427 protein-coding genes, 6 tRNA genes, 1 other RNA gene, 3 pseudogenes and 1 other annotated feature (1 of these 438 only partly in view) are annotated in these 458,253 nt (G+C 55.9%); of the genes and pseudogenes, 211 read left to right on the plus strand and 226 right to left on the minus strand.

Features of this window, described 5'->3' with window-relative positions; genetic code table 11:
- The 3 genes from AC2CF9_RS02380 to AC2CF9_RS02390 form a co-directional block, all read left to right on the plus strand.
- Positions 1-1,155, plus strand: the 3' portion of a protein-coding gene (locus AC2CF9_RS02380; RefSeq protein ID WP_150016163.1) for a sugar transporter. It extends 30 nt beyond the left edge of the window; the window shows 1,155 of its 1,185 coding nt (coding positions 31-1,185); the start codon falls outside the window, past its left edge; the stop codon is at positions 1,153-1,155.
- A 117-nt stretch (positions 1,156-1,272) separates the two neighbouring features.
- Positions 1,273-1,596, plus strand: a complete 324-nt coding sequence (locus tag AC2CF9_RS02385) for a hypothetical protein (protein ID WP_039384405.1) — start codon at positions 1,273-1,275, stop codon at positions 1,594-1,596.
- 11 nt (positions 1,597-1,607) lie between these two features.
- Entirely contained in the window at positions 1,608-1,706 is a 99-nt protein-coding gene (locus AC2CF9_RS02390) for a YoaK family small membrane protein (RefSeq protein ID WP_139239671.1), read from the plus strand.
- Positions 1,707-1,745: 39 nt separating this feature from the next.
- On the opposite strand, the gene AC2CF9_RS02395 is transcribed toward AC2CF9_RS02390, so the two are convergent.
- On the minus strand, positions 1,746-3,020 hold the full coding sequence (locus AC2CF9_RS02395) for an MFS transporter (protein ID WP_484556179.1): 1,275 nt from the start codon (positions 3,018-3,020) through the stop codon (positions 1,746-1,748).
- Positions 3,017-4,438 (minus strand): M20 family metallopeptidase, encoded by a 1,422-nt coding sequence (locus tag AC2CF9_RS02400; protein ID WP_484556180.1) that lies wholly within the window; start codon positions 4,436-4,438, stop codon positions 3,017-3,019. Before AC2CF9_RS02400 ends, AC2CF9_RS02395 begins: the two co-directional genes overlap by 4 nt.
- A gap of 145 nt (positions 4,439-4,583) precedes the next feature.
- Between AC2CF9_RS02400 and AC2CF9_RS02405 the strand changes: the two genes are divergently transcribed.
- Complete coding sequence (locus tag AC2CF9_RS02405) at positions 4,584-5,498, plus strand: LysR family transcriptional regulator (protein WP_484556181.1); 915 nt, start codon at positions 4,584-4,586, stop codon at positions 5,496-5,498.
- On the opposite strand, the gene AC2CF9_RS02410 is transcribed toward AC2CF9_RS02405, so the two are convergent.
- Complete coding sequence (locus AC2CF9_RS02410; protein ID WP_484556437.1) at positions 5,488-7,074, minus strand: ABC transporter substrate-binding protein; 1,587 nt, start codon at positions 7,072-7,074, stop codon at positions 5,488-5,490. The genes AC2CF9_RS02405 and AC2CF9_RS02410 overlap by 11 nt on opposite strands.
- Positions 7,075-7,198: 124 nt before the next feature.
- Here AC2CF9_RS02410 and pepT point away from each other — a divergent pair, with 124 nt between their 5' ends.
- Positions 7,199-8,431, plus strand: coding sequence for a peptidase T (pepT, locus tag AC2CF9_RS02415; protein ID WP_484556182.1), 1,233 nt, complete (start codon positions 7,199-7,201; stop codon positions 8,429-8,431).
- 33 nt (positions 8,432-8,464) lie between these two features.
- Here the strand turns inward: pepT and AC2CF9_RS02420 are convergent, their stop codons facing one another.
- Both AC2CF9_RS02420 and AC2CF9_RS02425 read right to left on the minus strand, forming a co-directional pair.
- Positions 8,465-9,250 carry a transporter substrate-binding domain-containing protein gene (locus AC2CF9_RS02420; RefSeq protein ID WP_484556183.1) on the minus strand — a complete coding sequence of 262 codons (786 nt, stop codon included), beginning with the start codon at positions 9,248-9,250 and terminating at the stop codon, positions 8,465-8,467.
- 13 nt (positions 9,251-9,263) lie between these two features.
- On the minus strand, positions 9,264-10,430 hold the full coding sequence (locus AC2CF9_RS02425) for a methionine aminotransferase (protein ID WP_484556184.1): 1,167 nt from the start codon (positions 10,428-10,430) through the stop codon (positions 9,264-9,266).
- Between the two features lie 128 nt (positions 10,431-10,558).
- Here AC2CF9_RS02425 and AC2CF9_RS02430 point away from each other — a divergent pair, with 128 nt between their 5' ends.
- On the plus strand, positions 10,559-11,401 hold the full coding sequence (locus tag AC2CF9_RS02430) for a LysR substrate-binding domain-containing protein (protein ID WP_150016170.1): 843 nt from the start codon (positions 10,559-10,561) through the stop codon (positions 11,399-11,401).
- Here the strand turns inward: AC2CF9_RS02430 and AC2CF9_RS02435 are convergent.
- From AC2CF9_RS02435 to AC2CF9_RS02450, 4 genes are all read right to left on the minus strand, one after another.
- The gene (locus tag AC2CF9_RS02435; protein WP_484556185.1) at positions 11,398-13,068 is read right to left on the minus strand and encodes a methyl-accepting chemotaxis protein; all 1,671 of its coding nucleotides are present in this window, start codon (positions 13,066-13,068) and stop codon (positions 11,398-11,400) included. The genes AC2CF9_RS02430 and AC2CF9_RS02435 overlap by 4 nt on opposite strands.
- Before the next feature lie 156 nt (positions 13,069-13,224).
- Positions 13,225-14,748: a carboxylesterase/lipase family protein gene (locus AC2CF9_RS02440; protein ID WP_484556186.1), complete on the minus strand. Its 1,524-nt coding sequence runs from the start codon at positions 14,746-14,748 to the stop codon at positions 13,225-13,227.
- Positions 14,749-15,111: 363 nt separating this feature from the next.
- On the minus strand, positions 15,112-16,455 hold the full coding sequence (gene hglS, locus AC2CF9_RS02445) for a 2-oxoadipate dioxygenase/decarboxylase HglS (RefSeq protein ID WP_484556187.1): 1,344 nt from the start codon (positions 16,453-16,455) through the stop codon (positions 15,112-15,114).
- Between the two features lie 88 nt (positions 16,456-16,543).
- Positions 16,544-17,878 carry an MFS transporter gene (locus AC2CF9_RS02450; RefSeq protein WP_484556188.1) on the minus strand — a complete coding sequence of 445 codons (1,335 nt, stop codon included), beginning with the start codon at positions 17,876-17,878 and terminating at the stop codon, positions 16,544-16,546.
- A gap of 320 nt (positions 17,879-18,198) precedes the next feature.
- Here AC2CF9_RS02450 and AC2CF9_RS02455 point away from each other — a divergent pair, with 320 nt between their 5' ends.
- A complete protein-coding gene (locus AC2CF9_RS02455) occupies positions 18,199-19,119 on the plus strand; it encodes a LysR substrate-binding domain-containing protein (protein ID WP_484556189.1) in 921 nt (306 codons plus the stop codon).
- On the opposite strand, the gene smrA is transcribed toward AC2CF9_RS02455, so the two are convergent.
- A complete protein-coding gene (smrA, locus tag AC2CF9_RS02460; protein WP_150016620.1) occupies positions 19,116-19,679 on the minus strand; it encodes a DNA endonuclease SmrA in 564 nt (187 codons plus the stop codon). The genes AC2CF9_RS02455 and smrA overlap by 4 nt on opposite strands.
- 251 nt (positions 19,680-19,930) lie before the next feature.
- Between smrA and fnr the strand changes: the two genes are divergently transcribed.
- The 4 genes from fnr to AC2CF9_RS02480 all read left to right on the plus strand — a co-directional run bounded on the left by fnr (position 19,931) and on the right by AC2CF9_RS02480 (position 24,613).
- The gene (gene fnr / locus AC2CF9_RS02465; RefSeq protein ID WP_484556190.1) at positions 19,931-20,683 is read left to right on the plus strand and encodes a fumarate/nitrate reduction transcriptional regulator Fnr; all 753 of its coding nucleotides are present in this window, start codon (positions 19,931-19,933) and stop codon (positions 20,681-20,683) included.
- Positions 20,684-20,801: 118 nt separating this feature from the next.
- Positions 20,802-21,758 (plus strand): universal stress protein UspE, encoded by a 957-nt coding sequence (gene uspE / locus AC2CF9_RS02470; protein ID WP_071668843.1) that lies wholly within the window; start codon positions 20,802-20,804, stop codon positions 21,756-21,758.
- 301 nt (positions 21,759-22,059) lie between these two features.
- Positions 22,060-23,016, plus strand: coding sequence for a DUF1471 family protein YdgH (gene ydgH, locus AC2CF9_RS02475; protein ID WP_484556191.1), 957 nt, complete (start codon positions 22,060-22,062; stop codon positions 23,014-23,016).
- A 205-nt stretch (positions 23,017-23,221) separates the two neighbouring features.
- On the plus strand, positions 23,222-24,613 hold the full coding sequence (locus AC2CF9_RS02480; protein WP_150016178.1) for a basic amino acid/polyamine antiporter: 1,392 nt from the start codon (positions 23,222-23,224) through the stop codon (positions 24,611-24,613).
- Here AC2CF9_RS02480 and AC2CF9_RS02485 read toward each other — a convergent pair whose 3' ends face one another.
- Positions 24,614-25,027, minus strand: a complete 414-nt coding sequence (locus AC2CF9_RS02485) for a hypothetical protein (protein ID WP_065649316.1) — start codon at positions 25,025-25,027, stop codon at positions 24,614-24,616. It lies immediately after the preceding gene.
- 176 nt (positions 25,028-25,203) lie between these two features.
- On the opposite strand from AC2CF9_RS02485, the gene rstA reads away from it, so the two are divergent.
- The 6 genes from rstA (at position 25,204) to AC2CF9_RS02515 (ending at position 30,391) form a co-directional block, all read left to right on the plus strand.
- Positions 25,204-25,926 (plus strand): two-component system response regulator RstA, encoded by a 723-nt coding sequence (gene rstA / locus AC2CF9_RS02490; protein WP_039384454.1) that lies wholly within the window; start codon positions 25,204-25,206, stop codon positions 25,924-25,926.
- Complete coding sequence (rstB, locus tag AC2CF9_RS02495; RefSeq protein WP_484556192.1) at positions 25,926-27,236, plus strand: two-component system sensor histidine kinase RstB; 1,311 nt, start codon at positions 25,926-25,928, stop codon at positions 27,234-27,236. The genes rstA and rstB overlap by 1 nt, the downstream gene beginning before the upstream one ends.
- Before the next feature lie 12 nt (positions 27,237-27,248).
- On the plus strand, positions 27,249-28,733 hold the full coding sequence (locus AC2CF9_RS02500) for a carboxypeptidase M32 (RefSeq protein WP_484556193.1): 1,485 nt from the start codon (positions 27,249-27,251) through the stop codon (positions 28,731-28,733).
- A 158-nt stretch (positions 28,734-28,891) separates the two neighbouring features.
- Positions 28,892-29,314, plus strand: coding sequence for an acid resistance repetitive basic protein Asr (gene asr / locus AC2CF9_RS02505; RefSeq protein ID WP_039384462.1), 423 nt, complete (start codon positions 28,892-28,894; stop codon positions 29,312-29,314).
- A gap of 73 nt (positions 29,315-29,387) precedes the next feature.
- The gene (gene ydgU / locus AC2CF9_RS02510) at positions 29,388-29,468 is read left to right on the plus strand and encodes a small membrane protein YdgU (RefSeq protein ID WP_459213502.1); all 81 of its coding nucleotides are present in this window, start codon (positions 29,388-29,390) and stop codon (positions 29,466-29,468) included.
- 116 nt (positions 29,469-29,584) lie between these two features.
- Positions 29,585-30,391, plus strand: coding sequence for a trypsin-like serine peptidase (locus tag AC2CF9_RS02515; RefSeq protein ID WP_484556194.1), 807 nt, complete (start codon positions 29,585-29,587; stop codon positions 30,389-30,391).
- A gap of 43 nt (positions 30,392-30,434) precedes the next feature.
- On the opposite strand, the gene hrpA is transcribed toward AC2CF9_RS02515, so the two are convergent.
- A complete protein-coding gene (gene hrpA / locus AC2CF9_RS02520) occupies positions 30,435-34,331 on the minus strand; it encodes an ATP-dependent RNA helicase HrpA (protein ID WP_484556195.1) in 3,897 nt (1,298 codons plus the stop codon).
- On the opposite strand from hrpA, the gene AC2CF9_RS02525 reads away from it, so the two are divergent.
- The 3 genes from AC2CF9_RS02525 (at position 34,318) to AC2CF9_RS02535 (ending at position 36,668) form a co-directional block, all read left to right on the plus strand.
- Complete coding sequence (locus tag AC2CF9_RS02525) at positions 34,318-34,566, plus strand: hypothetical protein (protein WP_484556196.1); 249 nt, start codon at positions 34,318-34,320, stop codon at positions 34,564-34,566. The two genes, hrpA and AC2CF9_RS02525, sit on opposite strands and share 14 nt — an antisense overlap.
- Before the next feature lie 16 nt (positions 34,567-34,582).
- A complete protein-coding gene (azoR, locus tag AC2CF9_RS02530; RefSeq protein WP_094110923.1) occupies positions 34,583-35,182 on the plus strand; it encodes an FMN-dependent NADH-azoreductase in 600 nt (199 codons plus the stop codon).
- A gap of 343 nt (positions 35,183-35,525) precedes the next feature.
- Positions 35,526-36,668, plus strand: coding sequence for a hypothetical protein (locus tag AC2CF9_RS02535; protein WP_484556197.1), 1,143 nt, complete (start codon positions 35,526-35,528; stop codon positions 36,666-36,668).
- Positions 36,669-36,738: 70 nt separating this feature from the next.
- On the opposite strand, the gene AC2CF9_RS02540 is transcribed toward AC2CF9_RS02535, so the two are convergent.
- Genes AC2CF9_RS02540 through AC2CF9_RS02550 form a run of 3 tightly spaced genes read right to left on the minus strand, consistent with a single transcriptional unit; the run spans position 36,739 to position 39,865 of the window.
- Positions 36,739-37,065: a YdbL family probable chaperone protein gene (locus AC2CF9_RS02540; RefSeq protein WP_150016186.1), complete on the minus strand. Its 327-nt coding sequence runs from the start codon at positions 37,063-37,065 to the stop codon at positions 36,739-36,741.
- Positions 37,065-37,250, minus strand: a complete 186-nt coding sequence (locus AC2CF9_RS02545; RefSeq protein ID WP_094110958.1) for a YnbE family lipoprotein — start codon at positions 37,248-37,250, stop codon at positions 37,065-37,067. Before AC2CF9_RS02545 ends, AC2CF9_RS02540 begins: the two co-directional genes overlap by 1 nt.
- A 2-nt stretch (positions 37,251-37,252) precedes the next feature.
- A complete protein-coding gene (locus AC2CF9_RS02550; protein ID WP_484556198.1) occupies positions 37,253-39,865 on the minus strand; it encodes a YdbH family protein in 2,613 nt (870 codons plus the stop codon).
- A gap of 164 nt (positions 39,866-40,029) precedes the next feature.
- On the opposite strand from AC2CF9_RS02550, the gene AC2CF9_RS02555 reads away from it, so the two are divergent.
- Complete coding sequence (locus tag AC2CF9_RS02555; RefSeq protein ID WP_150016189.1) at positions 40,030-41,022, plus strand: 2-hydroxyacid dehydrogenase; 993 nt, start codon at positions 40,030-40,032, stop codon at positions 41,020-41,022.
- 15 nt (positions 41,023-41,037) lie between these two features.
- On the opposite strand, the gene AC2CF9_RS02560 is transcribed toward AC2CF9_RS02555, so the two are convergent.
- A complete protein-coding gene (locus AC2CF9_RS02560; RefSeq protein WP_039384475.1) occupies positions 41,038-41,310 on the minus strand; it encodes a putative hemolysin in 273 nt (90 codons plus the stop codon).
- 189 nt (positions 41,311-41,499) lie between these two features.
- On the opposite strand from AC2CF9_RS02560, the gene AC2CF9_RS02565 reads away from it, so the two are divergent.
- Together AC2CF9_RS02565 and ttcA are read left to right on the plus strand one after the other, a co-directional pair.
- On the plus strand, positions 41,500-42,156 hold the full coding sequence (locus tag AC2CF9_RS02565) for an MgtC/SapB family protein (protein WP_150016190.1): 657 nt from the start codon (positions 41,500-41,502) through the stop codon (positions 42,154-42,156).
- Positions 42,157-42,335: 179 nt separating this feature from the next.
- Positions 42,336-43,271 (plus strand): tRNA 2-thiocytidine(32) synthetase TtcA, encoded by a 936-nt coding sequence (ttcA, locus tag AC2CF9_RS02570; protein WP_150016191.1) that lies wholly within the window; start codon positions 42,336-42,338, stop codon positions 43,269-43,271.
- 47 nt (positions 43,272-43,318) lie between these two features.
- On the opposite strand, the gene ynaL is transcribed toward ttcA, so the two are convergent.
- The 3 genes from ynaL to AC2CF9_RS02585 form a co-directional block, all read right to left on the minus strand.
- The gene (gene ynaL, locus AC2CF9_RS02575) at positions 43,319-43,465 is read right to left on the minus strand and encodes a proline-rich small protein YnaL (RefSeq protein WP_166713867.1); all 147 of its coding nucleotides are present in this window, start codon (positions 43,463-43,465) and stop codon (positions 43,319-43,321) included.
- 247 nt (positions 43,466-43,712) lie between these two features.
- Positions 43,713-44,696, minus strand: a complete 984-nt coding sequence (zntB, locus tag AC2CF9_RS02580) for a zinc transporter ZntB (RefSeq protein WP_039384477.1) — start codon at positions 44,694-44,696, stop codon at positions 43,713-43,715.
- 95 nt (positions 44,697-44,791) lie between these two features.
- Entirely contained in the window at positions 44,792-46,411 is a 1,620-nt protein-coding gene (locus AC2CF9_RS02585) for a peptide ABC transporter substrate-binding protein (RefSeq protein WP_484556438.1), read from the minus strand.
- A 183-nt stretch (positions 46,412-46,594) separates the two neighbouring features.
- Between AC2CF9_RS02585 and mpaA the strand changes: the two genes are divergently transcribed.
- Positions 46,595-47,308, plus strand: a complete 714-nt coding sequence (gene mpaA / locus AC2CF9_RS02590; protein ID WP_150016193.1) for a murein tripeptide amidase MpaA — start codon at positions 46,595-46,597, stop codon at positions 47,306-47,308.
- On the opposite strand, the gene ycjG is transcribed toward mpaA, so the two are convergent.
- A complete protein-coding gene (gene ycjG, locus AC2CF9_RS02595; protein WP_484556199.1) occupies positions 47,277-48,263 on the minus strand; it encodes an L-Ala-D/L-Glu epimerase in 987 nt (328 codons plus the stop codon). The genes mpaA and ycjG overlap by 32 nt on opposite strands.
- Before the next feature lie 149 nt (positions 48,264-48,412).
- On the opposite strand from ycjG, the gene tpx reads away from it, so the two are divergent.
- Positions 48,413-48,916, plus strand: a complete 504-nt coding sequence (gene tpx, locus AC2CF9_RS02600) for a thiol peroxidase (protein ID WP_039384481.1) — start codon at positions 48,413-48,415, stop codon at positions 48,914-48,916.
- A 61-nt stretch (positions 48,917-48,977) separates the two neighbouring features.
- On the opposite strand, the gene tyrR is transcribed toward tpx, so the two are convergent.
- From tyrR to pspA, 7 genes are all read right to left on the minus strand, one after another.
- A complete protein-coding gene (tyrR, locus tag AC2CF9_RS02605; RefSeq protein ID WP_484556200.1) occupies positions 48,978-50,543 on the minus strand; it encodes a transcriptional regulator TyrR in 1,566 nt (521 codons plus the stop codon).
- Between the two features lie 211 nt (positions 50,544-50,754).
- Positions 50,755-51,825: a YcjF family protein gene (locus tag AC2CF9_RS02610; RefSeq protein WP_484556201.1), complete on the minus strand. Its 1,071-nt coding sequence runs from the start codon at positions 51,823-51,825 to the stop codon at positions 50,755-50,757.
- Positions 51,822-53,219, minus strand: a complete 1,398-nt coding sequence (locus tag AC2CF9_RS02615) for a YcjX family GTP-binding protein (RefSeq protein ID WP_484556202.1) — start codon at positions 53,217-53,219, stop codon at positions 51,822-51,824. The genes AC2CF9_RS02610 and AC2CF9_RS02615 overlap by 4 nt, the downstream gene beginning before the upstream one ends.
- Entirely contained in the window at positions 53,200-53,448 is a 249-nt protein-coding gene (pspD, locus tag AC2CF9_RS02620; protein ID WP_039384485.1) for a phage shock protein PspD, read from the minus strand. Before pspD ends, AC2CF9_RS02615 begins: the two co-directional genes overlap by 20 nt.
- A 46-nt stretch (positions 53,449-53,494) precedes the next feature.
- Entirely contained in the window at positions 53,495-53,842 is a 348-nt protein-coding gene (pspC, locus tag AC2CF9_RS02625; RefSeq protein ID WP_484556203.1) for an envelope stress response membrane protein PspC, read from the minus strand.
- Positions 53,839-54,063 (minus strand): envelope stress response membrane protein PspB, encoded by a 225-nt coding sequence (gene pspB, locus AC2CF9_RS02630; RefSeq protein WP_039384488.1) that lies wholly within the window; start codon positions 54,061-54,063, stop codon positions 53,839-53,841. Before pspB ends, pspC begins: the two co-directional genes overlap by 4 nt.
- A 59-nt stretch (positions 54,064-54,122) precedes the next feature.
- Positions 54,123-54,788, minus strand: coding sequence for a phage shock protein PspA (pspA, locus tag AC2CF9_RS02635; RefSeq protein ID WP_071668851.1), 666 nt, complete (start codon positions 54,786-54,788; stop codon positions 54,123-54,125).
- Positions 54,789-54,952: 164 nt separating this feature from the next.
- Between pspA and pspF the strand changes: the two genes are divergently transcribed.
- On the plus strand, positions 54,953-55,954 hold the full coding sequence (gene pspF, locus AC2CF9_RS02640; protein WP_484556204.1) for a phage shock protein operon transcriptional activator: 1,002 nt from the start codon (positions 54,953-54,955) through the stop codon (positions 55,952-55,954).
- Between the two features lie 17 nt (positions 55,955-55,971).
- Here the strand turns inward: pspF and AC2CF9_RS02645 are convergent, their stop codons facing one another.
- Positions 55,972-56,358: a hypothetical protein gene (locus tag AC2CF9_RS02645; RefSeq protein WP_484556205.1), complete on the minus strand. Its 387-nt coding sequence runs from the start codon at positions 56,356-56,358 to the stop codon at positions 55,972-55,974.
- A gap of 266 nt (positions 56,359-56,624) precedes the next feature.
- Between AC2CF9_RS02645 and AC2CF9_RS02650 the strand changes: the two genes are divergently transcribed.
- From AC2CF9_RS02650 to AC2CF9_RS02695, 10 genes are all read left to right on the plus strand, one after another.
- Positions 56,625-57,356: a winged helix-turn-helix domain-containing protein gene (locus AC2CF9_RS02650; protein ID WP_484556206.1), complete on the plus strand. Its 732-nt coding sequence runs from the start codon at positions 56,625-56,627 to the stop codon at positions 57,354-57,356.
- Positions 57,332-57,838 (plus strand): hypothetical protein, encoded by a 507-nt coding sequence (locus AC2CF9_RS02655; RefSeq protein ID WP_150016202.1) that lies wholly within the window; start codon positions 57,332-57,334, stop codon positions 57,836-57,838. Before AC2CF9_RS02650 ends, AC2CF9_RS02655 begins: the two co-directional genes overlap by 25 nt.
- A gap of 232 nt (positions 57,839-58,070) precedes the next feature.
- Positions 58,071-58,658 carry a hypothetical protein gene (locus tag AC2CF9_RS02660; protein ID WP_484556207.1) on the plus strand — a complete coding sequence of 196 codons (588 nt, stop codon included), beginning with the start codon at positions 58,071-58,073 and terminating at the stop codon, positions 58,656-58,658.
- Between the two features lie 589 nt (positions 58,659-59,247).
- On the plus strand, positions 59,248-60,864 hold the full coding sequence (gene sapA, locus AC2CF9_RS02665; protein WP_150016205.1) for an ABC transporter substrate-binding protein SapA: 1,617 nt from the start codon (positions 59,248-59,250) through the stop codon (positions 60,862-60,864).
- A gap of 3 nt (positions 60,865-60,867) precedes the next feature.
- Positions 60,868-61,833 carry a putrescine export ABC transporter permease SapB gene (sapB, locus tag AC2CF9_RS02670; RefSeq protein ID WP_150016206.1) on the plus strand — a complete coding sequence of 322 codons (966 nt, stop codon included), beginning with the start codon at positions 60,868-60,870 and terminating at the stop codon, positions 61,831-61,833.
- Complete coding sequence (gene sapC, locus AC2CF9_RS02675) at positions 61,820-62,710, plus strand: putrescine export ABC transporter permease SapC (RefSeq protein WP_150016207.1); 891 nt, start codon at positions 61,820-61,822, stop codon at positions 62,708-62,710. The genes sapB and sapC overlap by 14 nt, the downstream gene beginning before the upstream one ends.
- Positions 62,710-63,705, plus strand: coding sequence for a putrescine export ABC transporter ATP-binding protein SapD (gene sapD, locus AC2CF9_RS02680; RefSeq protein WP_039384513.1), 996 nt, complete (start codon positions 62,710-62,712; stop codon positions 63,703-63,705). Before sapC ends, sapD begins: the two co-directional genes overlap by 1 nt.
- A complete protein-coding gene (sapF, locus tag AC2CF9_RS02685) occupies positions 63,705-64,508 on the plus strand; it encodes a putrescine export ABC transporter ATP-binding protein SapF (RefSeq protein ID WP_039384515.1) in 804 nt (267 codons plus the stop codon). Before sapD ends, sapF begins: the two co-directional genes overlap by 1 nt.
- A gap of 141 nt (positions 64,509-64,649) precedes the next feature.
- Complete coding sequence (gene fabI / locus AC2CF9_RS02690; protein ID WP_039384517.1) at positions 64,650-65,438, plus strand: enoyl-ACP reductase FabI; 789 nt, start codon at positions 64,650-64,652, stop codon at positions 65,436-65,438.
- Positions 65,439-65,632: 194 nt separating this feature from the next.
- Positions 65,633-66,754, plus strand: a complete 1,122-nt coding sequence (locus AC2CF9_RS02695) for a CMD domain-containing protein (RefSeq protein ID WP_150016209.1) — start codon at positions 65,633-65,635, stop codon at positions 66,752-66,754.
- Here AC2CF9_RS02695 and AC2CF9_RS02700 read toward each other — a convergent pair.
- The 3 genes from AC2CF9_RS02700 to AC2CF9_RS02710 all read right to left on the minus strand — a co-directional run bounded on the left by AC2CF9_RS02700 (position 66,745) and on the right by AC2CF9_RS02710 (position 70,196).
- The gene (locus AC2CF9_RS02700) at positions 66,745-67,641 is read right to left on the minus strand and encodes a LysR family transcriptional regulator (protein WP_150016210.1); all 897 of its coding nucleotides are present in this window, start codon (positions 67,639-67,641) and stop codon (positions 66,745-66,747) included. The two genes, AC2CF9_RS02695 and AC2CF9_RS02700, sit on opposite strands and share 10 nt — an antisense overlap.
- 168 nt (positions 67,642-67,809) lie before the next feature.
- Positions 67,810-67,884: transfer RNA gene (locus AC2CF9_RS02705), tRNA-Lys, on the minus strand.
- A 722-nt stretch (positions 67,885-68,606) separates the two neighbouring features.
- Positions 68,607-70,196: a PTS transporter subunit EIIC gene (locus tag AC2CF9_RS02710; RefSeq protein ID WP_150016217.1), complete on the minus strand. Its 1,590-nt coding sequence runs from the start codon at positions 70,194-70,196 to the stop codon at positions 68,607-68,609.
- A gap of 242 nt (positions 70,197-70,438) precedes the next feature.
- Here AC2CF9_RS02710 and AC2CF9_RS02715 point away from each other — a divergent pair, with 242 nt between their 5' ends.
- The 5 genes from AC2CF9_RS02715 to pdeR all read left to right on the plus strand — a co-directional run bounded on the left by AC2CF9_RS02715 (position 70,439) and on the right by pdeR (position 79,479).
- The gene (locus AC2CF9_RS02715) at positions 70,439-72,748 is read left to right on the plus strand and encodes an FdhF/YdeP family oxidoreductase (protein WP_484556208.1); all 2,310 of its coding nucleotides are present in this window, start codon (positions 70,439-70,441) and stop codon (positions 72,746-72,748) included.
- A 124-nt stretch (positions 72,749-72,872) separates the two neighbouring features.
- Complete coding sequence (locus AC2CF9_RS02720) at positions 72,873-74,807, plus strand: exoribonuclease II (RefSeq protein ID WP_484556209.1); 1,935 nt, start codon at positions 72,873-72,875, stop codon at positions 74,805-74,807.
- A 180-nt stretch (positions 74,808-74,987) separates the two neighbouring features.
- Entirely contained in the window at positions 74,988-77,054 is a 2,067-nt protein-coding gene (locus AC2CF9_RS02725; protein ID WP_484556210.1) for a carbon starvation CstA family protein, read from the plus strand.
- On the plus strand, positions 77,047-77,343 hold the full coding sequence (locus tag AC2CF9_RS02730; protein WP_039384547.1) for a YbdD/YjiX family protein: 297 nt from the start codon (positions 77,047-77,049) through the stop codon (positions 77,341-77,343). Before AC2CF9_RS02725 ends, AC2CF9_RS02730 begins: the two co-directional genes overlap by 8 nt.
- A 153-nt stretch (positions 77,344-77,496) precedes the next feature.
- Entirely contained in the window at positions 77,497-79,479 is a 1,983-nt protein-coding gene (gene pdeR, locus AC2CF9_RS02735) for a cyclic di-GMP phosphodiesterase (protein WP_150016221.1), read from the plus strand.
- Between the two features lie 15 nt (positions 79,480-79,494).
- Here the strand turns inward: pdeR and AC2CF9_RS02740 are convergent, their stop codons facing one another.
- Together AC2CF9_RS02740 and araD are read right to left on the minus strand one after the other, a co-directional pair.
- Positions 79,495-80,361 (minus strand): crotonase/enoyl-CoA hydratase family protein, encoded by an 867-nt coding sequence (locus AC2CF9_RS02740; RefSeq protein ID WP_039384553.1) that lies wholly within the window; start codon positions 80,359-80,361, stop codon positions 79,495-79,497.
- 315 nt (positions 80,362-80,676) lie between these two features.
- Entirely contained in the window at positions 80,677-81,372 is a 696-nt protein-coding gene (gene araD / locus AC2CF9_RS02745; protein ID WP_150016621.1) for an L-ribulose-5-phosphate 4-epimerase, read from the minus strand.
- A gap of 316 nt (positions 81,373-81,688) precedes the next feature.
- Between araD and osmB the strand changes: the two genes are divergently transcribed.
- The gene (gene osmB, locus AC2CF9_RS02750; RefSeq protein ID WP_039384556.1) at positions 81,689-81,907 is read left to right on the plus strand and encodes an osmotically-inducible lipoprotein OsmB; all 219 of its coding nucleotides are present in this window, start codon (positions 81,689-81,691) and stop codon (positions 81,905-81,907) included.
- Between the two features lie 62 nt (positions 81,908-81,969).
- Here the strand turns inward: osmB and yciH are convergent, their stop codons facing one another.
- From yciH to pgpB, 5 genes are all read right to left on the minus strand, one after another.
- Positions 81,970-82,293 (minus strand): stress response translation initiation inhibitor YciH, encoded by a 324-nt coding sequence (gene yciH, locus AC2CF9_RS02755; RefSeq protein WP_484556211.1) that lies wholly within the window; start codon positions 82,291-82,293, stop codon positions 81,970-81,972.
- Complete coding sequence (gene pyrF / locus AC2CF9_RS02760) at positions 82,293-83,000, minus strand: orotidine-5'-phosphate decarboxylase (protein ID WP_145339046.1); 708 nt, start codon at positions 82,998-83,000, stop codon at positions 82,293-82,295. The genes yciH and pyrF overlap by 1 nt, the downstream gene beginning before the upstream one ends.
- 185 nt (positions 83,001-83,185) lie before the next feature.
- Positions 83,186-84,355: a lipopolysaccharide assembly protein LapB gene (gene lapB, locus AC2CF9_RS02765; RefSeq protein ID WP_484556212.1), complete on the minus strand. Its 1,170-nt coding sequence runs from the start codon at positions 84,353-84,355 to the stop codon at positions 83,186-83,188.
- A 6-nt stretch (positions 84,356-84,361) separates the two neighbouring features.
- Complete coding sequence (locus AC2CF9_RS02770) at positions 84,362-84,667, minus strand: LapA family protein (RefSeq protein WP_039384565.1); 306 nt, start codon at positions 84,665-84,667, stop codon at positions 84,362-84,364.
- A 124-nt stretch (positions 84,668-84,791) separates the two neighbouring features.
- The gene (pgpB, locus tag AC2CF9_RS02775; protein WP_150016225.1) at positions 84,792-85,556 is read right to left on the minus strand and encodes a phosphatidylglycerophosphatase B; all 765 of its coding nucleotides are present in this window, start codon (positions 85,554-85,556) and stop codon (positions 84,792-84,794) included.
- Positions 85,557-85,781: 225 nt separating this feature from the next.
- On the opposite strand from pgpB, the gene ribA reads away from it, so the two are divergent.
- Entirely contained in the window at positions 85,782-86,375 is a 594-nt protein-coding gene (gene ribA / locus AC2CF9_RS02780) for a GTP cyclohydrolase II (protein ID WP_150016226.1), read from the plus strand.
- 31 nt (positions 86,376-86,406) lie between these two features.
- Here ribA and acnA read toward each other — a convergent pair whose 3' ends face one another.
- From acnA to sohB, 6 genes are all read right to left on the minus strand, one after another.
- Entirely contained in the window at positions 86,407-89,088 is a 2,682-nt protein-coding gene (gene acnA / locus AC2CF9_RS02785; RefSeq protein ID WP_150016227.1) for an aconitate hydratase AcnA, read from the minus strand.
- 422 nt (positions 89,089-89,510) lie between these two features.
- Positions 89,511-89,690, minus strand: a complete 180-nt coding sequence (locus AC2CF9_RS02790) for a hypothetical protein (protein ID WP_039384574.1) — start codon at positions 89,688-89,690, stop codon at positions 89,511-89,513.
- 3 nt (positions 89,691-89,693) lie between these two features.
- Positions 89,694-89,852: a YmiA family putative membrane protein gene (locus AC2CF9_RS02795; protein ID WP_071668859.1), complete on the minus strand. Its 159-nt coding sequence runs from the start codon at positions 89,850-89,852 to the stop codon at positions 89,694-89,696.
- 492 nt (positions 89,853-90,344) lie between these two features.
- Positions 90,345-91,319, minus strand: coding sequence for an HTH-type transcriptional regulator CysB (gene cysB / locus AC2CF9_RS02800; protein ID WP_039384577.1), 975 nt, complete (start codon positions 91,317-91,319; stop codon positions 90,345-90,347).
- Positions 91,320-91,503: 184 nt separating this feature from the next.
- Positions 91,504-94,101 (minus strand): type I DNA topoisomerase, encoded by a 2,598-nt coding sequence (gene topA / locus AC2CF9_RS02805; RefSeq protein ID WP_150016228.1) that lies wholly within the window; start codon positions 94,099-94,101, stop codon positions 91,504-91,506.
- 462 nt (positions 94,102-94,563) lie between these two features.
- Complete coding sequence (gene sohB, locus AC2CF9_RS02810; protein ID WP_150016229.1) at positions 94,564-95,610, minus strand: protease SohB; 1,047 nt, start codon at positions 95,608-95,610, stop codon at positions 94,564-94,566.
- A gap of 175 nt (positions 95,611-95,785) precedes the next feature.
- Between sohB and AC2CF9_RS02815 the strand changes: the two genes are divergently transcribed.
- Both AC2CF9_RS02815 and cobO read left to right on the plus strand, forming a co-directional pair.
- The gene (locus AC2CF9_RS02815) at positions 95,786-96,550 is read left to right on the plus strand and encodes a YciK family oxidoreductase (protein WP_150016230.1); all 765 of its coding nucleotides are present in this window, start codon (positions 95,786-95,788) and stop codon (positions 96,548-96,550) included.
- Complete coding sequence (gene cobO / locus AC2CF9_RS02820; protein WP_484556213.1) at positions 96,547-97,134, plus strand: cob(I)yrinic acid a,c-diamide adenosyltransferase; 588 nt, start codon at positions 96,547-96,549, stop codon at positions 97,132-97,134. The genes AC2CF9_RS02815 and cobO overlap by 4 nt, the downstream gene beginning before the upstream one ends.
- 27 nt (positions 97,135-97,161) lie before the next feature.
- On the opposite strand, the gene rluB is transcribed toward cobO, so the two are convergent.
- Positions 97,162-98,037: a 23S rRNA pseudouridine(2605) synthase RluB gene (gene rluB / locus AC2CF9_RS02825; RefSeq protein ID WP_484556214.1), complete on the minus strand. Its 876-nt coding sequence runs from the start codon at positions 98,035-98,037 to the stop codon at positions 97,162-97,164.
- Between the two features lie 774 nt (positions 98,038-98,811).
- On the opposite strand from rluB, the gene AC2CF9_RS02830 reads away from it, so the two are divergent.
- Positions 98,812-99,453, plus strand: coding sequence for a serine protease (locus tag AC2CF9_RS02830; protein WP_150016233.1), 642 nt, complete (start codon positions 98,812-98,814; stop codon positions 99,451-99,453).
- A 22-nt stretch (positions 99,454-99,475) separates the two neighbouring features.
- Here AC2CF9_RS02830 and AC2CF9_RS02835 read toward each other — a convergent pair whose 3' ends face one another.
- Both AC2CF9_RS02835 and rnm read right to left on the minus strand, forming a co-directional pair.
- Positions 99,476-100,096 (minus strand): L-threonylcarbamoyladenylate synthase, encoded by a 621-nt coding sequence (locus AC2CF9_RS02835; RefSeq protein WP_039384591.1) that lies wholly within the window; start codon positions 100,094-100,096, stop codon positions 99,476-99,478.
- Positions 100,097-100,117: 21 nt separating this feature from the next.
- Positions 100,118-100,993: an RNase RNM gene (gene rnm, locus AC2CF9_RS02840; protein ID WP_150016234.1), complete on the minus strand. Its 876-nt coding sequence runs from the start codon at positions 100,991-100,993 to the stop codon at positions 100,118-100,120.
- Positions 100,994-101,273: 280 nt separating this feature from the next.
- Between rnm and AC2CF9_RS02845 the strand changes: the two genes are divergently transcribed.
- The 6 genes and pseudogenes from AC2CF9_RS02845 to AC2CF9_RS02870 all read left to right on the plus strand — a co-directional run bounded on the left by AC2CF9_RS02845 (position 101,274) and on the right by AC2CF9_RS02870 (position 108,339).
- On the plus strand, positions 101,274-102,836 hold the full coding sequence (locus AC2CF9_RS02845) for an anthranilate synthase component 1 (RefSeq protein ID WP_484556215.1): 1,563 nt from the start codon (positions 101,274-101,276) through the stop codon (positions 102,834-102,836).
- Positions 102,836-104,429: pseudogene (gene trpD / locus AC2CF9_RS02850) on the plus strand (bifunctional anthranilate synthase glutamate amidotransferase component TrpG/anthranilate phosphoribosyltransferase TrpD). The gene AC2CF9_RS02845 and the pseudogene trpD overlap by 1 nt, the downstream one beginning before the upstream one ends.
- 7 nt (positions 104,430-104,436) lie before the next feature.
- Positions 104,437-105,798, plus strand: a complete 1,362-nt coding sequence (gene trpCF / locus AC2CF9_RS02855; RefSeq protein ID WP_190289142.1) for a bifunctional indole-3-glycerol-phosphate synthase TrpC/phosphoribosylanthranilate isomerase TrpF — start codon at positions 104,437-104,439, stop codon at positions 105,796-105,798.
- A gap of 43 nt (positions 105,799-105,841) precedes the next feature.
- Positions 105,842-107,035: a tryptophan synthase subunit beta gene (gene trpB / locus AC2CF9_RS02860; protein WP_039384608.1), complete on the plus strand. Its 1,194-nt coding sequence runs from the start codon at positions 105,842-105,844 to the stop codon at positions 107,033-107,035.
- Positions 107,035-107,838 (plus strand): tryptophan synthase subunit alpha, encoded by an 804-nt coding sequence (gene trpA, locus AC2CF9_RS02865; protein WP_039384612.1) that lies wholly within the window; start codon positions 107,035-107,037, stop codon positions 107,836-107,838. Before trpB ends, trpA begins: the two co-directional genes overlap by 1 nt.
- A gap of 186 nt (positions 107,839-108,024) precedes the next feature.
- Positions 108,025-108,339 (plus strand): BON domain-containing protein, encoded by a 315-nt coding sequence (locus AC2CF9_RS02870; RefSeq protein ID WP_039384615.1) that lies wholly within the window; start codon positions 108,025-108,027, stop codon positions 108,337-108,339.
- A gap of 38 nt (positions 108,340-108,377) precedes the next feature.
- On the opposite strand, the gene ompW is transcribed toward AC2CF9_RS02870, so the two are convergent.
- Positions 108,378-109,010 (minus strand): outer membrane protein OmpW, encoded by a 633-nt coding sequence (ompW, locus tag AC2CF9_RS02875; RefSeq protein ID WP_484556216.1) that lies wholly within the window; start codon positions 109,008-109,010, stop codon positions 108,378-108,380.
- Positions 109,011-109,241: 231 nt separating this feature from the next.
- Here ompW and AC2CF9_RS02880 point away from each other — a divergent pair, with 231 nt between their 5' ends.
- From AC2CF9_RS02880 to yciA, 4 genes are read left to right on the plus strand one after another with little or no spacing between them, the layout of a single operon-like run.
- On the plus strand, positions 109,242-109,637 hold the full coding sequence (locus AC2CF9_RS02880) for a YkgJ family cysteine cluster protein (RefSeq protein WP_150016237.1): 396 nt from the start codon (positions 109,242-109,244) through the stop codon (positions 109,635-109,637).
- Positions 109,638-109,686: 49 nt separating this feature from the next.
- A complete protein-coding gene (locus AC2CF9_RS02885) occupies positions 109,687-110,421 on the plus strand; it encodes a YciC family protein (RefSeq protein ID WP_484556217.1) in 735 nt (244 codons plus the stop codon).
- Between the two features lie 59 nt (positions 110,422-110,480).
- On the plus strand, positions 110,481-111,020 hold the full coding sequence (locus AC2CF9_RS02890; protein ID WP_150016239.1) for a septation protein A: 540 nt from the start codon (positions 110,481-110,483) through the stop codon (positions 111,018-111,020).
- A gap of 54 nt (positions 111,021-111,074) precedes the next feature.
- Entirely contained in the window at positions 111,075-111,491 is a 417-nt protein-coding gene (gene yciA / locus AC2CF9_RS02895; protein WP_150016240.1) for an acyl-CoA thioester hydrolase YciA, read from the plus strand.
- A gap of 45 nt (positions 111,492-111,536) precedes the next feature.
- Here yciA and AC2CF9_RS02900 read toward each other — a convergent pair whose 3' ends face one another.
- Positions 111,537-112,268: an energy transducer TonB gene (locus AC2CF9_RS02900; protein ID WP_150016241.1), complete on the minus strand. Its 732-nt coding sequence runs from the start codon at positions 112,266-112,268 to the stop codon at positions 111,537-111,539.
- A gap of 204 nt (positions 112,269-112,472) precedes the next feature.
- Here AC2CF9_RS02900 and AC2CF9_RS02905 point away from each other — a divergent pair, with 204 nt between their 5' ends.
- Positions 112,473-112,769: a YciI family protein gene (locus tag AC2CF9_RS02905; protein ID WP_039384635.1), complete on the plus strand. Its 297-nt coding sequence runs from the start codon at positions 112,473-112,475 to the stop codon at positions 112,767-112,769.
- A 3-nt stretch (positions 112,770-112,772) separates the two neighbouring features.
- Positions 112,773-112,943, plus strand: a complete 171-nt coding sequence (locus AC2CF9_RS02910; protein WP_190314905.1) for a hypothetical protein — start codon at positions 112,773-112,775, stop codon at positions 112,941-112,943.
- 20 nt (positions 112,944-112,963) lie between these two features.
- On the opposite strand, the gene AC2CF9_RS02915 is transcribed toward AC2CF9_RS02910, so the two are convergent.
- The gene (locus AC2CF9_RS02915; RefSeq protein WP_128083772.1) at positions 112,964-113,137 is read right to left on the minus strand and encodes a YciY family protein; all 174 of its coding nucleotides are present in this window, start codon (positions 113,135-113,137) and stop codon (positions 112,964-112,966) included.
- 163 nt (positions 113,138-113,300) lie between these two features.
- Here AC2CF9_RS02915 and cls point away from each other — a divergent pair, with 163 nt between their 5' ends.
- Both cls and AC2CF9_RS02925 read left to right on the plus strand, forming a co-directional pair.
- On the plus strand, positions 113,301-114,761 hold the full coding sequence (cls, locus tag AC2CF9_RS02920; protein ID WP_039384637.1) for a cardiolipin synthase: 1,461 nt from the start codon (positions 113,301-113,303) through the stop codon (positions 114,759-114,761).
- A gap of 35 nt (positions 114,762-114,796) precedes the next feature.
- Positions 114,797-115,126, plus strand: a complete 330-nt coding sequence (locus AC2CF9_RS02925) for an HI1450 family dsDNA-mimic protein (RefSeq protein WP_199181676.1) — start codon at positions 114,797-114,799, stop codon at positions 115,124-115,126.
- A 63-nt stretch (positions 115,127-115,189) separates the two neighbouring features.
- On the opposite strand, the gene oppF is transcribed toward AC2CF9_RS02925, so the two are convergent.
- The 6 genes from oppF to AC2CF9_RS02955 all read right to left on the minus strand — a co-directional run bounded on the left by oppF (position 115,190) and on the right by AC2CF9_RS02955 (position 122,204).
- Positions 115,190-116,194, minus strand: coding sequence for a murein tripeptide/oligopeptide ABC transporter ATP binding protein OppF (oppF, locus tag AC2CF9_RS02930; protein ID WP_150016242.1), 1,005 nt, complete (start codon positions 116,192-116,194; stop codon positions 115,190-115,192).
- Positions 116,191-117,207 (minus strand): ABC transporter ATP-binding protein, encoded by a 1,017-nt coding sequence (gene oppD, locus AC2CF9_RS02935; protein ID WP_150016243.1) that lies wholly within the window; start codon positions 117,205-117,207, stop codon positions 116,191-116,193. The genes oppF and oppD overlap by 4 nt, the downstream gene beginning before the upstream one ends.
- Positions 117,208-117,218: 11 nt before the next feature.
- Entirely contained in the window at positions 117,219-118,127 is a 909-nt protein-coding gene (oppC, locus tag AC2CF9_RS02940) for an oligopeptide ABC transporter permease OppC (protein WP_150016244.1), read from the minus strand.
- Positions 118,128-118,142: 15 nt separating this feature from the next.
- On the minus strand, positions 118,143-119,063 hold the full coding sequence (oppB, locus tag AC2CF9_RS02945; protein WP_150016245.1) for an oligopeptide ABC transporter permease OppB: 921 nt from the start codon (positions 119,061-119,063) through the stop codon (positions 118,143-118,145).
- An 81-nt stretch (positions 119,064-119,144) separates the two neighbouring features.
- Complete coding sequence (gene oppA, locus AC2CF9_RS02950; protein ID WP_484556218.1) at positions 119,145-120,785, minus strand: oligopeptide ABC transporter substrate-binding protein OppA; 1,641 nt, start codon at positions 120,783-120,785, stop codon at positions 119,145-119,147.
- A 771-nt stretch (positions 120,786-121,556) separates the two neighbouring features.
- The gene (locus tag AC2CF9_RS02955) at positions 121,557-122,204 is read right to left on the minus strand and encodes a YchE family NAAT transporter (RefSeq protein ID WP_039384649.1); all 648 of its coding nucleotides are present in this window, start codon (positions 122,202-122,204) and stop codon (positions 121,557-121,559) included.
- Positions 122,205-122,590: 386 nt separating this feature from the next.
- On the opposite strand from AC2CF9_RS02955, the gene adhE reads away from it, so the two are divergent.
- Complete coding sequence (gene adhE / locus AC2CF9_RS02960; protein WP_484556219.1) at positions 122,591-125,269, plus strand: bifunctional acetaldehyde-CoA/alcohol dehydrogenase; 2,679 nt, start codon at positions 122,591-122,593, stop codon at positions 125,267-125,269.
- A 51-nt stretch (positions 125,270-125,320) separates the two neighbouring features.
- Here adhE and tdk read toward each other — a convergent pair whose 3' ends face one another.
- Positions 125,321-125,941, minus strand: coding sequence for a thymidine kinase (gene tdk, locus AC2CF9_RS02965; RefSeq protein WP_039384655.1), 621 nt, complete (start codon positions 125,939-125,941; stop codon positions 125,321-125,323).
- Positions 125,942-126,313: 372 nt separating this feature from the next.
- Between tdk and hns the strand changes: the two genes are divergently transcribed.
- A complete protein-coding gene (hns, locus tag AC2CF9_RS02970; protein WP_150016248.1) occupies positions 126,314-126,721 on the plus strand; it encodes a histone-like nucleoid-structuring protein H-NS in 408 nt (135 codons plus the stop codon).
- 97 nt (positions 126,722-126,818) lie between these two features.
- Here hns and AC2CF9_RS02975 read toward each other — a convergent pair whose 3' ends face one another.
- From AC2CF9_RS02975 to rssA, 5 genes are all read right to left on the minus strand, one after another.
- Positions 126,819-127,826: an NAD-dependent epimerase gene (locus AC2CF9_RS02975; protein WP_150016249.1), complete on the minus strand. Its 1,008-nt coding sequence runs from the start codon at positions 127,824-127,826 to the stop codon at positions 126,819-126,821.
- A gap of 14 nt (positions 127,827-127,840) precedes the next feature.
- The gene (locus AC2CF9_RS02980; protein WP_150016250.1) at positions 127,841-129,181 is read right to left on the minus strand and encodes a UDP-glucose dehydrogenase family protein; all 1,341 of its coding nucleotides are present in this window, start codon (positions 129,179-129,181) and stop codon (positions 127,841-127,843) included.
- Between the two features lie 23 nt (positions 129,182-129,204).
- Positions 129,205-130,113 carry a UTP--glucose-1-phosphate uridylyltransferase GalU gene (galU, locus tag AC2CF9_RS02985; protein ID WP_150016251.1) on the minus strand — a complete coding sequence of 303 codons (909 nt, stop codon included), beginning with the start codon at positions 130,111-130,113 and terminating at the stop codon, positions 129,205-129,207.
- Positions 130,114-130,306: 193 nt separating this feature from the next.
- A complete protein-coding gene (gene rssB, locus AC2CF9_RS02990; protein WP_484556220.1) occupies positions 130,307-131,323 on the minus strand; it encodes a two-component system response regulator RssB in 1,017 nt (338 codons plus the stop codon).
- A gap of 101 nt (positions 131,324-131,424) precedes the next feature.
- Positions 131,425-132,324 carry a patatin-like phospholipase RssA gene (gene rssA, locus AC2CF9_RS02995; RefSeq protein ID WP_150016253.1) on the minus strand — a complete coding sequence of 300 codons (900 nt, stop codon included), beginning with the start codon at positions 132,322-132,324 and terminating at the stop codon, positions 131,425-131,427.
- Between the two features lie 96 nt (positions 132,325-132,420).
- On the opposite strand from rssA, the gene AC2CF9_RS03000 reads away from it, so the two are divergent.
- From AC2CF9_RS03000 to xthA, 4 genes are all read left to right on the plus strand, one after another.
- Entirely contained in the window at positions 132,421-132,876 is a 456-nt protein-coding gene (locus AC2CF9_RS03000; RefSeq protein ID WP_484556221.1) for a YchJ family protein, read from the plus strand.
- A gap of 56 nt (positions 132,877-132,932) precedes the next feature.
- The gene (purU, locus tag AC2CF9_RS03005) at positions 132,933-133,781 is read left to right on the plus strand and encodes a formyltetrahydrofolate deformylase (protein WP_065649176.1); all 849 of its coding nucleotides are present in this window, start codon (positions 132,933-132,935) and stop codon (positions 133,779-133,781) included.
- A 154-nt stretch (positions 133,782-133,935) separates the two neighbouring features.
- A tRNA-Tyr gene (locus AC2CF9_RS03010) sits at positions 133,936-134,020 on the plus strand.
- A gap of 145 nt (positions 134,021-134,165) precedes the next feature.
- Positions 134,166-134,972 carry an exodeoxyribonuclease III gene (gene xthA, locus AC2CF9_RS03015; RefSeq protein WP_484556222.1) on the plus strand — a complete coding sequence of 269 codons (807 nt, stop codon included), beginning with the start codon at positions 134,166-134,168 and terminating at the stop codon, positions 134,970-134,972.
- A gap of 33 nt (positions 134,973-135,005) precedes the next feature.
- Here the strand turns inward: xthA and AC2CF9_RS03020 are convergent, their stop codons facing one another.
- The 3 genes from AC2CF9_RS03020 to AC2CF9_RS03030 form a co-directional block, all read right to left on the minus strand.
- Complete coding sequence (locus AC2CF9_RS03020) at positions 135,006-135,305, minus strand: YnjH family protein (protein ID WP_150016256.1); 300 nt, start codon at positions 135,303-135,305, stop codon at positions 135,006-135,008.
- A complete protein-coding gene (locus AC2CF9_RS03025) occupies positions 135,302-137,221 on the minus strand; it encodes a DNA topoisomerase III (protein WP_484556223.1) in 1,920 nt (639 codons plus the stop codon). The genes AC2CF9_RS03020 and AC2CF9_RS03025 overlap by 4 nt, the downstream gene beginning before the upstream one ends.
- 146 nt (positions 137,222-137,367) lie before the next feature.
- Entirely contained in the window at positions 137,368-137,919 is a 552-nt protein-coding gene (locus AC2CF9_RS03030; protein ID WP_039384682.1) for an NAD(P)H nitroreductase, read from the minus strand.
- Positions 137,920-138,090: 171 nt separating this feature from the next.
- Between AC2CF9_RS03030 and sppA the strand changes: the two genes are divergently transcribed.
- The 3 genes from sppA (at position 138,091) to pncA (ending at position 141,669) form a co-directional block, all read left to right on the plus strand.
- Positions 138,091-139,947 (plus strand): signal peptide peptidase SppA, encoded by a 1,857-nt coding sequence (gene sppA / locus AC2CF9_RS03035; protein WP_484556224.1) that lies wholly within the window; start codon positions 138,091-138,093, stop codon positions 139,945-139,947.
- An 84-nt stretch (positions 139,948-140,031) separates the two neighbouring features.
- The gene (gene ansA / locus AC2CF9_RS03040; protein ID WP_484556225.1) at positions 140,032-141,045 is read left to right on the plus strand and encodes an asparaginase; all 1,014 of its coding nucleotides are present in this window, start codon (positions 140,032-140,034) and stop codon (positions 141,043-141,045) included.
- 15 nt (positions 141,046-141,060) lie between these two features.
- The gene (gene pncA, locus AC2CF9_RS03045) at positions 141,061-141,669 is read left to right on the plus strand and encodes a bifunctional nicotinamidase/pyrazinamidase (protein WP_150016260.1); all 609 of its coding nucleotides are present in this window, start codon (positions 141,061-141,063) and stop codon (positions 141,667-141,669) included.
- Positions 141,670-141,699: 30 nt separating this feature from the next.
- On the opposite strand, the gene AC2CF9_RS03050 is transcribed toward pncA, so the two are convergent.
- Entirely contained in the window at positions 141,700-141,981 is a 282-nt protein-coding gene (locus AC2CF9_RS03050; RefSeq protein WP_150016261.1) for a YeaC family protein, read from the minus strand.
- 1 nt (position 141,982) lies between these two features.
- Complete coding sequence (gene msrB, locus AC2CF9_RS03055) at positions 141,983-142,393, minus strand: peptide-methionine (R)-S-oxide reductase MsrB (protein ID WP_039384692.1); 411 nt, start codon at positions 142,391-142,393, stop codon at positions 141,983-141,985.
- 338 nt (positions 142,394-142,731) lie between these two features.
- On the opposite strand from msrB, the gene gapA reads away from it, so the two are divergent.
- Together gapA and AC2CF9_RS03065 are read left to right on the plus strand one after the other, a co-directional pair.
- The gene (gene gapA / locus AC2CF9_RS03060; RefSeq protein WP_039384694.1) at positions 142,732-143,730 is read left to right on the plus strand and encodes a glyceraldehyde-3-phosphate dehydrogenase; all 999 of its coding nucleotides are present in this window, start codon (positions 142,732-142,734) and stop codon (positions 143,728-143,730) included.
- Positions 143,731-143,802: 72 nt separating this feature from the next.
- On the plus strand, positions 143,803-144,687 hold the full coding sequence (locus AC2CF9_RS03065; RefSeq protein ID WP_150016262.1) for a D-hexose-6-phosphate mutarotase: 885 nt from the start codon (positions 143,803-143,805) through the stop codon (positions 144,685-144,687).
- Here AC2CF9_RS03065 and AC2CF9_RS03070 read toward each other — a convergent pair.
- A complete protein-coding gene (locus AC2CF9_RS03070) occupies positions 144,684-145,532 on the minus strand; it encodes an aldo/keto reductase (protein ID WP_484556226.1) in 849 nt (282 codons plus the stop codon). The two genes, AC2CF9_RS03065 and AC2CF9_RS03070, sit on opposite strands and share 4 nt — an antisense overlap.
- 61 nt (positions 145,533-145,593) lie before the next feature.
- Complete coding sequence (locus tag AC2CF9_RS03075) at positions 145,594-146,343, minus strand: MipA/OmpV family protein (RefSeq protein ID WP_370513321.1); 750 nt, start codon at positions 146,341-146,343, stop codon at positions 145,594-145,596.
- Positions 146,344-146,755: 412 nt separating this feature from the next.
- Between AC2CF9_RS03075 and yeaG the strand changes: the two genes are divergently transcribed.
- The 6 genes from yeaG to AC2CF9_RS03105 all read left to right on the plus strand — a co-directional run bounded on the left by yeaG (position 146,756) and on the right by AC2CF9_RS03105 (position 155,478).
- A complete protein-coding gene (gene yeaG, locus AC2CF9_RS03080; protein WP_065649162.1) occupies positions 146,756-148,690 on the plus strand; it encodes a protein kinase YeaG in 1,935 nt (644 codons plus the stop codon).
- An 88-nt stretch (positions 148,691-148,778) separates the two neighbouring features.
- Positions 148,779-150,056, plus strand: a complete 1,278-nt coding sequence (locus tag AC2CF9_RS03085) for a YeaH/YhbH family protein (RefSeq protein ID WP_039384703.1) — start codon at positions 148,779-148,781, stop codon at positions 150,054-150,056.
- 227 nt (positions 150,057-150,283) lie between these two features.
- Positions 150,284-152,011, plus strand: coding sequence for a potassium/proton antiporter (locus tag AC2CF9_RS03090; protein ID WP_484556227.1), 1,728 nt, complete (start codon positions 150,284-150,286; stop codon positions 152,009-152,011).
- 76 nt (positions 152,012-152,087) lie between these two features.
- Positions 152,088-152,321 carry a DUF1480 family protein gene (locus AC2CF9_RS03095; protein ID WP_039384706.1) on the plus strand — a complete coding sequence of 78 codons (234 nt, stop codon included), beginning with the start codon at positions 152,088-152,090 and terminating at the stop codon, positions 152,319-152,321.
- A 375-nt stretch (positions 152,322-152,696) separates the two neighbouring features.
- Entirely contained in the window at positions 152,697-154,163 is a 1,467-nt protein-coding gene (wbaP, locus tag AC2CF9_RS03100) for an undecaprenyl-phosphate galactose phosphotransferase WbaP (RefSeq protein WP_484556228.1), read from the plus strand.
- A gap of 121 nt (positions 154,164-154,284) precedes the next feature.
- Complete coding sequence (locus tag AC2CF9_RS03105) at positions 154,285-155,478, plus strand: multidrug effflux MFS transporter (protein ID WP_484556229.1); 1,194 nt, start codon at positions 154,285-154,287, stop codon at positions 155,476-155,478.
- Here the strand turns inward: AC2CF9_RS03105 and dadX are convergent.
- Together dadX and AC2CF9_RS03115 are read right to left on the minus strand one after the other, a co-directional pair.
- The gene (gene dadX, locus AC2CF9_RS03110; RefSeq protein WP_150016266.1) at positions 155,471-156,541 is read right to left on the minus strand and encodes a catabolic alanine racemase DadX; all 1,071 of its coding nucleotides are present in this window, start codon (positions 156,539-156,541) and stop codon (positions 155,471-155,473) included. The two genes, AC2CF9_RS03105 and dadX, sit on opposite strands and share 8 nt — an antisense overlap.
- Before the next feature lie 21 nt (positions 156,542-156,562).
- A complete protein-coding gene (locus AC2CF9_RS03115; protein ID WP_484556230.1) occupies positions 156,563-157,864 on the minus strand; it encodes a D-amino acid dehydrogenase in 1,302 nt (433 codons plus the stop codon).
- Between the two features lie 488 nt (positions 157,865-158,352).
- On the opposite strand from AC2CF9_RS03115, the gene AC2CF9_RS03120 reads away from it, so the two are divergent.
- Positions 158,353-159,888, plus strand: a complete 1,536-nt coding sequence (locus tag AC2CF9_RS03120) for a SpoVR family protein (RefSeq protein WP_065649154.1) — start codon at positions 158,353-158,355, stop codon at positions 159,886-159,888.
- A 34-nt stretch (positions 159,889-159,922) separates the two neighbouring features.
- On the opposite strand, the gene fadR is transcribed toward AC2CF9_RS03120, so the two are convergent.
- Positions 159,923-160,642, minus strand: a complete 720-nt coding sequence (fadR, locus tag AC2CF9_RS03125; RefSeq protein ID WP_108569375.1) for a fatty acid metabolism transcriptional regulator FadR — start codon at positions 160,640-160,642, stop codon at positions 159,923-159,925.
- 285 nt (positions 160,643-160,927) lie between these two features.
- Between fadR and dsbB the strand changes: the two genes are divergently transcribed.
- A complete protein-coding gene (gene dsbB, locus AC2CF9_RS03130; protein WP_484556231.1) occupies positions 160,928-161,458 on the plus strand; it encodes a disulfide bond formation protein DsbB in 531 nt (176 codons plus the stop codon).
- 11 nt (positions 161,459-161,469) lie between these two features.
- Here the strand turns inward: dsbB and AC2CF9_RS03135 are convergent, their stop codons facing one another.
- The 3 genes from AC2CF9_RS03135 to AC2CF9_RS03145 all read right to left on the minus strand — a co-directional run bounded on the left by AC2CF9_RS03135 (position 161,470) and on the right by AC2CF9_RS03145 (position 163,178).
- Positions 161,470-161,916 carry a YcgN family cysteine cluster protein gene (locus tag AC2CF9_RS03135; protein ID WP_039384718.1) on the minus strand — a complete coding sequence of 149 codons (447 nt, stop codon included), beginning with the start codon at positions 161,914-161,916 and terminating at the stop codon, positions 161,470-161,472.
- Between the two features lie 65 nt (positions 161,917-161,981).
- Positions 161,982-162,641 carry a fumarylacetoacetate hydrolase family protein gene (locus tag AC2CF9_RS03140; RefSeq protein ID WP_150016270.1) on the minus strand — a complete coding sequence of 220 codons (660 nt, stop codon included), beginning with the start codon at positions 162,639-162,641 and terminating at the stop codon, positions 161,982-161,984.
- A gap of 261 nt (positions 162,642-162,902) precedes the next feature.
- Positions 162,903-163,178, minus strand: coding sequence for a YcgL domain-containing protein (locus AC2CF9_RS03145; protein ID WP_039384721.1), 276 nt, complete (start codon positions 163,176-163,178; stop codon positions 162,903-162,905).
- Positions 163,179-163,333: 155 nt separating this feature from the next.
- Between AC2CF9_RS03145 and minC the strand changes: the two genes are divergently transcribed.
- Genes minC through minE form a run of 3 tightly spaced genes read left to right on the plus strand, consistent with a single transcriptional unit; the run spans position 163,334 to position 165,160 of the window.
- Entirely contained in the window at positions 163,334-164,041 is a 708-nt protein-coding gene (gene minC, locus AC2CF9_RS03150) for a septum site-determining protein MinC (protein ID WP_484556232.1), read from the plus strand.
- 33 nt (positions 164,042-164,074) lie between these two features.
- Entirely contained in the window at positions 164,075-164,887 is an 813-nt protein-coding gene (minD, locus tag AC2CF9_RS03155) for a septum site-determining protein MinD (protein WP_039384727.1), read from the plus strand.
- A 3-nt stretch (positions 164,888-164,890) separates the two neighbouring features.
- Positions 164,891-165,160 carry a cell division topological specificity factor MinE gene (gene minE, locus AC2CF9_RS03160; protein WP_039384731.1) on the plus strand — a complete coding sequence of 90 codons (270 nt, stop codon included), beginning with the start codon at positions 164,891-164,893 and terminating at the stop codon, positions 165,158-165,160.
- Positions 165,161-165,215: 55 nt separating this feature from the next.
- On the opposite strand, the gene rnd is transcribed toward minE, so the two are convergent.
- The 5 genes from rnd to yoaA all read right to left on the minus strand — a co-directional run bounded on the left by rnd (position 165,216) and on the right by yoaA (position 171,635).
- Positions 165,216-166,337: a ribonuclease D gene (rnd, locus tag AC2CF9_RS03165; protein ID WP_484556233.1), complete on the minus strand. Its 1,122-nt coding sequence runs from the start codon at positions 166,335-166,337 to the stop codon at positions 165,216-165,218.
- 99 nt (positions 166,338-166,436) lie between these two features.
- Positions 166,437-168,113: a long-chain-fatty-acid--CoA ligase FadD gene (fadD, locus tag AC2CF9_RS03170; RefSeq protein WP_484556234.1), complete on the minus strand. Its 1,677-nt coding sequence runs from the start codon at positions 168,111-168,113 to the stop codon at positions 166,437-166,439.
- A 205-nt stretch (positions 168,114-168,318) separates the two neighbouring features.
- A complete protein-coding gene (locus AC2CF9_RS03175; protein ID WP_150016274.1) occupies positions 168,319-168,912 on the minus strand; it encodes a Slp family lipoprotein in 594 nt (197 codons plus the stop codon).
- Between the two features lie 61 nt (positions 168,913-168,973).
- On the minus strand, positions 168,974-169,672 hold the full coding sequence (tsaB, locus tag AC2CF9_RS03180; protein ID WP_484556235.1) for a tRNA (adenosine(37)-N6)-threonylcarbamoyltransferase complex dimerization subunit type 1 TsaB: 699 nt from the start codon (positions 169,670-169,672) through the stop codon (positions 168,974-168,976).
- Between the two features lie 52 nt (positions 169,673-169,724).
- Positions 169,725-171,635: a DNA repair helicase YoaA gene (yoaA, locus tag AC2CF9_RS03185; protein ID WP_484556236.1), complete on the minus strand. Its 1,911-nt coding sequence runs from the start codon at positions 171,633-171,635 to the stop codon at positions 169,725-169,727.
- Between the two features lie 124 nt (positions 171,636-171,759).
- Here yoaA and AC2CF9_RS03190 point away from each other — a divergent pair, with 124 nt between their 5' ends.
- On the plus strand, positions 171,760-172,104 hold the full coding sequence (locus AC2CF9_RS03190) for a RidA family protein (RefSeq protein WP_150016277.1): 345 nt from the start codon (positions 171,760-171,762) through the stop codon (positions 172,102-172,104).
- A gap of 12 nt (positions 172,105-172,116) precedes the next feature.
- On the opposite strand, the gene AC2CF9_RS03195 is transcribed toward AC2CF9_RS03190, so the two are convergent.
- Complete coding sequence (locus AC2CF9_RS03195) at positions 172,117-172,302, minus strand: YoaH family protein (RefSeq protein WP_039384746.1); 186 nt, start codon at positions 172,300-172,302, stop codon at positions 172,117-172,119.
- Between the two features lie 111 nt (positions 172,303-172,413).
- Here AC2CF9_RS03195 and pabB point away from each other — a divergent pair, with 111 nt between their 5' ends.
- The 4 genes from pabB to AC2CF9_RS03215 all read left to right on the plus strand — a co-directional run bounded on the left by pabB (position 172,414) and on the right by AC2CF9_RS03215 (position 177,683).
- The gene (gene pabB, locus AC2CF9_RS03200; RefSeq protein ID WP_484556237.1) at positions 172,414-173,772 is read left to right on the plus strand and encodes an aminodeoxychorismate synthase component 1; all 1,359 of its coding nucleotides are present in this window, start codon (positions 172,414-172,416) and stop codon (positions 173,770-173,772) included.
- A 1-nt stretch (position 173,773) separates the two neighbouring features.
- Positions 173,774-174,340: a CoA pyrophosphatase gene (locus tag AC2CF9_RS03205; protein WP_150016278.1), complete on the plus strand. Its 567-nt coding sequence runs from the start codon at positions 173,774-173,776 to the stop codon at positions 174,338-174,340.
- A 188-nt stretch (positions 174,341-174,528) separates the two neighbouring features.
- On the plus strand, positions 174,529-175,893 hold the full coding sequence (locus tag AC2CF9_RS03210) for an L-serine ammonia-lyase (protein WP_039384754.1): 1,365 nt from the start codon (positions 174,529-174,531) through the stop codon (positions 175,891-175,893).
- Positions 175,894-176,123: 230 nt separating this feature from the next.
- A complete protein-coding gene (locus AC2CF9_RS03215) occupies positions 176,124-177,683 on the plus strand; it encodes an EAL domain-containing protein (protein WP_484556238.1) in 1,560 nt (519 codons plus the stop codon).
- A gap of 47 nt (positions 177,684-177,730) precedes the next feature.
- Here AC2CF9_RS03215 and AC2CF9_RS03220 read toward each other — a convergent pair whose 3' ends face one another.
- Complete coding sequence (locus tag AC2CF9_RS03220) at positions 177,731-179,296, minus strand: TerC family protein (protein WP_484556239.1); 1,566 nt, start codon at positions 179,294-179,296, stop codon at positions 177,731-177,733.
- 493 nt (positions 179,297-179,789) lie between these two features.
- On the opposite strand from AC2CF9_RS03220, the gene manX reads away from it, so the two are divergent.
- The 4 genes from manX to AC2CF9_RS03240 are packed head-to-tail and all read left to right on the plus strand — an operon-like array spanning position 179,790 to position 182,956.
- A complete protein-coding gene (gene manX / locus AC2CF9_RS03225; RefSeq protein ID WP_108569379.1) occupies positions 179,790-180,737 on the plus strand; it encodes a PTS mannose transporter subunit IIAB in 948 nt (315 codons plus the stop codon).
- 47 nt (positions 180,738-180,784) lie between these two features.
- Positions 180,785-181,585, plus strand: a complete 801-nt coding sequence (locus AC2CF9_RS03230; protein WP_108569380.1) for a PTS mannose/fructose/sorbose transporter subunit IIC — start codon at positions 180,785-180,787, stop codon at positions 181,583-181,585.
- A 14-nt stretch (positions 181,586-181,599) separates the two neighbouring features.
- Entirely contained in the window at positions 181,600-182,445 is an 846-nt protein-coding gene (locus AC2CF9_RS03235) for a PTS mannose transporter subunit IID (protein WP_150016282.1), read from the plus strand.
- 52 nt (positions 182,446-182,497) lie between these two features.
- A complete protein-coding gene (locus AC2CF9_RS03240) occupies positions 182,498-182,956 on the plus strand; it encodes a DUF986 family protein (RefSeq protein WP_484556240.1) in 459 nt (152 codons plus the stop codon).
- Here the strand turns inward: AC2CF9_RS03240 and rlmA are convergent.
- The 5 genes and pseudogenes from rlmA to AC2CF9_RS03265 form a co-directional block, all read right to left on the minus strand.
- Positions 182,953-183,759, minus strand: coding sequence for a 23S rRNA (guanine(745)-N(1))-methyltransferase (rlmA, locus tag AC2CF9_RS03245; RefSeq protein WP_484556241.1), 807 nt, complete (start codon positions 183,757-183,759; stop codon positions 182,953-182,955). The genes AC2CF9_RS03240 and rlmA overlap by 4 nt on opposite strands.
- Before the next feature lie 138 nt (positions 183,760-183,897).
- Positions 183,898-184,107, minus strand: coding sequence for a transcription antiterminator/RNA stability regulator CspE (cspE, locus tag AC2CF9_RS03250; RefSeq protein ID WP_021510024.1), 210 nt, complete (start codon positions 184,105-184,107; stop codon positions 183,898-183,900).
- 84 nt (positions 184,108-184,191) lie between these two features.
- Positions 184,192-184,263, minus strand: a pseudogene (locus AC2CF9_RS03255) (DUF2627 domain-containing protein); the annotation flags it as partial.
- Between the two features lie 514 nt (positions 184,264-184,777).
- Complete coding sequence (locus AC2CF9_RS03260) at positions 184,778-185,779, minus strand: MBL fold metallo-hydrolase (protein WP_484556242.1); 1,002 nt, start codon at positions 185,777-185,779, stop codon at positions 184,778-184,780.
- A 19-nt stretch (positions 185,780-185,798) separates the two neighbouring features.
- Positions 185,799-186,074, minus strand: a complete 276-nt coding sequence (locus AC2CF9_RS03265) for a YebO family protein (RefSeq protein WP_094111077.1) — start codon at positions 186,072-186,074, stop codon at positions 185,799-185,801.
- A 208-nt stretch (positions 186,075-186,282) separates the two neighbouring features.
- On the opposite strand from AC2CF9_RS03265, the gene AC2CF9_RS03270 reads away from it, so the two are divergent.
- Both AC2CF9_RS03270 and AC2CF9_RS03275 read left to right on the plus strand, forming a co-directional pair.
- Positions 186,283-186,522 (plus strand): YobH family protein, encoded by a 240-nt coding sequence (locus AC2CF9_RS03270; protein WP_150016287.1) that lies wholly within the window; start codon positions 186,283-186,285, stop codon positions 186,520-186,522.
- Positions 186,523-186,664: 142 nt separating this feature from the next.
- Positions 186,665-188,041 carry an MFS transporter gene (locus AC2CF9_RS03275; RefSeq protein ID WP_150016288.1) on the plus strand — a complete coding sequence of 459 codons (1,377 nt, stop codon included), beginning with the start codon at positions 186,665-186,667 and terminating at the stop codon, positions 188,039-188,041.
- Between the two features lie 68 nt (positions 188,042-188,109).
- On the opposite strand, the gene htpX is transcribed toward AC2CF9_RS03275, so the two are convergent.
- The 4 genes from htpX to AC2CF9_RS03295 form a co-directional block, all read right to left on the minus strand.
- Positions 188,110-188,991 (minus strand): protease HtpX, encoded by an 882-nt coding sequence (htpX, locus tag AC2CF9_RS03280; protein WP_065649128.1) that lies wholly within the window; start codon positions 188,989-188,991, stop codon positions 188,110-188,112.
- A gap of 220 nt (positions 188,992-189,211) precedes the next feature.
- On the minus strand, positions 189,212-191,251 hold the full coding sequence (gene prc / locus AC2CF9_RS03285; RefSeq protein ID WP_039384838.1) for a carboxy terminal-processing peptidase: 2,040 nt from the start codon (positions 191,249-191,251) through the stop codon (positions 189,212-189,214).
- 20 nt (positions 191,252-191,271) lie between these two features.
- Positions 191,272-191,952, minus strand: coding sequence for an RNA chaperone ProQ (gene proQ / locus AC2CF9_RS03290; RefSeq protein WP_150016290.1), 681 nt, complete (start codon positions 191,950-191,952; stop codon positions 191,272-191,274).
- A gap of 96 nt (positions 191,953-192,048) precedes the next feature.
- Positions 192,049-192,549 (minus strand): GAF domain-containing protein, encoded by a 501-nt coding sequence (locus AC2CF9_RS03295; protein ID WP_150016291.1) that lies wholly within the window; start codon positions 192,547-192,549, stop codon positions 192,049-192,051.
- 217 nt (positions 192,550-192,766) lie between these two features.
- Between AC2CF9_RS03295 and yebS the strand changes: the two genes are divergently transcribed.
- The 3 genes from yebS (at position 192,767) to rsmF (ending at position 198,113) form a co-directional block, all read left to right on the plus strand.
- Positions 192,767-194,011 carry a membrane integrity lipid transport subunit YebS gene (gene yebS / locus AC2CF9_RS03300; protein ID WP_484556243.1) on the plus strand — a complete coding sequence of 415 codons (1,245 nt, stop codon included), beginning with the start codon at positions 192,767-192,769 and terminating at the stop codon, positions 194,009-194,011.
- Positions 193,980-196,613, plus strand: coding sequence for a PqiB family protein (locus AC2CF9_RS03305; protein WP_484556244.1), 2,634 nt, complete (start codon positions 193,980-193,982; stop codon positions 196,611-196,613). The genes yebS and AC2CF9_RS03305 overlap by 32 nt, the downstream gene beginning before the upstream one ends.
- A gap of 75 nt (positions 196,614-196,688) precedes the next feature.
- Entirely contained in the window at positions 196,689-198,113 is a 1,425-nt protein-coding gene (gene rsmF / locus AC2CF9_RS03310; RefSeq protein ID WP_484556439.1) for a 16S rRNA (cytosine(1407)-C(5))-methyltransferase RsmF, read from the plus strand.
- A gap of 197 nt (positions 198,114-198,310) precedes the next feature.
- On the opposite strand, the gene AC2CF9_RS03315 is transcribed toward rsmF, so the two are convergent.
- The 3 genes from AC2CF9_RS03315 to AC2CF9_RS03325 all read right to left on the minus strand — a co-directional run bounded on the left by AC2CF9_RS03315 (position 198,311) and on the right by AC2CF9_RS03325 (position 199,126).
- A complete protein-coding gene (locus AC2CF9_RS03315) occupies positions 198,311-198,478 on the minus strand; it encodes a hypothetical protein (protein ID WP_484556245.1) in 168 nt (55 codons plus the stop codon).
- 166 nt (positions 198,479-198,644) lie between these two features.
- Positions 198,645-198,782 carry a hypothetical protein gene (locus tag AC2CF9_RS03320; protein WP_190314871.1) on the minus strand — a complete coding sequence of 46 codons (138 nt, stop codon included), beginning with the start codon at positions 198,780-198,782 and terminating at the stop codon, positions 198,645-198,647.
- Between the two features lie 137 nt (positions 198,783-198,919).
- Complete coding sequence (locus AC2CF9_RS03325) at positions 198,920-199,126, minus strand: hypothetical protein (protein ID WP_150016295.1); 207 nt, start codon at positions 199,124-199,126, stop codon at positions 198,920-198,922.
- Positions 199,127-199,328: 202 nt separating this feature from the next.
- Between AC2CF9_RS03325 and AC2CF9_RS03330 the strand changes: the two genes are divergently transcribed.
- Positions 199,329-199,499 (plus strand): hypothetical protein, encoded by a 171-nt coding sequence (locus tag AC2CF9_RS03330; protein WP_039384855.1) that lies wholly within the window; start codon positions 199,329-199,331, stop codon positions 199,497-199,499.
- 106 nt (positions 199,500-199,605) lie between these two features.
- Here AC2CF9_RS03330 and ymcF read toward each other — a convergent pair whose 3' ends face one another.
- From ymcF to AC2CF9_RS03345, 3 genes are all read right to left on the minus strand, one after another.
- Positions 199,606-199,782, minus strand: coding sequence for a cold shock small protein YmcF (gene ymcF, locus AC2CF9_RS03335; protein ID WP_150016296.1), 177 nt, complete (start codon positions 199,780-199,782; stop codon positions 199,606-199,608).
- Between the two features lie 669 nt (positions 199,783-200,451).
- On the minus strand, positions 200,452-201,306 hold the full coding sequence (locus AC2CF9_RS03340; protein ID WP_484556246.1) for a glycosyltransferase family 17 protein: 855 nt from the start codon (positions 201,304-201,306) through the stop codon (positions 200,452-200,454).
- A 701-nt stretch (positions 201,307-202,007) separates the two neighbouring features.
- Positions 202,008-202,355: a YebY family protein gene (locus AC2CF9_RS03345; protein ID WP_039384858.1), complete on the minus strand. Its 348-nt coding sequence runs from the start codon at positions 202,353-202,355 to the stop codon at positions 202,008-202,010.
- Positions 202,356-202,546: 191 nt separating this feature from the next.
- Here AC2CF9_RS03345 and AC2CF9_RS03350 point away from each other — a divergent pair, with 191 nt between their 5' ends.
- Together AC2CF9_RS03350 and exoX are read left to right on the plus strand one after the other, a co-directional pair.
- Positions 202,547-202,777 carry a DNA polymerase III subunit theta gene (locus AC2CF9_RS03350; RefSeq protein ID WP_150016298.1) on the plus strand — a complete coding sequence of 77 codons (231 nt, stop codon included), beginning with the start codon at positions 202,547-202,549 and terminating at the stop codon, positions 202,775-202,777.
- Positions 202,778-202,780: 3 nt separating this feature from the next.
- Positions 202,781-203,449: an exodeoxyribonuclease X gene (exoX, locus tag AC2CF9_RS03355; RefSeq protein ID WP_484556247.1), complete on the plus strand. Its 669-nt coding sequence runs from the start codon at positions 202,781-202,783 to the stop codon at positions 203,447-203,449.
- On the opposite strand, the gene AC2CF9_RS03360 is transcribed toward exoX, so the two are convergent.
- Both AC2CF9_RS03360 and AC2CF9_RS03365 read right to left on the minus strand, forming a co-directional pair.
- Positions 203,443-205,506, minus strand: a complete 2,064-nt coding sequence (locus AC2CF9_RS03360; RefSeq protein ID WP_484556248.1) for a prolyl oligopeptidase family serine peptidase — start codon at positions 205,504-205,506, stop codon at positions 203,443-203,445. The genes exoX and AC2CF9_RS03360 overlap by 7 nt on opposite strands.
- 95 nt (positions 205,507-205,601) lie before the next feature.
- The gene (locus AC2CF9_RS03365) at positions 205,602-206,237 is read right to left on the minus strand and encodes a tellurite resistance TerB family protein (protein WP_484556249.1); all 636 of its coding nucleotides are present in this window, start codon (positions 206,235-206,237) and stop codon (positions 205,602-205,604) included.
- Between the two features lie 162 nt (positions 206,238-206,399).
- Here AC2CF9_RS03365 and purT point away from each other — a divergent pair, with 162 nt between their 5' ends.
- Entirely contained in the window at positions 206,400-207,578 is a 1,179-nt protein-coding gene (gene purT, locus AC2CF9_RS03370; protein WP_150016302.1) for a formate-dependent phosphoribosylglycinamide formyltransferase, read from the plus strand.
- 50 nt (positions 207,579-207,628) lie between these two features.
- Here purT and AC2CF9_RS03375 read toward each other — a convergent pair whose 3' ends face one another.
- Positions 207,629-208,267, minus strand: a complete 639-nt coding sequence (locus AC2CF9_RS03375; RefSeq protein ID WP_484556250.1) for a bifunctional 4-hydroxy-2-oxoglutarate aldolase/2-dehydro-3-deoxy-phosphogluconate aldolase — start codon at positions 208,265-208,267, stop codon at positions 207,629-207,631.
- Between the two features lie 215 nt (positions 208,268-208,482).
- Complete coding sequence (zwf, locus tag AC2CF9_RS03380; RefSeq protein WP_150016304.1) at positions 208,483-209,961, minus strand: glucose-6-phosphate dehydrogenase; 1,479 nt, start codon at positions 209,959-209,961, stop codon at positions 208,483-208,485.
- Between the two features lie 610 nt (positions 209,962-210,571).
- Here zwf and pyk point away from each other — a divergent pair.
- Entirely contained in the window at positions 210,572-212,047 is a 1,476-nt protein-coding gene (gene pyk / locus AC2CF9_RS03385; RefSeq protein WP_052246499.1) for a pyruvate kinase, read from the plus strand.
- A gap of 90 nt (positions 212,048-212,137) precedes the next feature.
- Positions 212,138-213,373, plus strand: a complete 1,236-nt coding sequence (locus tag AC2CF9_RS03390) for an MFS transporter (RefSeq protein WP_150016305.1) — start codon at positions 212,138-212,140, stop codon at positions 213,371-213,373.
- A gap of 45 nt (positions 213,374-213,418) precedes the next feature.
- On the opposite strand, the gene lpxM is transcribed toward AC2CF9_RS03390, so the two are convergent.
- The 3 genes from lpxM to znuA all read right to left on the minus strand — a co-directional run bounded on the left by lpxM (position 213,419) and on the right by znuA (position 216,818).
- A complete protein-coding gene (gene lpxM / locus AC2CF9_RS03395) occupies positions 213,419-214,393 on the minus strand; it encodes a lauroyl-Kdo(2)-lipid IV(A) myristoyltransferase (protein ID WP_150016306.1) in 975 nt (324 codons plus the stop codon).
- Positions 214,394-214,518: 125 nt separating this feature from the next.
- Positions 214,519-215,844 carry a murein DD-endopeptidase MepM gene (gene mepM / locus AC2CF9_RS03400; RefSeq protein WP_150016307.1) on the minus strand — a complete coding sequence of 442 codons (1,326 nt, stop codon included), beginning with the start codon at positions 215,842-215,844 and terminating at the stop codon, positions 214,519-214,521.
- A 14-nt stretch (positions 215,845-215,858) separates the two neighbouring features.
- Positions 215,859-216,818, minus strand: a complete 960-nt coding sequence (znuA, locus tag AC2CF9_RS03405) for a zinc ABC transporter substrate-binding protein ZnuA (RefSeq protein ID WP_484556251.1) — start codon at positions 216,816-216,818, stop codon at positions 215,859-215,861.
- 77 nt (positions 216,819-216,895) lie between these two features.
- Between znuA and znuC the strand changes: the two genes are divergently transcribed.
- Positions 216,896-217,651, plus strand: coding sequence for a zinc ABC transporter ATP-binding protein ZnuC (gene znuC / locus AC2CF9_RS03410; RefSeq protein ID WP_039385977.1), 756 nt, complete (start codon positions 216,896-216,898; stop codon positions 217,649-217,651).
- On the plus strand, positions 217,648-218,433 hold the full coding sequence (gene znuB, locus AC2CF9_RS03415; protein WP_094111065.1) for a zinc ABC transporter permease subunit ZnuB: 786 nt from the start codon (positions 217,648-217,650) through the stop codon (positions 218,431-218,433). The genes znuC and znuB overlap by 4 nt, the downstream gene beginning before the upstream one ends.
- A gap of 68 nt (positions 218,434-218,501) precedes the next feature.
- Here znuB and ruvB read toward each other — a convergent pair whose 3' ends face one another.
- The 6 genes from ruvB to aspS all read right to left on the minus strand — a co-directional run bounded on the left by ruvB (position 218,502) and on the right by aspS (position 224,060).
- Positions 218,502-219,506 (minus strand): Holliday junction branch migration DNA helicase RuvB, encoded by a 1,005-nt coding sequence (gene ruvB, locus AC2CF9_RS03420; RefSeq protein WP_065649104.1) that lies wholly within the window; start codon positions 219,504-219,506, stop codon positions 218,502-218,504.
- Between the two features lie 8 nt (positions 219,507-219,514).
- On the minus strand, positions 219,515-220,129 hold the full coding sequence (gene ruvA, locus AC2CF9_RS03425) for a Holliday junction branch migration protein RuvA (RefSeq protein WP_071668889.1): 615 nt from the start codon (positions 220,127-220,129) through the stop codon (positions 219,515-219,517).
- Between the two features lie 141 nt (positions 220,130-220,270).
- The gene (gene ruvC, locus AC2CF9_RS03430; RefSeq protein ID WP_039384890.1) at positions 220,271-220,798 is read right to left on the minus strand and encodes a crossover junction endodeoxyribonuclease RuvC; all 528 of its coding nucleotides are present in this window, start codon (positions 220,796-220,798) and stop codon (positions 220,271-220,273) included.
- A gap of 36 nt (positions 220,799-220,834) precedes the next feature.
- The gene (locus tag AC2CF9_RS03435) at positions 220,835-221,578 is read right to left on the minus strand and encodes a YebC/PmpR family DNA-binding transcriptional regulator (RefSeq protein ID WP_039384891.1); all 744 of its coding nucleotides are present in this window, start codon (positions 221,576-221,578) and stop codon (positions 220,835-220,837) included.
- Between the two features lie 269 nt (positions 221,579-221,847).
- The gene (gene nudB / locus AC2CF9_RS03440) at positions 221,848-222,279 is read right to left on the minus strand and encodes a dihydroneopterin triphosphate diphosphatase (RefSeq protein WP_484556252.1); all 432 of its coding nucleotides are present in this window, start codon (positions 222,277-222,279) and stop codon (positions 221,848-221,850) included.
- Complete coding sequence (aspS, locus tag AC2CF9_RS03445; protein ID WP_150016311.1) at positions 222,279-224,060, minus strand: aspartate--tRNA ligase; 1,782 nt, start codon at positions 224,058-224,060, stop codon at positions 222,279-222,281. The genes nudB and aspS overlap by 1 nt, the downstream gene beginning before the upstream one ends.
- Before the next feature lie 201 nt (positions 224,061-224,261).
- Between aspS and AC2CF9_RS03450 the strand changes: the two genes are divergently transcribed.
- The 3 genes from AC2CF9_RS03450 to cmoB all read left to right on the plus strand — a co-directional run bounded on the left by AC2CF9_RS03450 (position 224,262) and on the right by cmoB (position 226,854).
- Positions 224,262-225,083, plus strand: coding sequence for a DUF72 domain-containing protein (locus AC2CF9_RS03450; RefSeq protein WP_150016312.1), 822 nt, complete (start codon positions 224,262-224,264; stop codon positions 225,081-225,083).
- Positions 225,084-225,160: 77 nt separating this feature from the next.
- Positions 225,161-225,889: a carboxy-S-adenosyl-L-methionine synthase CmoA gene (gene cmoA, locus AC2CF9_RS03455; protein ID WP_039385978.1), complete on the plus strand. Its 729-nt coding sequence runs from the start codon at positions 225,161-225,163 to the stop codon at positions 225,887-225,889.
- Entirely contained in the window at positions 225,886-226,854 is a 969-nt protein-coding gene (cmoB, locus tag AC2CF9_RS03460) for a tRNA 5-methoxyuridine(34)/uridine 5-oxyacetic acid(34) synthase CmoB (protein WP_484556253.1), read from the plus strand. Before cmoA ends, cmoB begins: the two co-directional genes overlap by 4 nt.
- A gap of 194 nt (positions 226,855-227,048) precedes the next feature.
- Here the strand turns inward: cmoB and AC2CF9_RS03465 are convergent, their stop codons facing one another.
- Positions 227,049-227,897, minus strand: coding sequence for a hypothetical protein (locus tag AC2CF9_RS03465; RefSeq protein WP_484556254.1), 849 nt, complete (start codon positions 227,895-227,897; stop codon positions 227,049-227,051).
- Between the two features lie 267 nt (positions 227,898-228,164).
- Positions 228,165-228,917: a copper homeostasis protein CutC gene (gene cutC / locus AC2CF9_RS03470; protein ID WP_150016315.1), complete on the minus strand. Its 753-nt coding sequence runs from the start codon at positions 228,915-228,917 to the stop codon at positions 228,165-228,167.
- An 85-nt stretch (positions 228,918-229,002) separates the two neighbouring features.
- Between cutC and AC2CF9_RS03475 the strand changes: the two genes are divergently transcribed.
- Positions 229,003-230,142: a MalY/PatB family protein gene (locus AC2CF9_RS03475; protein ID WP_484556255.1), complete on the plus strand. Its 1,140-nt coding sequence runs from the start codon at positions 229,003-229,005 to the stop codon at positions 230,140-230,142.
- Here the strand turns inward: AC2CF9_RS03475 and AC2CF9_RS03480 are convergent.
- A complete protein-coding gene (locus tag AC2CF9_RS03480) occupies positions 230,139-230,699 on the minus strand; it encodes a VOC family protein (protein ID WP_484556256.1) in 561 nt (186 codons plus the stop codon). The two genes, AC2CF9_RS03475 and AC2CF9_RS03480, sit on opposite strands and share 4 nt — an antisense overlap.
- Before the next feature lie 310 nt (positions 230,700-231,009).
- On the opposite strand from AC2CF9_RS03480, the gene AC2CF9_RS03485 reads away from it, so the two are divergent.
- Positions 231,010-231,132, plus strand: coding sequence for a hypothetical protein (locus AC2CF9_RS03485; RefSeq protein WP_255402039.1), 123 nt, complete (start codon positions 231,010-231,012; stop codon positions 231,130-231,132).
- A gap of 174 nt (positions 231,133-231,306) precedes the next feature.
- A complete protein-coding gene (argS, locus tag AC2CF9_RS03490; RefSeq protein ID WP_484556257.1) occupies positions 231,307-233,037 on the plus strand; it encodes an arginine--tRNA ligase in 1,731 nt (576 codons plus the stop codon).
- A gap of 45 nt (positions 233,038-233,082) precedes the next feature.
- On the opposite strand, the gene flhE is transcribed toward argS, so the two are convergent.
- The 3 genes from flhE to flhB are packed head-to-tail and all read right to left on the minus strand — an operon-like array spanning position 233,083 to position 236,724.
- Entirely contained in the window at positions 233,083-233,490 is a 408-nt protein-coding gene (flhE, locus tag AC2CF9_RS03495) for a flagellar protein FlhE (protein ID WP_484556258.1), read from the minus strand.
- The gene (gene flhA, locus AC2CF9_RS03500) at positions 233,490-235,577 is read right to left on the minus strand and encodes a flagellar biosynthesis protein FlhA (RefSeq protein ID WP_039384912.1); all 2,088 of its coding nucleotides are present in this window, start codon (positions 235,575-235,577) and stop codon (positions 233,490-233,492) included. The genes flhE and flhA overlap by 1 nt, the downstream gene beginning before the upstream one ends.
- The gene (gene flhB, locus AC2CF9_RS03505; protein ID WP_039384913.1) at positions 235,570-236,724 is read right to left on the minus strand and encodes a flagellar biosynthesis protein FlhB; all 1,155 of its coding nucleotides are present in this window, start codon (positions 236,722-236,724) and stop codon (positions 235,570-235,572) included. Before flhB ends, flhA begins: the two co-directional genes overlap by 8 nt.
- A gap of 594 nt (positions 236,725-237,318) precedes the next feature.
- Here flhB and AC2CF9_RS03510 point away from each other — a divergent pair.
- The 8 genes from AC2CF9_RS03510 (at position 237,319) to AC2CF9_RS03545 (ending at position 246,314) form a co-directional block, all read left to right on the plus strand.
- Positions 237,319-237,807 carry an SH3 domain-containing protein gene (locus AC2CF9_RS03510; protein WP_484556440.1) on the plus strand — a complete coding sequence of 163 codons (489 nt, stop codon included), beginning with the start codon at positions 237,319-237,321 and terminating at the stop codon, positions 237,805-237,807.
- Positions 237,808-237,892: 85 nt separating this feature from the next.
- On the plus strand, positions 237,893-239,107 hold the full coding sequence (icmH, locus tag AC2CF9_RS03515) for a type IVB secretion system protein IcmH/DotU (protein ID WP_150016320.1): 1,215 nt from the start codon (positions 237,893-237,895) through the stop codon (positions 239,105-239,107).
- Entirely contained in the window at positions 239,107-241,212 is a 2,106-nt protein-coding gene (tssM, locus tag AC2CF9_RS03520) for a type VI secretion system membrane subunit TssM (protein ID WP_484556259.1), read from the plus strand. Before icmH ends, tssM begins: the two co-directional genes overlap by 1 nt.
- A gap of 20 nt (positions 241,213-241,232) precedes the next feature.
- Complete coding sequence (tagF, locus tag AC2CF9_RS03525; RefSeq protein ID WP_150016322.1) at positions 241,233-241,931, plus strand: type VI secretion system-associated protein TagF; 699 nt, start codon at positions 241,233-241,235, stop codon at positions 241,929-241,931.
- Positions 241,932-241,964: 33 nt separating this feature from the next.
- Positions 241,965-243,095: a type VI secretion system-associated FHA domain protein TagH gene (tagH, locus tag AC2CF9_RS03530; protein WP_484556260.1), complete on the plus strand. Its 1,131-nt coding sequence runs from the start codon at positions 241,965-241,967 to the stop codon at positions 243,093-243,095.
- Positions 243,092-243,868, plus strand: a complete 777-nt coding sequence (locus tag AC2CF9_RS03535; RefSeq protein ID WP_150016324.1) for a PP2C family protein-serine/threonine phosphatase — start codon at positions 243,092-243,094, stop codon at positions 243,866-243,868. Before tagH ends, AC2CF9_RS03535 begins: the two co-directional genes overlap by 4 nt.
- Positions 243,869-243,883: 15 nt before the next feature.
- Complete coding sequence (locus AC2CF9_RS03540; RefSeq protein ID WP_150016325.1) at positions 243,884-244,834, plus strand: hypothetical protein; 951 nt, start codon at positions 243,884-243,886, stop codon at positions 244,832-244,834.
- Positions 244,835-244,898: 64 nt separating this feature from the next.
- On the plus strand, positions 244,899-246,314 hold the full coding sequence (locus AC2CF9_RS03545; protein ID WP_484556261.1) for a serine/threonine protein kinase: 1,416 nt from the start codon (positions 244,899-244,901) through the stop codon (positions 246,312-246,314).
- On the opposite strand, the gene AC2CF9_RS03550 is transcribed toward AC2CF9_RS03545, so the two are convergent.
- Both AC2CF9_RS03550 and chaB read right to left on the minus strand, forming a co-directional pair.
- Positions 246,311-246,985, minus strand: a complete 675-nt coding sequence (locus AC2CF9_RS03550) for a gamma-glutamylcyclotransferase (RefSeq protein ID WP_484556262.1) — start codon at positions 246,983-246,985, stop codon at positions 246,311-246,313. The two genes, AC2CF9_RS03545 and AC2CF9_RS03550, sit on opposite strands and share 4 nt — an antisense overlap.
- Positions 246,986-247,216: 231 nt before the next feature.
- The gene (gene chaB / locus AC2CF9_RS03555) at positions 247,217-247,447 is read right to left on the minus strand and encodes a putative cation transport regulator ChaB (protein ID WP_039384929.1); all 231 of its coding nucleotides are present in this window, start codon (positions 247,445-247,447) and stop codon (positions 247,217-247,219) included.
- 366 nt (positions 247,448-247,813) lie between these two features.
- Here chaB and chaA point away from each other — a divergent pair, with 366 nt between their 5' ends.
- Positions 247,814-248,899 (plus strand): sodium-potassium/proton antiporter ChaA, encoded by a 1,086-nt coding sequence (gene chaA, locus AC2CF9_RS03560; RefSeq protein WP_484556263.1) that lies wholly within the window; start codon positions 247,814-247,816, stop codon positions 248,897-248,899.
- A gap of 63 nt (positions 248,900-248,962) precedes the next feature.
- On the opposite strand, the gene kdsA is transcribed toward chaA, so the two are convergent.
- Genes kdsA through hemA form a run of 6 tightly spaced genes read right to left on the minus strand, consistent with a single transcriptional unit; the run spans position 248,963 to position 254,271 of the window.
- The gene (gene kdsA / locus AC2CF9_RS03565) at positions 248,963-249,817 is read right to left on the minus strand and encodes a 3-deoxy-8-phosphooctulonate synthase (RefSeq protein ID WP_150016328.1); all 855 of its coding nucleotides are present in this window, start codon (positions 249,815-249,817) and stop codon (positions 248,963-248,965) included.
- A gap of 24 nt (positions 249,818-249,841) precedes the next feature.
- Complete coding sequence (sirB1, locus tag AC2CF9_RS03570; protein ID WP_484556264.1) at positions 249,842-250,651, minus strand: invasion regulator SirB1; 810 nt, start codon at positions 250,649-250,651, stop codon at positions 249,842-249,844.
- Positions 250,648-251,046, minus strand: a complete 399-nt coding sequence (locus AC2CF9_RS03575; protein WP_039384943.1) for a SirB2 family protein — start codon at positions 251,044-251,046, stop codon at positions 250,648-250,650. Before AC2CF9_RS03575 ends, sirB1 begins: the two co-directional genes overlap by 4 nt.
- Positions 251,047-251,060: 14 nt before the next feature.
- Positions 251,061-251,891, minus strand: a complete 831-nt coding sequence (prmC, locus tag AC2CF9_RS03580) for a peptide chain release factor N(5)-glutamine methyltransferase (RefSeq protein WP_484556265.1) — start codon at positions 251,889-251,891, stop codon at positions 251,061-251,063.
- On the minus strand, positions 251,891-252,973 hold the full coding sequence (gene prfA / locus AC2CF9_RS03585; protein ID WP_094111054.1) for a peptide chain release factor 1: 1,083 nt from the start codon (positions 252,971-252,973) through the stop codon (positions 251,891-251,893). The genes prmC and prfA overlap by 1 nt, the downstream gene beginning before the upstream one ends.
- 41 nt (positions 252,974-253,014) lie before the next feature.
- Positions 253,015-254,271: a glutamyl-tRNA reductase gene (gene hemA / locus AC2CF9_RS03590; RefSeq protein ID WP_484556266.1), complete on the minus strand. Its 1,257-nt coding sequence runs from the start codon at positions 254,269-254,271 to the stop codon at positions 253,015-253,017.
- 215 nt (positions 254,272-254,486) lie between these two features.
- Between hemA and lolB the strand changes: the two genes are divergently transcribed.
- The 4 genes from lolB (at position 254,487) to AC2CF9_RS03610 (ending at position 258,449) form a co-directional block, all read left to right on the plus strand.
- Complete coding sequence (lolB, locus tag AC2CF9_RS03595) at positions 254,487-255,113, plus strand: lipoprotein insertase outer membrane protein LolB (RefSeq protein WP_150016628.1); 627 nt, start codon at positions 254,487-254,489, stop codon at positions 255,111-255,113.
- Positions 255,110-255,967 (plus strand): 4-(cytidine 5'-diphospho)-2-C-methyl-D-erythritol kinase, encoded by an 858-nt coding sequence (gene ispE, locus AC2CF9_RS03600; RefSeq protein WP_484556267.1) that lies wholly within the window; start codon positions 255,110-255,112, stop codon positions 255,965-255,967. Before lolB ends, ispE begins: the two co-directional genes overlap by 4 nt.
- Positions 255,968-256,103: 136 nt before the next feature.
- The gene (gene prs / locus AC2CF9_RS03605; protein WP_150016333.1) at positions 256,104-257,051 is read left to right on the plus strand and encodes a ribose-phosphate diphosphokinase; all 948 of its coding nucleotides are present in this window, start codon (positions 256,104-256,106) and stop codon (positions 257,049-257,051) included.
- 225 nt (positions 257,052-257,276) lie between these two features.
- Positions 257,277-258,449, plus strand: coding sequence for a GGDEF domain-containing protein (locus AC2CF9_RS03610; protein ID WP_484556268.1), 1,173 nt, complete (start codon positions 257,277-257,279; stop codon positions 258,447-258,449).
- Here AC2CF9_RS03610 and ychH read toward each other — a convergent pair.
- Positions 258,446-258,721 (minus strand): stress-induced protein YchH, encoded by a 276-nt coding sequence (ychH, locus tag AC2CF9_RS03615; RefSeq protein WP_484556269.1) that lies wholly within the window; start codon positions 258,719-258,721, stop codon positions 258,446-258,448. The genes AC2CF9_RS03610 and ychH overlap by 4 nt on opposite strands.
- A 261-nt stretch (positions 258,722-258,982) precedes the next feature.
- Here ychH and pth point away from each other — a divergent pair, with 261 nt between their 5' ends.
- From pth to AC2CF9_RS03660, 9 genes are all read left to right on the plus strand, one after another.
- Entirely contained in the window at positions 258,983-259,570 is a 588-nt protein-coding gene (gene pth, locus AC2CF9_RS03620; RefSeq protein WP_039384967.1) for an aminoacyl-tRNA hydrolase, read from the plus strand.
- A 109-nt stretch (positions 259,571-259,679) separates the two neighbouring features.
- Positions 259,680-260,771, plus strand: coding sequence for a redox-regulated ATPase YchF (gene ychF / locus AC2CF9_RS03625; protein WP_039384969.1), 1,092 nt, complete (start codon positions 259,680-259,682; stop codon positions 260,769-260,771).
- Between the two features lie 218 nt (positions 260,772-260,989).
- A complete protein-coding gene (gene eitA / locus AC2CF9_RS03630; protein ID WP_484556270.1) occupies positions 260,990-261,988 on the plus strand; it encodes a siderophore ABC transporter substrate-binding protein EitA in 999 nt (332 codons plus the stop codon).
- A gap of 35 nt (positions 261,989-262,023) precedes the next feature.
- Positions 262,024-263,028, plus strand: a complete 1,005-nt coding sequence (locus tag AC2CF9_RS03635) for a FecCD family ABC transporter permease (protein ID WP_484556441.1) — start codon at positions 262,024-262,026, stop codon at positions 263,026-263,028.
- A complete protein-coding gene (eitC, locus tag AC2CF9_RS03640; RefSeq protein ID WP_484556271.1) occupies positions 263,025-263,786 on the plus strand; it encodes a siderophore ABC transporter ATP-binding protein EitC in 762 nt (253 codons plus the stop codon). The genes AC2CF9_RS03635 and eitC overlap by 4 nt, the downstream gene beginning before the upstream one ends.
- Positions 263,787-263,797: 11 nt before the next feature.
- Positions 263,798-265,024, plus strand: a complete 1,227-nt coding sequence (locus tag AC2CF9_RS03645; RefSeq protein WP_484556272.1) for an MDR family MFS transporter — start codon at positions 263,798-263,800, stop codon at positions 265,022-265,024.
- Between the two features lie 189 nt (positions 265,025-265,213).
- Positions 265,214-265,975, plus strand: coding sequence for a basic amino acid ABC transporter substrate-binding protein (locus AC2CF9_RS03650; protein ID WP_150016339.1), 762 nt, complete (start codon positions 265,214-265,216; stop codon positions 265,973-265,975).
- 45 nt (positions 265,976-266,020) lie between these two features.
- Positions 266,021-266,785, plus strand: a complete 765-nt coding sequence (locus AC2CF9_RS03655; RefSeq protein WP_150016340.1) for an amino acid ABC transporter permease — start codon at positions 266,021-266,023, stop codon at positions 266,783-266,785.
- On the plus strand, positions 266,772-267,497 hold the full coding sequence (locus AC2CF9_RS03660) for an amino acid ABC transporter ATP-binding protein (protein WP_484556442.1): 726 nt from the start codon (positions 266,772-266,774) through the stop codon (positions 267,495-267,497). Before AC2CF9_RS03655 ends, AC2CF9_RS03660 begins: the two co-directional genes overlap by 14 nt.
- A 62-nt stretch (positions 267,498-267,559) precedes the next feature.
- Here AC2CF9_RS03660 and phoA read toward each other — a convergent pair whose 3' ends face one another.
- Positions 267,560-268,966 (minus strand): alkaline phosphatase, encoded by a 1,407-nt coding sequence (phoA, locus tag AC2CF9_RS03665; RefSeq protein ID WP_484556273.1) that lies wholly within the window; start codon positions 268,964-268,966, stop codon positions 267,560-267,562.
- Positions 268,967-269,213: 247 nt separating this feature from the next.
- On the opposite strand from phoA, the gene AC2CF9_RS03670 reads away from it, so the two are divergent.
- The 3 genes from AC2CF9_RS03670 (at position 269,214) to AC2CF9_RS03680 (ending at position 270,426) form a co-directional block, all read left to right on the plus strand.
- Positions 269,214-269,301 (plus strand) — tRNA-Ser (locus AC2CF9_RS03670).
- Between the two features lie 45 nt (positions 269,302-269,346).
- Positions 269,347-269,475, plus strand: a non-coding RNA gene (locus AC2CF9_RS03675) — RtT sRNA.
- Between the two features lie 738 nt (positions 269,476-270,213).
- Positions 270,214-270,426: a hypothetical protein gene (locus AC2CF9_RS03680; protein WP_150016342.1), complete on the plus strand. Its 213-nt coding sequence runs from the start codon at positions 270,214-270,216 to the stop codon at positions 270,424-270,426.
- Positions 270,427-270,505: 79 nt separating this feature from the next.
- Here the strand turns inward: AC2CF9_RS03680 and iraP are convergent, their stop codons facing one another.
- The 6 genes from iraP to putP form a co-directional block, all read right to left on the minus strand.
- Positions 270,506-270,868, minus strand: a complete 363-nt coding sequence (iraP, locus tag AC2CF9_RS03685; protein WP_150016343.1) for an anti-adapter protein IraP — start codon at positions 270,866-270,868, stop codon at positions 270,506-270,508.
- A gap of 151 nt (positions 270,869-271,019) precedes the next feature.
- Positions 271,020-271,808 carry a phosphate starvation-inducible protein PhoH gene (gene phoH, locus AC2CF9_RS03690; RefSeq protein WP_065649060.1) on the minus strand — a complete coding sequence of 263 codons (789 nt, stop codon included), beginning with the start codon at positions 271,806-271,808 and terminating at the stop codon, positions 271,020-271,022.
- A gap of 527 nt (positions 271,809-272,335) precedes the next feature.
- Positions 272,336-273,616, minus strand: coding sequence for an iron uptake transporter deferrochelatase/peroxidase subunit (gene efeB / locus AC2CF9_RS03695; protein ID WP_484556274.1), 1,281 nt, complete (start codon positions 273,614-273,616; stop codon positions 272,336-272,338).
- 2 nt (positions 273,617-273,618) lie between these two features.
- Complete coding sequence (gene efeO, locus AC2CF9_RS03700; protein WP_484556275.1) at positions 273,619-274,734, minus strand: iron uptake system protein EfeO; 1,116 nt, start codon at positions 274,732-274,734, stop codon at positions 273,619-273,621.
- A gap of 41 nt (positions 274,735-274,775) precedes the next feature.
- Positions 274,776-275,609: an iron uptake transporter permease EfeU gene (gene efeU / locus AC2CF9_RS03705; protein ID WP_150016346.1), complete on the minus strand. Its 834-nt coding sequence runs from the start codon at positions 275,607-275,609 to the stop codon at positions 274,776-274,778.
- Between the two features lie 255 nt (positions 275,610-275,864).
- Positions 275,865-277,349, minus strand: a complete 1,485-nt coding sequence (gene putP / locus AC2CF9_RS03710; RefSeq protein WP_150016347.1) for a sodium/proline symporter PutP — start codon at positions 277,347-277,349, stop codon at positions 275,865-275,867.
- A 525-nt stretch (positions 277,350-277,874) separates the two neighbouring features.
- Between putP and putA the strand changes: the two genes are divergently transcribed.
- Positions 277,875-281,819, plus strand: a complete 3,945-nt coding sequence (putA, locus tag AC2CF9_RS03715; RefSeq protein WP_484556276.1) for a trifunctional transcriptional regulator/proline dehydrogenase/L-glutamate gamma-semialdehyde dehydrogenase — start codon at positions 277,875-277,877, stop codon at positions 281,817-281,819.
- 480 nt (positions 281,820-282,299) lie between these two features.
- Here the strand turns inward: putA and AC2CF9_RS03720 are convergent, their stop codons facing one another.
- From AC2CF9_RS03720 to AC2CF9_RS03760, 9 genes are all read right to left on the minus strand, one after another.
- Positions 282,300-283,379 carry an acyltransferase family protein gene (locus AC2CF9_RS03720; RefSeq protein WP_071667939.1) on the minus strand — a complete coding sequence of 360 codons (1,080 nt, stop codon included), beginning with the start codon at positions 283,377-283,379 and terminating at the stop codon, positions 282,300-282,302.
- A 399-nt stretch (positions 283,380-283,778) separates the two neighbouring features.
- On the minus strand, positions 283,779-284,531 hold the full coding sequence (tcyN, locus tag AC2CF9_RS03725) for an L-cystine ABC transporter ATP-binding protein TcyN (RefSeq protein WP_484556277.1): 753 nt from the start codon (positions 284,529-284,531) through the stop codon (positions 283,779-283,781).
- Positions 284,528-285,196 carry a cystine ABC transporter permease gene (tcyL, locus tag AC2CF9_RS03730; protein ID WP_150016351.1) on the minus strand — a complete coding sequence of 223 codons (669 nt, stop codon included), beginning with the start codon at positions 285,194-285,196 and terminating at the stop codon, positions 284,528-284,530. The genes tcyN and tcyL overlap by 4 nt, the downstream gene beginning before the upstream one ends.
- Positions 285,196-285,996: a cystine ABC transporter substrate-binding protein gene (gene tcyJ, locus AC2CF9_RS03735; RefSeq protein WP_288656688.1), complete on the minus strand. Its 801-nt coding sequence runs from the start codon at positions 285,994-285,996 to the stop codon at positions 285,196-285,198. The genes tcyL and tcyJ overlap by 1 nt, the downstream gene beginning before the upstream one ends.
- Before the next feature lie 164 nt (positions 285,997-286,160).
- A complete protein-coding gene (locus AC2CF9_RS03740; protein WP_484556278.1) occupies positions 286,161-287,147 on the minus strand; it encodes a D-cysteine desulfhydrase in 987 nt (328 codons plus the stop codon).
- Between the two features lie 129 nt (positions 287,148-287,276).
- On the minus strand, positions 287,277-287,780 hold the full coding sequence (gene fliZ, locus AC2CF9_RS03745) for a flagella biosynthesis regulatory protein FliZ (protein ID WP_065649049.1): 504 nt from the start codon (positions 287,778-287,780) through the stop codon (positions 287,277-287,279).
- Positions 287,781-287,828: 48 nt separating this feature from the next.
- A complete protein-coding gene (locus AC2CF9_RS03750; RefSeq protein WP_039385048.1) occupies positions 287,829-288,551 on the minus strand; it encodes an RNA polymerase sigma factor FliA in 723 nt (240 codons plus the stop codon).
- Positions 288,552-288,691: 140 nt separating this feature from the next.
- The gene (locus AC2CF9_RS03755; RefSeq protein ID WP_484556279.1) at positions 288,692-289,663 is read right to left on the minus strand and encodes an HNH endonuclease signature motif containing protein; all 972 of its coding nucleotides are present in this window, start codon (positions 289,661-289,663) and stop codon (positions 288,692-288,694) included.
- Positions 289,664-289,815: 152 nt separating this feature from the next.
- Positions 289,816-291,141, minus strand: coding sequence for a FliC/FljB family flagellin (locus AC2CF9_RS03760; RefSeq protein ID WP_484556280.1), 1,326 nt, complete (start codon positions 291,139-291,141; stop codon positions 289,816-289,818).
- 334 nt (positions 291,142-291,475) lie between these two features.
- On the opposite strand from AC2CF9_RS03760, the gene fliD reads away from it, so the two are divergent.
- The 3 genes from fliD to fliT are packed head-to-tail and all read left to right on the plus strand — an operon-like array spanning position 291,476 to position 293,665.
- On the plus strand, positions 291,476-292,897 hold the full coding sequence (gene fliD, locus AC2CF9_RS03765; protein WP_484556281.1) for a flagellar filament capping protein FliD: 1,422 nt from the start codon (positions 291,476-291,478) through the stop codon (positions 292,895-292,897).
- Positions 292,898-292,906: 9 nt separating this feature from the next.
- Positions 292,907-293,287 (plus strand): flagellar export chaperone FliS, encoded by a 381-nt coding sequence (gene fliS, locus AC2CF9_RS03770; protein WP_484556282.1) that lies wholly within the window; start codon positions 292,907-292,909, stop codon positions 293,285-293,287.
- Between the two features lie 24 nt (positions 293,288-293,311).
- Positions 293,312-293,665 carry a flagella biosynthesis regulatory protein FliT gene (gene fliT, locus AC2CF9_RS03775; protein ID WP_484556283.1) on the plus strand — a complete coding sequence of 118 codons (354 nt, stop codon included), beginning with the start codon at positions 293,312-293,314 and terminating at the stop codon, positions 293,663-293,665.
- 40 nt (positions 293,666-293,705) lie between these two features.
- Here the strand turns inward: fliT and yedD are convergent, their stop codons facing one another.
- Positions 293,706-294,173 carry a lipoprotein YedD gene (gene yedD / locus AC2CF9_RS03780; RefSeq protein WP_484556284.1) on the minus strand — a complete coding sequence of 156 codons (468 nt, stop codon included), beginning with the start codon at positions 294,171-294,173 and terminating at the stop codon, positions 293,706-293,708.
- A gap of 147 nt (positions 294,174-294,320) precedes the next feature.
- Here yedD and AC2CF9_RS03785 point away from each other — a divergent pair, with 147 nt between their 5' ends.
- Both AC2CF9_RS03785 and AC2CF9_RS03790 read left to right on the plus strand, forming a co-directional pair.
- Entirely contained in the window at positions 294,321-294,644 is a 324-nt protein-coding gene (locus tag AC2CF9_RS03785) for a DUF6388 family protein (RefSeq protein ID WP_039385062.1), read from the plus strand.
- A 308-nt stretch (positions 294,645-294,952) separates the two neighbouring features.
- The gene (locus AC2CF9_RS03790) at positions 294,953-295,192 is read left to right on the plus strand and encodes a DinI-like family protein (RefSeq protein ID WP_039385064.1); all 240 of its coding nucleotides are present in this window, start codon (positions 294,953-294,955) and stop codon (positions 295,190-295,192) included.
- A gap of 19 nt (positions 295,193-295,211) precedes the next feature.
- On the opposite strand, the gene AC2CF9_RS03795 is transcribed toward AC2CF9_RS03790, so the two are convergent.
- The 4 genes from AC2CF9_RS03795 to AC2CF9_RS03810 form a co-directional block, all read right to left on the minus strand.
- A complete protein-coding gene (locus tag AC2CF9_RS03795; RefSeq protein ID WP_039385065.1) occupies positions 295,212-295,478 on the minus strand; it encodes a hypothetical protein in 267 nt (88 codons plus the stop codon).
- A gap of 145 nt (positions 295,479-295,623) precedes the next feature.
- On the minus strand, positions 295,624-296,028 hold the full coding sequence (locus tag AC2CF9_RS03800) for a hypothetical protein (RefSeq protein ID WP_484556285.1): 405 nt from the start codon (positions 296,026-296,028) through the stop codon (positions 295,624-295,626).
- An 88-nt stretch (positions 296,029-296,116) separates the two neighbouring features.
- On the minus strand, positions 296,117-296,407 hold the full coding sequence (locus AC2CF9_RS03805) for a hypothetical protein (RefSeq protein WP_150016361.1): 291 nt from the start codon (positions 296,405-296,407) through the stop codon (positions 296,117-296,119).
- A complete protein-coding gene (locus AC2CF9_RS03810) occupies positions 296,388-296,777 on the minus strand; it encodes a hypothetical protein (protein ID WP_039385067.1) in 390 nt (129 codons plus the stop codon). The genes AC2CF9_RS03805 and AC2CF9_RS03810 overlap by 20 nt, the downstream gene beginning before the upstream one ends.
- Positions 296,778-296,917: 140 nt before the next feature.
- Here AC2CF9_RS03810 and AC2CF9_RS03815 point away from each other — a divergent pair, with 140 nt between their 5' ends.
- The gene (locus AC2CF9_RS03815; protein WP_484556286.1) at positions 296,918-297,574 is read left to right on the plus strand and encodes a helix-turn-helix domain-containing protein; all 657 of its coding nucleotides are present in this window, start codon (positions 296,918-296,920) and stop codon (positions 297,572-297,574) included.
- Positions 297,575-297,591: 17 nt separating this feature from the next.
- Here the strand turns inward: AC2CF9_RS03815 and AC2CF9_RS03820 are convergent, their stop codons facing one another.
- On the minus strand, positions 297,592-297,837 hold the full coding sequence (locus AC2CF9_RS03820; protein ID WP_484556287.1) for a hypothetical protein: 246 nt from the start codon (positions 297,835-297,837) through the stop codon (positions 297,592-297,594).
- Between the two features lie 242 nt (positions 297,838-298,079).
- On the opposite strand from AC2CF9_RS03820, the gene AC2CF9_RS03825 reads away from it, so the two are divergent.
- Entirely contained in the window at positions 298,080-299,291 is a 1,212-nt protein-coding gene (locus AC2CF9_RS03825; RefSeq protein WP_484556288.1) for a diguanylate phosphodiesterase, read from the plus strand.
- A 31-nt stretch (positions 299,292-299,322) separates the two neighbouring features.
- Here AC2CF9_RS03825 and AC2CF9_RS03830 read toward each other — a convergent pair whose 3' ends face one another.
- Positions 299,323-299,511: a hypothetical protein gene (locus tag AC2CF9_RS03830; RefSeq protein WP_065649034.1), complete on the minus strand. Its 189-nt coding sequence runs from the start codon at positions 299,509-299,511 to the stop codon at positions 299,323-299,325.
- A 978-nt stretch (positions 299,512-300,489) separates the two neighbouring features.
- On the opposite strand from AC2CF9_RS03830, the gene AC2CF9_RS03835 reads away from it, so the two are divergent.
- The 3 genes from AC2CF9_RS03835 to AC2CF9_RS03845 all read left to right on the plus strand — a co-directional run bounded on the left by AC2CF9_RS03835 (position 300,490) and on the right by AC2CF9_RS03845 (position 301,527).
- Complete coding sequence (locus AC2CF9_RS03835; protein ID WP_158086436.1) at positions 300,490-300,666, plus strand: hypothetical protein; 177 nt, start codon at positions 300,490-300,492, stop codon at positions 300,664-300,666.
- An 84-nt stretch (positions 300,667-300,750) separates the two neighbouring features.
- On the plus strand, positions 300,751-300,924 hold the full coding sequence (locus tag AC2CF9_RS03840) for a hypothetical protein (protein WP_190314876.1): 174 nt from the start codon (positions 300,751-300,753) through the stop codon (positions 300,922-300,924).
- Between the two features lie 210 nt (positions 300,925-301,134).
- Complete coding sequence (locus AC2CF9_RS03845) at positions 301,135-301,527, plus strand: YgiW/YdeI family stress tolerance OB fold protein (protein WP_094111339.1); 393 nt, start codon at positions 301,135-301,137, stop codon at positions 301,525-301,527.
- Between the two features lie 48 nt (positions 301,528-301,575).
- Here AC2CF9_RS03845 and AC2CF9_RS03850 read toward each other — a convergent pair whose 3' ends face one another.
- Positions 301,576-301,887 carry a hypothetical protein gene (locus tag AC2CF9_RS03850; protein WP_039385086.1) on the minus strand — a complete coding sequence of 104 codons (312 nt, stop codon included), beginning with the start codon at positions 301,885-301,887 and terminating at the stop codon, positions 301,576-301,578.
- 394 nt (positions 301,888-302,281) lie between these two features.
- Between AC2CF9_RS03850 and AC2CF9_RS03855 the strand changes: the two genes are divergently transcribed.
- Positions 302,282-302,539, plus strand: coding sequence for a biofilm development regulator YmgB/AriR family protein (locus tag AC2CF9_RS03855; protein ID WP_065649031.1), 258 nt, complete (start codon positions 302,282-302,284; stop codon positions 302,537-302,539).
- Positions 302,540-302,569: 30 nt separating this feature from the next.
- On the opposite strand, the gene umuC is transcribed toward AC2CF9_RS03855, so the two are convergent.
- Together umuC and umuD are read right to left on the minus strand one after the other, a co-directional pair.
- Positions 302,570-303,832, minus strand: coding sequence for a translesion error-prone DNA polymerase V subunit UmuC (umuC, locus tag AC2CF9_RS03860; RefSeq protein ID WP_150016365.1), 1,263 nt, complete (start codon positions 303,830-303,832; stop codon positions 302,570-302,572).
- Positions 303,833-304,255 (minus strand): translesion error-prone DNA polymerase V autoproteolytic subunit, encoded by a 423-nt coding sequence (gene umuD / locus AC2CF9_RS03865; RefSeq protein ID WP_292970862.1) that lies wholly within the window; start codon positions 304,253-304,255, stop codon positions 303,833-303,835. It abuts the gene before it with no gap.
- A 280-nt stretch (positions 304,256-304,535) separates the two neighbouring features.
- Between umuD and AC2CF9_RS03870 the strand changes: the two genes are divergently transcribed.
- The 5 genes from AC2CF9_RS03870 (at position 304,536) to AC2CF9_RS03890 (ending at position 309,863) form a co-directional block, all read left to right on the plus strand.
- A complete protein-coding gene (locus AC2CF9_RS03870) occupies positions 304,536-304,862 on the plus strand; it encodes a four-helix bundle copper-binding protein (protein WP_484556289.1) in 327 nt (108 codons plus the stop codon).
- Between the two features lie 589 nt (positions 304,863-305,451).
- On the plus strand, positions 305,452-305,814 hold the full coding sequence (locus tag AC2CF9_RS03875; RefSeq protein WP_150016368.1) for a GtrA family protein: 363 nt from the start codon (positions 305,452-305,454) through the stop codon (positions 305,812-305,814).
- A complete protein-coding gene (locus AC2CF9_RS03880; protein WP_484556290.1) occupies positions 305,811-306,731 on the plus strand; it encodes a glycosyltransferase family 2 protein in 921 nt (306 codons plus the stop codon). The genes AC2CF9_RS03875 and AC2CF9_RS03880 overlap by 4 nt, the downstream gene beginning before the upstream one ends.
- The gene (locus AC2CF9_RS03885; protein WP_484556291.1) at positions 306,728-308,062 is read left to right on the plus strand and encodes a hypothetical protein; all 1,335 of its coding nucleotides are present in this window, start codon (positions 306,728-306,730) and stop codon (positions 308,060-308,062) included. Before AC2CF9_RS03880 ends, AC2CF9_RS03885 begins: the two co-directional genes overlap by 4 nt.
- A 379-nt stretch (positions 308,063-308,441) precedes the next feature.
- The gene (locus tag AC2CF9_RS03890; RefSeq protein ID WP_349917934.1) at positions 308,442-309,863 is read left to right on the plus strand and encodes a glucosyltransferase domain-containing protein; all 1,422 of its coding nucleotides are present in this window, start codon (positions 308,442-308,444) and stop codon (positions 309,861-309,863) included.
- A 359-nt stretch (positions 309,864-310,222) separates the two neighbouring features.
- Here the strand turns inward: AC2CF9_RS03890 and glpQ are convergent, their stop codons facing one another.
- Both glpQ and AC2CF9_RS03900 read right to left on the minus strand, forming a co-directional pair.
- Positions 310,223-311,242, minus strand: a complete 1,020-nt coding sequence (gene glpQ / locus AC2CF9_RS03895; RefSeq protein ID WP_484556443.1) for a glycerophosphodiester phosphodiesterase — start codon at positions 311,240-311,242, stop codon at positions 310,223-310,225.
- Positions 311,243-312,400: 1,158 nt separating this feature from the next.
- The gene (locus AC2CF9_RS03900; protein WP_484556292.1) at positions 312,401-313,528 is read right to left on the minus strand and encodes an acyltransferase family protein; all 1,128 of its coding nucleotides are present in this window, start codon (positions 313,526-313,528) and stop codon (positions 312,401-312,403) included.
- Positions 313,529-314,446: 918 nt separating this feature from the next.
- Between AC2CF9_RS03900 and AC2CF9_RS03905 the strand changes: the two are divergent.
- Positions 314,447-314,686 (plus strand): annotated as a pseudogene (locus AC2CF9_RS03905) (hypothetical protein); the annotation flags it as partial.
- A 35-nt stretch (positions 314,687-314,721) separates the two neighbouring features.
- On the opposite strand, the gene fliE reads toward AC2CF9_RS03905, so the two are convergent.
- On the minus strand, positions 314,722-315,033 hold the full coding sequence (gene fliE, locus AC2CF9_RS03910) for a flagellar hook-basal body complex protein FliE (RefSeq protein ID WP_039385118.1): 312 nt from the start codon (positions 315,031-315,033) through the stop codon (positions 314,722-314,724).
- 338 nt (positions 315,034-315,371) lie between these two features.
- Between fliE and fliF the strand changes: the two genes are divergently transcribed.
- The 15 genes from fliF to AC2CF9_RS03985 all read left to right on the plus strand — a co-directional run bounded on the left by fliF (position 315,372) and on the right by AC2CF9_RS03985 (position 329,252).
- Positions 315,372-317,084 (plus strand): flagellar basal-body MS-ring/collar protein FliF, encoded by a 1,713-nt coding sequence (gene fliF, locus AC2CF9_RS03915; protein ID WP_484556293.1) that lies wholly within the window; start codon positions 315,372-315,374, stop codon positions 317,082-317,084.
- Complete coding sequence (gene fliG / locus AC2CF9_RS03920) at positions 317,081-318,073, plus strand: flagellar motor switch protein FliG (protein ID WP_108569578.1); 993 nt, start codon at positions 317,081-317,083, stop codon at positions 318,071-318,073. Before fliF ends, fliG begins: the two co-directional genes overlap by 4 nt.
- Entirely contained in the window at positions 318,066-318,770 is a 705-nt protein-coding gene (fliH, locus tag AC2CF9_RS03925) for a flagellar assembly protein FliH (RefSeq protein WP_150016374.1), read from the plus strand. The genes fliG and fliH overlap by 8 nt, the downstream gene beginning before the upstream one ends.
- Positions 318,770-320,125, plus strand: a complete 1,356-nt coding sequence (fliI, locus tag AC2CF9_RS03930; RefSeq protein ID WP_039385131.1) for a flagellar protein export ATPase FliI — start codon at positions 318,770-318,772, stop codon at positions 320,123-320,125. Before fliH ends, fliI begins: the two co-directional genes overlap by 1 nt.
- A gap of 25 nt (positions 320,126-320,150) precedes the next feature.
- Positions 320,151-320,594 (plus strand): flagellar export protein FliJ, encoded by a 444-nt coding sequence (gene fliJ, locus AC2CF9_RS03935; protein WP_039385135.1) that lies wholly within the window; start codon positions 320,151-320,153, stop codon positions 320,592-320,594.
- On the plus strand, positions 320,591-321,865 hold the full coding sequence (locus AC2CF9_RS03940) for a flagellar hook-length control protein FliK (protein ID WP_484556294.1): 1,275 nt from the start codon (positions 320,591-320,593) through the stop codon (positions 321,863-321,865). The genes fliJ and AC2CF9_RS03940 overlap by 4 nt, the downstream gene beginning before the upstream one ends.
- Before the next feature lie 129 nt (positions 321,866-321,994).
- Positions 321,995-322,480, plus strand: a complete 486-nt coding sequence (gene fliL, locus AC2CF9_RS03945; protein WP_039385141.1) for a flagellar basal body-associated protein FliL — start codon at positions 321,995-321,997, stop codon at positions 322,478-322,480.
- A 4-nt stretch (positions 322,481-322,484) separates the two neighbouring features.
- Positions 322,485-323,492 (plus strand): flagellar motor switch protein FliM, encoded by a 1,008-nt coding sequence (gene fliM / locus AC2CF9_RS03950; RefSeq protein WP_039385143.1) that lies wholly within the window; start codon positions 322,485-322,487, stop codon positions 323,490-323,492.
- Positions 323,485-323,895, plus strand: coding sequence for a flagellar motor switch protein FliN (fliN, locus tag AC2CF9_RS03955; RefSeq protein WP_039385146.1), 411 nt, complete (start codon positions 323,485-323,487; stop codon positions 323,893-323,895). The genes fliM and fliN overlap by 8 nt, the downstream gene beginning before the upstream one ends.
- Before the next feature lie 2 nt (positions 323,896-323,897).
- Entirely contained in the window at positions 323,898-324,290 is a 393-nt protein-coding gene (fliO, locus tag AC2CF9_RS03960) for a flagellar biosynthetic protein FliO (RefSeq protein ID WP_150016376.1), read from the plus strand.
- A gap of 2 nt (positions 324,291-324,292) precedes the next feature.
- Positions 324,293-325,027: a flagellar type III secretion system pore protein FliP gene (fliP, locus tag AC2CF9_RS03965; RefSeq protein WP_039385989.1), complete on the plus strand. Its 735-nt coding sequence runs from the start codon at positions 324,293-324,295 to the stop codon at positions 325,025-325,027.
- Positions 325,028-325,062: 35 nt separating this feature from the next.
- Complete coding sequence (gene fliQ / locus AC2CF9_RS03970) at positions 325,063-325,332, plus strand: flagellar biosynthesis protein FliQ (RefSeq protein WP_039385151.1); 270 nt, start codon at positions 325,063-325,065, stop codon at positions 325,330-325,332.
- Positions 325,332-326,120, plus strand: coding sequence for a flagellar biosynthetic protein FliR (fliR, locus tag AC2CF9_RS03975; RefSeq protein ID WP_484556295.1), 789 nt, complete (start codon positions 325,332-325,334; stop codon positions 326,118-326,120). Before fliQ ends, fliR begins: the two co-directional genes overlap by 1 nt.
- Before the next feature lie 628 nt (positions 326,121-326,748).
- Complete coding sequence (gene rcsA / locus AC2CF9_RS03980) at positions 326,749-327,384, plus strand: transcriptional regulator RcsA (protein WP_039385157.1); 636 nt, start codon at positions 326,749-326,751, stop codon at positions 327,382-327,384.
- 161 nt (positions 327,385-327,545) lie between these two features.
- A complete protein-coding gene (locus AC2CF9_RS03985; RefSeq protein WP_484556296.1) occupies positions 327,546-329,252 on the plus strand; it encodes a methyl-accepting chemotaxis protein in 1,707 nt (568 codons plus the stop codon).
- A 49-nt stretch (positions 329,253-329,301) separates the two neighbouring features.
- Here AC2CF9_RS03985 and dsrB read toward each other — a convergent pair whose 3' ends face one another.
- Both dsrB and AC2CF9_RS03995 read right to left on the minus strand, forming a co-directional pair.
- Positions 329,302-329,496 carry a protein DsrB gene (dsrB, locus tag AC2CF9_RS03990; RefSeq protein ID WP_150016379.1) on the minus strand — a complete coding sequence of 65 codons (195 nt, stop codon included), beginning with the start codon at positions 329,494-329,496 and terminating at the stop codon, positions 329,302-329,304.
- A 65-nt stretch (positions 329,497-329,561) separates the two neighbouring features.
- Positions 329,562-329,720 carry a YqaE/Pmp3 family membrane protein gene (locus AC2CF9_RS03995; RefSeq protein WP_039385165.1) on the minus strand — a complete coding sequence of 53 codons (159 nt, stop codon included), beginning with the start codon at positions 329,718-329,720 and terminating at the stop codon, positions 329,562-329,564.
- A gap of 309 nt (positions 329,721-330,029) precedes the next feature.
- On the opposite strand from AC2CF9_RS03995, the gene AC2CF9_RS04000 reads away from it, so the two are divergent.
- From AC2CF9_RS04000 to AC2CF9_RS04010, 3 genes are all read left to right on the plus strand, one after another.
- Entirely contained in the window at positions 330,030-330,206 is a 177-nt protein-coding gene (locus AC2CF9_RS04000) for a hypothetical protein (RefSeq protein WP_484556297.1), read from the plus strand.
- A gap of 352 nt (positions 330,207-330,558) precedes the next feature.
- A complete protein-coding gene (locus AC2CF9_RS04005; RefSeq protein ID WP_150016380.1) occupies positions 330,559-331,359 on the plus strand; it encodes a mannosyl-3-phosphoglycerate phosphatase-related protein in 801 nt (266 codons plus the stop codon).
- A gap of 15 nt (positions 331,360-331,374) precedes the next feature.
- Positions 331,375-332,595: a glycosyltransferase family protein gene (locus tag AC2CF9_RS04010; protein WP_108569573.1), complete on the plus strand. Its 1,221-nt coding sequence runs from the start codon at positions 331,375-331,377 to the stop codon at positions 332,593-332,595.
- A gap of 35 nt (positions 332,596-332,630) precedes the next feature.
- Here AC2CF9_RS04010 and AC2CF9_RS04015 read toward each other — a convergent pair whose 3' ends face one another.
- The 5 genes from AC2CF9_RS04015 to AC2CF9_RS04035 all read right to left on the minus strand — a co-directional run bounded on the left by AC2CF9_RS04015 (position 332,631) and on the right by AC2CF9_RS04035 (position 334,959).
- Positions 332,631-332,810 (minus strand): YodC family protein, encoded by a 180-nt coding sequence (locus tag AC2CF9_RS04015; RefSeq protein WP_039385173.1) that lies wholly within the window; start codon positions 332,808-332,810, stop codon positions 332,631-332,633.
- Between the two features lie 177 nt (positions 332,811-332,987).
- Positions 332,988-333,122 (minus strand): hypothetical protein, encoded by a 135-nt coding sequence (locus AC2CF9_RS04020; protein ID WP_255402073.1) that lies wholly within the window; start codon positions 333,120-333,122, stop codon positions 332,988-332,990.
- 91 nt (positions 333,123-333,213) lie between these two features.
- Positions 333,214-334,125: a DUF808 domain-containing protein gene (locus AC2CF9_RS04025; protein WP_150016381.1), complete on the minus strand. Its 912-nt coding sequence runs from the start codon at positions 334,123-334,125 to the stop codon at positions 333,214-333,216.
- A 20-nt stretch (positions 334,126-334,145) separates the two neighbouring features.
- Entirely contained in the window at positions 334,146-334,412 is a 267-nt protein-coding gene (locus AC2CF9_RS04030; RefSeq protein ID WP_039385177.1) for a hypothetical protein, read from the minus strand.
- Positions 334,413-334,482: 70 nt separating this feature from the next.
- On the minus strand, positions 334,483-334,959 hold the full coding sequence (locus AC2CF9_RS04035) for a very short patch repair endonuclease (RefSeq protein ID WP_150016382.1): 477 nt from the start codon (positions 334,957-334,959) through the stop codon (positions 334,483-334,485).
- A 165-nt stretch (positions 334,960-335,124) separates the two neighbouring features.
- On the opposite strand from AC2CF9_RS04035, the gene dcm reads away from it, so the two are divergent.
- Positions 335,125-336,537, plus strand: a complete 1,413-nt coding sequence (dcm, locus tag AC2CF9_RS04040) for a DNA (cytosine-5-)-methyltransferase (protein WP_484556298.1) — start codon at positions 335,125-335,127, stop codon at positions 336,535-336,537.
- 46 nt (positions 336,538-336,583) lie between these two features.
- Here the strand turns inward: dcm and AC2CF9_RS04045 are convergent, their stop codons facing one another.
- Both AC2CF9_RS04045 and AC2CF9_RS04050 read right to left on the minus strand, forming a co-directional pair.
- Positions 336,584-336,838, minus strand: coding sequence for a hypothetical protein (locus AC2CF9_RS04045; RefSeq protein ID WP_094111324.1), 255 nt, complete (start codon positions 336,836-336,838; stop codon positions 336,584-336,586).
- 72 nt (positions 336,839-336,910) lie between these two features.
- Complete coding sequence (locus AC2CF9_RS04050) at positions 336,911-337,615, minus strand: phosphohydrolase (protein ID WP_484556299.1); 705 nt, start codon at positions 337,613-337,615, stop codon at positions 336,911-336,913.
- 584 nt (positions 337,616-338,199) lie between these two features.
- On the opposite strand from AC2CF9_RS04050, the gene AC2CF9_RS04055 reads away from it, so the two are divergent.
- From AC2CF9_RS04055 to AC2CF9_RS04065, 3 genes are all read left to right on the plus strand, one after another.
- Positions 338,200-338,889, plus strand: a complete 690-nt coding sequence (locus AC2CF9_RS04055) for an ASCH domain-containing protein (protein ID WP_150016385.1) — start codon at positions 338,200-338,202, stop codon at positions 338,887-338,889.
- Between the two features lie 183 nt (positions 338,890-339,072).
- A complete protein-coding gene (gene mtfA, locus AC2CF9_RS04060) occupies positions 339,073-339,849 on the plus strand; it encodes a DgsA anti-repressor MtfA (protein ID WP_039385190.1) in 777 nt (258 codons plus the stop codon).
- Positions 339,850-339,952: 103 nt separating this feature from the next.
- Positions 339,953-340,028, plus strand: a tRNA-Asn gene (locus AC2CF9_RS04065).
- 58 nt (positions 340,029-340,086) lie between these two features.
- On the opposite strand, the gene AC2CF9_RS04070 is transcribed toward AC2CF9_RS04065, so the two are convergent.
- Positions 340,087-340,944, minus strand: coding sequence for a glucose 1-dehydrogenase (locus tag AC2CF9_RS04070; RefSeq protein ID WP_484556300.1), 858 nt, complete (start codon positions 340,942-340,944; stop codon positions 340,087-340,089).
- Between the two features lie 276 nt (positions 340,945-341,220).
- Here AC2CF9_RS04070 and AC2CF9_RS04075 point away from each other — a divergent pair.
- A tRNA-Asn gene (locus AC2CF9_RS04075) sits at positions 341,221-341,296 on the plus strand.
- Positions 341,297-341,358: 62 nt separating this feature from the next.
- Here the strand turns inward: AC2CF9_RS04075 and AC2CF9_RS04080 are convergent.
- Positions 341,359-342,486, minus strand: coding sequence for an FAD-binding oxidoreductase (locus tag AC2CF9_RS04080; protein WP_484556301.1), 1,128 nt, complete (start codon positions 342,484-342,486; stop codon positions 341,359-341,361).
- Between the two features lie 366 nt (positions 342,487-342,852).
- On the opposite strand from AC2CF9_RS04080, the gene AC2CF9_RS04085 reads away from it, so the two are divergent.
- Positions 342,853-344,118, plus strand: a complete 1,266-nt coding sequence (locus AC2CF9_RS04085) for an aromatic ring-hydroxylating oxygenase subunit alpha (RefSeq protein WP_150016387.1) — start codon at positions 342,853-342,855, stop codon at positions 344,116-344,118.
- Positions 344,119-344,186: 68 nt separating this feature from the next.
- Here AC2CF9_RS04085 and etfB read toward each other — a convergent pair whose 3' ends face one another.
- From etfB to AC2CF9_RS04125, 8 genes are all read right to left on the minus strand, one after another.
- Positions 344,187-344,978, minus strand: a complete 792-nt coding sequence (etfB, locus tag AC2CF9_RS04090) for an electron transfer flavoprotein subunit beta (protein ID WP_484556302.1) — start codon at positions 344,976-344,978, stop codon at positions 344,187-344,189.
- Positions 344,968-346,206 carry an electron transfer flavoprotein subunit alpha gene (gene etfA, locus AC2CF9_RS04095; protein WP_484556303.1) on the minus strand — a complete coding sequence of 413 codons (1,239 nt, stop codon included), beginning with the start codon at positions 346,204-346,206 and terminating at the stop codon, positions 344,968-344,970. Before etfA ends, etfB begins: the two co-directional genes overlap by 11 nt.
- Positions 346,206-348,164: a (Fe-S)-binding protein gene (locus AC2CF9_RS04100; protein ID WP_484556304.1), complete on the minus strand. Its 1,959-nt coding sequence runs from the start codon at positions 348,162-348,164 to the stop codon at positions 346,206-346,208. Before AC2CF9_RS04100 ends, etfA begins: the two co-directional genes overlap by 1 nt.
- An 87-nt stretch (positions 348,165-348,251) precedes the next feature.
- Complete coding sequence (gene dgcA / locus AC2CF9_RS04105; protein ID WP_484556305.1) at positions 348,252-350,315, minus strand: dimethylglycine demethylation protein DgcA; 2,064 nt, start codon at positions 350,313-350,315, stop codon at positions 348,252-348,254.
- Between the two features lie 91 nt (positions 350,316-350,406).
- Entirely contained in the window at positions 350,407-350,934 is a 528-nt protein-coding gene (locus tag AC2CF9_RS04110) for a DUF5943 domain-containing protein (protein WP_039385210.1), read from the minus strand.
- 37 nt (positions 350,935-350,971) lie between these two features.
- Positions 350,972-351,949 carry a dipeptidase gene (locus tag AC2CF9_RS04115; protein ID WP_065648990.1) on the minus strand — a complete coding sequence of 326 codons (978 nt, stop codon included), beginning with the start codon at positions 351,947-351,949 and terminating at the stop codon, positions 350,972-350,974.
- A 214-nt stretch (positions 351,950-352,163) separates the two neighbouring features.
- Positions 352,164-353,312 carry a choline metabolism transcriptional regulator GbdR gene (gene gbdR / locus AC2CF9_RS04120; RefSeq protein ID WP_484556306.1) on the minus strand — a complete coding sequence of 383 codons (1,149 nt, stop codon included), beginning with the start codon at positions 353,310-353,312 and terminating at the stop codon, positions 352,164-352,166.
- A 335-nt stretch (positions 353,313-353,647) separates the two neighbouring features.
- Entirely contained in the window at positions 353,648-355,024 is a 1,377-nt protein-coding gene (locus AC2CF9_RS04125; protein ID WP_150016393.1) for an L-serine ammonia-lyase, read from the minus strand.
- Positions 355,025-355,332: 308 nt separating this feature from the next.
- Here AC2CF9_RS04125 and glyA point away from each other — a divergent pair, with 308 nt between their 5' ends.
- The 9 genes from glyA to AC2CF9_RS04170 all read left to right on the plus strand — a co-directional run bounded on the left by glyA (position 355,333) and on the right by AC2CF9_RS04170 (position 367,407).
- On the plus strand, positions 355,333-356,598 hold the full coding sequence (gene glyA, locus AC2CF9_RS04130; protein ID WP_150016394.1) for a serine hydroxymethyltransferase: 1,266 nt from the start codon (positions 355,333-355,335) through the stop codon (positions 356,596-356,598).
- Between the two features lie 85 nt (positions 356,599-356,683).
- Positions 356,684-357,937, plus strand: a complete 1,254-nt coding sequence (locus tag AC2CF9_RS04135) for a sarcosine oxidase subunit beta family protein (RefSeq protein ID WP_039385222.1) — start codon at positions 356,684-356,686, stop codon at positions 357,935-357,937.
- Positions 357,938-357,948: 11 nt separating this feature from the next.
- A complete protein-coding gene (locus AC2CF9_RS04140) occupies positions 357,949-358,236 on the plus strand; it encodes a sarcosine oxidase subunit delta (protein WP_071667969.1) in 288 nt (95 codons plus the stop codon).
- Positions 358,237-358,248: 12 nt separating this feature from the next.
- Entirely contained in the window at positions 358,249-361,269 is a 3,021-nt protein-coding gene (locus tag AC2CF9_RS04145; RefSeq protein ID WP_484556307.1) for a sarcosine oxidase subunit alpha, read from the plus strand.
- Entirely contained in the window at positions 361,262-361,933 is a 672-nt protein-coding gene (locus AC2CF9_RS04150) for a sarcosine oxidase subunit gamma (protein WP_484556308.1), read from the plus strand. The genes AC2CF9_RS04145 and AC2CF9_RS04150 overlap by 8 nt, the downstream gene beginning before the upstream one ends.
- A gap of 65 nt (positions 361,934-361,998) precedes the next feature.
- Entirely contained in the window at positions 361,999-362,859 is an 861-nt protein-coding gene (gene purU / locus AC2CF9_RS04155) for a formyltetrahydrofolate deformylase (protein WP_150016398.1), read from the plus strand.
- Between the two features lie 181 nt (positions 362,860-363,040).
- The gene (locus tag AC2CF9_RS04160) at positions 363,041-364,699 is read left to right on the plus strand and encodes a BCCT family transporter (protein WP_150016399.1); all 1,659 of its coding nucleotides are present in this window, start codon (positions 363,041-363,043) and stop codon (positions 364,697-364,699) included.
- Positions 364,700-364,763: 64 nt separating this feature from the next.
- A complete protein-coding gene (locus AC2CF9_RS04165; protein ID WP_484556309.1) occupies positions 364,764-366,641 on the plus strand; it encodes a DUF294 nucleotidyltransferase-like domain-containing protein in 1,878 nt (625 codons plus the stop codon).
- Positions 366,642-366,648: 7 nt separating this feature from the next.
- Complete coding sequence (locus AC2CF9_RS04170) at positions 366,649-367,407, plus strand: 3'-5' exonuclease (RefSeq protein WP_150016401.1); 759 nt, start codon at positions 366,649-366,651, stop codon at positions 367,405-367,407.
- Here AC2CF9_RS04170 and AC2CF9_RS04175 read toward each other — a convergent pair.
- Positions 367,396-368,817, minus strand: a complete 1,422-nt coding sequence (locus tag AC2CF9_RS04175) for an EmmdR/YeeO family multidrug/toxin efflux MATE transporter (RefSeq protein WP_484556310.1) — start codon at positions 368,815-368,817, stop codon at positions 367,396-367,398. The two genes, AC2CF9_RS04170 and AC2CF9_RS04175, sit on opposite strands and share 12 nt — an antisense overlap.
- 272 nt (positions 368,818-369,089) lie before the next feature.
- Between AC2CF9_RS04175 and AC2CF9_RS04180 the strand changes: the two genes are divergently transcribed.
- Positions 369,090-370,544: an AMP nucleosidase gene (locus tag AC2CF9_RS04180; protein ID WP_150016403.1), complete on the plus strand. Its 1,455-nt coding sequence runs from the start codon at positions 369,090-369,092 to the stop codon at positions 370,542-370,544.
- A gap of 55 nt (positions 370,545-370,599) precedes the next feature.
- Here AC2CF9_RS04180 and AC2CF9_RS04185 read toward each other — a convergent pair whose 3' ends face one another.
- Complete coding sequence (locus AC2CF9_RS04185) at positions 370,600-371,898, minus strand: NCS2 family permease (protein ID WP_217647492.1); 1,299 nt, start codon at positions 371,896-371,898, stop codon at positions 370,600-370,602.
- A 405-nt stretch (positions 371,899-372,303) separates the two neighbouring features.
- Here AC2CF9_RS04185 and AC2CF9_RS04190 point away from each other — a divergent pair, with 405 nt between their 5' ends.
- Positions 372,304-373,044, plus strand: a complete 741-nt coding sequence (locus tag AC2CF9_RS04190) for a response regulator (protein WP_484556311.1) — start codon at positions 372,304-372,306, stop codon at positions 373,042-373,044.
- On the opposite strand, the gene AC2CF9_RS04195 is transcribed toward AC2CF9_RS04190, so the two are convergent.
- From AC2CF9_RS04195 to AC2CF9_RS04215, 5 genes are all read right to left on the minus strand, one after another.
- Positions 372,987-374,033 carry a carbohydrate kinase family protein gene (locus AC2CF9_RS04195; RefSeq protein ID WP_484556312.1) on the minus strand — a complete coding sequence of 349 codons (1,047 nt, stop codon included), beginning with the start codon at positions 374,031-374,033 and terminating at the stop codon, positions 372,987-372,989. The genes AC2CF9_RS04190 and AC2CF9_RS04195 overlap by 58 nt on opposite strands.
- A 1-nt stretch (position 374,034) precedes the next feature.
- Positions 374,035-374,895, minus strand: a complete 861-nt coding sequence (locus AC2CF9_RS04200; protein WP_150016406.1) for a ketose 1,6-bisphosphate aldolase — start codon at positions 374,893-374,895, stop codon at positions 374,035-374,037.
- A 116-nt stretch (positions 374,896-375,011) separates the two neighbouring features.
- Positions 375,012-375,950 carry an ABC transporter substrate-binding protein gene (locus AC2CF9_RS04205; RefSeq protein ID WP_484556313.1) on the minus strand — a complete coding sequence of 313 codons (939 nt, stop codon included), beginning with the start codon at positions 375,948-375,950 and terminating at the stop codon, positions 375,012-375,014.
- Positions 375,951-376,022: 72 nt separating this feature from the next.
- Positions 376,023-377,006 (minus strand): ABC transporter permease subunit, encoded by a 984-nt coding sequence (locus tag AC2CF9_RS04210; protein ID WP_150016408.1) that lies wholly within the window; start codon positions 377,004-377,006, stop codon positions 376,023-376,025.
- Positions 377,007-377,016: 10 nt separating this feature from the next.
- Positions 377,017-378,519, minus strand: coding sequence for a sugar ABC transporter ATP-binding protein (locus AC2CF9_RS04215; protein WP_484556314.1), 1,503 nt, complete (start codon positions 378,517-378,519; stop codon positions 377,017-377,019).
- Positions 378,520-378,664: 145 nt separating this feature from the next.
- On the opposite strand from AC2CF9_RS04215, the gene AC2CF9_RS04220 reads away from it, so the two are divergent.
- A complete protein-coding gene (locus tag AC2CF9_RS04220; RefSeq protein WP_484556315.1) occupies positions 378,665-381,247 on the plus strand; it encodes an ATP-binding protein in 2,583 nt (860 codons plus the stop codon).
- A 10-nt stretch (positions 381,248-381,257) separates the two neighbouring features.
- On the opposite strand, the gene AC2CF9_RS04225 is transcribed toward AC2CF9_RS04220, so the two are convergent.
- Positions 381,258-381,830: a phosphonate C-P lyase system protein PhnH gene (locus AC2CF9_RS04225; RefSeq protein ID WP_484556316.1), complete on the minus strand. Its 573-nt coding sequence runs from the start codon at positions 381,828-381,830 to the stop codon at positions 381,258-381,260.
- 280 nt (positions 381,831-382,110) lie between these two features.
- Between AC2CF9_RS04225 and AC2CF9_RS04230 the strand changes: the two genes are divergently transcribed.
- Positions 382,111-384,264, plus strand: coding sequence for a putative bifunctional diguanylate cyclase/phosphodiesterase (locus AC2CF9_RS04230; RefSeq protein ID WP_484556317.1), 2,154 nt, complete (start codon positions 382,111-382,113; stop codon positions 384,262-384,264).
- A gap of 872 nt (positions 384,265-385,136) precedes the next feature.
- Here the strand turns inward: AC2CF9_RS04230 and AC2CF9_RS04235 are convergent.
- The 7 genes from AC2CF9_RS04235 to AC2CF9_RS04265 form a co-directional block, all read right to left on the minus strand.
- Positions 385,137-386,918 (minus strand): thiamine pyrophosphate-requiring protein, encoded by a 1,782-nt coding sequence (locus tag AC2CF9_RS04235; RefSeq protein ID WP_484556318.1) that lies wholly within the window; start codon positions 386,916-386,918, stop codon positions 385,137-385,139.
- Positions 386,919-387,022: 104 nt separating this feature from the next.
- Positions 387,023-387,856, minus strand: coding sequence for a GNAT family N-acetyltransferase (locus AC2CF9_RS04240; protein ID WP_484556319.1), 834 nt, complete (start codon positions 387,854-387,856; stop codon positions 387,023-387,025).
- Positions 387,857-387,916: 60 nt separating this feature from the next.
- Positions 387,917-388,876, minus strand: coding sequence for an HTH-type transcriptional regulator Cbl (gene cbl / locus AC2CF9_RS04245; RefSeq protein WP_484556320.1), 960 nt, complete (start codon positions 388,874-388,876; stop codon positions 387,917-387,919).
- Positions 388,877-388,999: 123 nt separating this feature from the next.
- On the minus strand, positions 389,000-389,917 hold the full coding sequence (gene nac / locus AC2CF9_RS04250) for a nitrogen assimilation transcriptional regulator NAC (protein ID WP_150016414.1): 918 nt from the start codon (positions 389,915-389,917) through the stop codon (positions 389,000-389,002).
- 341 nt (positions 389,918-390,258) lie between these two features.
- Positions 390,259-391,290 (minus strand): ABC transporter permease, encoded by a 1,032-nt coding sequence (locus tag AC2CF9_RS04255; RefSeq protein ID WP_065648961.1) that lies wholly within the window; start codon positions 391,288-391,290, stop codon positions 390,259-390,261.
- Between the two features lie 14 nt (positions 391,291-391,304).
- On the minus strand, positions 391,305-392,789 hold the full coding sequence (locus tag AC2CF9_RS04260; RefSeq protein WP_150016415.1) for a sugar ABC transporter ATP-binding protein: 1,485 nt from the start codon (positions 392,787-392,789) through the stop codon (positions 391,305-391,307).
- A 33-nt stretch (positions 392,790-392,822) separates the two neighbouring features.
- Positions 392,823-393,746: a sugar ABC transporter substrate-binding protein gene (locus AC2CF9_RS04265; RefSeq protein ID WP_039385265.1), complete on the minus strand. Its 924-nt coding sequence runs from the start codon at positions 393,744-393,746 to the stop codon at positions 392,823-392,825.
- 518 nt (positions 393,747-394,264) lie between these two features.
- Here AC2CF9_RS04265 and AC2CF9_RS04270 point away from each other — a divergent pair.
- Positions 394,265-394,340 (plus strand) — tRNA-Asn (locus AC2CF9_RS04270).
- Positions 394,341-394,456: 116 nt separating this feature from the next.
- Here the strand turns inward: AC2CF9_RS04270 and AC2CF9_RS04275 are convergent.
- On the minus strand, positions 394,457-395,350 hold the full coding sequence (locus tag AC2CF9_RS04275) for a hypothetical protein (RefSeq protein ID WP_484556321.1): 894 nt from the start codon (positions 395,348-395,350) through the stop codon (positions 394,457-394,459).
- Between the two features lie 182 nt (positions 395,351-395,532).
- Here AC2CF9_RS04275 and AC2CF9_RS04280 point away from each other — a divergent pair, with 182 nt between their 5' ends.
- From AC2CF9_RS04280 to AC2CF9_RS04290, 3 genes are read left to right on the plus strand one after another with little or no spacing between them, the layout of a single operon-like run.
- On the plus strand, positions 395,533-396,192 hold the full coding sequence (locus tag AC2CF9_RS04280; protein ID WP_104085360.1) for a TetR/AcrR family transcriptional regulator: 660 nt from the start codon (positions 395,533-395,535) through the stop codon (positions 396,190-396,192).
- A gap of 60 nt (positions 396,193-396,252) precedes the next feature.
- Entirely contained in the window at positions 396,253-397,635 is a 1,383-nt protein-coding gene (locus AC2CF9_RS04285) for a D-arabinono-1,4-lactone oxidase (RefSeq protein WP_484556322.1), read from the plus strand.
- 20 nt (positions 397,636-397,655) lie between these two features.
- Positions 397,656-398,483 carry a glycosyltransferase family 8 protein gene (locus AC2CF9_RS04290; RefSeq protein ID WP_150016419.1) on the plus strand — a complete coding sequence of 276 codons (828 nt, stop codon included), beginning with the start codon at positions 397,656-397,658 and terminating at the stop codon, positions 398,481-398,483.
- A gap of 843 nt (positions 398,484-399,326) precedes the next feature.
- On the opposite strand, the gene AC2CF9_RS04295 is transcribed toward AC2CF9_RS04290, so the two are convergent.
- Positions 399,327-400,349, minus strand: a complete 1,023-nt coding sequence (locus tag AC2CF9_RS04295) for an LLM class flavin-dependent oxidoreductase (RefSeq protein ID WP_150016420.1) — start codon at positions 400,347-400,349, stop codon at positions 399,327-399,329.
- 217 nt (positions 400,350-400,566) lie between these two features.
- Here AC2CF9_RS04295 and AC2CF9_RS04300 point away from each other — a divergent pair, with 217 nt between their 5' ends.
- On the plus strand, positions 400,567-401,352 hold the full coding sequence (locus AC2CF9_RS04300) for a phosphate/phosphite/phosphonate ABC transporter substrate-binding protein (protein ID WP_484556323.1): 786 nt from the start codon (positions 400,567-400,569) through the stop codon (positions 401,350-401,352).
- Positions 401,353-401,420: 68 nt separating this feature from the next.
- Positions 401,421-402,488 carry a LacI family DNA-binding transcriptional regulator gene (locus AC2CF9_RS04305; protein ID WP_150016422.1) on the plus strand — a complete coding sequence of 356 codons (1,068 nt, stop codon included), beginning with the start codon at positions 401,421-401,423 and terminating at the stop codon, positions 402,486-402,488.
- A gap of 36 nt (positions 402,489-402,524) precedes the next feature.
- Here the strand turns inward: AC2CF9_RS04305 and AC2CF9_RS04310 are convergent, their stop codons facing one another.
- The 3 genes from AC2CF9_RS04310 to dacD form a co-directional block, all read right to left on the minus strand.
- Positions 402,525-402,845, minus strand: a complete 321-nt coding sequence (locus AC2CF9_RS04310) for a DUF496 family protein (protein WP_150016423.1) — start codon at positions 402,843-402,845, stop codon at positions 402,525-402,527.
- Positions 402,846-403,016: 171 nt separating this feature from the next.
- A complete protein-coding gene (locus tag AC2CF9_RS04315) occupies positions 403,017-404,075 on the minus strand; it encodes an FUSC family protein (protein ID WP_039385281.1) in 1,059 nt (352 codons plus the stop codon).
- Between the two features lie 174 nt (positions 404,076-404,249).
- Positions 404,250-405,419, minus strand: a complete 1,170-nt coding sequence (dacD, locus tag AC2CF9_RS04320) for a serine-type D-Ala-D-Ala carboxypeptidase DacD (RefSeq protein ID WP_484556324.1) — start codon at positions 405,417-405,419, stop codon at positions 404,250-404,252.
- Between the two features lie 195 nt (positions 405,420-405,614).
- Here dacD and sbcB point away from each other — a divergent pair, with 195 nt between their 5' ends.
- Positions 405,615-407,036: an exodeoxyribonuclease I gene (gene sbcB, locus AC2CF9_RS04325; RefSeq protein ID WP_484556325.1), complete on the plus strand. Its 1,422-nt coding sequence runs from the start codon at positions 405,615-405,617 to the stop codon at positions 407,034-407,036.
- 46 nt (positions 407,037-407,082) lie between these two features.
- On the opposite strand, the gene AC2CF9_RS04330 is transcribed toward sbcB, so the two are convergent.
- The 5 genes from AC2CF9_RS04330 to ltnD are packed head-to-tail and all read right to left on the minus strand — an operon-like array spanning position 407,083 to position 412,068.
- Complete coding sequence (locus AC2CF9_RS04330; protein WP_150016427.1) at positions 407,083-408,435, minus strand: GntP family transporter; 1,353 nt, start codon at positions 408,433-408,435, stop codon at positions 407,083-407,085.
- 58 nt (positions 408,436-408,493) lie between these two features.
- Positions 408,494-409,276 carry a 2-oxo-tetronate isomerase gene (otnI, locus tag AC2CF9_RS04335; RefSeq protein ID WP_150016428.1) on the minus strand — a complete coding sequence of 261 codons (783 nt, stop codon included), beginning with the start codon at positions 409,274-409,276 and terminating at the stop codon, positions 408,494-408,496.
- Positions 409,276-409,902 (minus strand): 3-oxo-tetronate 4-phosphate decarboxylase, encoded by a 627-nt coding sequence (gene otnC, locus AC2CF9_RS04340; protein ID WP_150016429.1) that lies wholly within the window; start codon positions 409,900-409,902, stop codon positions 409,276-409,278. Before otnC ends, otnI begins: the two co-directional genes overlap by 1 nt.
- Positions 409,895-411,157: a 3-oxo-tetronate kinase gene (gene otnK, locus AC2CF9_RS04345; protein WP_150016430.1), complete on the minus strand. Its 1,263-nt coding sequence runs from the start codon at positions 411,155-411,157 to the stop codon at positions 409,895-409,897. The genes otnC and otnK overlap by 8 nt, the downstream gene beginning before the upstream one ends.
- Positions 411,157-412,068 (minus strand): L-threonate dehydrogenase, encoded by a 912-nt coding sequence (gene ltnD, locus AC2CF9_RS04350; RefSeq protein WP_484556326.1) that lies wholly within the window; start codon positions 412,066-412,068, stop codon positions 411,157-411,159. Before ltnD ends, otnK begins: the two co-directional genes overlap by 1 nt.
- Positions 412,069-412,292: 224 nt before the next feature.
- On the opposite strand from ltnD, the gene ygbI reads away from it, so the two are divergent.
- Entirely contained in the window at positions 412,293-413,060 is a 768-nt protein-coding gene (ygbI, locus tag AC2CF9_RS04355; RefSeq protein ID WP_484556327.1) for a DNA-binding transcriptional repressor YgbI, read from the plus strand.
- Positions 413,061-413,106: 46 nt separating this feature from the next.
- Here ygbI and AC2CF9_RS04360 read toward each other — a convergent pair whose 3' ends face one another.
- Positions 413,107-414,465, minus strand: a complete 1,359-nt coding sequence (locus AC2CF9_RS04360; protein ID WP_484556328.1) for an APC family permease — start codon at positions 414,463-414,465, stop codon at positions 413,107-413,109.
- Positions 414,466-414,835: 370 nt separating this feature from the next.
- Positions 414,836-416,251 carry a glutamine synthetase family protein gene (locus AC2CF9_RS04365; RefSeq protein WP_484556329.1) on the minus strand — a complete coding sequence of 472 codons (1,416 nt, stop codon included), beginning with the start codon at positions 416,249-416,251 and terminating at the stop codon, positions 414,836-414,838.
- Positions 416,252-416,460: 209 nt separating this feature from the next.
- Here AC2CF9_RS04365 and puuD point away from each other — a divergent pair, with 209 nt between their 5' ends.
- Complete coding sequence (gene puuD, locus AC2CF9_RS04370; RefSeq protein ID WP_484556330.1) at positions 416,461-417,222, plus strand: gamma-glutamyl-gamma-aminobutyrate hydrolase; 762 nt, start codon at positions 416,461-416,463, stop codon at positions 417,220-417,222.
- Between the two features lie 10 nt (positions 417,223-417,232).
- Entirely contained in the window at positions 417,233-418,510 is a 1,278-nt protein-coding gene (locus tag AC2CF9_RS04375; protein WP_484556331.1) for an NAD(P)/FAD-dependent oxidoreductase, read from the plus strand.
- Between the two features lie 33 nt (positions 418,511-418,543).
- Here the strand turns inward: AC2CF9_RS04375 and AC2CF9_RS04380 are convergent, their stop codons facing one another.
- The gene (locus tag AC2CF9_RS04380; protein ID WP_484556332.1) at positions 418,544-419,371 is read right to left on the minus strand and encodes an SDR family oxidoreductase; all 828 of its coding nucleotides are present in this window, start codon (positions 419,369-419,371) and stop codon (positions 418,544-418,546) included.
- A 181-nt stretch (positions 419,372-419,552) separates the two neighbouring features.
- Between AC2CF9_RS04380 and hisL the strand changes: the two genes are divergently transcribed.
- The 11 genes from hisL to AC2CF9_RS04435 all read left to right on the plus strand — a co-directional run bounded on the left by hisL (position 419,553) and on the right by AC2CF9_RS04435 (position 428,979).
- Positions 419,553-419,600: a his operon leader peptide gene (gene hisL, locus AC2CF9_RS04385; RefSeq protein WP_100396937.1), complete on the plus strand. Its 48-nt coding sequence runs from the start codon at positions 419,553-419,555 to the stop codon at positions 419,598-419,600.
- Positions 419,576-419,697, plus strand: a sequence feature (His leader region). (Overlaps the previous gene by 25 nt.)
- Before the next feature lie 54 nt (positions 419,698-419,751).
- On the plus strand, positions 419,752-420,651 hold the full coding sequence (hisG, locus tag AC2CF9_RS04390) for an ATP phosphoribosyltransferase (protein WP_039385304.1): 900 nt from the start codon (positions 419,752-419,754) through the stop codon (positions 420,649-420,651).
- Positions 420,652-420,654: 3 nt separating this feature from the next.
- A complete protein-coding gene (gene hisD / locus AC2CF9_RS04395; protein ID WP_104085173.1) occupies positions 420,655-421,962 on the plus strand; it encodes a histidinol dehydrogenase in 1,308 nt (435 codons plus the stop codon).
- A complete protein-coding gene (hisC, locus tag AC2CF9_RS04400) occupies positions 421,959-423,035 on the plus strand; it encodes a histidinol-phosphate transaminase (protein WP_150016438.1) in 1,077 nt (358 codons plus the stop codon). Before hisD ends, hisC begins: the two co-directional genes overlap by 4 nt.
- Complete coding sequence (gene hisB / locus AC2CF9_RS04405) at positions 423,032-424,099, plus strand: bifunctional histidinol-phosphatase/imidazoleglycerol-phosphate dehydratase HisB (protein ID WP_484556333.1); 1,068 nt, start codon at positions 423,032-423,034, stop codon at positions 424,097-424,099. The genes hisC and hisB overlap by 4 nt, the downstream gene beginning before the upstream one ends.
- Positions 424,099-424,689 (plus strand): imidazole glycerol phosphate synthase subunit HisH, encoded by a 591-nt coding sequence (gene hisH, locus AC2CF9_RS04410; protein ID WP_039385312.1) that lies wholly within the window; start codon positions 424,099-424,101, stop codon positions 424,687-424,689. Before hisB ends, hisH begins: the two co-directional genes overlap by 1 nt.
- Positions 424,689-425,426, plus strand: coding sequence for a 1-(5-phosphoribosyl)-5-[(5-phosphoribosylamino)methylideneamino]imidazole-4-carboxamide isomerase (gene hisA, locus AC2CF9_RS04415; RefSeq protein ID WP_484556334.1), 738 nt, complete (start codon positions 424,689-424,691; stop codon positions 425,424-425,426). The genes hisH and hisA overlap by 1 nt, the downstream gene beginning before the upstream one ends.
- Complete coding sequence (gene hisF / locus AC2CF9_RS04420) at positions 425,408-426,184, plus strand: imidazole glycerol phosphate synthase subunit HisF (protein WP_039385316.1); 777 nt, start codon at positions 425,408-425,410, stop codon at positions 426,182-426,184. The genes hisA and hisF overlap by 19 nt, the downstream gene beginning before the upstream one ends.
- Positions 426,178-426,789: a bifunctional phosphoribosyl-AMP cyclohydrolase/phosphoribosyl-ATP diphosphatase HisIE gene (hisIE, locus tag AC2CF9_RS04425; RefSeq protein ID WP_484556335.1), complete on the plus strand. Its 612-nt coding sequence runs from the start codon at positions 426,178-426,180 to the stop codon at positions 426,787-426,789. Before hisF ends, hisIE begins: the two co-directional genes overlap by 7 nt.
- 165 nt (positions 426,790-426,954) lie before the next feature.
- Entirely contained in the window at positions 426,955-427,752 is a 798-nt protein-coding gene (locus AC2CF9_RS04430; protein WP_484556336.1) for an ABC transporter substrate-binding protein, read from the plus strand.
- Positions 427,753-427,863: 111 nt separating this feature from the next.
- Complete coding sequence (locus AC2CF9_RS04435) at positions 427,864-428,979, plus strand: succinylglutamate desuccinylase/aspartoacylase family protein (protein ID WP_150016444.1); 1,116 nt, start codon at positions 427,864-427,866, stop codon at positions 428,977-428,979.
- A 39-nt stretch (positions 428,980-429,018) separates the two neighbouring features.
- Here the strand turns inward: AC2CF9_RS04435 and wzzB are convergent, their stop codons facing one another.
- The 25 genes from wzzB to AC2CF9_RS04560 all read right to left on the minus strand — a co-directional run bounded on the left by wzzB (position 429,019) and on the right by AC2CF9_RS04560 (position 458,151).
- A complete protein-coding gene (gene wzzB / locus AC2CF9_RS04440; protein ID WP_484556337.1) occupies positions 429,019-430,026 on the minus strand; it encodes an LPS O-antigen chain length determinant protein WzzB in 1,008 nt (335 codons plus the stop codon).
- Between the two features lie 68 nt (positions 430,027-430,094).
- Positions 430,095-431,504, minus strand: coding sequence for an NADP-dependent phosphogluconate dehydrogenase (gndA, locus tag AC2CF9_RS04445; protein WP_039385340.1), 1,410 nt, complete (start codon positions 431,502-431,504; stop codon positions 430,095-430,097).
- 162 nt (positions 431,505-431,666) lie between these two features.
- Positions 431,667-432,080, minus strand: a complete 414-nt coding sequence (locus tag AC2CF9_RS04450; protein WP_150016447.1) for a WbuC family cupin fold metalloprotein — start codon at positions 432,078-432,080, stop codon at positions 431,667-431,669.
- On the minus strand, positions 432,067-433,281 hold the full coding sequence (locus tag AC2CF9_RS04455; protein WP_484556338.1) for a glycosyltransferase family 4 protein: 1,215 nt from the start codon (positions 433,279-433,281) through the stop codon (positions 432,067-432,069). Before AC2CF9_RS04455 ends, AC2CF9_RS04450 begins: the two co-directional genes overlap by 14 nt.
- Complete coding sequence (gene wecB, locus AC2CF9_RS04460) at positions 433,281-434,411, minus strand: non-hydrolyzing UDP-N-acetylglucosamine 2-epimerase (RefSeq protein WP_150016449.1); 1,131 nt, start codon at positions 434,409-434,411, stop codon at positions 433,281-433,283. The genes AC2CF9_RS04455 and wecB overlap by 1 nt, the downstream gene beginning before the upstream one ends.
- Positions 434,412-434,414: 3 nt before the next feature.
- Complete coding sequence (gene wbjC / locus AC2CF9_RS04465; RefSeq protein WP_150016450.1) at positions 434,415-435,548, minus strand: UDP-2-acetamido-2,6-beta-L-arabino-hexul-4-ose reductase; 1,134 nt, start codon at positions 435,546-435,548, stop codon at positions 434,415-434,417.
- Between the two features lie 3 nt (positions 435,549-435,551).
- Positions 435,552-436,595 carry a polysaccharide biosynthesis protein gene (locus AC2CF9_RS04470; protein ID WP_065648930.1) on the minus strand — a complete coding sequence of 348 codons (1,044 nt, stop codon included), beginning with the start codon at positions 436,593-436,595 and terminating at the stop codon, positions 435,552-435,554.
- Between the two features lie 34 nt (positions 436,596-436,629).
- Positions 436,630-437,733, minus strand: a complete 1,104-nt coding sequence (locus AC2CF9_RS04475) for a glycosyltransferase (protein ID WP_484556339.1) — start codon at positions 437,731-437,733, stop codon at positions 436,630-436,632.
- A complete protein-coding gene (locus AC2CF9_RS04480; RefSeq protein WP_484556340.1) occupies positions 437,730-438,878 on the minus strand; it encodes an EpsG family protein in 1,149 nt (382 codons plus the stop codon). Before AC2CF9_RS04480 ends, AC2CF9_RS04475 begins: the two co-directional genes overlap by 4 nt.
- A gap of 1 nt (position 438,879) precedes the next feature.
- The gene (locus AC2CF9_RS04485; RefSeq protein ID WP_484556341.1) at positions 438,880-440,277 is read right to left on the minus strand and encodes a lipopolysaccharide biosynthesis protein; all 1,398 of its coding nucleotides are present in this window, start codon (positions 440,275-440,277) and stop codon (positions 438,880-438,882) included.
- Positions 440,278-440,279: 2 nt separating this feature from the next.
- Positions 440,280-441,326 (minus strand): glycosyltransferase, encoded by a 1,047-nt coding sequence (locus tag AC2CF9_RS04490; RefSeq protein WP_484556342.1) that lies wholly within the window; start codon positions 441,324-441,326, stop codon positions 440,280-440,282.
- A complete protein-coding gene (locus tag AC2CF9_RS04495; RefSeq protein WP_484556343.1) occupies positions 441,313-442,446 on the minus strand; it encodes a glycosyltransferase family 4 protein in 1,134 nt (377 codons plus the stop codon). The genes AC2CF9_RS04490 and AC2CF9_RS04495 overlap by 14 nt, the downstream gene beginning before the upstream one ends.
- Positions 442,415-443,563, minus strand: a complete 1,149-nt coding sequence (locus AC2CF9_RS04500) for a CDP-glycerol glycerophosphotransferase family protein (protein WP_113655026.1) — start codon at positions 443,561-443,563, stop codon at positions 442,415-442,417. Before AC2CF9_RS04500 ends, AC2CF9_RS04495 begins: the two co-directional genes overlap by 32 nt.
- Positions 443,560-443,958: an FAD synthase family protein gene (locus AC2CF9_RS04505; protein WP_104085187.1), complete on the minus strand. Its 399-nt coding sequence runs from the start codon at positions 443,956-443,958 to the stop codon at positions 443,560-443,562. The genes AC2CF9_RS04500 and AC2CF9_RS04505 overlap by 4 nt, the downstream gene beginning before the upstream one ends.
- Before the next feature lie 333 nt (positions 443,959-444,291).
- Complete coding sequence (gene galE, locus AC2CF9_RS04510; protein WP_150016457.1) at positions 444,292-445,305, minus strand: UDP-glucose 4-epimerase GalE; 1,014 nt, start codon at positions 445,303-445,305, stop codon at positions 444,292-444,294.
- 44 nt (positions 445,306-445,349) lie between these two features.
- Positions 445,350-446,246, minus strand: coding sequence for a UTP--glucose-1-phosphate uridylyltransferase GalF (galF, locus tag AC2CF9_RS04515; protein ID WP_065648921.1), 897 nt, complete (start codon positions 446,244-446,246; stop codon positions 445,350-445,352).
- A 380-nt stretch (positions 446,247-446,626) separates the two neighbouring features.
- The gene (locus AC2CF9_RS04520; RefSeq protein WP_484556344.1) at positions 446,627-447,850 is read right to left on the minus strand and encodes a glycosyltransferase; all 1,224 of its coding nucleotides are present in this window, start codon (positions 447,848-447,850) and stop codon (positions 446,627-446,629) included.
- A gap of 3 nt (positions 447,851-447,853) precedes the next feature.
- A complete protein-coding gene (locus AC2CF9_RS04525) occupies positions 447,854-448,144 on the minus strand; it encodes a hypothetical protein (protein WP_484556345.1) in 291 nt (96 codons plus the stop codon).
- An 854-nt stretch (positions 448,145-448,998) separates the two neighbouring features.
- Positions 448,999-451,209, minus strand: a complete 2,211-nt coding sequence (locus tag AC2CF9_RS04530) for a phage tailspike protein (RefSeq protein WP_484556346.1) — start codon at positions 451,207-451,209, stop codon at positions 448,999-449,001.
- 58 nt (positions 451,210-451,267) lie between these two features.
- Positions 451,268-452,302, minus strand: a complete 1,035-nt coding sequence (locus tag AC2CF9_RS04535) for a glycosyltransferase (RefSeq protein WP_484556347.1) — start codon at positions 452,300-452,302, stop codon at positions 451,268-451,270.
- A 75-nt stretch (positions 452,303-452,377) separates the two neighbouring features.
- Complete coding sequence (locus AC2CF9_RS04540; RefSeq protein ID WP_094111750.1) at positions 452,378-453,130, minus strand: glycosyltransferase family 2 protein; 753 nt, start codon at positions 453,128-453,130, stop codon at positions 452,378-452,380.
- A 64-nt stretch (positions 453,131-453,194) separates the two neighbouring features.
- Positions 453,195-454,112, minus strand: a complete 918-nt coding sequence (locus AC2CF9_RS04545; RefSeq protein WP_484556348.1) for a glycosyltransferase family 2 protein — start codon at positions 454,110-454,112, stop codon at positions 453,195-453,197.
- Positions 454,113-454,386: 274 nt separating this feature from the next.
- Entirely contained in the window at positions 454,387-456,564 is a 2,178-nt protein-coding gene (gene wzc / locus AC2CF9_RS04550; RefSeq protein WP_039385383.1) for a tyrosine-protein kinase Wzc, read from the minus strand.
- A 12-nt stretch (positions 456,565-456,576) separates the two neighbouring features.
- The gene (locus AC2CF9_RS04555; protein WP_039385385.1) at positions 456,577-457,011 is read right to left on the minus strand and encodes an arsenate reductase/protein-tyrosine-phosphatase family protein; all 435 of its coding nucleotides are present in this window, start codon (positions 457,009-457,011) and stop codon (positions 456,577-456,579) included.
- A gap of 9 nt (positions 457,012-457,020) precedes the next feature.
- Positions 457,021-458,151, minus strand: coding sequence for a polysaccharide export protein (locus AC2CF9_RS04560; RefSeq protein ID WP_175540437.1), 1,131 nt, complete (start codon positions 458,149-458,151; stop codon positions 457,021-457,023).
- Between the last annotated feature and the right edge of the window lie 102 nt (positions 458,152-458,253).

Here is a 458,253-nt window from a genome sequence, read left to right on the forward strand (position 1 = left end):
GCCTGGCTACGCGTTGTCCTGCTGGCCATTGCGGCGTTTGTCTTTAATACCACTGAATTTGTCCCGGTCGGCCTGCTTTCTGATATTGCAGCAAGCTTTACGATGAAAACGGCAGATGTGGGGATCATGCTCACTATTTATGCCTGGGTGGTGGCGCTGCTGTCGCTGCCGCTGATGCTGCTGACGCGCAACGTTGAGCGGCGTCTGCTGCTGGCGGTGCTGTTTATTCTCTTTACCGGCAGCCACGTGCTCTCAGCGTTTGCCTGGGACTTCCGCTCACTGGTGGTGTCGCGTATCGGGATTGCACTCTCACACGCCGTGTTCTGGTCGATTACTGCCTCGCTGGCTATTCGCGTGGCACCGGCGGGTAAGAAAACGCAGGCGCTGAGTATGCTTGCCACCGGAACCGCACTGGCCATGGTTCTGGGGGTGCCTATCGGGCGCGTAATCGGGCAGTATCTCGGCTGGCGCACCACGTTTGGTATGATTGGCCTCTCGGCGCTGGTGCTGATGATCCTGCTGGTGCGCGTATTACCGCGTCTGCCAAGCGAGCATACCGGCTCACTCAGCAGCGTGCCGATGCTGTTCCGCCGTCCGGCGCTGGTGACGATGTATCTGCTGGTGACGCTGGTGGTCACGGCGCACTACACCGCTTATAGCTATATTGAGCCCTTTATGCAGGTGGTGGCGAACGCGGATGCCAATTTTACCACCCTGCTGCTGCTACTGTTCGGCTCTGCGGGCATTCTCGGCAGCATTCTGTTCAGTACGCTGGGTAACCGTTTCCCGTCTGCGCTGTTAATCGCTGCTATTGCGCTGATTACGCTCTGTATGGGACTGCTGATTTTTGCAGCGGTGCGCCCGACCGCCATTATCACCCTCTGTATTATCTGGGGCATGGCGATGATGATGATTGGCCTGGCGATGCAGGTTCGCGTGCTGTCACTGGCTCCGGATGCCACCGATGTGGCGATGTCGCTCTTCTCCGGTATTTATAATATCGGTATCGGAGCGGGCGCACTGCTCGGCAGCCAGGTCAGCCAGCATCTGCAGCTCTCAGACGTGGGCAACGTCGGGGCGCTGATAGGGCTTTTCTCGCTGTTCTGGTGCGTGGCGATTTTCCGCCGCTATCCGCAGTTACGCTCTAATGGCTGACTGACCGACCGGCAGCTGCAGGGATGCACGCTGCCGGATCCCGCTTTTTGTATTACGCCTCGCATCCTCTCCGTTTTGCCCTTTATAATCGCACAGACTCTCTCCGCAGGGACCGTTATGAACAGTAAACGAGTAACGCTGATTCTGTCGCGCGCCGTCAGCCACGTCATGCTTGAGGATATCCGGGCGATTGTGCCAGCCGCTGCGCTGAGCGTTTTTATCAATACGCTGGATGAAACCCGCTACGCAACGGTTGAGTGCCTGCAGAGCGAAGAGAACTGTGCGCTGCTCGCCTCCGCTATTGTGGTGTGGCGTCAGCTCGGGCAGATTCAGCACATCGACTACCATAAAGGCGATCGCCTGCGGCAGATCGCGGATGCCACGCAGTTTGAACTGTTCAGCATGATGAAAACGCATCGCGCGCTGCTCAGGCTCGCTTAATAAGGATTGCTATGAAGATTGGTTTGCTGTTTCCCATTGCCATTATTGTTGCCGGCGTAACGTTTCTGGCCTGGTTCATCGCCAGCGGCGCAGCGGTGCCGGGGTCGTAAAGCGGCACCGCTGCGGCTGCAGCAGCCGGCGTCAGCGCCTTAACGGATATGCTTCTGGCTAAAGAGCAACGCCGCACCGCTCAGCAGCGACATCGCCATCAGATAATAGCCCGGTGCCAGGCTGCTTCCCGTCCAGCTAATCAGCAGCGTGCAAATCAGGGGCGCGAAGCCGCCAAAGAGGGTAACGGCGACGTTATAGCTGATCGCCATGCCGCTGGCGCGCGTGCCCATCGGAAAGAGATCGGCCATCACTGATGGCACCACGGAGAAGTAGACCGACTTCAGCAGCGCCATCCAGCAGACCAGCAGAATCAGCGTCACCGGCGTGGTATGGTTCGCTAACAGCCGGAACGCCGGCCAGATGGTAACCATTAACAGTATCAGCGATCCCCACATCAGCGGTGCGCGGCCAACGCGCTCCGCCCACAGGCCCATCAGCGGCGTCACCAGCGTCAGGATCACCCCGCCCAGCAGCGTAGCGGTAAAGGCCGCGCTGCCTGAAAGGTGCAGATTTTTGGTCGCCCAGGTTGGCACATAGTTCAGCATGTAGTTAACCGCCGTCGAGATCACCATCAGGCCAATCGCCAGCAGCATCAGCTGCTTCTGGCGCCCGAACAGGCGCTTCAGCGGCGCGGGCTCCGGCGGGCGGTCGGCAAAGCTTGCGGGTTCGTGCACATGGCGGCGGATATAGAGACCCAGCGGACCAATCAGCAGCCCAAAGGCAAACGGAATGCGCCAGCCCCACGCCTGCATTTCACTTTCGCTCAGCAGCTGCGTCAGCCCCAGTCCAAACGCAGAGGCCATCAGCGTACTGGCTCCCTGGGTCGCGAACTGCCAGCTGGCGATAAAGGCTTTGCGCTCGGGATAGTGCTCCACCAGAAAGGCCGTCGAGCTGCCAAACTCGCCGCCGGCTGAAAATCCCTGAATCAGCCGCGCCACCAGAATCAGCAGCGGCGCCAGCAGCCCGATGTGCGCATAGCCCGGCATAAAAGTGATGATCGCCCCGCCCAGCATCATCAGATTGATTGAGAGCAGCAGCGCCCGCTTGCGTCCGTGGCGATCGGCGTAGTTACCCAGCACGATTGCCCCCAGCGGGCGGATCAGAAACGAGACGCCAAAACTGCCAAAGGTCAGCAGCAGCGAGACTGCCGGATCGCTGACCGGGAAAAACGCGTGGGCAATATAGCTGGCAAAAAAGCCATATACCGCAATATCAAACCACTCCAGGGCGTTGCCGATGCAGGTGGCAAACAGCGTTTTATGCAGCGAAGGTTTACTCCCCGCGAGCGTGACGGTCGGGTTCAGGCTGCTCATTGTGCACCTCCTGCTCTGGCACGATGCTGTGCAATAAGCGCGTCACCCCGCTCGCCCAGATCCCACAGCAGCGCGGTCATGATCTGCAGCCCTTCGCGCGCCACCGGCGTCAGCAGATGCTCATTGACGCCATGCTGCCCGCAGGCCGGATAGGAGTGCGGCACCCAGAGCGTCGGTAATCCCAGAATGTCCGCAAACACATCATTTGGCAGCGATCCGCCCAGGTTCGGCAGCAGCGCCGGAGGCTGCTCACACAGCGCCGTCATGGTATGCATGACCCACTCCACCAGCGGATCGGTCGGATCAAAACGCGTCGCCGGCGATCCGTGCAGCACCTCAACCTCAACGTCGGTAAAGCCTGCGGCGGCAAGGTGAGCGGCGACGTGCTCGCCCAGCCGCTGCCAGTCGGTTCCCACTACGAAGCGCAGCTGACATACCGCCGTGGCGCTGGCGGGGATAGCATTCATCGGGCGAGCCGGGTTACCGGTGGTAAAGGTCAGCACTTCCAGCGTGTTCCAGCCATAAAGGCGCTCGGCAGGCGTCAGCCCCGGCTCCCCCCAGTCGCAGGCAAGCGCAGGATCGCCCGGCATGCCGCCCACACGGATGCTGCTCAGGATCGCACGCACTTCTGGTGTCAGCGAATCAGGCTTCAGCGCGGTGACCTGTAGCTCACCGCGGGCGCTTATCAGGGCTGCGATGGCATGGGCCAGCCGGGTACCGGGATTACTCAACAGGCCGCCCCAGTTACCGGAGTGACAGGCGTTGTCGCGCGCGTTGATGGTAAGACGAAAATTCACCGCGCCGCGTGAGCCGAGAAACAGCGTCGGACGGGGGGCGCTGACGCGCGGTCCGTCTGACGCGATAAAGAGATCCGCTTTCAGCAGCGCCGCCTGTTCCCGGCAGAGTTCCGCCAAGCCCGGCGAGCTGATCTCCTCACCCATTTCAAACAGCAGCTTGCAGTTAAAGCCGAGCCGGCCGCCCCGCGCGTGCCAGACCTGCTCCAGCGCCGCCAGATTAATGCAGTGCTGGCCTTTATTATCCGCGCTGCCGCGCGCATACCAGCGATCGCCCTCTGCCGTCAGCTGCCACGGATCCAGATCGGCGCGCCAGTTTTCATCGTCACCAAAGACCACATCGCCGTGACCATAGCTCAGCAGCGTGGGCAGCGTCGCCGCCTCCATACGGATGGCAACCAGGAACGGCGGCTTATCCGCCAGCGGGTTGGCAATAAAGTGCAGCTCAAAACCGAGCGCGCTCAGCTGCGGGCCAATCTCCTCGCGCAGGTAATGCGCCAGCTGCGGCGCACGATCCGGCCGCTGACTCTCCGTGCGCAGCGCCACGCGTCTCGCCAGCAGCTGCTGAAACTCACCGCTGTCGAAGTAGCGCAGCGCGGCTGATATCGCCCGATCTCGTGTCATGTTTGCATCTCTTTTTGCGTTATTGTGCTGACATAGTTACGAAATCACTGCTTTGCCACAATGATCAATTTATCGAGTATGCTTTGCTTTTACAGCAAAGCTTCCCTGCCCGTTTCTGAGGCATGCACTATCATGAGGCACGTCGATGTTAAGCACTGAACTTCGCTATTTTCTGGTAGTTGCCCGGGAAGGTTCGCTCAGCGCGGCCAGCGCGCAGCTCTACGTGGCCGTTTCCGCTATCAGTCGTCAGATACAGCGGCTGGAGACGCAGGTTGGCACGCCGCTGTTTCAGCGCCACGCGCGCGGGATGGTGCTGACGGAGGCGGGGGAAATCTTTGCGCATCACGCGCGAAAAACGCAGCTCGATATGGCGTATGCACTGGCGGAAATCAACGGATTACGTGCGATGCGCCGCACGCTGATCCGCGTGGCGTGCACCGATGGTCTGGCGTTCAGCCTGCTGCCAGCGCTGATCGCCGCTTTTCGCGCTGACCACCCGGCCACGCTGTTTGAGGTACAGGTGGCAGACGCACAGGGTGTGGCAGAGCAGCTGCGTCAGGGCGCGTGCGATATTGCGCTGCAGTTCAGCCTGCGTGCTGAACAGGGAGTGGAGGTTATCGGCTCCTGGCCTGCGCCGGTGTTGCTCCTGATGCAGCAGCAGCACCCGCTGGCCGCAGCGTCCGCTATTACGCTGGCGCAGCTCAGCCACTATCCGCTGGCGCTGCCGCAGCAAAATACGACCGTGCGCCAGCTGTTTGAACTGGCGAGCCACATGAGCGGCCAGCTGATTGAGCCGGTGTTAACCTGCGACAACTTCTCGGCGCTGTTTAACTTTCTGCTGCAGACGCCGCAGGCGGTGACCATCTGCAGCGCCTTTACCGTACGCGGCCAGACCGGACGGCATCAGCTTGCCCTGCGGAGCATTAATATCGAACAGCTCAGTCAGCGTACGCTCCAGCTGCAGGCGCAGTCAGGGCGGCCCCGCAGCGCCGCCCTGACCTTGTTCCTCGCGTTCCTGCAGCAGCAGCTGAGCGCAGACGATCCTGCGCTTACTGCTTAATATCGACCGGATAGAAGTTGTGCTTGCCAAACGGATCGACCTGATAGCCGCTGACCGACTTGCGCACCGGTTCAAAAATAGTGGAGTGTGCAATCATGACCGCTGGCATCTGGTCATGCATCATCTGCTGCGCTTCCTGATAGAGCGCAACGCGCCGATCATGATCCTGCTCGGCGCGCGCGGCGGTAATGATTTTCTCAAACGGCTGATAGCACCACTTTGACGAGTTGGAGCCACCATTCGCTGACGTGCAGCTGTAGAGCGGACCAAAGAAGTTATCCGGATCGCCGGTGGCGGTGGTCCAGCCCATCAGCGCCGCCTGATGTTCGCCGGCCTTGACCCGCTTAAGGTATTCGCCCCACTCATAGCTGACGATGCTGGCTTTAATGCCCACCTGCGCCCAGTCCGCCTGAATCATCTCAGCCATCCGGCGCGCGTTGGGATTATAGGGGCGCTGCACCGGCATCGCCCAGAGTGCAATTTCGGTACCGGGTTTAATGCCCGCCTCCTGCAGCAGCGCTTTGGCCTGTTGCGGATCCCAGGCGTAATCTTTCAGCTGCTGATCTGCGCTCCAGACGCCCGGCGGCAGAATGTTTTTCGCTACCGTGCCGGTGCCTTTGAAGATGGCGTCAATAATCGCCTGTTTATTGATGGCCATCGCCAGCGCCTGGCGCACCTTCACATTATCCAGCGGCGCTTTGGTGGTGTTAAACGAGAGAAAACCAGTGTTCAGGCCCGACTTCTGCTCCAGCGTCAGATCGGGATTGTTGCGCATCTTGTCGAGATCGGCCGGATTCGGGAATGGCATAACCTGGCACTCATTTTTCTCCAGCTTCGCCAGTCGCACCGAGGCGTCCGGCGTGATTGAGAATATCAGCCGATCCAGTTTTGCTTTGCCCTGCCAGTAAGCCGGGAACGCCTTATACAGAATGCGCGAGTCTTTCTGATACTGCACCAGCTCAAACGGGCCGGTGCCAATCGGCTGCATATCAACCTTTTCCGGCGTGCCCGCCTTCAGCATTTTGTCCGCATATTCGGCGGAATGAATGGAGGCGAAATACCACGCCAGATCGGCGAGAAAAGGCGCTTCCGGGTGCGCCAGCGTGATACGCACGGTGTAATCGTCTACCCGGTCAATAGCGGTGATAAGTTTTGCCAGCTCCAGGCTCTCAAAGTTCGCGTAGTTGCCGCCGGATACAGTGTGATAGGGATTTTTTGCATCCATCTGCCGCATAAAAGAAAAAATCACGTCATCCGCATTGAAGTCGCGTCCCGGCGTGAAGAGTTTATTGCTGTGGAATTTCACGCCTTTGCGCAGATGGAAGGTGTAAACCCTGCCATCGGGGCTGATCTCCCAGCGTTCTGCCAGCGCAGGCTGTAAATCGGTCGTGCCGGGACGGAAATCCACCAGCCGGTCAAACAGCGGTACGGCGCTGGCATCCACGCTGGTGCCGGAGGTGTAAAGCTGCGGGTTAAAGTTTTCCGGGGAGCCTTCGGAACAGTAAACCAGCGTCTTCGCGGATACGCTGCCCGCCACAGCCACGCCCAGCAGGCTTAGCGCCAGTTTGCTCATCATCATTTTCATACTGTTTCTCGCTTTTTATTGACTTATGTTGGTCTGCATCGCTATTTATTTCATTGATAACATGTTTTCACCGCCAGGCGTATCACCTGCGGCCCCTTACTGATAAGGAATTGTGATGACAGACCAGCTTGCCCGGGAACTGACCCGGCGGTTTTATCGTTATCTGGCGGTCTCCAGCCAGAGTGATGCAAAGTCCACCACCCTGCCCAGTACGCCCTCTCAGCATGAGATGGCTGCGCTGCTGGCACAGGAGCTGCGCGACCTGGGGCTGCAGCAGGTCGAGATTGACCAGCACGCTACCGTAACCGCCGTTAAGCCCGGCAACACGCCTGGCGCACCCCGTATCGGTTTTATTACCCATATCGATACCGTGGACGTTGGCCTCTCGCCCGATATCCATCCGCAGACGCTGACCTTTACCGGCGACGACCTCTGTCTTAATGCTGAGCAGCAAATCTGGCTGCGCGTGGCGGAACATCCGGAGATCCTGCCTTACCGCGGTCAGGAGATTATTTTCAGCGACGGCACCAGCGTGCTGGGTGCGGATAACAAAGCTGCGGTCAGCGTAGTAATGACGCTCATGGCGAATCTGCAGGGTGCGCATGGCGACGTCGTGGTCGCGTTTGTGCCGGACGAAGAGATTGGGCTGCGCGGTGCCAAAGCGCTGGATCTTGAGCGGCGCTTTAACGTCGATTTCGCCTGGACCATCGACTGCTGTGAGCTGGGAGAGGTGGTCTATGAATGCTTTAACGGCGCCAGCGCTGAGCTGGTGTTTAGCGGCGTGCCGGCGCATCCGATGTCAGGGAAAGGGGTGCTGGTCAATCCGCTGCTGATGGCGCATGATTTTATCAGCAGTTTTGACCGTCAGGCGACGCCGGAACAGACCGAGGGCCGCGAAGGCTATATCTGGTTTAACGAGATGCAGGCGAACGCCAGTCAGGCGGTGCTGAAAGCCTCCATTCGTGATTTCGATCTGCAGGGTTTTGCCGCGAAGAAACAGCAACTGGCAACGGTTGCCGAACAGATTGCCGCCCGCTATCCCACCGGCAAGGTGGCGCTGACAATCGGCGACGTTTACAGCAATATCAGCAATGCGATTGGTGAAGATCGCCGCGCCATTGATCTGCTGTTTGCCGCGCTGGCGCAGGCTGGCGTGACGCCGAAAGTAATCCCGATGCGCGGTGGCACCGATGGTTCTGCGTTGTCAGCGAAAGGTCTGCTGACGCCTAACTTTTTTACCGGCGCGCACAATTTTCATTCGCGCTTTGAGTTTCTGCCGATCCCGTCGTTTGTGAAGTCGTATCAGGTTGCTGAAGCGCTCTGCGCGCTGGCTGCCAGACCGGCCTGACAGAGGGCAGGCATTGCGCCTGCCCGCTCTTTATCAGGGCTGTTTGCTGGCGGTCACGTCGATGCCCGGAAAATATTTGGCTGCCAGCCGGGTCACGGTGCCGTCCGCCTGAACCTTGCTGATAGCTTCATCCAGCGCCGTTTTCAGCTGGCTGTCGCCCTTGCGCAGTCCATAACCGATACCGGTGCCCAGGATGGCGTCATCCTCAACCGGCCCGCCGGCAAAGGCAAAACCTTTCCCCTGCGGCTTGTCCAGGAAGCCGGACTGCCCGGCCGCCGACATCACCAGCGTGCCGTCCAGACGACCGGCGACCATATCGTTATAGACCTGATTCTGATCCTGATAGGACGTTACCGTCACGCCCTGAGGCTCCCAGTGTTTCTTCGCAAAGGTCTCCTGAATAGAGCCCTGCAGCACGCCGACCGATTTGCCTTTCAGCGCGTCTGCTGAAGGCTGCAGCTTCTCGCCCGCTTTCACAATCAGCATGCTGGGAATACGGTAAATCGGCTTGGTGAAATCGATGCTTTTTGCCCGCGCCTCGGTGATGTTCATCGCGGAGTTAATCGCATCAAACTTTTTCGCCTGCAGCGCCGGGATCAGCGCATCGAAGCTGCTCTCCACCCAGCTGCAAGTAAAGTTGCCGGTTTTACAGATGGCGTTACCCAGCTCAATATCAAAGCCTTCCAGCTCGCCGTGCGCGTTGCGGCTCTCAAACGGCGGGTATTGTGACTCCACGCCATAGCGCAGGCTGGTCTGCGCCAGCGTCTGTGCCGATGCGATCATGCCCAGTGCAATAAACAGCGCGTTCAGTTTTTTCATTATATGTCCTCTTTTACCCTGTAACCCGGCAGAGCGCAGCTGCGCCCGCCTTAAGTGTGGCGTCATCTTTTGCAAACGAAAGACGGATTAATCGGTTATCGGTGCCATCTGAATAAAACGCTGAGAGCGGAATGGTCGCCACGCCGTAATCAACGATAAGACGTTTTACCATTTCGCTGTCGCTCTCGTCACTGAAATCGCGAAAGCTCGCCAGCATAAAAAAGGAGCCACTGGCGGGCAGCAGCCTGAACGGTGACGCCTGCAGCAGCGTGGCCAGCCGGTCGCGCTTTGCCTGATAGAGCGCAGCGAGCTGCAGATAGTGCTCCGGCTGCGCAAGATAGCGGGCAAACCCCGCCTGCATCGGCGTGTCTGCCGCGTACATCATGAACTGATGGATCTTGACGATTTCTGCCATGATCGCAGCCGGTGCCAGCGCGTAGCCAACCCGCCAGCCGGTGACGTGAAAGGTTTTGCCAAACGACGAGACGATAACGCTGCGCTGCGCCAGTTCCGGATGGATCGCCATACCGCAATGCTGACGGCCATCAAACAGAATATGCTCATACACCTCATCTGACAGCACAATAATATCGGTGTTGCGCGTCAGCTGCGCCAGCGCGCTCAGGTCTGCCGGCGTCAGCACCTGTCCGGTCGGGTTATGCGGCGTGTTAATGATGATCATGCGGGTACGCGGTGAGAGACGGGCGCGCACCTCATCCCAGTTAATGGCAAAATCGGGCTGCTGCAGCTTGATCCCTACCGGCGTGGCGCCCTGCAGGCGCACCACCGGCGCATAGCTGTCGAAGGCTGGCTCAAAAAAAATCACTTCATCGCCTGCATGCACCAGAGCTGAAATCGCCATATAGAGTCCCTGGCTGGCGCTGCCGGTGATCAGCACTTCGCTGTCAGCATCATAATGCTGGCCATAAAGCGTGTGCACTTTTTCCGCCAGCGCGTTTTTCAGCGCCGGCAGGCCGGTCATCGGCGCGTACTGATTCTGGCCATCGCGCATCGCCTGCGCCACCAGCTCCACCAGCAGCGGATCGCAGGGAAAATTGGGCGCGCCCTGCGACAGGTTAATCGCCTGATGGCGGGCCGAGAGCTGACCGATCACGCTGAAGATCGTGGTGCCCACATCGGGCTGTTTTGAACAGAGAGAAACTGGCGTGGTGATGCTCATTGCTGCGGCCTCGCTGACTGGCAGAGTAAGATTGAGGGATCAGAACGCTATTCAACGCATAGCGCCTTGAGACGACAAGCGAATTGTCGTCATAATAGCCATGAGAAAATTGCATAGCTGAGGATGTTATGGCCTGTTCTGCCCCTCCCCTGGCGGCGATTAACGCGTTTCTGGTAACGGCGCGCTGTCTTAATCTGACGCATGCGGCGCGCGAGCTGTGCCTGACGCAGAGTGCGGTAAGCCGCAAAATTGCCACGCTGGAAAACTGGCTGGGCTTTGCGCTGTTTCAGCGCCATGCGCGTGGCCTGCGGCTGACTGAACGCGGCGCGGCGCTGCTGCCGGAGCTGCAGCAGAGCTATCAGCAGCTGCTGGCGGTAACGGAACGGGCGCGCCAGCCGTCGCAGACGCTGCGGCTGAAAGCGCCCAGCTGTATTATGCGCTGGCTGCTCCCGCGCCTGATTGCGTTTGAACAGCGCTACCCGGCAACGCATGTCGCGCTGACCACGACCCAGGAGCATCTCTCGCAGCTGGAGGAGTTTGATGCGGCGATTGTTTATGGTCTGCCGCCACCCGATGCGCTGCGGCTGTTTGATGAGCGTCTGACGCCGGTGCTGGCCGCCGGGATGGCGATCCCGCAGCGAATTGAAGAGATGAGCGCGCTGACGTTTCTGCATCCGACGCCAGACCGGCGTGACTGGCAGCACTGGCTGCAGCAGCAGCGGATTGAGCTGGTGATGCAGCGTAATCAGCATTTTGCCACGATGGATCTCGCGATCAGTGCGGCAATACAGGGGTTTGGTATTACGGTGGCGGATATCACGCTGATTGAAAACGATCTGCGGGCGCAGCGTCTGGTGACGCCGTTCCCCGGCAGCGTGGCAACCGGGGCGGCGTACAGTTTACTGCAGCGTCAGGATACGCGCGCCCCGCCGCTGCTCGCTGAGCTGGTGTCGTGGCTCAGCAGCTCTTAAAAAGCGACCCACTCCTCACTGGCTGCGGGTTTCCCCGCCGGGGCAGCGCCAGCCAGCGCCGGACGACGCAGCGGAGCAGCGGAAACCGGCGGCGCATGATGAACCGGCGCGGTGGCAGAGAGGCGGAAACGCGCGACGGAGAGCTGCAGCGCTTCCGTCTGCCGCTCCAGCGCGCTCGCCGCCGCAGAGACCTGCTCAACCAGCGAGGCGTTCTGCTGCGTCACGCTGTCCATCTCCGTGACCGCGGTGCCAACCTGCGAGATCCCTTTGCTCTGCTCTTCGGAGGCTGCGGCGATCTGCTTCATAATTTCGCTGACATCCTGCACGGACGTCAGGATCTGATCCATCGTGGTGCCGGCGCTGCTCACCAGCACGGAGCCTTTGTCCACCCGCTCCACCGAGTCGGCAATCAGGCTGGCAATCTCTTTTGCGGCTCCGGCGCTGCGCTGTGCCAGATTGCGCACCTCGCTGGCCACCACGGCAAAGCCGCGCCCCTGCTCACCGGCACGCGCCGCTTCAACGGCGGCATTGAGCGCCAGAATATTGGTCTGGAAAGCGATGCTGTTAATGACGCTGGTAATCTCAGCAATCTTCTTCGAGCTGCCGGAAATGCCCTGCATCGTGGCAACCACTTCGCCTACCAGCTGACCGCCCTGCTGCGCGGTTCCGGTCGCGGTCTCTGCCAGCGCGCTGGCCTGACGGGCGTTATCGGCGTTGAGTTTTACCGTCGCGGTGAGTTGCTCCATGCTGGCCGCGGTCTGTTCCAGCGCGGCCGCCTGCTCTTCGGTGCGTGAAGAGAGGTCATTGTTGCCGGCGGAGATTTCCGACGCGCCGCGGTAGATATTATCTGTCCCGCTGCGGATAGCGCTGACGGCATCACGCAGGCTCTCCTGCATGGCGCGCAGCAGCGGTATCAGTTTGCCCACGCAGTTTCGGCCTGCATCCTCCATTGGCTGGCTGAGATCGCCCTGCGCGATCAGCGTAAAGTGCTCGCGGATCCGCGCCAGCGGCCTGACCAGCATGCTCACCAGATACCTGTCCGTAAACAGCAGGATCAGCAGACCTGCCGCCACCGCCATCACAATGATGACTTTGGTCATGCCTGTCAGCCGGTCTACCGTGACCCGGGTTGCATCCAGCTTACTGCCCGCGGACTGATTAAAGATTTCCGCAGTAGCGCCAAACGCACGGCTCAGCGCCGGCGTCACGCCGGTCGCCTGCGCTTTATACGCTTCAGGCGTGCCCTGACGCGCCAGCGCGACCTGCGGCGCAATGCCCTCATCCAGCAGTTTCTGCCAGCTGTTGATCACGCTCTGCGCTGTTGCCGGATCCATCGGGCCGGGTGCCATCGCTTTAAACTGATCCAGCTGCGCTTTCATGCTGCTGAGCGCCTGCTCAACGGGGGCAAAGGCCTCTGTGCTGATTGCCGCGCCGGCGGTACGGCTCTCCATCACGCGCGACAGACGCGTTACTACCCGAAAATATTGATCGTTACCTTTGCTCAGCACCGTCATCTGATTGACCAGCTGGCGATCAACCTCATTGCCTTTCCCCAGCGAATTCAGCGCATAAACGCTGAACAGACCGACGCCACACCACAGCAGGCAAAACAGCCCAAGCAGCGCCAGTAAAACCGCGCGAATCGTAAAATTTTTAAAAATACCCATACCTGTTCCCCTGGATTGATACGCGTTATCGCCCGATAAAATCGGGCATATTGCGGTTATCGGCAGCAGGCAGGGAAAATGTAACCGTTTTGTAAGCTAAATAAGCGCCAGCACAGGGGGGTAACAACGCGATCGTGCGCCAGTCTGCTGCCGGGATCACAGCTGCACGTGGCTGCGCATCATCAGCCGGAACAGGCGCAAACGGCGGCGCATAAAGCGCTTTTTTAACACGGTAGCTGCACGGCCCTGGTCACCAAACGCGAGCGTGACATCCTCTCCGGTGCGCCAGACAGGCCACTCCGTTTCATTGCGGCCGCGCAGGCGATAGCTGAATTCAGTGGCATCTCTGGCAAACGCCACCCAGTATGCGCTTATCTCTGCCGCCAGAGTTTTGTCCGCGGCAGTATAAGGCCGGTTATCGGGCGGCGGCAGCGTCTCCAGCGCGTTAAACACATAGGGGATTTCATTACCGTGCCAGGCGCCGTGCGGATAGAGATCGCGTGCATTTTCAGAAACATAGTCAAACCAGTAGCGCCAGACGGGCATGCCGGTACCGGACTGCGACTGCGCGACCAGCAGCGGCATGACGGTAAATGCCATATCGCGTGCCACCGCGCGTCCCAGCAGCGCATCATCATGAATGTCGTATAACCATTTCAGCAAACGATAGGTGAAGCGGTTCTTTTCGCGCATCTGCAGCAGCACGCCGCGCGCGTCGACACCAAAATAGTTGAGTACGCTCGCTTCATCGCTGTTGCTGCCAATCAGCAGCGGCACGCGATGCTGCCGGCCGGCGATAAAGGTGTCGAGCATCGGCTTTGGCAGCACGGCATCCCCGCTGATCGCCACCGGTCCCGGCGCCAGCGGCTGCGCCAGTGACCAGAATGCATCGCCGGGCAGCGCGCGCAGCTGTTCTGCCGTTGCGTTCTCCGGCAGTCCGAAATGGGCGGCGACCTCTGTTCCCTTCTGCCGCGCCTGCTGCTGCGTCAGATCGGGCAGACTGTAGCTGCTCTGGACGATGCCTTTGTGAAACAGCCCTTCTGCCAGCGGTGAACAGCAGAGAGAGAGCACGCTGCGGGCGCCGGACGATTCGCCAAATAAGGTGATGTTGTGACGGTTACCGCCAAAGGCGGGAATATTGCGCTGGATCCACTGCAGTGCGGCTATCTGGTCGAGCAGCGCAAAGTTATTGACGGTTGCGCCCGCCTTATACTGCGCATCCAGCGCCGGATGTGAGAAAAAACCAAGGTGGCCCAGCCGGTAGTTAAGGGTGACCACCACCACGCCCTGTGCGGCCAGCGCTTTACCCTGATAAGGCTCCAGGCTGCCGGCACCGAGGGTGAAACCACCACCGTGCAGCCAGACCATCACCGGCAGCGGTGCGCCAGGCTCAGGATCGGGGGTCCAGATATTGAGATATAAGCAATCCTCACTGAATGTGCCCGGATCGCCGCCACCGATGCCGATGCAATATTCGCGATTTTGCCAGCTTGCCGCTCCCCACGCGGTCGCGTCGCGTGCGGTTTGCCAGGGGGTAACCGGCTGAGGCGGCCGCCAGCGTAGCGCGCCTGTCGGCGGCGCAGCATAAGGTATCCCCTTGAAAACATAGATGTCATCATCCATCAGGCCGCTGAGCTCGCCTTCTGCTGTCTTGATCCTCAGACGCGGTTCATTTTTCATATCGGGTTCCCTGATAAAGCGTGCCTCATTATTTGCAGCGACCTGATAAATGTCTATGTTCTTAAAGCATTTGCAGATTATGCCGAAACATGACCCGGATCGCTGAACGAGATCATCAAATATTTTGGCTTACTGTTGGCAGGCTGTTTGGTCTATTGTGGCGGGGCTGAATCCGGCAGGTCAGATGAGTTTCATCCTGAACGGGCGGATTTAATCGAATACCAGGCTTACATCGGGGAAAAAGCGTAACCGTTCTGAACGGCGCCGCTGAGCAGAAGCGTATCCGCATACGCGTCTGCCATTATAATGATAAAAAATCGCCGGCTGCTGAAATCATCGCTGATTTCGCTGACCGGCTCTCTGTCAGCCCTCATGGATCCCGCAGCGAATCAGACTGCGCTGCTGCATCTGCGCATAGAGCGCCATCTCATCCTGTACTGACGCACCCAGCGCCGCTTCAAACGCTGCCTGACTGGCGTGACCCGCCTCGCGCGTTGTTACCGCATTACCCAGATTAGACTGAAATATGCCCGCCGCGCTGACCGGCAGAAAATCTTCATACACGATAGGTTCTGCCTGCAGCCGGCCGGCCTGCAGCAGGGCTGACACGCTCTCTCCGGCGCGCGGAGGCTGCTGTTCACCGCGCTCCGTCAGACGATAGCGGAACCAGGCGAGCTGCTGCTCGCGCAGCGTCTCTTCATCATCGGGGAAATCACGAAATACCTCACTGAGGCGCTGCTGATGCTGCGCATTATCGCTGCCGGAGCCAGCGGCAGCCAGCAGCCGGTCATAGAGGGCGCGTCCGGCCGGGGTCAGCGCCGCACCGCGCTGCTCTATCTCGCCGAAGCGCGCCGTGTGCGTGCCCGGCATACCGTCACTGAAATGTACCGCCTCTTCCAGCGCTTTAAAGCTGGTCTGCCGCAGCAGGATCGGAACCTGGCGCCGCGGCGGGCCTTCAATCAGCACTTTTGGCTCAATACCGCGCGACGGCATCAGCGCCTGCACGCGATCGATATCCAGCGTGCGCGGGGTCAGATGGTTGATGTGGCAGCCGCGGAAGCAGACAACGTCAGCGATCAGCCGGTGCTGCTGGCTCAGCGCATGATAGGTTTTGCTGTCGACCGTGGTCTGCGCATGCCAGCGGAACGTTTCCAGCGCCTCGCTGACAAACGCTGCTGCGTCTCTGGCATTGAGGCCGCCCTGCTCCTGATGACGCCGGATAAGCCTGCGGCAGCCGGGCGTAAAGATATCACGCGCGCCGAGTATCGCCATCGCGCGGGCGTGCAGCGCCGGATCGTCAATCAGTTCAGGACGCAGCAGCGATGTGAAAACGCGAAACGGATTGCGGCGCAGCGCAGCCTCGCTCACGGGCCGGAAAGCCGTGGAGTGAACCGGCACGCCCGCCTGGGAGAGGTCGTAATAGCCCACCGGCTCCATGCCCATCACGGCAAACATCTCCCGCAGCAGGGAGAGCTCGGCGGCCGTCCCGACCCGGATAGCGCCATGGCGTTCAACGCTCAGCCGCGCCAGCTCATCCGCCGCCGCCAGCCGATCTTTCAGCGCGGGATTCGCTTCCAGCGTGCGTTCATTAACCGCGCTGACCAGCTGCGTCAGCGCGCCATACTGCGGCACTTCCTGCTGATACATGGCCGACATGGCCTGTGAAAATAGCGTACGGATCGCATCAGAGCTGAGAAAATTTTCCATAACAGGGGTCCTGAGCCGGAACAGTGCTGTTACTCTAAATCAAGGCACGCAGCGCAGGTAAAATTTTCCCTGAAGTGTGATCGCCCTGTCACTCCACGCCCGGTTTGGGATCGGCAAAGCGGTACTTGAGCACCAGCATCAGGGTTGTCAGCACGGCCGGTATCGCCAGCAGCAGGAAAATCTGGCTGAACGCCCAGCCCAGCGTCAGCAACTCTGCGCCGGCAAACGCGCTGAGAATCGCACCGATACGACCCACGCCGTGCATCCAGCTTGAGCCGGTGGCGCGGGCGTGCGTGGGATAGAAGTGTGCGGAGAGCGCATTCATGCCGGTATTGGCGCCGTTAAAACAGAAGCCGCTGCAGAACGCGATCGCGCTCATCAATCCGACCTGCGCCGGAGAGAAGCCGAGCGCAACTATCGCAAGGCCGCCGCAGAAGTAGATGGTTGCCAGCGCAAGACTGGCGTTCATGCGGTCCATCAGCCAGCCGGCAAACAGCGACCCCAGCGTGCCGCCCGCCTGATACATGGCCGTGACAATTGCGGCCTCGGTGAGCGACATCCCCAGCGTGTTGATAAGCGACGGCAGCCAGCTGCCAATAAGGTAGACCAGAAACAGTCCCATAAAATAGCCGCCCCAGAGCATCAGGCTGCCAAACAGATAGGACTCCGATACCACGGTGGCTATCGCGCCGCGCCGCACGTTCAGAGCTTCACTGGCGTGATAGCGGCTGCCTGGCGCCACCTCGCCGGGCAGCATACGCTCAAGGATCGCGTGTATACGCGCCGCCGGCGCGCGCTGGTGAATAAGGAAACGCACCGACTCCGGCAGGCCATACAGCAGCCAGGGCAGCACCAGCAGCGGCAAAATACCGCCCATCATTAACACCGCGTGCCAGCTGTAGCGCGGCAGCAGCCAGGACGCTGCAAATCCGCCAGCCGCTGCGCCAAAGGTGAAGCCGCAAAAGACCACGGTGATAATAAAAGATCGGCGACGTTCAGGAGCATATTCCGCCACCAGCGTGCTCACGTTGGGCATGGCGGCACCCAGCCCCAGTCCGGTCAGAAAGCGAAACAGCATCATCTGCTCGATGTTCTGCGCCAGCGCGGTGGCCAGCGTCCAGAGCCCAAAAAAGAGCACGCTGAGCAGGATCATGATGCGGCGTCCGTAGCGATCGGCCAGCGGCCCGGCCACCATCGCCCCCAGCGCCAGACCAATCAGCGCGGCGCTGATCACCATACCCAGCTGATGGTTTGTTACGCCCCAGCCTGCTTTTAGCGCGGGCGCAATAAACCCCATCAGCGCAATATCCATACCGTCCAGTGCCACAATCACAAAGCAGAGCGCGATAAGCCGTTTTTGCCAGCGGCTCAGCGCATGACGATTGATTAACTGGCGAACATCTACGGCTTCGGCGCTGGTCACGGTTTAACTCCTGCTGTTCAGCAAAAAGGTCATCAGTTTTGGTAAAAAAAGCGGCGGATATGATAGCCCATCGTTAACCCTGCGCTGCACAATTTTTTCACATTACCCCTGTTTCACTCAGAAACAGAACGATTTAAGCCTCTGATAAAACATACTTTTGCAAAAACCGCTTTTCAGCCAGCCGGGAGCAGGTCGCAAAAACAAGGGGTTAAGAGAGGCTGTGGATGAAAAGACTTTTGTTAAATTCATTTTGCAATTAAGTTAACAGAACGCATTTTTGCTGGTTGCTCTTGCCAGCCCTTACGGATTAGGTTGACCTTATGGATAAAAACTCGGTTTTCAGCCAGCGCATTCGCCTGCGCCATCTGCACGCTTTCGTCGCCGTCGCGCAACAGGGAACGCTGGGGCGCGCGGCAGAGACGCTCAGCCTGAGCCAGCCTGCGCTCTCCAAGACCCTGAATGAGCTTGAAGAGCTGGCAGGCGCGCGCCTGCTGGATCGCGGGCGTTCGGGCGCGCAGCTGACCACGGCGGGCGAACAGTTTCTGGTTTACGCCGTAAAAGTGCTGGACGCGCTGAATCATGCTGCGCAAAGCTTTAACGCGCCGGCACCGGGACGGCCGGTAATTATCCGGCTCGGAGCGCTGACCACGGCAGCAATGGGTATGTTACCGCAGATTCTGGATCGCTTTCATGAGCAGCAGCCAAACACCACGATACAGGTGGCTACGCTGCATAACAACGTGCTGCTGGCCGGACTGCGCGCCGGTGAATTTGATGTCGGCATTGGCCGTATGGCCAGCAGTGAAATGATGGCGGGATTGAGTTATGAGCTGCTGTTCCTGGAGTCGCTGAAGCTGGTCGTCAGGCCGGAACATCCGCTTTTAAGTGACAATGTCACACTGTCCCGCGCCATGCAGTGGCCGGTGGTGATTTCGCCGGAAGGCACCGCGCCGCGGCGCATCGCTCAGCACATGCTGGATGAGCAGAGCTGCAGTTTGCCTCCGGACTGCGTGGAAACCTCCTCTACCTCCCTTGCCCGCCAGCTGGCGCTGCGCTACGACTATGTCTGGTTTGTTCCTTCTGGCGCGGTGAAAGAGGATCTTGAACACCATGCCCTGCATGCGCTGCCGCTCGCCTCACCCGGTCCGGGCGAACCGGTAGGGATTATTACCCGCAGCGGCTATCCGCTCAGCCTCAGCGCCGAAGTGCTGATCGCCACGATCCGCAAGTTTCACCATTAGCGGCTGCGCTTTGCATGCCGCTCGCGGTTGTCGAGCCGCGCCTGTTCAGTTTTTCGCAAACTCACATAAAGCGCGCCCGCACCGCCGTGCTGCGGCTGTGCGGTACAGAAGCTCTGCACCTCATCAAACTGCTGCAGCCAGCGCGCCAGATAACTGCGCACAATGTTGGCATGCGACTCGTCATCACGCCCTTTACCGTGAATAATCAGTAAATTACGCAGCCCCTGGCGGCGCGCTTCCTGCATAAAACTGAACAGCGACTGGCGGCAGGTCTCCACCGGCTGACGCAGCAGATTCAGGCTGGCCTCCAGCGGATATTTGCCCAGCCGCACTTTATCCACGACGCCCTGCTGAATGCCTTCTGCCCGGTACTCCAGCGGTGACGTGAGCGGAACAATCTCCAGAAAACCGCGCGTAAGAAAGTTCTCTTCGCTCTCCGGCGGCACAGCCCGTGGCGCTTTAGTGGAGGGCGCACGCAGCCACTGCGTATTGGCACAATCTTTCAGGGGTGTGACATCCCCCATGGCATCGCGGAACAGGTCTTCATCATCGAGGTTCATCATGTTTCCCCATACCCGATTAAGCATATGCGCACGGCATACCGATAAAACTGAAGAATAGCAAAGGTTGCCGTACGGGGTAAAAGGTCTGAACAGCAGAGTCAGGATGCTGTTGCGCAGCGCAGATATCATCCATTGAGCGAATACCCAATATTTGTAAGGTTTTTGTGCCAGATCCAGCCTGCATACATTCACAGCAGGGAGAAAAATGGTAAAATTGACAGCAGTCAATAATCATCGAGCGTACAGATATGATCCAGGATAAACGCAGCATTCGACGTATTCAGTCTGGCGGATGTGCGATCCACTGTCAGGATTGCAGTATCAGCCAGTTGTGTATTCCTTTCACACTGAATGAGCATGAGCTTGATCAGCTGGACAACATCATCGAACGTAAAAAGCCGATTCAGAAAGGCCAGACATTATTCAAGGCGGGTGACGAACTGAAGTCGCTGTACGCCATTCGCTCCGGCACTATCAAGAGTTATACCATTACCGAACAGGGCGACGAGCAGATTACCGGCTTTCATCTGGCGGGCGATCTGGTCGGGTTTGACGCCATCGTTAACGCTAAGCACCCGGGCTTCGCACAGGCGCTGGAAACGGCCATGGTCTGCGAAATTCCTTTTGAGACGCTTGACGATCTGTCAGGCAAAATGCCCGCACTGCGTCAGCAGATGATGCGTCTGATGAGCGGAGAGATTAAAGGCGATCAGGATATGATTATGCTGCTCTCCAGAAAAAATGCTGAAGAGCGGCTGGCCGCCTTTATCTGGAATCTTTCGCGGCGCTTTGGCCAGCGCGGCTTTTCGCAGCGCGAGTTCCGGCTGACCATGACGCGTGGCGATATCGGTAACTATCTGGGACTGACGGTTGAAACCATCAGCCGCCTGCTGGGGCGCTTCCAGAAAAGCGGCATGCTGGCCGTCAAAGGCAAATATATCACTATTGAAGATCACGCCCTGCTCTCTGAGCTGGCGGGTCAGGCGGAGCAACCCGCCTGAGGCGCAGCCGGGTCAGTAATTGTTATTTTATTGATCCGGCTACACCTTTTCCGCTTCTGCACGCCCGGAACTTAGGCTATCTTTATTCCAAATGGCCTGGGTGTAAGGAGAGTGCGCTATGTCCCGTTACCAACATGTTCTGGTCGCGATCGATCCTCAGCAGGACGATCAGCCGGCGCTGCGTCGCGCGGTTTATCTGAATCAACGCATCGGCGGAAAAATTAAAGCATTTCTGCCTATCTATGATTTCTCCTATGAAATGACCACCCTGCTTTCGCCTGATGAGCGCACGAATATGCGCAAAGGGGTGATTAGCCAGCGCACCGAGTGGATCCGTGAGCAGGCGCAGGCCTATCTGGATGCCGGCGTGGATATTGAAATCAAAGTGGTCTGGCACAACCGCCCTTTTGAAGCAATTATTCAGGAAGTGCTGGCGCACAATCACGATCTGGTACTGAAAATGGCACACCAGCATGACCGGCTGGAGTCGGTTATTTTTACCCCAACCGACTGGCATCTGCTGCGTAAATGTCCCTGCCCGGTGTGGATGGTAAAAGATCAGCCGTGGCCGGAAGGCGGCAAAGCCGTAGTGGCGGTAAACCTCGCCAGCGAAGAGCCGCATCATGATGAGCTGAATCAGAAACTGATCCGCGAGACCGCACGTCTGGCGGAGATGGTAAACCACACCGAAGTTCATCTGGTGGGTGCTTATCCGGTTACGCCGATTAATATCGCCATTGAGCTGCCCGATTTTGATCCCAGCGTCTATAACGACGCTATCCGCGGTCAGCATCTGGTGGCAATGAAAGCGCTGCGACAGAAATTCTCTATCGGTGAAGAGTTTACTCACGTCGCTAAAGGGCTGCCGGAAGAGGTGATCCCCGATATCGCTTCACAGCTGGATGCCGGTATTGTCGTGCTCGGTACGATAGGCCGTACCGGCCTCTCGGCGGCCTTTCTTGGCAACACCGCTGAGCAGGTTATCGATCATCTGCGCTGTGATTTACTGGCCATCAAGCCGGATGATTTTAAATCGCCGGTCGATCGTGATGATGAGGAAGATGAAGAGGATTAACCGTCACGGGCGCTGCGGCGCCCCTGCATGATTATTCTCGTCCTGAACCATTGCCCCGCTTAACAACATCCCATACCGCAGCGCATAGCCTGACGGGCTACGCGCCTGACTGCCTGACAGACGCGTTCACGATTCCAGAAAAAATATTGCCGCAAAAAGAGACATGCATCCATACGGCATTCACGCTAAATTGGCTGAGACAGGCTGATTATTACATGCAATAATCAGCGGCTAATCTGTTATACATCAAGAGTCCAGCACGTTTTCGTACTCATTTTGCGTAAGGCGAAGGATCATTTTTATGAAGCTGAAGAACACCATTCTGGCGTCTACTCTGTTTTCGCTGCTGGCAGCTAACGCGTTTGCTGCCAAAGAGCTGACGCCGGAACAAGCGGCCGGCCTGAAACCATTCGAACGTATTAATATCAACGGCCGCTTCAACGCAATCGGTGATGCCACCAGCGCAGTCTCGAGAGCGGCAGATGAGAAAGGCGCTGACTCGTTTTATGTTCAGGGCATCAATGATACCAACGGTAACGGCGGCAACTGGCGCGTCACCGCTGATTTATACAAAGCAGACGCCGCTAAAGCATCGACCGCTACGCAGTATCGCGTGATCAACGGCGTTAAAGAGCTGCCGAAAGCGGAAGCCTACCGTCTTGAACCGTTCGACACGGTTTCAGTCAGCGGCTTCTTCTCCAGCCAGCCTGCGGTAAATGATGCGATCTCCAGAGCCGCTCAGAAAAAAGGCGCCGCCTCATTCTTTATTGTGCGCCAGGTTGATGCCAATAACGGCGGCAATCAGTACGTCACCGCCTATGTCTATAAAGCTGATGCCAAAGCGCGTATCGTCCAGGACACATCAAACTCAATTCCTGCTGATTCTGAAGCCGGAAAAGCCGCACTGGCCGCTGGCGGCGCAGCGGCGTCGCGCGTGGCGCTGCCGGGCGTAGCCTCTTCAGATACGCCGAGCACCAATGTAGGTCGCTTCTTTGAGACGCAGAGTTCAACCGGCAAACGCTATACGGTGAAGCAGTCAGATGGCCGCAGCGTGCAGGAAGTCAATGCGATTACCGCCGCGCAGATGCAGCCGTTTGATACCATCACCTTCTCCGATCACTTCGGGACGCCGACTGAGATCTCAGAGGCCGTCGGCAAGCGGGCTATCGCCAAAGGCGCGAAGTATTACCACATCACGCGCCAGTGGCAGAACCAGAGCGGTGGCAACCTTACCGTTACCGCCGACCTGTTTAAATAATGATGCAGCGGGGCAGCCAGACTGCCCCGCTGTTTGCATAGTTCCTGCGCAAATCTGCATACTCTTGCATTGCCATCCCCCTCGCCTCCTCGTAAAATCTGCCGCCTGTTTTCAGGGGATTCCGTTTTAATTTGCGCCTGATGGTGCACTACACTTCTACGGAAAGTTCACGACCCAGCATACTCTGCTGTTCAGGAATGGCATTTTGGATAAAAAATTAGGTCTTAGCGCGCTGACGGCTCTGGTGCTCAGCTCCATGCTTGGCGCGGGCGTGTTCAGTCTGCCGCAGAATATGGCGGCCGTCGCGGGTCCGGCGGCGCTGCTCATTGGCTGGCTCATCACCGGCGTGGGTATTATTTTTCTCTCCCTCGCAATGCTGCTGCTGACGCGGCTCAAACCGGAGCTCGACGGCGGTATTTTTACTTATGCCCGCGCCGGGTTTGGTGAGCTGACGGGATTCTGCTCGGCGTGGGGCTACTGGCTCTGCGCGGTGATCGCCAACGTCTCCTATCTGGTGATTGTGTTCTCTGCGCTAAGCTTTTTTACCGATACGCCGCAGCACGTGGTGTTTGGCGACGGTAACACCTGGCAGGCGATGCTGGGCGCTTCGGTGCTGCTCTGGCTGGTACACTGGCTGGTGCTGCGTGGCGTGCAGACCGCAGCGAGCATTAATATGCTGGCCACGCTTGGCAAGCTGGTCCCGCTGCTGCTGTTTGTGGTGCTGGCGCTGCTGGCATTTAATTATGACCGGTTCAGCTTCGATTTCAGCGGCGCTGAGCTGGGTCAGCCGCTGTGGCAGCAGATAAAGCAAACCATGCTTATCACGCTGTGGGTCTTTATCGGCGTTGAGGGTGCCGTGGTGGTATCGGCGCGCGCGCGCAATAAACAGGATGTGGGGCGCGCCACGCTGCTGGCGGTGCTGGCGGCGCTGCTGGTTTATCTGCTGGTCACGCTGCTCTCGCTGGGTGTGATCCCGCGCGCTGAGCTGGCGCAGCTGCGCAACCCGTCAATGGCCGGGTTGATGACGCATCTGCTGGGCCACTGGGGCGATGCGGTGATAGCCGCGGGGCTGATTGTCTCGGTCTGCGGCGCCTATCTCAGCTGGACCATCATGGCGGCTGAAGTGCCCTTTATCGCTGCCCGGCAGGGTGCATTTCCGCGCAGCCTCGCCCGGCAGAACCGTCATAACTCGCCTGCGGCGTCACTGTGGCTGACCAACGGCAGCGTACAGGTTTGCCTTATCGTCATCGCGCTGACCGGCGCTGACTACAATACGCTGCTGACGATCGCCTCAGAGATGATTCTGGTGCCTTACCTGCTGGTGGGACTCTATCTGATGAAGGTGGTGCGCGGCCAGCAGAAGCCGCTGGCGATGAGCATCGGGCTGGGTGCCACGCTCTATGGCCTCTGGCTGCTCTACGCCTCAGGCCCGCTGCATCTGCTACTCTCCGTGGTGCTTTACGCCCCGGGACTGCTGCTGTTTCTCTACGCGCGCCGCGGCGGACGCGGTGACAAGCCGCTGCTGCAGCTGGAACGCCTGGCGATTGTGCTGTTGATGGCGGCATCGCTGCCCGCGCTGTGGCAGCTTACGCAGTAATCAATGCGCGAGTGCCGGAATGGAGACGCACAGCAGATCGTTCTGCTGTGTAAGATTCAGGGGTTTACTGTATTCGTGGTGGATCCCATCAAGCTGTTCCGCAGAGAGCGGGTAAGGCAGCTGAATATCAAACCGGCTGATATGCTGCTGCTCCGCCAGCGTGATCAGCCGGGCGATATTGATCTCATCGCTGACCTGCGTTGAAATGATTTGCAACGCTAATTCTTTCAGGTGATCGTCGCTGGCCTGTAAGCTGTGCGCAGACTTGCGGGTTACCATGCCAAAAATGGGCATCACACCGTAAATGGCGTCAACAAAGCTCCAGCGTTTTTTGCAGGAAGCGGAGAGAAAGTCACTGTAATTGAAGCAGATGCGATCACTGTATCCGGCTGAAGCCAGCTCTTTATCAGACACCCTCGCACTCCTCCTGTTTTTCAATGCGGTTCCGAACCTTGCGCCTTAACGCGCCGCTAATAATGGCACATTTCACGGTATACATACCAGTAAGACAGGGATATTTCGTGCGGTAGCGTAGTGCTCAGGACCAGGAAAAGCTATGCTGCTGCCATTCTTTTTCAGCGCGCTTACCTATGAACAAAATTGTCTATGTTGAAGATGAGCCGGAAGTCGGCGAGCTGATCGCTGCCTATCTGGGTCGCCATGATATTGACGTGGTGGTCGAAACGCGCGGCGATCGCGCCGAGGCGACGATTCTTAACGTCCAGCCGGATCTGGTCCTGCTCGATATTATGCTGCCGGGTAAAGATGGCATGACGCTCTGCCGCGACCTGCGGGCGCACTGGAGTGGTCCCATTGTGCTGCTGACCTCGCTCGACAGCGATATGAACCATATTCTCGCGCTTGAAATGGGCGCCAATGACTACATTCTCAAGACCACGCCCCCTGCCGTGCTGCTGGCGCGGCTGCGTCTGCATCTGCGTCAGGCGGTGGTCAACAAGCCGGAGAGCACGCCGGCGCAGCAGCAGTCGCAGAAAGTGCTGCGGTTTGGTTCGCTGACCATCGATGCGCTGAACCGTCAGGTGCTGCTGTTTGATGAGAACATTACGCTTTCAACGGCCGACTTCGATCTGCTGTGGCAGCTGGCGAGCCACGCCGGCGAGATCCTCGATCGCGACGCGCTGCTGATGACGCTGCGCGGCGTGAGCTATGACGGCATGGATCGCAGTATTGATGTGGCTATTTCGCGGCTGCGCAAAAAGCTCTATGACAGCGCGACTGAACCGTTTCGCATCAAAACCATCCGCAACAAAGGCTATCTGTTTGCGCCTCAGGCCTGGGATACCCGCAGCTGATGAGAAAGCTCTTTATTCAGTTCTACCTGCTGCTGTTTGTCTGCTTTCTGGTGATGACCCTGCTGGTGGGCCTGGTATATAAATTCACCGCCGAGCGGGCTGGCCGGCAGTCGATGAATGACCTGATGGCCAGCTCGCTGTTTCTGATGCGCAGCGAGCTGCGCGAGATCCCGCCGCGCGACTGGAACAAAACTATCCGCAGTCTCGATCTTGACCTCTCTTTCGATCTCAATATCGAACCCATGAGCAAATACCAGCTTGATGAGAGGGATATGAAGCGCCTGCGCGCCGGCGAAATCGTCGCGCTCGACGATCAATACACCTTTCTGCAGCATATTCCCCGCAGCCACTACGTGCTCTCTGTCGGGCCTATCCCCTATCTGTTTTATCTGCATCAGATGCGGCTGCTGGATATTGCGCTGGTGGCGTTTATCGGTATGTCGCTGGCACTGCCGGTATTCATCTGGCTGCGCCCGCACTGGCAGGAGATGCAGCGGCTGGAGAAAGCCGCGGAGCGCTTTGGCCGCGGTGAGCTGGATGTGCGCACCCATTTTGAAAACACCTCCAGCCTGCACAGTCTCGGCGTGGCGTTTAACCAGATGGCGGATAACATCAATACGCTGGTAGCCAGCAAAAAACAGCTGATTGATGGCATCGCCCACGAGCTGCGCACGCCGCTGGTGCGCCTGCGCTACCGGCTGGAGATGAGCGACAACCTGACAGAGGCGGAGTCCGCCGCGCTGAATCGCGATGTGGGCCAGCTGGAGAGTCTGATTGAAGAACTGCTGACCTATGCCCGGCTGGACCGTCCGCGGGTAGACCTGCATCTGCAGTCGTTCGACCTGGCGCAGTGGCTGCGGCTCTATATTGCTGATGTACAGAGTATGCAGCCGCACACGCAGATCGCGCTGGATATTCCGCAGCTGCAGAATACCGGCAGCGCCGACATGCGGCTGATGGAGCGGGTGCTGGATAACCTCGTCAATAATGCGTTGCGCTACGCTACTGAGCGGCTGCGCGTCAGCCTCTGGTTTGACGGCACAACCGGCATTTTGCAGGTAGAGGATGATGGTCCCGGCATTCCGGCCGAAGAGCGCCAGCGGGTTTTTGAGCCTTTTGTCCGTCTCGATCCCAGCCGCGATCGCGCGACCGGCGGCTGTGGCCTCGGGCTGGCTATCGTCCATTCGATTGCCCAGGCGCTGCAGGGTCAGGTGATGATTGAGAGCTCGCCGCTCGGCGGCGCCAGCGTTCGCTTTTGCTGGCCGGTTGATTTACCCTTGCGTGAGACACCCCCCCGCTTACCCGCTTAAGGAGATCTGGCTGTGACATCAGCTTATCAGGAACTTACCTGCACGTTTCAGCGTCTTTCCCGTTTTGGTCACCTCGGTGCGATTGCCGGGGTTGATATGCAGACCACGATGCCGCCCGGCGGCAGTCAGGCGCGCGGCGAAGCGCTGGCCGAACTCAGCGTGTTTATGCATGAGCTGCTGACCGCCCCGGCGCTGGCAGGGCTTTTCGCTGCTGCTGAACAGGAGTCGCTGAACGACGTTGAGCAGGCGAACGTGGCGGAGATGCAGCGCGCCTGGCGTCAGGCAACGCTGCTTCCCGCCGCGCTGGTCGAAGCTAAATCGCTGGCGGGCTCCCGCTGCGAGCATGCGTGGCGTTCGCAGCGCCCGGCGAATGACTGGCAGGGCTTCAGCGCTAACCTCAAAGAGGTTGTCCGGCTGAGCCGGGAAGAGGCGCAGCTGCGCGCCGCGGCGGCCGGGACGTCGCGCTATGACGCGCTGCTGGATCTGTATGAGCCTGGCATGACCAGCACCCGGCTTGACGCCACTTTTGGCGCGCTGAAAAGCTGGCTGCCTGATTTACTGCAGCGGGCGGTGGCAAAGCAGGCGCAGGCGCCGCTTCAGCCGCTGGGACCCTTTGCCGTGGAGTCACAGAAGCAGCTGGGGCTGAGCATAATGAAGCTGCTCGGCTTCGATTTTAATCATGGTCGTCTGGATGTCAGCGCCCACCCTTTTTGCGGCGGTGTGCCGGACGACGTGCGCATCACCACGCGCTACAACGAAAGCGAGTTTCTCAGCGCCATGATGGGTGTGATCCATGAGACCGGGCACGCGCGCTACGAACAGAATCTGCCGCAGCAGTGGCGCGGTCAGCCGGTGGCGCTGGCGCGCTCTACCGCAATTCATGAGTCGCAGAGCCTGTTTATGGAGATGCAGCTGGGCCGCAGCAGCGCCTTTTTGCAGCATATTCAGCCGCAGGTCGTCGCGCTGATGGGTGAACAGCCTGCGCTGGAGACGCACAACTTTATTCGTCTGGCGCAGCGCGTCAAGCCTGGCTTTATTCGCGTCGATGCCGACGAGCTGAGCTATCCGGCACACGTTATTCTGCGCTATGAGATTGAACGAGCGCTGATTGAGGGTGAGATTGAGGTAGAAGATATTCCGGCGCTGTGGGATGAAAAAATGCAGCAGTCGCTGGGTATTGATACCCGCGGCAACTATCGCGATGGCTGTATGCAGGATATCCACTGGACCGACGGCGCGTTCGGCTATTTCCCGACCTATACGCTGGGCGCGATGTATGCGGCACAGCTTTATCAGGCGGTGAAGCGCGCGATCCCGCAGCTGGAGACGCTGATCCTCAACGGCGAGCTGCAGCCGGTATTTGACTGGCTGCAGCAGAATATCTGGCAGCACGGCAGTCGCTTCCCGACTGAACAGCTGCTGCGCAATGCCACCGGTGAAGCGCTGAATCCGGACTATTTCCGTCAGCACCTCGAGCAGCGCTACCTCGCCGATTGATCCCGCAGGCGGCCGCACCGGCCGCCGCTTTCCCGCCTTGTACAATCCGTTACACGCCGATACCAATCCCTCACGGAAAGCGAAATCGCTTTTTCATATAGTGTTTTCACCGGCCCCGCAGTGGGCTACATATGAAAAAATAGTCCGAGGATTAAGCGATGAAAAAATTATGTGCACTGGTAATCGCCGCTGCTATGGGTCTCTCTTCTGCTGCTTTTGCTGCTGAGACAACCGCTGCTCCGGCGGCAACTGCCACCACCAGCTCTACTACTGCTGCGCCAGCTAAACATAAAATGGTGCATCACAAACATAAAGCTGCTGCGCAGAAAGCTCAGGCTGCGAAAAAGCATCATAAAAAAGCAACCAAGCCTGCTGAACAGAAAGCGCAGGCCGCTAAAAAGCATCACAAAAAATCAACTCAGCCCGCTGCACAGAAAGCGCAGGCTGCCAAAAAGCACCACGTGAAATCCGCTAAACCTGCTGCACAGAAAGCGCAGGCGGCTAAAAAGCATCACGCTAAAGTTGCGCAGAAAGCGCAGGCCGCTAAAAAGCACCACAAAATGAAAAAATCAGCGAAATAAGTTCGCGCCAACACCACGATGTTGTTTAAAACACCCGGTTATGCCGGGTGTTTATTTACTGGAGTAGCGAAAAATGGTGCGTCGCTATCGCTTCGAAATTATTCTCTTTGTGATGATTCTCTGCGGCATTGTCGCAGCCAGTTTTTTTATTTGATGGCTGTAGCGCGCTGATTACTCCAATATTTCTCCCTTTTTTACCGCTCACCGACTATAGTTATCGCCTAAGCGTGATAACAAAAACTCCCTTTTATTCTCCCTGTCGAGAGAACTATGCGCCTGGCAATTCTGTTATTTATTGGTATTTTCAGCTTTACCCTCACAGCACACGCCGATGATGAAGACGGGCTGAGTCCCGAAGAGATCAAGACGCTGTTTTTTGGTAAAGACCATCGCCAGGCAATAAGCGACGTGGCCGCTGCGCCCTGGGATGCCATTGGCCAGCTGGAGACGGAAAGCGGCAACCTCTGCACCGCCACGCTGATCTCTGCTCACCTGGCCCTGACCGCCGGCCACTGCCTGCTGACACCGCCAGGCCGGTTCGATAAACCGGTTGCGCTGCGCTTTATGGCGGGTGAAAAAGGCTGGCGTTACGAGATTCACGATATAGATGCCCGGGTTGAGCCGTCGCTGGCGCGGCGTCTGCAGGCAGATGGCGAGGGCTGGATTGTGCCGTCTGCCGCCGCGCCTTACGATTATGGTCTGGTGATCCTGCACAACCCCCCTTCAGGTATTGTGCCGATCCCGCTGTTTGATGGCTCACGCAGCGATCTCACCGCCGCGCTCAAAGAGAGCGGACGCAAAGTCACCCAGGCGGGTTATCCGGCCGATCACCTCGATTCACTCTATTCGCATAGCGACTGTATAGTCACCGGCTGGGCGCAGCGCGCCGTGCTTTCGCACCAGTGCGACACGCTGCCTGGCGACAGCGGCTCCCCGCTGCTGCTGAAAAAAGATGATGGCTGGCAGCTCATCGCCGTACAGAGTTCGGCACCGGCGCCGGTCGATCGTTATCGCGCTGACAACCGGGCCATTGCCGTCACCTCGTTTAAAGATAAACTCGAAGAGCTGGCTGAGTAAGCAGGCAGGCGTGCGGTCACGCACGCCTGCGCGCGTTATGCATTCAGCTCAGCTGCTCCATCGCCTGCAGCACCCGCTTATCTGAAACCGGATAGGGGGTACCCAGCTGCTGAGCAAAGTAGCTGATGCGCAGCTCTTCAATCATCCAGCGGATCGCCACTACATCAGCATCGTCCCGGCGCTGCGGCGGCAGCTTGCTGCGCCAGACGTTCCACGCCTGTTCCACCGCCTGTACCTTCAGCATACGGGCGCGATCGCTGTGCGGATCGGCGGGCAGCTTCTCCAGACGGCGCTCAATTCCCTGCAGATAGCGCAGCGTATCACCCAGCCGATCGTAACCGTTGCCGGTGACAAATCCGCGATAGACCAGACCGCTCATCTGCTGTTTGATATCTGCCAGCGCCAGCGCCAGCGTCATATCCACGCGGCCTTTCAGAAACTTGTTGATATTGAACACGCAGGTCAGGATCTGCTCAACCTGCTGCGCAATCGTCACCACGGTGTCGTTCAGCTCCGCCCGCACTTTATCGCGCAGCTGCTCGAAATTCTGCTGCTGCCACGCGGGGCCGCCCGCCTCCGCCATCAGCTTATCCACGCCGCAGGCGATACAGTCGTCTATCAGCTCCAGTACTTTGCCATACGGGTTAAAGTAGAGCCCGAGCTTGGCTTTATTCGGCAGCTTTTCATGCAGGTATTTAACCGGTGAAGGAATGTTCAGCAGCAGCAGGCGACGCTGACCGCGCCACATCATCTTCTGCTGCTCCTCTTCACTGTCAAACAGGCGGATCGCCACGCTATCTTTTTCATCCACCAGCGCCGGCCAGGCTTTGACCTGATAGCTGCCGCGCTTCTGCTCATAACTCTGTGGCAGGTCGCCAAAACTCCAGATGTGCAGGCCGCTCTGCTCCAGACCATCATCGGCAACCTTCGACAGCGTCTCCTGCACTTTGCCTTTCAACGCCTGTTTCAGCTGATGCAGATCTTTACCTTCCTGCAGCTTGCGGTTGTGCTCATCCACAATGCGGAACGTCATTTTAAGGTGATCGGGCACCTGATCCCAGTGCCAGGCATCACGCTCAATCGTCACGCCTGACATGCGCCGGAACTCACGCTCCAGCGCATCCAGCAGCGGCTGTGCCAGCGGCTGGACGCGACCGAGAAACGCTTCCGCGTAATTGGGAGCCGGCACAAAATTGCGGCGCAGCGGTTTGGGCAGCGATTTAATCAGCGCGATGATAAGCTCACGCCGCACGCCGGGGATCTGCCACTCAAAACCCGCTTCATCCACCTGGTTCAGCAGCGGCAGCGGGATATGGACGGTCACGCCATCCGCATCGGCGCCTGGCTCAAACTGATAGGTGAGCCGCAGCTTCAGATTGCCCTGCTGCCAGACATTGGGGTAGTCGAGCTGGCTGACCTTATCTGCTCCCTCTTTGATCAGCATCTGCTTGTCAAAGTTGAGCAGGTCCGGATTCTCTTTACTGGCCTGCTTCCACCAGCTGTCAAAGTGACGGGCAGAGACCACCTCTTTGCCCAGACGGCGATCGTAAAACGCAAACAGCGTTTCGTCATCCACCAGAATGTCGCGCCGCCGTGATTTATGCTCCAGGTCCTCAACTTCACTGCGCAGCTTCAGATTGGTGCGGAAAAAAGCGTGGCGCGTCTGCCAGTCGCCCTCAACCAGCGCGTGGCGAATAAACAGCTCGCGGCTCAGCTGCGGATCGATACGGCTGTAATTCACTTTGCGCGCCGGCACGATGGGCAGCCCGTAGAGCGTCACCTTTTCCGTAGCCATCACCGCGCCCTGCGCTTTCTCCCAGTGCGGTTCGCTGTAGCTGCGCTTGATAAGGTGCTGAGCCAGCGGCTCAATCCACTCCGGATCGATGCGTGCCGCCACCCGGCCCCACAGGCGGCTGGTTTCTACCAGTTCTGCCACCACGGTCCATTTGGGCGGTTTTTTAAACAGGCCGGAGCCGGGGAATAGGGCAAAGCGGGCGTTGCGCGCGCCGGTAAACTCCTGCTTCTCCGCATCTTTCTGTCCGATATGCGACAGCAGGCCGGTCAGCAGCGCACAGTGCACCTCACGATAAGGTGCCGGCTCGCTGTTGACGGGCATCCCCTGTTCACGCACGACCTGACGCAGCTGCGTGTAGATATCCTGCCATTCGCGCACGCGCAGATAGTTGAGATAGTCGCTTTTACACTGGCGACGGAACTGGTTGCCCGACAGCGCCTTCTGCTGCTCCTGAATATAGTTCCAGAGATTAACAAAAGTGAGAAAGTCAGACTCTTTATCAGCAAAGCGGCGATGTTTCTCATCCGACGCCTGCTGCTTCTCAGCCGGCCGCTCGCGCGGGTCCTGAATTGAGAGCGCCGCCGCGATGATCATCACCTCGCGCACGCAGCCAAAGCGCTGCGCCTCCAGCACCATCCGCGCCAGCCGCGGATCCACCGGCAGCTGCGCCAGGGTTCGACCAGAAGGCGTCAGCCGGTAGTGCTCATTTTCATTGAGAGTGATGGCGCCCAGCTCTTCCAGCAGCCGTACGCCATCCTGAATATTTCGTTTGTCAGGCGCTTCCACAAACGGGAACGCCGCAATATCCCCCAGCCCCAGCGCGGTCATCTGCAGGATCACCGACGCGAGATTGGTGCGCAGGATCTCCGGATCGGTAAAGGCGGGCCGGCTGAGGAAATCATCCTCGGAGTAGAGACGGATACAGATCCCTTCCGACACGCGGCCGCAGCGCCCTTTACGCTGGTTTGCCGACGCCTGTGAAACCGGCTCAATCGGCAGGCGCTGCACCTTGGTGCGATAGCTGTAGCGGCTGATTCGCGCGGTACCGGGATCGATGACATATTTGATGCCCGGCACGGTAAGCGAGGTCTCTGCTACGTTGGTCGCCAGAACAATGCGCCGTCCGCTGTGGGACTGAAACACGCGATTCTGCTCCGCGTTAGAGAGACGCGCGTAGAGCGGCAGGATCTCGGTATGCGGCAAATCACGCTTCATCAGCGCATCAGCCGTATCGCGGATCTCACGCTCCCCGCTCATAAAGATCAATATATCGCCGCGGCTCTCCTGCCCCAGCTCATCCACCGCATCAAAAATAGCCTGCAGCTGATCGCGATCGCTCTCGTCCGCCTCTTCCGCGATGGGCCGGTAGCGCACCTCTACCGGGTAGGTGCGACCTGACACTTCAATAACCGGCGCGTTGTTAAAGTGACGCGAGAAGCGCTGCGGATCGATAGTGGCGGAGGTGATGATTACTTTGAGATCGGGGCGGCGCGGCAGCAGCTCACGCAGGTAGCCCAGCAGAAAATCGATGTTAAGGCTGCGCTCATGCGCCTCATCAATAATGATGGTGTCGTACTGCAGCAGCAGCCGGTCCTGCTGGATCTCCGCCAGCAGGATACCGTCGGTCATCAGTTTGACCTGCGTGCTGTCGCTGACCTGATCGGTAAAACGGACTTTATAGCCGATGGTACTTCCCGGCGCGGTCTCCAGCTCTTCCGCGATGCGGTTCGCCACGGTGCGGGCTGCCAGACGACGCGGCTGCGTGTGCCCGATCAGGCCTTTTACGCCGCGTCCCAGCGCGAGGCAGATTTTCGGCAGCTGGGTGGTTTTACCCGATCCGGTTTCACCGGCAACAATCACCACCTGATGATCGCGAATCGCGTCTGAAATCGCCTGCTGCTTCTGGCTGACCGGCAGATTTTCCGGAAAGGTGATGTGCGGGGTGCCCGCCATGCGCCGGGCGATGCGCTGTTCGGCAGCGCTGAATTCGTCCGCCAGCTCTGCGGCAATGGTCTGTTGTGCGGCGCTGTTTTTCACCTTTGCCGCACCCTGCAGACGTCGCTGCAGGCGCTGGCGATCGCGCAGCGTCAGCGCATTAAGCCGGGCCCAGAGTGGAGCTAAAGGTGATTCAATGGATGATGACATAGAGATGGATTACCTGTTAGTGCAGCACGGCGGAAACACGCGCGGCGCCGGAACGCTTTCCCGGCAGATTCAATCAATTACCGGACGCCATAATAGCATATTCTCAGCCCGCTGGCTGAGACGCTCCGGCTGGCTTATTCAATTAATTCGAACATTGGCCTCGAATTATTACGCTTTTACGCTACCGGTGAACGCCGTAGAGTATGACGCATTGAGCGGGAAGCCCGCCACATAACCCACAGGAACCTATTATGAGCCACGTATTAATTCTTAAGTCCAGTATCCTTGCCGGTTATTCCCAGTCAGGCCAGCTGGCTGACTTTTACGCTGAAGAAGCGCGCGCCAACGGCGACAGCGTAACCGTACGCGACCTGGCTGCCGATCCGGTACCGGTACTGGATGGTGAACTGGTGGGTGCTCTGCGTCCTTCAGATGCGCCGCTTTCTCCGCGTCAGCAGGAGGCGCTGGCGCTCTCCGATGCGCTGATCGCTGAGCTGCAGGCGCATGACACCATTGTTATTGCGGCACCGATGTACAATTTCAACATCCCGACGCAGCTGAAAAACTATTTTGACCTGATTGCCCGCGCGGGCGTGACTTTCCGGTACACCGAAGCGGGTCCGGAAGGTCTGGTTAAAGGCAAACGTGCGGTGATCCTGAGCAGCCGTGGCGGTATCCACAAAGATACCCCAACCGATCTGCTGACGCCGTATGTGAAGCTGTTCCTTGGCTTTATCGGTATCACTGACGTTGAGTTTGTGTTTGCCGAAGGGATCGCCTACGGTCCGGAAGTGGCGACCAAAGCGACCGCTGATGCGAAAGATGCGATTAAACAGCGCGTCTCTGCCTGATTAGAAAAATGATTTGCTGATTTATTTTTTACCGGGCCTGAGCGCCCGGTTTTTTATTTTAACGTCAATATATCTTTGCTTCCCATCCCCTGCCCGCCTTTTTAATTTACACTGCCGCATCGCTCTCTCATTCTGCTTTACGATTTCAACTCTCTTACTGACAACCCGCACCCGCTTTTTAATTAAAGCGCAGCACTGCCAGACTTCTGATAAAAATCGAAATACGAAAGTTTTTATGTCAGTAACGTGGCACGATTAATTCGCAATCAAATCCAGCCACAGAGGCTGGAAATGATTTTTACCTTTACCTCAAATGCTAAATATTTTTCCCAAGGAGAATAACATGGCCTTACTGTTATGCTATATCCCTGTAAGCAATACTCTGCCCGGACAAACTGCAAACGTTAATCATTTCCCGGGTGTGAGCGAAAAAATTAAAATGTTTGAAATGCCTGTCAAAGCAACTGGTAATTGTAGAGCGCAGCTGAAGCCGAATGCTGAATTTGCAAGTGGGATCGCTACCCTGAAAGCGGAAAGGAAGGTTTCGCAACTGACATCAGCTTTTGAAAAACTTCATAGTACAGGCAACCGCACGCCATCATCTTCCGCAACACGCCCCATCGCTGCACGGGTTATAGCGACGACTGTAGCGGCGCCAGCTGCGGGGGTACAGGATATCTCTATCGCCCGCCAGAGTGTATCAGCATCTTCTCACGCAGAAGCAAAACCTGATCCTGTAACCGTTCAGGCAAAAAGTACAGCCGGACATAAGGACGCGCCCTCATTGCTGACCCAAATTAAGCATCAGTTTACGCAGATATGGTCATCAATACAGCGCTATTTCTCTTCATCTACAGAGACAGCAAGATTACATCAGCATGAAAGGATGATGCGCGACGTAAATACTTTCCGGAATAGGCAAAATAGTTATGATACTTTTAAAGATATTGCTCAAGCTTATGATAACAATCCCCTTAAGGCTCTTGACATTTACAACACAGAAAAAAAATCCATAATGCTGAATGAGATAAAAGAAATAATTAATAGCTTGAAGCATAATAATTTAGAAATTGACATGGAAAAGCTTTGCGAGCAAGCTAATAAATATGCAGCCACTTCAGGTGCCAGCTCCAGAACTTTTATCCTGACAGGCAAAAATGAAATCACGTTGAACATAGGTTTTCTGACAGAAACCTCACAACAAAGACTGGAAAAAATAGGACAAGAAATTCGTACAGCATTTGATGGCACTACCGTTTTGCGCCGCTCTTCGCAGAGTATCGGAGGACGTCAGCGCGCTAATTCAGTGCGGACAAGCGCACAAGAGATGATTAACAGTGCCTATTTAAAACTGTTTAATGATATACATAATGACAAAAGAAATATTTATGGTACACGCCACAGCTTCGACCGAAACGAAATGCGTGCCGCGCTGCTTGAAGGGCAGCCAGCGCTGGCAGGCTTACGCACCAGCAGTGCAGCGTAATGTCTGACAGCAGCATATCCCTGGTAAGCCACACCCGGTGGCGGGAAAGCCCTGAGCCTCCCGCCACCGGTTACTTCCGCAGCCACTGGCCGTTGATGCCGCGCACATATTCCCCTGCGCTGGCCCGGTTCACCAGCTTCTCTCCGGCAATCCGCGCGACGTCGCTGGTTGTAAGCCTGTTTTGCCCGGCAATGCGCTGGTACGCCATCCGGCGGCCCTCATTGATACGACTCACCAGCGCCAGCGTGACCTCATCCTGCTGCCGGGCAGCAAGATAGCCGCTCAGCGTTTCCCCGACCCGACCCTGCTGCCGCGCCTCATCCAGCGTCAGCGCGTGCGCCGGACCGGCCAGCAAAGCCAGCAGCGCAACAGCGCGTATTGTTCGGTTGCGAACCATCAGAACAGCCCGCTCTGATTCTGCAGCAGCGCCTCAACATCCTTATCCACCTTGATGTGGATCTCATGCTCAATTTTCACATTCATATTTATCGTAATCGGCGCGTCGGGAGCGGCCACTTCAATCCGCGGTACGCATCCTGCCAGCATAATGCTGCCTGCCAGCAGCGCACCTCTTAACCTCATCATCAGGGATCCCTCTTTGATGGCAGGGTGGCGTTCTGCTCCACCCAGGATTGTAAATTATCGCCAAAGCGCAGGCTGCGCCATAGCTGGAACAGATTCTCCTGATGACGATAGTTGAGATTGATTGTCTGGCGCCGGTTACTGAACTGGCTGACGCCGGTGACCTGCGACTGCATCACCAGTTTACCGGTATTATCCAGATCGAGTGTGGCCCAGGAGCGTGAAATCTCCAGATAACGCAGCCAGCTCAGCGCCGCCCCGGCGGCGACATTGTCTTTTACAATCGCGTCTGCCGTATCCTTATCCAGCCGAAACGTGAGCGGCCCGCTGTTAGCGATCCAGCCATTTCTGATCAGCCACTGCGGATTACTGAGCCAGAGCGGCAGCTCGCCGTTCACCTTACCCGACATGGCAAACTGTTTGGGCTTAAGTGCCGTCACCAGCCGGCTGAGATCGATCTGGCGCAGCGAAATCCTGGCCGCTTCGCGCTGCGGCATGCGCAGCGCCGGCATACTGACGTGCCCGCCCAGCAAATCGAGCGTCACGTTACTCAGGGTAAGCGGCTCTCTCTCCTGCCAGGGATAGTAACCCTGCAGATCGGCCGTGATATTCTGCAGCGCAAACTGATTGTTAACCTCGCGGATACGCAGCGAAACCGGTCCGCGCCGCCCCAGCTGCCACTGCTGAGCGCGATAGCGAAACGGCAGCGCAAAGTCGATGCCGTTGATGTCACTGTCCGGCAGCAGCAGGCTGCCCTGCTGAACCGCAAAGAAGCCGCCTGCCTGAAATTCCTGGCGGGCTCCGGCTGAAAACGCAACCTGCGCCCGCAGCTCACCGCTGCGGATACGCATTTTTAAGTCGTTATTGAGCAGTGGCTGGAACACACGCAGCGACTGTGCCGGCCACCAGGCCTCACCGCGCAGCCGCTCACCATCCCAGCGCCCGTGCACGCGCAGCGGGCCGATATCTTCAGCGCGCAGTTCACCACGCCATAAAAACCGTGCCGGATCGCGCCCTTTTACATCAAACGTCAGCCCTGCAGGCGGCAGCCAGCCGCCGTAGCTGAAGTGCGTTTGCCCTGCATCAAGACGAAAACTGCCTGTAAAACCGGGCTGCGTGCTATCCCGCTGCCAGTTCAGCGGTGCAGTGAGCCGGATACGCGGCCGATCAATCTGCACTGGCCCCCACGCCAGCTGATTCAGGCCGGTATTGAGCGTATCCAGCGTAATGCGCTGATCCAGCCAGCTGCCGGTACCTGTAACATCCCACTCTGCATTAAACGGCTGCAGTTTGCCGTCGCCCCAGTAGCGCCAGCGCCAGCTGCCGCTGTCTGGCCAGAACGCGGCCGCGCGGCCATCCAGATGCAGCGTAAAGTGACCATAGTCGCGCTTATGCGCCGTCAGAATCGCCTGCAGCCGGCCATCAATGCCCTGCGCTGAGAGCGAAACGCCCGCCAGCGGCCAGCGCGCTTCATCCACTTCCGGGAGATCCAGCAGCTGACCGCGCAGGCGCAGCAGTGCACCCGGCTGGAACGTCAGCGTCGGCGCGCTGAGGGCGCCGCGCAGCTCGCCGGGCAGGCTGCCATAGAGCTGCAGCCCGGCAAATTTACTCTCGCCGGTAATGCGCAGCGGCAGCACGTTATCTGTTATGCGCAGCGGTCCCGGCCCGACGCTCAGTACTACATTACCTTTCCCGCCGCGCCCCTGCGTCAGCAGATTCAGCCGTCCCTGCACGCGCAGGTTGTCCATTCCCTGCTGCCATCCGGTCAGCCTCAGCCCCACGCCGCCTGACAGCATCTGACCGGCTAAAGGCCAGTGCCAGCGCCCGCCGGCGATCTGAAACGTGTCGCGGTCGCTCTGCCACGGCAGCTCAAGCAGCGGTGTCTTATCGCCCTGCTCCTGAACGATTAACTTACCCTGCTGCTGCTGCCACTGCAGATCCAGCGTCAGCGGCTGCGGCCACTGAGCCACGCGCAGCTCACTCTGCAGTGAACCGGTCACTGGCAAGCCATCCGCAAATGCAGGCAGCGTCACGCTGCCATGCAGCGCTAGTGGTTGTGTCAAAAAAGGATGTTGTAACTTAAAAGCGTCTACCGTCAGCGTCTGGCCCTGCAGGCGCCCGCTCAGGCTGAGATTATCGCCGCGATAGCGCAGCTGCTGCTGTTCCGGTGCAAGCGTGAGATCAAGTTCACCGGCATAGTGCTGCCACGGCAGAACGGCCAGCCTGCCGATATGCACATCGGCTCCCGGCAGGCGCTGCTGCCAGTCGGCCAGCGTACGCGGTACGGCGGAAGCTGGCTGCGATGGCAGCGACTGCCAGCAGGCGCTGTTAAGCGTGACGCGCTGCGCGCTAAGCTGCCAGCGCTGCTGTGAGCGCCCCAGCGCCACCTGTTCAACCTCAGCCAGCGTACAGCTGCCCGTCAGGTAACGCAGCTGCGGCAGCGTCACTGCACCCTGCTGCCAGCCCGGCCTGCCCGTGATTTCGATGCGCGTTTCATCCGGCAGCCAGATGCCGGCCAGCCGTGGCAGCCACTGCGTCAGCGTCAGCAGCAGGCCCAGCAGCAGCAGAATCAGCGCCAGTATGGCGGCAAGTAGTCGGCGAAGGCCACGCGTCATGGCGGGTAACTATCCTGTTGTTTATATTTTCCTGCCGAAATGATGGCACGTAATCATTCGCAAATGAAGGTGTTAGCCTGGTCTGCTGCGTGAAGAAAAGCAAAGTCGCGCAGAAACCGTTATCCTTTGATGATACCGACATGGCATTTTTCAGGAGCGAAACAATGAAAGTTGCGGTTTACAGCACCAAGCACTATGACCAGAAATATTTAGAGCAGGTCAACGCCCGTTTTGGATTTGAGCTGGTGTTTTTTGACTTCCTGCTCAGCGAGGATACGGCAAAAAATGCCGCCGGCTGTGACGCGGTCTGTATTTTCGTAAATGACGACGGCGGCAGAGCGGTGCTGGAGGAGCTGGCGGCATTGGGCATTAAGTATATTGCTCTGCGCTGTGCCGGATTCAATAACGTCGATCTGCAGGCGGCTGCTGAGCTGGGCCTGGAGGTAGTACGCGTGCCCGCCTACTCCCCGGAAGCGGTGGCGGAACACACGGTGGGTATGATGATGGCGCTGAATCGCCGCATTCATCGTGCTTATCAGCGCACCCGTGACGCAAACTTTTCGCTCGATGGCCTGACCGGCTTCAACATGCATAATAAAACCGCAGGCGTGGTCGGTACGGGAAAAATCGGCGTGGCTACGCTGCGCATCCTGAAAGGCTTTGGCATGAAGCTGCTGGCCTATGATCCCTACCCGAGCGACGCTGCGCTTGAGCTGGGTGCAGAATATGTCGATCTGAAAACGCTGTTTGCCCGCTCGGATGTGATTACGCTGCACTGCCCGATGACGCCGGAAAATCATCATCTGCTCAACGCACAGGCGTTCAGCGAAATGAAAGATGGCGTGATGATCATCAATACCAGCCGCGGCGGCCTGATCGATTCGCAGGCGGCGATTGAAGCGCTGAAACAGCAGAAGATTGGTTCGCTGGGAATGGACGTCTATGAAAATGAACGCGACCTGTTTTTTGAGGACAAATCGAACGACGTCATACAGGACGACATTTTCCGCCGCCTCTCTGCCTGCCACAACGTGCTGTTTACCGGACATCAGGCGTTTCTGACCGCAGAAGCCCTGACCGCCATCTCAGAAACCACGCTGAGCAATCTGCAGCAGCTCGATCAGGACGAGGCGTGCCCGAACCGGGTTAAGCCCTGAAATAGTGCGCCCGCATCAGCGGGCGCAGGTGCCACCCATCAGCGCCTGTTCATCGCAGCGGCGGCCATTTGACAGCTGACACATGCCGATACGTGAACCATCCAGCTGGCGGGAAAATGCCAGCGTGCCCCCGGCCCCGCTGCAGCTGCTTTCTGCCATCGCGGACATCACCACGTGCGGCTGGACGTGAGCCGCGGTCGCCTGCTGCGGCGGTTCGTTATCAGGGGTACTGCTGCAGGCGGAGAGCAGCAGTGCTGCACCAGCCAGCAGTAAAGAGGCAGCTTTCATTAGTCGGACTCCGGGGACAGGGGACGAAAAGTGTTCACAGCATATGACAGCCTCCGCTGCGAATCGAGTGCGGACATAGCTTTTTACAAAATTTCAGACCTTTCATTGCAAGCAGAATTATCCTGAAGAGAAGATTTTTGCCGGTTATCTTCTAAAATAATCCGTTATTTCAATTGCTCAGGGGAAATTATGTTAACCGATATGCTGTTACGCATCGCGCTGGCCGGCGTTCTCGGCGGGCTTATCGGACTTGAGCGTCAGATGCGGGCAAAAGAGGCGGGTCTGCGTACCCATATTCTGGTGGGGATCGGCAGCGCCCTGTTTATGCTGGTGTCAAAATATGGCTTTGCCGATATGCTCAGCAGCGACCATGTGGGTCTTGATCCCAGCCGCATCGCGGCGCAGGTCGTCAGCGGGATGGGCTTTCTCGGGGCCGGGACCATCATTATTCAGAAGCAGATTGTAAAAGGCCTGACTACCGCAGCGGGTCTGTGGGTTACCGCCGCCATCGGCCTGGTTATCGGTAGCGGCATGTATGAAATTGGCATTTATGGCACGCTACTGGCGCTGGTGGTGCTGGAGGTTTTTCGCCGCCTCAGCCACTGGCTGATTGGCCGCCACCATACGCTGATCGTGCATCTGAAAGCCAAAAGCGTCCCGCTGGTGTTACTGGTGCTGCAGCGTGAAGGGATCCGCTACGGGCATATCGCGGTGGTCAACCGTGACGAAGAGAGCGGCCTGTGTGAACTCAGCGTAGAAGTCACCCTCTCCCGCCGGGCACCGCGCCACACCCTTTATGAGAAGGTCATGGACATTAAAGGAGTACAGTCGCTGGAGATGGTATAGAGGCGCAGACCGGGCAAAATTATTAGCCACGGATGCGGCAACAGATTAAAAGCGTTCACGCGAGGCTGGTATTCGCGCGCGCAATCCGTACCATACGCATCCATAACTACAGGTTTATGACCGCTAATGCGGGTTTCAGCCGCCTGTTCTGTTCGCCGGCACTCTCAAGCGTGAAAATAATGTCAGAAAATCAAGACGTAACAAAAAAAGAGCAATACAACTTTAACAAACTGCAGAAGCGCCTGCGCCGCAACGTCGGCGAAGCGATTGCTGACTTCAACATGATTGAAGAAGGCGACCGCATCATGGTCTGTCTCTCAGGCGGTAAAGACAGCTACACCATGCTGGAGATCCTGCGCAGCCTGCAGCAGAGCGCGCCGGTGAATTTTTCGCTGGTGGCGGTCAATCTCGATCAGAAGCAGCCCGGCTTCCCGGCGCATATTCTGCCCGCTTATCTTGAGACACTGGGCGTGGAGTATAAAATTGTCACCGAAGATACTTACTCTATTGTTAAAGAGAAGATCCCGGAAGGCAAAACCACCTGCTCACTCTGTTCGCGTCTGCGTCGCGGTATTCTCTATCGCACTGCCAGCGAGCTGGGCTGTACTAAAATTGCGCTCGGCCATCATCGCGACGATATCCTGCAGACGCTGTTTCTCAATATGTTCTACGGCGGCAAAATGAAAGGCATGCCGCCCAAGCTGATGAGTGATGACGGCAAACATATTGTTATCCGCCCTCTCGCCTACTGTCGTGAAAAGGATATTATCCGCTTTGCTGAAGCGCGCCAGTACCCGATCATCCCCTGCAACCTGTGCGGTTCACAGCCCAACCTGCAGCGTCAGGTGGTGGCCGATATGCTGCGCGACTGGGATAAACGTTTTCCGGGCCGCATTGAAACCATGTTCAGCGCCATGCAGAACATTGTGCCTTCGCATATGGCGGATATCAGCCTGTTCGATTTCAAAGGCATCCGCCATGGCGATGAAGTGGTTGATGGTGGTGATATTGGCTTCGATCGCGAGACGCTGCCGGTGCAGCCCGCGGGCTGGCAGCCGGATGAGGATGCAGCAGCAACCGCAGAGCTGCGGCTGGATGTATTAGAGATAAAGTAGTTCTGCTGAGAACCAGAAAGGCGCGGCCCCGAGGCACGCGCCTTTTTTTATTGATGCGGCGGCGGATCGCTGATGGGTGGCACATCGGGATCGTGCGGCGGCTCCGGCTCCGGAATGGGCTGCGGCTGCGGAACAGGCTCCGGAATCGGTACCGGGTCGGTTGGGATCGGCTCACTGGCGTGGATAGCTTGCATCGCTTTCTCCTGTTGCGGAACGTACTTTAAGCGTAGGAAAGCTTTGCTGAACAAGCCAGCATAAAAAAAAACCGGCCCTGGGGCCGGTGTCAGAGGAATTAACTGTGCTATGCAGTAATTCGCAAACAGGAAGTAAGACAATATGGAGTACAACGCCCATCGCTTGACGTTGCATTCACCTGCGAAAGAGAGTGTGCCGCGATTTTCCGCAGGATGAGTTGATATCGATCAGCTTTTCCCGCGTTTGCTACAGCCATTTGCGTTTTTTCAGCCATACCGCCACGCCGCCGACCATCAGCAGCAGGATCAGACAAAACAGCAGAAAACCGTGCTGCCAGTTACCGCCCGGAATGCCACCGAGGTTGACGCCAAACAGTCCGGTGAGAAAGGTCGCTGGCAGGAAAATCATCGCCATCAGTGACATAGTATACGTCCGGCGGTTCATCGACTCCGCCAGCAGCGAGGCGACCTCGTCAGCGAGAATGCCGGTGCGCGCCACGCCGGCGTTGAGATCGTCCAGGCCGCGCCCCAGACGATCCGCCACGTCCTGCATGCGTCGCCGATCGTCGTCACTCATCCACGGGAGTTTCTCGCTGGCCAGTCGCGCATAGACATCGCGCTGTGGTGCCATATAGCGGCGCATAACGATCAGCTGCTTGCGCAGCAGCGCCAGCTCGCCTCTGGCCGGCACCTGCTGATCCATTAGCGCATCTTCCAGCTCAATAATCTTGTCGTGCATATCTTCAATAAATTCGCTGGCGTGATCGGTCAGCGCGTCGCAGACGTCCACCAGCCAGCTGCCACCGTCTGCCGGGCCATTGCCATGCTGCAGCTCGTTGAGCACTTCATCTATCGCGTTAACTTTGCGGCGGCGCGTAGAGACGATCAGTTTGTCATTAATGAATACGCGCATCGCCACCAGCTGATCGGGACGCGAGTCGGCGTTATGGTTCACGCTGCGTAACACAATCATAAACCCGTCGCCAAGCCGCGTGACGCGCGGCCGCATACTGTCGCCTGCCAGCGCATCGCGCACGGCATCAGGGATCAGCGGCGTATTCTGCAGCCACTCCGCGCTCTGGCGCTGTGCGTAATTAAGATGCAGCCAGCAGTGGCGCTCGCAGTGGATGATGTCGTCATCTTTAATGGCGATAACGCCACCTTTGCCATCAAACTGACAGGCAATAATCGCATCTGATACCTGTAATGCTTTCCCTTCAATAACGTTCACGTCCCCACTCCACGCTCTTAATCAACAGGCTACAGTCTAGCGCCGCGCCTTTCAGTTGCAATCACGCCGGTGTATGCAAACGTGACGCAAGGTACTCAGTGCTTTTCAATCCATAATTCGCGGCTGTAAGCCACATCTTCCGGATTAGTGATGGGATACCCTTTTACCCACGGTTTTATCAGGCGGCCGTTTGTATATTGATAGAGCGGTGCAATGGGTGCCTGATCGGCAATGATCTGCTCCGCTTTGTTATAATCTGCGTTGCGCGCCTGCACACTGGTTTCGGTACTCGCTTTCGCCAGTAGTGCGTCATACTCCGCGCTGTTGAAACGCGCAATATTCCCGCTATGGCTGGCCGTCAGCAGACTGAGAAAGGTTGAGGGTTCGTTATAATCACCCACCCACGAGGCGCGGATCACATCAAAATTTCCGCTGTTGCGGCTGTCGATATAGGTTTTCCACTCCTGATTTTGCAGCGTAACCTCTGCACCCAGATTCTTTTTCCACATCGAGGCGACGGCGATAGCAATTTTCTGGTGGCTCTCTGAGGTGTTATAGAGCAGCGTCAGATGCAGCGGCTTAGCCGGACCGTAGCCCGCAGCTGCGAGCAGCGCTTTCGCCTGCGCATTCAGCTCCTGCTGGCTATGCTGCTGCAGATAGCTCTGCTGTGGCGTAAAACCGGCCGTCACATCGGGAGTGAAATGCCACGCCGGCTTCTCGCCGGTGCCCAGCACCTTCTCTGCAATAATGCGGCGATCGATACTCCACGAAAGCGCTTTACGCACGCGCACATCAGCCGTTGGCCCTTTCTGCGTATTAAAGGCGTAGTAGTAGGTCCCGAGCTGGTCAGGGGTATAGACCTCACCTGGCAGGCTCTTTTTCAGTAGCGCAAACATATTTTTCGGGAATGATTCGGTGATATCGATATCCTCGGCGCGGTAGCGCTTGGTGGCGCTGGACTCCTCATTGATGGGCAGAAAGGTCACCTGCGTCAGCACTGAATGCTTGTCGTCCCAGTAATGTTTATTGCGCACCAGGACAATCTTTTCGTTTACCACCCGCGTTTGTAACTGATAGGCGCCATTTCCCACCAGCTTGCCCGGTGCGGTCCACGCGTCACCTTCAGCCTGAACAATTTTTTGCGGCACGGGAAACAGCGCGGCGTTAGCCATCATGGCTGGCAGCCACGGCACCGGTCGTGACAGCGTCACTTTGAGGTGAGTGGCATCGGTGGCCGTTACGCCCAGTTTATCCGGACTCATGCTGCCTTTGGTAATCGCTTCCGCATTTTCAATGCCGCTCAGCGCCGCAAACCAGGCAAAAGGCGAACTGTTTTTTGGATCAACCAGTCGCTGCCAGCTATAGACAAAATCCTGCGCGGTGACCGGGCTGCCATCTGACCAGCGCGCATCTTTGCGCAGGGTAAACAGCCAGATTTTATTGTCATTACTGCTCCAGCTCTCAGCGACACCGGGCACAATCTGGCCGTTTGCATCCTGACTGGTAAGGCCTTCAAACAGGTCGCGCATGACCTGAATTTCCGGCAATCCCACGGCTTTCATGGGATCAAGCGAGGCGGGTTCATCTTTGATGTGGCGAACAATTGTCTGCTGGCTGGCGAGCTGCGCGCCCGCTGGTATCTCAGCAGCAGTAGCCGGGAAAAACGTGCTGCTGACGATCAGCGCCAGCGCCGTGAGGGAAAACAGAGGCTTCATCATCACTCCTTAGCAGAAAAAAGGGCGACCTGAAGTGGGTAATGTCGCCAGCAACTCCGGCAACTGTAACGCAAATTGCTGATTGGTATGTAGCTATTTCCCGGTTTGCTGTTTACCGTTAATGTAGTGCCGGACAGGCGCGCGCCCCGCTCGTTTGCAGAGCCGCTCACAGGAGAGCCCGATATGTCATTTCATCACCCGCGACCGCAGCGCGGTCAGCTCGATGCAGCCTGGCAACAGTATGGCCGCTCGGCGCTTGGCGCCCCGCTGCTCTGGTTTCCGGCGCAGTCAGCTGATGAAGAGAGCGGGCTGATCATCGCCGGCACTCACGGCGATGAGAACGCCGCAATCGCCACGCTTTCCGCCGCGCTGCGGACGCTGCCCGCCTCCCTGCGCCGCCATCATGTCATTCTGGCCGTGAATCCGGACGGCTGTCAGCTCGGGCTACGCGCCAACGCGCGCGGCGTCGATCTCAACCGTAACTTTCCCGCCGCTAACTGGCAGCGGGGCGACACCCACTACCGCTGGAACAGCGCGGCTGACGCGCGCGATGTGGTGCTCTCCACCGGTGAGAAGCCCGCCTCCGAACCTGAAACCAGCGCGCTATGCCAGCTGATCCATCAGCTGCAGCCACGCTGGGTGGTCTCATGGCATGAACCGCTGGCCTGTATCGACGATCCCCACCACAGCGCGCTGGCGCGCTGGCTGGGAGAACACACCGCCCTGCCGGTGGTGAGCAGCGTGGGATACGCTACGCCGGGTTCTTTTGGCAGCTGGTGCGCCGATTTAGGGCTGCTGTGCATTACGGCGGAAATGCCGCCGATTTCCGTTGATGAGGCGACCGAACGCTATCTTGAGGCGATGATTAATCTGCTGCGCTGGCAGGCGCCGCATTAAGCGTGCCATAGCTGAACGAAAGCGCGGGATCGACATCGGCTGCCAGCCAGGTCGGGCCATCGAGATCGGCGAAGGCGGCCTGTGAAACCAGCGGCAGCGCGGCCCGGATAGCGCGCGAGGTACAGAGCATACAGCCCAGCATCAGCGTAAATCCCTGCTCCCGTGCGGCAGCAGCCAGCGCCAGCGCCTCTGTCAGGCCGCCGGTTTTATCCAGCTTGATATTGATCATCTCGTAGCGCCCCGCCAGTTCCGCCAGGCTGTCGCGCGTGTGACAACTCTCATCCGCGCAAATCGGCAGCGGATGGACAAAATTTGCCAGCGCAGCATCCTGCCCGGCGGGCAGCGGCTGCTCCAGCATCGCAATATTGAGATCCGCCAGCAGCTGACAGCGTGCCGCCAGCCCTTCCGCTTCCCAGGATTCATTTGCGTCGATAATCAGGATCGCTTCCGGTACCGCGCTGCGGATCGCTATCAGCCGCTCACTGATCAGATGATTATTCATTTTCACTTTGAGCAGCTTTGCACCGTGCTGCCACAGCGCCAGCGCGCTGCTGGCCATCGCTTCTGGCGTATCGATACTGATGGTGCGCGCCGTAGCTACCTGCCCGGCCAGAGGGCGATCGCACAGCGCGGCCAGCGTCTCTCCACGCTGCTGGCGTTCCAGATCCCAGAGTGCGCAATCAATGGCATTGCGCGCCGCACCCGCCGGCATCGCCTGCTGCAGCGCGCTTCGGGTTAAGCCCTGCTGCAGCGCAGGCAGCTGAGCGGCAATCTGCGCCAGCACTGAGGCCTCGCTCTCACCATAACGGGCATACGGGGTCGCTTCTCCGGTGCCTTTGATGCCGTTCTCTTCAATTTCCACCACCACAACCTGCGCTTCCGTCCGGCTGCCGCGCGAGATAACGAACGGCGAATGCAGTGGCCAGGCTTCAGGATAACTCTTCACTGTTCTCATTTTTACACCTTAAAATTGTGCGCCTGATGTGAAGCTGAGCGATTATTACAAGAAAGGTCATCGTAAACCCCTAAAAATTATGGCATAAACTTTAGCGGTTTTCGTAAAGTCGCGCGCTGCGCTGACTTTTCATTTAAAAAGGAGATTGTATGTCACAGAACGTTCACTTTCAGGGTAATCCTGTTCCGGTTGCCGGCCACTTCCCGCAGGCAGGCGAGCAGGCGCAGCCTTTTACGCTGGTCACTAAAGATCTGGCTGATGTTTCGCTGGCAGACTATGCCGGAAAGCGCAAAGTGCTGAACATCTTCCCGAGTATCGATACCGGCGTCTGCGCCGCCTCGGTTCGCAAGTTTAACGAGCGCTCCGGTGATACCAGCAACACCGTGGTACTCTGCATTTCAGCTGACCTGCCGTTTGCCCAGTCACGTTTCTGCGGCGCGGAAAATGTCGCTAATGTGGTCACGCTTTCCGCCATGCGCGGCTCAGAGTTTAAAGAGAATTATGGTGTCGCCATCTCTGACGGCCCGTTAAAAGGCCTGACCGCCCGTGCGGTAGTGGTGCTTGATGAGAATGACAAAGTGCTTTACAGCCAGCTGGTCAATGAGATCACCGAAGAGCCGGATTACGATGCAGCGCTGGCCGCGCTGAAGTAAGTTGCCCATAAAAAAACCGTCCCTGCGGGACGGTTTTCCTGTTCAGAACACGCCTGCGCAGCTATTCACTCTCTCCGCGCTTCTGCCCTAACCCATATTCACGCAGTTTATTGGCGATCGCCGTGTGCGATACGCCCAGACGTTTGGCCAGCTTACGCGTGCTGGGATAAGAGAGATAGAGGCGGGTCAGCACCGAACGCTCAAAGCGGCCGGTAATCTCATCCAGCGATCCCTCCAGCGCCTCTTCACCCAGCGACACATCCAGCGCCTGCTCCGGCAGCACGATATCCTGCGGACGCAGCTCATAACCTTCGAGCTGCGTCATAGCCCGATAGAGCGTGTTTTTCAGCTGCCGGACATTGCCCGGCCAGCTGTAGCGCGTTAGGAACGGCAGCAGCTGTGGTGACAGGCGCGGGCGCGGCAGCCCCTGCTCATCGGCAAAACGCGCCACAAACATCTCCGTCAGCGGCAGAATATCGAGCGGGCGCTCGCGCAGCGGCGGCAGATTCAGCGTCAGCACGTTAAGCCGGTAAAAGAGGTCTTCACGGAACTCCCCACGCTGTACCATCTCAACCAGATTCTTTTGCGTGGCGCAGATCACCCGGACATCAACATGCACTTCATGATCTTCGCCTACGCGGCGAAAGGTCCCGTCGTTGAGAAAACGCAGAAGCTTGGTCTGCATACGCGGCGACATCTCACCGATCTCGTCCAGCAGCACCGAGCCGCCGCTCGCCTGCTCAAAAAAGCCCTTCTTCCCCTCCAGCGCGTTGGGATAGGCGCCGGCAGCGTGGCCAAACAGCTCGCTCTCCGCCACGTCGTCCGGAATCGAACCGCAGTTCAGCGCGAGAAACGGTTTTTTACCGCGCGCGCTGCGCAGGTGGCAGGCGCGCGCCAGCATATCTTTGCCGGTACCGGTATCGCCCACTATCAGCAGCGGCGCATCGTGCATCGCCAGTTTACGCGCCTGCTCAATGACCTGACGCATTTTGGGCGTCACCGCCACGATATGGTCAAACTCTGACTCATCCGTGACGCTGAGGTTCTGCAGCTGACGTCCCATGCGTGCCGTGGACTTCAGCGTAATCATTGCGCCTACCGGGTTATCACCCTGCTCATCGCTGTCTGCGAGATAGATGGGTCGCGCCTCCATCAGAAAATCACGCCCCTGAATCACTACGTGCTGGGTCTGCGCCTCTACCCGTTCGCTCTCCAGCCAGCGCTGAAAGTTCACGCCGCCAATCAGTGACGCCACGCTGTGATTGCGGATTTTCTGCTCATCCAGCGCAAACAGATGCTGCGCCGCCGGATTAGCCAGCTCAATCTTGCCTTTGAGATCGATAGAGAAGACCGGTTCCGGCATCGCCACCAGCAGTGCGCTGAGCGCACGATGCTCACGTTCTGAGGGCAGATACGCCACGGTGCGCACGTCGGTCACGCCGGGCGTACGCCGGATCTCTGCCATCAGGCTGCTGAAAGCGTCAAACTCCAGCGCAGAGAAGCTGAGATAGATGCGACCCTGCGGGGCGATTTCGATGCCGCGTAAATCGATATTGCGGGCGACCAGCAGGTCGAGCAGTTCACGCGCCAGACCGATTCGGTCATGACAAAAAACTTCCAAACGCATGGCAGTAAGCCTTAGTCAGGTTTTGATTTCAGAGATAATACGCTAACTTGCAGTACCTCAGAAGGGCTGTGTCATGAAAAGTTGACAGTACAGCACAGATTTCCTTTTCTGCCGGGAAATAAAGAGCTGCTTATGCCGGGAAGAAGTGAAAAAGGCAACGTTTACGTTGCCTTTTAGTATGAGAGCAGAATGAAAATGACAGGAAAGCTGATTATTTAGCACTCTGCTCTGAGGCGGCACTGCCTCTTGCCAGCGCAGTTTTAAGCTGGCTCACCAGGTCGCGACGGAAGTCACCAAGCCGGGGTTTATCCTCCTCCAGCCACGGCAGCGGGCGGCACAGCTCCATCGCTTTTATACCCAATCGCGCGGTCAGCAATCCGGCACCGATACCCTGTGCGGCGCGGGCTGAAAGACGCGCCGCGATATCCTGCGACATCCAGTCCATCCCCACTTCGCGCACCAGTTCAGACGCGCCGGCAAAGGCCATATTGAGCAGTACCAGGCGAAACAGGCGGATACGGCTGAAATAGCCCAGTTCGATGCCGTAAATCGCGGCGATACGGTTCACCAGCCGCAGGTTACGCCAGGCGATAAACGCCATATCTACCAGCGCCAGCGGGCTGACGGCAATCATCAGGGTTGACTCCGCCGCGTGGCGGCTGATTTCACTGCGCGCCTGGCGATCGAGTACCGGCTGCACCAGCTGTGCGTAGAGCGTGACAGTTTCGCGATCGTTATGCGTCTCATGCAGCGCAGCATACCAGCGCTGCAGCGCCGGATGCGCCTGATCGAGCCGCGCCTGCTGCGCCAGATTTTCACAAAAGGCGCGTGCTTTGCCGATGCCGTGACTCTGCAGCAGGTCACGCGCCACATCGCGCGATTCTGCGCGCTGGCGCAGCCGCCACAGACGCCGCCACTCCGCAATCAGTGCGCCGGCGCCGGCCAGCACAATCAGTCCGCCTGCCGCGCCGCTGCCCAGGGCAAACCAGTCGCGCGCCTGCCACGCATCGTGCATAAACTGTACGCCCTGAGCCAGCACGCTGACGGCGAACACCGCCACGCCCGCAGCGGCTATTTTACGCCACAGGCTGCGCCTGGGTCGCAGCGCCGCCTCCACCATCTTTTCACCGGCGCCTTCAGGCAGCGGATCTGCCCCGGTCGCCGCGACAAAATCGGCGGTTTTGACGTCAAAAGTCTGCGCAGCACGCAGCGGCGGCTGCGCATCGCTGCTGAGCGGACGGGCAAAATCGATTCGCGCTTTTAACGGCGTCTCATCACTCATCGCAATTTATCTCCCAATAAAAATTCCAGCGCGGCATCCATGCGGATATGCGGCAGAGGCCGATCTATATCCAGCGATTGCGGCCGGAATTGCTCAAACTGAAACCCCTGCTGCTGCCAGAAGCTGTTACCCGGCAAACGGGGCGGTACCTCACCCGGATAAACAGTAAGCGGTTCACCATCTGTCAGCCGCTCACCGCGCAGTGCCGGCAGCTTCTCGCCCCGGTGATCCACCAGGCCACTTTCGGTAGCCTGTATGGAGGCCAGTCCGAGGCAATCCATGCTGATACCTTCAAACGCGGCGTTCTGCCAGGCATCCTGTACCAGCTGCTGCAGCAGCGACACCATATTGGCGTGCTGATCGGCGGTGATGTGATCGGCTTTCGTCGCGGCAAACAGCAGCTTGTCTATCACCGGGGAGAAGAGGCGCCGGAACAGAGTCCGCTGGCCGTAATGAAAACTCTGCATGAGCTGGGTCAGCGCCAGACGCATATCATTAAACGCCTGCGGTCCGCTGTTCAGCGGCTGCAGGCAGTCCACCAGCACAATCTGCCGGTCAAAACGCAGAAAATAATTTTTATAAAAGCCTTTCACCACGTGCGAACAATAGTAGTTATACCGCTGCTGCAGTACGGCAAAATTACTGCCGGCCGGCGCCTGTGCCAGTTTGCTCACAGCGTGCTCATCCGCATCGGGCCACGGAAAAAACTGCAGCGCCGGCGCGCCCGCCATCTCGCCCGGCAGCACAAAGCGGCCCGGCTGAATAAAGTGCAGCCCCTGGCTTTTGCAGTGGTGCAGATAATCTGTCCAGGCGGCGGCAATCTCTGCCAGCTGGTTTTCATTAGCGGGTGCCAGCGGATCGAGGTTATGGCAGAGCTCACGCCAGCGGGCTGACCATCTCTCTCTGTCGCCCTGCAGCAGTCCGCGCATCTGCCGCGACCAGCTGACATAATCCTGCGCCAGCATGGGCAGGTCGAGCAGCCATTCACCGGGATAGTCAACGATCTCAAGATAGAGCGTGGCGGTATCTTTGAAGTGGCGCAGCAGCGAGTTGTCAGGCCGGTAGCGCAGCGCGAGGCACATTTCGCTGACGCCGCGCGTTGGAGTGGGCCATGCAGGTGGCGCGCCGTAGAGCTGAGCCAGCCCTTCATCATAGGTAAAGCGCGGCGTACCGAGCTCGCGCTGCGGCACGCGCTTAACGCCAAGTAAACGCTCTTCGCGTACCACTGAAAACAGCGGCAGGCGCGCGCCGTGATGGACGTTGAGCAGCTGATTGACCAGCGAGGTAATAAACGCGGTCTTGCCGCTGCGGCTCAGTCCGGTGACCGCCAGGCGCAGATGACGATCCACGCCGCGGTTCATCAACGCGACAAGTTCATTTTGCAGTTTTTTCATCGTTCTCCCTGATGAATCGCGCTGACAGACGGCGAAACGCCCTGCTCAGCAGCGGTTCCAGGGCGGCCGCCAGCAACAGGCGCAGCGGACGGCGCGCCACCGATTTAACAGCCCAGCCGGCGAGCCCGCCGGGACCATATGTTACCGCACTGATAATGATGAATTTTCCGGCCGACTTCAACGCAGGCGTTGCGCGACGGCGCAGAGCAGTCATTCGCTGAGTGTGCATAAAGCCCCCTCATGAGTTGAGATGCGGACCCGCGAGGGTCCGGGGATCAGAGCTGACGGAAACGGCTGCGTACGCTGAAGGTTTCAGAGGTTACGTAACGTTCTACATCACGAACGCTCCGCTCATCCTGGCTCAGGTTCAGCGCCAGTTCATCCAGCAGTTCCCGGGCCGTGGGCTGCTTTTGATCGGGCAGCGTGGCCGGTTTCTCATCCAGCACATAGCCAAGAATAAAATAGGCAGTCACGGTGATCATAAACAGACCAAAGAAGAGTGACAGCACGACGATAACGCGCAGCAGACGCACCGGGATGTCGAGATATTCCGCTACGCCGGCACACACGCCGCGTACTTTACCCTGCTGCGAAATGCGCCAGAGTTTACGATCGCCTGTCATGGCTGCCTCCAGTTTGGATGCTCCGCATCAAGAATCGCTTCCAGCGCCTGAACGCGTTCGCGCATACGTTGCGCCTCCTGCGTCAGCTGCTGCAGCCGCTGCATATCATTATTCGACAGTTCACCTGCGCTACGCCGGTTGCTGTAATGCAGCCATAACCAGATGGGCGCGACAAACAGCACAAAAATTGTCAGGGGTATGGCAAGAAAAAGTGCGCTCATTGACTCTCCTTAATCATCTACACTGTTTCAGCCGGGCCCGAAAACGGACCCGGACGCGATCACTCACCGCGGTTCATTCTGGCTTTCAGCGCGGCAAGCTGCTGGCTGATTTCATCATCAGCTTTCAGCTCAGCAAACTGCTGATCCAGCGTTTTCGATTTACCAAAGCGCTGGCTTTCCGCTTCAGCTTCCATATGGTCGATACGACGCTCAAAGGACTCAAAGCGCGCCATCGCATCATCAATTTTACCGCTGTCGAGCTGACGACGAACATCGCGTGATGAGGAAGCCGCCTGATGGCGCAGCGTCAGCGCCTGCTGGCGGGCGCGGGTTTCGCCAAGTTTGTTTTCCAGCTCGCCGATCTCGCCTTTCATACGCTCCAGCGTCTCATCCACCTGCGTGGACTCCTGCTGCAGCAGGCTAATCAGATCGGTGAGTTTCTGTTTTTCAATCAGCGCAGAGCGTGCCAGATCCTCTTTCTCTTTGCTGATCGCCAGCTCCGCTTTTTCCTGCCACTCCGACTGCTGGACTTCAGCCTGTTCAATACGGCGCAGCAGCTGCTTTTTCTCAGCCAGCGCGCGTGCTGAAGTTGAACGTACCTCAACCAGCGTGTCTTCCATTTCCTGAATCATCAGGCGTACCAGTTTCTGCGGATCTTCTGCGCGCTCAAGCAGCGAGTTGATGTTAGCGTTTACGATGTCAGCGAAACGAGAAAAAATACCCATAATGATGTTCCTCAATATTGTCATGTATATGGTCGGGACGCCTGTACTGCTTACAAGATGCGTGCCAACTTTTAAGTAACTGATTTTATTGACTGCACCGGGTTTACATTCCTGTTGCGAAAGGCCAGGATGAGTAAATTACACAACTGTTGGTGAAATTCATCATGGCTAATGGCAACGATAATCTGCTGGGCGAGTCGAATAATTTTCTTGAGATGCTGGAGCAGGTGTCTCAGCTGGCACCGCTGGAAAAACCGGTGCTGGTGATAGGTGAGCGCGGCACCGGTAAAGAGCTGATCGCCAGCCGGCTGCACTATCTGTCTGAACGCTGGCAGGGCCCTTTTATCTCGCTTAACTGTGCCGCGCTTAATGAGAGCCTGCTTGACTCGGAGCTATTCGGGCATGAGGCGGGCGCTTTTACCGGCGCGCAGAAGCGTCATCTTGGCCGCTTTGAGCGCGCCGATGGCGGCACGCTGTTTCTTGATGAGCTGGCAAACGCACCAATGCTGGTTCAGGAGAAGCTGCTGCGCGTAATCGAATATGGCCAGCTGGAGCGCGTTGGCGGTAATCACGCGCTGCAGGTTAATGTACGCCTGGTCTGCGCCACCAATGAAGATCTGCCCGCACTCGCTGCTGCCGGAAAATTCCGGGCGGACCTGCTGGATCGTCTCGCCTTTGATGTGGTGCAGCTGCCGCCGCTGCGCCAGCGACGCAGCGATATTCTGCTTATGGCGGAGCATTTTGCTATTCAGATGTGTCGCGAGCTGCGTCTGCCGCTGTTTCCAGGCTTCAGCGAACGTGCGCGGCGGGAGTTGCTGGATCACAGCTGGCCCGGCAACGTGCGCGAACTGAAGAATGTCGTAGAGCGCTCCGTGTACCGTCACCGCAGCACCGAAGAGCCGCTGGACACGATCATCATCAATCCGTTTGCTTCACGTGCCGCTGATTCCGCAGAGCCGCAGCGCCCTGCCGAATCAGCAGCCCTGCCCGCGCTGCCGCTCGATTTGCGCCAGTGGCAGTATCAGCAGGAGTGCGCGCTGCTGGAAATGAGCCTGCAGCAGGCAAAGTTTAACCAGCGACGTGCGGCCAGCCTGCTGGGTGTCACCTATCATCAGCTGCGGGCAATGATGAAAAAGCATGATGTTGAAGTGAAAGAGCTGCCCTGAGTATCCATACCGGAGGCTCAGGACGTTTGCGGCAGATGTCTGACCGCTTTCACTTTCATGATTCGCTTACGGCTTTTGCGTTCAGCAGGCAGATAGATCATTTCAGCTTTCTCTTCAGGCGAAGTCTTCTGCTTTTTTTTGCTGCCGGATTTTACTGCCGGCGGCAGAAATGACGCTGTTTCCATCGGAATCAGGCAGTCCAGACACAATTTAACGCCACGATAATTTGTCTGTGAAACGGAAAGTGCCTGCTCTTTTGAATAACAACTGCCAATAAAAGTGCGCGCGTTGGCCGCAGGCAAATGCAGGCAACCAGCGCGATGCAACAAAAATCCACTCAGCGCATGATCGCTGACAAAATATTTTACAGGTTTAAGCATGAATGACGTATTAAATAGCAGCAACAGTTATCGTTAATTGCTGACATTATTCCTTTAAATATTCAGGAGGGAAAGCGCAACTTTATCACCTGCTATAAACAGGATAAACAGCTCTCCGCACTTTAAGAAAAAAGAGATTTATTAAATATTTAACGCAGTTTAGAAAATATTTAAATCAGCTCGCGGCGAACTATTTTCTTGATATTAATAAACGGGAACCTCATTTTCTTTCTGCTGACAGATTATTCCTGGTTCAGCCAGCCGCTTTTCTTTTCAGGTAGTGGCATTGTATGATCTCTATGCGCTATCATAAGCAGTCGCCGCTTTCCGCCTCACAGGATTATCATTCGCTGTTCATGCGCTACCTTATTAACCACTCCATAATTTATGACGCTAAGGCGAAAACCCTGTCTCACCGTGATGATGCCGATAACAAAATAAGCATTACACCCGGCTCTGTCGCTATTTTGCTCGATTTTTTCATCTCCTATCCGGATCAGATATGGACCAAAGCAGAGCTCGGCCAGCGGGCACTCGATCACTCTCCTTATTCCGGCTCAGAAGCCAATGTGAACAAAAGCCTGAGCCTGCTGCGGCGTTACCTCAGCGACCTGGGCGCTGAACGCGAGGTGCTTGCCACCGTGCCGCATCAGGGCATTATTTTCAGCGCTGCAGTAACAGAATATCCCGCGTCGGCAACCGAATCTCTTGCGTCAGCAAAGAGAACGCCAGCGCCGCACAGACGCCGGTTTCTGCTGCCGGCCTCGATTCTTCTGCTGATAATCATTACAGCCGTCACAGCTTCTTTTTTAACGGCCAGACCGGGCTGCATTACGATTGAGCGTGGCGATCGGGGCAGCCTCAGCGGCCTCAGAGAGAAACTGGATGACTTTGCACTCTGCCAGCGTCCCGCAGTGACTATTGATGGTATCCGCGACAGCAAACTGTCTGGCCAGCGCTATTCTATGATTGCGGTTTGTCCGCAGGATGATCGGCAATGTATCAACTATATCGAAAAATAATACGCTCCCCTCTGCATCTCAGCCTGCTGATTCTGTTTCTCCTGCTGACCACCGGCGTTGTGGTCAGGCTTATCATCAATGCGAATCCCTATCCTGAGATGAAGCAGTGCACTGCCACGATTACAGAAAGTATGGCTTCGGCTTCCGTGCAGGCGCGTTTTTCACGCGTGGTAACGATTCTGCATCAGCAGGGGTTTGCTCACGATACCGGGACAGTAACCGCAAACGGTAAGCAGTGGCGGTATAATCGCTTTTATACTTTTACCCTTGCAGCGGTGGAAGAAGATGCTTTCAGACTCACTCTCGCATCGGGAAATAAAGCGTTCGATGATGCCGTGCCGGATGCAATAATGCATCGCCTGCGTCCTGAGGCGGGAAGGCAGACACATATCACCCGAATCGAGCAGGTGGCTCCCGGCGTCTGGTTATTCTCGGGTCTCGCTTTCCCGCTTTATGCCTGCAGAGTTACTGAGCCGCACTAAGCCGATCGTTTTCGGACGCTGACTTAAGCGCTGAAGATGAGATACAGGGCCTGAGACCGAACTTAAATGCTACTAAATCTGGTCTAATTAGAATTTAATGCGTAATAAAAGGTAAATACCTTACCTTTATTCCGCTGCCACACGCCGTACGTCATCATTTTTTTCAAGCAGATTATTCATTTTTCATGCCCTGAATTGCACGCCGGGCATAAGTTGATAGCGAGCCTGAGCAATGATTCTGATTACGGATGATATTTTCTTTCAGAGGGGGTTTGAACACCTCTACCGCGATAATGATTATCTGAGCCATTTCCCACTGCTTATCATGGATGATGGTATCAGTAACCTTTACTTTCTTGATGCAAGACCCAACAGCGGCGGCCACTCTCTGACGGGAGATGCGGTTGCACTGTTTCTGGAGCGCCTGAAAATTGTTGTACCGCGTAATACGGATATTGAGCGTCTGCGTGGTTTACTGCAAAAATTTCAGCGCGGTGCTTTCTGGCACATATCAGTTTCCACCGGCCAGAAGCGCGTTCTGCTTGATACCGGCCGTGGAATGAGTGAGGAGATGTCACGCTGCAGAATGGGAGTAGATTATAAAACCTGGTTTAATTTTAAAAACGCCGCATTTAGCCGACTGGGCATCAAAAATAACGCGACCTACCTGAAAGCTATTTCGGTCTGGCGTGCCGGTGCGCAGGAGATCTTCTGCCGGGAAATAATCCGTTTACGCCTTGAAGAATCGGGTTATATCCGGCGCAGCCGCTGTTTTTCGGAGCGCTGTTTCAGCAGTCAGCCTTACTATATACCAGGCTGATAGCTTTCTGCCGTACATGATTTTTAATAACCGTCATACGCTATGAAATTTATTTTAACGACCGGCTTTATTTTGACCTGCTGTTTTGTTTTCATTCTGTTCTGCCTGACATGATATAAGCTGCGTGTATATCAGTATGTGACCGGTTCTGCTGAACGCAGCCAGTACAGCTGCCGCAGACCAGACGGCCTTTTTTCAAACTGACTGGTGTGGCAGCAAGGCGGCAAGTGAAGCGGAGACCGGGAGCATACAGCAGTATGTGACCGGTTCTGCTGAACGCAGCCAACACAGCTGCCGCGCCAGTCAGGAAGAAAAAAAAGCCCGCACAGGGCGGGCAACATAATACTGGAAGCAATGTGAGCAATGTCGTGCTCTTCACTGGCAGAGCCACCGGTGAAGCGCAGGAGAATAATAATCATTCCTATTATCATCTGTAAAGCTTTATTGAGAATTTTTCTCATTCCCACACACTTATTGCGCCTGTTTTTTGGGCAATATGACTGTTATTGCTGCGGGTATGCGGGGGAGTTTGGGAACTCTCCCTGGTTTGCGATACACTCTGGCTATTGCCTCAGAATCGTTGAGTTCTATGCTAAAAATTCTCTTCTCGCTGCTGCTGAGTTTCAGCGCTTTGAGCGCGTCTGCTGCGCCTGCGGAATCGATCCGTCAGACCGGCTTTGTCTATTGTGTAAACGGCAGCGTTAACACCTTTAACCCGCAGATGGTCAGCAGTGGCCTGGTGGTTGATACCCTGGCCGCGCAGCTCTATGACAGACTGCTGGATGTTGACCCTTATACTTATCGTTTAATACCCGATCTGGCGCAGAGCTGGGAAGTGCGCGATAACGGCGCAACCTATCGTTTTCATCTGCGGCGAAATGTCTCTTTCCAGCATACCGCCAGCTTTACGCCCCGCCGCACGCTGAACGCCGATGATGTGGTATTCAGTTTTGCGCGGATGTTTGACCGGCACCATCCGTGGCATAACGTTAACGGCGGCAGCTATCCCTATTTTGACAGCCTGCAGTTTGCCGACTCCGTCCAGAGCGTCAGGAAGCTGGATCGCTATACCGTAGAGATCCGCCTGAACGCGCCCGACGCCTCCTTTTTATGGCATATCGCCACCCATTATGCGCCGGTGCTGTCACAGGAGTATGCCGCGCAGCTGGATGCCAAAGGGCAGCAGGAGAAGCTGGATCGCGAACCGGTGGGCACCGGGCCCTATCAGCTGAGCGAGTATCGTACCGGACAGTATCTGCGCCTGGCGCGTAATCCCTGGTACTGGAAAGGCGTACCGCGCCTGCAGCAGGTGGTGATTGACCTGGGCGTTGGCGGCACCGGTCGTCTGTCAAAACTGCTGACCGGCGAGTGTGACGTGCTGGCTTATCCGGCGGCGAGTCAGCTCTCGATCCTGCGCGACGATCCGCGTTTACGCATGACGCTGCGCCCCGGCATGAATATCGCTTATCTGGCGTTTAATACCCGCAAAGCGCCGCTGGACCGGCCCGAAGTGCGGCACGCGCTGGCGCTGGCAATCAATAATGAGCGCCTGATGGAGTCCATTTATTATGGCACGGCGGAAACCGCTGCCTCTATCCTGCCGCGCGCCTCCTGGGCCTATGACAGCGACGCCCGCGTAACGGAATATAATCCGGACAAATCGCGCGCGGCGCTGAAAGCCCTCGGCATCGAAAACCTGACGCTGCGCCTGGTGGTGCCAACCACCTCCATGTCCTGGAACCCCAGCCCGCTTAAAACCGCTGAGCTGCTGCAGGCAGATCTGGCGCAGGTCGGCGTTAACGTTATTATCACCCCGGTTGAAGGCCGTTTTCAGGAAGCGCAGCTGATGGCGATGAACCACGATTTAACCCTGAGCGGCTGGGCCACCGACAGCAACGATCCCGACAGCTTCTTCCGTCCGCTGCTCAGCTGTGCGGCGATCCGTTCGCAGACCAACTATGCTCACTGGTGTTCTCCGGCATTCGATGAGTCTCTGCAGCGCGCCCTGCTCTCTCAGCAGCTCTCCGCACGGATTGAGAGCTATGACCGTGCCCAGCAGCTGCTCGCTCAGGAGCTGCCGGTATTGCCGCTCGCCTCTTCGCTGCGCGTGCAGGCGTACCGGCACGACATTCAGGGGCTGGTGCTGAGTCCGTTTGGCAATGCCTCTTTCGCCGGCGTACATCGTGATGAGCAGAGCGGAGAGTAACCGATGATTATCTATTTACTGCGCCGTATGCTGCTGCTGGTGATCACCCTGTTTCTGCTGTCGCTGGTGAGCTTCAGCCTGAGCTATTTCACCCCGAATGCGCCGCTGGAAGGCGCGTCGCTTCTCGATGCGTGGTGGTTCTGGACCCAGGGTTTGCTGCAGTTTGATTTTGGCGTCTCCAGCATTAACGGGCTGCCGGTTGATCTGCAGCTGCGTGAAGTCTTCCCCGCCACGCTGGAGCTGTGCGTGCTCGCGTTTATGCTCGCGCTGCTGGCCGGGATCCCGCTCGGTATCTGCGCCGGCGTCATGCGTAAAAAATGGCCGGACAGAGCGATCAGCGCGCTGGCGCTGCTGGGCTTTTCCATGCCGGTATTCTGGCTGGCGCTGCTGTTTACCCTGTTCTTTTCACTTACGCTCGGCTGGCTGCCGGTATCGGGTCGATTTGACCTGCTTTATCCGGTGCAGAATGTCACCGGGTTTGCGCTGATCGACGCCTGGCTGAGCCCGTCGCGCTGGCGTCATGAGATGCTGCTGAGCGCGCTGTCACATATGGTGCTGCCGGTAATCGTGCTCGCCGTAGCGCCCACCACTGAAGTGATCCGGCTGCTGCGCATCAGCACCAGTGAGGTGATGGATAAAAACTATGTTAAAGCGGCGGCCACCCGCGGCCTGTCGCGCTTCACCGTGATCCGCCGTCACGTGCTGCATAACGCCCTGCCGCCGGTGATCCCGCGGCTGGGGCTGCAATTTTCGACCATGCTGACGCTGGCGATGATCACCGAAGTCGTTTTCAACTGGCCGGGTCTGGGGCGCTGGCTGATTAACGCCATCCGCCAGCAGGATTATGCGGCCATTTCTGCCGGCGTAATGGTGGCGGGCGGGCTGGTGATTATCGTCAGCGTTCTCTCTGATATTCTTGGCGCCGCCCTGAATCCGCTAAAGCACAAGGAGTGGTATGCCCATCGATAACGTTTACGCCGAGAAGCGGCTGCCAAGCACGCTGCGCCTCAGCTGGCATCACTTCTACCGCGATACGGGCGCGATGATCGGCCTGTATGGCTTCGGCACGCTTCTGCTGCTCTGCCTGTTTGGCCGGCTGATCGCGCCGTACGGCATCGATCAGCAGTTTCTGGGCTATCAGCTGCTGCCGCCCTCCTGGTCACGCTATGGTGACGTCTCATTTTTCCTCGGTACTGATGACCTGGGTCGTGATGTGCTGAGCCGCCTGCTGAGCGGCGTGGCGCCGACGGTGGGTTCCGCGCTGATGGTGACGCTGCTGGCCGCGCTGGCCGCGCTGCTGCTGGGTATTCTGGCGGGCATGACGCGCGGCGTGCGTTCCGCCGTGATGAACCACGTTCTGGATACGCTGCTGTCAATTCCGTCACTGCTGCTGGCGATTATCGTGGTTGCTTTTCTCGGGCCGCAGCTGGCGCACGCCATGCTGGCGGTGCTGCTGGCGCTGATCCCGCGGCTGGTACGGGAGATCTACACCGCCGTGCACGATGAGCTGGAGAAAGAGTATGTCGTGGCGCTGCGTCTGGACGGCGCCCGCAATCTCAGCATTCTCTGGAACGCAGTGCTGCCCAACATTCTGCCGCTGCTGATTGGTGAGTTTACCCGCTCACTGTCAATGGCCATTCTTGATATCGCCGCGCTGGGCTTCCTGGACCTGGGCGCGCAGCTCCCTTCGCCGGAATGGGGAGCGATGCTGGGAGATGCGCTGGAGCTGATCTATGTTGCGCCCTGGACGGTGATGCTGCCGGGTGCGGCGCTGATGATAAGCGTCCTGATCGTTAATCTGCTGGGCGACGGTATCCGTCGCGCGGTTGAGGCGGGAGCTGAATAATGCCGTTACTGGATATCCGCAATCTGACGATTGAATTTATGACGCCGGAAGGCCCGGTCAAGGCGGTGGATCGCATTAATCTGACGCTGAGCGAGGGAGAGATCCGCGGGCTGGTGGGTGAATCAGGTTCCGGAAAAAGCCTGGTGGCTAAAGCGATCTGCGGCGTAACGAAAGATAACTGGCGCGTAACCGCCGATCGCATGGTGTTTGACGACATCGATCTGCAGCGTCTTTCCCCGCGCGAACGACGTAAAATCATGGGGCACAATGTCTCGATGATTTTTCAGGAGCCGCAATCCTGTCTCGATCCCTCGGAGAGCGTCGGCCGCCAGCTGATGCAGGCGATCCCACGCTGGACGCATAAGGGCCGCTGGTATCAGCGCCTGTGGTTCTGGCGTAAAGCACGCGCTATTGAATTACTGCACCGGGTAGGTATTCGCGATCACAAAGATATTATGCGCAGCTTTCCCTACGAACTTACCGAGGGCGAGTGTCAGAAAGTGATGATAGCGATTGCGCTGGCAAATCAGCCGCGCCTGCTGATTGCCGATGAGCCAACTAACGCCATGGAGCCTACTACCCAGGCGCAGATATTTCGCCTGCTGAGCCGCCTGAACCAGAATAACAACACCACGATTCTGCTGATCAGCCACGATCTGCGCACCATGAGCAAATGGGCTGACCGCATTAACGTGATGTATTGCGGACAGACGGTGGAGACCGCGCAGAGCGAGGAGCTGATGAGCACGCCGCACCACCCCTATACCCAGGCGCTGATCCGCGCCATGCCCGATTTTGGCAGCGCGCTGCCGCATAAAAGCCGTCTGAACACGCTCTCCGGCGCGATTCCGTCGCTGGAGCATCTGCCGATTGGCTGCCGGCTCGGCCCGCGCTGCCCCTACGCGCAGCGCAAATGCGTTGAAACGCCGCGCCTGACCGGCAGTAAATCGCATCTGTTTGCCTGTCACTTTCCGCTTAACCGGGAGCGTCAGTAATGGAAACCCTGCTGGAAGTACGCAACCTGAGCAAAACCTATCGCTATCGCACCGGGCTGTTTCGTCGCCAGCACGTCGAGGCGGTAAAAAATGTCAGTTTCACGCTGCGTGAAAAGCAGACGCTGGCAATCATTGGCGAGAACGGCTCCGGCAAATCAACGCTGGCCAAGATGCTGAGCGGCATGGTGGCTCCCAGTGCCGGTGAAATGCTGATTGACGATCACCCGCTGAGCTACGGCGACTACGGCTATCGCAGCCAGCGCATCCGGATGATTTTTCAGGACCCGTCGACCTCGCTCAATCCGCGCCAGCGCGTCAGTCAGATCCTCGACCTGCCGCTGCGTCTGAACACGGAGCTGGATGATGAGGCGCGCGAGCAGCGTATTATCAGCACGCTGCGTCAGGTCGGGCTGCTGCGCGACCATGCAGGATACTATCCGCATATGCTGGCGCCGGGCCAGAAGCAGCGCCTGGCGCTGGCGCGAGCGCTGATCCTGCAGCCCAAAGTGATCGTGGCCGATGAGGCGCTCGCCTCGCTGGATATGACCATGCGCTCTCAGCTGGTTAACCTGATGCTGGAGCTGCAGGAGAAACATGGCATCGCCTATATCTACGTCACGCAGCATCTTGGCATGATGAAACATATCAGCGATCAGGTGCTGGTGATGCATCAGGGTGAAGTGGTTGAGCGCGGCGGCACCGCAGATGTTTTAGCCTCGCCGCTGCATGAGCTGACCAAAAGGCTCATCGCCAGCCACTTTGGTGAAGCGCTGACCGCTGAAGCCTGGCGGCGCGCGCTCTGAATGGCGCCCGTCTCGCGGAAAACGCGGTGCGGTTTACCGTATTTGACACAGACGTGCTAGAATCCGCACGTCGATTAACGTCGGTCGTATACTTTTTAATCATCGCGACCGCCAACAACAATGACCATAAGGATTACAGCTATGGGTTTTCTTTCCGGTAAGCGCATTCTGATTACTGGCGTTGCCAGTAAACTCTCCATCGCCTACGGTATTGCGCAGGCGATGCATAAGCAGGGCGCAGAACTGGCTTTCACCTACCAGAACGACAAACTGAAAGGTCGTGTGGAAGAGTTCGCTAAAGAATTGGGTTCAGACATTGTTCTGCCTTGCGATGTGGCAGAAGATGAGAGCATCACTGCCCTGTTCACTGAGCTGGCAAAAACCTGGCCAAAATTTGACGGTTTCGTGCACTCTATCGGCTTTGCCCCGGGCGATCAGCTGGATGGTGACTACGTCAACGCCGTGACCCGCGAAGGCTTCAAAATCGCGCACGACATCAGCGCTTACAGCTTTGTGGCGATGGCCAAAGAGTGCCGCGCGATGCTGAACCCGAATGCAGCCCTGCTGACCCTCTCTTATCTGGGCGCAGAGCGTGCTATTCCAAACTACAACGTTATGGGTCTGGCGAAAGCGTCGCTGGAAGCTAACGTACGCTACATGGCTAACGCAATGGGTCCGGAAGGCGTGCGCGTCAACGCCGTATCTGCGGGTCCAATCCGTACCCTGGCAGCCTCCGGCATCAAAGATTTCCGTAAGATGCTCTCCCACTGTGAAGCAGTTACCCCGATTCGCCGTACGGTGACCATTGAAGACGTAGGTAACTCTGCGGCCTTCCTGTGCTCCGACCTGGCAGGTGGTATCACCGGTGAAGTTGTTCACGTTGATGGCGGCTTTAGCATTGCTGCGATGAACGAGCTGGAACTGAAATAAGTTCTGCAGGGGCGAGCCTGACTCGCCCCACTCCCTCTCTGACCGCACTATATACCCATTCGATATTAATTATTCCCCTTCATTCTTTTGCCTGCGCCTGACCATCAGCGACGATAAGCCTGCCCCCGAGTGGCGACACGCTTTTCAGAATTTCCCGTCGTACGCTCAGCCCGAATTTAGCGAAAGGATGGATTATGGAACAACGCCGTTTTACCGGCCATAACCTCTGGCTGTATGAAAGCCAGGCTCGCCCATACACCTCCACCACCGCCCCGCTGGTCCCCGAGGCCGCCCTAGTTAACGATAGATTTCTGCTCGGTTTGCAGCAGGAAGCAACGGTTTTACAGCCGCTGTTTCGTCATTTTCAGCCGGCGCTGCTGGCGGCTCGCGATGTCAGCCAGCTGCTGTTTCCTGACAGCCTGACGGCGTCGCAAACGCATACGCTGACACTCTATGACCGGCTGAGCGCGGCCCTGACGGTCGCCCAGGTAGCGGGCGTTCAGCGCCTGTGCAATCACTACTCAGCGCGCCTTAACCCGCTCCCCGGTCCCGACTCTTCCCGCGAGAGCAACAATCGCCTGACGCAGATGACGCAGTATGCCCGTCAGCTGGCGATGCAGCCGGCGCTGATTAACGCCCACAGCCTCGGTGCACTGGAGGCGGTGGGACTGACAGAACCCGATATCATCACGCTGACCCAGATTATCGGTTTCACAGGATTTCAGGCGCGGATGGTGGCTGGCGTGCAGGCGCTGCTGGCACAGCCGGTACGCTGGATCCCCGGCGCATCAGTGCCGCCCGACGCCTGCGCCACGCTGTTTGCTGACGATCATCTCTGCTCGCCCGGGCTGAAGCCGCTGGAGCGACGCTACGCCAGCCCGCAGCAGCTGAGCGCGCAGGCTGACTGTCTGAATGATAGCGATCTGGAGCCGCTGAGCTGGCTGCTGATGTATGATGCGCCGGTTCTGAGCGGCCTGCAGCGCCTGAAACAGCAGATGATATCGGTTAACCCGGAGGCGGAAGCGCTGGCGCTGGCGGTCAGCGCGCGTATTCACGGCTGTCGTCAGCGTTTTACACGCTACGCCGGTGAGCGGCGTGAAGCGTTGCTGGCTGACGCGGCGCATAATCGCGATGCAGTGGCTGCGCTGAGCGGGCAGCTGACGCGTCAGCCCGATCGGTTCAGTGCCGCCCACCTGCAGCCGCTGATCAATAGCGGCTGGGATCATACCGCCCTGTTTACGCTGTTGCAGAGAGTGGCGCTGGCCAGCTGGGAGGACCGGCTTACTATGGCGCTGGCAGAGACGCGTCAGTCATGAAGATGGCGGCGCGCCTCATCAAAAAAGTGCTGCGCCAGCGGTGAAGCACGCCCCGGCTCTGCGATCACCAGCGCAGCCTGCCGTCCCATCGGAGCCATATCGATCGGGCGGCGCGCCAGATTCTGCAGCAGCTCTGGCAGCAGATGTCCGCACGGTGAAACCATCACGCCGAGACCAACCTGCGCGCTCTGTAGCAGCTGCATAATGGATGCGCTCTCAACGATCACACGCGGCAGCAGGCCGGTTTCGCGCAGCTGCCCGTCCAGATAACGCCGGAAATAGCGCGTGGGTTCAGCCAGACAGAGCGGCTGCGCCGCCAAAGTATGCAGTGAGAGCCGCTGCTGCTTCAGCAGCGCCGGAAAGTGCTGCGGGTTAAAAATCGCTTCCACTCCGCCGTCGTTCAGCAGTGCCGTCTGAAAGTGCAGTTCGCGCAGAGCGGTCAGCTCAAAAAAGCCGATCCCGCCGTCAACGGTATGGCTGTTTAGCGCTTCCAGTAGTTGATCGGCGCTCATCGCTGCGACGCGATAGTCCAGCTGAGGATAGCGCGCCTCGACCGCTTTAAGCAGCGCCGGCAGCGCCACGCTGCACTGCGGCATTACGCCCAGCCGCAGCGTACCGTTTACGCCATGTTTGAGGGATTCAACTTCCAGCTTCAGCCCCTGATAAACGGAAACAATTTCCCGCGCCCAGGTCAGCACCCGCTCACCTTCCGGGGTAAAGCCATCAAAGTTATTACTGCGGTTAATCAGCGATAACCCCAGCTCACGCTCGAGATTTTTGAGCCGCATTGAGAGCGTGGGCTGGCTGACAAAACTCGCTTCTGCCGCCCGGCCAAAATGGCGCTCCCGCTCAAGATTACACAGGTAAATTAATTGTTTTATGTCTATTTTGATTACCTATCAATGGCTTATGCAACACTTAATCATTCACTTAGCGTTTATACACGTCCCGAAATGAACATCTGTTTGAGGTAAGGATCGCAGATCCCAAAGAGGTTTCCGGCGGCAATATAAAAGCGCGGCTGATGCAGAACTTTGGTTATCAAAGAATCGGGCTGGACCGCCGTCGGGGATTTTAACCCCGCTCTCTGCCCTAAGTAGCCAGCGCTCTGTCCAATGAGCTAACGGCGGATAACTGCGGTGCCTGATGTGTTCAGATTGCTGTTAAAGCAGCTGGTGAGCCTTGCCCAACGGCAAACTGATACTGCCCGCGAAGGCAATTTAACGCATGATCTGATTATAACATATTCGTTACCCGGTGACGCCAGGATTGAGCAAAACAGAGGGGCAAGCGCGGTCCGGCAAGCTGTCAGCTTACCCTGCCTGAGCCGGTAAGCGATACGGACTGGGGATAACTCATAAGCATTCATGATAAATAAACATTTACTTATAGGATTATTCTGATACATTAGGTGTGCAAAGATTGCACACAGCAAAAGGACTATAAAAATGAAAAAAGTCGCCACGCTTCTGGTTTTAACTGCAGCATTTGTTTTTTCAACGGCAGCGGTTGCCTGTCCTAAAGGGACCCACCCTCACGGCGGTACCGGCTCGCACCATGCTGGCGGTACGTGTTACTGATTCCTGTAAGTGCGTTGACAGGATAAAGAGCCGGCATTGTTCTCAGCCAGCCCACCGACAGGTGGGTTTTTTTATGCACTCTGCGCTTTATGACCGGTAAGCGCTGCGCACAAAAAAGCTGCCCGCAGGCAGCTTCAGGGTAATGCCCTACCCGGCGCTTATCTCCGGCACTCGCAATGGCTTAGCTCTTGAAAGGGCAGCGCCACTATCGCAAATATCCGCCCGACGCTTTTAACAATGATTGCGATCCTCACTATTAGCAGGCTTATAAATCAGCTTACTCCGAGCGCCTGTTTGACTTCATTCGCAATTTTTTCAACCTGCGGGCCATAGATCACCTGCACATCATGTTCCGTGACGCGGTTAACGCCGTTAGCCCCGGTGGAAAGCAGCGTCTGATCAACGACCTCATTCATTGCTTTGACGCGTACCCGCAGGCGGGTAAAACAGCAATCGACTTCCTCTATATTCGCTTCGCCGCCCAGGCCGCTGATAATGACTCGGGTACGCTCGTCTGCCGTGACCTGCGCCGGCTTCTGCTCATCTTCACTCTCGCGTCCCGGCGTCTCTACCCGCATACGCGTGATGACCAGGCGAAACAGATAGTAATAAAGCGGCGCGTAACAGGCGCCCAGCACCAGCGTCCACCACCAGTGGGTCTTACTGCCGCCGAGAATGCCGAACACCACCAGATCGATAGCGCCGCCCTGTACGTTGCCAATCATCAGGTGCAGCATCGACATCAGCATAAACGAGAGGCCGGTCAGCAGCGCATGCAGCACATAAAGTACCGGTGAAACAAAGATAAAACAGAACTCCAGCGGCTCAGTAATACCGGTAGTAAATGAGGTCAGCGCCCCTGCCAGCACCAGCGCTTTTACCCGCTGCTTATGCTCCGGGCGCGCCGTATGGTAGATCGCCAGGGCGGCGGCGGGCAGACCAAACATCATGACCGGGATTTTGCCCTGCGCCAGAAACTGCGTGGCGGTGCGTACGGTATCATCCGGAATCGCCCCCGGATGCGTCAGCGAACTGTTAAAGATATTGAGCGCGCCGACGACGCTCTGCCCCTCGACGGTGGCCATCCCGCCAATCGGGGTAAAGCGCACCGTCTCGTTCAGAATATGGTGCAGGCCGGTCGGGATCAGCAGTCGTTCACACGCCCCCAGCAGAAAAGCGCCATACTGCCCGCTTTTACCAATCATCTCGCCGACCCAGGCAATACCGGCTCCGATAGTCGGCCAGATGAGCGCCAGCAGCACACCCGCCAGCGGCAGCACAACCACGGTAATAATCGGCACAAAGCGGCGTCCGCCAAAAAAGCTGATCGCCACCGGAAGCTGCTGGGTATAGAAGCGGTTGTGCAGTACTACCGTAAGCAGCCCGGCAATCACCCCGCCCAGTACGCTCATGTTGTAGGTAAAAATGCCCAGCATCTGGATATATTCTGCCGACAGCATCATCGCGCTGGTTTGATCCATTCCCGCCTGCTGCAGCGCCTGCGGCGTGGTGGTTGCGGCGGTCAGCCCTTTGGCTGCGAGGGTAGCGCTGATGCCTGTGTTCATCATCAGATAACCAATGACGGCGGCAAAAGCGGCCGTGGGTTTCTCCGCTTTCGCCAGCCCGATTGCGCTGGCAACGGCAAAGAATAGCGGCAGGTTGGCAAAAAGTGCACCGGCAACTTTGCGGATAAAGCCGATGATCAGCTGTGGCACCTGCATCTGTGCAAAGGCTTCACCGGTGATCGCCGGGTTCTGCAGCGCGGCGGCCAGTCCGAGAAATATGCCAGCGGCGGCGATAACCGAGATAGGCATCATCAGCGCTTTACCAAACGCGTGGATCTGGCTGGTGAGTTGTTTCATGACGCGCTCCTTCACACGGTGAAAGAGCAATTATTAGCCACTATTGCGCTGCTTACGCAGCAGCGTGTCTCTCAGAGCTAAGGTAATTTGAAGCAGCTCACAGTTTGCCACCATGGCGATAAACGCCGCCTATCGCTCAATTAAGTCAATCAATTAGACAACCTCTGTTCTCAGTCGCACACTTCTTTTCAACAGAAGACATATTCTGATAACAACTCATAAACAATAAGCCTGCGACTACCATGAAATTTAAACGTAAAATTCAGCCTTACCGCGCTGCTGCCGGCGGCTGGGGTTCACTGGAAGCGACCACCCGTTTCGTATTTGACAGCAAAGCTGCCCTGAAAAATATGCGTAACCTGATGCGCATGAACAAAGCGCGCGGCTTCGACTGCCCCGGCTGTGCCTGGGGCGATGATAATAAAAGTACGTTTAGCTTCTGCGAGAACGGCGCTAAAGCGGTGACCTGGGAAGCGACGCGACGCGTGGTCGAGCCTGAATTTTTTGCTCAGCACAGCGTCAGCACGCTCTATCAGCAGAGCGACTATTTTCTTGAGTATCAGGGGCGTCTGACGCACCCGATGCGCTATAACAGCACCACCGATCACTATGAACCCATCAGCTGGGATGCGGCGTTTGCGCTGATTGCTCAGCACCTGAAAGCGATGGACCATCCCGATCAGCTGGAACTCTACACTTCCGGACGTGCCAGCAATGAAGCCTCCTGGCTCTACCAGCTGTTTGGTCGTGTGATGGGCACCAATAACTTCCCTGACTGCTCCAACATGTGCCATGAAGCCAGCGGCAGCGGCCTGAAACGCAGCATCGGTGTCGGAAAAGGCACTATTCGTCTTGACGACTTCGATCACGCTAACGCCATTTTTGTGCTCGGGCAAAACCCGGGGACCAACCATCCGCGTATGCTGCACAGCCTGCGTCACGCTGCCGATCACGGCGCTAAGATTGTGACATTTAATACCCTGCGTGAACGTGGTCTGGAGCGCTTTGCCGATCCGCAAAAGCCGCTGGAAGTGGTCACATCCAAAGCTGGTACCATCAGTTCTGCCTACTATCAGCCCAACCTCGGTGGCGATATGGCCGCCCTGCGTGGCATGGTGAAAGCGCTGCTGGAAGTGGAGCGCGCGCGTCTTGCCGCCGGTGAGCCGGGTATTTTCGATCGGACATTTATCGCCGCAAACACGCAGGGCGTTGAAGCCTATCTGGACGCGGTAGATAACACCTCGTGGCAGCAGATCGTGCAGCAGTCAGGCCTGAGCGAGGCGCAGATCCGCGAAGCGGCAGCCATTTATCAGAGCGCGGAACGGGTGATTATCACCTGGGCGATGGGGATCACGCAGCATAAGCACTCCGTCGATACCGTACGCGAAATCGTCAACCTGCAGCTGCTGTTTGGTCAGCTGGGTAAAAAAGGTGCCGGCCTTTGCCCGGTGCGTGGCCACAGCAACGTGCAGGGCAACCGCACCATGGGCATCGATGAAAAGCCTTCTAAGCCTTTCCTTGATGCCATGGGCGCCCATTTTGGTTTTGAACCCCCGCGCAATGCCGGTCACAATACCGTTGAAGCGCTGGGCGCCATGCTGCGTGATGAAGTGAAAGTGCTGATTGCTCTCGGCGGCAATCTGGCGGCGGCAGCGCCTGACTCTCCGGTTACGGAAGCCGCGCTGCAGCACTGTGGTCTGACGGTGCATATCAGCACCAAGCTCAACCGCAGTCATCTGGTGCCGGGTCATGAAGGGCTGATCCTGCCTACGCTGGGCCGCACCGAGCGCGATCGTCAGGCTGGCGGTAACCAGTTCATTACCGTTGAGGACTCATTCAGTATGGTTCACGCTTCAGAAGGCGTGGGCATCCCGCTGGCGGAGACACAGCGTTCAGAAACCGCCATTGTGGCGGGTATCGCCCATGCGACGCTGGGCAGTGAGCATATCGACTGGCTTGGCATGGCGGCAGACTACAATATTATCCGCGATCATATCGCCGCGACGATCCCGGGCTTTGCAGATTTCAATACAAAGTGCGACCAGCCTGGTGGTTTTTATCTCGGCAACGCGGCGGCAGAGCTGCGCTTTAATACGCCATCACAGCGTGCGGAATTCAGCGCGTCCGCGCTGCCCGACTCGCTGTTTCCTCAGCTCGGCAGCGACGTGACCGTACCGTTTACGCTACAGACGCTGCGTTCACATGACCAGTACAACACCACAATTTACGGTCTCGACGATCGCTATCGCGGCGTCTATGGTCAGCGTGAAGTGGTGTTTATTCATCCTGAGGATATGGCGGCGCTGGGCTTTACCGAAGGCCAGCAGGTGGATATTGAAACCCTCTGGAATGATGGCCTGACCCGCCGCGTCAGCGGCTTTAAACTGGTGCCTTATAATATTCCGCGCGGCAATCTTGCAGCCTACTATCCGGAAACTAACCCGCTGGTACCGCTCTCAAGCTACGGCGATATCAGCGGGACGCCGACCTCTAAATCGGTGCCGGTGAAGCTCACGCTTAGCGCCGCCCTGCCCACGCAGCGCATCGCCTGATTACGCGTTACTCTCTGAAACAAAAGCCGCGCTCTGCGGCTTTTTAACCCGTTTTAACCTTGCCGCGCGCCCCTGATTCGCGTAAAACTGTCCACCGCTCTTAGGCCACGAAACTGACTAAATTATGTTCCAGGATAACCCGCTGCTCGCGCAGCTGAAAGAGAAGCTTCACGCGCAGACTCCGCGCGCCGAAGGCGTTGTGAAAGGCACAGAAAAAGGCTTTGGCTTCCTTGAAGTTGATGCTCAGAAAAGCTACTTCATTCCGCCACCGCAAATGAAGAAAGTGATGCACGGCGATCGTATCACCGCGGTGATCCACACCGATAAAGATCGTGAAAGTGCAGAGCCGGATACCCTGATTGAGCCGTTTCTGACGCGCTTCGTCGGCCGGGTGCAGAAAAAAGACGATCGTCTCGCCATCGTGCCGGATCATCCGCTGCTCAAAGATGCCATTCAGTGTCGCGCCGTGCGCGGTCTGACGCACGATTTTCAGAACGGTGACTGGGCTGTGGCTGAAATGCGTCGCCACCCGCTAAAAGGCGATCGCGGCTTTTATGCTGAGCTGACTGAATTTATCGTTACCGCAGACGACCACCTGGCGCCGTGGTGGGTCACGCTGTCGCGCCATAACCTGGAGCGCGAAGCGCCAGAGAGTGAGTGCGGCGGGATGCTGGATGAGCAGCTGACGCGTGAAGATCTCACCGCACTGAACTTTGTCACCATCGACAGCGCCAGTACGCAGGATATGGACGATGCGCTCTATGCGGAAGCGCAGGCGGATGGCAGCCTGCTGCTGACTATCGCTATTGCCGATCCTACCGCTTACGTAGCGGAAGGCAGCGAGCTTGATAAGCTGGCCGCCCGGCGCGCGTTTACCAACTACCTTCCCGGCTTTAACATTCCTATGCTGCCGCGCGAGCTCTCCGATAATATCTGCTCGCTGCGCCCGCATGAGAAACGTCCGGTGCTCGCCTGCCGGGTGACGGTCCAGCCGGATGGCGCACTCGCTGACGACGTGCACTTTTTTGCAGCCTGGATTGAATCCAAAGCCAAACTGGTTTACGACAACGTCTCAGACTGGCTGGAAAACAGCGGCAGCTGGCAGCCGGAAAGTGAGGCGATTGCTGAGCAGATCCGTCTGCTGCATCGTCTCTGCCTGGCGCGCAGTGAATGGCGTCAGACCCATGCGCTGGTATTCAAAGATCGCCCCGATTTCCGCTTCCTGCTGGGAGAGAAAGGCGAAGTGCTGGATATTATCGCTGAACATCGTCGTATCGCTAACCGCATGGTTGAAGAGGCGATGATTCTGGCCAACATCTGCGCGGCGAACGTGCTGCAGAAAAAACTGGGTTTTGGCATCTACAACCTGCACACCGGCTTCGATCTGGCCAACGCTGAACAGGTAGCCGGCGTGCTGGCTGGTCACGGCATTACCGTCGATCCGCAGGCCATTACGACACTGGAAGGGTTCCGTCAGATGCGTCGCGAACTCGACGCGCAGCCGACTCAGTATCTCGACAGCCGCATTCGCCGTTTCCAGAGCTTTGCTGAGATTGGCACCGAACCCGGCCCGCACTTTGGTCTGGGTCTGGATGCCTATGCGACGTGGACCTCACCGATCCGTAAGTTTGGCGATATGATCAACCATCGCCTGCTGAAAGCTATTGTGCGCGGTGAGAGCATTGCCCGTCCGCAGAGTGACGTTACGGTTATTATGGGTGAGCGTCGTCGCCTTAACCGGATGGCTGAGCGCAATGTGGGTGACTGGCTTTATGCGCGTTTCCTGACGCCTTTCGCCGGCAGCGAGCGCAAATTCAGCGCCGAGATCATTGATGTATCGCGCGGCGGTATGCGCGTACGCCTGCAGGAGAATGGTGCGGTGGCCTTTATTCCGGCGCCGTTTATTCATGCGGTACGCGATGAGCTGGTCTGCTCGCAGGAGAGCGGCACGGTGCAGGTTCAAGGTGAAGTGGTGTATCGCGTCACCGATATTATTGATGTCACCATCGCCGAAGTGCGCATGGAGACCCGCAGCGTGGTTGCCCGCCCGGCAGCCTGACGGCGCTCATAGTGCGGGATAACAGATGTTATCCCGCCTCTTCTTTTCTGCTCTGCTTTAAAATTTGTATCGCGCTTCACACTTCTGCTTTTACTACCTTTCGTTAACATTTTTTTACCTTACTTTTAACTCGTTGTATTTCGCTTGCCTGTTTTTCCGGCCTCTACAAGGAGTTAACTCATGAACAACGTCAAAACCGGCATCGTCTGGTTAGCAGTGGCGTTAATCGGTGCTGGCGCATTTGCCATGCTTGCGCTCAGTCGCGGCGAACATGTCAATGCGGTCTGGCTGGTTATTGCATCGGTCGCCTGCTACAGCATCGCCTACCGTTTCTATAGCCTGTTTATCGCCTGCCGCATCTTCGAACTTGACGACCGCCGCCGTACGCCGGCAGAGCGCCTCAGCGATGGTCTGGATTATGTTCCGACCAACAAATGGGTGCTGTTTGGTCACCACTTTGCCGCCATCGCCGGTGCAGGACCGCTGGTCGGACCAATTCTGGCCGCACAGATGGGCTTTCTGCCGGGCACTATCTGGATCCTGGTGGGTGTGATGCTCGCCGGCGCGGTGCAGGACTTCCTGATCCTGTTTATCTCTACCCGCCGTGACGGGCGCTCGCTGGGTGAAATGGCGCGCCAGGAGCTGGGCTCTTTTGCCGGCGTGGTGACGATGCTCGGTGCGCTCGGCGTGATGATCATTATTCTCTCTGCGCTGGCGCTGGTGGTGGTTAAAGCACTCGCTAACAGCCCGTGGGGACTCTTCACCATCGCAGCCACTATTCCTATCGCGCTGTTTATGGGCGTCTATATGCGCTTTCTGCGCCCGGGAAAAATTGCTGAGGTTTCCCTTATCGGTTTTGTACTGATGATGGCAGCAATTATCTATGGAGGCGATGTGGCCGCCGATCCTTACTGGGGTCCCTTCTTTACCCTTAAAGGCACAGAGCTGACGTGGGTGCTGGTGATCTACGGTTTCGTCGCCTCTTCGCTGCCGGTCTGGCTGCTGCTGGCACCGCGCGACTACCTCTCCACCTTCCTGAAGATTGGCGTTATTGTCGGGCTGGCGATAGGTATTCTGTTTGCTATGCCAGAGCTGAAAATGCCGGCGGTCACAAAATTCATTGATGGCACCGGCCCGGTCTTCTCCGGTGCGCTCTTCCCGTTTTTGTTTATCACGATTGCCTGCGGGGCTATCTCCGGGTTTCACGCGCTGGTCTCCAGCGGCACCACGCCTAAACTGGTAGAGCGCGAAAGCCATATCCGGTTTATCGGTTACGGCGCCATGCTGATGGAGTCGTTCGTGGCTATTATGGCGCTGATCTGCGCCTCGGTACTGGATCCGGGCGTCTACTTCGCGATGAACTCCCCGGCTGCGCTGATTGGAACCACCGTCGAGAACGCGTCGCAGGTGATTAATGGCTGGGGCTTTGTTGTCACGCCGGAGATGCTGAGTGGCATTGCACGTGATGTCGGTGAAAGTACGGTACTCTCACGCGCCGGTGGTGCACCTACCTTCGCCGTGGGTATGGCACACATCATCACCGAGGTATTCAACAGTCGCGCGATGATGGCGTTCTGGTATCACTTTGCCATTCTGTTTGAGGCCTTATTTATCCTGACCGCCGTGGATGCCGGCACCCGCGCCTGCCGTTTTATGGTGCAGGACTTAGTGGGTACCGTGGTTCCGGCAATGGGCAGCAACCGCTCCTGGCTGGGGAATATGGCCGGCACCACCGTTGCCGTCGCGGGCTGGGGCTTTTTTGTCTACCAGGGAGTGGTCGATCCGCTGGGCGGGATCAATACGCTGTGGCCGCTGTTCGGCATTGGTAACCAGATGCTCGCGTCGATGGCGCTGATCCTCGGCACAGTGGTGCTGTTTAAGATGAAAAAACAGCGTTACGCGTGGGTCACTATTCTCCCTACCGCATGGTTGTTTATTACCTCGATGACCGCGGGCTGGCAGAAGATTTTCCATGAAAAACCCGCCATCGGCTTTCTGGCTCAGGCGCGCAAATTTCAGCAGGGCATCGACAATGGCATCGTGATCGCCCCGGCCAAAAGCGTGGCGGATATGCAGACCATTATCTTCAGCAATCAGATCAACGCGGCGCTGTGCGGCTTCTTTATGTTGGTTGCAGTCACTATGCTGGTTGCCGCCTTCTTTGTTATTCGTCGTGCGCTCCGCAGCACCGCACCGACCGTGCGCGAAGCAGAGGTTTCACTGCGTAAGGAGGTACGCCATGTCTGAGTCCATCTATCGCTGGACGCCTCCCGGCGCAGGCTGGCAGATAAAGCGCTGCTTACTGATAGTGAGTGCCGCTGATACCCCGCCGCTCTCCCGCTGGCAGCAAATCTGGCGCGGGTTGCAGCAGAGCTTTCGTTTAATGGTTGGCGTGCACGATTATCAAACTTATCTGAAGCATATGCGCCTCCATCATCCTGAAACGCCGCCTATGGATGAGCGCACTTTTCACCGGCACTGTCTCAATGCCCGCTTTCCGAGCCAGGCCGGAAACCCCGGCAGATGTCCCTGCTGATAATGATAAGCCCCGTTTTCGGGGCTTTTTCGTGCCATTCTTTAATAAAAACAAAAATATATTCGGTTTGCATCTTGTGCTTACGCAGGAGGTTGAATACTGTTGCTAAAATAATGAGATAGAGTCCCAGAGACATGGCCGGAGGAAGTTTAAATGACCGATGAACAGGGGCAAACCTTGCTGTATGCCTTGTTTGGCACCACCAGCCCCCATTGGCGGTTAACCTCTGACAGTGACGCACTGCATTTTGCCGAAGATGAAAATGCCAATACTAACCTGGCCGTTTCGCTTACGCCGGCACAGGCCAGTCTGTTACGGGCGATGACGGTGATCACCTCCAGCATTAATCTTACTCTGCCGCTGCACGGAACCCCGGTGCCAATGCATTTTGTCGGACGTAAAGTGAACCAGTCTACCTGGGCCGGCACCGCCTCCGCATGGGGTGATACCTCATCGGTTGCCCGCGATCTGACCCAGGGACTCTCTTTCGCCGAACAGGTGGTATCTGAAGCTAACTCGGTTATCGTTATTCTCGACCAGCGCGGTAACATTCAGCGCTTTAATCGTTTAAGTGAAGAGTATACCGGCCTGAAAGAGCAGGAAGTTATCGGTCGTAACGTCTTTCAGCTATTTATGACCCGGCAGGAGGCGCAGGCTTCACGCCGTAACATCACCGGTTTTTTCCGCGACGGAAATTCGTATGAAGTTGAGCGCTGGGTCAAAACCAAAAAGGGTCAGCGACTGTTTCTGTTCCGTAATAAGTTTGTTCACAGCGGCAGCGGGAAAAATGAAATTTTCCTCATCTGTTCCGGTACGGATATCACCGAAGAGCGACGGGCACAGGAGCGGCTTCGGGTACTGGCAAATACCGATACGGTCACGGGTTTGCCTAATCGTAACGCTATTCATCAGCAAATTAGCCTGGCACTGGAGCTGGCGAACGGCTCTCAGACCGGCGTGGTCTACCTCGATCTCGACAATTTTAAAAAGGTAAATGACGCTTACGGTCATATGTTCGGCGATCAGCTGCTGCAGGCGGTATCGCTGGCTATCCTCAGCTGCCTGGGCAAAGATCAGACGCTGGCGCGTCTTGGCGGTGATGAATTTGTGGTGCTGGCTGAGCATACCAGTCAGGCTGCGCTGGAGGCGATGTCGTCGCGCATCCTTGAGCGGCTGCGGCAGCCCTTTCGCATCGGGCTTATTGAGGTTTACAGCGGCTGCTCTATCGGGATCTCACTGGCTCCCCTGCATGGCGAAGATCGCGAAAGCCTGATCCGCAATGCGGATACGGCCATGTACCATGCCAAAGAAAACGGCCGCGGTAAGTTCTGCATCTTTACCAGCGAAATGAACAAACGGGTCTTTGAATACCTCTGGCTCGATACCAACCTGCGTAAAGCGCTGGAGCAGGATCATCTGGTGGTCTATTACCAGCCTAAAGTCGATCGCGACGGCGAGGTGCGCAGCGCCGAAGCGCTGGTACGCTGGAACTCCCCGGAACGCGGCATGGTTTCGCCCGGCGACTTTATCCCCTATGCCGAAGAGTCGGGTCTGATTGTCCCGCTGGGCCGCTGGGTCATGCTTAATGTGCTGCAGCAGATTATAAAATGGCGCAGTGAAGGCATTTTTCTGCGCGTCGCCGTCAACGTCTCCGCGAAACAGCTTATCGATCAGAGCATCTACAGCGATCTGAAAAATGCGCTGAGCGAAGCGGGGCTGACCGAATCTCCGATTGATATTGAATTAACCGAAAGCTGCCTGATTGAGAATGAAGCGGGTGCGCTTAAGCTCATGAAACAGTTTCAGGAGCTTGGGGCGCAGGTACATCTTGATGACTTTGGCACCGGCTACTCTTCCCTTTCTCAGCTGGCACGGGTACCCATTGATGCCATCAAGCTGGATCAGAGTTTTGTCCGGGATATCAACAAACAACCGGTTTCGCAATCTTTAGTGCGCGCGATTGTAGCGGTTGCCAAAGCCCTTGAGCTGCAGGTGATTGCAGAGGGTATTGAAACCAAAGCGGAAGAGAAATTTGTTCTCACTAACGGTGTGGATGGGCGCCAGGGCTATTTTTACGCCAAACCAATGCCCGCAGAACAGCTCGGGCATTGGCTGAAGCATCCTGCCCGTGCTTAACGCTGCGCGGAAGTGTTATCCGGCTTTACGTAATGAAGCACTGTGGCGATTTTGCAACTGCACCAGGCGCTCCATATAGGCGATATCCTTGGGTTCAAGCGTAAAGGCATAATCTACCCAGTCCTCCGTAATATCCATCAGTTCAGCACGTGACAGCTGCAGTACGCGCTGGCGCGCTTTCAGCATGGCACGCACGCCATTCAGCTTAGGCCGTAAGGTATCGATAAAGGTGCGCGTCGCGCGGTACGCTTCACCCGGCTGGAACACTTTATCGACCAGGCCGCGCGTCTCATACCACTCCGCACTGTGCGACTCCCCTTCACAGATCAGCTCTTCTGCCAGCTTCATACCGGAACGACGCGCGACCAGCGAATAGCCGCCCATTCCCGGGAACAGATTGAACGCAATCTCCGGGAAACCCAGACGCGCGCTGTTCTGTGCCAGAATGAAATGGTGCGCCAGCGCGGCCTCAAAGCCTCCGCCCAGAGCACTGCCTTCAATCATCGCCAGCGTTACCGCGCCGGTATCAAACCCGCGTGCCGCCGAGTGAATGCAGTCGACGCAGGCCCGGGCATAGGCACGCAGCGCTTCGCGACGGTTGTTGCGAATGCACTCAACAAAAAAGCGCAGATCGCCACCGGCGTTGAACATCTGTGGAACTAAAGAGCCGGTTACCCAGAAATCGATCGGCAGTCCGGAGCGCTGAGCCGTGTAGCTCAGGTTCATGATCTCCTCGATTAATTCATGGTTGAAGCTTGGGCGTGGCTGAGCCCGCAACATCATCCACATGGTGCGACGCCCTTCCTCGTAGTAAGCAACAAGTTGGGTAGTCTGTCCCGCTTCGGTAAACAGGCGGCAGGTTGGTTGGTTAATAACGGTCATAGTCTCATCCTCTAATATTTATGTGATGCGTTTAACGCCACATCAGCGTAATGCAGAGTGAGGCCAGACCAAATGAGAGATTGATTTATAAAGCAAAATCCAGAAGTATCCCTGAACAGGGAGGTGAAAAATCATTAGCACCATTTCATGATATAGCTGAGCGAAAGCCAGAGTACATGAGATCGCCTAACGCGTTGTGATTAAAGACGATTTAGCGCACTGTACGTGAGTGAATTACGCATCATTAGCCAGGAATTTACTGATGCGGCGATAATAAAAAAGCGCCCGCAGGCGCCTGAGGCAGAAAGAAGAGCCTTATTGCCCATACCACGCATTTTTACCGTGCTTACGCAGGTAGTGCAGATCCAGCAGATTTTGCGAAATGGGCGGGAGTTCAGCTCGCAGCTGTTCGGTATGCAGCGCCATATAAGCGACCTCCTCCAGGACCACCGCACTGTGTACTGCCGCTGCCGCATCGCTGCCCCACGCAAAGGGCCCGTGAGAGTTAACCAGCGCTGCGGGAATGGCGGCAGGCTGAATATTACGATGGGCAAAAGTTTCAATGATGACCTGTCCGGTATTCCACTCATACTCCTGCTCGATCTCCATACGCAGCATGGCGCGGGTGCAGGGAATCGTGCCGTAGAAATCATCCGCGTGGGTCGTGCCCCAGGCGGGTATATCGCGTCCTGCCTGTGCCCAGATGGTTGCATGCCGCGAGTGCGTATGAACAATACCGCCAATATCGGGCCAGGCCTGATAGAGCGCACGATGCGTGGCCGTATCAGATGAGGGGCGCAGCGCGCCTTCTATCACCGCACCACTCTGCAGATCTACTACCACCATGTCATCCCGCTGCATCTTTTCATATCGCACCCCTGAAGGTTTAATCACCAGCACGCCCTGCTCTCTGTCAATGGCGCTGACGTTGCCCCAGGTGAACGTGACCAGGTTATAGCGTGGTAAATCGAGATTCGCTTCCAGTACCTGCTGCTTTAGCGCTTCCAGCATCATTGTTCTCCACCAGTCTGTGATAGAGAGATTGTGCGCAGGGAGGGGATTGGATGTTATGGAAAGAATGGCTGAATGCTCAGTGGAAAGTCGCTGTCTTGTCATAAATGCGGCGCAGATTCAGCGTTGTCTGTCTGACGACCGCTCTGCAGTGTTTACTATTAAACAGGACCATTCGGTTTCAGGATATTTACTCTGGCAGACAGCATAAACCCTGCGGCCTGGCCCAATTTTTCCATGCGGGAATAAAGAACTTTGCCGTCGTGCATCTATACTTATTGCTGTTGCCTCTGAGCCAATCATCAAGGAGATATCTATGACTACAACAGTGAAACGTGTATCCGTTGCCGTGCTGGCAGCAACATTAGTTGTTGCGCTGAGCGGCTGTTCAAACTGGTCTAAACGCGATCGCAACACGGCAATTGGTGCCGGTGCCGGTGCTATTGGTGGTTCAGTCCTGACCAACGGCAGTGGCCTGGGCACCGTGGGCGGCGCGGCGGTGGGCGGTATTATCGGCCATCAAATCGACCGTTAATTTTTTGCAGGCTACACAGCAGACACTCTTTTGTCCGGGCCACGCTGCGTGGCCCGCTTTCATTAACCGCCCGCCAGCTTAACCTTCATGCCTTTGGCTTCGAGCAGCGTTTTGAGCAGGTCACGTTTATCCCCCTGAATCTCAATCACCCCCTCTTTTACCGAACCACCGCAGCCGCATTTTTTTTTAAGTTCTGCGGCCAGAGTAGCCAGCGCGCTGTCGTCCAGATCGATACCGGTAATCAGACAGACGCCCTTGCCTTTGCGTCCGCTGGTCTGACGCTGAATGCGTACAATACCGTCGCCGCGCGGTCGCTGTGGCTTCTCCTCTGCCGGCACAATACGTCCGCTGTCGGTGGAGTAAACCAGTGGATTGTCCTGCGCCATTACGCCTCCTGTAACGATGTAATAATCTGCTGCAGCGTGGCAGCGGGATCGGCTGACTGCGTAACCGGGCGTCCGATAACCATATAATCAACCCCGGCCTGCTTCGCCTGCAGGGGCGTCATAATACGGCGCTGATCGCCCGCGTCGCTGCCTGCCGGTCGGATACCGGGCGTGACCAGCGCAAACTCGCTGCCGAACGCCTGTTTAAATGCGACCGCTTCATGCGCTGAGCAGACGACGCCATCCAGGCCACACTGTTGCGTGAGGCGCGCCAGCCGCTCTGCCTGTTGCGCCGGTGACAGGGTGATGCCCAGTCCGCGCAAATCCTCTTCATCCATGCTGGTCAGCACGGTCACAGCAATCAGCAGCGGTGCATCTTTTCCAAAAGGCAGCAGCGCCTCGCGTGCAGCCTGCATCATACGTGCTCCCCCGCTGGCGTGCACGTTCACCATCCAGACGCCCAGTTCTGCGGCAGCGGCTACGGCATGTGCGGTGGTGTTAGGGATATCGTGAAATTTCAGATCGAGAAAGAGATCGAATCCGCGTGCCTGCAATGTCCGGACCACTGACGGACCAAACAGCGTGAACATCTCTTTACCTACTTTGAGGCGACACTGAGCAGGATCAATACGGTCCACAAACCGCAGTGCGTCATCCAGATTACTGTAGTCGAGCGCCACCAGGATGGGTGAAGGGGTTACAGACATAACGTTTCCTCATAAGCAGGCACAGGGGCAACAAACGGCCTGCATTCTACCTGCCATGCTGCGGCAGAACAATCTTACGGCCGGGATACGTGGCCTGTCGGGCCATATCCTGGTGCCTGATGAGCGTTAATACTGTTATTACTAAAGTACGTTGTAACTATTTAGGCGTTTTTTTTAAATTACCGCTACTGCCCGTCGAGACCTCTGATCGGCTTTATTGAAGACCATGCCCGGCAGGATGGGCAGTGCCAGTAAAGTGCGTAGGCGGTAAAACCACATTTATGGCAACGATAGCGCGGTTTGGTGCGAATCTGTTCACCGACCATATCGCGCAGAACCATCAGACTCTCTTTTGCCCGGCCATCTTCCGCTTCATGGAGGTGAAAGTCCATCAGCCGGTGGAAGACACGCATCGTCGGATGACGCTGCAGCTGGCGATTTATATAGAGCTGCGCCGCTTCCGGTCCCTGCTGCTGCTCCAGAATATCTGACAAATAGAGCTCAGCGGCGGCACCGGTATTCTCATCGGTACAGCGCTGCAGATAACTGGTCCATACCTCTGGCTGTGCCAGCCGCTGATAGCAGGTTTCCAGCATCGGCAGCGTTTCGCTGACCAGCTCTTTATCCTGATCCAGCACCCGCTGCAGGCGCTGTGCTGCTTTCGCATACTCCCCCTGCTCCATCAGAATGCGCCCCATCATAATGGAAACGCGCGCGCTCTGATGATCGGCCGATTCACCTTTTTTCAGCAGCGACATTGCGCGATCGAGATCGTCACTGCTCATTGCCTGCAGCGCCAGCTCACAATAGAAGTGCGCAATTTCGCCTTTCTGCTTCTCTTTTCCCAGCTTTACCAGCTTCTCAGCAACGTCGATCGCTTTCTGCCAGTCGCTGGTCGCCTGATGAATCAGCAACAGCTGCTGCAGAGCGGCAATGCGAAAATCGGTTTCATCCGTTAGCTGGCTGAACATATCTTCTGCGCGATCGTAGAGGCCCGCCGCCATATAGTCGCGTCCAAGCTGCTGAATCGCCAGCAGTCGCTGGTCATAGGTAAGCGAGGCGCTTTCCATCAGGGACTGATGAATACGTATAGCGCGATCCACCTCGCCGCGTGAGCGAAACAGATTACCGAGCGTCAGGTGCGCCTCAACCGTACCGCTGTCTTCTTTCAGCATATCGAGAAACAGATCGACAGCTTTATCCTGCTGATTTGAAAGCAAAAAGTTTACCCCGGCCACATACTCCCGTGACAGGCGGTTCGCTTCCTGTTGCTTATTCTGGTACGCGCTGCGTCGTCCCATATACCAGCCGTAGGCCGCTGCGACCGGGAGAAGCAGAAACAGCAATTCATGCATTGAACATTAATCCCGACGACCTGTAGTCGATACGGTGGTGGCTGCCGAAGCGTGTTCGTTTTGCGCCTGCATACGCTTCAGTTTACGCTGAGCATGTGCCAGTGAAACGCGGATGCGTAACCAGAATAGTCCGCAGATTGCCCAGCCCAGTAAAAAACCAGCGCCAAACAGCACCGCAAGCAGCGTGGAGATACGAAATTCACCCTGCGCCAGCAGATAATTGAATGTCACCACCTGATCATTGTGAGCACCCAGCGTCACTGAAATGATGAAAATGACCAGTACCACCAGAAAAATCAGCAAATATTTCACAATGCGTCCTGTCGTAGAGTTTCCAATAGAGTATGCCAAAAAAGCGCGTACCGTGCTGCTTTCACGTTATCAGTTAGCTGGCTTTGCGCAAGCGTAATCAGCTATATGGGGCCGGTTCGGCTGATTACAATCCGTCGTCACGCGCTTTAACTTCGCGCTGTTCATCAGGCGGAAGCGTAAGCGGGCCGCAAAAGCGCTGCGCCAGCCAGGTCGCGACGGTCACCAGCAGCCAGGAGATAAGCGTTGCGACAACCAGGTCGCGCGGCCAGTGCATACCGAGCACCAGCCGGCTGCCCATAACCATAATGGCCCAGCTGAACAGCACCACCAGCGTCACCACCCGGCGACGCGGCCAGAGCAGGCCCATTGCCAGCAGCGCCCAGCTGGCAGCAAACATAGTATGGCCGGAAGGAAAAGCAAATCCTGTTTCGAATGCCCAGTGCTGCTTTAACCAGCGGGGAATTTGCGTATCGCTGGCCAGCAGCCCATTAACCATCTCGCCCCGCTGCTGCCGTTTCAGCTGATAAAATTCATCGTTGCTGATGCCATGCTGCTGCTCCAGCCAGACCACATAGGGTCGCGGTTCCTGCACCTGCTCTTTAATCCATGACTTTGTGTACTGCCCGGCCAGAATCGCGCCATTCATGATAATCAGCAGCAAGATAGCAGGCTTAAGGCGGAAGCGCAGACACCACAGCATCCAGGCGCTCAGCACGCTGCTGGTGATAATCCCCCACGGGCTGGTCACGGTTTCCGTCATCCAGAACAAAAAGCGCAGCACTCCCCCGCTTTCACCCGGCTGCCATTGCCAGCCCGACAGCCAGACACAGAGTGGCATCGCGATTAATAAGAAGGCACCCAGAGTCGTGCGCTGCACTATTTTCAACATACTTTGGCTTATCCTGCGGGTTATGATGCGTTTGCTGAATAACTTTAGCTGAAAAAAGAATAACATACCTAAAGCGGCTTGGATAATCGTGCTTTATCACTACAATCTTTCTGACTGATTAGCGGGGCTGCTTGTGGATATGGCACAATAGACACAGTTTTCGGGTCAGTCGGCCCGTGCGTTATCAAGATGATAGCGCATCCTCTGAAGGTTCTGGAGAATCACATGCAGCTTAAACGGGTAGCAGAAGCTAAACTGCCCACGCCATGGGGAGATTTCCTGATGGTAGGTTTTGAAGAACTGGCAACCGGCCACGATCATGTGGCGCTGGTTTACGGTGATATCAGCGATCATACGCCGGTGCTGGCGCGTGTCCACTCTGAGTGTCTGACCGGCGATGCGCTGTTCAGTCTGCGCTGCGACTGCGGCTTTCAGCTGGAAGCGGCGTTGACAGCCATTGCCGAAGAGGGTCGCGGTGTGCTGCTGTATCATCGTCAGGAAGGCCGTAATATCGGTTTACTGAACAAAATCCGCGCCTATGCGCTGCAGGATAAAGGCTATGACACCGTAGAGGCGAACCATCAGCTGGGCTTTGCCGCTGATGAGCGCGATTTCACCCTGTGCGCAGATATGTTCAAATTACTGGGTATCGATGAAGTGCGCCTGCTGACAAATAATCCGCGCAAGGTGGAGATCCTCAGCGAAGCGGGCATCAATATTGTCGAGCGTGTGCCGCTGGTCGTCGGGCGCAATCCAAAAAATGCCCACTATCTTGATACCAAAGCGGAAAAGATGGGGCATCTGCTGCCGAAATCCTGAGAGAAAAGAAGCCGGGCAAGCCCGGCTTTTTTTAGTTCAGCATATTGCGGATAACATAGTGCAGTATGCCGTCATTGCGGTAGTAAGTCAGTTCCGTTGCCGTATCGATACGGCAGCGTGCGGCCACCTGCTCCTGACTGCCGTCTGCGCGGATCAGGGTAACATTGACCGTGCAGCCAGGCGTCAGCTGCGCCAGGTCAGCAATATCTATCCGCTCCTCACCGGTTAACTGCAGCGTCTTACGGGTAACGCCCGCCGGGAACTCCAGCGGCAGGATCCCCATACCAATCAGGTTGGAACGATGGATACGCTCAAAAGATTCAGCGATTACGACACGTACTCCCTGCAGGCGCGGCCCTTTAGCAGCCCAGTCGCGGCTGGAACCTGAACCATACTCTTTCCCGGCCACCACGGCGAGCGGCACGCCCTCTTCTTTATATTTCATTGCGGCATCATAAATAGCCAGCGTCTCATTACCCGGAAAATGCCGGGTGTAGCCGCCTTCCGTACCAGGCACCATCTCATTGCGGATACGAATATTGGCAAAGGTACCGCGCATCATCACTTCATGGTTACCACGGCGCGACCCGTAGGAGTTAAAGTCGTTGCGCTCTATGCCTTTCGCCAGCAGATAGCGTCCCGCCGGGCTCTCAGCCTTGATACTTCCCGCAGGCGAAATGTGGTCAGTGGTGACTGAGTCACCCAGCATCGCCAGAATACGGGCGCCGCGAATATCCTCAACCGGCTTTGGCGTTTTCTCCATGTCATCAAAGAAAGGCGAAAGGCGGATATAGGTCGACCCTTCATCCCAGTCGTAGGTTGCTGCTTCGCTTACGGAGATTTGCTGCCAGTCCGGCGTCCCGTCAAACACTTCCGCATACTCTTTGCGGAACATGCTGCTGTTAACCAGCTGCACCGAGGCGGCGATCTCTTCCGGTGATGGCCAGATATCTTTGAGATAAACATCTTTGCCGGTCTGATCCTGACCGATGGGCTCGCTCTGCAGATTGATGTTCATATTACCGGCCAGCGCATAGGCCACTACCAGCGGGGGTGAAGCCAGCCAGTTAGTTTTGATCAGCGGATGAATACGGCCTTCAAAATTACGGTTCCCGGAGAGCACGGCGCCAACGGTCAGATCGCCCTCTTTTATAACGCTTTCGATCTCATCCGGCAGCGGCCCTGAGTTACCAATACAGGTCGTACAGCCATACCCCACCAGGTTGAAACCGAGTTTGTCCAGATAAGGCGTGAGACGGGCTGTAGCCAGATAGTCTGATACCACTTTGGATCCGGGAGCCAGGGAAGCTTTTACCCACGGCTGGCGCTTCAGCCCGCGCTCAACCGCTTTCTTAGCCAGCAGGCCGGCGGCCATCAGCACGCTGGGGTTTGACGTATTGGTACAGGAGGTAATCGCGGCGATAACCACCGCACCATCATCAAGCTGATGCGACTGGCGGGTTTCACTGTCGCGGTAACTGACCGCTTTATGCGGCTTTTGTGCGTGGTTGATTTCCAGCTCATTACTGGCGGCAAATGCGGCGGGCACATCACCCAGCGCCACCCGATCCTGCGGGCGCTTAGGTCCTGCGATACTCGATTCGACATCAGCCATATCCAGCGCCAGCGTGCTGGTAAAAATCGGCTCGTCGCCCGCATTTCGCCACAGGCCCTGCTGCTTCGCATACGCTTCCGTCAATTTAACCTGCTGCTCATCGCGCCCGGTCAGCGTCATATAGCTAAGAGTAACTTCATCTATCGGGAAGAAACCGCAGGTGGCACCATACTCGGGCGCCATATTAGCGATCGTTGCGCGATCGGCCAGCGGCAGATCGGCCAGTCCGTCACCGTAGAATTCGACAAATTTGCCGACAACGCCATGCTTACGCAGCATCTGAGTAACGGTCAGCACCAGATCGGTCGCGGTAATGCCCGGACGCAGTTTGCCGGTCAGCTTAAAGCCAACCACATCGGGAATAAGCATTGAAACCGGCTGACCCAGCATAGCTGCTTCCGCTTCGATGCCGCCAACCCCCCAGCCCAGCACGCCCAGCGCATTGATCATTGTGGTATGCGAGTCTGTACCCACCAGCGTATCGGGCCAGGCAACGTTTTTACCCTCCAGCTCTTCATGCCAGACGGATTTACCAAGATATTCCAGATTAACCTGATGACAGATGCCGGTACCCGGCGGCACCACGCGGAACCGGTTAAACGCTTTCTGTCCCCAACGCAGGAAAACATAGCGCTCGTGGTTGCGCTCCATCTCCAGCCTGACGTTTTCGCCAAAGGCGTCATCGTTACCGAAGCGATCAACGGTTACGGAGTGGTCAATAACCAGATCCACCGGAGACAAAGGATTAACTTTTGCCACATCTCCGCCCAGACGTGCGACTGCTTCGCGCATAGCGGCAAGATCAACCACAGCGGGTACGCCGGTAAAATCCTGCATCAGCACGCGCGCCGGACGATATGCAATCTCCCGGTCAGCGTGCGCGGTTTGCTGCCAGTCTGCCAGCGCCTGAATATCTTCAAGGGTAACAGACTCGCCATCCTGCCAGCGCAGCAGGTTTTCCAGCAGCACTTTCATCGATTTCGGTAAGCGATCAATGTTGCCGGTATGCTGTGCGGCTTTAGCCAGACTGTAATAATGATAGGTATGTGTCCCGACCGCCAGCGTATCCTGACTTTGCTCGCGTAATGTTAACGACATGTCTCCTCCTTTAATTCCTTAGGCTAAACCTCAGAGAGTGCAAGGTTTAGCTTAAAGATAGACCACATTTTCGTTAACGTTTTGATAACAACACTGAAAGGCACAGGGTGCCACAAACAAAAATGCCCCGACCTGAGTCGGGGCATTTCCATGAATTCGGTGATAAGAAGCGTCGGTTACATAAGAGCCCAGGCTGCCGCTGCCCAGAAGGCAAATGAGAAAGCATAAACGCTAAGCCATGAAAAAGTGGTTGTATTCATTCGTCACTCCTTCCCGGTTCTCGGGCTAAATTTTCTATAATCTTCAGTAATCTACTGTCGACGCTTTTTTGCAGTGTAAGGTCATGGGCTTTTTGCTGGCCCACCGGAATAACCGGAAAAAATCAAAGCAACATCAGATGCTAAAAATAAGTGCAACAACAATTATTTGAGTTTTGGATCCATAAAAGATTCGATAAAGCTGCGCTGCTTGTCACTCAGATCCCAGGAAGCAGGAATCGCTACAGACTGCTCAGCAGCAGGAGCTTCTTTTGCTTTGCACGCAGGTGTATTTGGCTGCCGTGCAGTGACCGGATATTTACGACTGAGTGAGTTTGCCCACATGGCTTAGCCCCATAAACGCCAAATCATCAATGCCACCACTACCCAGAACAGCGCTGAAGCAGCGAAGACAGCCAACCAGGCTTTGCGACGGGTGTTACCGGTACGCTGAACCTTGGTGCTCTTAGCCCGGAAGTCGGGTTGTACAGTTATTCTCGTAGCCATAGTTTTTGATAATCACTCTCAACAAAACGATTGATAACAACGATTAAGATTTAGGATGAATCCTAAACTTCTTAAGTCCAAAAATCCAGTTATTTTTATTGAGCACAACGATTAACGCTATTAATCAAAGCTTCGAAAACTGATTAGCCTTATTGAAACACAGACCTCATAACTTATAAAAAAATGACGAAAGCAATTTGGGTTAAACGACAATTAGTACCGGTTTAAATTTGAGTTAAATAAGAAACCTCAGTAATAAAGCCCTTCTTCATCAGGTGTTAACTGGAGTATGGGAATAATCCTGGCAGTGTGCAAAGAAGTGAGCCGAAAAATGTGTACTGTTTCTCAATTAATTAATAACAATGAAAAAACCTGTGATGCATGTTTTATTTACAGAAAAATGTCAGCTTTTGTTGAACTACTGATGGCGCTAAGAGAGGGGAAACCTGAAGGTGCCCACTGGACACCCCGGCAAATTCATGATTTAGCGAATTATTTGAAAGGGAGTTTGATATCGCGGAACATCGCTTCGATGTCGTCGTTAGAACGCAGAGCAACAGCGGTGTCTACCACATCGCGCGTAAGATGCGGTGCAAAACGCTGAATAAAATCATACATATAGCTGCGCAGGAAAGTGCTGCGGCGGAAGCCTATTTTGGTCGTACTATTGGTGAAAATCTCTGAAGCTTCAATGCGAACCAGATCCGGATCGGCTACCGGGTCAACCGCCATACTCGCAATCACACCTACGCCTAAGCCAAGCCGTACATAAGTTTTGATTACATCTGCATCGGTTGCGGTAAACACGATACGCGGGGTCAGCCCTGCACGATTAAACGCGGTATCAAGCTCGGAGCGACCGGTAAAGCCAAAGGTGTAGGTTACCAGCGGAAAATCGGCCAGCTCCTCTATAGTCACGTTGTCTTTGCCTGCCAGCGGATGATCGGGCGTTACCACAATCGCACGATTCCAGTGGTAACAGGGCAGCATGATGAGATCGTCGTAGAGGTGCAGGGCTTCAGTAGCAATGGCGAAGTCAGCGTTGCCTTTGGATACCGCTTCAGCAATCTGCGTAGGGGAGCCCTGATGCATATGCAGTGAAACGCGGGGATAACGCTCGATGAACCCTTTGATTACGCCCGGCAGCGCATAGCGCGCCTGCGTATGCGTGGTGGCGACATAAAGCGATCCCTTGTCAGGCCAGGTGTGTTCGCCCGCTACAGATTTAATTGCATCAACTTTTGATAATACTTCACGCGCTATGCGGATAATCTCTTCGCCAGCTGGCGTAACCTGCGTCAGGTGTTTGCCGCTGCGGGCGAATATCTGCACCCCCAGCTCATCTTCAAGCATGCGTACCTGTTTGCTGATGCCAGGCTGTGAAGTATAGAGACCTTCAGCGGTCGAGGAGACGTTGAGATTGTGATTGACCACTTCCACGATATAGCGCAACTGCTGCAGTTTCATAGTTATATCTTCCCGTTAGCGACTCACGTGCGTGCCGGCAGCCGCCCATAATGCAGATGTGAGGAACAGAGCGAATTGAGAATAGAAAAACTATAACAACTATATCAGTTTTTAACAGAATAAAGAACGTTAGGTTATAAGGCGGGGAAAGTAAACGGGGCTGGCAGATGCCAGCCCCGGAGAGTTATTTTTTTGCTTCCTGCCATTTGCCGTCAATATAGAACATTGACCAGCCGGTGGCTTTACCCTCTTTTTCAGACGAAACGTACTGCTGTTTTGTCTTGCGACTAAAACGCACCAGAGTTTTATTTCCTTCCGGATCGGCTGCCGGTGCCTCTGCCAGATATTTAAGCTTTTCCGGCAGACGGTCAGCGAAGCGCTTCAGCTCTTCCACCAGCGGCGCACGGGTCTCGCGCGATTTCGGGAACGTGTTAGCCGCAAGGAAAACGCCGGCTGCTCCGTCACGCAGTACAAAATAGGCGTCTGACTTCTCGCACGGCAGCTCAGGCAGCGGCACCGGATCCTCTTTCGGCGGCGCGACTTCGCCATTGCGCAGGATTTTACGGGTGTTTTTACACTCTTCGTTGGTACACGCCATGTACTTGCCAAAGCGGCCCATCTTAAGGTGCATTTCCGACCCGCATTTTTCGCACTCTACTATTGGGCCGTCATAGCCCTTGATGCGAAACTCGCCCTGCTCAATTTCATAGCCATCGCACTCCGGGTTGTTACCACAGACGTGCAGCTTGCGGCTGTTATCAATCAGATAGCTGTCCATGGCGGTGCCGCACTTAACGCAGCGGCGACGGGCACGTAACGCGTTGGTTTCCGCGTCGTCACCCTCCAGCACGTTCAGCACTTCGTTTTCCGGGATCAGATTGATAGTCTGCTTGCAGCGCTCTTTTGGCGGCAGGGCGTAGCCCGAACAGCCGAGAAATACGCCGGTACTGGCCGTACGAATGCCCATTTTGCGACCGCAGGTCGGGCAGTCGATTGAGGTCAGCACCATCTGATTCGGCTGCATGCCGCCCTCTTCCGGATCTTTTTCAGCCTGCTCCAGCTGCTGGCTGAAATCACTGAAGAAGGAGTCGAGCACGCCTTTCCACTGCGCCTGATTGTTGGCTACCTGATCGAGACTGTTTTCCATATGAGCGGTGAAATCATAATTCATCAGCTCACGGAAATTTTCTTCCAGCCGATCGGTGACAATCTCACCCATCTTCTCAGCGTAAAAACGACGGTTTTCAACGCGTACGTAGCCACGATCCTGGATAGTGGAAATAATAGACGCGTAGGTTGACGGACGGCCAATACCGCGCTTCTCCAGCTCGCGCACCAGCGAAGCTTCGCTGAATCGCGCCGGAGGTTTGGTAAAGTGCTGGCTCGGCTGCAGCGCGGTAAGATCCAGTATTTCCCCTACCGCTACTGGCGGCAGCGTTCTGTCTTCATCGTTTTTACGCAGCGCCGGCATAACGCGCGTCCAGCCATCAAAACGCAGCGTGCGGCCTTTTGCCTTGAGCCTGAAGTCAGCTGCGCCGACGGTCAGCGTGGTGGAGTCATATTTAGCCGGAACCATCTGACACGCCACAAACTGGCGCCAGATGAGCTGGTAAAGTTTTTGCGCATCCGCTTCCATATCTTTCAGCTGCTCAGCGCTTACGTTGACATCTGACGGTCGGATCGCTTCGTGCGCTTCCTGCGAATTATCTTTGCTGGTATAGGTCACCGGCGCATCCGGCAGGTATTTTTTGCCAAACTCGCTGGCGACATAGTCGCGCGCCATGGTCACTGCATCCTGGCTCAGGTTTGTGGAGTCAGTACGCATGTAGGTAATGTGGCCCGCTTCATAAAGCCGCTGCGCCATCATCATGGTTTTCTTCACGCCAAAGCCGAGACGTGTGCTCGCAGCCTGCTGCAGCGTTGAGGTGATAAAAGGTGCAGAAGGTTTGCTGCTGGTCGGTTTATCTTCGCGATCCAGCACTTCATAACGCGCTTTTTCCAGGATCGCGACCGCCGCGTGCGTCTGCTCGCGGTTAACCGGACGAAACGCTTTATCGCCCTGATGCGTCACCTGCATCGCCAGCGCATCGCCTTTTGGCGTCGCAAAATCTGCGTCGATCTCCCAGTACTCTTCCGGCACAAACGCTTTGATTTCGCGCTCGCGCTCAACCACCAGACGTACCGCTACCGACTGAACGCGTCCGGCAGAGAGACCGCGGGCGATCTTTTTCCACAGCAGAGGCGAAACCATATATCCCACAACGCGGTCCATAAAACGCCGCGCCTGCTGGGCATTAACCCGCTCGATATTCAGCTCACCCGGCTTCTCAAACGCCTGGCGAATCGCATTTTTGGTGATTTCATTAAACACCACCCGGCTGAAACGCTTGTCGTCGCCACCAATGACTTCACGCAGATGCCAGGCAATGGCTTCTCCTTCGCGGTCAAGGTCGGTTGCGAGGTAGATATGATCGGCATCAGCGGCCAGGCTCTTGAGTTCAGATACGACCTTCTCTTTGCCTGGCAGGATCTGATAATCAGCTTCCCAGCCATGCCACGGATCAACACCCATTCGGTTGACCAGCGCTGCCTTTTCATCTTTTTTAACTTTTTTCCCGGTTTTTGCCTTCTCACCGTCAGTACTTTTACGGGTCGTTGAACCACTGGTCGGCAAATCGCGGATATGACCGACGCTGGATTTCACCACGTAGTCATTACCGAGGTATTTATTGATTGTTTTGGCCTTTGCCGGGGACTCAACGATAACGAGTGCTTTACCCATATGTACCTTTACCTGATTGAAACGTCCTGATAAACGGGAGAGGATTAATGCCCCAAAACCCAGTGGGTTTAATATTGCTGCCAGCAATCTGATTTTCAAGCTGGCGGGGACTGCCACTATTCAGTTTAAAAACGGCGTGCGCAACCTTATGATTAACTACACTTTTTCCGCCTGACATCATCACACATCCTGGTGTGAACTCCCTGAAAGCTGAATCGCCCACACTCTACCTGATAAAATCTGATACGCAACTTAAATAGCACTCTGTTTAATTTTGCGCCAGCTGCTGGCGTGAACACAGATAAGTGGCAGCAGAATGGCAGGTAATATAGAAGGAGAAAATGCGCTGTCAAAAAAAGTCAGATAATTCGGGGTAAAAATGGAATTCGTTTCACAACCCGGCGGAGGTAAATGGGATTCGTCAGCCGCTAAATAAAAAACCCGGCCGGAGCCGGGTTTCTGTTACAGCAGCGGCCTTTCACCACGCTGCCAGATTTTTAGCAACAGCCGTTCTGCCGCCTGGCTGGCGCTGCCGGTAAAACGATCCATCATCTTTTTCTTACGCGCATACTGAACGCCCAGCACGGTGAAGCGCTCCATGTGCCGGATGATCAAGGCATCACTGGTGCCGATTTCATCAATCAGGCCCAGTTCAAGCGCCTGCTGTCCATACCAGTGTTCGCCGGTCGCTACCCGGTTCATATCCAGCGACGGACGCATCTGCTGCACAAAGCCCTTAAACAGCTGATGCGTTTCATCCAGATCGTGCTGGAACTTCTCACGCCCCTCTTCGGTATTTTCACCAAACAGCGTCAGAGTACGTTTGTACTGGCCTGCAGTATGCAGCTCCACGTCAATATCATTGCGCTTCAGCAGTCGGTTAAAGTTGGGGATCTGCGCCACAACGCCGATTGAACCGATAATGGAGAACGGCGCGGCGACAATGCGATCTGCCACACAGGCCATCATATAACCGCCGCTGGCGGCCACTTTGTCTACGGCGGCAGTCAGGCGCAGACCTGCGTCGCGCAGGCGCTGCAGCTGCGACGCTGCCAGACCGTAGCCATGCACCACCCCGCCCGGGCTTTCAAGCCGCAGCAGGACTTCGTCACCCGGCTGCGCTACGGCCAGTACCGCTGATACTTCTTCACGCAGGGAGGCGACTTCACCCGCATCCATGCTGCCTTTGAAGCTAAGCACATAGAGCACCGGCTTTGCGGTTTCAGTTACGCCGCTTTTTGCGTTGCGCTTCTCTGTTTTCGCTTTCAGCTTCTCTTCTTTTTTATGCTGTTTCAGCCAGACTTTTTGTACCTGCGGCTTCATTTTAGCCAGCTGCAGATCCTCTTTTATCTGACGATACTCATCATCCAGATGCGTTACCTGCAGCTGCCCGGCGTGATGACGTTTGCGCAGCGCAGCATTCAGTATGATAAATACTACGGCCGCAATGGCGATCACTACCGTGACAGCCTTGGCCAGGAAGAGCCCATAGCTGGAGAAAAAATCCATTCTGCCGCCTTATTAAACAGTGAATTACAATTAACAGCTGAGTGTAACCGCTTTAATCCGGTTCGTCGCCTGAAAAGCCCGCAGGCGGCACAGAATGCTCCTCTGTAGCATTGCACCGGCTGGCGAATTCAGGCATAAAGCCAGAAACCTCTACCACTGACTGAAGGAGATTGCTGTGCACTATCAGCCTAAAGGCGATCTACTCGAAAACCGCATTATTCTGGTTACCGGCGCATCAGACGGCATTGGCCGGGAAGCGGCGCTGACTTATGCCCGCTACGGCGCCCGCGTTGTCTTGCTCGGACGTAACGCCGTTACCCTGCAGCAGACAGAAGCGGCGATTAATCAGCTTAACAAGCAGCCCGCCAGCTCATACCTGCTGGATCTCGCGACCGCCACGCCTGAATCATGTCAGCAGCTGGCCGCGCAGATTGCTGAGCACGTGCCGCGTCTGGACGGCGTGCTGCATAACGCCGGTATTCTGGGTGAAATTGTTCCGCTGGCCGATCTTGAGCCGGCGCTCTGGCGCGAGGTGATGCAGATCAACCTGGATGCCACCTTTTATCTGACGCAGGCTCTGCTGCCGCTGTTGCTGAAATCAGAGGCGGGATCGCTGGTATTCACTACCTCCAGCGTAGGCCGCACCGGGCGCGCCGGCTGGGGCGCTTACGCCGTCTCTAAATTTGCCACTGAAGGCATGATGCAGGTGCTCGCCGATGAGTATAAAAACCACGCCCTGCGCGTAAACTGCATTAATCCCGGCGGCACGCGTACAAAGATGCGCGCCAGCGCGTTTCCGGAGGAGGATGCAAACCTGCTGAAGACCCCGGCCGATTTAATGCCGCTTTATCTCTATCTGATGGGTGATGATAGCCGGCGTAAAACGGGCATGAGCTTCGATGCTCAGCCCGGACGTAAAGCGGGCCCGGCCAGCGCATGAGCAATCGCCATCAGCAACGTCAGCAGCGCCTGAAAGAGCAGGTCGACGCGCGCATCGCTGCGGCGACAGAACATCGCGGTATCCTTATGGTGTTTACCGGTAACGGTAAGGGAAAAACCACGGCGGCTTTCGGTACGGCGCTGCGCGCCTGCGGCCACGGAAAAAAGGTGGCGGTGGTACAGTTCATTAAGGGGGAGTGGCCCAACGGCGAGCGTAATCTGCTGGCGCAGCACGGGGTTGAATTTCAGGTAATGGCCACCGGATTTACCTGGGAGACCCAGAGCCGCAGCACGGATACGATCGCCTGCCAGCAGGTCTGGCAGCAGGCACAACGTATGCTGGCTGATAGCGATGTTGACCTGGTGATCCTCGATGAAATCACCTATATGGTGAGCATGGATTATCTGGATCTGGAGGCGCTGATAGTTGCTCTGCAACAGCGTCCCTCTTCGCAAAGCGTGATTATTACCGGACGCGGCTGCCACCGGAGCCTGCTGGAGCTGGCAGATACCGTGACTGAGATGCGCCCGGTGAAACATGCCTTCGATGCCGGCATCCGGGCGCAACAGGGAATTGACTGGTAGCCGCTGCAGGGCAGCGGCACACAGGCATCAGGCGCCGCGTTTGCTGCTGCGGCGCTGACTGGTGTTGCCGGCGCTGCTGTGACGCTTCACTGCGCGACGGATCTGGTTCGCTTTTGTGCGACGGCGATCTTTCTCAACGGCAACTTTGGTGACGGTCTCTTCCGGCATACCCACCAGCTTACGCAGGTAGTTTACCGCGGGCAGCTCCATCTCCATCCAGCCGCCGCGCGGCAGGCCTTTTGGCAGCTGAATATCACCGTAACGCACGCGCATCAGGCGGCTAACCTGAACGCCTACCGCTTCCCATAACCGACGCACTTCGCGGTTGCGTCCTTCAGTAAGGGTAACGTTGTACCACTGATTAATTCCTTCGCCGCCCGCAAACTTAATGGTTTTAAAGGCAGCCGGGCCATCTTCCAGCTGAACGCCCTTGCTCAGCAGACGCACTTTATCGTCACCCACTTCGCCAAAAACACGCACCGCATATTCGCGTTCAACTTCGCGACTTGGATGCATCAGGCGGTTAGCCAGTTCACCATCGGTAGTAAACAGCAGCAGACCGCAGGTGTTAACGTCCAGACGACCCACGGCCACCCAGCGCGATCCGCGCAGGCGTGGCAGGCGGTCAAACACGGTTGGGCGCCCTTCCGGATCGTTACGGGTACAAAGCTCCCCTTCCGGCTTGTAATAAGCCAGCACGCGGCACACTTCCGTAGTGGACTCGGCAATAGAAACCAGGTGACCATCAATACGGATTTTCAGGCTTTTGTCATTTTCAATGCGATCGCCCAGCGTGGCCAGTTTGCCATCTACGCTGACGCGTCCGGCGGAAATCATGGTTTCGATTTCGCGGCGCGAGCCGTGACCGGCGCGCGCTAATACTTTCTGTAATTTTTCGCTCATGGAGCTGCCTCGTTGTCGCCTTCCCAGGCGTCGTGGTAAGAATGGGTATGACAGCGGGATTACCACGTCCTCTGTCAGAAACTGTTAACGTTGCGCATCAATCTGACCGGATGCAAACGGCCTGCGATTTTACACCAGCTAAGGTTGCGTTAACACCTTTAACTTTGCTGCCGATAATAGCCGGCCGGCGTTTTCCCGCCTCTGCCGGTTTTGCCATTCATGACGACAGGCGTTGTTATCTCTGGCGCTCTGCTATTTACAGGCTGGTCAATGACCTGGCGACGAAGAAGCCCTCATTATATTGATGTCTGATGAGTCCAGCCGCAGAAATCGCTTTAAAGCGATGAGTCCGCTAAAACCGTCCAGACCCCGATTGCCCGTAAAAATAGTGCCACCGCTCACGAAAACCACACAATCATCCACTCAACCAGCTTAAAACAAAATTTCACCTCGCCCTGAGTAGGTTTTGCGCATGATTCGCGCTACAGGTTGGTTTAAGGCTCTATATTCTGTTTTATTACCATCTATTAGCGCACTGAATTTGTGCATAAATAAAAGCGGTGTAAAATAAAGCAGCAGGCCAGATTCAGATTCAAAGAAATATATTTATTATCCCGAAGCTGTTTATAACAAATTATTAACGTCACTCTGCATGACGGCTGTTTTAACGGAGAGTAGCCCGTTTATATGCCTGCACATGCTGACATAATTAATTAGCGTGTCTGCTCTCCTCACCAGGGATGTTACTGACGCGCCTTAAAGAAGATTGTAACAATGAAAATAACCGTACTTTGCCCGACGCTGTTCGCGCTGGCGCTGACCGGTTGTTCCGTTGGACAGACTGAATACAGCAAAGCGGCGCTTGAACATGTTGATATGAGCGTGACAGGCGTGCCGACAGTGCTGGGTTTAGGTGTTCTCGGTACAACCATTCCTCTTACGCCGGAGTATAGTCTGACAGCGGCACACGTTGCTAAAACGTCTGTGCAGCGCGTTAAGGCCTATCATCCTTATTGCGACATCGCGATTATTTATCACAAAAACAATCCTGATACGCTGGCCAGATTTCGCACCAGCGCGCCCGGCGAAGCGATTAAAATGTATGGCTATAGTTTTATTTCCGCTATGCCGGTTGAATCAAGCGGCGTTAATCTGGCGCGCACCGCTATTACTAATCGCTGGAATAAAAAACCCTGTATGGCAATGGCGTCTAATGCAGGCGTGACTCAGGGAATGTCAGGCGGCGCGGTCTATAACAGTGATGAAACCATTGCCGGAGTGATTGTGGGATACAGTCATGAAATTGCGAACAGGCGCAGCAGGAAAGTGATTCTTAAAGATGTGTCACTCTATATTCCCTATGGCGATTTTAAACGCTGGCTTGAACGCAATCTCAGCCAGGTGCCGGTCACGTAACGACACCTGGCCGGCCGGATGATTAGCTAAACGGCCGCGTATCTCCGGCACCTGCGCGAACCACGACCGGCGTGTCTTCCGTCAGGTCGACAACCGTTGTCGGTTGCTGCCCCAGCGTGCCGCCATCGAGGATCAGATCGACCAGTTTTCCGATGCTGTGCTGGATCTCTTCCGGATCGGATTCCGTAAAGTCATTACCGGGCAGCATCAGCGATGTCGACATCATCGGCTCATTCAGCCGCTCAAGCAGCGCCAGCGCAACCGGATGAGAAGGTACACGCAGCCCGATGGTTTTACGTTTATCATTCATCAGGCGGCGCGGTACCTCTTTCGTCGCCTTGAGAATAAAAGTGTAATTACCCGGCGTGTTGTTTTTCAGGATACGAAAGGCTGAGTTATCGACCTGAGAGTAAACCGAAAGCTCTGAGAGGTCGCGACACATCAGCGTAAAGTTGTGGTTACCATCCAGCTGACGAATACGGCAGATACGTTCCATCGCATTTTTTTCTTCCAGCCTGCACCCCAGCGCATAGCCGGAGTCGGTGGGATAGACAATGACGCTGCCTTTATTGAGATAATCCACCGCCTGATTAATCAGGCGCGGCTGCGGGTTATCAGGATGAATGTGAAAACGTTGACTCATAAAAACCTCTTGTCATCTGTCTCAGGCAGCTGAAGCGGGGGCCAGAGCGGGAAAGCGCTCCCAGACGGGTTCAACGCCACCCGGCAGCCAGAGTTTACGCCCCAGCTCAATCCAGGGACAGGGTTGGTGAAAGTCGGACCCCTGCGATGCCGCCAGTTGATTATCGCGCGCATAGCCTGCCAGCTGAGTGCGTTCATTAGGCGGCTGCTGACACTGTGCCACCTCAATTGCATCGCCTCCCGCTTGTGCGAAAAAGGCAATCAGCCGCTTCAGCCATTTTGCTGACAGGCCGTAGCGTCCCGGATGCGCCAGCACCGCGACGCCGCCGGAATGATGAATAGCTTCAATAGCTTGTTCAATTGTACACCATTGTGGTGGCACATAGCCGGTTTTGCCACGTGCCAGATAGTGTTTGAACACCTGCGCCATATTCTCAGCTTTACCCTGTTCAATCAGATAACGGGCAAAATGACCGCGCGTAATCACCCCCCCCTGTGCCAGCCGCTGTGCGCCCGCCAGTGCGTCGGGGATCCGGGCCCGCTCCAGCCGTTCAGCAATCTGCAGCGCCCGCTCATAACGACACTGGTGCTGCGCTGCCAGAAAGGCCGTGAGTGCCGGATGATCGCAATCGATATTCAGGCCGGCGATATGAATTTCGTGATTTTCCCACAGCGTGGACGCTTCCAGACCGGCCAGCACTTTTATCGGCAGTTTCTGCTCCTGTGCAAACGCCTGCGCCTCAGCAACGCCCGCGACCGTATCGTGATCGGTAATGGCCAGCACGCCAACTTGCTTATCAACCGCGCGCTGAACCAGGGCCGCTGGGGTCAGCAATCCATCGGAGGCGCGGGTATGGCTGTGAAGATCGTAAAGCGGGAAACGGCTGATATCTGACAAAGTAACTCCGGAGCACGGCTAAAAATCTGCGGGCATGATAGCGATTTTGTTGTTAACTGAGAAAGGGTATTGACATTTTTCGCCCGAACCAGTTAACTAGTACACAAGTTCACACATAGTGGGTATCTGCCATGAGTCAGGTAGCAATGCGGTTAACAGATAGCTGGCGTACGTCTTCCTGTCACGGGTGGCGTTATTGTGCACAAGCCTGATTGCTGTGCAGATACCTGAGCCCGCCACCATGCGGGCTTTTTTTTGAGCGAATTTCAGAGAAATTATCATGGCAAATGCGAAACCTACATTGAAGTTGATTACCGGAAACGCACCCTATCGCGAAGATCCGGCCGCGGTGTTTCATCAACTGTGCGGCGCACGTCCGGCCACTTTGCTGCTTGAGTCTGCGGACATCGACAGCAAAAAAAATCTGAAAAGCCTGCTGATTGTTGATAGTGCACTGCGCATCAGCGCCCTTGGTCAGACCGTGACTTTACAGGCGCTCTCTGAAAATGGCCGCGCCCTGCTGCCGTTGCTGGATGCCGCTCTGCCTGAGAGCGTAAAAATCGACGTTCGTCCGGATGGCCGTGAGCTGCATTTTGCTACGGCGAATGAGGTACAGGATGAAGATTCACGGCTAAAAGCTTTCTCGGTGTTTGACGCGCTGCGTCTGATTCCGCAACTGATTAATACACCTGCCGATGAGCGTGAAGCGATGCTGCTGGGCGGACTCTTTGCTTACGACTTGGTCGCCGGCTTTGAAGCGCTGCCGGCGCTGCGCAACGACCAGCGCTGTCCCGACTACTGCTTCTATCTGGCAGAAACGCTGCTGATTATCGACCACCAGCAGGGTTCAGCCCGCCTGCAGGCGAGCCTGTTTACCCCATCAACCAGTGAGTTTCAGCGTCTGCAGAGCCGTATTGAGCAGCTGCACGGGCAGATGACACAGCCAGCGCCCGCTCTGCCGGTGCAGCGCGTGGAACAGATGACGCTCAGCACCAGCCAGAGCGATGATGCTTACTGCGAGGTGGTGGCGTCGCTGCAGCAGGCCATCCGCATCGGTGAAATTTTCCAGGTCGTGCCGTCGCGCCGTTTCTCGCTACCCTGTCCGTCACCGCTTGCCGCTTATGAAACGCTGAAAAACAGCAATCCCAGCCCCTATATGTTCTTTATGCAGGATCGGGAGTTCGCTCTGTTTGGTGCCTCACCGGAAAGCTCGCTGAAGTATGACGCGCAGTCGCGCCAGATTGAGATCTACCCCATTGCCGGCACCCGCCCGCGCGGCCGCCATGCCGACGGCTCGCTGGATCGCGATCTCGACAGCCGTATCGAGCTGGAGATGCGTACCGATCATAAAGAGCTGGCCGAACATCTGATGCTGGTGGATCTGGCGCGTAACGATCTTGCCCGTATCTGCCAACCCGGCAGCCGTTACGTTGCCGATCTGACCAAAGTTGACCGCTACTCTTTTGTTATGCATCTGGTCTCCCGCGTGGTAGGCACGCTGCGTGACGATCTGGATGTCCTGCACGCCTACCGCGCCTGTATGAATATGGGCACGCTGAGCGGCGCGCCCAAAGTACGCGCCATGCAGCTGATTGCTGAAAAAGAGGGCACGCGGCGCGGCAGTTACGGCGGTGCCGTGGGCTACTTCACGGCGACCGGCGATCTCGATACCTGCATCGTGATCCGTTCCGCCTGGGTTGAAGAAGGTGTGGCTACCGTGCAGGCGGGTGCCGGCGTGGTGCTGGACTCCATCCCGCAGGCTGAAGCGGATGAAAGCCGCAACAAAGCACGCGCAGTTCTGCGCGCTATCGCAACCGCGCACCACTGCAAGGAGATGTTCTGATGGCTGATATCCTGCTGCTCGATAATATCGATTCGTTTACCTATAACCTGGTGGATCAGCTGCGCAGCTTCGGTCACAACGTGGTTATCTTCCGCAACAGCGTGCCGGCTGAGACGCTGATTGCGCGGCTGCAGCAGATGGAAAATCCGGTGCTGATGCTGTCACCCGGTCCTGGCGCGCCGGCGGATGCGGGCTGCATGCCAGCCCTGCTGCAGGCGCTGCGCGGGCAGCTGCCGATTATCGGTATCTGTCTGGGTCATCAGGCTATCGTTGAAGCGTACGGCGGCCACGTGGGCCAGGCGGGTGAAATTCTGCATGGTAAAGCGTCTGCGGTGGAGCATGACGACAGCGCGATGTTCAGCGGCCTGAGTAATCCGCTGCCGGTGGCACGCTATCACTCGCTGGTGGGGAGTAATACGCCCGCTGAGCTGACGGTTAACGCCAGCTACAACGGCATGGTCATGGCCGTGCGGCATGATGCCGATCGCGTCTGCGGCTTTCAGTTCCATCCTGAATCGATTCTCACCACCCAGGGCGCACGCCTGCTTGAGCAGACGCTGGCCTGGGCGCTGGCGCAGTAACAGGGAGATAAAGATGCAAACTATTCTGGAAAAACTGTATCAGGCGCAAACGCTGAGCCAGGCGGAGAGCCACCAGCTGTTCAGCGCCATTATTACCGGTCAGCTGGAGCCCACTCAGCTGGCTGCGGCGCTGATTGCCATGAAAGTGCGCGGTGAGCAGCCACAGGAGATAGCCGGTGCTGCATCGGCGCTGCTGGCTGATGCCAAACCCTTCCCGCGTCCTGACTATGCGTTTGCTGATATCGTCGGCACCGGAGGCGACGGCAGTAACAGCATTAATATCTCGACCGCCAGTGCATTTGTGGCCGCAACCTGCGGTCTCAAAGTGGCCAAACATGGCAACCGCAGCGTCTCCAGTAAATCCGGCTCCTCCGATCTGCTGGCAGCGTTCGGTATAAATCTGGACATGCCCGCGCAGCAGGCGCGCCAGGCGCTGGACGATCTCAATGTCTGTTTCCTGTTTGCGCCGCAGTACCATACCGGTTTTCGCCACGCAATGCCGGTGCGTCAGCAGCTGAAATCGCGCACGCTGTTCAACGTGCTCGGCCCGCTGATCAACCCGGCGCGACCGCCGCTGGCGGTGATCGGGGTGTACAGCCCGGAGCTGGTGCTGCCCATCGCGCAAACGCTGAAGGTGCTCGGCTATCAGCGGGCTGCTGTGGTTCACGGCGGCGGAATGGATGAGGTCGCTCTGCACAGCGCTACGCAGGTGGCTGAGCTGCGCGAAGGGGAAATTACCTGTTATCAGCTGACGCCGGATGACTTTGGTTTTGGCATGCATGACAAAGAGGCGCTGGCTGGCGGCACGCCGGAAGAAAACCGTGACATTCTGACCCGTTTACTTCAGGGTAAAGGAGAGCCCGCACATGAGCAGGCGGTCGCCGTTAACGTGGCGATGCTGCTGAAAGTGTTTGGTCACGAAGACCTGCGCGACAACGCGGAGCGGGCCATTGCCGCGATTCGTAGCGGACAGGCTTATGAGCGCGTGGTTGCACTGGCAGCGAGAGGATGAGATGAGTATTAAAGGCACCGTATTAGAGAAAATTGTGCAGGATAAGGCGATCTGGATAGCAGAGCGTCAGCAGCAGCAGCCGCTGGAGACATTCCACCCGGAACTGCAGCCGGCAACGCGCTCTTTTTATGACGCCCTGCGCGGCACCCGCACCGTTTTTATCCTTGAGTGCAAAAAAGCGTCACCGTCAAAAGGAGTGATCCGCGAGGACTTCGATCCTGCCGCCATCGCCGCCGTCTATCGTCATCACGCGTCTGCCATTTCAGTACTGACGGATGAGAAATATTTTCAGGGTGACTTCGCTTTTCTGCCGATTGTCAGTGCGGCGGTGACCCAGCCCGTGCTGTGCAAAGATTTTATCATCGACCCCTATCAGATCTACCTGGCGCGTCACTATCAGGCGGACGCCATCCTGCTGATGCTCTCCGTGCTGGATGATGAACAGTACCGGCAGCTCGCCGCAGTGGCTCACAGCCTGAATATGGGCATCCTGACTGAAGTCAGTAATGAGGCGGAACTGGAGCGGGCGATTGCCCTCGACGCTCAGGTGGTGGGCATCAACAACCGCGACCTGCGCGATCTTTCGATCGATCTTAACCGCACCCGCGAGCTGGCACCGCGCCTCAGTCACGGCGTCACGGTCATCAGCGAATCCGGTATTCATAATTATGCGCAGGTGCGTGAGCTGAGCCGCTTTGCTAACGGTTTTCTCATCGGCTCGGCGCTGATGGAGGAGGCTGACCTGGCAGCTGCGGTACGTCGCGTGCTGCTGGGTGATAATAAAGTGTGCGGCCTGACGCAGCCGGAAGCGGCTCGCGCCGCCAGTGAAGCGGGAGCCCTGTATGGCGGCCTGATTTTTGCCGAAGGCTCACCGCGCAAAATCGATACCGTCCAGGCACACCGCGTGATGGCCGCAGCGCCGCTGCGCTATGTGGGCGTGTTTCGTAACGCGCCGGTTGGTGACGTTGTCACGCTGGCGGTAGAGCTGAATCTGGCAGCGGTGCAGCTGCATGGTGCCGAAGACCGCGACTATGTTGCCACGCTGCGTCAGGCGCTGCCGGCCCGGATTCAAATCTGGAAAGCGCTGAGTGTTAAAGAGAGCCTGCCGGCGCGCGACTGGCCGCACGTTGATCGCTACGTGTTTGATAATGGTCAGGGCGGCAGCGGGCAGCAGTTTGACTGGTCGCTGCTGCAGGGAGAATCGCTGGACAATGTGCTGCTGGCTGGCGGTCTCGCCGCTGATAACTGCGTGACGGCAGCGCAGCTTGGCTGCGCCGGTCTTGATTTCAACTCCGGTGTTGAGTCCGCTCCTGGCATAAAAGATGCCGGCAAAATTGCTGCGGTATTTACCACATTACGCGCTTACTAATGTTGCTGGCCCGCCTGTGCGGGCCGTTGAGGAAAGATCAATTATGTCGACGTTATTGAATCCCTATTTTGGTGAATTTGGCGGCCAGTACGTTCCGCAAATCCTGATGCCGGCCCTGCGCCAGCTGGAAGCTGCTTTTGTTGAAGCGCAGCGCGACCCTGAGTTTCAGCAGGAGTTTACCGATCTGCTGAAAAATTATGCTGGTCGTCCGACTGCGCTGACCCTGTGCCGTAATCTGACTCAGGGAACGAAAACCCGCCTCTATCTGAAGCGCGAAGATCTGCTGCATGGCGGCGCGCACAAAACCAATCAGGTACTCGGTCAGGCGCTGCTGGCAAAGCGAATGGGGAAAAATGAGATCATTGCGGAAACCGGTGCCGGCCAGCATGGTGTCGCCTCCGCGCTCGCCTGCGCGCTGCTGGGCATGAAGTGTCGTATTTATATGGGGGCAAAAGATGTTGAGCGTCAGTCTCCCAATGTGTTCCGTATGCGGCTAATGGGCGCGGAAGTGATCCCGGTCCACAGCGGCTCAGCTACGCTGAAAGATGCCTGTAACGAGGCGCTGCGCGACTGGTCAGGCAGCTATGAGACCGCACACTATATGCTGGGAACCGCGGCAGGTCCGCACCCCTTCCCGACCATCGTGCGCGAATTTCAGCGTATGATCGGCGAAGAGACTAAAGCGCAGATCCTCGAAGCGGAAGGCCGGCTGCCTGATGCCGTGCTGGCGTGCGTAGGCGGCGGCTCCAATGCGATTGGCATGTTTGCTGATTTTATTGAAGAGAGCAGCGTGGGTCTGATTGGTATCGAACCCGCTGGCCACGGTATAGAAAGCGGCGAGCACGGCGCGCCGCTGAAGCACGGTCGGGTTGGTATCTATTTTGGTATGAAAGCGCCAATGATGCAGACCGAAGAGGGACAGATTGAAGAGTCTTATTCTATCTCCGCCGGCCTCGACTTTCCGTCAGTCGGTCCGCAGCACGCGCATCTGAACAGCATCGGGCGCGCAGAGTATGTCTCCATTACCGATGATGAAGCGCTCGACGCGTTTAAAACATTGTGTCGTGCAGAAGGAATTATTCCGGCCCTGGAATCGTCTCACGCGCTGGCCCATGCGCTGAAAATGATGCGGGCAAATCCGGAAAAAGAGCAGCTGCTGGTGGTTAACCTTTCCGGTCGCGGCGATAAAGATATTTTCACGGTTCACGATCTGCTTAAAGCGAAAGGAGAGATTTGATGGAGCGTTATAATCAGCTGTTTTCACGCCTGTCAGCGCGTCAGGAAGGCGCGTTTGTCCCTTTTGTTACGCTGGGCGATCCCTCTCCGGAGCTCTCACTGCAGATTATCGATACGCTGGTTGAAGGCGGCGCTGATGCGCTGGAGCTGGGGATCCCTTTCTCCGACCCGCTGGCAGATGGACCCACCATTCAGAGCGCTACGCTGCGGGCTTTTGCGGCTGGCACCACGGTAGCGCAATGCTTTGAAATGCTGCAGGTAGTGCGGCAGAAATACCCCGATCTGCCAATTGGTTTGCTGATGTACGCCAACCTGGTGTTCAGCCGCGGCATCGATACGTTCTATGCGCAGTGTGCCGCCGCGGGCGTCGACTCGGTGCTGGTCGCTGATGTGCCAGTTGAAGAGTCAGCGCCCTTCCGCCAGGCTGCACTGCGCCACAATATCGCGCCGATTTTTATCTGCCCGCCTAATGCCAGCGATGACCTGCTGCGTGAACTGGCTCAGCATGGCCGCGGTTACACGTATCTGCTGTCGCGCGCCGGGGTGACCGGTGCTGAAAACCGCGCCAGTCAGCCGCTTCACCATCTGATTGATAAACTGCGTGAGTTTCAGGCGCCGCCTGCCCTGCAGGGGTTCGGCATCTCCGAGCCTGAGCAGGTACGTGAAGCGATTGCCGCAGGCGCAGCGGGGGCGATCTCCGGTTCCGCCATTGTACGCATTATTGAGAAAAACCAGCGTGACCCGGCAACGCTGCTGCGTGAGCTGAAAGCCTTTGTCAGCGGCCTGAAAGCGGCCACCCGCTAATCGCTGTGGCTCCGTCACCCCGACGGGGCCACACTCTTTTTCCCGCCATCCCCTTCCTTTCTGCCTGAGCGCCAGCTTTTTTCACTTTTTCTCTGCCGGCAGGTTGCCGATTATTCAGGGCCGACCCACACTTAATTGCGCCGTTGCGTTACGGTGTGAATCCATTTATGACAGGGAGATAACCAAATGAAATTGTTCAAGGTCGTTGCGGGAATTTTTATGGCTGCATTTGTGGCACTGACACTGAGCGCCTGTGCGCCAACGCCAACCAAAGAAGGCACCGGCGGTTATATTGATGACACCGTCATCACTACGAAAGTAAAAGCGCAGCTGCTGAATGATGAAGCGCTGAAATCGACAGAAATCAATGTTGAGACGTTTAAAGGTAAGGTTCAGCTGAGCGGATTTGTCAGCTCGCCACAGATGGCTAACCGCGCCGTTTCCGTTACGCGCAGCGTGGCAGGCGTGAAGTCTGTTGTTAATAATATGCAGATCAAGTAATACCAAAAGGGCGGCCGGCAGGTCGCCCTTCTTCTGCCTCAGAAGCGATAGCCTGCACCAAAGAAAAAGACAAACGGATCGATACGCGTATTTATATTCTGCTCTACGCCCTGATGCCTGAACTTCACTTCAGTATCAATATCCATGTACCACAGCGAAGCGTTCAGCATCCAGTCACGGTTAATCTGATAATCGAGCCCCACCTGACCCGCAATGCCCCAGGAGTCTTTAACGCTCAAATCGCTGAGCTGTGCATCTCTGGCGGTCTGATTCAGCTTAGCGTCAAAAAAGGTGGTGTAGTTGATGCCGACGCCCGCATAAGGGCGTACCGCGCTGTTGCTGTCGAGGAAATAGTATTGCGCCATCAGCGTGGGCGGCAGCTGACGCACCGTGGCCAGGTTACCGGTCGGACCAAGGCCGACTTTATGACGAAATGGCGTGGCAGCCAGCAGTTCAATTCCGATATGATCGGTCGCCATCCAGGTGAATGTCAGACCCAGCTGCGTATTATTATCGACGCTGAATTCGCCCATGTTCAGCACATTATCGGATCCCTCAGTCGGACGGACCGTTGCCGTACCGGCGCGCATAAAAAAGTCGCCCGCCTGATGAGCAAGCGCCAGCTGCGGTATCGCCATCGCCATGAACAGTGCGCATTTTGCCAGTTTCATCATCACTCCTTTGCCTGAATTAAAATTTTCGCGGCACAGATGTAACGGTTTTCAGCGCAGATTTCATTAACTGACTGGCAGAATAAATGCTTAGTTAACAATGAATTGACAAAGATCAAATTTGCCAGCGCGAAAAAAGATCAAAAACAGGTTGCTGAAGTTTCATAACGTGATTACTTTGCTGATCCCGAGTGATTTTGGTTCGATGCCTCAGGAGTGGCGGGCGATCAGATGAGCGATATAACCAACCCTTGTATGACCTGTGGCGCCTGCTGCGCCTATTTTCGCGTTTCCTTTTACTGGGCTGAAGCCGATGATGCGGGTGGCGCAGTGCCAGCCGAACTCACCGAGCCGCTAAGCCTGCTGATGCGCAACATGCGCGGTACTAACGATCGCACGCCGCGCTGCGTCGCTCTGCAGGGCGAGCCCGGTAGCTGCGTCTCATGCGGTATCTATGAGCAGCGCCCCTCACCCTGCCGTGAATTTGCGATGTCCGGCGAAAATGGCGTCGTTAACGAGGCCTGCGATCGTGCCCGCGCCCGCCATGGATTACCTGCCCTTTTTCACCCTTCTTTACCTGACATGACAGAAAGTTATGGTATTCCGGGTGCCAGCCTGACCGCTTAGCATGTACAATCGCCGGGTTAATTAACCCGGTTTTTTTCAAGGAGTGTACATGTCTATCACGGCAAGCTCGTTATACCGTGACACAGGAAATTTTCTGCGCCATCAGCTGGTCACTATAGTGCTGATGGCACTGCTGACCTCGTTCATTACCGTGATTATCGGGCATGCCTTAACGCCTGATGATGAGCAGCTGTCGCTGCTGAGTCAGAGTGACAGCAGCGCATCCTCCCTGTTTGAACTGGTACAGAATATGTCTCCGGAGCAGCAGCGTATACTGCTGCGCGCTTCCGCAGCCGGAACCCTGGCGGCGCTGATTGGTAATACGCTGCTGCTCGGCGGCATGCTTTGCCTGATCCCGCTGGTCTCCAGCGGTCAGCGCGTCAGTGCCTTACGTGCTATCGGCACCGCTGCACCGCTGCTGCCTAAGCTGCTGCTGCAGACCTTTTTGATCACGCTGCTGGTGCAGCTTGGCTTTATGGTGCTGATGGTGCCTGGCATCGTGCTCGCTATTTTACTCTCTCTGGCGCCGGTGATGCTGGTCAGTGAAAAAATGGGCGTAATCGGTGCCATGCGCGCCAGCCTGCGTCTGGCGTGGAAAAATATCCGCCTGATTGCACCCGCAATTTTGCTGTGGCTGCTGGCGAAAATTATTCTGATGTTCTTTTTCTCTTCGCTGACGGTTTTGCCCGCCAATATTGCCTCCGTGGTGCTTAACGCGCTGGGCAATCTGGTTTCTGCCGTTTTGATTATTTATTTGTATCGGCTCTATATGCTGTTACGTTAAGGGTTACGGCGCTCCGCTGAGCGCCATAACTACAGGCTACTGTCCGGACTGGAAACGCTATGAAGCAGTTACTCGACTTTCTCCCCCTGGTCGTTTTTTTTGTTTTTTACAAACTCTACGACATCTACGTTGCATCGGGCGCGCTGGTGGTGGCTACCGGACTGGCGCTGGTAGTGAGCTGGGTGCTCTATCGCAAGCTGGAAAAGATGACCCTGTTTACCTTTGTCCTGGTGGCAGTGTTCGGTACCCTGACACTGGTGTTTCATAATGATGAATTCATCAAGTGGAAGGTCACCGTGATCTATTCGCTGTTTGCGCTCGCGCTGCTCTACAGCCAGTGGTTCATGCAGCAGCCCCTGATCCAGACCATGCTGGGAAAAGAGCTACAGCTGCCTGCCACGGTCTGGCGCCGGCTCAACATTGCCTGGGCGCTGTTCTTTCTGCTGTGCGGCCTTGCCAACGTCTATGTTGCGTTCTGGTTGCCACAGCCCGTTTGGGTAAACTTTAAAGTGTTTGGCCTGACAGGACTAACGCTGCTGTTTACCCTGCTGAGCGGGCTCTACATCTGGCGGCAGATGCCCCAGCAGGAATCAAAATAAGTTTCCCATCGCCCGGCAAGCCGGGCTTTTTTTCACCTGCAGAAGAACTGAGCAATGAACGATAAGCATAAGCAGCCTACGGGCGAAATGGTTTTGCGTACGCTGGCTATGCCAGCCGACACCAATGCCAACGGCGATATTTTTGGCGGCTGGCTAATGTCGCAGATGGACATGGGCGGTGCCATACTGGCAAAAGAGATTGCTGAAGGTCGCGTGGTCACGGTTCGCGTCGACGGCATGAGCTTTCTGAAGCCGGTCGCGGTAGGCGATGTGGTCAGCTGCCATGCGCACTGCCTGCGCACCGGAAACAGCTCAATGACCATCAATGTTGAGGTGTGGATTAAAAAGGTTTCATCAGAGCCGATAGGTCAGACTTACTGCGCCACCGAAGCGGTATTTGTTTACGTCGCAGTAGACAACAGCGGCAAGTCGCGTCCGCTGCCAGCAGATCGCGCTAACCGCAGCCACTGAGCGATGAAAAGCAGAGCGGTTTTTCCGGCCGCTCTGCTCTCCGCCCTACTCGATTTTTGCGCCGCCGTTAATACGGAAGACAATATTCATGGTAATCCCCTGGCCCGGCTGACCCGGCTGATAGCGCCACTTTTTAACCTGATCCTTTACGCTGCGCTCGAACATATTGCGCGGCTGTGCCGAAAGAATAGTGACGTTGCCAACCCGGCCGTCACTGTCGACATCAAATTTCACCCGTACATTACCCTCAATACGCAGTGCGGCCGCGCGTGCCGGATAGGCTGGTTTGCTGATGCTGAGCGCTTTCGGTCCGGTCGCTTTAACCGGTGCCGGAGCAGTAGCCGCTTTGGGTGCAGTGGCGGGCCGGGGCTGAGCTGCTGCGGTATCCTGCCTGAACGGATCGGCCCGATCCGGTGCCGGCTGACGGGGTGCTGGCGCCGGTTTTTTCTCTGTTTTTGGTTTTGGCTTTGGTTTCGGCTTTGGCTTCGGCTCCGGTTTTGCAACAGGAACCGGCTCTGCTTTTGGCGGCTCCGGGGTGGCCTGCGGCTCGGGTTCAGGCTCAGGCTGCGGTGCCGGTGCTACCACAGCCGGCGCAGGTTCCGGCTGCACCTCAGGCGCGACCATGGTAATGGCGATGGGCTGAGACGCGGCAGGCAGCTCACGGGACTGATGCAACGAGGCATAGAGAATGCCGGCAATAACGGACCCGTGCAGTACCACGGAGAGGATCAGTGAAACAGGCGTACGGGTCGGAAAAGGCGTAGTCAATGTCGTCATAGCAGCTGTGGTCATCGAGTGAGAAGATGATTTTAAATGCAAATAGCAATCAGTTTCAATAAGCAGCGTAAAAGTGCCCCGTTTCCTCTTTTTTTTAACCCCGCTTGCGCTGGCGCCGATTGCCCTGAGGTTTCGTTTGCACTCTGCCTGGCAATCCCTTAACGTGTCTCGCAATTTCGGCCAGTCTAACGGGAGTATCCCATCGTGCTTTACCTCATCTACGCGGAAGATACCGCAGATTCACTGGAAAAACGCAACAGCGTGCGCCCTGCGCACCTTGCTCGTCTGCAGCTGCTGCAGGATGAGGGACGACTGATTGTTGCCGGCCCGCTACCGGTGGTCGACAGCAACGATCCAGGCCCCGCCGGCTTTAGCGGCTCGGCGATTGTTGCGGAGTTTGATTCGCTGGAGGCGGCGCAATCCTGGGCTCAGGACGATCCTTACATCGCCGCCGGCGTTTATGAAAAAGTCACCGTTAAGCCGTTTAAGCGGGTGTTTTAATCCGTGATGTTATCGCTGCTGCTGCTGGTGGTGGCGCTGCTGCTTACCGGGCGCGCGCTCTGGATCTGGCGCCATCAGGGCTGGCTTCAGGCGCGCCAGCAGATTGTCATGCTGATAGTCCTGGCGGCGGCGGCGCAGATCGTCAACATTACGCTGATGCTGCGCGGCCATTAACGAACCCAGCCGCGCCGGCCTCACATATTCTGCGTAATAAACAGAATTGAACGGCGTTGCTGCTGCGCAACCTGGTGACGAATGGCATGGATGCGCTTATAGCGACGCGACTGACCTTCCAGCCAGCGGGCACGACGGCGATGCACCTGGCGTAACATTCTCCAGCGGGCCACTTCATTTCTGCTTCGTCTCATGACACTCTCTCAGTCCGGCATATTTCGGCACGCATTATAGTGATCTGCACAGAAATGCCAATTCGAAACCTTTATCGATAAATCTCAGGGCAGATTAAGGTTTCGCTACAGCGCATCAGCACGTAAACTTTGCCTACACATGCGCGAACAGGATGTCCACTCAATGACCACCTTTTATACCCTGATCAGTTGGTTACTGCTGTTTGGCTACTGGCTGCTGATTGCGGGTGTAACGCTGCGTATTCTGATGAAGCGTCGCGCAGTGACCTCAGCTATGGCCTGGCTGCTGATCATCTATATTCTGCCGCTGGTCGGAATTATCGCTTATCTCTCGTTCGGGGAGCTGCATCTTGGCAAGCGCCGGGCCGAGCGCGCCCGCACCATGTGGCCCTCCACGGCTAAGTGGCTCACCGACCTCAGGCAGTGCCGGCATATTTTTGCCACTGAGCATAGCGACGTTGCACGCTCGCTTTTTGACCTCTGCCGGCACCGGCAGGGGATCGCCGGCGTCAAAGGCAATCAGCTGCAGCTGCTGACCAGCAGCGATGAAGTGATGCAGGCGCTAATCCGTGATATTCAGCTGGCGCGTCATAATATCGAAATGGTGTTCTATATCTGGCAGCCGGGCGGCCTGGCCGACGATGTGGCAGAATCGCTGATGGCAGCCTCACGCCGGGGCGTGCACTGTCGTCTGATGCTCGATTCTGCCGGCAGCGTCGCCTTTTTCCGCAGTCCATGGGCGAATATGATGCGTAATGCCGGGATCGATGTGGTTGAGGCGCTGCAGGTCAGCCTGCTGCGCGTCTTTCTGCGGCGTATGGATCTGCGGCAGCACCGCAAAGTCGTGCTCATCGACAACTATATCGCCTACACCGGCAGCATGAACCTTGTCGATCCGCGTTTCTTTAAGCAGGATGCCGGTGTCGGGCAGTGGATCGATCTGATGGCGCGGATGGAGGGACCTGTTGCCACTACAATGGGGATCGTTTACGCCTGCGACTGGGAGATTGAGACCGGCAAGCGCATTCTGCCCCCGGCGCCAGACGGCAACATCATGCCGTTTGAACAGGAGAGCGGCCACACTATTCAGGTTATCGCTTCCGGGCCGGGTTTCCCGGAGGATATGATCCACCAGGCGCTGCTGACCGCGGTTTACTCCGCGCGCGAGCAGCTCATCATGACTACCCCCTATTTTGTTCCCAGCGACGATCTGCTGCACGCAATCTGCACGGCTGCGCTGCGCGGCGTTGAGGTCAGTATTATTGTTCCGCGTCACAACGATTCACTGCTGGTTGGCTGGGCCAGCCGGGCATTCTTTACGGAACTGCTGGAAGCGGGCGTAAAAATCTATCAGTTTGAAGATGGCCTGCTGCATACCAAAAGCGTGCTGGTTGACGGGCAGCTCAGCCTGGTGGGCACGGTGAACCTTGATATGCGCAGCCTGTGGCTCAATTTTGAGATAACCCTGGTGGTAGATGATGATGGTTTTGGCAGCGATCTCGCTACCGTGCAGGATGACTATATTGCCCGCTCGCGCCTGCTGGACAATGCCCGCTGGGCGAAACGTGCCTGGTGGCAGCGCATCGTTGAACGACTGTTTTACTTCTTTAGTCCATTACTGTAAAACGAGCGGAAAGATTACCGCCGCAGGATAAGCACATGACCATGGATTTAGATAACCGCCTGACCGATGATGAAACGCTGGAGCAGGCCTACGATATTTTTCTGGAGCTGGCGGGCGATAACCTCGATCCGGCTGATATTATTCTGTTTAACCTGCAGTTTGAAGAGCGTGGCGGCGCAGAGCTGTTTGACCCGTCGGAAGACTGGCAGGAACACGTTGATTTTGACTTAAATCCCGACTTTTTCTCAGAGGTTGTGATTGGTCTGGGTGAAGCCGATGGCGAACCTATCACGGATGTGTTTGCCCGCGTGCTGCTCTGCCGTGAGAAGGATCATAAGCTCTGCCATATTCTCTGGCGCGAATAAACCAGCAATAAAAACGCCGGGCTTTTGCCCGGCGTTTTACTGTTCAGCGCCTGCTGACTGGCGTCAGAGCGGATCCACTTTCAGGCAGGATACCGCATGGCGGAAACTGCCCTCCAGCAGCGGGCGGGTTTTGGCACATTCCGGCCCGGCAATCGGACAGCGGGTACGAAACACGCAGCCTGAAGGCGGATTGATGGGCGAAGGCAGCTCCCCGTCCAGCAGCTGGATCTGCTTATTCTTCTCCAGGTCAGGATCGGGAATCGGCACCGCCGACATCAGCGCCCGGGTATAGGGATGCTGCGGATCGTTGTATACCGCATCATAGGTGCCCAGCTCTACGGCATGACCCAAATACATCACCAGCACGCGATCGGAGATATGTTTCACCACCGCCAGATCGTGCGCAATAAATATCAGCGACAGCCCCATCTCGCGCTGCAGTTTCTGCAGCAGATTCACCACCTGCGCCTGGATAGAGACATCCAGTGCTGAGACTGGCTCATCACAGATAATCAGCTTCGGCTCCAGGATCAGCGCGCGCGCAATACCGATACGCTGACACTGGCCGCCTGAGAACTCATGCGGGTAGCGGTTGATAAGATTCGGCAGCAGGCCGACTTTCATCATCATCGCTTTGACCTTGTCTCTGACTTCCTGACGCGGCATTTTTGGATAATAGGTGCGCAGCGGTTCAGCAATGATGTCGCCGATGGTCATACGCGGGTTCAGTGACGCCAGCGGATCCTGAAAAATCATCTGAATATCGCTGCGGGCCTGACGCCACTCTTCCGCACTCTGCCCCAGCAGATCGCGTCCCAGCCAGGCGACACGCCCTTCGGTCGCTTTCACCAGCCCGATGATAGCGCGCGCCAGCGTCGATTTGCCGCAGCCCGACTCGCCTACCACACCCAGCGTCTCGCCCTCATACAGCCGCAGGCTGACACCATCCACCGCTTTCAGCGTCTTCGGCGGCTGCCAGAACCACTGTTTGCCATCTTTGATCTCAAAATGCACTTTAAGATCGGCTATCTCCAGCAGTACTTTTTTCTCTTCCGCAACGGTGCTCATACTAACTCCTCCACCGGTTTAAAGCAGGCGCGCAAACGTCCGTCGGCAAACGGCTCCAGCGGCGGCGAAGCGGCACAAATTTCCATTGCATAAGCGCAGCGTGGCTGGAACGGACAACCCTGCGGCAACCGCAGCAGGTTTGGCGGGTTACCGGGAATGGTCGTCAGAGATTCACCCTCTGCATCGAGTCGCGGTACCGCATTCAGCAGCCCGATAGAGTACGGATGCGCCGGCTGATAAAACACATCGCGGGCGCGGCCATACTCCATGGTGCGCCCGGCATACATCACCAGCACTTTGTCGCAGATCCCGGCTACGACGCCAAGATCGTGCGTGATCATAATAATGGCGGTGTTGAATTCGCGCTTCAGCTCGTTAAGCAGCGTCATGATCTGCGCCTGAACCGTTACATCCAGTGCGGTGGTGGGCTCATCGGCAATCAGCAGCTTAGGACGACACAGCAGCGCCATGGCAATCATCACGCGCTGGCGCATCCCGCCCGAAAATTCATGCGGATACATCTTCATCCGCTTCCGCGCTTCCGGCATTTTCACCGCATCCAGCATGCGTACCGACTCTTCAAAAGCCTGCGCGCTGTTCATGCCTTTATGCAGCTGCAGAACCTCCATCAGCTGCTCCCCTACCCGCATATAGGGATTAAGCGAGGTCATGGGGTCCTGAAATATCATGGCAATCTGCTCCGCGCGCAGCGTGTTCAGCTTGCCTTCGGGCAGGTTCAGGATCTCCTGCCCGTTAAACCGTGCCGATCCGTCAATGCGGCCGTTCTTGGCCAGCAGCCCCATCAGCGCAAATGCCGTCTGCGATTTGCCGGAGCCTGACTCACCTACAATGCCCAGGGTTTCCCCGGCACGCAGTGAAAAATTGAGATCGTTCACGGCGGTAACGTCGCCGTCGTGCGTCGTAAAGGTTACGCGCAGATCCTGCACATTCAGCAGCAGCTCCGGGCTTCCCGCCGGCACAGCACGCGCTGGCGTTGTGGTTTTAAAACTCATCGGGAAACTCCTTAGCGATCTTTCGGGTCGAGGGCATCACGCAGGCCATCGCCGATAAAGTTAAAGCAGAATAGCGTGACCACCAGAAAGCCGGCCGGGAACATCAGGAGCCACGGAGAAACCTCCATCGAGTTCGCTCCGTCACTCAGCAGCGCGCCCCAGCTACTAAGCGGCTCCTGCGTCCCCAGGCCCAGGAAGCTCAGAAAAGATTCAAACAGAATCATGCTGGGCACCAGCAGCGAGGCGTAGACCACTACGACGCCCAGTACGTTAGGCACAATGTGGCGCAGCACAATACTGGCCGTGGAGACGCCCCCTACCTGAGCCGCTTCGATAAACTCTTTGCGTTTTAGTCCCAGCGTCTGACCGCGCACAATACGCGCCATATCGAGCCAGGAGACCATGCCGATGGCGACAAAGATCAGCAGAATATTGCGGCCGAAAAAGGTCACCAGCAGGATCACAAAAAACATAAACGGAAAGGAGTTGAGGATCTCAAGAATACGCATCATCACCGAGTCGGTTTTGCCACCGAGATAGCCCGCCAGCGAGCCATAGAGCGTTCCCACCAGCACCGCAATCAGTGCAGAGGCGATGCCCACCATCAGTGAGATACGTCCGCCAATCGCCACCCGCACCAGCAGATCGCGCCCGGAGGAGTCTGTTCCAAACCAGTGCCCTGAGACCGTATCCGGCGGCGACGACATCATCGCCCAGTCGGTATCATCGTATTTAAACTGCGCCAGCATCGGCGCAAACACCACAAACAGGGCAATCAGCAACAGCACCAGCAGGCTGATTAGCGCCGCACGGTTGTGAATAAAGCGGCGGCGTGCATCCTGCCACAGGCTGCGCCCCTCCACCTCGAGCTTTTCGCTGAAGGCATCCACCACGTCACTGTTTTTTTTGCTTAACATCATGAGCGTGCTCCACCCTTAATAGCGAATCTTGGGATCAATAACGGCGTAAAGCACATCAACGATCGCATTAAACAGAATAGTCAGCACGCCGACCAGAATTGTCAGGCTCATTACCAGCGAGTAGTCACGATTTAGCGCACCGTTAACAAACAGCTGGCCGATACCGGGCAGGCCATAGATTGACTCAATCACCATTGAACCGGTAATGATGCCGACAAAGGCAGGACCCAGATAGGAGAGCACCGGCAAAAGCGCTGGCTTGAGCGCATGGCGCAGCACGATACGACGCAGCGGCAACCCTTTTGCCCGGGCTGTACGAATGAAGTTTGAGTGCATCACCTCAATCATGGAACCGCGTGTAATACGGGCGATACTGGCGATATAAGCGAGCGAGAGCGCCACCATCGGCAGCAGCATGTAATTCCACTGCCCGCCGTTCCAGCCGCCGCCCGGCAGCCAGCGCAGGGTAATGGCAAAGATCAGTACCAGCAGCGGCGCTACAACAAAGCTCGGGATAACAATGCCGGTCATCGCCACCCCCATGACGGCGTAGTCCCACAGGCTGTTCTGCTTCAGCGCCGCGATAACGCCAGCGGTTACGCCCAGGATCAACGCCAGGAAAAAGGCTGCCAGCCCCAGCTTCGCAGAGACCGGGAAGGCGTGCCCCACCAGATAGTTAACCGAATAGTCCTTATATTTGAAAGAGGGACCAAAATCGCCGTGCGCCAGCTGACCCAGATAACTCAGGTACTGTTTGCCAATGGGATCGTTGAGATGGTATTTGGCTTCAATATTGGCCATCACCTCAGGGGAGAGCGTGCGCTCGCCGGTAAACGGGCTGCCCGGCGCTAAACGCATCATAAAGAACGAGATGGTGATCAGAATAAAGAGCGTCGGAATCGCTTCCAGAAGCCGACGCAGAATAAATTTTAACATTGCCGTACCTGCCAGGCTGTTGCTTCACAAAATCAAAAAAGCGGCGCCGCAGCACCGCCACTGTCGATAGCCTGTGTGCTATTAGTGCTTAATGATGTACAGGTTCTTATCCAGCGTTTTATCCAGCGGATCGTTACCGGTGTAGCCGCCGACGTAAGGCTTAACCAGACGGGCGTTAACATAGTAATAGACCGGCACGATAGCGCTGTCTTTGTCCAGAATCTGCTCTGCCTGCTGGTAGTCAGCCACGCGCGCTTTTTCATCGGCAGCTTTCACGGCATCGTGGATCACTTTGTCAAAATCAGCGCTCTTGTAGTGCGCGGTATTACTGCTGCTGTCAGACAGCATGGTATTCAGGAAGGAGGTCGGTTCGTTATAGTCTGCGCACCAGGCCGCACGTGAAACGTCGTAGTTGCCCTGATGACGGGTATCCAGGAACGTTTTCCACTCCTGGTTCTCCAGCTTGATATTCACGCCGAGGTTCTTTTTCCAGATAGAAGACGCCGCGATTGCCAGTTTTTTATGCAGGTCTGAGGTGTTGTACAGCAGGTTAAACGTCAGTGGCTTATCTGCGGTATAGCCTGCTTCAGCCAGCAGTTTTTTCGCTTCTGCATTACGCTTGTTCTGATCCCATTTAAACCAGTCCGGCGGCAGCAGTTCCATGCCATCGGTTGCCGGCGGTGTATAGCTGTAGGCGGGCAGCTGACCCTGCGCCAGTACCTTATTCACCATGATGTCGCGATCCAGACCCAGCTTCAGCGCGGTGCGCACGCGGGCATCAGTGAAAGGCGCTTTCTGGTTATTGATCTCGTAGTAATAGGTGCAGAGATACGGTTTTACCATCAGCTCTTTGCCATTGTCGCGCTGCAGCTTTTTGAACAGCTCAATCGGCATATTGTTATAGGTGATGTCGCTGCCATTTTCAGAGAAGTAGCGGTTCACATCGCTCACTTCTGAGTTGATGGGCAGGAAGGTGACTTTGTTCAGTACCGTATGTTCGTTATCCCAGTATTGCGGGTTGCGTACCAGCGTGACGCGCTCGTTGATAACGTGCGCCTCCAGTTTAAACGCGCCGTTACCCACCCAGTTCTGCGGCTGCGTCCACTGATCGCCCGATTTTTCGATTGCAGGCTTATAGACCGGTGACATCACAGCATTGATCAGCAGCTTATAAAAGTAAGGTACCGGCTGGCTTAGCGTAACTTCCAGCGTATGATCGTCCAGCGCTTTTACGCCCAGTTCAGAGGTCGGCTTTTTACCGGCAATAATTTCATCAACGTTAGCGATATGGCCATACTGCGGATAGCTGGCATAAGGTGACGCCGTTTTCGGGTCAACCAGACGCAGCCAGCTGTAGACGAAATCCTGTGCGGTAACCGGCTCGCCATTAGACCATTTGGCATTTTTACGCAGGTGGAAAGTCCAGACTTTAAAATCTTTGTTTTCCCAGCTCTCTGCCACGCCCGGAACCGGTTTGCCTCTGGCATCGCTGACGATAAGCCCTTCATAGAGATCGCGGGCAATATTATCTTCCGGTACGCCCTCAATTTTATGCGGATCGAGCGACTGAACTTCGTCACCGTTACCGCGCACCAGCTCCTGTTTGGCAGCCAGCTCAACGCCAGCCGGTACCGTTGCAGCCAGCGCAGCGTTCCCTGCCAGAGAGGCAATTGCGGCCAGAACGCCGGCCGCAATCAGACTTTTTTTCGTGATGTTGTTCATTGTTATGCTCCAGTTTTATTATTGTCGTCGGTGCGCTATCGCGCCTGACGTATCCCGTTTACCGGGCGATCTTCGTTTCGTTCGAGCGAAGACCCCTTTCCCCTTCCGGGTGACTTCAGCAAGCCGCCAGCGGGTAGTGATATTTGCTGACGACTCACTCACTGTTTTTTTGATAAAGAGAGCGTTCAGCCGTTAGTTTCTGATCCGCGTTGCCGATATAGCTGCGTCCGCGTGCTAATAAGCAAAAACCGTACACATCTGCTGAGAGAGCGATAAAAATCCTGAGAGTGCCAGAAATTATCAGAAGCTATCCCGTTGCGCCAAAGCCAATGCAGAAAAATGTTAGCTATTTCTCTTTTATCATGTCCGGGATAACGTTGAAAGCGTTAATTATTTCTGCTAAATATCAGTTAATGCTTTGATAAATATGATTATTGTCTCGATTCTGGCGATTATGCGCGCACTAATTTAATGCAAAACTCATTTTGCGCAAATGTATTGTATTTTCACTTCAAAGCGGAATATTCAGCGAATTCTTTGCAAGAGAGGCACAGCTAATCACTTTCAGCGCCTGTTTGGCAGCAGGTAAATCTGTGACAATAATCACATTAATAAGCGGATATTAAGCAGGGATAACTGACTGAGTAGTAAAAGTGATAAAAACGAGCCTGCAAGTAGCCCGATAAATAATTTCACCAAAAAGGTGCACCTGCACGTTGTGATGCACCTTTTTAGTTCATGAAGATCTTTTTCAGCAAAAAACAGGTCAGACTAATTCAGTAATCCCGGAAAAATCGCTTTTATGCCGGTGACGACAAATTCAATCCCTAACGCCATCAATAACAACCCCATAATACGGGTAATGACGTTAATTCCGGTCTGACCCAATATCCGTACCATTAACGGCGCCGCTCTGAACAGTAACCAGCAGCAAAAGGCGAAAACCGCAATCGCCAGCGTAAAACCCAGCAAATTAAGCCAGCTGTGATAGCGCGAACTCCAGACGATAGTGGAGCTGATAGCCCCCGGCCCTGCCATGAGCGGCAGCGCCAGCGGGACAACACCGATGCTTTCACGGATAGCCGTTTCTGATTTTTCCTGCTTGTTTTGCTTATCTTCACCCAGCTTGCCGCTGATCATTGACATCGCAATAGTCACCACCAGTATGCCGCCTGCGATTCGAAAGGAGTCGATTGAGATACCAAACAGATGCAGGATCCCATCGCCAAGAAACAGCGAGGTCCAGAGAATAATCGCGACCGCAAGGTTAGCTGTAAGATTGGTTTTGTTGCGTTCAGCCACCGCCTGATAGCGGGTCATGCTGATAAAAACCGGAATAATGCCTACCGGATTTACCAGCGCAAACAGGCCGACAAAAAATTTTATGTAGCCGGAGAGATCGAGTAGCACAGGGGTCACAACAGGCTCCTGAAAAAGTCAAAAAAACGCGCTTAATGTAGTGCATATGTCTGCTGAAAAACAGCGGATATGGCAGAAATATCTGCTATGTGTCCGCCGCATTGATGGCATAAAAATCTGGCTGTTTTCAGATACGCCTGCAGAACAGTAGCGTCTAAAAAACGGCATCTTTAGTCGTAAACGATCTGGCTGACCGCCAACCGCTGCAGCCTCTCTTGATCTGCATCATGATTACGCCCCGCCACCAGCGCTACGCTGGGTGCAGTAAATCATTCACGTCAGACCTTTTTACTAAACAGACGGGCCTGCCCTGTCAAACCTTAGCTGATTTCTTTCTCTGCACCGGCCTGTTTATTAAAAAAGTTTAACTTCCTCAGGAGAGTATTATGGCCGTAACCAATGTTGCCGAACTCAATGCACTGGTTGAACGTGTAAAACGCGCGCAGCGCGAATTTGCCAGTTTTAGCCAGGAGCAGGTTGATGCAATTTTTCGCGCCGCGGCGCTGGCGGCAGCTGACGCCCGCATTCCGCTGGCTAAGATGGCGGTAGCGGAATCAGGCATGGGTATTATTGAAGATAAAGTGATCAAAAATCATTTCGCTTCAGAATATATCTACAACGCGTACAAAGATGAAAAAACCTGTGGCGTGCTGGCAAGCGATGATACCTTTGGCACCATTACCATTGCCGAACCCATTGGCCTCATCTGTGGTATCATCCCTACCACCAACCCCACCTCCACCGCTATTTTCAAGGCGCTTATCAGCCTGAAAACCCGCAACGGCATTATTTTTTCACCGCATCCGCGCGCGAAAAATGCCACCAATAAAGCAGCCGATATCGTGCTGCAGGCGGCTATTGCTGCGGGTGCTCCCAGAGATATTATCGGCTGGATCGATGCGCCTTCGGTCGAACTCTCCAGTCAGCTCATGCATCATCCGGATATTAACCTGATTCTGGCAACCGGCGGCCCGGGCATGGTTAAAGCGGCCTATAGCTCAGGTAAACCGGCGATTGGCGTTGGCGCGGGCAATACGCCGGTCGTGATTGATGAAACCGCTGACATCAAACGCGCGGTCGCTTCCATTCTGATGTCTAAAACGTTCGATAACGGCGTGATCTGTGCCTCTGAGCAATCGGTCATTATTGTTGATGCAGTCTATGACGCGGTCCGCGAACGTTTTGCCAGCCACGGCGGCTATCTGCTGCAGGGCCATGAGCTGAGCGCGGTTCAGAATATCCTGCTGAAAAATGGCGCGCTGAACGCGGCAATTGTGGGCCAGCCCGCCTGCAATATTGCTGCGCTTGCCGGCATCAGCGTCCCGCCGGGCACCAAAATTTTAATTGGCGAGGTGTCAGCCGTTGATGAATCGGAGCCTTTTGCCCATGAAAAGCTCTCGCCGACGCTGGCGATGTATCGGGCAAAAGATTATGCGGACGCGGTAGCAAAAGCAGAGAAGCTGGTCGCAATGGGCGGCATTGGCCACACATCCTGTCTCTACACCGATCAGGATAATGAGGCTGGGCGGATCCACTATTTTGGCGACAAAATGAAAACGGCCCGCATCCTGATCAACACCCCGGCTTCACAGGGCGGCATTGGCGATCTTTACAACTTCAAACTTGCCCCTTCCCTGACGCTGGGCTGCGGCTCCTGGGGGGGTAACTCCATCTCTGAAAACGTGGGCCCTAAACACTTAATCAATAAGAAAACCGTGGCTAAGCGAGCAGAAAATATGTTGTGGCATAAGTTACCGAAGTCTATCTACTTCCGCCGCGGCTCTCTTCCGATTGCGCTGGAAGAGGTTGCTGCTGAGGGAGCGAAGCGCGCGTTTATCGTTACCGATCGCTTTCTGTTTAATAACGGCTATGCCGAGCGGGTTACGCGGGTGCTGAAATCACAGGGAATCGAAACCGAGATATTCTTTGAAGTGGAAGCCGATCCGACCCTGAGCATTGTGCGTAAGGGCGCAGAGCAGATGCACAGTTTCCGGCCTGACGTGATTATCGCCCTGGGCGGTGGTTCACCGATGGACGCAGCGAAAATCATGTGGGTCATGTATGAGCATCCGGAAACGCATTTTGAAGAGCTGGCGCTGCGCTTTATGGATATCCGTAAACGTATCTACAAATTCCCGAAAATGGGCGTGAAAGCGCGCATGGTCGCGATCGCCACCACTTCGGGCACCGGCTCAGAAGTCACTCCGTTTGCCGTTGTCACCGATGACGCCACCGGGCAAAAATATCCGCTGGCAGACTACGCTTTAACGCCGGATATGGCGATCGTTGATGCCGACCTGGTGATGGATATGCCGCGCTCGCTCTGCGCCTTTGGCGGCCTCGATGCGGTGACGCATGCGCTGGAGGCTTACGTCTCGGTGCTTGCCAGTGAGTACTCAGACGGACAGGCACTGCAGGCGCTGAAGCTGCTTAAAGAGAATCTGCCCGCCAGCTATCGCGATGGCGCGAAAAATCCGGTTGCGCGTGAACGCGTACACAACGCGGCGACTATCGCCGGCATTGCCTTTGCCAACGCTTTCCTCGGGGTGTGCCACTCTATGGCCCATAAGCTTGGCTCAGAGTTTCATATCCCGCACGGGCTGGCAAACGCGCTGCTTATCGGTAACGTCATCCGCTATAACGCCAATGATAACCCGACGAAACAGACGGCGTTCAGCCAGTATGACCGCCCGCAGGCACGGCGCCGCTACGGGGAAATTGCTGACCATCTCGGCCTGACTCAGCCCGGGGATCGCACGGCGCAGAAAATCGAAAAACTGCTGGCGTGGCTGGATGAAATGAAAACGCAGCTCGGTATTCCCGCTTCTATTCGGGAAGCAGGTGTGCAGGAGGCGGATTTCCTGGCGAAAGTGGATAAGCTGGCTGAAGACGCTTTTGACGATCAGTGCACCGGTGCCAATCCGCGCTATCCATTAATCGCTGAGCTAAAACAGATTATGCTGGATACGTTCTACGGACGTGATTATTCAGAAACGGACATACCCTCTGCAGAAATCTGCGAGTTGCAGTCCGCTGCCCGTGAAAAAAAAGTAAAGAAAGCGTAGTCCGCTGAAAATAAAAAACCCGCCGCGGCGGGTTTTTTTATGTCTGGCTGATTAAACCGGTGGCGGATTAGCGCCATATATGGCCTCACGCGTACCCAGATTAATCGCCTGTTTGTAATGTTTCCGGCATACGGATATATAACGCTCATTACCGCCAATTACGACCTGCTCACCTTCGCTGAACGGTCTGCCCTCCCCGTCAAGGCGCAGCACCATGCTCGCCTTACGACCGCAGTGGCAAATTGTTTTAAGCTCAACCAGTTTGTCGGCCCAGGCAAGAAGATACTGGCTGCCGGTGAAGAGCTCACCGCGGAAGTCAGTACGCAGACCGTAGCAGAGAACCGGAATATCAAGATTGTCCGCCACGTCAGAGAGCGCATACACCTGCTCACGCGTCAGAAACTGGCTTTCGTCAACCAGCACACAGTGTACGGGCTGGCGCGCATGCTCTTCCGCAATGGCTTCGGCCAGTTCTGTTTTGTCATTATACAGACAGGCAGGCGAAGAGAGTCCGATTCGTGAGCTGACCACGCCGGCACCAAATCTATCGTCTATCTCTGCGGTATAGACCAGGGTACGCATGCCGCGCTCCTGATAGTTATAAGAAGATTGCAGCAGCGCGGTGGATTTACCCGCATTCATCGCCGAATAATAGAAATAGAGTTGAGCCACTTACCAGTCTCTCCGGGGATACTAAATTCAGAAGGCGGCAGTTTAACACAAATGTATTGCCGCAGAGCACCTTACAAACGACAGGTTTACCGCAGCAGAAAACCACGCTGCTGGTCGCTGAAAATCAATGCCGGCGCGCTGCGGTTAAATCACTAATAGCGGTTAAATTAATCTCAGTTAAATGGAATAGCCGTCACGCAATGAGACATATCGCAGATAATTTATGCAGCTCAGCCATAGATAATTAACTCTGCTGACATAACCAAAAAATAAATAAATCTCCTCACTCAGGTTTCACTATTGCAGTTATATATTCCCGCCACTATTATGGAACAGATTAACCACTCCTTTTTATATTCTGAGATAAGAACAATGAGCGAAGCACTTAAAATCCTTAATAATATCCGTACATTGCGTGCTCAGGCGCGCGAATGCTCTCTTGAAACCCTGGAAGAGATGCTGGAAAAACTTGACGTAGTGGTTAATGAGCGCCGTGAAGAAGAGAGTCATGCTCAGGCTGAAAATGCTGAACGCAGCCGCAAACTGGAACAGTATCGTGAAATGTTGCTGGCTGACGGCATCGATCCTAATGAACTACTGAACGCGTTATCAGAAAACAAAACGGTGACTAAAGCACGTCGCGCTGCCCGTCCTGCCAAGTACAGCTACGTAGATGAAAATGGTGAAAACCGCACCTGGACCGGTCAGGGACGCACGCCTGCCGTAATTAGAAAAGCGATCGAAGAAGACGGTAAACAGCTGGACGATTTCCTGCTGTAATCCGCGCGCGCTTCGTTTTTACTGTCTGCACTTTTACTGCAATATTCGTTTCGCCAGGTAAAAAAAAGGAAGCCCGCGGCTTCCTTTTTTTATGCGCTTACTTCTGATAAAAATCGCGATACCAGTCAACAAACTGCTGTACGCCCTGCTCAACGCTGGTCTGCGGCCGGAAATTAATGGCGTCGTAGAGAGGCTGCGTATCTGCGCTGGTGCCCAGTACATCGCCGGGCTGCATCGGCAGCATGTTCTTCTGCGCCTCAATGCCGAGCGCTTTTTCCAGCGACTCTATATAGGTCATCAGGCGCGTGGGCTGACTGTTGCCAATGTTATACACCCGATACGGCGCAGAGCTGCTGGCGGGTGAGCCGTGCTCCACGCTCCATGCGCTGTCAGGTTGGGGTACCACCGCCTGCAGGCGAACAATCGCCTCAGCGATATCATCGATATAGGTAAAGTCGCGCGTCATCTCACCGCGGTTATAGACGTCTATCGCCTCGCCTGCCAGCATTGCACGGGTAAATTTAAACAGCGCCATATCGGGCCGGCCCCACGGGCCATACACGGTAAAGAAACGCAGTCCGGTTGTCGGCAGCTGATAAAGATGCGAATAAGTATGCGACATCAGTTCGTTGGCTTTTTTCGTCGCCGCATAGAGGGAAACCGGGTGATCAACGCTGTCATCGGTGGAGAACGGCATTTTGCGGTTCAGCCCATAAACTGAGCTTGAGGAGGCATAAAGAAGATGGCCAATCTTATGGTGACGGCAGCCTTCCAGAATATTCAGATGACCGGTGAGGTTAGCATCTGCATAAGCGTGCGGGTTATCGATTGAGTAACGCACACCCGCCTGCGCGGCGAGATGGATAACGCGCTCAAACGCGTGCTGTTCAAACAGGGAGGAAATGGCCTGGCGATCGGCCAGGTCCATTTTGATAAAGGTAAACGCGGGATGCGGTAAAATCTGATCGAGGCGAGCCTGTTTCAGGCTGACATCATAATAGTCATTCAGGTTGTCGATACCAACAACCTGGTGACCGGCAGCGAGCAAACGCTGACTTACGTGAAAACCGATAAATCCTGCTGCGCCGGTAACCAGAAAATTCATACATCCCTCATTTATTACGCAATTTGAATAGACGCTCCGCGGCCGATTGCATAATAAACGAAACCGCGTTTGCTGATACGCTCTGGATCATACAGGTTACGGCCATCAAAAATCACGGGTTGTTTTAACGCATTTTTAATTACGTCAAAATCAGGCGCCCGGAAATTCTGCCATTCGGTACAGATAACCAGACCATCAGCGCCCTGCAGTGCGGCTTCTTTAGTCCCTGTGAGTTTCAGATCGTCACGGTGACCATAGATGCGCTGCGCTTCTTCCATCGCTTCCGGATCGTAAGCCTGAACCGTAGCACCCGCTTCCCATAACGCTTCCATCAGCACACGGCTGGAGGCTTCACGCATATCGTCGGTGTTGGGTTTAAACGCCAGGCCCCACAGCGCAAACGTCTTGCCGCGCAGATCGTCACCAAAATGGCGCTTGATAAAGGCAGGCAGTTTGTTTTTCTGCGCGTCATTGACCTCTTCCACCGCCTGCAGCAGGCGTGGTTTATAGCCAATAGACTCTGCTGTACGGATCAGCGCCTGCACATCTTTCGGGAAGCAGGAACCACCGTAGCCGCAGCCCGGATAGATAAAGTGATAGCCGATACGGGAATCAGAACCGATACCCTGACGGACTTTCTCCACGTCAGCGCCCAGCAGCTCAGCGAGATTAGAGATCTCGTTCATAAAGCTGATTTTGGTCGCCAGCATGCAGTTTGCCGCATATTTTGTCAGCTCTGCACTGCGGATATCCATCAGGATCATGCGATCGTGGTTACGGTTGAACGGCTCATAGAGCTCGCGCAGCAGTTCCACCACATCCTCATTGTCAGTACCGACAACGATGCGCTCTGGTCGCATGCAGTCATTAACGGCCGCACCCTCTTTGAGGAATTCCGGGTTGGAAACCACATCGAAAGCAACGCTGGCACCACGCTGTTTCAGCGTATCCTGCATCACACTGCGTACGCGATCGGCTGTGCCGACTGGTACCGTTGATTTATCGATAACGACTTTGTGATCGTTCATATGTTCTGCAATCGTGCGCGCAACCGCGGTCACATATTTCAGATCGGCAGAACCATCTTCATCAGGCGGTGTGCCAACAGCAATAAACTGCATCACCCCGTGATTAACGCCCTCTTTGGCGTCAGTGCTGAATTTCAGGCGGCCCGATTCATAGTTGGACATCACCAGCGGCGTCAGACCCGGTTCGAAAATCGGGATGATACCTTTTTTCAGGTTTTCGACTTTGTTAGCGTCGACATCAATACAGAGAACGTCATGTCCGACTTCGGCCAACACCGCAGCCTGAACCAGACCGACATAGCCGATACCAAATACAGTGACTTTCATTAAATTATCCTGTGCATAATGAATTACTTTTTATTGCCTACTGCGTTGTCCAGCCACTGTGCAAAATCTTTGCCCAGCACCGGGTGACGTACGCCGTACTCAACAAAAGCCTGCATGTAACCCAGCTTGTTACCACAGTCGTGGCTGACGCCAGTCAGGTGATAAGCTTCTACAGTCTCTTTTTCCATCAGCATAGCGATAGAGTCGGTCAGCTGAACTTCGCCGCCTGCACCCGGAGGGGTTTTAGCCAGCAGAGGCCAGATATCAGCAGAGAGAACGTAACGACCCACGACCGCAAGGTTAGAAGGCGCTTCACTCGCTTTTGGCTTCTCAACAACACCAACCATTGGTGCACTCTGGCCCGCGCTCAGTTCGGCGCCTTTGCAGTCAACCACACCGTATGCGGTCACGTCTGCTACTGGCTCAACCATGATCTGGCTGTGACCGGTTTCTTCAAAACGCGCCAGCATCTCTGCCAGGTTGTCTTTAGTCGGGTTTGACTCATATTCGTCGATGATAACGTCTGGCAGAATGACCGCTACCGGCTCATCGCCTACCAGCGGATGTGCACACATGACCGCATGGCCCAGACCTTTAGCGATACCCTGACGCACCTGCATAATGGTGACGTGTGGCGGGCAGATAGACTGGATTTCATCCAGCAGCTGACGCTTTACACGCTTCTCCAGCATGGCTTCCAGTTCGAAACTGGTATCAAAGTGGTTTTCGATTGAGTTTTTAGAAGAGTGCGTAACCAGCACAATTTCGTTAATGCCCGCAGCAATACACTCATTTACGACATACTGGATCAACGGCTTATCGACCAGCGGTAACATCTCTTTTGGAATAGCTTTGGTCGCTGGCAGCATACGCGTACCTAAACCTGCAACCGGGATTACCGCTTTTTTTACTTTTGACTTATAGGCAGACATCAAATACCTCTCTTAATAGGCCGCTCAAGTTAATACTTGATATGTCGGTTTAAAAAACGAAATGAGTATATCAGTTAGTATCAGGCGGAATTATCCTGGATAAAGTTAATCCATGGAATTTAAGACTTTTACCCAAGTGTAAAGGATAGGTCTGGCGCTGTCGCTCAACTGATTTAACCCGCTGTTTAACTGCTTATTCTTCACCCGATAACATCAGACGGAGCCTCCCTCCGGCGCCCCAGACGTGGCATTGCCAGGCGCCCGTATGCTGAGAAATCTGATTAAGATGGGTCCCCCCCATCGTGCCCAGCGGTACACCGCTGTTTAACTGCAGCTGCTGCGTTTCCATGTGCAGCGTGGCATTAAGTCCTGCTGAAACCAGAATTAATTTGCGCAATTCGCGATGATAGTATCCCACCAGAAGCGGGAACTGCCCGGTAAGGTTTGCCTGGCGCAGCAGCATATTCACCTGACGCAGCAGGCCGTTGAGTTCCGGCAGCCGATGATGCTGTCCGGACAGCTGCTCCTGCAGTAAACCGTTGAACAGCGCCCGCAGCAGCAGCGCGGCCAGCACGCCGTTGTCGCCCGCCCGGGTAACATCCAGACAGTAAAAGGCGAGATCTTTATCAGAGAGCGCAGCGATATCTAGTACCAGCCCTGGCTGTTCCGCCATGGTCAGCTGTCGGTAGTTAATGCGGCAGTGCGCAATGGTTTGCTGCACCGGCGGCTGCAGCTGCTTCAGCAGTTTTGCCGCGGCGATCGGATCGCGGGCCAGCGCATCCCAGTCCTGAAACAGCTGCTCATCCTCCTCCACTTTGGAGGTGAACATCGAGGGATAAAGACACTCAAACACAGCCTCGCGGAAGCGTTCGATATTTTTTAGCGGTTTCAGTAATACATCCTGCACGCCAAGCCGCAGCACATGCGCGATATCAGCCATATTCTGGGTGGCGGATATGACCAGCACAGGCACCATATTCCCCTGACTGCGCAGATGCTCAACAAACGCAATACCGCCCATCCGGGGCATTTCCAGATCGCAAATCACCAGATCGGCGCTGTGCGACGACAGAACGTCGAGACCTTCCAGCCCGTCGCCAGCCTGCAGGGCTGTTGCCCCCAAACTGGTCAGTACATTTTCCAGCAATGAACGGAAAACGACCTCATCTTCGACAATGAGAATCTTTTTGCCGAGTAGTGGTTTTTCCATTCTCTCCCCCTGCGTACCAGATATTGCAATAGTGGTTCATAAAATGCAGTTGCGCCTTTAATTATTGTCATCAGCGACAACCCCCCTGAATGAACAACTGACTATCTGCTACGGACCAGTGGTAATAGTTCATCCATTTTTTTCTCTACGGCCGCCTTACCGGCAGCCATCGCCTCTTCAGCACGATGAAAGTCCAGCGTTGAGATCTGCGGACAAAACGGCTGAATCAGCACATCCGGCGGATCGCCCGCCATACGGTTGCGTTTAAGGCGGTTTTCCAGCACCTGAATCGAGGTCGACATGATCTCCATTGCGCCAGGTGACTGCACCGCGCGCTGGCGGGTAAATCCCATCAGACGCTGACGCAATTTTTTACCCCAGGAGAGCGCCTCTGCCGCGTCATCGCCGTTTTCCGGCGTTACCGACAGCAGATCCTGCTGCATCAGATGCGCATCATGCTGAAGATCGACCGCAATAACAATGTCTGCACCGAGCGCGCGCGTCAGGGAGATGGGCACCGGGTTTACCACCGCGCCATCCACCAGCCAGTATCCATTGTAGCCAACGGGTGGTAATAAGCCTGGCATACTACAGGAAGCGCGCACGGCCTGATGCAGATCGCCCTCAGTCAGCCAGAGCTCACGGCCGGTACTCAGGTTTGTGGCAACCACGCCAAAAGGTTTCAGGCCGCCATCAATCTGGTCATGCGGGATCAGCTGGCGAATATGACTAAAAACGCGATCGCCGCGCAACAGCCCCCCGCGCTGCCAGGAGAGATCCATCAGGCGTATAACATCCCAGTAGCGAAACGCGCTGACCCACTTCTCCATGTTTGCCAGGTGACCATTGGTGTAGGCGGCACCAACCAGCGCGCCGACTGAACAGCCCGCTACCACATCAATTTCAATACCGGCACGCTCCAGCGCATTAATAACGCCGATATGCGCCCAGCCCTTTGCGGCGCCCGATCCCAGAGCCAGTCCAATTTTGACCTTTCTCATCTTACCTCGTGATGCCGCTGGTACGTAGCATCATGCCACGCAGTCGGCTACCATAGCGCACGCCTATGATAACGTTAACCACTCTCAGGAGATGATGTGTCCGAAAAGTGCCCCTGCTGCAGCGGGAAGCAGTATAGCTTATGTTGTCAGCCCTTTTTAAACGGCGAGGCCATCCCGCTAAGTGCTGAACAGCTGATGCGATCTCGCTATACGGCCTACGCCACGGGTAATGCAGTTTATCTGACAGAAACCTGGCACGCCAGCCAGCGCAGCGTCGATCTAATGGCGCGTTTGTCTGAAAGTTTTGCCGGTACAACGTGGCTCGGACTAAATGTAACCTGTTGTAATCATGGCATCCATGAGAACGAAGCCTTTGTGACCTTTTTTGCGCGCTACCGCGAAAAAGAGCGCGAGTCAGCCATCGCTGAACGTTCACGCTTTCTTCGGGAGGAGGGTCGCTGGTACTATGTGGATGGAACAGCGCCAGCAATCGGGCGTAACGATCGCTGCCCCTGCGGCTCTGGCAAAAAATACAAAAAATGTTGTGGCTGATATCCGCTTCGCCGCAATGGTAATACCCTTATCGCTTTGACAGGACCTTGATTGAGATGCAAGCGCAAACACTGCAACGAAAAGTTTTACGGACCATTTGCCCTGATGCTAAAGGTCTGATCGCCAAGATCACCAACATTTGCTACAAGCATGAACTCAACATTGTGCAAAACAATGAGTTTGTCGATCACCGCACCGGCCGCTTTTTTATGCGCACCGAGCTGGAAGGCATTTTTAACGACAATACGCTGCTGGCCGATCTCGATAGCGCTCTGCCGGCCGGTTCCGTGCGTGAGCTGCACACTGCCGGTCGCCGCCGCGTTGTTATTCTGGTCACAAAAGAGGCGCACTGCCTGGGTGACCTGCTGATGAAAAGCGCGTTTGGTGGTCTGGATATGGAGATCGCTGCGGTTATCGGCAATCACGATACGCTGCGCTCGCTGGTAGAACGTTTTGATATTCCTTTTGTGCTGGTCAGCCATGAAGGCAAGACGCGCGAAGAGCACGACAATCGCATGGCGGAAGAGATCGATCGCTATCAGCCTGATTACGTGGTGCTGGCAAAATATATGCGCGTGCTGACGCCTGCTTTTGTGCAGCGCTACCCGAACCAGATCATCAATATTCACCACTCGTTCCTGCCAGCTTTTATCGGCGCGCGCCCTTATCATCAGGCGTATGAACGCGGCGTAAAAATCATTGGCGCAACGGCGCACTACGTCAATGACAACCTGGACGAAGGTCCAATCATTATGCAGGATGTCATCAACGTGGATCACAGCTATACCGCTGAAGAGATGATGCGTGCCGGACGCGATGTGGAAAAAAACGTACTGAGTCGCGCGCTCTATAAAGTGCTCGGCCAGCGCGTGTTTGTTTATGGCAACCGCACGATTATTCTTTAAGCGCGTTTTCGCGCCAGTGCGCTGAACTGTCTAACTCTTCAGCGCTACGCGTAAAAAACGGGCAAACAGGTTTTATTTTTACATCCGGTGCTTTACAGGCGGAACGCATTTGGTATGATGCGCCCCGCCTTCAGGCACAAAGATTCAGGCAAGTGGCGGGATTCCCGAGCGGCCAAAGGGAGCAGACTGTAAATCTGCCGTCATCGACTTCGAAGGTTCGAATCCTTCTCCCGCCACCATCTCCTGTTCCGTTCGCGACATCCTGAAAACGCTTCGTTTACTCCTCCCCTCTGATACTGCGCTGCCTGCTCCGCTTCGGGCATGACTTTTTGCCAAAAAGCCGTTACCATCGCGCCGCATACAGGTTATTAAAATGGCAGCGATATGAAATTTGTTTCATTCAACATCAACGGGTTGCGCGCACGCCCTCATCAGCTGGCCGCGCTGGTGGAACAGCATCAGCCTGAGGTTATCGGCCTGCAGGAAACCAAGGTTCACGATGAGATGTTCCCGCTGGAAGAGGTCAGCCAGCTCGGTTATCACGTCTTCTATCATGGACAAAAAGGTCACTACGGCGTTGCGCTACTTACCAAAAACGCACCGGTACGGGTTATGCGCGGTTTTCCGGGCGATGACGCTGACGCTCAGCGACGCCTGATTATGGCGGAGATACCGAGCCCGGCAGGTAACATCACCGTTATCAACGGCTATTTCCCCCAGGGTGAAAGCCGCGATCACCCGCTTAAATTCCCGGCTAAAGAGAAATTCTACCGCGATCTGCAGAGCTATCTGATGGAACACGCTGCCGCTGACAAGCCGCTGCTGATCATGGGCGACATGAATATCAGCGCCACCGACCTGGATATCGGGATTGGTGAAGAGAGCCGCAAGCGCTGGCTGCGTACCGGAAAATGCTCGTTTCTGCCGGAAGAGCGTGAGTGGATGGATCGGCTGCTGCAGTGGGGCCTCACCGATACCTGGCGTGCCAGAAACCCGACGACAAACGATCGCTTTTCCTGGTTCGACTACCGCTCGCGCGGATTCGATGACAACCGCGGACTGCGCATCGATCTGCTGCTGGCCAGTCAGCCGCTGGCCGCACGCTGCGTCGATGCCGGTATCGATTACGCTATTCGTGGCATGGAGAAGCCTTCTGACCACGCTCCCGTCTGGGCGACGTTCGATCTGTAAACGTTAAGCGTGGCGCCTGTGCGCCACGCTTAACTATTTAATGATTTTCCACAGCAGTGGATTGGTGCCCAGCACCTTTTCATCCCGCGAGCACTGCAGCAGTACCCCTTCGGCCTTGACCACTGCGCCTTCTGAATAGCTGCGGTTTTCATAAATGCAGCACTGAAGGCAGCTGTTCTGCTGACGATTCTGGCCCTGCGTCCAGACTTCCGCCGGCATATCCACCACCACATCCGTATTACCCATCCGCCCCGGCTCCGGCATCCGGTTTGCCAGCGCGCTAGTGCTGCAGACCAGCAGCGCCAGCGCCACTCCCGTTGTATACCTGCTCATTGCGTCTCCTTTGGCTTTCGCCGCTGTTTTTTGGCTTTCACGCGCGCTGGCGAAGCGGCCGCCAGCCCTTTGAACGCCTGCAAAGAGGGCCGCTGCCGCGCCTCGCCAATCAGCGTGGTCAGCGTTGACACCAGCGGCTGCATAAACTCATCATAGCGGCAGCTTTTTTCGCTGATGCGCGTCAGGGTTGACTCCCACTGCGCCGTCATATCTGGCCGCGCCGCCATTTCCGGCAGCGCATGGATCAGGGCTCTGCCCGCCTCCGTCGAGTGGATATAGCGCCCTTTTTTAACCAGGAAAGTCCGGCGAAACAGCAGCTCAATAATGCCGGCCCGCGTCGCCTCCGTTCCTAAACCATCGGTCGCACGCAGCACTTTCTTTAATTCTTTATCCTGCACAAAGCGCGCAATGCCGGTCATGGCGGATAACAGCGTGGCATCCGTGAACGGCCGCGGCGGCTGAGTCTGCTTCTCCAGCAGTTCACCGCGCTCGCACAGCAGGGTGTCGCCTTTAGCGACCACCGGCAGCGGCGTGCCGTCGTTCTCTTCGTCACGCTCTTTATTCCCGAGCAGCGCGCGCCACCCCGCTTCCGCCAGAAACCGCGCTTTTGCCACAAACCGGCCACCACCGATCTCCAGATCGATAACGCATTTGCGGAACTGCGCATCCGGGCAGAACTGCATCAGATATTGCCGGGCAATCAGCGCATAGATCCGGGCCTCATTGTCGCTGAGTGCGACTTTGCCGGTACGCGCGGTGGGAATGATGGCGTGATGCGCATCGACCTTTTTATCGTCCCAGCAGCGGTTTTTCTGTTCCGTATTGAAATCAGCAGGCGGCGTGAGATCGGGCTGATGCACAGCGATCGCTTTCAGCACCGCATGACGGCCGGCGTAATGCTCATCAGGGAGATAGCGGCTATCCGAACGCGGATAAGTAATAAGCTTATGCGTCTCATAGAGGCGCTGACAGCACTCCAGCACGCTCTGCGCGCTCAGCCCGTAACGCTTTGCGGCTTCAATCTGCAGGCTGGAGAGCGAAAACGGCAGCGGTGCGGTTTCCGATTCACGCCTGTCGTTATAGCCGGTCACCTGCGCGGGCTGTCCCTCAATACGCGCCAGTACATGCTCTGCCAGCGGCCGGTGCAGCACGCGCCCCTCTTCATCCTGCCAGGGCTCACAGGCGTCGCTTGGCACCCAGCTGGCAACGAAGCGCTCCTCTTTTGGCGTGACGACATGCGCTTTCACTTCAAAATAGTCTTTGGGCACAAAGTGCTCAATCTCTTCATCCCGCCGCACGACCAGCCCGAGCACCGGCGTCTGGACGCGCCCCACCGACAACACGCCATCATAGCCGGCGTTACGCCCCAGCAGGGTCCAGGCGCGCGTCATATTAATGCCATACAGCCAGTCAGCGCGTGAACGCGCCAGCGCTGAGACGCAGAGCGGGATAAATTCGCGGTTTTCGCGCAGCCGGCTCACCGCACGCTCAACGGCCGCCGGATTAAGATCGTTGATCAGGCAGCGCTGCACCCGCTGGCGCTTCCCGGCCGGCAGCTGCAGATAGTCCAGCACCTCATCCACCAGCAGCTGACCTTCGCGATCCGGATCGCCGGCGTGCACGATTTCGCTGGCCTGCTGCAGTAAGCCTTCTATGGCTTTCAGCTGTTTCGCTACCGAGGGGCGCGGCTGCAGACGCCACTTTTCAGGAATAATCGGCAGATCGGCCAGGTTCCAGCGGGCATAGCGGCTGTCGTAGCTATCAGGCTGCGCCTGCTCCAGCAAATGCCCGACGCACCAGGTCACCACCTGATCGTTACCGCAGGCGATATAGCCCTCTCCGCGGCGATGCGGCTTTGGCAAAACATCTGCGATGGCACGCGCCAGGCTCGGTTTTTCAGCAATAAATAGACGCATGGAAGGCGCAAATCCTTTCTTTTATCTTTAACGAAAACAGTGAAGCGATGGTAGCCTGGCGGCCTGCTGCAGGTAAGCTTTCTCTGCACGGATGCGGTGCTTTTGCGCACGACGCCTGCAATTCTGCCAAATTGCAGGCGGGAGAATCAAAACCAGGAGACAAACTCTGTGGTATCCGGCGCGACAACCGTGGTGCTGGCTTTAAGCTGCGGCGTGCCGAGATAGAGAAAGCCCACAATGGCATCTTTTTCTTTGCAGTTGAACGCCGCCCGCACGTGAGGATGGTCGGTCCAGGGGCCACTGCGCCAGATGCCGTTATATCCCTGAGCCAGCGCAGCCATCTGCATCGCCATAACGGCACAGCCCGCAGAGACAACCTGCTCCCACTGCGGCACTTTTTCAGAGGGCTTGTAGTCTGCAATGACCGTTATCACCATGGGCGCACGAAACGGCGCCGCCGCCGCTTTCGCGATGGCTTTTTCATCCAGCGCGCTCTCGCGGGCGGCCTGCTCCAGCACGCGGCTTAGCCGGTCCCGTCCCTCATTCTCCGCAATAACGAAACGCCACGGGCGAAGCGTACCGTGATCGGGTGCCCGCATACCGGCATGCAGAATGTTTTGCAGCACCTCACCCGCCGGAGCAGGTTCAGTCAGCCGCGAAGCTGAGCGGCGGTTAGTCAATAACTCCAGTGCATCCATAAGGGTTCTCCTGTGCCTTTTGATGATGTGCTAATCCTGGCACAGCGCGATCTTTTGTAACAGTCTGGTGCGAATTCCTGCTGACTTTTCAGCCGCTGCTCTTTAGGATGATGCCGATATCGGGGTCCGCACGCCTGCTGCCGGCCCTGGCTACGTGAATATGGAGAGTTTATGCGCACATTGTGGCGAATGATTACCGGTCTGTTCCGCTGGAGCTGGCGCGTTCTGAATTTTATCCGGGAGTTTATCCTTAACCTGTTTCTCATTGTTCTGATCCTGGCCGGTGTCGGCATCTGGCTGCAGCTGTCGAGCGCCGGCAACAGTGAACCGGTTCAGCAGGGAGCGTTAAAAGTCGATCTCAGCGGTATGCTGGTGGATAAACCTTCGGTGAATAACCGCCTGAGTCGCATCAGCCGTCAGCTGCTGGGTGCGAACAGCGATCGCCTGCAGGAAAACTCCCTGTTTGATGTGGTTGATGCGATTCGCCAGGCTAAAACTGACAGCAATATCACCGGTATCGTGCTGGATCTGCGCGATTTTGCCGGCGGCGATCAGCCCTCTCTGCAGTATGTTGGTAAAGCGCTGCGGGAGTTTCGCGACACCGGAAAACCAGTTTATGCGCTGGGTGACAGCTACAGTCAGGCACAGTATTACCTGGCCAGCTTTGCGAATAAAATCTGGCTCTCGCCTCAGGGCACGGTTGACCTGCACGGCTTTGCGACCAACGGCCTCTATTACAAAACGCTGCTGGAAAAGCTGAAGGTCTCTTCCCACGTTTTCCGCGTAGGCACTTACAAGTCAGCCGTTGAACCGTTCCTGCGTGACAACATGTCACCGGATGCACGTGAGGCGGACAGCCGCTGGATCACCCAGCTATGGCAAAATTATCTGAATACGGTGTCAGCTAACCGTCAGATTACGCCAGAGCAGCTCTTTCCCGGCGCGGCAGGCGTGATCAGCGGGCTGGAGGCAGTACAGGGCGACACCGCTAAATATGCGCTGAATAATAAACTGGTGGATACGCTGAGCTCACGCGCGGCGGCTGACCAGGCGCTGGCGAAAACCTTTGGCTGGGACAAAGCGAATAATGACTACCGCTATGTCAGCATCTATGACTACCGTCTGAAACAGCCGGCGCAGCAAAAAGGCAACATCGCGGTGATCCTCGCCAGCGGTGCGATCATGGATGGAGAAGAGAGCGCAGGCAATGTCGGCGGTGACACAACGGCCGCACAGATCCGTGAAGCGCGCCTCGATCCCGCCATCAAAGCTATCGTGCTGCGGGTAAACAGCCCGGGCGGCAGCGTCACCGCATCGGAAGCGATTCGTGAAGAGCTGGCCGCCGCGCATGAAGCCGGTAAGCCGGTGGTGGTCTCCATGGGAGGCATGGCCGCATCGGGAGGTTACTGGATTTCAACGCCGGCAGATTACATCATCGCCGCACCTTCTACACTGACCGGTTCTATTGGCATCTTTGGCGTGATTAATACGGTCGAAAACAGCCTGGACGCAATCGGCGTACATACGGATGGCGTAGCCACCTCCCCGCTCGCTGACGTAGCGACCACCAAAACGCTGCCTGCAGAGGTACAGCAGCTGATGCAGCTGACGATTGAGAATGGCTATCGCAATTTTATCGGTCTGGTCGCTGCATCGCGGCACAAGACGCCTGAGCAGATTGATGCGATTGCACAGGGCCATGTCTGGACCGGCAGCGATGCCAAAAACAATGGTCTGGTTGACGCACTGGGTGATTTTGACGACGCCGTGGCGAAAGCTGCCTCGCTGGCCAGCGTGAAACAGCCTGCGCTGAACTGGTATCAGGATGAACCGGGTATGTTTGATCTGCTGCTCAATCAGATGAACGCCTCGGCGCAGGCGGTGCTGCCCGACGCGCTGAAAATCTGGCTGCCCGCACCGGTGCAGGATGTTGTCAGCACTATGCAGTCGCAGCCGGGCCTGCTCGGTAAGCTTAACGATCCGCAAAATCGTTACGCCTTTTGTCTGAATTGCGGCAGCGTTCGCTAATTTTACAGCCCGGCCGCTGGTCGGGCTGCTTTTCCCTGTCAATCCCCTTATACTGCGCGTTTTACGGCAAGTCTGAGTACACTCATGCAAAAGAAAAATATCTATGTAGCCTACACGGGCGGTACTATCGGGATGCAGCGTTCTGCGCAGGGCTATGTTCCGGTATCAGGCCACCTTCAGCAGCAGCTGGCCAATATGCCTGAGTTTCACCGGCCGGAGATGCCGGATTTTACAATTCATGAATATGCCCCGCTCATCGACTCTTCTGATATGACGCCGCAGGACTGGCAGTCAATTGCAGATGATATCCGCCAGAATTATGACGCCTATGACGGTTTTGTTATTCTGCATGGAACCGATACCATGGCTTTCACCGCATCAGCTCTCTCCTTTATGCTGGAGAATCTGGCAAAACCGGTGATCGTAACCGGGTCGCAGATCCCACTGGCGGAACTGCGCTCTGACGGTCAGCAGAATCTGCTGAATTCACTCTATGTGGCGGCTAACTATCCGATTAATGAAGTAGCGCTGTTTTTCAATAACACCCTGTTCCGCGGCAACCGTACCACTAAAGCGCACGCCGACGGCTTTAACGCCTTCGCCTCGCCAAATCTGTCGCCGCTGCTGGAAGCGGGGATCCATATCCGCCGTCTGAATACGTCTCCCGCGCCAAAGCAGTCGGGCGAGCTGGTGGTTCATCCCATCACACCGCAGCCTATTGGCGTGGTTACCATTTATCCGGGCATCTCTGCAGACGTGGTGCGAAATTTCCTGCGCCAGCCGGTTAAAGCGCTGATTTTGCGCTCTTATGGCGTGGGCAATGCGCCGCAAAATGCGGAGTTCCTGCATGAGCTGCAGCAGGCGAGCGAGCGCGGGATTATCGTAGTTAACCTGACGCAGTGCATGTCCGGCAAAGTGAATATGGGCGGCTATGCCACCGGCAATGCGCTGGAGCATGCTGGCGTAATCAGCGGTTTTGATCTCACCGTTGAGGCCACGTTAACAAAACTGCACTATTTATTAAGTCAGGACCTTAGTCCCGATGAAATTCGTGCCAGAATGCAGCAGAACTTACGTGGCGAACTGACAGAAGATTGAACGGAGCAGAATGATATGAAGCGGGCATTGGTAATTATCGATATCCAGAATGACTTTTGCCCCGGCGGTCCGATGGCCGTGCGCGAAGGCGATCATACTGTGGCGGTAGCGAATCGCTATGCGCGTGAGTTTCACCAGCGCGGCGAGTGTGTTGTGGCCCTGCAGGACTGGCATCCGGCAAATCACGGCAGCTTTGCTTCAGTGTCCGGCGAGCCGGTCTATACGCTGGGTGAGCTTAACGGGCTGGCGCAAATCTGGTGGCCGGACCACGGTATAGAAAACAGCCCGGGCGCAGATTTTCATCCCGACCTCGATCGCTCTCTGATTGACGCAATATTTCATAAAGGTGGAGACGTGGATGTCGACAGTTACAGCGCCTTTTTCGATAACGGACACCGGCGCAAAACTGAACTGGATAACTGGCTGCGCGAACGCGATATTACGCATCTGGTTATGCTGGGAATTGCGACTGACTACTGTGTGAAATATAGCGTGCTGGATGCGCTGGAGCTCGGATATCACGTTCAGGTCGTTAAAGAGGGCTGCCGCGGCGTGAATCTCAACCCGGAAGACAGTGACATAGCACTGGCGCAAATGCAGGCGCAGGGTGCGGAAATAATCTGAAAAACAGGCTGGTTATTCCAGCCTGTTTTCTTAGTGCAGATTGATGCGCGTGACATCCGGCTCAATGCCGAACTCTTCTTTCAGCTGCTTTTTAGACTTCGTCACAATATCTCCCCCTTTGGCAATGCTCATATGCTGAGGTGAATCGTTGTGACGCGCCTGCCACAGCATGACCAGCTGCAGACAGTGTTCGCGCTGCTCCTGCGTTAATGCCACCCCATCCGGCCATTTACCCGTTTCAACTGCGGTTGCCAGACGGGCATAGATCTCAGGCGTCATCGCATCCAGCATCGCATTCAGTTCCTGCTTCATTCTATCCCTCCTGCTGCTTGCCCTGCTCGTCAGTAAAGCTCAGCGAGGCGGAGTTAACGCAGTAGCGCTCACCGGTTGGCTGCGGACCATCCGGAAAAACATGCCCCAGATGCGCGTCACAGCTGCCGCAGCGGATCTCAACCCGGTGCATGCCGTGCGAATCATCTTCCAGGTAGCGTATCGCCTCATCGCTGACCGGCTGGTAGAAACTTGGCCAGCCGCAGCCCGAATCATATTTGCTTTCTGACAGAAACAGCGGTGCCTGACAGACCAGACAGTGATAAATGCCATCCTGTTTGTTGTGTAACAGCGCGCCGGTAAAGGGTGGCTCAGTACCCCGATGCTGCGTGACGTAGCGCTGCATTTCCGACAGCTGGCCGATTTTTGCTTCAGATGCGGTATCTTTTGCCATTTTTGCTTCCAGAGTATCTTTCTGTAGAAATCAGCTACTATTCTAACAAACGGACAACATTGCCCGACGTTTTTTTTGTGCGAACTTTTCTGCCCTGGTCGCTGCAGCGTGGTTTTGTGATGACGATCACTCTTTGTGACAAACTTCCCTTTTCACACGCTAATCAGCGTAAGATAGACGCGCTGTAAAATCGGCACGCAAGCGGTTGCAATACAGATTATTCCTGGCGTTGGAATTGACCTGTCGCAACAATTGACACGATTCCGCTTGACGCCTGGTAAGGTTTTTGTAATTTTACAGCCAACCTTTTATTCACTAACAAATAGCTGGTGGAATATATGACTATCAAAGTAGGTATCAACGGTTTTGGCCGTATCGGTCGCATCGTTTTCCGTGCTGCTCAGCAGCGTTCAGACATCGAAATCGTCGCGATTAACGACCTGCTCGACGCCGATTACATGGCTTACATGCTGAAGTACGATTCTACCCATGGTCGTTTTGACGGCACCGTAGAAGTACAGGATGGCGCGCTGATTGTTAACGGCAAAAAAATCCGTGTTACCGCTGAGAGAGACCCGGCTAACCTCAAATGGGACGAAGCAGGCGTTGACGTTGTTGCTGAAGCAACCGGGATCTTCCTGACTGACGAAACCGCACGTAAGCATATCTCTGCCGGTGCAAAGAAAGTGGTTCTGACCGGTCCATCTAAAGATGACACCCCAATGTTTGTACGCGGTGCCAACTTTGATAAATATGCTGGCCAGGATATCGTGTCTAACGCATCCTGCACCACCAACTGCCTGGCTCCGCTGGCAAAAGTCATCAACGATAAATTTGGTATCGTTGAAGGCCTGATGACCACCGTTCACGCTACTACTGCTACCCAGAAAACCGTTGATGGCCCGTCACATAAAGACTGGCGCGGCGGCCGCGGTGCAGCACAGAACATCATCCCATCTTCAACTGGCGCAGCAAAAGCGGTGGGTAAAGTACTGCCAGAGCTGAACGGCAAACTTACCGGTATGGCTTTCCGCGTTCCTACGCCTAACGTCTCTGTGGTTGACCTGACCGTTCGTCTGGAAAAAGCAGCAACCTACAAAGAGATCTGTGAAGCTATCAAAGCGGCTTCAGAAGGCGAAATGAAAGATGTACTGGGCTATGTTGAAGATGACGTGGTTTCTACTGACTTCAACGGCGAAGTACTGACTTCAGTATTCGATGCCAAAGCTGGTATCGCGCTGAATGATAACTTTGTGAAACTGGTTTCCTGGTACGATAACGAAACCGGTTATTCCAACAAGGTTCTCGACCTGATTGCTCTGGTTGCAGCTAAATAAGCGACCAGGCTATATCAATAAGGGTGACTTCGGTCGCCCTTTTTTTTCGACCAGATAAACAGAGGCTGAACGATGCCAAATACGCTTTTTACACTGCCTGTGACAGAGCAGATAACCCCTTACCTGTCGCTGCGTCAGCAGGATGAGCTGCCGGTCGTGGTTATCAGTCATCCTAAAGTTCGTGCGGCTATCGCGCTTCAGGGCGCGCATCTGCTCGCCTGGCAGCCCAGCGGTCAGCAGCCTGTTCTCTGGCTGAGCGATAAAAGCGCGTTTAAAGCAGGTAAAGCGATTCGCGGCGGCGTGCCGATCTGCTGGCCGTGGTTTGGCCCTGCCGGTGAACCGGCTCACGGATTTGCCCGTACCCAGCTATGGACGCTGACAGCACACGATGAAAATGACGATGCCGTCATGCTGACTTTCACGCTGGAAAGTAACAGCCAGACGAAAAAGCTCTGGCCTCACGACTTTACTCTGCTGGCCCGTTTCCGACTGGCCGACCAGTGCGAGATTGAACTTGAAGCCTGGGGCGATTTCGACGCGACAGCCGCGCTGCATGCTTATTTTAGCGTGGCGGATATTGCTGAAACCGCAGTAAGCGGGCTGGGTAAGACGTTTATCGATAAAGTGGCGGATAACTCACCGGGCGAAAACAGCAGCGGCGTACAGCGCTACCCGGGACGGATCGACCGTATTTATACCGCGCCTGACGAGTGCAGCGTCATTAAAGACAGCGGCGGCAGCCGGCAGATTGAGGTCTACCATCACTATCAAAGTGACGTTGTCACCTGGAACCCGGGCCCTGAACTCTCCTGCAGCATGGGAGATATGCCGAATGATGGCTACAAGAGCATGGTCTGCGTCGAGACAGCGCGCATTACCAAACCGCTGAAAAGCGCGGGCGAAACACCTGCCCGCCTGGGGACAACCTTACGCGTGCGGAGCGCCAAGCCCGCTTAAACCATATCCAGCGGCACGCGCTGCTGCGGGGCAGGAAACAGCTGGTCAAGTAAGGCGATCTCTTCGGCGCTGAGCATAACGTTCAGCGCTGCAGCGTTTTCCTGAACGTGCGCGACGCTGCCTGCTTTCGGTATCGCTATTATACCCTCATGCCGGATCGCCCAGCTCAGCAGCAGCTGCGCCACGCTAATCTGCTTATCCCGTGCCAGCGCCAGCAACTGCGCATTATCAAACAGCGCCTGACGCAGCCGCCCCGCCTGGGCCAGCGGGCAATAAGCCATTACCGGCATGGCACGCTGCTGGCAGAGCGGCAGCAGCGTATGCTCAATGCCGCGGGATGCGAGATGGTACAGCACCTGATTCGTCGCGCAGGAGAAGCCGCCCTCCTCTCCCCACAGCTCTTCCATATCGTCGCTGTCAAAATTTGATACGCCCCAGCTGCGTATTTTTCCCTGCGCCACCAGCTTCTCCATGCCGCGCAGGGTCTCCTCCAGCGGGATATTACCGCGCCAGTGCAGCAGATAAAGATCGAGGTAGTCAGTTTTGAGTCGCTGCAGGCTGCGCTCACACGCTCCGGTGATATCAGCTTCACTGGCGTTCCACGGATAGACTTTGGAAACCAGCCAGGCGCTATCGCGCCGCCCCTGCAGCGCTTCACCTACCACTCTCTCAGCTTCACCGTCAGCATACATTTCGGCTGTATCTATCACCGGCAATCCGGCAGCAAGCCCCGCCTGCAGCGCAGCGATCTCCTGAGCACGCAGCGCGGGGTTTTCCCCCATATACCAGGTTCCCTGCCCGATAGCGGGCAGCGAAGCACCATTGATCCAGACATTTTGCATCATCCCTCCTGCGCGGTACGGCTACAAAAAAACAACGCCTGATATCAGGCGTTGCGATAGTGCATCAGAAGCTGTAGCTGAGGCCGGTCCAGAGCGTGACCTGGCCGTTTTTATCAACCATCGGGCTGTCTTTAATCTCATCATCAAAGCGGGTGTAGCGCCCGGAAAAACTGGCGTTCCAGTTTTGGCTAAGCTGGTAGCTGGCGTTCAGCTCGACATAGGGCGACCAGCTGTCATCGGGCCGGTAGGTGGCGATACCGCTACGGGCACTCTCATGCGAAGAGACGCCGTAGTAGTAACGGTTTTGATTTGCGCTATTCCACAGGGCTCCGATACCGGGCGTCAGGCTGAATGCGCCAAACTCAAAGCGGTAGAGATACGTCAGATCCCAGATGATGCCATTACTGTTATTCAGCACATCACCCAGTAATGCCGTGCGCAGGATCCCCCACTCTGCAACATGACGATAGGTGCCACCCGCCATCAGCGTCATCCGGCGCTTATCCAGAGATTTCATATCGCCCAGATCGTTATCATCCGGGTCATACTGCTGTGGCGAACCGAGCAGCGTCAGCGACAGCTGATTCTGCGGGTCTTTCCACAGGTAATAGCCGCCCTGCAGGCTGCGAAACCAGAAGTTTTCGCCTTCATAGTTGATAACCGGTACGGGCAGATAGCGATCCTGTCCGCCACGATAAGGCGATTGAGCATAGATAACAGAGGCGCCCAGCGACAGCGGGTCAGCATGAGCTGCAAATGCGGTCGCCAGCGCGGGAGACAGCAGCATAAACGCAGAAAATTTAAATGTGTTCACTCTATATTTTGCCTGTTAAGTCACTAATTGCTTTTGCAGTCTAGCGAATATTTGGTAACAGAGGCAATCTGCTGTGAACCGGATTGGCTAATTCTGCCACTCTTCACATCTTGCAGAAATTTACGCAGCTTATGCCGAACAGAGTTGTTGGCATCTTTACAGGCCGTCTCCCATCCTCACAGGCGAATATTTCGCAAAACGATCGTGGCTTAAAACAATATGCGGAAATTTGCGCGTTTTTTGTGCGCTAATCGTTTAATCCTGCGCCACTTACTACTTGATCTTTATCCGATACACGCTCATAACAATAGAGAAGCAGAGAGATTTATATCCTTAAAAATGAGAGGTTGGCACCACTGTTTGTAAGGTTACGTTTATTGTTCCCAACAATTCTAACAGGACGGGCATCGCTATGAATATATTCGATCACTATCGTCAGCGTTATGAAGCTGCCAAGGACGAAGAGTTCACACTGCAGGAATTTCTTACTATCTGTAAGCAGGATCGCAGTGCATACGCCAATGCGGCAGAACGACTGTTAACGGCTATTGGTGAGCCCGTTATGGTTGATACCGCTCAGGAGCCACGCCTTTCCCGTATCTTCTCGAATCGTGTTATTGGCCGTTACCCGGCATTTGAAGAGTTTTACGGTATGGAGGAAGCGATTGAACAGATCGTCTCCTACCTGAAACATGCGGCGCAGGGGCTGGAGGAGAAGAAACAGATCCTCTATTTACTCGGTCCGGTGGGCGGCGGTAAATCCTCTCTCGCTGAACGTTTAAAAGCGCTGATGCAGCGCGTGCCTATCTATGTACTGAGTGCCGATGGCGAACGCAGCCCGGTTAACGATCATCCGCTGTGCCTGTTTAACCCGCAGGAAGATGCCAATATTCTGGAGAAAGAGTATGGCGTACCGCGGCGCTACCTGGGCACCATTATGTCGCCGTGGGCAGCAAAACGCCTGCATGAGTTTGGCGGCGATATCACCCGTTTTAAAGTGGTAAAAGTGTGGCCATCAATCCTGGAACAACTGGCTATCGCTAAAACCGAACCCGGTGATGAAAATAACCAGGATATCTCTGCGCTGGTAGGTAAGGTTGATATTCGCAAGCTTGAGAACCATGCGCAAAACGATCCGGATGCCTATGGCTACTCTGGTGCACTCTGCCGCGCGAACCAGGGCATCATGGAGTTCGTTGAGATGTTCAAAGCGCCGATTAAAGTGCTGCACCCGCTGCTGACTGCTACGCAGGAAGGCAACTACAACGGTACAGAAGGCATTTCCGCGCTGCCTTTCAACGGCATTATTCTGGCGCACTCCAATGAATCGGAGTGGGTCACCTTCCGCAACAACAAGAATAATGAAGCTTTCCTCGACCGTGTCTATATCGTTAAGGTGCCTTACTGCCTGCGCGTTTCAGAAGAGATCAAAATCTACGAAAAACTGCTTAACCACAGCGATCTTACTACTGCGCCCTGCGCCCCCGGCACACTTGAAACGCTGGCACGCTTCACTATCCTGTCGCGGATGAAAGAGCCGGAAAACTCCAGCATCTACTCGAAAATGCGGGTGTATGACGGCGAAAGCCTGAAAGATACCGATCCTAAAGCGAAATCCTGGCAGGAGTATCACGATTACGCGGGCGTCGACGAAGGGATGAATGGCCTCTCAACCCGTTTTGCCTTCAAAATTCTGTCGCGCGTGTTCAACTTTGATCACACTGAAGTGGCCGCTAACCCGGTTCATCTCTTTTACGTGCTGGAGCAGCAGATTGAGCGGGAGCAGTTTCCGCAGGATCAGGCAGAGAAATATCTGGAGCATCTGAAAGGGTATTTAATTCCGAAATATGCGGAGTTTATTGGTAAAGAGATCCAGACCGCCTATCTGGAGTCCTATTCTGAATATGGTCAGAATATCTTTGACCGCTATGTCACCTATGCCGACTTCTGGATCCAGGATCAGGAGTATCGCGACCCGGATACCGGGCAACTGTTTGACCGTGAGTCGCTTAATGCGGAACTGGAGAAAATAGAGAAACCAGCCGGCATCAGTAATCCAAAAGATTTCCGTAATGAAATCGTCAACTTTGTTCTTCGCGCCCGGGCGCAAAATAGCGGCCGTAATCCAAACTGGACCAGCTATGAGAAACTGCGCACGGTCATTGAGAAAAAAATGTTCTCCAATACTGAGGAGCTGCTGCCGGTTATCTCGTTCAATACCAAAACGTCTACCGATGAGCAGAAAAAACATGATGATTTTGTCGACCGTATGATGGAGAAAGGCTATACCCGCAAACAGGTGCGTCTGCTCTGCGAGTGGTATCTCCGCGTGCGTAAATCGTCATAATCGATCCGTAAGCCCGGCGCCTGGCGCGCCGTTAATCAGGCCGGAGAGCCCTTTCCGGCCTGGCTTACACTGCAGTTGAGGGGAAACCATGGCCTATTTTATCGATCGGCGTCTCAACGGTAAAAACAAGAGTGCGGTCAACCGGCAGCGCTTTCTGCGCCGTTATAAGTCGCAAATCAAGCAATCGATTTCCGAGGCCATCAACAAGCGTTCGGTAACCGATACAGAGAGTGGTGAGTCGGTGTCGATTCCGATTGATGACATCAACGAACCCGTTTTTCATCAGGGTCGCGGCGGAAGCCGCCATCGTGTTCATCCCGGCAACGATCACTTTGTACAGAATGACCGTGTCGAGCGGCCTCAGGGCGGCGCGGGCGGTAGCGGCAGCGGTCAGGGCAACGCCAGTCAGGATGGTGAGGGGCAGGATGAGTTTGTCTTTCAGATATCGAAAGATGAGTACCTCGACTTGCTATTCGAAGACCTGGCGCTGCCAAACCTGCGTAAAAATCAGCATCGCCAGCTTAATGAGTTTAAAACGCATCGTGCCGGGTTTACCTCAAACGGCGTTCCGGCCAACATCAGCGTGGTACGTTCATTACAGAACTCACTCGCCCGGCGTACGGCCATGACAGCAGGCAAGCGCCGTATGCTGCATGAGCTGGAAGCAGCCCTGCATGAGGTAGAAAACAGCGAGCCTGCGCAGCTGCTTGAAGAGGATCGACTGCGTCATGAGATTGCTGAACTGCGCGCGCGTATCGAACGGGTGCCGTTTATTGACACCTTCGATCTGCGCTACAAAAATTTTGAAAAACGTCCTGAACCCTCCAGTCAGGCGGTGATGTTCTGCCTGATGGATGTATCCGGCTCAATGGATCAGGCCACCAAAGATATGGCCAAACGGTTCTATATTTTGCTTTACCTGTTCCTGAGTCGTACCTACAAAAACGTTGAAGTGGTGTATATCCGTCACCATACGCAGGCAAAAGAGGTGGATGAACAGGAATTCTTCTACTCGCAGGAAACCGGCGGCACCATTGTTTCCAGCGCGCTGAAGCTGATGGATGAGGTGGTCAAAGAACGCTATGACCCGTCCCAGTGGAATATTTATGCGGCGCAGGCGTCAGACGGCGATAACTGGGCAGATGATTCGCCGCTATGCCACGAGATCCTCGCGAAGCATATTTTGCCGGTGGTACGCTATTACAGCTATATCGAGATCACCCGGCGGGCCCATCAGACGCTGTGGCGCGAATATGAACACTTGCAGGCTATGTTTGACAATTTTGCTATCCAGCATATTCGCGAACCTGAAGATATCTACCCGGTATTCCGGGAGCTTTTCCACAAGCAGGCTGCCGAGGCCTGAATCGCAAGCCGGTCACTGACCGGCTTTTTTATATCTGATTACGACCTGTTTACCCGCAAAACGACCCGTCTGTTGCAGGATTTTCCTCTTTAATGTCATCATAGCTCGCATAAACAAAAAACAGGAAATTAAGCGCTGACAAGCCGTTGATAAGGCATTATCTTTTGAACTTATTTGTACGAATTGTTCGTGCTTGTCAGTTTTGGCCCGGTTGCAGGAGAATGCTATTGAATACCAGCATGATTTACAGTCTTTTTATTATTGGTTCCGTGCTGGTCGCTGCAAGCATTTTGCTGAGCTCATTTTCCTCGCGTCTTGGCATCCCTATTCTGGTGATCTTTCTCGCGCTCGGTATGCTGACCGGTGTGGATGGCATCGGCGGTATCGCCTTCGATAACTACCCGGTAGCCTATCTGGTCTCCAACCTTGCACTGGCGGTTATTCTGCTGGATGGCGGCATGCGCACGAAAGCCAGCTCGCTGAAAGTCGCGCTCGGTCCGGCGCTGTCGCTGGCAACAATCGGCGTCATGATCACCGCCGGCCTGACCGGTTTAATCGCAGCCTGGCTGTTTAAACTCGACCTGATGCAGGGATTTTTGATTGGCGCCATTATCGGCTCAACGGACGCAGCGGCGGTTTTTTCTCTGCTGGGTGATAAAGGCCTGAACGAACGCGTCAGCTCCACGCTGGAGATTGAATCGGGCAGCAACGACCCGATGGCCGTGTTTCTGACCATCACGCTGATTGATATGATCCAGCAGGGTCAGAGCGGTCTGAGCTGGATGTTTGTGGTACATCTGGTACAGCAGTTTGGTCTGGGCATCGTCTTTGGCCTCGGCGGCGGATGGGCGCTGCAGCAGCTGGTTAACCGTATCAGCCTGGCTCAGGGACTCTATCCGCTGCTGGCGCTTAGCGGTGGCATTATCGTATTCGCACTGACCACGGTGATGGAAGGCAGCGGAATCCTCGCGGTCTATCTGTGTGGCTTTTTACTGGGCAACAGTCCTATCCGCAACCGCCACGGCATTCTGCAAACGTTTGATGGCATGGCCTGGCTCAGCCAGATCGGCATGTTTATTGTACTGGGGCTGCTGGTGACGCCATCCGATTTGTGGCACATCGCCCTGCCGGCCATGATCCTCTCGCTCTGGCTGATTCTGGTCGCCCGCCCGCTGTCGGTTCTGGTCGGACTGCTGCCTTTCAAAGGGTTCACCGGTCGGGAACGTATTTTTATCAGCTGGGTCGGCCTGCGTGGCGCCGTGCCGATCATTCTGGCTGTGTTCCCGATGATGGCGGGACTGGAGAATGCCAGGCTCTATTTTAATATCGCATTCTTTGTAGTGCTGGTGTCACTGATGCTGCAGGGAACGTCGCTGGGTTACGCAGCGAAACGCGCCAGAGTGGTTGTTCCGCCGCTCGCCTCGCCTGTCAGCCGTATCGGGCTTGATATCCATCCGGAAAATCCGTGGGAGCAGTTTGTCTATCAGCTTAATGCCGATAAATGGTGTGTGGGTGCGGCGCTGCGCGATCTCAAAATGCCGCGTGAAACGCGCATTGCGGCGCTGTTCCGTGATAACACGCTGATGCATCCCAGCGGCGCTACCCGGCTAAAAGAGGGCGATGTACTGTGCGTAATAGGCCGCGAGCGCGATTTACCGGCGCTGGGTAAAATGTTCAGTCAGACGCCGCCGGTGGCCCTTGACCAGCGCTTTTTCGGCGACTTTATTCTCGACGCCGATGCCCGCCTGCGGGACGTGGCGCAAATTTATGGCCTGGAGCTGGATGATGAAACCAGCGATCAACAGTCACTGGGGCAGCTGGTGATGAGCCTGCTCGGCAGCACGCCGGTAGTAGGCGACCAGGTAGAATGGAAGCAGCTGACCTGGACCGTCGCGGAAAAAGAGGATAATAAAATCATGAAAGTCGGCGTGCGCGTCAGCGAAGAGCGAGAATAATCTGAGGTTTTAGCGCCCCTGAAGCGGTCAGCAGCGACTATGATCTTACATATCAGTCAGCAAACGGGAGCAAAAAATGGGAACGGTAGTCAAAATTGGTCGCTATGAGATTGTTGATGCAGAGATGGGAGGCGATAAACCTGATACCGTCTCTATTCCCTGTCAGACTAACCCGGGACTGAGCTATCAGCTTGATGGCTGGGACCATGAGACCAGCGTGCCGGCGTGGATTGATGGCGAGCCTGTTGATTTGAAAATTGGTCACTATGACAAAGAGCAGGATCGCTGGGTACTCAATCGCCCTGCCTGATTTCATCACACCGTCATACCTGCGTATGGCGGTGATTCCTAAAATTCGCTGAAAAAAAGCGCTGTTTTTGTCCTCTTTTTCATCACCATCTCTGTTTATTCAATAACATAGCTGATAATCCCCCGGGTCAATAATTTCCTTTTAAGAGTAATTCCATATTAACTCTGTCAGATTCCTCTTGCATACTCGTAAACGTTGCTGCTGTTTTCGTGACTTATATCACGTCTTATCCGGCCCTTGCCGTGCAGCGCTTGAGAAATAACTAATGGTTAGTGTGCTGATAGCGAACGTTATTTTGCCTCTCAGCCACCAATCCTGAGCGCGTACTTGATTCTGGTCAGGCCATCTTTTACTTAAGAAAAGAGAGCAGGTGTTATGGCAAGTACAATTGTAATGAATGACGCAACCCGCTCATGGAGCGGCCTGCGCAAAAATCTCATTGCTAAAGTCGCATTAAGTCTTTCCGATCTTATTGCACTTAATCTGGCGCTGTTTTTATCAGCGGCTACCGTCCAGGGAATTTGGGGAGAGCTGGACAGCTTTATTCCGCCGCAGCAGATTGAGTACCGGTTTATCGCGCAGCTTGGCCTCTCGGTACTCTGTACCGCCTGGTTCTGGGTCCGGATGCGGCACTACACCTATCGCAAACCTTTCTGGTTTGAGCTGAAAGAAGTGGTCAAAACGCTGTTTGTTTTTTCACTGCTGGATCTGGCGCTGATTGCCTTTTCAAAATGGGATTTTTCACGCATGGTCTGGGTGTTCAGCTGGAGCTGGGCGCTGCTGCTGCTGCCGCTGATGCGCGCAATGGTAAAACGGGCGATCAGCCGTGCAGGACAGTGGCAGAAAGAGACCATTATCATCGGCTCAGGCAAAAATGCCCTTGAAGCCTATGCCGCGCTGCAGAGTGAAGAGATCCTCGGTTATAACGTGCAGGCGTTTATCTCCCTGGATGATGAAAACATCCCGGATAAACTCAACGGCGTGCCGGTTATCACCCGCAAGGATATCAACTGGCAGACCATGGATCGTGATAACACGCAGTTTATCGTGGCGACTGAATATGAACAGCAGGCGGTACGCGATCACTGGCTGAAGTTTCTTTCCAGAATGAAATGCCGCTCTGTCTCAGTGATCCCGACGCTGCGGGGCGTACCGCTTTACGGTACCGATATGTCATTTATCTTTAGTCATGAAGTGATGATTCTGCGCGTCAGCAATAATCTGGCCAAGCGCTCATCACGCTTCCTGAAGCGCACCTTTGATATTGTGGTAGCGTCATTGCTGCTGCTGTTTCTCGCCCCGGTATTTGGCCTGCTCTGCTGGATGGTGAAACGCGATGGCGGTAACGCTATCTACGGTCATGAGCGCGTAGGTCAGGATGGCGCAAAGTTTAAATGCCTGAAGTTTCGCTCTATGGTCACCAACTCCCAGGAGGTCCTGCAGGCGCTGCTGGCCACCAGCGATGAGGCGCGGGCAGAATGGGATCGTGACTTTAAGCTGAAAAACGATCCGCGCATTACCCGCATCGGCGGCTTCCTGCGTAAAACCAGCCTCGATGAGCTGCCGCAGCTCTGGAACGTGATCCGCGGAGAGATGAGCCTGGTGGGACCGCGTCCGGTCATCGAAGCTGAACTGGAGCGCTATGCCGGTGACGTTGACTACTACCTGATGGCCAAACCGGGTATGACCGGTTTGTGGCAGGTAAGCGGTCGTAATGATATTGATTATGACACCCGCGTCTATTTTGATTCCTGGTATGTAAAAAACTGGGCGCTGTGGACCGATATTGCCATTCTGTTTAAAACCGCCGGCGTGGTACTGCGCCGCGACGGGGCCTACTGACCGCTCTCTGTGCGATGCCCGCCGTCCGGCGGCAGGCATCGCCTTTTCACTTTAGCGCTTTCTTTTTGCCCGCAGACTCATTACCCTTCTCGCCTGTTTAACAGGACGTTTCTGGTTCTTCATGCAAAAATTCACGCTTATTCTGCTGAGTCTGGTGCTGCTCGCTCCGCTCGGTATTGATCTCTACCTGCCTGTTCTGCCGCAGATTGCCGATGGCCTTAACGCCCCGGTCAGCCTGATCCAGCTTACCATCCCGCTGTTCCTGCTGATCATGGGCATAGGTCAGCTGGTGACGGGTCCGCTGGTGGACAACTTTGGCCGCAAGCCCGTGGCGCTGGCTGGCCTGCTGCTCTATATCGTGGGCAGCGCCGTTGCGGCAACCGCCACGCTCTGGCCGGTATTTTTCCTGGCGCGCATTATTCAGGGCTGCGGCGTCTGCTGCAGCGCGGTGGTGGCATTCAGCGGCGTACGCGATCGCCTGAGCGGCGATGAGGCGGCACGCGCTTACGGGTTTCTGAATGGTGCGCTGAACATCGTTCCGGCTCTGGCACCGCTGCTGGGCGGCCTTCTGGCGGAAGCCTATGGCTGGCGTGCGCCTTTCTGGTTCCTGTGCAGCTATGCGCTGGCGATTGGCCTGCTGGTGATCGTGGCTTTACCGGAAACCCGGCCGGCGGATACGCTGCGGGTGAAGGGATTGCCGCTGGCGCAATATGGCGCGATTCTGCGCCAGCCGCGCTTTCTCGCTTTTGCGTTTGCCAATGCAGGCGCACTGGGCATGGTGCTGACCTACGTCTCTCTGGCTCCGCATGTGCTGATGACCAAAGGCGGCCTGACGCCGCTGCAATTCTCGTTTGCCTTTGGAGCCAACGGTTTCTGGATCATGCTGGTCAGCGCCTTTGTGAATAAAACGATTCGCAAAGCGGGCCGGCCATTTTGTCTGGCGATGGGCTTCGTTACGATGCTGCTGGGGGCAATATTGCTGCAGGCGGGCGTTCACCTGCTGCCTGCTGAATGGCAGTCGCACTGGGCGCTCTATATGATCCCGGTGGCGGTATCGGTGGCAGGCCTTGCCTTTACCGTTGGCCCGGCCACCAGCTATGCGCTGGAACCCTATCAGCAGCAGGCGGGCGTAGCCGCAGCACTGCAGGGATTTATTCAGATGGCGGGAGGCGCTGGCGGCAGCATGCTGATTGTTGCCCTGCCGGTCGCGGAAAAATCGTCACTGGCTCTGATGATGCTGACTGGCGCAGCGCTGGCGCTGATTGCCTGGCGCTGCAGCCGTAAGATACGCGGCAGCGTGACCGCGCTTAAATAACCTCAACCGGCACGCGCGGGGCGAGCGCGCACATCAGCTCGTACCCGACCGTGCCGGCCGCTGCAGCGACGTCATCTATCTTCACGTCATTACCCCACAGCTCAACGGCGGTGCCGATACCCGCCTGCGGACAAGGTTCGAGATCGATCATCATCATATCCATCGACACCGTTCCCAGCGTGCGGGTGCGTACGCCGCCAACGGATACAGGTGTGCCGGTAGGAGCATGACGCGGATAGCCATCCGCATAACCGCAGGCCACAATGCCAATCCGCTGCGCTCCGCTGGCCCGGTAGCGATAGCCGTAGCCGACGCCGTCGCCCGCTGTCAGCTGCTGCACGCCGATAATTTCACTGCTCAGCGTCATAGCCGGCTGCAGCCCGGTACCGGCAATATCCTGCCAGCGACCGCTGGGCGAGGCGCCATACAGAACGATGCCAGGGCGCACCCAGTCATAATGCGTGAGCGGGTGCCACAGCGTGGCGGCAGAGTTGGCGAGCGAACGCGGACACTCCAGGCCTTCAGCCGCCTGCTCAATGCGCTGCAGTGGTCCGGCGACCCCCTCCGGATTGTCGGCATCAGCGAAGTGCGCCATCAGCGTGATCTCGCCGATTCCCGGCAGCGCACGCAGTTTTTGCCAGGCGTTATGCACCTGCTCAGGGCGAAAACCGAGCCGGTTCATCCCGCTGTTCATTTTCAGATAAACATCCACGGGAGCCGAGAGCTGCGCGGTCGCCAGCGCTTTGATTTGCCAGTTGCTGTGCACGCTGGTGGTCAGCCGGTAGCGATCGATCAGCGCCAGATCGTCTGCGTGGAAAAACCCTTCCAGCAGCAGAATCGGTTTTTTCCATCCCTGCTCGCGCAGCAGAATAGCCTCTTCGAGGTTGAGTAACGCAAAACCGTCGGTGCTCTCCAGCGCCTGCCAGACGCGGGCAATACCGTGCCCGTAAGCGTTAGCTTTGACCACTGACCATACGTGTGACTGCGGCGCTGCCTGGCGCACCACAGACAGATTATGACGCAGCGCCTGTCGGTTAACCGACGCGCGCACAGGACGTGACATAGTGTTAACTCTCCGTGAGTGTTAGCGTGCGATATCCGCGCGACGTAAAGGCGATGCGTGCGAGGCAAAACCCGGCAGATAGCGCAATACAGAGAGATCGTCTGCGGCAATCGCGGATTTCTGACCCGATACAATATCAGCCAGTAGCTGGCCGGAACCACAGGCCATGGTCCATCCCAGCGTGCCGTGTCCGGTGTTGAGATAGAGATTAGTCAGCGGGGTACGTCCTACAATTGGCGTACCGTCTGGCGTCATCGGACGCAGCCCTGTCCAGAAAGAGGCCTGTTCGATAAACCCGCCTTCAGGATAGAGATCGCGCACCACCATCTCCAGCGTTTCCCGCCGTGCCGGCAACAGTTTGGTGTTAAAACCAACAATTTCAGCCATGCCGCCTACCCGGATACGGTTATCAAATCGGGTCACGGCCACTTTATAAGTTTCATCCAGGATCGTAGAGCGTGGCGCAGCGTCAGCATCTTTTACCGGAATAGTCAGCGAATAGCCTTTCAGCGGATAAACCGGGATGGCGAGAATATCTTTCAGCAGCGCGGTCGAATAGGAGCCAAATGCCACGACGTACGCATCCGCTTTAATCACCTCATCCCCGCACTTCACGCCATAGATGCGGTTGCCTTCACGCAGTAACCGATCGACCGGCGTATTAAAGCGAAACGTGACGCCTGCTGCCATAGCCATTTCTGCCAGACGTTGGGTAAAGAGCTGACAATCGCCGGTTTCATCATTAGGCAGCCGCAGGCCACCGGTCAGCTTGTGCGCGGTGGCTGCCAGTGCTGGCTCGGCACGCTGCAGCTCATGAGCCTGCAGCAGCTCGTAAGGCACGCCCGCCTCTTTCAGCACGGCGATGTCTTTACTGGCGCTGTCGAACTGCTGCTGCGTGCGAAACAGCTGCAGCGTTCCGCCCTGCCGCTCTTCATAGGCAATCCCGGTTTCTGCACGCAGCGTTTTCAGGCAGTCGCGACTGTATTCAGCGATACGCACCATGCGGGCTTTGTTTTCCTGATAGTGACGCATATCGCAGTTACGCAGCATCTGCCACATCCACTCAAGCTGAAACCGGCTGCCATCGGGCCGCATCGCCAGCGGTGCGTGGCGCTGAAACATCCATTTAATCGCTTTCAGCGGTACGCCAGGTGCGGCCCACGGCGCCGCATAGCCGGGCGAGATCTGACCGGCGTTGCCGGCACTGGTTTCCAAAGCAGGGGCAGGCTGTCGATCGATGACGGTGACCTCATGTCCGGCCTGCGCCAGATACCAGGCACTTGCCACTCCCACTACCCCACTCCCCAGAATCACGACACGCATAGGCCCCTCGAGACAAAAGCATAATTAACTGGTATGAGAACCTGAGTCAGAATAATCAGGCTGCTCTGTTTATCTTAGATTTGACCCGGCTATTTCACATCTTTTTTAACATTCTGCACACTTAAATCCTTGCTGTTAGCAAAGATCAGAGTTTTACCGCATCTGAAGCGCTGACCTGAGCGCTTTGTCAGAAAAAAATCAGGGCTTTTTCCCTTTTTCAGCAGAATCACCCGCTGCTGCCTGACCGCTGTTTTTTCAGTTTATTATTCTGCCTTTTTATTTGCAGCCGGATTAATATCTCACAGCATAGTTGGATCGCGCTATCCGGATGATTTTTTGCCAAAAGAATTCGTTTGAGTTCCGTTATCGGATGCGAGACAGTGAACTATCCTTGATCTGTTCGCTCAGTTTTTGGGCGCTCTTTCTCAGGACGAAGCCTTCACCCGTGTGGCAGGGTCTTCCTGCCGCCTGCAAAACAGAGGTGCGCTATGACGACAATGTTTGACGAGCCAACCCGCAGCAGTAAACGACTCAGTGACGGGCCCGACTGGACATTTGAACTGCTTGATGTCTACCTGGCTGAAATCGACCGCGTGGCGAAAAGCTACGGGCTTGATACCTACCCGCATCAGATTGAAGTTATTACGTCCGAACAGATGATGGATGCCTACTCCAGCGTGGGGATGCCGATCAATTATGCGCACTGGTCATTCGGTAAAAAGTTTATTGAAACCGAGCAGCGTTATAAGCATGGGCAGCAGGGGCTCGCCTATGAGATCGTCATCAACTCTAATCCCTGTATCGCCTATCTGATGGAAGAGAATACGATGACCATGCAGGCGCTGGTGATGGCCCACGCCTGCTATGGACACAACTCTTTCTTTAAAAATAACTATCTGTTCCGCAGCTGGACGGATGCAAGTTCAATCGTCGATTATCTGCTGTTTGCGCGTAACTATATTGCTGACTGTGAGGAGCGCTTTGGTGTCGAAGAGGTTGAGCGCCTGGTTGACTCCTGCCACGCCCTGATGAACTACGGCGTTGACCGTTATAAGCGCCCGCAGAAAATTTCACTGCAGGAGGAGAAAGCGCGGCAAAAGAGTCGTGAAGAGTATCTGCAGAGTCAGGTAAACACGCTATGGCGTACGCTGCCGCGTAAAGAGAAAGAGGCGTCACACGTTGAGGCCGCACGCTATCCCTCTGAACCGCAGGAGAATCTGCTCTACTTTATGGAAAAAAATGCTCCCTTACTGGAGCCGTGGCAGCGCGAAGTGCTGCGTATCGTGCGTAAAGTAAGCCAGTATTTCTATCCGCAGAAACAGACGCAGGTGATGAATGAAGGCTGGGCTACCTTCTGGCACTACACGATCCTCAATCATCTCTATGACGAGGGCAAAGTATCAGAACGTTTTATGATGGAGTTTTTGCACAGTCATACCAACGTTATCTATCAGCCGCCTTATAACAGCCAGTGGTATAACGGTATTAACCCCTATGCCCTGGGATTTGCTATGTTCCAGGATATCAAACGCATCTGTCAGTCACCGACAGAAGAAGATCGCCACTGGTTCCCCGATATTGCCGGCTCCGACTGGCTTAAAACGCTGCATTTTGCGATGCGCGAGTTTAAAGATGAGAGCTTTATCAGTCAGTTCCTGTCGCCGAAAGTGATGCGCGATTTCCGTCTGTTCACCGTGATGGATGACGATCGCAATAACTATCTGGAAATTGCGGCGATTCATGATGAGGCTGGCTATCGCGCCATCCGTCAGCAGCTCTCTGCCCAGTATAATCTCAGCAATCTGGAACCCAATATTCAGGTCTATAACGTGGATCTGCGCGGCGATCGATCGCTGACGCTGCGCTATGTTCCTCAGCAGCGTGCGCCGCTGGATAAAAGCCGGCGCGATGTGCTGAAACATGTTCACCGGCTCTGGGGATTTGATATTCATCTGGAGCAGCAGAACGAAGATGGCAGTATAGAACTGCTCGATCGCTGTCCGCCGCGTGCGCCCGGACTCTGAGCATAAAAAACCGGACTGAAGAGTCCGGTTTTCTTTAGCGCTTGTTGCCGAGATCGTCTGGCAGATTTTTCTGCATACTGTGCCAGATCTCCCCGCTGCGGCGTCCATACATACGCACGCACTCAACCACCTGCTCCTGCGTCGGCTGCTGCGAACACATATCCGCCAGCTGCTGATAAAAGCTGCGTGCCAGCTCGCGCGCTTCAGGATTGGAAAAATAGTGGCGTCCAACCCGCGTATAGAGCCCTTTCAGTCCGTTGAGGATCAGACCGTAAATCGGATTGCCGGAAGCAAACGCCAGACCGCGGAATACCCGGTAATCAAGCTCAGCATAGGCATCCGCCTGATCCTGCTCATGCAGCGCGCTCTCCAGCACTTCGCGGGCTTTTTCCGGATGGTGACGCAGCGCACGGCTGATAAAAATAGAGGCGATGTTGCTGCGAACTGAGAGCAGATTATCAATCAGCTGCGGCACGCTATCGTGATCGAGCCGGGCCAGCGTCTCAAGGATGTTGAGGCCGGAGGTTTCCCAGAAATCATTTACGCGCGTCGGCTTGCCGTGCTGGATAGTGAGCCAGCCATCACGTGCCAGACGCTGCAGCACTTCGCGCAGGGTGGTGCGGGTAACGCCAATCAGTTCAGACAATTCACGTTCAGCAGGCAGAATCGACCCGGGGGGAAAACGACTGTTCCAGATACTCTCAATTATGTACTCTTCTGCGAATCCTGCAGGGCTCTGCGCCTTGATAACCATAGCGTTACGTTCTCATTGCGTTCTTAATCGTCATTACACTCATCATACCAGAGGGGCTATAGCGGAAATAGTCTGCTGGCGGATTAAAAGCATGGCCTGGCGCAAATTTCAGCATGCGGGCTGAATGCTTTCACCTGGTCCGTACCGGGCAAGCGGCTGGCGGGTCAGACAACCTGCCACATAAACGATCTGCGTCATTTTTATCGCTGAATTCCTGATTGCAGGCTGGCAGCGTCGGGCTTTTGGTTTACACTGCCAGGCACTGATAGCTAAGGGAAATCCACTATGTTGCGATATCTGAATCTCTGCTCGCGCGGGCGTGGCGCCTGGCTGCTGCTGGCATTGACCGCACTGGCGCTGGAGCTGGTGGCGCTGTTCTTCCAGCACGGTATGGGGCTTAAACCCTGCGTGATGTGTATCTATGAGCGGTGTGCGCTGTTTGGCGTAATGGCGGCAGGCGTGGTGGGCGCTATTGCGCCGCAGACTCCGCTGCGCTGGGCCAGCCTCGCCGTCTGGATCTACAGCGCCGCTGAGGGCCTGCGCTTATCCTGGGAGCACACCATGCTGCAGCTGCACCCTAACCCGTTTGTCACCTGCGACTTTGCCGCACGCTTTCCGGCATGGCTGCCGCTGGACAAATGGCTGCCTGCGGTATTTGTTGCCAGCGGCGACTGCGCTGAGCGCGGCTGGACGCTCCTCGGCTGGAGCATGCCGCAGTGGATGATTGCCATTTTTGCCGCCTACCTGCTGGTGGCGTTAGTCGTGCTTGTTGCTCAGCTATTCAGGCCGCGTCAGCGCAACCTTTTTGGCCGCTGACGGACGCAAAATCAGCCATTCCGATCGGGACGATCGATAATGTGATCTTCCCAGTCGCGTACTTCACTCTCGCGTACTGCGATGTAGCGCACAGAGATCCGCTGGGCATGCATCGCTTTTTTTGATCCCGCCAGCAGCGGATGCCAGGCGGGCAGCGCTTTGCCTTCGCCAAGCAGCCGGTAAGCGCAGGTGCGCGGCAGCCAGTTGAACGTTGTGAGGTTTTCACGCGTGAGCTTGATACAATCTTCTTCATACTCAAACCGGCGTTCGTAGTTACGGCACTGGCAGGTTTTAATATTCAGCTGGTTGCAGGCAACATTGGTGAAATAGATCTCATCCGTATCAGCGTCCTGCAGCTTATTCAGACAGCACTGTCCGCAGCCGTCACACAGCGATTCCCACTCAGCGTCGTCCATTTGTTCCAGACGTTTGGTCTGCCAGAAAGGTTGGTCACTCATCATTGCGGTCCGGGTTGTTCAGCAAAACCGCACCTTATAAAGGTTAAGATGCGGTGATGCAAGTATTACAGCACGCGCGTGCTGATACCGTGACCCGCCAGCGATATCTCAAGTTTATCCCCTGAGCGCAGCGGCCCTACGCCCTCTGGCGTGCCGGTCAGGATCACATCGCCTGCACGCAGCGTAAAAAACTGGCTCATATAGGCGATGAGCGGCTTGATTTTGTGGATCATATCGGCCGTGGAGCCATGCTGACGCAGCTCTCCGTTCACCATCAACTGCAGCTCGCTGTTTTGCGGATCGCCCGTATACTCACTGACCGGAATAAAACCGGACAGCGGACAGGCGTTGTCGAACCCTTTTGCGCGCTCCCAGGGCTGACCCGCTTTTTTGAATCCCGCCTGCAGATCGCGCAGCGTGAGGTCCAGCGCTACGCCATAACCCGCAATCGCTTTCGCTACATGCTCTTCGCTGGCCTGCTTTAATGTTGCGCCGATCAGGACAGCGAGTTCCACCTCATGATGTACCTCGCCGAGCGCGGCCGGGATAGAGAGCGGCTGCCGCAAATCGCACAAGGCTGTCTCAGGTTTGATGAACAGCACCGGCTCATCCGGCGTTGCACTTCCCATTTCTTTAATATGTTTTGCATAATTACTGCCTACGCATACCACTTTGCTGACCGGAAAATCCAGCAGAGCACCCTGCCAGTTACGATGCTGATACATATTTTTCACCTGCCTGAGTTATGTCTGCGCTCTGCCGGGATGACAGAGGCTCTGTGAGTAGCGGCCGGAACGGGGCGCCAGTGAGGATAATATTAACGGTTATCGCGACAGGTGTAACAGAAATTGTCAAAAGAGATTTATCTTTCTTACGACGGCGGGCAAACAAATTAATTGCCCACGACAGAATGGAACATGGGCAATTAATTAATCAATGAACACTGAATATATTTACAGGCTATATTTTTTACAGATGAATCTGAATTAAACTTCTTTACCCTGCTCAAGATGGACGTTGAGCAAACTTTCTACAGGCGGAGGGATCTGCAAATAAAAACCCTGCTCACGCAGCCCCTGCTTTACCTTTTCAATGTCGGCGTTAGCCAGTCTCTCACGCTTGTCCAGCGACAGCACCATCGCTAACTGCGGCTTGCCAAAACCTTTAAGCAGCGCTTCCGGCACGCGGGAGAAATCGTCCTTTTTTTCTACATAAAGATAAGTCTGGTCGCGTTGCGGGCTTCTATAGATCACACAAAACATATTTTTTACTCGAATTAACTGTTAGCGTCACTTGCCTGAATATTACAGTAACTATAACATGCTTGCAGAACTTCGAATATTGACCCGACGATGTTAATGGCGATTTTATCGACGTTCATCTCCGGGTCAAAAAAAACAGGACTGAGCCAGGACAGATGCCGCAATCGCCAATCGAATTCAAGGGAAGCAGTTTTACCCTGTCAGTTGTTCATCTGCACCATTCACAACCCGACGTGATTCGTCAGGCGCTGCAGGAGAAGATCGATCAGGCGCCGGCCTTTTTACAGAACGCTCCGGTCGTCCTGAACATCTCAGCGCTATCCGGCGATATTAACTGGAAGCAGATGCAGCAGGCGATCAGCGCGACCGGGCTGCGTATCGTTGGCGTCAGTGGTTGCAAAGATGACGTCCAGAAAAAAATGGTGGCCCGCGCGGGCTTACCGGTGCTGTCAGAAGGCAAAGAGAACCGCAAACCGGCTGAAGCGCCGTCTGCGGAAGAAGTGACTGCACCCGCTGTTGTTACCGAGAGCATCAACAAAACGCGCGTGGTGAATACGCCCGTGCGTTCCGGCCAGCAGATTTATGCCCGTAACGCCGACCTGATTGTGACCAGCAGCGTTAGCGCCGGAGCAGAACTGGTTGCCGATGGCAATATTCACATTTACGGCATGATGCGCGGCCGTGCGCTGGCAGGCGCCAGTGGCGATCGCGACTGCCAGATTTTCTGTACTCATCTTGCCGCTGAGCTGGTCTCAATCGCCGGTGAGTACTGGATCATGGATCAGATTCCGGCGGAATTTTTTGGTAAAGCGGCGCGCCTCTGTCTGAAAGAGGGCGCGCTTACCATCCAGACACTTACTTAGGCCCCTTTTCTTTCGTTAAGGAAATCAACATTTATGGCACGCATTATTGTAGTAACATCGGGCAAAGGGGGCGTTGGCAAGACCACGTCAAGCGCGGCCATCGCGACAGGGTTAGCGCAAAAGGGCAAAAAAACCGTTGTTATCGACTTCGATATTGGTCTGCGTAATCTCGATTTGATTATGGGCTGTGAACGTCGCGTCGTGTATGACTTTGTGAATGTTATTCAGGGTGATGCAACCCTGAATCAGGCGCTGATCCGCGATAAACGCACCGAGCAACTCTACATTCTGCCGGCATCACAGACGCGTGATAAAGACGCTCTGACGCGCGAAGGCGTAGAGAAAGTGCTGAACGATTTAGCCGCTATGGAGTTCGATTTTATCGTCTGTGACTCCCCGGCGGGCATAGAAACCGGCGCGCTGATGGCGCTCTATTTCGCTGATGAAGCGATTATTACAACCAACCCGGAAGTCTCATCCGTACGCGACTCTGACCGCATTCTGGGCATTATCTCCTCTAAATCGCGCCGGGCTGAAAACAGCCAGGATCCGGTTAAAGAGCATCTGCTGCTGACCCGTTACAACCCAGGTCGTGTGACCCGTGGCGATATGCTCAGCATGGAAGATGTGCTGGAAATCCTGCGTATTCCGCTGGTCGGTGTTATCCCGGAAGATCAGTCTGTGCTGCGCGCCTCAAACCAGGGCGAACCGGTGATCCTCGACATCAATTCTGACGCCGGTAAAGCTTATGCTGATACCGTAGAACGCCTGCTTGGCGAAGAACGCCCCTTCCGCTTTATTGAAGAAGAGAAGAAGGGTTTCCTGAAACGCCTGTTCGGGGGATAACCAATGGCCTTACTCGATTTCTTTTTATCCCGTAAAAAGAGCACAGCCAATATAGCCAAGGAGCGGCTGCAGATCATCGTTGCTGAACGCAGGAGGGGTGACAGTGAGCCCCACTATTTGCCTCAGCTTAAACGCGATATCCTGGAAGTGATCTGCAAATATGTCAAAATCGATCCCGATATGGTGACAGTACAGCTCGATCAGAAAGGCGACGATATTTCGATTCTGGAGCTGAACGTGACGCTGCCGGAAACGGAAGACGCACCGAAATGAGTGTGGCGGATCGCAGCGTTTCCCCTGCGTAATCGCGCAGGGGAAAACAGCGCGCTTAAAGTGCCTGCAGAATTTTGTCGATTCCCGGTTTCAGCAGCTCGCCACGCCAGCCGTTCAGCAGTTCGGGTGGGCGGTTTGCTGATTTCAGCCCCCAGTACACGCTGAGCACCTGATTAATCTGACGGCGTGATGCCAGCAGTTCCTGACTGTATCCCGTCTCTTCGCTTACCTGCTGTACCAGCGCTTTAATCGCTTTAAAGACCTGCTTATAGTGCGGATGCTCAATAAGATTGGGCAGCGGTGCCGGTAGCGTTGCCTCATCCTGTGCCTGCGCTTCAGCTACCTGATCAATCATCGCTTTACCGTGAAAACGGATTTCATGGCCGTTGAGCCCAAGGTGATCCAGTTCACCGAGGCTGCCGGGCAGATAGCGAGCCACCTTCCACAAATTCTCTTCACGTACCACAAAATTAACCGCCATATCTTTCTGACGCGCGACTTTCAGGCGCCAGGCCGCCAGGCGCTGCAGTGCGGCCAGCTGGCGCGGACGCAGCTGCCAGGCGTTGGTAATATCGCGCCACGCCTCTTCAGGCTGCAATATATCAAGCCGGCGCTGACACAGCATGTCACACTCGCTCAGGGCGGCCTTCATGTTGCCGGCGGCTTCAGTCTGCGCCATCAGCTCACGGGCAATAGGCAGCAGGTAGGCGACATCCGCTGCGGCATACTGGCACTGACGCTCGGTCAGCGGGCGCGCAAGCCAGTCGGTGCGAGCCTCACTTTTATCCAGTTCAATCCGGTTAAAGTGATTAACCATCGCCGCAAATCCCCAGGAGAGCGGCTGCCCGGAAAAGGCGGCCAGAATCTGTGTATCGATCATCGGCTGCGGCAGGCAGCCAAAGCGATGCAGAAAGACCTCCAGATCTTCGCCTCCGGCGTGCAGGAATTTAATCACCTGCGTATCCTGCAGCAGGTCGATAAACGGCGCCCAGTCACTAATCGGCAGTGGATCGATCAGTACCAGCTGTTCGCCATCAAACAGCTGAATCAGCCCGAGCTGAGGATAGTAGGTCCGGGTACGTACAAATTCAGTATCCAGAGCAACAGCATCATGCTGGCGAGCCAGGCGGCACACGTCAGCCAGCTGGTGGTCTTGGTCGATCAGGGTGTAATTCACGTATTTATTTCCGCTGCGCAAACCCCGCGCAGCGCTCCATGTTAAAAACAATAAAAACGCCGGTCGTAGCCGGCGTTAACCTGGGGAAGCATGGCGACACTACTGCCCTTCCCGCTTCGCCTCATCGCGCAGTTCGCGGCGTAAAATTTTGCCCACGTTTGTCTTTGGCAGCTCTTCACGAAACTCGATAATTTTCGGCACTTTGTAGCCGGTCAGCTGACGACGGCAGTGATCCAGCACCTCTTCTTTAGTCAGCCCGGGATCCTTTTTAACAACACAGACCTTCACCGCTTCCCCCGAGAGTTCGCTTGGCACGCCAATCGCTGCAGCTTCACGAATTTTTGGATGCTGCATCAGCACATCTTCAATTTCGTTGGGATAGACGTTGAAGCCGGACACCAGGATCATATCTTTTTTACGATCGACAATCCGGATAAACCCTTCGCTGTCCACGGTAACAATATCGCCGGTATGCAGCCAGCCATTTTTCAGCACTTCCAGCGTGGCATCAGGACGCTGCCAGTAGCCCGCCATCACCTGCGGGCCGCGGATACAGAGCTCTCCCGGCTCACCCGGCGTCACATCGTTATCCTGATCGTCAATAACCCGTACATCAGTAGAGGGCACCGGCAGGCCGATACTGCCGGTATGGCAGGTGATATCGTAAGGGTTAACCGATACCAGCGGGGAGCATTCGGTGAGGCCGTAGCCTTCAAGCAGATAGTGCCCGGTAAGCTTTTCCCAGCGCTCCGCTACCGCTTTCTGGACCGACATGCCTCCGCCAGCGGAGAGCCGCAGCGTGGAGAAGTCGAGTTTATTAAAGTTTTCATCATTCAGCAGTGCGTTAAACAGCGTATTTACGCCGGTAATGGCGGTAAACGGAAACTTAGCCAGCTCTTTAACGAATCCGGGTATGTCGCGCGGATTGGTGATCAGCAGGTTAGTGCCGCCCAGATCGAGGAACAGCAGACAGTTAACCGTCAGCGCAAAAATATGGTAGAGCGGCAGCGCCGTTACCACCTGCTCCTGCCCGGCGCGCAGCAGTTTGCCGTAGGTGGCTTTTGTCTGCTCAAGGTTTGCCTGCATGTTGCCATGGGTGAGCATCGCGCCTTTGGCGACGCCGGTGGTGCCGCCGGTATACTGCAGAAATGCCAGATCGTCATTGCTGAGCGCCGGACGCTGATAAGCCATGCGTGCCCCCTGCTGCAGCGCATGCCGCAGCGGTACAGCACCGGGCAAATGGTATTTCGGCACCAGCTTTTTGACATATTTGACCACAAAGTTCACCAGCGTCGCTTTGACCGGCGCCAGGTGATCGCCCATCCGCGTCAGCATTACATGCTTCACCGCCGTCTCTGCCACAACCTTTTCCAGCGTGTGGGCAAAATTGGAGACAATAACAATGGCACTGGCACCGCTGTCATTGAGCTGATGTTTCAGCTCGCGCGGGGTATAGAGCGGGTTAACATTTACCACCACCATGCCGGCACGCAGTACGCCAAACAGCGCCACCGGATACTGCAGCAGATTAGGCATCATCAGCGCTACGCGATCGCCCTGCTGCAGTCCCAGCCCCTGCTGCAGCCAGGCGGCAAAGTCGCGGCTCTGCGCGTCGAGCTGGCGATAGGTCAGCGGCTGCCCCATATTGATAAAGGCAACGTTGTCGGCATAGTGCAACACCGCATGTTCAAAGAGATCGACCAGAGAGGGATAACGGTCGGCATTTATTTCTGCTGGCACATCTGGCGGATAGCGTTTCAGCCAAACTTTGGTCAAAGAGTCACCCCGATATTCTTGTTGCGTAGCCATCGCCGCCTCTGCAATCAGTGTTATTAACAATACATTAACTGATTGTACCAGTTTGCCGGTTATGGCATTTTCAGGTTGCGAAGCCCATCACTAAATTTCGCGCGCCGGTTACGCGCCCAATAAAAAAGCCCGGCTGCGTGCACCGCAACCGGGCCGGAAAAGTATGTGGCGGCTACTCGGTCAGAATAGTCTGTACCTGAGCCGGCCCCCCCAGGTTCATCCCCCAGTAAGGGTTTGGTCCCCAGTAACCCGGATGATGCCGCGTCGGGCCATATCCGATCCAGGGATCGATTGGCTGCGGCGGCGTCATTACCTGCTGAGTCAGATGCCAGCGCTGATAGCCGCGCACATCAATCACAACAAAGTTATAACTGGCCTTGCCAATTTCACCTTTTTCGGTGCCTTTGATAGTACCCAGCACCGTAACATATTGGTTATTCACATCAACCGGATCGACGAATCCTTTGAGATCCGCATATATCCGTCCGACTGATGCAGCCCCCAGCCGGGGCCGGGCGCTCTCATCCAGCGGCTGCGTGGCTATCTCCAGCCGCGTCAGCCCGTTGAGGTTTGTGACGCGGACTACTTTACCGCCAAAGCGTGACTCCTGCCCTGTATAGAGCTGGGGGGCGTTCATCACGCGCAATAAATCCTGCTGCGGAAGCGCCGAGCTTCCTTTAATAGAATCGGGTACGCTGACGCAGCCGCTCAGCAGCAATACACACGCCAGTACGCCACCAGCGATTCCAGCACGATAACCTGGCATAAGCACATCTCCTGTAATTTTTAATTTAGACTGGAGGTGCAAAAATAAGTTGCGTGGCGACTCAGCGTCCGGGCAACTTTTTCCACGCCACTTCGTTACGCAGATAAACCGGCTCTGCATGCTCCACCGCTACGGTGTCGCCTCGCTGCCACGCCTGCAGCGCCAGCGGCAGCATATCTTCAGCCGCGGGCAGCGTAACCGGGGTGGCCAGTAGCGTTGCGCCCGGCTTGGTCATCAGCTCAGGCCATGCCTGCCAGCCGGTGCCTGCGGTCGCCCACTCGCCGCTCAGCGCCGCGATGCGGGCGGCAGCAGCTTCTGGCTTCAGTACCGCTTCGCTGTCGGCGCCGTGCCAGTGACCCGCATCATCGCGCTGATATTCAGCCCAGTAGACTTCACCCATACGTGCATCAATCGCCACCAGCACACGAGTGGCACCGGTCAGCCGCCAGGCTCCCTGCGCCATCGTTGCCAGCGAAGAGACGCCAATCATGGGTAAATTCGCGCCCAGCGCCAGTCCCTGCGCAATGCCAATACCAATGCGAACGCCGGTAAAACTGCCCGGCCCGCGCCCAAACGCCAGCGCATCCAGCGCGGTCAGGTCCAGCTGCTGCGCCTGCAGCAGCGACTGCACCAGCGGCAGAATGCGCTGCGTGTGATCGCGCGGAGCAATTTCAAAACGGGCATCGATCTGCTGCTGATTCAGCAGCGCGGCAGAACAGGCTTCTGTCGCCGTGTCCAGTGCTAAAATTCGGGCGGACATAACAACCTCAGAGAATCAAAATGGCGCGCATCTTATCACAAAGCGGCATAAATTAGTGTTCCTCAGCCTGCCGGACAAAGTCGATCGCACGCGCCAGATCGCGGGTCCGCGGCGTAGGCGGCAGGCTGCTGAGAAAGAGTTCGCCGTAAGGACGCGCGACCAGACGCTGATCGCAAATTACCAGTACGCCGCGATCGGCGGTGTCGCGGATCAAACGCCCCACTCCCTGCTTGAGGGTAATCACCGCATCCGGCAGCTGCACATCACTGAACGGATCGCCGCCGCGCAGCCGGCAATCCTCCATGCGCGCCTTCAGCAGCGGATCGTCTGGCGAGGTAAAGGGCAGTTTATCAATGATGACCAGCGACAGGGCATCGCCACGCACGTCGACGCCTTCCCAGAAGCTGCTGGTCGCGACCAGCAGCGCGTTACCCGCCTCCAGGAACTGCTTCAGCAGCTGCCCTTTGCTGGTTTCGCCCTGCAGCAGCACCGGCAGAGTCATCGACGCACGAAACTCGGCCGCCAGCTCACGCATCATCTTGTGTGAGGTGCAGAGAAAAAAGCAGCGTCCTTTATTGGCATCAATCAGCGGCTTCATCATCCGCGCCAGCTGCCGGGCACCGCCGGGCGCATTCGGCTCCGGCATATTGCGCGGCACGCACAGGAGCGCCTGCCGGGCGTAGTCAAACGGACTGTCGAGGATCAGCGTCTGCGCCTGCTCAACCCCGAGACGACTGGCGAAATGGCCGACCTGTTCATTCACCGCCAGCGTGGCGGACGTAAACACCCAGGCCGCTTTACGCGTATCCATCACTTCGCGAAAACGCTCCGCGACTGAAAGCGGCGTCAGCGCCAGCGTAAAGTGACGGCTGGTACATTCATACCAGTAGCTGAAACCGGGTTCGCTGATGGCACGCAATCGCTTCAGGCGGGTGCGATAGAGCGCCGCGCGCTCAAAGGCTGCATCAAGCAGCGCTGAGCGTCCCAGGGAGAGTTTGATGACGTCGTAACAGAGTTCCAGCGCATCATCCAGCAGAGTAAACATGCGCATGACGTTGTTATCACTGAGCAGATCGCGCAGATTACCGCGAAAGCCGGGCTCGCCAAGCGTCAGGCGAAAATCCTGCGCACACTGCGCCAGCCGATCGGCAGATTTCTGCAGCTGCTGCACATCACGCACCTCGGTGCGATAGGCAAGAATGATATCTTTGGCGAGATCCTGCAGCTGGCGGCTGGAGAGCTGCTGGCCAAAATAGTGGCTGGCGATGTCGGGCAGCTGATGCGCCTCATCGAAGATCATCACATCCGCTTCCGGGATCAGCTCGCCAAACCCGCCCTCTTTCACCACCAGGTCGGCCAGAAACAGATGATGGTTCACCACCACAACATCAGCATCCATCGCTTTTTTGCGCGCTTTTACGACAAAACACTCTTTATAGAGCGGGCAGTCGCTGCCAAGACAGTTGTCATTGGTGCTGGTGACGTAAGGCCAGACAGGGCTATCTTCAGCGACGCCGGCGCAGTTGCTGATATCGCCATCTTTGGTCTCTGATGACCAGCTGCGCACGTGGATAAGATCGCCCAGCGCCTGTACGGTAAGATCGCCGCCGCTCTGGTTTTGCTGCTCCATACGTTCGAGACAGAGATAGTTAGAGCGGCCTTTCAGCAGCGCAGTTTTTCCGCTGAATTTGAGCGCCCGGGCAATAGTAGGCAAATCGCGATTGTAGAGCTGATCCTGCAGCGCTTTGGAGCCGGTAGAGACAATGACTTTCTTTTTTGCGCGCAGTGCAGGCGCCAGATAGGCGTAGGTTTTACCGGTTCCGGTGCCCGCCTCTACTACCAGTTCACCGCCGTGCGTTACCGCTGCCGTGACCGCCTGTGCCATCTCATGCTGGGCCGCACGCGGTTTGAAATCCGGAATTGCCTGCGCTAACGCGCCATCTGCTGCAAAATCGTCTGCCACACATCCTCACCTGTAACCTGAAAAACACTGTAATTATGTCAGGATTCCGCAGACGCGACCACAACAGATGACATCGCAGCCCGGTTATGGCAGGCTGGCGCAGCAAAAAACAGAGGAGAACAGCATGTCTATTACGCGTATCGATCCCGAACACCGTATGTCCGAAGCCGTGATACACGATAATACGATCTACTACACCAGCGTCCCGGAAAATCTGGATGCCGATGCGGAGGCGCAGACGGCCAACGCGCTGGCAGTCATCGATCGTATTCTGACGCGCGCCGGATCGGACAAGAGCAATATTCTCGACGCCACAATTTTTTTGGTGGATAAAGCGGATTTTGCGGCGATGAATCGCGCCTGGGACGCATGGGTATCACCGGGCAACGCGCCGGTACGCTGCACCGTACAGGCCGGACTGATGAACCCGAAATATAAAGTAGAAATAAAAATTATCGCCGCACGTTAAGCGGCTCGGGCACTATTCGTTTTCATCTTCATCTTCGAAGCGTGCCCGAATCGCCTCCCCGGTAAAGGTCTCACGAATTTCCTGCGCCACCTGCGCAATCGCCTGGCCGCTGGCCATGCCGCCCGCCATCAGTTCCTGAATTCGCTCAACCGCCTGCTGCTGCTGCTCATGAGATAGTGCCGGAAGCCCTGTAAACATACGTTACTCCAGATTAAATCGGACGGGCATTATCCCACGCGGAACAAACAGGTGCCAGTGGCAAAAAAATATGCCAGGCTACGCCTCTGCCTGTTGAATGCTGCTGAACCCATGATCGCGAAAACCCTCACGCTTACCTATAGTCCCGATGCTCTGCTGAACCGCTTCTCCACGCTGGCGCATCGCCCGTGGGCCATGCTGCTGACCTCAGGTCAGGCCGATCACGCTGATAACCGCTTTGATATTCTGACCGCCGATCCGCGCGTCACGCTCACCACGCGCGGCGGGTATACCGAAACCGATGATGGCACCGGCATTCAGCGTTCTGAAGAGGATCCGCTGCAGCTGCTGCAGCGGCAGATTGACCGGCTGGGTCCGCCGCCCGCCGCCCATCCCGATCTGCCTTTTCAGGGCGGTGCGCTGGGGCTGTTTGGCTACGATCTCGGCCGCCGGTTTGAACAGCTGCCGGCGGTAGCGCAGCAGGATCTGCAGACGCCTGATATGGCGGTGGGCCTTTATGACTGGGCGCTGATTGCCGATCATCACCTGCAGCGGCTTACGCTGGTCTCTCTCAGCGATGCTGACGCGCGCTGGCGCTGGCTGCAGGCGCAGGCGCTCCCGCTGCCGCGTGCGTTTCACTTAACCAGCGCGTGGCGCTCTGACCTGACGCGCGAGGCCTATGCAGCCCGCTTCAATGCCGTACAGGCGTATATTCAGGCAGGCGACTGCTATCAGGTCAATCTTGCTCAGCGTTTCGAGGCGCGCTATAGCGGGGATGAGTGGCAGGCGTTTCTGCGCCTAACGCGCGCCAATCGCGCGCCCTTTAGCGCCTTTCTGCGTCTGCCGGACAGCGCGCTGCTCAGCCTGTCGCCGGAACGTTTTCTCTCTCTGCAGCAAAACGTTATTGAAACGCGCCCGATCAAAGGCACGCTGCCGCGTCTGGCCGATGCGGAGGCCGATCGTCTGCAGGCGGAAAAGCTGGCGCACTCCGCGAAAGATCGTGCGGAGAATCTGATGATTGTGGATCTGATGCGCAATGATATCGGCCGGGTGGCTGAACCCGGCAGCGTGAGCGTGCCTGAGCTGTTTGTGGTTGAACCCTTTCCGGCAGTGCATCATCTGGTGAGCACCGTGCGGGCCCGCCTGCCGGATAGGCTGCGCGCCACCGATCTGCTGCGCGCCTGCTTTCCGGGCGGCTCAATCACCGGCGCGCCTAAAATCCGCGCGATGGAGATTATTGAAGAGCTGGAGCCGCATCGTCGCAACGCCTGGTGCGGCAGCATAGGCTATATCAGCCTGTGTGGCCGTATGGACAGCAGTATTACCATTCGTACGCTGATCGCTGAAAACAGTACTCTCTACTGCGCCGCCGGTGGCGGACTGGTAGCCGACAGCGATATGCAGTCTGAATATGAAGAGACCTTCCATAAGGTTAACCGCATTCTGCCCTGCCTCAGCGATGAGAAGTAATATGACTGCCGAACTCAGCCAGTTTCTGACGCGTTTTATGCTGCAGCCTCCGCCGCCCGCACGCCTGCCGGCCCCTGCCGGACGTCATGCGGCAGTGCTGGTGCCGATTATCAACAGCGCCGAGCCGGCACTGCTGCTGACGCGGCGCTCGGCGCTGCTGCGTAAACACGCCGGCCAGGTCGCTTTTCCGGGCGGGATGCAGGATGCCAGCGATACGTCACTAATCGATACCGCGCTGCGTGAAGCACAGGAAGAGGTCGGGATCGATCCCCGTCAGGTGCAGATAGCCGGTGTACTGCCGGCGGTCACCAGCAGTACCGGTTTTGCCGTCACGCCGGTGGTGGGGATCCTGCCAGCCATGCCGCTGCGGCTGAACCCGGATGAAGTGGAAAGCGCGTTTACCATGCCGCTGCGTGAAGCACTGCATCTGGCCCGCTATCATCCGCTGACGTTATATCGCGGCCAGCGTCAGCACCGGATATGGCTCTCCTGGTATAACGATTATTTTATCTGGGGCATGACGGCCGGAATTATTCGCGCGCTTGGTCAGCAGATCGCGCTGCCCTGAATGCCGTAAGTAAACTCGTGGCTGAAAAATCGATCCACTTCACAAAGGCATGGATTGATAACTATTTCTGCGGTTTATAATTAGATTATTTCATGCGAAAAGCTGTTCTTTCGCCCGCCGTGGCGATTACTATTAGCCGCAATTACGGCTCAGGCCGCAGAACCCCGTATTTGTGAGGAGCGTTACCGTTGATTAGTGTTTTTGACATGTTCAAAGTGGGCATCGGCCCATCCAGTTCACATACCGTAGGTCCGATGAAAGCGGGCAAACAGTTTGTGGATCTGCTGGCTGAGCAGGGCAAACTGCAGGATGTCACGCGCGTAGCGGTGGATGTGTATGGCTCTCTCTCGCTGACCGGTAAAGGTCACCATACGGATATCGCTATCATTATGGGTCTGGCGGGTTATGAACCTGCGACCGTGGATATCGATGCGATCCCGGCATTTATTAAAGACACGGAAACGCGCGAGCGCCTGCTGCTGGCTAAGGGCGCGCATGAGGTCGACTTTCCGCGCGAGGGCGGCATGGTGTTCCGCAGTGAGAATCTTTCACTGCACGAAAACGGTATGACGCTGTATGCGTTTGCCGGCGATCTGCTGATCCTGACGAAAACCTACTACTCCATTGGCGGCGGGTTTATCGTGGATGAAGCGCATTTTGGTCAGCCGGTACTGGATGAAGTCGCGGTACCTTATGCGTTTCACTCGGCAAAAGAGCTGCTCAGCCACTGCAGCGAGACCGGCATGTCGCTTTCAGGGCTGGTGATGCAAAATGAGCTGGCGCTGCACAGCCGTGAAGAGATCACCCGCTATTTTACCGATGTCTGGCAGACCATGCAGGCGTGTATTGACCGCGGTCTGAACACCGAAGGCGTGCTGCCGGGGCCGCTGCGCGTTCCGCGCCGCGCCGCCTCTCTGCGTCGCCTGCTGGTCTCATCGACCAAGCACTCTAATGATCCAATGAACGTCATCGACTGGGTCAATATGTTTGCCCTGGCGGTAAACGAAGAGAATGCGGCAGGCGGACGCGTGGTAACGGCCCCGACTAACGGAGCCTGCGGCATCGTGCCGGCGGTGCTTGCCTATTACGATCACTTTATCGAAAGCGTCACGCCCGATATTTTTATCCGTTATTTTCTCGCCTCAGGCGCTATCGGTATTCTCTACAAAATGAACGCCTCTATCTCCGGTGCCGAAGTGGGCTGTCAGGGTGAAGTGGGCGTGGCCTGCTCTATGGCGGCGGCGGGGCTGGCGGAACTGCTGGGCGCCAGCCCGGAGCAGGTTTGCGTAGCCGCGGAAATTGGTATGGAGCATAACCTGGGCCTGACCTGCGATCCGGTTGCCGGTCAGGTGCAGGTGCCCTGTATTGAGCGCAATGCTATTGCATCGGTCAAAGCCATCAACTCAGCGCGCATGGCGCTGCGCCGGACCAGCGCCCCGCGCGTCTCGCTGGATAAAGTCATTGAGACCATGTATGAGACCGGCAAAGATATGAATGCTAAATATCGCGAAACCTCGCGTGGCGGTCTGGCCATCAAAGTTCAGTGTGACTGATACCTCTATGGAGTGCGCTGGTTAAAATCAGCGCACTCATACTGATTTCTGCTTTTTTACCTACCTCGGCGTTGCCAAACCAGATATTGTAATTTTCCTGCGCGGATCCGGCAGGACGCAATTTTTTATTGCCCGCTTTTTTACCGGGCAGCGCTAAACCTGGCCGTCCCGATGCCGATAACCTTCACGTTAATTTGCTCCTGGTCTGTGTCTTAACAAGGTGGTTACTGATGCTCATTCCCCAGCAATTTGTGGGTCAATTTCGCCGTAAGCGGCTGCTTATTGCGTTAGTGATCGCGACGCTGGTTTTGATCCTTACCCTGACTTTTCGTTATATCGAAGAGAAGTCACGTATTGAGCAGCAGTCTCTTAACTTTGCCAGCCGCGCGATTGAGCGCTTTGACCGTATGTTCTCGCCGCTGGACGTCTCCGCTAATAACACGCTGGGACTGGTGGGCCTGCCCTGTTCGCTGGTGCGTTATCCGCTGATTGAAAAGATCGCTGCGCTGCAGACGGTACGTACCGTGCTGCTGGTGCAGAATGACACCATCTACTGCTCCAGCATCTATGGCGCACGCGATATCTCCTTTAGTCAGACCTATCCGGAGCTGGCGCTCAATAATCAGCGTATGCTGCTCACTACCGATGATTATCTGCTTAAAGGTTCACCGGTACTGCTGCTCTGGACGCCTAAATCGCTGAATAATCGTGATGGCTTGCTGCAGGTAGTGAATGTTGAACTGATGAGCAATTATCTGCTTGAGCCTCAGCTGCCGTGGGTGGAGCGGGCTATTTTCAACGTGGGCGGTCAGAGCCTTGAGTATGGTAACCCGATGATTGAACATACGCTGCCCTCGGATGACGAGGTCGCTTACGATCAGGCATCTTTACGTTACCCGTTCACCATTACGCTCTACGGCCCTTCGCCAGCACGTCTGGCGTTAAATACGCTGCCTTCCCAGCTGCCGCTGGCGGTGATGCTGAGCCTGCTGATTGGCTATATTGTCTGGCTGGCAACGGCCAACCGCATGAGCCTCAGCTGGCAGATCAGCTACGGCATCACCGCCAGTGAGTTTATGGTTTACTGTCAGCCGCTGATTAATGCCCGCAGCGAACAGTGTGAAGGTATTGAGCTTCTGCTGCGCTGGCATAATCCGCGTCAGGGATGGATTGCGCCTGACGTCTTTATCCCTCTGGCGGAACGGCAAAACCTGATCGCCCCCCTTACCCGCTTCGTGATTGCCCGGGCCGTAGAAGCGCTGCCGCAGCTGCCGCAAAGCAGCGCGTTCCATATTGCGATTAATGTCGCCGCCAGCCATTTTCACGATCGCGCCATTGTGGAAGATCTGCAACAGATCTGGTGGCCCGCTAATCCCCATCCGCAGCTGGTTGTAGAGCTGACAGAGCGCGACGCCTTGCCGGTTATCGATCAGTCGGTCGTGGCGCAGCTGCATAACATTGGCGTACGCTTGGCGATAGACGATTTTGGCACCGGGCACAGTTCGCTGGCCTACCTCAAAGATCTGCAGCCGGATGTGCTGAAAATTGACAAGATTTTCACCGCGGCGATCGGCACTGACGCGATCAACGCCACGGTAACCGATATGGTGATTTCACTGGCGCAGCGGCTGAAAATTGCGCTGGTGGCTGAAGGCGTGGAGACCGCTGAACAGGCCTCTTATCTCCGTGAACGCGGGGTGGATCATCTGCAGGGTTACTTCTATGCGCGCCCCATGCCAATCGAAGATTTTCCGGCATGGCTGGTTCAGCATCAGGAAACAGCGGGTTAAAAAAAGGGCCGTCTTCACGACGGCCCTGATTGAACAGCTACGCGCGATTACGCGTTTTCTTCATCTTCATCGTGAGGCGCATCTTTAGTCACCCGCACCAGGTCGATACGGTAATCTGTCGCCTCAACAATTTCAAAGTGCAGCGGCGGCAGATCGATCACCTCACCAGGCTGCGGCAGCTGACCTTTCTGCTCAATCAGCAGACCCGCCAGCGAAGCGTGATCGTCCTCCTGTTTAACCAGCTCATGGTAGTCGAGCAGCTGCTGGAGCGAATGCAGATCGGTACCGCCTTTAACCAGCCAGCCATCACCATCGGCGATCACATCCGGCGTCTCATCTTCATCCGGGAACTCACCGGCAATCGCTTCCAGCACGTCCAGCGGTGTAATCAGACCCTGCACCATACCAAATTCATTGGTTACGATAACAAAGCTGCCTTTCGCCCGGCGCAGCACACCCAGCAGGTTAATAGGATCCAGCGTCTCAGGGACAACAATCGCCGGCGAGCCTGATGCGAACGTGGCCACGTCCATACCGTGCTCCAGCGCCACCAGCAGCTCTTTTGCGCGCACCACGCCAATAATCTCATCCAGCTCACCGCGGCACACCGGAAACAGACTGTGTGGCGTATCCAGCAGCTGCATCCGGATCTCATCCAGCGGACGCGTCACATCAACCCATGAGATATCGCCACGCGGCGTCATGATGCTGCGAATAGAGCGCTGCGACAGCGTCAGTACGCCGTTAATCATATAGCGCTCTTCATCCTTAAACGCTTCCTGCGGCATAGCGTTATTCAGCGTGTGCTCATCTGCTGAAGGCTGCTGCTGACGATTGCGCCCGCCCATCAGGCGTAAAATAGCTTCTGCCGTACGCTCACGCATCGGCCGGCGCGCCTGATGGCGCATAAAATTACGGCGCGCGATCTGGTTAAACAGCTCAATCAAAATTGAGAAGCCGATCGCCGCATAGAGATAACCTTTCGGAATATGGAAACCGAACCCTTCTGCTACCAGCGACAAACCGATCATCAGCAGGAAGCTCAGGCAGAGCACGACAACCGTCGGATGAGCGTTGACAAAATTAGTCAGCGGCTTCGACGCCAGCAGCATCACGCCCATTGCGATCACCACCGCAGTCATCATCACCGGCAGGTGGTTAACCATCCCCACTGCGGTAATCACGGCATCCAGTGAGAAGACGGCATCCAGCACCACGATTTGTGCGACCACCGCCCAGAAACTGGCATAGTTGCGGTTACCCTGCTGCTCCATCCCTTTATTTTCCAGACGCTCATGCAGCTCCATCGTGGCCTTGAAAAGCAGGAACAGGCCACCAAACAGCAGGATGAGATCGCGGCCGGAAAAGCTGAAATCCATGACGCTGAACAGCGGACGGGTCAGCGTGACCATCCAGGAGATCAGGGAGAGCAGGCCGAGGCGCATCACCAGCGCCAGCGACAGACCGATCAGTCGCGCTTTATCGCGCTGCTTTGGCGGCAGTTTGTCAGCAAGAATGGCGATAAAGACCAGGTTATCAATACCCAGCACAATTTCCAGCACGATCAGCGTTAACAGCCCCGCCCAGATCGAGGGATCCAAGAGAAACTCCATTAGTGACTCCTTGCTAAGAAAGTAGACGCACGAAAATCAGCCTGCACCGGTAAGTGAGACAGCTGAAGAGTCGAAGGCGAAATAACGCTGAACGGCGTGGCGATCTGCGCCGGCTGGCACAGTAAGGATAAGAAGCGACGTCGGTGACGGTCCATAAGGGTGAGCTTGAGCCCGGTACTCCTGAGTAATAAACAGAAAGTTAATGTATCAGTTACCTCAACAAGATCAAAAAATTTTCTTACATTTACACATAGCTGCGCTGGCGCATAAAAACGGCATAAAAAAGTCCGCTGAACCGCCGTTACACCAGATAACCGACAGGCGTCACACTCTTTCTTCTTTCGCTAACTAAAATAAACGGCGACCTCAACGCAAACCGATGGGCGCTCCATCGGTGCGGCTCAGGCTTATATTGCCTGACGGGCCCGGCCGCATCCTTTATTCCTGTCTACGTCCTTTAATGACAGGGTTTCGTCATAAACGGAGGTAGCAGGTGACCATCGCATTAGTCATTGGTACACACGGCTGGGCAGCAGAGCCGCTCCTGAAAACAGCAGAGATGCTGCTGGGCGAACAGCACAATGTCGCCTGTATCGATTTTGCACCCGGTGAAAACGCCGAAACGCTGATGGAGAAGTATCGTGCCCGGCTGGCCGAACTTGATACCGCTCAGGGAGTCCTGTTTCTGGTCGATACATGGGGAGGCAGCCCGTTTAATGCCGCCAGCCGTCTCGTCACGGATCGCCCGGATCAGGAGGTCATTGCTGGCGTGAATATTCCGATGCTGGTCGAAACGCTGATGGCCCGCGATGATAATCCTGAACTGGCGGCGCTGGTGCAGGTCGCCACCGACGCCGGGCGTCAGGGCGTAAAAGCGCTAAAGGCGGAACCTGTTTCCGCTGCCGCAGCGCCGGTTAAATCTGCGCCGCCGCCGCTGGCTTCGGGCCAGCATATGAAAATCGGCCTGGCGCGCATAGACGATCGTCTGATCCATGGCCAGGTAGCGACCCGCTGGACTAAAGAGACCGGCGTCAGTCGCATTATTGTGATCAGTGATGAAGTGGCAAACGATCATGTGCGTAAAACCCTGCTGACCCAGGTGGCGCCGCCGGGCGTTACCGCACACGTGGTCGATATCGCAAAAATGATCCGCGTCTGGAATAACCCCAAATATGCGGGCGAACGCGTCATGCTGCTGTTTACCAATCCCACCGACGTTGAGCGCGTGGTTGCGCAGGGCGTCAATATTACCTCTGTGAATATCGGCGGCATGGCATTTCGTCAGGGTAAAACGCAGGTCAATAATGCGGTTTCAGTAGATGAAAAAGATATTGCCGCTTTTCGTCAGCTCAACGCCCGCGGGATTGAGCTTGAGGTACGCAAAGTCTCTACCGATCAAAAACTCACTATGATGGACCTGATTGCGAAGGCCACCGCCTGACTTGCTATCGCCCGGCCATTACGGCGGGCGTGCTGAGGAGATGCAACATGGAAATAACCACGCTACAGATTGTGCTGATATTTATCGTGGCCTGTATTGCCGGTATGGGTTCTATCCTGGATGAGTTTCAGTTTCACCGTCCGCTGGTGGCCTGTACCCTGATTGGTGCCGTGCTGGGTGACATGAAAACCGGCATTATTATCGGCGGCACGCTGGAGATGATTGCGCTGGGCTGGATGAATATCGGGGCGGCGGTAGCGCCCGATGCGGCTCTCGCCTCCATCATATCCACCATTCTGGTGATTGCCGGCGGTCAGAGCGTCGGTGCCGGTATCGCTCTGGCGATCCCGCTGGCCGCAGCGGGTCAGGTGCTGACCATTCTTGTGCGAACGCTGACCGTGGCGTTTCAGCATGCGGCAGATAACGCAGCCGCAAAAGGTAACCTCACCGCTATCTCCTGGATCCATGTCTCTGCCCTTCTGCTGCAGGCGATGCGCATCGCCATCCCGGCGCTGATTGTCGCTATCTCTGTCGGCACCAGCGCCGTGCATACGCTGCTGAGTTCCATTCCGGAGGTGGTCACTAACGGCCTTAATATCGCCGGCGGCATGATTGTGGTAGTCGGATACGCAATGGTCATCAATATGATGCGCGCCGGTTATCTGATGCCGTTCTTCTATCTCGGATTTGTCACCGCCGCGTTTACTGATTTCAATCTGGTTGCGCTGGGCGTTATCGGCGTCGTGATGGCGATTCTCTATATCCAGCTCGCCCCGAAATATAACCGGGTCGCAGGCGCAGCGCCGGCAGGTGCCTCGCAAAACGACCTTGATAATGAACTTGACTAGGAGCAGGTGCCACTATGGCTGACAGCACGCGAATAGCTAAAAAGCTCACCTCCGGTGATGTCCGCGCCGTGTTCATACGATCTAACCTGCTTCAGGGGTCATGGAACTTTGAACGTATGCAGGCGCTCGGTTTCTGTTTTTCCATGGTGCCGGTGATCCGACGCCTCTACCCGGAAAACGACGACGCTCGTAAACAGGCGATCCGGCGTCATCTGGAGTTTTTCAACACGCAGCCCTATGTCGCCGCGCCGGTACTGGGCGTCACCATGGCGATGGAGGAGCAGCGGGCGAACGGCGCCGCCATAGATGATGGTGCCATCAACGGCATTAAAGTGGGTCTGATGGGGCCGCTGGCAGGCGTAGGCGATCCCATCTTCTGGGGCACCGTACGGCCGGTATTTGCCGCGCTTGGTGCAGGGATTGCCATGAGCGGCAGCCTGCTGGGCCCGCTGCTGTTTTTTGTGCTGTTTAACGTTGTGCGCCTGCTGACCCGCTACTACGGCGTTGCTTACGGCTATCGCAAAGGCGTTGATATCGTCAGCGATATGGGCGGCGGTTTTCTGCAGAAGCTCACCGAAGGCGCTTCGATCCTCGGCCTGTTTGTGATGGGCGCACTGGTCAATAAATGGACCCACGTTAACGTGCCGCTGGTGGTATCCAGCATTACCGACCAGACCGGGAAAACCACGGTAACCACCGTGCAGTCGATTCTCGACCAGCTTATGCCGGGCCTGATCCCGCTGCTGCTGACATTTGGCTGTATGTGGCTGCTGCGTCGCAAAGTTAACGCGCTGTGGATCATCATCGGTTTCTTTGCGCTCGGGATTATTGGTTACGCGATTGGCCTGCTGGGACTCTAAACCGCCCTCCGGCCGGACGCGTAACATGGGCAGAGTGTAAAAAGGAGAGGTAATGGCGCTGACCGATCTGCTGCTGATGTTCTGCATCGCCGCTCTGCTGCTGTTTGCTATTTATCATGATGTGGTGTTGCCGCGCCGTAAAGGCGTCACTCTGCTGCGCGTCGCACTGCGACGACGTCACCTGCCCGACAGCGCGATATTTATCGGACTGCTGCTGATCCTGCTGTGGAAAAATATCAGCGATGCAGGACCGGTGCTGACGACAACGCTTATCATGGTGCTGTGCGCCCTGACGTTCTGGGTATTCTGGCTGCGTCGCCCGGTGCTGCTGATGAAACAGGAGGGCCTGTTTGATAACGGGATCTGGATCCGCTATGCGCGCATTGCCGCGATTAATCTCTCGCAGGAGGGGGTTTTAGTAATACAGCTGGAGCGGCGCCGGCTGCTTATTGCTGTGCATACGCTGGATGACCTGGAGCGTATCTGGCATACGCTCCTCGCCGCCCGCTAATCGCGCTGCCACAGAGAGAGAGTAAAATCCGCGTCACAGCGGAACTGCTCTGCCTCTGCCAGCGTCTGCCATACCGCTTCCGTTGCACGCCAGGCAAAGGGCGTCATCTGCAGCAGACTTACCGCTTCCGCGCCGCTGAGCGTCAGGTCATAGCTGAGAGACTGCGACTCACAGAGCGTAAAGCCGGTATAGGTTTTCTCTTCTGCAGCATGCAGCTGCACCTGCGAATAGATTAGCGCCTTGAACTGCTGCAGATGGTGCGGACCCGGCGTAACGGTCAGCAGATAACCGCCTGGCTTTACCACCCGGCTAAGCTCCTCTTCATTACAGGGCGCATAGATGCGCACCACCGCATCCAGCACCGCGCTGGCAAACGGCAGCCGCTGGCTGGAGGCAACGCAAAACCGTACCTGCGTATAGCGTTTTGCCGCCATCCGGATAGCCGGTTTGGCAACATCCAGCCCATAGATTTCAGCGTCAGGCAGCGCGCTGGCCATGGCGCTGGTGTAATACCCCTCACCACAGCCGATATCCAGAACCTGAGCCGCGGGTCGCGTCAGGCGTTGCGCCAGTATCGCTGCCACGCGATCGCGCAGCGGCTGATAGTGCCCGGCATCCAGGAAAGCGCGGCGCGCCTGCAGCATCTCCAGGCTGTCACCCGGCTCTCGCGAACCCTTGTGCTGCACCGGCAGAAGATTGACATACCCTTCTCTGGCCCGGTCAAATTGATGACCAGCGTCACAGCGAAACACGCCCGGCTGCTGGGTTAATGGCTGGCGGCACAGGGGACAGATCAGGGACATAGCAGACTCCGGTTCAACAATAAGCGGCGCAGTTTACCCTGAAGCAGGAGTAACAAAAAGGATAAAGAAAAGCCCCGCTCAGAGAGCAGGGCTTAGGATTCGTTTCAGCAGGTACAGTGACCCGGGCTGAGCGGAAAATCAGATAGCGGTAACGTTAACCGCTGCAGGGCCTTTCTGGCCATCCTGGATTTCAAACTCAACCTGCTGGCCTTCAGCCAGAGTTTTGAAGCCGTTACCCTGGATAGCAGAGAAGTGTACGAACACATCTTTGCTGCCGTCAGCAGGAGTAATGAAGCCAAAACCTTTAGACTCGTTGAACCACTTAACCTGACCTTTAATCTTTGCCATTTTGCAAATTCCTTTAAATGTTTATTTTGCCCGGAGGCAGTATTGCTGAGAAACAGAGACGTTACTGAATGAGGCACTAATTTAAGGTTCGGCAAGGAAGCGGTATTCAACGTCAACGTCTTTACTCAAAACTTCTTTACTGAAAATGCCATGCATAAACAGAACTGTACCTCGTTTGACCCGCTGATGGTTATCACACATCCGCTAAATAATGGCAAGCCATTTTTAAACAGTGGTCGACTTGTCGCACATTATTATCTGAGACCCGCGCACCGTCGCCCGAAAACAGGAACTGCAAACACGAAATGGCGCACAAAACCCTTGATGGCTAGCGGTTTTCGACAGCTACGTCAAGCGCAGCGGCAGCGCATCGATTTGCGTCAGGCGTGAAACGCTACGTTAAACGTGTTGCACTTTTATGGCAGAAAAAGATTATTTATTCCTGCATTGTAAAATAACAGCGCCTGCTTCTCTTAATGTACAAACTGTACAATTAAACCAGCGGGGTAAAGGTTATAAAACGCTTTTGCACCAAAACCGGGAAAATTATTATCCGGCCGCTCCGGATATAAGCATTAACCTGCTGAACTTATCTGTTATTTTTATAAGCTCGCTAACCCGGACAGGTTAAGAAAACTGTACACCCTATTCATCGCCGGTAAGAAAAATCTCATTCAATATCTGACAGCGTCCGGCTCTCCCCTATCCGCCACGGGCTGAATCGTCCGGCCAGAGGCGTTCCGGCTGCGTCCAGTACACGCTGCAGTTCAGCAGGAGGCGCGTCCAGCGCCTCATCAGCCAGTTCATACACGCCCCAGTGTATAGGTATCGTTAATGGATGCCCGGCATACTGCCATAATTCTACGGCCTGCTGCGGGTTCATATGCTGGCTGCTCATGAACCATTCTGGTGCATACGCGCCAACCGGCAAGGCGGCCAGATTAAACGGCCCCAGCCGTTGCGCGATCTGCAGCAGACTATCGCTGTAACCGCTGTCGCCGGAAAACCAGAAGTTGAGCGTGCCGCAGCGCACCACCCAGCCACACCATAGCGAGCGATTGCGATCCCATAGCGTGCGCATACTCCAGTGGCGCGCCGGCACTGCAGTAATGCTCAGATCCTGACTATCTGCTGACTCCCACCAGTCCATCTCGGTGACGTTGCGGGCCCCCCGCTTCCGGCACCATGCGCCCAGGCCAAGCGGTACCATCATCTTTACCTCCGGAAAACAGCGCAGCAGGCGCTTTATCGTGTCCCGGTCAAGATGATCGTAGTGGTTATGTGAAATCAGTACATAGTCGAGCTGCGGCAGCCGGGCCACATCAAGCGGTGAGGGTACCCGGCGTTCAGGACCGGCAAAGGTCAGCGGCGAAGCACGCGGTGATAAAGCCGGGTCAATCAGGATATAGCGCTGCTTAAGGCGCAGCAGCAGCGCGGCATGGCCCAGCCACCAGATGCGATCGTCGCTGCCGCTCAGATCGGCTTGCTGATACCAGCGAGCGCTGAAATCAGCATAGCCGCTGGCAGGCGGCGGCGGGAGATGCTGCGCTTTGCGTTCACGACGCCAGCGCTGTAAATCACCTGGCTTACGCTGTTCTCCTTCGGGATTGCAAAACCCGTCAGGGGTATGGTGTGCTTTTGAGGCGTCGTACCAGGGATTTTTGCGGCTCATGCCCTCTCCGTTTTTATTCTCAGCGCTCCGGGATCAGCCGGATAAAGTCGCGTGAAGCCGTGCCCTCGTCATCCTGTACAGCGGATGACGTTTCTCCCTGCGCCTCCGCAATACGACGCAGCAGTGCGGTCTGTTTTTTCTGCTCTTCCACCAGCATTTCCAGCAGCTGCAGGTGCTCGCTGGCTCGCACGCTGGCGCGATTAACAAAAAACCAGACGATAAAGGCCACAAGGATAATGAGCGCCACGATGCCATAGTGCAGCAGCGGGCTGGAGTTTGCGGCTAATTCGTTCATAACTGCCTCAGGTGACTATCAGTAAGGATTTAACGGCGCTAATTCTACCCGTTGCGCCAGGAAAAGATATCTTCTGCTACAAAAGCAGTTGCCTGCCGCAGCGCTTTCAGCTATCTCCGATCGTATTGGCGTGTAAAGCACGGCATGGTACGCCTGTCGCGCTTATTGCCAAACGGATGCGGCGCGTTTTTAATTTCGGGAGATAGAAATGAAATATTTTATTCGTCTGGTGATGCTGTTCGCCCTGCTGTGGCTGGCTCTGCTCTTCACCGGCTATGGTGTTCTGACCGGCAGCGCTGAGAAAGCGGCGGGTCTTGGCCTGGAGTGTAACTACCTGACCGCACGCGGCGTGATGACCGCCCGGTATCTGCATACCGATAGCGGAATTGTCGGTGTAACAGCCTGTCCGCTGCTGAAAAAAAGCGGCGATGTCATTGATAACCAGTAACCCTTCCGGGCTCAGCGCGAGCCCGTTTTCATTTTCGCTATGCCGGCATCAGCGAAATAGAGGTTTTTCACGCCTGCGGCGATGCTTTCCGGCGCTAAATTGATTAGCATGATGATATTCACTTCCTTTACTTACCACTATTATGCCTTCAATTGCCCCTCAGGATGGACTTCCACTGCCGCAGCGCTATGGCGCAATCATCACGATTGCGCTGGGTATTATGATGGCGGTACTCGATGGCGCTATCGCTAACGTAGCGCTGCCGACGATAGCGCGCGATCTCAGCGCCAGCCCGGCTGAATCAATCTGGATAGTTAACGCGTATCAGATCGCAATAGTGATCTCGCTGCTGTCGCTCTCCTTTCTGGGTGATATGCTGGGATACCGCCGTATCTATCAGGCCGGCCTGGTCCTGTTTATCGCGACATCGCTGTTCTGCGCCCTCTCCTCCACGCTGACGACGCTAACCGTGGCACGCGTGCTGCAGGGATTTGGTGGCGCCGCGCTGATGAGCGTCAACACCGCGCTAATCCGGATTATTTATCCGCAGAGGTTTCTCGGACGCGGTATGGCGATCAACTCACTTATTGTGGCGGTCTCCAGTGCCGCCGGCCCCACTATAGCCGCGGCTATTCTGGCCGTGGCCAGCTGGCAGTGGCTCTTTTTAATTAATATCCCGTTTGGCCTTGCCGCACTCTGGCTGGCGCTGCGCTTTCTGCCTGACAATCCGCAAAAAGCGCGTCAGCAGAAGTTCGATATTCCGAGCGCGGTGATGAACGCGCTGTTTTTTGGGTTACTTATCACTGCCCTGAGCGGCTTTTCGCAGGGGCAGCCTGCCAGCCTGATCGTGACCGAGCTGGCGGCGCTGATCGTTACCGGTATTATCTTTGTGCGGCGTCAGCTAACTCTGCCGGTGCCCTTGCTACCGGTTGATCTGCTGCGTCTGCCGCTGTTCTCGCTCTCCATCGGCACCTCCGTCTGCTCTTTCTGCGCGCAGATGCTGGCGATGGTATCGCTGCCGTTTTACCTGCAGAACGTGCTTGGCCGGGATGAAGTGGCAACCGGCCTGCTGCTGACGCCGTGGCCGCTGGCAACAATGGTGATGGCGCCGATTGCCGGACGTCTGATTGAGAAGTATCACGCCGGCCTGCTGGGCGGGCTGGGGCTGGCGCTGTTTGCCGCCGGGCTGTTTCTGCTGGCCATGCTCCCGGCGCAGCCTGCTGATGCAGATATCATCTGGCGTATGATGCTGTGCGGTGCCGGTTTTGGCCTGTTTCAGTCACCCAATAATCACACCATTATCTCTGCTGCCCCGCGCAACCGCAGCGGCGGAGCCAGCGGGATGCTGGGCACCGCCCGGCTGACAGGACAAAGTGCCGGTGCAGCGCTGGTGGCCCTGATGTTTAACCTGTTCAGCGACAGCGGCACACACGCCTCTTTGATCCTTGCCGGAGGCTTTGCTTCCGCAGCCGCTGCGATAAGTCTGGTGCGGCTGACCCAGTCACGCGCGGCGGCCTGACGCTGCCCGCACACAAATAAAAAAGGCATCACCAGGGTGATGCCTTTTCTTTTCGTCGGCTAAGCGGATTATTTCAGATACTGCCCGCTGCGCAGCGCTTCGATGCGCTTATCAAGCGGCGGGTGAGACATAAACAGCTCGCTGAACGACTTGTTTTTACCGTTGATGCAGAACGCCATCATGCTGCCTGGCTCCTGCGGCTCGTAGCTGGTTTTCAGACGCTGCAGCGCGGCGATCATTTTTTCACGGCCAACCAGTTTTGCCGATCCTGCATCAGCGTGAAACTCGCGGTGGCGTGAGAACCACATGGTAATGATGCTGGCGAGGATACCAAAAAGCAGTTCCAGCACCGTTGCAACTGCAAAGTAGACCAGCGGATTACCGTTGCTGCTCTCTTCACCATCCCGGTTGCCGGACAGAAAGCCCGATGCAACCTGCGCAATAATGCGCGAGATAAAGATAACAAAGGTGTTCACAATGCCCTGAATCAGGGTCATGGTGACCATATCTCCGTTGGCGATATGCGCGATCTCATGCGCCAGCACGGCTTCAGCTTCATCGCGGCTCATGTTCTGCAGCAGACCGGTTGAGACAGCGACAAGGGACGCGTCACGGCGTGCACCGGTCGCAAAGGCATTGATATCGGGCGCATGATAAATCGCGACCTGCGGCATCGCAATGCCGGCCTGCTGCGCCTGGCGACCCACGGTCTCCATCAGCCAGCGCTCGGTCTCATTACGGGGCTGTGTAATCACCTCCCCGCCAACGGAGCGCAGCGCCATCCATTTGGACATCAGCAGTGAAACGAACGCACCGCCAAAGCCAAACAGACCCGCCATAATCATCAGGCCCTGAACACTGCTTGACTGGATTCCTGTCAGACTCAGGATGAGTCCAAATACCAACATCACCGCCAGGTTGGTGATCAGGAAAAGAGCAATACGCATCATAAATGTTAATCTTCCTCAGTTGTTCACGCGCTTGTACGCGGATATATATCCTATGTTCATTGCGCGGCTTTTCAAGCGACCTTAATCTTTAAGTGTCTAAAAAAACAAAACTTTACATTCTACTCAGGCGATCGGTTGCAAACTGCTCAGACCACTTATTTAGCGAGTATAGTGCAAAAAAAAACACCGCCGTAGCGGTGTTTTGTGACCGGCTTCAGGATTACTTCGCCGGAGTGGCAGCGGGCTGAGAAGAGGCCAGCTGCGCCAGATCGTTAGCGATCTTCACCGTCTCATCCAGATAGGGATCGGGCTCTTTATAATCTTTTGGCAGCGCCTCAAGATTCTTAAGCGGCTTTTTCCCTTCCATCTGATAACGCGCGTTAATACGCTCCAGACGCAGCGCGTCCTCTTCGTGACTCTCTTTCTCACGCTGGGCAAGATTGAGCGACACGATATTGCGTTTATCTTTCATCGCATTGAAACGCGCAATATCTTTCATGATGTACTGAAACTCACGATCCTGCGCAATGCGATCGGCATGGGACTGCGTCAGCTTCGGCACCAGCGCGGTGATATCACCGGTTTTGGTATAGGTTGCCGCATTAATGCTGTCCCACGGCAGCGCGTTGTCTTCAAATTTTTCGCCGGTCTCTGCCGCTTCAACGCCGGTTGGCATCAGCAGATCGGGGGTCACTCCTTTACGCTGCGTGCTGCCGCCATTGATACGATAAAATTTCTGAATGGTATATTGAACAGAACCCAGCGCAGGCCACTCCGGACGCAGCATCTGATCGTAAATGCGGTTCAGAGAACGATACTGCTGCACGGTCCCCTTGCCGAAGGTCGGTTCACCAACAATCAGAGCCCGGCCATAGTCCTGCATCGCCGCGGCAAAGATTTCCGAGGCTGACGCGCTGAACCGGTCGACCAGCACTACCAGCGGGCCTTTGTAGTAAACAATGCCGTCGGTATCGCTGTCTTCACGCACCCGTCCATTGTTATCCCTGACCTGGACTACCGGGCCGCCCGGAATAAAGAGTCCGGAGAGAGAGACCGCTTCAGTCAGTGCACCGCCGCCGTTGGTTCGCAGGTCGATAACAACGCTGTCCACATTTTGCTTTTGCAGTTTCTGCAGCTGCACTTTGACATCGTCAGTCAGACCGACATAGAAGCCCGGAATATCCAGCACGCCCACTTTTTCTTTGCCGACGTTATGCACCGTGCCTTTGACCGCCCGATCTTCCAGACGGATTTTTTCACGCGTGAGCGTTACGGTCCGGGTTTTGGTGCCTTTACCGGCAGGCAGGATCTCAAGGCGTACTTTGCTGCCTTTAGGTCCTTTGATTTTCGATACCACATCATCCAGCCGCCAGCCGATAACATCCTCAACAGGCTTGCCTGGCTGACCCACGCCGACAATGCGATCGCCAACGGTAATCGATTTGCTTTTTGCTGCCGGACCGCCAGCGACCATAGAGTTGATGACCGTGTAGTCATCATCCATCTGCAGCACGGCACCAATCCCCTCAAGCGACAGGCTCATCTCGGTGTTGAACTGCTCAGTATTGCGCGGGGAGAGGTAGTTGGTGTGGGGATCGATCTCATGAGCAAAGGCGGTCATTGCGAGCTGGAAGACATCTTCACTGTTGCTCTGAGCCAGGCGACGGATGGCAAAGTTGTAGCGCTTAGTCAGCGTTTCGCGGATCTCTTTGTCATCTTTGCCCGCCAGCTTCAGGCTGAGCTCATCATATTTAACTTTGGCATCCCAGAGCGCGTTCAGCTCTGCGGTGCTCTTTGGCCACGGTGCTTTCGCCCGGTCGATATCAATGGTGTCATTGCCACTGAAATCCATCGGACGATCCAGCACCGTCAGCGCATATTGATAGCGCTCGAAACGGCGTTTTTGTGCCAGGTTATAGAGCGCGTAAAACAGATCCAGCTTGCCGCTGCGCAGCTCGTCGCCGAGCGTGGTTTTTTTGTCCGCATATTGCGCAACGTCTGATGCCAGCAGCACGTTATGGCTGTAATCCAGCAGGTTCAGATAGCGATCAAAAATTTTTGCTGAGAAATCCTGATTCAGATCGAACTGACGGTAGTGAGAGCGGGTAAAGCGCGATGTAACCCGCTCACTGACCGTGGGATGCTGCGCTTCTTCATGTAACTGCGGGATCTGGTCTGCACGCGTGATATTGTCTGCGGCAACGGAGGGGCCTGCCAGCAGCAGGCCCGCGATCATACCGATCTTAAAAAAGCTGTTCATGCCAGGGTCGGGCCTCCGTTTCAGAACTGCAAGTGTTCTGCGCGCACAATCATTGCCAGGCCTGAAGCAAGCTGTACCCGAACGCCATCTTTAGTGATTTCAAGAATGGTGGCGTCCATAGCACTTTTGCCTGCTTTGACTTTAATACTCTGGCCTGGCTGCAAAGCTGAGGTGTCGGTAACGGGTTTTGCCCGCGGCGGACGTGGTGCGGCGTTGCGTTCTGCAGCACCGGTGCGTGGCGTCTGAGGGCGCGGCTTACGCGGCGTCTCACCTTCAGCCGCTTTACGCGGTGCTGGCTTACGCGGACGACGCTCTGCACTCTCCTCTCCCGCCTCGCGCTTCTTCGCCCGCTGCTGCTCACGCTGCGCCTGAACGCGTGCCTTTGCCTCTTCCAGCTGCTTCCGCGCATGCTCTACGTGCTGCTCATCCAGCACGCCACAGGCGTTGCCATCGAGATCGACACGCGTTGCGCCGGCTTTGATACCGTAAAGATAACGCCAGCTGGAGGTATAAAGACGCAGAGCTGAACGCAGCTGCGTTTTGCTCGGACTATCTTCGCCCTGAACGCGCTCGACCAGATCCTGAAAGATACCGATTTTGAGCGGACGCGCTTCACCTTCAGCGCTAAAGCAGTGCGGAAAACGTTCCGCCAGAAAGGCGATGACTTCTTTACTGCTATTCAACTTAGGTTGATTTTCCATGAAATTTCCTGATTACAACGGATTTGCCGACCAGAGCGGGCATGAACAGGCGACATTATAATGACAACATCGCCAAATGCCATGCAATCCAGACGATTAGCTATGCGACAGCGCAATAAATTTTTCGATGTTGCTGTTCGCCAGCACCTCACAAAGCCCGTCGGCAAGGGCTGTCAGCCCTGCTTCATCCTCACTATCAAAGCGGGAATAAAGCGTACTGTCGATATCAAGAACGCCTGCAAGCAGGCCATTCACTTTCAGAGGAATCACGATTTCTGCGTTACTGGCGGCGTCACAGGCGATATGACCGGGAAACGCATGAACGTCATCCACGCGCTGCACGCGCTCTTCAGCCACTGCCGTACCGCAAACGCCTTTACCTGCCGGGATACGCACGCAGGCAATCTTGCCCTGGAACGGACCCAGGACCAGCGTATTCTCTTCAGTCAGCAGATAGAAGCCTGCCCAGTTAACCCCCTCCAGACGCTCAAACAGCAGCGCACTGCAGTTAGCCAGCGCGGCAAGAAAAGAGGTTTCGCCCGCCAGCAGCGCCCGGGCATCACGATTTAATTCCTCGTAAAAGGCTTTTTTGTTCATTGATCAACCATAATTCATCACTGAGAGGTATCAGTTTTCCCTCAGTTGTTAAAATAAGCACTAATAATCCAGCCCAACAAGGTGAATCATTGAATAAGTTGCTATACCCTTAGCACGCTATGATTGAGACTGATCTCGTACCACAAGATAGTGCAGGCTGCATGTTCTGTTCAGACTGCCGGCAACCGTAACGAATGATGGGCCACTCGCGTCACTTATGAAAATTCACGCTATCAGCCAGAGCTTGCCCCACGCACGTTATCAGCGTTGCCCCCAATGCGATACCCTTTTTTCCTTACCGGATGTGAAATCGCATCAAACGGCTTATTGCCCGCGCTGTCACGCCAAAATTCAGAATGGCCGTGACTGGTCAATGCGTCGTCTGACCGCGATGGCAGTGACAATGCTGGTGCTGATGCCCTTTGCTTTCAGCCTGCCCCTGGTTGAAATCCGCCTGCTTGGCATGCGCATAAACGCCAGTCTGCTGGAAGGCGTATTGCAGATGGCGCAGCAGGGTAACGTGCTGACGGCCGCCATGGTCGCGTTTTGTACTATCGGGGCTCCGGTGACGCTGGTTGCCGGCATCAGCTATTTGTGGATTGGCAACCGGCTGGGCATGAATCTGCGACCGGTGCTGCTGATGCTTGAGCGGCTGAAAGAGTGGGTGATGCTGGATATCTACCTGGTGGGTATCGGCGTAGCCTCTATCAAAGTTCAGGATTACGCCTCGCTGGCGTTGGGTTACGGTCTGGCCGCTTACGTAGCCCTGACCCTGTTAAGCCTGCTCACTATTATTCATCTTAATGTGGAAGAGCTCTGGGAGCATTACTATCCCCAGACCACCCCAACCGCGCCACCGGAGCGCTGGCAGGTATGCCTCAACTGTCATCACACCGGTATGCCCGATGAGCGTGGTCGCTGTACCCGCTGCCACACGCCGCTTGATTTTCGCCGTCGCCACAGTCTGCAAAAATCCTGGGCAGCACTGATTGCGTCGATTGTGATGCTGATACCGGCCAACCTGCTGCCAATTTCCGTGGTGTTTGTGAACGGTTCGCGGCGCGAAGACACTATTTTCTCCGGTATCCTTGGGCTGGGCTCAGGCAATATTCCCATCGCTGCGGTGGTGTTTATCGCCAGTATCCTGGTGCCTTTCACCAAAGTGCTGGTGATGCTGACGCTGCTGCTCAGCATTCACTTCAAATGCGAACAGGGGCTGAAAACCCGCATCCGGCTGCTGCGCGTAGTGACCTGGGTGGGACGCTGGTCGATGCTGGATCTGTTCGTTATTGCTTTAACCATGTCGCTGGTCAATCGCGATCAGCTGCTGGCTTTTACCATGGGACCTGCCGCGTTTTACTTCGGCGCAGCGGTAATCCTGACTATTATGGCTGTTGAGTGGCTGGATAGCCGCCTGATCTGGGATGCACATGCAACAGGAAACGCCGACTACACCGACTAGCGCAACCGTGCGTAACAAACGCAAGTTGTCGCCATTCTGGCTTTTGCCCGTTATCGCCCTGCTGATTGCCGGCTGGCTTTTATGGACCAATTATCAGGAGCGCGGTACCACCATTACCATTAACTTTCAGACGGCGGACGGCATTGTGCCGGGCCGCACGCCGATTCGCTATCAGGGCGTGGAGGTCGGTACTGTGCAGGGCATTGAGCTGAGTGATGATTATCGCAGTATTCGTATCAAAGCGAGCATCAAAAGCGATATGCGCGACGCCCTGCGCGAGAATACGCAATTCTGGCTGGTGACGCCAAAAGCCTCCCTTGCCGGCGTCTCCGGTCTTGATGCGCTCGTGGGCGGTAACTACATCGGTATGATGCCTGGCGATGGCAAAGAGCGCGACCATTTCACCGCGCTTGATACGCAGCCTAAATACCGGGTCAATACCGGCGAGCTGCTCATCCATCTGCATGCGCCCGATCTCGGTTCGCTTAATACCGGCTCGCTGGTCTACTACCGAAAAATCCCGGTGGGTCACGTCTATGACTACAGCCTTAATAGCAATACTGATGGCGTCACCATTGATGTGCTGATCGAGCGGCGCTTTATCAATCTGATCAAAAAGCAGAGCCGCTTCTGGAATGTTTCCGGTATTGATGCAGATGTCAGCCTGAGCGGCGCGAAGGTGAAGCTGGAGAGTCTGGCCGCGCTGGTAAACGGTGCTATTGCGTTTGATTCACCGGAAAAAGGCGAACCGGCCGAGAGCGAGCAGAACTATCAGCTCTATCCGGATCTGGCGCACAGCCAGCGCGGCGTGCTGATCAACCTCGATCTGCCTGGCGGCGACAACCTCAAAGCCAACAGTACCCCTTTGATGTATCAGGGACTGGAAGTAGGCACCCTGACCAAACTTACGCTGCTGCCTGACGGCAAAGTCTCTGGCGAACTGACGATTGATCCCTCAGTGACCGGACTGATGCGCAGCGGAACACGTATTGAGATGCGCGCACCAAAACTCAGCCTCACTGACACCAGCCTGAGCAGCCTGCTCACCGGTAACACGCTGGAGCTGGTGCCCGGTGACGGCGAACCGCAGGACCATTTCAGCGTGCTGCCCGCCAGCGAAACGCTGCTACAGAAACCGGATGTCCTGACGGTACAGCTTAGCGCGCCGGAAACTTACGGTATCGATGCCGGCCAGCCCCTGGTGATCTATGGCATGAAGATTGGTCAGGTGATCTCGCGTAAACTGGACGAGAACGGCATCAATTTCGTGGTGGCGATTAATCCTGAATATCGTCAGCTGGTGCACGCTGACAGCAAGTTTATCGTCAATAGCCGCCTGAACGTAAAATTTGGCCTGGATGGTATGCAGGTGCTGGGTGCCAGCGCACGTGAATGGGTGGATGGCGGTATTCGTCTCGATCCCGGCGCAAAAGGGAAAGCCTCCAGCCGCTACCCGCTTTATGCAGACGCCGAGCGTGCTGCTGAAGGGATCACCGGCAATCAGCCACCTGCCACGCTGACGCTGACGGCAACCAGCCTGCCGGACGTGCAGGCGGGCTCGGTGGTGCTCTACCGTAAGTTTGAAGTCGGTGAAGTGGTCGATGTGGTGCCGCGTGCGGATGCGTTTGATATTGCAGTGCATATCCAGCCGCAGTATCGCAAGCTGCTGACCAGCAAAAGCGTATTCTGGGCCGAAGGTGGTGCGAAAGTGCAGCTTAACGGCAGCGGTCTGACCGTGCAGGCGTCGCCGATTAACCGGGCGCTGAAAGGCGCCATCAGCTTTGACAATCTGACCGGTGCGCAGGCGAAAAAAGGCGTTAAGCGCGTGCTCTATGCGTCAGAAACCGCAGCGCGCGCCGTCGGCAGCCAGATCACCCTGCACACCTACGACGGCAGTAAGCTGGCAGCAGGCATGCCGGTGCGCTATCTCGGTATTAACGTCGGTCAGGTGGAGTCGCTGGCGCTGAGTCAGGATAACAATCAGGTGGTCGCTAAAGCCGTGCTCTATCCGGAGTATGTGCAGGACTTTGCCCGCACGGGCAGCCGTTTCTCAGTGGTGTCGCCGGAAATTTCTGCGGCAGGTGTCAACCATCTGGAGACGATTCTGCAGCCCTATGTCAACGTCGATCCCGGCAAAGGTGCGATGGCGCGCAGCTTCGAGCTGCAGGAAAGCACAATTACCGACTCGCGCTACCTGAACGGCCTGAACATTTATGTCGATGCCGCCGAGGCGGGCTCGCTCTCCCTGGGCACGCCGGTTCTGTTCCGCGGCGTTGAGGTCGGTACGGTCACCGGCACCTCGCTGGGTAATATGGCCGATCGGGTGCAGATTGCGCTGCGCATCAGTAAAAAGTATCAGCATCTGGTGCGGAACAACTCAGTATTCTGGCTGGCATCCGGCTATAACCTCGATTTTGGCCTGATTGGCGGCGTGGTGAAAACCGGCACCTTCCAGCAGTTTATTCGCGGCGGCATTCAGTTCGCTACGCCGCCAACCGTGCCGCTGGCACCGCAGGCAGGCGCCAACAAACACTTCCTGCTGCAGGATGAAGCGCCGAAAGCGTGGCGTGACTGGGGTACCGCTATCCCGGCTCCGCGCTAAACAACCGGGCAGCCAGCAGGCTGCCCGTTCTCTTTGCGCGTGCTACACTGCGCCCATCATTTGTCAGCGCGGTAAATTGTTGTGTCCAGTCGTTTTCCTGAAGAGTTCATTACCCTCATGCGTGCCAGCCTCTCTGATGAAGCTGACCTGCAACGCTTTCTTGCTATCAGCCAGCAGCCGCTGCGTAAAAGTGTGCGCGTGAATACGCTGAAGATCAGCGTAGCTGATTTTCTTGCCCGCACGGCACAGTATGGCTGGCGGCTGACGCCGGTTCCCTGGTGTGCAGAGGGATTCTGGATCGAGCGCGATGATGAGAGCCTGCCGCTTGGCAGCGTGGCTGAACATCTCAGCGGTCTGTTCTACATTCAGGAAGCGAGCTCGATGCTGCCGGTGACGGCGCTGTTTGCCGCCGCGCCGGACGCACAGCAGGTTATGGATATGGCGGCGGCACCCGGGTCCAAAACCACGCAGCTGGCGGCGCTGATGCATAATCGCGGCGCGATCCTCGCCAATGAATACTCCGCCAGCCGGGTCAAAGTCCTGCATGCCAATATCAGCCGCTGCGGCGTCAGCAACGTAGCGCTGACGCATTTCGATGGTCGGGTGTTTGGCGCAGCGCTGCCGGAACAGTTCGACGCCATCCTGCTTGATGCCCCCTGCTCAGGCGAAGGCGTGGTGCGTAAAGATGCGGATGCGCTGCGCAACTGGACGCTGGCCAGCACCGAGGCGATTGCGGCGACCCAGCGCGATCTTATCGACAGCGCTTTTCACGCGCTCAGACCTGGCGGCGTGCTGATCTACTCCACCTGTACCCTTAACACTATTGAGAATCAGCAGGTCATAGCCTGGTTGCTGGCACGCTATCCCGACGCCATTGAGATCCTGTCGCTGCAGGATTTGTTTGCCGGCGCAGAGGCTGCCCTGACGCCGGAAGGCTATCTGCACGTGTTTCCGCACCGCTTCGACAGCGAAGGATTTTTCGTCGCGCGTCTGCGTAAAACCGCCAGCGTGCCGCCACTGCCGGCGCCAGGCTATAAACTCGGTAAACTGCCGTTTGCGCCCGCCAGCCGAAAATTCAGCGCGGAGGTAATGCAGGCAGCGGCTAAAGTGGGCCTGCAGTGGGATGAGAGCCTGACGCTCTGGCAGCGTGATAAAGAGCTGTGGCTGTTTCCTGCCAGCGCCGAGCAGTGGCTGAATAAGGTGCGCTTCTCACGCATCGGTCTGAAACTGGCTGAAACCTTTCCTAAAGGCTACCGCTGGCAGCATGAGGCGGTGATGGCGCTGGCCCGGCCTGATGCATCGCTGGCGTTTGCGCTGAATGAAGCGGAAGCGGAGAGCTGGTATCGCGGACAGGATATCCATCCGGAGACGCTGCCTGACCGGGATGAGGTCATCGTCACCTGGCAACAGCAACCGCTTGGGCTGGCTAAAAAAGTGGGCAACCGCATTAAAAACAGCTATCCGCGCGAGCTGGTACGTGACGGCCGGCTGTTTCGCTAGCGGGCTGCGGCTCATAATCTGATGGTTGAGCGTCAGTTTAACCCAACCGGCATAGTGTAATGCCGGTATGGCGTCGCCCATGGAGAGCACAGCATGAAGGGCCGTAAGCAGTTTATCATTGTGTTGATTATGCTGGTGACCGGCAGCCTGCTGCTGCTGGAATCGCTGGCCCGGCTGGTGCATCTGCTGATAGTGGGTTAGCGGGTTATCAAAAATATTGCCAGCATAAAAAATGCCCAGAGGCCGGCAAAGGTCATGATACCCAGCCGGCGGGTTTTCGCCTGTCCGACAATTGCACCAATAAACAGGCTGAGAATCGTCAGCGTCCCTGTCATGACCCAAAGTAAATAGTGTGTATCTGCCATTAATGATCTGTCCTGAAATATAAGAAACCCGGACATTTTATAGCATTTCAGGCGGTATAACGCTGCTTTACTCTTTCCTAATCTCCAATACAGCCAGAAAATTGCTCATAAAAAACCCGTATAGCGTCAGGCCATACGGGTTAACTGAGTGGTAAATACATCCCGATCAGATTTTACGCGTGTCATCCACAGGAAGCGCGTCATCATTGGGTACGGCACCATCATCCATGGGCAAATCTTCATCTGCACCGGGTGCCTGTCCATCATCGGGGATAGGCTGAATATCTTCTGGACGTTCTGACATATTTACCTCCTGACCCTGGGTTGGGTATGTTCAGTATAGGCACTGTTGTGTAACACTCTGCGGCAGCCTGAGGAATATGTGCGCCAGCCGCAGAAAAAAAGATAAATGCCACACCACGCTTATTTAGCGTCTACGCGTTATTTCCCTTTATCTTCCCAGGGATCTTTCTTTTCATCTTCACTGCTGTCGCGCGTACGGGGAATTTCGCCATGCTCATCCGGCGCGTCCTGAACCGGATGGTCATCCTCTTCATATGCATTCCCGGCAGAGGGAGCCGCTTCAGGCAATCCTTTGGCTACATCGCCCTCATGTTTACGCTCGTCATTACTGTTATGTTTGAACATGCTCGCCTCCTGTCATTAAGAACCTAAGTATAGGCAACAGAAGCAATGACGCCATGAATGGCGACGTCTGAGATAAAAATCTGGCCCTACAGCTGTTTTAATCAGGGCGATGAAATTAAGCCAGCCGCTGCTGTCATCACACAGATTTATCAGCCAGGATTAATGTGCAACGCCGGGTTGCCTGTTAATCAAGGAGTCTCTGATGAAGCTGTTTTTTAGTGGATTAATTATTTCTGCCAGTCTGCTGATGCTGGCCGGTTGTCAGCAGCCGGAACGCCCGCTGGGTCCGGATGGCCGCCCTGCTCCGCCGATGGAGCATCCGGTGCCCGGTGGGCCGATGAGCAAAGGCCCGGCAGGCCAGCCTGAAGCCTGAGCGCCTGCCAGGCGCTGGATTATTCTGTAGCCATCGGTATATATGTTGCCGTCAGCAAAACGTAAAAAGGCCACCCTGGGGTGGCCTTTTGCGTGGCAGAGATCGGTTATCTGTGAAGCATATCGTTATTTGTTTTAAGCTTAGCTAACGTATTCATCGCCGCAGGGTTAAGAGCAACCATCGCTGTTTTGCAGAATATGCACTTAGCACCCGCCGGATTCTTCTCAGAAACGTCAAATGCGGATTTGCGATACTGCGAGCCCAGACAGTGTGGACAACGCATAGAAATTGAAACTGAAATAATTTTATATCCTTTGGTTTAAAACGGCCTGCCGCGGCCTGTCTGTTTATTGTTGAAGGTACAGCATGACTTTTTTACAAAACTCACCCTTTGCTATAACAATATAGTACAAAAAAAGAGTTTTGCTGTGTTTTTAAGATCGATACGGACTAAAACATCTGTACTCGAGACAACGCAATCCGAAGTTAGTGCGGCAGGCAAGCCACTTTATTCTCTGAACTTAATCAGTTAGCGATCTGTCGGCATCACCGCCGTCACGCTGAATTCAGACAAAACGCAGGACGATAGCGCTGTTTCAGAATAATCACCCGGCATGATTAAATTTGACGAAGTGTGATATCCGTCCTTGACTTTGTCTGTACATATCCGGGAGGGCGAATCATGACTGAGCTACTGCATATTATTTCTGTTGGCACACTCGTTGCGGGTATTTATCTGCTGGAGTGAGCGCTTTGCCCGCTACTGCCTGTACATTCAGGCCAGCAGCGGGCAAAGAAAAGGCCCTGCCGAAGCAGAGCCCTGAATTGGTGCGCCTGTTGATCATCATTGATTAGCAAACAGTCCGTCGTTAGATGCGGCGCATTGAGTTGTTACTCTTTAAGCGTAGACTGTTTATCCGACACTGCAAGTTCAAATGGTTTTCATTCCATCTCAGACAGGCTTTATGTAATCCATAAACCGCTTCTGGTTAACAACCAGCCATTCTGGCATATAAGCAGAAGTCATTGGCCTGACAACCATTTTCCGTGAGCGATTCCAGAGATCTATGTTTTGCTCTACACAGTGTCTTATATGATCCGGGTTATTAAATTCCGGTACGTTGTGCTCGGTATGTGAAATAGTAGCCATCTTTTCGCTGATCCGTTCATCAGTCATCACCCAGGAAAAATGCCAGCCAGCATCCTTCACTGTGTGCGTAGAAATTTTAAGCAACTGCCAGCGCCACCAGCTGTCGCGAATGGGCGTACCTTTACGCTTAACATTGCGCAGCAGTTCTGGCTGACTACGGAAAAAACCTTTCAGGTTTTTCAGCGTTGTCATTTTAGGTAGTTTACACAGGCGGGGAGAGCCATCCTCATTCAATACCTGCACGTTGAATTTATAGTTATAAAAATTCTGATGAAGTACTGTACAAAGATGTCTGTGACTGAAGCACTGTAGTGCAGCAGGACGCGGTATTTCATCAACATCTGACACCATAATTATATCCTGATCGCCAGCTTCAGTTAATCCTTTCATAATGGTATTGCGTGCGGTTGTTTCGTTTTCCCACGGATCAGAACTACCAGCTTCAACATACGAGCTATTTGACTGAAAGCTATGTTGATGAATTTTTGGGATACTGTCGTTGACAATATAGATTATTTTTTCTCTGAAACTGCTAAACTTTTCTATATCAAAATGAAGTTTTTCTCTTCTAATTCCCGTAAAAGTATACAACGACTCTACTATCACAAATTTATCAACATAATCATAAAGCGTGTTGAGTCTCAATTCCAGCAGCATATCTTCGTCATAGTATAAAAAGCAGTCATATATCATAAGTGGCAAACCTGAATCTTTTTTAAACGTTCATAAAAAGCAGAGATGGAAATTAATTAAAAATCACCCAAGAGATAAAAGCATTATTTATTAGATATTTAGCATATTAATTCGATTTTTTGTCTTTAATACACTGTTCTATCATTTGCCCGCTTCAGCGCACAGGATAGGATCGCATAATATTCTTACTACGTCAGCAAACAATGGCTTATGTTGCAACGTAACCTGCAAACCGCGTTCTTACAAAAATCTGCATCATACAATCTGTATTGTACAGCTTGCTTCAGCCAGCCGGGAAGTCAAAAAGATTTCTTACTGTCGCTTTGATGCAAAACGCTGAGCAATCTGACTGATAAAATTGTCATAAGGCTCAAAGTTCAACAGACAGCATCTGCTGCCACTTTATACTGTATAGCGCCCTTTTATAAACATAAAAAAAAGACCCAATACGATTCCTGTATCGGGTCCAGGGAAATGGCTCGTAGTGAGCCGTGCGCTAAAAGTTGGCATTTTTGAAGGCGAGGTGCCTTGCCTTTTAAAGGTAGTCCAACGGCGAACATTGTCCAGCAAGCAGCCTGAGGCGAGCCGGAAAGCTGCCAACTCTGTGATCGCGCTGGCACTACCAGACGCCCGCAACGCTTTTTGACGGCGGCGTCTGCCGGCTTTTACTTAACGCACAGCTGCTGCGCGCGATCGATAATCGGCTGCAGCGACATTTTACTGCCGGGATGCGCCTTATCATCTGCCAGAATAGTATTAATCGACTGCAGCGTGCCCTGCCCCGCATCGGCACGCGCCAGCGCTTTTTCATTCAGCGGGTACTGCAGCAGCGTGCTGGGGTTAATGGCAAACAGTGCGCCATCCTTTTCACAGGTCAGCATCACTTCTTCACGCGTGAAGGGCCACTTTGCCTTACCGATTTCAAAACGACTGACCGTAATAATTTCGCCCGCCAGCGCCTGGCTGCAGAGCGCCAGCAGCAGGCAGGCAGGGATCACTTTTTTCAGCAAAATATTGACCTCATTTCATCTTCACTGACACGGCAGGCAGACAGATTACCCGGCGGGTTTTCCGGCGCTGCCGCTGATGTGGCAGCAGGATACGCCGCCCGATTCAGCGTGTCGAGACCTGCAGTGCGATCCGGTTGCCCTTGATCCTGCTGCATGAAACCATTATTTTTGCCGCTGATTATCAGGAGAAAAGCATGCGTTATAATCTTGCACAGCTGTCGCAGGACGAGAAAGACAAAGTCAACGTTGAGCTGGCAGCAGCAGGCGTCGCGTTTAAAGAGCGCTACAATATGCCGGTGGTGGCGGAGATGGTTGAACGCGAGCAGCCGGAAGCGCTGCGCGACTGGTTTCGTCAGCGCCTGATGCACTATCGCCAGGCTTCGCTCAGCCTTTCCCGCCTGCCCTACGAACCTAAGCAGAAATAATCTATGTTACGCGTGATAGATACAGAAACCTGCGGCCTGCAGGGCGGCGTGGTAGAGATCGCCTCCGTGGATGTTATTGACGGGCAGATTGTCAATCCGATGAGCAATCTGGTCTGCCCGGATCGCCCTATCAGCCGCCAGGCGATGATGGTGCACCGCATTACAGAAGCGATGGTGGCGGATAACCCCCCGATAGAAGCGATCATCAGCCGCTATCACGGCAGCCCGCACTATGTGGCACACAACGCCAGCTTTGACCGCCGCATGCTGCCCGCCATGCCGGGCGAATGGATCTGCACCATGACGCTGGCGCGCAAACTGTGGCCCGGCATTAAATATGGTAATCAGGCGCTGCGGCACAGCCTGAAACTTGAGGTGACGCCGCCTGCAGACCTGCATGCACACCGCGCGCTTTATGACTGCTACGTCACTGCCGCCCTGCTGATCCGTATTATGGAGATCTCCGGCTGGAGTCCGGCAGAGATGGTAAGCCAGACTGAACCGGCTGCGCTCTCCGGAGATACCTTCCCGTTTGGCAAATATCGCGGACAGAGTATCAGCGCTATTGCGCGCCGCGATCCGGGTTATCTGCGCTGGGTACTGGACAATGTCCGCGATCTGCGCCCGCCGCTGCGGCAGGCGCTGCGTAAATATGTCAAAGACGATCAGTAATCTACCCGATCCGGCAGGCTGCCCTGCGCCAGAGCAATCAGGAAGGTAAATTCCTGCGCAACGCCCTCATAGGATTTAAAGCGTCCCGACTTACCGCCGTGGCCGGAGTCCATGTCGGTACAGAGCAGCAGCAGCGCGTCACTGGTTTTATATTCGCGCAGCTTTGCCACCCACTTGGCGGGCTCCCAGTACTGCACCTGTGAATCGTGCAGTCCCGTGGTGATGAGCAGATGCGGATACGCCTGCGCGGTCACATTATCATAGGGACTGTAACGGCTGATGTAGTGATAGGCGTCGGGCTGTTCCGGATTGCCCCACTCATCATACTCGCCGGTGGTTAACGGGATAGTGGGATCGAGCATAGTTGTCACCACATCCACAAACGGCACCTGCGCTACCACGCCGTGAAACAGAGTCGGTGCCATGTTGACAACCGCGCCCATCAGCAGCCCGCCAGCGCTACCGCCCATGGCGTAAAGACGCTGCGGATCGCCATAGCCTTTGGCCACCAGCCCCTGCGTCACGTCGATGAAATCGGTGAAGCTGTTCATCTTATGCATCAGACGGCCGCTGTCATACCACTGCTGGCCCAGCTCGCCCCCTCCGCGCACGTGCACAATGGCATAGATAAAACCGCGCTGCAGCAGGCTGACGCGGCTGGCGCTAAAGTTCGCCTCCATTGTGCTGCCGTAGGCGCCATAACCATAAACCAGCAGCGGATTTTTACCGCGCTGAAAATATTTCCGATGATAAACCAGCGACACCGGCACTTCGGTACCGTCGCGCGTTTTGATCCACTGGTGCTCACTTTTATACTCATCCGGATCAAAGCCGGGTATCGGCGTCTGTTTGAGTATGCGCCGCTCCCCGGTCTCCATATTCAGTTCAAACAGCGTATCGGGCGTGGTCATTGAGGAGTAGCCGTAGCGCAGCGTATCGCTTTCCGGCGTGGGGTTAAACGCCAGCCAGGTCACATAGGCGGGATCGTCAAACGCAATACCATAGCTCTCGCCGCTGGCGCGGTTAATCTGTCGCAACGTACTGACGCCGCGCTGGCGCTCCTCCACCACCAGCCAGCTGCGAAACAGCTGGAAATCCTCCAGAACCACGTGCTCGCGCGCCGGTATCAGCGTCTCCCAGCGCTGCTCCGCCAGCCAGGCGCTGCGGTAGAGACCGAAATTCTTGCCGTCGCGGTTCGAGCGGATATAAAAATTGTGGTTATAGTGGTCGATGCTGTATTCGTGATCGCGCCGGCGCGGGCAGAATACCTGCGGCTGTGCGTCAGGATACTCCGCGTCCAGCAGCAGGATCTCACTGGTGGTGGTGCTGAAGAGCGCAATTAGAATAAAGTGTTCTGACGTGGTTTTATGCACGCTAAGATGAAAGCTCTCATCTTTCTCTTCATACACCAGCTGGTCATCACTCTGCGGATGGCCCAGTTCATGGCGCCATATCTGATACGCCAGCAGCGTTTTCGGATGTTTGCGCACATAGTAAAGCGTACGCGAGTCGTTTGCCCAGGCTACGCTGGATGAGGCGTTATGTAATACTTCAGGATACCAGCTGCCGCTCTGCAGGTTACGAAAGCGAATACCATACTGACGGCGCGATAAAAAATCTTCCGCCAGTGCCATAACCTGATTGTCCGGGCTGATATCAAGCGCTCCCATGGTGTAGAAGTCGCTGTGCGCAGCGCGCCTGTTGCCGTCAAGCAGCAGCTGCCAGGGTGCGTCCGCTCCCCCCTCAACCGGCTGACGATAAAACGCTGCATATTCGTTACCGGCCTCATAGCGGCGCTGATAGCGAAAGCCGTTTTTGGTATAGGGCACGGAATAGTCCTGACCCGGAATACGATCGACAATCTCTTTCAGCACCTTCTCCTGCAGTGCATTCTGCGACGCCATCATCGCCCTGCCGTAGCGGTTCTCCTCCTGCAGATAGGCGAGCACGCCGGGGTCTTCACGATCGTCGTCGCGCAGCCAGAAGTAATCATCGGTGCGCGTATCGCCATGCAACGTCATGACATGCGGAACTTTTTTTGCCTGCGGCTGTTTCATAACGCGGTTTCTCCCGGAGAAATCGTTTTATGCAAGCGTGGCACCAATCAGGCGGGAATGCCAGAACTGCCGCAGGCGCAGCTGTTTCCGACCTCTCAGCCAGCAGATTCTGCGGCGATGTCTCGCTGGATCCCGTCACGCACATCCTGCGGAATATTCAGCGCATCGCCCAGCGCGGTGAGATAACTGCGCTCCATAAAGTGGTCGATATCGACAGCTGCACAGCTGAGCACATAGAGTTCCAGCGCCTCCTCTTCATTTTTTACCCCGGCCGCAAGCCACTGCGGATCGAGCGGACGCGCCATCGCCTGCTTAATCAGGCTTTCCGCCTGTGCGCCATAGCCCGCCTGCTGAATATGTTTCTCAATTGCAGCCTGTTCAGCCTCATCAATATGACCATCACTTTTAGCCGCAAATACCAGCGCAGCGATCAATCGTTCTGCGCGCTGATCGGGCGGTGTCTGCTGCCCGTCAGTACCGGATGCAGGCTGATACGCGGTGCGGAGACGATCTTTATATTTATTCCATAACAGCGCACCGGCTGCCGCACCGCCGCCCAGCAGCAGCGCCTTGCCGCCAAATTTTGTCAGCAGCTTACGTGACGATTTGCTGCCCGCCAGCACGCCTGCCAGCCCGCCCAATGCTCCGGGTCCCAGGAGGTCACCCAACCCGGAAGTGCCGTGCTTTTTCTTTGCCAGAATCGTCTGAAGCTGCTGCAGCCACTGATTCATTGTTTAACTCCCGTTTACGTTAGCCCGCTTTATCCTGGCGCAACCTGCGTCAGAAAATGTCAGAACGGGCAAAGTACGGAAAATCTTTACGGGCATAAAACGTGAGCGCGCAAACGTTTTCGTATATACTGCCGGCGCTTTTTGACTGCTAAGGTGACAGGTATGACAACTCTCGGAACGGCACTGCGACCCGGTGCCACGCGCGTTATGCTGCTGGGCTCAGGCGAGCTGGGTAAAGAGGTCGCGCTGGAGTGCCAGCGTTTAGGGGTGGAAGTGATCGCCGTCGATCGCTATGCGGATGCTCCGGCAATGCAGGTTGCGCATCGCAGCCACGTAATCAATATGCTGGATGGCGAAGCGCTGGCTGCACTGATCGCCCGTGAACAGCCGCACTTTGTGGTGCCGGAGATTGAGGCGATTGCCACCGATACGCTGGTTGAGCTTGAAGCCCGGGGGCAGAAAGTGGTGCCGACCGCACGCGCCGCACGCCTGACCATGAACCGGGAGGGGATCCGACGTCTGGCCGCTGAAGAACTGAACCTGCCCACCTCACGCTATCAGTTTGCCGACAGCCAGGCGCACTTTTTTGCCGCAGCGGAAGCGATAGGATTTCCCTGCATCGTTAAGCCGGTGATGAGTTCGTCCGGCAAAGGTCAGAGCTTTATTCGCAGCGCGGACGCACTGCAGCAGGCGTGGGAGTATGCCCAGCAGGGTGGCCGCGCTGGTGCCGGCCGGGTGATTGTTGAAGGCGTGGTCAGATTCGATTTCGAAATTACGCTGCTGACGGTCAGCGCCGTTGACGGCATCCACTTCTGCGCCCCGATCGGCCATCGCCAGGAGGAGGGCGATTATCGCGAATCCTGGCAGCCACAGCAGATGAGCGCCGCTGCCCTCGCACGGGCGCAGGAGATTGCGGCCAGCGTGGTAAACGCGCTGGGTGGATATGGCCTGTTTGGCGTTGAGCTGTTCGTTTGCGGTGATGAGGTCGTGTTCAGCGAAGTGTCGCCGCGTCCGCATGATACCGGGATGGTGACGCTGATTTCTCAGGATCTCTCTGAGTTCGCTCTGCACGTGCGGGCGTTTCTCGGCCTGCCGATTGGCGCTATTCGCCAGTATGGTCCGGCGGCGTCAGCCGTGATCCTGCCGCAGCTGGAGAGTCAGGATGTGCGCTTTGCACACGTTGATGCCGCGCTGGGCGCGGGCCTGCAGCTGCGCCTGTTTGGTAAACCGGAGATCAGCGGACAGCGTCGCCTGGGCGTCGCGCTGGCAACCGGAGAGAGCACGGAAGAGGCGGTGGCGCGCGCCGTCGCCAGCGCAGCCGCGATAACTGCCGAAGGCTGACAGCGCTGGCAGCAGGCCATACGCCTGCTGCCAGATATCAGCTTCCTGAGCTACCGCGCGCCCGCTATCGCCTCACGCGCCAGCTGCGTAATCCGCTCCCAGTCCCCCTGCTGCAGCGACTCATCCGGCACCAGCCACGAGCCGCCAATGCACAGCACGCTTTTCAGCGCCAGATAGTCACGATAGTTTGCCGGTGAAATGCCGCCGGTCGGGCAAAACCGTACCTGCGGAAAAGGTCCGGCAAGCGCGGAAAGCGCCTTTACGCCGCCGCTGGCTTCAGCCGGAAAGAATTTGAATTCGCGCAAGCCATGATCCATACCCATCATCAGCTCTGATACGGTGCTGACCCCCGGGATCAGCGGTACCGGCCCCTCTGTTGCTGCCCGGAGCAGCGATTCCGTTAGTCCCGGACTTATCACAAACTGTGCGCCTGCATCCGTAACCTCTTTCAGCTGCTGCGTATTAATAACCGTACCGGCGCCCACAATCGCTTCCGGCACCTCACGAATAATGGCGCGCAGCGCATCCATCGCAACCGGCGTACGCAGCGTTACCTCCAGCACCCGGATACCGCCTGCGACCAGCGCTTTTGCCATCGGCACAGCGTGCTCAGGCTGCTTCACCACAATGACCGGCACGACCGGTCCGGTGCTCAGCACCTGCTCTGCACTTATCTTCCAGTTCTTCATGAGGTTTCCCTGGTCACCGCAGCCCCGACGGCTGCGTTCTCATCATTAGCGCTTTACCATACAAGATAAAACGGCTTTGCGTCTATGCAGCACCACGTGACGATGCTGCTGTGGACTCTCTCTGCTATGAGCGTTGCCGCACGCGGCGCAAAAAAATACCCCTGCATGGCAGAGGTATTGGCTGAGTTTGAATAGCGCATCCGTACGACGGGCGATTACTCGCTAAATTCGTTCCATGAACGGCCGTCGCGGGTGATCATCGCAACGGAAGCCACCGGGCCCCAGGTACCCGCCTGATACGGTTTAGAGGCGTCGCCATCCGCATTCCAGGCCTCGATAATCGAATCCACCCAGCTCCATGCTGCTTCTACCTCATCGCGACGGACAAACAGCGCCTGAATGCCGCGCATCGATTCCAGCAGCAGACGCTCATAGGCATCCGCCAGATGTGACTGGTTAAAGGTTTCTGAATAGCTGAGATCCAGCTTGGTGGTCTGCAGCTTATGCTTGTGATCCAGCCCCGGCACCTTGTTAAGGATCTCGATATCCACACCTTCATCCGGCTGCAGACGAATAGTGAGTTTGTTCTGCGGCAGTTCAGAGTAGGAGTCTTTGAACAGGTTCATCTCCGGGTTCTTGAAGTAGACGACGACCTCAGAGCATTTAGAAGGCAGACGTTTGCCGGTGCGCAGATAGAAAGGTACGCCCGCCCAGCGCCAGTTATCGATATCAACGCGAATAGCCACGAAAGTCTCGGTTGCGCTCTGCTTGTTAGCGCCCTCCTCTTCCAGGTAGCCCGGTACTTTTTTACCCTGTACAAATCCTGCCGTGTACTGTCCGCGTACGGTTTTTTCACGCACGTTGGTTTGATCGATCCGGCGCAGTGAACGCAGTACTTTTACTTTCTCATCGCGGATTGCATCTGCACTGAGATCGGAGGGCGGTGACATAGCAATCATGGTCAGCACCTGCAGCAGGTGATTCTGAATCATGTCGCGCATCTGGCCCGCTTTATCAAAATAACCCCAGCGGCCTTCAATCCCCACCTCTTCTGCCACGGTGATCTGCACGTGGTCGATGGTGCGGTTGTCCCAGTTATTCACAAAGATTGAGTTAGCAAAGCGCAGCGCCAGCAGATTCAGCACCGTCTCTTTGCCCAGATAATGGTCAATACGGAATACCTGGCTCTCGTCAAAGAATTTACCCACGCTGTCGTTGATTTCACGCGAGGTTTCCAGCGAGGTACCCAGCGGCTTTTCCATTACCACGCGGGCAGGTTTTGCGTTCAGCTTCGCTGCGCCAAGCCCTTCACAAATGGCACCGAACGTGCTCGGTGGCATGGCGAAGTAGTTAATGGTTACGCGCTCTTTTTGGTCGAGCATTTTACCCAGTTTGGTGAAATGCGTCGTATCGTTCACATCGAGGTTGCAGAAGTCGAGACGGCCGCTGAGCTTATCCCACAGCGCTTCATCAATCTTCTCTTTCATGAAGGTTTCCAGCGCCTCGCGTACCACTTTGGTGTAAGCCGCTTTATCCCACTCTGCACGTCCTACTCCGATAATACGGGTGGTATCGTGGATCTGACCAGCTTTCTCCAGCTGATACAGCGAAGGCAACAGTTTACGGCGTGCAAGATCGCCTTTGGCACCGAAAATCACCAGATCGCATGCCTGGGCTGTTTGTGTTACCGCCATTTTCCTCTCCTCGTTGCAGGATCTCCCGGATGTGCATCCTCACCATCCTGGACCTTTATTGTCATGTTCTTACGGCACAATGTACTTTTTTCGCCGCGCCAGGACAAGCGAGCGTCCCGCTGTTCATGGCGACATTGCGTAACCGGCAAACTGGCGTCCCTTTACCAGGGTTGACGTCAGTCGTTACAGACGGGGGCTGCAGAAGTATGACAAAGAATTCACCCTCACATTTATCTGCCGCTGCGCGTATGCGTGCTTCGCAGAATCTATTTTTACTAAACTGTCCTGATGTAAGCGCTTTCATGCCAGAGTGATGCCGTTCAGGCGCATTTTTGCTCTGCTGTGCTATCGCTCATGCTAAAACTGCGAAAGGAAAACCAGGTTCCTCTGCGCCGCGTTTTAGCGAGGTGAATCACTCCGGACTTTGTCTGAGCAGACCCATCTTAACAGGGTAAGACATTTGGTGTACCTTAGGTGTAAGCGTTTACCTGGCGTTAATACTTCAAGCCCTTTTGCGTCACCATCCCGAAAGCAGTATCAATAGCCAAACAGAGACACGCGCATTGTAAATTTAATGCCAATCAATCAGATAGAATAAAAGGATCACCGAATGACCAGCCCTACAGCTTTCATCTCAAAATCCCCGTCACGTCGTCTCAGAAGAACCAAGATTGTTACCACCCTCGGCCCGGCTACCGACCGCGACAATAACCTTGAAAAAATCATCGCGGCAGGCGCTAACGTAGTACGCCTTAATTTCTCCCACGGCACGCCCGAAGATCACCAGCAGCGCGCCGATCGCGTGCGTCAGATAGCCGCCAAGCTGGGGCGTCACGTTGCTATTCTCGGCGACCTGCAGGGGCCAAAAATCCGCGTTTCTACGTTTAAAGAAGGGAAAGTATTTCTCAGCGTCGGCGATCGTTTTCTGCTTGATGCGAACCTGAGCAAAGGTGAAGGCGACAAAGAAAAAGTCGGCATCGATTACAAAGGATTGCCGGAAGATGTCGTCCCGGGCGACATTCTGCTGCTTGATGATGGTCGCGTACAGCTGAAGGTACTGGAGGTGCAGGATGTAAAAGTCTTCACTGAAGTTACCGTCGGCGGGCCGCTCTCTAATAATAAAGGTATCAACAAGCTGGGCGGTGGCCTGTCTGCTGAAGCGCTGACCGAAAAAGATAAGCTGGATATCGTGACGGCGGCAAAAATCGGCGTTGATTATCTGGCGGTGTCATTCCCGCGCAATGGCGAAGATATGAACTACGCCCGTCGTCTGGCTCGCGACGCCGGCTGTGATGCAAAGCTGGTGGCAAAAGTGGAGCGCGCAGAAGCGGTTGCGACACAGGAAGCAATGGATGATATTATCCTCGCGTCTGACGTCGTCATGGTGGCGCGCGGCGATCTGGGCGTTGAAATCGGCGATCCGGAACTGGTGGGTATTCAGAAAGCGCTGATCCGTCGCGCCCGTCAGCTGAACCGCACCATCATTACCGCCACGCAGATGATGGAGTCGATGATCACCAATCCCATGCCAACCCGTGCGGAAGTGATGGATGTGGCCAACGCCGTGCTGGATGGTACTGACGCCGTGATGCTGTCAGCGGAAACCGCAGCCGGGCAATATCCGGCGGAAACCGTTTCTGCGATGGCGAAAGTCTGCCTCGGCGCTGAAAAGATCCCAAGCGTAAACGTCTCCAAACATCGCCTGGACGTACAGTTTGATAACGTCGAAGAAGCGATCGCGATGTCAGCTATGTATGCGGCAAACCATCTGCAGGGTGTTTCTGCCATTATTACCATGACCGAATCAGGCCGTACCGCGCTGATGACGTCGCGTATCACGTCAGGTCTGCCGATTTTTGCGATGTCGCGCCATGAGCGGACGCTGAACCTGACCGCTCTCTACCGCGGCGTGACGCCGGTCTATTTTGACAGCAACAACGACGGTGTGGCTGCCGCCCACGACGCGGTAAATCTGCTGCGCGATAAAGGTTTCCTCGTCTCAGGCGACCTGGTGATTGTCACCCAGGGTGATGTGATGGGCGCAACCGGTACCACCAACACCAGCCGCGTGCTGCGCGTCGACTAATCCCGACGCGTTACGCGTAGCGGCTGTAAAAATGGACAAACGCGACTGCTCTGGCGGTCGCGTTTTATTTTGCATTTTCAGGGAGGCTTGATGGCCCGCTACCAACCTATTGCCCGGTTAACCGGACGCACGCTGCTGTTTCCACTGGCGCTGGTTCTGTTTGAATTCGCTACTTATATTGCTCATGACATGATCCAGCCCGGCATGCTGCTGGTCACGCAGGAGTTTGCAGTCGGCCCGCAGTGGGTCTCCACCTCTCTGACTGCCTATCTGATGGGCGGCGTGGTGCTGCAGTGGCTACTGGGTCCGCTATCGGATAAGTATGGCCGGCGTCCGGTGCTGCTCTCCGGCATCCTGTTTTTTGTGCTCGCCTGCATCCTCACCACCTGGGTCAGCACGATTGAGCAGTTTGTCACGCTGCGCTTTATTCAGGGTATCAGCCTCTGTTTTATTGGCGCCGTCAGCTATGCAGCGGTACAGGAAGCGTTTGAAGAGGCGCTTGCGGTGCGGGTCATGGCCCTGATGGCGAATGTGGCGCTGCTGGCGCCGCTGGCCGGTCCGCTGGCAGGGGCGGCATGGCTCACCGCAGGCAGCTGGCGCAGTATGTTCTGGCTGTTTGCGATCTGCAGCGTGATAGCGTTTATTTTGCTGTGGCGCATTATGCCGGAAACGGCAGGCGATCGCAGTCGCTCCGTGGCGCTGCCGGTACTGGCGCGCGGCTATGGCCGTCTGGCACGCGATAAACAGGTGATGTACGGTTCCTTTGCTATTGGCCTGGTGTTTATTCCCATTCTGACGTGGGTGGCGCTGTCGCCGGTGATCCTGATGCACGATGAGGGCCTGTCGCGCATGCACTACGCCCTGCTCCAGCTGCCGGTATTTCTGGCTATGATTGCCGGCAATCTGACGCTGGGCAAGCTGGCGGGTCGCGTACCGATTGAACAGCCGGTAAAACTGGCCGCCTGGCCCATCTTAACCGGACTCGGCATAGCGCTGATTGCCAACCTGATGAACAGCCATACTTATCTGCTGTTGACCGCGGGACTCAGTCTCTACGCGTTCGGCGCTGGCATGGTGAATGCCGGTCTCTATCGCCTGACGCTTTACGCCAGCAGTGAAGGCAAAGGCAGTATTGCCGCCATGCTGGGAATGATCAGTATCCTGACGCTGGCGGCGGGCATTGAGCTGGCTAAGGCGGGCTATTTTCACGGCGGGACGCCGTGGTTCAGTACGCTGAATTTTGCTGCGGGTCTGCTCTGGTTTGCGCTGGTTACGCTGTTTCTGCGTGAGCGCAGGCGCCTGAGCAGGGTTGAAGAGGTCGTATAAATGCGCGCTACCGCTACGCGCTGTGCATAGCGGCAGCATACTGAACTACTTACGCGGATAGAGATCTTTACGCCGGTAAGGCTCGATATCCCCTTCTTTACGCGTTTTCAGCAGCTTCAGGATCCAGGTATATTGCTCCGGATGCGGCCGCACAAAAATCTCCACTTCTTCATTCATCCGGCGTGCCAGCGTGGTGTCATCCGCATCCACCAGATCGTCCATCGGCGGCCGCACGTAGATCTCCAGACGGTGCGTTTTACTGTTGTATACCGGAAACAGCGGCACTACCCGCGCCCGGCAGACTTTCATCAGTCGTCCTACTGCCGGCAGCGTCGCTTTATAGGTTGCAAAGAAATCGACAAACTCGCTGTGCTCAGCACCGTGATCCTGATCCGGCAGATAGTAGCCATAGTAGCCCTGACGTACTGAGGCGATAAAGGGCTTAATCCCGTCGTTGCGCGCATGCATACGGCCACCAAACCGGCGGCGTACGGTGTTCCACAGATAATCCATCAGCGGATCGCTCTGATTGTGAAACATCGCTGCCATCATCTGCCCTTCCGACGCCAGCAGCATGGCGGGAATATCCACGCCCCAGCCGTGCGGCACCAGGAAGATCACATTCTCATTGTTATTCTGTAAGTCAGTAATAATTTCACGGCCGTGCCACTCTACCCGCTGACGCACCCGCTCCGGGTTGCGCATACCGAGTTCTGCCATCATTGCCATCGCCTGCGGCGCGGTAGCAAACATGCGGTCAGCAATCTCTTCGCGCTGCGCTTCACTCAGTTCCGGCAAGCAGTAATAGAGATTGATCAGCGCACGACGTCGCGCACTTTTTGCCAGCTTACCGGCAAAGGTGCCTAAGCTACCCAGTACCGGATCGCGCAGGCGTGGCGGCAGCATTGCCATGCCCGCCAGCGCACCAACCGCCAGCCAGCTTCCCCAGTATTTAGGTTTTAAAAAAGAACGTTGAAAAACGGGAATAAACTCGCTGTTATTTTTTTTTCGGGTTTCCATGCACTCGCCTCTGACAATGACGGCTCAATAATAGTGACGGCAGCTATTTTTGCAATCTTCACGCGCCTGAAAGCAAAAAACCGACGAATTAATCGTCGGTTTTTCGTTTATTTGCCGCCGGGCTTTTAGAACGCCAGCTGCGGCAGCCAGGTTTTCACCTGCGCAAGGTAGGTGCTGCGATCTTTCCCGGTCAGCCCTTCCATACGCGGCATTTTCGCCGTCAGCGGGTTAACAGCCTGATTATTAATCCACACTTCGTAATGCAGGTGAGGACCGGTTGAGCGCCCGGTATTACCCGAGAGCGCGATGCGATCGCCGCGTTTAACTTTCTGCCCCGGCTTAACCAGCGCACGGCTCAGGTGCATATAGCGCGTCATATACTGACGGCCGTGACGAATCGCCACGTAGTTGCCCGCAGCCCCGCCGTTTTTAGCCACCACCACTTCGCCATCGCCGACGGCCAGCACCGGCGTCCCCACCGGCAGCGCAAAGTCGACGCCTTTATGCGGTGAGATGCGCCCGGTTACCGGGTTAAGGCGGCGCGGGTTAAAGTTTGACGAGACGCGATACTGCTTAACCGTTGGAAAGCGCATAAAGCCCCGCGCCAGACCCGAACCGCTGCGATCGTAAAACTTGCCATCTTCCGCGCGGAAAGCGTAGTAATCTTTGCCGCCGCTGCGCACGCGCACGCCCAGCAGCTGGCTCTGGGCACTTTTGCCATCCAGCATCTCGCGCGACATCAGCACGCTGAACTCATCGCCCGAACGCAGTTTGCGGAAATCCATCTGCCACTGCATCGCTTTGATGACGTTGCTGGTTTCAGCGCTGCTCAGACCGGCACGCTGCGCACTGGCAGCAAAGCTGCCGCGCACTTCCCCTTTCAGCACGCTATTTTGCCATTCGCCTTTCTGCATCTCCTGCTGCATGCTGAAGCTGCCATTTGGCTGGCGCGCATAGGTACGGGTTTCACGGCGGTTAATTTCCCAGCTAAACGCCTGCAGCTGCCCTTCTGCATCCAGCGTCCAGCTTAGCTGCTGGCCCACCTGCAGATTGCGCAGCGCTTTATCACTGGCCACCAGCGCATTGATGTCGCTGAGATCGATGCCATACTGATTCAGCGCGCTGCTTAATGTATCGCCAGATGAAATGGTGTAGTCATGCTGATCGGGATTGTCAGGCACATCTTTGTCGATGTCGTCCGCCGGCAAATCCTCTTCCGGTTCGGCCGTGGTTTGATCGATAGGCTCGCTGGCTTCCGGCAGCAGAGTGCGCAATGCGTTTTTATCCAGCGCAATCTCTTTGACAATCGGCGCAACGTCATGGGGATGATAGACATACGGCCGCCAGACAGCGACGGCCAGTGTGACAACGGTTAATGACCCCAGCATAACGCGGTGGGGGCGCGGCAAATTATTAAATGCGAGGGCGACAGAGCGGGCTATCTGCTGCACTTTTATCTTTTCCTCTATGCTCCATTCAGGCAGCTCGCATACTGGCTTGACAGCTGTGAGAGGAATTTCACATAACTGTCTTTGGTTAAGCTGATCCCCATGCCTAATGGATCCAGCGTGCCTTTGCGTACGCTGGTGCCACGTGACACGGCATCGATGACCGCCGGCCTGAATTGTGGCTCAGCAAAAACGCATACGGCTTTTTGCTCAACCAACTGTGTTCGTATTTGATGTAAACGCTGAGCGCCAGGCTGGATTTCAGGATTGACGGTAAAATGTCCCGCGGGGGACAAACCGTACTGTTTCTCAAAATAGCTATACGCGTCGTGAAAAACGAAATAACCCTTGTTCCGCACCGGCGCAAGCTGCGCGCCAATGTGTTTGTCCGTCTCGGCCAGTGCTGCTTCAAACTGCTGCAGATTGGCGTCAAGTTTGGCTTTGCTTTCGGGCATAAGTTCCAATAATTTTCCGTGGATTGCAACAGCGGATTCTTGTGCAATCTTCGGTGACATCCACAGGTGCATGTTATATTCACCATGATGATGGTGAGTATGAGAGGAGTCCTGATCTTCAGACTTATCTGAGGCGTGTCCTTCTGCGTGCTCATCCTCCTCTTCTCCGCCCCGAATCAGCTGAGATTTCACTGCCGGCAGCGCGGCAATTTCCAGGTTCTTGCTGGCGGGCAGAGCGGCGGCAGGTTTGGTCAGGAAAGCCTCCATTTCAGGCCCGATCCAGACAACTAAGTCCGCGTTTTTAATGCGTTTTACATCAGAAGGACGGAGTGAGTAATCGTGTTCCGAGGCGCCATCCGGCAGCAATACTTCAACCGGCGTAATGCCTTCTGAAATCGCCGCTGCGATAAATCCTAACGGTTTGATTGATGCGACGACCGCTGAGTGGGCCGGAAGCGCAAGCGCGGCTAAAACGGCGGTGGCAGAAAGGCTAAAAAACAGGCGCTGCTTATTGTGTAACATAATGCGTCATTCCATCGTGACAGGGTGATGGAATGTGATATTATAACATTCTAATTTCAATGCAACCCGTAAATTATATGTCTTCACTTGTTACACTTGACGATATTTCAGTGACCTTTGCTCAGCGCCGTGTGCTGGCTGGTATCTCGCTGACGCTTCAGCCTGGTAAGATTCTGACCCTGCTGGGCCCTAACGGCGCCGGCAAGTCAACGCTGGTGCGAACGGTTTTAGGTCTGCTGACGCCGGACCGCGGCAGCGTACAGCGCGCGCCGGGGCTGCGTATTGGCTACGTGCCGCAAAAATTGCATATTGATCCCACGCTGCCGGTTACCGTAGAACGCTTTATGCGTCTGACAGGCGGCAGCAGGCGTGCCGATATTCTGCCGGCGCTGAAGCGGGTACAGGCCGGGCATCTGCTGCAGGCGCCGCTGCAGAAACTCTCCGGTGGTGAAACGCAGCGCGTATTGCTGGCGCGCGCCCTGCTGAACCAGCCGCAGCTGCTGGTGCTGGACGAACCGACCCAGGGCGTTGATGTAAACGGTCAGGTGGCACTTTACGATTTGATCGATCAGCTGCGGCGCGAACTTAACTGCGGCGTGCTGATGGTTTCGCACGATCTGCATCTGGTGATGGCGAAAACCGACGAAGTGCTGTGCCTTAACCACCATATTTGCTGCTCCGGTACGCCGGAAGCGGTGTCACAGCATCCTGAGTTTATCGCCATGTTTGGTCCGCGCGGCGCGCAGCAGCTGGCCATTTACCGGCATCAGCACAACCATCGTCACGACTTACAGGGACGCATCGTTTTACGCAAAGGAAACAGCCCGTCATGATTGAATTATTACTTCCCGGCTGGCTCGGCGGCGCGCTGCTGGCGCTGGCGGCCGGACCGCTCGGCTCATTTGTGGTCTGGCGCCGCATGTCCTATTTTGGCGATACCCTGGCGCACGCCTCGCTGCTGGGCGTGGCTTTTGGCCTGCTGCTGAACGTTAACCCTTACTACGCGGTTATCCTGGTGACAATCTGTCTGGCGCTCGGCCTGGTATGGCTGGAACGTCGCCCGCATCTGGCCATTGATACGCTGTTAGGGATCATGGCGCACAGCGCGCTTTCGCTTGGTCTGGTCGTGGTCAGCCTGATGCAGGGGGTCCGCGTTGATCTTATGGCCTACCTGTTTGGTGACCTGCTGGCGATTACGCCAGACGATCTCTGGCTGATGGGCGGCGGCGTTGCCATTGTACTGGCGGTGATGGCGTGGCAGTGGCGCGCCCTGCTCTCTATGACTATCAGTCCGGAGCTGGCGCAGGTTGACGGCGTGAATATTCAGCGTACCCGGCTGATGCTGATGCTGGTGACCGCCCTGACGATTGGCGTTGCAATGAAGTTTGTCGGCGCGCTGATTATTACCTCGCTGCTGATTATCCCTGCCGCAACGGCGCGCCGCTTTTCGCGCTCTCCGGAACAGATGGCGGGCTGTGCAACGCTCGCCGGACTGATCGCCGTGACCGGTGGCCTGACGTTCTCCGCCACCTATGATACCCCTGCCGGCCCCTCCGTCGTGCTCTGCGCCGCCGTGCTGTTTATACTCAGCATGATAAAAAAACCGGCTGTCTGAGTTATCCGTTCAGCTATGCAAAACAGGCACCTGAGGTGCCCGTTTTTTGTCTGCCCGCGTGCTGTACACTACTCTTCACGCACGATATCAAAGTGCCGGTAAGCGTGCTGCGTTGCCATACGGCCGCGCGGCGTACGCTGAATAAACCCCTGCTGGATCAGGAAGGGCTCGATGACATCCTCGATCGTTTCGCGCTCTTCGCCTATTGCCGCCGCCAGGTTATCCAGCCCTACCGGGCCACCCATAAACTTATCGATAATCGCCAGCAGCAGCTTGCGGTCCATGTAATCAAAGCCCTGGGTATCGACATTCAGCATATCCAGCGCGCTGGCCGCCACGTCACCGCTCATATTGCCTGCGGCACGGACATCGGCAAAATCACGCACGCGGCGCAGCAGGCGATTGGCGATACGCGGGGTGCCGCGTGCGCGACGGGCCACTTCCAGCGCCCCCTCTTCACTCAGCGTCAGGCCGAGACAGGCCGCGCTGCGGCTGACAATGTGCTGCAGATCCGGCACGTTATAGAACTCAAGCCGCTGGACAATGCCGAAACGGTCACGCAGCGGTGAAGTCAGCGACCCGGCGCGCGTCGTCGCACCAATCAGGGTAAACGGCGGCAGATCAAGCTTGATTGAGCGGGCGGCCGGCCCTTCACCGATCATGATATCCAGCTGATAATCTTCCATCGCCGGATAGAGCACCTCTTCCACTACCGGGGAGAGACGGTGGATCTCATCAATAAACAGGACGTCGTGCGGTTCGAGATTGGTGAGCATCGCCGCCAGATCGCCCGCTTTCTCCAGCACCGGCCCTGACGTCGTGCGCAGATTGACGCCCATCTCATTCGCCACGATATTCGCCAGCGTGGTTTTTCCCAGCCCCGGCGGGCCGAAAATCAGCAAATGGTCAAGTGCATCGCCGCGCAGCTTTGCCGCCTGGATAAAGATCTCCATCTGTTCGCGCACCTGCGGCTGACCAACATACTCCGCGAGCAGCTTCGGGCGAATAGCGCGATCCAGGCTCTCTTCTTCATTATATGAACTGCCCGAGACCAGGCGATCGGCTTCAATCATGTGTTACCTCAGATAGCTGCACGCAGCGCTTCGCGGATCAGGGTCTCGCAGTCTGCGTCAGGTTTGCCCACTTTGCTGATCATGCGGCTGGCTTCCTGCGGTTTATATCCCAGCGCCACCAGCGCAGCAGCCGCTTCTGCTTCAGCGTCGTTGCTCTCCGGCGCGGCCGCTGGCGTTGTCAGCGTAAAGGCTGAGTCGCCGCCAAAGAGATCGCCATGCATGCCTTTAAAGCGATCTTTCATCTCAACCACCAGGCGCTCAGCGGTTTTTTTGCCGACACCCGGCAGCTTCACCAGCGAAGCGACCTCTTCACGCTCAACGGCGGTCACAAACTGCTGTGCTGACATGCCCGAAAGGATCGCCAGCGCCAGCTTGGGGCCAACGCCGTTGACTTTGATCAGCTCGCGAAAGAGCGCGCGCTCCTGTTTGCTGTTGAAACCAAACAGCAGCTGGGCATCTTCACGCACCACGAAATGGGTAAAAATGACCGCCTCCTGGGCGATCTCCGGCAGCTCGTAGAAGCAGGTCATTGGCATATGCACTTCATAACCGACGCCGTGCGCTTCAAGCAGCACCAGCGGCGGCTGTTTTTCCAGAATGTTGCCTCGTAAACGACCAATCACCTGAGCAATTCCTTAATCTGTGAGTAAGCGGTGCAGGGTATTCCCTGTGGCCAGCGCAGCCGCTGGCGGTGTGATAGCGGCTATGTATAACATAAAAAAGGCTGGATGCATATCCAGCCTGTTAGCGCGTCTGATGGCAGATTAACCCGAGCGCAGTCGTCCGCGCGTCATGACCAGTTTACTGTCACTCATGCGCGCCGCATTCTGGCTCACGTGGCAGTGGGTAATAGCGATAGCCAGCGCATCCGCCGCATCCGCCTGCGGGTTGGCCGGCAGTTTCAGCAGCGTGCGAACCATATGCTGCACCTGACTCTTCTCCGCCCCGCCAGTGCCGGTAACCGTCTGTTTGACCTGCCGCGCCGCATATTCAAACACCGGCAAATCAGCATTGACCGCGGCCACAATCGCTGCGCCGCGCGCCTGGCCTAGCTTCAGTGCCGAATCGGCATTTTTCGCCATAAACACCTGCTCAATTGCAAAGTAGTCAGGCGAAAACTGCGTAATGATTTCACAGACGCCGGCGTAAATCAGCTTTAAGCGTCCCGGTAAATCGGTCACGTTGGTGCGGATACAGCCGCTGCCCAGGTAGCTCAGCTGACGGCCGGTCTGACGGATCACGCCGTAGCCGGTAATGCGCGAGCCGGGGTCAATCCCGAGAATAATCGCCACAGCACGCCCCCGGTTGCCGGAAAGATAGCCACGCCATTACAGCGTTTCCGCCACCTCGTCAGAGATCTCACCGTTGTGATAAACCTCCTGCACGTCGTCGCAATCTTCCAGCATATCGATCAGCCGCAGCAGTTTTGGTGCCGTTTCCGCATCCAGTTCCGCTTTGGTTGACGGGATCATGGAGACTTCAGCGCTGTCAGCCTTCAGGCCGCCCGCTTCCAGCGTATCGCGCACGTTGCCCAGCTCTTCCCACGCCGTGAAGACATCGATGGCGCCGTCATCATAGCTCACCACATCTTCCGCACCCGCTTCCAGTGCCGCTTCCATCACCGCGTCTTCATCCTGACCCGGTGCAAAGGAGATCACCCCTTTTTTGCTGAAGAGGTAGGAGACAGATCCGTCAGTGCCCAGATTACCGCCGGTTTTGGTAAAGGCGTGGCGCACTTCCCCGACGGTACGGTTACGGTTGTCACTCAGGCATTCGATCATTACCGCAGAGCCGCCCGGACCGTATCCTTCATAAATGATGGTTTCCATATTGGAATCATCTTCGCCGCCGACGCCGCGTGCAATGGCGCGGTTCATGGTGTCGCGCGTCATGTTATTTGAGAGCGCTTTATCCATCGCTGCGCGCAGACGCGGGTTGGAACCCGCATCGCCGCCGCCCAGCTTCGCGGCAGTGACCAGCTCGCGAATAATTTTAGTGAAGATCTTGCCGCGCTTGGCGTCCTGTGCCGCCTTACGATGTTTTGTGTTCGCCCATTTACTGTGACCAGCCATCTTACATTTTCTCCGATCTTTTACGGGTGCAGGCTATCTTGCCTGCGCTCTTATCCCCGGCAGCATCCGCACTATCCGCACGCAGAGATCTGCGCGGCGGTGGCGGCGCTGACGGTGAACAATTGCGCTGCGCCGATAACGCCTGACTGCCTAATGTTAGCGGTGCGGTTTGATAAAACAGCACACGATAGTTGGACGAAGGGAATACGCTTCGTCGAATGTGTGGAATTTTCCCTGGTCGCCACCGGAAAACACGCGGCGACGCTCGCTCAGATAAACTCTTCAATCGCCTGGCGATTGCTCCAGGATTTGGTTAACGCCGCAGCCTCTTCAGCGATCAGCCAGCGGGCAGCCAGATGCTCACTCAGCGGCGGCATTCGTTCAGCCGGCAGCGCCAGCCGGAACCAGTGCTCGCGATTATGCGTTATGCCTGGCGCATAGCGGTGACGAAAATGCGGGAAGATCTCAAATTCAATCTGCCGCTGGCAATCTTCAAGCTGCAGCCCTTCGGCACAGATATCGATCGCCAGCTCTTCCGCCACCTCGCGTGCTGCAGCCTGAGCCGGCGTTTCACCCGGCTCCAGACTGCCGGTAACCGACTGCCAGAAGCAGGGATCATCGCGCCGCTGCAGCATCAACACCCGGCCGGTCTCTCGCGCAAAGATCACCACCAGCACCGATACCGGATGTTTAAAGCCCATTACTGCTGCTCTGGCTTTTCTTTCTTCGCGACAATCTGAATGCCCAGATCGCTCAGCGCGGCTGGATTTGCCAGGCTTGGTGCTTCCGTCATCATACAGGCTGCCGCCGTGGTTTTCGGGAAAGCGATCACGTCACGAATATTATCGGTGCCGGTGAGCAGCATCGTCAGACGATCAAGGCCAAACGCCAGACCGGCGTGCGGCGGCGTACCATATTTGAGCGCGTTCAGCAGGAAGCCAAACTTCTCCTGCTGTTCTTCGGCCGTAATGCCGAGAATGCTGAACACGGTCTGCTGCATCGTCCCGTTGTGGATACGCACAGAGCCGCCACCCACTTCGTAGCCGTTGATCACCATATCGTAGGCGTTAGCCACTGCCTGCGTCGGCTCCGCTGCCAGCTGCTCCGCCGTAAGCGATTTAGGCGAGGTAAACGGATGGTGCATTGCTGCCAGACCGCCTTCGTCATCCTCTTCAAACATCGGAAAGTCGATGACCCAGAGCGGCGCCCAGGCTTTCTCGTCGGTGATCTGCAGGTCGCGGCCAGCTTTCAGGCGCAGTGCACCCAGCGCATCCGCCACAACTTTAGCGCGATCGGCACCAAAGAAGATCAGATCGCCATCCTGTGCGCCGGTGCGATCCAGAATCGCTTCCACGATCTCAGGCGTCAGGAATTTAGCCACCGGGCTCTGCACGCCTTCAGCGCCACTGGCGCGGGCGTTGATTTTCATCCATGCCAGGCCACGTGCGCCATAAATCTCAACAAACTTTGTATATTCATCAATCTGCTTACGCGTCAGCGTCGCACCGCCCGGCACGCGCAGCGCAGCAACCCGTCCTTTGGCGTCATTGGCCGGGCCGGCGAAGACCTGAAACTCGACGTTCTTCAGCAGGTCGGCAACGTCTACCAGTTCCATCGGGTTACGCAGATCGGGCTTATCAGAGCCGTAGCGGTTCATCGCTTCTGCAAACGTCATCAGCGGGAAATCACCGAGGTCAACGCCTTTGATCTCAAGCCAGAGCTCGCGGATCAGGCGTTCCATTTTCTCCCGCACCTCTTCCGCGCTCATAAAGGAGGTTTCAACGTCGATTTGCGTAAATTCAGGCTGGCGATCGGCGCGCAGATCTTCATCACGGAAGCATTTTACAATCTGATAGTAGCGATCGAAGCCGGACATCATCAGCAGCTGCTTAAACAGCTGTGGCGACTGCGGCAGCGCATAGAACTTGCCCTTATGTACGCGGCTTGGCACCAGATAGTCGCGCGCGCCTTCCGGCGTTGCTTTGGTCAGCATCGGCGTTTCAATATCCAGGAAACCTTCACTGTCCATAAAGCGGCGGACAAAGCTGGTGATTCTGGCGCGCGTTTTCAGGCGCTGTGCCATCTCCGGACGACGCAGATCGAGGTAACGATAGGTCAGACGCGCTTCTTCGCTATTGACCTGGTTGGAGTCCAGCGGCAGCGGCTCCGCGCGATTAATGATGGTCAGCGCGTGCGCAAACACTTCGATATCGCCGGTCGCCATATCGCTGTTGCGGTTTTTCTCTTCACGCGCGCGCACCGTACCGGTGATCTGGATGCAGAATTCGTTGCGCAGCTCAGACGCCAGCTGGAAAGCCTCCTGATAATCGGCATCAAAAAACACCTGAGCGATCCCTTCGCGGTCACGCATATCGATAAAAATCAGGCTGCCGAGATCGCGACGGCGATTAACCCAGCCGCAGAGAGTAACTTGCTGACCCACATGAGACAGGTTGAGCTGTCCGCAATATTCTGTACGCATAACGTATCCTTTTAACTTCGCCGCTGCTGCCAGGCAGCATCAGGGCGCATAACCTCTGAAGATGCTGCCGCAAAAAAGGCAGCTATTATAATGGAAAAAGCCAGGCAGGATAAGTAGAGCTGCTGCAAAGCAGCTAATTCATCGGCATTTATGCGCTATCCTCTGCCCGCTTTCTCTTTTAACCGGCATCCGGAGTCCGTTTTGACGCTTCGTATAGGTTTACCGCAATGGCATCACCCGCAGTGGAAACAGTTTGGTCTGCACACGCTGGAAGATTATGCGCGTCTGTTTAGCTGCGTAGAAGGAAATACGACGCTGTATGCGCTGCCGAAACCTGAGGTGGTGCAGCGCTGGCGCGACATGACGCATGACGATTTCCGCTTCTGCTTTAAATTTCCCGCCACCATCTCCCATCAGGCGGCGCTGCGCAATTGTGATGATTTAGCCAGCGATTTTTTTCGCCTGCTGGATCCGCTCAGCACGCGCCTGGGGCAATACTGGCTGCAGCTGCCCGCCAGTTTTTCGCCGGCGCAGCTTGACGATCTGTGGCGCTTTCTGGATAGCCTGCCGCGCAGCTTCAGCTATGGCGTTGAAGTGCGTCATCAGGCATTTTTTGCCCGTGGCGAGGCGGAGCGCCAGTTAAACCGCGGCCTGCACGCGCGCGGCGTTAACCGCGTGGTGCTCGACAGCCGGCCGGTGCACGCTTCTGCCTCACAATCGGCTGCCGCTATCGACGCGCGGGCGAAAAAACCGCGCGTGCCGCCGCATGCGGTGCGCACCGGCACTCAGCCAATGGTCCGGTTTATCGGCAGCGATAGCGTGGCTGAGAGCGAAGCCCTCTTTCCGCCGTGGCGCAGCAAGCTGGCAGCGTGGCAGACAGAGAGCGATCCGCTGCTGTTTATTCATACGCCGGATATGGGAGAGGTGTTTCCGCTGGTGCAGGCGCTCTGGCCACAGCTGCAGGCGCTGGAACCCGGTCTGTGCGACCTGCCAGCGTGGCCGCAGCAGAGCGCGCTGTTCTGAGCAGGGAAACGGGTGCAGCAGAGGCGACTTTCTGCCAGAATAGCGCCCTTTCCGTTTTTCTCTTCGGATTTTCCATTATGTCTGACCGCGATACGCTATTTTCCGCACCTATCGATAAGCTGGGTGACTGGACCTTTGACGAGCGCGTGGCTGAAGTCTTCCCCGATATGATTCAGCGCTCGGTGCCCGGCTACTCCAACATTATTTCAATGATTGGTATGCTGGCAGAACGCTTTGTACAGCCCGACAGCCAGGTGTATGACCTCGGATGTTCACTGGGGGCCGCCACTCTTTCGGTGCGCCGTAACATCCGCGTACCCGGCTGCCAGATTATTGCCGTGGATAATTCGCCGGCGATGGTTGAGCGCTGCCGCCGCCATATCGACGCCTTTCGTGCCGATACGCCGGTACAGGTGCTGGAGGCTGATATCCGCGATATCGAAATTGAGAACGCTTCGCTGGTGGTGCTCAACTTTACGCTGCAGTTTCTGGCGCCTGACGCCCGCATTGCGCTGCTGGAAAAAATTGCCCGCGGCCTGAATCCCGGTGGCGCCCTGGTGCTGTCAGAAAAATTCAGCTTTGAAGATGCTGAGGTTGGCGAACTGCTGTTTAACATGCATCACGATTTCAAGCGCGCCAACGGCTACAGTGAACTGGAGATTAGCCAGAAGCGCAGCATGCTGGAGAATGTCATGCTGACCGACAGCGTGGAAACGCATAAAGCCCGTCTTAAAGCGGCGGGCTTTGCGCATGCAGAGCTCTGGTTCCAGTGCTTCAACTTCGGTTCACTGGTGGCGCTGAAATGATCGACTTTGGCCGTTTTTATCAGCAAATCGCCACCGGCCCGCTGGCGAGCTGGCTGGAAGTGCTGCCGGCGCAGATCGCAGCCTGGCAGCGTGACAATCTGCACGGACATTTTCGCAACTGGGAAAAAGCGGTGGAGTATCTGCCGCCGCTGACGCCGCAAACGCTGGATCTGGTGCACAGCGTCAGCGCGCAGCGTGACGATCTGACCGATCGTCAGCGCGCCGGTATCGAAAAGCTGCTGCGTAATCTGATGCCGTGGCGTAAAGGTCCCTATGCGCTTTACGGCACGGCGATCGACACGGAATGGCGCTCTGACTGGAAGTGGGACCGGGTGTTACCCCATATCTCTCCGCTTGCCGGGCGGACGATTCTGGACGTTGGCTGCGGCAGCGGCTATCACATGTGGCGTATGCTGGGCGCTGGCGCGCAGATGGTGGTGGGCATCGACCCGATGCAGCTGTTTCTCTGCCAGTTTGAAGCGGTACGCAAGCTGCTGGGTGACGATCGCCGCGCACATCTGCTGCCGCTCGGCATTGAACAGCTGCCCGCGCTGCAGGCGTTTGATACCGTATTCTCAATGGGCGTGCTCTACCACCGCCGTTCACCGCTCGATCATCTGCTGCAGCTGAAAAATCAGCTGGTGAGCGAGGGTGAGCTGGTGCTGGAGACGCTGGTAATTGAGGGCGATGAAAACGCTGTCCTAGTCCCGGGTGAGCGCTATGCGCAGATGCGCAACGTCTACTTTATTCCTTCTGCGGCAGCGCTGAAAGGCTGGCTGGAAAAGTGCGGTTTTGTTGATGTACGCATTGCCGACTACGCGGTCACGTCTGTGGAAGAGCAGCGCCGCACCAGCTGGATGACCAGCGAGTCGCTGGCAGAGTTTCTCGATCCGGCCGATAGCAGCAAAACGGTTGAGGGATACCCTGCGCCGCTGCGCGCCGTGCTGGTGGCCCGCAAGCCCTGAAAATCCGCGCCGCGACGGCATCAACATGACGTAGGGGGCGCATTCATGCGCCCCTGGCCGAACCCTATACCGCGGCTATACGCATTCATGCGCCCCTGACCGAATCATATATCGCGGTTATACGTTTCGATGCGCCTGAAACCAGGGCGGCATAAATGCCGCCCCTACAAAGCGGCGCGTCAGACATTATCCTGCTACTGCTCGTTCGCTGACCGATCCCAGTACTGATATTTATAGGCGGAGGTAAGATGACGCTCGATAGTGCCTTTAGCAAACACCTCTTTTTCGTGCAAAAAACTCAGCGTACAGTTGCCGGCTTCATCCCAGAGCTGACAGGTGTCCGTGGAGTGAAGCGTACTGACCGATGTGGTCGCCAGCCCGCTTAATCCCAGCTCGCGCCACTGCTTATCGTAACGCCAGATCTCCCGACTGCGCGCGCTTTGCGTCTCAACCACCCGATCCTGCGCATTCCAGCGCCAGCGGTTTTCACCGTTATTCTGTTTATCGCTGCCGCGCGTGACGCTCTTCTGCACCCGCAGTCGCGGGTCGTAATGATAGGCGATCGCTGCGGAACCCTTACTGCCCATATTCACAAATTTGTCGGTGGCGCTGATGATGTTTCCCTGCGGCCCTTTACGCCAGCTTAGCGTACCCTGTCGCTGATCCACCACTTCTTCACGCCCCGCCTTAATCGCAGTAACCCGCCAGGCATACTCCGCTACCCAGCCGCGCTGCACGCGGGCAATATGCTGCTCCATGCTCAGCACAATATTCCCCTCGCGCTTATCATAGCTGATATCAGCCACCATCAGGTCGCCGCAGCGGTCAAACTGGCCCAGCACGCGTTTCTGGGAGTCAACGTCTTTACCAAATTCCCCGGCAATAACCTGCCGCACCGCCCCTTTTGCCGCGCCGCCAAGCAGGATCCAGAGGTTGCTGCTGCTGATGTTGTGGCTGAGCGGCGGACAGGGAGCGGTGGCCGCCTGCGTCGGGCAGGCAGCTAAATATGTCAGCAACAGCGTGGCACAAAGGTGGCATTTCATAGGGTTATCCGCATGGAGCCATCTGTTAAGCAAAGCACCTTTTCCGCCAGATCGCTATGGTAATGGCGGGCGGAGGAGAAAATTATGCCGGGTGTAGCAAATATAAAGGGAGTGAATCAACCGCAGAACAGGCCAGGTTTGCCGGCAGCCGGCTCACCTGCGCGTTCTTAACGGCATAAAAAAAACCCCAGCAAATGACTGGGGCGTGGTACTTGCAAACATCACGTCAGGGTTGGTGGCGTGCTGTGCGGCAAAATCGATAGCGGATCAGGCGACCCGGTTGACGTTCATCTGCATCATGCTTTTCATGGCTTCTATTACATCACCATCAACGCAGGAACGGCTGAATTCATCGGTTTCTGCTTCGGCGCACATTGAAACGCCTGCTTTGCGGTAGCGCATAGGCGAAGCGACAGCGCGACTGGCTGAGCTGTGCACCTCCTGCAAGCCGCAATCCAGAAACTTCTGCAGATTGCTCAGGCGTACACCAGCACCGGCCATAATGATTGGACCCGTGCTTAATTGATTAAGTTCCCTGAGTAGTGCAATTCCTGTTTCTGCACTCTGCTGCTGGCCTGACGTCAGGATGCGCGCGACACCCAGATCGGTCAGCACCTCCAGCGCCCGCCTCGGGCTGTGGCACAGATCAAACGCCCGGTGAAACGTCACGGCCAGGCCATCGCACAGTTGCATAATCTGCTGCATACGCGGCACATCGATATGCGCATCTTCATCCAGAATGCCCACAACGACGCCGGGAAAGCCCCATTCGCGTATCTGCGCGATATCCGATTTCATAATGTCAAACTCCAGACGGGAGTAGCAGAAATCGCCGCCGCGTGGCCGGATGATGGGATGTACCGGAATAGTCAGCTCGCGCAGCGCGGCCTGCAGCATGCCCGCTGACGGCGTCAACCCGCCCTCGCGCGGGGCGCTGCAAAGCTCTACGCGATCGGCACCGGCGCGCTGGGCGGTCACTGCGCAATCAATGCCGTAGCAACAAATTTCCAGTTTCGTCATCGGTTTCTCCTTATCACGACTGCTGGCTCAGAGGGGGTAGCTTAGGTTAACCTGTTACTCACTCATTTTACGTGGAAAGCGCACTATGGTATTCGATTTTGATCAACGGATAGACCGCGGTCACAGTGATAGTCTTAAATGGCACAAATATCGTGACCGTGATGTGCTGCCACTCTGGATTGCAGATACCGATTTTCGCTCGCCACCCTGTATTATTGAGGCCATTCAAAAGCGAGTTGCACACGGCGTATTCGGTTACGGTGTCACGCCTGCCGGACTGACAGAGATTATCGTGCAGCGTATGGCAGAGCGCTATAACTGGAGTATCAGGCCGGAATGGATAGTGATATTGCCGGGTGTCGTAAGCGGGCTTAACATTGCCGTGCGTGCTTTTACCGCAGCCGGAGAACGTACCGTGGCGCCTGCGCCTATTTATCCGCCGTTTCGCGGCGCTTCCCGACTGGCCGATCGTGCGCAGCTCAGTCTGCCGCTGCAGCGGACAGAAGATCGCTGGGTCATGGACATCGATCGGGCGGAGATGACAGGCAACGAGCGACTGCTGATGCTGTGCAACCCACAAAATCCCGGCGGCACGGTGTACCGGCGCGATGAACTCTCCCGCCAGCTCGCGTTTGCACAGCGCCACGATCTTATCGTCTGTTCAGATGAAATCCACGCCGATCTGGTGCTTACGCCGGGCGTGCAGCATACGCCGTTTGCCGCGCTGAGTGAGGATGCCGCACAGCGCAGCATAACGCTTATCTCCCCCTCTAAAAGTTTCAACATCGCCGGTCTGGGAGCCTCTATGGCCATTATTCCCGATGATACGTTACGCCGGCGTTTTAAGCAGGTGCGTGAGGGGATCGTGCCGGGCGTGGATATTCTGGCACTGGTTGCCGCCGAAGCGGCGTGGCGCGAGGGTGATGCGTGGCTACAGGCGCAAATTGCCTATCTGCGCGCAAACCGCGACTGGCTGGCGAGCCGCATTGATGCCCTGCCCGGCCTCGATATGGTTGTGCCGGACGCGACCTATCTCGGCTGGATTGACGCCAGCGGTCTGCAGAGTGAAAACCCGGCGCGCTATTTTGAGCAGTACGGGCTCGGCTTCTCGCCCGGAGGCGATTTTGGCGATGGCCGCTTTGTCCGCTTCAATTTTGGCTGTACGCGCGCCACCCTGCAGGAAGCGGCAGCGCGTCTGAAACAGGCGGTGGAAGCCCGGCGTTAATCGCGCTCGCTGGCGACAATCTCTTCAAGTCGCCAGGGGTGAAATTTAATCGTGGTTTCACCATCGGTGACGGCCAGCACAGGATTAGGCAGGCGTTCATTCTCGCCCTGCGGCGCGCTGGTTTTAAAAGAGATACCGGGCTGCGTCAATGCCGCATCAGAAAGCAGTGCCATCGCGCGCATGCCCAGCGTTTCCGGCTCACCGCGCAGCACGATTTCGATATGTTCCCAGCCCTCGTGCCGGTAAAGCTTCGCGCCCGGCCAGGGCAACTCAATCACATCAATCTGCTGCCCTGCCAGCGTAACCGGCTGCCGCAGTTTAAACAGACAGATCGGGCGACCGTTAATCATCGCTTCTGAAAAGAGTTCACCAATCTGCAAAAAACCGCGCTTCCAGCGTTCGGCGGTAGCGAACTGATGACAGCGCACGGCCAGATGATCAATCTCCTTTGCCTGCAGTGAAAGTCCGAGTCGCGCAGAAAAAGCCTGCAGCGCCTGCTCAAAACGGCAAAAATCTTCTGTTAAGTCATCCAGCTCCGGGGGAAAGTCCAGCTTCATTACCTGAAACCTCTATGTCTGTTCAGTGAAATTAATCATTAAAATCAATATGCCAGCTTTTTCAGCCAGGCAAAACCTTCGGATTCATCCGATTTAGCCAATAAAAACCGTCAAAACCGGATAAAAACAGGCTTACATTCAGATTATTCGCTCAATCAGGGCCAGGCTTAACTTTATAAAAACAAGCTAAGCTTATGATTAAATTAACGAATCTTTACACAATGAGATAACTCTTATTTGGCCGCCAATGAATTGCAGATAACCCCCCTTTCTTATAAATTTGAGTTTCTACCTCATAAGGAACGGCTCTATGTCTATGCTCATTGTTGTCGCGGTTCTCATCGCCTTAACGGGATTCGCTATTTCCCGCCACTGGAAGGTGCGTGAAGACAAAAGCGTCAAAAACCCTCGTCGTCACCCGCGCCGCCGTTAATCGGCGCGCGGTTTTGCCGTCAGCCGACCGGTCCGGGCCGACTGCTGTTGCTGACGCATCCTAACATTTCACGTATACTTCCCCTCTCTTTTTTTCCGTCCCGACACAAGCGCGGGATGATGGTATCGGCTCGTCCTCTGCTGACGGGCCTTTTCAGCATATGAAGGTAACGCGGTGAATATTCAGGCTCTTCTTTCCGATAAAGTCAGTCAGGCGATGCGTGCAGCGGGTGCGCCCGACGATTGCGAACCGCTGGTTCGTCAGTCAGCTAAAGTCCAGTTTGGTGATTATCAGGCGAACGGCATCATGGGCGCGGCAAAACGGCTGGGCCAGGCACCGCGTCAGCTGGCTGAACAGGTGGTGAAGCATCTGGATCTGACCGGCATTGCCAGCCATACCGAGATTGCAGGGCCTGGCTTTATCAATATTTTCCTCGATCGCCAGTGGCTGGCACAGCAGGCCGCGCAGGCGCTGCAGCAGCCCGATCTCGGCGTCAGCAAACCTGAACCGCAAACCATTGTGATTGACTATTCGGCACCCAACGTGGCGAAAGAGATGCACGTGGGCCACGTGCGCTCCACCATCATCGGCGATGCGGCGGTGCGGACGCTGGAGTTTCTGGGTCACAATGTGATCCGGGCTAACCACGTAGGCGACTGGGGTACGCAGTTTGGCATGCTTATCGCCTATCTGGAAAAGCAGCAGAATGAAGATCATGCTGATATTGCTCTCGCCGATCTGGAAGCATTTTATCGCGAAGCAAAGCGTACTTACGATGAGGATGAAGCGTTCGCCGCGCGCGCGCGCAGCTATGTCGTCAAGCTGCAGGGCGGCGATGAGTATTGTCGCGCCATGTGGAAAAAGCTGGTTGATATCACCATGAGTCAGAATCAGCTGGTTTATGACCGTCTGAATGTCACCCTGACGCGTAATGATGTCATGGGAGAGAGCCTCTACAACGATATGCTGCCAGGCATTGTCGCTGACCTGCGTGAAAAGGGTCTGGCAGTCACCAGCGAAGGCGCGACGGTGGTTTTCCTTGATGAGTATAAAAACAAGGAAGGCGAACCGATGGGCGTTATCATCCAGAAAAAGGATGGCGGCTATCTCTATACCACTACCGATATCGCCTGCGCGAAATATCGCTATGAAACGCTGCACGCCGATCGCGTGCTCTACTATATCGACTCGCGCCAGCATCAGCACCTGCAGCAGGCATGGACCATCGTGCGTAAAGCGGGCTATGTGCCAGCTTCGGTGCCGCTTGAGCACCACGCCTTCGGCATGATGCTGGGCAAAGATGGCCGTCCGTTCAAAACCCGCAGCGGTGGCACCATCAAGCTGGCGGATCTGCTGGATGAAGCCGTTGAACGCGCCCACACGCTGGTCAGCGCTAAAAATCCGGAGATGTCGCCGCAGGAACTGGCCGATCTGGCGGAAATTGTTGGCATCGGCGCGGTTAAATATGCCGATCTCTCCAAGAGCCGTACCACAGATTACATTTTCGACTGGGACAACATGCTGGCATTTGAGGGCAATACCGCGCCTTATATGCAGTATGCCTATACCCGCGTCCTGTCGGTGTTCCGTAAAGCGGGTCTGGATGCAGAGACTCTGAGCGGTGAGATTACGCTGACGGATGAGCGCGAAGCGCTGCTGGCCACGCGCCTGCTGCAGTTTGAAGAGGTGATCACGCAGGTTGCGCGTGATGGTACGCCGCATGTTATGTGTGCTTATCTGTATGACCTGGCCGGACTCTTCTCCGGCTTCTATGAGCACTGCCCGATTCTGGCGGCTGAAGAGGCGTCCGTACGCAATAGCCGCCTGCAGCTGGCGGCTCTCACTGCGAAGACCCTGAAACAGGGGCTGGATACGCTGGGGATCAAAACCGTCGAACGGATGTAATGACGGCAGCTGATAAAAAACCCGCCTTGTGCGGGTTTTTTGTTATTACCGATAGTTTACCGTCACTTCACTGCTGAGCACCCGCAGACCCGGCGGCAGCGCTCCCTGCCCCTGAAAGCCAAACGCCAGATAGAGCGGCTCTTCGGCCGGGATCAGCGCCAGACCGCGCGTGGATCCGCTGGCGCCATCCAGCTCCACGCAGCGCTGGCTGGCGCAGAGGCGCACCACCAGCCCGGACGGTGCCGAACGACTGAGCTGATAGCGCCAGTTAACCACGGCGATGTTGCCGGGTGCCGCAGAAGGCGCCCTGAGCGCTGGCGATAACAGCCAGCTGCCGCGTGCCCCGAGTCCGGGACCGCTGACGCTGGCGCTCCACGCACCGGTAGCGGCTATGCCCGCCAGCGGTGTGAGCAGCAGCAGCAGCAGCAGCATTAACGGATAGCAGCGCCGCATTATTTGCCTCCAATCGTGGCGGTCATACGGATCTGGCGATTGTCACTCAGCTCCAGATTGGAGAGCACCACCAGCTGCGGCAGGTTACGCCGCAGGAAGCGCGCCAGCAGCGCACGCAGCGGATGGTTCACCAGCAGGACCGGCGGCGCACCGCTCATCTCCTGCTGCTGCAGCGCCGCCTGTGCCTGCATCAGCAGACGATCGGCCAGCCCTGGCTCCAGGCCACCGCCGCCCTGCAGCGCCTGCAGCAGCAGACGCTCCAGCATGGCATCCAGGCCGATAACCTGCACCTCTCCGCTGCCCGGGAACCACTGCTGGGTGATCGCTCGCCCCAGCGCCACGCGCACTACGCTGGTCAGCTCCTGTGGGTCGCTCTGCACCGGCGCATGCTCCGCCAGCGTTTCGATGATGGTGCGCATATCCCTGATTGATACCCGCTCGGTCAGCAGGTTCTGCAGCACTTTATGCAGCGTGGTCAGGCTGATTACCCCCGGCACCAGATCTTCCGTCAGCTTCGGCATCTCCTGGGTAACGCGATCCAGCAGCTGCTGCGCTTCCTGCCGGCCAAACAGCTCGCTGGCGTACTGCCCAATCAGATGGTTGAGGTGCGTTGCCACCACGGTGCTTGCCTCGACCACGGTATAACCCTGAATCTGCGCCTGCTCTTTCAGGGCGCTGTCGATCCAGATCGCCGCCAGGCCAAATGCCGGGTCAACGGTAGGCTCGCCCGGCAGGCTGCCGGCCGCGGTGCCGGGGTTGATGGCCATCCAGCGGCCAGGGTAGGCGTCACCGCTGCCAATCTCCACGCCTTTCATCAGAATGCGATAGCGCGCAGGCGGCAGCTCCATATTGTCGCGGATATGTACCACCGGCGGCAGAAAGCCAACCTCCTGCGCCACTTTTTTACGGATGCTGCGGATACGGCCCAGCAGCTCACCATTTTGAGTATGATCAACCATCGGAATGAGGCGATAGCCCACTTCCATTCCCAGCGAATCCTCCAGCTGAACGTCGGTCCACGAGGCCTCAACCGTGGCGGGCGTCTCCTGGGTTTTCATCAGGCTGGCTGATTCAGGCTGCTTCTTCGGCTGCATCTCGCGGCCGCGCAGCCACCAGGCAAGCCCGAGCAGCGCGCCGGTAAACAGCAGAAAGACAAAGTTAGGCATGCCGGGCACCAGACCAAGCAGGCCGATTACCCCGGCGCTGAGCATCAGCACGCGCGGATTATTAAACAGCTGCCCGACCATCTGCTCACCAACATCCTGGTCAGTGGCGACGCGGGTGACGATGACACCTGCCGCCGTCGAGATCACCAGCGCCGGGATCTGCGCCACCAGGCCATCACCGATGGTCAGCAGCGTATAGGTCTCACCGGCGTGGCCAACATCCATTCCATGCTGCACAACGCCCACCAGCAGGCCGCCGATGACATTGATCACCATGATGAGAATACCGGCGACGGCATCCCCGCGCACAAACTTGCTGGCACCATCCATCGAACCGTAGAAATCGGCCTCCTGCGTTACCTCTGAACGGCGACGCTTGGCCTCATCTTCGCCAATCAGACCGGCGTTAAGATCGGCATCAATCGCCATCTGCTTGCCGGGCATTCCGTCCAGTACAAAGCGGGCGCCAACTTCCGCAATACGTCCGGCGCCTTTCGTGATGACCATGAAGTTGATGATCACCAAAATGATAAAGACCACGATACCGATGGCAAAGTTACCACCGACCAGAAAGTGGCCAAACGCTTCCACGACGCGCCCCGCTGCGTCGGCCCCGGTATGCCCTTCCAGCAGAATGATACGGGTGGAGGCGACGTTCAGCGCCAGGCGTAATAGCGTTGAGAACAGCAGTATGGTGGGGAACGCCGCAAACTCCAGGGTGCGCTGGGTGAACATCGCCACCAGCAGCACCATGATCGATAGCGCGATATTAAAGGTAAACAGCAGATCGAGGATGAAAGCGGGCAGCGGCAGCACCATCATCGACAGGATCAACATTATCAGCACCGGTCCTGCCAGCACCTGCCATTGCGTCTCTTTAAAACTGCCCGGTAAACGCAGCTTTTCGGCCAGATTAGCCATCGTCTCTGTTCTCTCCTGCAAAGTCCATCTCTGCCGGGACCGGCAGATGCTTAGGTTTGGTCGGGATCAGGCCGCCTTCGCGCTTCCAGCGCCGCAGCTGCCAGACCCAGGCCAGCACTTCCGCGACGGCAGCGTAAAGCGCACCGGGGATAAACTGACCAATTTCAGTATGCCGATAGAGCGCTCGTGCCAGCGGCGGCGCTTCAAGGATCGGCACACGGTGCTCTTTTGCGACTTCACGGATGCGCAGCGCAATGTCACCTGCGCCTTTCGCCACCACTTTTGGCGCATTCATCTTGCCTTCCTGATACTGCAGCGCCACCGAGTAGTGCGTCGGGTTCGTCACAATCACGTCAGCTTTCGGTACATCAGCCATCATGCGGCGACGGGCCGCCGCGCGCATCGCCTGGCGGATCCGCCCCTTCACGTGCGGGTCGCCCTCATTCTGTTTATGTTCGTCGCGGATCTCCTGACGCGTCATGCGCAGCTTTTTGAAATAGCTGTAGAGCTGCCAGAACACATCAAAACCGACCATCGGAAACAGACCCAGCATCACCAGCCCGCAGCTGGTGGCGACCATGCTCAGGCCGTGATGCAGCGCGTTAACGGGCGATTCCGCGATCAGCCGCAGCATCTCCTGCCAGTGGCTCCAGAGATACCAGCCCGCTACCACCCCTACCAGCACCGCCTTGAGGATCGCCTTAACCAGTTCAGCCGCGCTCTGGCCGGAAAAGAGGCGTTTTATGCCTGGCAGCGGGTTGAGCTTCTTAAAATCGAGTTTGATCGACTTACCGCTGATATGAATGCCGCCCAGCGCCATTGGAGCCGCCATGGCAACAATCACCAGCCCGCCCATCAGCGGCAGCAGCGCAACCACCGCCTGCATGACCAGATTGCCGATATGCGCCACGATAATTTTGTCATCATTCACCATGCCGTGATCGAAGCGAAAGCCGGTTGCCACCATACGGGCAAGCTGCGTGGCCATGTGGGAACCGCCAAGCCAGAGGATCATCAGCCCGGTCAGCAGCATCAGCACCGATGTCAGCTCGCGCGATCGCGGGATCTGCCCCTCTTCCCGCGCTTTCTCAAGTCGGTGGGGGGTGGGCGATTCTGTTTTGTCCTCGCTGCTACTCTCTTCAGACACAGCACACCTCAGCCGGCATAAATTCTGAGTACAGGATGACAAACTTACCCGGGAGTGAAGCGCGGATTAAACGACGAAATAACCTGCTTATTGCGTCATAAGTAAAATCGTTGTTGTGTCCTGTCTGTTTTATCAGCAGAAACGGCGTATAAAAGACGTGACGCGATCGGCGTTTTGGGGATCCGAACAGGCGCGGAAAATCTTAAAATGAGAATTTTCTGCAAAGGCTTCACATTATTAATCTCACCGCAAAACATAAATTTTCCTAATTATTTATCCCGGACACGCTTTTATCCCAAAAGATTCTTCGGCACCCGTCCTGCACGATACCGGATGAAGCGTAAAGGTCGCTTAACTGTTACAGCCCTTTGCAGACCACCTTTGCGGCTTCAGGCGCGATGTCATCGCGCTAACACGCAATTTACCGCGATGCAATAGTTTGAATTCTCAAAAGTCTTAGGTAGACTGAGACGCACGTTGTCCTGAAGAGATCTGGCTGTTTTTCGTGGTTTTTTCGCAACACACTGTGTTCATACTCGCCGGGTACGCCCACTGTTACTCTGCAATTAATCTGATGGAATGATAAGGATGATGGTGAAAAAAACGCTTATGCTTACGCTGCTGGCGACCCTGACGCTGGCCGGGTGCAAAACCCCGCCGCTGGCAGTGACAGAGGATACGCTGGTAACCAGTACGGTTAACGGCGTTACCCTGACGCATCGTTATGCGGTTGCCGCGCCGGCAGAGTTCACCCCCGTCAACGCATCCTGGCGCGCACTCTACGCCGCTTCCGTTATGACCACCCCTGACTACGGCGGTAAAGTTGTGCGCTACCTTGATAACGCCCAGCGCTTTGAAGTGCTTGGCCGGGTTGAGCATAACTGGCTGGCGATTGCTGAAGAGCCTGAAGGCCAGCTGATAGGCTATATCCCCCCCAAAGCGGCCGTTGAGACCAGCCGCTATGACGCCACGCTGCGCAGCGATCGCCCGAAACCGCGTCGTGCTAAACAGGTGTGCGTGGCAGTAGGCGGTGCCAGTAAGGCGTGCCGCACCACTGATACCGCGACCTGGATCCTGGATTGAGTCAACAATCTGGCGCATATTGGCGACAGTCATACCGCAGTTTATGGCAAAATAGCGCCGTCATCGCCAGGAAAAACGAGAGTTAATGATGCAGGATCCCATTGCCCGCGAGGATATCAGCGCGGGCAACGATAACCTTTTGCTGAACGCCGCCGCCCCGGTGCTGAATGCTGTTGTCCGCATCCGGCAGGCTGCCACGCATGACGATCCGGCCGGGTTGCGCCAGCTGCTGATTGATGAGATCCGGCTGTTTGAACAGCGCTGCAAGCAGGCTGGCCTGCCGTTTGAGATGATCATCGGCGCGCGCTACTGTCTTTGCAGCGTGCTGGATGAAGCGGCGGCACAGACGCCGTGGGGGACGCGCGGCGTCTGGTCAGGCAACGGCATGCTGGTGAGCTTTCACAATGAGAGCTGGGGGGGTGAAAAATTCTTTCAGCTTCTTTCCCGCGTTTCACAAAGCCCGCAGCAGCATCTCTGGCTGCTGGAAGTTATTCACTACTGTCTGCTGCTGGGATATGAGGGTCGCTACCGCGGCAGCGAAAGCGGCCGTACGCAGTGTGAAGGGATCCGCAAACGTCTGGCGCAGCTGATTCACGACGCGCGCGCTGCAGAGAGTAGCTCCGCAACGCCGCTGGTCGAAGTGCATCCGTTAGTGAACAGCCTGACGCGCCCGATGGTTCCGCTCTGGGCCTGCGCCACCGTGGCGGCGCTTATCGCCTGCATGGTTTACAGCATGCTCAACTGGCGGCTCGGCAATGCGGCTGAACCGCTGCTGCGCGATATCTATCAGACTCCCCTGCCGCAGATCATGCCCGGACGACGCCCCGCTTCACCGCAGGCGCTGCTCGATCTGCGCCAGCGCCTGAATGATGTGATTGCCGCCGGCCAGCTGGAAGTCAGCGATGGCGCTTTTGGCAGCAAAGTCATTATCCCCGCCGACAAACTTTTTGTTCCGGACGGCACCGTTGTAAACCCGGTCGGCCGCGCGCTGCTGGCACACGTCGCCAGCGCCATGAAAAGCGTCAAGGGAACCGTTCTGGTTTCGGTCTATACCGATAACCGTGCCGTCGATGGCCGTTTCGCCTCCAGCTATGAATTTTCACTGACCCGCGCGCGCGCCATTACGCAGCTGCTGACAACGCAGCTGGCGTCGGGGCAGAGCGTTAAAGCTGAGGGGCGCGGTGACAGCAATCCGCTGCTGCCTAACGACAGCAGTGAAAACCGCGCCCGCAACCGCCGGGTTGAGATCACACTCTTTGCCGCGCCGGAAGCTGCGGCTACCCCGGAGGGCAAACGCTGATGCGCACATCTGTTCGTCACCTGCTGACTCATCGCCTGCTCTGGAGTCTGATTGGTGTTACCGCCCTCAGCTGCCTGGTGTGGATGCTTGGCCCGCTCTGGGTCTGGGGTGAGGCCCGCCCGCTGGAGCCGATCTTCTCCCGGCAGCTGGCCGTGGCCCTGCTCTTTTTTTGCTGGACGCTGTTTCAGCTTATTCCGGCAATATGGCGCGGCTGGTTCAATAGCAAGCTGCTGAATCGCCTGCAGAGCATGAGTCAGGAAGAGCTCTCCGATCGCCACTCCACCGAACAGGCGCTGGCACAGCGCTTCAGCGAAGCCGCGCTGCGTCTGAAACGCACGCAGTTTGGTCGCCATCATCAGAAAAGCTGGCTGGCGCGTTTTCAGAGTCACTACCTTTATGAGCTTCCGTGGTATCTGATTGTCGGCGCACCGGGCGCAGGCAAAACCACCGCGCTGCTGAACGCCGGCCTCGCTTTTCCCCTTACGGATACGCACGGCAATAGCGCAGTGCGTGGCGTAGGCGGCACCCGTCACTGCGACTGGTGGTTTACCGACAGCGCTGTGCTGATCGACACCGCCGGGCGCTATGCGCTGCAGGAGAGCCAGCGCGCGCGCGACAGCGCCGAGTGGCAGAGCTTTATTAACCTGCTGAAGCGCTACCGCACGCGTCAGCCAATTAATGGTGTGATCCTGACCATCAGCGTGGCTGACCTGCTGACCGACACCGCAGAGGCGCGTCATGCGCAGGCCACGGCGCTGCGCTGCCGCATGGCTGAGCTGCATCAGCAAACCGGTATCCATTTTCCGGTCTATATCATGGTCACCAAAACGGATCTGCTGAAGGGATTTCTGAGCTTTCATGCGGGCCTCAGTAAGCCGCAGCGGGATGCCATCTGGGGATTTACTTTTCCCTGGGAGCCGGGCAAACCTCACAAAGATGAGTGGCAGAGCAGTTTTACGGCACGTTTTCAGCGGCTTGAGCAGCAGCTCAGGCAGCAGCTGGCGGAGCGCATGGCGGCCGACCGCGATCTGACGCAGCGCGCTGACAGCTTTCTCTTTCCGCAGGAGTTTGGTTCCCTGCGCCCGCTGCTTAATGAGTATCTGGACGTGATCTTTTCCCGTCATGAAGAGGATATTGCCTGGTCCGCCCGCGGGCTGTTTTTTACCAGCGGGACTCAGGAAGGCCTGCCGTTTGACCGCATTATGGGCGCCCTCAATCGCAAGCTTCAGCTGCCGCAGAGCGGTGACCACACCCTGGCAGCCTGGGACAGCGTTAACCGCAGTAATCCTATTCCGGGCAATAAAGGCCAGAGCTACTTTATCCGCGATCTGCTCAGCGAACTGGTTTTTCGCGAAAGCGGCCTTGCCGGCAGCAACCGCCACTGGGAATACCGCAATCGTCTGCTGCACTGGATCGGCTATGGCGCGCTGGCGGGTGCGCTGATCCTGCTGTGCGGCTTGTGGCTTACCAGCTATGTGCAAAATCAGCGCTATCTTGATCAGGTGGCAAGCCGTATTGCGCCCCTGACGCAGCAGAGTCAGCAGGTTACACATCAGCCCGTTGATAATATTTTTGATCTGCTACCCTTCTTAAATAACCTGGTAAAGCTGCCGCTGTCCGAACGCTTTTCGCTGGACAATCCGCCGCTTACTATGCGCGCCGGACTCTATCGCGGCACGCAGGTCAGCGACGCGGCCTGGGTGCTTTATCAAAATGCGCTTAAGTCTCTGCTGCTGCCGCGGGTAGCGCAGCAGATCACGCATTTGCTGCGCGACGATCCCGGCACCGATAACGCTTACAGCCGCAACGCGCTGCGCGCCTATCAGATGCTTTATCAGCCGCGTAATTACGACGGCACGTTTCTGCGCAGCTGGCTAATCGAAAATCTGCAGCGCACGCTGCCGGCCGATGTCAGCGTGCGCGATCTGCAGCAGCTCGACTGGCATCTCAGTCAGCTGCTCGATCAGCAGATACAATCTTCACCCTATGCACGTGATAACGCGCTGATGATGCGCAAGCTTGCAGAAAACCTGAAACGGGCGGGTCAGGAGAGCAGCGTGCTGGCGACCGCGCCAGAAGCCTCTGCCGGACAGCACCCGCTATAGTGAATGACGGTGAGGTAATCATGGCGAACCACAGCGTGCCGGGCTGGTATGGCAAACTTCCTGCTACCGGTGATTTTTTGCGGCAGCGCCTGAGCGAGGCCACGGTCTCCCCCTGGAGTCACTGGTTTCAGCAGGGGCTCACCCACTGGCATCAGCAGCAGCACGCCAGCACGCAGCTCTTTTTGCGCGCGCCGGTGTGGAACTTTGTTCTGCCGCTGTCGCCGCTGCGTCAGCAGGTGCAGATGGGCTGCCTGCTGCCCTCGTGCGATCGCGTGGGACGCGCCTGGCCGCTGCTGGCTCTGCGCACGTTTACGCTGAACGAGTGGCATCCGGCGCAGCTGACTATCTCCGGCGACTGGTTTCGCGAACTGGGCGGGCTGCTCTGGTCAGCGGTACGCGATTGCACTCTGCCGGAGAGCCTGGAAGCAGAGATGCAGCAGCTCTCACCCCTGCTGGTGCCCGGCAATCAGCGCAGCGATATTATGGATGTCATCGGGTTTGCGGATCTTCCCTGCACTTTGAGCTGGCAGGAAGTGGCAGAGCGGTTTGAACCGCAGCAGCATATCAGCTACTGGTGGAGCAACCGCAGTGACGGCTTTGCCCACGCCACCCATAAACACAGCGGCCCGCTGACCGCAGAGCTTTTTTCACTGTTATTTAACCCGGCGGCGGGTGCGCAGCCGGGACGTAATGGCCTCTATCCACCCATGTTTGAATAAGCCGGCGCGTTTGCCTTGTTAACGGGATGACTCATGCAATTTACCTTTGTGCAGTGCGATACGGATGTGCCCGCCAGAAGCGTCACCTTTATGCCGCCTGGCGGCACCATTGGCCGCAGTCAGGATAACGATCTGATCCTGCCTGATGAGACGCGCGCCATCTCACGCCTGCAGGCGCTTATTCATCTCTCTGCCGAAGGGGAATGCCGTCTGACCGCACAGGGCAGCGTGACGGCGATTGAGCTGAATGGTCAGGTGGTGCAGCGGGGTGCCCAGGCCCTGCTGCAGCATGGCGATCGGCTGCAGATTGGTCAATACAGGCTGGAAATTACCGATCCTGCGCATCAGCCCGCGCTACAGGACGATCCGCTGGCGTTTTTTAGCGAGGACACCAGCGATCCGCTTGGCATGCAGCAGGAGGCGGTCCTGAGCGCTGAGCTGATGCCCGAATCCCCTGCCCCGGTACGTCCGGAGCGGCGGCCCGATCCGCGGCTGGCTATCGATCCTGCCCGCGACAGCGCACCGCAAACCCGCCTGCCTGCAGAAGCCGGAGAGGAGAAGCTTATCGCCGCTCTGCTGGAGGGAATGGGACTCAATAATGGTCATCAGACATCGCTCGGTGAAGAGCAGATGCGCATTACCGGCCGTATGCTCAGCCTGTTTTCTCAGGGAACCGTTGCCCTGCTCTCCTCGCGTTCAATTCTTAAGCGCGGCGTGAAAGCGGATATGACCATGATTCTGAACGAAGCCAACAATCCGTTTAAGATCCTGCCGTCCGGCAAAACCGTGCTGATGCAGATGTATCAGAGCCAGATGCCGGGTTTTATGCCGCCTGAAGCCGCAGTGCGCGATGCGCTGGTAGATTTGCAGGCGCATCAGCTGGGCATGATCGCCGGTATCCGGGCGATCATTGCTGCCATGCTGCAATCGTTTAATCCGCAGCGGCTGGAAGATCGCGCGCGTGAGGATGGCGCTCTGCCTAAAATCGCCTTCAGCAGCGGGCGCAAGGCCGCCCTGTGGGACGCCTTTACGCGACACTATCAGCGCACCGCCGGCGAAATCGAGGATGACTTCCATACGCTGTTTGGCGAAGCGTTTCTCAACGCGTATGACATGGAAGTTAATCAGTACAAAGATTCACAGACGCGGACGGATGAGACATGAAAATGATGTTTGCCAGCCGCTGTCAGCAGGGCCGGCGTGACGAAAATCAGGATCGCACCGGTGCGCAACTCGACGACGAGCGCGCCTGCTTTCTGGTGTGTGATGGCGTAGCCGGATTACCCGGTGGCGACTATGCAGCGCAGCTGGTGCGCGATACGCTTCTCAGCGCGGTGCAAAACAGCCGCAGCTTTACGCCTGCCACCACCCAGGCAGCTGTCACCCTTTGTCAGCAAACGCTGGCGACAGAGCAGGGGAAGAATCCGAAATTTTCCCGCATGAGCACCACGCTCGCGGCGCTGTTTATTGACCGGAAAAAACAGCGTGCATGGTGGGCGCACGCTGGTGACAGCCGGGTTTATCACTTTCGTCATGGCACGCTATGTGAGGTAACCCGGGACCATAGTCTGGCCCAGCATCTGCAAGAGGCAGGCTATGAAAATTCCGGCATTAACAGTAATTTACTTTATAATGCCCTCGGCACTGAGCCGGTACGCCCGGTGACCTTCAGCAGCGCGATTGACCTGAACGACGGCGATGCGTTTCTGGTCTGCACGGATGGCTTCTGGCTCAACCTGACCACGCAGGAGATGGAACAGGCGTTACGCATGGTTAACGCCTGTGAAGAGTGGCTGACGCTGATGGAACAGGCGGTCAATCGCAGCGAGAAGCAGGATAACCTGAGCGCGCTGGCGATCTGGATTGGCGAACCGCAGGATGCCACGCTGCTCTACTCTCAGGCTGATGCGGCGCGCTTTGTGCCGCCTCACTATTGATTTGCAAGGATCCCTATGAAAGTGTGGTTGTCGGGCATTGCCGCCCTGCTGCTGGCCCAGAATGCACAGGCAGAAGATTATCGTGTGGTCTATTCGCCCAGCCTGGCGCTGGAGGTCTGGATCGACAATGTTGCCAGTAAAGCGCCCGACGACTGGTGCAAAGAGACGCTGCCGTTGCGGATTGTATCGGGTAAAAGCAGCGACACGCGCATTCTTGCCAGCTTTCTGCCCCGGGTAGGCACACTACTGGCGAATCAGTGCGGCAGCCTTGACGAGCTGCCGTGGCAGATGACGACCAAAGAAGGCAGCGTGCTGGCGAACGGCAGCGCAGCAAAACTGCAGAACTGGCGCCCGATTATTTTGAATGACGCAACCGCCAGCGCCAGCAGTACCACCGCCGCACCGCTGGATCTCTCCCGACCGGCGGACAACACGCCGCTGCAGCACTTTGCGCTGCCCGGAGGCTGTCATTTCCGCACCTGGTGGGATGACAAAGGCGCTTCGCTGTTTATTCCTGATGCGCCGGCACAGCGCTGCTCAACGGAAGGCTGGCTGGAAGGCGCAGCCAGCATAACCCTGCTGAGTAAAGGCGAACCAGCGACGCTGCCGGTGACCTTTTATCAGGGATATCCGGTCGCCAGCCTCGCAGCTGGCACCAAACCGCTGGAGATTGTCGCGGTCAATAAACAGCGAATGATTGTGACCCGGCCGGATGCTGCCGGGAGTTGGCTGGTGTTGCCGTTTGATGCGCGAGAGCATGTCTGGCGCTTTGGCGGTACCCTGCTGATTCAGATGGATAAAAAAGCTGGCAGTGACAGCAGCACGGTAAAAGCGCAGGTCGATCGTTTACGCGGCATCTGGTCGCCGCAGTTTATGCCACAGCAAAAAGTGACAGTGTTACTCATTGACACCCTGCATGCGGATCTCGCCGATCCGGCTATCGGTGCCTGGCGTAACATTAATTAATCAGCGATCGCTGCCTGCTGCTCTGCGGCAACAGGCACTACAGGATGTGTTCAGAGAACTCACTATGTCGGCAAACGAAAATCATATCCCTAATGCCCTGCCTGCGGGCTACCGGTTTAACGAGTTTGAAATCAGGGACGTCGTGGGCGGGGGCGGCTTTGGTATCGTCTATCGCGCCTGGGATCACCAGCTGGAACGGTTTATCGCCATTAAGGAGTATATGCCGCAGTCGCTGGCCGTACGTGCTGCCGACATGTCGCTTGAACTGCGTGGTGAGCGCTTTCAGAAATTATTCAACGCGGGCCGCAACAGCTTTATCCAGGAAGCACGCCTGCTGGCACGCTTCAATCATCCGGGGCTGCTGCACGTGCTGCGCTTCTGGGAAGAGAACGGCACCGCCTATATGGGCACGCTGTTCTATAGCGGTATGACGCTGAAAGCGTGGCAGGCAAGCCAGTCTGACGCCGTTGATGAAGCCTGGATCCGTCGCCTGCTTCCGCCGCTGTTTGGAGCCATCAACACCATCCATACTGCCGGCTATCTGCATCGCGACATCTCGCTGGATAATATTCAGATTCAGGATAACCAGCTGCCGGTACTGCTCGATTTTGGTTCAGCGCGCAAAGAGATCGGCAATCTGTCAGATGAAACTGAAATCATGCTGAAACCGGGCTTTGCACCCATTGAGCAATATAGCGAAGAGGGTGAAGTCGAACAGGGTCCGTGGACCGATATCTACGCGCTGGGTGCAGTATTACACACGCTGATTACCGGCCATGCGCCGCCGGTCAGCGTAGTGCGCTGCATTGAGGATAATTATCAGCCGCTTGCCGTCACCCGGCCTGAAGGCTATTCCCTGCCGCTGCTGCACGCCATCGACTGTGCGCTGGCGATGAAGCCTCAGGAGCGCCCGCAGACCATCGACGCCTTTGCGCAGCTAATCGATCTGCCGGTGAGCGATGCCGAAGCGCTCAGCACGCCGCTGCCGGTTGTAGCCCTGCCCGCCGGGCTGCCGGATACCGCCGCAGAACCGGAACCTCCGCTGGTGGCGATTAATCCCGCCGCTGCCGCCGCTGAACCAATCGCTGGCGGTGCAGCAGGCCGGCGCGTCTCGCCGGGTATAGTGGCGCTGGCTGCTGTGGCGCTGCTGGCTGTAGGTCTGGTCGTGTGGCAGACAGTGCGTCACAGTGAGACGCCGCCTGTCGCAGCCGCGCCGGAAGCCGCTGCGCCGGCAGCGACGGAGGTACCGGCGGCGGCCAGTGCGCCTGCCATTGCCACGCTCTATCTGCAGCTGCAGGCAGGCGAAAGCGTCGTGCTGAATGGTGAAGTACAGGATGTCAAAGCCGCCAGCAGCGGTTTTGCGTCACTCAATCTCGCTGCCGGCAGCTATCGTCTTGAGGTGCGGCATGGTGATCAGGTGCGCAGCCAGGCCCTGACGATTAAGCAGCCTGGTACCTGGCTCATTAACCCCGGCAATTAAGCCTGAGGTGCGGTGCGCTGCTGCAGCGCCCTTACCTCAGCGGCAAGACGCGTCAGCGCGGCTTCCTGCATGCCGCGTCTGACCAGTTCCTGCTCAAGTGAGAAAAGGTACTGCGCATTGGTGCCGAGCGGCCCGCTCGCCTGCGCAATCAGCGGTGCAATGGTACTTCGGCAGGAGTCATCCTCATACAGCGGATGACGCGGATCCATGATGAACACTAACGCCGTAACGCGGCGTCCATCCTCCAGCTGCAGCTCACACCAGGTGGGCAGATAGCAGCCGGTGATCATCTCACGCTTCCAGAGCAGCTCCAGCTCTTCATGCAGGCGCGCCTCCGGCAGACGAAAGGCCAGGCCGCTGGTGCTGCCGCCCTCTTTCAGCGCCAGCATGCGTCCAGGCGCGGCCTTGGTGCCCCGTCCGGCGGTGAGCCGCAGACAGAACGCGCGATGCCACCCTTCCAGGCGCCCTGAAGCCACCTCCTCCGCGTCAAACACCGGGTTCCACATCAGCGAACCATAACCAAAAATCCACACCGGACTTTGATCGGGCCGGCAGGCGAGCGTAGCAGAAAGCGAAGCGGCGCGCTTTTCACAGCTCCACAGTAGCGCCTCATCGATATCACCAAAGGATGTTTTGCAATCGGCTTTAAGTAAGAATTCCCGGGTTAACACTGCGATCTCCTCTACTGCCCTGGCATCCCGCACGCCTGGATCCCGAATCGGTATCCTGAAAACGACGCGCCTCGGCACAGTCAGAAACAGTAATGCATTCATTGCTGCGGTTTCAAGATTGTCCTGACGCTTTTCACATAAAGAACTGTTTCAGAGTATCGGCTGGCGGGAAAAAATAATGAGAGGATTAAAACCGGGGATGATGCGGGCTGTTCAGGCCCGCAGCGGAAACTACTTTTTCGGATGCCACTTGTCGTCGTCACCTTTCACGTAGTCATGCTTCACTGCCGCCCAGGCGACCTTGTGTGCGACCTCTTCCCGTGAGGCATCGCCCCGCCGATCCTCTTTATCTTTGTACTGATCCCAGGCGCTGTTAAACGCGTTCTGGTAAATGGTTTGAGCATGAGCCGGCAGCACATGACGCACGCTGTCCGGCAGTTCACTGGTTGATGAATAAGGCATAGCTCCTCCGGTGGCAGTTATCTCTTAAAGTCTGGAACAGCTTAGCTAAAATGCAAACCCTCTCTTTTGCCGCTCATGGCTGAATCGAATCGCATAAGGCAAAAAACCGCCTGACATCGCAGCCGTTAAACAACATTTTCTGCTCTCTTCCTGCTTACTATAAGTTTATATTTAACTGAATTAAAATATAAATATCCCAATAACCCTCTGTTTAAACCACCAGGAGCAATAAACTACAAAAAGTAAAGTCGCGTAAAAAAACTGTTCAGCAAGTGATGAAAAGCTACACTGCGCCAGTGTAATTAATGCGTATAGTTAACAGGCAATGACGCCGGTTTTTAAACATTTTGCTAATGGGGATGGTGAATGCCTGGACATGAGAAAACCCGACACAGCGAATTTTCGCTGATTCTTCCCGTTGCTGCGCTGACGGTGCTGGCCTTTTATGGTAATCAGACAGCGCTTCTGCCGGTTATCGGTATTAACCTGCTGGCACTGGTGGCTATTCTGAGCAGTGCCTTCAGCGTTGTGCGCCATGCTGACGTGCTGGCTCACCGGCTGGGCGAACCTTACGGCTCGCTGATCCTCAGCCTCTCCGTAGTGATTCTGGAGGTAAGCCTGATCTCTGCGCTGATGGCAACGGGCGACGCCGCACCGGCACTGATGCGCGACACGCTCTATTCCATCATTATGATCGTCACATCCGGGCTGGTAGGCTGCGCGCTGCTGCTGGGAGGCAGAAAATTCGCTACTCAGTATGTCAATCTGGCTGGCGTCAAACAGTATATGATTGCCATCTTCCCGCTTGCCATTCTGGTACTGGTATTCCCCAACGCCCTGCCGGGCGGCAACTTCACCACCGCCCAGGCGCTGATTATCGCAGCTATCTCTGCGGCGATGTATGGCGTTTTCCTGCTGATCCAGACCAAAACGCACCAGAGCCTGTTTGTCTATGAGCATGAGGATGAGGGGGACGATCCGCACCACGGTAAACCCTCCGCGCACAGCTCAATGTGGCATACGTTCTGGCTGATCGTTCATCTGATTGCGGTTATCAGCGTGACAAAAATGAACGCTATCCCGCTTGAGCTGCTGCTCACAGAACTTAACGCTCCGGAACAGTTTACCGGCTTCCTCGTCGCGCTGCTGATCCTCTCACCGGAAGGGCTGGGTGCCATCCGGGCGGTACTGACCAACCAGGTGCAGCGCGCCATGAACCTGTTTTTTGGCTCCGTGCTGGCGACAATCTCACTTACCGTGCCCGCGGTCAGTATCATCGCCACGCTGACAGGCCAGACGCTGATTTTTGGCCTGGAGCCACCGCATATGGTCATGCTGATCGCCGTTCTGATCCTGTGTCATATTTCGTTTTCAACCGGCCGAACGAATGTGCTTAACGGTGCGGCACATCTGGCGCTGTTCGCCGGTTATCTGCTGACAATCATGCTCTGACCTGATACACCGTGAAAACAAAAAAGGCACCCTCACGGGTGCCTTTTTATTTGCCAGAAGCTGTCAGTTGCTGGTGTCCAGCGCCGGGAAGCTCTTGACCAGATCGTCAATCGCTTTCATCTGCGCCAGGAACGGCTCCAGCTTATCCAGCGGCAGCGCGGAAGGACCGTCGCATTTTGCGCTGTTTGGCTCCGGATGCGCCTCGATGAAGAGGCCGGCAATACCCACGGCCATGCCAGCACGCGCCAGCTCAGCGACCTGAGCACGGCGACCGCCCGATGCGGCACCAAACGGATCGCGCGTCTGCAGCGCATGCGTCACGTCAAAAATGACCGGGCTGTTGTTAGTGACTTTCTTCATAACGTTAAAGCCCAGCATATCCACAACCAGGTTGTCATAACCGAAGTTGCTGCCGCGATCGCACAGGATAACTTTATCGTTACCGCCTTCTGCAAACTTATCCACGATATTGCCCATCTGGCCCGGGCTGACAAACTGTGGTTTTTTAACGTTAATTACCGCGCCGGTTTTTGCCATCGCCTCTACCAGGTCCGTCTGGCGTGCCAGAAACGCCGGCAATTGAATAACATCAACCACATCGGCAACCGGCTGCGCCTGCCAGGATTCATGCACGTCGGTGATGATCTTCACGCCGAACGTCTGCTTCAGCTCCTGAAAAATCTTCATCCCCTCATCCAGACCCGGACCGCGATACGATTTAATCGAGGAGCGGTTTGCCTTGTCAAAAGAGGCTTTGAAAACGTAAGGGATGCCCAGCTTGTCGGTAACCTTCACGTAGTGCTCACAGATGCGCATCGCCAGCTCGCGTGATTCCAGTACGTTCATGCCGCCAAACAGCACAAACGGCAGATCGTTTGCGACATCGATATCGCCAATTTTAACTACTTTCTCTGTCATGACCTTTCCTTATGCCGGCAACGCTTAATGTAGCGTGACCTGTTTCTGTTCGATTGCGTGGATCTGAACTTTAATCATTTCACTCACCGGATCTTCCGGGCACTGCTCAACAAAATAGGTTAAGTCAGTGAGCGCAATATGCTCACACTCCAGCTGGGCGTAGATGAGCCCGCGATCGCGGATTTCATAGGGGTCGTCAGGATCGATCTCCAGCAGTACTTTACTTACATTCAGCGCCAGCTCCATCTGCTTCTCTTCCATCAGCGCCGCTTTCAGCGTGTCGAGCATTTTCCGCATTACGCTGAGCGTTTTGGCTTCGTCCAGATCGTCGGTATAGAGTTTGGCCGTGGGGCTGATATTACCCTTCAGCCAGACCTCAAGCGTATGGGTATCGAGCGTTTCACCGTTAAACGGATTGATCAGCCACATTTCGCCATCCAGCCAGTCTGCGCGCAGAATCAGCTGAGTCGGAAAAATCACCGGCATCAGCGGCAGCTCCAGCTCCCCGGCGATATGCAGCAGTATCACGCCGAGCGACACCGCCGTCCCCTGACGGCTTTTCAGCACCTTATCAATCCAGAGCGCATCTGAAAGGTTGTAGACACCGCTGGCGCCGCCAAAGCCCCATTCGCGATAGAAGAGCTCCAGCAGCTTTTCCAGCCGCAGATCGGCATCTGTGGCGCTGCTGATATAGTCGCGCGCTTCTTCCACCAGTTTTGACAGCTGCTGCTGAACCGAAGGCGCGGAAAAATCGTCGCGGATGGCGCAGGTTGCGCCGATGACCGCTTCACTTAACGGTGATTCATTAAAATCAAATTCTACTGATGAGGTCATACTATCCCCAAAATCGGCATTTTGGTCATCGCCAGTTTGCCTGCAAACAGCAGAGCAACCAGCGCAAGCAGGCAGGCGATCCAGCGCGTGCTCAGCTTCCGCGGACGACGACTCAGTGCCACAAAACCTAAGGCGACGTAGATAATAACCGCTAACAGCTTCTCCGTCAGCCAGCTTCCTTGTGGTGTGAAGGGATAAAAGTGAGTAATTATCACCAGCAGCGCGCCGCTCAGCAGTAAAAACGTGTCACACAGGTGCGGCACAATCCGCACCCAGCGCTGCTGCAGCAGGCCTGAAGCGGTGGTCAGCCAGTAAAAGCGCAGCAGAAACAGGCTGACGCTGACTATCACGATAAAAATATGAAACTGCTTAATCTGCGGATACCAGCTGGCCATCCTGTGCCCCTTTTTTATGCATATTGCCCAAGCGTCACGCGCGGATTGCCGCCGTAGTCGTTGAGAGTAGTAACCTGCTGATAGCCCTGCTCAAGCATCAGGGTACGCACGTCGGCATCCTGCTGCCAGCCGTGCTCCAGCAGCAGCCAGCCCTGCGGCTGGAGCCACGCCGGGGCGCTGTGGATAATAAAACGAATATCGGCCAGTCCGGCATCATCGGCTACCAGCGCGCTGCGCGGCTCAAAACGCACGTCACCCTGCAGCAGATGCGCATCGTCCATGTCGATATAGGGCGGGTTGCTGGCGATGAGGTGATAACGGGTCGCAGGCAGGCTGTCAAACCAGTGGCTGAGCTGGAAGCGGGCGTTGGTGAGACCCAGCCGTGCCGCATTCTCCTGCGCCAGCGCAACGGCAGCGGGAATGCGATCGCAGCCGGTGATCTGCGCGTCAGGTCGTTCACTGGCGAGCGCCAGCGCAATAGCACCGGTGCCGGTGCCCAGGTCAAGCACGTGACAGGGTCCCGCAGGCAGGCGCAGCAGTGCCTGTTCCACCAGCACTTCAGTATCCGGACGCGGGATCAGCGTGGCGTCACTGACGCGCAGCGGCAGCGACCAGAACTCCCGCTCGCCCGTCAGGTGAGCGATCGGTTCACCCCGCTGACGGCGCGCCAGCAGCTGCTCCAGCTGTGTCAGCTGCGCGTCGCTCAGCGGGTGCTCATCAAAAGCAAGCAGCCAGCTGCGCGTTTTGCCGGTCACAAAGCTGAGCAGGATCTCAGCGTCCCGCTTCGGACTTTCGCCTCCGCTCAGCGCCGTCATAGCCAGCTGACGCCAGCGGCGGATCTCCATCAATCCTGTCCGGCCAGCGCGGCGAGCTGATCGGCCTGATACTCCTGAACGATCGGCTCGATCAGTGTATCCAGCTTGCCTTCCATGGTTTCATCCAGCCGGTAAAGCGTGAGGTTGATGCGGTGATCGGTCACGCGTCCCTGCGGGAAATTATAGGTGCGGATACGGTCGGAGCGATCGCCGCTGCCAAGCAGGTTGCGCCGGGTTGATGCCTCAGCCGCGTGGCGTTTTGCCATCTCAGCCGCGTGAATACGCGCACCGAGCACCGCCAGCGCTTTGGCCTTGTTTTTATGCTGTGAACGCTCATCCTGACACTCAACCACAATGCCGGTAGGCAGGTGGGTGATGCGGATAGCGGAGTCGGTGGTGTTGACGTGCTGTCCGCCCGCACCTGAGGAGCGGAAGGTATCTATTTTCAGATCGGACGGATTTATATCCGGCAGCTCCGCTTCCGGCAGCTCCGGCATAACGGCCACGGTACAGGCCGAGGTGTGGATGCGCCCCTGCGATTCAGTTTCCGGCACGCGCTGAACGCGATGACCACCTGACTCAAACTTCATCCGCCCGTAAGCGCCCTCGCCCGTCACCCGCGCGATCACCTCTTTATAGCCGCCATGCTCGCCTTCATTGGCGCTCATGATCTCTACCTGCCAGCGCCGCCCTTCAGCGTAACGGCTGTACATGCGGAACAGATCGCCGGCAAAAATCGCCGCTTCGTCGCCGCCGGTTCCGGCACGCACCTCAATAAAGCAGGGGCGTTCGTCATCCGGATCTTTCGGCAGTAGCAGCACCTGCAGCTGCTGCTCCAGCACCTCGCGTTTGTCGCGCGCCAGTCTGAGTTCGTCCTGCGCCATTTCGCGCATTTCCGGGTCCTCAAGCAGCATTTCAGCGGTATCCACATCATCCTGCACCTGCTGCCAGTCGCGGAAGCAGCGGGTCACATCGCTCAGCTGGGCATATTCGCGTGACAGCGCGCGGAAACGTTCCTGATTGCCAATCACGCCGGCATCGCCCAGTAACGCTTCCACTTCTTCATGGCGTTCCTGTAACGCTTCCAGCTTGGCAATAATCGAGCTTTTCATCTAATTGTAGGTATCCCGGTGGTAGGTCGTGACAGCGGAGATTACTCTAAACCGAGGCTGTCGCGTAAGATCTGCAGGCGTTCGCCATCGCCATCGCGGGCGGCCTGCTGAAGTGATTTGGTTGGCGCATGGATCAGGCGGTTGGTAAGTTTATGCGCCAGCTCCTGCAGCACTTTTTCTGCGTCTGCTCCCTGCCGCAGCGAAGCCAGCGCGCGCTCCTGCAGTTCAGCGCGCACCTGCTCTGCCTGCATGCGGTATTCACGGATCGATTCGCCGGCGCTTTGCGCGCGCAGCCACGCCATAAACTCCCCGCTCTCCTGCACAACAATGCTTTCCGCCTGCAGGGCTGCCGCTTTACGCTGCGCCATATTCTGCTCAATGATCGCCTGCAGATCGTCGACGCTGTAGAGGTAAGCGTTCGGCAGCTTGCCCACTTCAGGCTCAACGTCGCGCGGTACGGCGATATCCACCAGCAGCATCGGCTGATTACGTCGCGCCTTCAGCGCACGCTCCACCATGCCTTTACCAATAATTGGCAGCTGGCTGGCGGTAGAGGAGATAATGATATCAGCTTCAGAAAGACGGGTTTCAATCTCAGCGAGGTTGATCACCTCGGCCCCCACCTCGTCAGCCAGCAGCTGAGCACGTTCGCGGGTGCGGTTCGCGATCATCAGTTTTTTCACGCTGTGCTCGCGCAAATGGCGTGCGACCAGCTCAATGGTTTCGCCCGCCCCGACCAGCAGCACATTAACGGTGCTGAGCGACTCAAATATCTGCCGCGCCAGCGAACAGGCGGCAAACGCAACGGAAACCGCGCTGGCACCGATTTCGGTTTCGGTCCGCACGCGCTTGGCCACGGAGAAGGTTTTCTGGAACATACGCTCCAGCTCGCTGGTCAGCGCCCGGTCGCGCGAGGAGTCGGCATGCGCCTTTTTCACCTGGCCGAGGATTTGCGGCTCACCCAGTACCAGCGAATCGAGACCGCTGGCTACGCGCATCAGATGGCTGACCGCAGCGTTATCCTGGTGCCAGTAAAGGCTGTTGCGCACGTCCGCTTCCGGCAAATCATGGTAATCACATAGCCAGCGCACCAGCTTCTCCTGCAAATCCGCCTGCTGCTCTACACTGAGGTAGAGTTCGGTGCGGTTACAGGTAGAGAGTACCACCCCGCTCTGTACCATTGGCTGAGACAGCAGGCTGTTCAGCGCCTGGTCAAGCGTGTCCGGCGTAAACGACACGCGTTCACGCAGAGCGACAGGAGCGGTTTTGTGATTGATTCCGAGTGCCAGGAGCGTCATGTGATTGCGGCTGGGAAGTCCCATTGATTGTCTGGTTTTGTGAAGCGCATTCTACAAGATGCGGCAGATCATGGAAAGCCATACAAAGGCTATGACAGTGATAAGATTAAACTGATCGTGCGCAATTTTCCGCTGGCCGGCATTGACGGTTCTCAGGCGGGCAGTTAGCGTTATCGGTTACGAATTAAAAACGTGTCTGAGGAGATGACCACGTGATGCCATTGCCCACGCGCAAACTGTTGCGCCTTTTACCCCTTGCCAGCGTTCTGCTGGCAGCCTGTAGCGTCAACAAACCGCAGCAGGGTGCGGGGCCCGCTACCACCGCACCGCAGTGGCAACAGCACCAGCAGCAGGTAGCCGGAATCAGCCATTATCAGACGCGCGGCGCCTTTGCTTATCTGTCCGATAAACAGAAGGTCTACGCCCGCTTCAACTGGCAGCAGACCGCCCCTGACCGCTATCGTCTGCTGCTGACCAACCCGCTGGGCAGCACCGAACTCCAGCTGGATGCGCAGGGTTCCGTGGTGCAGATTGTTGACAACAAGGGCAAGCGCTATACCAGCAATGATGCTGAGAAAATGATTTCGCAGCTCACCGGCATGGATATTCCGCTGGCCAACCTGCGGCAGTGGATGATGGGCCTGCCGGGTGATGCCACCGATTACCAGCTCAATAATAGCTACCAGCTAAAAAGCCTGAGCTACAGCCGCAACGGCCAGCAGTGGCACGTCGCTATCGGTGACTACGACACGAAAGTCACGCCCTCTCTGCCTGCTAATCTGGAGCTGACCGAAGGTGACCAGCGTATCAAACTGCGTATGGATAGCTGGACCCTGCAATGATGACCACCTGGCCTGCTCCGGCAAAACTTAATCTGTTTCTCTACATTACCGGCCAGCGCGCTGACGGCTATCACAATCTGCAAACGCTGTTTCAGTTTCTCGATGCCGGCGACACGCTGGAGATGGCGCCGGATCGCAGCGGGCGTATCAGCCTGCTGACGCCGCTGGCAGGCGTGGCGGACGCTGACAATCTGATTGTACGCGCGGCGCGGGCGCTGAAGCAGGCGGCGGTGGCAAAAGGCACGCTTGACGATCGCGCGGGCGCGCAGATTGCGCTGGAAAAAAAGCTGCCGATGGGCGGCGGGCTGGGCGGCGGCTCCTCAGATGCCGCCACGGTGCTGGTGGCGCTGAACCACCTGTGGCAGTGCAGGCTGAGCACAGATGAACTGGCTGCGCTGGGCGTCACGCTGGGCGCCGATGTCCCGGTATTTGTGCGCGGCCACGCTGCGTTTGCCGAAGGCGTCGGGGAGCAGCTGCAGCCCGCCTCGCCGCCAGAAAAGTGGTATCTGGTGGCGCATCCGGGCGTAAGTATCGCCACGCCCGACATCTTCCGCGATCCCGATCTGACGCGCAATTCACCGATACGCACATTAGATGAACTGTTGAGCCTGCCTTTTCACAATGATTGTGAAGCTGTGGCAAGAAAACGTTTTCGTGAGGTTGATGCGCTGCTTTCCTGGCTGCTAGAATACGCGCCGTCGCGCCTGACCGGGACCGGCGCTTGCGTGTTTGCTGAATTTGACACCGAGTCCGACGCTCGTCAGGTGCTGGAGCTTGCCCCGAAATGGATTCGTGGATTTGTGGCGCGCGGGCTTAACCTCTCGCCGTTGCAGCAAACCCTTTCCGGGCTTTAAGCGTTTACGTGACCGTATTACCCGTTCCAGATACGGCACGTTGCGCATTAACACACCGTATGAACAGGCTCAAACATATTCGCCGGTTATGTTTGAGCGGTTCATTCTCTGGACGTCCAAGCCTGAGGTTCTTCTCGTGCCTGATATGAAGCTATTTGCTGGTAACGCCACCCCGGAACTAGCACAACGTATTGCCAACCGCCTTTACACCAGCCTCGGAGACGCCGCTGTCGGTCGTTTCAGCGACGGCGAAGTAAGTGTACAGATTAACGAAAATGTACGCGGTGGCGATATTTTCATCATCCAGTCCACCTGTGCCCCCACCAACGATAATCTGATGGAGCTGGTTGTGATGGTCGACGCGCTGCGTCGGGCTTCTGCTGGTCGAATTACCGCTGTTATCCCCTATTTCGGTTATGCCCGTCAGGATCGCCGCGTGCGCTCAGCGCGTGTGCCGATTACCGCTAAAGTAGTGGCTGACTTCCTCTCCAGCGTCGGCGTGGATCGCGTGCTGACCGTTGATCTGCATGCCGAACAGATTCAGGGCTTCTTTGATGTGCCGGTAGACAACGTCTTCGGCAGCCCGATTCTGCTGGAAGATATGCTGCAGCTTGGTCTGGAAAACCCTATCGTGGTTTCCCCGGACATTGGTGGTGTGGTGCGCGCCCGCGCAATTGCCAAACTGCTTAATGACACGGATATGGCTATCATCGACAAACGTCGCCCGCGCGCGAATGTTTCTCAGGTTATGCATATTATTGGTGATGTCGCAGGCCGTGACTGCGTGCTGGTCGACGATATGATCGACACCGGCGGTACGCTGTGCAAAGCGGCTGAAGCACTGAAAGAGCGTGGCGCCAGGCGCGTATTTGCATATGCGACTCACCCTATCTTCTCGGGCAACGCGGTTGAAAACCTGCGCAAGTCCGTGATTGATGAAGTGATTGTTTGCGATACCATCCCGCTCTCGGAAGAGATGAAAGCGCTGCCAAACGTGCGCACGCTGACGCTTTCCGGCATGCTGGCTGAAGCTATTCGTCGTATCAGTAACGAAGAATCTATCTCTGCTATGTTTGAACATTAATTGTTCACACTTAACCGGGCCTTGCGCCCGGTTTTTTATGCTTATCCGCTTCCTCCTGCCTTGCTGAAGCTGCTTTTTTCCACGCGCTTCGCCCGATAAATTTTCAGTCTGTGCACTATTTCCCCTGCCTTCTGCTCTTTTTCACTTTCGCGCTGTCCGGCGCTTCAGCAGCCCCGGAAATAGTGCTATTTTCAGCTCCACTTTTTTCCGGGAACGCCCACCGCCATGACGCTCGATATTTATACGCTGTTTGTTTGCGAGCTTTATGTGCTGGGGTTCCTGAGCATCATTATGATATTTGCCTGGGTCGGCGCTCAGTACGATCGCGTGCTGGGCTTTACCACGCTGACCCTGATACTGACGCTGTGTGCGGTGTTTCTCAGCAGCCTGCGCAGTGCCGGCCTGCAGTTTCTTCCGGTTGCGCTGGGCAACGTCATGGTTATGCTGGCTTACGGTACGCTGCTGTGCGCATTTCGTACTTTCTGTAAACGCCCTACTGGCCTGCTGTGGCCCGGTGGCGCGCTGCTCTGGGCGCTGCTTTGTCTGCTGCCCGATTTTTATCACGGTCAGCCACTGCGGGTGCTGGTGCTCTGCCTGCTCTGCATACTTTACACCGCAGCCTTTATCACCCTGCTGTGGCGCGCGCGCGGCATGCTGAAAGTGACGTTCTGGCCTGCGCAGACGCTGCTGTGGATCCATCTCGGCTTTCATCTCGCGCGGATTTTTCTTGATGATGCCGTCGCCAGTCGCCTGCCGGGCGCTATCGGCGGATCGGGTTTCTCGATCTACGTTATCCTTGAGTCGATTCTGTTTGTGATTGGCCTGACCTTTACCCTGCTGGCGATGGTTAATGAACGGTCGCAGGTGGCACACCGTCTGGCGTCGCTGCGCGATCCGCTGACCGGCGCATGGAACCGGCGCGCGCTGTTTGAGCAGGCGGATAACGTGCTGCGGCGGCGGACCAGAGTCTCCTCTGCCGCCGGGTTTAGCGCGGTGCTGTTTGATCTTGACCACTTTAAAAGTATCAACGATCGCTACGGCCACCTGCAGGGTGACCGGGTGTTAATCGACTTTTGCCAGATAGCTGAAGCGCAAATGCCGGCAGAGAGCTATTTCGCCCGGCTCGGCGGCGAGGAGTTTGCCGCGCTGGTGACAGGCGACAGTGCGCAGGTACAGCGCGTATGCGAAGCTATTCGCGTGGCAACGCAGCGGTCACAGCCGGCTGGCATCAGTTATACCGTCAGCATTGGCTATGCCCCGGCCGATCCGGCTGTCAGCCAGTTTCCGACGCTGCTGGCGCTGGCTGATGAAGCCCTTTATCGTGCCAAAGCCCACGGCCGCAACCGGACAGAGTGCTACACTGCCCGGCCAGAGCCAGTTGCTGAGCTGGCGATTTAATGTGGCGTATGATTGCGACGACAGCGGACGTCGCCATGGTGACGATGCCAGTAATAGCGATCTTCAATCTTCTCGCGACCGCTGACGCGGGCACCCGCCAGCCACAACAGCGCCCCGATAAAGATGCCAAACATGGCCCCGCTGGCCAGCAGAGGTTGCATATTCACTGACGGCAGCTGATTGACCACGGATGAGGCGACGCCCGCAACCATGGTCAGCAGTCCCAGACACATCAGGCTATTACCGATAACGCGGCATTGATGACGTTTCATGAATCACCTCCATCCTTATGAGCAAAGAAAAAACCGCACATAACGTTAACCTGTCATAAGTTTAGGCAATGATAGCGGGACATTTTGCGTCCAGGATCACACAACACGATGTACAAATGACAAAAATTTACCTGCAGCATCTTGTTTTATATAGAAATTGACTAATCACAGCCTGACACTACTTTCACCTGACAATCTTTGTCATCCCTGCCAGCAGACAGTAAACTAGCCACCTTTCTGCAGGAGAACAGGATAACTATTGTGAGCAGTATTAAACTGATTGTGGGACTGGCAAATCCCGGCGCCGAATATGCGGCAACGCGTCATAACGCCGGCGCGTGGTATCTGGATCTGCTGGCCAGCCGCCATAATCAGGCGCTAAAAGAGGAGCCCAAATTCTTTGGCTATACGGCGCGCCTGGCTCTGGCCGGGAATGATGTGCGGCTGCTGGTGCCGACCACCTATATGAATCTCAGTGGTAAAGCGGTGGCGGCAATGGCGACGTTTTACCGCATTACGCCTGAAGAGATCCTGGTGGCGCATGATGAGATGGATCTGCCGCCGGGCGTCGCCAAATTTAAACAGGGCGGCGGGCACGGCGGGCATAACGGCCTGAAAGACATTATCAGCAAACTGGGTAACAACAATAACTTTCACCGTTTACGCGTAGGCATAGGTCATCCTGGCGATCGCAACAAGGTAACCGGATTTGTGCTGGGGAAACCGCCTGCCAGCGAGCAGAAGCTGATTGATGACGCGGTTGATGAAGCGGTGCGCTGCACGGAGCTGTGGCTGAAAGAGGATAAAATTAAAGCGATGAATCGTCTGCACGCTTTCAAAGCGGGCTAAGGCAATTCCCGCGCCGCGCCGGGCAATTCTGTGTATAATGCGCGAAATTTTTTGAATCAGGCGTACCGCCCGGCGGTGCGCCACCCTCAGTGAGAAAGGTAATCAGATCATGGGATTTAAATGCGGTATCGTGGGTCTGCCAAACGTTGGTAAATCTACCCTGTTTAACGCGCTGACCAAAGCGGGTATCGAAGCAGCGAACTTTCCGTTCTGCACCATCGAGCCAAACACTGGCGTAGTACCGATGCCCGATCTGCGCCTTGATCAGCTGAGCGAGATTGTTAAACCCCAGCGCGTGGTGCCTACCACCATGGAGTTTGTGGATATCGCCGGACTGGTTAAAGGCGCATCGAAAGGCGAAGGCCTCGGCAACCAGTTCCTGACCAACATCCGTGAAACTGAAGCGATTGGTCACGTAGTGCGCTGCTTTGAGAATGAGAACATTATTCACGTCTCAGGCAAAGTTAACCCGGCGGAGGATATTGATATCATCAATACTGAGCTGGCGCTTTCTGACCTCGATACCTGTGAGCGCGCCATTCAGCGCTGCCAGAAAAAAGCCAAAGGCGGTGATAAAGACGCGAAAGCGGAGCTGGCTGCGCTGGAGAAGTGCCTGCCGCATCTGGAAAATGCCGGTATGCTGCGTGCCCTGAAACTGGATGCCGATGAAAAAGCCGCTATCCGCTACCTGAGCTTCCTGACGCTGAAGCCTACTATGTACATTGCCAACGTCAATGAAGATGGCTTTGAGAACAACCCGTACCTTGACCAGGTACGCGCTATTGCTGAAGCAGAAGGCTCGGTAGTGGTGCCGGTGTGTGCTGCCGTTGAATCTGACATCGCGGAGCTGGATGATGAAGAGCGCGATGAGTTTATGGCTGAGCTGGGTCTGGAAGAGCCGGGCCTGAACCGCGTGATCCGCGCAGGTTACGCGCTGCTGAACCTGCAGACTTACTTCACCGCTGGCGTTAAAGAAGTGCGCGCCTGGACCATCCCGGTGGGCGCTACTGCACCGCAGGCCGCCGGTAAAATTCACACCGATTTTGAAAAAGGGTTTATCCGCGCGCAGACCATCGCCTTTGATGACTTCATCACCTATAAAGGCGAACAGGGTGCCAAAGAAGCAGGCAAAATGCGTTCTGAAGGCAAAGAGTACATCGTTAAAGATGGCGATGTGATGAACTTCCTGTTCAACGTCTGATGACCGCGGCTGGTTCGCGGGATCACCGTTAATCTCGCGAAGCTAAGCAAAGGCTTTAGAATCCACGCTCCGGCGTGGATTTTTTTTATGGCGGCTTATGCCATTGCCAGAAGGCAGTCACCGGCGACAGGCAACCGTTGATAATGTAATTCATTATCATTATTATCGCGGGCAGGAAGTTTTTATAGATCAGCGCTTTTTAAACGAGAAAGGGTTAGATGAAAAACGTCATTTGTGCATTTGCTTTACTGTTTACTGCCGCCAGTCACGCCGCTACTGCCCCCTACCCGCTGACCATCGAAAACTGTGGCTATAAAGAGACGTTTACTAAAGCGCCAGAGCGCGTGGTCGCGCTGGGGCAGAACACCACAGAGATCCTGCTGCTGCTCGGGCTGCAGGATAAAATTGTTGCCAGCGCTTTCTGGCCGACAAAAGTGCTGCCGCAGCTGGCGAAGCAGAACGCCGGAATCAAAACGCTGACCGTGGAGATCCCGACGCTGGAATCAATCCTGGCGCAGAACCCGGACTTTGTACCGGCGCAGGCGCCGCTGCTGCTCGGTCCGGAAAGCAAGGTCGCAAAGCGTGAAGACTTTGCCACGCTGGGGCTGAACAGCTATATGTCTCCCGGCATGTGCGCCACCAAAAAAGGCGCGGGTGATATGTACGGCAGTCGTCAGAAATTGTGGGACATGACTTATCTGTATCAGGAGATTGACGATTTCTCACGCATCTTCAATGTGGAAGATCGCGGTCAGGCGCTGATTGCGGATTTCAGACAGCGTGAAGCCGCACTGCGCGAGGCCTTCAGTAAAAATAAACGTAACCTCTCTTTTGTCTTCTGGTTCTCCAGCGCCTCTCCTGCGGCAGACGCCTATGTTGGCGGCAAAAACAGCGCGTCTGGTTTTATTGCCAGCGTGCTGGGCGGGCATAACGCCATTACTACCGAGACTGAGTGGCCTACCGTGGGCTGGGAGAGCATTATCGCTGCCAACCCGGATGTGATTGTTGTCTCCAGCCTCGATCGTAACCGCTGGACGCTGGACAGCGCCGCAGAGAAGATTAAATTTCTGAAGAGCGACCCGGCGGTGAGCCAGCTTGATGCGGTGAAAAAAGGACATATCGTAGTCATGGATGGCCAGGCGATGAACCCGACTATACGCACCATCTACGGTGCTGAGCAGGTGGCAGAGCAGCTGCGTAAGCTGGGGCTGAATTAATGACCACCGCTGTTACCGCCGTGCGGCAGAGGCTGATGCTCAGCATGACCACTGCAGCGGCGCTGCTGCTTCTGACGCTGGTCATTGCGCTGGGGATCAGCGTGGGTGAACTCCCGGTGCCGCTCAGAAGCGTGTTTTACGCGTTCAGCAACCGTCTGGGCCTGACGGCGGAGCCGCTCAATCGAATCTATGAGAGCGTGATCTGGGATTTCCGGCTCAGCCGGGCGCTGGTTGCCGCCTGCTGCGGCGCGGGTCTCGCCATTTGCGGCGCGGTGCTGCAGAGCCTGCTGAAAAATGCGCTGGCGGAGCCTTACGTGCTGGGCGTATCGGCGGGCGCCTCTACCGGCGCGGTGGCCATTGTGATTCTGGGTCTCGGCACCGGCGCCGTTTCGCTCTCGGCAGGGGCGTTTGCCGGCGCCTTTGCCGCGTTTGCGTTTGTCGCTTTTCTCACTAAGGGCGCGCGCAGCGGCAATGAACGCACCATCCTCGCCGGCGTCGCGGCCTCTCAGCTGTTTAATGCCGTCACCGCCTACACCATCAGCACGTCAGCCAGCGCCCAGCAGGCGCGTGACGTGATGTTCTGGTTACTGGGCAGTTTCAGCGGCGTACGCTGGCCGGAATTTCAGCTGGTGCTGATTGTGCTGCTGCTGGGGCTGGCGATCTGTCTCTGGTACGCGCGCGCGCTGGATGCGTTTACCTTTGGTGATGATGCCGCCGCGTCGCTGGGTATCGCCGTACCGCGGGTGCGCCTGATCCTGTTTACCACTACCGCACTGATCACCGCCACCATTGTCAGCATGGCCGGCTCGATCGGCTTTGTCGGCCTGGTCGTGCCGCACGTGATGCGCTTTTTCTTCGGTCCGCTGCATCGCACCCTGCTGCTTGCGTGCGCGCTGGCGGGAGCGATTCTGATGGTGCTGGCGGATATCGCCTCGCGCCTGCTGATTGCGCCGCAAAGCCTGCCGGTGGGCGTGGTTACTGCGCTGGTCGGCGTTCCTTTCTTCGCTATCATCATTTACCGCTCAGGAAATAAATCATGAGTATTTGCGCTGAAAATATTACGTGGAAAGTGGGCAGGAAGGTCATTGTTAATGATGTCTCGCTGAACGTCGCGCGCGGAGAGACCGTGGGCCTGCTGGGGCCAAACGGCTCCGGTAAATCGTCGCTGCTGCGCGTGCTGGCGGGCCTGCGGCGTCCGCATGCAGGACAGGTCAAGCTGGATGGCAACGATATCCGCTTTATCGCCAAAAAAGCGCTGGCGCGCCGGGTGGCCTTTGTTGAGCAGCACGGGATGACGGATGCCAATATGCGCGTGCGCGACGTGGTGAAGCTGGGACGTATCCCGCATCACTCCCCTTTCTCCAGCTGGAGCGCGCAGGATGACGCGGCGGTGCTGGCGGCGCTGCAGCGCGTGGATATGGTGGAGAAAAGCGAACAGGGCTGGCAGAGCCTCTCCGGGGGTGAGCGGCAGCGGGTGCATATTGCGCGGGCGCTGGCGCAGATGCCGAGCGAAATCCTGCTGGACGAGCCAACCAACCATCTCGATATTCACCACCAGATGCAGCTAATGAAACTGATCAGCGAACTGCCGGTGACCAGCATCGTCGCAATACACGATCTCAATCACGCCTCGATGTTTTGCGATACGCTGATTGTCATGCAGCAGGGAGAGATTGTTGCCACCGGCACGCCGCAGGCGATTCTGAATGAGGATCTGCTGTGGGATGTATTCCGCGTGCGGGCAAAAATCGACAACTCCCCTTACCACAGCGGTAAACACATACACTATATAGCCTGACGGAAACCTTCATGTCTGTGCCCCGGCCCGGCCCGCGGCTCTGGCTGCCTCTGCTGCCGGGCTGCCAGTTTATTTTCAACCTCGGCTTTTACGCCGTAGTGCCTTTCCTGGCCATTTTTTTGCGCGACGATCTGGCGCTCTCCGGCACGCTGGTCGGGCTGATACTGGGGCTGCGCACCTTCTGTCAGCAGGGTATGTTTCTGCTCGGCGGCGCGCTCTCCGATCGCTTTGGCGCCCGACGCGTGGTGCTGGCAGGCTGCATGGTGCGTATCAGCGGCTATCTGCTGCTGGCAGGCGGCGAATTTTTAACGCCGGTTATCATAGGTGCCTGCCTGACCGGTATTGGCGGCGCGCTGTTTTCACCCTCGATTGAAGCGCTGCTGGCGAAGGCGGGTACGCAGAGTGAAGCTGAAGGTAAACGCAGCCGGGCGGAGTGGTTTGCCCTGTTTGCCGTCTGCGGTGAACTGGGTGCCGTTATCGGTCCGGCAGCGGGGGCGCTGCTGACCGGCTACGGTTTTCGCCAGATCGCCTTTGCCGGCGCGGTGGTATTTGTGCTGGCGATGATTGTGCTGTTTTTCACCCTGCCCGCCGCGCCAGTGCGCCGCGCCGCGCTGCAGATCGCGCCGTGGTGGCGCACCTTTCACCAGCCGCGCTTTGTGGCATTTATTATCGCTTACAGCAGCTGGCTGCTCAGCTATAACCAGCTCTATCTGGCGTTGCCGGTGGAGATCCAGCGCGCCGGCGGTCAGGAGAGCGATCTGGCACCGCTGTTTATGCTGGCCTCGCTGCTGATTATTACGCTGCAGCTGCCGCTGGCACGTCTCGCCCGCCGCACCGGCGCGGCACGAGTTGTACCGTGGGGCTTTGCGCTGATTGCCGTAGCATTTCTCAGCGTGGCGCTGTGCGCTGTCGCTGCTCCCGCTGCGGGCTGGCTGCGCCTGCTGCCTGCGGCAGCTTTTGTTACGCTGCTGACGCTGGGACAGATGTTGCTGGTGCCCGCTGCAAAAGACCTGGTGCCGCGGTTTGCGGAGCCGTCATCGCTCGGCGCGCACTATGGCGCCCTGGCCACTGCCGGTGGCGTGGCGGTGTTGCTGGGTAACGTCCTGCTGGGAGGCGTGCTGGAACAGGCGCGCGAACCTTCAGAAGCAGCACGGCTGCCGTGGCTGCTGCTGGCGCTGTTTCCTCTCGCCAGCGCAATTGCCATGCGCATTATCTGTGCGCCATTGCGCAAAGCGTAACCTGCGGCCGGACGCGCTGCTCTCCTGCGTTCCGCACTGTGCCACAACGGCCGGATGCCCCCTTCACGCTTTGATGAATATTGTCCTCAGCGCTGACTATTCCGCTTGCCAGAGCATGCGGCAATGTGTATTTTTATGCATTAAATTTGCATAAATTACGCATCTTATCCCTTCTCCAGGAGAATCACTATGTTTATCCGTTCAGCCCTGCTGGGCTTAGTGCTGGCGCTGTCAGCCACGGCGGCGCAGGCCGTTACCTATGTTGTCGGCTCTGGCGGCACTTACCGTCCGTTCGAATTTGAAAACGCGCAGAAGCAGCTGGAAGGATTTGATATCGACATTATCAAGGCCGTCGCCAAAGCGGAAAATTTTGATATTAAGCTGGTCAATACCCCGTGGGAGGGCATCTTTGCCACACTCAATTCGGGCGATCGCGACATCATTATCTCCGGCATTACCATCACCGATAAGCGCAAACAGATGGTGGATTTTTCCGCGCCCTACTTCCCGGCTGAACAGGCTATTGTGGTGCCGGAAAACGCCAGCGTATCGTCACTGGCGTCGCTGAAGAACCTGAACGTAGGCGTGGTGAACTCCAGTACCGGCGACATTGTGGTCTCCGATGTGCTGGGCAAAAACAGCACGGCGATTAAACGTTTTGATAATACGCCGCTGATGCTGCAGGAGCTGTATGAAGATGGTATTGGCGCCGCCGTGGGGGATGTCGGCGTGGTGAAATACTACATAAAAACGCATCCGGAGAAGCAGTTTAAACTGGTTTCTGATAATAAGTTTGAGCGCCAGTATTTCGGCATCGCGGTAGCGAAAGGCAACGATGAATTACGCAGCAAGATCAACGCCGGCCTGCAGAAAATCATTGCCGACGGCACCTATGCGAAAATTTACGCGACCTGGTTCGACAGCAACGTTCCTGCTCTTCCCGCGCAGTAATTTTCCCGTCGCCGCGCGCTCGCGCGGCACAATAAGGACGTTTTTATGACTGGCTTCCGCTGGGAAATCATCGGGGAATATATGCCGCTGTTTATCGACGGCGCGATGATGACCCTCAAATGCACGCTTATCTGTGTGATCACGGGTACCCTGTGGGGCCTGACGCTCGGCTTAGGCCGCCTGGCGTCGGCGCCGCACGGCCCGTGGAAATATCTACTGCATTACGGCATTCAGTGGCCGGTGCGCATCTATATCAGCGCTTTTCGCGGCACGCCGCTGTTCGTGCAGATTATGGTCGTGCACTTTGCGCTGATCCCGCTATTTATCAATCCGCGCGACGGCGTGCTGGTGGCGAACGGCATTATGCCGGCAGAGTTTGCCCGCGAGCTGCGCGCTAACTATGGCGCTTTTCTTTCCTGCGTTGTGGCCATCACTCTTAATGCAGGCGCTTACGTATCGGAGATTTTTCGCGCCGGGATCCAGTCGATCGATCGCGGCCAGATGGAAGCGTCGCGATCGCTCGGCATGCCATATGGTCGCACCATGCGCAGAGTGATCCTGCCGCAGGCGTTTCGCCGCATGCTGCCGCCGCTCGGCAACAACGCGATCGCTATTGTTAAGGATTCATCGCTGGCGTCAGCGATCGGCCTCGCCGATCTGGCGTATGCTGCCCGTACGGTTTCAGGCGCCTATGCAACTTACTGGGAACCCTATCTGGTGATTTCGCTGGTGTACTGGGTATTTACCTTCCTGCTGTCGCTGCTGGTTCGTTACATGGAAATGAGGTTTGGCAAAAGTGATCCACGTTGAAAACTTGCAGAAAAACTTTGGTGAAAACCAGGTCCTGAACGGCATCAGCTGTGACATTCCGGCGCAGGAAGTATTGTGCGTTATCGGTCCGTCCGGCTCAGGTAAAAGCACCTTCCTGCGCTGCCTGAACGGGCTTGAAAGCATTGACGGCGGTCGCGTGGTGGTGAACGGATTTGAGGTACAGGATCCCAAAACCCGCATCAATACGCTGCGTCAACACGTGGGTATGGTGTTTCAGCGCTTTAATCTGTTCCCGCATATGACCGTGCTGGAAAACCTGATTATGGCGCCGATGGATGTGCGCAAACTGTCGCGCCAGCAGGCCACTGAGCAGGCTAAAGCGCTGCTGGAGAAGGTGGGCCTAACCGATAAGATACACGCCTGGCCAAACAGCTTATCCGGCGGCCAGCAGCAGCGCGTTGCTATTGCACGGGCGCTGGCGATGGAGCCGGAGATCATGCTGTTCGATGAGCCGACCTCCGCGCTCGATCCTGAGCTGGTCGGCGAGGTGCTGAGCGTCATGAAAATGCTGGCGCAGGAAGGCATGACCATGGTGATTGTCACACATGAAATGGGATTTGCACGCGAAGTGGCAGATCGCGTGATGTTTATGGATCAGGGGATCATTCAGGAGCTGGACACGCCGGATGTGCTGTTCACCCGGCCGCAAAATCCGCGTACTCAGGCGTTTCTCAGCAAAGTGCTGGGGTGAGACTGCTCCGGTAAAAACAAAAATCCACGCCGCAGCGTGGATTTTTTCTGTCTGCTATCCGCTTATTTAAGCGCCATCGCATTTTTTAGCGTGAAGAACAGATCGGTCTGATCGGTCAGCCCTACCACGTTTGCCGCGTGCGGTCCGTAGGCAGCAATGCGCAGCTGAGCACCGGTGTGCTCCTGCGAATCCTCTTCCGAGTTGCCGTAGCTGATGGTCATTACCGCACCATCTTTCGTGTTCAGCGCCTGGGTCAGGCCCGGCGCTTTGGTGCCGTTCTCAACAATCTGACTGCTGTGCGCGTGGTCGGCGGTGACCACCACCAGCGTATCGCCATGTTCGCGGGCATAAGCCAGCGCCACCTGGACCGCTTCATCGAGATCCACCGTTTCGCCAATCTGGCCGCACGGGTTAGCCGCGTGATCCTGTTTATCGATTGACGCGCCCTCAACCTGCAGGAAGAACCCTTTCTCATTTTTGCTCAGCAGGTCGATCGCTTTTGTCGTCATCTGCGCCAGCGTCGGCACCGATGCCGGACGATCCTGATTAACCTCACAGGTCACCACCGGTTTATCGATGTTGCCATGATAACTGGCTTTGGGACCCTGCCAGCGCACCGGCATATTGCCCGGTGCAAACAGCCCTAGCAGCGGCTGCTGCTGGGTGGCCTGCCGGACCGCGTTCATTGCGTCCAGGTTTTCTACCAGCTGATAGCCGCGCGCCTGCGCCTGTTCATACAGCGTTCTGCCTTTATAGTCGCCTGCTTTAGCCACCTCGTTAAAGCTTTTTGCACCGCCGCCCAGCACCACATCCGGCCGGGTCAGCAGCATTTGCTCGGTAATTGAGCCGCGGCCGCCCTGCTCTAAGGCGTTGCCCGGGCAGAGTTCGCTGGTTTTCTCCGGGCCATAGCATTTGCGCGAGGTGACATGTGCCATTAGCGCCGCTGGCGTAGCATCCTGCAGTTCGGCGGTAGAGACATTGCCGGTTGCTTTGCCGGCCGCTTTGGCCAGCTCAAGCAGCGTGGTTTGATCCTGCCCATTAATGTCGACGCCAATCGCCCCGTTATAGGATTTGGTGCCTGTGGCCCACGCGGTGGCGGACGCGGCAGAGTCAGTGACGTAAGAGGGTTTATGCGTTTTTTTATCCAGCGAATAGTGCGTGTACTGCCCGGTAAGCGGAAGCGCATCAATACCGGCAAAAAAGCCGCCCGCACCCATCGCAAGATTACGTGCCGCGGTGATCTCAGAGTCACCCATGCCGTCGCCAATCAGCAAAATGACATTTTTCGCCGTCTGATTACTCAGCGAGGCTTTCAGCGCCTCAGTCTGATCGCTGCTCAGCCGACGCGCGCCACCATGCTGCGTCAAATCGCCAGCTGCCGCTCTATTGTATGTTGTAACATCTGCCACCGCGGAGGTGGCGATCAGCGAAGCCAGCAGTGAAACCGTCAGCAGAGGTAAGTGTTTCATTCTTCAGCATCCTTATCAGTGAGACAACCCGGTTATTTTCGCTGCCAAGTCTGCGTCAGCGGGATGACATTTTTGTGTCAGACGCGCAACGTTTCGATGACAATCGCCGCGAAGCGAACAGGGTTAATACAATCTGCGCAGAGCTTAAGCAGATAGAAAAAAAGGAGAAAATAGCGCTTGACCCTTTTCAGCTAACTCCCTATAGTAGCGCCCCGTTGACCCAGTGCGGTTAGCAAAAAAAATATGTGGTGAGGTGTCCGAGTGGCTGAAGGAGCACGCCTGGAAAGTGTGTATACGGCAACGTATCGGGGGTTCGAATCCCCCTCTCACCGCCACAAATTTGAAGAAGAGCCTGAACTCACGTTCAGGCTTTTTTTTGCATATTGCACAGTGAGAGGGGTATGAGAACCCCCGACCGGGTTCGACGGTGAACCCTGTTCACCGGACAGCGGAGCCTGCGACGCTGCCCGCAGGGTGAGCGAAGCGAATCAATCCCCCTCTCACCGCCACAAACGTATAGCAGGTACATCATCTCCTTTGAAAAGATAGATAATGCCGCGCTAGCAGCTTTTATCGGGGTTCACTATGTGGCTAACCGTTATCTCTTGCCGGAAAAATTCATCAGCTGAGGGCTCTTAAAGAGCTTTCCTTACGTTATTGCGGCGTAAAACGCACGGGTATGGTGTCATTCATAGTTTCCGGACGTATTTATGCATTCCAGACATCATTTATGCCCCGCATCCGATTGCCAGGGCGCCATAAATGGCGCCCCTACAGATTCGTATCTAAATACGTTAAAGGACACACCTCCGGCACCACTCGCAGGGGACGCATTTATGCGTCCCTGCCGTCGTTTATGCCCCATACCCGATTGCCAGGGCGCCATAAATGGCGCCCCTACAGATTTGTGCCCAAACACGTTAAACGACACACCTCCGGTGTTGCCCGTAGGGGACGCATTTATGCGTCCCTGGCAGATTTGTGCAATGCATATTATTGGATTCAGGTGCCCACTCCTGACCGCCATGAACCATCATCAGTAAACTCAGGCCGCAGCCCTGCTTCACCTCTGCTAAACTGACCTGACAGCAACATTCAGCGGGCATAAACCGGATGCGGATAACAGCTACCTCTTTCGTTTAACCCTGCTGAAAGCGATGCCGTTTTGCGGACGCCTTTTATATTGTGACCAAAATGCTCAGAGCCGTAAGGCCTGAAGAAACATATGTTTTATTAAGGAAAAAATTATGGATGATGTAGATCTGGCACAGGAACGAGAAGCCGCTCATCTTGAGAGCGCCCTGTTTGCCCGCAAACCACGCCTGGTGAGCACAACGGGCAACTGTATCTGGTGCAGGGATGAAAGCGTGGTGGCCGATACTGCATTTTGCTCTGCAGAGTGCGGTGAGGACTATCACAAGCACCAGCGTGAAATGAAACAGCGTATCAACGGCGAATAAGCCAGCCGGGGCGGGAAATGTCTGCTAAAACAAGCCTGAACGCGCGTTCAGGCTTGTTTATCTGCTGTGTCTGACCAGTTTACTTTTTAGCGGGTAAAGCGGGTTCAGCAGCCGTAACGCCGGTCAGTCCACTTAATCCTTCATGGTTAATTTCGTCATCTGCCTTATCCACAGCCTGAGAGATAGTCAGCAGATTCTGCAGTTCGCTTAGCAGAATAGCGGCATCGGACCTCAGTACCTCATCGTTTTCAGCAGAGTCGATAACCGTATTGATCGCTTTATTAGCCGCATCAATCATCTCCGTCACTCCACCCTGCCTGCTGACGGCCAGGACCAGCGCACTGATCAGCAGCGACTGTGCTTCAACCCGGGCGGTCAGCTGTTTCATGTCCGCATCAATGTGCGATATTTTTGCCAGCATACTCAGGACGACATTTTTCACTGGTTGTGCTCCCTGAAAAAAGATCAATCTTACCGCGTTAGCGAACCGCTGCAAATCTCATCACTCTGAAAGGTCATCAGGCTCTGCCGGTAAAACCACGGACAGAAAAAAACCCGGCCGGAGCCGGGTTTGTCAACGGAGTGGGACGCTATCAGCCGTAGGCGTGCAGCGTGCGCTGGCAGAGTGCTGAACGAACGCAGTCCTCTTTCGCAAAGCGCACCACGCCCACCATCTCATCCTCTTCAAAGCGCGCCAGCGCATCGGCAAGACCGGACTGGACGCTGGCGGGCAGATCGCACTGGGTAATGTCACCGTTAACGATAACCGTGACGTTTTCCCCCAGGCGGGTCAGAAACATCTTCATCTGTGCAGCGGTGACGTTTTGTGCCTCGTCGAGGATAACCACTGCGTTCTCAAAAGTACGTCCACGCATATAGGCGAAGGGCGCAATCTCTACCTTGGCGATTTCAGGCCGCAGGCAGTACTGCATAAAGGAAGCGCCGAGACGTTTAACCAGAACGTCATAAACCGGACGAAAATAGGGGGCGAATTTCTCGGAAATGTCTCCGGGCAGGAAACCGAGATCTTCATCCGCCTGCAGTACCGGGCGCGTCACGATAATCCTTTCGATATCCTTATTGATCAGGGCCTCAGCTGCTTTTGCAGCGCTAATCCAGGTTTTACCGCAGCCAGCCTCGCCGGTTGCGAATATCAGCTGTTTCGTTTCTATGGCGTTAAGATAGTGCGCCTGAGCTTCATTCCGGGCTGCAATTGGTGCCCGATCGCGCACATCGCGCGCCATGCCAATAGCATCTAACCCGCCCATCTGCACCAGCGAAGTGACCGATTCTTCTTCGCGCTGACGATGACTCCGGGAGTCATTACGAAGCACACGACGAGCTTCACGACGCGCTTTGATCACTGCTTTCTGTCTTCCCATAGTGGCACCTTACAGTTGGTTTCATGAATCGCGACGGATCACCCGCGGCGATGACTTGAACGCTTTAGAGGTTACGTTGGCTTCCTTTTAGCCGTACTGATACACAAAACGGGGTGTACAACAGCGCCGAAACGCCGCAGCGCACCGGATAAAAACAAACTGGATAATGTAGATAGTGGATGAAAGAAGAGTAAAACGCTGACAGGAGGCTCTCTCCCGCAGAGAACTGCGCTTGCTGTGTTACACCTGCTGGTTCCGGAATGGAACGCCTCATGCGCGAACTCCAGTGGCTGATGCCACAAAACTGACAACGCTTATGAGTAAAGTGAAACATAGCGCCGAAAATTTGCAACACTATTTTTACTTTTCGATGCAAATTAAGATTTGTTGCGGCGATCGCATCAGGCGCATCCCGTAAAAACTACATACAAAACAATGTGGTATATAAAATAAAAAAGGATCCCTGGCGGATCCTTTTATGACGCGGAACGCTTATCAGGCGTAATCAGCGTTGCCGGAGAGCAGGTTCAGGCTTCAATCAGCGACTGGCCAAGGTAGTGCGTGGCATTGGCGACGCCCGGCAGCGCAAAAAAGTAGCCGCCGCCGGTGGGCCGGACATACTCTTCCAGCGCCTCGCCGTTAAGTCGCTGCTGCACTGTGATAAAACCTTTAGTGAGATCGTGCTGATAGCAGATAAACAGCAGCCCCATATCAAGCTGCCCTGCCCCGGTGATCCCGGCGGAGTAGCTGTAGCCGCGCCGCAGCATCAGGCTGTCCGCCGTCTCAGGCGTACGCGGGTTAGCGAGCCGGATATGGGCATCCAGCGCTATCACATCTCCATCCGGATCGCTGGCGTAATCCGGCTCATCATGTTCATGATGCCCGCCAAGCGGCGCTCCGCTGAGCTTTTCCCGGCCAAAAATAGTCTGCTGCTCACCCAGCGGCGTGCGATCCCACTGCTCAACGCGGAAACGAATAATCCGCACCGCCTGATAGCTGCCGCCGTATGTCCATGCGGGCTCCTGCTGGTCGGCCGTGACCCACAGCATTTTATCCATCAGCGCACCGTTTTGCGCATCCGGATTCGCCGTGCCGTCTTTAAAACCCAGCAGATTAATCGGGGTTTCCTGCCCGTTACTGCGCGCTGCGTGCTCAGGAATAAACCCTTCGCGCCGCCAGCGTACTGCCAGCAGATCGGGGGTCTGTTTGATGATATCGCGCAGTGCGTGGATCACGGTGTCCTGACTATTGGCGCAGATCTGAATCAGTAAATCCCCGTGGCACTGACTGGCGTCAAGCGAGTCATTGGGAAAGCGCGTCATGGCCTGCAGCTGTGCAGGCTTGTGCGCGCCCAGCCCAAAGCGTTCGTCAAACAGCGAACTGCCCACGGACAGCGTCAGCGTCAGGTTATCTGGTGCAATAGTGGCACCGAGAATACCGGAATCAGCCGGCGGCAGCTGCGCATTAGTCACCGCAGGTGCGGGTCCGCCCTGCGTCAGAAATGCGAATCTCTCCGTCAGCAGCCGTAACAGGCGCGTCAGCTCCGCTTTACCGTCGGCCAGCACGTCAAACGCCACCAGCATCATGGCGGCCTGCTGCGGCGTCAGGATACCCGCCTGGTGCTTACCGTAAAATGGTTGCACTTGCTGACGCGCATCAGGTGCAACCGTGCCCGGAGAAAAATGCTCTGCTGCTGCGCCAGCGTGAAACGGACAGCTGCCCCCGAGCGCAGCCGCACCGCCCAGCACACCCAGTCCCTGCAGTAACCGACGACGTGCCGGCTGCATGGCATCATGCTGTTTAGCCATGGTTAATCGAGGCCCAGCGTGCCGCGCAGCAGAGAGAGATCTTCAGCCAGCACGGTAATCGGTGCTTTTAACGCATTGCGATCGGCCGCGGTCAGCTTCTCATAGGATGCATAACCCTCAGCCGTACGGTATTTATCCAGTATTGCGTCAACTTTGTTGAAATTAGTATCGATTTTCGCCAGAAGCTGCGGATTTCGCTGCTGCAACAGTGGGCGCAGCAGCGACACAATTTTCTGCGCGCCGTCGACATTTGCCCGGAAATCAGACAGGTCAGTGCGGCTGTAACGATCTTCCTCGCCGGAAATTTTGCTCGAAGCCACCTCTTCAATCAGACCCGCTGCGCCGCCCACGACTTTAACCGGCGCAAATGCCAGTGCGCTGATGCGCGCCTGCAGCGCTTTAACATCGTCATTCAGCTGACTGGCGAATGGCGCGGCACCGGTCGTTGTGCGATCGGCAAACAGCAGCTTCTCCAGCCGGTGGAAACCGGTAAATTTAGGATCCGCTGCTTTCTGCTCAAAATCATCTTCGCGCGCGTCGATACTGCCATCCAGATCGGAGAAGAGTTCAGCAACAGGCTCAATACGCTCGTAGTGGGCGCGGGTCGGCGCATAGAGCGCTCTCGCCTTATCACCGTCGCCTGCATTAATCGCTGCCGTAAACGCTTTGGTGCTGCTTACCAGCGCGTTAACTTCATTCAGGACGTACGCTTTGTAGTCGGCGATAGGCTGAGCCAGCTGCAGCAGCGCTTTCTGCTCTGGCGTTGATGACTGCCCCGATCCGGCTACCGTCAGTTTGCCTTTCGGATTACTCAGCAGACCGCAGGTCATCTCATACTCACCCGCTTCCAGATTTGCCGTCAGCTTCTGCGTAAAGCCCGGCGCGATATTTTCCCGCTCCTCGACCACCATGACCCCTTTCAGGATCTCCCACTCCAGCGCTTTCTGACTATGGTTTTTGATAATGAACTGGCTTTTACCCGCCGGCACGTTCAGCGTCATAGGCTCACACTGTTTATCCGTAACGGTGACGGTGAACTGCGGGATCTCTGCAGCGGCTGCAGCCCCGGAAAGCAGCAGCGCGACGACAGAGGCGGTAGCGCGTAACGTGGTATTCATGATGGTATCCGTGTTAAAGAGTCAGATTAAAAAAACAGGGATTAGCGCAGGCTGCGTGCGGCAGCCGGAGCAGGAGGCGCCGGGAAAAAAAACAGCAGCAGTGCCGGCACCAGGTAGAGCAGCCAGGCTGCAACCTCACTGACGCTGGGCGCTTCCTGATAGCCGAGCAGGCCTTCAAGCAGCGTACCGGCCAGAGAGTGCACAGAGAGCACGCTGCTTATATCAAACGCCGTTGCCTGGAAGTGGTTCCACAATCCCGCCTCATGGAAAGCGCGGATTGCGCCGGCCGCAAGCCCGGCGGCAACAAACAGAATGAACAGGCTGCTCCAGCGGAAAAAATGGGCCAGATTAAGCCGGACGCCGCCGTAGTAGATCAGCGTACCGAGCAGCGCTGCGGTCAGCAGGCCGAGCAGCGCGCCCGCGGGCGGGGCGTAGCCCACATCCTGCGTAAACGCTGCCAGCAGAAAGAACACTGACTCCAGCCCCTCGCGCGCTACGGCGAGAAACACCATAATCACCAGCGGCAGGCCGCTGCCGCCCCGCTTTGCCAGAGCCTGATCTACTGACTTCTCCAGCGTCAGGCGCATGCTGCGCGCAACTTTGCGCATCCAGAACACCATGGTGGTCAGCATCACAACCGCAATCAGCGCTACCACACCTTCAAACAGCTCCTGCTGCTTCTGCGGAAACTCACCGGTCGTGGCATTGATGGCGATACCCAGTCCCGCACAGAGCACAATGGCCGCTATTACCCCGCCCCACATCGCCGGGAACCACCGGGTGCGTCCGGTGCGCTTCAGATAGCTGGCGATCAGGCTGACAATCAGCGCCGCTTCCAGGCCTTCCCGGAGCATAATGAGAAACGGAACAAACATCGTTTGCCTCTTAAGTGTTTAGCAGGGTAAATCTGTCGTAAAAAAACGTAAAGTGCGAACGATATCGATTATCATTATCGCCGTAAAAAAAACAAGTCACTGCGGGAAATTATTTTGCTGCACGGGGGAGAAGTCAGAGGATTACGGTTCAGAAAAGTCGTCGGGCTCGCGTTGCCTGACGCCTCAACGTGAAAAGGAGGCACATTACTGTGCCTCCTTTTTGATAGCGGTGCCGCAACGCACCGCGCGAATACCTTAATCTGCCTGGTATTCCGCTTCCGCAGCGGCAAACCGCTGCTGCGCGGCGGCAGAAGGAGCTTTGCCCATCAGGCTGAAGACCACAATCGCGATGCTGGCAAAGATGAAGCCTGGAATAATTTCATACAGCTCAGCGTAACCGTACTGTTTCCACAGCAGCACCGTCGCGGCACCAATGACCATTCCCGCCAGCGCGCCGTTACGCGTCATGCGTTTCCAGCAGACACCAAACAGTACTACCGGACCAAACGCCGCGCCAAAGCCAGCCCAGGCGTAGCTCACCAGGCCCAGCACCCGGTTATCCGGATTGGATGCCAGCGCAATAGCAATCAGTGCAATCAGCAGCACCATGGCCCGTCCGACCCATACCAGCTCCTGCTGGCCGGCATTTTTACGCAGGAAGCCCTTATAGAGATCTTCCGTCAGCGCACTTGAACAGACCAGCAGCTGGCAGCTCAGAGTGGACATAACCGCAGCAAGAATGGCCGAAAGCAGAATACCGGCGATCCACGGGTTAAACAGAATACGCGTCAGCTCAATAAAGATACGTTCTCCATTCTCTGTAACGCCCGCAGCCTGCGCCGGGTTATTCTGGAAGTAGGCGATACCAAAGAAGCCTACGGCCACCGCGCCCGCCAGGCAGAAGATCATCCACGCCATGCCGATGCGACGCGCAGTGCGGATAGAGCGATGGGAGTCTGCCGCCATAAAGCGTGCCAGGATATGCGGCTGGCCGAAATAGCCCAGCCCCCAGCCCAGCAGCGAGATGACCGCGACAAAATTGAGCCCCTTGAGCATATCGAGGTTTTCGATGCTCTTTTCGCGGATCACCGTCAGTGAATCATCAAAGCCGCCCACGGCGATAATGACAATCACCGGCGTCAGGATCAGCGCAAAAATCATCAGCGTCGCCTGCACCGTATCGGTCCAGCTTACGGCCAGGAAGCCGCCCACCAGCGTATAGAGAATGGTGGCCGCTGCGCCCGCCCAGATAGCGGTCTGGTAATCCATACCAAAGGTGCTTTCAAACAGGCGCGCACCGGCCACCACGCCTGAAGCGCAGTAAATGGTGAAGAAAATCAGGATAACCACCGCGGAGATCACGCGCAGCAGTTTGCTTTTGTCTTCGAAGCGGCTGGTAAAGAAGTCAGGCAGCGTCAGCGCATTATCGTGATGCTCGGTCTGCACGCGCAGACGACCCGCCACAATTTTCCAGTTCAGCCAGGCGCCAATTGTCAGGCCGATAGCGATCCAGCTTTCAGAGATACCGGACAGGAAGATGGCACCAGGCAGGCCCATCAGCAGCCAGCCGCTCATGTCGGAGGCACCGGCTGAGAGAGCCGTAACAAAACTGCCCAGGCTGCGGCCGCCCAGAATATAATCATCAAAGTTTTTTGTTGACCGGTAAGCGATAAACCCTATCAGCACCATCCCAAGGATATAAACAACAAAGGTCACCAGCATTGGTGTACTTATACTCATACTCTCTCCACTTATTATGTAATTGCTTAAGAGAAATTGTTTGCCCGTCCTGCCTTAAAGCGGTAGCCGGACGTCTCCCTGGCACGACGTATCACTTACCCATCTTTGTGACGGCAATCAAACATACGGCAGCACCGGAACGGGGTGGCCACTGCGCGTTACCGCCGCCAGAGAAGCAAATTTCTCTTAAGGCGCGGTATCCTGCCGCAAAGGTGCGATGCGCACAATGGATTTAACACAGCTGTTACCTGAGTTTCACCTCTCTTTCTCATTTCTTTGCTCAAAAGTTGCGCCCGTTCAAACTTTTGGTTGCACCAGAAACGCCATTTTTTGCGGTTTAGTGAACCTGGTTGCAACTCTGGCGAGATTCTTGCAGCAAGAAACGTGCCGTTTCTTTACAGTTAACAAACAAACGGCTTTCAGGCATGCAATCTGGGTCACATTTAACACGGTTGCACAAAGTTGCAACATGAGTGATAGTGCAGCCCACGCTGATGTTGATTTATTTTTCAAGACGAGGAATTCATGGGAACAACTACCATGGGGGTGAAGCTGGATGAAGCCACCCGCGAGCGCATTAAGCTGGCAGCACAGAAGGTTGACCGCACATCTCACTGGCTGATTAAGCAGGCTATTTTCAATTACTTAACCCAGCTTGAAGCGGGCGAAACCCTGCCGGAAATTCCCCTGCAGACCAGTGAAACCACGGCGGAAGAGAACCTGCCCGAAGAGAGTCTGCAGCCGTTCCTCGACTTTGCTGAACATATTCTGCCGCAGTCGGTTACCCGCTCCGCGATTACCGCCGCATGGCGCCGGCCTGAGACAGAAGCGGTGCCGATGCTGCTGGAGCAGGCGCGCCTGCCCGCTCCGCTGGCAGAGAAAACTCATCAGCTGGCTTATAGCCTCGCTGACAAGCTGCGGCACCAAAAAGGTGCAACCGGACGCGCCGGAATGGTGCAAAGCCTGCTGCAGGAGTTCTCCCTCTCCTCGCAGGAGGGCGTGGCGCTGATGTGCCTGGCAGAAGCGCTGCTGCGTATTCCGGATAAACCGACCCGTGACGCGCTGATCCGCGACAAAATCAGCAACGGTAACTGGCAGTCGCACCTGGGCCGCAGCTCATCGATGTTTGTTAACGCCGCGACCTGGGGCCTGCTGTTTACCGGACGCCTGGTCTCAACCCATAACGAAGCGAGCATGTCCCGCTCGCTGAACCGTATTATCGGCAAAAGCGGCGAGCCGCTGGTGCGCAAAGGCGTGGATATGGCCATGCGCCTGATGGGCGAGCAGTTCGTTACCGGCGAGACCATCGCTGAGGCGCTGGCCAACGCCCGTAAGCTGGAAGAGAAAGGCTTCCGCTACTCCTACGATATGCTCGGTGAAGCGGCTCTGACCGCCGCTGATGCTAAAGCCTATCTGCTCTCTTATCAGCAGGCGATCCATGCGATTGGTAAAGCCTCTAACGGCCGTGGCATCTATGAAGGCCCGGGGATCTCGATCAAGCTCTCTGCGCTGCATCCGCGCTACAGCCGCGCCCAGTACGATCGCGTTATGGAAGAGCTTTATCCGATCCTGAAATCGCTGACGCTGCTGGCGCGTTCATATGATATCGGCATCAATATCGATGCCGAAGAAGCCGATCGCCTTGAGCTGTCGCTGGATCTGCTGGAAAAACTCTGCTTTGAGCCTGAGCTGGAAGGCTGGAACGGGATTGGCTTTGTGATTCAGGCTTACCAGAAACGCTGCCCGATGCTGATCGACTCGCTGGTCGATCTGGCACAGCGCAGCCGTCGCCGCCTGATGATCCGTCTGGTGAAAGGCGCCTACTGGGATAGCGAAATCAAGCGTGCGCAGATGGAAGGCCTTGAAGGCTATCCGGTCTATACCCGCAAGGTATACACCGATATCTCCTATCTCGCCTGCGCCCGCAAACTGCTGGCGGTACCGAGCCAGATCTACCCGCAGTTTGCCACCCATAACGCCCACACGCTGGCCGCTATCTACAACCTGGCGGGTAATAATTACTATCCGGGTCAGTATGAGTTCCAGTGCCTGCACGGCATGGGCGAGCCGCTCTATGAACAGGTGGTGGGCAAAGTGGCCGATGGCAAACTCAGCCGCCCCTGCCGTATTTACGCGCCGGTAGGCACGCACGAAACGCTGCTGGCTTACCTGGTACGTCGTCTGCTGGAAAACGGCGCCAACACCTCCTTTGTTAACCGGATCGCCGATAAGAGCCTGCCGATAGATGAGCTGGTTGCCGACCCGGTGGTAGCGGTGGAAAAAATGGGCGCAGCCGAAGGCGCCGTGGGTCTGCCACATCCGAAAATCCCGCTGCCGCGCGATCTCTATGGCGACAAGCGTCCGAACTCAGCGGGTCTCGACCTCGCCAATGAACATCGCCTCGCCTCACTCTCCAGCGCCCTGCTGAACAGCGCCAGCCAGCCGTGGGTGGCTCAGCCGATGATCGAGGGCACCCTGGAAACAGGTGTCAGCCAGCCGGTACTGAACCCGGCGGCGCCGGCTGACGTGGTCGGCAGCGTGCGTGAAGCCACCGAAACCGAAGTCTCTGCTGCGCTGGATGCGGCGGTCAGCGCCGGGCCAATCTGGTTCGCGACTCCGCCAGCCGAACGCGCGGCGATCCTCGATCGTGCCGGTCAGGCGATGGAAGCGCAGATGCAGCAGCTGATTGGTCTGCTGGTGCGTGAAGCGGGCAAAACATACAATAACGCCATCGCCGAAGTGCGCGAAGCGGTCGATTTCCTCTACTACTATGCGGGCATGGTACGCGATGATTTTGACAATGAAACGCATCGTCCGCTGGGTCCGGTAGTCTGTATCAGCCCGTGGAACTTCCCGCTGGCGATCTTTACCGGCCAGATTGCCGCCGCGCTTGCCGCCGGCAACAGCGTGCTGGCAAAACCGGCCGAGCAGACGCCACTTATCGCCGCGCAGGCGGTGCAGATCCTGCTGGATGCAGGCGTTCCCGCCGGCGTGCTGCAGCTGCTGCCCGGCCAGGGTGAAACCGTGGGCGCACAGCTCACCGGCGATGAGCGCGTGCGCGGCGTTATGTTCACCGGCTCAACCGCCGTGGCAACGCTGCTGCAGCGTAATCTTGCCGGTCGTCTCGATCCGCAGGGGCGTCCAACGCCGCTGATCGCAGAAACCGGCGGCATGAACGCCATGATCGTCGACTCCTCTGCCCTCACCGAACAGGTGGTGGTGGATATCGTTGCCTCCGCGTTTGACAGCGCCGGCCAGCGCTGCTCGGCGCTGCGTCTGCTCTGTATTCAGGAAGATGCCGCCGATCACACCATTAAGATGCTGCGCGGCGCGATGGCGGAGTGCCGCATGGGCAACCCGGAGCGTCTTTCAACTGATATCGGTCCGGTTATCGACCAGGAAGCGAAAGCGGGCATCGAGCGTCACATTCAGGCGATGCGCAACAAAGGCTTTACCGTTTATCAGGCGGTGCAGGAGAATGCGCAGGACCGTAAAGAGTGGGAGAGCGGCACCTTTATCAAACCCACGCTGATTGAGCTGGATCAGGTCAGCGATCTCGATAAAGAGATCTTCGGACCGGTGCTGCACGTGGTGCGCTTCTCACGCAGCAGCCTGCCGCAGCTGATTGAGCAGATCAACGCCACCGGCTATGGCCTGACGCTTGGCGTACATACGCGTATTGATGAAACCATCGCTCAGGTTACTGCAAACGCGCACGTCGGCAACCTCTATGTGAACCGTAATATGGTCGGTGCCGTAGTAGGCGTGCAGCCGTTTGGCGGCGAAGGCCTCTCCGGTACCGGCCCGAAAGCGGGCGGCCCGCTCTATCTTTATCGCCTGCTGGCACATCGTCCGGATGGCGCGCTGCGCCTGACCTTCGATCGTCAGGATGCGGAGCAGCCGGTCGACAGCAGCGTGCGTACAACGCTGATGGGCGCACACCAGGCACTGCAGAACTGGGCGCAGGATAAGCCAGCATTGCAGGCGCTGTGCCAGCGTTACGATGAGCTTTCGCAGGCGGGCACGGTGCGTCTGCTGCCGGGCCCGACGGGCGAACGTAACACCTTCAGCCTGCTGCCGCGCGAACGCGTGCTCTGCCTGGCCGATAATGAGCAGGATGCACTGATCCAGCTGGCCGCGGTAACCAGCGTCGGCAGTCAGGCGCTGTGGCAGGATGATGAGCTGCATCGCGCCCTGCTGAAAGCGCTGCCGCCGGCAGTACAGCAGCGCATCCGGCTGGCCAAAGATGCCCTGTCCGGTGAGTTTGATGCGGTGATCTACCACGGTGATGCCGATCAGCTGCGTACGCTGTGTGCCGATATCGCGGCACGCGAGGGCGCGATTGTTTCCGTCCAGGGCTTTGCCCGCGGAGAAACCAATCTGCTGCTGGAGCGGTTGCTGATTGAACGCTCGCTGAGCGTCAACACCGCAGCAGCGGGCGGCAACGCCAGCCTGATGACCATCGGTTAATCCCCGTTTCATCACAGTAAAGGGCCCCCTGCGGGCCCTTTTTTATTGCGGGTTTGCCCGGGACGCATGAATGTAGCCAGGGACGCATTAATGCGTCCCCTACGGTGGGAATTATTGTACCCACAGGGGCGCCATTAATGGCGCCCGGAAACCAGCATCGGCGCACGAATGTGGCCAGGGACGCATGAATGCGTCCCCTACGATGGGAATTATTGTATCCACAGGGGCGCCATTAATGGCGCCCGAACATCACCAGGGACGCATTAATGCGTCCCCTACGGTTGGCATTGTTATCCCGTAGGGGCGCCATTAATGGCGCCCGAACATCACCAGGGACGCATCAATGCGTCCCCTACGACGGGAATTATTGTATCCGCAGGGGCGTCATTAATGGCGCCCAAACACCACCGTCGGCGCATAAATAAGCAGGGGACGCATAAATGCGTCCCCTGCGGTTGGAATTGTTGCGCCTGTATTTACCTACGCTGCTTTGCGACGCTTCATGCCGATCAGCGTCGGGAACAGGAACAGCGACTGACCCAGGCCGCGGTTGGTCAGTGACCAGACCGCTACTGAACAGAGCGAGCAGATCCCGACGATTGCCAGCGGATAGAAACAGGCCCACAGCACGGAGAACCACGCCTGCTCAAACAGGTGATGACGCTGGGCAAACAGAATCGCCGACATCCCGAAAAACTCAATAAAGATGCGGTGAATAACGTAGATTTGCAGCGTATTGCGCCCTACCCAGTTGAAAAAACGCATACTGAAATGCTGATTAAGCCAGCGGCAGGCCGCCACGCTTACCAGCACGGCGATGACGCACATAAACAGGCTCTTATCGAGGCCCATAATCACGTGAAGTCCCGTCAGCGCGGCGAGTGCCGCCCACGGCAGCAGATTTTCGCGGCGCAGTTCGCTCAGGCGCAGCATCACCGGACTCCAGAATGCGCCCAGCAGGAAGAACAGGAAATATTGCGCGACGCTCTGCGGCCCCCAGTAAGGAATGATTTTTTCCACTGCCAGATAATTCAGTACCACCGCCACAACCAGCAGCGCGATTTTCTGCTGATGGAAAATTTTTGCACACAGGAAGTAGATCGCCAGGCCATACAGATACCAGGAGGTACTCATCGCCATAAACGTCAGCTTAAGAAACTCCAGCAGTGAACCGGCATAGGCGGCATTAAGATTTTGCGAAATGCGTTGCCCGGTGATTTCTGTAGAAATCCCGACAATTGACCACCACTGAATAAAGCCCCACAAAATATAGAGATAAAACAGATTGGTAATGCGGCTGGTAAATACCTGTTTCCATGAACGATTTAAAATACCATTAGTCGCCAGCAGGCCGGAAACAAAAAAGAATGCCGGCATACGTAATGGCGACAGTACCGTATTAAACTGCACCCATATTTCCGCCGGAAACCATCCGGCACTCAAATATTTTATTGTTGTTTCAAATCCCGGTAATACGGTGTGATAGAGAACCACCAGCAAAATACAGGCACCTTTCAGTGTATTTATCCAGCCTATATCATTTTTCCCGTTATCTTTCATCAGGTTGACTCCTAAAGCTGTGTAGGTCTGTAAGAGGTAAACGCATTAATAATCAGTTCGTGAGTTATGGTTATTAAACGATTATTCAACAGCACTGCGGGGAGTGTATCTGGCGAAAGTCCTAAATTGTCTTTCCTGGCCCTGATGCAACAAGACTTTACGTTAATCAAAATGCATTTACATCTGCCTGAAGCAGCGTCGGGAGTTGTAAACTGTGATTCAGGAAAAATAATCAGTAAGAAAAGCTGCTGTTTAATTAAGAGCAATCTGTAAACAGAGAAGCCAGTTAATAATTTAGCAATAAGACAATTATATGACGATGCACCAAAAGGATAAGAGAAACGCGGAAGGATATGATAACAGCGTAATAAATAAGGGCCAGCGAACCGGCCCTGAATATTACTGATTAAGAAATTTATCCAGGAATTGTCGGGTACGAGCCTGCTGCGGATTGCTGAACAGGGTTCTGGCTTCCCCTTGCTCCACAATGCGCCCCTGATCCATGAAGATAGCGCGGTCGGCCACGTCACGCGCAAAACTCATCTCATGCGTGACGATCACCATGGTCCGTTTCTCCTGCGCCAGGGCGCGAATGGTGTTCAGCACCTCGCCGACCAGCTCCGGATCGAGCGCAGAGGTCGGTTCATCAAACAGAATCACCTCCGGGCGCATCGCCAGCGCGCGGGCAATGGCCACCCGCTGCTGCTGTCCGCCGGAAAGCCGGCGTGGGAAGCTCGCCTCTTTACCCGTCAGCCCGACCTTCTCCAGCAGCTGACGTGCCTGCGCCTGCGCTTCTGCTTTCGGCTCACCTTTAACGATCACCGGTCCTTCAATAATGTTTTCCAGCACCGAACGATGCGGGAACAGATTGAAGTTCTGAAACACAAACCCGACCTGCTGGCGCAGCTGACGCACCTTCTCTTTCTGCTTGTTAAGACTCAGGCTGGCGTCAATGGTGATGCCGCCTACCGTCACGCTGCCCTGATCCGGTACTTCCAGCAGATTGATACTGCGCAGCAGCGTGGTTTTTCCCGAGCCGCTGGGGCCGATAATCGCCACCACCTCTCCGGCAGCCACGTCGAGATCGATGCCGTGCAGCACCGTCTGCCCGTGAAATTTTTTCACCAGCTGGCGGACTTCAATTGCACTCATTTCTCCTCCCGATCCTGACGATTAACGTGCGCTTCAAGACGGTTCTGCAGCGCGGAGAGCACGGTCGCCATGATCCAGTAGATCAGCGAGGCGGCCAGATACATAGTAAACACCTCCAGCGTGCGTGAGGTGATTAACTGCGCCTGACGAAACAGCTCCGGCACCTGAATAGTGGCCGCCAGCGAGGTATCCTTGACCAGGCTGATAAAGCTGTTACCGAGCGGCGGCAGCGCAGTCCGCGCCGCCTGCGGCAGGATCACCCGGCGCAGCGTCTGCCACGGGGTCATGCCAATGCTGGCTGCCGCTTCCCACTGCCCGCGCTCGATAGAGGCGATAGCACCGCGCAGCGACTCTGACGCATAGGCCGCCGTGTTCAGCGACAGACCAATCATCGCAGAGGGAATGGGATCGAGTTCGATGCCAAACTGCGGCAGGCCGTAGTAGATCATAAACAGCTGGGCGATCAGCGGCGTGCCGCGGAACACCGAGACATAGATGCGCGCCAGCCAGTTCACCGGCCAGAAGCGCGACAGGCGCATCAGGGCAAGGATAAAGCCCAGCAGCAGACCAAAGAACATCCCGCCGATGCTGAGCTGCAGCGTAAACAGTGCCCCTTTAAGTAAAAAAGGTGCTGAATCCAGCACCAGATGTACGCTCTCCAGCATTATTTCGTCACGTCCGTGCCAAACCATTTATCAGAGAGTTTTTTCAGCGAGCCATCTTTCTGCATCTCTGCAATCGCCTGATCGATCGCTTTCAGCAGATCGTCGTTACCCTTACGCACCGCCACGCCTGCTTCCAGGCGCGAGAACGCCGGACCTGCGACGGCCATGGTGTCACCGGTTTTCTTCACCAGATCGAGCGCGGCCAGGCGATCGACCAGAATGGCGTTCAGGCGGCCGGAGCGCAGATCCTGATATTTTGTCGGGTCGTCATCATAGGTGCGGATATCGACGCCTTTGACGTTATCACGCAACCACTGCTCATAGTTGGAGCCGAGGCCGACGCCCACTTTTTTCCCCGCCAGGTCCTCAGGTTTGGTAATGGTGCCGGCGTTTTTCTTCAGCGTCAGCGCCTGCACGCCCGAGATGGTGTACGGCGTGGAGAAGTCATACTTCTTTTTACGCTCATCGGAGATAGTGACCTGGTTTATCACCACGTCGATACGTTTTGAATCGAGCGACGCCAGCATGCCGTCCCACTTGGTCGGCTTCAGCGCTGCTTTTACGCCGAGATGCTGCGCCAGCTCCTGCGCAAACTCCACCTCAAAGCCGGTCAGTTTGCCGCGCTCATCCTGAAAACTGAACGGCGGATAGGTGCCTTCAAGGCCCACGCGCAGCTCGCCTTTATTTTTAATCTGTGCCAGCAAATCTTCAGCGGCAAAGGTTTTTGCGTTGATGCCTGCGAGCAGCGCCACCGCCATCATTCCCATCGCCAGCGGGCGACGAATCAGAGAGAAAGCCATGTTTACCCCGTTATTATCTGTTGTGTGTGTCAGTGCAGGTGCGTCGCGTGACGCACCCTGTAACAGATAGCGTAGTCTTATTATGAACGCCACAGAAATTGCATCTCCGTGGTGACGTTACGCCTCTCTGTGGCAGCGATTATAAAGCGTTTCGTCAGCCTGTCTCATACCGAAGGATGATAAGCAAATAACGCCGGTGCGCCGCCGGTATGCACAAACAGCAGCGGCCCTTCGCGCCGGAAGCGCTTCTGGCTGATACCGTCAATCAGACCGGCCATCGCTTTACCGGTATAGACCGGATCCAGCATGATACCTTCCAGCCGTGCCAGCAGGCGCACTGCCTCCATACCCTCTTCGCTGGGTTCGCCATAGCGCGGCGCGTAGTACTCATCCCAGAGCGTGATCGCCGCCTGCGGCTTCAGCTCCAGCTCCTCTGCCAACGCGCTGCGCAGCCGCTCCACCACCGGCAGCTGCGCGGCTACGCTGCGTGACACTGTCACGCCAACCAGCTCGCTTTCCGGCAGCAGCTGCTCCAGCCCTATCGCCAGACCGGCATGGGTACCGGCGCTGCCGGATGCCACAACCACTGCCGCGAAATCCACCACGCCCTCGCTCTGATGGGCGATCTCCTGAGCACACTCTACGTATCCCAGCGCGCCCAGCGCATTTGAGCCGCCGACCGGCACGATATAGGGGCGATACCCCTGCGCTTCGAGACGTTCTGCGTAGTCGCTGAGCTGCTGGGGCGGATTATCCAGTGCCGCCACCATCTCCGTCTCCACGTCCATCAGATCCAGCAGCAGGCGGTTGCCGTTGGAGAGATAATTTTCTGCCGTGGTGCCAATCGGGTTTTCCAGCAGCGCCACGCACTTCAGGCCGAGTCGCGCCGCCACTGCGGCCGTCTGGCGTACGTGATTGGACTGGATCGCGCCGGCGGTCAGCAGCACATCCGCCCCCTGGCGGAGCGCGTCCGCGGCCAGAAACTCCAGCTTGCGCAGCTTGTTGCCGCCCAGCGCGACCGGCGTAACGTCATCGCGTTTGATAAAAATATCGCGGCCAAGGTAATCGGACAGACGCGGCAGATGCTCCAGCGGCGTAGGTGCGCCAAGCAGCTCAAGACGCGGGAACTGATGCAGAAGATGTAGGGACAATGCAGGCCTCCAGGGCAGTGTGAAGATATCCCTGTAGTGTTGCAGAAGATGCGCTGAGGCGCATCCGGAATTGCGGGATAGCAGCAGCCCGCTGCGGCACCGATCGCCGCAGCGGACATGAATCATTGATCAGCCGCGCTGCCAGCCGAGGAACTGATCGTATTTGCGCAGCGCAATACGGTAGTTGTTATTACCGGCATCGGGCAGATCGTGCTGCAGGCACTCATGCCAGCTGTTGCCGGATAGATTTTCTGCCGGGAAATTTCTCGCTTTCAGCATGTCATCAAGTCGACGCAGGCGCACCACATACTCCCGAATCGTACTGTGGTTCATCTCGGTCTGTTCAAACAGATACTGTTTAAACGCCATGATGTCGAAGTAGTTCGGATGGGTATTACAAAAAATATCGCTGCAGAAACGGCATAGCGCTGTCAGTTCGGGCTGCAGCTTCATCCAGACCTGATCGTCAATCATCTGGTCCATGCGGGCTATCGCCTCTTTATTGATAATCTGGCCACGAAATACCAGCGCCATACGATCTAATACTTTGCCACAGTGTGAACAGTTGCTTTGGCTATGTTTATAGTCTTTAAGATAACGACTTAATGGCCTGACTTTAATTTTGGCTCCCATCGCTGAGTCCCCGGTTTTTTTATTTTTGTTTCCCCAGGACTGAGTCTGTCAGCGCGCTCCCGCTAACCGGGCACGCAGGCGTTTAATCGCCTGACTGTGCAGCTGACTGACGCGGGATTCCCCCACCTCCAGCACCGCGCCAATCTCTTTCAGGTTCAGTTCTTCCTGGTAGTACAGTGTGAGCACGAGCTTTTCGCGTTCGGGCAGCGCCTCGATTGCGTCAATCACGCGTTCACGCAGATTCCCTTCCATCAGCTGATGCAGCGGATTCGCCTCTTCATGGCCCTCTGTCACCAGCTCTGCGCTGTCACCGTGCTCTTCCCGATACTCGTCATAGGAGAAGAGCTGGCTATTGTTGGTATCCAGCAGGATCTGCCGGTACTCCTCCAGCGACACGTTCAGCTGCTGCGCCACCTCCTGCTCCGAGGCTGAGCGGCCGAGCGCCTGCTCCACCTGGTGCATGGCACCGGCCACCTCGCGCGCGTTGCGCCGCACGCTGCGCGGTGCCCAGTCGCGGCTGCGCAGTTCGTCCAGCATGGCGCCGCGAATACGCTGCACGGCGTAGGTGGTAAAGGCGGTGCCCTGCAGCGCGTCGTAGCGCTCCACGGCATTCAGCAGTCCGATGCCCCCAGCCTGCAGCAGATCGTCTAGCTCCACGCTGGCCGGCAGGCGCACCTGCAGACGCAGCGCTTCATGCCGCACGAGGGGAACGTAGCGCTGCCAGAGCGAATGTTTATCCATCACGCCGCCGGCGGTATAGAGATCGTTCACGTTGACTACCCTGCGTTAATTAAGTTATCGGCATGATTATCCAATTCTGTAGCGGTTTCGATTGGCAGAATAGGCGGGCAAAAGCGAGGTTATTTCAAATTAGTGATGGATGGCGGTGGCGTGCACCGCCGTTGCGGACGCTATCTGTTGCGCTGCTGCAACCGCTGCCTTGTGGCAGGCGGCACCGCGGGCCACAGCGCGCAGATTTTGCCCGCCAGCGGCTGATAAGCGAAGCCGTCTTCCGCTTCACTCTCCAGCGCCGCGCTGAGCATCACCTGCCCGGTTTCACCATCAATGCTAATCAGTTTATTGCGGAACAGGCGCTGCAGATCGCTGCGTAAAAACAGGCCGTTATCGACGCTATTATCCGCCAGCAGCCCCGCCTCGCTCTCGTCGGTATTGATATGGCACGCCTCCACCCACGGCCAGCCGTGTGGTTCTGTAAGCGGCGTGCCGGTGATGACGCAGGCGCCGTAGCGCGCTTTTACCGCCGCCAGAAACGCCGCCTGGCTGGCGTGCTGCAGCACGCGGGTTTTCACCCGCCGCCCGACTTCGGTGCCGGGCATCACGGCGGCGGGCGCCGGCTGCTGCGGCGTGCTCAGCACCACGATAAACTGCACCGCGCGCGACAGCGGAAAACAGGGGTGCGCCTGCGCGTCAAACAGCTGCCAGTACGCCTCCTCCTCCTGCTGACGCATCAGCACCAGCCGGTAGCCCCGGCTGGTGAGCAGGTTCTGCGCCGCCGCCGAGTGCGGATCGAGCATCGCATAGACCCGGCTCTCGCCCATCACTTTCCAGCGTCCCGCCTGGCTCACGTCATCGCTGCGGCGAAAATAGAGAAACGCCTGCTGCGTTTTCAGGTAGTGCTCAAAGCGGCGCAGGTAGTTTTTGCGCTCATTGTCATCGCTGATAAACAGCAGTTCGTCGAGCGGACTGTTCAGCGCCTGCTGCGCAAACAGCGCGCGGATCGTCAGCTGCCGATAGCTCACCGGGGGGCTCAGCAGACCGCGTGCGGTAAGCGTTTTTTCGCCGGGATGCTGCTGCGCATAACGCAGCGCGATCTCCTCAAACGAGAGCAGCTCACCCGGTAACAGATCGTAGTTGAAGCGCATCGCCCCTCCCTGAGTGTAAAATATGATCTATAGCGGAATGGTTCTGTAACAGATTATCGGCCGCGCGGCGGCAGGCTGTAGCAGGTGATACCGGTTTTACAGGCAAAAAAAACCCCGCCGGAGCGGGGTTTTGATGCTTACGCGGAGAGCGATTAGCCCTGCAGCAGAGAGAGAACCTGCTGTGGAACCTGGTTCGCTTTGCCCAGCACGGAGTTACCCGCCTGCTGAACGATCTGCGCTTTAGACATGTTTGACACTTCAGTGGCGTAGTCCGCATCCTGGATACGAGACTGCGCTGAGGTCAGGTTAGTAGTGGTGTTGTTCAGGTTGGTGATAGCAGAGTTCAGACGGTTCTGCACCGCACCCAGGCTTGAACGGAATTTATCTACAGATGAGATAGCTTTGTCCAGCAGCGCCAGTGGATCGTTGCTTGCTGCACCAGCGAATTCAGCCGTTGCCGCAGTAGCGCCGTTCTGGCTCAGCTCGATTTTAGCCTGGTTACCAGTACCACCATCAATAGTGACTTTAGTAGCGGCTACAGTGTTATCCGCGCCGTTGGCATTTACCAGTGAACCGGTTGCGGCAAAGTTTTTGCCCTGTACGGTAACGAAACCAACCGCGTTACCATCTTTATCAGCGCCAACCTGTACCAGGCTACCAGTCTGAGTAGCGTCGGCAACGCCGTTCGCTTTGTCGTTATAAGTGACGTCTGCTTTGTTCAGCTTAACGGTACCGTCCTGAGCAACAGAAGCCGCATAGCTCTTATCACCATTCTGTACCACGTAAGTTGAAGTCGCTGCGCCATCTTTAGTGACGTTGCGCAGGGTAAGTGCGCTGGCATCAGTAACGCCCAGGTCGGTTGCTACTGAAGCATCCATCTTCACTGCGATTGGTGCACCAGCGCCGCTTGGGATCTGAGTGATTGGTGCGCTTGTTTCCAGCTTGTTGTTTGATACAGAGAAACCGCTCAGGCCCAGAGTAGATGAGTCGATTTTTTTCAGGTCGATAGAGATAGTTTCGCCATCGTTCGCGCCAACCTGAATCTTCATGCTGCCATCTTTCGCCAGCACGTTTACGCCGTTGAACTGGGTCTGACCCGATACGCGGTCAATTTCGCCCAGACGGGATTTGATTTCGTCCTGGATTGAAGAGAGGTCTGAGTTTGAGTTGGTGCCGTTCTGTGCCTGTACGGTCAGTTCACGTACACGCTGCAGGTTGTTGTTGATTTCAGACAGCGCGCCCTCAGTGGTCTGCGCAGCTGAGATACCGTCATTGGCGTTACGGGCTGCCTGAGTCAGGCCTTTGATGTTAGACGTGAAACGGTTAGCGATAGCCTGGCCTGCTGCGTCATCTTTCGCGCTGTTGATACGCAGACCAGATGACAGACGCTCCATAGAGGTAGAGAGAGCAGACTGGTTTTTGTTGATGTTGTTCTGAGTGATCAGCGAGAGGCTGTTAGTGTTAATGACCTGGGCCATGATAAAGTTTCCTGTTTAATCAAGTCTTTCGGTTAAGGTGTGGGCTTCAACCCGTCGGCTTCATCGCCGTCAAAGTTGTTATCGTCTGCCCCTGAACAACCTTTAGATTTTTTTTAGGACCGGGTGAATTTTTTCGCTTCACCTGCCATGCTTCTGGTTATCGCCACCCGTTTGCACTTCTTTAGCCCCGCTTACCTTTTTTTAGCGCCCGAATTACCTCCTTTACGCCCCTCTATTCCGTTTATCACTCACCGGTCATTAATTCTAAACTTTGCCGCGTTGACGCCGATAATTGCGCTATTCACTCTTTGCAGCGACAGGAAAAGGACACTACATGGCCAGCATCTCTTCCCTCGGCGTCGGCTCAGGCCTGCAGCTTGGCGATATTCTCGATAGCTTAACTACCGCAGAAAAAGCGAGCTTAAAGCCGATTACCACCCAGCAGAGCGCCTATACCGCGAAACTCAGCGCCTACGGCACGCTCTCAGGCGCGCTGACCGCGTTCCAGACCGCCAATAGCGCGCTTAACAGTGCCGATGTCTTCAGCGCCACCACCGCAACCAGCAGCAGCACGGCGTTCAGCGCCACGACCTCCGGCAGCGTGGTGGCAGGTAAATACAGTATCAACGTGACGCAGCTGGCACAGGCGCAGACGCTGACCTCCGCGGCGCAGAGCAGCAACAGCAGCGCGCTCGGCGACAGCGCCGCCAGCCGCACCCTGACCATTAAGCTTGCTGACGGCAGCAGCAAAGATATTGCGCTCACCAGCGACCAGACCTCGCTCACCGGCATGCGCGATGCGATCAATAAAGCGAACGCTGGCGTCTCTGCCAGCATTATTAAGAGCAACGACGGCGAGTACCGCCTGTCGCTGACCGCGACCAAAACCGGTGAGGCAAACGCCGTCTCGGCGGTCAGCGTCAACGGCGACGACACGCTGCAGGCAGTGGTCGGCTTTGATGAAAATGATATCGCAGCGAACAACAAGCTCAGCGTCAGCGTCGCGGCGCAAAACGCGCAGCTCACCGTGAACAATATTCCGATCGTCAATAGCAGCAACAGCATCAGCGACGCGCTGGAAGGGATCACCCTGAATCTGACCGCGACCACCAGCGGCAGCCAGACGCTCACCGTGGCGCAGGACACATCAAAAGCCACCACTGCGGTAACCAATTTTGTTAACGCCTATAACACGCTGCTCGATCAGTTCAGTTCGCTGACCAAATACACCGCGGTGGAAAAAGGGGCTGACGCGCAGGACAGCAGCAACGGCGCGCTGGTCGGTGACAGCACCCTGCGCAGCATTCAGACGCAGATCAAGGGGCTGCTGACCAACTCCGCCAGCAGCTCCGCCTATAAAACGCTGGCGCAGATTGGTATTACCTCCGATCCCACCTCCGGCAAGCTCACGCTGGATGACAGCAAGCTGAAAACTGAGCTGGCGAAAGATCCGGACGGCATTAAAGAGATGATTATTGGTGATGGCAAAAAAACCGGCATCACCACGCGCCTCGCTGAAAACCTTACCAGCTGGCTCGCCACCAAAGGTCCGATCCAGACCGCCAAAGATGGCGTCAGCAAAACGCTGAATGAGCTGACGCAGAAGTACAACGATATGAACACGCGCATCAACGATCAGATTGCGCGTTATAAAACCCAGTTTACCCAGCTGGATCTCGCCGTCAGCAAGCTCAACAGCACCAGCGACTACCTGACGCAGCAGTTTGACAGCATGACCAGCAGCTCGAAAAAATAAGGAGTGACCATGTACGGGGCAAATGGCACGCAGGCCTATGCAAAAATTGGCGTTGAGAGCGCCGTAATGAGCGCCACTCAGCCGCAGCTGCTGACGCTGCTGTTTGATGGCGCTATCAGCGCCGTGGTGCGCGCGCGTCTGTTTATGCAGGAGGGCAACATTGCGGGCAAAGGCAACGCCATCTCGAAAGCGATCAATATTATCGAAGCGGGCCTGAAACAGGGCCTGGACGAAGCCTCAGGCGATGAGCTGACGCTGAACCTTATCGGCCTCTATTCCTATATGGTCCGCCGTCTGGTTGAGGCAAACATCCGCAACGACGTGCCAGCGCTGGAAGAGGTTGAAACGCTGCTGCGCAATATCGCTGATGCCTGGAAAGAAGTCGCTTAATCTTAATTCTTAGGACGCTATGTTATGAATACTGCACCGCACCTGATGCTGGCCTATCAGCAGATCCTCACCCTCAGCCACGGTATGCTGCGCCACGCCAGCCGCGGCGAGTGGGACGATTTAATTACTCACGAAATGGATTACGTCAGTGCGGTGGAGCGTCTGGCGCAGAGTACGGAAAGCACGCCGCCGTCAGGCCAGCTGCAGGAGCAGCTGCGTCCGGTCCTGCGTCATATTCTGGATAATGAGAGCGAAGTTAAACGCCTGCTGCAGGCGCGGATGGATGAGCTGACGCGGCTGGTCAGCCAGTCATCAGTACAGAAGTCGGTGATGCGCGCTTACGGCCAGCAGGGCGACGTCTGGCTGCCGCAGGGCTGAATGCCTGCCCTCTCCCACCGGGAGAGGGTCTCTTACTGCATTACTGCGCGGTGTGCGCCGCAACCGGTTTCATCAGTTCTGGCTCAATATCCTGAATCACCGCCTCATCGGGCCGCTGCGCCACTTCCTCCAGCGCCTGCTGGCACTCCACGGTAGGCTGTTCCACTTTGCGCAGACGCAGACCATCATACTGCAGCTCACCGTTTTCCAGCACCAGCGGCATCACGCGCGACTGGCGATTGACGTTGACCCAGTCGTCGCTCAGACGGGTCAGCTTGCCCGGTTTCGCAATGACGCGCTGCCACTGGCGGCAATCGAGCGTATCGCCGTCGGCAGTGATAATCAGACTCCCCAGCGCCTGGCCGCTGATCAGCTTGCTCTGCGGCCCGACGGTCTGCCAGTTGCCCTGCAGCGCGGCCGGCGCCGGGGTTTTTACCGCATCACTGTAGCTGTTAATCTGCGCACATCCGCTGAGTGCGACGGCGGCCAGCACGATCCACTTTTTCATTTTGATTCCCTGTCCTCGCGTTAATGGCGGCTACGGTATAATTTTTCTCAGGCGTAAGGCAAGCGATCTGCAGCAAAACCCGGCGCGCCTGACAACGCGGCAGGTTGCAGTTACACTATGCGCCGAGTTAACGACCCGGAACCGAGCATGAAAACCCCTGAAGAGTACTATAGCCTGGCACGCAGCCTGTTTTTCACCGCCCACCCCACCTTTCAGGCCGCGCTGGATGAGCTGAGCGAAAGCGACGCCCGCGCGGCGAATATGTCACTGCGTGAACTGCGCGACTGGCACGCCGAACGAATCTACGCGGCCTTTATCCGGCAGAAAAAACTGGATGGTATTCTGTTCTCTATTCAGCTCGCCGAGCCGGATAAAGCGGTTGCCGCAGAGGCGATTGAAGCCTATCTGAAGACGCACGCTGAGGCGCTGGGTATGACGTGGGAAGAGTTTTGTATAAAGAATGAGCTGTAACGCTGAGTTACAGCCCAGAAAATTGTACAAGCCGAAAAATATAGTTGTACAAAGACCCGTTTTTGTATAAGTTACGCAGCATGACAACCGTCAAGGATTGTCCCTTAACGAATGGTGCGTTTGCGCCACCTCTGGAAGTGGTGCTGGTTTTCCACTTCCAGAGGTTCATTTTTTCCCCGGCTTTTTCCAGCGCTTTTCCTCACTTCGCCGATGCGTACACTTTTTTCCGCCTGCACCGCCCGCACCCCTTGCTACTGTTTTTATTTACAGTAATATGATGCCCTGACCTTATTTGATGGATGGTTCTGATGTTTGTAGAGCTGATTTATGACAAGCGTAATGTCGCTGGCCTGCCCGGCGCGCGCGAGATGATTCAGGCTGAGCTCGAAAAGCGGGTACAGCGCGTATTTCCGGAGGCTGAAGTGCGGGTAAAACCGATGGAGCGCAACGGCATCGATACCGATTTAAGCAAAAACGATAAAGCGACCGTTGCGCGCATTGTCGAAGAGATGTTTGATGAGGCGGATATGTGGCTGGTGGCCGACTAGGCCACCCTGCCGTGTGCGGTTAGCTCTCCTGCTCAATATGGTTAACCGCAATCTCTAAATCCTGAATAGTCTGATCGATATTCTCCAGCAGTTTGCTCTGCTCATTGATCAGCTGCTCAAATCGCCCTGCATACTCTTTATCTTTGTACTCGCCGGCATCAAACGCCAGCCAGTGTGCAGAGAGCGTTTCAGTGTTGGTCTGCGCGTAGTGACGCATCTCTTTAAGCTGTGAGGTAACATCGCGCAGGTACTCAGGTTTGGTTTTAATCGCTTCTGAATCGCTCATGCTATTTTCCTTTTTGCTTGTTTTGCCCGTTAAAATAACGTCTGAGTGATTAAAGATAGTCGATAATAGCGAAGCCGCATTAAGAATAGTCGGAAGTGGGTTTCAGGCCGGGGCTGACATCCCTGTCAGTACAGATGGCTGCGCATCAGAGGTATTTGCGCGCCAGCGTCATCAGTTCCGCTTTGGCTGCCTCCCCCAGCTGGCTCACGCCATGTTCAACAAACGTAAACGCCTGGACAAAATCTTTCACCCCGGCATCCAGCGCCGCGGCGGCTGGTGACGCACTCTCTGTCTGAGCAGGTGCTGCCACCTCTGCCGGCGCAGCATCAGCGCTGACGGATGCCGTTGTCAGGGGATCGTCTGCCACAGGCTGTGCCGTCGCGTCAGCCGGTACGCTCTCCTCTGTTGTCGCGGAAGCCTCTGCGCTCGTCGCCACCTCTTCCGTTACCGCCGGGCTGGCCGGTGCCGTCTCGTTAGCAAAGTTCTCCAGCGGAGAAACATCGTGTGGATCCACTGCTGCTGCCGGGTTAATGTTCTGTTGTTCGCTCATGGTACTCTCCTTCTTTCGGGTTAACGATCGCCGCTGCCGTAGCCATACTGCGATCTGACGGGTAATACTCATCACTGCCTCCCTGCCGCTAGCTGCTGCGTTTAGCCGGTCTGGCCTTTTCGCGCACCAGTATGCCGTCGAGTTTCAGCTGCAGCTCTGAGAGCTGTTCTGTCAGTTCGGCCACCCGCGCTTCGCGGCGGTCAGAGATTTGCCGGTACTCTTCCCGGATATTTTCAACGCGCTGGTTGGCCTCGTTGCTGACGTAGATAAACATCGCGGTCATGGCAATGCATATCAGCGATAACAGCAGCATCATTCCCCCCAGCAGCAGCTGACGCCGGTGATTTCTGATCGTGAATTCACTGTTTATCTGCACCATCACGGTTCTCCTCAAGCGTGGTAATCAGTTGATTGATCTGACTGCGAAATTTATCGCTGTGATCGGTTTCAGTCGTTGCCAGCAAAATGCCCAGCGCATTTTTTATCAGGCGCAGATCGGTCTCCAGCGAAGAGATGCGGCGCAAATTGCGATCGTGGCGAATGCGCAACTCATCATTCTCCTGCCGCATCAGCGCATGACTCTCTTTCAGTAACATCACCTGCTCTTTGTAACTGGTGATAATCTCCCCGCCTGCACGATTGCTGGTTACGATGGTTGCAATGCCGGCCAGTAATGGTTTCCAGAACACCGCTGCTGCACCACCGCCGAGAAGCAGTGCGCCAACGCTGGTGATGAGACTACTCTCCATGCCTTACCTCTCAGTACTGGCAAGGGCTCCGCCCGGAATACACTGACCTCCCCTTGCCAGTCATACGATCAGTGTATTTTAAGTTTACTTTAATCATTTAATTTAAGTATACTTAAGTAAACCATTCAGGAGTTGTCAAGATGCAGAATCAGGAAACGCCAGGCCAGCGCATTCGCGAACGCCGTAAAATGCTGAAACTGACCCAGCAGCAGCTGGCGGCAGACGTCGGCGTCTCGCACGTGGCTATTTCACAATGGGAAAAAAATGAGACGCTGCCGCGCGGCGAACATCTGCTCCGGCTGGCAGAGCTGCTGCAGTGTCCGGCGGCATGGCTGTTTGATGGTGAGGGGGAACCCTTTGCGGTTGTCAGCAGCCACAGCAGCGTGCGGGCTGTGCCACTGCTGACGCTGCAGCAGGTTACCGGCTGGCTGGATGAAACCCGCCTGCAGCTGCAGCGGGAAGCCGATCACTTTCTCTACTGTGACAGTGCGGTAAGCGACAGCGCCGTCGCCGTTCAGCTGGACGATCGTTCCATGCAGCCAGCTTTTCTGACCGGCGATCTGCTGATATTTGAACCACAGCGCTCTGCAGCGCCCGGTGAGGTGGTGCTGGCGCTGTATGCCGGGCAGGCGCTGGTCAGAACGCTGCGCGTACGTTCCCCTTCGCAGAATGAAGAGAATTTTTTATTGCGCCCGGTGAATGAAGATTATCCTGTACTCAGCACGGACAAACATGAGGTGCAGATTATTGGCGTACTGGCTGAAATGCGCCGGCACTATTACGCTGGCGGCCAGTAAAACCCCGCACCGGCCCGCTACAGCGTATCGGTCAGGCGATCGATAACGATGCGGCCGGCTGCATCCATCTGGGTAATACGGTAGTTCACGTTCCATGAGCGGCGGGTGTTGAACTTGTCGCTCAGCACAACGCTCCCTTTTGCCCTGCCCTGGCTGTCTGTGATCTGCCAGCGGGTAATGGCTTCCCGATCGCCCCGGGCTGCCTGTTTCTCCTGCTCAACAAGACGATCTTCTGCTTCCAGTTTCAGGTAATCACGTAACATTTTATTCCTCCGGCTGAAGCGGCTTAAGATACGCTTTTTGTTAATCAATTCAATCGAAAATATTTATCGTTGATGCAGATTCATTTCGACCGATTGATAAATTGAATTGACCCCTGTCTTGCCGCTGCGCTTACCAGATAAATCGGTAAATATTATGCCGATTTAGCTTCTGTGCACTGGACATCCTGGTCTGTTCGACGGTTAATGTAAGAGCTTAAATAACGTTCCGGCAGGACAATTGCATGCTGACCACTATTCTTTATCGCAGCCATCTTGATGAACACGTTCCCGTCAGAGTTCTTGAAGATATCGTGGCCCGCGCCAACACCAAAAATGCGCTGTCGGACATCACCGGCATTCTGTTATTTGACGGCCGGCATTTCTTTCAGCTTCTGGAAGGACCCGATCGCGCTGTCAGACATATCTATGATCGTATTCGCCAGGATGCCCGTCATCATAATCTGGTCGAGCTGATGCATGATTTCGCGCCGGCGCGCCGCTTTGGTAATACCGGTATGGAGCTGTTTGATCTGCGTCAGCATGAGAGAAGCCGCGTGCTGCAGGCCGTACTGGATAAAGGCACCTCGCGTCACCAGCTGACCTACGACGATCGTGCGCTGCAGTTTTTACGCACCTTTGTGGAAGCGCGTGAAAAAGAGAACTATTTTGAAATCCCGCCGGCAAACACGTGGGAGTTTGTCGCGGATGAGTCGACACAGTGTGAACTGGATGATTTTCAGCACTCGATTCAGGATTGCCGCTTTGCTTTCCAGCCTATTGTTGATCCCTTTTCACGCCGCATTGCTGCCTATGAAGCGCTAATCCGCACACCTACCGGCGGGGCGCCGGAGGAGTATTTTGCTGCTTTCGGCGGTGATGCTATTTACCGGGCAGATATTCAGTCAAAAAGCCTGGCTTTTAATCTCGCCAGTAAACTCGGCCTGGAGCAGCATACGCTTACCATCAATCTGCTGCCGATGTCGCTGGTCACCGTGCCTGATGCCGTGGATTTTCTGCTCGCAGAGATCCATGCCAGCGGCCTTATTCCCGAACAGATCGTGGTTGAAGTCACGGAGAATGAAATTATTTCGCGCGCTGATGCGTTCACGGCAGAGGTGCGGAAGTTAAAAGCGGCCGGTATCAGTCTGGCGCTGGATGATTTCGGTGCCGGCTTTGCCGGCCTCTCCCTGCTGGCAAAGTTTCAGCCTGATAAAATAAAAATCGATCGTGAAATTATCTGCGACGTCCATAAAAGCGGACCAAAGCAGGCAATCGTCCACGCGATTATTAAATGCTGCGCCTCACTGGAAATTGCCGTGGTTGCCGAGGGCGTGGAAAAAGCGGAAGAGTGGATGTGGCTTGAGGCAGCCGGCATTAATCAGTTTCAGGGCTACCTGTTTGCGCGACCGGCGCTGAATGGATTCCCGTCAATTGCGTGGCCTGAAATCAGATAGCCTCAGTCAGAAGCGTATCTCTGACGACGATTTACTGCGCCTGCAACTGCTTTGCAGGCGCATCAAGCCGCTCGCTCAGAATGACATATTTCATCATTTCAAAGGTGCGCTGCGTCATCGGCACTGCGCTGCAGGGACGAAACCAGCCAAACTGCCGCTGATAGAACCATACTTCCGGATAGCGTTCGCCATCTTTCACCCAGTAATATCCATCTTTCATAAGCCTGTCGCCTCTGTTGCAGAACTGACATTCACCGCCGCCGTTCGCGACATCATTAAGTGTAGCAGCTGTCACTCCGGACGGGATATATTGATATTCTGCTTGTCGTCCTGTCAGCTATCTGCAAAATACATTTAATTTTAAAGCGCAGAGAATAATCTGCTGCGGCAATAAGCTGTTATAAATTACCTTCAGCCCTGCAACGTTTTATTCCTGCATTTCTTCATACATTATTACGCTGTTAATTATTTAGCTGCATCGCTTATTCATTGATTCAGCGCCCTGCTCAGGCTGAGCCCGCACGATAACAATGCGTCTGGGATAGCATCACGCCTGACCCTCTAACTTATACAGGCGCCTTCTATCTGTATAAGTTAGATTTTGACATTTCATGTGGTCGGATGAGATTCTGCATTTTTACTTTAACCCCATCTGTTTTCAGGAATCCCGAATTTGTTCTGCCCGTCATGAGCTTACTCTGCTCAGACCTTTCTCTTTTGTATAAAAATAAGACGAAAGACAATGCATTTAGGCTGAGAGAAGCAGGATGTCAGACGCTTCTATACAGCCAGCGCAAACCTGTACAACTTTGAAAAACTGTACAACTTAGCCTGACTTTGTGTAAAGTGTGAAATCGATTTCGGCCGCTAAATTCAGGTTTGCCGGATAACGCTTGCGCTGTTCTGGTGCTGCGTTGCCGTTAATCGGGCAGCCTGTACAGAGTGGCGGTAAAAGCCGGATAACAGGTTTCTGCTGTGCCGTGCCTGATAAATGAAATTCAGATTCATAATGAACAGGAGCCCGGTTTCGATTAATGCAGATACGTATGTTGCGCAGAGGCAGAGGATATTCGGCGCCTCAAAAGGTAAGTTGTAAAATAAGCGAAGCGGTAAACAAGATTGATTATCGACTTTACCTGATACATCATTTTGCGGAAATTTAAGAAGGCGTGCCTTCATTCATTTCTGGAGAGCACTAATGGAAACGGGTTTTTACTGGGTGGGTAGCAGAACAACTGAGCCAGAGGTCTGGTTCTGGGATGCGGGGCGCGGCTTTTACCGGCCTATGGAGCCGATACCTCTCTCTCTGGCGCGCTTTAAATCTGCGGGCTTTGTCCTTCTCAGCGAGAAACTGACGCCTCCTGAAGAGCGCTGACGGCACATTTTTCTGTGCAGAACGGCGCGCAATACTTTTAAGCGCAGCGCAGCTGGACTATATTCCTCGCAGGAGGATAAGACGATGCAGGAAGGCTATTACTGGGTGGAGTCAGCCACAACGGAACCGGAAGTGTGGTATTACGCGGGAGAGCATAACCGGCAGTGGTTTGGGCCAGGCAAAAAAGAGCCGCTCGATGCTGATGCCTTTGCCGGTTCAGGTTATCGGGTTATCAGTAACCGGCTCTCGCTGACCTGAACGCGCTGAGCATAACCAGACGGCTGCTCAGCGCCATAAAAAAGCCAGACCGGGTGCTGGCTTTTTTATGGCCGCGCAAAAGCAGCCCTGTAACGCTTCCCCTCTGCTGTATACCTTTTGTTCTGCTGCTCGATTAATTTCACTGCGCCCCTGCTCCCTGGCGAAACCTGTGCCAGGCTTAACGGGTCGATTGATTTCAAGGAGAGTGACATGAACAAAACTACATGGGCTGCTGTGATGCTGTGTCTGAGCTTTGGCGCTTACGCTGAAAAAGGGGGATTTGAAGCGGGTGAAACGCCACCGCCGCAGCATAAAGAAGATGCAGGCTATAAAGGATCGGAAGATACCGGTCAGACGCGCGTGTCGCTGATTCGCGATTTCCGTCAGGGCGGATATGTAACGCTTGAAGGTTATATTATCAAAAAAGTGGGCGATCACAGCTATCAGTTCCGCGACAGCTCAGGCACCGTACGTATCGATGCTCCTGCTGAAACCTTTAAAGGTAAAACCTATGACGCCACGGACAAAATCCGCGTCAGCGGTAAAGTCTATGGCAAAGGCGACAGCGCGCACCTGAAAGTCGCCCGCATTGATGAACCCTGATACCAGGCTGAAAAATAACTGCCGATCGCAACGATCGGCAGTGTTTTATCAGGCGCTGATTTGCCGGTAATACTGTACTGCGGTGTTTTTTCTGCTCTTTACCCGGTAACGCGCGTGGTTGATCACCGTGATCCACGAAGGGTGAGCCGTATTGCGGCTGCAGCTATCGAGAATCGTCAGCAGCTCACCCCACATTTCGATTTGCACCATTTTATCAACGGCCATCTCCTCTTTCATCGCCTGGATAACTGCATCGACCTGATGTTTTACGTCGCTAAGATCTTCCCCTGTCTGGTGAGCAGCAGCAAGTTTACGGATTGCCAAAGCGTACACGTTGATACTGACCTGTTGTGAGTGCATGCGCACCTCTGTTGATTATTGGTCTGAGCATTAAAAGTAGCCTGACTTGCAGATTTCGCGCTGCGTTTAGCAAAATAAAATGAGCGCATAATCGTTGCCCGCTCCTGCCTGGTGACCAGCTCGTAAAATTTCTCTTTCAGCCGCGCTCGCGTACAGGCTGCACGTTTTGATTTGCCCCTGGCTAACCTGCTGCTTATAAAGGAAATGATCGTTCTAAAAAATAGCGCAACTGTTTTGATGCATATCATCTACACGTACGACCACACAAAAGGGCGGCGAGTTAGTTGTACAACTATAGAAATCTTGTATAAGTTTATTGCAACGCGGTGGTCATGCATTGCTTCCACTGCCAGACAATAACACAGACGATTTCCCCTTTTTTGTGAGGCTTAATATGAAACAGCTTGCTACCCCGGAGTCTCAGCTCAGCGACTACTTTAAAACTACCGGTGAACAGTATCTGAGTGAACGCGTTATCATCTCTGAAATCCGGCTTGAACTGACCACGCGCAAAATCCGCGTGACCAACAAAGATATCATTCTGGCACTGATCATGCGGCTTGAGGCGGAACAGGATATTGTGAAGCAGGATATCTACCGCAACGCGCTGGAGATTGTGATCCAGCGTACGCCTGAAGATATGGGCAACTGAAAGCCAGCGCAGGACAGATGAACAGGGACGTTATTTCGCGACCGGCAGATCGGCATAGCGCGTCGTGTAAAACGGAGACAGCATTTCCCGCTTCATCGCCCAGGGTTTCGCGACCCCCTGCCCTGCAAACCACAGCTGCCCCCTGCCTTCCTGGTTTACCTTATCCATCACCTGCATCAGGGCTGCGCTATTTGCACGCGGCTGAAACTCATCAAATAGGTTGAGCTGCGCTACGCCCTGACTGAAAAAATCGCCCAGCATCACGCCCGCTTTCATATATCTCCGGCCATCCAGCCAGATACGATCCAGTGCGTCTGTCGCGACACGGATAATATCCCGGCTGTCGCTGGTCGGGATCGCCAGCCTGCCGAGCGCCTGATTGCCGTAAAATATCTCATCGCCGGCGTGCGGACTGGTACGGATAAACACCGCTATCTGCCGGCAGTACTGGCGCTCTGCTCTCAGCTTCTCTGCGGCCCGCACCGCAAAGTTGCAGATAGCCTCGCGCATATCGCGATAATCAGTGATGCGTGAGCCGAAAGAGCGCGAGCACACTATCTGCTGTTTGTCAGGCGCTAACGCTTCCAGCTCCAGGCAGGATTCACCGCGCAGCTCCCTGACCGTCCGCTCCAGCACCACGCTGAAGTGTTTGCGGATAACCCAGGGACTCTGGTCAGCCAGATCTTTAGCCGTCATCACGCCCATGGCGTTCAGCTTTTTACTGATCCGGCCGCCCACGCCCCATACCTCCTCTACCGGCACCAGCGCCATAAGCTTGCGCTGTCGCTCTGCATCCGACAGATCCACCACCCCGCCGGTTTTGGTCCACTTTTTGGCCGCATAGTTAGCCAGTTTTGCCAGCGTTTTAGTCTGAGCAATACCCACTCCGGTCAGCAGATGCATTTCCCGGTATATCCGCTGCTGGATCTCTCTGCCATACGCTTCCAGCGGCTTATAACGTCCGAAACCGGTCAGATCCATGAACGCTTCATCAATCGAGTAGATTTCAACGGCGGTTGCCATCTCCTCCAGCGTGGTCATGACCCGGTCACTCATATCGGCATAGAGCGCATAGTTCGAGCTGAACACCCGCACATTGTGCCGCGTCAGTTCATCTTTCATTTTAAAATAGGGCGCGCCCATTTTGATACCCAGCTTTCTGGCCTCAGCCGACCGGGCGATCACGCAGCCATCGTTGTTACTCAGCACCACAACCGGCTCGTCTTTCAAATCTGGCCGGAATATCTTTTCACACGACGCATAGAACGCGTTAACGTCCACCAGCGCAAACATTTACGGGCCTATCGTCTTGATGGCGTGTCTGACCACACCAAAAATCTCAAACTGATCGGCGTCCTCAATCGCAATGATCGCGTGCGCCGCATTCATGGGCCTGAGATGCAGGAACGGGCGCAGCATAAGCTGCTTAACCGTAAATTCGCCACAAACTGAAGCAACTACCACATCACCGTGTCCGGCTTTGATTGAGCTGTCTACCACCAGCATATCGCCGTCGTTGATGCCCCCTTCAATCATTGAGTCACCGCTGACCTTAATGAAATATGTCGCGCTGGGATGCTGCACCAGCAGCCTGTTCAGGTCGATTCGCTGCTCAACGTAATCCTGAGCCGGCGAAGGAAAACCGCACGGAACGCGGCTGACGTAAAGCGGTAATTCAAGGATGGCGCGGATGTCCGCCGGGTGTAAAAGCTCCATATCCATGGTCTCAAAATGATTACTGTATATAAATACAGTAATAGCAGATCCCGTAAACGATCAAGCAAATACGCCTGATGTTTTTGTAAAGCCTGAGCGGATAAGACAAATTGAGTGAATTACAGGCGTTAATCGATGAATGTTCACGCAGCTGGCTATCTGGCGCGCGGGCAGAATCATAAAATAAGCGCAGTGCTGAAAAAATTATTAACGTATTCGCAATTTGCATAATCGGATATTTTTTCCAGGCTTAACAGGTAACCCTGACTAAGGAGAAGATATGCTGGATCAATACAAACAGTGCCTTGAAGCCTGCTACCTGTGTGCAGCCGCCTGTGATAACTGTGCCGCTTCATGCCTTAAAGAGGAAAACCTGGAGATGATGCGCGAGTGCATTCGCATGGATATGCAGTGCGCGAATATCTGTCGTCTCGCGGCACAATTTATGACGCTGAAGAGCGAATTTGCCCCCGCGCTCTGCCAGCTGTGTGCTGAGATCTGCCAGAAATGCGGCGATGAGTGCGGCCAGCATCAGCACGATCACTGCCAGGCATGCGCAAAAGCCTGTCATCACTGTGCAGAACTGTGCCGTCAGATGGCCGCGTAATGGCAAAGCCTGAAAACCCGCTTACCGGCGGGTTTTAATCTACAGTGCATTGTGTTTTCCTGAAGAAACAGCGGTAACGTTAAGCTTTTTATTGTGTAATCAGAAAGGATGAGTCTCAGCTTTAAAATCCATGTCCAGCACAGGCTATTGGCTTAAAGATGTGCAGGCATTATTTTTTAATTGTTCGCTATCCTGCTTTCCATAAAAGTCACATCACGCTGTTCTATATATCGAAAAGAAAGACACTGTTTATCTTATATACGTATCATATCCCGCTGATTATTTTCTGTAGTGCAACGGCCAAATTTAATGGCGCACTCTCTTTCGTTTTTCTGTTGTCAGGCTGCGGTGATTCATGCTACCCGGCCTGAGTAGCTGCTTCACCGTTCTGGATGCGACGTGTCAGTTAACGCGCTTCAACGCTTCTGTGTAGCAGGCGTAGCCACTGGGCAGGCCTGATGGTTCACGCTTAGTGGCGCTGTTGTGATTACCCTGTTACCAAAGCTTTTTTTATGCGATTGTTCCTAAAGGGTTGCAGTCTGTTTCACGATGTATAAGATCGTGCAACTCTTAACTTAAGCTAAACGTTATGCTCAAACTATTTTCGCGCTATCTCAGTATCGGCGTACTGAACACCGCTATCCACTGGGCAGTCTTTTATCTGATCCTCTGCACCTCTGATGCTACTCAGTCGCTTGCTAACTTCGGCGCCTTTTGCGTGGCAGTAACGTTCTCATTTTTTGCAAATGCCCGCTGGACGTTCAACTCTGAGACAACAACCCTCCGCTACATGATTTATGTCGCCTTTATGGGCTCTCTGGCCTCTGCTGTCGGCTGGGCGGCGGATAAGTCGGGATTGTCGCCACTGATTACCCTGGTAGTTTTCTCCGCGATAAGCCTGTTCTGTGGCTTCATCTATTCAAAATACATCGTTTTCAGGGAAGCAAAATGAAGATATCCCTTGTAGTCCCCGTTTTTAATGAAGAAGACGCGATACCTATTTTCTATCAGGAAGTACGCCGGGAACTCACCGCGCATGAGATAGAAATCGTGTTTATTAATGACGGCAGCAAAGACGGAACTGAGGCAATTATCAATGCCCTGGCGGTGTCAGATCCTCTGGTTAAAGCGCTCTCATTTACGCGCAATTTTGGTAAGGAACCAGCACTGTTCGCTGGCCTGGAGCATGCAACTGGTGATGCGGTTATCCCGATTGATGTTGATCTGCAGGATCCGATCAATGTCATACCACAGCTGATTGAGCGCTGGCGGGCAGGAGCTGATGTGGTACTGGCGAAGCGTGCAGATCGCAGTACAGACGGGCATATGAAGCGGAAAACAGCGGAGTGGTTCTATCGCCTGCATAACAAAATCAGCTCGCCAACGATTGAAGAGAATGTTGGTGACTTCCGCCTCATGTCGCGTGAAACGGTCGAGCACATCAAACTCCTTCCGGAGCGCAACCTGTTTATGAAAGGTATCCTGTCCTGGGTAGGCGGCCGTGTAGATGTGGTTGAATACACCCGGGCTGAGCGCGTGGCCGGCACATCAAAGTTTAATGGCTGGAAGCTGTGGAATCTGGCTCTGGAGGGCATTACAAGCTTTTCAACCTTCCCGCTGCGTATGTGGACTTATATCGGATTGTTTGTTGCAGCAGTATCATTTCTGTATGGCGCATGGATGATATTTGACACAGTAGTTTTTGGTAACCCGGTAAGGGGATATCCATCTATCCTGGTATCCATTCTATTCCTTGGCGGCGTGCAGCTTATTGGGATAGGGGTGTTGGGTGAATACATTGGAAGAATTTACGTGGAAACAAAGCAAAGGCCACGATTTATAATTAAATATCGTAAGGATATAAAATGAAGAAAATATTTAATGTCAGGACGGACATTTGGTTTCTTACCTTGCTTTGTCTTTTTTTGATAGCAACAACCAAAAACGTTTACATGCTTAATACGGGAGATTTTCATCGGGCAATATTCCCATTCATGCCACCAATACCATCATTCAGGCATGATATGTCGTTAAAATACCCTTTATACGAAGAGTTTTGGGGTATTGGCAAGTATGCTTACAGAAGCACTTATTCTTACATCCTTTATTTCGTAGCAGGAATTTTCAAACTAGCGACAGATCAGCTGGATGCGCGCATCCTGTCAGCAATTTTAAAATCAGCATATGTTGTGGTTTTATTTACCTTATATAAGAAAATCTGTGCTCATAAGATAGGCATTATCGATTACTTGACATTTGTATTTCTTGCCATCTTTATGTGCTCATCGTCAAACATAGCCTTTTTCCCATCATTCTATCAGGAGCAAGTGTTACTTCTTTGCATGCCTGCGATGGTTATATGTTTACTGCACCGCAAGAACTCTCTCCCCACCGTGTTTGCTTTTGCAATATCTGCATTTATTATCGGAGGCAGTAAAAGCCAATTTTTCTATTTACCTATCTGCTTATTAGCTTTCATCTTTTATTTCAATAATTACAAGAAGACCTTAGCGGTATCTCTTTTGATCGCCCAAGTATTTAGTATTGCATTTGTTCTGCACTCCTCTGGCGCGACAAACTACAACAAATATCATTCGGCATACTATGGAATTTATGCTTTTGAAAAGATGAATGGCATCAAGCCTCCTAAAGAAATCGATGATAAGTGTATAGGGATAGACGCATGGGGTGGTCAACTTGACAAAGAGCGAGGGTCCCATCGCTCTGCATTTGGAGAGTCTTGCTATAATAAGAATAGAGATGTATCGTTTATGGATTCCATAAAAGAATACATCAAGCACCCTTCCATAATTTTAAAGTTACCCTTTGACAGCATAGTCAGGGATAACCTTGTCACTGATTATATTCATGTAGCAAAGACAATAAAAGTTATCATTGATGACAAAGATTCATGGTCCTCAAAAGTGACACGAGCAAAAGATGATGCATTTGGCATTTATAGAATGATCATAATGCTCGCGATAGTGCTAGTGTTTTTCTCTATAAAATCACTTAGAAGCATGTCAGTCCCTATCGCTTTCGTAGGTGTATTTGGCATCTCACAATTTTATATATCCTTCCTTGGTGAAGGTTACCGAGACCTGTCAAAACATCTGTTTGGTATGTCATTTTCATTTGATTTGATGCTCTTTATAACAGTAGCATTTCTATTAGCTAAAATAGTTAAAAAGCCCCGCTAGGGGCTTAAATTTTTATTTGGCGGATTTTAGTCTTAGCTTGTATCAAATGCTGAATACTAGAACCAGCACCTGCAGCATTAGTTTAAAAATTGACAATATCGAATAAAAAAATGATATACCAACAGAAAATCATTGAGTCTGGGTTCCAGTTATGACATGTATTGTCCAATCAATAAGCTATCAGCCCGTAGCCTGCTCAGATTGGCATAGTACAGGATTGTCCTGTCACGAGGTTTTTACCTAAATTTTAATATAAGGTTGTACTGTTTGTGACCCTGTATAAGATCGGCTTTACCTGATAAGTAATGAACACGCCGAAAGCACACATTGCGCTGCGGCCCTAAATTAAGCAAAAAAGGTCAATGCAAAGGATGATCAAGTGACTCATTTTAAAAAGAACTTAACCATATCCACTATCTTGATATTAATATTCTACATCCCTATATTTTTAATAGATAAGCCGTTCACAGATGATTATGCGAGAAATATAAAAGGTTATTTTGGATGGTCTGGTGATGGCAGGCCGTTAGCTGATTTATTTATATATATTATAAATTTCGGATCCACATTAACTGATACATCACCGTTAAGCAGCATCTTGTCCATGATAATTTGTGCAACTGCGTGCGCAATTATTTCCTATAAAATTATGAAAAGCACAAGTCTTTCGTCTGTTGCTGCATCTTGTGCGCTTATCGTATCTCCCTTCTTTTTTCATAATGCGTTATATCATTACGACTTTTTTACCATGTCGTTTTCAATCCTCTTCTGCGTGATTCCATTCTTGCTGATCGAGAGGAATTATATAGCTGGAAATGCGCTGGTATTTATTTGCATGGTTTCAGTTCTTTGTCTTTATCAGGCTAGCTTCCCGCTGTTCTTTAATTGTTTAATGCTAATGTTTATTGCGAGGAAAGTTGATGGATTTAACTACTTTTACCCTTGTTTCTCAGCAGGAGCTGCATTAGTTTTTTATCAGTTATTAATAGGGCCGGCATTTATCCATGGAGATTACGTAGTAAATCATGCAACGCCTGTCAGCCTGGATAAGAATGGACTAAAAGAAGCTGTAGAAAATATTAAAGGATTAGCTCTATATCTTCACAAGCTGGTTACTCCAATATGGGCCGTTGTATACTTTCCTGCTGCGATTGTCGCATCAGCTAGCATCTATAGGCAGATAAAGATACGCAAAATAAGCACTAAGTCTGTTTTTTATTTTTCCTGCATTACATTTGGCATGGCATTATCATGCCTTATGTTCTTTTTGACCAAAGATCCTGCATATTATCCGAGGGTAATGATAGGTTTCAACTCTTTAACAATGCTGATTCTTTGCATTTGTTCATTGTCAAGCTTTAGGATTTCATTACTGCCAGCATGCTCCATCCTCCTGGTTTTGACTTTTAATTTGTCAGTTGTAACAAATTTAATAAATTACACAAAAAGTATGTACCGGTTTGAGTCTCAAACCGTGCAGTCAATGAAGTCTGATATGATTACGCTTGGAGCTATCTCCCCACTTATAATTCACGGCTACCCGCCAATGCCTCAGATAGCCAATAGAATAAACGCTCGTTATCCATTTGCTCAGGATATTGTTCACCCAGATCTTGGTTGGAGTATCACTCGCATGTATGCTGAGATTGAAGCACCATTTTTCAAAGCCGAAAAAGGTAGCTATAAAGGCAAGATGGAAGAGGTATGCGGAACTGTTGAAAAGCCATGGAACGGTGTATACACAATTACCAAAATCAGTAACTCATATCATGCCGTGTTTAGAAACGAAGAATGTAAATAATAAATCAACCCCGAAAGGGGTTGTATTTTATTTATTTAAAATCCTATTCTACAACTTCTGTTGAATATGGAAGCTGGCAATGATTTTTTTCTTTGTAAAAGATGCTTTTATTAAACCATACTTTCATATAGTATATTAAAAACATCAAATACAGCCCATCTCAGATGATGTAAAATGCTACTGCTTATTACCTATCATACCAAGGTTAGTAAGGTACAAAATCGCCCCGCTGCTAGAGCTTTTTAAACGCGTTGGTAATGAGCAGATGCATTAGTAGACAAGATAATTCTTTCAAATTTTTCCAGATCAAAATGCATTAAAAAAATACAATTGTCACTCTGCTGATTTTAATATATTTATTAATTCCCATTTAAAAATGATGCCGCCTTATCTGGAAAATCAGTAAATACTCCATCAACATTCGCTTTATTGTAAAGCATTTCATATAGTTCATTAACTGAAGTAACATAACCAGGCAATCTATCTGCAAGAACTGAAAATGGGATTACCTTAAGGTTATGTTGGTGCGCTGCTTTTACTATATCTGAAACAAAAACACCTTTTCCTTTAACATTTTTTTCAAACAACATATGGTAATCAGGAGATATGGCATCAGCATAACTGGAAATATCCTTCATTGAAGAGGGATTCAACATCCAGTCATAACTATAATTAATCCACTTTCCATCTTTCAAGTATTTGGTTTCATTCCAGTCTGTGTAGGCAATTAATTGGACTAACTTTACATTCACTCCAGATTTAGGACCCAAGACAAATTTAATTCTCTTAAGCTCATCGGCATCAAAACACTGAAGATAAATATTATCATTTTTAGATGTATAACCATATTTTTTTAGGACTTCTAAAACCTTTATGATGATATCTTTCCCTTCTTTCTTATGAAACCATGGGGATTTTATTTCTGGGAATATGCCAACCTCTTTGCCTGTTGATTTATTTAGGCCTTGAACAAACTCAATTTCTTCTTCAAATGTGTGTAGCTTAAAATCAGACTTAAACACTGGAAAGCGGTTTTTGAATCCAGGATTTATTTTATTATCCTTATAGCTATACCAATTAGTTGCTCTTAGCTTCCTAATCTCTTCAAGAGTGAAATCAATCGCATAATAATGACCATCATTCCTTTTTTTGCTTAGGAATTTTTTGTCGACATCTGTAACATTATCCAGAATAAGACCGTGCAGAACTATCAAATGATTATCTTTAGTCATTACTAGGTCTTGCTCCAGATAATCTGCCCCCTGAGCATAAGCCATGGCTTTAGCTTCAAGCGTATGCTCAGGCAGATAACCACTTGCTCCCCTATGTGCTACAATAATTTTAGTTCCCTTAGAATGAGTGGTTGATAAGATCAACATGGGAGAAAAAATCAGAAAAAAGGAAGCAATAATGATGACTTTTCGCACGGCTTAATCTTCTATATTTAAGTAGTTGATTATTATTTTATATCTAGCACAATATATGTGTCAACATAGCCAAGAGAAAATCGAGCTTTTTACATACCAAAAACCTTTTCCTCTCTATATTTTCCATTGCCGAACCACACATACTCTATAGCAGTACTATAATTGTTGATAGGTCACGGAAAGAAATATTTTTTATTAATCACTTCAAATTTTCATTTATAAAAAACCAACAGGCAATATCAATCCACTCAAGCCAACTATCAATATTTTTCTAACCTTACTTTCAGGATACTTAAACGCCTAATATATATGAAACACCTTATAGGCTCACATTGCAACCTATGACCATAAATAAAATAATGATTTTACATTTATTATAAAATATAAAGCCAGAAAGTTAGAAAAAGCCATATTTATTTTAAACCATCTAATTCAAAAATATCACACCACTTCAATCACTGATTTTTTTGCAACTAAGCTTTATAACGCAACTCTCAAGCAATTTAAATATGAAAATTTCATTTAACTCTCATTGATTGATTTCGAAATAAGAGGAGGTCGATAATTGCTTTTATTCGGCATTTAATGCTCGACTAAAAAGCAATTAGAATATGCCACATAAAATGTTGAGCCGCGGCTTTATGTAGTCCTGCACCGGTAAAGGGAATCCCATTAGAGGCCATCGTTAGAGTTGAACCGGAACTACGTCATATTTTCACCCGCCTGCTTTGAGGCGTCACGGAAGTTGGTTGTGTGGCTCCGTATCCAATTGTTCGCTACTTTGGGCATGCAATGCCAGTTGACGTACTTCAGCTCCTTTACAAAGCCTGCAGTGGTCATAATGCTGCGACCGCTGGATGAAACTAATGAATGCTTCTTTAATTTGGTACTCGGGTGGTATGGTCAAATCCTCCTCTGATAATAACTGCATATAGATACAGTAGTATTGTTCTATAGATCTGATCAAGATGCGCCAGATGTATGCGAACCTATTAGCTAGTATGAATATTTATTTGCTGCGACCGGCGTGAATGATTTAGTCTCCCACATCATAATCTGCTCAGATCGGCGCGGCACAAAATTGCATCGTTGCCAAGGATTTTTTGATAACTATGTGGTTTTCTTTGCTTCCATTTTAAACAATCTGTTGCGCTTGATTCTATCAGATAGCTTATGTCCCATTTTTATTGTTGGCTTCTCAATATAGTTATACGTTGCATATGAAATGCATAATGTTATTATCACTAATGAGAATAAAATAAAAAAGCCATCACCGCCGCCAAAAAGATTAAGCGGACCAATATATGAAAATACCACTTTTTTTACTACGACGTGATTGATGTAAATTGAGTAAGACATCTCACCAATATAAACGAGGAGTCGTGGGTAAAAAATGTTTAACTCTCTCGAAATGATAAGTATAGATAGCACTATGACAGCTGAACACCATCCCCAATATAAAGGTCCGACAAGACTGGTAGCTTTAGACAGCATGAATATTAAAGAAATTGTGAAGGCTAATATCGATAAAAATGTGAAATGAATGCTGCCATTGAATTTGTCAATATAGAAAAGATAGATATAGGCCACAAGCATGCCTAATACAAAATCTATAATTATGGGATTGGATACGAAAAGGAAATTATAATGTATTCCATGAAAGCTGTTTTCCCCGGATAGCGCTTCAAAGGTGAAAACACCATTCATATGCTTCTGCAAAGAAAAAATAATTGTGAGAATCAACACAGAACATATCACAGCCCTATATTTATGGTTTATAAGCATTGCTAGTGAAAAAACCATATAGAAATATGATTCATAGGTCAGGGTCCATGCGGAATATATTGTACTCATTCCAAACCATGGAGCTTTGCCGTTGTAGTCTATAGGTATAAGAAGATAGCTCTTTATTATATTAACAATAGTAAAAGACTCTTCACGAGAAGAAAGAAGGTAAACTGTCAGAACTACAAAATACAGAGGGTAGAGACGAAAGAATCTCTTTATGGCGAACTCTGCAAAAGTGTTATTTTCTTTATTACGTGATGCGTAAACGATTATGAAGCCGCTAATCACGAAAAAGATATCAACACCAGCTTCGCCGAAAAGAAAAAGCCTGTCCCCAAGATCCTTTAACGGGTATACATTGTTAATGTAATGCCTGAAATGGAAAAGAACCACAAGCATTGCGGCTACACCCCTGAGCACCTGTATGCTGTCCAATCTACCTTTAGCCAATTTACCCTCACGTATAAGCCATATTTATATATGAATCACTGATTATGCAACCTGAGGACCACAAGCGCAATTGATTCATTGATATGATAAATGGTTAAAATGGCACTTCTGGTCCTTGGAAATCCGGAGCATCGTTGTTATTCATCCGGTTGAGGAGCAATCTGTACTTTTCAATCCTGCTAGTTCTTTAACCTCTGAATTGATAGCTATATCCAAATCTATCACATCCTCTGTAAAGGAAGAATTCTTTAACTTTTTTTGCATCTGTGGGCCATAAACCGGCTGATATGCATACATCAACCATACTGCCATTGAAAAGCATATTGGAATTTAGAGAGTAGAAAAGGCCATAATTTTGGAATCCTATAGCTAAATATCGGATTGTTTCTGCAACTGCAACTGCAACTGCAACTGCAACTGCAACTGCAACTGCAACTGCAACTGCAACTGCAACTATATTATTCAGGTGAGACGCACAATCTGCTAAAAATCCAGAACTGTTAAGCCAACCCCTAACAGTTGACGCCTATGGAGCAGATCGTGACGGGGTGATTTGTTCAGTTAGCGTAACTAAGAAACAGCCATTTTGGAATTGAATAGGAAAAGAGACTATTGCGCTGGCAACCCTGACAGCAAAGCCTGTCGCATATACCACTGATACGCATCTTTGCTTTGAGAGCGAACTGAAGATAGGCGATATTTGGGCTGGACCGTTTAATGAAGCTGTTGAGGTGCCACTGTATCGAAAAACCAGAGATGTAGCCATGCTCATCGGCCTCGTCATTGCTATAGTCTCTGTTCTTCCCGCTCCAGTATCTGAGCGCATCTATCCAACCATTGAAGCCTGCGAGCAGATAAAGGCTCGGCTGCGTGGGCGCCGGCCACTGGTGCAATTAGAGTGCATCGAGGTGCTCCGGTAAGCGTGCAGGCTTAACTTACCGTAAGCCAGATCAGTCCAGACACACATACGCCTGCTGGTCACTTTCTGCAAGGGCAAACCCCAACTTTATCGCCAGTCAGATGGGACACGCTAACGCACAGATGGTTTATCAGGTGTACGGTTCCTGAATAAAAGAAAATGATGAGGCCCAAAGGAGTCTTCTGAACGAAAAACTGAATGGTTTTGTCCCATCACTGTCCCACATTAAAGCCATCTGACCAATAACTATATTTACATCATATAGTTAACCTGACTAAACCTGCATATTCATAATATCGCTGTACGCACTCACCAGCTTGTTGCGTACCTGGATGCCCATCTGCATAGAGATAGAGGACTTCTGCAGATCGACCATGACGTCGTTGAGCTGCACGCCAGGTTTACCGAGCTCAAAATCCTGCGCCTGCGCGCGGGCGGTGGTCTGGGTTTCACTGATCTTATCGAGTGCCGCTTTCATGGTGGCACCAAAATCGAGCTGGCTGGAGGAGTGCGTATCCTTGCCGGCCGCCTGCAGTGAGGTCATCTGCAGCTGCTGCAGTACGCCATCTATTGCCTGAATTGACATCTTTATACCTCGCAGAAAAAGGGAGTGAATTTTTTACGTCTGCAAAGTTAGCACAGTGTCAATAGGACAAAGGCGCTAAATAGCCCCTAAAACCCCGGCTTATTCAGCCATCGAAGTGATGCGATTCATCAATAATGCCTGCCATAAGATTGGAATTTCATTTTTACCCTAAAGTTTTTGCGCCGCGGTCCGAAGGGAAACGCCCGTGCGGGGAGCTCACTTAGTCAGCTACCGCCGGCACTCTGCAGGCCAGCAGCGCAAAGACCGGGTAGACGTATCAGGGAGTCTGTTTTGTTACCACAACTTACCCGGTCAATTATGTCAGGCAGGAATCGGTCATGAATGCGAGTGCAGCCGCTACACAGGAATCAGCAAAGAAAGGCATAACAGACCTTTTCGCCCGCCTGCGCGCTAATCCGCGAATTCCCTTAATCATCGCCGCGGCCGCAGCCATTGCGGTCGTGCTGGCGCTGGTGCTCTGGGCCAAAGCGCCCGACTACCGCGTGCTCTATAACAACCTCTCTGATGAAGATGGTGGCGCCATTGTCACCCAGCTGACGCAGATGAACATCCCCTACCAGTTCGCCGAAAACGGCGGCGCCCTGATGGTGCCGGCCGATAAAGTGCATGAACTGCGCCTGCGCCTTGCGCAGCAGGGTCTGCCGAAAGGCGGCTCGGTAGGTTTTGAGCTGATGGATAAAGAGAAGTTTGGTATCAGCCAGTTCAGCGAGCAGATCAACTACCAGCGTGCGCTGGAAGGTGAGCTGGCACGCACTATCGAAACGCTGGGTCCGGTCAAGGGCGTGCGCGTGCATCTGGCGATGCCGAAACCCACCCTCTTCGTCCGCGAACAGAAAGCGCCGTCGGCTTCAGTGACGCTGACGCTGCAGCCTGGCCGGGCACTGGATGAAGGTCAGATCCAGGCGATTCAGCATATGGTCTCCAGCAGCGTCGCGGGCCTGCCGCCAGGCAACGTCACCGTGGTCGATCAGACCGGCCGCCTGCTGACCCGCTCCGACAGCGAAGGACGCGATCTCAACGACGCCCAGCTGAAATATGCCGCTGAAGTTGAAGCGCGTTATCAGCAGCGTATTGAAGCGATCCTGAACCCGATCGTTGGTCAGGGTAACGTGCATGCACAGGTCACCGCGCAGATTAACTTCGACCGCAGCGAACAGACGGATGAGAAGTATCAGCCAAACGCTAATCCGAACAACTCGGCGGTGCGCTCGCGTCAGACCAGCACCAGCGATCAGAACGGCAGCGCCTATCCGGGTGGCGTGCCTGGTGCGCTCTCTAATCAGCCGGCGCCCGCTAACAATGCACTGGTGACAAATCCGCAGCAGCAGAATGCGGCTAATGCCCAGAACAATGCGGCGCAGAATGCCGGTACCACCACCAGCACCGCAGGCCAGAGCAGCGGCCCGAGCAGCTCCAGCCGTAATGATACGGTGAACTATGAGCTCGATCGCTCAATCCGCCACACCAAACTCAACGTTGGCGACGTGCAGCGTCTGTCGGTCGCCGTGGTCGTGAACTACCGCGATGACGGTAAAGGCAAAGCGGTCGCGCTGAACGATCAGCAGATCAAACAGATTGAAGATTTAACCCGCGAAGCGATGGGCTATTCACAGACGCGCGGCGACAGCATCAATGTGGTGAACTCGGTCTTCAATACCACCGAGCCTGCGGGTGGCGATCTGCCGTTCTGGCAGCAGCAGTCATTCTTCGATCAGCTGATGAGTGCCGGTCGCTGGCTGCTGGTGGCGCTGGTCGCATTCATCCTCTACCGCAAGCTGGTGCGTCCGCAGCTGCTGCGCAAACGCGAAGCGGAACAGGCCGCTGCAGAAGCCGTTGCCGCCCGCGCCGCTGCGCAGGAAGAGCAAGCCGCTTACAGCGTGCAGATTAATAAAGATGAGCTGGATCAGGAGCGGAAGTCTTCTAACCGCATGAGTGCCGAAGTGATGAGCCAGCGCATCCGCGATATGTCTGAAAACGATCCGCGCGTCGTGGCGCTGGTTATCCGTGAATGGATGAGTAACGAACTATGAGTCTGACCGGTACAGAAAAAAGCGCCATCCTGATGATGACTATCGGCGAAGAGCGCGCAGCTGAAGTGTTTAAACACCTGAACCAGCGTGAAGTGCAGCACCTCAGCGCGGCGATGGCCAACATGAAGCAGATATCGCACAAGCAGCTGACGGAAGTCCTGCGCGAGTTCGAGACCGACGCTGAGCAGTTCGCGGCGCTGAGCCTGAACTCCAACGATTACCTGCGCTCGGTACTGGTCAAAGCGCTGGGCGAGGAGCGTGCTTCCAGCCTGCTGGAAGATATTCTGGAAACGCGCGAAACCACCAGCGGCATGGAGACGCTTAACTTTATGGAGCCGCAGGCGGCCGCCGATCTTATCCGCGACGAACATCCGCAAATTATCGCCACCATCCTGGTGCACCTGAAGCGTGGTCAGGCGGCCGATATTCTGGCGCTGTTTGATGAACGCCTGCGTCACGATGTAATGCTGCGTATCGCCACCTTTGGCGGCGTTCAGCCAGCGGCGCTGGCGGAGCTGACCGAAGTGCTGAACAGCCTGCTGGATGGCACCAACCTCAAGCGCGCGAAGATGGGCGGCGTGAGAACTGCGGCCGAGATTATCAACCTGATGAAAACGCAGCAGGAAGAGGCGGTCATCGAAGCCGTACGCGACTTCGACGGCGAGCTGGCGCAGAAAATCATCGACGAGATGTTCCTGTTCGAGAACCTGGTGGAAGTGGACGACCGCAGCATCCAGCGTCTGCTGCAGGAAGTGGAGTCCGAGCAGCTGCTGATTGCGCTGAAAGGTTCCGAGCAGCCGCTGCGCGAGAAGTTCCTCAAGAATATGTCGGCGCGTGCAGCCGATATTCTGCGCGACGACCTGGCCAACCGCGGCCCGGTACGTATGTCTGCGGTAGAGAACGAACAGAAAGCGATTCTGCTGGTGGTGCGTCGTCTGGCAGAAGCGGGCGAAATGGTCATCGGTGGCGGCGAGGAAACCTATGTCTGATGCATTTTCTGCCCGTCCGTGGCAGCGCTGGCTGCCTGACGATCTGGCTGCGCCGCTGAGCAGCGTGCCCGAACTGCCACCTGCAGAACATGATGCTGACGCCGTGGCGTTCAGCGAAGAGGATGAGCAGCGCCAGCAGCTGGAGCTGATGCAGCAGCAGATGCGCAAAGATGCGCAGACGCAGGGCTACAGCGAAGGCTATCAGAAAGGATTTGCGGAAGCGCAGCAGAATGGCTACGACGCCGGCTTTCAGCAGGGTCTGGCTGACGCACAGCAGCAGCAGGCGCCGCTGCAGGCGCGCATGCAGCAGCTGGTAACGGAGTTCCACCATACGCTGGAAGCGCTGGACAGCGTCATCGCCTCACGGCTGATGCAGCTGGCGCTTGAGGCCGCCCGTACCGTTATCGGTCAGGCGACGCAGGTGGATGGCAGCGCCCTGCTACGGCAAATCCAGCAGCTGATCCAGCAGGAGCCGATGTTCAGCGGCAAACCGCAGCTGCGCGTGCATCCGGACGATCTGCAGCGCGTGGAGCAGACGCTCGGCCCCACGCTGGATCTGCATGGCTGGCGGCTGCTGGCTGACAGCACGCTGCACCCCGGTGGCTGTAAGCTCAGCGCTGAGGATGGCGATCTCGACGCCAGCGTGGCTACCCGCTGGCAGGAGCTGTGCCGCCTGGCGGCACCGGGAGCACTCTGATGACGTCTCGCCTGTCGCGCTGGCTTGGCGCACTCGACTCCTTTGAACAGCGTATCAGCCAGGTGCAGTCCGTGCGGCGCTATGGGCGCCTGACGCGGGCCACCGGTCTGGTGCTGGAAGCGACCGGGCTGCAGCTGCCGCTGGGCGCAACCTGCATTATCGAACGCCATGACAACGGCCACATCACTGAAGTAGAGAGTGAAGTGGTGGGTTTTAACGGGCAGAAGCTGTTTCTGATGCCGCTGGAGGAAGTTGACGGCATTTTGCCTGGCGCCCGCGTCTACGCACGGATGAACGGCGATCACAGCGGCAAACAGCTGCTGCTGGGGCCAGAGCTGCTGGGTCGCGTGCTCGACGGCAGCGGCAAGCCGCTGGATGGCCTGCCCGCACCGGAAACCGGCTATCGCGCACCGCTGATCACCCCGCATTTTAACCCGCTGCAGCGCACGCCTATTCATGACGTGCTCGACACCGGAGTGCGCGCCATTAACGCTCTGCTGACGGTGGGACGCGGTCAGCGTATGGGCCTGTTTGCCGGTTCCGGCGTGGGCAAGTCGGTGCTGCTCGGCATGATGGCGCGCTATACCAAAGCCGATGTGATCGTGGTCGGCCTGATTGGCGAACGCGGCCGCGAAGTCAAAGAGTTTATCGAAAATATTCTGGGGGCCGAAGGCCGCGCCCGCTCGGTGGTGATCGCCGCGCCGGCCGATGTCTCTCCGCTGCTGCGCATGCAGGGTGCCGCCTACGCCACGCGCATTGCGGAAGATTTCCGCGATCGTGGTCAGCACGTGCTGCTGATCATGGACTCGCTGACGCGCTATGCGATGGCGCAGCGTGAAATTGCGCTGGCAATTGGTGAGCCACCGGCAACCAAAGGCTATCCCCCTTCCGTATTCGCCAAGCTGCCGGCGCTGGTGGAACGGGCGGGGAACGGCATCGACGGCGGCGGTTCAATCACGGCGTTTTATACCGTGCTGACCGAAGGTGACGACCAGCAGGATCCAATCGCTGACTCCGCGCGCGCCATTCTGGACGGGCACATTGTTCTGTCGCGCCGTCTGGCGGAAGCGGGCCACTACCCGGCAATCGATATCGAAGCGTCAATCAGTCGCGTCATGACGTCGCTGATTGATGAAACGCATTACGCCCGGGTGCGGCAGTTTAAGCAGCTGCTGTCGAGCTATCAGCGTAACCGCGACCTGGTGAGCGTCGGCGCCTATGCCGCCGGCAGCGATCCGATGCTGGATCGGGCTATTACGCTCTATCCGCAGATGGAAGCGTTTCTGCATCAGGGAATTTTTGAACGCAGTGAATATGATGACGCCTGCCTGCACCTGCAGACGCTGTTTGGTTAACGTGGTTATCAGACGAGGCTAGCCGATGAAAACCGCCAGTGCAATTGACACCCTGCGCGACCTGGCAGAACAGGATCTGGATGACGCTGTGCTCCATCTGGGCAATATGCGGCGCGGCCAGCAGCAGGCCAATGAGCAGCTCAGCATGCTGCTGGACTATCTGGATGAGTATCGCAACAAGCTCAATCAGGATATGTCCGGCGGTATTACCAGCATGCGCTGGAGTAACTATCACCAGTTTATCCAGACGCTGGAAAAAGCGATTGACCAGCATCGCCAGCAGCTCAGCCAGTGGGATCAGCGCACGGAACAGGCGCTGGGCAGCTGGCGGGAAAAACACAAGAAACTCAATGCCTATCAGATGCTGATCACCCGCGCTGAGGAGAGTGCATTGCGTCAGGAAAACCGTCTCGATCAGAAACGAATGGATGAATTTGCCCAACGGGCCGCACTGAGGAAAAGCGAATGACTACGCTGCAAGCCCTGCTTACGCATACTGCAAAAGTCGCTAAAACAGCTGCCGCAGCTGATGCAGCGCCAGAGAGCCAGGCAACGGGTGACGGCCTGCCGTCCCACTTTATCACCGAGCTGGGAAATCAGCTGCTGGCGCTGGCTAAACAGCAGGGAAAACTGCAGCCGGGTGAGACCCGTGGCGCAGGCGACGTTGCCGGTAACGATGATAAAGCGTCACTGAGTAACCTGCTGCAGGCACTGGACAAACCAGACGCCTTAAATGCACTTTTCCAGCCGGCGGGATCTAAAGCCGGGCTTAAATCCGCCGATGATAGTAGTGAACATGCTGTAACGCCGTTAAGCGCCAGCGACTTACAGAATGTGCAGGCGCTGTTTGCCATGCTGCCGGCGATGGTGGAAAACCGGCCGCCGCTGGCTTCGGGCACGCCGCCACAGGCTGCGGCTGATGCCGCCGCAGGCACGCCGCTGAACGCCGCGCTGAGCGGTGCACTGCTGCCGGGCACCGCACCGGCAACTGAGCAGGCAGAGGCGGCGACACCACACACCCGCAGTCAGGATACGCCCGCGCTTACCGCGCGCGCTGATGGCCCGGCCGCCAGCAGCCACGGCAGCACGGCGCCCGCCAGCAGCGCTGCACTGACGCTGGATGAGAGTTTCCGGCAGATGCTGGGAGGACTCAGTAAAAGCGATGAGCGGCAGGCGCTGTCAGCCGGCCAGGAGCAGCCAGCGGCCCATCTCAGCGCCATGTTAAGCAGCAGCGCGCCGGTCAATACGGCCAGCGCCAGCCTGCAGGGCACCCCGTCAACGCCGATGCTGAATGCGCAGCTTGGCAGTCAGGAGTGGCAGCAGGCGCTGGGGCAGCAGATTGTGATGTTCAGCCGCAACGGACAGCAGAATGCTGAACTGCGGCTGCATCCGGAAGATTTAGGCGCGCTGCAGATCAGTCTGACCATGGATAAGGATCAGGCGCAGCTGACGCTGGTCTCAGGCCACAGCCATGTCAGGGCGGCGCTGGAAGCGGCCCTGCCGCAGCTGCGCAGTGCCCTAGCGGAGAGCGGCATTAATCTGGGCCAGAGCCAGGTGAGCAGCGACGCATTTGCCCAGAGCCAGCAGCAGCACGCCGGACAGCACGAGAACCAGCGCGATGGTCAGTATGGCCGTTTTACTCAGGCGCTGGAGAGTGACAGTGAGATAACGCCTGTGGCCGTTCCGGCGGCCCTGCAGGCGCGCGCCGCCGGCAGCGGTGGCGTCGATATTTTTGCCTGACAGCGGCTAAACGCTGAAGGTAAGCGTAAAACCCGCGTCTTTTCTTCCCATTGTTTGACTTAAGACGCGGGATAATCTGTTCAGGTAAGCCGAGAGGCTTGCCCATAATTCACAGGAAGTACTGCAAACATGTCTGATAACGCGAAAGCAAAAGGCCGCAAACGTTCATTACTGATTCCGGTGTTACTGATTGTAACGCTGGCCGCTTGCAGCGTAGCAGGCTATGCAGTCTGGCGAATGATGAATAAACACGAGGGTGACAAACCGGAAGCCGCGAAAGTTGAGCCACCGCCCGCCCCCGTCTTTTTTGCAATGGATACGTTTACGGTTAACCTGGTCAATCCTGACAACGATCCCGATCGCGTGCTGTACGTAGGCTTTACCCTGCGTCTGCCGGATGAGGATACCCGTCGCCGGTTGAACGATTACCTGCCGGAAGTGCGCAGCCGTCTGCTGCTGCTGCTGTCGCGTCAGAACGCGGCGCAGCTGGCAACCGAACAGGGCAAACAGGCCCTGGTTGGACAGATTAAACAGGTAATGGCGCCGCCGCTGGTAACCGGACAACCTGCACAGGTGGTCAGTGATGTGCTGTTTACCGCCTTCATTTTGAGGTGATTTAATGGGCGATAGCATTCTCTCCCAGGCTGAAATTGATGCGCTGCTTAACGGCGACAGTGACAGCGCGGAAGTAGAGAAAATTTCCACCGGGAGCGATGGCGACATTCGCCCTTACGACCCCAATACCCAGCGTCGTGTGGTACGTGAGCGGCTGCAGGCGCTGGAGATCATCAATGAACGTTTTGCGCGCCATTTTCGTATGGCGCTGTTTAACCTGCTGCGCCGCAGCCCGGATATCAGCGTAGGGGCGATAAAAATTCAGCCCTACCACGAGTTTGCCCGCAATCTGCCGGTGCCAACCAACCTGAACCTGATCCATCTGCAGCCGCTGCGCGGCACAGCGCTGGTGGTGTTCTCGCCGAGCCTGGTGTTTATCGCCGTGGATAACCTGTTTGGTGGCGACGGGCGCTTTCCGACCAAAGTAGAGGGGCGCGAGTTTACCCATACTGAACAGCGCGTGATCCGCCGCATGCTGAAGCTGGCGCTGGATGGCTACAGCGACGCGTGGAAAGCGATCTACCCGCTGGAAGTGGAGTATGTCCGTTCAGAGATGCAGGTGAAGTTCACTAACATCACCACCTCACCTAACGATATTGTCGTCAACACCCCTTTTCAGGTGGAGATCGGCAACCTGGTTGGTGAGTTTAACATCTGTATTCCGTTTTCCATGATTGAGCCGCTGCGCGAGCTGCTGGTCAATCCACCGCTGGAGAACTCCCGCCAGGAGGATACGCACTGGCGCGATAATCTGGTGAAGCAGGTGCAGCACTCTGAACTGGAGCTGATTGCACATTTTGCCGAAACCTCAATGCGCCTGTCGCGCATTTTGCAGCTTAAACCCGGCGATGTACTGCCAATTGAAAAGCCGGATCGCATCATTGCCCATGTGGATGGCGTTCCGGTACTGACCAGTCAGTACGGCATGCTGAATGGCCAGTACGCGCTGCGCGTTGAACATCTGATTAACCCGATTTTGAATTCGCTGAATGAGGAACAGCCCAATGAGTGACAGCAAAAACCCGTCCGACGATATCTCCGCGGACGATCTGTGGGCTGAAGCAATGAACGAGCAGACCAGCAGCGGCAGCGCACCGGCCGCCAGTGAAAACGTGTTTAAGGCGTTTGAGAGCGCCGGCGCCAGCGGTGCCATGCAGGATATCGATCTGATCATGGATATCCCGGTCAAACTCACCGTTGAACTGGGCCGTACCAAAATGACAATCAAAGAGCTGCTGCGTCTGACGCAGGGATCTGTGGTGTCGCTGGACGGTCTCGCCGGTGAACCGCTGGATATTCTGATCAACGGCTATCTGATTGCGCAGGGTGAAGTCGTGGTCGTGAATGATAAATATGGCGTGCGTATCACCGATATTATTACGCCTTCTGAACGCATGCGTCGTCTGAGCCGCTGATCATGCAAAACAGCGCACAAACCCTGCAGCCAGCACACGCGCAGCCGGTGGTCTCTACCGGCTCCGTGGTGAGCCAGGTCGGCACCATGCTGGCGGTGATTGTTCTGCTGATTCTGGCCTGCGGCTGGCTGGCGAAGCGCATGGGCTTTGCGCCAAAAACGGTTAATGCACAGGCGCTGAAAGTCAGCGCCAGCGTACAGGTCGGGCGTCAGGAGCGGGTGGTGATCGTTGAAACCGCCGATGCGCGCCTGGTGCTGGGGGTAACAGCGCAGCAGATCACCCATCTGCATTCGCTGCCGCCACTGCCGCCTGAAGAGCACCCGCAGGCTCAGCCTGTACCACCGGATTTTCGTCAGATCCTCCACAACCTGGTTAAACGTCCCGGAAAACCTTAATGATGCGTCGATTACTCTCTCTGCTGCCGCTGCTGATGCTGCTGGCTCCGGCTGCGCACGCGCAGTTGCCTGGTCTGGTCAGCCAGCCGCTGGCTAATGGCGGGCAGAGCTGGTCGCTGCCGGTACAGACGCTGGTGTTTATCACCTCGCTGACCTTTATCCCGGCCGTACTGCTGATGATGACCAGCTTTACACGCATCATTATCGTGTTTGGCCTGCTGCGAAACGCGCTGGGTACCCCTTCGGCCCCGCCTAACCAGGTGATGCTTGGCCTGGCGCTGTTCCTGACTTTTTTCATCATGGCGCCCACGTTCGACAAAATCTACGCGGATGCCTACCTGCCCTTCAGTCAGGACAAAATCAGTATGGAAGTGGCGCTGGATAAAGGTGCCCAGCCGCTGCGTGAGTTTATGCTGCGCCAGACGCGCGAAGCCGATCTGGCCCTGTTTGCCCGTCTGGCCAATACCGCGCCTATCGACGGCCCGGAAGCGGTACCGATGCGCATTCTGCTGCCCGCCTACGTGACCAGCGAGCTGAAAACCGCATTCCAGATTGGCTTTACGGTTTTTATCCCTTTTCTGATTATCGACCTGGTGGTCGCCAGTGTACTGATGGCATTAGGTATGATGATGGTACCGCCGGCGACAATTGCGCTGCCGTTTAAGCTGATGCTGTTTGTGCTGGTCGACGGCTGGCAGCTGCTGGTGGGATCGCTGGCCCAGAGCTTTTATTCCTGACCCTTCATTAATTTTTTCCCTGACAGGAGCACAGTATGACCCCGGAATCAGTAATGGTAATGGGCCAGGAGGCGATGCGCGTCGCGCTGATGATGGCGGCTCCGCTACTGCTGGTCGCGATGGTAAGCGGGCTGATCATCAGTATCCTGCAGGCGGCAACGCAGATTAACGAACAGACGCTCTCTTTTATTCCCAAAATTCTGGCGGTGGCGGCCACCGGCGTGATCGCCGGACCCTGGATGCTGAATCTGATGCTGGATTACATTCGCACTCTGTTCAGCAACCTGCCTTATATCATCGGCTGATGGTTACCCTCGACAGCAGTCAGCTTATCCACTGGGTGGCGCAGTTTTTCTGGCCGATGGCGCGCCTGCTGGCGCTGTTTGCCAGCGCGCCGGTGCTGAACGAGCGCAATATTCCCAAGCGGTTAAAGGTGGCGCTTGCGTTTGTGATCACCTGGATTTTGCTGCCGCTGTTGCCACCGGTGGACGTTACCCTGTTCTCACCTGCCGGTTTCTGGATGCTGATCCAGCAGCTGCTGATTGGTGCCGGTATCGGTCTGACCATGCAACTGGCGTTTTCAGCCGTAAAGCTGGCGGGTGAAATCATTGGTTTACAGATGGGATTATCTTTCGCTACGCTGCTGGACCCGAACACGCGGGTTAACATGCCGCTGCTGGCGCGTTTTCTCGATATGCTGGCGATGCTGCTGTTTCTGACCTTTAACGGACATCTGTGGCTGATCTCGCTGCTGGCAGACAGTTTTCAGACCTTGCCCGTCAGTGCAGAGCCGCTGAGTGCTGATGCCTTTATGGGACTGGTCAAAGGCGCCGGGCTAATTTTCCTTAATGGCATGATGTTAGCGCTGCCCTTAATCATTTTGCTCCTCACGCTAAACCTGGCACTGGGTTTGTTAAACCGTGTTTCACCTCAACTGTCGGTTTTCGCTATCGGCTTTCCCGTGACCTTAACGGTCGGCATCCTCTCTATGGGTATGCTGATGCCGCTTCTTGCCCCATTCTGCGAACATCTGTTCAGCGAAGTCTTTGATTTACTCGCCCGATTTGTCTCAGAACTTTCCCCTGCACGTTAGTTAACGATACTGTTACCATTCTGAAGTGATAGTTAAGCAGTCAAAATCATTCCGTATACTTTTCAAACCATTTTTTTCAGAAATCAACTGAGGAAAATCTGATAAATCGATATTTATCGTGAAAAACATTCTTATTAAACGGCCCGTGGAGTATTTTAGTCAGACGATTCTTAAGGTGGTTTCCCTGACGAATCGGTTGGCAAAATGCTCAAGGGTATGTTTTTAAACAAAAAAAATTTAAAAGCGATTTTTCTTGTCTAATTTCCCTTTTTCCGGCATTGTCAACACTCGCTGAAGCGTCACACTTTCGCGAAACAAATGTTTTTAAGATTTGTCCTATCAGAATTGCCTGTAACATGCGCGATAGTGACACAGCTCTCAAAAACAGGGCGGAAGGTATACTTAAAGCAAATTCCTGGTGATTCCCGCTATCGCCGGGGAAAGAATGACGTGGATGGAACACAAAAAACTTCGCAGAACGGGTCAGGGAAGAGTCATGATGGCGCAGGGATATAATTTGCCAGACTGCAAAGCAGAATAAAAAAGTGTCTTTGAAAATTTCTCTCGTACCGCAAACGCGTATTCATCGTTGATTTAAACGGATAACAAATTGGTGAGGGTCGCTATAATGCCAACGATTATTATGGATTCATGTAACTACACACGCCTGGGACTGTCGGACTATATGTCGGCAAAAGGAGTTAAAAAGAAAAACATTACTGCAGCCACGGATATCGAACAGCTACAACAAAAATGCGAGCAATTAAAACCTGGCGTAGTATTTATTAACGAAGATTGCTTTATTCACGAAGCCGATTCCAGCGATCGCATTCGTGCTATTATCACACAGCACCCGGATACTCTTTTCTTTATCTTTATGGCGATCTCAAATATCCATTTTGAGGAATATCTCTACGTTCGTAAGAACCTGATTATTACATCAAAATCGATCAAGACATCGACTCTGGATTCACTGCTGGGTACTTACCTGCAAAAGAAACTCAATGCGTCACCGCGTATTTCCGCCGGGATGGATATTCATCCACTGACGCTGAGCCAGACCGAATCAAATATGCTGAAAATGTGGATGTCAGGCCATGACACCATTCAGATTTCAGACAAAATGCAGATTAAGGCTAAAACCGTTTCGTCACATAAAGGCAATATTAAGCGTAAAATCAAAACGCATAATAAACAGGTTATCTATCATGTAGTACGTCTGACAGATAATGTAACCTCCGGCATTTATGTTAACGTGCGATAAACTGTCTGCTACATAATTTATGCTGCCACAGGGCTGGTCTGATGACCGGCCCTGTTGTTTTTTAACGCTTTTGCGATCGCGATCCCATATTCTCACCTAAGCCTTTACCCTGCCCTGCCGATGTTTGCTTTCAGAACCCTTACCACTATGAGAGCAAGGAAATGAAAACAGCATCGACCGATGTAGATAATAAGCTCAGCCTCTGGCAAAACCTGCGCCTGATGCCATTGTTCAGCGTGATATTCGGCGGCATTCTGCTGCTTTTTGCTCTGTGTATTGGCCTCGCCAGCTATTTTCTCATTCAGAGCAACAATTCGCTGAACGATGCCACTGAGGAGATTCAGGTGCGCATGGGCATCTCCAACAGCTCTAATCACCTGCGCACTGCCCGCCTTAATATACTGCAGGCGGGCGCGGCGACGCGTATTGGCGAGATGGATAGCTATCGCGCCGATCTGGCGCGGACAGAAACGCGCATTAAACAGGCGCGCGAAGGATTTACGCTTTATATGGCGCGCGATGTTAAAACGCCCGCCGATCTGGCCCTGGATGCGCCGCTGACCGCCAGCTTCAATCAATATATCGATAAAGGCGTGAAGCCGATGATCGAATCAGCGCGTCAGGGTAGTTTTGAAGGCATTGTGGCGCAGGAGACCGATGTCACCCGTAAACTGGATGATGCCTATAATGCACTGCTGCTGAAAGCCATTAAAATTCGTACCGACCGGGCCGAAGCGATTAACGCTGAGGCAGCGCATCAGGCGCGCCTCGGCTTTATCGCCATGGCAGCGGCGTTTGCGGCTGCATTAGTGCTGGTCGGACTAACCTTTATTTTTCTGCGGCGGATCATTATTAATCCTCTGCGCCAGTCGGTCGTCCGCATTGAGCGAATTGCCCGGGGTGATTTGACCGCCGCCGATGTGCCGTGCGGGCGTAACGAAATCGGCATGCTGTTGCATAATCTGCAGCTGATGCAGGCGGCGCTGGTACGCACCGTGGGCAGCGTGCGCGAAGGAGCGGAGGCTATTTATCAGGGAACCAGCGAAATCTCCGCCGGGAACACCGACCTCTCTTCCCGCACCGAGCAGCAGGCATCCGCGCTGGAACAGACCGCGGCCAGTATGGAGCAGCTCACCGCGACGGTGAAGCAGAATGCGGAAAATGCCCATCACGCCAGTCAGCTGGCGGCTGACGCCTCTGATAAAGCGCGCAACGGTGGCGATCTGGTCAGCGGCGTAGTGAAAACCATGAACAACATCTCCGGCAGCTCGAAAAAGATCGCCGAAATCACCAACGTGATTAACAGCATCGCTTTTCAGACCAATATTCTGGCGCTTAACGCTGCGGTAGAAGCCGCCCGGGCGGGTGAACAGGGCCGCGGTTTCGCCGTTGTCGCCAGCGAAGTACGCAGCCTGGCACAGCGCAGCGCTCAGGCGGCGAAAGAGATCGAAACGCTGATCGCCGAGTCGGTCGCGCTGATTGGTGACGGATCGCATCAGGTGGGCGAAGCGGGAACCACCATGAGTGACATCGTTGAAGCCGTACGGCGCGTCACCGATATCATGGCAGAGATCGCCGCAGCGTCAGATGAGCAGAGCCGCGGTATCCAGCAGGTCAGCCTGGCGGTAACGGAGATGGATAATGTGACGCAGCAAAACGCCTCGCTGGTTGAAGAAGCCTCTTCTGCAGCGGCCTCGCTTGAAGATCAGGCGGGTAAACTGACGCAGGCGGTGGCTGCATTCCGCCTCAGCGACAGCGCTTACGCCACAACGAAGGTTACGGCGCCGGCCAACGCGGTGCCAGCAGCTCAGCGCACGGTGCGTCCGGCACTGGCGGTATCCGGCAGCGATAACTGGGAGACCTTCTGACAGCACGCGCCCCGCTGAATCGTCAGATGGGGCGCGCGGTTTGGTTTGCTCAGCCGGTGCTGGCAGGCTCAACGAATACGCCTTCGGCGTGGTCGCTTTCGTTAAAAAACCAGATGCCCAGTGGATAATCCTCCAGCGCCACCAGATACATGGTCCCTTCGTTAAACGGCTCCACCGCCAGCAGTTTACCTGCGCGGCGCGGGCCGCCGTCTGTTTTCACCGTTACGTGTTCACCTACCTGCATTGCGACCTCTCAGCGACTGTTTTGCGTCAGTGTAACGTAAACAGGCGGCGAAATAGTGATCGCGATCAGCGACGGGCGATAACCCAGACAGCGTGGACGATGCCGGGAATATAGCCACAGAGCGTCAGCAGAATGTTCAGCCAGAACGCTCCGCCAAAACCCACCTGCATAAATACGCCCAGCGGTGGCAGCAAAATAGCGATAATAATGCGCAGCAAATCCATACTAACTCCTTGTTATCAATAATAATCAAACAGCATTAAGCATAGCTGCTTCCGGTAAAAACAGGAGCGATGTCAGGTAAAGAACTGTCAAAAGCCGCTTTTTCACTCTCTTAACGTTTTACTGCGAGAACCCTGACGGAGAAAACGCTTATCATCATTTCGCTGCATCAACCCCAAAGAAGCAGCCAACCTAAAAGTAACAAGGATTTTTGCCCGCGCAGCGCGGGCTTTTTTTTGCCTGTCGCGCTGCGCGCGTATGCGCGTGCCGCACTATACTCAAGACTCACCCTGGCTTTGCGGAGTCCCCGTATGCGTGCAGAAGAAACCCGCTCTCGCTCCCTGTCGGCAGGCAATCCGGAACAGGAAAAAGAGCGCGACCCGGAGTGGTTTGATTCATCAGGTAAAACCGTGGATCAGGCGCGCTGCCTTTCTGAACAGTGCGAAGTGGATATTCACGATTGCAGCTTTTGCGAAGCGAATCGCTGAGAGTAATTTAAAAAAAACCCGGCTCAGGCCGGGTTAAATTTATCAATGGATTCGTTACACCAGGAAACGGTAATGCCGTTTCAGATTACGCTCACTGTGTATGAAGGCAACCGGCTTTTGTGCATATAAAGTGCAGAAATATGCATATCTCCTGGCGTTAAACCCGTCAGAGAGCCGTACCGCCTGCGCTTTACCCTGCACACTTTATGCACCGGCAGTCGGAGTAACGCTGCCTTTTAAGATTATTCCTGGTTGTCGCGTTCGCTAAGCCGGAAAAACGTGCAATCCTCATAACGCTATTATACTGATTACTCTCTGCTTTACTCACCTCTGTGGTGTAAGGAGTATGACGATGATTGATCCCGATTCCCCTCTGCTGGTGGTAACCGACCTGGACGGCTCGCTGCTGGATCACCACGATTACAACTGGGAAGCCGCCCGCCCGTGGCTGGACTATTTTGCCGCACGCCAGATCCCGGTAGTGCTCTGTTCCAGCAAGACCGCTGCAGAGATTATCCCGCTGCAGAAGCGCCTGGGTTTAAGCGGAGCGCCGTTTATCGCTGAAAATGGTGCCCGCATCAGCTTTGGCGATGACGTTACGGTTAACGATGAGCCAGGCGCTGACTATCTGGCGCTGTGCGACAGGCTGGCTGCGCTGAAAGCGGAATTTCGCTTTACCGGCTTTCACGATCTCAGTGATAGCGACGTGGCGAGCTTTACCGGTCTGGCGCTGAGTGACGCCCGGCTAAGCCGCCTGCGTGACGCCTCGGAGGTGATTTTGTGGCGCGACGAGAGCGATAAGCTGGAGGCGTTTCGCGCCGCGCTGGCCCGGCATCAGCTTGCGCTGACGCAGGGTGGCCGCTTCTGGCACGTGATGCCGGAAAACTGCGGTAAAGGTATTGCGCTGACGCAGCTGCAGCAGCAGCTGATGCAGCAGGATGGCGTAAGCCGGATAACGCTGGGTCTGGGTGACGGCCCCAATGATATTCCCATGCTTGAACAGGCGGACTACGCGGTCATTATCAAAGGCTTCAGTAAGTCGCCGGTTGAACTCAGCCGTACCGATAGCGACCATATCTATCGCACAACGCAAACCGGGCCAAACGGCTGGAGCGAAGGCATAGATCACTTTCTGGCCCCCCATAAGCCGTAATCAGAGGATGAGACGATGAGTGACTTTTATCAGAATGGCGTCATTACGAATTTCCATAACCTCACCCATCGCCACGTGGAGTCGCTGGAAAAAGAGATGGTGCAGTTTGCCCGCCGGCGTAAAATGGGCCTGATCCTGCCCTCACTGTTCTCCGAGCTGGAGGGCCCGGCGCTGGATAATATTGTCAATGAACTGGCGCAGGTACCCTATCTGGAAGAGATTGTGATTGGTCTCGATCGCGCCGATCGCGATCAGTTTCTGTTTGCCCGCGACTTCTTCTCGCGCCTGCCCCAGCGGCACCGCATTCTGTGGAATGACGGACCGCGTCTGAAAGCGATTGATGCTGAGCTGGATAAAGAGGGTCTCTCGCCCAGCCAGCCGGGCAAAGGGCGCAACGTCTGGTTCTGTACCGGTTACACCCTGGCGTCCGATCGCACCCAGTGCGTGGCGCTACACGACTGCGACATTGTGACCTATGAGCGCGGCATGCTGGCGCGTCTGCTCTATCCGCTGGCCAACCCGGCGTTTCAGTATGAGTTTTGCAAAGGGTTTTATGCGCGCGTCGCGGATGGCAAGCTCAATGGCCGCGTCGGCCGTCTGCTGGTCGGACCGATGCTGCGTTCGCTGCAGCAGGTGTATGGCCACTCCGAGTATCTCGACTACCTCAGCAGCTTTCGCTATCCCCTCTCCGGCGAGTTTGCCATGCGCACCCATGTGCTTAACGGCATTAAGATCCCTGGCGACTGGGGGCTGGAGATCGGCGTGCTGTCTGAGATCTATCGCAACTATACAACCCGCCAGAGCTGTCAGGTCGAGATCGCCGATCACTATGACCACAAGCATCAGCCGCTGGCCGAAGAGGATGGTACCGGGGGGCTGAAACGCATGAGCAGCGATATTGTCCAGTCGCTGCTGCGCAAGCTGGCGACCATGGGCGTGCCGCTGACCAGCGACTCTTTTCGCGTGCTGAAGGCGACTTATTACCGTAACGCGCTGGATATGATGGAGATCTACCGGCATGAAGCCACCATGAACGGCCTGTCGTTCGATCAGCACAAAGAGGAAGCTGCGGTGGAGATGTTTACCCAGGCCATTCTCGACGCCGGTCAGTCGTTTATTGAACGCCCCAACGATAAGCCCTTTATTCCGAGCTGGAGTCGCGTTCAGTCGGCGTTTCCGGATATTCTGCAGCGGATTTACCAGGCGGTGGAAGAAGATAACGAGGGAAAAGTGTAACGGGATACGGGACGGCAAAACCGTCCCGATCAGATTCAGCTGGCGAGCCGGGATTCCGTCGTCATGTGACTCAGTTCATCACTATGGAATGCCTCACGGCGCACGCTATAGCCATCATACCAACGACACTCAACCATTCCGCTGGCATAGCCGGTTACCACCATCGTGGGTCCGCCCTGTTTGTGCTGAACTTCATCACTCACTGCAAAGGTCATACCGCGCCCTCCCTTTTACCGTTGATTGAACGCTTAAAGGTATAGCAGCCGGACAGACAATTTGCCTATAGGATAATGTTATTAATGTGATAAAAGAGGAATAAGCAGTGCAAAATCTGGTTCATAAACAAAGCCGGTAATGTTTATTACCGGCTTTGAAATTTTTAGCTGCGACCGTCAGATTTTGCAGCCTTCGCACTCAGCATCATCACTGAGTTCAGCCGGCACTTCGCTGGCTTTTTCCGCCGCTTTCGCTTCAGCCTGTTCCAGCTGGGCATCGATATCAAACTCAAACATATCGTCGTTCATCATCACTCTCCTGAAAATTAGTGTGGCGCGCGTTATATCGCATTGCCAGAGATAAGCGGTAAGCGGCTTGTGCGCCGCTCGCCGCGCTGGCCTGTTATGCCGACTTACCGCGTACTTTGGCGACGAGGTTAACCACCAGCAGCACAATCGCGCCGACGATAAACCCAAGTACCAGGTTGGCCCCGTTGCTCAGCAGGCCGGAAACCAGACCGTTAAAGCCGCTGCTGTATTCGCTGATAGCGTGGTGCAGCGGCGTGATACCATGCACAATAATGCCGCCGCCCACCAGAAACATCGCCAGCGTGCCGACGACAGTAAGAATTTTCATCAGCCACGGCGCCATCGCCAGCAGAAAACCGCCCACCGCCTGCGCCAGTGAAGAGGACTTTTCCCGCAGCCAGTAGCCGAGGTCATCGATCTTCACAATCATCGCCACAATGCCATAGACACCGATGGTCACCAGAATGGCGATACCGGCGAGGATCAGCACCTGGTTAAGCAGCGGCGCCTCTGAAACGATGCCCAGCGTAATCGCCACGATCTCCGCTGAAAGAATAAAGTCAGTGCGTACCGCCCCTTTAACCTTGCTCTTCTCATACGCGCGGGGATCCTGTTTTGCCAGATTGTCGAGTCGCTGCTGACGCGCCTCCGGGCTCTTTTCCTCTTTATCGTGCTGCAGGCTGTGTAACACCTTTTCCACCCCTTCATAGCAGAGGTAGGCACCGCCCAGCATCAGTAACGGCGTGATAAGCCAGGGAGCAAACGCTGAAATCACCAGTGCCAGCGGCACCAGGATCAGCTTATTCAGAAATGAGCCCTTCGCAACGCCCCAGACCACCGGCAGTTCGCGATTGGCTTTGACGCCCGTGACCTGCTGCGCATTAAGCGACAAATCGTCGCCCAGCACGCCAGCGGTTTTTTTTGCCGCAACCTTGCCCATGACTGAAATGTCATCCAGCAGCGTTGCGATATCATCCAGAAGCGTAAGTAAACTGGTTCCTGCCAAAATGGTAATCCTTATTCCGGTTAGTGTTCCTGACAACAGGGGCAGCGCTCAACCCACGTCACCGACATGTCGGCGATGCCCTCACAGTCCCATTCAACGCGTAACGTTTTTCCCTGCGTATCCGCTGCGTGCAGATATTTACTCACCGGGCTTTCGGTCATGCCGCTGATCTCTTCGGTGGCAATCAGCCGATCGTCGAGCCAGATGCGTGCCGTGGCCTGTGTCGCCACCAGCCGCTCGTCACGCAGCTGATAGAGCCGTCTGACCGTCAGTTTAATACTGCTCATGGTAGTGCTCCGCGTCCCAGAGAAAAACGTGATCTAAACGGTTATTGCCGCGAAAAGCAATCATCGCCGGCTAGAGCGGCTGGTAATGATGCAGTCCCTGATGATCCAGCTCCGCGCTCTGCCCGGCGGCCAGCAGCCACTCCTCAAGGCGCTCAATCAGCTGATTGTCATCCAGCCGCAGCTTACCGCGCAGCGCGCACTCCCAGACTATCAGTACCTTCCAGCCGGTCTCCTGCAGCTGCTGCACATAGCGCCGGTCACGCTCAACGTTGCTGTTGATTTTGCCGTTCCAGAAACCGGTGCGCGTGGCGGGCATTTTAAACAGATAGCAGTGATGACGATGCCAGAAGCAGCCGTGCACAAAGATGATTGCCTGCTGCTCAGGCAGCACGAAATCGGGCCGCCCCGGCAGCGCTTTATCCTGCACGCGAAAGCTGAAGCCGCGATCTTTCAATATCGCGGCCACGCGCTGTTCAATCGCCGTATCCTGATTGCGGATCGCGCGCATATTTTTACTGCGGATCTCTTGTGAGTGAACGTCAGCCATGCCGTTTCCTTTTCCTGCGGGCCTATTCAACTTTAGCGTTTTACGGCAAAAGCGAAAGCGGCAGCGTAAAAGAGTGCGGCACGGCACGCAGCGCGACACGACACGCTAATTTCAACCCTGCCAGATGAGTGGTAGCATAGCCGCTCAACTGTTAAGGAAAAACGCATGCTCGTTCCCGATCCCGCCGCACCGGCTACCCCCTCTTCGTTAACCGCTGCGCAGGATGATTTAGCGCTGTTACTGCAGGTACTGGATATCTACGCGGCGCGCGATGTGATGCAGACCCTCAACGCCGCCGGCTCAGGTCACTGGAGCGTGGCGAAGCTGAACCGTCTGCGCAGTGGCAAAGCCGCGTCGGTAATGCTTCTCCCGTCTGAGATCGCCAGCCTGCGCGCCCTGCTGCCATCGCGACCGGCCCACTATGAGAGGCCCGCCTTTCAGTTTATCGATCTCTTTGCCGGTATCGGCGGCATCCGGCGCGGCTTTGAGCAGGCCGGCGGCGAGTGCGTTTTTACCAGCGAATGGAATAAAGAGGCGATCCGCACCTATAAAGCGAACCACTATTGCGATCCGCTGCGCCACCGGTTCAATACCGATATTCGTCTCGTCACGCAGCCAGCCGGCCTCACTGAGGAGGCGGCTATCTATCAGCATATCGATCGCGCTATCCCCGATCACCAGGTGCTGCTGGCCGGCTTTCCCTGTCAGCCTTTTTCACTGGCGGGCGTCAGTAAAAAGAACGCGCTCGGCCGGGCGCACGGCTTTGAGTGTGAGGCGCAGGGCACGCTGTTTTTTGACGTGGCGCGCATTCTCGCGGCTAAAAAGCCCGCGTTTTTTGTGCTGGAAAATGTCAAAAATCTGAAGAGCCACGATAAGGGCCGCACCTTCGCCATTATTATGGCAACGCTGGATGAGCTGGGTTATGACGTGGCGGATGCGGAGGATAAAGGCACACCGGACGCCAAAGTGATCGACGCGCGCTATTTTCTGCCGCAGCACCGTGAACGGATTGTGCTGGTCGGCATCCGGCGCGATAGCGGCGTTAAGCAGCCCTTTTCACTGCGCGCGTTGCCGGCGCTCTATCCGCCGCAGGTGCCGCCACTGCAGAGTTTGCTGGACGCCGAGCCGGGTGAAAAATATACCCTGTCGCCCACGCTCTGGCACTATCTCTATCGCTATGCGCAAAAGCACAAGGCGAAAGGTAACGGCTTTGGCTTTGGCCTGAACGATCCGCAGAACCTGCACTGCTGCGTGCGCACGCTTTCAGCGCGCTACTATAAAGATGGCTCAGAGATCCTGATTGACCGCGGCTGGGATCGCGCGCTGGGTGAACAGAACTTTACCGCTGCTGAGAATATGGCGCGGCGACCGCGCCGGCTGAGTCCGCGCGAGTGCGCGCGCCTGATGGGGTTTGAAGCGCCGGGTGAAGCGCAATTTCGCATTCCGGTTTCTGATACCCAGGCCTATCGTCAGTTTGGCAATTCCGTGGTGGTGCCGGTATTCGCTGCGGTCGCGAAATTACTGCTGCCGCTGATTGAATACTACAGGCTGAACGCGCCAGAGCAGGCTAATAGCTGATCGCGTATAAGAAATAGCTCACCCGCCGGGCGGCGGGTGGCAGAGACTACTTCTTCTTCTTGCTCTTTTTCAGTAGCGCACGGATCTGACGCAGTTCCGTAGCGCTTAACCGATCGTCCGGCGTCTCATCGGAGTGCAGATTATCTACCGCCGTCTCCTGCTGCGGGGCACTCTGCAGGCTCGCCTGCAGCCGGTTAACAATCTCCTGACTCATTGAAAGCTGATTGTCAGCGGCAAGCTGCTTAATCTCCTCTTTCAGTGCCGGATCAATTTTAATCGTAATGTTCACGGTCTCAGTCATTTCCACACTCCCTGCTATTTTTTTCACAAACGTAGCGGAAGATGATGCGAGTTAACAGCCTGTCATAAAAATTTAATATTCCTGTAACGCACAGCAGAAGTCGCGCAGTACGGATTCATCAACCCCTGCCAGATTCCCCTGCAGTTCAGCGCAGAGTTTAGCCATATAGTGCACCAGAAAATCGGCGTTATATTCAGCCAGACGACGTCCTGCGGCCGTTTGCATGGTTTCAGGCAGGCGCAGCAGCTTTTTCTGAAAGTGATCCAGCGTCCACTTCACATCGTCGAGTTCGCGATCGCGACCTAATGGATCGTCACTGTCAAACAGCGGCCGGCCCAGTGCGCCAGCCGTGTAGAACACGCGTGCCAGTCCGATAGCCCCCAGCGACTCCAGACGATCGGCATCCTGCACAATTTTTGCTTCTGCGGTCAGCGGCGTAATGGCAGCACTGAAACTGTGCGCCTGCACCGCGTGCGCAACGCTATCTATAAGTTCAGCGGGAAAATCGGGAAAATCCTGCTGCAGAATGCGGCGCGTCTCTTCAGCGGCAAACGTAGAGGCGAGATGACGCTGGGGATGATTCTTCGGCAGATTCACCACGTCATGAAAATAGCTGGCGGTCAGCACCACCTTGGCATCTGCAGGCGTCTCCTGCATGATACGTGCCGCGCTCATCCAGACCCGGCGCAGATGCCCCACGTCGTGCGCCTTATCGTCATGCTGCCAGTTCAGCCGCAGCCAGTGTTCATAACGTTGTTGCCAGTGTGTAATGGACATGATGCTTCTCCTGTTATGACATGTGATGCGCGGCGGGAGCTCTTCAGACTCAGCCCTATCTTAGCGGGCAGGTCATGACACTTTTCTTACAGCATTTTTAGTGTGAGAAGGAAAAATCTGCGATCCTGATCATGTTATAGCGTTGTTAAGCCCGCTTTCCCAGTAGCCTTTTTGTTTTCAGCTTTTCCTTATGCCGTCCGGCTGCAACCAAATTTAGTTAACATAGTTTATGTGTCGCGCTTAACTGCGATGCCAGCGCGCGGTTAACTTAAGCCTCCAGCCCTCGCTGACAGATAGCCAGTGATTAGCGGAGAAAAAGGTGAAATAGTCTGAAAATATTTCTATTTTGGCCGTTATAACGTACTGTATAGGGGAAATTTCCGCATTTCGCCGGCAAGTTGAGCGATCTGCACCCCACTTTTTGCCTGGATGTTTTTTTAATACCGGAACAGGAAGAGAACGCCTGATTATCAGGAGACAAATTATTAAGCAAATTTGTTTGAAACCTTTATGCTAAGGGTCTCGTCCTGTACAGGATGTAACGTCAACGCTTTCCGGGTTCGTGATATAACAAGAGGTAAAAAATGAAAGAACGGCCGATTCTTTTTTCCGAACAGCGGGTTCGCGCCCTGCTGGTTGGCCAGCAAACACAGACCCGACGCATTATGAAAACGCAGGCATTTGGTCCAGGACAGGACCACCATGAAGGCGTTCATGCGTTTGATGTCAGTGCGAATCATCTCCACGGCTACAAACTGATGTCGATGTCCGATATCAGCGCGCACTGTCCGTTCGGGCAGGTTGGCGATCGCCTGTGGGTGCGTGAAACCTGGCGCGGCCCGATTGTGCCGGAGGCGCAGCTGGCAGAGTACGATCGCGATCCCCAGCTGTTTCGCCATCCCGACTTCTGCCAGTATCGTGCTGACAGCAACGAGTTTGGTCAGCTGGAGGACGATCTGCAGGACGCGGAGCAGTTTGGCTGGCAGACGGCCATTCATATGCCGCGCTGGGCAAGCCGCATCGATCTGACCATCACCGCGATCCGGGCTGAAAAAATCCAGGATATCAGCGAGGATGACATCATGGCAGAGGGCGTCCAGACGGACTCGCACTTCCTGAACAACTTCTTTACCATGAATATGAATTCAGAGTCGCCCAAAGAGGCTTATCGCAAGGCGTGGCAAAAGCAGTATGGCGCGACCAGCTGGGAGGTTAACCCCTGGGTCTGGGTCATTGAATTTGAACGCGCTGCACGCGAAAGCCGACCGCTCTGAGCATGCGCCCGCGCCTCTTCTTTTCGCCGGAAGAGGCGCTTACGCCCCGCCCCGCTTATTTTTGCTTTTCACTTTGCAAGCGCAATCACAGACACCGTCCCGGCTAACAGGTTGAATAACAGGTTTGACGTCTGGCACATTCTGTCCCGTCGGCACTCCTTTTCTCCTTCTACAGGCGCTGCGATGTTTAAATGGTCCCGGAACGCGCATAAATCCGATGCTGTCGCTGAACTGCCCTGGACGCAGGCGCTGCGGCAGCCTGTGTTTTCTCTGCTTAATCATGATGAACATGCCGTTCTGATCGGCATGGCGCAGCGCTTTCTGCAGCAGAAAAAATTTGTCCTGCTGCAGGGCACTGAACTGGATGCGCTGCACAGCGCCCGTCTGGCGCTGCTGTTTTGCCTGCCGGTGCTGAAGCTGGGCGTGGAGTGGCTGGATGGTTTTCACGACGTGCTTATCTATCCTGAACCCTTTGCGGTTGATGACCGCTGGGAAGATGAGAGCGGGCTGGTGCATCAGGCGCCCGCTGTACACGCCGGGCAGAGCTGGACGCAGGGGCCGGTGGTGCTCAACGCGCTGGATATTTCCGACGCGTTCGATCTCTCAGGCTATAACCTGGTGATCCATGAAGTGGCGCATAAGCTGGACGCGCGCGGCAGCGGCTACACCAGCGGCATCCCCGCTATTCCGCTGCGCGAGGTCGCTGGCTGGGAGAAAGATTTGCTGCAGGTGATGCAGGAGATTGACGATGAAGTGGCGCTCGCGGGTGAAGAGGCCGCGACCTTTGATCCTTACGCAGCCAGCGATCCGGCCGAATGTTTTGCTGTGCTCTCAGAGTATTTCTTCACTGCGCCCGACCTGCTCCTTCAGCGCTTTCCGGCGATGTATCGTCACCTGCAGCTGTTTTACCGTCAGGATCCTGCTGCCCGGCTTGCGACGCTGGCGGCGGAATCTGCCTGATCTCTGTGCGGGCTGTATCTTTGCTAGCCAGTTGAATGCAATTGCGTTTTAAGCTGTTGACAGGCTCGTCCGGGGCCACTACTATTCGCCTCGTTCACACGATTCCTCTGTAGTTCAGTCGGTAGAACGGCGGACTGTTAATCCGTATGTCACTGGTTCGAGTCCAGTCAGAGGAGCCAGAATCTGAAAAGCCCGCTCAGGGAAGCCTGAGCGGGCTTTTTGCTGTCTGCGCCGGCGTTAAATCACCGCCACCCCGCCGGTTACGGCAATGGTTGCCCCTGAGATATAGCTGGCTTCATCGCTGGCCAGCATGACATAAGAAGAGGCCAGCTCAGCAGGCTGCCCCATACGCTGCAGCGGCACCTGGCTGCCAAAACTTTCGACCTGCTGCGGCGGCATGGTTGCCGGGATCAGCGGCGTCCAGATAGGTCCCGGTGCGACTGCATTGGCACGAATGCCCTTATCCGCCAGCAGCGCGGCAAGGCTGCCGGAAAAGTTAATGATGGCGGCTTTCGTCGCCGAGTAGGCAATCAGTTTCGGTTTAGGCTGATCGGCGTTGACTGACGCGGTGTTAATAATGGAGCCGCCGGCTGGCATATGCGGTACCGCGGCTTTGCAGATGTAGAACATCGCATAGAGATTGGTTTTCATCGTGCGGTCAAACTCATCATCATCAATCTCATCCAGCGAGTCGCGCGTCATCTGGAAAGCGGCGTTGTTGACCACAATATCAATTTTGCCAAAACGCTCCGCCGTCTGCGCCACGATGCTGCGGCAGTGCTCCGCCTGCATGATATCACCCGCAATCAGCAGCGCCTGCTGCCCGGCGGCTTCCACCAGCTGCGCGGTATCTTTTGCATCTTCATGTTCATCCAGGTAGGAGATGACCACGTCGGCGCCTTCACGGGCGTAAGCGATGGCCACTGCGCGGCCAATACCGGAGTCGCCGCCGGTGATAATCGCGGTTTTGCCTTTCAGCCGCCCGCTGCCCTGATAGCTGGTTTCGCCGTGATCGGGCACCGGCTGCATCTCGCGAAAGCTGCCGGGCCACTGCTGCTGCTGCGCCTGTTGCGGATTTTCTGGACGATCGGTCATAACGCGCTCCTTTTTTCAGCGAAGAAGTAATCTGGCTCAGGTGAACAGCATCAAGTGTAGCAGTCATAACCAGAATGCAAGGCGGAGTGATAAGCGTAACGGCTTGAGAGATAAGCCTATTTCTGCGCAAAATCCGGTCTTTTACAGGACATCAGGTGGTGGCAGATGCTGACAAAATCAGCAGGTTGCTGCAGGAAGCAGCAAACAACTGCCGGGCGCTAAATCACGTTTTGACAGCCGCAGAAGAGTTGATTATTATGCGCGCCGAAACACAATTCCTCTGTAGTTCAGTCGGTAGAACGGCGGACTGTTAATCCGTATGTCACTGGTTCGAGTCCAGTCAGAGGAGCCAGATTAAAAAAGCCAGATGTCAGCTGACATCTGGCTTTTTGCTTTCCGGCGGTGCGCGGCGGGTCAGAATTCCACGACCACATTCCCTTTCGGTACGCTGCAGCAGGAGAGGATATAGCCCTCTTCGGCATCCTCGTCGGTAATGCCGCCGTTATGGTTCATCTCAACCTCACCTTCCAGGCATTTCACCTTGCAGGTGCCGCAGATCCCCATGCCGCACGCTTTCGGTATATGCAGGCCCAGCTTGGCAGCGGCGGCGTGAACGGTTTCACCCGGCGCAATTTTCACACTCTTATCACTCTGCGTAAACGCCACGGTCAGCAGCTCGGAGCTGCAGAGCGCATCGGCCAACTCGGCCGCCTCTTCCGCCTCCTGCACCACCTGCTCCTGTACCACCTCTGGCGTGGCACCAAACGACTCTTCATGGTAGTGCGCCATATCGTAGCCGACGTTTTCCAGAATCGCTTTCACCGCGCGCATATAGGGCGTCGGTCCGCAGCAGAAAATCTCCCGCTCCATAAAATCAGGCGCGATCATCTGCAGCATGGCGTGATTCAGAAAGCCGCGAAAACCTGCCCAGTACTGTCCCGATTCGTAGCGTTCGCAGATGATGCTCAGTTTGAAGTTGGGAATACGCGCCGTCATATTTTCCAGATCGCGGCGGAAAATAATATCTTCCGGCGTGCGTGCGCTGTGCACAAACACCATGTCCACATCGGCGTTGGTGTCAAAATACCAGCGCGCCATCGACATCATTGGCGTAATGCCAACGCCGCCGGAGAGAAACAGCGCCTTATCGCCGGGATAATCGATGCAGTTAAACTGCCCTACCGGGCCGTGTACCGCCAGATCCATGCCTTCACGCATATTCGCGTGCAGCCAGTTAGATACCACGCCGCCCGGCACCTGTTTTACCGTGATCGAAAAGCTATACGGCACGGAGGGAGAGCTGGAGATGGTGTAGGAGCGAAACACGGTCTGCTCCTCAATTGTCAGCTCCAGCGTGACAAACTGCCCCGGCTTAAAGAAGAACATCACCGGCTGCTCTGCCATAAAGCAGAAGGTTTTCACGTCCCAGGTTTCCTGTATGACCTTAACGCACCGCACTGCATGACGGCCGTTGGTCCAGGTCTGCGTGGTGACAGGCTCAAAAGCATTGGTATTCAGTACCGTGATATTTCTCTCTGTCATACATTTCATTCCCGTCAGGATTGGAGTGATCAATTGCCTGTATCGACGCATGGATAACCACAGGCTTTTGAGCCAGAAACTGCGATTCTCCGTGTAACCCCGCCACAGCATTTAGTTATGCGCGACACGGAAATGCCTGAAAAAACCACATTCGCAGGAAATTCTGCACGCGCGTCTTTAATAGAGGGGATTTATGTCGCTGGCAGAACATTGACGGGCGCCGGACCGGTGCAGCATGGATTGCATCTGTAATCCGTAGCGATCTTATGGGCTTCCGGTAACGCGGAAGTCCGGTTTTGTTGATATCCGGCTGCGCCTGTCGGGCGCGAACCACTCCCTTTTCAACCGCGCGAGAAGAGCAACATTATGAGCCACAACGATCTGCTGAATATCACCTGTACAAGCCTTGTCGATGCGAGCGATCGCATGCAGGATCTGCTCGAAAAACGCCAGCCCAACTATTCGCTGCCGCAGGCGCTCTATAATGACCCGACTCTGTTTCGCATTGATATGGAGGAGGTATTTCAGAAAGAGTGGCTGTTTGCCGGCATGAGCAGCGAAATCCCGAAAAAGGGCGACTACTTCACGCTTGAGGTCGGACAGAACCCGGTGCTGGTTCTGCGCGATGCAGAGGGCAACATCAACGCGTTTCACAACACCTGTCGCCATCGCGGCTCGCGCCTCTGCTCAAAGGAGCGCGGCAAGGTGGCCAATCTGGTCTGTCCCTACCACCAGTGGACGTACGATTTAAAGGGCAACCTGCTCTTCGCCGGTTCAGAGATGAATCAGTCATTTGACATGAAGCAGCACGGCCTGAAAAAAGCGCACTGTAAAACCGCCGGCGGGTTTATCTTTATCTGCCTGGCAGAGACGCCGCCGGAGTCTGACTTCGATGAATTTCTGGCCACGCTGGCGGAGTATATGGAGCCCTATGATGTGGACAACACCAAGCTGGCGGCAGAGTCCCATATGTATGAAAAAGCCAACTGGAAGCTGGTGCTGGAGAATAACCGCGAGTGCTACCACTGCGCCGGCAGCCATCCGGAACTGCTGAACAGCCTGCTGGAGTGGGATGACACCAACGATCCGCGCGCGCCGCAGAGTTTCCATGACTACTACAACAAGCAGGCGGCGCTGTGGGATGAGCAGGGTATTCCGCATCGCCATCAGAGCTTTGGTCTGCGCAACCGCATTGTGCGTATGCCGCTGAAAGAGGGCACTAAAGTCATGACCATTGATGGTCGTGAGGGATGCACCCGGCTGCTGGGGCGTTTTACCAGCCACTATCAGGGATCGATGCGTATTCTGCACCTGCCCAACTCATGGAACCATATGCAAAGCGATCACTTTATCGTGTTCCGCGTGCTGCCAATCTCCGCGCAGGAGACGATGGTAACGACAAAATGGTTTGTGCATAAAGACGCGGTCGCCGGTGTCGATTACGATCCGGAGCGTCTGCGCACCGTCTGGGATGCCACCAATGAGCAGGATCGCGTTCTGGGTGAAGAGAACCAGCGCGGCATCAACTCCATTGGCTATCAGCCAGGCCCCTATTCTGAAACTTATGAGTTTGGCGTGATTAACTTTATCGACTGGTACAGCGAAACCGTGCTTAAAAACGTAAAAGGCTGACCTGATAACAGAAAACCCGGCTGGCGTTGTTAACCGCCAGCCGGGTTTTTTATCGTTCAGGCGCGCCGCTAGCGGATCACGCCCTCCTCCAGCAGCAGATCAAAGACTGCCTGCGCCATCTCATTCACCGGCTTATTCTGCAGCACTTTGCCACCTTCGCTCTGTGACTTCGCCGTGGCCGCTTTAAAGCGATCCGCCGCCGTTTTCGCTTTCACTTTTTTCAGCCGCTTCGGCCGCTTACGCGCCGGCGCTATCTCCCAGGCTGCCATCGCTGTATCCGGCACGTCCACGCCCGCAGCGGTGGTGATCTCTGCCCGGTTTGCCGGGCCAAACGCGCTCTGGCGCGGCGCGGCGGCGGCCATGTCCACGCTGGCGATAAACGGCAGCGCCACGCGCAGCAGACGCCGCTGACCGCGCGGCAGCGCCTGCAGCACTTCAGCGTCGGTGCCGTTCAGGCTGACAATCTCCGCCACGCCGACCACTACCGGGATCTCCAGCGCTTCTGCCAGCAGAAAAGGCAGCATACCGGATGACTCGCCGCGCTCCGCCCGGCCGCCGGTGAGGATCACATCCGGGTGATCCTGCTTAAGATAGTGACTCAGCACCGCCACCGCATCGCCCTGCTCTGTCATCGGCAGCACGCGCAGCGTCCTGACACCCATGCCCGCGTAGCTGCGCAGCGCCGCATTGTGCGGATCGCCGGCGTGAAGAAGCTCCAGATCGCCGGAAGCCAGCGCCAGCCCCATCTCTACCGCACGCGCATCCTGCCCGGCGCGGCGCGCCCTGCCCGACTCGGGATGGAGTCCGACGGATATCAGCGCCGTAATGCGGCAGCCGCTGTGGTGTGCTTTATGCTGCATGGTTAAGCTCCTTATTACGCCAGGCGCGTGCCAGGCGCGCCAGTTCAGCGAGAATCGCATCGCTGTCGCCAATCACGCTCAGTGACGCGCGGCTGACCATATCGCAGCCGGGATCGGTATTAATGGCGATAACCCGGTCGCACTGCGCAATCCCCTGCAGATGCTGCACCGCGCCGGAGATGCCCACTGCAAGATAGACCCGCGCCGTCACCCAGGTGCCGGTAGCGCCCACCTGCCGGAAACGCGGCATATGGCCATTATCCACGGCCACGCGGCTGGCGCCTTCGGTCGCCCCCAGAAGCTCTGCGGTAGCGTGAAACTGCGCCCAGTCGCCGACGCCGTTACCGGCAGACAGAATAAACTCCGCCTCGCCCAGCGGCACCGCCGCCGGATCGACCGGCATCAGTCCGCAGTCGGTAATGCGCGCAGCGCCAATGCTTCGCAGCCCGACGCTCACCGGCAGCACTTCATGGCGGGTCTCATCCACCGGATCGGCGCACTCTGCGGTCAGCAGCATGACGCGCGCAACCGGACGCGTAATATCGGCGCTGCCGCCCGCCGCCCGGCTGATGCAGCTGTCGCCCTCTATGCGCCACACCTGCGTGGCGGGTCGTTCTCCGCAGCGTGCGGCAAAGCGACAGCCCAGTTCAAAGCCGCCGGCAACACTGTCCGGAAACAGCCAGAAGCGCGGTGCCAGTTCGTTTTCTGCCGCCATCAGCGCATGGATGCGCTGCTCCGGGCTGTAACCCTCATAGCGATCGCCGCTGAAATGCAGCAGCCGGTCAGCGCCCGCGGTGGCAAAGCTCTCTTCCCGATGCTCACCAAATACCACGGCCATGACCACGCCTGCACCGCCGGCATCACGCACCAGCTGATGCGCCTGGCCCAGCACGTCGCGATCGTGGCTGGTCAGGCGGCCGCCGGTCATATCCAGTACCGCCGCCACGCAGTACTCTGGCTGCGTCACGCGGTGCAGCGGCAGCTCAGCGACGTGCGGCGTGCCGGCGCTGCGCCGGCCGGAGAGCTGGGAAAACGCGTTGACGTTCTCACGATCGATGCGCACCAGTCCGTTTGGCCCGGTAAAGCCGACGGCGTGCGGATTTTTACGCAGCAGCCCGGACGGGCCACGGCTCTCCTGCATCGGCTGCATCAGCTCTGCATGCTGCGGATGCAGCCGGTTGCGGGCAATCCACTCAAGACGCGGATCGCGGCGTACAGGGGTTTCCATCAGATCACCTCCACAGCAATTTGGCGCTCGCGCAGCTTCGCCGGCAGCGGTTTTTTCGGTTCGCTGAGGGCTTCCGCCACCAGTTCAGCGATATCTTTGACCTCCGGACGCGGCCCGACAACACCTTCCAGCATCGCGGTACACTGCTGGCAGCCAACGGCAATCAGCTCTGCACCGGTCTGTTTGGCATCCTCCATCCGCATGTCAGCGATACGCCGCTCCCCCGGAATATCCGTAATCGGCGCACCGCCGCCGCCGCCGCAGCAGCGTGAGCGAAAGCCGGAGCGGTCCATTTCGCTGAGTTTGATCCCCAGCTCCGCCAGCAGCTCACGCGGTGATGCATATTCACCGTTGTAGCGGCCGAGGTAGCAGGGGTCATGCCAGGTTACGCTGCCGCCTTTGTAATCTTTCAGATCCAGCAGCTGCGCCTTAACCAGCTCATTAATGAAGGTGGTGTGATGCAGCACCTCATAGTCGGGCTGCGTGCCTGCCGGATAAAAATCGGGATACTCATTTTTCAGACAGTGAAAGGCGTGCGGATCGGTGGTTACGATGCGGTTAAAGCGATAGTGTTGCAGCGTGGCGATATTGCTGCGCGCCAGCCGCTGAAACGTGGCGTCATCGCCCAGGCGTCGCGCAACGTCTCCGCTATCGAGCTCCTCATCGCCCAGCACCGCAAAATTCACGCCGGCGGCTCTGAGCACTTTGACAAACGCACGCAGAATACGCTGGCTGCGCATATCAAACGCCCCGTCGGAGACCCAGAACAGCACGTCGGCCTGCCCGACATCCCGCATCAGCGGCAGGTTCTGATCGGCTGACCAGTGCGTGCGGCTGCGCGGATTAAAGCCGCCAGGATTATCCGTCTGGCAGAGGTTATCCAGCACCTCTGCGCCCTTGCCGGGCGTTTGCCCCTTCTCCAGCGTCATAAAGCGGCGCATGTCCACAATCGCGTCGACATGCTCAATCATCATCGGACACTCCTCCACGCAGGCGCGACAGGTGGTGCAGGACCAGAGCGTCTCTTCTTTAATGAGACCGCCGACAATCGGCTGATGCGGCGCTCCGCACGCTTCTCCCACCGGCACGCCCGGATAAGGGCTGCCGGCAAAGCGCGCGTCGCTGCCGCCCGCCATTCCGATGACCATATCCTGAATCAGCTTTTTGGGATTGAGCGGCTGACCCGCCGCAAACGCCGGGCACATCGCTTCACACTTGCCGCACTGCACGCAGGCGTCAAAGCCCAGCAGCTGGTTCCATTTGAAATCGGCCGGTTTTTCAACGCCAAGCTTTGAGGCAGCCAGATCCACCGGCTTCAGACCCACAGAGCGGCCGCCGCCAAAGCGGGCCGGACGGCGATGAAAGGCAAGATGCAGCGCGCCGGCGAACGCGTGTTTCATCGGCCCGCCCCACGCCATGCCAAACACCATCTCGCCCAGCCCCCAGCAGATCCCTGCCAGCAGCAGTGCCGCCATCACCCAGCGTCCCGCTTCGCCAAACAGATCGGAGACCGGCAGCGTGGTGATAAAGAACGTCGCCGCAAAGACCAGCAGGCTCTTTGGCAGCCGCATCCACGGCCCGCGTGACAGACGGGCTGGCGGATTGCGACGGCGATACCAGATAAACAGCGCGCCGCTGAACATCACCAGCAGCGCACCCGCCAGCACCCCATCCACCAGCGTGCCGCTGACGCCCGCCAGATGAACCACGAGGATCAGCAGCATCGACAGCACAAAGCCGCCGGCGGTGGCCACATGGCTGCGCGACATATATTTATCGCGTGCCACTACGTGATGCAGGTCAACCAGATAGCGGCGGGGCATCGCCATCAGGCCGCTCAGCAGGGCAACCTGTTCCGGTTGTCCGCGCCGCCAGAGCAGGACGCGCCTGACCATACCCACGATGGCCAGAATCACCGCGCCAAGAAGTAACCAGGGGAGTATCCGATCAAGTACCATGATGTGCCCTTTCCAGACAATTTCTGTTAGATGCGGCGTGCGGTACCGCTTCCGGAGACCGCACGCTTTACGTCGGCGACGGCGAAACTACAGGTCCTTGCAGAGACGCAGCGCGTCGTAGATCGCGGCGTGAACATTGCGCTGCGAGACGCAGTCGCCGAGCCGCCACAGGATCATGCCGCTGCCCGCCTGCGCCAGCACCGGCTGTGGCCGGATATCAAACAGCGCCTCCACGTCAATCTGCCCCTTATTGCGCGATTCCGCTTTCAGCGCGTAATAGAGCTCCTCATTGGGACGGGTGCCGTTTTCCACCACAATCTGATCCACCACCCGCTCCTCTTTCTGCCCGGTGTATTCATTTTCCAGCACCGCCACCAGCTTCTCGCCTTCGCGATAGACCTTCTCCAGCGCCAGGTCGGAGGTCATCACCACCGCTTTTTCATACAGGCTGCGGTAGTAGGTCGGAAAGGTGGTGCCGCCAATGCCCACGCCGGGCTTGATATCGCCGGTTACCAGCTCCACCAGCGCACCGCGCGCGGCGAGGAAATCGGAGACGGACATCCCGGAAAATTCACAGATAGAGTCATACACCAGTACGTTTTTGCCTGGCTCCACGACGCCGTTCAGCACGTCCCAGCTGGAGACCACCAGCCCTTCCGCCGCTCCCCACTCCGGGTTCTGCTCAAGGAAGGGTTCCCCGCCGGTAGCCAGGATGCAGACGTCGGGGGTGAGATCGCGGATCATCGCCATATCCGCTGTGGTACTGGTCAGCACCTTCACGCCGAGACGCTCAATCTCCATCGCCAGCCAGCGCGTGATACCGGCCATCTGATCGCGCTGCGGCGCTTTTGCCGCAATCGTAACCTGCCCGCCCAGCTCGCTTGCGCGTTCAAGCAGCGTGACCTTATGCCCGCGCTCTGCCGCCACGCGCGCTGCCTCCAGCCCGCCCGGTCCGCCGCCAATCACCACGACGTTGCGCACCGGCCCTTCGGTTTTAGTGATGATATGCGGCAGGCCCATATATTCGCGCGAGGTGGCCGCGTTCTGAATGCACAGCACATCCAGCCCCATATATTGCCGGTCTATGCAGTAGTTGGCGCCGACGCACTGGCGGATCTGATCGACCTGATTCATTTTGATCTTGGCGATCAGGTGCGGATCGGCAATATGCGCGCGCGTCATCCCGACAAAATCGACGTAGCCCGCTTCGAGGATACGCTGCGCCTGGTTGGGATCTTTAATATTCTGCGCGTGGATCACCGGCACCGTGACCACCTCTTTGATACCCGCCGCCAGGTGCAGAAACGGCTCGGGCGGATAGCTCATATTCGGAATAACGTTCGCCAGCGTGTTATGGGTGTCGCAGCCGGAACCGACCACGCCAAAATAATCGACCATGCCGGTTTTATCGTAGTAGGCGGCGATCTGCCGCATATCTTCATGGCTGAGGCCGTCGGGATGGAACTCATCCCCGGTGATGCGCATGCCGACCACAAAATCGGGGCCGACCGCGTCACGCACCGCTTTCAGCACCTCAATGCCAAAGCGCATTCGCTTTTCAAAACTGCCGCCCCACTCATCGGTACGCTTATTGACGCGCGGTGACCAGAACTGATCGATCATATGCTGATGCACGGCGGAGAGCTCCACGCCGTCGAGGCCACCCGCTTTGGCGCGCTGCGCCGCTTTGGCGAAGTCGCCGATAACACGCCAGATCTCCTCTTCCTCAACGGTTTTGCAGGTGGCGCGGTGCACCGGCTCGCGGATGCCGGAGGGTGACATCAGATTGGGCCAGTTCTCGCCATCCCAGCGCGAGCGCCGCCCCATGTGAGAGATCTGGATCATGATCTTGCCGCCGTGCTGGTGCACGGCATCGGCGAGATTCTGAAAGTGCGGAATAATCCGGTCGGTACTCAGGTTAACTGAACTCCACCAGCTCTGGGGACTGTCGATCGATACCACGCTTGAGCCGCCGCAGATACAGAGCCCGCAGCCGCCCTTGGCTTTCTCTTCGTAATAGCGCACATAGCGATCGGTGGTCATCCCGCCGTCAGTGGCATACACCTCGGCGTGGGCGGTGCTGACAATACGGTTGCGGATAGTCAGTTTATTAATTTTTAATGGCTCAAACAGCAGATCAAACTGTGACATAGCTTCACCTTAATTCCGTTCTGATATCCGGCCCGCCAGCCTGCGGTTCAGTTGTTGTGCGGGGTACGCAGCCGGCGCTGCGTACCCGGTCTTATACTGGCGAAACGGTAAAAATGCCGTACTCACATCCCTCTTCGGCCGCGCTCTGCGTCTGCACCGCCCGGGTTTTCACGCTGTAGCCGAGGCTCTGCGCAATCTGATCCATCGCGCCGGCAAACCAGCCGGTGAACATGTAGTCCACCTTGCGGTTGACTTTGCCGTACTGATAGACAAAGGCAGAGTGATCGAGCCGGATACGCGCCGTGCCCTGTTTCAAATCGAGTGCTTCAGTGGAAAAAAATCCCCAGCCGCGCTGTGACAGGCGTTTCATGTAGTGCTCAAATACGGCGTCGCCAGAGAGACCGTGCAGCGCAGCCTCTTTTTCACACCAGTGCCAGGCCGATTTATAGCCCGCTTTGTAGAGGATGGCGGCGTAGCGTTCAGCGCCAATCTCCTCTTCAATGCCCATATGGTTATTCACGAAGAAGTGCCGGGGCACGTACAACATCGGTAACGCATCGGTGGTCCAGACGCCGGTTTCATCATCGACGCTGATTGGCATTTCAGGCGCATGTGCCATGGTTTACCTCGCTTAGTGGTGTGAACAGGTCAGACGATCACTCATGCCAGACATTTGCCAGCAGGTTGAGCCAGTTCTCGCCCATAAATTTGCGCACCTGCTTCTCGGTAAAGCCGTGGCGCAGCAGTGCAGCCGTTAAGTTCGGGAATTCACCCAGCGTGCGAATGCCTTCCGGGTTGATGATTTTGCCGAAGTCGGTGAGCTGGCGGGCGTAGCCTTTGTCGTGCGTCAGCCACTCGAAGAACGCCTGACCGTGGCCCTGCGTGAAGTCGGTGCCGATGCCGATCTGATCTTCACCCACCAGGTTGAAGATGTAGTCAATCGCTTCCACGTAATCTTCAATCGTGGAGTGGATGCCATTTTTCAGGAACGGGGTAAACATGGTGACGCCCACAAATCCGCCGTGATCCGCTATAAACTTCAGCTCTTCATCAGATTTATTACGCGGGTGATCTTTCAGGCCGGAGGGAAGACAGTGGGAGTAACAGACCGGTTTTTTCGACGCGAGGATCACCTCTTTTGAGGTCTGCGCGCCCACGTGCGAGAGGTCGCACAGCATGCCGACGCGGTTCATCTCCGCCACGACCTCATGACCATAACCGGAGAGGCCGCCGTCACGCTCATAGCAGCCGGTGCCGACCAGATTCTGCGTGTTATAGGCCATCTGCACCACGCCGACGCCCAGCTCTTTGAACACCTGAATGTAGCCCAGCTGATCTTCAAACGCGTGCGCATTCTGGAAGCCCATCAGGATGCCGGTTTTGCCTTCATCTTTGGCGCGCCGGATATCGCGGGTGTTGGTCACTTTGGTGACCAGATCGGCGTTCTGCGCGATCAGGTTATTCATTTCCACGATATTATTAACCGTGCCCTGAAATCCCTCCCAGACGGAGACCGTGCAGTTGGCGGCCGTCAGCCCGCCGCGGCGCATATCCTCAAACAGCTCTCTGTCCCATTTCGCAATTACCAGCCCATCGATGACAATCGCAGAATTGTGCAATTCAGTAGCGTTCATATCTTCCTCTCTGGTTTGATTCATAACCGGGTGCGGCCGAATGAAAACAGAATAGGGTTTACGCTGCGGATGAATTGTTCTGAAAACGTCACTTGCCTGACAGCTGGCGCAGCCCCGGAAAGTGAACGGATGGTTTAAACCGATGAGCGGACATAAAAAAGCTGCCCTGAAGGCAGCGTTTTCAGCCGGCGCGGATCACAGGCAACGGGTCGCGTCAGACATCCGTTGAGAGTGCCACTGAGCCAAAGGTTGGCTCAAAGCGTGCCTCATTCAGGATGCGCAGAGAGGCGGATACCGTGCTCTCCTGCTGCCAGTTAGTCAGGCCGGGCATTTCCGCCATAAAGAACTGCGTCAGCGTTTTGCCGCCTCCCTGACTGTGTACGCCCCGTCGCTCTTCACGCGGCGGCACGCCAAGATGTTCGCGATAGCATTTGCTGAAGTGCGGCGTAGAGACAAAACCGCACGCCAGGGCAATTTCAATAATCGACATGGAGGTCTGTTTCAGCAGCTGACGGGCGCGGAACAGCCGCAGCTTCAGATAGTAACGTGAAGGCGAACAGCGCAGGTATTTCTGAAACAGCCGCTCCAGCTGACGGCGCGACAGGCCGACATAACCTGCCAGCTCATCCAGATCGATCGCCTCCTCAATGTTGGCCTCCATCAGCGATACCGCCTCTACAAGGCTTGGCTGCGCCGTGCCGAGTACGTGACGCAGCGGGATACGCTGATAGTCTGATTCATTGCGTACGCGATCGCAGATAAACATCTCTGAAATGCCGGCGGTGAGCTGGTGGCCAAAATGGCGCTGGATCATGGTCAGCATCATATCCATCGGCACGGTGCCGCCGCTGCTGGTCATGCGATCGTGCTCAATCACAAATAGCTGGTTGGTGCAGATGACTTTAGGGTACGCCTCCTGCATGGACGCAATACACTCCCAGTGCGCGCTGCAGTGATACCCATCCAGCAGCCCGGCTTCCGCCAGCAGATAGGGTCCGGTACAGATGCCGCCAATCAGAATTTTGCGGCGCGCCATGCTCTGCAGCCAGCTTACCTGACGGCTGGTATAACTGCGGGTAATGTTGACACCCCCGACCACGATCAGCACATCCAGTGCTGCCACGTTAGCCATAGAATGATCGGGCGTAATTGAAATACCATCACTTGCCACAACGGGCGCACCCTCTTCACTGACGGTACACCAGCTATACAGCTCTTTGCCGCTTAGCTGGTTCGCCATGCGTAAAGGTTCAACTGCGGTTGCCAGAGCCATCATGGTGAAATTATTGACCAGTAAAAAGCCTACGCTGCGCTTTTTAATATCAGTAGAGGGACTTTTCAAAATTGCGTCTGTGTCGAACATGTGCGCTGACCTCTATTAGGCTAAACAGAAACATTACCCGGGGGCATCTCCCCCAATCGCTTTCCATCACCTATAGAGTAAGCAACAGACATGCCATTCGTCACCAGGATAGCCCTGCGGAAAATGACACACAGTTAACATAAGCGAAACAAATGTTTGTTCAGCTTCACAGATTTGATCATTGCTGCATGAACCGCCCCCTTTAGCCTCAAAACAGTGCAGACGCTGACCTGTTTTGGTTAAGTCAGCGCATTTTGCACCCTTTTAAATCACTGTTCACTGCCTGCCCGCATGGCGATCCGCATAAGCTGCCGTAACCAATTAGTTACACAGCATTAACATTCAATCGCATTGACCGCGAGGCCGCCTTTCGATGTCTCTTTATATTTATCCTGCATATCGCGGCCGGTATCGCGCATGGTACGGATCACTTTATCCAGCGAAATAAAGTGCTGACCATCGCCGCGCAGCGCCATCTGCGCGGCATTAATCGCTTTCATTGCTGCAATCGCGTTGCGTTCAATACAGGGAACCTGCACCAGCCCGCCCACCGGATCGCAGGTCAGGCCAAGATTATGTTCCAGCGCAATTTCCGCCGCGTTCTCAACCTGTTCCGGCGTACCGCCCAGCACGTCCGTAAGGCCAGCCGCCGCCATTGCACAGGCGGAGCCGACCTCGCCCTGACAGCCCACCTCAGCGCCGGAAATAGAAGCATTCTTTTTACACAGCGCGCCGACCGCGGCGGCGGCCAGCAGAAAGTCCACCACATCCTCTTCGCGCGCGCGGGGTTCAAACTGCATGTAGTACATCAGCACGGCCGGGACAATGCCGGCGGCGCCGTTGGTCGGCGCCGTCACCATGCGCCCGCCCGCGGCGTTCTCTTCGTTGACCGCCAGCGCATAGAGATTGATCCAGTCCATGGCGGAGAGCGTCGAGCTGATGACATTCTCCGCTGAGGCGCGGCGCAGGGACTGATAGAGCGCTGGCGCACGGCGGCGCACCTGCAGGCCGCCCGGCAGGATACCTTCCTGAGCCAGCCCGTTAGCGATGCACTGCTGCATCACCTGCCAGATCTGCGCCAGCCCGCTGCGGATCGCCGCTTCGTCACGCCATACCTTTTCATTTTCCAGCATCAGCGCGCTGATACGCAGCCCCTTTTCGCGGCAGTGAGCCAGCAGCTCCGCTCCGCTGTTAAAGTCATAGGGCAGCGTGCACTGCGGCACCAGGTGTGCAGTGGCCGTGGCTTCCTCTTCATCCAGCACAAAGCCGCCGCCGATGGAGTAATAGACCACTGAGAGGCTATCGCCGGTGCGGAAATAGGCGCTCAGCCGCATGGCGTTCGGGTGATAAGCGAGCACGTCGTCCACAAACAGCAGATCCTGATGCCAGTCAAATTCAATGTTTTCCCCCCACGGCAGCGTCACCGAACCGGTTTCGCAGATCGCCTGTACCGTGGCGTCAATGATGTGCGGATCGATGGTATCCGGTGAGGCTCCCATCAGCCCCAGCAGCACCGCTTTGTCGGTGCTGTGGCCGCGTCCGGTTGCGCTCAGCGAACCAAACAGCTCAATTTTGATGCGGCAGAGCGCCTGCCGTCTGGCACTCTGGCCCAGCTGCTCAACAAAGCGCTGCGCCGCGCGCATGGGCCCGACGGTGTGCGAACTGGAGGGGCCAATTCCGACCTTAAATAAATCGAAGACGCTAATACTCATTCTGCTCTCCCGGGCTCACGGCCATGTAGTGTTTACCTGCTGCATTATCGGTGGCGTAAAAAATCGATGGATGCCGGAGAACGACGCATTCCACCGTGAACTCGCCATTTTCCGCCCGGCGTAGCCGCCTTACCCTGCCGCACGGTGGCGGGCAGCGCCCTATGTCGCAAATTGACATAGCCCCGGCGTTACCAAACATCCTGGCCGCAATGGCGCTGGGTATTATCAACCCACACTCAATTCATCGCTGCCCTGAATGGCTCAGTTCCGGAGCAGGCGCCGCGCGATTATCCGGGCAAGGAGAGAGCATGTTTGCGAAGAGCGACACCATTCAGAGCTTTGACAGTGAACTGTGGCAGGCGATAGAGCAGGAAGCGGTGCGTCAGGAAGAGCACATCGAGCTTATCGCCTCAGAAAACTACACCAGCCCGCGCGTTATGCAGGCGCAGGGAACGGTGCTGACCAATAAATATGCGGAGGGCTACCCGGCCAAACGCTACTACGGCGGCTGCGAATATGTCGACATCGTGGAGAAACTGGCGATTGAACGTGCCTGTGCGCTGTTCGGTGCCGATTACGCCAACGTGCAGCCGCACTCCGGCTCGCAGGCTAACGCGGCGGTCTATATGGCGCTGTGCCAGCCGGGTGACACGGTGCTGGGCATGAGCCTGGCGCACGGCGGCCATCTGACGCACGGCGCACACGTCAACTTCTCCGGCAAGATCTATCACGCCGTGCAGTATGGCCTGAATGAAGCAACGGGCGAGATCGACTACGACCAGGTGGAAGCGCTGGCGCTGGAGCATAAGCCAAAAATGATTGTGGCTGGCTTCTCCGCCTACTCACGCGTGGTTGACTGGGCACGCTTTCGCGCTATCGCCGATAAAACGGGCGCGTGGCTGTTTGTCGATATGGCACACGTCGCAGGCCTCGTTGCCGCGGGCATCTATCCTAATCCGCTGCCGTTCGCTGACGTGGTCACCACCACCACGCATAAAACTCTGCGCGGTCCGCGCGGCGGTCTGATCCTGGCGAAAGCCAATCCGGAGCTGGAGAAGAAACTGAATGCCGCCGTGTTCCCCGGCGGCCAGGGCGGTCCGCTGATGCATGTTATCGCCGCCAAAGCGGTAGCCTTTAAAGAGGCGATGCAGCCTGACTACGCACACTATCAGCGCCAGGTCGTGAAAAATGCGCAGGCGATGGCGGAGGTCTTTATTGCGCGTCAGTACGATGTGGTCTCGGGCGGTACCGATAACCATCTGTTTCTGCTGAGCCTGATCAAACAGGGCCTGACCGGCAAAGCGGCGGACGCCGCGCTGGGCCGCGCCAATATCACCGTCAACAAAAATGCTGTTCCGGGCGATCCGCAGTCGCCGTTTGTGACTTCCGGCCTGCGCATCGGTGCACCGGTGATCACCACGCGCGGCTTCAGCGAGGAGAACTGCCGCACGCTGGCAGGCTGGATCGCAGACATCCTCGATGTCATGCACAACGAGGAGCAGCTGGAAGCGAAAATTGCGCAGGTGAAACAGCAGGTGCTGTCGCTGTGTGCAGACTTCCCGGTTTACCGCTAAGCCAGAACGCCCCCGGCCTGCCGCGGGGCGCCGTCTTACCCTCTGTCCATTCGCACATGCGGTATCGTTACGGGAGTAGATAAACATGCAACGCTATTCAGGATTTGGCCTGCTCAGACACAGCCTGAGCTTTCATGAGAACTGGCAGAAGGTCTGGCGCAACCCGACACCGCAGAAACGCTATGACGTAATTATTATCGGCGGCGGCGGTCACGGGCTGGCCACCGCTTATTATCTGGCGAAGGAGCACGGCATCACTAATGTGGCGGTGCTGGAAAAGGGCCATCTTGGCGGCGGCAACATCTGCCGCAACACCACCATCGTCCGCTCCAACTACCTGTGGGATGAGTCCGCTGCGCTCTATGAGCACTCCATGAAGCTGTGGGAAGGCCTGTCGCAGGAGCTGAACTACAACCAGATGTTTTCACAGCGCGGCGTCTACCACACCTGCCATACGCTGCAGGATCTGCGCACCAATGAGCGGCTGGCGAACGCCAACCGCCTGCAGGGCGTTGATAACGAAATGGTCTATGGTGACCAGCTGCAGCGCGAGATCCCGGCGCTGGACTGCAGTAAAGATGCGCGCTATCCGGTACTGGGCGCCTCGGTGCAGCGCCGCGGCGGCAACGCCCGCCACGATGCGGTAGCCTGGGGCTATGCCCGCGCCGCCGACAGCCTGGGCGTGGATCTGATCCAGAACTGTGAAGTGATCGATATGGAGATCAGCGACGGCAAGATCACCGGCGTGAAAACCCGTAACCACGGCGTGATCAAAGCCGATCGCGTGGGCTGCGTCACCGCCGGTAACTCCGGCGTGATGGCAAAAATGGCGGGCTTTGAACTGCCGGTTGAGTCGCATCCGCTGCAGGCGCTGGTTTCCGAGCCGATTAAACCCTTTCTCGATACGGTTGTGATGTCCAACCACGTACACGGCTACATGAGCCAGTCTGATAAAGGCGATCTGGTGATTGGTGCCGGCATCGACGGCTGGGTCGGCTATGGCCAGCGCGGATCCTACAGCGTGATTGAGCATACGATCCAGGCGATTGTTGAGCTCTTCCCCTGCACCAGTCGCGTACGCATGAACCGCCAGTGGGGCGGCATTGTTGATACCTGCCCTGACGCCAGCCCTATCCTTTCCGCGACCCCGGTACGCAACCTGTTTTTCAACTGCGGCTGGGGCACCGGCGGCTTTAAAGGCACCCCCGGCTCCGGCAACCTGTTTGCCCACCAGCTGGCGCACGGCACGCCGCATCCGATAGCTGAACCTTTTGCCCTCTCCCGCTTTTATACCGGGGCTCTGGTTGATGAACATGGCGCTGCGGGCGTGGCCCACTAAGGACTTTTAGCATGCTGCACATTTACTGTCCTCACTGCGGTGAGTATCGCGAAGAAGAAGAGTTTCATCCGCGCGGTCAGGCGCATATCGCCCGGCCCGCCAGTCCGGATGCCTGCAGCGACGAGGAGTGGGGAACCTTTCTCTACTTTCGTAAAAACCCGCGCGGCATGCACAACGAACTCTGGGTGCACAGCGCCGGTTGCCGCAAATTTTTCAACCTGACGCGCGACACGCAGACGTATGAGATCAAACGGGTATATACCCTCGACGAACAGCCTGAAACCGGCGAGCAAGGGTAAGGAGCGCAGAGCATGAGCCAGAAAAATCGCCTGCCGTCCGGCGGCAGAATCAACCGTTCCACCACGCTGAACTTTACCTGGAACGGCCGTCAGTATCAGGGCTACGAAGGCGATACCGTCGCCTCTGCCCTGCTCGCCAACGGTATCGATATCGTCGGACGCAGTTTTAAATACAGCCGCCCGCGCGGCATCGTTGCCGCAGGCGCGGAAGAGCCTAATGCGGTGCTGCAGCTTGGGGCCTCAGAGGCGACGCAGGTGCCCAACGTGCGCGCCACGCAGCAGACGCTCTATGAGGGCCTGGTCTGCTCCGCCACCAACGGCTGGCCCAGCGTGGAATCCGACCTGATGGGGCTGGTGGGAAATCTCGGCGGTAAAGTGATGCCGCCCGGCTTTTACTACAAAACCTTTATGTATCCGCAGTCAATGTGGCCGACCTACGAGAAATTTATCCGCAAGGCCGCCGGTCTGGGCCGCGCGCCGCGCGAGAAAGATCCTGATATCTACGACGCCATGAATCAGCACTGCGATGTGATGATCGTCGGCGCCGGTCCGGCGGGCCTGATGGCGGCGCTGACCGCCGGCCGCAGCGGCGCACGTGTGATCCTCGCAGATGAGCAGAGCGAACCGGGCGGACATCTGCTCGCCAGCCGCGAACTGATTGAGGGCAAGCCTGCCGCTGACTGGGTGGCTGAGGTGGTGGCCGAGCTGGCCACCATGCCGGAAGTGACGCTGCTGATGCGCGCGACGGTAAACGGCTATCACGACCACAATTTCCTCACCATTAATGAGAACCGCACGGATTACCACGGCGACCGCGCGGCAGCCGGACAGGTACGCCAGCGCATGCACCGCGTGCGGGCGCACTGGGTGGTGCTTGCCACCGGCGCGCAGGAGCGCCCGCTGGTCTTCAGCCATAACGATGTGCCCGGCTGCATGATCGCCTCCGCCATCTCCGTCTATATCAACCGCTACGGCGTGGTGCCCGGCAATCAGCTGGTGCTGATGACCACGAACGACAGCGCCTATCAGACCGCGCTGGACTGGGCCGATGCCGGACGTGAAGTGGTGGCCGTAGTGGATACCCGCGCCGCCACCAAAGGCGAGCTGGCCGCCGCCGTGCGCCGCCGCGGCATTCGGGTGATCAGCGGCAGCGCGGTGATCGACGTGCAGGGCAAAAAGCGCGTCAGCGGCGTTACCATTGCCGCCATCGATAAAAAAGGCGACGCCCTTACCGGTAAGCCCTTTACCCTCTCCTGCGATACCGTCGCCAGCTCCGGTGGCTGGAGCCCGGTGATCCACCTCGCCGGACATACCGGCAGCCGTCCGGTCTGGAACAGTGAAGTGATTGGCTTTCTGCCCGGCCCGACCGCGCAGCAGCAGCTGACGGCAGGCGGCATCAACGGCCGCTACGCGCTCGACAATGTGCTGCAGGAAGGGATCAAAGCGGGTCAGGATGCCGTGCTGAAACTCGGCCTGACGCCGGTTGAGGTCGCCCTGCCCGAGGTGAAAAAGTGGATTGAGCATCCGCCCGCCGCGCTGTTTCATATTCCGCACACTAAACCGATCAGCCGCGCGCCAAAGCAGTTTGTTGATTTTCAGAACGATGTCACGGCGGCCGGCATTGCGCTGGCAACGCGCGAAGGATTTGAGGCGATTGAGCATATCAAACGCTATACGGCGATGGGGTTTGGTACCGATCAGGGAAAGCTCGGCAACATCAACGGCATGGCGATTGCCGCCAAAGTGACGGGCAAAACCATTCCCGAGACCGGGACCACGGTGTTCCGTCCGAACTATACTCCGATCGCTTTTGGCGCTATCGCGGGGCGTAACTGCGGCGAGCTGTTCGATCCCAAACGCTTTACCGCGATGCATAAGTGGCACGTGCAGCAGGGGGCGAAATTCGAGGATGTCGGACAGTGGAAGCGCCCGTGGTACTACCCGCGTCCGGGTGAAACCATGCAGCAGTCGCTGGATCGCGAATGCCGTGCGGTGCGCAGCGGCGTCGGCATCCTCGATGCCTCTACTCTCGGCAAAATTGATATTCAGGGTAAAGATGCGCGTGAATTCATCAGCCGCGTCTACACCAACGCCTGGGCTAAACTCGGCGTCGGCAAGTGCCGCTACGGCCTGATGTGCGGTGAAAGCGGCATGGTGTTTGATGACGGCGTAACCTCCTGTCTCGCGGAGAACCACTTTCTGATGACCACCACCACCGGCGGTGCGGCGCACGTTATGGAGTGGCTGGAACTTTATCATCAGACTGAGTGGCCGGAGCTGGAGGTGTTCTTTACCAGCGTAACCGATCACTGGGCGACCATGACCATTTCCGGTCCGGGGAGCCGCAACCTGCTGGCGGAACTCTGCAGCGATGTGTCGCTGGATAAAGAGACCTTTAAGTTCATGGACTGGCAGGAAGGCACGGTCGCTGGCGTACCGGCGCGTATTTTCCGCATCTCGTTTACCGGTGAGCTCTCGTTTGAGATCAACGTGCAGGCAAACTACGGCCTTGCGGTCTGGGAGAAGCTGTTTGAGCACGGCGCGAAATACGACCTGACGCCGTACGGCACGGAGACCATGCACATTCTGCGGGCGGAGAAAGGTTTTATTATTGCCGGTCAGGATACGGATGGCTCGGTGACGCCACACGATCTCAATATGGGCTGGTGCGTCGCCGATTCAAAGCCATTCAGCTATATCGGCAAGCGCGGTATGGCGCGGGCAGACTGCGTGCGCGAGCAGCGTAAACAGCTGGTCGGCCTGAAAACGCGCGATCCGCTGGTGGTTCTGCCGGAAGGCGCGCAGGCGGTCGCCAATCCGCAGCAGCCGGTGCCGATGGATCTGCTGGGCCACGTCAGCTCCAGCTACTGGAGCGCCAACCTGAACCGCAGTATCGCGATGGGCTTCATCAAAGGCGGTCTGCAGCGTATGGGCGAAACCGTGTTTTATCCGCTGGCAGATGGCCGCGTGGTGGAAGCGGAAATCTGCAGCCCGGTCTTTATCGATCCGAAAGGAGAACGTCAACATGTCTGAAACCCTCTTACCTGAAACCAAACCCGCAGAGGCCGTCAGACAGGTCGCGGTAATGAACCAGAGTGCGCCGCAGGTACGTGCTGAATCGCCGCTGCATCATGCCGATCGCGGTAACGTCACTGTCAGCCAGTCGCAGCAGGCGGGCGTTGAACTGCGCGAGCTGGCGCTGCGCGGGCATCTGGTGCTGCGCGGTTCGCAAAACAGCGCGAGCTTTATGCAGGGCTGCCTGACGGTATTAGGCGTGCCGCTGCCCACCGCGCCGCTGACCTCTGCCGAAGATGGCGATATCTCCGTGCGCTGGCTGAGCCCCGATGAGTGGCTGGTCGTACTGCCGATGGATCAGCTGTTCCCGGTGGAGAAAGCGCTGCGCGCTGAAATCACCGGCCACTTTTCGGTGGTGAACGTCAGCGGCGGGCAGACTATTCTGGCGCTCTCCGGTAAACACGCGGTCGATGTGCTGAAAAAGAGTACGGTGCTTGACCTGCATCCGTCACAGTTTCCCGTCGGCAAAGTTGCCGGATCGGTGTTTGCGAAGAGCAGCGCGTTGATCCGCCGCACCGGTCCGGAGAGCTGGGAGCTGGTGATCCGCCGCAGCTTTGCTGAGTACATCTGGCTCTGGCTGCGGGATGCCAGCCGCGAATATGGGCTGAAGATCAGCGCGTAATATCCGGCCGTGCCGGCGCGGCTCTCTCCGCCGGCACGCCTTTCCCTTATTATCAGGAGTCGCCCATGAGCGTGCTGCCCGATTCATGGATTTTTACCGCCAGCTGCCCGAGTAAATTAGGCACGGTGGATGTCGTGACCCGGTTTATGGCGGAATCGGGTCACTATATTAATGAGATTCATTCGTTCGACGACCGCGTCAGCCACCACTTTTTTATTCGCGTCGCTTTCTCGCCAGCCGCGCACTTCAGTACCGATATATTTCGCGATAATTTTACGCCGCGCGTCACCCCATTTGAGATGCAGTGGCAGCTTACCCCGCCGCAGCATCGCGAACGCGTAGCTATTCTGGTCTCTAAATTTGATCACTGCCTGAACGATCTGTTATTCCGGCATCGCACCGGGCAATTAACTATCGATGTGCCGCTGATTATTTCAAACCACCCCGATCTCTGCTCACTCGCGGAATGGCACGGCATCCCCTGGTACCACCTGCCGGTAAATAATGCGAATCGCGCAGAACAGGAAACGCAGATTCTGGCTCTGCTGGAACAATATAATATCGACCTGGTGGTTCTGGCACGTTACATGCAAGTTCTTTCACCGCGGATGTGTGAAAAGCTCGACGGTAAAGCCATTAATATTCATCACTCTTTGCTGCCGGGATTTAAAGGCGCACGTCCTTATCATCAGGCGTGGGAGAAAGGAGTCAAAATGGTCGGTGCCACGGCGCACTACGTTAATAATGATCTGGATGAGGGACCGATTATTACGCAGGGTATTCAGAGTGTGGATCACGCGCTCTATCCCGACGATCTTATCAGCCGCGGACAGGATATTGAACGCGTCACGCTATTTAATGCGGTACGTTATCACGTCGAGAAACGCGTATTTTTAAGCGGCAAGCGCACGGTGGTATTTAGTTAGCCGGTGCAGTGTTGAATATAACTGTGCAGCGAATGCACCAGCAGGCTGCACGCTTTTATCTTTTTGCGGAAAACAGGGTAATCAGGGATTGATCACGACATTAAGCGTTAAATAAAACAGAACCTGGCCTGACAGCAGCGCCGGTTTTTAACAACAACACGTAAGTCGCGAGGAAATCACTATGGCGGATTCCAGAGATCCGATGACGCCTGATGGCGAAGTATCGCCCTATGATACTGACTATCAGGTAGGGCAGGATAATATTATCGTGAACGTCGGGCCATTTGGCCTCGATATTCACAACCGGGTATTCGCTATATCCGGCATCGCCGTAATCGTATTCGTTATATTAACGCTGGTGTTTCAGAGTGATGTTGCCCCGCTGTTTAAAGGCATGTTGAGTTGGCTTACCACCCGACTCGACTGGTTCTTTCTTTCTGCCGGTAATATCTTCGTGATCATCTGCCTGGGTCTGGTTTTCTCCCCGCTGGGCAAGGTGCGTCTCGGCGGCACCCTCGCCCGACCCGATTACAACTATGTCACCTGGTTTTCGATGCTGTTTGCCGCCGGTATGGGCATCGGCCTGATGTTTTACGGCGTCTCGGAGCCGCTGTCACACTTCTCCAGCGCGATGGGCGGCACGGTGGCTGAAAATGGCGCACGTACCGACTGGGCGCCGCTGGGCGGGGCCGGTGGTTCGGCAGAGGATGCGACGCGACTGGCTATGGCAGCGACCATATTCCACTGGGCGCTCCATCCGTGGGCAATCTACGCCGTTCTCGCTTTGGGGCTGGCGCTCTTCACCTTTAACAAAGGCCTGCCGCTAACCATCCGCTCGCTCTTTTATCCGCTGCTGGGGGACGCCGTATGGGGCTGGCCCGGTCATCTGATCGATATTCTTGCCGTGCTGGCCACGCTGTTTGGCCTCGCCACCTCGCTCGGGCTGGGTGCCTCGCAGGCCGCATCCGGACTCAATTTCCTGTTTGATGTACCGCTGGGGCAAACCACGCAGATTGTACTGGTGATCGCGATTACCGCTATCGCCACCTTTTCCGTGGTTGCCGGACTGGATGCCGGAGTACGGCGCTTATCAGAAGCGAACATGATCCTCGCCGGTCTGCTGCTGCTGTTTATTATCGTGGTCGGCCCGACCATGCTGCTGTTCAGCGGCTTTTTCTCCAATCTCGTCTCCTACATTGAGTTCCTGCCCGCGCTCTCTAATCCGGTCTCCCGCCCCGACAGCAACTTCGCCGCCGGCTGGACCTCCTTCTACTGGGCGTGGTGGATCTCCTGGTCGCCGTTTGTCGGCATGTTTATCGCGCGTATCTCACGCGGCCGCACCGTACGGGAGTTCATTGTCTCAGTGCTGCTGGTGCCGTCGCTGGCGTGTGTGCTGTGGATGACGGTGCTGGGCGGCACGACTATCCATCAATATTTTACCGAAGGGTATCAGAGCATTGCCGATGCGATTCTGCCGCTGCAGCTCTTTACCATGCTCGACACGCTGCCGCTGGCAAAAATTACCTGCGTGGTTGCTATCATTCTGGTGGTGGTGTTCTTTGTCACCTCGGCTGACTCCGGCACGCTGGTGATCGATATCATCGCCTCCGGCGGTAAAATCGAGTCCCCTACCGCGCAGCGCGTCTTCTGGTGCGTGTTTGAAGCGCTGGTGGCGATTGCGCTGATCCTCGGCGGCGGGCTGGATGCCCTGCAGGCGATGGTGGTCTCGACCGGATTGCCCTTTGCGCTGGTGCTGCTGGTCGCGTCGGTCGCGGTTGTAAAGGGATTGCTCTCTGAGCCACGCCCGACGCGCCCGGCTCCCGCCGTGCGCAATCAATAGCACGTAAGCAGGCGGATAGCCGACCGGGCTATCCGCCGCTACCGCTGCATAAAGGGAGATCGTCATGCAGGCCGGACATCAGGAAATCATCGATTTTATTCAGCGCTATCCGCCGTTTAACACCCTGCCGCTGACGGCGCTGGCACGGATCGCAGCCACTCTTGAGGTGAGCTATTTCAAAGCCGGCACGCCGATCCTCACCTTTGGTCAGCAGGTTGACGCCTGGTATCTCATCCGCAGCGGCGCAGTGGAGATTTATCGCCGCAACGGCGACCTCTATAATCGCCTCAGCGCTGGCGGCTATTTTGGTGAGTTCGGCTTATTGCGTGAGAACAGCGTGCGCTTTCCGGTTACCGCTCTGGAAGATACGCTGACCTATCTGATTCCCGCCCCGGTTTTTAATGAGCTGTTCAGCAAATATGAAGAGTTTGCCGACCTGGTAGAGGTGGAAGATCGCACCCGGCTGCGGCAGACCGTCGCGCGTAGCGAAGAGGCGAGCGGCCTGATGACGTCGCGCATCGAGGCGCTGATCAGCCGGCCGCCGGTGACCATCGACAGCCGCGCTACGGTGTGTGAAGCCGCACAGAAAATGAGTAAAGAGGGCGTCTCATCCCTGCTGATTGTCACCCCGGAGGCGGATGGAGAGCGCTCCCGGAAACTGACGGGCATCGTCACGGATAAAGATCTGCGCGACCGGGTAATTGCCCGCGGCCTGAGCTTCGATACGCCAGTCGCGACCATTATGACCGGGCAGCTGACACACGTCAGTCACCACCAGCTGGTGTTTGAAGCGATGCTCATTATGATGCAGCACAACATACATCATCTGCCGGTGCTGAAGCAGGACCTGCCGGTAGGGGTGATTTCCCAGTCAGATATTATCCGCTATGAGTCGCAAAACAGCCTGTTTCTCGTCAGCCGTATTTTTCACTGCAACAGCATCAGTGAGCTGAGCGCGCTGAAAAATGAGGTCCGCGCCTGCTTTAGCCGCATCGTGCGTGAAGACGCCAATTCGCAGATGACGGGCCGCGCCATGGCGGTGATTGGACGCAGTTTTACGCAGCGGCTGCTGGCGCTGGCTGAAGCGGAGCTGGGGCCGCCACCGGTGCCCTACTGCTTTATCACGCTGGGGTCGATGGCGCGCCAGGAGCAGCTGCTGGTCACCGACCAGGATAACGCGCTGATCCTCGACAACCGGTATGATGCATCCCGCCATGAAGCCTATTTTATGGCGCTGGCGCGCCGCGTCTGTGACGGCCTGGCGGCGTGCGGCTATCACTACTGCAGCGGTAATATTATGGCCACCAACGGGCGCTGGCGGCAGCCGCTGGCCGTCTGGGAGGGATACTTTGATGAGTGGATCGACACCCCTTCCCCGCAGACATTGCTCGACAGCGCGATCTTTTTTGACCTTGATGCCGTATGGGGTCAGCTGGCGTGGGGCGAGCAGCTGAATAAGCGTATTATGCATAAAGTCCGGCACAACTCGCGCTTTCTCGCCTGCATGGCGCGCAACGCGCTGCTGCGTAAACCGCCGCTGGGGTTCTTTAAAAATTTTGTGATGGAGCCTTCCGGTCAGCATACGCAGTCTATCGATATGAAACGGCGCGGCACCGCGCCGCTGGCGGATCTGATCCGCGTGCATGCGCTGGCGGCCGGTTCAGCGGCTCGCAACTCGTTTGATCGGCTGCAGGATATTATGCAAACCGACCTGCTGCCGCACGGGCGCGGTCAGGATCTGCGCGACGCGCTGGAATTTATCTCGATGGTGCGTATCCGCCATCAGGCGCAGGATGTGGAGAGCGGTCAGGAGCCGGATAACCGCATTGAACCGCTTAATCTCTCTGAGTTCGAACGCAAAAATCTTAAAGATGCGTTTCAGATCCTGAGCAACGCACAAAAATTTCTCAAATACCGTTACCAGCCAGGCCGGAAAGTGTGAGGTAAACATGCTGCATATCAGTAAAGAGCTGCTGCGTTCCGCCCCTGCGCCAGCGCCGCGCACGGGAGTCGCGCCCGCGTGGCCTGCACTGCTGGCGCAGCAGGCCGCAACGGCACGCCACCCGGCGCTGCAGCACTACTATCGGACTGGCGTACCGGACGCCGCGACGCCGATCGGCGAGGTGCCGCTGCTGGCAATGGATTTTGAAACCACCGGTCTGAATACCCGGCGTGACGATATTGTCAGTATCGGCCTTATCCCTTTCAGCCTGACGCGTATCCGGCTGAGTGAAAGCGCACACTGGATCCTCAACCCGCGGGCCGATTTACGCCATGAATCGGTGGTGATCCACGGCATCACCCACGCGACGGTCGCGCAGGCGCCCGATCTGAGCGAGCGGCTGCTGAAGCTGCTGACGATGATGGCGGGCCGCGTCATGGTGGTGCACCATCGCGGCATTGAGCAGCATTTCCTGAACGCGGCGCTGCAGCGGCGCATCGGAGAGGGCATTATTTTTCCCTGTATCGACACGCTGGCGCTGGAGGGGCTACTCTGTCAGCACGCCCCGGTCAGCCGTCTGAAGAGACTCTGGCGCGGCAGATCACGTCCCTCGCTCTGCCTGCCGGAGAGCCGGGCGCGCTATCATCTGCCGCACTATCCGGCCCATAACGCGCTGACGGACGCGCTGGGCTGTGCCGAGCTGCTGCAGGCGCAGTGTGCCCACCATTTCCCGCCGCAGACGCCTTTGCGTGAGTTATGGTGCTGAGCCAGCCGCTTTTGCTACCATACGCCGGTAGTTATGCAGCCACTTGCCGCTATTGAGCCGCCACCAGAAGCAGAGACCGCGCACCGTCCAGTCCAGGAACATGCCAAGCCACACGCCGATCACCCCCATGCCCAGTTCGATACCCAGCAGGTAGCCTGCCACCACGCGGGCGCCCCACATGCTGAACATCGATACAAACATAGTATAGCGTGCATCGCGGGCGCCTTTCAGTCCGGCAGGCAGCACCCAGGAGGCGGTCCAGATCGGCATAAACGCGGCGTTGAGCCAGATCAGATGTTTTGTGACTTCAATCACTTCCGGATCGCGGGTATAGAAGCGCGCCAGCGTACCCGCCAGCGGCACGGTGATCAGCGCCAGCGTACAGAGCCCGACCATCGCCAGCCAGAATACATGCCTGATCTGCCGCTCCGCCTGAAACACCTGATTCCGGCCCAGACGCTTGCCGGTAATAATGGTAGAGGCCGAACCCAGCGCGTTGCCTGGCAGGTTAATCAGCGTGGCGATAGAAAAGGCGATAAAGTTGCCGGCGATTTCATTGGTGCCCATACCGGCGACAAAGATCTGCGTCAGCAGCTTACCGCCGTTAAACAGCACGGACTCAATACTCGCCGGCACCCCGATGCCCAGCACCTCCATCAGAATGGCGCGATCCCAGCGGCGAAAGTAGCTGCTGAGCGTAAGCTTCAGCGCCGGGCTGATACCGCGCCAGAGCGCATAGAGCACCGCCAGCGCCCCGATATAGCGCGAAATCGTCAGCCCGAGGCCTGCCCCGACGAAGCCCATCCCTTCCCAGCCCAGCGCGCCATAAATCAGCACGCTGCTGATAATGATGTTCAGGATATTCATGCCACCGTTGATCAGCATCGGGATTTTGGTGTTGCCCGCTCCGCGCAGGGCGCCGCTGCCGATCAGCGCAATCGCCGCCGCCGGGTAGCTCCAGGCGGAGGTCTGCAGATAGCTCAGCGCCAGCTGTTTAACCTGCGGATCGGCGCTGCCGGCGATGACGTCGATAATCAGGTGTCCCCAGAACTCAATCGCCAGCGCCAGCACCAGCGCCAGCACGGTCATCAGCCCCAGCGACTGCCGGGTGGCGGCGCGGGCGCGTTTACCGTTACGGCGCGCCAGGCTAAACGCCACCACCACCGTGGTGCCGAGATCGATAGCGGCAAAAAAGGAGATGATCACCATGTTGAAGCTGTCTGCCAGCCCGACACCCGCCATCGCCTCTTTGCCCAGCCAGCTGACCAGAAACGTGCTCAGCACGCCCATCAGCATCACGCAGAGGTTTTCAATAAAGATAGGGATCGCCAGCGGCGCGATCTCACGCCACAACAGCGTGCGGTACATCCGGCGCCGCGGATACCACGCCGTATTACGCACCGCCCGCATTACTGCCACACCGGGATTTTGCAAGAGAGTACCAAATCACTTTGGATAAGAGAGGAGAGGTAATGATGATAGGCGTCCGGCGATTATGCAAAGTCTTTGCAGCGGCCATTTAATCATTATTACAAACTTTTTATTTCTGCCCGCTTTGCGCAGCCGCGTTAATTTCTGCCTGCAATCATTCCGCTGGCAGAGCGTCACAGATTCTTAATTATGTCAGCCGCTTTATCCGCTATGCTCTGCTCAACCTGATCCATTTTCCTGAAGGAGAATCTATGCAAACACAACGGAACGGATTGACTGCCCATCAGGCACTGGATGAGCTGGAGCGCAGCTATGACGCAGCAGTGGACGCACTGCGCAACGCCATTCGCGACTTCACTGAACGGGGCACGCTGCCTGACGCAGAGCAGCGGCAGCAGGGGCTTTTTGTCTACCCGGAGCTGCGTCTGACCTGGCAGGGAGAGGGTCCGCAGCAGAACCGCACCCGCGCCTGGGGCCGCTTTACCCATACCGGCCGCTACAGCACCACCATCACCCGTCCTGCGCTGCTGCGCCACTATCTCAGCGAGCAGCTGCAGATGATTGAGAAAGAGTATGAGGTGCTGATTGAAGTGGGGCCGTCGCAGCAGGAGATCCCCTACCCTTACGTGATTGACGGTTCGGATCTGTCGCTGGACCGCTCAATGAGCGCCAGTATTGCCCGCCACTTTCCGACCACCGAGCTGTCGCAGATTGGCGATGAAACCGCCGATGGCCTGTTCAACGCCGATGCCCGCTTCCCGCTCTCCCACTTTGACGCGCTGCGCACCGACTTCTCGCTGGCGCGTCTGCGCCACTACACCGGCACGGCAGTAGAGCATTTCCAGCCTTTCGTGCTGTTTACCAACTACACCCGGTACGTCGATGAGTTTGTGCGCTGGGCGATAGAACAGGTGCAGGATCCCGCCACGCCGTATGACAGCCTCGCCTGCGCCGGCGATGTCGTGATCACGGCGGAAACGGCCGATCCGGCGGCGATGATGTCCGATCTGGCGTGGAAAAAGCATCAGATGCCCGCCTGGCATCTTACCTCGCCTAACCGGCGCGGGATTACGCTGGTCAATATTGGTGTAGGCCCTTCCAATGCCAAAACGATCTGCGACCACCTGGCGGTGACGCGTCCGCACGCCTGGCTGATGATTGGCCACTGCGGCGGCCTGCGCGAAAGTCAGAACATCGGCGACTATGTGCTGGCGCACGCCTACCTGCGTGATGACCATGTGCTCGACAGCGTGCTGCCGCCGGATATTCCGGTGCCCAGCATCGCCGAAGTGCAGCGTGCGCTCTATGACGCAACCAAGTCAGTGAGCGGCATGCCGGGTGAAGAGGTTAAACAGCGGCTGCGCACCGGTACGGTGGTGACCACGGACGATCGCAACTGGGAGCTGCGCTACGCCGCTTCCGCGCTGCGTTTCAACCTGAGCCGCGCCGTGGCGGTGGATATGGAGAGCGCGACCATCGCGGCGCAGGGCTACCGCTTCCGCGTGCCTTACGGGACGCTGCTGTGCGTATCAGACAAACCGCTGCACGGTGAGATCAAGCTGCCGGGTCAGGCGAATCGCTTTTATGAAGGGGCCATCTCTGAGCATCTGCAGATTGGCATCTGTGCGGTAGAGCTGCTGCGCGCCGAGGGCGATAAGCTGCACTCCCGCAAGCTGCGCACCTTTAATGAGCCGCCGTTCCGCTAACGCGCCGGCCAGCCATTATCAGCAGGGAAGCCCGGACGGGCTTCCCTTTTTTTCATCAGGCGCTGAGCCAGCCCAGCTTGATGACAAACAGCAGCGAGAGGATCACCAGTGCGCTATTCACTTCCCGGGCGCGGCCGCTCAGCAGCTTAACAACGGTCCAGGTAATGAAACCGAAGGCGATGCCGTTCGCAATTGAGTAAGTCAGCGGCATGGTCAGCGCCGTTACCGTTACCGGTGCCGCCGTCGTCACATCTTTCCAGTCAATTTCCGCCAGGCCCGATGCCATCAGCACGGCGACGAACAGCAGCGCCGGGGCGGTAGCCCAGACCGGTACGCTACCCGCCAGCGGCGAGAAGAACAGGCTCAGCAGAAACAGCGCGGCCACCACAATGGCCGTCAGGCCGGTGCGTCCGCCAGCGCTGACGCCAGCCGCAGATTCCACATAGCTGGTGGTGGTTGAGGTACCGAGCAGTGAGCCAAACAGCGCCGCCGCGCTGTCAGCAATCAGTGCGCGCCCCATTTTTGGCACGTTGCCCTGCTCATCCGCCAGACCTGCGCGTTTGGTTACGCCCAGCAGGGTGCCGGTATTATCAAACACATCAACAAACAGAAAGGCAAAAATAACGCTTACCAGCCCCACATTAAAGGCACCGGCAATATCGAGCTGCATAAAGGTCGGTGCGATTGAAGGCGGCGCGGAGAAGACGCCGCCAAACGGCGTCAGACCGATACCCATAGAGATAAAGGTCACCACCAGAATGCCAATCAGCACTGCGCCGGTCACGCGGCGCGCTTCCAGTACCACGATGATAAAAAAGCCGAGCAGCGCCAGCAGCGGCCCTGGTTTGGTCAGATCGCCCAGCCCGACCAGCGTTGCCGGGTTATCCACCACAATGCCGGCCCCTTCCAGCGCAATCAGCGCCAGGAACAGGCCGATACCGGCAGCGATGCCGGCGCGCAGCGGCAGCGGGATGCTGGCAATGATCCACTCGCGGATTTTAAAAATCGAGAGCGCAAAGAAGATCACCGCCGACAAAAACACCGCGCCCAGCGCAATCTGCCAGGTGTAGCCCATATGCAGCACCACGGTGTAGGTAAAGAACGCGTTCAGCCCCATGCCGGGCGCCAGCGCAATCGGATAGTTAGCAATCAGTCCCATCAGAATCGAGCCGATCGCCGCCGCCAGACAGGTCGCCACAAACACCGCCCCTTTATCCATGCCGGTCGCACCCAGAATAGAGGGGTTAACAAACAGGATATAGGCCATGGCGAGGAAAGTGGTGATCCCCGCCACGATCTCCGTGCGCACGGTGGTGTTATGCGCTTTAAGCTTAAACAGTTTCTCTAACATCATTTTCTCTCATGAGCGGAGACGCAGCGGCTGCGCGTTCTCACTGGCCAAAGTGGTTAACAGCTGATGGTTGTTGCTGAAAGCGAGCCTGCCGGACGTGAGGTGCCCCCTCCGCTTTCCCCTGTCCTGATAGCAATTGCTGTGCCATCTCCTGCGCAATCGTTTACGTTTTCCGTTGCGCATCCGGTTAAGAAAAGTCTGAACCAGAAAGAGGCGCGATTATGGTGCATTGCCCCGCTGCTGCGCAATCGTTTTCCTCGCTATCCGCTAAAGCACAATAATTTTGCGGTGCCGCACGCTTTCGCATTCTGCCTGGCGATATCGCTCACGTTTCTGCTGCACGATTCAGCAGGCTAATAACAGCAGGTTATAGTGCCTTTACTCTCTGCATGATAACGAGGCCGCACCATGAAGCCCGCGATACTGATCGTTGACGATGATCGTGCCATCTGCGAACTGCTGCACGATGTCTTGAGTGAGCACGTTTCCGCCGTGTATCGCTGCCACCTCGGGCGCGATGTTCAGGCGCTGCTGACGCAGCATGCGGATATTTCACTGGTGATGCTCGATATGATGCTGCCGGATACAAACGGGCTGCTGGTTCTGCAGCAGATCCAGCGCGAGCGGCCGGATGTGCTGGTGATCATGCTGACCGGAATGGGATCGGAAGCGGAGATGGTGGTGGGCCTGGAAATGGGTGCCGATGACTATATCGCCAAACCTTTCAATCCGCGCGTAGTCGTGGCGCGGGCGCGCGCCGCACTGCGCCGCAGCGGCAGGCAGGATGAACCAGGTGCTGTTATCCCTGCGGGCTGGCAGTTTAACGGCTGGCAGCTGGATGAGGTGCGCTGCCAGCTGCTGAATCCGCAGCGTGAAAGCGTGCCGCTGACGCAGGGGGAATATACGCTGCTGCGCGCGCTGGTCGCTCACGCCCGCAAAGTGCTGACCCGCGACCAGCTGCTGGAGCTGACGCACAGCGAAACGCTGGATGTCTTTGACCGCACTATCGACGTGCTGATCATGCGGCTGCGGCGCAAAATCGAAGCTAACCCGCATCAGCCAAACCTTATCCGCACCATTCGCGGCCTCGGCTATGTATTTTCAGCCGACGTGGTGCGCCCGGCAGCGCGCGTATCGCAGATCGCCTGATCCATCCAGCGCTGCATCTCCGGCAGCGGCCGGATGCCATCCAGCGCGTTCGCCGCGCGCAGGTTAAAGCAGGCGCAGGTGTGCGCCAGCTGCAGCGTGGCTGACAGCGTAAAACCTTCGTGGCTGGCGTACAGCACACCGGCGCAGAAAGCGTCACCCGCTCCCACGCTGCCGACAATGTCGCTGGCTTTCAGCTGCCACGCCGGCTGCCAGCACGCCTCTCCGCCCCTTTCTGCCCCCCACGCCCCTTCCGGCGCGTGGATCACCACGCGCTGACGCACCCCCTGCTGCAGCAGCCATGCACCCGCGGCGGCAAACGTCTCGGGCGGAGCAAGAGTGCCGCTGTGCCGCAGCGGGATGCCGGTCAGCGCCGCCGCCTCCAGCTCATTAATGATTAAATAGTCGAGCCAGCGCAGCGCCGGCAGCACCAGGCTGCGGTGATCGCCGGCGCGGGAGACCAGATCGAGCGAGGTCAGATAGCCGCGCTGCTGCATCTGCGCCAGCAGCCGCGCGCTGCGCGTGCCGAACTGCGCGTCGGGCCGGTCAAGCTGGTCGAGCAGCAGCAGATAGCCGAGGTGAAAGATGCGGTGCGGAGTAGTGAGGTCGCGGAAATGCGCCACATCAAGCAGCGCGCTGGCGCCGCGCGCGTGAAAAAAGGTGCGCTGACCATCCGGCGCGGTCATCACCTGCGTCATAGCGGTAGCCGCCGCGCGGGTGCGCGTTACGCCGCGGCAATCCACGCCCTCCTCACGCAGCCGCTGCAGCAGATAGTCACCGTCCGCATCCTCGCCGGTGATACCCGCAGCCGCCAGCGGTAAACCTGACTGCATGCGCGCCAGCGTCAGGATCACATTCGGCACCGCGCCGCCGCTGCAGCGCTCACGCGCCACAATTTCGGTCAGCCAGCCCTGCTCCGGCCAGTGCGTTATGCGCTGGACATGATCGACCAGCAGGGTGCCGGCGGCCAGAATGCCGCTGCGCGCCGTCATCTCAGGCGCGTCCGCTGCTGCCGAAAATCTGCATCTGCTGCGCGACCACGCTGCTGATACTGCGCTCCACCGCCATAAGCAGCTCAGCAAAGCTGTCATAGCGGGCGTCGCGCTGGCCAATCTGCGTTTCTATTGCGTCCAGCGCCGCCTGGGACATGCCGGTGTAGAAGTTGATTTTATGAATGCCGAGCGTAATGGCGCGGCGAAAATCGGCGTCGCTAATCCCCGAGCCGCCGTGCAGCACCAGCGGAATACCTGCCGCGCTGCGGATCGCTGCCAGCCGGTCAAAGTCGAGGCGCGGTTCGCCTTTATATTTGCCGTGCGCGTTACCGATCGCCACCGCCAGGCAGTCGATGCCGGTGCTCTGCACAAAATCAGCCGCCAGCGCCGGATCGGTAAATTTTGCGCTGTCCGCCTCACCGGTCAGCGCCCCGCCCTCGTCGCCCCCCACTGCGCCCAGCTCCGCTTCGACCGAGACGCCCACCGCATGACAGAGTTTTACGACCTCCTGCGTCTGACGCACATTCTCATCATAGCTCAGCCCGGAACCGTCAAACATCACCGAGGTAAAGCCCAGGCGCACCGCCTGCACCACCGCCTCAAAATGCAGACCGTGATCGAGATTGAGCACCACCGGAATCGCGTGCCGCGCCGCCTCGCAGCGAATCGCCGCGACCAGGTGATCGAGGCTGACATACTTAAAATGTACCTCTGCGAGGTTGATGATAAAGGGTGAACGCTGCTGCTCTGCTGCCTGAAACAGCGCGCGCAGAAAGTGAGTATCGAGGACATTAAATGCGCCCAGGGCGTAGCCGTGCTGCTGCGCATGGGCCAGCCCCTGCGCCAGAGATATCAGTGCCATGAAGTGCTCCCGTCACGTGAGGAGTAAATGGATGGTGCGGCGGTCAGGCAACCTGCCTGCCGCCGCGGCCCTCTCCCGCAGGCAGGAGAGAGGTTGCAGCCGGAAAATCTGCCGCGTTATTTTACTGTCCAGCCTTTGTAGCTGCTCACGTTGTCGCGATCGATCATCGTTACCGGAATCAGCACCGGTTTGTCGGGTGCAGCTTTGCCTTGTAGTATGTTGTAACCAATTTCCACCGCTTTCTCCGCCATCACCTGCGGGTCCTGCGCCGGGGTCGCCACAAACAGCGAGCCTTTACGCTTCAGCGCCTCTTCCCCGTCTGGCGAACCATCGACCCCGACAATAAAGAATTCGCTGCGCTGCGCCTGTTTTGCCGCCAGGTCGGCGCCGATGGCGGTCGGGTCGTTGATGGCGAACACGGCGTCAATTTTCGGATTAGCGGAGAGCAGACCGGTCATCACCTCCAGCCCGCCTTCACGGCTGCCTTTGGCGTTCTGGTTGTAAGAGAGCAGCTTAATATCGGGGTGCGTCTTCAGCTCGCTCATGCAGCCTTCAACGCGGTTCTGCACCGCTGAAACCGGCGGTCCGTTGATGATCACCACATTGCCCTTCGCCTTCAGCCGGTCAGAGATATATTTACACGCCATCGCGCCGGCCTGGGTGTTATCTGAGGTAATGGTGGCGTTAGCGCCATCTGCGGCCACGTCCACCGCCACCACGACAATGCCGGCGTCGCGCGCCCGCTTCACCGCTGGCGCAATGCCTTTGGAGTCGGCGGCGTTGAGGATGATCATATCGACTTTGGCGGCGATAAAGTTGTCAATTTGCCCCACCTGCTGACCGAGATCGTAGCCGCTGGAGACCAGCGTCACGTTAACCTTGTCACCTGCCAGCTCGCGGGCTTTCAGTTCGGCACCTTTAGTGATCTGCACAAAGAACGGGTTGGCGAGATCGCCTACGGTTACCCCTATCGATTTCAGCTCTTTTGCCTGTACCAGCGGCGCGCTCAGCAGCGTGGCGGCCAGCAGTCCGGTTATAATCGGATTAAAACGCATAGTTGATGTTCTCCTGCCTTTTTTATTGTCAGCGGTCCGCGGGATCGCCACCTGGAAATGTTCTGCCGGTCTTCAGCTGACGTGATGACGGGTACGGTATTTATCGATTAACACGGCGACGATGATCACGCCGCCTTTGATCACCAGCTGCCAGAAGTAGGAGACGCCCATCAGCGTCATGCCGTTGTTGAGCGTGGCAATAATCAGTGCGCCAATCAGCGTGCCGGTGATGGTGCCGATACCGCCGACAAAGCTGGTGCCGCCGAGGATCACCGCAGCAATCGCATCCAGCTCATAGCCCACGCCAAGGTTGCCATTGGCGCTGTAGAGTCGTGAAGCGCTCATCAGCCCCCCCAGCCCGGAGAGCAGGCCGCTCATGGCGTAGACAAAAATCAGTACCGCGCCGACTTTAATCCCGGTCAGACGGGCCGCCTGCATATTGCCGCCCACCGCATAGATATGGATGCCTAAAGTGGTCCGGCGCAGAATGAACCAGCAGAGCGCGATGACCGCAAAGGCGATGATGATCAGCCACGGCACCGGCCCGAGATAGCCGTTGCCTATCCATTCAAAATTGATGCTGGAGTTAATGACCGTTGTACCGTCAGCCAGCAGATAGGCGGCCCCGCGCAGAGCGGTATAGGTGCCTAGCGTGACGATAAACGGCGGCAGCCCGGCCCAGGCGACCAGAATGCCGTTGAACAGCCCCATGATCAGTCCGGCGCCCAGCGCCGCAGGGATCGTCAGGTTGGCAAAGGCGGGATCGAGCGACACCACCATCGCGACCACTGCCGTGGTGCCAAGCATGGAGCCCACTGACAGATCGATACCGCCGGTCAGAATGACAAACGTCATCCCCGCCGCCAGCACGATGTTGATAGAGGCCTGCCGGGTAATGTTCAGCAGGTTCGCCTCGGTGAAGAAATTAGGTGCGATAAAGCCAAACACCGCCACAATCAGGATCAGAATCGGCAGGATCCCCACCGTCTGCAGCAGGTCGCTCATTAACGCCCGTTTCAGCGTCGGGCTGGTTACGCGTGCGGTTTCGCTGGTCATTCCTTTCTCCTCAGGCTGTAACCGGCTGAGCGCCGGTGGCCAGTGTCATGATATTTTCCTGGCTGACGGCGTCGCCGCTCAGCTCGCCGGCAATGGTGCCTTCACGCATGACGTAGACGCGATCGCTCATGCCCACCACCTCCGGCAGTTCGCTGGAGATCATCAGAATCGCCACGCCCTGCTGCGCCAGCTGATTCATCATGCGGTAAATTTCACTCTTCGCCCCGACATCCACACCGCGCGTCGGCTCGTCCAGAATCAGAATGCGCGGCGCAATAGATACCCAGCGGGAGATCAGCAGCTTCTGCTGGTTGCCGCCCGATAGCCCGCCCGCGCGAACCTGCGCATGCGGCACGCGAATATTGAGTGAGGCGATAGCGTCAGTGGCGATCTTCTGCCCCTTACGCCGGTTCAGCAGGCCGTAGCTGGCGTCGCGCTCCAGCGTCGCCATCACAATGTTTTCGCGGGCGGCCAGTTCCAGAAACAGCCCCTGCTCTTTGCGGTTTTCAGTGAGAAAGCCGATGCCGCGCGCAATCGCCTCGCGCGGGGAGCGGATGTGCACTTTTTCCCCGTCAATCCAGATCTCGCCGCCGGCGGGCTGCTGCACGCCAAATATCAGCTGCGCCAGCTCGCTGCGCCCGGCGCCCACCAGGCCGGCGAGGCCGACAATCTCACCGGCCCGCACCGCCAGGCTGCTGGGGTGAACCTTGTTGCGGTCAGTCAGGTGGTTGACCGCCAGACGGATAGCGCCAAACGGAATGTCGCGCGCTTTGTTAAACAGATCGCTGAGCGGACGCCCGACCATCATGCGCACCAGTTCACTGGCATTGAGCTGCTCACGCGTCAGGCTGCCGACATACTCGCCGTCGCGCAGCACGCTGACGCGATCTGACAGCTCATACACTTCAGCCATGCGGTGACTGATGTAGATAATCGCCATGCCTTCGCTGCGCAGCCGCTTGATCAGCGCAAACAGCTGCTCTGTTTCCCGACTGGAGAGTGCGGCGGTAGGTTCATCCATCACCAGAATGCGGCTGTTGCGGTGCAGCGCGCGGGCGATCTCCACCTGCTGCTGTTCGGCGATGCTCAGACGGCCGACCAGGTCGGTGGCGCTGAAGCGCGCGCCGAGCCGCGCAATCACCTGCTGCGCCTCTTCCGCCATCTGCCGGCGTCTCACCAGCCCGCCGCGCGCAATCTCACTGCCGAGAAAAATGTTCTCTGCCACCGTGAGGTTGGGTGCCAGATTGATCTCCTGATAGATCAGCGTAATGCCCGCCGCCAGCGCCTCTTTAGGGCCGCGGATGGCGTACGGCTTGCCCTCAATCAGGATCTCTCCGCTGCTGGCGCTGTAGGCACCGGCCAGAATTTTCATCAGGGTGCTCTTGCCGGCCCCGTTTTCGCCCATCAGCGCGTGTACTTCACCCGGCCAGATAGTGAGATCCACGCCCTTCAGGGCGTAAAAGCTGCCGAAGCGCCGGGTAATACCGCGCATCTCCAGTATCGGTGCTGTCATTGCCGCGCTCCTGCTGCCGGATAGTGCTGAGCAGTGTCGCCGCGCAACATAAATGGAAAATGTCAGCGCCCGTTCATATTTGTCATATTGCCTCTGCGCGCCACTTTTATACTCGGCTGACGTTCCGCATTGCGAGGGGTGGCGCATGAGTCAGACTCTGCCGTGGTATGCCGGTGCCCGTGGTCGCCTGCTGCTGTTTAATCTGCTGGTGGTCGGCGTGACGCTGGCGGTCAGCCTGGTGGCGATTACCGGATTTCGCCACGCCGGCACGATTCAGGAACAGGCGCAGGCGCAGACGCTGGCCGATATGAATGGCAGCCTGGCGCTGGCGCGTGATACGGCCAACGTGGCGACGGCGGCGGTACGCCTGTCGCAGGTGGTGGGTGCGCTGGAGTATCAGAGTGAATCGGCCCGCCTGCAGCAGACGCAGCAGGCGCTGCAGCAGGCGCTGACGCAGCTGGCGGCGGCACCCGTGGCCAGGCAGCAGCCTGCCCTGCTCAGCCGCATTCGTGAGCGCAGCCAGATGCTGGAGCAGAGCATCACGCTGCTGCTGCAGCGGGGACATCAGCGCCACCTGCAGCGCAACACCATGCTGAGCGGGCTGTGGCAGGCGCAGCTGCTGCTGGACCGGATCTCAGCGCTTGCGAGCGACGCCGCTTTTCTGCCGCTGCGCCAGCAGAGCGAGAGCCTGCTGGCGGTGGCGATCCGCTCCGCCGCGCCGCAGGCTGCGGTGCAGCAGCTCTCATCCATTCTGCCGATCTGGTCAGCCCTGCCGCTGGAGGGCGTACTGGCGCTGCAGCGGGCGCGCTTTGTCCATGCCCTTCGCGCGCTGGAGCCGGTCGCCGCCGGGCTTGAGGAGAGCGACACCGGCATCGCCTACGCGACTTACCGTATCAAGGCGCTGGTGGCGATGCTCAATGAAGATATTACCCGCTATGTACAGCAGGTGGCGCAGCAGAGCGATGCGCGCAGCGCCAGCACCCACCGTGAACTCAACTCTGTCATCGGTTTTATCGCGCTGTTTATGCTGCTGGCGCTGCTGATCACCGGTTACGCCGGCTACTACATCTACCGCAATCTCGGCTCCGGCCTTACCGCTATCGCCCGCGCGATGACGCTGCTGGCGCAGGGGGAGAAAGGCGTCAGCGTACCCGGCCAGACGCGGCGCGACGAACTGGGCGATCTGGCGCGGGCGTTTAACGTTTTTGCCCGCAACACCGCCTCACTGGCGCACACCTCTTCACTGCTGAAAGAGAAAAGCACTCAGCTGGAGTCAACCTTTCTCGCCATGCGCGACGGCTTTGCGCTGTTTGATAACAGCGGTCAGCTGGTGGTCTGGAACGCGCAGTATGCGCAGCTGCTCGGTATTGCGCCGCATGAGCTGCGGCGTGGCCTGCACTATCAGCAGCTGCTGGCACGGCTGGATGTGCAGCTGCTCAGCCTGCAGGATGCGCAGGAGGTTAGGCTTTCAGACGGGCGGACGCTGGAACTGCGTTTCAGTCCGGTGCCGCGTCGCGGCATGGTCAACACCGTGCTGGAGCGCACCTCGCGAAAAGCGCTGGAAGAGGCGCTGCTGCATAGCCAGAAAATGAAAGCGGTGGGCCAGCTGACCGGCGGACTGGCGCACGACTTTAATAATCTGCTGGCGGTAATTATCGGCAGCCTGGCGCTCACCGCCGATCAGCTGCCGGCTGGCACGCTGGCTACCCGCATTGAACGCGCCCGCCAGGCGGCGGACCGCGCCGCGCAGCTTACCCAGCGACTGCTCGCGTTTTCCCGTAAACAGGCGCTCTATCCGCGGGCGGTCGCGGTCGTGGATCTGGTAGAGGATCTGCATTCGCTGCTGCAGCACACCCTGCTGCCCGGTCAGCAGCTGGTAACAGAAGCAGCACGCCCCGGCTGGCCGGCATGGATCGATGTCGGTCAGCTTGAAAATGCGCTGATGAACCTGGTGGTTAACGCGCGCGACGCGCTGCAGCAGCAGCCCGGTGAGATAGTGCTGCGCGTCTGGAACCAGCGCAAAGCGTCCGCGACGGGTAAACGCGAGTGGGTAGTGGTTGAAGTGATCGATCGCGGCTGCGGCATGTCAGCGGAGGTGCGTCAGCAGGTGTTCGAACCCTTCTTCACCACCAAGCCCACCGGCAGCGGCAGCGGGCTGGGGCTGTCGATGGTGTATGGTTTTGTGCGGCAGTCAGGCGGTGAAATTGCGCTGGAGACCGCGCCGGGCCAGGGTACCACGGTACGCCTGCTGCTGCCGCGTGCGGCTGAGGCGGTACAGCCGGTGGCGGCTCCTCCACCCACGCTGCCCGGTGCGAGCCGCGACCGGCTGGTGCTGGTGCTGGATGATGAACCCGCCGTACGGCAGACGCTGTGTGACCATCTGCATCAGCTTGGCTATCTGACGCTGGAGTGCGGCGACGGTGCCAGCGCGCTGGCGCTGCTGCAGCAGACCCCCGATATCGATCTGCTGATCAGCGATCTGATGCTGCCCGGTGCGCTCAGCGGCGCCGATGTGATACGTCAGGCGCAGCAGCAGTGGCCGCAGCTCGCCACGCTGCTGATCAGCGGGCAGGATCTGCGCCGGTCGCAGGTTACGCTACCGCTGTGCGAGCGGCTGGCGAAGCCCTGGCAGCAGGCGCAGCTGGTTCAGGCACTGGAGCGGGCCTGGCAGCGCAGCGCACGGCTTAATCGCGCGCGGCAGGCTGCTGCCACACCGCTTTCCCGCTGATAGCCTGCGTTCAGCACACCGCCACCCGGACAGTATGCGGCAGCGCCATGAGCGTTTCGCCGCAGGTAAAAATGAGATCTGACCGCTGCCGGTCGGGATGCGGATGCTCACGCAGATAAGCGAGCACTGCCGGCGGCAGCTGCGGTGCAACCGCGCGCGTTTCACGCAGCCCCTCGCCGCTGAGACGCAGCGTCAGGCCGCCGTTCAGGCCTGGCAGCTCAATAATCAGCGTGCGGTTATGCCCGGCGGCAGCCTGCCCGGCCATCAGAGTGGCGGGATCGGGATTCGCACGGGCGTGACTCAGGGCCAGCGAGGCGTTGCAGGCGGCGACAAGCGGCATGCCGGTACAAAAATGCAGCGAGCTGCGCAGCGCCACACTCTCAATCTGCGGATCGAGCCACAGCGTATCTGCTCCCTCTTCCCGCGTCAGCAGCAGCGCGCTGGCGGCAGAGGAGAGTTCGCGCTGCCCTGGCATCAGCGGCAGCGACACGATAACGCCTGGCTCGCTCATCGCTTTGCGGACGCGGCGTGACGCCTGCTGAGCATCCGCGACGGAATAATGAAAACTGGCCAGTAAAGTCATGGGTCCTCTCCGGATGCCGGAATAAAAAATAAACAGCCGGGCGCTTTCAGCGCCGTGTCCGGCTGCCCCGCCCGTTTTGATGAACGCTCAGGATGCGCGCGGCAGATGACAGCGCGGTGAAGATGGCGTGACGGCATGATGAATCAGCCGCGGCTGCTGAGGCTAACGCATCAGGATGATTAATAAATGCATCTCGCGCCGCGCCGCTCTCCGCCAAGCACAAACCCGTCTTTCTGCTAACTTATTCAATACGGCCGCCTGTTTATATGAAGAAAAAATAATGAATTCAATCAGAACATCCCGTCAGTTCCGGCACAGTTTTTTGCGTCAGGTGGTCGCGCCGCTGCTCGCGATTCTGGTGCTGTCGTTTGCCGGGGCCGGCAGCGGACTTTACTGGGGGACATCCGTAACCAACAGTGAAGCGCGTGAGCAGCAGCAGCGTATGATTGCCGCCTCATTCGACCAGAGCCTCAGCGAGCATTTGCGCCAGCTGCGCAGCCTGACGCGCTGGTCACCGCTCGCCACTCATCTGACGCTGCGTGACGCCGACCGGGCGTGGCTGGATCAGAACGTCGGCAGCTGGCTTTATGAGATGTTTGCCCATCAGCTGATTCTGCTGCTGGACAGCAGGCAGCAGCCGGTTGCTGCCTGGCGCAACGGTGAGCCGGTCAGCCTGCAGGCAGTCGGCCCGTGGCTGCGCGACCTGCTCGCCACGCCGCTGGTAGCCAGCGCGGCGGGCGCAGACGATCGGGCCGATTTTGTGCGCATCGCCGGTCGTGCTGCTGCACTGGCCGTGGGTGAAATCAGCGCGCCTGATACAACAAACCGGTTTAGCCTGGTAAGCGTCGCGTTTCTTGACGACGGCTATCTGCGCCACCTTTCCGATCGCAGCCAGCTGGCGCAGCTGCACTTTAGCAACGCGCCGCCCACCGATAGGGAGATGGCTTTCTGGCCCCTCGCATCGCAGAGCGGGCAGCGGGTAGGCTATCTGAGCTGGCAGCCCGATAAGCCCGGCGCGCAGATGCTGCGCACGATCGTGCCCTCAACGCTGCTGTCGGTGCTGATTATCACCCTGCTCTGCCTGTTTATGGTACGGCGCATCTGGACCTCCTCGCTCAGCCTGTCGCAGTCGCTGGTCCGGCTGGGTGCCAGCGAGGCGCAGGCGCAGCACCTTGCGTTTCATGACGTGCTGACCGGCCTGCCCAACCGTGCGCTGGTAGAAGATCGCCTGACCCAGGCGCTGGCCGCGGCGCTGCGGCACGATCGCCGCGTGGCGCTGCTGCTGCTCGATCTCGATCGGTTTAAAAATATCAATGACACCTGGGGCCATCACGCCGGCGATGAACTGATCCGCGAGGTAGCACGGCGCCTGAGCGAGATTGTGCGCACCAGCGACACCGTGGGACGCATCGGCGGCGATGAGTTTATTATCGTGATGCCGGATACGGAGACTATCGGCCAGGTGCATACGCTGGCGCAGCGCATTATCAGCACGCTCAGCGCCCCTTATCATCTGCTGGGCAATGAGCTGTGGGTTGGCGTCAGTATCGGCCTGGCGCTGGCACCGAAAGATGGCGTGGACCGGCTGGAGCTGATGCGTAAGGCGGATATCGCGCTGTATGACGCCAAAAATCACGGGCGCGGTCAGTTTCGCCAGTTTGAGAAAGCGATGGATGAGTCGCTGCGTACCCGGCAGGAGCTGGCAGCAGAGCTGCGTCAGGCGCTGGTTAATTTTACCGGGCTGGCCGTCTGGTATCAGCCGCTGATGGAGATTAACGGCGAGCGCGTTGTCGGCGTTGAGGCGCTGCTGCGCTGGCACCATCCGACCCGGGGCGATATCTCCCCGTCTGACTTTATCGCTATCGCCGAAGAGACCGGGCTGATCCTGCCGCTCGGCGAGTGGGTGCTGCGTGAAGCGTGTAAGACATCGCTGAAGCTGCCGCAGGTGGTGGTGGCGGTGAACGTTTCACCGGTGCAGTTTCGCAGCAGCGGCTTTGTCTCCCGGCTGCTGGAGATTGTTGCGAGCGAAGGCGCCGATCCGCAGCGCCTGGAGCTGGAGATCACCGAAGGTGTGCTGATTGAGGATGAGCATGCGGCCCGCAGCTCTATCATTGCGCTGCGCGAAGCGGGCTTCCGTATCGCGCTGGATGATTTTGGCACCGGCTACTCCAGCCTTAACTATCTGAGCAGTTTCCCGGTCGATAAGATTAAAATCGACCGCTCATTTACCCAGTCGCTCGGCGTGGCAGATAACTCAACCGCGATTATTGAATCAGTCGTTCGGCTGGGGCACGCCATGGGCCTGACCGTCACCGCCGAAGGTGTGGAAACTGAAGGACAGATGCACGCCCTCGCCAATGCCGGCTGTAACCAGCTGCAGGGCTATCTGTTCAGCCACGCCGTGCCGCTGACCGAGATTGAAAAAATGGTATAGGTGCCAGGGACGCATAAACGATGCCAGGGACGCATTAATGCGTCCCCTACGGGCACCGGGGATACGTTATTTATCGCGCCCACACACAATTTTGTAGGGGCGCCATTTATGGCGCCCTGGTAACAACCGGGCTCGGCGCATAAACGGCGCCAGGGACGCATTAATGCGTCCCCTACGGCAGCACCGGAGATACGTTATTTATCGCGCCTGCACAAAATTTCGTAGGGGCGCCATTTATGGCGCCCTGGTAACAACCGGGCTCGGCGCATAAACGATGCCAGGGGCATATAAACGATGTCAGGGACGCATTAATGCGTCCCCTACGGACACCGGAGATACGTTATTTATCGCGCCTGCACACAATTTCGTAGGGGCGCCATTTATGGCGCCCTGGTAACAACCGGGCTCGGCGCATAAACGGCGCCAGGGGCATATAAACGATGTCAGGGACGCATTAATGCGTCCCCTACGGCGGCACCGGAGATACGTTATTTATCGCGCCCGCACAAAATTTCGTAGGGGCGCCATTTATGGCGCCCTGGCTACAGTCGGGTACGGCATATAAACGATGCCAGGGACGCATTAATGCGTCCCCTACGGCGGCACCGGGGATGCGTTATTTATCGCGCCCGCACAAAATTTCGTAGGGGCGCCATTTATGGCGCCCTGGCTACAGTCGGGTACGGCATATAAACGATGCCAGGGACGCATTAATGCGTCCCCTACGGACACCGGGGATGCGTTATTTGTCGCGCCCACACAATTTCGTAGGGGCGCCATTTATGGCGCCCTGGCGACATCCAGGTACGGCGCATAAATGATGCCGGGGGCGCATAAATGCGCCCCCTACGGCGGCATCAGATAGGGCGGGATCAGCGTTTGGGGCGTATAAGCTGGCTGGCAGTGTCACCGATAATCTGGGCCACGCCGCGATCGCCTTTAACCATGGAGGCCATAAAGGATTTCGCCTGCTTAAAAGTGATATGCGGCGGCAGCGGTGCCACTTCCGGATCGGTTTTCACCTCCAGCACCACCGGGCGGTTTGCGCTCAGCGCCTGCTGCCAGGCGGCGGCTAACTCATCCGGATTATCCACCACGATCCCCTGCAGGCCAAGACTCTCGGCAAAACGCGCGTAGGGCACATCCGGCAGCTGCTGTGACGCTTCGAAGCGCGGATTGCCTTCCATCACGCGCTGCTCCCAGGTCACCTGGTTAAGATCCTGGTTGTTAAACACGCAGACAATCAGCCGCGGATCGTCCCACTGCTGCCAGTATTTCTGAACAGTGATCAGCTCAGCCATATTATTCATCTGCATCGCCCCGTCTCCGACCAGCGCCACGACCGGTTTATCGGGATAAGCAAATTTGGCGGCGATCGCGAACGGTACGGCGGCACCCATGCAGGCAAGACCGCCGGAGAGCGTGGCGCGCTGCCCCTGCTTCACGCGATAGTCGCGCGCAAACCAGTTGGCACAGGAGCCGGAATCTGAGGTAACAATGGCGTTGTCTGGCAGTTGTGGCGACATCTCCCACACTACCCGCTGTGGATTAACCGGATTAGCTGGCGCCAGCGCCCGCTCCTCCATCAGCTGCCACCAGTCGCGCACCTGCAGCGCAATCTGCTCCTGCCAGTGGCGATCGCTTTTGTGCTGCAGCAGCGGGATCAGCGCCCGCAGGGTTTCAGCGCTATCTCCGTGCAGGTTGACTTCACAGGGGTAGCGCAGGCCCAGCATCGCCGGATCAATATCAATCTGTACCGCCCGCACTTTGCCCTCGGCAGGCAGAAACTCGGTCCACGGGAAGCCGGTGCCGATCATCAGCAGCGTATCGCACTCCTGCATCAGATCCCACGACGGTTTAGTGCCGAGCAGGCCGATCGAACCGGTGACAAAAGGCGCATCGTCCGGCAGCACATCTTTACCCAGCAGCGCTTTAGCGACGCCCGCACCGAGCAGGTTCGCGACCTGCACCACTTCCACTGCCGCGCCGCGCGCACCTGCGCCAATCAGTATCGCCACCTTGCTGCCGGCGTTGAGGACCTCTGCCGCGCGCTGCAGATCTGCCTCATACGGCACGATTTTCGGACGCTGGTAGCCAGGACCGGAGTGGGTAAAGCCGTGTGCGTGCTGCGGTGGCTGCCAGGTTTCATCCTGAATATCTTTCGGCAGGATCAGCACCGCCACGCCGTTCTGCGCTTTCGCGATGCGCACGCCGCGATCGACCAGATGCTGGATCTGCGCCGGTGCGGCCGCTTCCTGAACAAAATTAGCGACATCAGCAAACACGCGATCGAGGTTCATCTCCTGCTGATAGCTGGCGCCGCGCGCGGTCACTTCAGCCTGTCCGGCGATCGCCAGCACCGGTGCATGATCCATTTTGGCATCGTAAAGACCGGTCAGCAGGTGGGTAGCGCCCGGCCCGCCGGTGGAGAGGCAGACGCCGAGCTCACCGGTAAATTTGGCGTGACCGGCAGCCATAAATGCCGCCATCTCTTCATGCCGTACCTGGATAAACTCAATCCCGGCACCCGCTTTATTGGCGCGCTGGATAGCGCCCAGCACGCCGTTGATGCCATCGCCCGGATAGCCATAAATGCGCGTGACGCCCCACGCCTGCAGGCGCTCGACAAAAAAATCGCTGGTTTTTTTACTCATCCCGCTGCTCCCTTAAAGGCTGTTGTCAGCTTTTAAGGGTAGCTGACAGAAACGGGCGTGCAGAGGATCTGCCGGATTATGGCCTGACTGCGCCCGCTGGCTGCCTAACCCAGCGCCGGGGAGACCAGCGCAAAACAGTGCATATCTTCTGTCGGGCGCCAGGGGGTGCCGTGCACCATAATGTGCGGCGCATCGACCTGCTGCAGACCCAGCGTTGCCAGCCACTCCGCCAGACTGGCGTCTGGCGTATCCAGCCGGACAAACTGGCCGGTCAGCGTCTGCAGCAGCGCGGTAACGAGCGCCTGCGCCACGGTGCCGTCACGGGCGATAACCGGGCCGATGGTCCAGCCGCGGCCAAAGCGACGCAGGCTGGCAAAACCCTGTACTCCCTGCGCATCGCGTGCCAGCACGCTGCCAGGCAGCAACTGCTGCAGCAGACGCGCACGCTGCAGTCCGGTCGCCTGCCAGTCGGACGCGCAGAGTTCCGCACAGGCTGCGCTGCATGCCGGCTCCAGGCTTAGCGCTGGCGGCAGCGTTATAGCGGGAGGCGCGGCGAATGCCGCCGTCTGGTACTGCCATACCTGACCACACTCCCTGAATCCCAGCTGTGCATAAAGCCCTTTACCCATTTCCGTTGCATGCAGGCGCAGCGTGCAACCGGCGAAGCGCGTAATCAGCGCCTGCATTAACTTGCGGCCGATACCGCGTCCGCGCGCCTGCTGATCCACCACCACCAGACCGATGGTGGCTGCGCTGCTTCCCCAGCGCCAGCCAAGCGCGCAGCCGGAGAGTCGTCCCGCCTCCTCCATCACCACGCCTTCACCCAGCGCAATCAGCTGCTGCCAGTCCTCAGGACGGTGTGGCCAGCCCACCTGCTGCGTCAGGGCATAGCCCGCTGCGGCGTCGGCCGCCGTAATATCACGCAACGTCATGCTCATGCGGTTCCCCCTTAATGAATGCAGAAGAAGAGTGCCACACCGCTGCCGCGCCTGACAGCCTCAGATCTGAAAATCGAGCGCCGGCTCTTCTTCACTCTCATAGGAGAGCGCCTGTCGCTTGATCTCCTCCAGCGACAAATTAGCGTTGCAGAGCTCCAGAAACTGCCAGACATAGTTGCGCTGCAGCTGTCCGCGCTTCAGACCAAGCCAGACGGTGTTAGCTTCAAACAGGTGACGGGCATCAATCTTGACCAGGTTTTCGCCCTGATAGATATCACACGCCTGATCGGCGAGTACGCCAACGCCCAGCCCCAGCTCAACATAGGTTTTCACCACGTCAGAATCCTGCGCGCTCAGCACAATATCGGGCCGCAGGCTGGCCGCCTGAAACGCCCGATCCACGCGTGAACGACCGGTGATCCCCTGCCGGTAGGTGATTAACGGCCAGGCGCTCAGGCTTTCAAGCGACACCGGCTGCTGCTGCTGCAACTCATGGCCGGACGGCACCAGCAGCGAGTGATGCCAGCTGAACCAGGGGAAAGCCGCCAGGCTGGCGTGGTTAACCAGCTGTTCGGAGGCGATACCAACATCCGCCTCGCCGGCCAGCAGCATGGCGACAATCTCCTGCGGCGAGCCCTGATTCAGCTCCAGCCGCACGTTGGGATAGAGCTGGCGGAACGCTTTGATAACGCGCGGCAGGCTGTAACGCGCCTGCGTGTGGGTGGTGGCAATTGTCAGCACGCCGCTGGTCTCGTTGGTAAACACATCGGCCAGACGCCGTACCTTGCCCGCCTCATCGAGAATGCGTTCGGCTATGGTCAGCAGCGCTTTGCCTGGCTCCGTCATGCCCAGCAGACGTTTTCCGCGCCGGATAAATATCTCTACGCCCAGCTCATCTTCCAGATCGCGGATATGCCGGCTGACCCCGGACTGCGAGGTAAACAGCGTGTTGGCGACTTCAGTCAGATTGAAGTCGCAGCGGGCGGCTTCCCGAATAATTTTAAGTTGCTGGAAATTCACACCCTCTCTCCCTTCTGGCACGGTTTTCGCCATGGTAGGGAGCAGGCATCAATACAACAAATAATAAAAAACCGCCTGTTATGCGGTTTAGTAATAAGGAGCGTTATCGTGGCGCTGTAGTTTTTAGCCCACCAGCATCAGCTCGCGATCGGCAACCGCTGGCTTATTCAGCAGCGACAGCAGTATGGTTTTGACCGCCTGCGCCGCGGGTGAGAGCGGCAGCTGCGCAGACATATTGAGCGACAGCGGCAGCGTCAGCGACGGTGAGGTAATGCGTGCCATCCAGGCGTGCGTTGAGCTGACCAGCGCCCGGGCCGCGGATTCAGGCAGCACGGTTACGCCCAGCCCGCTGGAGACCGCCGCGGTCAGGGTGGCGATCGATTCAATTTCGCCGATGATGCGCGCGCTCAGGCGGCGCAGTGAAAACGCTTCGTCCACCCGCTTGCGCACCGCGCTGTAGTCGCGCGGCAGGAACAGGTTCATCTGCGCCACATCGGCCAGATCCACAGCCGATCCCGGACAGGCGGTGGCGCCGACCAGATAGAGCTCCTCTTTCAGCAGCGGCAGGCTGGTCACGCCTGCCGCCGGCGAGCGATCGTAGAGCACGGCCATATCGAGCTGACCGTTCAGCACTTTATCATTCAGCGAACTGCCGCTGTTTTCATGCAGATACACCAGCACGTCAGGATATTGCTCGCGCATGGTCTGCAGCAGCGGCATGGTCAGAGAGGAGGCGGCCGTGCCGGGTGCGAGACCGATAGAAACCTGCCCGCTCAGCGTCTGGCCCGCTTTGCTGACAGCGGCCTGCGCCTGTTCACACTGGCGCAATATGGTGCGGGCGTGCGCATAGAGAATTTTACCCGCGTCGGTGGGCGTTACGCCGCGCTTGGTGCGGATCAACAGCTGCTGATCCAGTTCGCTCTCCAGCGTTGCCACCTGCTGACTGAGCGCCGGTTGCGCAATATGCAGCACTTCGGCGGCGCGGGTCAGGCTGCCGATATCGACGATGTTCACAAAATACTTCAGCCGTCTTAAGTTCATGTTGCCTCCGTCAATCCGGTTATCCCCTGAAGGGCGCGTGGCCTGCTGGCCGATAAACAGAGTTTTGCAATAAGCAGGCCAGTTATTTCATCGCGGAAAAAAACGGCGGACGGTAGCGATTAAGAGACTGGAAAATAAGCTTTTGTGATTACCTGAAAGGAAACGGTGTGTACTGATGCCGCAGCGGGCGGGTAAAGCGGAAAATGGCATGCACTCTGCTGGTGCAAAACCTGCAAGGCAGACGTGCAAAAAAGTGATGACAGAGAGGCGGTAGCGTTGCTTGCTGCCTCCGGCCTGACCCCGGTTATGCCGGGGTCAGCCATGCCGCAGAGCGAGGTGACTCAGCGTTTTTTGCGGTTGCGATGCATATCAATGGAAACCGCAGCCACAATGATCATGCCTTTGATAATGTCCTGCACATAGGCGTCCACACCCACAAAGGTAAAGCCGCTTTTGATAAGTCCCAGAATCACGGCACCGATCAGCGTGCCGGTAATACGGCCCACACCCCCCATCAGGCTGCTGCCGCCGATAACCGCTGCGGCGATAGCATCCAGCTCATACGCCATCCCCATGCTTGACTGGCCGCTGCTGACGCGTGCTGCCAGTACGACGCCTGCCAGGCCCGAGAGCGCGCCGGCGATGGTGTAGACAATGATCAGATACTTGTTAACGTTGATGCCGGACACCTTGGCTGACGTCATGTTGCCGCCAATGGCATAGACATATTTGCCGTAGCGGGTATGTTTCAGCGCGATGTGGAACAGGAACGCCACCACCAGGAAGATGATCACCGGCATGGCGCCCTGACCAATCGAGGTAAAGCTGTCTGACAGAAAGCTGATCGGATTACCCTGCGTATAGTACTGCGCCAGGCCGCGCGCGGACACCATCATCCCCAGCGTGGCGATAAAGGGGGGGATACCGGTGCGGGTGATCAGCACGCCGTTAATAACGCCGCACAGCAGTCCGACACCAATACCGGCGCCGATAGGGATAGCCGCAGGCAGGTTAACCAGCGAGGGGAACATCGGCGACAGGCTTTCTGAGGTTTGCGCCAGGCTTGCCGCCACCACCGCCGTCAGGGCGATAACGGAGCCGGAGGAGAGATCGATGCCGGTGGTGATGATGACCTGCGTAACGCCAACCGCAATAATACCGATGATCGCAACCTGCAGGACAATCAGAACTAAACGGTTGGTGTTGAGCAGAAAAGACTGATCGCGTACGTACCAGCCGGCAATTTCAAAAATCAGCGCAATGCCTAACATCACCACAAAAATGCCGGTATCTTTCGGCAGTTTATGGCGCAGATTACTGAAGAAGGAGCTTTGTTCAGTGGCCTGCGGGGCCGTAGCTTTTACATTATTCATAGGGATCTCAAGCCTCACTCAGATGCCAGCGACAAAATGGTTTCCTGATCGGCCTCTTCTTTACTGAGGATGCCGGTTATGCGCCCGCCGTGCATCACCATGATGCGGTCACTCATGCCGAGAATTTCCGGCAGCTCAGAGGAGACCATGATGATAGCGACGCCGCGATTCGCGAGTTCGCTGATCAGGCGGTAGATCTCTGCTTTGGCTCCCACATCGATGCCGCGGGTCGGTTCGTCCAGAATCAGGATCTTCGGCTGTGCCAGCAGCCAGCGCGCAATCAGCACCTTCTGCTGGTTACCGCCGCTGAGGTTATTGATGATCTGATCCATGGTCGGGGTTTTGATATTGAGCTTGCGGATCTGCTCCATACAGTCCTGCGCCATTTTCACATGGCTGACAAAGCCGCTTTTGCCGGTGTAGCCGGGCATGTTAACGATGCTCATGTTCTCCATTACTGAGAGAACCAGAAACAGCCCTGACTTCTTGCGATCCTCAGTCAGAAACGCCATACCTTTCTCAATGGCCGTGGAGGGCGAATCGATGCTGACCGGCACGCCGTCAATCAGCACTTCACCGCTGTCGTAGCTCTCCATGCCAAACAGGCTCTCCATCACCTCACTGCGTCCTGCGCCCACCAGCCCGGCCACGCCCAGAATCTCTCCTCTGCGTACGCTGAAGCTGATATCGCTGAAGCGCTCTTTGCTGCTCAGGCCGCGCACCGTCAGCACATCGTCGCCGATGGTGCCGTTGAATTTCGGGAACAGCTGGGTCAGCTCACGCCCGACCATCTGGGTGATCAGCGACTGCCGCGTAAACGCGCTGGTATCGTTGCTGCCGACCCAGGTGCCGTCGCGGAAGATGCTGATCTCATCGGTAATGGTAAAGATCTCATCCATCTTATGGCTGATATAGATAATCGCCTTGCCCTGCGCCCGCAGGTCGCGAATGATAGTGAACAGGTGCGCCACTTCGGTTTCGGTCAGCGCGGAGGTGGGTTCATCCATGATCACCACGTCAGAGTTCCACGATACCGCTTTGGCAATCTCCACCATCTGCTGCGCTGCAATGCTCAGCTCGCCCACCATGCGATCCGCCTTGAGGCGGATATTGAGTTTGTTGAGCAACGCCTGCGTCTGGCGGTTTAGCAGGGCGTGATCAACGAAGCCAAACTTCATCGGTTCACGCCCGAGCCAGATGTTCTCCGCCACGGTCATGTGCGGCACCAGGTTCAGCTCCTGATGGATCATTGAGATGCCGGAGCGCAGCGCATCCATAGTGTCCTGAAACTGCACGGGTTCCCCTTTGATGCGAATGGTGCCCTTATCGGGACGGTAAATCCCGATAAGGCATTTCATCAGCGTGGATTTGCCTGCGCCATTCTCGCCCATCAGGGCATGTACCGACCCCGGCCTGATTCGCAGTGAGACGTTATCGAGTGCCTTCACTCCGGGGAAGAACTTGCTGATGCCTTCGGCTTCAAGCGCAAAAGCGGTCATACATCACCTCCATACGGCTTAAGGGGGGAGCGGTTATTTCTGGTTGCGATTCTCAAACTGCGCCATGTTCTCTTTGGTGATCAGCTGGTAAGGGATGTTGATCACTTTCTCAACTTTCTCCCCTTTTGCGAGACTCACCGCTGCCCGCACCGCGCCTGCACCCTGCCCGCTGGCATCCTGGAAAACCGTGGCGACCATTTTGCCGTTTTTCAGCATCTGCAGCGCATCCGGGGTGCCATCCACGCCGGCGATCAGGATATGGTTCGGGTTTTTACCCAGCGCCTGCAGGGCGCCAATCGCCATTTCATCGTTGTTAGAGGCGATAGCCTGGATGTCATCGCCGGCGGTCATCCAGTTGCTGACCACATCCACCGCGTCGTTACGGGTGAATTTTGCGGTCTGCTTCTGCACCACTTTGATATCAGGATATTTTGCTACTACCGCTTCCACCCCTTTGGTGCGGTCGCGCGTTGATTCGTTTGCTAAATCGCCCATCAGAATCGCCACGTTGCCTTTGCCGTTCATCGCTTTGGCCAGCGCTTCCATCTGCAGGCGGCCCGCCAGCTCGGAGTCTGAGCCGACATACGCCATTTTGTCCGTGAGTTCACCGGCAGGTTTACGGTTGACGAAGATCAGCGGAATGTTGGCTTTTTTCGCCGCGTCCATGATCGGTTTCACGGCGTTGGTATCTACCGGGTTAACGATGATGGCGTCCACGCCCTGCCCGATAAAGTTCTGCACCTGCTGCAGCTGCTGCGACACATCCCCTTTGGCATCTTCCAGCTGGCCTTTGACGTTATCTTTCTGCATCTCTTTCTGCATGGCCGTACGCAGAATGGTCAGGAAATTGTCGTCAAACAGCGCCATTGAGACGCCAACCTGCAGATCTTTCGCCATAACCGCAGCGGGCAACATGCAGGCCAACAGGGAAGTGACTAACGCTTTTTTAAATTTCATAGGGCACCTTCTACCTTCTTATTGTTGGTTAACGCACGCACAGCATGATGCATCAGGTAAATGAAAAAAATCTTTTGCCTTTGCGCACCGCGGCTGGCGTTATTTATGGGTACAGATTTTAGATAGTTGCACTTTTCGCGCTGAAGCCAGCTGATGTTGCTCTGAAGAACGCGCTCCTTATCAACAGGTTAATTTTGCTGTCACCGCCACCGGGTAAAAAATAGTTTCCGGCGTGATGATAAGCAGTTCATTTGTTTCATACTTGCTTTATATGAAATTTTCATCATAAAAGCACTGAAACGGTTGTTTTAAAATCAGCAAACCGCAAAAATTTGACACGCCTCTAACATCTCAGCGGAAATGCCTCTGAAGTGAGATCCTGTTGGCAGTTTGCTTTGCCGCCATATCAGGCAGAAAAGCAGCAGAATGGTGCTTTTGCGCGCACTTAAACCAAAAGTGTGCAGTGCGGCTTTGACAAGCGGGATCGGGCTCGCTACTATTCGCCTCGTTCACACGATTCCTCTGTAGTTCAGTCGGTAGAACGGCGGACTGTTAATCCGTATGTCACTGGTTCGAGTCCAGTCAGAGGAGCCAGAATCTGAAAAGCCCGCTCAGGGAAACCTGAGCGGGCTTTTTGCTATGTTATGTTTTGATGTGGTACTGGCTGGTGATGTACCAGGCTGGCCTGAAAGGTCAGGCTTTGCGAAGTGTTAACTGACTTTAACCGACAGGTCTTTGCGGTTTCGCATATTGTCATAAAGAGGTGGATGGCTTTCAGCATCTTCTTCAGGCTTATAATAAAAATTTAACGTTTCTTCACCGAAATGTACACTCGAAGAATTTTTTGCAGCAGAGTCAGAGTCAGAGTCAGAGTCAGAGTCAGAGTCAGAATTTTTCCGGGGTTCGATAAAAAAAACCACATCGTTGCTTGTTATGCTTTTTCCTAAGATATTTATCTTTATTTCTGGTTCATTGCTGCCAGAAATTTTAGTATTATGATTTATTCCTGATAATTTATCACAGTCAAGTTTTAACCTATCTACATTCTCTTCAGTTGTAATTAATTTTATCTGAGGAGGCACATTACTAAGAATCGAAACAACATCCTTTGAATTCAAATTAGCTTCATGAATATCTGTAAGATTAATTTCTCCTGATGGCATAAGAAGATCATTATCTCTACTGAGCCCTAATTTTTCTCTGAGCATGATCGATGAACAGAGAGCAGTAAAATTGCTGTCAGGTACAAAACCCTCTGCCTTTTCGTTTCCTTTTGATACGATAATCTGCATTGCGTTATACCGGCTATCGGGCCTTAACGTAATATCCATTTCATTGAGATTTAACTTTATTTTTTTCATATTTTGCAGCGAATCTGGCGTAATTTTTTTATCATGAAGCACGCTTCTAAGCTCAGATATTACTGACTTATAGACTTCCTCTTTTTCTCTTCTGACTCCGCCTAATGTAAAGACATCGATAACATGCTCCAGCATACCTTTGGGCCGGGTAACATCTTTCATATTTAATTCACTGCCGATGCCCATTGCATATGCGCTAAGCCGGGAAGCTTCTTTGGTACTGATTAAAGAGGGAACTGACATAACTTCTCCTGAATTGTGTCTTAAAAACAGCCCTATAGTAAAAATGATCTCCTCTCTGCGCGCTTTCTAAATTCGCTCCTTATGGCCTGAAATTCACCGCTGGCTTCGCGCCACACGTCGTGCTGTCCGGGCCGCAGGAAGCCTGTGTTATCATGGAGTTTTTGATCAATACTGTGAAAACCATGTCTGAAACCCCCGGTAAACGCAAAAACGATCCGGAAGGATTAAAGCGCCGTATCATTGCGGCTGCGCTCTCTGTTTTCGCTGAATATGGCCTGCCGGGCGCGCGCATGGAGCAGATTGCAGCGCTGGCGCAGACCACGAAACGCATGGTGGTGTATCACTTCACCAGCAAAGAGGCGCTCTACATCGAGGTGCTGGAGCAGGTGTATCGCGCCATGCGCGAGCATGAAACCAGCCTGCAGCTTGCCACGCTCGAACCGGAGCAGGCGATGATCAAACTGGTTGAGGCGAGCTTTGATTATCATGTGGCGCACCCGGATTTTATGCGGCTGGTCTGCAGCGAAAACCTGCTGCGCGGGCGCTATATCATGCAGTCTGAGCGGATCAAAACGCTTAACCGCAGCGCGCTCGATCTGCTTGAAGCGATACTGACGCGTGGCCAGCAGCAGGGTCTGTTTTACCGCGACCTCAACAGCGTGGATGTGCACCGCCTAATCAGCAGTATCTGCGTGCACCATGTGTCGAATCGCTACACCTTTCATACGCTGTTCACCCCTGACGACAGCGAAGCGGAAACCATCCGCCGCAATCGTCAGCTGGCCGTGGCGGCAACGCTGCGTTACATTCGCCAGGCCCCGTCGTCTGCGGGTTCGCTGTGATGGTCTACGCTTGATCTCATCAACGGGACCGTCACAGACCTGAGACTAAGGAACACTGAAGTGAATAAAGATGCCCTTCTCTATCCGTTACGCAACACCCAGGATACTGAACATGATACGGCCCTGTGGAACTGGGCGCAGAACTCTGTTGTGGGTCAGCGTCAGCAGCTGCATCAGCCACAAACGGAAGCTGAGCTGCAGCAGCTGCTGCGCGACACGCGCGGAAAAGTGCGTCTGGTCGGCAGCCGGCTGTCGCCAGGCCGGATGCTCTGCGTGCAGCCTGACGATCTGCTGCTTGACCTGAGCGCCTTTACCGGCGTGGTGGCTGAAGATGACAATTCCATCACTTTTGCCGCCGGTACGCTGCTGCAGGAAGTTTATGACACCTTAACCGCACGCGATCGCATGCTCGCCTCTTCGCCAGGCGTGATTGCCGTTCAGACGCTGGCCGGCGCGCTGGCAACCGGCACCCACGGTCAGGGATTACAGCAGAGCTCACTGGCCGATGAAGCGCTGCGCATCCGTATGGTGCTGGCTGATGGCAGCGTACGCGAGTTTACGCGCGGCGAGCCCGAGTTCCCGGCAGCGCAGGTTGCACTGGGTTCGCTTGGCGTTGTGACGGCGGTTACACTGCGCACCCAGCCGTTTCGCTTATTTACCTGCTACAAGTTTGCCGTCAGCGCCGATGGGCTGGAGCAGGATCTGCTGAAGTGGAACAGCGACTACGAGCTGAGCAAAGCCTGGTGGTTTGTCGATGACAACCTGATGCACGTCTGGAACGCTGAGCAGGCGAGCGATGAGGATACGCAGGCCTGGCACGCCAACGGACGTCAGGTGATTGAGCATGGCGATAACGCCGACAGCAGCCTGAACCATACGATCGATCAGACGCTGGCGCAGATGCACCGCGATACGCAAATCCACGGTAAAGGCGGTAAACAGTTCCGCACCGTCACCCGCTTCCGCGACTTTACCGATGTCAGCGGCGATATTTATCAGCTTTTTTGTCGCGGCATCGCGGTGCCGCAGATCAACGTAGAAATTGCCGTGCCGCTCGATAAGACGCCGCAGATTATCAGCAAAATCAAAGCCTGGTACGCTGAGCATCAGCCGCATATGCACTACCCGATTATCCTGCGCTGCACCGGCGCCTCGGAGGGCTGGCTGAGCCCGTCACATCAGCAGCCCTCCTGCTTCTTTGGCTTTGTGGTCTACTACGCGGATGATGGCTCGCTGTCGCAGGAGGGCCTGCATTTTCTGACGGAAGTGGAGAAGCTGCTGGTCGCCGAAGGCGGACGCCCGCACTGGGGAAAATATTACGATCCGCAGCGCTATCAGTGGCGCGATATCTATCCGCAGTGGGATGCGTTCCGCGCGGTGCGTGAGACGCTGGATCCTTCCCGTCGTTTCAGTAACGACTATACCACCGCGCTTTTTGACTGATGTTTGTACAGGGAGAGAGTATGTTCGCCTGGGTAACGCTGCTGACGCAGCCCGATTATGTTATTGGCGTGAAAGCACTGCACCGTTCGCTTCAGCGCAGTGAAACCCGCTGGCCGCTGGTTGTTATGGTAACGGATGCAATCGATGCTGACACGCGCGCTGCGCTGCAGGCTGCGGGCTGCGTGATCCACCCGGTCGCGCCGCTGATGCCTGACAGCGCGCTGGAGCAGCACTACGCCTCAGCACAGTTTGGCGAGGTGTGGAGCAAACTACGCGCATGGGAGCTGACCGATTATGAGCGCGTGGTCTTTCTGGATGCCGATATGCTGGTTCTGCAGAATATGGATGAGCTGTTTACGCTGGATATGGGTAAGTATGCGCTGGCCGCCTGCCACGCCTGCCGCTGTAATCCAAACCAGATTGCGAGCTATCCGGCCAGCTGGCAGCCGGAAAACTGCCACTATACCTGGCATGACCGGGGTGAAGCAGCACCCGCCACGCTTGATGCTTATCTCAACGGCGGTTTTCTGGTGCTGAAACCGGATAACGCTGTGTTCAGCTGGCTGCAGCAGAAAGTGCAGGAGATTGACGATCTTAAACGCTATCCCTTCTCCGAGCAGGATCTGCTGAATGAAGTGTTTGCCGGACGCTGGCTGCCGCTCTCCTATATCTATAACGCGCTGAAGACGCTGCCATTTCAGCATAGCGCTATGTGGCAGCAGGATAAGGTTAAAAACCTGCACTATATCCTCGCCAAGCCGTGGAAGCGCGATCTCAATCAGCCAGAAGAAGAGCGCGACCGCTATTATGCGCTGGACAAGCTGTGGTGGGAGCGCGGCACCGCTTGATGCCGCTGGGGTCGCATTGATGCGGCCCTCGGGTTCACATGCGACCAGGGCGCCATTAATGGCGCCCCTACGGTGACGGTATATGTAGGGGCCGCATTATTGCGGCCCTGGTTTCATGTGCGGCCAGGGCGCCATTAATGGCGCCCCTACGGTGACGGTATATGTAGGGGCCGCATTATTGCGGCCCTCGGGTTCACACGCGGTAAAGGGCGCCATGAATGGCGCCCCTACGGTGGCGATGTGCGTAGGGGCCGCATTATTGCGGCTCTGGTTTTATACGCGGCAAAGGGCGCCATTAATGGCGCCCCTACGGTGGCGGTATATGTAGGGGCCGCATTGTTGCGGCCCTGGTTTTATACGCGGCAAAGGGCGCCATGAATGGCGCCCCTACGGTGGCGATGTACGTAGGGGCCGCATTATTGCGGCCCTGGTTTCATGTGCGACCAGGGCGCCATTAATGGCGCCCCTACAGTGACGGTATATGTAGGGGCCGCATTATTGCGGCCCTGGTTTTATACGCGGTAAAGGGCGCCATGAATGGCGCCCCTACGATGATGATGCGCGTAGGGGCCGCATTATTGCGGCCCTGGTTTTATACGCGGCAAAGGGCGCCATGAATGGCGCCCCTACGATGATGATGCGCGTAGGGGCCGCATTATTGCGGCCCTGGTTTCATACGTGCCCAAGGGCGCCATGAATGGCGCCCCTACGGTGGCGGTATATGTAGGGGCCGCATTGTTGCGGTCCTGGTTTTATAAGCGGCAAAGGGCGCCATAAATGGCGCCCCTACGATGATGCGCGTAGGGGCCGCATTAATGCGGCCCTGGTTTCATACGCAGCCGGTTAACGCCAGCCGAGCGCCGGGGCGACGTGGGTGAGGATGCTGTCGATAACGTGCGCGCAATAATCCACGCCGAGCTGATTTGGAATCGTCAGCAGCAGCGTATCAGCCTCTGCGATGCCTTCATCTTCTGCCAGCATCTTTATCAGGCGATCCGGCTCGGCGGCGTAGCTGCGGCCGAAGATGGCGCGCGTCTTCTCATCCAGAAAACCGACTGAATCCTGATCCTGACCGCCACGGCCAAAATAGGCGCGATCGGTATCATTCATCAGCGCAAAAATACTGCGGCTCACCGACACGCGCGGCGTGCGCTGATGGCCTGCGGCAGCCCAGGCTGCGCGGTAGGCACGGATCTGCTGTGCCTGCTGCATATGGAAGGGTTCGCCGGTTTCATCATCTTTCAGCGTAGAACTCTGCAGGTTCATCCCCTGCTCTGCAGCCCAGACGGCGGTGGCGTTTGAACCGGAGCCCCACCAGATACGCTCGCGCAGCCCTTCAGAGAACGGCTCCAGGCGCAACAGCCCTGGCGGGTTTGGAAACATAGGCTGCGGATTTGGCTTTGCAAACCCCTCGCCGCGCAGCACGTCCAGCAGCGCCTCGGTATGCCGGCGTCCCATATCTGCATCGCTCTCGCCGGCGCGGGGATCGAAGCCAAAGTAGCGATAACCCTCAATCACCTGCTCCGGTGAACCGCGGCTCAGCCCGAGCTGCAGACGACCGTTAGAGATCAGATCGGCTGCGCCCGCATCTTCTGCCATATAGAGCGGATTTTCATAACGCATATCGATAACGCCAGTCCCGATTTCAATGCGGCGGGTCTTCGCCCCCACCGCCGCCAGCAGCGGAAAAGGTGAACTCAGCTGACGGGCAAAATGGTGGACGCGGAAGTAGGCGCCGTCGGCCCCCAGCTCTTCTGCCGCCACCGCAAGATCGATAGATTGCAGCAGTACATCCTGCGCCGAGCGGGTGGCAGAATGAGGCGACGGCGTCCAGTGACCAAATGAGAGAAAGCCAATTTTTTTCATGTTTCAGTGCTCCCCGCCAGCGACAGGACCGCCTGGCGTTACGTATGCATAAATCGATAAACAGAGGGTACGCCAGTGCGGCAGGCAGTGATAGCCAATAGTTTTCGTGCGCATCTTCAACTTTTTTGTACAATTGCAGCCACCCTCTCGCTTATCAATCTCAGCTATTCTTAAAGCACTGATTTGCCGAACAGGCTGATGCACTCAGGGATGCCCTATGCACCTTATCTCTTTACCTATGTATGACATCGACAGCGCGACAACGGCGGCTACAACCGATGCGCTGCTGAAACTGCTGGCAAAACGTGATGTGACAGCAGAGGTGATCGCCCCGGACAATCTGCTTAGCCACTGGCGCGACGACCATCTGCTGCTGAGCCAGACCTGCGGCTATGCGCTGGTCAGCCAGCTGCCGGAAGTACAGCTGGTCGGTACGCTGCAGTCGTGCGCAGCGGGCTGCCAGGATCTGCGTTATCGCAGCTGGCTGGTGGTGCGCCAGGCGGAGAATGCCCGCATGCTGGAAGATTTTCGCGGACGCCGTGCCGTATGCAACAGCGCTGACTCACACTCCGGTTACAACGCCCTGCGCTATGCGATTGCACCGCTTGCAGAGAACGGTAAATTTTTTGCCGAAACGCACTTCAGCGGCAGCCATCAGCAGTCGCTGGCAGCGCTGCGCCGCAATGAAGCGGATATCGCCGCCATTGACTGTATTACCTGGGCGCTGCTGCAGAAATATCAGCCGCAGGCGCTGGCCGATGTGGCCATTATTGGCGAGACGCCGCTCTGCCCGGCCCTGCCGCTTATTACCTCTGCCCGCACCGACAGCCTGCTGCTGGAAAAGCTGCGCAGCGCGTTATTTGAACTGGCCAACGTTGAGGATTTCAAACCGCTGATGCAGGCCAATCTGCTGGCCGGTTTCTCCGTGCCCCGCCGCAGCTACTACGATGAGGTGCTCGCGTGGGAGCAGCAGGCGGCAGCCATGGGCGTTACCCGGCTTTGAACAGCGCGGGAACAGGTGAGCAACGGGAAAATTTGTTACACTCGCCGCAGTCAATTCAGGAGAATGTAATGACCGCGCGCTCTGTAACGCTGGATGATGTCGCCCGCCTGGCCGGCGTCTCTTATCAAACGGTATCCCGGGTACTGAACCATTCGTCGCAGGTCTCGGCACGCACGCGCGCCCGGGTAGAGGCGGCGATGGCAGAACTCAGCTACGTACCCAACCGGGTGGCGCAGCAGCTGGCGGGAAAGGCAACGCGCACGCTGGGGCTGGCCACCAGCGATCTGGCGCTGATGGCGCCGGCGCAGATCGCCTCTGCGATTCAGCAACAGGCTGCCGCTGCGGGATATCACCTGGTAATCGCCATGGCTAACGCGCAGAGTGCCGCACCGGATACGGTCAATGAGCTGCTGGCACAGCGCGTTGATGCCCTGCTGATTAACCTGCCGCTGGATGCCGCGCAGGCGGCGCAGATTCAGCAGCAGTGCGGCAGTAAACCCGCCCTGTTTCTTGATGTCGAAGCCTGTGCGCCGGTGCCGCAGTGTCAGTATCAGAGCAGCTGCGGGGCACAGCAGGCGGTGGATCATCTGGTGGCGCTGGGGCATCGTGAAATCGGCGTGCTGAACGGTCCGGCGCGCTCAGCGTCTGCCCGCGCACGTTTTGCTGACTGGCAGCGGGCGCTGGCACAGCATCAGCTGCAGCCCTGCTGCATTCTGGAGGGTGACTGGAGCGCGGCGTCCGGCTATCAGGCGCTGCTCACCCTGCTGCCGAATCGGCTGCCACAGGCGCTGCTGGTGGCTAACGATCAGATGGCGCTGGGTGCGATGCGCGCGCTACATCAGCACGGCGTGGCGATCCCGGCAGATATCTCGCTGATTGGCTACGATGACACCGCAGAGAGCGCCTGGTATCAGCCCCCGCTGACCACCATCCGGCAGGATCTGCAGCAGCTTGGGCGTATCAGCGTGGACCGGATCCTGGCGCAGCTGGCCGGAGAGACGCTGCCTGCGCCGTTGCTCGAAACCGGGCTGATTCTGCGCGAAACCACGGCCGCTCCGCAGCGGGATGGCCTGAATAACAATGAGATTGCCCGCCAGCTGCAGGTTCTGGCGCAGGCATTAAAAAGGTCGCCATAATGGCGACCTCGTCACAGTGAAACCACATCGTTGAGCTTAGTGCCCTTTCGGTTCACCCATGCCTTTCAGCTTTTTCGACAGATCGCGGCGTTCTTTTGACAGATCGGCGTTTTTAATAATGTACTCATCCACGCGATCTTCATAGTCCACGCGCATAGAGGCGATAATCTCCTGGATCGCCTCCACGCTCATGCCGGGTTTAATATATTCACTCAGGTTATCCAGCAGCAACACACGTTTCTGGTTATCACGGATTTTCTTTTCGTTATCGTGAATTTCGCGCTGCAGTTTGTTTTTACGACGAAACATACGCACAAACTCCAGCACGTCCTGAAATGATTGCTTGGCATTTTCCATGTTGGCACCTTTCTTAAGGCCTGCAGCAGCAGGCGGAATAGTCATATAACGTCAAGAGTTGTAGCTTAGCGGCTGTTGAGCCGGGTTAGCAATTCTCACAGCAAATTTCAGACTGGCTCTTATCTTAGCGCAAAGAAAGGGCGATTCGCACTAAGTGGTTGCCGGAGAAAACTATTTACGCAGCGCCAGCCGGACCAGATCGGTCATGCGTTCCAGCTGCCGCGCCTGCTCCAGGCTCAGCCAGACGTAGCCGTAGATCGCCGTGGTTTCAAGCTGCGCGCTGCCGCTGGCGATCAGCGCCTCCAGCTCCTGCACGATCTCCTCGAGGGCGTGGCTGTTTGCGATAACCTGCTCCGTCTCGCCTTTTTGCAGCAGCAGCGCCAGCGCGTTCAGCGTCTCTTCGGTCATCTGCTGGGTACGCCGCAGCGCAGGTGCACTGAGCAGCAGCAGATGACTCTCGCGTGAGGCCCACCAGGCTTCAATCTGCATCTGCATGGTATTGACCATGTTACGGTTGATGGTCTGGATCGCTTCAAACACCGATTTTGGAATACGGGTTTCTTTGCTGGCGGGCTCAAGCAGCGCGCGCATTCTGATCACGCTGCTGAGCAGCTTCTGAAAGCGCGTATTGAGACGCGGCTTCTCGACCAGATTAGGGGAAAAGCCGGCGTGATGGATCTTTGCCATGCTGACAAACGCATCTGAAAGCTGTATACGCCAGTGGATATAGGCGCGCTGCGCCCAGATAGCGCTGAACAGCAGCGCCATCAGCGAGCCTAAAATCACATCGCCGCCGCGCCACAGCGCCACGGTGAAATCACCGGCTGGCGCCCCTACCACCACGCCGAGCGTGATGCCAATCAGCAGCGCCATATAGGGATGTTTGCCCAGCGTCAGATAGCCACAGACAATCATTACCGCAAAGCACCAGACCAGCATCAGCGGCAGCGAGATAAGCTCCAGCTTCAGCGCAATCAGACCGGAAATCAGCCCGGCAAAGGTTCCGCTGATGCGCTGGATCACGCGCGGCAGCACGTTTCCCCAGGTGGAGATAGGTCCCATTACCACCACCAGCGTAATCAGGGGCCAGGTACCTTCGGGAATATTTGTCAGCCTGACAAACAGAAAGCAGAGCACAAAGGCGATAGCGATACGCACGCCGTGTACGGCGCGGTAGTGACGGTAGAACCAGAATTCAATCGACGAGACAGGCTTGTCAGCGCGTAACATGGTGATCCGGAAACGGGAAAAATTTGCGCGCTATGTTACCCTGGCATGGCAGCAGGCTTCAGCCCCTGCTGCCGCTTTTTCCCGCTTTTTTTCTATCCGTACGCATCAGGTAACCGTGGCGTTACATTCTGCTTTCAATAAGGAAACGCAGTGGTAACGCCACGATTAAACCGGTCAGAGTTTACGCTTCACGTAGTCGCTGATACGGGTAAGGATGCCCGCCTCTTCAACCGTCTGCAGCGCATAGAGCGGATAGCTTGCCAGCTCTTTATCTTTATCCAGTACCTGAATCTCACCAATCTGCTCGCCCGCTTTCAGCGGCGCGGTGAGATCTTTGCGATCGATAACATATTTCGCCATCACGTTAGCCACTTCGCTGCGCGGCAGAGACAGATAGATATCCTGCGTGGTGCCTACTTCGACTTTATGCGGATTGCCATACCAGACGTTTTCACTGCCGATCTTCTTGCCGGCATGGAACAGCTGTACGGTATCAAAGTTACTCTGCCCCCACGTCAGCAGTTTGCGCGCCTGCTCTTCGCGTCCTTTGGAACTTTTGCCGCCCATGATCACCGCAATCAGCCGGTGACGGCCTTCAACGCTGGAGGCGACGATATTAAACCCGGCGCTCTCGGTATGGCCGGTTTTCATGCCGTCCACGTGCAGATGCTGATCCCACAGCAGGCCGTTGCGGTTGTTCTGCGTAATGCCGTTGTAGCTCAGGGTCTTTTCGCTGTACATAGCGTAAAAGTCCTGCTCGCCATTAATAATGGCGCGCGAGAGCACCGCCAGATCGCGCGCGGTAGTGTGCTGACCCGGCGCATCAAGGCCGTGCACGGTTTCAAAATGGGTATGCGTCAGACCGAGCTTCTGCACATAGTGATTCATCATGGTGACAAAGCTCTCCTGGCTGCCGGCGACATAGTCTGCCAGCGCCACGCAGGCGTCGTTGCCGGAGTCGATAATGACCCCGCGCATCAGATCGCGCACCGTGACTTTATCACCTGGCTTGAGGAACATCAGCGAAGAGCCTTTAAACACCGGATTTCCTGCTGCCCAGGCATCTTTGCCCACGGTGACAACATCATCCCGGGTAATTTTCCCCTGATCGACGGCGCGATCGACCACGTAGCCGGTCATCAGTTTGGTCAGGCTGGCGGGATTACGCTCCGCATCCGGATTGCCGGCAGTGAGGATCTGCCCGGTGGTAGCGTCCATTAATACCCATGATGCGGCATCAATACCCGGCGCCGTCACGGGAAACGCCAGGCTGTCATCCGCCTGCGCTATTGATGCCACAAACACTAATCCAGAAAGAGTTACCCACACACGCCTTTTCAACACATCGTCCTCAGTTTAAAAATGAATTTACCGCCGCACGTTGTACGGCAAATAGCGCTTTGATATCTGAATAAATTGAAAAAAAGTATGTCCCGTACAGAAAAAGCTCAGCCCCGCCCGCAGCGCAATGGATGAGGGTTGTGCTGACTGAAACGCCCGACTATTCTGTGGGTTGATTTTTCAATCCAGGATAACGCCGTGCCCGCCTCTGAGTTCACCTTTCTGTTCCATGATTATGAAACCTTCGGGAAGAGCCCGTCGCTGGATCGTCCGGCCCAGTTTGCCGGCCTGCGCACCGATGCCGACTTTAACCCGGTGGGTGAACCGCAGGTGTTCTACTGTCAGCCTGCAGATGACTATCTGCCGCAGCCGGAAGCGGTGATGATCACCGGCATTACGCCGCAGGTTGCGCGCGCGCGCGGTGTTACGGAAGCGGAGTTTGCCGCACGTATCCACGCGCTGTTTACCCAGCCCAATACCTGTGTTATCGGCTATAACAACGTGCGCTTTGACGACGAGGTCACGCGCAATATCTTCTACCGCAACTTTTTTGATCCCTACGGCTGGAGCTGGCAGAACGGCAATTCGCGCTGGGATCTGCTGGATGTGATGCGCGCCTGCTATGCGCTGCGCCCGGAAGGGATTGTCTGGCCTGAAAATGATGAGGGCTTTCCCAGCTTTAAGCTGGAGCATCTCACGCAGGCCAACGGCGTGGCGCACGAACAGGCGCACGATGCGATGTCGGATGTATGGGCGACGCTGGCGATGGCAAAACTGGTCAAAGAGAAGCAGCCAAAGCTGTATGCATTTCTGTTTGCGCATCGCAATAAGCAGAAGCTGATGACCCTGATTGATATTCCGCAGATGAAGCCGCTGGTTCACGTCTCCGGTATGTTTGGCGCCGCGCGCGGCAATACCAGCTGGATCGTGCCGCTGGCGTGGCATCCTGACAATAAAAATGCGCTGATCGTGGCGGACCTGGCGGGCGATATGACGCCGCTGCTGGAACTGGAGCCGGACGCGCTGCGCGAGCGCCTCTATACGCGGCAGAACGAGCTGGGCGATGCGGCTCCGGTGCCGATCAAGCTGGTGCACATCAATAAGTGCCCGGTGCTGGCCCCGGCCAGTACGCTGCGCCCGGAGGATGCGGAGCGGCTCGGGATTGATCGCCAGCACTGCCTGGCGAACCTCGCCCTGCTGCGCCAGCACGTCGCCGTACGCGAAAAAGTGGTGACGCTGTTTGCGGAAGCGGAGCCGTTTACACCGTCAGAGGATGTTGATGCGCAGCTCTATGATGGCTTCTTCAGCGATGCCGATCGCGCCGGCATGAATATTCTGCGTCAGACGGCGCCGCAGAATCTGCCCGCGCTGGATCTCACGTTTAACGACGCGCGCGTTAATCCGCTGCTGTTCCGCTACCGGGCGCGTAATTTTCCCGGCACGCTCGACGATCGCGAGCAGCAGCGCTGGCTGCAGCATCGCCGCGAAGCGTTAAATGCAGAGCGGGTTCAGGCATTTCTGCTGGAGCTGGAGTCGCTCGCCAGCCTGCACGAAGAGGATGCGGATAAGATGGCGCAGCTGAAAGCGCTTTATCACTACGCTCAGGCGCTGGTCTCCTGAGGAGAGGCGCTGCGGCGGCAGGGTGTTGCCCGCCGCCGCGCATATGTTATAGCAGTAACCAGATAAGCCAGGTCAGCGCAAATCCTGCCAGCCCCATCGCCGTGGTGAGTACGGTCCAGGTTTTTAGTCCGTCCGCAACTGACAGCCCAAGATAACGCGTGACGACCCAGAAGCCAGAGTCGTTAACGTGCGATAATCCCAGCGCGCCAAAGCAGGCAGAGAGCGCCACCAGCACCAGCTGCATTTCACCCAGTCCGGTAACCGCCGTAGTCAGCAGGCCGCAGGTAGTGACAATCGCGACCGTGGCTGAGCCCTGGGATGCGCGCAGCGCCAGTGAAAGGATAAAGGCAGCCGGGATCAGCGGCAAATGAATCGTGGTGAGCGACTCCGCCAGCGCTTTACCCACGCCTGACTCCACCAGCACTTTACCAAACGCCCCGCCAGCGCCGGATACCAGGATCACACCGGCGGCGTTGGCGATGGCGCTTTCTGACAGCGTCTCCAGCTTCTCTTTGCCCCAGCCGCGCCGGATGCCGAGCAGCCAGCACGCCAGCGCCAGCGTAATCAGCAGCGCCATGGCTGGTGCGCCAGCCAGCGTCAGCAGACCGTGCGCCATGCTGCCGGGCGTCAGGTGCGACGGCAGTAGCGTGCCCAGCATAATCAGCGCAATCGGCAGCACAATCAGGCTGGCGACCAGGCCGGCTGCCGGGGGCGCAGCCACCTGTTGCGCCGGAGCCTGCTGCTTTGTCAGCTGCACCTGCTCCAGCACGCTGACCGACAGCTGATAGTTTTTGCGGTTAAGCCACTTTGCCACCAGATAACCCACCACGCCCACCGGCACTGAAATACCAATGCCCGTCATCATCAGCCAGCCGATGTCCGCATTCAGCAGTGCGGCTGCGGCGGCCGGGCCAGGGTGCGTTGGCACCGCTACGTGTACCATCAGCATCACACCGGCCATAGAGAGGCCAAATTTCAACGGCGAAAGACGCAGCACTTTGGCGAAGCCGTAAATCAGCGGCACCACGATAATAAAACCCACATCAAAGAACACGGGCAGCCCCAGTATAAAGGCGACGGTGGTCAATCCGGCCACCATGCGCTGCGGTCCGAGCAGCGCCGTAAACCGCCTGGCAAGCGCATCAGCACCGCCTGACGCTTCAATCACCGCACCGAGAATCGCGCCCAGAACAATAATCGCGGCGATATTGCCCAGCAGACTGCCCATCCCACCCAGAATCACCGTCATGATTTTATCACCCGGGATACCGGTAGTGAGGGCAACAAACAGGCTGGCGACCAGCAGCGCAATAAACGGGTGTACCTTAGCTTTGATCACCAGCAGCAGGAGCAGCAGCACGCTGACCGCCGCGATCAGGAGTAACAGAGGGGTCGTCATGTCTTACCTCAGAGAAGTATTATAGTTATCAGCAGGTTTCTGGTGTTGACGCCGGAGCTCAGGGCTCCAGCCAGGGTTGCAGCCAGCCAAGGCCCGCCACCGTGTTACCGCGCGGAAAATATTCACAGCCTATCCAGCCGTCGTAGCCCACTTCATCCAGCAGGGAAAACAGCCACGGATAGTTGATTTCGCCCTCGTCAGGCTCGTGGCGATCCGGCGCGGAGGCGATCTGCACATGCCGGTAGCGCCCGGCAAAGGTGCGGATCAGATGGCTGAGGTTGCCGTCGACCAGCTGGGCATGAAACAGATCGAGCTGGGTAAAAACGTTTGGCCGATCAATACGCGCCATCATCTCCAGCGTCTGATACTGGCTGGCATAGAGATAGCCCGGCTTAGTGACCGGATTGAGCGCCTCCAGCAGCAGGCGGATACCGTGCGGAGCAAAGCGCGCGGCGGCGTAATGCATATTACGCACAAACGTCTCTTCATAGGCGGCACGCTCTGCACCGGGCGGCAGCGTGGCGGCCATGATATGTACCTGCGGACAGTTAAGTGCCAGGGCATACTCCAGCGCACAATCAATATCCCGGCGCGCTTCAGCCTCACGGCCAGGAATGGCGGATACGCCCCATTCACCTGCAGCGGTGTTACCGGCTGCGGTGTTAAATAACACCATCTCCAGCTGATGGCGCGTCAGCTCAGCCTGAATCACTTCAGCCGGATAGTCATAAGGGAAAAGGAACTCTACCCCGCGAAATCCCGCCTGCGCAGCGGCAGCGAAACGCGCCAGGAAGGGATATTCAGTGAACTGCGTGGATAAATTAGCGGCAAACTTTGGCATTAGCGGCTCCTCAGCTCAGCAACTTCATCTGCACTGAGGTAGCGGATTTTACGATCGCCCAGGGTAAACATCAGGCGTGCCGTCTCCTCAAGCTCTTCCGTATTATTTGCTGCCTCGCGCAGGGAACTCCCGGTGACTACCGGACCATGGTTTGCCAGCAGAAATGCGCTGTAGCGCGGTGCCAGCCGGGCAAGATCTTCAGCCAGCCTGACGTCTCCCGGTTTGTAGTAAGGCACCACCGGCACATCCCCTACCCGCATCACCACATAGGGCGTAAAGGGACGAATACAATTCTGCCGATCGAGATCGCTCAGGCAGGAGAGCGCGGTCAGATAGTGGCTGTGCAGATGCACCACTGCTTTGCATGCCGGGTTATTGAGATAGAGTGCGCGATGAAACGCGACCTCTTTGGAGGGTTTGTCACCGCCGATCCACTCCCCCTGCAGGGTAACTTTTGACAGCCGCTCCGCCTGCAGCTCACCCAGACAGGAGCCGGTCGGCGTGGCAAGCAGATGACCGTCGGGCAACAGCAGCGAGAGATTGCCCGCTGAGCCCGTGGCGTAGCCGCGCTGAAAAAAAGAAGCGCCAAGCTGCACCATCTCGGTACGGGCCTGTTGTTCAGTCATAAGTAAACTCCGTCTGCGCACGTGCAAAAAATTGTTCATCACCAAAATTGCCGGATTTCAGTGCCAGCGAGAGCGGTTGCTGCGTATCACGTACCCAAGGCACGCCCGGAGAAATAGCGGGTCCGATATGAAACGCTGTGACGCCGAGACTCTGTGCCACCACACCTGAGGTCTCGCCACCCGCCACAATAAAACGCTGCCAGCCACGCGCTTTCAGCTCACGCGTTACCGCCGCGAAGAGCTGCTCCACCGCTTCACTACTGCGCGCCGCACCATACTGTAACTGCACGGCCTGCAGCTGCTGCGCGTCAGCGGTAGCGTAAAGCATGGGTGCCAGCGGCCTGTCAGCGTGCGCGCTGATCCAGTCACACAGCTCACGGGCATAGGCAGCGGCTTCCGTGATACAGCGCTCAACGCTGATCGCCATGGCGGGCGCCTGCTGGCGATAGGCGGCAACCTGCTGATTGGTCATTTGCGAGCAGGAGCCGGCGATGACTACCGCGCGCCCCCCCTGCGGACGACCCGCCGCCTCCGCTTCGCCGGCAGCCTGCGCGCTGGCCCAGGCACGAGCGATGCCAATGGCGAGACCCGATCCCCCGGTCACCAGCCGCATATCGCGCAGCGCCGCGCCCTGCGTCAGCAGATGTTGCTCGCTGATAGCGTCCAGTACCACATAGCTCACGCCCTGCGCCTTAAGCGTGGCCAGCTCTGCCTGTACTGCCGCCGCCCCCTGCTCAATCCGTGCCACCGGGATCACTGCCGCGCGCCCCCGCGCCTGACGCATCATCAGACGCACAAGACTGCTATCCTCCATGGGCGTGACCGGATGGTGGCGCATACCTGACTCGTTCAGCAGCTGGTCGCCGACAAACAGGTGGCCCTGATAGACGGTACGGCCATTAACTGGCAATGCCGGAGAGATCGCCGTCTGCGTTTCGCCCAGCGCCGTCAGCAGCGCATCCGTTACCGGACCGATATTGCCCTGCGCGGTGCTGTCGAAGGTGGAGCAATATTTGAAATAGAAACGATCGCACCCTTGCTGCTGCAGCCACGCCAGCGCCGCCAGCGACTGCGCTATCGCCTGTTCCGGCGGACAGGAGCGCGACTTCAGACTGATAACCAGCGCCTGCGCCGTGGCGTCAGTATCCTGCTGCGGCACGCCGCTGAACTGAATAACCGGCAGCCCGTTTTGCGCCAGAAAGCTGGCGATATCGGTGGCACCGGTGAAGTCATCTGCAATAACACCCAAACGCATTACGCTTTCTCCCCGGCCTGTGGCAGTACAATGCCGCTGAAAATTTTAATCACTGCACTGTCATCTTCCCGCCCGTAACCGGCGTTACTCGCCTCGGTGAACATGTTTAGTGCAGTTGAGGCGAGCGGCAGCGGAAAATGCAGCGATTTCGCGGTATCTGCCACCAGGCCAAGATCTTTAACAAAGATGTCTACGGCGGATTTAGGTGAGTAGTCGCCCTCCACCACATGACGCATGCGGTTTTCAAACATCCAGGAGTTGCCTGCGGCATTGGTCACCACGTCATACATGGTTTCCAGCGGAATACCGGCGCGTGCTGCCAGCGCCATCGCTTCAGCCCCCACCGCAATATGTACGCCGGCCAGCAGCTGATGAATAATTTTAACCGTGGAGCCAAGGCCGATTTCGCTGCCCACGCGGTACACTTTTGCCGCCACCGCCTGGAGTACCGGCTGCAGGCGCGCAAAAGCGTCGTCGCTGCCGGACGCCATTACCGTCATCTCACCGGCCGCCGCTTTTACCGCGCCGCCGGAAACCGGTGCGTCCAGCATCAGCAGCTGATGCTGCGCCAGACGCTCTGCAATGGCCTGCGCATCCTGCGCAGAAATGGTTGATGAAACCATCACGACGGTACCCGGCTTCAGCTGTGGTGCCAGACCCGCTTCACCAAACAGAATGGCATTCACCTGTGCAGCATTAACCACCAGTAGCAGCATCGCCTCCAGCTGAGAAGCAAAGCCCGCTGCGGTGGTCTGTGCATCCTGCGCACCCGCCTGGCGCAGCTTCTCCAGCGCCTGCGGGTTGAGATCAACTCCCCACGTGTTGAGACCCGCACGAATACAGGATTGCGCGGCGCCCATACCCATCGATCCCAGACCAATCACACCTACATTAGTTACGGTTGCAGCCACGGCGCACCTCTCTTGTTAAATTAAGTGATATTTTGTTCAATGCTGTTAATTGTGCCTAAGAAGTGATGAACGGAAAGTGTTCCGCCTCACAAAAATTAACTAACAAAGATCTGGCATAACAACTTTTCACACCCGATAAATGAGGTAAGGCGCGGCTTATTTCTGCTGCGGACCGATTACAGATACCTTACAATGTGAAAAAATGGTAATTCAGGAAGTGTGAAATGATCCCTACTGAACGTCATCAACAGATAGTGGCGCTGGTGGCAGAACGCGGTGTGGTAAGTATTGCTGAGCTAACCGAACGTCTGGGCGTTTCGCATATGACCATCCGGCGGGACGTGCAGAAGCTGGAGGAACAGGGAGCGGTGATTTCAGTATCGGGCGGCGTGCGTACCGCGGAGCGTCTGGCGACAGAGCCGTCACATCTGGCAAAAACCAGCATGTACAGCGAGGAGAAGATGGTCATCGGCCAACGGGCGGCGCAGCATATCCCGCCTGACAGCTGTATCTATCTTGATGCCGGAACGACAACGCTGGCGCTGGCGCGTGAACTGCTGGCGCGTGACGATCTGCTTGTTGTCACCAACGATTTTGTTATTGCCCGCCTGCTGATGGAGGGGAGCGGTTGCCGCCTGATCCATACCGGTGGCAGCGTCTGTCGCGAGAACCGCTCCAGCGTGGGTGATGCGGCGGCGCGCACGCTGCGCACGCTGGCGATCGATATCGCCTTTATCTCGGCCTCATGCTGGGGGCCGCGGGGTCTTTATACGCCGGATGAGCATAAGGTGCCGGTTAAGCAGGCCGCCTGTGACGTCAGCAGCAAGCGCATTCTGCTTAGCGATAGCTCTAAATATAATAAGATTGCCACCTGGCTTGCATTGCCGCTGACGTGCTTCGATCAGGTTATTACCGACAGGGAACTGAGTAAAACAGGCAGGGAAACGTTAAGTGCGGGTAGCTGGGAGTTGGTACTGGCGGGACAGGAATAGTTAATAGCAGACCGGGTGCGCATCGCTGCGCACCCGGTCACGAACATCACATTTCTTCGCTGAACTGCGGGACCGGATTACGGAAAGTACGGGTCACGAACGCCAGGTAGATAATACCAATTGCGCCCCATACCAGACCCAGCACCATGGAAGTCTCTTCGAGATTGATCCAGAGCGCTCCCACCGTCAGCGCGCCCATCACAGGCAGCACCAGATAGTTGAGATGGTCTTTCAGCGTCTTGTTACGCTTCTCACGGATCCAGAACTGCGCGATCACAGAGAGGTTAACAAAGGTAAACGCGACCAGCGCACCAAAGTTGATCAGCGCCGTAGCGGTCACCAGATCAAAGTTGATAGCCAGCAGTGCCACCGCGCCGACCAGCAGTACGTTCAGTGACGGCGTGCGATATTTTGGATGCACGAAGCCAAAGATACGCTGCGGGAAGACGCCATCGCGGCCCATCACGTACATCAGACGTGAAACGCCTGCGTGTGCCGCCATGCCTGACGCCAGCACGGTCACTACGGAGAAGATCAGGATCCCGATCTGCAGCGCTTTACCGGCCACAAACAGCATGATTTCAGGCTGTGACGAGTCCGGATTCTGGAAACGCGAGATATCCGGGAAGTAGAGCTGCAGGAAGTAGGAGACCGCGATAAAGATCACGCCACCAATCAGCGCCGTCAGGAAAATGGCGCGCGGAATGGTGCGTTCAGCATCTTTGGTCTCTTCCGACAGCGAGCTGATACCGTCAAAGCCGAGGAACGAGAAGCAGAGAATCGTCGCACCGGTGATCATCGGCACCACCTGAGCATGCTCAGACCAGAACGGCTTCGTGCTCACCAGCGTACCGGAGCCAATACCGTGCGCCACACCGTAAACCACCATACCGGTGATCACGGCCATGACCACCACCTGCAGCACCACGATGACGCTGTTAAAGTTGGCCACGGTTTTGATACCACGCAGGTTGGAGATGGTCATAAAGGCCACCAGCAGCACAACGAAAATCCACGACGGAATGCCCGGCACCAGCGACTCAAAGTAGCTTTTTGCCAGCAGGATGTTGATCATCGGCATGAACAGATAGTCCAGCAGCGATGACCAGCCCACCATAAAGCCGACGTGCGGACTGATGGCTTTCTGAGCGTAGGTATAAGCGGAGCCCGCAGATGGGAAGCGGCGTACCAGCTTACCGTAACTCACAGCCGTAAACAGAATCGCAATCAGGGCGAAAGCATAGGCGGTGGCGACGTGGCCGTCGGTCAAACCTGACACAATGCCGAAGGTATCAAACAGGGTCATTGGCTGCATATACGCCAGGCCCATCATGACGACCGGAAGCAGGGTCAGAGTTTTTTTCAGATGTGCACGCTGAGGTGCGGCAGAGGTATTAAGCGACATTGTTCAGACCCCCTACAGCAGCAACTGATGTCAGTTGTACCACAGGGATACTGCGCAACGTGCTGCAGTGAGAAGTGATATTAGTGTTTGCGATTGTCGCCGCGCCGTAATCATCACGAAAGCGAGAACCAGCCAGTGCTGGTGCAATTGTAAACAGTCCCATCTTTGTTCCTCAAATCTCACGCAGAAGCGTGTTTCGGTGTCTATCTATCCGGATACGTGTCCGGCCTCGGTTATGTATGTATTAAAAACATTATGCAAAAAAATAACCGACGCTCAGTGCGTCGGCTATGTTCTGTCTTTTGCAGGGGGCATATTTTGCCCCAACTTATGCCATCGACACAAGACGTTAACGCAATTCTTCTGTGCGTCAGGCGTTCTTTAGCATCCAGTCAATCTCTGTGGCGGTGATCAGCCGTTCAAATTCGCGCAGCTCACACTGCTTGCAGCTATGCCACACGCGGCTGAAACGCTCTCCCAGCAGCTTCTGCAGCGGGTAGCTGCTCTCAAATTCATAGAGCGCGTCGCTCTGGCGAATCGGCAGTGCCAGCCCCTCCGCTGCATGACCATTCCCGGTCACCGCATGAGGTAAAGGTAGCTGATTATCCAAGCCGTGCAAAATACCGGCAAGAATTGTTGACACGACCAGATAGGGATTTGCATCCGCGCCCGCCACGCGATACTCCACGCGATGGTTCTCTTTGTCACCGCACGGAATACGCAGCGCCACGGTGCGATTGTTATGTCCCCACGACGCCTGCAGCGGCACAAACGACTCTGGCGAGAAGCGCCGGTAAGCATTGACGTTGGGCGCCAGCAGCGCCATTGACGCCGGCATCAGGTCAATCATGCCCGCCAGCGCGCGCTTCAGCAGCGGCGAGTTGCTGCCATCATCCAGTGAGAAAGCGTTATGATCCGCCGCGTCGAGCATACTGATATGCACGTGCATGCCGCTGCCGGCATACTCTTCATAGGGCTTCGCCATAAACGTGGCGGTCATACCGTGATTTTCCGCCACCTGCCGCACCAGTCGCTTCAGCAGCACCGCGTCGTCGCACGCTTTAAGGATATCCTGCGTGTGATGCAGGTTGATCTCAAACTGGCCCGGCGACGCTTCCGCCAGGGCGCCATCTGCCGGGATACCCTGCTGCTGCGCCAGCGCGTCGATATCGCGCAGCACGTCAGCAAAATGGTCGAGGTTATCCACGGAGTAAACCTGGCAGTGCATGTTACGCTCTGCGCTGCCCGGCGAGCACGGCGGCTGAATAAAGCCGTCGGCATCGCGCTGCTTATCAACCAGATAGAACTCCAGCTCTACCGCTACCACCGGAAACAGCCCGCGATTGCGCAGCTGCTGCCACAGCCGGTTCAGCACGTTTCGGGGTTCAACGTCAAAGGGAGTGCCATCTTGGTTGCACATCGTCAGCAGCAGCTGGGCGATGCGTTGCGGATCGGAAGCAGAAGGGATAAGCGTGCCAGGAACGGGAATACAGAGGTTATCGGGTTCGCCAAGCGCCTGTCCAAGACCGGCTTCCTCAACGGTGTTGCCGAGAATGTCCATGGCAAACACAGAGGCGGGAAAGTAACACCCTTTTTCCAGCTTTGGCAGCGCGGCGACAGGGATGCGCTTACCGCGAAAAACACCATTTAAATCATTTAACAGGATATCGACATATTGCGTTTCGGGATGGCGTTCCAGCCAGGTTTTCACCTCCAGCTGGAACGCGCTTGTTCGCTTCTCTTCACTGTGCCGCGTGAAATCTTCTACTTCCACGATATTCGTCATATACCACCCGCCAGTTACCGTTAATGAGGTTTGCGCGATGCTTTAATTCCGAACTACAGCTCTAACATAGCGCCAACACAAATAGTGTGCAAATGTAACAATCTGGTTTGCAGTTCGGCGCGGGCAGATTAGATTGAGAATAACAGGCTCGCTTAAACGCCTGCCTGAATTTGCCGGCAGAGCGTCAGCACTCTCAGCGTGGTAACCCGATGATGACAGATGCTGTAAAACCGCTGATCGGAATAGTGATGTGCCAGAACATGGCCGGTCCCCACCCCGCTCAGACGCTGCATAATAAATATCTGGATGCGGTGGTCGCCGCCGGTGGCGTACCGCTGCCGCTGCCGCATCAGCTGCTGCAGGCACCAAAGCTGCTGGCGCAAAGCATGGCGCTGCTGGACGGCCTGCTGCTGCCCGGCAGCCCCAGCAATATTGAACCCTGGCACTATGGCGAAGCGGGCAGTGAAGCGCACAGCGATCCGGGGCGCGATCGCCTGGCCTTTGCGGCCATTACCTGGGCCACCAGCCGGCAGATGCCGCTGCTGGGTATCTGTCGTGGCCTGCAGGAGCTGGTGGTCGCCAATGGCGGCGCGCTCTATCGTCAGCTGCATCAGGTTGACGGGTTTCAGGATCACCGTGAAGATCCTGCTTTGCCGCTGCCACAGCAGTATGCTGCGGCACATCTGGTCACGCCGGAACCGGGCGGGCTGCTGAGTCAGCTGCCTGACTGCCAGGCCCCCTTTGCCGTTAACTCACTGCATGCGCAGGGCGTTCGCACGCCGGGTCCGCAGCTGCGCATAGAAGCACGCGCCGCAGATGGTGTGATTGAGGCGGTGAGCCTGCGCCATCACCCTTTTGCGCTGGCGGTACAGTGGCATCCGGAGTGGCAGTCTGAGCAGAACCCGGTTTCACGCCAGCTGTTTGCTGCATTTATTCAGGCCGCCAGCGATTATCACCGGGCACGACCCTGAGGAGGATGTGATGCACCATGTGGAGAGCTATTACGCAGCCAGCGCTAACCCGCACGCCCCCTGGCCTGCGCTGCAGGAGAGTATTCAGTGCGACGTCTGTATTATCGGCGGCGGCTTTACCGGTCTCTCCTCGGCGCTGTTTCTGACCGAAGCGGGCTACGACGTGGTCGTGCTGGAGGCGGCCACCATCGGCTTTGGTGCCAGCGGACGTAACGGCGGTCAGGTGGTTAATTCCTATAGTCGCGACGTGGATGTGATTGAGCAGCGCTACGGTAAGGAGACCGCCGCGATGCTCGGCAGCATGATGTTTGAGGGTGCCGATATTATCCGCGACCGTATCGATCGCTACGCCATCAGCTGCGACTACCGGCCGGGCGGTATTTTCGCTGCCCTCAACCCGCGGCAGATGGGCCATCTGCGTCGTCAGCAGGCGAGCTGGGCGCGCTACGGCAATCAGAGCCTGGAGCTGCTGGATGAGCGCGGCATCCGGCGGGAAATCGCTACCGATCGCTATGTCGGCGGCCTGCTGGATAAGCGCGGTGCGCATCTGCATCCGCTGAACCTGGCGCTGGGGGAAGCGGAAGCGATCCGCCGCCACGGCGGGCGTATTTATGAACACTCCGCCGCCCTCGCCGTGCACTACGGCGCACCGCACCGCATTACCACCGCGCACGGGGAGGTGCATGCCACCTTTGTGATCTTTGCCGGCAACGCCTATCTGCCATCGCAGCTGGAGCCGCGCCTGAGCCGCAAAAGCATGCCGTGCGGCTCGCAGATTGTGACCACTGAACCGCTGAGCCGCGACCAGGCGCTCGGGCTGCTGCCTAACAACTACTGCGTAGAAGATTGTAACTATCTGCTCGACTACTTTCGTCTTACCGCGGATAACCGTCTGCTGTATGGCGGCGGCGTGGTATATGGCGCGCGCGAACCGGCTGATATTGACGCCCTGATCCTGCCCAAGCTGCAGCGCACGTTTCCGCAGCTGCGCAATATTAAAATCAGCCACCGCTGGAGCGGTAACTTCCTGCTGACGCTGTCGCGTATGCCGCAGTTTGGTCAGCTGGAGCGGAACGCCTATTTTATGCAGGGCGACAGCGGCCACGGCGTAACCTGCACGCATCTCGCCGGCAGGCTGATTGCCGAGGTGCTGCGCGGTCAGGCGGAGCGGTTTGACGCCTTTGCCCGGCTGCCGCACCTGCCGTTCCCCGGCGGACGCCGGTTTAAGGTTCCTCTGACGGCGATGGGCGCCGTATGGTATGCGCTGCGCGATCGGCTGGGCGTCTGAGCCGCAGCGGGAGACGCAGGTCTCCCGCCGGGTTTATGCCAGCGGCATGCGCGCCGGATCGGGATAGCGATACTCAAAGCCGAGCTCATCGCAGATTTTTGTGCCATCAATCAGTTTGCCGGTCGGACGGCCGGACTGCGCACTGAACGTGGGCGGCACCAGACCCAGCTTCTTCGTCACGTCAGGGTAAAACGTATCCCGCGACGGATGATGCGGCGCGCAGAGGTTATAGGTATTTCCGCCTTTGGGACGCTGCAGCAGCAGCATAATCGCCTCCACCACATCATCCAGATGCACCAGGTTCACGCCGTGACTGCCCTGTTCCAGCCCGGTTTTGCCGGCCAGAAAGCGGCCAGGATGGCGATCCGGCCCTACCAGACCGGCGAGCCGCAGAATATCCACGCTGGTGCCCGGCAGGCCATGCAGCCAGTGCTCCAGCTCGGCGAGCGTTTTGCCGGCAACCGTCTCCGGCTGAAGCGCGCTCTGCTCTTTCATGATCCCTTCGCCTGCGCCGTAGACTGAGGTGGAGCTGGTGAAAATAATGCGCGGCACCCGGCTTGCCAGCGCCGTGTCCACCACGTTTTGTACCGCCTGCATATAGGCGTCAGCCCCCTGCACGGTGCGGCTGGCCGGCAGCGTAACCACCAGCGCATCCACCTGCATCAGCGCCTCAAGTTCGTCAGCATCACACTCAATCTCCGGCGTCAGTTTCAGCTGATACGCCTCAATGCCGCAGCGCCGCGCGGCTTCAACACCATCCGGCGTGGTTTTCGTGCCGGTCACTTCCCAGCCCCGCGCCGTCAGCGCCATTGCCAGCGGCATCCCCAGCCAGCCCAGACCCGTAATCGCGACTCGTTTCATCTCTGCTCCTGCTGTTGCGCGCCATCGTTATCTCATCTTAGAGCGGCGCTGCCCGGCAAACCAGCGCAAAGTGTTGCGGAAGGTTCCGTAAACTGACGTTAAAAAAGGGTTGCCAAGCCGCGCCATCTTCGCTAGGTTAATCAGCACGCAAATGAATACTCATTCAGCAACGGAATTTATTATGACACGCGTTCAGTTCAACCATCATCACCACCATCACCCTGACTAGTCTTTCAGGCGATGTGTGCTGGGAGACGTTCAGGATCTTCCAGTGGTGCGAGCGCAAAGAGAGCCCCCGGAAGATCATCTTCCGGGGGTTTTTTTATGGGCGAACGCAAACGTAACACGTTCAGACAGGATCAAATAAGAGGACAGGAACCATGTTAGATAACACCCGTTTACGCATAGCTATGCAGAAATCTGGCCGTTTAAGTGATGAATCACGCGAACTGCTGGCGCGCTGCGGCATCAAAATCAACCTTCAGCAGCAGCGTCTGATTGCGTTTGCGGAGAACATGCCTATCGATATCCTGCGCGTGCGCGATGACGATATTCCCGGTCTGGTGATGGATGGCGTGGTCGATCTCGGTATTGTCGGTGAGAACGTACTGGAAGAGGAGCTGCTGACCCGCCGCTCGCAGGGTGAGGATCCGCGCTACTTTACGCTGCGTCGTCTGGATTTCGGCGGCTGCCGCCTGTCGCTGGCGATGCCGGTAGATGCCGACTATACCGGTCCGCAGTGCCTGAATAACGCCCGTATCGCCACCTCCTACCCGCACCTGCTGAAACAGTATCTCGACAAACAGGGCATCCCGTTTAAATCCTGTCTGCTGAATGGCTCGGTGGAAGTTGCGCCGCGCGCGGGCCTGGCTGATGCGATCTGCGATCTGGTCTCTACCGGCGCCACGCTGGAGGCCAACGGCCTGCGTGAGGTCGAGGTGATCTACCGCTCCAAAGCAGTACTGATCCAGCGCGACGGCGAGCTGCCGGCGGCGAAACAGGCGCTGGTCGACACCATGATGACGCGCATCCAGGGCGTGATCAAAGCGCGCGAATCGAAATATATCATGCTGCACGCACCGAGCGAGCGGCTGGAAGAGGTCATCGCCCTGCTGCCTGGCGCCGAGCGCCCTACCGTGCTGCCGCTGGCGGGCGAAGTGAGCCGCGTGGCGATGCACATGGTCAGCAGCGAGACGCTGTTCTGGGAAACCATGGAAAAACTGAAAGCGCTGGGCGCCAGCTCGATCCTGGTGCTGCCGATTGAAAAAATGCTGGAGTAACCGATGAGCACCCTGATGACCCCAATCAGCTGGCAGCAGTGTGACGCCGCACAGCAGCAGGCGCTGCTGCAGCGCCCGGCCATTGCCGCTTCTGCCACCGTCAGCGCCACCGTGCAGAACGTGCTGGCGGAAGTGAAATCGCGCGGCGACGCGGCACTGCGCGACTTCAGCGCGCAGTTTGATAAGGCGCAGGTCAGCCAGCTGCGCGTCTCTGCGGCAGAGATGCAGGCCGCCAGTGCCCGCCTGAGCGACGAGCTTAAACAGGCGATGGCGGTTGCCGTGCGCAATATTGAGACCTTCCACAACGCCCAGATTCTGGCCGCGGTAGATGTCGAAACGCAGCCTGGCGTGCGCTGTCAGCAGATTACCCGGCCGGTGCAGTCGGTAGGCCTCTATATTCCGGGCGGTTCTGCGCCGCTCTTTTCCACCGTGCTGATGCTGGCAACGCCGGCGCGCATCGCCGGCTGCGGCCGCGTGGTGCTCTGCTCGCCGCCACCGGTTGCCGATGAAATTCTCTATGCCGCACAGTTGTGCGGCGTGCAGGAGGTGTTTCAGGTCGGCGGCGCGCAGGCGATTGCTGCACTGGCTTTTGGTACCGAATCGGTGCCGAAAGTGGACAAAATCTTTGGCCCGGGCAACGCCTGGGTGACGGAGGCGAAGCGTCAGGTGAGCCAGCGGCTCGACGGCGCGGCTATCGATATGCCTGCCGGCCCCTCTGAAGTGCTGGTGATCGCAGATGAAGGGGCGACGCCCGCGTTTGTCGCCTCTGACCTGCTGTCGCAGGCGGAACACGGCCCTGACTCTCAGGTGATTCTGCTGACGCCGTCGCAGAGGCTGGCCGAAGAGGTAGCGCAGGCCGTTGAGGCGCAGCTGGCCGCACTGCCGCGCGCCGCCACCGCGCGTCAGGCGCTGGCAAGCAGCCGCCTGATTGTGGCGCAGGATCTGGCGCAGTGCGTGGCGATTTCAAACCAGTATGGTCCGGAGCACCTGATCATTCAGACGCGCCAGCCGCGCGATCTGGTCGATGCTATCACCAGCGCCGGTTCGGTATTTCTCGGCGACTGGTCACCGGAATCTGCCGGTGACTACGCCTCAGGTACCAACCACGTCCTGCCAACCTATGGCTATACCGCCACCAGCTCCAGCCTCGGACTGGCAGATTTCCAGAAGCGGATGACGGTGCAGGAGCTGACGCCGCAGGGCTTTATGAACCTGGCCGCCACCATTGAAACCCTGGCCGCCGCCGAGCAGCTTGATGCGCACAAAAACGCCGTTACCCTGCGTGTTGCCGCCCTGAAGGAGCAAGCATGAGCACTGAAATTGAAGCGTTAGCGCGTGCTAACGTCCGCGCCCTGACGCCCTACCAGTCAGCGCGTCGCCTGGGCGGCAACGGAGACGTCTGGCTGAACGCCAACGAATTTCCGCTGCCGGTGCCGTTTGAGCTGTCACAGCAGACGCTGAACCGCTATCCGGAGTGCCAGCCGCGGCTGGTGATTGAGCGCTATGCCGCCTACGCCGGTTTAACCCCGGAGCAGGTTCTGGTCAGCCGCGGCGCTGATGAGGGCATTGAGCTGCTGATGCGCGCGTTCTGCGAGCCGGGCAAAGATGCCATTCTGTTCTGCCCGCCGACGTACGGTATGTACAGCGTCAGCGCCGAAACCATCGGTATCGAGTACCGTACCGTGCCAGCGCTGGAAGACTGGCAGCTTAACCTGCCGGCTATTGCCGCTAAGCTCGATGGCGTAAAAGTGGTTTACCTCTGCAGCCCGAACAATCCGACCGGTAACCTGATCAATCAGGATGATATCCGGGCGCTGCTCGCCATGACCGCCGGTAAAGCGCTGGTGGTGGCGGATGAGGCATATATTGAGTTCTGCCCGGCCGCAACGCTTGCGGCATGGCTGCAGGAGTATCCGCATCTGGTGATCCTGCGCACGCTCTCAAAGGCGTTCGCGCTGGCGGGTCTGCGCTGCGGTTTCACCCTGGCTAACAAGCCGGTTATCGACCTGCTGATGAAGGTGATTGCACCTTATCCGCTGGCCACGCCGGTTGCTGACGTTGCGGCGCAGGCGCTGAGCGAAGCGGGTATTGCGCTGATGCGTCAGCACGTGGCTGAACTCAACGCGAACCGCGCATGGCTGTATGAACAGCTACCGCAGCTGCCCGTGGTGGAGCAGGTGTTTCCGAGCGAGACCAACTATATTCTCGCGCGCTTCACCGACTCGCCAGCCGTGTTTAAATCGCTGTGGGATCGGGGCATTATTCTGCGTGACCAGAACAAAAATCCCGGTCTTGCCGGATGCCTGCGCATCTCAATTGGTACCCGAACCGAGTGCGAGCGCCTGATCGCCGCGCTGCAAGCCTTTTCCGTGGAGCAAGCATGAGCCAGAAGATCCTTTTTATTGACCGTGACGGCACGCTGATTGCCGAGCCGCCCTCTGACCTTCAGGTAGATCGCCTGGATAAGCTGGCGCTGGAGAAAGATGTGATCCCCGCGCTGCTGGCGCTGCAGGAAGCGGGTTACCAGCTGGTGATGATCACCAATCAGGATGGTCTGGGTACCGAAAGCTTCCCGCAGGCCGATTTTGATGCGCCGCATACGCTGATGATGCAGATCTTTACCTCGCAGGGAATTAACTTCAGCGATGTGCTGATCTGCCCTCACCTGCCCGCCGATAACTGCGACTGCCGTAAACCCAAAACCCGGCTGGTTGAGGCGTGGCTGGCAGAGGGCGCACTGGATAAAGCCAGCAGCTATGTGATTGGCGATCGTCAGACCGATCTGCAGCTGGCGGAAAACATGGGGATTCAGGGCCTGCGTTACGGCGCCGAGGGCGAGAGCTGGGCCTCCATTCAGGCGCAGCTCACCAAACGCGACCGCTATGCGCTGGTCAACCGCAACACTAAAGAGACGCAGATCAAAGTGGAAGTGTGGCTCGACCGTGAAGGCGGCAGCAAAATCAACACCGGCGTCGGCTTTTTTGACCACATGCTGGACCAGATCGCGGTACACGGCGGCTTTCGCATGAATATCGACGTCAAAGGCGATCTCTATATCGACGATCACCACACGGTGGAAGATACCGGCCTGGCGCTGGGTGAAGCGCTGCTCAGGGCGCTGGGCGACAAGCGCGGCATTGGCCGTTTCGGCTTTGTGCTGCCGATGGATGAGTGTCTGGCGCGCTGCGCGCTGGATATCTCCGGCCGGCCACATCTTGAATACAAAGCGGAGTTCAGCTATCAGCGCGTGGGCGATCTCAGTACTGAGATGGTCGAGCACTTCTTCCGCTCGCTCTCCTACGCCATGATGAGCACGCTGCACCTGAAAACCAAAGGCCGTAACGATCACCACCGCGTGGAGAGTTTGTTCAAAGCCTTTGGCCGCACGCTGCGCCAGGCGATCCGCGTGGAGGGGAATACCCTGCCGAGCTCAAAAGGAGTGCTGTGATGAACGTGGTCATTCTCGACACCGGCTGCGCCAACCTCTCGTCGGTCAGATGGGCGATTGAGCGCCTCGGCTATACGCCTGAAGTGAGCCGTGATGCCGATGTGGTTCTGCGCGCCGATAAGCTGCTGCTGCCGGGCGTTGGCACCGCGCAGGCGGCGATGAACCAGCTGGCAGAGCGCGAGCTGATTGATCTGATCAAAGCCTGTACGCAGCCGGTACTGGGGATCTGCCTCGGTATGCAGCTGCTGGGACGCGGCAGCGATGAGAATGGCGGCATCAGCACGCTGGGTATCGTTGATGAGCCGGTGGCGCTGATGGATACGCAGGGCCTGCCGCTGCCGCACATGGGCTGGAATCAGATCACCGCCAAAGCGGGACACCATCTGTTCCGCGATATTCCGGATGGCAGCTACTTCTACTTTGTGCACAGCTACGCGATGCCGGTTAACGCCGCCACGATTGCGCAGTGCGACTACGGCCTGCCTTTTACCGCCGCGCTGCAGAAAGATAACTTCTTTGGCGTGCAGTTTCACCCCGAGCGCTCCGGCAAAGCGGGCGCGCAGCTGCTGAAAAACTTTCTGGAGATGTAATGATTATCCCCGCGTTAGATTTGATTGATGGCAAGGTGGTGCGCCTGCATCAGGGCGACTACGGTCAGCAGCGCGACTACGGTAGCGACCCGCTGCCGCGCCTGCAGGAGTATGAACGCCAGGGTGCCAGCGTGCTGCACCTGGTGGATTTGACCGGTGCGAAAGATCCGGCTAAGCGCCAGATCCCGCTGCTGACTACGCTGCTGCGCGGCGTCAGTGTGCCGGTGCAGGTTGGCGGCGGCATTCGCCAGCGTGATGATGTGGCGGCCCTGCTGGCCGCCGGCGCCACGCGCGTGGTGGTCGGCTCGACGGCAGTCAAACAGCCGGAAGAAGTGAAAAGCTGGTTCAGCGAATTCGGTGCCGACGCCATCGTGCTGGCGCTGGATGTGCGCATCGACGCGACTAACCGTAAAGAAGTGGCGATCAGCGGCTGGCAGGAAGCGGCGGGCGTCACGCTGGAAGAGGTGATTAGCTGGTATCAGCCGGTGGGCCTGAAGCACGTGCTCTGCACTGACATTTCACGCGACGGCACGCTGAGCGGCTCAAACGTGGCGCTCTATAAAGAAGTGTCAGAAGCTTTCCCTGACATCGCCTTTCAGAGTTCCGGCGGCATCGGCTCGCTGGCGGATATCGCCGCGCTGCGCGGCAGCGGTGCGCAGGGCGTGATCGTTGGTCGTGCCCTGCTGGAAGATAAATTTACGGTAGCGGAGGCGATTTCATGCTGGCAAAACGGATAATCCCCTGTCTGGACGTGCGTGACGGACAGGTTGTAAAAGGCGTGCAGTTCCGCAATCACGAAATCATTGGCGACATCGTACCGCTGGCGCAGCGCTACGCGCAGGAAGGGGCCGACGAGCTGGTGTTTTATGACATCACCGCCTCATCGGATGGCCGCGTGGTCGACAAAAGCTGGGTCTCACGCGTAGCGGAAGTGATCGACATTCCGTTCTGCGTCGCGGGCGGCATCAGGAGCGAAGAAGATGCCGCGCGCATTCTGCAGTTTGGCGCTGACAAAATCTCGGTCAACTCCCCGGCGCTGGCCGATCCGACGCTGATCACCCGTCTCGCCGACCGTTTTGGCGTGCAGTGCATAGTAGTGGGTATCGATACCTGGTTTGATGAAGCGAGCGGTAAATATCACGTCAATCAGTATACCGGTGATGAAGCGCGCACCCGGGTTACGCAGTGGGAAACCCTTGACTGGGTGCGGGAAGTGCAGAAGCTCGGCGCGGGCGAGATCGTGCTGAATATGATGAATCAGGATGGCGTACGTAACGGCTACGATCTGGTTCAGCTGCAGAAGGTCCGCGAAGTGTGCAGCGTACCGCTGATCGCGTCCGGCGGGGCCGGCACCATGCCGCATTTCCTCGACGCCTTTACGCAGGCAAACGTTGATGGTGCGCTAGCGGCGTCGGTGTTTCACAAGCAGATTATTAATATCAGTGAGCTGAAAAACTTTCTGATCGACAACGGTGTGGAGATTCGCGCGTGTTAACAGCAGACCAACTGGCCCGCCTGGACTGGGTCAAAACCGCGGGCATGATGCCCGTTATCGTGCAGCACAACGTCTCCGGCGAAGTGCTGATGCACGGTTATATGAATGAGGCGGCGCTGGAAAAAACGCTGGCGGAAGGTAACGTCACCTTTTTCTCGCGCACCAAAGAGCGTCTCTGGACCAAAGGCGAATCCTCCGGCCACTTTCTTCAGGTCGTGAGCATTACGCCAGACTGCGATAACGATACGCTGCTGGTGCTGGCGAACCCGATCGGGCCGACGTGTCATCTCGGCACCTCCAGCTGCTTCTCGCCCGCCGCACCAGAGTGGACGTTCCTCTATCAACTGGAGCAGCTGCTGGCGTCGCGGAAAGATGCCGATCCCGCCAGCTCCTATACCGCCAGCCTCTACGCCAGCGGCACCAAGCGTATTGCGCAGAAAGTTGGCGAAGAGGGCGTGGAGACCGCGCTGGCGGCCACGGTGAACGATCGTCATGAGTTGACCAACGAAGCCTCCGACCTGCTCTATCACCTGATGGTGCTGCTGCAGGACCAGGATCTGGATTTAAGCGCGATCGTTAACAACCTGCGCGCCCGTCATAAGTAATCCCGCATTTTCAGGGTCGCCACCAGCGGCCCTGCTTATCATTCCGGAATGCTCACTATCCGCGGCTGCATAATGGTAACGTGATGAAAATAATCCTCTAATTGCCATCCGCCACCGCGGGGGGTACTCTCGGAATACCCGCTTTTACAACAGAAGAACCCGTTTATGGCACACTCCCGTTTTACCGCGCGTCTGCGCAATACCGCAGCGCTGGCGCTGCTGGCTGGCTGCGCTTTTGGCGCGCAGGCAAAGATTGATCAGGTGCGTTTCGCGGTTGATCCGACCTATCCGCCGTTTGAGTCCAAAACCCCGCAGGGCAAGCTGGTGGGTTTTGATATCGATCTGGGCAACGCGCTGTGCGCGCAGATGCAGGCCAGATGCGTCTGGGTGGAAAGCCAGTTTGACGGCATGATCCCGGCGCTGAAGGCGCGCAAGTTTGACGCTATCCTCTCCGATATGGGCGTGACCGAAGAGCGCCTGAAGCAGATCGACTTTACCGAACCGATGTATGACACGCACGTGCAGCTGATAGCGCGTAAAGGCTCCGGCCTGCTGCCGACCGCAGAGTCGCTGAAGGGCAAAAGCGTGGGCGTGGAACAGGGTACGGTGCAGGAGCGTTATGCGCGCGCTAAATGGCAGCCGCACGGCGTCAATGTGGTGCCGTATGGCGACCAGGCACAGGTGGAAAGCGACCTCATCTCCGGCCGTCTGGACGCGGTGTTTACCGACGCTGCGCAGGCGGCTATCGGCTTTCTGAAGCATCCGCAGGGGAAAGATTTTGCGCTGGCCGGCCCGATTGTGCGGGACCCGCTGATTGGCCCTGGCACCGCTATCGGCCTGCGTAAAGGCGACACTGAACTGAAAGCGGCGCTCAACGGCGCGTTTGATGAGCTGAAGAAAAACGGCACGTTTGACACTATTCAGAAGCGCTACTTCGCGACAGATATCTCTGTCCAGCCGTGAATCTCCGGCGGCGCGTTTGCCGCCGCTTTTTTGACGGAACTATACTCTGTTCAGTCACCCTAACAGGCCTGCGCGCTACTGCAGCCTCAGAAACAGGACACCGGCCGCCCTATGCAACAACAACATCATCCATTACTGAGCGCCTCGCTGGGCACCCAGCGAGAGATAGTCAGCTTTCATTTCGGTACCGACTCGCAAAAGCGCGTCTATATTCAGGCCGCTCTGCACGGCGATGAGCTGCCGGGTATGGCGGTTGCCTGGTATCTCAAACAGAAGCTGCTGGCGCTGGAGTCCGCCGGCAAGCTGAAAGCCAAAATCACGCTGGTTCCGGTAGCCAATCCGCTGGCGCTGGGTCAGCACTGGCACGGCACGCATCTGGGACGTTTTCATACTCTCTCTGGCCAGGATTTTAACCGGCGCTTTCCGGCGCTGGGTGAGAAGCTGGCCGCTGAACTGGCGGGGTCTTTGACGCAGAGTGAATATGAAAACAGACGCCTGATCCGCGATGCTATCGATCGTTACTACCGCGATCAGATAGCCAGAACCGAGCTGGAGTCGCAGCGCTATACCCTGATGCGTATGGCAAGTCAGGCCGATCTGATGATTGACCTGCACTGCGACTGGGATGCGCTGCCGCACCTCTATACAACGCCTCACGCCTGGTCTGAGGTGGAACCGCTGGCGCGCTGGCTCGGCAGCGAGGTGCAGCTGCTGGCGCAGATTTCCGGCGGGGAGCCGTTCGACGAAGCGTGCTGCGAACCCTGGCTGACGCTGGCAAAACGCTTTGGCGATGACTATCCGATGCCGCGCGGTCTGCTGCCGGTGACGCTGGAGCTGCGTGGCGTCGCCGACGTCTCTGCGGAACAGGCGGAAAAAGATGCCGATGCGATCATTAATGCGCTCACCGAAAGTGGCTATATCAGCGGCGATCCGGGCGTCTCTCCTGCCCTGCGCCATCCCCCCACGCCGCTGGCGGGCTGTGAATACATTCATGCGCCCTACTCCGGCCTGCTGCTGAACCGGCGTAAGCTGGGTGAGTGGATTAAACCGGGGGAAGTGGTGGCAGAAGTGATCGATCCGGTCAGCGACCACATTACGCCGCTGGTGGCTGAGTATGGCGGCGTGCTCTACGCCAGAAACCTCACCAAGTTTGTCACGTCCGGGATGCTGGCGGTGCGGCTGGCGGGGGAAAGTGCAGGACGCAGCGGTGAGCTGCTGGTGATGTGATGGCATAAAAAAACCGGCTCAGAGGCCGGTTTTTTTATTTTAGTGACGACTGCGGTAGTTGCTGACGATGCTGCGGCCAATCACGATAGCCGAACCCAGCACGCCGCCCAGGATCAGGGCTAACAGTACGGTCAGGGTCTTTTTCGGGCTGTCGCGACGAATCGGCAGGTCAGCTTCAGCGATGTAGCGGAACGACTGCAGGTTATCCGTCTGGATGGTCACGTGCGTAACAGAGAGCAGCGCACGCTCGGCGGTATAATAATCATCATCAAAGGTGAGCGGCTTAGTGGTTTCGTTAGATACCATCGCGCGCAGCGCTTCACTGCCCAGCAGATAGAGCGTGTCATCGGAGAGAAACTCTGCCTGGCTCAGCTGCGATTTCACCTGGCCGGCTGCTTCCGCCACCTTCAGCGCCTGAGTAATCACATCAAGGCGATGCTGTTTTTTATTGATGGCAACCTGCTTGTGCGCATCCAGAATTTCTTTCAGCTCTTTGGCTTTCACGCCCAGATTGTGCTTTAAATCCTGACCATAATCGCTAACAACTTCATTATTGACGGTCGTAAGATACTTCTTCAGCTGCGCCTGCGCTTCTTTTGCACTCTGCGCAACAAAAGAGACCGTCAGCGCATCATTACTGCCTTTATTCACCTGACTGATTTTTAATGTTTCAGGCACTTCCTGATTTGCCAGGGCGCCAGCGAGCGCACTCAATGACGCGCTAAAGCGGCCAAACAGCTGGCTTTGTAAATACGTTATTGAGGGCTTCTCCTGGATGTTTTGCGCATACAGTGCACCCAGCGTGGCGTTATAGCTGGCGACCTGTCCCGCTGAAGGCAGCGTAACAATGGCCTCAGACGTCCATTTTTCCTTCGCCACGCTTAAATAGACAAGGCTTAAAAGCATCGTCACTACCATCGTCGCAATAATTATCCACTTGCCTTTCCACAGCTGGACAATTATGTCGAGCAAATCTATTTCATCATTATTTTTTGAAGCCAGAACGCCCGGATCGTTATTCAGTCCGGGCTTATTGTTTGCATTCATAAATTCAGTACTCGCCAATCATTGTCAGCATAGAAAAACACCTCCCGGACGGGAGGTGTTAAGAACAGTTACTCTAACCACTCGGTGTGGAATACGCCTTCTTTATCGGTACGCTTGTAAGTATGCGCACCAAAGTAGTCACGCTGCGCCTGAATCAGGTTAGCAGGCAGCACCGCTGAACGGTAGCTGTCATAGTACGCGATAGCTGCGGAGAAGGTCGGGGTCGGGATGCCGTTCTGTACTGCATAAGCCACTACATCGCGTAGCGCCTGCTGATACTGGTCAGCGATATCTTTGAAGTATGGCGCTAACAGCAGGTTGGCGATATTGGCATCGGCAGCATAGGCGTCGGTGATTTTCTGCAGGAACTGTGCACGAATGATGCAGCCGGCACGGAAGATCTTCGCGATCTCACCATACTGCAGATCCCAGCTGTACTGCTCTGATGCCGCACGCAGCTGTGAGAAGCCCTGCGCGTAGGAGACAATTTTGCCCAGGTAGAGTGCGCGACGCACTTTCTCAACGAACTCAGCTTTATCCCCGCTTACTGCCTGCGCCTGCGGACCGCTCAGGACTTTAGAGGCAGCAACGCGCTGCGTTTTCAGTGAAGAGAGGTAGCGGGCAAAGACAGATTCAGTGATCAGCGACAGCGGCTCACCCAGATCCAGCGAGCTCTGGCTGGTCCACTTACCGGTGCCTTTGTTTGCTGCTTCATCCAGAATCACATCAACCAGGTAGTTACCCTCTTCATCTTTCTTGGTGAAGATATCTTTGGTGATGTCGATCAGGTAGCTGCTCAGCTCGCCGTTGTTCCAGTCGGTGAAGGTTTCAGCCAGCTCTTCATTGCTCAGACCCAGCGCACCTTTCAGCAGCGCATAAGCTTCAGCAATCAGCTGCATATCGCCATATTCGATACCGTTATGCACCATCTTCACATAGTGACCCGCGCCGTTCGGGCCGATGTACGCCACGCAGGCGTCGCCATCTTCTGCACGGGCAGCAATCTTATCGAAGATAGGGGCAACCAGCTCATAAGCTTCTTTCTGACCGCCAGGCATGATAGAAGGGCCTTTCAGCGCGCCCTCTTCACCGCCGGAGACGCCGGTACCGATGAAGTTAAAGCCCTGCTCGCTGAGCTCCTGATTACGACGGATAGTATCTTTATAGAAGGTGTTACCGCCATCAATCAGAATGTCGCCTTTATCCAGATGCGGCGTCAGCGATGCGATGGTTTTATCCGTCGCTTCACCCGCCTGCACCATCAGCAGAATACGGCGCGGCTTTTCCAGTGACTCAACGAACTCTTCTACGGTGTAAAATGGAGCAAGCTTCTTACCCGGATTCTCAGCAATGACTTCATCGGTCTTTTCGCGTGAGCGGTTGAAGATAGAAACGGTGTAACCACGGCTTTCGATATTGAGAGCCAGGTTACGGCCCATGACTGCCATCCCTACTACGCCGATCTGTTGCTTAGACATTACATACTCCTGTCAGATGTATTTACTGCTGATGTGATTAGCAGCACAAAAGTACTTCGATGTTAACTCACTCATCTCAGATTTAGATAGCCTAAGATGCTTCACCCGGCTCATTTGCGTAAATGCCAGGCATGAAATCAGATAACCCAAAAAATGAATGGCTTAGTTATCTGCCCATGCCGGAGAGGCTTTTGCAAACGCAGGGTCAAACGGTCCTTCTTTGACCTCAAGCATCAGGGCGCGTTCTGAAAGGCATTCAACGCTATGAATATCACCAGGACTGAATTCAACCAGCGTGATACCCGAGCGTGGCCCCGCAACAAACTGACGTACCACAGCACCCTGTTCATCATAGAGCCGGATATCCAGCTCTCCTTCCAGCACCGTGAACAGCTCCCACTGATGCGAAAGCTCATGGTAGTGAGGCTCAACGAAGCTTCCGCTGACTAAACCAATCAGCAGACGCTGAACTTTGTCATCATGGGAAGCATGCATAAGAAGATGCGCGCGTTTGCGCACTGACAGCTCTGCATCCCGGTAGAGCTGCTCGGTAACGGCCTTATCAATGACTCTCATTATTCACCCCAAACGCGTTTTCAATCTGACCTGCGGCAGCGCCCACTGAAAATTGATCCAGCAGCAGCTGATAAGCAGCCGCGCCCATCTCTTTTCTCAATGTCTCATCCTGCGTAAAGTTTATTGCCGCCTGCAGCAGACGCTCATCTTCACCGTTGATGAAAATCGTTCCGGCTTTGTTAGCATTAACGATATCGGCTAGATCGTTACCTTTGTTGACGCTACCGAGGATAGGGATACTTTGCACCATGTAACCCAGCAGTTTTCCCGGGAAGTTATGTGAGGTATGGTTCGCTGCCAGAGAAAACAGACCGACATCAACTTCAGTCAGCAGATATTTAAACGTTTTCTGATCCACCGACGGCAAATAAGTGAAGTTTGTCAACGCCCATTCCTGAGCGAGTTTGTTAACAAGAGTGACTTCATCACCCTGCCCGACAAACAAAAAATGCGCCTGCGGAAAAGCCTGCATGCTCTTTACCAGCCGCATCAGGTTCGCCATATCCTGCGCATGGCCAATGTTGCCGCCGTAGAAAAACACCGTTTTATTCTGCAGGCCGGATGCGTTGATAATCGAATTGTATTCACTATCCCCTGCATGAGCAGGTTCAATGCTGGCCCAGTTGCGTAGCACTCCGGCCCTTCTCTGCGGATTATGCTGCATAAACAGCCTGAGGTTTTTTTCCGACATCAGGCCTATATCGCTGGCTTCATCGTAAAGGCTTTTCTCAAAATGGCGAAAATACTTTTCGGTTAGCGAGCCCTGCTTAATCATGCCCGCATCAATGGCCCACTGTGGAAAAAAGTCACGCAGAATCAGGTAGGATTTGCATGCACAACGCTGTTTGATCTTCCTGACTAAATATCCCCAGAAAACAGAGGGAGAGTAGTACACGACGCCATCGAATGAGTTTGCTTTTATCTTATGACGTACCGCTCTCCACGCACGCACTGACAGCAGGCTTTCATTCACTGCCCGCTGAATATGACTGATATCTTTTATGGGGCCCGTTCTGAAACGCCAGACGGTAACGCCCTCTAACATATCCTCCTGCAACGCGTGCTGCAGATTTGCATCCGGAGTAATAACCGTAACGCTATGACCACGCTGAATGAACTCCTGCGCCAGCTCATGGAACATTTTTGCGCCGACGCGGGTACTGTGCGGAAGATAATCGTCAATTATAAAAGCAAATTTCATCAGTACTCTTTCCAGACAACCCGTTTAATGTAGTCAGTGTAGGAGTGAATAATCCGGACGACTTTGTCTGATACATTCGGCATGCTGTAGTCATAGACCTGGCGCAGCAAGCGCTCTTCGCCGCGCGGCTGAGTCTCAAGCACGGTAAGCGCCTGCAGTACGCGATCGCGCTCCAGACCCGTCATCATGACCGAAGCTTCTTCAAACCCTTCCGGACGTTCATGCGCTTCGCGAATATTCAGCGCCGGGAAGTTCATGATTGACGACTCTTCAGTGATGGTTCCGCTGTCAGAAAGCACTGCACGGGCATGTTTCTGCAGGTGATTATAGTCGTGGAATCCGAGAGGTTTCAGCAGCTGAATTTTTTCGTGAAATACAATGCCGTTGGCTTCGATGCGGTTACGGGTACGCGGATGCGTAGAGACAATAACCGGCAGCTGATACTTCTCAGCAATAGTATTCAGAATATCCGCCAGCTTAGCTAATTGCTTCGGCGAATCGACATTCTCTTCCCGGTGAGCGCTGACAACGAAGAACTGATTTGCCTGAAGCTGCAGACGCTCAAGCACATCAGAGCCATCAATCTGCGGCATGTAGTGCGTTAACACTTCATACATCGGACTACCGGTTTTGATAACCCGATCTGCCGGCAGGCCTTCAGCCAGCAGATATTCACGCGCAATATCGCTGTAGGTGAGGTTAACATCTGCGGTATGGTCAACGATACGGCGGTTGGTTTCTTCAGGTACCCGCTGATCAAAGCAGCGGTTACCCGCTTCCATATGGAAAATGGGGATTTTGCGACGTTTAGCCGCGATAGCAGAGATGCAGGAGTTGGTGTCCCCTAAGACCAGCATCGCTTCCGGCTGGATTTCGGCAAACACCTGGTCAATCTTAATGATCACCTGGCCAATCGTTTCTGCCGCGTTTTTTCCCGCAGCATCCAGAAAGAAGTCCGGCTTACGCACATTCAGGTCGTTGAAAAAGACTTCGTTAAGCTCATAGTCGTAGTTCTGACCGGTGTGAACCAGAATATGCTCACAGTACTGGTCAAGTTTATCCAGCACGCGCGACAGGCGGATAATTTCCGGACGCGTTCCTACAACTGAAACAATTTTTAGTTTTTTCATAAATTACTTATCTAATTTAGAGAAAATAGTATCCGGATGAGAAGGGTCGAAGACTTCATTAGCCCAGACAATAGCTATAAGCTCTTCATCACCGATATTAGTCACATCGTGAGCCCATCCAGGAATTGTCTCTACCATCACCGGTTTATCACCGCTGGTAACCGTTTCATAATATTCATCAGTTAACATATGGCGAAACCTAAAACGAGCCGTACCACTTATGACCATAAATTTTTCAGTTTTGGTGTGATGGTAGTGCCCGCCACGTGTGATGCCAGGGTGAGCGGTAAAATAAGAAACCTGTCCGGAATCTTTACTCTTGAATAACTCGACAAAGCTGCCACGCGGATCGGTATGTTGTTTTACCGGATATGAGAAGTCCTGCTCAGGTAGATAGCTGACGTAGGTCGAATAAAGCGCTCTCAAAAAACCAGTACCGACGCGCTCGAGTTCCAGAGAATTACGGCCCTCACGAAAACCGGTGATGCTTTCGGCGATCTCACCTAACGCAACATTATATTCAGGAACAACCTTGATAAAATGCTGCTTATTACCAGGTTTTATTTCCTGCTCCAGTAAATCCGTGAACACCTTCACAACATCGTCTATGTATACGAGCCTGAGGAGATATTGCGGATCGTTGACGGTGACAGGAAGTTCATGCGCTATATTGTAGCAAAACGTTGCAACCACAGAATTATAGTTCGGTTTAGCCCACTTACCAAAGACGCCCGGAAGCCGGCTGATAAACACCGGGTTACCCGTTTCGCTGGCTAAAGTAGCGAAAACATTTTCTGCTGCTAATTTTGTCCGGCCATACTCATTGTCGGCAGACGCGTGAATTGAAGAACTAAATACAACCGGAATATAACGTCCGGTTTCGTTAACACATTTTTTAATCGCGTCGCAGACAAGAGAGGATAAATCAACATTGCCACGCGTAAATTCAGCGGGGTCCTGAGGTCGATTGATTCCCGCCAGATGGAATATAAAATCCGCTTTTTCGATCAAAGCAGAAAGATCTTCAGTTTTGCTTTCACGATTGAAAGATATTACCTGGATGTTCTGACGTTGTTGCAGGCTTAAAGCCAGGTTTTTTGCTATAAAACCATCAGACCCCGTTATCAGGACTTTCAAGGCTTACTCCTCCGCGTCAGCATACTCGCCATTTGCAATTTTATGCATAAACTCGAGTTTCATAAGGAGCTTAATCATCCCTTCAACGTCAAGACGAACTGTATTATGGGAATTATATTCTTCACCGCATAGAGCATCCGTAATTTTTTTCTCACCCTCTTCTACAAACTTCGCATAATTCAGATCGCGGGTATCTGCCGGAATACGGAAATAATCACCCATATCTTCAGCACAGGCACGTTCTTCTTTGCTGAGCAGAGATTCATACAACTTTTCACCGTGACGGGAACCGATGACGCTGACCTGGTGCTCAGGCTTATTCATCACTTTCAGGATGGCTTTGGTCAGAGTTTCAACAGTAGCCGCCGGCGCTTTCTGAACGAAGATATCACCATTGTTACCGTGCTCAAATGCATACAGCACCAGATCAACCGCATCCGCCAGGGTCATCATAAAACGCGTCATGCTGGGTTCAGTGATAGTAATGGTTTTGTCCTGCTGTACCTGCTGAACAAATAGCGGGATAACAGAACCGCGTGATGCCATTACGTTACCGTAGCGCGTGCCACAGATGACGGTGCCAGTGCCTTCAAGATTACGACTGGCCGCTACCATGACTTTTTCCATCATCGCTTTACTGATGCCCATAGCGTTGATTGGATACACCGCTTTATCGGTGCTCAGACAAACGACACGTTTTACGCCAGCATTGATTGCGCAGTTCAGCACGTTTTCGGTGCCGAGAACGTTAGTGCGCACAGCCTGCATCGGGTGGAACTCGCAGGAAGGCACCTGTTTTAGCGCTGCCGCATGAAAAACATAGTCCACACCACGCATTGCAGCAGCAATGCTGTTTTCGTCACGCACATCTCCCAGATAAAATTTCAACTTATCGCTGTTGAATTTTTTGCGCATGTCATCTTGCTTTTTTTCATCACGACTAAAAATGCGAATTTCACCAATATCGGTGTCAAGAAATCTTTTGAGAACTGCATTGCCGAAAGAGCCTGTACCACCAGTAATCAAAAGAGTTTTAGAGTTGAACATAAGCTGTACCCTTAATTAAACATATTTACTTTACTTAATGAGTTTTCTTAAAAAGAATATTTCTATAAGCCACTGCCCGATCAACTGCGGTGGGCAGCCGGGATTGAATGTTATACATAATTTCAATTTTTTCTTTTATCTTGTCAGGATTTTTGTATGCACTGGTTATCACTGATGCAATATTTATGCAATCCATAGGATCAAAATAAAAAGCACCATCTCCGCATATTGTTTTCGCGAAACTAAGATCTGAAGTAAAGATTGGTACTTTCATGAATCCTGCTTCAGGATATGAAGCGCTAAAGCATTCAAGTAAAGTAGGAAGGAACATTCCATCTGCATGCGAATAGACTTCAGGACATTGTGAATTTGTAATTTTCCCAAGCAGAATAAATCTGTGCCAAAACTTCTTATCAACATTTTTTAAAAATGAATCATCTAAAGTTAAAACAAACTTATAATGTTCTGGCAGTATTTTTATTAGTTGATGAATGATTTCTAAATTCTTATGAGGGTAATTATGGGATATAGTTAAAAGCCATATATCACCCGGCGCTTTTTTTAAGTCAAACTCTTTAGATAATAAGTAATCTCTCTTACGGTTAAAATAAGAACTTATTGTATTAGGAACAACAAATATATTATCTTCTGCAAACCCAACCTTCTTGCTCAATAAAATTTTAGCATCATCAGTTTCTACAATAATTTTATGTGCATTTTTTTTGTAAAAATAAGGCTGAAGCTGCAGCAAAAGCATTTTTTTAGCTTTCTGCAAAAATGATAGCTTTCTGAAAACCAGCTTCGTATCATATATAAGCCATGGGAGGGCAAAACCAACCGTATGGTTACCTACTTTAGGGCTCCAATAACTGGGTCCAAATACAGTAAATACACGCAATATTTTATAATCTGCCACCAATTTATCAAGCTGTCTGCGCGCTGCAAAGTTAAATAATCCGGAAGGACTTTTACTTATAACAAAGCATTTTTTTCTGGCATTGTGGCTTAATTGCTCGAAAACAGGTGGTGATACTGCAGCTATGAACTCATCTTCAATTTTAGCGAGTTCTTCAATCACAGAAATGCCTACCTGCATTCCACCACCTACATAAAGATTACTTGCATTGATCAATATCATTTATCGCTTTTTTTCCAATGTTCATAGACAGACTTTGCTCGTTCAGCATCATCTGTCTGCGCATCAATCATTTGAAGCAATGAATTAGAGTATGGTAAGTATTGCTTAGTAAAGTATTCGTTATCTGAAAACTTGAGCCAACTCAAAAATATTGCAACTATAAAAGCAAAAGAAAAAACAATTCTAGTAAATATGAAATATTTCACTCTGATTACATATGCAAATGATATTAACATTGCTGGAATAAAATACTCATCATATCTGGAGGTTATAGTTGAAAACGGCATAAAATATACGTCTATTAGCAACATAACTGCAAATAGTATTTCAACAATATTAATCATCGATGTAAGAATGCGATCTTTGGCTAAACTTTCTTTTATTTTACGCCTATTTAAGCAATACAAAGTAAATAGCAATAATTTAAATAAATAATTAAAAGTTATAGCTGTTTCTTCGCTAGCGTTTGTAGCATACCAAACTATTTTAGCTAAATAAGGATTACTAAAGGCGCCACTCAAAAATTTTATGATTTCAACTACAGGGAAAACTTTTGCAATAGCAAGAGCAAACCCACAAAAAGCGAATACTTTTATAGTGTTAAAAGCATTAGCTCTAAATATTAATGGCATAAATATAAAAGGCAATAATGAGATATGTAAGGAGGATCCCACCAAACACAAAATATAGTAATTTAATTTTCGCCCTTCAATAAAAAATTTAAGTGCAATAAAAAACAAGGCAACGGCAATTATCTGTCTCAATGCCTCGACGTTAAAGCCGAAAGAGATAATAAAATAACCACATAGTGAAAAAACTGGATAGGGAGAGTAACTATAAAAAAAGCGGTTTAACGCTAAGATTAGTATGCCGGTAACACATGCTGAAAAAAACCAGAAATTGAATATAAACGAGCTGAGCGAAGTTAGAAAAAGATACCCGGGCTCAATTGTAAGTTTTTTCTCCAGCCCTTCATAACTCTCCTGATAAAATAACCAGTCAACACCAACTTCATATCTAAGACCAATAAAAGTGAAAATAAAAAAAGAAGCTATTAACAATAGTTTATTTTTATGGCTGATTGATACTACATCAAGCAAAGCAAAAGATGCCATAGCAATAATAAAAATAAAATAAGATGTCATTCTAATCGCTCAGCTTTTTATGCAAATTAACTTTGAGGAGAAACGCTGTTATTAAACCAGACAAAATTGTTTTTATTGTAATTGCAATCCATAAAGTAAAGCTATTGTTTACAAATTCAGAAAAATAATAAGCAGCCATAAGGGCAAACAAATATATGACAATATAAATAAAACTAATACTGTTATTTTTTGTAAGGAAGGTTGATGAAAGATAGTGAAATATCGTTAACATCACGTAAGCAAACGCCGTAGCCCAGGCAGAACCAATTATTCCGTATTTAGGTATTAATAATATATTAAGGCCTACATTTATCGCCATAGCCAACATGGTAGCAAACGATATAAAAAAAGCTTTCTTTTTATAAAAGACAAAGTTGGCATAACACAAGTAAAGATGCGTAAAAGCATTGGCAATTATTATAATAGGTAATATTTCAATGCTTGAATAGTAGTTTTTATCTGCAACTAAGAGAATGACTTCTTTTGAAAAAAAGATACCAATAATACCTATAGCAAGAATAAGATAAGCACTGGCTTTAGTCGTATCAGTGATTTTTATCCCTGAATCCATCTCAATATGTTTAAATAATCTTGGTTGCCATGAAGAGTTCCATGCCATAATCAAAACCACCATTCCCATAGCGATATTATAGGCAAATGAGTAAATACCAGCCTCTCCTGGACCTATCATATTGTTTATGATAATTCTGTCGGCTTGTGATAAAAGCGAGTTAGAAAGAACGTGTATAATTAGCGGCACAGAAAAATACAATGCGTCTTTTAACTCACTTGAATTAAATGAACCATTGGAAATAGATTTTAGCTTCTTGAACAAGAAAAAAATCATAAACGTACTGATGATTAGCTGAGCATATATTTTTGAAAGATACTGTTCGCTGGTCATAAAATATGCGAAAGCGAATATTAATACAATCTCGCTTATTTTAGATAAAACATTTATTTTTACATAGACTCCACTTTGACGGGATGCCTGAAGATAACTGGTATATATATATATATAACTTAATAACACGCAAATTAGCATAACCCATAAAAAATCACTTTCACTAATGCCCAAAATCACAGCCATATATTTTGCTATGATTGGTGAAATACAAATTAAAAACACCTGGAATGGTATTAAAAATGAAAAGATGGATTTTAGATAGTTATTGAATCCTTCGGATTTTAGCATATATCTGTTAGTAACTGCGTTTTGAAGATTCAAACTCACAAATACATACATTATCATTATTGCGGTATTTATAATGGATAGCTTTCCATATTGTTGCGGATCCATTATTCGCGATAAGAGAGGCAGCGAAATAAACAAAAAACCCTTAACGAATACGTCTCCTAGAAAATAGTTTCTAAAGTCGCGAATCATTTTACTTTTCATAATTATTTACTTAGTGACTTTGTATAGGAGTCGATTTGAATCTTGCTATTTTCATTGATATCCATACTCTGCAATTCTTTTTTGAAATATAGATATAAATTGCTCATATCATTGATTGCACGTTTCAAGTCAGCCGCGCTATCACTGTTAAAGACAATTCCATTATTGCTTTTAACAATGTCCTTATTGCAACCAACCTTATCACTGACTATTACAGGTAATCCTGCAGCAAGCGCCTCTTCTACTACAAGCCCCCAAGGTTCTACAATCGATGGCAGAATGAAAACATCAGATTCAAGTAGTAAATCGCTAAGCGCTTCATTTTTTATATAGCCCGTAAATTCTATATTTTTTTCCGCTAGCTGTTTTAATTCGTTAGATTGCGGACCTTCGCCAACAACTTTTAAAGGGATTCCTGTTTGGTTGAAAACCTCAATTAATAATTTTAAGTTTTTTTCGTGAGATAACCTTCCAATATATATATATCTTAATGCTTCACAATTCGCTGTTATTTCATTTTTATTAGCTTTTAATTTATGATTGATAATCCCTACACCATGAGTTATGTGTACATCACCTTTAAAACTAACATTCTTCAAGATCTCATTTTGTAAGAAGCCTGCTGGATATGCTGATGACATTCTTTTTATATAAAGAGATTTTACTTTACCTTTTAATCCAGTAAAGTCACTCTCTATGACACTGCTTTCTATAGCGACAGCATTTTTATTTTTATTTGTCAATAATGAGTTAAAGAAAAACTCTTTTATTTCCCAGCCTGGGTAAATTAATCTTCCATATTTGATACTGGCTAGCTCTTTAGCAAGCCTAAAGGAGCATAAAAATTTATTTCTGGACTCATAATTTCCATCAGATAAAAATACATGCTCAAAATTCATATCAAAATTAAAGAAATCGTTATTTCTAATGCTTGATTTATTAGATACAAATATAACCTTTATATTAAGATATTTAGATAAGCCATTGAAAAGATTTACTTTATAAAAAGCAGGTAGGTTTGTTATAAAAACAATGTCAAATCTCTTCATTTATCACCCAATCTATCAAATGCTTCCATTGCTTCAGCACAGTATTAGCTCGAAAATCATCAATGCTCTCAGGAGCTATTTTATTTAATTGTTTGATTTTGTCTGGATTAGAAATCATTTTTTCTAACTCTATAGCAAGAGCTGAGACATCATTAGCTTTTACTAAAATTCCATTATTTTTATTAAGAATTGATTTAGGCCCGGCTGGGCAATCAAAACTAATACATGCCAGACCAAATGATAACGCTTCGACCAAAACCATACCAAGCCCTTCATAACGCGAACTCAATACAAAAACTTTTGCTTTGTTATAATAGTCTGCAATATTCTTTTCGAACGGTATTATGTTTGCGTTTTTTAACGATTTCTCTTTAATGAAATTGAGAAGATTGATTCTTTCTTCCCCATCCCCCACTATTAACAATTGCCAATCAGAGCTGTCAATTTTTTCCCAGGCACGCAATAATAAATCAAATCCTTTTTGATGAGTTAATCTGCCAACTGCTAAAACAACATTTTGTCGGGCATCAGGGGGTAAAATAATAACAGGATCTTCAACCATATTATTAATTACGAAATGTTTATCTTTCGGAAGCCATTTATATTTAATTTCATCTTCCAGGGTAAGGGATACAACAGCACTTATTTTTTTATAAAGCTTTATTCTTGCCTTCTTTAAAAGACTATTTATTACATCATACTCAAAGTGCTCAATTGCTATAATTTTTTCATACCCTGACTTTTTAATGAGTGCCGTCATTTTTACATCACAACTAATTGCCACAGCTGTTTCAGGGTTGATTATATTTCTTAACTTACGGGATTTTTTTATTATGTAGTAAACATCAAAAAATGCACCTTTCAACAGGCCCATTTTCCTGTTGTACATGCTTTTTTCTAACCCATCACTTAGGATTATCAACTCAACTTCTCTATTGATATTAAAGCTTACGTCTAAATTTTCTTTATATAAAGAAATTATTTTTACACGATACAATGAGCTCAATGCGTTTGCCAGAGATATTGTTACGCGTTCTATTCCACCTTTTGCTGAAACATCACCTAAAAACAGATGTATTTCATTTTCTTTATCTAATAAATTGCCTGAACACTCGCTCACTATTTTTATTATCCTTATGTTTATTTATCATTTCTGATATTTCGTTCCTCTTACCTGAAAATTTATCATTCCCTTGCGCCAATTCTTCGAGTTCTATAAGAAGTTCTTTTTGCGTATGAATTTTAGCTCCAGGCATCCAGGATTCTACTGGCTCTAATGTAAATCCACTCCTGCTTTCAGAATAAGCATTTAAATCAGGAATTAAAAAACAAATCGGTCTATTTAATATCATAAAATCAAAATAAGCGGAAGAATAATCGCTTATTAAAATATCCGCCTTTGCCATTAAATGATTAACATCAACGTCATGTTCTCTTAGAGTGGCAGTTGTTATAAGCGTTATATTCTCGCCGAGATTTATATCAATCAGTGATTTTTCTTCGTATGGATGTAGCTTAATAACAAGGTGGTAATTATTTTCCTTTAAAAAACAATTTAACTCATTCAAAGAGAAATCTGTTACTCTGAAAAAATTATCTTTTTCAATTTTTTTACCGTCCGAATACCTTTCAGCTTCTTGATTCTCTCTAAAGGTAGGCATGTAAAGTATAATTCTTTTATTTTCCTGCCTTCCTGATAATAAGCTATTTGCCTTATCTCCTTCGAAGAGATAATCGTTCCTGGGTTGTCCAGTGATATATACATTGTTTGCTTTTTCTCTAAAGCTTGCCGAAATGATTGAGCGCATTATCTCTGAAGAAGCTATTCGGTAGGCTGAGTAATCTTCCATTCCTTTATAGTCGTAATCCCCCAGATAGCATATCTTTTTCAGTGGCATGCCGTGCCATAAGCTAATATAAACCTGATTATTGCCTTTGACACCAATCATTTCATTATGTGTTGTAACGATATATCTCGAACGTATAAAACAAAAAAACCATTTAACTGATTTTGGCTTGACCGTTTTAAGATCAGGACGTGTGCTTTGATTTTCAATTACCCAGACAGGGTCAAACTCTGGATGATTTATTATTATAAACTCATAAAATGCTCTAGCATTGCCACTAAAATCAGGTCTACTTTTGAACAGAATTAAATTGCTTTTTTTAGGTATGACCGAATTAATCGCACAAAACAAAGCTTTCAAAAATTTGACAATTGCTTTTTTTATTATCATCTTTTACTCGACTTCACAACTTCAATGATTTCTGTGGTGGATATTGAAGGTGTTCTTGGCAGATAGATTACGTCACATACATCATTTACCCAATCAAATCGTCCAGCCCAATCATCACCCATGACCAAAATATTAGCATCATAATTGATTATATATTCTTTCTTTTTTTCCAAAGATTCTTCTATGAACACTTCATCTACATACTTTAAAGAGCTGATTATTTTACATCTGTCATTTTCGTTATATATAGGGTAACGCCCTTTCTTGCTGAAATTCAACTCATCAGAACTAACTCCTACAATCAGATAGTCCCCTTGCTTAGCGGCTCTTTCCAGAATATTGATATGTCCTACATGAAAAACATCAAAAGTTCCGAATGTTATAACTTTCTTCAACCCGAATCTCCTTAAGACAAATGAAAATAAAGCCTGTTGACCGGTATTAAAACCCAAAGAAAAATTGTGTTTTACCTATGATTTAAAGGATTTTTAAGAAAATGCAATGCTACCGCCCTTAGCTTAGCTGCCAAAAGCTCAGATCATTCAATTTGTTAAGCATCCATAATGCAAATTATTACTAGCAAGGATAATTGCTAAGCTTTCAATAAACAACCAAATTTAATCAGACATTGCTTCAATTTTAAACAATTAAGCTGTGCGATATAAAAAAACCCCTCAAACTACTGTATGAGTGTTACAGCGTTTGAAGGGTTTATTTATTAGTTTGATTTAATTATAACCATTCGGATTCTTCGACTGCCAGTTCCACGTATCGCGCATCATCGCGTCGATGCCGCGTGTGACGCGCCAGTCGAGTTCCTTGTTCGCCAGCGTTGCATCTGCCCAGAAGGCGGGCAGGTCGCCGTCACGGCGCGGTTTGAACTCAAACGGGATCGCTTTGCCGGAAGCTGCTTCGAACGCTTTGATCATCTCCAGCACGGAGAAGCCGACGCCACCGCCGAGGTTGTAGGCTTTATAGCCCTCAACCTTGCTAAGGTGATCCAGCGCTTTCAGGTGCCCTTCTGCCAGATCGACAACATGAATATAGTCGCGCTGTGCGGTACCGTCTGGCGTCTCATAGTCGTTACCGAATACGCCAAGCTTGTCGAGACGGCCAATCGCCACCTGCGCAATGTACGGCAGCAGGTTGTTCGGGATACCGGTCGGGTCTTCGCCAATCTCGCCAGACTCATGCGCGCCTACCGGATTAAAGTAGCGCAGCGCGATGGCTTTGAATTTGGGTTCCGCTTTGGCGAAATCGCGCATCACGAGTTCGGTCATCAGCTTGGAGGTGCCATAAGGACTGGTGGTGCCACCAATCGGCGTGGTTTCCACATACGGAACCGGGGCGTCAGCACCATATACGGTGGCTGATGAACTGAAGATAAAGTTCCAGACGCCCGCGTCACGCATCTCTTCAAGCAGGACCACGGTGCCAGCTACGTTGTTTTCGTAGTATTCCAGCGGTTTACGCGTGGATTCCCCAACGGCTTTCAGCGCAGCGAAGTGGATCACAGCAGAGATGCTGTGACTGGCAAACAGATCGCGCAGGCAGGCGCGGTCGCGGATATCACCTTCAACGAATACCGCTTTTTTACCCGCCAGTTTTTCAACGCGGTTAATCGCTTCGCGTGATGCATTGCAGAGGTTATCCAGAACCACCACGTCGTCACCGCGCTCCAGCAGCGCCAGTACCGTATGGGATCCGATATACCCTGCCCCGCCCGTTACCAAAATAGCCATGTCTACTCCTTGGAAACCGCGCAGGCTGCGCGGTATGGGAATGCTTACTTGTCCAGAATCTTATGAATCGCTTCGCGGAAGTCGCGGCCCTGTGCGTTGCTGCGCAGGCCATAGGAGACAAACGCCTGCATGTAGCCGAGTTTACGGCCGCAGTCGAAACTGGTACCGGTCAGCAGCTGCGCATCAACCGGTTTGGTTTTGCTCAGCGAGGCGATGGCGTCAGTCAGCTGAATACGGCCCCATGCGCCTGGCTCGGTTTTCTCAAGCTCAGCCCAGATATCTGCAGACAGAACATAGCGACCCACTGCCGTCAGGTCAGAGTTCAGCTCAGCGGCATGCTCCGGCTTTTCAACGATGCTGGTGATCGTACTGATATCGCCCGGGTTGTCGATAGGCTGCTCGGTGGTCAGCACGCCATACTCAGAGAGATCTTCATTCGGCATATGTTTTGCCAGAACCTGGCTGCGGCCGGTCTCTTCAAAACGCGCGACCATGGCGGCCAGGTTATAGCGCAGGTGATCGGCGGTAGAGTCATCCAGCAGTACGTCTGGCAGCACAACTACAAACGGGTTGTCGCCAATCATCGGACGCGCGCAGAGTACGGAGTGACCCAGACCCAGCGGATCGGCCTGACGAACGTTCATGATGGTAACGCCTGGCGGGCAGATAGACTGCACTTCGCTCAGCAGCTGACGCTTAACGCGCGCTTCCAGCAGGGCTTCCAGCTCGTAGGTTGTATCGAAGTGGTTTTCCACCGCATTTTTGGAAGCATGGGTGACCAGCACAATCTCCTTGATGCCTGCCGCCACGCACTCGTCAACGATATACTGGATCATTGGTTTGTCGACGATAGGCAGCATCTCTTTTGGAATGGCTTTAGTCGCAGGGAGCATATGCATACCGAGGCCCGCAACCGGGATTACTGCTTTAAGCTTGGTCATATTTGTTCCATTTTATGAAGTGTAGACATGCATCGATTATGCAGGAATGGCCGCTCGGGCAAGTATAATCTTTATCTGAAAAGGCGACACTAACTCTCTGTCACAACATCAAAAATTAGTTATTTGAGGCGATGCGCAGCGGTAATTTTTCGGGCAAATTCAAGCGCTAAAGGCGGTGAAAAGCGTGACGTAAATAACATTCGGGCATGGGGTTGAGACCGGCCTTTTTCAGAATGATACGACGTGCATAGGGTTGTCAGACAAAAAACAGGGGCGTCGTGAAGCGCACCCCTGCCGGTTGGATTCTGAGCCAGCGCGCAGGTACCCGGCATTGTCACACACATGACCCTGCCGATAGCCTGCCCGGGCGTTCATTCTGCTTACACCATCTGCTCCAGAATTTTCGCCAGTTCCCCGTAGGCAATGTGCTGGTTAAACTCTGTTTCCACTTTATGACGCGCGGCAGCGACTACCGGTGCCACATCTATATCCCCGCGCGACAAACGCAGCAGCGTGGCAGCCAGCTCATCAGCATCGTTCTCAGAGACCAGCCAGCCGCTGATGTTGTTCTGGATCAGCTCCGGGATGCCGCTGTGGTAGGTGGATACCACCGGCAGCCCTACCGCCATGGCCTCCATCAGCGCCACAGGGATCCCTTCCATATCACCGTCTGCGGCCGTTTTTGAGGGCAGGAGAAAAATGTCAGCGTCGTTGAGCGCCTGGCGGATCTCCTCCTGCGGCTTAAAGCCCGGCATGCTGACCATCTCTTTCAGGCCGGCACGGGCGATATGTTCGCGCATCATCCCTTCCTGCTCGCCATTGCCGATAATGGTGAATTCAAACTGGCCGCCTTTGTCGCGCAGAATTTCACTGGCTTTGACGGCAACGTCCAGCCCTTTTTTCTCGGTCAGGCGCGCCACAGAGACGATGCGCAGCGGCTGGTGAAACGCTTCGCGCGGGCGGAAGTTAAATTTCTCCGGTTCGATGCCCATCCGCGTCACGTGCACTTTTTCGCGCGGACAGCCCATCTCAATCAGCTTGTTCTCCCACAGGTGACTGATCGGCAGCATCAGCTCGCTCTGCTTAAACAGATTGACGTAATCCTGCTTGTGCTCTTCCAGAATATGGCGACGTGAGATATCAGCGCCGTGGAATACGGTCGCCTGCTTGCCTTTCAGCACGCCCAGTTCGCGTAGCTTGTTAGCCAGCGCGCCGGCGTAGCCGAAATGCACCAGAAAGACATCGGCGGTGAAGGTCCGTTTCGCGTTAGCGACAATCGCCGGCAGCAGCAGCTTCTTCGCCTGTGCACCGTAGCGGCCCACGTTGAGCGATTTGATCAGCGCCGGTTTGGCGATCTTCGGCAGCATCAGGCCGATACGCTGCGTGAGCTTGTCGAGGTTCGATACTTTCTCTTCCGGCAGCAGATAGTGTGTTTTTGCCGCCAGGTTATAGTCGTCGAACGCGGCGTGACGGTTGATCATATCACCCGGAAACACCGAGATGATTTCAACGTCATAGCCGGCATCAATAAAGTGAGTTACCTGGTTGAGGACAAAGGTCTCAGAGGCAACCGGAAAACGCATGGTGAAAAAGGTTAACTTCATCACTTACCCCAGTACAGTCAGAAGTTCTTCGGTGATGCGGTTGCCTGTTTCACGCGCCTGCGCGACCGCGGTATTTACGTTCAGTTTTACATTGCCGTCGTCAGCCAGCACGCTCTTACGCTTTACGCGAGCCATCAGGCTCCAGGACGTTTTCTGCTGCAGATGAAAGCAGGCCGGAGCAATATCACAACCCCGCTCTGCGTACGCTGCCTGCAGTGAGTCAGTCATCCCGTGCAAAATTGCGCCATCACCGCCATTCCCGCAGGTATGATTACCCGCCAATAAAATCCTCATACAAACTCCAGATGTATTTTTTGTAATTCTTACAAGCCGCCGCTTCTGTCCTGAGCAGCAAAGTGAACTCTGGCAAAAAAAACTGCAATGGGACAACGCCCGAAAAGTAATGCCAACTGCCTGTTATCTAACCTAAAGCTTCTTACGCGATTTCAGGGGCGCATAAATGCGCCCCCTACATATCCCGTAGGGGCGGCATTCATGCCGTCCTGGGTCAGCCGATTCCGCATCCAGGGGCGCATAAATGCGTCCCCTACATCAGTCCGTAGGGGCGGCATTGATGCCGCCCTGGGATCAGCCAATCCCGCATCCAGGGGCGCATAAATGCGCCCCCTACATTTCCCATTGGGGCGCATAAATGCGCCCCCTACATCAGCCCGCAGGGGCGGCATTGATGCCGCCCTGGGGCCAGCCGCTCCCGCATCCAGGGGCGCATAAATGCGCCCCCTACATATCCCGTAGGGGCGGCATTGATGCCGCCCTGGGTCAGCCGATCCCGCATCCAGGGGCGCATAAATGCGTCCCCTACACGATGCTGTAGGGGCGGCATTGATGCCGCCCTGGGGTCAGCCGATCCCGCATCCAGGGGTGCATAAATGCGCGCCCGACATATCTCGTAGGGGCGGCATTGATGCCGCCCTGGGTCAGCCGATTTCGCATCCAGGGGCGCATTAATGCGCCCCCTACATCAGCCCGTAGGGGCGGCATTGATGCCGCCCTGGGTCAGCCAATCCCGCATCCGGGGGCGCATTAATGCGCCCCCCTCCATATCGCGTAGGGGCGGCATTGATGCCGCCCTGGGTCAGCCGATTCCGCATTCAGGGGCGCATAAATGCGCCCCCTGCAGCGTTTATTTACCCTTTCAGGGCAAAATAGGGCATCGCAACCTGCTCGCCGTTGATCACTACCGACACAAACCCTTTTGGCTGACGCGTATCGACCTGCTCCGGTTTCAGCTCGCGTGACGCCATCAGCAGATCGCCCTGCTCATTGCCGCCGATGCCCGCTTTACCGTTATGCAGACTAAAGCGCTGCGGCGCCTGCTGGCTGCCGTTGCCTGGCGTGCCTTTAACCATCGTGGCGTCAACGCGCGCACAGCGTCCGGTCATAAAGCGATCTTTGGCGGTGCTTTTTATCAGCACCACGGTGGCCGGCGTCCAGCCCGCCAGCCTGACCCAGACTTTGGTATCGGTATCGGAACGCGCCACCAGCCGCACCTCCAGCACCGGGGAGCTGCCTTCGGCTGACCAGCTCGCCTCCGCTTTCTGCGTTTTGCGCTGCAGATGGATCACCGCCCGTCCGCCGGTCTGCTTGCCGCCGGTCACCTCCATCATCGGCGCATTATCAGTGCCCGTGCTGAACTGCGACTGGCCAAACAGCTCAATCTCCCAGCTGTCGCCCACGTCCGGCGAGTAGAAATTGCCCAGCTCAAACCACGTCGCCTGGTTGGTGTTATTGCTCAGGCGGAAGCGCGAGGTGATGTAGTTATATTTAAGGCTGCCGTCGATGGCGACGCCATAAGACTCCACGCGGGTGGAGCCCATCTCCCAGATGCTCAGCCAGCGCTCACCCTGCAGCGAGTTGTCGATCCAGCTGCCTGACTGCAGATTCGTCTGGCGCATATTGAGGCGTGAGTTGCGCGCATTAAGCGGGTTTTTGCAATCTTCCAGGCTCAGCGCGTCGATGATCCACTGTCCGTTAGAGATATCGCCGGGATGCTCGCTGTGCTCAATCCAGCCGTTATGAATAATCGACTGACTGCAGCGCGGCAGGTTCAGCACCATCCCGCCGGTACAGCGCTGGGCGTTAAAGTTAGAGAGCTCTATCGCCGTGCTGTGATCCCAGGCGCCCGCTTTCTGACCTGACCAGCCCGCTTTGATAACATCGCCGGTACAGGTGTCGGCATACCACTGGTCAATTTTGCAGTCGAGCGTATCGAGCAGGCTGATTGAGGTGCCTCCCACGCGGTTAAAGCGCAGGCAGGCGCCGCGAAAGAACTGGCCGCCCGGACAGGTGTTGCTGAACAACCCCTGCCGGTTGGGCCGCTTGTCATTCTGGCCGTTGAAGTTGAGGTTGGAGATCTCAGTCCAGCGCGCTTTGACTTTGAACACAAAGTCGGAGCGGCCATCAGAGACCAGCGTAGTCGCCGGAAAATAGCCAAAGTTAACCATCGCCCCGGAGATGCGGAAAAAGCGCTGCTCCTCCTCGCCGAAATCACAGCCGGTGACAAAGAACTTCCCGGCCGGAAACTGCACGCAGATTGGCTGACTGTTATCGAGCGACCACTGATACATCGCTTTAATGGCCGGCGCCGCATCCGTTTTGCCGTCGGCGATAGCGCCGAATTCAAACAGCGTCAGGCGGTTAAAATCCTCTACTACGCGCCGCCAGTAAAAACCGCTGCCGCTGAAGATAACGCCATCATCATCGCGCGCGTCGCCATACGTCCCGACAAATTCGCCGCCACCCACTTCCAGCCCTTCATGCCAGCTCTTGAGTTTGATCTTGGCACCGGCAAACAGCGGGCGGGTTTTACGCAGCTCCTCAACGGAGGGGATCTCGCCAATCAGCTGGTAGCCATTTGGCTGGGCCAGGCGCTGGCTGAAATTATTCTGGCCGGGGCGTGAGACATCAGTAATGGAGAAGAGCGTGTTGCCTTCGCTATCTTCCACCGCCATGGAGTGGGCCGGATTAGCGATCAGCGCAGCGTTATCATGGATAAACTGCGCAAAATTGCCTTTGTTCAGCGCGATCGGCTGAGTGATTTGCGCGACTTTACCGCTGGCGTCGCGCAGATATACCGGTATCTGATTGCCTTTCTGGCTGGCGTCACTGCCCGCTTTACCGATCCACAGCCTGCCTTCAAAGTTCTGCCAGAACTGCGGCGGCATGGTGTAAACATTTTCCGGCGTGAGGATGGGCACATCGCCCTGCGGCACGCTGGCCGGGTCGATCGGCTTAAGCGCGGGCTGGCCGCTTTTCGCCGCATAGCTGGAAAACGCGCTTACGGAAAGCGCGGTGACAATGGAGGAGGCGGCTGCCTGCAACACTTCTCTTCTTTTCATGCTGATAATCCCGTGGTCAAAGTCAGTGTGTCCCGGCAGGCATAAAAAGGCGTGACGCTTATACCAGCGCCAGCCAGCTCTGTTTGATCTGATTACCGTCAAACTTGAGTGCGGTCTCTTTTGTGTTATCGCTCAGGGCAAAGAACAGAGCGTCATCGCTGGCAAGCTGTTCCATCCGCGCCAGAAAAGTGGCTTTATCGTTCATCGGCACCAGGAAACCATCTTTGCCGTGATTGATGATCTCCTGCGGGCCGGTCGGACAGTCATAGGCTACCACCGGCAGGGACCAGGATTTCGCCTCCAGCAGCACCAGCGGCAGCCCTTCATAGCGTGACGTCATCAGCGCCATATCGCTGTCGCGATAGTAGTCATTGATATTGCTGACCTTACCGACAAAGTTCACGCTGTTGGTAATGCCAAGCGCGGCCGCCTGCTCATGCAGCTGCTGGCGCAGCTCGCCATCACCGGCAATCGCCAGCGTCCACTCCGGATGCTTTTTGCTGAAATCTGCCCAGATATCCAGCAGCAGATCGAACCCTTTCTGGTGATCAAGCCGCCCGACCGCCAGCGCCTGGCGGCTGCGCTGACGCCGCTCAAAGCCTTTGTACACCACCGGATTGGGGATCTGCTGGCTGCGGATATGCCAGCGGCTGAAGACCTGCTGATCTTTATCTGTCAGAACAATCACGCGATCGTAGTAGCGCAGTAGCAGCCACTTCATGAGCTTGATCGGCTTACTGAAGGAGTTGATAGCGATATGCTCACAGGCGTAGGCTTTAAAGGTTTTTTTCTTCAGCATCATCAGGTTCCAGAACGCAAACATGACGCTCAGACGGCCCATACTGATGAGAAAAACGCTGTCGAAACTTTCCTGATGGATACGTGCTACGGCACTTTTGATCGGGTTGCTGTGGCCTTCAAAACTGACGATCTCTTTTACGTGTTTAAAGGGGTAAAAGGTTTCGCCATGGCCCTCAAGGGAATAAACAGTAACGGCGTGCTCTTCACCGAGGCACTCTGACATGAAGTTACAGATGTTCTCGGTGCCCGCATAGGAGTAGGCATCTTTGATCACCAAAACGACTTTTTTCATTTAACGCTTTCCACCTCAAAAATAGTGAACGTAAAACCCCTACTGGCTGCATCACTGCACGCAAACATGCGGATTTCAGCGATGCTTCAGGGCGAAAAGGACGCCATTCACCATATACCAGGTGTAATAGTAATAGACTTTTAATGGGTTGTTTTTGTAGATAATTCTTAATAATTCAAGGTGCCATTTCGCTGCCTTGTTTTTGTTGCGCGACAGCGAATCACCCAGCTCGTAATAGTTCACCAGCGTTTTGCGGATCACCCGCGCCTGTTTGTAACGAGAGAAGAGCTCGTACAGGAAAAGAAAGTCTTCATGCCCTTTACGCTGGAAAAAGATCCCCTGCGGCGGACGACGGAAGCAGACGGATGAAAAGCAGACGCGATACTGCTTCTTCACGAAATTATCCTGCTGCAGGTAGGGTTTGCCCCAGGTGATATCGTGTTCGGCGCTCTGCGTTTTATAGTGGTAGTGGGTGATAACGAAGTCATCACCGGCGGCAATGGCCGCAGCCTGCTCAGCCAGCTTCTCAGCGTGCCACTCATCATCGCTGTCGAGAAACGCGATGATCTCTTCGCTGGCAGCACGCAGTCCGACGTTGCGCGTCTCTGCAGCGCCCTGATTAACCTCATTGCTGAGGATAGTAATGCGCGGATCCTGGCAGTGCTCACGCACCAGGGCCAGAGAGTCATCCGTGGAGGTGTCGTTAACCAGATAGAGATGCCAGTCGCTGTAGGTCTGTTTAACAATCGACTCTACCGCGCGCAGTACCGTTTTACGTGCGTTATACATCGGCATCACAATACCGATGGTGCCAACATGATTTGTCATTTTATTGCCCGGAGTGTCAGGAACCAAAAAAATTGCTCCCGCGCAGGGAGCAAGTGAATGTGTGTCAGGAGACCGCTTTTCTGCCGCCAAACCGCGATTTCACCTTATCTTTCAGGCGATTCATAAAGTAGGCGCGGTTGTCGCGGTTGGTCAGGAAAAAGTAGCGGGCAAAGCTCAGGCTCGCCTGCAGCGATTTACCGTCCATCTTGTAGCGCAGCGGCAGTTTGAATGCCTTATAAGTGTGGACGTCTCGCGTGGTCAGATGCGGCTTCATGCTATCCAGCCAGAAGTAGGAGTATTTTACCGACTCCCCTTTATGCTTAGAGCCAAATTTGGTCACCAGGTGATAGGTCGCCAGCGGTTTGGCAATCATCACAAACTCATAGCCCATGCGATCGGCGCGGATACAGAAATCGTAATCCTGATGGCGGATGTAGCGCGTATCAAACTGGATTTTCAGCGCATCCTCGCGCTTCAGCACGATGGTACTGGTCTGAATAAAGCCGTAGCAGCCAAACAGATATTCAGCGACGGTCTCATTTTTGCCCGGTGCCTGCATCGGCATCACTTTCAGAAAGTGGCCATCCTGGTGGATATTGACCTGGCTGAAAATGACGTAGCGTGACCGCCCCTGCGCTTCCAGACGCGCAATGGTGTCGCGTACCTCTGCGAGTTTGTTCGGGTGCCATTCGTCATCCGCATCGAGGAAGCTGATAAAGTCGCCTTCAGCCAGTTCAATACCTTTGTTACGGGCGCCGGCGCCGTTGAGTTTGACCTCAGAAAGCTCCAGCTTAATTGTCAGCTCCTGATAGCGTTCACCCCGCACCACCTGCGCCAGCTCGGCGGCATCAGCTGATTTGTCATCCACAATGATGACTTCAAAATTACGATAGCTTTGCGCTTTAACGCAGTCGAGCGTGGTGATAATCGATTCCGAGGCGTTATACGCCGGAATAACGATTGAGAAGCGAATGTCCTGCATTGCCAGCACCTCTTAAACAGCTGTTCCAGATCCAACGGTAGCGCGAGCAGGCCATAGAAAGAAATCGGTTTTATTCCGAAAAATCATACCGTTATTACTCTTTCTTCTGACACTGCCGCGTACCATTACGGAAATACCAAAGATTGTGCTGTGTGTCTTTTTTGCGGTGCAAAACGCACCAAAAAGGGGTGAGCCTGAAAAGCCCTGCCCTGCGGTAAGCCGCTATTCTTCACCATAAAAACGGGGCGGATAAACCGCCCCGTGAAGGTGTTATTTAGCTTTTGGCTTCTTTGCCGTACTCGTAGTTGTAGTAGTCGTAGCCATAACCGTAGGCGTTTGACGCTTTGCGTACCACGGCGTTGAGGATCACGCCCTTGATCTCGATGCCGTTCTGCGCAAAGCGCTTGTAGCTGACATCCAGTTCTTTGGTGGTATTGGTCTCAAAGCGTGCAACCATCAGCGACGTTCCAGCCAGTTTACCGATGATGGATGCATCGGTAACCGCCAGAATTGGTGGGGTATCGATCAGCACCAGGTCATAGTTCTTGCTCGCCCACTCCAGCAGCTCACCCATGCGACGATGCATCAGCAGCTCAGACGGGTTAGGTGGCACCTGACCGCGTGGCAGGAAATCAAAGCCGTAGACGCCGCGCTGAATCATCGCCGGGGAGAACTCAGTCTTACCGGAAAGGACGTTAGAGAGGCCCTGCTTGTTATCCGCACCCAGCAGCTCATGGGTATAGCCGCGACGCATATCACCATCGATAAACAGTACGCGCTGACCCGCTTTGGCGACCAGAGTTGCCAGGTTGGCACAGACAAAGGTTTTACCAATGCCCGGGCTGGCACCGGTGATCATCAGGATGTTGTTCTTCGCTTCCATCATCGCAAAGTGCAGGCTGGTACGCAGGCTGCGAATCGCTTCGATGGAGAGGTCAGTCGGGTTACCCAGCGCCAGCAGCGTATTGTGCGGATCGCTCTTCTCTTTGTGACCGCGACGCGCCAGTGCTTCGGTATCTTTCTTGCGCTGCCACTCAGAAAGCGGGACGCTGGCGTAGACGTTCATGCCCAGCTCTTCCAGCTGCTCAGGATTGTCGATACCGTGATGGAACAGCGCTTTCAGCAGCACCAGACCAACCGAGAGCACCAGACCCAGAATCAGGCCAGCCAGTACAATCAGCGTTTTCTTCGGTGCAACCGGGCTACCGGCTGTTTCAGCGTTATCGATGATACGCACATCACCTACGGTGCTCGCCTTGCTGATCCCCAGCTCCTGCTGACGGTTCAGCAGCTGCATGTAGATCTCCTGACCAGACTGTACGTCACGCGTCAGTCGCAGGATCTCCTGCTGCGTCTGCGGCATAGAGGAGATGCGCTTGTTCAGCTGAGCCTGCTCCGCTTCCAGCGTTTTGCGTTTATCCAGCAGCGCGCGGTAGGTCGGGTGATCTTTGGTGAACAGCTGTGACACTTCTGCTTCACGGAAGGTCAGCTCGTTCAGCTGGCTCTGCACGCTGACAGAGGTATCCAGCGCGGATTTCGCTTCCAGGGACATATCCACTGACGCGTTCTGACGACGGAAGGTGTTCAGCTTATCTTCCGCATCATCCAGCTTGGCGCGCACCTGAGGCAGCTGATTGCGCAGGAACTGCAAACTCTTTTCCGCCTGTTCAGATTTACGCTCAACGTTCTGCAGCAGGTAGTTGTTGACGATCTGGTTCAGGACACGACTCGCCTGCTCCGGATCTTCATCACGATACTCAAGGCCCAGTACGCCGGTGCTTTTGCCTTTATCGGCCACGGTCAGCGCGCCCAGAACGGTTTTGATCGCCTGCAGATCGGTCAGTTTCGTGACGCTGAAGGTCGTGCCTTCATCCGCCTGAATACCGCTGACCAGCATAGTGACTTCGCCATGCTGCTCCAGCTGACCCACGCGGCCCTTGAACAGCTCGTCGCCGTCGCTGCTCACGGTATAGGTATCTGCACCGGTTACTTCCAGCTCAACGGTACGCTTATCGATGCTGCGCGGGATTTCCAGGCGTGAGATAGCGATCTGGCCTGGCTTGTTACCCATCAGACGCGACAGGCCCTTACCGATAACCGGGAAGTAGTGCTGCTGCACCACGCTGTCCAGGCCCAGGTCCTGAACGGTTTTGCCGATAACCATACGCGATTCAAGGATCTGAATCTCGGTATCGGATGCCGGCATGGCTGGCAGAACGTCGGTCAGGTCATTCAGCACCGAAGCGGTGTTCTTCTGCTCAACCTGAACCATGGCGTCTGCGCTATAGATTGGCGTCGCAAACAGTGTGTAGAGCGTTGCCACCAGCATAAAGAAGGCGGTAACGGCAACAATGATCCAGCGGTGATCAACCAGCTGTCCCACAAGATGCGCCAGATCCCATCCATTCGAATCTTCTTTTGGCGCGGTCATGACCTTGTTTTTAATATTCATGGATAATCCCAACTATCGGCTTAATACGTTGACCCATTTCTGGGTTGCGTTGTCCAGTAACCCGTACACAGCGTCGAATGCCTCACGGCTCTTTCGGTACGGGTCCGCAATTTCCTGTTGATTAAGCCAGTGCCCCAGCAGCATCGTTTTTCCGCGCGCGGCGGGATCGATGCGGTTGACCTGCTCAATGTGGCGCTTCTCCATCACCAGAATCAGGTCGAAGTCACGGCACATCTCTGCCGTTAACTGCTGCGCCTGATGTCCGTCGAGCGAGAGGCCATGTTCAGCGGCAACCTCACTGGCCATCTTATCGGCCGGGTACCCTTCCAGGGCACCCAGGCCCGCCGAGGCCACGCGCGTTTGCGGCAGTGCACGCTTCAGCAGCCGCTCGGCGGTTGGCGAACGGCAGATGTTACCCACACAGACCACTAACACTGACTTAATCATGGTAAAACCTTAGTTCGACCAGTTGCGGAAGCGCAGCGCTGACGAGCTCGCATCGTCGATACCTACGATGGTCGGCAGCAGTCCGGAGATAACGCGGTTCCAGCGGGTAATCGGTGTCGCGGTGACGTAGACGATGTCATACGGTTCCAGCTGGAACTCCGTACCCATCACCATCGACGCCGCATCCTTGGTATTCAACTGATAGATGTTGGCGATTTTGGTGCGGTTCGCGCCGCGAATCGGACGGATAACGAACACGCCGGTTGCATCAGAGGTGGTCTGATCCATACCCTGCGCGTTGCCCAGTGCTTCTGCCAGCGTCATGCCGCTGCGATCCATCTTCAGCGTGGCCTGCTGACGCACTTCACCCATCACAAAGACTTTCAGGTCGTCATTACGCGGAACGTAAAGAATGTCGCCCGGATAGAGCAGATGGTTCTGGCTGAGGTCGCCATTTTGCATCAGCGCCTGCAGCGAGATACGCTGTTCGCGGCCGTTGTGGGTCAGCACGACGTTGCGCCAGTCAGCATCAGCAGCCAGGCCGCCCGCGGCGTTAACCGCATCCAGCACGGTCAGCGGCACGTTGGTGATAGGCTGCTGGCCGGAAGTGGTCACTGAACCGGTGATATAGGCTTTCTGCGAGCGGAAAGCCGCCAGGTTAACATCTACCTGCGGGCTTTCAATGTACTGCGCCAGACGGCGCGCAATCTCAGCACGCACTTCCGTTACGGTGCGACCCGCAACGCGTACCTTGCCGATGTACGGATAGAAAATTGTGCCGTCAGCCTGTACCCAGTTGCCGGTGTCGCTGGCGCTGCGGTACTGGCCGGCCGGGGTCGTCAGCTCCGGGTGATCCCAGACGGTGACATTCAGCACGTCACCCACGCCGATGCGGTATTCGTAGCTCTGAATCTCGTTCTGCAGCTGTGGGTTAGCCTGTGCAACCAGTGGCTTAGGACGCATCTGTTCAACCAGACGAGGAGTCATCGGGAAGACGTTTACGTATTTATCGATGTCAAAGTTGCTATCCTGTTGCTCAATGACATCTTTTCCGCTGGTCGTAAGGTGCGAACCTGGTTCAATGGTGCACCCGGAGAGAAAAGTTGCGGATACCAGTAAAGGTATCAATTTAGTTTTCATTATCATCTGGTTATTCGCTATCAGTTAATGATTGATAGAGGCGAAAACGCCGCTGTGTAAGCGTCTTACAAAAATTTAATTTAACGGGTTAAACACTGAAAC

Source organism: Pantoea sp. SYBGC1, assembly GCF_057197005.1.

Excerpts from the sequence above, each read along its gene's own strand:
- hisG (WP_039385304.1), top strand. The coding sequence starts at position 419,752 with ATGTTAGATAACACCCGTTTACGCATAGCTATGCAGAAATCTGGCCGT.
- AC2CF9_RS04185 (WP_217647492.1), bottom strand. The coding sequence starts at position 371,898 with ATGATGTTAGAGAAACTGTTTAAGCTTAAAGCGCATAACACCACCGTG.
- AC2CF9_RS04540 (WP_094111750.1), bottom strand. The coding sequence starts at position 453,130 with ATGACAAATCATGTTGGCACCATCGGTATTGTGATGCCGATGTATAAC.
- AC2CF9_RS03680 (WP_150016342.1), top strand. The coding sequence starts at position 270,214 with ATGGATGATGTAGATCTGGCACAGGAACGAGAAGCCGCTCATCTTGAG.
- oppA (WP_484556218.1), bottom strand. The coding sequence starts at position 120,785 with ATGAACAACATCACGAAAAAAAGTCTGATTGCGGCCGGCGTTCTGGCC.
- rstA (WP_039384454.1), top strand. The coding sequence starts at position 25,204 with ATGAACAAAATTGTCTATGTTGAAGATGAGCCGGAAGTCGGCGAGCTG.
- znuA (WP_484556251.1), bottom strand. The coding sequence starts at position 216,818 with ATGTTACACAATAAGCAGCGCCTGTTTTTTAGCCTTTCTGCCACCGCC.
- AC2CF9_RS04230 (WP_484556317.1), top strand. The coding sequence starts at position 382,111 with ATGAATTCAATCAGAACATCCCGTCAGTTCCGGCACAGTTTTTTGCGT.
- pspC (WP_484556203.1), bottom strand. The coding sequence starts at position 53,842 with ATGACAGGCGATCGTAAACTCTGGCGCATTTCGCAGCAGGGTAAAGTA.
- yciH (WP_484556211.1), bottom strand. The coding sequence starts at position 82,293 with ATGGCGCAGGACAATCCACTGGTTTACTCCACCGACAGCGGACGTATT.
- AC2CF9_RS03215 (WP_484556238.1), top strand. The coding sequence starts at position 176,124 with ATGCTCATTCCCCAGCAATTTGTGGGTCAATTTCGCCGTAAGCGGCTG.
- flhE (WP_484556258.1), bottom strand. The coding sequence starts at position 233,490 with ATGCGGCGCTGCTATCCGTTAATGCTGCTGCTGCTGCTGCTGCTCACA.
- hns (WP_150016248.1), top strand. The coding sequence starts at position 126,314 with ATGAGCGAAGCACTTAAAATCCTTAATAATATCCGTACATTGCGTGCT.
- AC2CF9_RS02420 (WP_484556183.1), bottom strand. The coding sequence starts at position 9,250 with ATGAAAAAACTGAACGCGCTGTTTATTGCACTGGGCATGATCGCATCG.
- AC2CF9_RS04520 (WP_484556344.1), bottom strand. The coding sequence starts at position 447,850 with ATGAAGTTAACCTTTTTCACCATGCGTTTTCCGGTTGCCTCTGAGACC.
- AC2CF9_RS04545 (WP_484556348.1), bottom strand. The coding sequence starts at position 454,112 with ATGCAGGACATTCGCTTCTCAATCGTTATTCCGGCGTATAACGCCTCG.
- AC2CF9_RS04165 (WP_484556309.1), top strand. The coding sequence starts at position 364,764 with ATGCAGGCCGGACATCAGGAAATCATCGATTTTATTCAGCGCTATCCG.
- AC2CF9_RS03305 (WP_484556244.1), top strand. The coding sequence starts at position 193,980 with ATGCAACAGGAAACGCCGACTACACCGACTAGCGCAACCGTGCGTAAC.
- AC2CF9_RS03610 (WP_484556268.1), top strand. The coding sequence starts at position 257,277 with ATGACGCTCGATATTTATACGCTGTTTGTTTGCGAGCTTTATGTGCTG.
- pepT (WP_484556182.1), top strand. The coding sequence starts at position 7,199 with ATGACAGACCAGCTTGCCCGGGAACTGACCCGGCGGTTTTATCGTTAT.
- fliJ (WP_039385135.1), top strand. The coding sequence starts at position 320,151 with ATGAAAACCGCCAGTGCAATTGACACCCTGCGCGACCTGGCAGAACAG.
- AC2CF9_RS03195 (WP_039384746.1), bottom strand. The coding sequence starts at position 172,302 with ATGTTTACAGGGCTTCCGGCACTATCTCATGAGCAGCAGCAGCAGGCG.
- cobO (WP_484556213.1), top strand. The coding sequence starts at position 96,547 with ATGAGCAATCGCCATCAGCAACGTCAGCAGCGCCTGAAAGAGCAGGTC.
- AC2CF9_RS04160 (WP_150016399.1), top strand. The coding sequence starts at position 363,041 with ATGGCGGATTCCAGAGATCCGATGACGCCTGATGGCGAAGTATCGCCC.
- AC2CF9_RS03480 (WP_484556256.1), bottom strand. The coding sequence starts at position 230,699 with ATGAAGCTGGACTTTCCCCCGGAGCTGGATGACTTAACAGAAGATTTT.
- AC2CF9_RS03295 (WP_150016291.1), bottom strand. The coding sequence starts at position 192,549 with ATGAACAAAAAAGCCTTTTACGAGGAATTAAATCGTGATGCCCGGGCG.
- AC2CF9_RS04110 (WP_039385210.1), bottom strand. The coding sequence starts at position 350,934 with ATGGCACATGCGCCTGAAATGCCAATCAGCGTCGATGATGAAACCGGC.
- AC2CF9_RS03105 (WP_484556229.1), top strand. The coding sequence starts at position 154,285 with ATGCAAAAATTCACGCTTATTCTGCTGAGTCTGGTGCTGCTCGCTCCG.
- lapB (WP_484556212.1), bottom strand. The coding sequence starts at position 84,355 with ATGCATGAATTGCTGTTTCTGCTTCTCCCGGTCGCAGCGGCCTACGGC.
- AC2CF9_RS04530 (WP_484556346.1), bottom strand. The coding sequence starts at position 451,209 with ATGAAAAGAAGAGAAGTGTTGCAGGCAGCCGCCTCCTCCATTGTCACC.
- AC2CF9_RS04330 (WP_150016427.1), bottom strand. The coding sequence starts at position 408,435 with ATGACGACCCCTCTGTTACTCCTGATCGCGGCGGTCAGCGTGCTGCTG.
- AC2CF9_RS02650 (WP_484556206.1), top strand. The coding sequence starts at position 56,625 with ATGATCTCTATGCGCTATCATAAGCAGTCGCCGCTTTCCGCCTCACAG.
- AC2CF9_RS03205 (WP_150016278.1), top strand. The coding sequence starts at position 173,774 with ATGACTGCCGAACTCAGCCAGTTTCTGACGCGTTTTATGCTGCAGCCT.
- putA (WP_484556276.1), top strand. The coding sequence starts at position 277,875 with ATGGGAACAACTACCATGGGGGTGAAGCTGGATGAAGCCACCCGCGAG.
- AC2CF9_RS02870 (WP_039384615.1), top strand. The coding sequence starts at position 108,025 with ATGAAATTGTTCAAGGTCGTTGCGGGAATTTTTATGGCTGCATTTGTG.
- azoR (WP_094110923.1), top strand. The coding sequence starts at position 34,583 with ATGAGCCACGTATTAATTCTTAAGTCCAGTATCCTTGCCGGTTATTCC.
- AC2CF9_RS03140 (WP_150016270.1), bottom strand. The coding sequence starts at position 162,641 with ATGTATCAGCATCGTAACTGGCAGGGTGCTCTGCTGGATTTTCCGGTC.
- AC2CF9_RS03485 (WP_255402039.1), top strand. The coding sequence starts at position 231,010 with ATGTCTATGCTCATTGTTGTCGCGGTTCTCATCGCCTTAACGGGATTC.
- AC2CF9_RS03875 (WP_150016368.1), top strand. The coding sequence starts at position 305,452 with ATGCTCAAACTATTTTCGCGCTATCTCAGTATCGGCGTACTGAACACC.
- AC2CF9_RS03810 (WP_039385067.1), bottom strand. The coding sequence starts at position 296,777 with ATGGAGAGTAGTCTCATCACCAGCGTTGGCGCACTGCTTCTCGGCGGT.
- mpaA (WP_150016193.1), top strand. The coding sequence starts at position 46,595 with ATGTCATTTCATCACCCGCGACCGCAGCGCGGTCAGCTCGATGCAGCC.
- AC2CF9_RS02535 (WP_484556197.1), top strand. The coding sequence starts at position 35,526 with ATGGCCTTACTGTTATGCTATATCCCTGTAAGCAATACTCTGCCCGGA.
- AC2CF9_RS03320 (WP_190314871.1), bottom strand. The coding sequence starts at position 198,782 with ATGTCAGAACGTCCAGAAGATATTCAGCCTATCCCCGATGATGGACAG.
- ansA (WP_484556225.1), top strand. The coding sequence starts at position 140,032 with ATGCAAAAGAAAAATATCTATGTAGCCTACACGGGCGGTACTATCGGG.
- AC2CF9_RS02740 (WP_039384553.1), bottom strand. The coding sequence starts at position 80,361 with ATGACCGTTATTAACCAACCAACCTGCCGCCTGTTTACCGAAGCGGGA.
- AC2CF9_RS03435 (WP_039384891.1), bottom strand. The coding sequence starts at position 221,578 with ATGGCTGGTCACAGTAAATGGGCGAACACAAAACATCGTAAGGCGGCA.
- minE (WP_039384731.1), top strand. The coding sequence starts at position 164,891 with ATGGCCTTACTCGATTTCTTTTTATCCCGTAAAAAGAGCACAGCCAAT.
- proQ (WP_150016290.1), bottom strand. The coding sequence starts at position 191,952 with ATGGAAAATCAACCTAAGTTGAATAGCAGTAAAGAAGTCATCGCCTTT.
- fliM (WP_039385143.1), top strand. The coding sequence starts at position 322,485 with ATGGGCGATAGCATTCTCTCCCAGGCTGAAATTGATGCGCTGCTTAAC.
- tssM (WP_484556259.1), top strand. The coding sequence starts at position 239,107 with ATGCGCACATCTGTTCGTCACCTGCTGACTCATCGCCTGCTCTGGAGT.
- eitA (WP_484556270.1), top strand. The coding sequence starts at position 260,990 with ATGAAAAACGTCATTTGTGCATTTGCTTTACTGTTTACTGCCGCCAGT.
- gndA (WP_039385340.1), bottom strand. The coding sequence starts at position 431,504 with ATGTCTAAGCAACAGATCGGCGTAGTAGGGATGGCAGTCATGGGCCGT.
- AC2CF9_RS02565 (WP_150016190.1), top strand. The coding sequence starts at position 41,500 with ATGTTAACCGATATGCTGTTACGCATCGCGCTGGCCGGCGTTCTCGGC.
- lpxM (WP_150016306.1), bottom strand. The coding sequence starts at position 214,393 with ATGGAAACCCGAAAAAAAAATAACAGCGAGTTTATTCCCGTTTTTCAA.
- oppD (WP_150016243.1), bottom strand. The coding sequence starts at position 117,207 with ATGAGTTTTAAAACCACAACGCCAGCGCGTGCTGTGCCGGCGGGAAGC.
- AC2CF9_RS04305 (WP_150016422.1), top strand. The coding sequence starts at position 401,421 with ATGACCGCGCGCTCTGTAACGCTGGATGATGTCGCCCGCCTGGCCGGC.
- AC2CF9_RS04190 (WP_484556311.1), top strand. The coding sequence starts at position 372,304 with ATGAAGCCCGCGATACTGATCGTTGACGATGATCGTGCCATCTGCGAA.
- AC2CF9_RS04080 (WP_484556301.1), bottom strand. The coding sequence starts at position 342,486 with ATGACAGAGAGAAATATCACGGTACTGAATACCAATGCTTTTGAGCCT.
- sapB (WP_150016206.1), top strand. The coding sequence starts at position 60,868 with ATGATTATCTATTTACTGCGCCGTATGCTGCTGCTGGTGATCACCCTG.
- AC2CF9_RS04050 (WP_484556299.1), bottom strand. The coding sequence starts at position 337,615 with ATGTCCATTACACACTGGCAACAACGTTATGAACACTGGCTGCGGCTG.
- AC2CF9_RS04085 (WP_150016387.1), top strand. The coding sequence starts at position 342,853 with ATGAGCCACAACGATCTGCTGAATATCACCTGTACAAGCCTTGTCGAT.
- AC2CF9_RS04235 (WP_484556318.1), bottom strand. The coding sequence starts at position 386,918 with ATGAGTAAAAAAACCAGCGATTTTTTTGTCGAGCGCCTGCAGGCGTGG.
- hisB (WP_484556333.1), top strand. The coding sequence starts at position 423,032 with ATGAGCCAGAAGATCCTTTTTATTGACCGTGACGGCACGCTGATTGCC.
- gbdR (WP_484556306.1), bottom strand. The coding sequence starts at position 353,312 with ATGTTCGACACAGACGCAATTTTGAAAAGTCCCTCTACTGATATTAAA.
- AC2CF9_RS03260 (WP_484556242.1), bottom strand. The coding sequence starts at position 185,779 with ATGAGCCGCAAAAATCCCTGGTACGACGCCTCAAAAGCACACCATACC.
- hrpA (WP_484556195.1), bottom strand. The coding sequence starts at position 34,331 with ATGTCATCATCCATTGAATCACCTTTAGCTCCACTCTGGGCCCGGCTT.
- aspS (WP_150016311.1), bottom strand. The coding sequence starts at position 224,060 with ATGCGTACAGAATATTGCGGACAGCTCAACCTGTCTCATGTGGGTCAG.
- AC2CF9_RS02555 (WP_150016189.1), top strand. The coding sequence starts at position 40,030 with ATGAAAGTTGCGGTTTACAGCACCAAGCACTATGACCAGAAATATTTA.
- AC2CF9_RS03360 (WP_484556248.1), bottom strand. The coding sequence starts at position 205,506 with ATGAAACAGCCGCAGGCAAAAAAAGTTCCGCATGTCATGACGTTGCAT.
- trpA (WP_039384612.1), top strand. The coding sequence starts at position 107,035 with ATGGAGCGTTATAATCAGCTGTTTTCACGCCTGTCAGCGCGTCAGGAA.
- AC2CF9_RS04055 (WP_150016385.1), top strand. The coding sequence starts at position 338,200 with ATGAAAGAACGGCCGATTCTTTTTTCCGAACAGCGGGTTCGCGCCCTG.
- AC2CF9_RS04150 (WP_484556308.1), top strand. The coding sequence starts at position 361,262 with ATGTCTGAAACCCTCTTACCTGAAACCAAACCCGCAGAGGCCGTCAGA.
- AC2CF9_RS04175 (WP_484556310.1), bottom strand. The coding sequence starts at position 368,817 with ATGCGGGCGGTGCGTAATACGGCGTGGTATCCGCGGCGCCGGATGTAC.
- AC2CF9_RS04195 (WP_484556312.1), bottom strand. The coding sequence starts at position 374,033 with ATGACGGCGCGCAGCGGCATTCTGGCCGCCGGCACCCTGCTGGTCGAT.
- AC2CF9_RS03190 (WP_150016277.1), top strand. The coding sequence starts at position 171,760 with ATGTCTATTACGCGTATCGATCCCGAACACCGTATGTCCGAAGCCGTG.
- uspE (WP_071668843.1), top strand. The coding sequence starts at position 20,802 with ATGTCCCGTTACCAACATGTTCTGGTCGCGATCGATCCTCAGCAGGAC.
- AC2CF9_RS02430 (WP_150016170.1), top strand. The coding sequence starts at position 10,559 with ATGGCCTGTTCTGCCCCTCCCCTGGCGGCGATTAACGCGTTTCTGGTA.
- AC2CF9_RS04145 (WP_484556307.1), top strand. The coding sequence starts at position 358,249 with ATGAGCCAGAAAAATCGCCTGCCGTCCGGCGGCAGAATCAACCGTTCC.
- eitC (WP_484556271.1), top strand. The coding sequence starts at position 263,025 with ATGAGTATTTGCGCTGAAAATATTACGTGGAAAGTGGGCAGGAAGGTC.
- rlmA (WP_484556241.1), bottom strand. The coding sequence starts at position 183,759 with ATGTCCCTGATCTGTCCCCTGTGCCGCCAGCCATTAACCCAGCAGCCG.
- AC2CF9_RS02410 (WP_484556437.1), bottom strand. The coding sequence starts at position 7,074 with ATGATGAGCAAACTGGCGCTAAGCCTGCTGGGCGTGGCTGTGGCGGGC.
- dcm (WP_484556298.1), top strand. The coding sequence starts at position 335,125 with ATGCTCGTTCCCGATCCCGCCGCACCGGCTACCCCCTCTTCGTTAACC.
- yebS (WP_484556243.1), top strand. The coding sequence starts at position 192,767 with ATGAAAATTCACGCTATCAGCCAGAGCTTGCCCCACGCACGTTATCAG.
- AC2CF9_RS04365 (WP_484556329.1), bottom strand. The coding sequence starts at position 416,251 with ATGACGAATATCGTGGAAGTAGAAGATTTCACGCGGCACAGTGAAGAG.
- rssA (WP_150016253.1), bottom strand. The coding sequence starts at position 132,324 with ATGAGAAAGGTCAAAATTGGACTGGCTCTGGGATCGGGCGCCGCAAAG.
- topA (WP_150016228.1), bottom strand. The coding sequence starts at position 94,101 with ATGGGTAAAGCACTCGTTATCGTTGAGTCCCCGGCAAAGGCCAAAACA.
- tagF (WP_150016322.1), top strand. The coding sequence starts at position 241,233 with ATGGCGAACCACAGCGTGCCGGGCTGGTATGGCAAACTTCCTGCTACC.
- AC2CF9_RS02455 (WP_484556189.1), top strand. The coding sequence starts at position 18,199 with ATGGATAAAAACTCGGTTTTCAGCCAGCGCATTCGCCTGCGCCATCTG.
- hemA (WP_484556266.1), bottom strand. The coding sequence starts at position 254,271 with ATGACGCTCCTGGCACTCGGAATCAATCACAAAACCGCTCCTGTCGCT.
- AC2CF9_RS02440 (WP_484556186.1), bottom strand. The coding sequence starts at position 14,748 with ATGAAAAATGAACCGCGTCTGAGGATCAAGACAGCAGAAGGCGAGCTC.
- icmH (WP_150016320.1), top strand. The coding sequence starts at position 237,893 with ATGATGCAGGATCCCATTGCCCGCGAGGATATCAGCGCGGGCAACGAT.
- AC2CF9_RS03635 (WP_484556441.1), top strand. The coding sequence starts at position 262,024 with ATGCTCAGCATGACCACTGCAGCGGCGCTGCTGCTTCTGACGCTGGTC.
- dsbB (WP_484556231.1), top strand. The coding sequence starts at position 160,928 with ATGTTGCGATATCTGAATCTCTGCTCGCGCGGGCGTGGCGCCTGGCTG.
- AC2CF9_RS03535 (WP_150016324.1), top strand. The coding sequence starts at position 243,092 with ATGAAAATGATGTTTGCCAGCCGCTGTCAGCAGGGCCGGCGTGACGAA.
- AC2CF9_RS03330 (WP_039384855.1), top strand. The coding sequence starts at position 199,329 with ATGAAGCTGTTTTTTAGTGGATTAATTATTTCTGCCAGTCTGCTGATG.
- dadX (WP_150016266.1), bottom strand. The coding sequence starts at position 156,541 with ATGTCACGTCCTGTGCGCGCGTCGGTTAACCGACAGGCGCTGCGTCAT.
- sapC (WP_150016207.1), top strand. The coding sequence starts at position 61,820 with ATGCCCATCGATAACGTTTACGCCGAGAAGCGGCTGCCAAGCACGCTG.
- AC2CF9_RS03030 (WP_039384682.1), bottom strand. The coding sequence starts at position 137,919 with ATGGATGCACTGGAGTTATTGACTAACCGCCGCTCAGCTTCGCGGCTG.
- AC2CF9_RS04295 (WP_150016420.1), bottom strand. The coding sequence starts at position 400,349 with ATGAAAAAAATTGGCTTTCTCTCATTTGGTCACTGGACGCCGTCGCCT.
- prc (WP_039384838.1), bottom strand. The coding sequence starts at position 191,251 with ATGAACAGCTTTTTTAAGATCGGTATGATCGCGGGCCTGCTGCTGGCA.
- AC2CF9_RS04005 (WP_150016380.1), top strand. The coding sequence starts at position 330,559 with ATGATTGATCCCGATTCCCCTCTGCTGGTGGTAACCGACCTGGACGGC.
- AC2CF9_RS02725 (WP_484556210.1), top strand. The coding sequence starts at position 74,988 with ATGAACAACGTCAAAACCGGCATCGTCTGGTTAGCAGTGGCGTTAATC.
- AC2CF9_RS04225 (WP_484556316.1), bottom strand. The coding sequence starts at position 381,830 with ATGACTTTACTGGCCAGTTTTCATTATTCCGTCGCGGATGCTCAGCAG.
- AC2CF9_RS02900 (WP_150016241.1), bottom strand. The coding sequence starts at position 112,268 with ATGACGACATTGACTACGCCTTTTCCGACCCGTACGCCTGTTTCACTG.
- pyrF (WP_145339046.1), bottom strand. The coding sequence starts at position 83,000 with ATGTCTGTAACCCCTTCACCCATCCTGGTGGCGCTCGACTACAGTAAT.
- prfA (WP_094111054.1), bottom strand. The coding sequence starts at position 252,973 with ATGAAAAGCTCGATTATTGCCAAGCTGGAAGCGTTACAGGAACGCCAT.
- AC2CF9_RS03760 (WP_484556280.1), bottom strand. The coding sequence starts at position 291,141 with ATGGCCCAGGTCATTAACACTAACAGCCTCTCGCTGATCACTCAGAAC.
- exoX (WP_484556247.1), top strand. The coding sequence starts at position 202,781 with ATGTTACGCGTGATAGATACAGAAACCTGCGGCCTGCAGGGCGGCGTG.
- AC2CF9_RS02515 (WP_484556194.1), top strand. The coding sequence starts at position 29,585 with ATGCGCCTGGCAATTCTGTTATTTATTGGTATTTTCAGCTTTACCCTC.
- AC2CF9_RS04220 (WP_484556315.1), top strand. The coding sequence starts at position 378,665 with ATGAGTCAGACTCTGCCGTGGTATGCCGGTGCCCGTGGTCGCCTGCTG.
- AC2CF9_RS02660 (WP_484556207.1), top strand. The coding sequence starts at position 58,071 with ATGATTCTGATTACGGATGATATTTTCTTTCAGAGGGGGTTTGAACAC.
- AC2CF9_RS03145 (WP_039384721.1), bottom strand. The coding sequence starts at position 163,178 with ATGTTTTGTGTGATCTATAGAAGCCCGCAACGCGACCAGACTTATCTT.
- pgpB (WP_150016225.1), bottom strand. The coding sequence starts at position 85,556 with ATGTTGAAAATAGTGCAGCGCACGACTCTGGGTGCCTTCTTATTAATC.
- prmC (WP_484556265.1), bottom strand. The coding sequence starts at position 251,891 with ATGGAGATCCGCCGCTGGCGTCAGCTGGCTATGACGGCGCTGAGCGGA.
- AC2CF9_RS04100 (WP_484556304.1), bottom strand. The coding sequence starts at position 348,164 with ATGGTACTTGATCGGATACTCCCCTGGTTACTTCTTGGCGCGGTGATT.
- purU (WP_065649176.1), top strand. The coding sequence starts at position 132,933 with ATGCAAGCGCAAACACTGCAACGAAAAGTTTTACGGACCATTTGCCCT.
- otnC (WP_150016429.1), bottom strand. The coding sequence starts at position 409,902 with ATGACTGAACAACAGGCCCGTACCGAGATGGTGCAGCTTGGCGCTTCT.
- fliO (WP_150016376.1), top strand. The coding sequence starts at position 323,898 with ATGCAAAACAGCGCACAAACCCTGCAGCCAGCACACGCGCAGCCGGTG.
- AC2CF9_RS02835 (WP_039384591.1), bottom strand. The coding sequence starts at position 100,096 with ATGAGTCAACGTTTTCACATTCATCCTGATAACCCGCAGCCGCGCCTG.
- otnK (WP_150016430.1), bottom strand. The coding sequence starts at position 411,157 with ATGCGTTTGGGTGTTATTGCAGATGACTTCACCGGTGCCACCGATATC.
- fliP (WP_039385989.1), top strand. The coding sequence starts at position 324,293 with ATGCGTCGATTACTCTCTCTGCTGCCGCTGCTGATGCTGCTGGCTCCG.
- AC2CF9_RS04035 (WP_150016382.1), bottom strand. The coding sequence starts at position 334,959 with ATGGCTGACGTTCACTCACAAGAGATCCGCAGTAAAAATATGCGCGCG.
- AC2CF9_RS02615 (WP_484556202.1), bottom strand. The coding sequence starts at position 53,219 with ATGAAAAAACTGCAAAATGAACTTGTCGCGTTGATGAACCGCGGCGTG.
- AC2CF9_RS03120 (WP_065649154.1), top strand. The coding sequence starts at position 158,353 with ATGACGACAATGTTTGACGAGCCAACCCGCAGCAGTAAACGACTCAGT.
- pabB (WP_484556237.1), top strand. The coding sequence starts at position 172,414 with ATGATCGCGAAAACCCTCACGCTTACCTATAGTCCCGATGCTCTGCTG.
- ispE (WP_484556267.1), top strand. The coding sequence starts at position 255,110 with ATGATGACCACCTGGCCTGCTCCGGCAAAACTTAATCTGTTTCTCTAC.
- glyA (WP_150016394.1), top strand. The coding sequence starts at position 355,333 with ATGTTTGCGAAGAGCGACACCATTCAGAGCTTTGACAGTGAACTGTGG.
- osmB (WP_039384556.1), top strand. The coding sequence starts at position 81,689 with ATGACTACAACAGTGAAACGTGTATCCGTTGCCGTGCTGGCAGCAACA.
- AC2CF9_RS03805 (WP_150016361.1), bottom strand. The coding sequence starts at position 296,407 with ATGGTGCAGATAAACAGTGAATTCACGATCAGAAATCACCGGCGTCAG.
- AC2CF9_RS02400 (WP_484556180.1), bottom strand. The coding sequence starts at position 4,438 with ATGACACGAGATCGGGCGATATCAGCCGCGCTGCGCTACTTCGACAGC.
- AC2CF9_RS02710 (WP_150016217.1), bottom strand. The coding sequence starts at position 70,196 with ATGAAACAACTCACCAGCCAGATCCACGCGTTTGGTAAAGCGCTGATG.
- efeU (WP_150016346.1), bottom strand. The coding sequence starts at position 275,609 with ATGTTTGTTCCGTTTCTCATTATGCTCCGGGAAGGCCTGGAAGCGGCG.
- AC2CF9_RS04500 (WP_113655026.1), bottom strand. The coding sequence starts at position 443,563 with ATGATAATAAAAAAAGCAATTGTCAAATTTTTGAAAGCTTTGTTTTGT.
- AC2CF9_RS02425 (WP_484556184.1), bottom strand. The coding sequence starts at position 10,430 with ATGAGCATCACCACGCCAGTTTCTCTCTGTTCAAAACAGCCCGATGTG.
- AC2CF9_RS03790 (WP_039385064.1), top strand. The coding sequence starts at position 294,953 with ATGTTTGTAGAGCTGATTTATGACAAGCGTAATGTCGCTGGCCTGCCC.
- fliD (WP_484556281.1), top strand. The coding sequence starts at position 291,476 with ATGGCCAGCATCTCTTCCCTCGGCGTCGGCTCAGGCCTGCAGCTTGGC.
- ompW (WP_484556216.1), bottom strand. The coding sequence starts at position 109,010 with ATGAAACTGGCAAAATGCGCACTGTTCATGGCGATGGCGATACCGCAG.
- htpX (WP_065649128.1), bottom strand. The coding sequence starts at position 188,991 with ATGATGCGTATTGCTCTTTTCCTGATCACCAACCTGGCGGTGATGTTG.
- wecB (WP_150016449.1), bottom strand. The coding sequence starts at position 434,411 with ATGAAAAAACTAAAAATTGTTTCAGTTGTAGGAACGCGTCCGGAAATT.
- AC2CF9_RS03575 (WP_039384943.1), bottom strand. The coding sequence starts at position 251,046 with ATGGCCAGCTGGTATCCGCAGATTAAGCAGTTTCATATTTTTATCGTG.
- AC2CF9_RS02435 (WP_484556185.1), bottom strand. The coding sequence starts at position 13,068 with ATGGGTATTTTTAAAAATTTTACGATTCGCGCGGTTTTACTGGCGCTG.
- cmoA (WP_039385978.1), top strand. The coding sequence starts at position 225,161 with ATGTCTGACCGCGATACGCTATTTTCCGCACCTATCGATAAGCTGGGT.
- AC2CF9_RS03315 (WP_484556245.1), bottom strand. The coding sequence starts at position 198,478 with ATGGCAGATACACACTATTTACTTTGGGTCATGACAGGGACGCTGACG.
- AC2CF9_RS03815 (WP_484556286.1), top strand. The coding sequence starts at position 296,918 with ATGCAGAATCAGGAAACGCCAGGCCAGCGCATTCGCGAACGCCGTAAA.
- AC2CF9_RS03085 (WP_039384703.1), top strand. The coding sequence starts at position 148,779 with ATGGCCTATTTTATCGATCGGCGTCTCAACGGTAAAAACAAGAGTGCG.
- AC2CF9_RS04300 (WP_484556323.1), top strand. The coding sequence starts at position 400,567 with ATGCACCTTATCTCTTTACCTATGTATGACATCGACAGCGCGACAACG.
- otnI (WP_150016428.1), bottom strand. The coding sequence starts at position 409,276 with ATGCCAAAGTTTGCCGCTAATTTATCCACGCAGTTCACTGAATATCCC.
- AC2CF9_RS04480 (WP_484556340.1), bottom strand. The coding sequence starts at position 438,878 with ATGACATCTTATTTTATTTTTATTATTGCTATGGCATCTTTTGCTTTG.
- xthA (WP_484556222.1), top strand. The coding sequence starts at position 134,166 with ATGAAATTTGTTTCATTCAACATCAACGGGTTGCGCGCACGCCCTCAT.
- fliQ (WP_039385151.1), top strand. The coding sequence starts at position 325,063 with ATGACCCCGGAATCAGTAATGGTAATGGGCCAGGAGGCGATGCGCGTC.
- sppA (WP_484556224.1), top strand. The coding sequence starts at position 138,091 with ATGCGCACATTGTGGCGAATGATTACCGGTCTGTTCCGCTGGAGCTGG.
- AC2CF9_RS04535 (WP_484556347.1), bottom strand. The coding sequence starts at position 452,302 with ATGAAAAAAGTCGTTTTGGTGATCAAAGATGCCTACTCCTATGCGGGC.
- pspA (WP_071668851.1), bottom strand. The coding sequence starts at position 54,788 with ATGGGTATTTTTTCTCGTTTCGCTGACATCGTAAACGCTAACATCAAC.
- AC2CF9_RS04210 (WP_150016408.1), bottom strand. The coding sequence starts at position 377,006 with ATGACCAGCGAAACCGCACGCGTAACCAGCCCGACGCTGAAACGGGCG.
- gapA (WP_039384694.1), top strand. The coding sequence starts at position 142,732 with ATGACTATCAAAGTAGGTATCAACGGTTTTGGCCGTATCGGTCGCATC.
- AC2CF9_RS02830 (WP_150016233.1), top strand. The coding sequence starts at position 98,812 with ATGAAAATAACCGTACTTTGCCCGACGCTGTTCGCGCTGGCGCTGACC.
- AC2CF9_RS04205 (WP_484556313.1), bottom strand. The coding sequence starts at position 375,950 with ATGCGTTTTAATCCGATTATAACCGGACTGCTGGCCGCCACGCTGCTG.
- yedD (WP_484556284.1), bottom strand. The coding sequence starts at position 294,173 with ATGAAAAAGTGGATCGTGCTGGCCGCCGTCGCACTCAGCGGATGTGCG.
- AC2CF9_RS03390 (WP_150016305.1), top strand. The coding sequence starts at position 212,138 with ATGGCCCGCTACCAACCTATTGCCCGGTTAACCGGACGCACGCTGCTG.
- tpx (WP_039384481.1), top strand. The coding sequence starts at position 48,413 with ATGTCACAGAACGTTCACTTTCAGGGTAATCCTGTTCCGGTTGCCGGC.
- pspB (WP_039384488.1), bottom strand. The coding sequence starts at position 54,063 with ATGAGCGCACTTTTTCTTGCCATACCCCTGACAATTTTTGTGCTGTTT.
- AC2CF9_RS04455 (WP_484556338.1), bottom strand. The coding sequence starts at position 433,281 with ATGAAATTTGCTTTTATAATTGACGATTATCTTCCGCACAGTACCCGC.
- ydgH (WP_484556191.1), top strand. The coding sequence starts at position 22,060 with ATGAAGCTGAAGAACACCATTCTGGCGTCTACTCTGTTTTCGCTGCTG.
- AC2CF9_RS03795 (WP_039385065.1), bottom strand. The coding sequence starts at position 295,478 with ATGAGCGATTCAGAAGCGATTAAAACCAAACCTGAGTACCTGCGCGAT.
- AC2CF9_RS03830 (WP_065649034.1), bottom strand. The coding sequence starts at position 299,511 with ATGAAAGATGGATATTACTGGGTGAAAGATGGCGAACGCTATCCGGAA.
- AC2CF9_RS03270 (WP_150016287.1), top strand. The coding sequence starts at position 186,283 with ATGAAATATTTTATTCGTCTGGTGATGCTGTTCGCCCTGCTGTGGCTG.
- AC2CF9_RS03655 (WP_150016340.1), top strand. The coding sequence starts at position 266,021 with ATGACTGGCTTCCGCTGGGAAATCATCGGGGAATATATGCCGCTGTTT.
- tagH (WP_484556260.1), top strand. The coding sequence starts at position 241,965 with ATGCAATTTACCTTTGTGCAGTGCGATACGGATGTGCCCGCCAGAAGC.
- AC2CF9_RS04180 (WP_150016403.1), top strand. The coding sequence starts at position 369,090 with ATGCAAACACAACGGAACGGATTGACTGCCCATCAGGCACTGGATGAG.
- sapA (WP_150016205.1), top strand. The coding sequence starts at position 59,248 with ATGCTAAAAATTCTCTTCTCGCTGCTGCTGAGTTTCAGCGCTTTGAGC.
- adhE (WP_484556219.1), top strand. The coding sequence starts at position 122,591 with ATGGCCGTAACCAATGTTGCCGAACTCAATGCACTGGTTGAACGTGTA.
- cls (WP_039384637.1), top strand. The coding sequence starts at position 113,301 with ATGACCACCTTTTATACCCTGATCAGTTGGTTACTGCTGTTTGGCTAC.
- AC2CF9_RS03050 (WP_150016261.1), bottom strand. The coding sequence starts at position 141,981 with ATGAAGCAGGAACTGAATGCGATGCTGGATGCGATGACGCCTGAGATC.
- AC2CF9_RS03350 (WP_150016298.1), top strand. The coding sequence starts at position 202,547 with ATGCGTTATAATCTTGCACAGCTGTCGCAGGACGAGAAAGACAAAGTC.
- tsaB (WP_484556235.1), bottom strand. The coding sequence starts at position 169,672 with ATGTCCGCCCGAATTTTAGCACTGGACACGGCGACAGAAGCCTGTTCT.
- AC2CF9_RS04290 (WP_150016419.1), top strand. The coding sequence starts at position 397,656 with ATGTTCGCCTGGGTAACGCTGCTGACGCAGCCCGATTATGTTATTGGC.
- AC2CF9_RS03325 (WP_150016295.1), bottom strand. The coding sequence starts at position 199,126 with ATGTTCAAACATAACAGTAATGACGAGCGTAAACATGAGGGCGATGTA.
- sapF (WP_039384515.1), top strand. The coding sequence starts at position 63,705 with ATGGAAACCCTGCTGGAAGTACGCAACCTGAGCAAAACCTATCGCTAT.
- hisH (WP_039385312.1), top strand. The coding sequence starts at position 424,099 with ATGAACGTGGTCATTCTCGACACCGGCTGCGCCAACCTCTCGTCGGTC.
- AC2CF9_RS03755 (WP_484556279.1), bottom strand. The coding sequence starts at position 289,663 with ATGCGCTTCAACTACGATCTGTTACCGGGTGAGCTGCTCTCGTTTGAG.
- AC2CF9_RS02550 (WP_484556198.1), bottom strand. The coding sequence starts at position 39,865 with ATGACGCGTGGCCTTCGCCGACTACTTGCCGCCATACTGGCGCTGATT.
- AC2CF9_RS04000 (WP_484556297.1), top strand. The coding sequence starts at position 330,030 with ATGCGTGCAGAAGAAACCCGCTCTCGCTCCCTGTCGGCAGGCAATCCG.
- pncA (WP_150016260.1), top strand. The coding sequence starts at position 141,061 with ATGAAGCGGGCATTGGTAATTATCGATATCCAGAATGACTTTTGCCCC.
- galE (WP_150016457.1), bottom strand. The coding sequence starts at position 445,305 with ATGGCTATTTTGGTAACGGGCGGGGCAGGGTATATCGGATCCCATACG.
- AC2CF9_RS02405 (WP_484556181.1), top strand. The coding sequence starts at position 4,584 with ATGTTAAGCACTGAACTTCGCTATTTTCTGGTAGTTGCCCGGGAAGGT.
- glpQ (WP_484556443.1), bottom strand. The coding sequence starts at position 311,242 with ATGTTGATCTTATCAACCACTCATTCTAAGGGAACTAAAATTATTGTA.
- AC2CF9_RS04260 (WP_150016415.1), bottom strand. The coding sequence starts at position 392,789 with ATGACCGCTTTTGCGCTTGAAGCCGAAGGCATCAGCAAGTTCTTCCCC.
- fliR (WP_484556295.1), top strand. The coding sequence starts at position 325,332 with ATGGTTACCCTCGACAGCAGTCAGCTTATCCACTGGGTGGCGCAGTTT.
- etfA (WP_484556303.1), bottom strand. The coding sequence starts at position 346,206 with ATGGAAACCCCTGTACGCCGCGATCCGCGTCTTGAGTGGATTGCCCGC.
- oppC (WP_150016244.1), bottom strand. The coding sequence starts at position 118,127 with ATGATGTTAAGCAAAAAAAACAGTGACGTGGTGGATGCCTTCAGCGAA.
- AC2CF9_RS03880 (WP_484556290.1), top strand. The coding sequence starts at position 305,811 with ATGAAGATATCCCTTGTAGTCCCCGTTTTTAATGAAGAAGACGCGATA.
- AC2CF9_RS02790 (WP_039384574.1), bottom strand. The coding sequence starts at position 89,690 with ATGTGGGCAAACTCACTCAGTCGTAAATATCCGGTCACTGCACGGCAG.
- nac (WP_150016414.1), bottom strand. The coding sequence starts at position 389,917 with ATGAACTTAAGACGGCTGAAGTATTTTGTGAACATCGTCGATATCGGC.
- AC2CF9_RS04255 (WP_065648961.1), bottom strand. The coding sequence starts at position 391,290 with ATGAATAATGTAAAAGCTACGGCCCCGCAGGCCACTGAACAAAGCTCC.
- umuC (WP_150016365.1), bottom strand. The coding sequence starts at position 303,832 with ATGTTTGCGCTGGTGGACGTTAACGCGTTCTATGCGTCGTGTGAAAAG.
- AC2CF9_RS03650 (WP_150016339.1), top strand. The coding sequence starts at position 265,214 with ATGTTTATCCGTTCAGCCCTGCTGGGCTTAGTGCTGGCGCTGTCAGCC.
- cspE (WP_021510024.1), bottom strand. The coding sequence starts at position 184,107 with ATGGCAAAGATTAAAGGTCAGGTTAAGTGGTTCAACGAGTCTAAAGGT.
- fabI (WP_039384517.1), top strand. The coding sequence starts at position 64,650 with ATGGGTTTTCTTTCCGGTAAGCGCATTCTGATTACTGGCGTTGCCAGT.
- purU (WP_150016398.1), top strand. The coding sequence starts at position 361,999 with ATGAGCGTGCTGCCCGATTCATGGATTTTTACCGCCAGCTGCCCGAGT.
- smrA (WP_150016620.1), bottom strand. The coding sequence starts at position 19,679 with ATGAACCTCGATGATGAAGACCTGTTCCGCGATGCCATGGGGGATGTC.
- AC2CF9_RS02720 (WP_484556209.1), top strand. The coding sequence starts at position 72,873 with ATGTTCCAGGATAACCCGCTGCTCGCGCAGCTGAAAGAGAAGCTTCAC.
- znuC (WP_039385977.1), top strand. The coding sequence starts at position 216,896 with ATGTCTTCACTTGTTACACTTGACGATATTTCAGTGACCTTTGCTCAG.
- wbaP (WP_484556228.1), top strand. The coding sequence starts at position 152,697 with ATGGCAAGTACAATTGTAATGAATGACGCAACCCGCTCATGGAGCGGC.
- fliL (WP_039385141.1), top strand. The coding sequence starts at position 321,995 with ATGTCTGATAACGCGAAAGCAAAAGGCCGCAAACGTTCATTACTGATT.
- ydgU (WP_459213502.1), top strand. The coding sequence starts at position 29,388 with ATGGTGCGTCGCTATCGCTTCGAAATTATTCTCTTTGTGATGATTCTC.
- AC2CF9_RS03825 (WP_484556288.1), top strand. The coding sequence starts at position 298,080 with ATGCTGACCACTATTCTTTATCGCAGCCATCTTGATGAACACGTTCCC.
- cmoB (WP_484556253.1), top strand. The coding sequence starts at position 225,886 with ATGATCGACTTTGGCCGTTTTTATCAGCAAATCGCCACCGGCCCGCTG.
- AC2CF9_RS02585 (WP_484556438.1), bottom strand. The coding sequence starts at position 46,411 with ATGAAGCCTCTGTTTTCCCTCACGGCGCTGGCGCTGATCGTCAGCAGC.
- AC2CF9_RS03850 (WP_039385086.1), bottom strand. The coding sequence starts at position 301,887 with ATGCACTCACAACAGGTCAGTATCAACGTGTACGCTTTGGCAATCCGT.
- araD (WP_150016621.1), bottom strand. The coding sequence starts at position 81,372 with ATGCTGGAAGCGCTAAAGCAGCAGGTACTGGAAGCGAATCTCGATTTA.
- AC2CF9_RS04555 (WP_039385385.1), bottom strand. The coding sequence starts at position 457,011 with ATGATTAAGTCAGTGTTAGTGGTCTGTGTGGGTAACATCTGCCGTTCG.
- fliH (WP_150016374.1), top strand. The coding sequence starts at position 318,066 with ATGTCTGATGCATTTTCTGCCCGTCCGTGGCAGCGCTGGCTGCCTGAC.
- AC2CF9_RS03275 (WP_150016288.1), top strand. The coding sequence starts at position 186,665 with ATGCCTTCAATTGCCCCTCAGGATGGACTTCCACTGCCGCAGCGCTAT.
- AC2CF9_RS04430 (WP_484556336.1), top strand. The coding sequence starts at position 426,955 with ATGGCACACTCCCGTTTTACCGCGCGTCTGCGCAATACCGCAGCGCTG.
- hisA (WP_484556334.1), top strand. The coding sequence starts at position 424,689 with ATGATTATCCCCGCGTTAGATTTGATTGATGGCAAGGTGGTGCGCCTG.
- AC2CF9_RS04170 (WP_150016401.1), top strand. The coding sequence starts at position 366,649 with ATGCTGCATATCAGTAAAGAGCTGCTGCGTTCCGCCCCTGCGCCAGCG.
- hglS (WP_484556187.1), bottom strand. The coding sequence starts at position 16,455 with ATGGAAAATTTTCTCAGCTCTGATGCGATCCGTACGCTATTTTCACAG.
- rluB (WP_484556214.1), bottom strand. The coding sequence starts at position 98,037 with ATGAGCGAAAAATTACAGAAAGTATTAGCGCGCGCCGGTCACGGCTCG.
- galU (WP_150016251.1), bottom strand. The coding sequence starts at position 130,113 with ATGTCTGCCTATAAGTCAAAAGTAAAAAAAGCGGTAATCCCGGTTGCA.
- sohB (WP_150016229.1), bottom strand. The coding sequence starts at position 95,610 with ATGGATTTTTTCTCCAGCTATGGGCTCTTCCTGGCCAAGGCTGTCACG.
- AC2CF9_RS04020 (WP_255402073.1), bottom strand. The coding sequence starts at position 333,122 with ATGATGAACGACGATATGTTTGAGTTTGATATCGATGCCCAGCTGGAA.
- AC2CF9_RS02885 (WP_484556217.1), top strand. The coding sequence starts at position 109,687 with ATGTCTATCACGGCAAGCTCGTTATACCGTGACACAGGAAATTTTCTG.
- AC2CF9_RS03840 (WP_190314876.1), top strand. The coding sequence starts at position 300,751 with ATGCAGGAAGGCTATTACTGGGTGGAGTCAGCCACAACGGAACCGGAA.
- AC2CF9_RS02845 (WP_484556215.1), top strand. The coding sequence starts at position 101,274 with ATGGCAAATGCGAAACCTACATTGAAGTTGATTACCGGAAACGCACCC.
- AC2CF9_RS02655 (WP_150016202.1), top strand. The coding sequence starts at position 57,332 with ATGTATCAACTATATCGAAAAATAATACGCTCCCCTCTGCATCTCAGC.
- AC2CF9_RS03230 (WP_108569380.1), top strand. The coding sequence starts at position 180,785 with ATGGAAATAACCACGCTACAGATTGTGCTGATATTTATCGTGGCCTGT.
- cysB (WP_039384577.1), bottom strand. The coding sequence starts at position 91,319 with ATGAAACTGCAGCAGTTGCGCTATATCGTGGAAGTGGTCAATCACAAT.
- AC2CF9_RS04280 (WP_104085360.1), top strand. The coding sequence starts at position 395,533 with ATGTCTGAAACCCCCGGTAAACGCAAAAACGATCCGGAAGGATTAAAG.
- fliE (WP_039385118.1), bottom strand. The coding sequence starts at position 315,033 with ATGTCAATTCAGGCAATAGATGGCGTACTGCAGCAGCTGCAGATGACC.
- AC2CF9_RS03985 (WP_484556296.1), top strand. The coding sequence starts at position 327,546 with ATGAAAACAGCATCGACCGATGTAGATAATAAGCTCAGCCTCTGGCAA.
- AC2CF9_RS04015 (WP_039385173.1), bottom strand. The coding sequence starts at position 332,810 with ATGACCTTTGCAGTGAGTGATGAAGTTCAGCACAAACAGGGCGGACCC.
- AC2CF9_RS02525 (WP_484556196.1), top strand. The coding sequence starts at position 34,318 with ATGGATGATGACATAGAGATGGATTACCTGTTAGTGCAGCACGGCGGA.
- zwf (WP_150016304.1), bottom strand. The coding sequence starts at position 209,961 with ATGGCGGTAACACAAACAGCCCAGGCATGCGATCTGGTGATTTTCGGT.
- AC2CF9_RS03785 (WP_039385062.1), top strand. The coding sequence starts at position 294,321 with ATGAAAACCCCTGAAGAGTACTATAGCCTGGCACGCAGCCTGTTTTTC.
- chaB (WP_039384929.1), bottom strand. The coding sequence starts at position 247,447 with ATGCCTTATTCATCAACCAGTGAACTGCCGGACAGCGTGCGTCATGTG.
- AC2CF9_RS03025 (WP_484556223.1), bottom strand. The coding sequence starts at position 137,221 with ATGCGTCTATTTATTGCTGAAAAACCGAGCCTGGCGCGTGCCATCGCA.
- znuB (WP_094111065.1), top strand. The coding sequence starts at position 217,648 with ATGATTGAATTATTACTTCCCGGCTGGCTCGGCGGCGCGCTGCTGGCG.
- AC2CF9_RS02730 (WP_039384547.1), top strand. The coding sequence starts at position 77,047 with ATGTCTGAGTCCATCTATCGCTGGACGCCTCCCGGCGCAGGCTGGCAG.
- AC2CF9_RS04360 (WP_484556328.1), bottom strand. The coding sequence starts at position 414,465 with ATGTCGCTTAATACCTCTGCCGCACCTCAGCGTGCACATCTGAAAAAA.
- AC2CF9_RS03265 (WP_094111077.1), bottom strand. The coding sequence starts at position 186,074 with ATGAACGAATTAGCCGCAAACTCCAGCCCGCTGCTGCACTATGGCATC.
- AC2CF9_RS04450 (WP_150016447.1), bottom strand. The coding sequence starts at position 432,080 with ATGAGAGTCATTGATAAGGCCGTTACCGAGCAGCTCTACCGGGATGCA.
- pspD (WP_039384485.1), bottom strand. The coding sequence starts at position 53,448 with ATGCACACTCAGCGAATGACTGCTCTGCGCCGTCGCGCAACGCCTGCG.
- hisD (WP_104085173.1), top strand. The coding sequence starts at position 420,655 with ATGAGCACCCTGATGACCCCAATCAGCTGGCAGCAGTGTGACGCCGCA.
- AC2CF9_RS04375 (WP_484556331.1), top strand. The coding sequence starts at position 417,233 with ATGCACCATGTGGAGAGCTATTACGCAGCCAGCGCTAACCCGCACGCC.
- sapD (WP_039384513.1), top strand. The coding sequence starts at position 62,710 with ATGCCGTTACTGGATATCCGCAATCTGACGATTGAATTTATGACGCCG.
- galF (WP_065648921.1), bottom strand. The coding sequence starts at position 446,246 with ATGACCAAGCTTAAAGCAGTAATCCCGGTTGCGGGCCTCGGTATGCAT.
- AC2CF9_RS03020 (WP_150016256.1), bottom strand. The coding sequence starts at position 135,305 with ATGAGCAGGTATACAACGGGAGTGGCGCTGGCGCTGCTGGTCTGCAGC.
- msrB (WP_039384692.1), bottom strand. The coding sequence starts at position 142,393 with ATGGCAAAAGATACCGCATCTGAAGCAAAAATCGGCCAGCTGTCGGAA.
- AC2CF9_RS02915 (WP_128083772.1), bottom strand. The coding sequence starts at position 113,137 with ATGAGACGAAGCAGAAATGAAGTGGCCCGCTGGAGAATGTTACGCCAG.
- AC2CF9_RS02560 (WP_039384475.1), bottom strand. The coding sequence starts at position 41,310 with ATGAAAGCTGCCTCTTTACTGCTGGCTGGTGCAGCACTGCTGCTCTCC.
- putP (WP_150016347.1), bottom strand. The coding sequence starts at position 277,349 with ATGAGTATAAGTACACCAATGCTGGTGACCTTTGTTGTTTATATCCTT.
- wzzB (WP_484556337.1), bottom strand. The coding sequence starts at position 430,026 with ATGAATGCAAACAATAAGCCCGGACTGAATAACGATCCGGGCGTTCTG.
- AC2CF9_RS04215 (WP_484556314.1), bottom strand. The coding sequence starts at position 378,519 with ATGACAGCACCGATACTGGAGATGCGCGGTATTACCCGGCGCTTCGGC.
- flhA (WP_039384912.1), bottom strand. The coding sequence starts at position 235,577 with ATGGCTAATCTGGCCGAAAAGCTGCGTTTACCGGGCAGTTTTAAAGAG.
- AC2CF9_RS04115 (WP_065648990.1), bottom strand. The coding sequence starts at position 351,949 with ATGAACGCTACTGAATTGCACAATTCTGCGATTGTCATCGATGGGCTG.
- tcyN (WP_484556277.1), bottom strand. The coding sequence starts at position 284,531 with ATGAGTGCAATTGAAGTCCGCCAGCTGGTGAAAAAATTTCACGGGCAG.
- asr (WP_039384462.1), top strand. The coding sequence starts at position 28,892 with ATGAAAAAATTATGTGCACTGGTAATCGCCGCTGCTATGGGTCTCTCT.
- ttcA (WP_150016191.1), top strand. The coding sequence starts at position 42,336 with ATGTCAGAAAATCAAGACGTAACAAAAAAAGAGCAATACAACTTTAAC.
- ygbI (WP_484556327.1), top strand. The coding sequence starts at position 412,293 with ATGATCCCTACTGAACGTCATCAACAGATAGTGGCGCTGGTGGCAGAA.
- AC2CF9_RS04265 (WP_039385265.1), bottom strand. The coding sequence starts at position 393,746 with ATGAAATTTAAAAAAGCGTTAGTCACTTCCCTGTTGGCCTGCATGTTG.
- ychF (WP_039384969.1), top strand. The coding sequence starts at position 259,680 with ATGGGATTTAAATGCGGTATCGTGGGTCTGCCAAACGTTGGTAAATCT.
- hisF (WP_039385316.1), top strand. The coding sequence starts at position 425,408 with ATGCTGGCAAAACGGATAATCCCCTGTCTGGACGTGCGTGACGGACAG.
- AC2CF9_RS04070 (WP_484556300.1), bottom strand. The coding sequence starts at position 340,944 with ATGACCGATCGTCCAGAAAATCCGCAACAGGCGCAGCAGCAGCAGTGG.
- AC2CF9_RS04525 (WP_484556345.1), bottom strand. The coding sequence starts at position 448,144 with ATGAGGATTTTATTGGCGGGTAATCATACCTGCGGGAATGGCGGTGAT.
- AC2CF9_RS03365 (WP_484556249.1), bottom strand. The coding sequence starts at position 206,237 with ATGAATCAGTGGCTGCAGCAGCTTCAGACGATTCTGGCAAAGAAAAAG.
- AC2CF9_RS04010 (WP_108569573.1), top strand. The coding sequence starts at position 331,375 with ATGAGTGACTTTTATCAGAATGGCGTCATTACGAATTTCCATAACCTC.
- dsrB (WP_150016379.1), bottom strand. The coding sequence starts at position 329,496 with ATGCAGGTAGGTGAACACGTAACGGTGAAAACAGACGGCGGCCCGCGC.
- AC2CF9_RS04470 (WP_065648930.1), bottom strand. The coding sequence starts at position 436,595 with ATGTTCAACTCTAAAACTCTTTTGATTACTGGTGGTACAGGCTCTTTC.
- umuD (WP_292970862.1), bottom strand. The coding sequence starts at position 304,255 with ATGGAGCTTTTACACCCGGCGGACATCCGCGCCATCCTTGAATTACCG.
- AC2CF9_RS04310 (WP_150016423.1), bottom strand. The coding sequence starts at position 402,845 with ATGGAAAATGCCAAGCAATCATTTCAGGACGTGCTGGAGTTTGTGCGT.
- AC2CF9_RS03070 (WP_484556226.1), bottom strand. The coding sequence starts at position 145,532 with ATGATGCAAAATGTCTGGATCAATGGTGCTTCGCTGCCCGCTATCGGG.
- AC2CF9_RS04240 (WP_484556319.1), bottom strand. The coding sequence starts at position 387,856 with ATGAGCATGACGTTGCGTGATATTACGGCGGCCGACGCCGCAGCGGGC.
- AC2CF9_RS03835 (WP_158086436.1), top strand. The coding sequence starts at position 300,490 with ATGGAAACGGGTTTTTACTGGGTGGGTAGCAGAACAACTGAGCCAGAG.
- AC2CF9_RS03800 (WP_484556285.1), bottom strand. The coding sequence starts at position 296,028 with ATGAGCGAACAACAGAACATTAACCCGGCAGCAGCAGTGGATCCACAC.
- AC2CF9_RS03940 (WP_484556294.1), top strand. The coding sequence starts at position 320,591 with ATGACTACGCTGCAAGCCCTGCTTACGCATACTGCAAAAGTCGCTAAA.
- tcyJ (WP_288656688.1), bottom strand. The coding sequence starts at position 285,996 with ATGGCTTTCTCTCTGATTCGTCGCCCGCTGGCGATGGGAATGATGGCG.
- oppB (WP_150016245.1), bottom strand. The coding sequence starts at position 119,063 with ATGTTAAAATTTATTCTGCGTCGGCTTCTGGAAGCGATTCCGACGCTC.
- lolB (WP_150016628.1), top strand. The coding sequence starts at position 254,487 with ATGCCATTGCCCACGCGCAAACTGTTGCGCCTTTTACCCCTTGCCAGC.
- etfB (WP_484556302.1), bottom strand. The coding sequence starts at position 344,978 with ATGCAGCATAAAGCACACCACAGCGGCTGCCGCATTACGGCGCTGATA.
- pdeR (WP_150016221.1), top strand. The coding sequence starts at position 77,497 with ATGACCGATGAACAGGGGCAAACCTTGCTGTATGCCTTGTTTGGCACC.
- AC2CF9_RS03095 (WP_039384706.1), top strand. The coding sequence starts at position 152,088 with ATGGGAACGGTAGTCAAAATTGGTCGCTATGAGATTGTTGATGCAGAG.
- AC2CF9_RS02695 (WP_150016209.1), top strand. The coding sequence starts at position 65,633 with ATGGAACAACGCCGTTTTACCGGCCATAACCTCTGGCTGTATGAAAGC.
- AC2CF9_RS02980 (WP_150016250.1), bottom strand. The coding sequence starts at position 129,181 with ATGAAAGTCACTGTATTTGGTATCGGCTATGTCGGTCTGGTTCAGGCT.
- AC2CF9_RS03820 (WP_484556287.1), bottom strand. The coding sequence starts at position 297,837 with ATGTTACGTGATTACCTGAAACTGGAAGCAGAAGATCGTCTTGTTGAG.
- efeO (WP_484556275.1), bottom strand. The coding sequence starts at position 274,734 with ATGAATACCACGTTACGCGCTACCGCCTCTGTCGTCGCGCTGCTGCTT.
- AC2CF9_RS04030 (WP_039385177.1), bottom strand. The coding sequence starts at position 334,412 with ATGAGCAGTATTAAACTGACGGTCAGACGGCTCTATCAGCTGCGTGAC.
- ruvB (WP_065649104.1), bottom strand. The coding sequence starts at position 219,506 with ATGATTGAAGCCGATCGCCTGGTCTCGGGCAGTTCATATAATGAAGAA.
- AC2CF9_RS03465 (WP_484556254.1), bottom strand. The coding sequence starts at position 227,897 with ATGAAATGCCACCTTTGTGCCACGCTGTTGCTGACATATTTAGCTGCC.
- AC2CF9_RS04140 (WP_071667969.1), top strand. The coding sequence starts at position 357,949 with ATGCTGCACATTTACTGTCCTCACTGCGGTGAGTATCGCGAAGAAGAA.
- AC2CF9_RS03545 (WP_484556261.1), top strand. The coding sequence starts at position 244,899 with ATGTCGGCAAACGAAAATCATATCCCTAATGCCCTGCCTGCGGGCTAC.
- AC2CF9_RS02795 (WP_071668859.1), bottom strand. The coding sequence starts at position 89,852 with ATGGCTACGAGAATAACTGTACAACCCGACTTCCGGGCTAAGAGCACC.
- AC2CF9_RS02975 (WP_150016249.1), bottom strand. The coding sequence starts at position 127,826 with ATGAATTTTCTGGTTACCGGCGCAGCAGGATTTATCGGTTTTCACGTA.
- AC2CF9_RS03115 (WP_484556230.1), bottom strand. The coding sequence starts at position 157,864 with ATGCGTGTCGTGATTCTGGGGAGTGGGGTAGTGGGAGTGGCAAGTGCC.
- phoH (WP_065649060.1), bottom strand. The coding sequence starts at position 271,808 with ATGGGAAGACAGAAAGCAGTGATCAAAGCGCGTCGTGAAGCTCGTCGT.
- AC2CF9_RS03645 (WP_484556272.1), top strand. The coding sequence starts at position 263,798 with ATGTCTGTGCCCCGGCCCGGCCCGCGGCTCTGGCTGCCTCTGCTGCCG.
- trpB (WP_039384608.1), top strand. The coding sequence starts at position 105,842 with ATGTCGACGTTATTGAATCCCTATTTTGGTGAATTTGGCGGCCAGTAC.
- fliG (WP_108569578.1), top strand. The coding sequence starts at position 317,081 with ATGAGTCTGACCGGTACAGAAAAAAGCGCCATCCTGATGATGACTATC.
- AC2CF9_RS03845 (WP_094111339.1), top strand. The coding sequence starts at position 301,135 with ATGAACAAAACTACATGGGCTGCTGTGATGCTGTGTCTGAGCTTTGGC.
- ribA (WP_150016226.1), top strand. The coding sequence starts at position 85,782 with ATGCAGCTTAAACGGGTAGCAGAAGCTAAACTGCCCACGCCATGGGGA.
- fliN (WP_039385146.1), top strand. The coding sequence starts at position 323,485 with ATGAGTGACAGCAAAAACCCGTCCGACGATATCTCCGCGGACGATCTG.
- AC2CF9_RS04315 (WP_039385281.1), bottom strand. The coding sequence starts at position 404,075 with ATGTTACGCGCTGACAAGCCTGTCTCGTCGATTGAATTCTGGTTCTAC.
- pspF (WP_484556204.1), top strand. The coding sequence starts at position 54,953 with ATGGCTAATGGCAACGATAATCTGCTGGGCGAGTCGAATAATTTTCTT.
- minD (WP_039384727.1), top strand. The coding sequence starts at position 164,075 with ATGGCACGCATTATTGTAGTAACATCGGGCAAAGGGGGCGTTGGCAAG.
- kdsA (WP_150016328.1), bottom strand. The coding sequence starts at position 249,817 with ATGACAGAGAAAGTAGTTAAAATTGGCGATATCGATGTCGCAAACGAT.
- fadR (WP_108569375.1), bottom strand. The coding sequence starts at position 160,642 with ATGGTTATCAAGGCGCAGAGCCCTGCAGGATTCGCAGAAGAGTACATA.
- puuD (WP_484556330.1), top strand. The coding sequence starts at position 416,461 with ATGATGACAGATGCTGTAAAACCGCTGATCGGAATAGTGATGTGCCAG.
- purT (WP_150016302.1), top strand. The coding sequence starts at position 206,400 with ATGACAACTCTCGGAACGGCACTGCGACCCGGTGCCACGCGCGTTATG.
- AC2CF9_RS03065 (WP_150016262.1), top strand. The coding sequence starts at position 143,803 with ATGCCAAATACGCTTTTTACACTGCCTGTGACAGAGCAGATAACCCCT.
- AC2CF9_RS03995 (WP_039385165.1), bottom strand. The coding sequence starts at position 329,720 with ATGGATTTGCTGCGCATTATTATCGCTATTTTGCTGCCACCGCTGGGC.
- AC2CF9_RS02545 (WP_094110958.1), bottom strand. The coding sequence starts at position 37,250 with ATGAGGTTAAGAGGTGCGCTGCTGGCAGGCAGCATTATGCTGGCAGGA.
- tyrR (WP_484556200.1), bottom strand. The coding sequence starts at position 50,543 with ATGCGTTTGGAAGTTTTTTGTCATGACCGAATCGGTCTGGCGCGTGAA.
- AC2CF9_RS03870 (WP_484556289.1), top strand. The coding sequence starts at position 304,536 with ATGCTGGATCAATACAAACAGTGCCTTGAAGCCTGCTACCTGTGTGCA.
- fliZ (WP_065649049.1), bottom strand. The coding sequence starts at position 287,780 with ATGGGAGCCAAAATTAAAGTCAGGCCATTAAGTCGTTATCTTAAAGAC.
- AC2CF9_RS03240 (WP_484556240.1), top strand. The coding sequence starts at position 182,498 with ATGGCGCTGACCGATCTGCTGCTGATGTTCTGCATCGCCGCTCTGCTG.
- AC2CF9_RS04490 (WP_484556342.1), bottom strand. The coding sequence starts at position 441,326 with ATGAAGAGATTTGACATTGTTTTTATAACAAACCTACCTGCTTTTTAT.
- AC2CF9_RS02880 (WP_150016237.1), top strand. The coding sequence starts at position 109,242 with ATGAGCGATATAACCAACCCTTGTATGACCTGTGGCGCCTGCTGCGCC.
- nudB (WP_484556252.1), bottom strand. The coding sequence starts at position 222,279 with ATGGGCTTTAAACATCCGGTATCGGTGCTGGTGGTGATCTTTGCGCGA.
- AC2CF9_RS02385 (WP_039384405.1), top strand. The coding sequence starts at position 1,273 with ATGAACAGTAAACGAGTAACGCTGATTCTGTCGCGCGCCGTCAGCCAC.
- oppF (WP_150016242.1), bottom strand. The coding sequence starts at position 116,194 with ATGAGCACCGTTGCGGAAGAGAAAAAAGTACTGCTGGAGATAGCCGAT.
- wzc (WP_039385383.1), bottom strand. The coding sequence starts at position 456,564 with ATGAATATTAAAAACAAGGTCATGACCGCGCCAAAAGAAGATTCGAAT.
- ymcF (WP_150016296.1), bottom strand. The coding sequence starts at position 199,782 with ATGCGTTGTCCACACTGTCTGGGCTCGCAGTATCGCAAATCCGCATTT.
- rcsA (WP_039385157.1), top strand. The coding sequence starts at position 326,749 with ATGCCAACGATTATTATGGATTCATGTAACTACACACGCCTGGGACTG.
- AC2CF9_RS04475 (WP_484556339.1), bottom strand. The coding sequence starts at position 437,733 with ATGATATTGATCAATGCAAGTAATCTTTATGTAGGTGGTGGAATGCAG.
- ychH (WP_484556269.1), bottom strand. The coding sequence starts at position 258,721 with ATGAAACGTCATCAATGCCGCGTTATCGGTAATAGCCTGATGTGTCTG.
- ynaL (WP_166713867.1), bottom strand. The coding sequence starts at position 43,465 with ATGCAAGCTATCCACGCCAGTGAGCCGATCCCAACCGACCCGGTACCG.
- phoA (WP_484556273.1), bottom strand. The coding sequence starts at position 268,966 with ATGAAACACTTACCTCTGCTGACGGTTTCACTGCTGGCTTCGCTGATC.
- AC2CF9_RS03340 (WP_484556246.1), bottom strand. The coding sequence starts at position 201,306 with ATGCTGCTGGAATTGAGACTCAACACGCTTTATGATTATGTTGATAAA.
- AC2CF9_RS03475 (WP_484556255.1), top strand. The coding sequence starts at position 229,003 with ATGGTATTCGATTTTGATCAACGGATAGACCGCGGTCACAGTGATAGT.
- AC2CF9_RS03220 (WP_484556239.1), bottom strand. The coding sequence starts at position 179,296 with ATGGAGTTTCTCTTGGATCCCTCGATCTGGGCGGGGCTGTTAACGCTG.
- AC2CF9_RS02540 (WP_150016186.1), bottom strand. The coding sequence starts at position 37,065 with ATGGTTCGCAACCGAACAATACGCGCTGTTGCGCTGCTGGCTTTGCTG.
- AC2CF9_RS04485 (WP_484556341.1), bottom strand. The coding sequence starts at position 440,277 with ATGAAAAGTAAAATGATTCGCGACTTTAGAAACTATTTTCTAGGAGAC.
- AC2CF9_RS04275 (WP_484556321.1), bottom strand. The coding sequence starts at position 395,350 with ATGTCAGTTCCCTCTTTAATCAGTACCAAAGAAGCTTCCCGGCTTAGC.
- pyk (WP_052246499.1), top strand. The coding sequence starts at position 210,572 with ATGACCAGCCCTACAGCTTTCATCTCAAAATCCCCGTCACGTCGTCTC.
- hisC (WP_150016438.1), top strand. The coding sequence starts at position 421,959 with ATGAGCACTGAAATTGAAGCGTTAGCGCGTGCTAACGTCCGCGCCCTG.
- AC2CF9_RS03175 (WP_150016274.1), bottom strand. The coding sequence starts at position 168,912 with ATGCCAGGTTATCGTGCTGGAATCGCTGGTGGCGTACTGGCGTGTGTA.
- AC2CF9_RS03540 (WP_150016325.1), top strand. The coding sequence starts at position 243,884 with ATGAAAGTGTGGTTGTCGGGCATTGCCGCCCTGCTGCTGGCCCAGAAT.
- minC (WP_484556232.1), top strand. The coding sequence starts at position 163,334 with ATGCCGCAATCGCCAATCGAATTCAAGGGAAGCAGTTTTACCCTGTCA.
- AC2CF9_RS04125 (WP_150016393.1), bottom strand. The coding sequence starts at position 355,024 with ATGAGTATTAGCGTCTTCGATTTATTTAAGGTCGGAATTGGCCCCTCC.
- fliS (WP_484556282.1), top strand. The coding sequence starts at position 292,907 with ATGTACGGGGCAAATGGCACGCAGGCCTATGCAAAAATTGGCGTTGAG.
- rstB (WP_484556192.1), top strand. The coding sequence starts at position 25,926 with ATGAGAAAGCTCTTTATTCAGTTCTACCTGCTGCTGTTTGTCTGCTTT.
- sirB1 (WP_484556264.1), bottom strand. The coding sequence starts at position 250,651 with ATGACCTCATCAGTAGAATTTGATTTTAATGAATCACCGTTAAGTGAA.
- rssB (WP_484556220.1), bottom strand. The coding sequence starts at position 131,323 with ATGGAAAAACCACTACTCGGCAAAAAGATTCTCATTGTCGAAGATGAG.
- AC2CF9_RS02610 (WP_484556201.1), bottom strand. The coding sequence starts at position 51,825 with ATGAGTGATGAGACGCCGTTAAAAGCGCGAATCGATTTTGCCCGTCCG.
- AC2CF9_RS03235 (WP_150016282.1), top strand. The coding sequence starts at position 181,600 with ATGGCTGACAGCACGCGAATAGCTAAAAAGCTCACCTCCGGTGATGTC.
- AC2CF9_RS02715 (WP_484556208.1), top strand. The coding sequence starts at position 70,439 with ATGAAATTTAAACGTAAAATTCAGCCTTACCGCGCTGCTGCCGGCGGC.
- tcyL (WP_150016351.1), bottom strand. The coding sequence starts at position 285,196 with ATGCTGGAGAGCGTACATCTGGTGCTGGATTCAGCACCTTTTTTACTT.
- fliT (WP_484556283.1), top strand. The coding sequence starts at position 293,312 with ATGAATACTGCACCGCACCTGATGCTGGCCTATCAGCAGATCCTCACC.
- AC2CF9_RS04380 (WP_484556332.1), bottom strand. The coding sequence starts at position 419,371 with ATGAAACGAGTCGCGATTACGGGTCTGGGCTGGCTGGGGATGCCGCTG.
- dgcA (WP_484556305.1), bottom strand. The coding sequence starts at position 350,315 with ATGTCACAGTTTGATCTGCTGTTTGAGCCATTAAAAATTAATAAACTG.
- cutC (WP_150016315.1), bottom strand. The coding sequence starts at position 228,917 with ATGACGAAACTGGAAATTTGTTGCTACGGCATTGATTGCGCAGTGACC.
- chaA (WP_484556263.1), top strand. The coding sequence starts at position 247,814 with ATGCCTGGACATGAGAAAACCCGACACAGCGAATTTTCGCTGATTCTT.
- AC2CF9_RS03135 (WP_039384718.1), bottom strand. The coding sequence starts at position 161,916 with ATGAGTGACCAACCTTTCTGGCAGACCAAACGTCTGGAACAAATGGAC.
- AC2CF9_RS02390 (WP_139239671.1), top strand. The coding sequence starts at position 1,608 with ATGAAGATTGGTTTGCTGTTTCCCATTGCCATTATTGTTGCCGGCGTA.
- mtfA (WP_039385190.1), top strand. The coding sequence starts at position 339,073 with ATGTTTAAATGGTCCCGGAACGCGCATAAATCCGATGCTGTCGCTGAA.
- acnA (WP_150016227.1), bottom strand. The coding sequence starts at position 89,088 with ATGTCGTTAACATTACGCGAGCAAAGTCAGGATACGCTGGCGGTCGGG.
- yciA (WP_150016240.1), top strand. The coding sequence starts at position 111,075 with ATGAACGATAAGCATAAGCAGCCTACGGGCGAAATGGTTTTGCGTACG.
- AC2CF9_RS04200 (WP_150016406.1), bottom strand. The coding sequence starts at position 374,895 with ATGGCACTGATATCTCTGGCGCAGGGGCTGGCCCATGCGCAGCAGCAC.
- efeB (WP_484556274.1), bottom strand. The coding sequence starts at position 273,616 with ATGGCTAAACAGCATGATGCCATGCAGCCGGCACGTCGTCGGTTACTG.
- AC2CF9_RS04435 (WP_150016444.1), top strand. The coding sequence starts at position 427,864 with ATGCAACAACAACATCATCCATTACTGAGCGCCTCGCTGGGCACCCAG.
- AC2CF9_RS03375 (WP_484556250.1), bottom strand. The coding sequence starts at position 208,267 with ATGAAGAACTGGAAGATAAGTGCAGAGCAGGTGCTGAGCACCGGACCG.
- AC2CF9_RS03885 (WP_484556291.1), top strand. The coding sequence starts at position 306,728 with ATGAAGAAAATATTTAATGTCAGGACGGACATTTGGTTTCTTACCTTG.
- ycjG (WP_484556199.1), bottom strand. The coding sequence starts at position 48,263 with ATGAGAACAGTGAAGAGTTATCCTGAAGCCTGGCCACTGCATTCGCCG.
- AC2CF9_RS03855 (WP_065649031.1), top strand. The coding sequence starts at position 302,282 with ATGAAACAGCTTGCTACCCCGGAGTCTCAGCTCAGCGACTACTTTAAA.
- fliI (WP_039385131.1), top strand. The coding sequence starts at position 318,770 with ATGACGTCTCGCCTGTCGCGCTGGCTTGGCGCACTCGACTCCTTTGAA.
- AC2CF9_RS02925 (WP_199181676.1), top strand. The coding sequence starts at position 114,797 with ATGACCATGGATTTAGATAACCGCCTGACCGATGATGAAACGCTGGAG.
- AC2CF9_RS03720 (WP_071667939.1), bottom strand. The coding sequence starts at position 283,379 with ATGAAAGATAACGGGAAAAATGATATAGGCTGGATAAATACACTGAAA.
- fliF (WP_484556293.1), top strand. The coding sequence starts at position 315,372 with ATGAATGCGAGTGCAGCCGCTACACAGGAATCAGCAAAGAAAGGCATA.
- yeaG (WP_065649162.1), top strand. The coding sequence starts at position 146,756 with ATGAATATATTCGATCACTATCGTCAGCGTTATGAAGCTGCCAAGGAC.
- AC2CF9_RS02395 (WP_484556179.1), bottom strand. The coding sequence starts at position 3,020 with ATGAGCAGCCTGAACCCGACCGTCACGCTCGCGGGGAGTAAACCTTCG.
- AC2CF9_RS04135 (WP_039385222.1), top strand. The coding sequence starts at position 356,684 with ATGCAACGCTATTCAGGATTTGGCCTGCTCAGACACAGCCTGAGCTTT.
- fnr (WP_484556190.1), top strand. The coding sequence starts at position 19,931 with ATGATCCAGGATAAACGCAGCATTCGACGTATTCAGTCTGGCGGATGT.
- AC2CF9_RS04045 (WP_094111324.1), bottom strand. The coding sequence starts at position 336,838 with ATGACTGAGACCGTGAACATTACGATTAAAATTGATCCGGCACTGAAA.
- AC2CF9_RS04560 (WP_175540437.1), bottom strand. The coding sequence starts at position 458,151 with ATGAAAACTAAATTGATACCTTTACTGGTATCCGCAACTTTTCTCTCC.
- AC2CF9_RS02890 (WP_150016239.1), top strand. The coding sequence starts at position 110,481 with ATGAAGCAGTTACTCGACTTTCTCCCCCTGGTCGTTTTTTTTGTTTTT.